350 protein-coding genes, 13 tRNA genes, 1 pseudogene and 2 riboswitches (1 of these 366 only partly in view) are annotated in these 367796 nt (G+C 44.9%); of the genes and pseudogenes, 75 read left to right on the forward strand and 289 right to left on the reverse strand.

Annotation, left to right across the window (positions count from 1 at the left end; all coding sequences use genetic code 11):
- The 40 genes from recG to PCY71_RS05285 all read right to left on the reverse strand — a co-directional run.
- Window positions 1-319: the start of an ATP-dependent DNA helicase RecG gene (gene recG, locus PCY71_RS05090; RefSeq protein WP_009659624.1), read on the reverse strand. The gene continues 1697 nt to the left of window position 1, outside the view; only the first 319 of its 2016 coding nucleotides appear in the window; it begins with the start codon at window positions 317-319; its stop codon lies beyond the left edge, outside the window.
- A gap of 105 nt (window positions 320-424) precedes the next feature.
- Window positions 425-1531, reverse strand: a complete 1107-nt coding sequence (alr, locus tag PCY71_RS05095) for an alanine racemase (RefSeq protein ID WP_009659698.1) — start codon at window positions 1529-1531, stop codon at window positions 425-427.
- Window positions 1521-1883 (reverse strand): holo-ACP synthase, encoded by a 363-nt coding sequence (acpS, locus tag PCY71_RS05100; protein WP_002903921.1) that lies wholly within the window; start codon window positions 1881-1883, stop codon window positions 1521-1523. The genes alr and acpS overlap by 11 nt, the downstream gene beginning before the upstream one ends.
- A gap of 107 nt (window positions 1884-1990) precedes the next feature.
- Entirely contained in the window at window positions 1991-3022 is a 1032-nt protein-coding gene (locus PCY71_RS05105) for a 3-deoxy-7-phosphoheptulonate synthase (protein WP_009659751.1), read from the reverse strand.
- 1 nt (window position 3023) lies between these two features.
- Window positions 3024-4055, reverse strand: a complete 1032-nt coding sequence (locus PCY71_RS05110; RefSeq protein ID WP_009659775.1) for a 3-deoxy-7-phosphoheptulonate synthase — start codon at window positions 4053-4055, stop codon at window positions 3024-3026.
- 20 nt (window positions 4056-4075) lie between these two features.
- Window positions 4076-6595: a preprotein translocase subunit SecA gene (gene secA / locus PCY71_RS05115; protein WP_002911859.1), complete on the reverse strand. Its 2520-nt coding sequence runs from the start codon at window positions 6593-6595 to the stop codon at window positions 4076-4078.
- 283 nt (window positions 6596-6878) lie between these two features.
- Window positions 6879-8078, reverse strand: a complete 1200-nt coding sequence (locus PCY71_RS05120; RefSeq protein ID WP_075202734.1) for an acetate/propionate family kinase — start codon at window positions 8076-8078, stop codon at window positions 6879-6881.
- A gap of 133 nt (window positions 8079-8211) precedes the next feature.
- Window positions 8212-8925, reverse strand: coding sequence for an MIP/aquaporin family protein (locus PCY71_RS05125; RefSeq protein WP_002910465.1), 714 nt, complete (start codon window positions 8923-8925; stop codon window positions 8212-8214).
- 188 nt (window positions 8926-9113) lie between these two features.
- Window positions 9114-9647 (reverse strand): heme-binding protein, encoded by a 534-nt coding sequence (locus PCY71_RS05130; RefSeq protein WP_048774151.1) that lies wholly within the window; start codon window positions 9645-9647, stop codon window positions 9114-9116.
- A gap of 58 nt (window positions 9648-9705) precedes the next feature.
- On the reverse strand, window positions 9706-10086 hold the full coding sequence (locus PCY71_RS05135) for a glycerol dehydratase reactivase beta/small subunit family protein (RefSeq protein ID WP_048774149.1): 381 nt from the start codon (window positions 10084-10086) through the stop codon (window positions 9706-9708).
- Window positions 10067-11923, reverse strand: coding sequence for a diol dehydratase reactivase subunit alpha (locus PCY71_RS05140; protein WP_048774147.1), 1857 nt, complete (start codon window positions 11921-11923; stop codon window positions 10067-10069). The genes PCY71_RS05135 and PCY71_RS05140 overlap by 20 nt, the downstream gene beginning before the upstream one ends.
- 98 nt (window positions 11924-12021) lie before the next feature.
- Window positions 12022-12537: a diol dehydratase small subunit gene (locus PCY71_RS05145; protein ID WP_002910469.1), complete on the reverse strand. Its 516-nt coding sequence runs from the start codon at window positions 12535-12537 to the stop codon at window positions 12022-12024.
- Window positions 12538-12567: 30 nt separating this feature from the next.
- Window positions 12568-13236: a propanediol/glycerol family dehydratase medium subunit gene (locus tag PCY71_RS05150; RefSeq protein ID WP_002896346.1), complete on the reverse strand. Its 669-nt coding sequence runs from the start codon at window positions 13234-13236 to the stop codon at window positions 12568-12570.
- A gap of 11 nt (window positions 13237-13247) precedes the next feature.
- Window positions 13248-14909 (reverse strand): propanediol/glycerol family dehydratase large subunit, encoded by a 1662-nt coding sequence (locus PCY71_RS05155; RefSeq protein ID WP_002910470.1) that lies wholly within the window; start codon window positions 14907-14909, stop codon window positions 13248-13250.
- 21 nt (window positions 14910-14930) lie between these two features.
- Window positions 14931-15695 carry a propanediol utilization microcompartment protein PduB gene (pduB, locus tag PCY71_RS05160; protein WP_223310332.1) on the reverse strand — a complete coding sequence of 255 codons (765 nt, stop codon included), beginning with the start codon at window positions 15693-15695 and terminating at the stop codon, window positions 14931-14933.
- Window positions 15696-16074: 379 nt separating this feature from the next.
- Entirely contained in the window at window positions 16075-16524 is a 450-nt protein-coding gene (locus tag PCY71_RS05165) for a cupin domain-containing protein (RefSeq protein WP_002910473.1), read from the reverse strand.
- A 17-nt stretch (window positions 16525-16541) separates the two neighbouring features.
- The gene (locus PCY71_RS05170; RefSeq protein ID WP_002910474.1) at window positions 16542-17636 is read right to left on the reverse strand and encodes an ethanolamine utilization protein EutH; all 1095 of its coding nucleotides are present in this window, start codon (window positions 17634-17636) and stop codon (window positions 16542-16544) included.
- 16 nt (window positions 17637-17652) lie between these two features.
- Window positions 17653-17934 carry a EutN/CcmL family microcompartment protein gene (locus PCY71_RS05175; RefSeq protein ID WP_002896356.1) on the reverse strand — a complete coding sequence of 94 codons (282 nt, stop codon included), beginning with the start codon at window positions 17932-17934 and terminating at the stop codon, window positions 17653-17655.
- A 14-nt stretch (window positions 17935-17948) separates the two neighbouring features.
- Window positions 17949-18596: an ethanolamine utilization protein gene (locus tag PCY71_RS05180; RefSeq protein ID WP_002910475.1), complete on the reverse strand. Its 648-nt coding sequence runs from the start codon at window positions 18594-18596 to the stop codon at window positions 17949-17951.
- Window positions 18597-18627: 31 nt separating this feature from the next.
- Entirely contained in the window at window positions 18628-19254 is a 627-nt protein-coding gene (gene eutD, locus PCY71_RS05185) for an ethanolamine utilization phosphate acetyltransferase EutD (RefSeq protein WP_002896361.1), read from the reverse strand.
- A gap of 23 nt (window positions 19255-19277) precedes the next feature.
- A complete protein-coding gene (locus tag PCY71_RS05190; RefSeq protein ID WP_002910478.1) occupies window positions 19278-19919 on the reverse strand; it encodes a hypothetical protein in 642 nt (213 codons plus the stop codon).
- A 196-nt stretch (window positions 19920-20115) separates the two neighbouring features.
- On the reverse strand, window positions 20116-20391 hold the full coding sequence (gene pduA / locus PCY71_RS05195; RefSeq protein WP_002896373.1) for a propanediol utilization microcompartment protein PduA: 276 nt from the start codon (window positions 20389-20391) through the stop codon (window positions 20116-20118).
- A gap of 55 nt (window positions 20392-20446) precedes the next feature.
- Window positions 20447-20728, reverse strand: a complete 282-nt coding sequence (pduA, locus tag PCY71_RS05200) for a propanediol utilization microcompartment protein PduA (protein ID WP_002910479.1) — start codon at window positions 20726-20728, stop codon at window positions 20447-20449.
- Between the two features lie 34 nt (window positions 20729-20762).
- Entirely contained in the window at window positions 20763-22241 is a 1479-nt protein-coding gene (locus PCY71_RS05205; protein ID WP_002901059.1) for an acetaldehyde dehydrogenase (acetylating), read from the reverse strand.
- A gap of 6 nt (window positions 22242-22247) precedes the next feature.
- Entirely contained in the window at window positions 22248-22811 is a 564-nt protein-coding gene (locus PCY71_RS05210) for a BMC domain-containing protein (RefSeq protein WP_002910480.1), read from the reverse strand.
- A gap of 15 nt (window positions 22812-22826) precedes the next feature.
- Complete coding sequence (gene eutL, locus PCY71_RS05215) at window positions 22827-23480, reverse strand: ethanolamine utilization microcompartment protein EutL (protein WP_009659835.1); 654 nt, start codon at window positions 23478-23480, stop codon at window positions 22827-22829.
- Window positions 23481-23495: 15 nt separating this feature from the next.
- Window positions 23496-24416, reverse strand: coding sequence for an ethanolamine ammonia-lyase subunit EutC (gene eutC, locus PCY71_RS05220; protein WP_002910482.1), 921 nt, complete (start codon window positions 24414-24416; stop codon window positions 23496-23498).
- A 16-nt stretch (window positions 24417-24432) separates the two neighbouring features.
- Window positions 24433-25803 carry an ethanolamine ammonia-lyase subunit EutB gene (locus PCY71_RS05225; RefSeq protein ID WP_002903902.1) on the reverse strand — a complete coding sequence of 457 codons (1371 nt, stop codon included), beginning with the start codon at window positions 25801-25803 and terminating at the stop codon, window positions 24433-24435.
- Between the two features lie 31 nt (window positions 25804-25834).
- Entirely contained in the window at window positions 25835-27268 is a 1434-nt protein-coding gene (gene eutA / locus PCY71_RS05230; RefSeq protein ID WP_002910486.1) for an ethanolamine ammonia-lyase reactivating factor EutA, read from the reverse strand.
- 113 nt (window positions 27269-27381) lie between these two features.
- Window positions 27382-28818, reverse strand: coding sequence for a PAS domain-containing sensor histidine kinase (locus PCY71_RS05235; protein ID WP_002910488.1), 1437 nt, complete (start codon window positions 28816-28818; stop codon window positions 27382-27384).
- A complete protein-coding gene (locus PCY71_RS05240; RefSeq protein ID WP_002910490.1) occupies window positions 28818-29393 on the reverse strand; it encodes an ANTAR domain-containing response regulator in 576 nt (191 codons plus the stop codon). The genes PCY71_RS05235 and PCY71_RS05240 overlap by 1 nt, the downstream gene beginning before the upstream one ends.
- 24 nt (window positions 29394-29417) lie before the next feature.
- A complete protein-coding gene (locus PCY71_RS05245) occupies window positions 29418-29762 on the reverse strand; it encodes a BMC domain-containing protein (RefSeq protein WP_002898216.1) in 345 nt (114 codons plus the stop codon).
- 96 nt (window positions 29763-29858) lie between these two features.
- The gene (locus PCY71_RS05250; protein WP_002896393.1) at window positions 29859-31001 is read right to left on the reverse strand and encodes a 1-propanol dehydrogenase PduQ; all 1143 of its coding nucleotides are present in this window, start codon (window positions 30999-31001) and stop codon (window positions 29859-29861) included.
- A gap of 310 nt (window positions 31002-31311) precedes the next feature.
- Window positions 31312-31460, forward strand: a riboswitch (adenosylcobalamin (AdoCbl) riboswitch).
- A gap of 260 nt (window positions 31461-31720) precedes the next feature.
- Window positions 31721-32320 carry a cob(I)yrinic acid a,c-diamide adenosyltransferase gene (locus tag PCY71_RS05255; protein WP_002896396.1) on the reverse strand — a complete coding sequence of 200 codons (600 nt, stop codon included), beginning with the start codon at window positions 32318-32320 and terminating at the stop codon, window positions 31721-31723.
- Between the two features lie 12 nt (window positions 32321-32332).
- Window positions 32333-33400, reverse strand: coding sequence for a nicotinate-nucleotide--dimethylbenzimidazole phosphoribosyltransferase (cobT, locus tag PCY71_RS05260; protein WP_048772519.1), 1068 nt, complete (start codon window positions 33398-33400; stop codon window positions 32333-32335).
- A 1-nt stretch (window position 33401) separates the two neighbouring features.
- Window positions 33402-34268: a kinase gene (locus PCY71_RS05265; protein WP_048772515.1), complete on the reverse strand. Its 867-nt coding sequence runs from the start codon at window positions 34266-34268 to the stop codon at window positions 33402-33404.
- A complete protein-coding gene (gene cobD, locus PCY71_RS05270) occupies window positions 34261-35355 on the reverse strand; it encodes a threonine-phosphate decarboxylase CobD (protein ID WP_048772512.1) in 1095 nt (364 codons plus the stop codon). The genes PCY71_RS05265 and cobD overlap by 8 nt, the downstream gene beginning before the upstream one ends.
- Window positions 35356-35418: 63 nt before the next feature.
- Window positions 35419-35853 (reverse strand): EutP/PduV family microcompartment system protein, encoded by a 435-nt coding sequence (locus PCY71_RS05275; protein ID WP_072074901.1) that lies wholly within the window; start codon window positions 35851-35853, stop codon window positions 35419-35421.
- Window positions 35854-35892: 39 nt separating this feature from the next.
- Window positions 35893-37209, reverse strand: coding sequence for a phosphoserine phosphatase (locus tag PCY71_RS05280; RefSeq protein ID WP_048772503.1), 1317 nt, complete (start codon window positions 37207-37209; stop codon window positions 35893-35895).
- 305 nt (window positions 37210-37514) lie between these two features.
- Window positions 37515-38156, reverse strand: a complete 642-nt coding sequence (locus PCY71_RS05285; protein WP_048772500.1) for a hypothetical protein — start codon at window positions 38154-38156, stop codon at window positions 37515-37517.
- Window positions 38157-38345: 189 nt separating this feature from the next.
- Between PCY71_RS05285 and queG the strand changes: the two genes are divergently transcribed.
- The gene (gene queG / locus PCY71_RS05290; RefSeq protein ID WP_048772497.1) at window positions 38346-39488 is read left to right on the forward strand and encodes a tRNA epoxyqueuosine(34) reductase QueG; all 1143 of its coding nucleotides are present in this window, start codon (window positions 38346-38348) and stop codon (window positions 39486-39488) included.
- 32 nt (window positions 39489-39520) lie between these two features.
- Here the strand turns inward: queG and PCY71_RS05295 are convergent, their stop codons facing one another.
- The 49 genes from PCY71_RS05295 to PCY71_RS05535 form a co-directional block, all read right to left on the reverse strand.
- Window positions 39521-40096: a flavin reductase family protein gene (locus PCY71_RS05295; RefSeq protein WP_002901082.1), complete on the reverse strand. Its 576-nt coding sequence runs from the start codon at window positions 40094-40096 to the stop codon at window positions 39521-39523.
- Window positions 40097-40148: 52 nt separating this feature from the next.
- The gene (locus PCY71_RS05300) at window positions 40149-40859 is read right to left on the reverse strand and encodes an ABC transporter ATP-binding protein (protein ID WP_048772494.1); all 711 of its coding nucleotides are present in this window, start codon (window positions 40857-40859) and stop codon (window positions 40149-40151) included.
- The gene (locus tag PCY71_RS05305; RefSeq protein WP_048772489.1) at window positions 40846-41637 is read right to left on the reverse strand and encodes an ABC transporter ATP-binding protein; all 792 of its coding nucleotides are present in this window, start codon (window positions 41635-41637) and stop codon (window positions 40846-40848) included. Before PCY71_RS05305 ends, PCY71_RS05300 begins: the two co-directional genes overlap by 14 nt.
- On the reverse strand, window positions 41625-42431 hold the full coding sequence (locus tag PCY71_RS05310) for an ABC transporter permease (RefSeq protein WP_048772486.1): 807 nt from the start codon (window positions 42429-42431) through the stop codon (window positions 41625-41627). Before PCY71_RS05310 ends, PCY71_RS05305 begins: the two co-directional genes overlap by 13 nt.
- Window positions 42424-43365 (reverse strand): ABC transporter permease, encoded by a 942-nt coding sequence (locus PCY71_RS05315; protein WP_048772484.1) that lies wholly within the window; start codon window positions 43363-43365, stop codon window positions 42424-42426. The genes PCY71_RS05310 and PCY71_RS05315 overlap by 8 nt, the downstream gene beginning before the upstream one ends.
- Window positions 43366-43456: 91 nt before the next feature.
- A complete protein-coding gene (gene nikA, locus PCY71_RS05320) occupies window positions 43457-45064 on the reverse strand; it encodes a nickel ABC transporter substrate-binding protein (protein WP_048772481.1) in 1608 nt (535 codons plus the stop codon).
- Window positions 45065-45148: 84 nt separating this feature from the next.
- Window positions 45149-45958: an ABC transporter permease gene (locus PCY71_RS05325; RefSeq protein ID WP_048772478.1), complete on the reverse strand. Its 810-nt coding sequence runs from the start codon at window positions 45956-45958 to the stop codon at window positions 45149-45151.
- Window positions 45951-46946 carry an ABC transporter permease gene (locus PCY71_RS05330; RefSeq protein WP_048772475.1) on the reverse strand — a complete coding sequence of 332 codons (996 nt, stop codon included), beginning with the start codon at window positions 46944-46946 and terminating at the stop codon, window positions 45951-45953. The genes PCY71_RS05325 and PCY71_RS05330 overlap by 8 nt, the downstream gene beginning before the upstream one ends.
- Window positions 46939-47922, reverse strand: a complete 984-nt coding sequence (locus PCY71_RS05335; RefSeq protein ID WP_048772472.1) for a M14 family metallopeptidase — start codon at window positions 47920-47922, stop codon at window positions 46939-46941. Before PCY71_RS05335 ends, PCY71_RS05330 begins: the two co-directional genes overlap by 8 nt.
- On the reverse strand, window positions 47912-48682 hold the full coding sequence (locus PCY71_RS05340; protein WP_048772468.1) for an ABC transporter ATP-binding protein: 771 nt from the start codon (window positions 48680-48682) through the stop codon (window positions 47912-47914). The genes PCY71_RS05335 and PCY71_RS05340 overlap by 11 nt, the downstream gene beginning before the upstream one ends.
- Window positions 48679-49461, reverse strand: a complete 783-nt coding sequence (locus PCY71_RS05345; RefSeq protein ID WP_048772465.1) for an ABC transporter ATP-binding protein — start codon at window positions 49459-49461, stop codon at window positions 48679-48681. The genes PCY71_RS05340 and PCY71_RS05345 overlap by 4 nt, the downstream gene beginning before the upstream one ends.
- Window positions 49462-49464: 3 nt before the next feature.
- A complete protein-coding gene (locus PCY71_RS05350; RefSeq protein WP_185774612.1) occupies window positions 49465-51060 on the reverse strand; it encodes an ABC transporter substrate-binding protein in 1596 nt (531 codons plus the stop codon).
- A gap of 116 nt (window positions 51061-51176) precedes the next feature.
- Entirely contained in the window at window positions 51177-52280 is a 1104-nt protein-coding gene (locus PCY71_RS05355; protein ID WP_048772459.1) for an NADH-dependent flavin oxidoreductase, read from the reverse strand.
- A gap of 51 nt (window positions 52281-52331) precedes the next feature.
- Window positions 52332-52904 (reverse strand): histidine phosphatase family protein, encoded by a 573-nt coding sequence (locus tag PCY71_RS05360; protein WP_048772456.1) that lies wholly within the window; start codon window positions 52902-52904, stop codon window positions 52332-52334.
- A complete protein-coding gene (cobS, locus tag PCY71_RS05365) occupies window positions 52901-53629 on the reverse strand; it encodes an adenosylcobinamide-GDP ribazoletransferase (protein WP_048772453.1) in 729 nt (242 codons plus the stop codon). Before cobS ends, PCY71_RS05360 begins: the two co-directional genes overlap by 4 nt.
- Window positions 53626-54210 carry a bifunctional adenosylcobinamide kinase/adenosylcobinamide-phosphate guanylyltransferase gene (gene cobU, locus PCY71_RS05370; RefSeq protein ID WP_002910524.1) on the reverse strand — a complete coding sequence of 195 codons (585 nt, stop codon included), beginning with the start codon at window positions 54208-54210 and terminating at the stop codon, window positions 53626-53628. Before cobU ends, cobS begins: the two co-directional genes overlap by 4 nt.
- On the reverse strand, window positions 54203-55501 hold the full coding sequence (gene hemL, locus PCY71_RS05375; RefSeq protein ID WP_002910525.1) for a glutamate-1-semialdehyde 2,1-aminomutase: 1299 nt from the start codon (window positions 55499-55501) through the stop codon (window positions 54203-54205). The genes cobU and hemL overlap by 8 nt, the downstream gene beginning before the upstream one ends.
- 43 nt (window positions 55502-55544) lie before the next feature.
- Complete coding sequence (gene hemB, locus PCY71_RS05380) at window positions 55545-56516, reverse strand: porphobilinogen synthase (RefSeq protein WP_002910526.1); 972 nt, start codon at window positions 56514-56516, stop codon at window positions 55545-55547.
- Window positions 56503-57228, reverse strand: a complete 726-nt coding sequence (locus PCY71_RS05385) for a uroporphyrinogen-III synthase (protein ID WP_002910527.1) — start codon at window positions 57226-57228, stop codon at window positions 56503-56505. The genes hemB and PCY71_RS05385 overlap by 14 nt, the downstream gene beginning before the upstream one ends.
- Window positions 57213-58133 (reverse strand): hydroxymethylbilane synthase, encoded by a 921-nt coding sequence (hemC, locus tag PCY71_RS05390; RefSeq protein WP_002910528.1) that lies wholly within the window; start codon window positions 58131-58133, stop codon window positions 57213-57215. The genes PCY71_RS05385 and hemC overlap by 16 nt, the downstream gene beginning before the upstream one ends.
- Complete coding sequence (gene hemA, locus PCY71_RS05395; protein WP_002910529.1) at window positions 58120-59373, reverse strand: glutamyl-tRNA reductase; 1254 nt, start codon at window positions 59371-59373, stop codon at window positions 58120-58122. Before hemA ends, hemC begins: the two co-directional genes overlap by 14 nt.
- A 15-nt stretch (window positions 59374-59388) precedes the next feature.
- The gene (locus tag PCY71_RS05400; RefSeq protein ID WP_002910530.1) at window positions 59389-59820 is read right to left on the reverse strand and encodes an NAD(P)-dependent oxidoreductase; all 432 of its coding nucleotides are present in this window, start codon (window positions 59818-59820) and stop codon (window positions 59389-59391) included.
- 11 nt (window positions 59821-59831) lie between these two features.
- Window positions 59832-60407, reverse strand: a complete 576-nt coding sequence (locus PCY71_RS05405; RefSeq protein WP_002910531.1) for a cob(I)yrinic acid a,c-diamide adenosyltransferase — start codon at window positions 60405-60407, stop codon at window positions 59832-59834.
- Window positions 60404-61903, reverse strand: coding sequence for a cobyric acid synthase (locus tag PCY71_RS05410; protein WP_048772447.1), 1500 nt, complete (start codon window positions 61901-61903; stop codon window positions 60404-60406). The genes PCY71_RS05405 and PCY71_RS05410 overlap by 4 nt, the downstream gene beginning before the upstream one ends.
- The gene (locus PCY71_RS05415) at window positions 61888-62703 is read right to left on the reverse strand and encodes an energy-coupling factor ABC transporter ATP-binding protein (RefSeq protein WP_048772443.1); all 816 of its coding nucleotides are present in this window, start codon (window positions 62701-62703) and stop codon (window positions 61888-61890) included. The genes PCY71_RS05410 and PCY71_RS05415 overlap by 16 nt, the downstream gene beginning before the upstream one ends.
- Window positions 62704-62765: 62 nt before the next feature.
- Complete coding sequence (locus tag PCY71_RS05420) at window positions 62766-63440, reverse strand: CbiQ family ECF transporter T component (protein ID WP_048772440.1); 675 nt, start codon at window positions 63438-63440, stop codon at window positions 62766-62768.
- Window positions 63441-63557: 117 nt separating this feature from the next.
- Window positions 63558-63863, reverse strand: a complete 306-nt coding sequence (locus tag PCY71_RS05425; protein WP_002911813.1) for an energy-coupling factor ABC transporter substrate-binding protein — start codon at window positions 63861-63863, stop codon at window positions 63558-63560.
- Window positions 63860-64594 (reverse strand): energy-coupling factor ABC transporter permease, encoded by a 735-nt coding sequence (locus tag PCY71_RS05430; protein WP_002901131.1) that lies wholly within the window; start codon window positions 64592-64594, stop codon window positions 63860-63862. The genes PCY71_RS05425 and PCY71_RS05430 overlap by 4 nt, the downstream gene beginning before the upstream one ends.
- A 69-nt stretch (window positions 64595-64663) precedes the next feature.
- Window positions 64664-65365 carry a cobalt-factor II C(20)-methyltransferase gene (locus tag PCY71_RS05435; RefSeq protein ID WP_002919588.1) on the reverse strand — a complete coding sequence of 234 codons (702 nt, stop codon included), beginning with the start codon at window positions 65363-65365 and terminating at the stop codon, window positions 64664-64666.
- A 9-nt stretch (window positions 65366-65374) separates the two neighbouring features.
- Entirely contained in the window at window positions 65375-66142 is a 768-nt protein-coding gene (locus tag PCY71_RS05440; RefSeq protein WP_048772435.1) for a sirohydrochlorin cobaltochelatase, read from the reverse strand.
- A 13-nt stretch (window positions 66143-66155) separates the two neighbouring features.
- Window positions 66156-67595, reverse strand: coding sequence for a uroporphyrinogen-III C-methyltransferase (cobA, locus tag PCY71_RS05445; protein WP_048772432.1), 1440 nt, complete (start codon window positions 67593-67595; stop codon window positions 66156-66158).
- Between the two features lie 18 nt (window positions 67596-67613).
- Window positions 67614-68363 carry a precorrin-6A reductase gene (gene cobK / locus PCY71_RS05450; RefSeq protein ID WP_048772429.1) on the reverse strand — a complete coding sequence of 250 codons (750 nt, stop codon included), beginning with the start codon at window positions 68361-68363 and terminating at the stop codon, window positions 67614-67616.
- Window positions 68360-69085, reverse strand: coding sequence for a precorrin-3B C(17)-methyltransferase (gene cobJ / locus PCY71_RS05455; RefSeq protein ID WP_002917648.1), 726 nt, complete (start codon window positions 69083-69085; stop codon window positions 68360-68362). The genes cobK and cobJ overlap by 4 nt, the downstream gene beginning before the upstream one ends.
- Window positions 69086-69162: 77 nt before the next feature.
- Window positions 69163-70224 (reverse strand): cobalt-precorrin 5A hydrolase, encoded by a 1062-nt coding sequence (gene cbiG / locus PCY71_RS05460; RefSeq protein ID WP_002917650.1) that lies wholly within the window; start codon window positions 70222-70224, stop codon window positions 69163-69165.
- A complete protein-coding gene (locus tag PCY71_RS05465) occupies window positions 70214-70987 on the reverse strand; it encodes a cobalt-precorrin-4 methyltransferase (protein ID WP_002917652.1) in 774 nt (257 codons plus the stop codon). Before PCY71_RS05465 ends, cbiG begins: the two co-directional genes overlap by 11 nt.
- Window positions 70987-71556, reverse strand: a complete 570-nt coding sequence (locus tag PCY71_RS05470; RefSeq protein WP_002896464.1) for a decarboxylating cobalt-precorrin-6B (C(15))-methyltransferase — start codon at window positions 71554-71556, stop codon at window positions 70987-70989. Before PCY71_RS05470 ends, PCY71_RS05465 begins: the two co-directional genes overlap by 1 nt.
- Window positions 71528-72160, reverse strand: coding sequence for a cobalt-precorrin-7 (C(5))-methyltransferase (locus PCY71_RS05475; RefSeq protein ID WP_002896465.1), 633 nt, complete (start codon window positions 72158-72160; stop codon window positions 71528-71530). Before PCY71_RS05475 ends, PCY71_RS05470 begins: the two co-directional genes overlap by 29 nt.
- A complete protein-coding gene (cbiD, locus tag PCY71_RS05480; RefSeq protein WP_002911808.1) occupies window positions 72151-73278 on the reverse strand; it encodes a cobalt-precorrin-5B (C(1))-methyltransferase CbiD in 1128 nt (375 codons plus the stop codon). The genes PCY71_RS05475 and cbiD overlap by 10 nt, the downstream gene beginning before the upstream one ends.
- Window positions 73278-73982, reverse strand: a complete 705-nt coding sequence (locus PCY71_RS05485; RefSeq protein WP_048772422.1) for a cobalt-precorrin-8 methylmutase — start codon at window positions 73980-73982, stop codon at window positions 73278-73280. The genes cbiD and PCY71_RS05485 overlap by 1 nt, the downstream gene beginning before the upstream one ends.
- Complete coding sequence (locus PCY71_RS05490) at window positions 73983-74681, reverse strand: cobalt-precorrin-8 methylmutase (RefSeq protein WP_002917656.1); 699 nt, start codon at window positions 74679-74681, stop codon at window positions 73983-73985.
- Between the two features lie 9 nt (window positions 74682-74690).
- Window positions 74691-75641 carry an adenosylcobinamide-phosphate synthase CbiB gene (gene cbiB, locus PCY71_RS05495; RefSeq protein ID WP_048772420.1) on the reverse strand — a complete coding sequence of 317 codons (951 nt, stop codon included), beginning with the start codon at window positions 75639-75641 and terminating at the stop codon, window positions 74691-74693.
- 1 nt (window position 75642) lies between these two features.
- Window positions 75643-77001: a cobyrinate a,c-diamide synthase gene (locus PCY71_RS05500; RefSeq protein ID WP_048772416.1), complete on the reverse strand. Its 1359-nt coding sequence runs from the start codon at window positions 76999-77001 to the stop codon at window positions 75643-75645.
- A 298-nt stretch (window positions 77002-77299) separates the two neighbouring features.
- Window positions 77300-79057 (reverse strand): ABC transporter ATP-binding protein, encoded by a 1758-nt coding sequence (locus PCY71_RS05505; RefSeq protein ID WP_048772413.1) that lies wholly within the window; start codon window positions 79055-79057, stop codon window positions 77300-77302.
- Complete coding sequence (locus PCY71_RS05510) at window positions 79047-80813, reverse strand: ABC transporter ATP-binding protein (protein WP_032912529.1); 1767 nt, start codon at window positions 80811-80813, stop codon at window positions 79047-79049. Before PCY71_RS05510 ends, PCY71_RS05505 begins: the two co-directional genes overlap by 11 nt.
- On the reverse strand, window positions 80806-81264 hold the full coding sequence (locus PCY71_RS05515; protein WP_048772408.1) for a MarR family winged helix-turn-helix transcriptional regulator: 459 nt from the start codon (window positions 81262-81264) through the stop codon (window positions 80806-80808). The genes PCY71_RS05510 and PCY71_RS05515 overlap by 8 nt, the downstream gene beginning before the upstream one ends.
- A 174-nt stretch (window positions 81265-81438) precedes the next feature.
- Window positions 81439-81774: a hypothetical protein gene (locus PCY71_RS05520; RefSeq protein WP_002907198.1), complete on the reverse strand. Its 336-nt coding sequence runs from the start codon at window positions 81772-81774 to the stop codon at window positions 81439-81441.
- 78 nt (window positions 81775-81852) lie between these two features.
- Window positions 81853-82263: a peptide deformylase gene (locus tag PCY71_RS05525; RefSeq protein WP_048772404.1), complete on the reverse strand. Its 411-nt coding sequence runs from the start codon at window positions 82261-82263 to the stop codon at window positions 81853-81855.
- A 46-nt stretch (window positions 82264-82309) separates the two neighbouring features.
- Window positions 82310-83209: a fructokinase ScrK gene (scrK, locus tag PCY71_RS05530; RefSeq protein ID WP_002907200.1), complete on the reverse strand. Its 900-nt coding sequence runs from the start codon at window positions 83207-83209 to the stop codon at window positions 82310-82312.
- Between the two features lie 159 nt (window positions 83210-83368).
- On the reverse strand, window positions 83369-85369 hold the full coding sequence (locus tag PCY71_RS05535) for a sucrose-specific PTS transporter subunit IIBC (RefSeq protein ID WP_048772399.1): 2001 nt from the start codon (window positions 85367-85369) through the stop codon (window positions 83369-83371).
- Between the two features lie 197 nt (window positions 85370-85566).
- Between PCY71_RS05535 and PCY71_RS05540 the strand changes: the two genes are divergently transcribed.
- A complete protein-coding gene (locus PCY71_RS05540; RefSeq protein ID WP_002910564.1) occupies window positions 85567-87021 on the forward strand; it encodes a sucrose-6-phosphate hydrolase in 1455 nt (484 codons plus the stop codon).
- Window positions 87002-87967 (forward strand): LacI family DNA-binding transcriptional regulator, encoded by a 966-nt coding sequence (locus PCY71_RS05545; protein WP_048772396.1) that lies wholly within the window; start codon window positions 87002-87004, stop codon window positions 87965-87967. Before PCY71_RS05540 ends, PCY71_RS05545 begins: the two co-directional genes overlap by 20 nt.
- A 94-nt stretch (window positions 87968-88061) precedes the next feature.
- On the opposite strand, the gene PCY71_RS05550 is transcribed toward PCY71_RS05545, so the two are convergent.
- The 6 genes from PCY71_RS05550 to uvrA form a co-directional block, all read right to left on the reverse strand.
- Window positions 88062-91760 carry a pullulanase gene (locus PCY71_RS05550; RefSeq protein WP_002903838.1) on the reverse strand — a complete coding sequence of 1233 codons (3699 nt, stop codon included), beginning with the start codon at window positions 91758-91760 and terminating at the stop codon, window positions 88062-88064.
- Between the two features lie 231 nt (window positions 91761-91991).
- Window positions 91992-92423: a transcription antitermination factor NusB gene (gene nusB / locus PCY71_RS05555; RefSeq protein ID WP_002898281.1), complete on the reverse strand. Its 432-nt coding sequence runs from the start codon at window positions 92421-92423 to the stop codon at window positions 91992-91994.
- Window positions 92416-92805 (reverse strand): Asp23/Gls24 family envelope stress response protein, encoded by a 390-nt coding sequence (locus tag PCY71_RS05560; RefSeq protein ID WP_002896484.1) that lies wholly within the window; start codon window positions 92803-92805, stop codon window positions 92416-92418. The genes nusB and PCY71_RS05560 overlap by 8 nt, the downstream gene beginning before the upstream one ends.
- 19 nt (window positions 92806-92824) lie before the next feature.
- Window positions 92825-93385, reverse strand: a complete 561-nt coding sequence (efp, locus tag PCY71_RS05565) for an elongation factor P (protein ID WP_002896485.1) — start codon at window positions 93383-93385, stop codon at window positions 92825-92827.
- 61 nt (window positions 93386-93446) lie between these two features.
- The gene (locus tag PCY71_RS05570) at window positions 93447-94508 is read right to left on the reverse strand and encodes a Xaa-Pro peptidase family protein (RefSeq protein WP_048772390.1); all 1062 of its coding nucleotides are present in this window, start codon (window positions 94506-94508) and stop codon (window positions 93447-93449) included.
- A 152-nt stretch (window positions 94509-94660) separates the two neighbouring features.
- Entirely contained in the window at window positions 94661-97492 is a 2832-nt protein-coding gene (uvrA, locus tag PCY71_RS05575; RefSeq protein ID WP_048772387.1) for an excinuclease ABC subunit UvrA, read from the reverse strand.
- A 128-nt stretch (window positions 97493-97620) separates the two neighbouring features.
- Between uvrA and PCY71_RS05580 the strand changes: the two genes are divergently transcribed.
- Together PCY71_RS05580 and PCY71_RS05585 are read left to right on the forward strand one after the other, a co-directional pair.
- Window positions 97621-98565, forward strand: a complete 945-nt coding sequence (locus PCY71_RS05580) for a magnesium transporter CorA family protein (protein ID WP_048772384.1) — start codon at window positions 97621-97623, stop codon at window positions 98563-98565.
- Window positions 98566-98583: 18 nt separating this feature from the next.
- Entirely contained in the window at window positions 98584-99255 is a 672-nt protein-coding gene (locus PCY71_RS05585) for a DUF1129 family protein (protein ID WP_002910572.1), read from the forward strand.
- Between the two features lie 101 nt (window positions 99256-99356).
- Here PCY71_RS05585 and rpsR read toward each other — a convergent pair whose 3' ends face one another.
- The 4 genes from rpsR to hutI form a co-directional block, all read right to left on the reverse strand.
- Window positions 99357-99596: a 30S ribosomal protein S18 gene (gene rpsR, locus PCY71_RS05590; protein WP_000068664.1), complete on the reverse strand. Its 240-nt coding sequence runs from the start codon at window positions 99594-99596 to the stop codon at window positions 99357-99359.
- 36 nt (window positions 99597-99632) lie between these two features.
- On the reverse strand, window positions 99633-100127 hold the full coding sequence (locus tag PCY71_RS05595; RefSeq protein ID WP_002896496.1) for a single-stranded DNA-binding protein: 495 nt from the start codon (window positions 100125-100127) through the stop codon (window positions 99633-99635).
- Window positions 100128-100138: 11 nt separating this feature from the next.
- Entirely contained in the window at window positions 100139-100429 is a 291-nt protein-coding gene (rpsF, locus tag PCY71_RS05600; protein ID WP_002901389.1) for a 30S ribosomal protein S6, read from the reverse strand.
- Between the two features lie 178 nt (window positions 100430-100607).
- Entirely contained in the window at window positions 100608-101873 is a 1266-nt protein-coding gene (hutI, locus tag PCY71_RS05605) for an imidazolonepropionase (RefSeq protein ID WP_002901391.1), read from the reverse strand.
- A gap of 199 nt (window positions 101874-102072) precedes the next feature.
- On the opposite strand from hutI, the gene PCY71_RS05610 reads away from it, so the two are divergent.
- From PCY71_RS05610 to hutG, 8 genes are all read left to right on the forward strand, one after another.
- Window positions 102073-104103 carry a urocanate hydratase gene (locus tag PCY71_RS05610; RefSeq protein WP_002903833.1) on the forward strand — a complete coding sequence of 677 codons (2031 nt, stop codon included), beginning with the start codon at window positions 102073-102075 and terminating at the stop codon, window positions 104101-104103.
- A 115-nt stretch (window positions 104104-104218) separates the two neighbouring features.
- Window positions 104219-105118, forward strand: coding sequence for a glutamate formimidoyltransferase (gene ftcD / locus PCY71_RS05615; RefSeq protein WP_002903832.1), 900 nt, complete (start codon window positions 104219-104221; stop codon window positions 105116-105118).
- 14 nt (window positions 105119-105132) lie between these two features.
- Window positions 105133-105759, forward strand: a complete 627-nt coding sequence (locus tag PCY71_RS05620) for a cyclodeaminase/cyclohydrolase family protein (protein WP_002903831.1) — start codon at window positions 105133-105135, stop codon at window positions 105757-105759.
- A 66-nt stretch (window positions 105760-105825) separates the two neighbouring features.
- Window positions 105826-107499: a formate--tetrahydrofolate ligase gene (locus PCY71_RS05625; RefSeq protein WP_032912533.1), complete on the forward strand. Its 1674-nt coding sequence runs from the start codon at window positions 105826-105828 to the stop codon at window positions 107497-107499.
- Between the two features lie 12 nt (window positions 107500-107511).
- Window positions 107512-108111: a HutD family protein gene (locus PCY71_RS05630; RefSeq protein ID WP_002910578.1), complete on the forward strand. Its 600-nt coding sequence runs from the start codon at window positions 107512-107514 to the stop codon at window positions 108109-108111.
- Between the two features lie 75 nt (window positions 108112-108186).
- Window positions 108187-109539 carry an APC family permease gene (locus PCY71_RS05635; protein WP_002907227.1) on the forward strand — a complete coding sequence of 451 codons (1353 nt, stop codon included), beginning with the start codon at window positions 108187-108189 and terminating at the stop codon, window positions 109537-109539.
- A 5-nt stretch (window positions 109540-109544) separates the two neighbouring features.
- Entirely contained in the window at window positions 109545-111086 is a 1542-nt protein-coding gene (gene hutH, locus PCY71_RS05640) for a histidine ammonia-lyase (protein ID WP_048772536.1), read from the forward strand.
- Between the two features lie 142 nt (window positions 111087-111228).
- Entirely contained in the window at window positions 111229-112218 is a 990-nt protein-coding gene (gene hutG, locus PCY71_RS05645) for a formimidoylglutamase (protein ID WP_125342191.1), read from the forward strand.
- Between the two features lie 61 nt (window positions 112219-112279).
- Here the strand turns inward: hutG and PCY71_RS05650 are convergent, their stop codons facing one another.
- Window positions 112280-115336 (reverse strand): AAA family ATPase, encoded by a 3057-nt coding sequence (locus PCY71_RS05650; protein ID WP_048772375.1) that lies wholly within the window; start codon window positions 115334-115336, stop codon window positions 112280-112282.
- A gap of 160 nt (window positions 115337-115496) precedes the next feature.
- On the opposite strand from PCY71_RS05650, the gene PCY71_RS05655 reads away from it, so the two are divergent.
- The 4 genes from PCY71_RS05655 to PCY71_RS05670 all read left to right on the forward strand — a co-directional run bounded on the left by PCY71_RS05655 (window position 115497) and on the right by PCY71_RS05670 (window position 119050).
- Window positions 115497-116318 carry a PrsW family glutamic-type intramembrane protease gene (locus PCY71_RS05655; protein WP_002903825.1) on the forward strand — a complete coding sequence of 274 codons (822 nt, stop codon included), beginning with the start codon at window positions 115497-115499 and terminating at the stop codon, window positions 116316-116318.
- 320 nt (window positions 116319-116638) lie between these two features.
- On the forward strand, window positions 116639-117688 hold the full coding sequence (locus PCY71_RS05660; RefSeq protein ID WP_048772370.1) for a bifunctional glycosyltransferase family 2/GtrA family protein: 1050 nt from the start codon (window positions 116639-116641) through the stop codon (window positions 117686-117688).
- The gene (locus PCY71_RS05665; protein ID WP_002910604.1) at window positions 117685-118596 is read left to right on the forward strand and encodes a phosphodiester glycosidase family protein; all 912 of its coding nucleotides are present in this window, start codon (window positions 117685-117687) and stop codon (window positions 118594-118596) included. Before PCY71_RS05660 ends, PCY71_RS05665 begins: the two co-directional genes overlap by 4 nt.
- Window positions 118577-119050: a hypothetical protein gene (locus tag PCY71_RS05670; protein WP_002910605.1), complete on the forward strand. Its 474-nt coding sequence runs from the start codon at window positions 118577-118579 to the stop codon at window positions 119048-119050. The genes PCY71_RS05665 and PCY71_RS05670 overlap by 20 nt, the downstream gene beginning before the upstream one ends.
- A 58-nt stretch (window positions 119051-119108) precedes the next feature.
- Here PCY71_RS05670 and PCY71_RS05675 read toward each other — a convergent pair whose 3' ends face one another.
- The 10 genes from PCY71_RS05675 to PCY71_RS05720 all read right to left on the reverse strand — a co-directional run bounded on the left by PCY71_RS05675 (window position 119109) and on the right by PCY71_RS05720 (window position 130762).
- Complete coding sequence (locus tag PCY71_RS05675) at window positions 119109-119711, reverse strand: histidine phosphatase family protein (protein ID WP_002910606.1); 603 nt, start codon at window positions 119709-119711, stop codon at window positions 119109-119111.
- Window positions 119708-120304, reverse strand: a complete 597-nt coding sequence (locus PCY71_RS05680) for a histidine phosphatase family protein (RefSeq protein WP_002910607.1) — start codon at window positions 120302-120304, stop codon at window positions 119708-119710. The genes PCY71_RS05675 and PCY71_RS05680 overlap by 4 nt, the downstream gene beginning before the upstream one ends.
- Window positions 120305-120315: 11 nt before the next feature.
- The gene (locus PCY71_RS05685; RefSeq protein ID WP_172633377.1) at window positions 120316-121158 is read right to left on the reverse strand and encodes an HAD family hydrolase; all 843 of its coding nucleotides are present in this window, start codon (window positions 121156-121158) and stop codon (window positions 120316-120318) included.
- 228 nt (window positions 121159-121386) lie between these two features.
- Entirely contained in the window at window positions 121387-123624 is a 2238-nt protein-coding gene (locus PCY71_RS05690; protein WP_002910609.1) for an alpha-galactosidase, read from the reverse strand.
- Window positions 123625-123732: 108 nt separating this feature from the next.
- Window positions 123733-124677, reverse strand: a complete 945-nt coding sequence (locus tag PCY71_RS05695) for an AraC family transcriptional regulator (RefSeq protein ID WP_002910610.1) — start codon at window positions 124675-124677, stop codon at window positions 123733-123735.
- A gap of 1 nt (window position 124678) precedes the next feature.
- The gene (gene metF, locus PCY71_RS05700; protein WP_002910611.1) at window positions 124679-125557 is read right to left on the reverse strand and encodes a methylenetetrahydrofolate reductase [NAD(P)H]; all 879 of its coding nucleotides are present in this window, start codon (window positions 125555-125557) and stop codon (window positions 124679-124681) included.
- 137 nt (window positions 125558-125694) lie between these two features.
- A complete protein-coding gene (metE, locus tag PCY71_RS05705; RefSeq protein ID WP_048772364.1) occupies window positions 125695-127947 on the reverse strand; it encodes a 5-methyltetrahydropteroyltriglutamate--homocysteine S-methyltransferase in 2253 nt (750 codons plus the stop codon).
- 244 nt (window positions 127948-128191) lie between these two features.
- Complete coding sequence (locus PCY71_RS05710) at window positions 128192-129175, reverse strand: hypothetical protein (protein ID WP_048772361.1); 984 nt, start codon at window positions 129173-129175, stop codon at window positions 128192-128194.
- 39 nt (window positions 129176-129214) lie between these two features.
- Window positions 129215-130312 (reverse strand): AI-2E family transporter, encoded by a 1098-nt coding sequence (locus PCY71_RS05715; protein WP_048772358.1) that lies wholly within the window; start codon window positions 130310-130312, stop codon window positions 129215-129217.
- Window positions 130313-130390: 78 nt separating this feature from the next.
- Window positions 130391-130762 carry a hypothetical protein gene (locus PCY71_RS05720; protein ID WP_048772356.1) on the reverse strand — a complete coding sequence of 124 codons (372 nt, stop codon included), beginning with the start codon at window positions 130760-130762 and terminating at the stop codon, window positions 130391-130393.
- 132 nt (window positions 130763-130894) lie between these two features.
- Here PCY71_RS05720 and pabB point away from each other — a divergent pair, with 132 nt between their 5' ends.
- The 9 genes from pabB (at window position 130895) to PCY71_RS05765 (ending at window position 139343) form a co-directional block, all read left to right on the forward strand.
- Complete coding sequence (pabB, locus tag PCY71_RS05725) at window positions 130895-132625, forward strand: aminodeoxychorismate synthase component I (protein ID WP_048772353.1); 1731 nt, start codon at window positions 130895-130897, stop codon at window positions 132623-132625.
- A gap of 1 nt (window position 132626) precedes the next feature.
- Entirely contained in the window at window positions 132627-133241 is a 615-nt protein-coding gene (locus PCY71_RS05730) for an alpha/beta hydrolase (protein ID WP_048772350.1), read from the forward strand.
- A gap of 134 nt (window positions 133242-133375) precedes the next feature.
- Window positions 133376-134284, forward strand: a complete 909-nt coding sequence (locus PCY71_RS05735; RefSeq protein ID WP_048772346.1) for an ATP-binding cassette domain-containing protein — start codon at window positions 133376-133378, stop codon at window positions 134282-134284.
- A 16-nt stretch (window positions 134285-134300) separates the two neighbouring features.
- Entirely contained in the window at window positions 134301-135059 is a 759-nt protein-coding gene (locus tag PCY71_RS05740) for an ABC transporter permease (protein WP_048772344.1), read from the forward strand.
- A 37-nt stretch (window positions 135060-135096) separates the two neighbouring features.
- Window positions 135097-135789, forward strand: coding sequence for an ABC transporter permease (locus tag PCY71_RS05745; RefSeq protein ID WP_002911213.1), 693 nt, complete (start codon window positions 135097-135099; stop codon window positions 135787-135789).
- A gap of 144 nt (window positions 135790-135933) precedes the next feature.
- Window positions 135934-136842, forward strand: a complete 909-nt coding sequence (locus PCY71_RS05750; protein ID WP_048772341.1) for an ABC transporter ATP-binding protein — start codon at window positions 135934-135936, stop codon at window positions 136840-136842.
- 12 nt (window positions 136843-136854) lie between these two features.
- Entirely contained in the window at window positions 136855-137550 is a 696-nt protein-coding gene (locus PCY71_RS05755) for a lantibiotic ABC transporter permease (protein ID WP_048772339.1), read from the forward strand.
- 145 nt (window positions 137551-137695) lie between these two features.
- Window positions 137696-138628 carry an ABC transporter ATP-binding protein gene (locus PCY71_RS05760; RefSeq protein ID WP_048772336.1) on the forward strand — a complete coding sequence of 311 codons (933 nt, stop codon included), beginning with the start codon at window positions 137696-137698 and terminating at the stop codon, window positions 138626-138628.
- Window positions 138621-139343: a lantibiotic ABC transporter permease gene (locus PCY71_RS05765; RefSeq protein ID WP_004189941.1), complete on the forward strand. Its 723-nt coding sequence runs from the start codon at window positions 138621-138623 to the stop codon at window positions 139341-139343. The genes PCY71_RS05760 and PCY71_RS05765 overlap by 8 nt, the downstream gene beginning before the upstream one ends.
- Before the next feature lie 114 nt (window positions 139344-139457).
- Here PCY71_RS05765 and PCY71_RS05770 read toward each other — a convergent pair whose 3' ends face one another.
- From PCY71_RS05770 to PCY71_RS05795, 6 genes are all read right to left on the reverse strand, one after another.
- Window positions 139458-140075 (reverse strand): helix-turn-helix domain-containing protein, encoded by a 618-nt coding sequence (locus PCY71_RS05770; RefSeq protein ID WP_301412470.1) that lies wholly within the window; start codon window positions 140073-140075, stop codon window positions 139458-139460.
- A gap of 109 nt (window positions 140076-140184) precedes the next feature.
- Window positions 140185-141018 carry a CPBP family intramembrane glutamic endopeptidase gene (locus PCY71_RS05775; RefSeq protein WP_301412471.1) on the reverse strand — a complete coding sequence of 278 codons (834 nt, stop codon included), beginning with the start codon at window positions 141016-141018 and terminating at the stop codon, window positions 140185-140187.
- A 455-nt stretch (window positions 141019-141473) separates the two neighbouring features.
- The gene (locus PCY71_RS05780) at window positions 141474-142349 is read right to left on the reverse strand and encodes a sensor histidine kinase KdpD (protein ID WP_301412472.1); all 876 of its coding nucleotides are present in this window, start codon (window positions 142347-142349) and stop codon (window positions 141474-141476) included.
- 1 nt (window position 142350) lies between these two features.
- On the reverse strand, window positions 142351-143031 hold the full coding sequence (locus tag PCY71_RS05785; RefSeq protein WP_048772323.1) for a response regulator transcription factor: 681 nt from the start codon (window positions 143029-143031) through the stop codon (window positions 142351-142353).
- Between the two features lie 280 nt (window positions 143032-143311).
- Window positions 143312-144751 carry a 6-phospho-beta-glucosidase gene (locus PCY71_RS05790; RefSeq protein ID WP_002910631.1) on the reverse strand — a complete coding sequence of 480 codons (1440 nt, stop codon included), beginning with the start codon at window positions 144749-144751 and terminating at the stop codon, window positions 143312-143314.
- Between the two features lie 229 nt (window positions 144752-144980).
- Window positions 144981-146216, reverse strand: a complete 1236-nt coding sequence (locus PCY71_RS05795) for a DUF3592 domain-containing protein (RefSeq protein WP_367317138.1) — start codon at window positions 146214-146216, stop codon at window positions 144981-144983.
- 245 nt (window positions 146217-146461) lie between these two features.
- On the opposite strand from PCY71_RS05795, the gene PCY71_RS05800 reads away from it, so the two are divergent.
- From PCY71_RS05800 to PCY71_RS05815, 4 genes are all read left to right on the forward strand, one after another.
- The gene (locus PCY71_RS05800) at window positions 146462-147142 is read left to right on the forward strand and encodes an amino acid ABC transporter permease (RefSeq protein WP_002910633.1); all 681 of its coding nucleotides are present in this window, start codon (window positions 146462-146464) and stop codon (window positions 147140-147142) included.
- Window positions 147102-147779 carry an amino acid ABC transporter permease gene (locus PCY71_RS05805; RefSeq protein WP_048772315.1) on the forward strand — a complete coding sequence of 226 codons (678 nt, stop codon included), beginning with the start codon at window positions 147102-147104 and terminating at the stop codon, window positions 147777-147779. The genes PCY71_RS05800 and PCY71_RS05805 overlap by 41 nt, the downstream gene beginning before the upstream one ends.
- An 8-nt stretch (window positions 147780-147787) precedes the next feature.
- Window positions 147788-148537, forward strand: coding sequence for an amino acid ABC transporter ATP-binding protein (locus PCY71_RS05810; protein WP_048772312.1), 750 nt, complete (start codon window positions 147788-147790; stop codon window positions 148535-148537).
- Window positions 148538-148625: 88 nt separating this feature from the next.
- Window positions 148626-149501: a cysteine ABC transporter substrate-binding protein gene (locus tag PCY71_RS05815; RefSeq protein WP_002901451.1), complete on the forward strand. Its 876-nt coding sequence runs from the start codon at window positions 148626-148628 to the stop codon at window positions 149499-149501.
- Between the two features lie 136 nt (window positions 149502-149637).
- On the opposite strand, the gene PCY71_RS05820 is transcribed toward PCY71_RS05815, so the two are convergent.
- From PCY71_RS05820 to PCY71_RS05850, 7 genes are all read right to left on the reverse strand, one after another.
- Window positions 149638-149985 carry a VOC family protein gene (locus PCY71_RS05820; protein ID WP_048772307.1) on the reverse strand — a complete coding sequence of 116 codons (348 nt, stop codon included), beginning with the start codon at window positions 149983-149985 and terminating at the stop codon, window positions 149638-149640.
- Window positions 149986-150138: 153 nt separating this feature from the next.
- Window positions 150139-151914, reverse strand: a complete 1776-nt coding sequence (spxB, locus tag PCY71_RS05825; RefSeq protein ID WP_048772305.1) for a pyruvate oxidase — start codon at window positions 151912-151914, stop codon at window positions 150139-150141.
- Window positions 151915-152364: 450 nt separating this feature from the next.
- Window positions 152365-154587 carry a heavy metal translocating P-type ATPase gene (locus PCY71_RS05830; RefSeq protein WP_032907162.1) on the reverse strand — a complete coding sequence of 741 codons (2223 nt, stop codon included), beginning with the start codon at window positions 154585-154587 and terminating at the stop codon, window positions 152365-152367.
- A 10-nt stretch (window positions 154588-154597) separates the two neighbouring features.
- Window positions 154598-154969, reverse strand: a complete 372-nt coding sequence (locus PCY71_RS05835) for a cupredoxin domain-containing protein (protein ID WP_048772298.1) — start codon at window positions 154967-154969, stop codon at window positions 154598-154600.
- Window positions 154970-154987: 18 nt separating this feature from the next.
- Entirely contained in the window at window positions 154988-155383 is a 396-nt protein-coding gene (locus tag PCY71_RS05840) for a CopY/TcrY family copper transport repressor (protein WP_002903337.1), read from the reverse strand.
- 145 nt (window positions 155384-155528) lie between these two features.
- Entirely contained in the window at window positions 155529-156161 is a 633-nt protein-coding gene (locus PCY71_RS05845; protein ID WP_048772294.1) for an SGNH/GDSL hydrolase family protein, read from the reverse strand.
- Window positions 156161-157018: a Cof-type HAD-IIB family hydrolase gene (locus PCY71_RS05850; RefSeq protein WP_048772291.1), complete on the reverse strand. Its 858-nt coding sequence runs from the start codon at window positions 157016-157018 to the stop codon at window positions 156161-156163. The genes PCY71_RS05845 and PCY71_RS05850 overlap by 1 nt, the downstream gene beginning before the upstream one ends.
- Window positions 157019-157201: 183 nt before the next feature.
- Between PCY71_RS05850 and PCY71_RS05855 the strand changes: the two genes are divergently transcribed.
- From PCY71_RS05855 to PCY71_RS05865, 3 genes are all read left to right on the forward strand, one after another.
- Window positions 157202-157843 (forward strand): GntR family transcriptional regulator, encoded by a 642-nt coding sequence (locus tag PCY71_RS05855; protein ID WP_048772287.1) that lies wholly within the window; start codon window positions 157202-157204, stop codon window positions 157841-157843.
- Window positions 157844-158089: 246 nt separating this feature from the next.
- Window positions 158090-159280, forward strand: a complete 1191-nt coding sequence (locus PCY71_RS05860) for a glycine betaine/L-proline ABC transporter ATP-binding protein (RefSeq protein ID WP_002898349.1) — start codon at window positions 158090-158092, stop codon at window positions 159278-159280.
- Between the two features lie 14 nt (window positions 159281-159294).
- Window positions 159295-161019 carry an ABC transporter permease/substrate binding protein gene (locus PCY71_RS05865; protein WP_002918130.1) on the forward strand — a complete coding sequence of 575 codons (1725 nt, stop codon included), beginning with the start codon at window positions 159295-159297 and terminating at the stop codon, window positions 161017-161019.
- 106 nt (window positions 161020-161125) lie between these two features.
- On the opposite strand, the gene PCY71_RS05870 is transcribed toward PCY71_RS05865, so the two are convergent.
- Together PCY71_RS05870 and PCY71_RS05875 are read right to left on the reverse strand one after the other, a co-directional pair.
- Window positions 161126-163255, reverse strand: a complete 2130-nt coding sequence (locus tag PCY71_RS05870; protein ID WP_048772282.1) for a transglutaminase domain-containing protein — start codon at window positions 163253-163255, stop codon at window positions 161126-161128.
- 272 nt (window positions 163256-163527) lie between these two features.
- Window positions 163528-164973, reverse strand: a complete 1446-nt coding sequence (locus PCY71_RS05875) for a glycoside hydrolase family 1 protein (protein WP_275043515.1) — start codon at window positions 164971-164973, stop codon at window positions 163528-163530.
- 105 nt (window positions 164974-165078) lie between these two features.
- Between PCY71_RS05875 and PCY71_RS05880 the strand changes: the two genes are divergently transcribed.
- Window positions 165079-165951 carry an AraC family transcriptional regulator gene (locus PCY71_RS05880; RefSeq protein ID WP_002896563.1) on the forward strand — a complete coding sequence of 291 codons (873 nt, stop codon included), beginning with the start codon at window positions 165079-165081 and terminating at the stop codon, window positions 165949-165951.
- Window positions 165952-166067: 116 nt separating this feature from the next.
- Here the strand turns inward: PCY71_RS05880 and PCY71_RS05885 are convergent, their stop codons facing one another.
- The 9 genes from PCY71_RS05885 to PCY71_RS05925 form a co-directional block, all read right to left on the reverse strand.
- The gene (locus tag PCY71_RS05885; RefSeq protein ID WP_048772275.1) at window positions 166068-166739 is read right to left on the reverse strand and encodes a hypothetical protein; all 672 of its coding nucleotides are present in this window, start codon (window positions 166737-166739) and stop codon (window positions 166068-166070) included.
- An 89-nt stretch (window positions 166740-166828) separates the two neighbouring features.
- Entirely contained in the window at window positions 166829-167029 is a 201-nt protein-coding gene (locus tag PCY71_RS05890) for a hypothetical protein (RefSeq protein ID WP_048772272.1), read from the reverse strand.
- A 174-nt stretch (window positions 167030-167203) separates the two neighbouring features.
- Complete coding sequence (locus tag PCY71_RS05895; RefSeq protein WP_048772269.1) at window positions 167204-168586, reverse strand: CapA family protein; 1383 nt, start codon at window positions 168584-168586, stop codon at window positions 167204-167206.
- Between the two features lie 212 nt (window positions 168587-168798).
- Window positions 168799-170070: a TRZ/ATZ family protein gene (locus PCY71_RS05900; RefSeq protein ID WP_048772267.1), complete on the reverse strand. Its 1272-nt coding sequence runs from the start codon at window positions 170068-170070 to the stop codon at window positions 168799-168801.
- A 136-nt stretch (window positions 170071-170206) separates the two neighbouring features.
- On the reverse strand, window positions 170207-170917 hold the full coding sequence (locus PCY71_RS05905) for a methionine ABC transporter permease (protein ID WP_002910662.1): 711 nt from the start codon (window positions 170915-170917) through the stop codon (window positions 170207-170209).
- The gene (locus PCY71_RS05910; protein WP_032912642.1) at window positions 170907-171935 is read right to left on the reverse strand and encodes a methionine ABC transporter ATP-binding protein; all 1029 of its coding nucleotides are present in this window, start codon (window positions 171933-171935) and stop codon (window positions 170907-170909) included. Before PCY71_RS05910 ends, PCY71_RS05905 begins: the two co-directional genes overlap by 11 nt.
- Before the next feature lie 154 nt (window positions 171936-172089).
- The gene (locus tag PCY71_RS05915) at window positions 172090-172926 is read right to left on the reverse strand and encodes a MetQ/NlpA family ABC transporter substrate-binding protein (RefSeq protein ID WP_216584411.1); all 837 of its coding nucleotides are present in this window, start codon (window positions 172924-172926) and stop codon (window positions 172090-172092) included.
- A 161-nt stretch (window positions 172927-173087) separates the two neighbouring features.
- A complete protein-coding gene (msrB, locus tag PCY71_RS05920) occupies window positions 173088-174023 on the reverse strand; it encodes a peptide-methionine (R)-S-oxide reductase MsrB (protein WP_002910666.1) in 936 nt (311 codons plus the stop codon).
- 176 nt (window positions 174024-174199) lie between these two features.
- On the reverse strand, window positions 174200-175138 hold the full coding sequence (locus tag PCY71_RS05925; protein WP_002910668.1) for a dihydroorotate oxidase: 939 nt from the start codon (window positions 175136-175138) through the stop codon (window positions 174200-174202).
- 352 nt (window positions 175139-175490) lie between these two features.
- Between PCY71_RS05925 and gdhA the strand changes: the two genes are divergently transcribed.
- Window positions 175491-176837: an NADP-specific glutamate dehydrogenase gene (gene gdhA / locus PCY71_RS05930; protein WP_002910669.1), complete on the forward strand. Its 1347-nt coding sequence runs from the start codon at window positions 175491-175493 to the stop codon at window positions 176835-176837.
- Window positions 176838-176868: 31 nt separating this feature from the next.
- Window positions 176869-177354, forward strand: coding sequence for a GNAT family N-acetyltransferase (locus PCY71_RS05935; RefSeq protein ID WP_032912107.1), 486 nt, complete (start codon window positions 176869-176871; stop codon window positions 177352-177354).
- Between the two features lie 292 nt (window positions 177355-177646).
- Here the strand turns inward: PCY71_RS05935 and PCY71_RS05940 are convergent, their stop codons facing one another.
- From PCY71_RS05940 to PCY71_RS05965, 6 genes are all read right to left on the reverse strand, one after another.
- Window positions 177647-178291 carry a TetR/AcrR family transcriptional regulator gene (locus PCY71_RS05940; RefSeq protein WP_002910671.1) on the reverse strand — a complete coding sequence of 215 codons (645 nt, stop codon included), beginning with the start codon at window positions 178289-178291 and terminating at the stop codon, window positions 177647-177649.
- Window positions 178292-178307: 16 nt separating this feature from the next.
- Window positions 178308-179312 carry an NADP-dependent oxidoreductase gene (locus PCY71_RS05945; RefSeq protein ID WP_002910672.1) on the reverse strand — a complete coding sequence of 335 codons (1005 nt, stop codon included), beginning with the start codon at window positions 179310-179312 and terminating at the stop codon, window positions 178308-178310.
- A 251-nt stretch (window positions 179313-179563) separates the two neighbouring features.
- Complete coding sequence (locus PCY71_RS05950; protein WP_002910673.1) at window positions 179564-179932, reverse strand: EXLDI protein; 369 nt, start codon at window positions 179930-179932, stop codon at window positions 179564-179566.
- A gap of 64 nt (window positions 179933-179996) precedes the next feature.
- Window positions 179997-180899, reverse strand: coding sequence for a DUF2268 domain-containing protein (locus PCY71_RS05955; RefSeq protein WP_032912541.1), 903 nt, complete (start codon window positions 180897-180899; stop codon window positions 179997-179999).
- A gap of 177 nt (window positions 180900-181076) precedes the next feature.
- Window positions 181077-181703: a DUF4352 domain-containing protein gene (locus PCY71_RS05960; RefSeq protein ID WP_002910676.1), complete on the reverse strand. Its 627-nt coding sequence runs from the start codon at window positions 181701-181703 to the stop codon at window positions 181077-181079.
- Window positions 181704-181724: 21 nt separating this feature from the next.
- Window positions 181725-182588, reverse strand: a complete 864-nt coding sequence (locus PCY71_RS05965) for a mechanosensitive ion channel family protein (protein ID WP_002903754.1) — start codon at window positions 182586-182588, stop codon at window positions 181725-181727.
- 143 nt (window positions 182589-182731) lie between these two features.
- Here PCY71_RS05965 and sstT point away from each other — a divergent pair, with 143 nt between their 5' ends.
- The gene (gene sstT, locus PCY71_RS05970; RefSeq protein ID WP_002903753.1) at window positions 182732-183949 is read left to right on the forward strand and encodes a serine/threonine transporter SstT; all 1218 of its coding nucleotides are present in this window, start codon (window positions 182732-182734) and stop codon (window positions 183947-183949) included.
- A 65-nt stretch (window positions 183950-184014) separates the two neighbouring features.
- Here sstT and PCY71_RS05975 read toward each other — a convergent pair whose 3' ends face one another.
- The 7 genes from PCY71_RS05975 to PCY71_RS06005 all read right to left on the reverse strand — a co-directional run bounded on the left by PCY71_RS05975 (window position 184015) and on the right by PCY71_RS06005 (window position 191511).
- Window positions 184015-185352 carry a sodium:alanine symporter family protein gene (locus PCY71_RS05975; protein WP_002903752.1) on the reverse strand — a complete coding sequence of 446 codons (1338 nt, stop codon included), beginning with the start codon at window positions 185350-185352 and terminating at the stop codon, window positions 184015-184017.
- 85 nt (window positions 185353-185437) lie between these two features.
- Window positions 185438-185530: riboswitch (glycine riboswitch) on the reverse strand.
- Between the two features lie 166 nt (window positions 185531-185696).
- The gene (gene trxA / locus PCY71_RS05980) at window positions 185697-186011 is read right to left on the reverse strand and encodes a thioredoxin (RefSeq protein WP_002898369.1); all 315 of its coding nucleotides are present in this window, start codon (window positions 186009-186011) and stop codon (window positions 185697-185699) included.
- An 85-nt stretch (window positions 186012-186096) separates the two neighbouring features.
- Entirely contained in the window at window positions 186097-187515 is a 1419-nt protein-coding gene (locus PCY71_RS05985) for a C69 family dipeptidase (protein WP_048772262.1), read from the reverse strand.
- 100 nt (window positions 187516-187615) lie between these two features.
- Window positions 187616-188260, reverse strand: a complete 645-nt coding sequence (locus PCY71_RS05990) for a GNAT family N-acetyltransferase (RefSeq protein WP_048772259.1) — start codon at window positions 188258-188260, stop codon at window positions 187616-187618.
- A gap of 10 nt (window positions 188261-188270) precedes the next feature.
- Window positions 188271-190604, reverse strand: a complete 2334-nt coding sequence (locus PCY71_RS05995; protein WP_048772257.1) for an endonuclease MutS2 — start codon at window positions 190602-190604, stop codon at window positions 188271-188273.
- 54 nt (window positions 190605-190658) lie between these two features.
- Window positions 190659-191210: a CvpA family protein gene (locus PCY71_RS06000; protein ID WP_048772255.1), complete on the reverse strand. Its 552-nt coding sequence runs from the start codon at window positions 191208-191210 to the stop codon at window positions 190659-190661.
- Window positions 191211-191220: 10 nt separating this feature from the next.
- Complete coding sequence (locus tag PCY71_RS06005) at window positions 191221-191511, reverse strand: hypothetical protein (RefSeq protein ID WP_002919703.1); 291 nt, start codon at window positions 191509-191511, stop codon at window positions 191221-191223.
- A gap of 188 nt (window positions 191512-191699) precedes the next feature.
- Between PCY71_RS06005 and rnhC the strand changes: the two genes are divergently transcribed.
- The 4 genes from rnhC (at window position 191700) to PCY71_RS06025 (ending at window position 196684) form a co-directional block, all read left to right on the forward strand.
- Window positions 191700-192590 (forward strand): ribonuclease HIII, encoded by an 891-nt coding sequence (gene rnhC, locus PCY71_RS06010; protein WP_048772251.1) that lies wholly within the window; start codon window positions 191700-191702, stop codon window positions 192588-192590.
- A 3-nt stretch (window positions 192591-192593) separates the two neighbouring features.
- Window positions 192594-193223, forward strand: a complete 630-nt coding sequence (gene lepB / locus PCY71_RS06015; protein WP_002901501.1) for a signal peptidase I — start codon at window positions 192594-192596, stop codon at window positions 193221-193223.
- Window positions 193224-193282: 59 nt separating this feature from the next.
- Complete coding sequence (locus tag PCY71_RS06020; RefSeq protein WP_048772249.1) at window positions 193283-195646, forward strand: ATP-dependent RecD-like DNA helicase; 2364 nt, start codon at window positions 193283-193285, stop codon at window positions 195644-195646.
- A 93-nt stretch (window positions 195647-195739) separates the two neighbouring features.
- Complete coding sequence (locus PCY71_RS06025) at window positions 195740-196684, forward strand: hypothetical protein (protein ID WP_048772244.1); 945 nt, start codon at window positions 195740-195742, stop codon at window positions 196682-196684.
- A gap of 314 nt (window positions 196685-196998) precedes the next feature.
- On the opposite strand, the gene PCY71_RS06030 is transcribed toward PCY71_RS06025, so the two are convergent.
- The 5 genes from PCY71_RS06030 to dinB form a co-directional block, all read right to left on the reverse strand.
- Window positions 196999-197637, reverse strand: a complete 639-nt coding sequence (locus PCY71_RS06030) for a TetR/AcrR family transcriptional regulator (protein WP_002910688.1) — start codon at window positions 197635-197637, stop codon at window positions 196999-197001.
- Window positions 197638-197712: 75 nt separating this feature from the next.
- Complete coding sequence (locus PCY71_RS06035; protein WP_002910689.1) at window positions 197713-198459, reverse strand: CPBP family intramembrane glutamic endopeptidase; 747 nt, start codon at window positions 198457-198459, stop codon at window positions 197713-197715.
- Between the two features lie 45 nt (window positions 198460-198504).
- Complete coding sequence (locus tag PCY71_RS06040; protein WP_301412474.1) at window positions 198505-199299, reverse strand: CPBP family intramembrane glutamic endopeptidase; 795 nt, start codon at window positions 199297-199299, stop codon at window positions 198505-198507.
- 318 nt (window positions 199300-199617) lie between these two features.
- Entirely contained in the window at window positions 199618-199944 is a 327-nt protein-coding gene (locus PCY71_RS06045) for a hypothetical protein (protein WP_002914412.1), read from the reverse strand.
- Window positions 199945-200155: 211 nt separating this feature from the next.
- The gene (gene dinB / locus PCY71_RS06050; protein WP_048772234.1) at window positions 200156-201220 is read right to left on the reverse strand and encodes a DNA polymerase IV; all 1065 of its coding nucleotides are present in this window, start codon (window positions 201218-201220) and stop codon (window positions 200156-200158) included.
- Between the two features lie 370 nt (window positions 201221-201590).
- On the opposite strand from dinB, the gene pflB reads away from it, so the two are divergent.
- From pflB to PCY71_RS06075, 5 genes are all read left to right on the forward strand, one after another.
- Window positions 201591-203906, forward strand: a complete 2316-nt coding sequence (pflB, locus tag PCY71_RS06055; protein WP_048772231.1) for a formate C-acetyltransferase — start codon at window positions 201591-201593, stop codon at window positions 203904-203906.
- Between the two features lie 159 nt (window positions 203907-204065).
- Window positions 204066-204842 carry a threonine/serine exporter family protein gene (locus PCY71_RS06060; protein WP_004188833.1) on the forward strand — a complete coding sequence of 259 codons (777 nt, stop codon included), beginning with the start codon at window positions 204066-204068 and terminating at the stop codon, window positions 204840-204842.
- Between the two features lie 4 nt (window positions 204843-204846).
- On the forward strand, window positions 204847-205314 hold the full coding sequence (locus tag PCY71_RS06065) for a threonine/serine exporter family protein (protein ID WP_048772225.1): 468 nt from the start codon (window positions 204847-204849) through the stop codon (window positions 205312-205314).
- Window positions 205315-205458: 144 nt separating this feature from the next.
- Window positions 205459-206637 carry a hydroxymethylglutaryl-CoA synthase gene (locus PCY71_RS06070; RefSeq protein WP_048772222.1) on the forward strand — a complete coding sequence of 393 codons (1179 nt, stop codon included), beginning with the start codon at window positions 205459-205461 and terminating at the stop codon, window positions 206635-206637.
- Complete coding sequence (locus PCY71_RS06075) at window positions 206634-207908, forward strand: hydroxymethylglutaryl-CoA reductase, degradative (protein WP_048772218.1); 1275 nt, start codon at window positions 206634-206636, stop codon at window positions 207906-207908. The genes PCY71_RS06070 and PCY71_RS06075 overlap by 4 nt, the downstream gene beginning before the upstream one ends.
- Before the next feature lie 43 nt (window positions 207909-207951).
- On the opposite strand, the gene PCY71_RS06080 is transcribed toward PCY71_RS06075, so the two are convergent.
- The 9 genes from PCY71_RS06080 to gla all read right to left on the reverse strand — a co-directional run bounded on the left by PCY71_RS06080 (window position 207952) and on the right by gla (window position 217356).
- A protein-coding gene (locus tag PCY71_RS06080; protein WP_141640262.1) for an IS3 family transposase occupies window positions 207952-209303 on the reverse strand; the annotation gives its coding sequence in 2 pieces (ribosomal slippage) (window positions 207952-208862 and window positions 208862-209303; 1353 coding nt in all).
- Window positions 209304-209385: 82 nt separating this feature from the next.
- Window positions 209386-210393, reverse strand: a complete 1008-nt coding sequence (gene fni, locus PCY71_RS06085) for a type 2 isopentenyl-diphosphate Delta-isomerase (protein ID WP_075202643.1) — start codon at window positions 210391-210393, stop codon at window positions 209386-209388.
- Window positions 210374-211393, reverse strand: a complete 1020-nt coding sequence (locus PCY71_RS06090) for a phosphomevalonate kinase (protein ID WP_048772207.1) — start codon at window positions 211391-211393, stop codon at window positions 210374-210376. The genes fni and PCY71_RS06090 overlap by 20 nt, the downstream gene beginning before the upstream one ends.
- Entirely contained in the window at window positions 211383-212330 is a 948-nt protein-coding gene (gene mvaD / locus PCY71_RS06095; RefSeq protein WP_048772202.1) for a diphosphomevalonate decarboxylase, read from the reverse strand. Before mvaD ends, PCY71_RS06090 begins: the two co-directional genes overlap by 11 nt.
- Entirely contained in the window at window positions 212312-213190 is an 879-nt protein-coding gene (mvk, locus tag PCY71_RS06100; RefSeq protein ID WP_048772199.1) for a mevalonate kinase, read from the reverse strand. The genes mvaD and mvk overlap by 19 nt, the downstream gene beginning before the upstream one ends.
- A gap of 150 nt (window positions 213191-213340) precedes the next feature.
- Window positions 213341-214276, reverse strand: a complete 936-nt coding sequence (locus PCY71_RS06105; protein WP_048772196.1) for a serine hydrolase domain-containing protein — start codon at window positions 214274-214276, stop codon at window positions 213341-213343.
- Complete coding sequence (locus PCY71_RS06110; RefSeq protein WP_301412475.1) at window positions 214273-215007, reverse strand: CppA N-terminal domain-containing protein; 735 nt, start codon at window positions 215005-215007, stop codon at window positions 214273-214275. Before PCY71_RS06110 ends, PCY71_RS06105 begins: the two co-directional genes overlap by 4 nt.
- A gap of 95 nt (window positions 215008-215102) precedes the next feature.
- Window positions 215103-216386, reverse strand: a complete 1284-nt coding sequence (locus tag PCY71_RS06115) for a DUF308 domain-containing protein (RefSeq protein WP_301412476.1) — start codon at window positions 216384-216386, stop codon at window positions 215103-215105.
- 64 nt (window positions 216387-216450) lie between these two features.
- Window positions 216451-217356, reverse strand: a complete 906-nt coding sequence (gene gla, locus PCY71_RS06120) for an aquaglyceroporin Gla (protein ID WP_048772187.1) — start codon at window positions 217354-217356, stop codon at window positions 216451-216453.
- Between the two features lie 104 nt (window positions 217357-217460).
- On the opposite strand from gla, the gene PCY71_RS06125 reads away from it, so the two are divergent.
- Window positions 217461-219749 carry a Xaa-Pro dipeptidyl-peptidase gene (locus tag PCY71_RS06125; protein ID WP_048772185.1) on the forward strand — a complete coding sequence of 763 codons (2289 nt, stop codon included), beginning with the start codon at window positions 217461-217463 and terminating at the stop codon, window positions 219747-219749.
- A gap of 38 nt (window positions 219750-219787) precedes the next feature.
- Here the strand turns inward: PCY71_RS06125 and PCY71_RS06130 are convergent, their stop codons facing one another.
- Complete coding sequence (locus PCY71_RS06130; RefSeq protein WP_048772181.1) at window positions 219788-220201, reverse strand: hypothetical protein; 414 nt, start codon at window positions 220199-220201, stop codon at window positions 219788-219790.
- 169 nt (window positions 220202-220370) lie between these two features.
- Here PCY71_RS06130 and PCY71_RS06135 point away from each other — a divergent pair, with 169 nt between their 5' ends.
- Window positions 220371-220670 carry a YbaB/EbfC family nucleoid-associated protein gene (locus PCY71_RS06135; RefSeq protein WP_048772177.1) on the forward strand — a complete coding sequence of 100 codons (300 nt, stop codon included), beginning with the start codon at window positions 220371-220373 and terminating at the stop codon, window positions 220668-220670.
- A gap of 117 nt (window positions 220671-220787) precedes the next feature.
- On the opposite strand, the gene PCY71_RS06140 is transcribed toward PCY71_RS06135, so the two are convergent.
- Complete coding sequence (locus tag PCY71_RS06140; RefSeq protein ID WP_048772175.1) at window positions 220788-222542, reverse strand: glycerophosphoryl diester phosphodiesterase membrane domain-containing protein; 1755 nt, start codon at window positions 222540-222542, stop codon at window positions 220788-220790.
- A 90-nt stretch (window positions 222543-222632) separates the two neighbouring features.
- A complete protein-coding gene (locus PCY71_RS06145) occupies window positions 222633-223127 on the reverse strand; it encodes a DUF536 domain-containing protein (protein ID WP_002896624.1) in 495 nt (164 codons plus the stop codon).
- Between the two features lie 300 nt (window positions 223128-223427).
- Between PCY71_RS06145 and PCY71_RS06150 the strand changes: the two genes are divergently transcribed.
- Entirely contained in the window at window positions 223428-224603 is a 1176-nt protein-coding gene (locus PCY71_RS06150; protein ID WP_002910712.1) for an NAD(P)/FAD-dependent oxidoreductase, read from the forward strand.
- A gap of 108 nt (window positions 224604-224711) precedes the next feature.
- Here the strand turns inward: PCY71_RS06150 and PCY71_RS06155 are convergent, their stop codons facing one another.
- From PCY71_RS06155 to PCY71_RS06190, 8 genes are all read right to left on the reverse strand, one after another.
- Entirely contained in the window at window positions 224712-225452 is a 741-nt protein-coding gene (locus PCY71_RS06155; protein WP_002910713.1) for a MerR family transcriptional regulator, read from the reverse strand.
- Between the two features lie 105 nt (window positions 225453-225557).
- A complete protein-coding gene (locus PCY71_RS06160) occupies window positions 225558-226304 on the reverse strand; it encodes a class I SAM-dependent methyltransferase (RefSeq protein WP_048772170.1) in 747 nt (248 codons plus the stop codon).
- A 122-nt stretch (window positions 226305-226426) separates the two neighbouring features.
- Window positions 226427-226765: an AzlD domain-containing protein gene (locus PCY71_RS06165; RefSeq protein ID WP_048772168.1), complete on the reverse strand. Its 339-nt coding sequence runs from the start codon at window positions 226763-226765 to the stop codon at window positions 226427-226429.
- Window positions 226755-227450 (reverse strand): AzlC family ABC transporter permease, encoded by a 696-nt coding sequence (locus PCY71_RS06170; protein ID WP_048772163.1) that lies wholly within the window; start codon window positions 227448-227450, stop codon window positions 226755-226757. The genes PCY71_RS06165 and PCY71_RS06170 overlap by 11 nt, the downstream gene beginning before the upstream one ends.
- 9 nt (window positions 227451-227459) lie before the next feature.
- Window positions 227460-228470: a tRNA (adenosine(37)-N6)-threonylcarbamoyltransferase complex transferase subunit TsaD gene (gene tsaD, locus PCY71_RS06175; protein ID WP_048772161.1), complete on the reverse strand. Its 1011-nt coding sequence runs from the start codon at window positions 228468-228470 to the stop codon at window positions 227460-227462.
- Window positions 228460-228912, reverse strand: a complete 453-nt coding sequence (gene rimI, locus PCY71_RS06180) for a ribosomal protein S18-alanine N-acetyltransferase (RefSeq protein ID WP_048772158.1) — start codon at window positions 228910-228912, stop codon at window positions 228460-228462. The genes tsaD and rimI overlap by 11 nt, the downstream gene beginning before the upstream one ends.
- Window positions 228909-229595, reverse strand: coding sequence for a tRNA (adenosine(37)-N6)-threonylcarbamoyltransferase complex dimerization subunit type 1 TsaB (gene tsaB, locus PCY71_RS06185; protein WP_048772155.1), 687 nt, complete (start codon window positions 229593-229595; stop codon window positions 228909-228911). Before tsaB ends, rimI begins: the two co-directional genes overlap by 4 nt.
- Window positions 229596-229604: 9 nt before the next feature.
- Window positions 229605-230069: a MarR family winged helix-turn-helix transcriptional regulator gene (locus tag PCY71_RS06190; protein WP_000225125.1), complete on the reverse strand. Its 465-nt coding sequence runs from the start codon at window positions 230067-230069 to the stop codon at window positions 229605-229607.
- 132 nt (window positions 230070-230201) lie between these two features.
- On the opposite strand from PCY71_RS06190, the gene PCY71_RS06195 reads away from it, so the two are divergent.
- The 3 genes from PCY71_RS06195 to PCY71_RS06205 all read left to right on the forward strand — a co-directional run bounded on the left by PCY71_RS06195 (window position 230202) and on the right by PCY71_RS06205 (window position 233518).
- On the forward strand, window positions 230202-231254 hold the full coding sequence (locus PCY71_RS06195) for an SDR family oxidoreductase (protein WP_002903702.1): 1053 nt from the start codon (window positions 230202-230204) through the stop codon (window positions 231252-231254).
- A 347-nt stretch (window positions 231255-231601) separates the two neighbouring features.
- A complete protein-coding gene (locus PCY71_RS06200) occupies window positions 231602-231832 on the forward strand; it encodes a DNA-dependent RNA polymerase subunit epsilon (RefSeq protein WP_125342599.1) in 231 nt (76 codons plus the stop codon).
- A 3-nt stretch (window positions 231833-231835) separates the two neighbouring features.
- The gene (locus PCY71_RS06205; RefSeq protein ID WP_002929089.1) at window positions 231836-233518 is read left to right on the forward strand and encodes a ribonuclease J; all 1683 of its coding nucleotides are present in this window, start codon (window positions 231836-231838) and stop codon (window positions 233516-233518) included.
- A 27-nt stretch (window positions 233519-233545) separates the two neighbouring features.
- Here the strand turns inward: PCY71_RS06205 and PCY71_RS06210 are convergent, their stop codons facing one another.
- From PCY71_RS06210 to leuS, 12 genes are all read right to left on the reverse strand, one after another.
- Entirely contained in the window at window positions 233546-234292 is a 747-nt protein-coding gene (locus tag PCY71_RS06210) for a DNA alkylation repair protein (protein WP_125342600.1), read from the reverse strand.
- A complete protein-coding gene (locus tag PCY71_RS06215; protein ID WP_125342601.1) occupies window positions 234276-234863 on the reverse strand; it encodes a TetR/AcrR family transcriptional regulator in 588 nt (195 codons plus the stop codon). The genes PCY71_RS06210 and PCY71_RS06215 overlap by 17 nt, the downstream gene beginning before the upstream one ends.
- A complete protein-coding gene (locus tag PCY71_RS06220) occupies window positions 234856-235275 on the reverse strand; it encodes a VOC family protein (RefSeq protein ID WP_125342602.1) in 420 nt (139 codons plus the stop codon). The genes PCY71_RS06215 and PCY71_RS06220 overlap by 8 nt, the downstream gene beginning before the upstream one ends.
- A gap of 89 nt (window positions 235276-235364) precedes the next feature.
- On the reverse strand, window positions 235365-235784 hold the full coding sequence (locus PCY71_RS06225; protein WP_125342603.1) for a GNAT family N-acetyltransferase: 420 nt from the start codon (window positions 235782-235784) through the stop codon (window positions 235365-235367).
- A 54-nt stretch (window positions 235785-235838) separates the two neighbouring features.
- The gene (glnA, locus tag PCY71_RS06230; RefSeq protein ID WP_002896640.1) at window positions 235839-237185 is read right to left on the reverse strand and encodes a type I glutamate--ammonia ligase; all 1347 of its coding nucleotides are present in this window, start codon (window positions 237183-237185) and stop codon (window positions 235839-235841) included.
- A gap of 31 nt (window positions 237186-237216) precedes the next feature.
- On the reverse strand, window positions 237217-237582 hold the full coding sequence (locus tag PCY71_RS06235) for a MerR family transcriptional regulator (RefSeq protein ID WP_002898467.1): 366 nt from the start codon (window positions 237580-237582) through the stop codon (window positions 237217-237219).
- Window positions 237583-237662: 80 nt separating this feature from the next.
- On the reverse strand, window positions 237663-238187 hold the full coding sequence (locus PCY71_RS06240; RefSeq protein WP_009659795.1) for an aromatic acid exporter family protein: 525 nt from the start codon (window positions 238185-238187) through the stop codon (window positions 237663-237665).
- Between the two features lie 177 nt (window positions 238188-238364).
- Complete coding sequence (locus PCY71_RS06245) at window positions 238365-239030, reverse strand: CHAP domain-containing protein (protein WP_301412477.1); 666 nt, start codon at window positions 239028-239030, stop codon at window positions 238365-238367.
- Between the two features lie 172 nt (window positions 239031-239202).
- Window positions 239203-243723, reverse strand: a complete 4521-nt coding sequence (locus PCY71_RS06250) for an antigen I/II family LPXTG-anchored adhesin (RefSeq protein ID WP_301412478.1) — start codon at window positions 243721-243723, stop codon at window positions 239203-239205.
- 338 nt (window positions 243724-244061) lie between these two features.
- Window positions 244062-245258, reverse strand: a complete 1197-nt coding sequence (pgk, locus tag PCY71_RS06255) for a phosphoglycerate kinase (RefSeq protein WP_048772129.1) — start codon at window positions 245256-245258, stop codon at window positions 244062-244064.
- Window positions 245259-245503: 245 nt separating this feature from the next.
- The gene (locus PCY71_RS06260) at window positions 245504-246193 is read right to left on the reverse strand and encodes a VIT family protein (protein ID WP_048772126.1); all 690 of its coding nucleotides are present in this window, start codon (window positions 246191-246193) and stop codon (window positions 245504-245506) included.
- Between the two features lie 172 nt (window positions 246194-246365).
- Window positions 246366-248867 (reverse strand): leucine--tRNA ligase, encoded by a 2502-nt coding sequence (gene leuS / locus PCY71_RS06265; protein ID WP_048772123.1) that lies wholly within the window; start codon window positions 248865-248867, stop codon window positions 246366-246368.
- Window positions 248868-249031: 164 nt separating this feature from the next.
- Between leuS and PCY71_RS06270 the strand changes: the two genes are divergently transcribed.
- Window positions 249032-249595, forward strand: coding sequence for an isoprenylcysteine carboxylmethyltransferase family protein (locus PCY71_RS06270; protein WP_048772119.1), 564 nt, complete (start codon window positions 249032-249034; stop codon window positions 249593-249595).
- Between the two features lie 67 nt (window positions 249596-249662).
- Here the strand turns inward: PCY71_RS06270 and PCY71_RS06275 are convergent, their stop codons facing one another.
- The 9 genes from PCY71_RS06275 to PCY71_RS06315 form a co-directional block, all read right to left on the reverse strand.
- Entirely contained in the window at window positions 249663-250757 is a 1095-nt protein-coding gene (locus PCY71_RS06275; RefSeq protein WP_048772116.1) for a glycerol dehydrogenase, read from the reverse strand.
- Between the two features lie 47 nt (window positions 250758-250804).
- On the reverse strand, window positions 250805-251473 hold the full coding sequence (locus PCY71_RS06280) for a fructose-6-phosphate aldolase (RefSeq protein WP_048772112.1): 669 nt from the start codon (window positions 251471-251473) through the stop codon (window positions 250805-250807).
- 14 nt (window positions 251474-251487) lie between these two features.
- Window positions 251488-253929 (reverse strand): glycyl radical protein, encoded by a 2442-nt coding sequence (locus tag PCY71_RS06285; protein WP_048772108.1) that lies wholly within the window; start codon window positions 253927-253929, stop codon window positions 251488-251490.
- Window positions 253930-254097: 168 nt separating this feature from the next.
- The gene (locus PCY71_RS06290; RefSeq protein WP_011836408.1) at window positions 254098-255399 is read right to left on the reverse strand and encodes a PTS sugar transporter subunit IIC; all 1302 of its coding nucleotides are present in this window, start codon (window positions 255397-255399) and stop codon (window positions 254098-254100) included.
- Between the two features lie 17 nt (window positions 255400-255416).
- The gene (locus tag PCY71_RS06295; protein WP_002896658.1) at window positions 255417-255728 is read right to left on the reverse strand and encodes a PTS sugar transporter subunit IIB; all 312 of its coding nucleotides are present in this window, start codon (window positions 255726-255728) and stop codon (window positions 255417-255419) included.
- A 20-nt stretch (window positions 255729-255748) separates the two neighbouring features.
- Window positions 255749-256072 (reverse strand): PTS lactose/cellobiose transporter subunit IIA, encoded by a 324-nt coding sequence (locus PCY71_RS06300; RefSeq protein ID WP_301412479.1) that lies wholly within the window; start codon window positions 256070-256072, stop codon window positions 255749-255751.
- Between the two features lie 330 nt (window positions 256073-256402).
- Complete coding sequence (locus PCY71_RS06305) at window positions 256403-256894, reverse strand: hypothetical protein (RefSeq protein WP_301412480.1); 492 nt, start codon at window positions 256892-256894, stop codon at window positions 256403-256405.
- Window positions 256895-256993: 99 nt separating this feature from the next.
- A complete protein-coding gene (locus PCY71_RS06310) occupies window positions 256994-257965 on the reverse strand; it encodes a sugar-binding transcriptional regulator (protein WP_301412481.1) in 972 nt (323 codons plus the stop codon).
- 18 nt (window positions 257966-257983) lie between these two features.
- Window positions 257984-258727 (reverse strand): DeoR/GlpR family DNA-binding transcription regulator, encoded by a 744-nt coding sequence (locus PCY71_RS06315; RefSeq protein ID WP_301412482.1) that lies wholly within the window; start codon window positions 258725-258727, stop codon window positions 257984-257986.
- A gap of 124 nt (window positions 258728-258851) precedes the next feature.
- On the opposite strand from PCY71_RS06315, the gene PCY71_RS06320 reads away from it, so the two are divergent.
- Window positions 258852-259628, forward strand: a complete 777-nt coding sequence (locus tag PCY71_RS06320; protein ID WP_301412483.1) for a glycyl-radical enzyme activating protein — start codon at window positions 258852-258854, stop codon at window positions 259626-259628.
- A gap of 71 nt (window positions 259629-259699) precedes the next feature.
- On the opposite strand, the gene PCY71_RS06325 is transcribed toward PCY71_RS06320, so the two are convergent.
- Window positions 259700-260569: a glycosyltransferase family 2 protein gene (locus PCY71_RS06325; protein WP_049539565.1), complete on the reverse strand. Its 870-nt coding sequence runs from the start codon at window positions 260567-260569 to the stop codon at window positions 259700-259702.
- 211 nt (window positions 260570-260780) lie between these two features.
- Here PCY71_RS06325 and PCY71_RS06330 point away from each other — a divergent pair, with 211 nt between their 5' ends.
- Window positions 260781-261752 (forward strand): nuclease-related domain-containing protein, encoded by a 972-nt coding sequence (locus tag PCY71_RS06330; protein WP_301412484.1) that lies wholly within the window; start codon window positions 260781-260783, stop codon window positions 261750-261752.
- Between the two features lie 49 nt (window positions 261753-261801).
- On the opposite strand, the gene PCY71_RS06335 is transcribed toward PCY71_RS06330, so the two are convergent.
- From PCY71_RS06335 to PCY71_RS06360, 6 genes are all read right to left on the reverse strand, one after another.
- The gene (locus PCY71_RS06335) at window positions 261802-263211 is read right to left on the reverse strand and encodes an LPXTG cell wall anchor domain-containing protein (RefSeq protein WP_295344750.1); all 1410 of its coding nucleotides are present in this window, start codon (window positions 263209-263211) and stop codon (window positions 261802-261804) included.
- A gap of 118 nt (window positions 263212-263329) precedes the next feature.
- Window positions 263330-264259 carry an aldo/keto reductase family oxidoreductase gene (locus PCY71_RS06340; RefSeq protein WP_125346854.1) on the reverse strand — a complete coding sequence of 310 codons (930 nt, stop codon included), beginning with the start codon at window positions 264257-264259 and terminating at the stop codon, window positions 263330-263332.
- A 9-nt stretch (window positions 264260-264268) separates the two neighbouring features.
- Entirely contained in the window at window positions 264269-266047 is a 1779-nt protein-coding gene (locus tag PCY71_RS06345; RefSeq protein ID WP_301412485.1) for a beta-galactosidase family protein, read from the reverse strand.
- Window positions 266048-267409, reverse strand: a complete 1362-nt coding sequence (locus PCY71_RS06350; RefSeq protein ID WP_002896670.1) for a PTS transporter subunit EIIC — start codon at window positions 267407-267409, stop codon at window positions 266048-266050.
- A gap of 5 nt (window positions 267410-267414) precedes the next feature.
- Window positions 267415-267732 carry a PTS lactose/cellobiose transporter subunit IIA gene (locus PCY71_RS06355; RefSeq protein ID WP_002898520.1) on the reverse strand — a complete coding sequence of 106 codons (318 nt, stop codon included), beginning with the start codon at window positions 267730-267732 and terminating at the stop codon, window positions 267415-267417.
- Between the two features lie 8 nt (window positions 267733-267740).
- Window positions 267741-268058 (reverse strand): PTS sugar transporter subunit IIB, encoded by a 318-nt coding sequence (locus PCY71_RS06360; RefSeq protein WP_075202640.1) that lies wholly within the window; start codon window positions 268056-268058, stop codon window positions 267741-267743.
- Window positions 268059-268262: 204 nt separating this feature from the next.
- Between PCY71_RS06360 and PCY71_RS06365 the strand changes: the two genes are divergently transcribed.
- Window positions 268263-269459 (forward strand): ROK family protein, encoded by a 1197-nt coding sequence (locus PCY71_RS06365; RefSeq protein WP_048772076.1) that lies wholly within the window; start codon window positions 268263-268265, stop codon window positions 269457-269459.
- 89 nt (window positions 269460-269548) lie between these two features.
- Here PCY71_RS06365 and PCY71_RS06370 read toward each other — a convergent pair whose 3' ends face one another.
- Both PCY71_RS06370 and PCY71_RS06375 read right to left on the reverse strand, forming a co-directional pair.
- Complete coding sequence (locus tag PCY71_RS06370; protein WP_002896677.1) at window positions 269549-270445, reverse strand: PEP phosphonomutase; 897 nt, start codon at window positions 270443-270445, stop codon at window positions 269549-269551.
- Between the two features lie 232 nt (window positions 270446-270677).
- A complete protein-coding gene (locus tag PCY71_RS06375) occupies window positions 270678-272570 on the reverse strand; it encodes a M13 family metallopeptidase (protein ID WP_048772073.1) in 1893 nt (630 codons plus the stop codon).
- Window positions 272571-272719: 149 nt separating this feature from the next.
- On the opposite strand from PCY71_RS06375, the gene PCY71_RS06380 reads away from it, so the two are divergent.
- From PCY71_RS06380 to tpx, 4 genes are all read left to right on the forward strand, one after another.
- Window positions 272720-273439 (forward strand): metal ABC transporter ATP-binding protein, encoded by a 720-nt coding sequence (locus tag PCY71_RS06380; RefSeq protein ID WP_032913328.1) that lies wholly within the window; start codon window positions 272720-272722, stop codon window positions 273437-273439.
- A gap of 1 nt (window position 273440) precedes the next feature.
- Window positions 273441-274289: a metal ABC transporter permease gene (locus PCY71_RS06385; protein WP_032913327.1), complete on the forward strand. Its 849-nt coding sequence runs from the start codon at window positions 273441-273443 to the stop codon at window positions 274287-274289.
- Window positions 274290-274308: 19 nt separating this feature from the next.
- On the forward strand, window positions 274309-275238 hold the full coding sequence (gene ssaB / locus PCY71_RS06390) for a metal ABC transporter substrate-binding lipoprotein/adhesin SsaB (RefSeq protein WP_048772070.1): 930 nt from the start codon (window positions 274309-274311) through the stop codon (window positions 275236-275238).
- Between the two features lie 151 nt (window positions 275239-275389).
- Complete coding sequence (gene tpx, locus PCY71_RS06395) at window positions 275390-275881, forward strand: thiol peroxidase (protein ID WP_002910774.1); 492 nt, start codon at window positions 275390-275392, stop codon at window positions 275879-275881.
- 20 nt (window positions 275882-275901) lie between these two features.
- On the opposite strand, the gene PCY71_RS06400 is transcribed toward tpx, so the two are convergent.
- From PCY71_RS06400 to PCY71_RS06410, 3 genes are all read right to left on the reverse strand, one after another.
- Window positions 275902-277002, reverse strand: coding sequence for a DUF3114 domain-containing protein (locus PCY71_RS06400; protein ID WP_002910777.1), 1101 nt, complete (start codon window positions 277000-277002; stop codon window positions 275902-275904).
- Window positions 277003-277288: 286 nt separating this feature from the next.
- Window positions 277289-279529 (reverse strand): SEC10/PgrA surface exclusion domain-containing protein, encoded by a 2241-nt coding sequence (locus PCY71_RS06405; RefSeq protein ID WP_002910778.1) that lies wholly within the window; start codon window positions 279527-279529, stop codon window positions 277289-277291.
- A 278-nt stretch (window positions 279530-279807) separates the two neighbouring features.
- On the reverse strand, window positions 279808-280260 hold the full coding sequence (locus PCY71_RS06410; protein WP_032912548.1) for a C39 family peptidase: 453 nt from the start codon (window positions 280258-280260) through the stop codon (window positions 279808-279810).
- Between the two features lie 138 nt (window positions 280261-280398).
- On the opposite strand from PCY71_RS06410, the gene PCY71_RS06415 reads away from it, so the two are divergent.
- The 3 genes from PCY71_RS06415 (at window position 280399) to PCY71_RS06425 (ending at window position 282030) form a co-directional block, all read left to right on the forward strand.
- On the forward strand, window positions 280399-281046 hold the full coding sequence (locus tag PCY71_RS06415) for a metal-dependent transcriptional regulator (RefSeq protein ID WP_002896686.1): 648 nt from the start codon (window positions 280399-280401) through the stop codon (window positions 281044-281046).
- 104 nt (window positions 281047-281150) lie between these two features.
- Window positions 281151-281612, forward strand: a complete 462-nt coding sequence (locus tag PCY71_RS06420; RefSeq protein ID WP_125382131.1) for a MarR family winged helix-turn-helix transcriptional regulator — start codon at window positions 281151-281153, stop codon at window positions 281610-281612.
- A complete protein-coding gene (locus PCY71_RS06425; RefSeq protein WP_125382133.1) occupies window positions 281605-282030 on the forward strand; it encodes an EVE domain-containing protein in 426 nt (141 codons plus the stop codon). Before PCY71_RS06420 ends, PCY71_RS06425 begins: the two co-directional genes overlap by 8 nt.
- Before the next feature lie 112 nt (window positions 282031-282142).
- Here the strand turns inward: PCY71_RS06425 and PCY71_RS06430 are convergent, their stop codons facing one another.
- Window positions 282143-282757 carry a CPBP family intramembrane glutamic endopeptidase gene (locus tag PCY71_RS06430; RefSeq protein ID WP_125382134.1) on the reverse strand — a complete coding sequence of 205 codons (615 nt, stop codon included), beginning with the start codon at window positions 282755-282757 and terminating at the stop codon, window positions 282143-282145.
- 499 nt (window positions 282758-283256) lie between these two features.
- Between PCY71_RS06430 and PCY71_RS06435 the strand changes: the two genes are divergently transcribed.
- Window positions 283257-284054 carry a DUF4037 domain-containing protein gene (locus PCY71_RS06435; protein ID WP_223310437.1) on the forward strand — a complete coding sequence of 266 codons (798 nt, stop codon included), beginning with the start codon at window positions 283257-283259 and terminating at the stop codon, window positions 284052-284054.
- Between the two features lie 93 nt (window positions 284055-284147).
- Here PCY71_RS06435 and dtd read toward each other — a convergent pair whose 3' ends face one another.
- From dtd to PCY71_RS06475, 8 genes are all read right to left on the reverse strand, one after another.
- Window positions 284148-284591: a D-aminoacyl-tRNA deacylase gene (gene dtd, locus PCY71_RS06440; protein WP_002910787.1), complete on the reverse strand. Its 444-nt coding sequence runs from the start codon at window positions 284589-284591 to the stop codon at window positions 284148-284150.
- Window positions 284592-284659: 68 nt separating this feature from the next.
- Complete coding sequence (locus tag PCY71_RS06445) at window positions 284660-286879, reverse strand: bifunctional (p)ppGpp synthetase/guanosine-3',5'-bis(diphosphate) 3'-pyrophosphohydrolase (protein WP_002910788.1); 2220 nt, start codon at window positions 286877-286879, stop codon at window positions 284660-284662.
- Window positions 286880-287031: 152 nt separating this feature from the next.
- Window positions 287032-287880, reverse strand: coding sequence for a hypothetical protein (locus tag PCY71_RS06450; RefSeq protein WP_048772054.1), 849 nt, complete (start codon window positions 287878-287880; stop codon window positions 287032-287034).
- 129 nt (window positions 287881-288009) lie between these two features.
- A complete protein-coding gene (locus PCY71_RS06455; RefSeq protein WP_002910791.1) occupies window positions 288010-288402 on the reverse strand; it encodes a DUF1310 family protein in 393 nt (130 codons plus the stop codon).
- A gap of 94 nt (window positions 288403-288496) precedes the next feature.
- Window positions 288497-288898: a DUF1310 family protein gene (locus PCY71_RS06460; protein WP_002910792.1), complete on the reverse strand. Its 402-nt coding sequence runs from the start codon at window positions 288896-288898 to the stop codon at window positions 288497-288499.
- A 45-nt stretch (window positions 288899-288943) separates the two neighbouring features.
- Window positions 288944-289336 carry a DUF1310 family protein gene (locus tag PCY71_RS06465; RefSeq protein ID WP_002910793.1) on the reverse strand — a complete coding sequence of 131 codons (393 nt, stop codon included), beginning with the start codon at window positions 289334-289336 and terminating at the stop codon, window positions 288944-288946.
- Between the two features lie 66 nt (window positions 289337-289402).
- Window positions 289403-289537 (reverse strand): hypothetical protein, encoded by a 135-nt coding sequence (locus PCY71_RS06470; RefSeq protein ID WP_260425631.1) that lies wholly within the window; start codon window positions 289535-289537, stop codon window positions 289403-289405.
- Window positions 289538-289796: 259 nt separating this feature from the next.
- Window positions 289797-290456, reverse strand: coding sequence for a hypothetical protein (locus PCY71_RS06475; RefSeq protein ID WP_048772052.1), 660 nt, complete (start codon window positions 290454-290456; stop codon window positions 289797-289799).
- 250 nt (window positions 290457-290706) lie between these two features.
- On the opposite strand from PCY71_RS06475, the gene PCY71_RS06480 reads away from it, so the two are divergent.
- Complete coding sequence (locus tag PCY71_RS06480; RefSeq protein WP_301412486.1) at window positions 290707-293118, forward strand: bifunctional 2',3'-cyclic-nucleotide 2'-phosphodiesterase/3'-nucleotidase; 2412 nt, start codon at window positions 290707-290709, stop codon at window positions 293116-293118.
- Window positions 293119-293161: 43 nt separating this feature from the next.
- On the opposite strand, the gene PCY71_RS06485 is transcribed toward PCY71_RS06480, so the two are convergent.
- The 5 genes from PCY71_RS06485 to PCY71_RS06505 form a co-directional block, all read right to left on the reverse strand.
- Entirely contained in the window at window positions 293162-293914 is a 753-nt protein-coding gene (locus tag PCY71_RS06485; protein ID WP_048772047.1) for a 16S rRNA (uracil(1498)-N(3))-methyltransferase, read from the reverse strand.
- Window positions 293915-294868, reverse strand: a complete 954-nt coding sequence (gene prmA, locus PCY71_RS06490) for a 50S ribosomal protein L11 methyltransferase (RefSeq protein ID WP_032912652.1) — start codon at window positions 294866-294868, stop codon at window positions 293915-293917.
- Window positions 294869-295012: 144 nt separating this feature from the next.
- A complete protein-coding gene (locus PCY71_RS06495) occupies window positions 295013-295483 on the reverse strand; it encodes a GNAT family N-acetyltransferase (RefSeq protein WP_002910799.1) in 471 nt (156 codons plus the stop codon).
- Window positions 295480-295932, reverse strand: coding sequence for an NUDIX hydrolase (locus PCY71_RS06500; protein WP_048772043.1), 453 nt, complete (start codon window positions 295930-295932; stop codon window positions 295480-295482). Before PCY71_RS06500 ends, PCY71_RS06495 begins: the two co-directional genes overlap by 4 nt.
- A 9-nt stretch (window positions 295933-295941) precedes the next feature.
- On the reverse strand, window positions 295942-296412 hold the full coding sequence (locus PCY71_RS06505) for a DUF3013 family protein (protein WP_048772040.1): 471 nt from the start codon (window positions 296410-296412) through the stop codon (window positions 295942-295944).
- An 87-nt stretch (window positions 296413-296499) separates the two neighbouring features.
- Here PCY71_RS06505 and PCY71_RS06510 point away from each other — a divergent pair, with 87 nt between their 5' ends.
- From PCY71_RS06510 to PCY71_RS06520, 3 genes are all read left to right on the forward strand, one after another.
- The gene (locus tag PCY71_RS06510) at window positions 296500-297768 is read left to right on the forward strand and encodes a replication-associated recombination protein A (RefSeq protein ID WP_048772039.1); all 1269 of its coding nucleotides are present in this window, start codon (window positions 296500-296502) and stop codon (window positions 297766-297768) included.
- A gap of 265 nt (window positions 297769-298033) precedes the next feature.
- Window positions 298034-298106, forward strand: a tRNA-Lys gene (locus PCY71_RS06515).
- Between the two features lie 232 nt (window positions 298107-298338).
- Entirely contained in the window at window positions 298339-299484 is a 1146-nt protein-coding gene (locus tag PCY71_RS06520) for a low temperature requirement protein A (RefSeq protein WP_048772026.1), read from the forward strand.
- An 873-nt stretch (window positions 299485-300357) separates the two neighbouring features.
- Here the strand turns inward: PCY71_RS06520 and PCY71_RS06525 are convergent.
- The 13 genes from PCY71_RS06525 to PCY71_RS06585 form a co-directional block, all read right to left on the reverse strand.
- Complete coding sequence (locus tag PCY71_RS06525) at window positions 300358-302205, reverse strand: Cna B-type domain-containing protein (RefSeq protein WP_048772023.1); 1848 nt, start codon at window positions 302203-302205, stop codon at window positions 300358-300360.
- A gap of 464 nt (window positions 302206-302669) precedes the next feature.
- Window positions 302670-304292 carry a chaperonin GroEL gene (gene groL, locus PCY71_RS06530; protein ID WP_002896724.1) on the reverse strand — a complete coding sequence of 541 codons (1623 nt, stop codon included), beginning with the start codon at window positions 304290-304292 and terminating at the stop codon, window positions 302670-302672.
- Between the two features lie 23 nt (window positions 304293-304315).
- A complete protein-coding gene (groES, locus tag PCY71_RS06535) occupies window positions 304316-304597 on the reverse strand; it encodes a co-chaperone GroES (protein ID WP_002919847.1) in 282 nt (93 codons plus the stop codon).
- Between the two features lie 203 nt (window positions 304598-304800).
- Entirely contained in the window at window positions 304801-305091 is a 291-nt protein-coding gene (locus PCY71_RS06540) for a hypothetical protein (protein WP_002901670.1), read from the reverse strand.
- A gap of 94 nt (window positions 305092-305185) precedes the next feature.
- Window positions 305186-306040 (reverse strand): PTS system mannose/fructose/sorbose family transporter subunit IID, encoded by an 855-nt coding sequence (locus PCY71_RS06545; protein ID WP_002896727.1) that lies wholly within the window; start codon window positions 306038-306040, stop codon window positions 305186-305188.
- On the reverse strand, window positions 306024-306869 hold the full coding sequence (locus tag PCY71_RS06550; protein ID WP_002896728.1) for a PTS sugar transporter subunit IIC: 846 nt from the start codon (window positions 306867-306869) through the stop codon (window positions 306024-306026). The genes PCY71_RS06545 and PCY71_RS06550 overlap by 17 nt, the downstream gene beginning before the upstream one ends.
- A gap of 27 nt (window positions 306870-306896) precedes the next feature.
- Window positions 306897-307391 (reverse strand): PTS sugar transporter subunit IIB, encoded by a 495-nt coding sequence (locus tag PCY71_RS06555; RefSeq protein WP_002896729.1) that lies wholly within the window; start codon window positions 307389-307391, stop codon window positions 306897-306899.
- A gap of 43 nt (window positions 307392-307434) precedes the next feature.
- Window positions 307435-307872, reverse strand: a complete 438-nt coding sequence (locus tag PCY71_RS06560) for a PTS sugar transporter subunit IIA (RefSeq protein WP_002919851.1) — start codon at window positions 307870-307872, stop codon at window positions 307435-307437.
- A gap of 219 nt (window positions 307873-308091) precedes the next feature.
- Window positions 308092-309375 carry an ABC transporter substrate-binding protein gene (locus PCY71_RS06565; RefSeq protein WP_048772016.1) on the reverse strand — a complete coding sequence of 428 codons (1284 nt, stop codon included), beginning with the start codon at window positions 309373-309375 and terminating at the stop codon, window positions 308092-308094.
- Window positions 309372-310055: a response regulator transcription factor gene (locus tag PCY71_RS06570; RefSeq protein ID WP_002896732.1), complete on the reverse strand. Its 684-nt coding sequence runs from the start codon at window positions 310053-310055 to the stop codon at window positions 309372-309374. The genes PCY71_RS06565 and PCY71_RS06570 overlap by 4 nt, the downstream gene beginning before the upstream one ends.
- Window positions 310048-311361: a sensor histidine kinase gene (locus PCY71_RS06575; RefSeq protein WP_002928969.1), complete on the reverse strand. Its 1314-nt coding sequence runs from the start codon at window positions 311359-311361 to the stop codon at window positions 310048-310050. Before PCY71_RS06575 ends, PCY71_RS06570 begins: the two co-directional genes overlap by 8 nt.
- Complete coding sequence (locus PCY71_RS06580; RefSeq protein ID WP_048772005.1) at window positions 311361-312347, reverse strand: substrate-binding domain-containing protein; 987 nt, start codon at window positions 312345-312347, stop codon at window positions 311361-311363. The genes PCY71_RS06575 and PCY71_RS06580 overlap by 1 nt, the downstream gene beginning before the upstream one ends.
- A gap of 280 nt (window positions 312348-312627) precedes the next feature.
- Window positions 312628-313023 (reverse strand): single-stranded DNA-binding protein, encoded by a 396-nt coding sequence (locus PCY71_RS06585; protein ID WP_002896737.1) that lies wholly within the window; start codon window positions 313021-313023, stop codon window positions 312628-312630.
- A 128-nt stretch (window positions 313024-313151) separates the two neighbouring features.
- Between PCY71_RS06585 and PCY71_RS06590 the strand changes: the two genes are divergently transcribed.
- On the forward strand, window positions 313152-313739 hold the full coding sequence (locus PCY71_RS06590) for a hypothetical protein (protein ID WP_048772002.1): 588 nt from the start codon (window positions 313152-313154) through the stop codon (window positions 313737-313739).
- Between the two features lie 496 nt (window positions 313740-314235).
- Here the strand turns inward: PCY71_RS06590 and ytpR are convergent, their stop codons facing one another.
- The 3 genes from ytpR to PCY71_RS06605 are packed head-to-tail and all read right to left on the reverse strand — an operon-like array spanning window position 314236 to window position 315478.
- Window positions 314236-314862 (reverse strand): YtpR family tRNA-binding protein, encoded by a 627-nt coding sequence (ytpR, locus tag PCY71_RS06595; protein ID WP_223311943.1) that lies wholly within the window; start codon window positions 314860-314862, stop codon window positions 314236-314238.
- Entirely contained in the window at window positions 314859-315194 is a 336-nt protein-coding gene (locus PCY71_RS06600; protein ID WP_048771986.1) for a thioredoxin family protein, read from the reverse strand. Before PCY71_RS06600 ends, ytpR begins: the two co-directional genes overlap by 4 nt.
- The gene (locus PCY71_RS06605) at window positions 315191-315478 is read right to left on the reverse strand and encodes a DUF4651 domain-containing protein (protein WP_048772530.1); all 288 of its coding nucleotides are present in this window, start codon (window positions 315476-315478) and stop codon (window positions 315191-315193) included. Before PCY71_RS06605 ends, PCY71_RS06600 begins: the two co-directional genes overlap by 4 nt.
- 170 nt (window positions 315479-315648) lie before the next feature.
- On the opposite strand from PCY71_RS06605, the gene pepA reads away from it, so the two are divergent.
- Both pepA and PCY71_RS06615 read left to right on the forward strand, forming a co-directional pair.
- Window positions 315649-316713, forward strand: a complete 1065-nt coding sequence (gene pepA / locus PCY71_RS06610; RefSeq protein WP_048771982.1) for a glutamyl aminopeptidase — start codon at window positions 315649-315651, stop codon at window positions 316711-316713.
- A gap of 119 nt (window positions 316714-316832) precedes the next feature.
- Window positions 316833-318317: a DUF1846 domain-containing protein gene (locus tag PCY71_RS06615; RefSeq protein ID WP_048771976.1), complete on the forward strand. Its 1485-nt coding sequence runs from the start codon at window positions 316833-316835 to the stop codon at window positions 318315-318317.
- A gap of 54 nt (window positions 318318-318371) precedes the next feature.
- Here PCY71_RS06615 and PCY71_RS06620 read toward each other — a convergent pair whose 3' ends face one another.
- The 32 genes and pseudogenes from PCY71_RS06620 to pbp1b all read right to left on the reverse strand — a co-directional run bounded on the left by PCY71_RS06620 (window position 318372) and on the right by pbp1b (window position 351096).
- Entirely contained in the window at window positions 318372-318806 is a 435-nt protein-coding gene (locus PCY71_RS06620; RefSeq protein ID WP_002910822.1) for a hypothetical protein, read from the reverse strand.
- A gap of 9 nt (window positions 318807-318815) precedes the next feature.
- On the reverse strand, window positions 318816-318980 hold the full coding sequence (locus PCY71_RS06625) for a hypothetical protein (protein ID WP_002910823.1): 165 nt from the start codon (window positions 318978-318980) through the stop codon (window positions 318816-318818).
- Window positions 318977-319180, reverse strand: coding sequence for a helix-turn-helix domain-containing protein (locus PCY71_RS06630; protein WP_002910824.1), 204 nt, complete (start codon window positions 319178-319180; stop codon window positions 318977-318979). Before PCY71_RS06630 ends, PCY71_RS06625 begins: the two co-directional genes overlap by 4 nt.
- A 148-nt stretch (window positions 319181-319328) precedes the next feature.
- A complete protein-coding gene (locus PCY71_RS06635) occupies window positions 319329-320366 on the reverse strand; it encodes a sensor histidine kinase KdpD (protein WP_002910826.1) in 1038 nt (345 codons plus the stop codon).
- On the reverse strand, window positions 320333-321031 hold the full coding sequence (locus tag PCY71_RS06640) for a response regulator transcription factor (RefSeq protein ID WP_002901688.1): 699 nt from the start codon (window positions 321029-321031) through the stop codon (window positions 320333-320335). The genes PCY71_RS06635 and PCY71_RS06640 overlap by 34 nt, the downstream gene beginning before the upstream one ends.
- A gap of 12 nt (window positions 321032-321043) precedes the next feature.
- Window positions 321044-321766, reverse strand: a pseudogene (locus PCY71_RS06645) (lantibiotic ABC transporter permease).
- On the reverse strand, window positions 321766-322554 hold the full coding sequence (locus PCY71_RS06650) for a lantibiotic ABC transporter permease (RefSeq protein ID WP_002903489.1): 789 nt from the start codon (window positions 322552-322554) through the stop codon (window positions 321766-321768). The pseudogene PCY71_RS06645 and the gene PCY71_RS06650 overlap by 1 nt, the downstream one beginning before the upstream one ends.
- A gap of 1 nt (window position 322555) precedes the next feature.
- Window positions 322556-323263, reverse strand: coding sequence for an ABC transporter ATP-binding protein (locus PCY71_RS06655; protein ID WP_048771972.1), 708 nt, complete (start codon window positions 323261-323263; stop codon window positions 322556-322558).
- 94 nt (window positions 323264-323357) lie between these two features.
- Window positions 323358-324170 (reverse strand): 2-amino-4-hydroxy-6-hydroxymethyldihydropteridine diphosphokinase, encoded by an 813-nt coding sequence (gene folK / locus PCY71_RS06660; RefSeq protein ID WP_002910834.1) that lies wholly within the window; start codon window positions 324168-324170, stop codon window positions 323358-323360.
- Window positions 324171-324257: 87 nt separating this feature from the next.
- Window positions 324258-324812: a GTP cyclohydrolase I FolE gene (gene folE, locus PCY71_RS06665; RefSeq protein ID WP_002910836.1), complete on the reverse strand. Its 555-nt coding sequence runs from the start codon at window positions 324810-324812 to the stop codon at window positions 324258-324260.
- Window positions 324793-326187 (reverse strand): folylpolyglutamate synthase/dihydrofolate synthase family protein, encoded by a 1395-nt coding sequence (locus PCY71_RS06670; RefSeq protein ID WP_002910838.1) that lies wholly within the window; start codon window positions 326185-326187, stop codon window positions 324793-324795. Before PCY71_RS06670 ends, folE begins: the two co-directional genes overlap by 20 nt.
- A gap of 1 nt (window position 326188) precedes the next feature.
- A complete protein-coding gene (gene folP, locus PCY71_RS06675; RefSeq protein ID WP_048771967.1) occupies window positions 326189-327142 on the reverse strand; it encodes a dihydropteroate synthase in 954 nt (317 codons plus the stop codon).
- A 194-nt stretch (window positions 327143-327336) separates the two neighbouring features.
- Window positions 327337-327975 (reverse strand): hypothetical protein, encoded by a 639-nt coding sequence (locus PCY71_RS06680; RefSeq protein ID WP_048771964.1) that lies wholly within the window; start codon window positions 327973-327975, stop codon window positions 327337-327339.
- A 116-nt stretch (window positions 327976-328091) separates the two neighbouring features.
- Entirely contained in the window at window positions 328092-328841 is a 750-nt protein-coding gene (locus tag PCY71_RS06685) for a CPBP family intramembrane glutamic endopeptidase (RefSeq protein ID WP_048771960.1), read from the reverse strand.
- A 142-nt stretch (window positions 328842-328983) separates the two neighbouring features.
- Window positions 328984-330177: an acetate kinase gene (locus PCY71_RS06690; RefSeq protein WP_048771955.1), complete on the reverse strand. Its 1194-nt coding sequence runs from the start codon at window positions 330175-330177 to the stop codon at window positions 328984-328986.
- Window positions 330178-330213: 36 nt separating this feature from the next.
- The gene (locus PCY71_RS06695) at window positions 330214-331179 is read right to left on the reverse strand and encodes a class I SAM-dependent methyltransferase (RefSeq protein ID WP_048771953.1); all 966 of its coding nucleotides are present in this window, start codon (window positions 331177-331179) and stop codon (window positions 330214-330216) included.
- An 81-nt stretch (window positions 331180-331260) separates the two neighbouring features.
- Window positions 331261-331653, reverse strand: a complete 393-nt coding sequence (gene comGG / locus PCY71_RS06700; RefSeq protein ID WP_048771947.1) for a competence type IV pilus minor pilin ComGG — start codon at window positions 331651-331653, stop codon at window positions 331261-331263.
- Entirely contained in the window at window positions 331634-332071 is a 438-nt protein-coding gene (comGF, locus tag PCY71_RS06705) for a competence type IV pilus minor pilin ComGF (RefSeq protein WP_002927109.1), read from the reverse strand. Before comGF ends, comGG begins: the two co-directional genes overlap by 20 nt.
- Entirely contained in the window at window positions 332055-332348 is a 294-nt protein-coding gene (comGE, locus tag PCY71_RS06710) for a competence type IV pilus minor pilin ComGE (protein WP_048771942.1), read from the reverse strand. The genes comGF and comGE overlap by 17 nt, the downstream gene beginning before the upstream one ends.
- Entirely contained in the window at window positions 332314-332748 is a 435-nt protein-coding gene (comGD, locus tag PCY71_RS06715; RefSeq protein ID WP_048771939.1) for a competence type IV pilus minor pilin ComGD, read from the reverse strand. The genes comGE and comGD overlap by 35 nt, the downstream gene beginning before the upstream one ends.
- On the reverse strand, window positions 332708-333025 hold the full coding sequence (gene comGC / locus PCY71_RS06720; RefSeq protein ID WP_048771936.1) for a competence type IV pilus major pilin ComGC: 318 nt from the start codon (window positions 333023-333025) through the stop codon (window positions 332708-332710). Before comGC ends, comGD begins: the two co-directional genes overlap by 41 nt.
- A complete protein-coding gene (gene comGB, locus PCY71_RS06725; RefSeq protein ID WP_260469263.1) occupies window positions 333025-334059 on the reverse strand; it encodes a competence type IV pilus assembly protein ComGB in 1035 nt (344 codons plus the stop codon). The genes comGC and comGB overlap by 1 nt, the downstream gene beginning before the upstream one ends.
- The gene (comGA, locus tag PCY71_RS06730; RefSeq protein ID WP_011836358.1) at window positions 333989-334930 is read right to left on the reverse strand and encodes a competence type IV pilus ATPase ComGA; all 942 of its coding nucleotides are present in this window, start codon (window positions 334928-334930) and stop codon (window positions 333989-333991) included. The genes comGB and comGA overlap by 71 nt, the downstream gene beginning before the upstream one ends.
- A 129-nt stretch (window positions 334931-335059) precedes the next feature.
- Window positions 335060-335440, reverse strand: a complete 381-nt coding sequence (locus PCY71_RS06735; RefSeq protein ID WP_011836357.1) for a DUF1033 family protein — start codon at window positions 335438-335440, stop codon at window positions 335060-335062.
- 318 nt (window positions 335441-335758) lie between these two features.
- Window positions 335759-336865, reverse strand: coding sequence for a glycosyl hydrolase family 8 (locus PCY71_RS06740; RefSeq protein WP_048771929.1), 1107 nt, complete (start codon window positions 336863-336865; stop codon window positions 335759-335761).
- Window positions 336866-336873: 8 nt separating this feature from the next.
- A complete protein-coding gene (locus tag PCY71_RS06745; protein WP_002896777.1) occupies window positions 336874-338184 on the reverse strand; it encodes a glycosyltransferase in 1311 nt (436 codons plus the stop codon).
- Window positions 338177-338320: a hypothetical protein gene (locus tag PCY71_RS06750; protein ID WP_002896778.1), complete on the reverse strand. Its 144-nt coding sequence runs from the start codon at window positions 338318-338320 to the stop codon at window positions 338177-338179. The genes PCY71_RS06745 and PCY71_RS06750 overlap by 8 nt, the downstream gene beginning before the upstream one ends.
- Window positions 338321-338331: 11 nt before the next feature.
- Window positions 338332-339120 carry a hypothetical protein gene (locus PCY71_RS06755; RefSeq protein ID WP_002903501.1) on the reverse strand — a complete coding sequence of 263 codons (789 nt, stop codon included), beginning with the start codon at window positions 339118-339120 and terminating at the stop codon, window positions 338332-338334.
- Window positions 339113-340270, reverse strand: coding sequence for a non-hydrolyzing UDP-N-acetylglucosamine 2-epimerase (gene wecB, locus PCY71_RS06760; RefSeq protein ID WP_002910860.1), 1158 nt, complete (start codon window positions 340268-340270; stop codon window positions 339113-339115). Before wecB ends, PCY71_RS06755 begins: the two co-directional genes overlap by 8 nt.
- A 762-nt stretch (window positions 340271-341032) precedes the next feature.
- Window positions 341033-344680 carry a DNA-directed RNA polymerase subunit beta' gene (rpoC, locus tag PCY71_RS06765; RefSeq protein WP_002907455.1) on the reverse strand — a complete coding sequence of 1216 codons (3648 nt, stop codon included), beginning with the start codon at window positions 344678-344680 and terminating at the stop codon, window positions 341033-341035.
- 41 nt (window positions 344681-344721) lie between these two features.
- Window positions 344722-348288, reverse strand: coding sequence for a DNA-directed RNA polymerase subunit beta (gene rpoB / locus PCY71_RS06770; protein WP_002910862.1), 3567 nt, complete (start codon window positions 348286-348288; stop codon window positions 344722-344724).
- Window positions 348289-348681: 393 nt separating this feature from the next.
- Window positions 348682-351096, reverse strand: coding sequence for a penicillin-binding protein PBP1B (gene pbp1b / locus PCY71_RS06775; RefSeq protein WP_002910864.1), 2415 nt, complete (start codon window positions 351094-351096; stop codon window positions 348682-348684).
- A gap of 154 nt (window positions 351097-351250) precedes the next feature.
- Between pbp1b and tyrS the strand changes: the two genes are divergently transcribed.
- On the forward strand, window positions 351251-352507 hold the full coding sequence (gene tyrS, locus PCY71_RS06780) for a tyrosine--tRNA ligase (RefSeq protein WP_032912553.1): 1257 nt from the start codon (window positions 351251-351253) through the stop codon (window positions 352505-352507).
- A gap of 93 nt (window positions 352508-352600) precedes the next feature.
- The gene (locus tag PCY71_RS06785; RefSeq protein ID WP_002910866.1) at window positions 352601-353449 is read left to right on the forward strand and encodes a putative RNA methyltransferase; all 849 of its coding nucleotides are present in this window, start codon (window positions 352601-352603) and stop codon (window positions 353447-353449) included.
- Between the two features lie 83 nt (window positions 353450-353532).
- Here the strand turns inward: PCY71_RS06785 and PCY71_RS06790 are convergent, their stop codons facing one another.
- Together PCY71_RS06790 and PCY71_RS06795 are read right to left on the reverse strand one after the other, a co-directional pair.
- The gene (locus PCY71_RS06790) at window positions 353533-354663 is read right to left on the reverse strand and encodes an ABC transporter ATP-binding protein (RefSeq protein WP_002910867.1); all 1131 of its coding nucleotides are present in this window, start codon (window positions 354661-354663) and stop codon (window positions 353533-353535) included.
- Window positions 354664-354841: 178 nt separating this feature from the next.
- A complete protein-coding gene (locus PCY71_RS06795) occupies window positions 354842-357235 on the reverse strand; it encodes an SIALI-17 repeat-containing surface protein (RefSeq protein WP_048771917.1) in 2394 nt (797 codons plus the stop codon).
- A 355-nt stretch (window positions 357236-357590) separates the two neighbouring features.
- Here PCY71_RS06795 and PCY71_RS06800 point away from each other — a divergent pair, with 355 nt between their 5' ends.
- Both PCY71_RS06800 and PCY71_RS06805 read left to right on the forward strand, forming a co-directional pair.
- On the forward strand, window positions 357591-358193 hold the full coding sequence (locus PCY71_RS06800) for a TetR/AcrR family transcriptional regulator (protein ID WP_002896831.1): 603 nt from the start codon (window positions 357591-357593) through the stop codon (window positions 358191-358193).
- A gap of 212 nt (window positions 358194-358405) precedes the next feature.
- Window positions 358406-358978, forward strand: coding sequence for a TetR/AcrR family transcriptional regulator (locus PCY71_RS06805; protein WP_002896832.1), 573 nt, complete (start codon window positions 358406-358408; stop codon window positions 358976-358978).
- A 141-nt stretch (window positions 358979-359119) separates the two neighbouring features.
- Here PCY71_RS06805 and PCY71_RS06810 read toward each other — a convergent pair whose 3' ends face one another.
- The 20 genes from PCY71_RS06810 to PCY71_RS06905 all read right to left on the reverse strand — a co-directional run bounded on the left by PCY71_RS06810 (window position 359120) and on the right by PCY71_RS06905 (window position 367747).
- Window positions 359120-359722 (reverse strand): DUF6287 domain-containing protein, encoded by a 603-nt coding sequence (locus PCY71_RS06810; RefSeq protein WP_002910874.1) that lies wholly within the window; start codon window positions 359720-359722, stop codon window positions 359120-359122.
- Window positions 359723-359807: 85 nt separating this feature from the next.
- Entirely contained in the window at window positions 359808-360026 is a 219-nt protein-coding gene (locus PCY71_RS06815; RefSeq protein WP_002910875.1) for a heavy-metal-associated domain-containing protein, read from the reverse strand.
- A gap of 4 nt (window positions 360027-360030) precedes the next feature.
- Window positions 360031-362292 carry a heavy metal translocating P-type ATPase gene (locus PCY71_RS06820; protein ID WP_002910876.1) on the reverse strand — a complete coding sequence of 754 codons (2262 nt, stop codon included), beginning with the start codon at window positions 362290-362292 and terminating at the stop codon, window positions 360031-360033.
- On the reverse strand, window positions 362292-362735 hold the full coding sequence (locus PCY71_RS06825; protein ID WP_002910877.1) for a CopY/TcrY family copper transport repressor: 444 nt from the start codon (window positions 362733-362735) through the stop codon (window positions 362292-362294). The genes PCY71_RS06820 and PCY71_RS06825 overlap by 1 nt, the downstream gene beginning before the upstream one ends.
- A 148-nt stretch (window positions 362736-362883) precedes the next feature.
- Complete coding sequence (locus PCY71_RS06830; RefSeq protein ID WP_048771908.1) at window positions 362884-364386, reverse strand: zinc ABC transporter substrate-binding protein AdcA; 1503 nt, start codon at window positions 364384-364386, stop codon at window positions 362884-362886.
- A gap of 9 nt (window positions 364387-364395) precedes the next feature.
- On the reverse strand, window positions 364396-365202 hold the full coding sequence (locus PCY71_RS06835; protein WP_002910879.1) for a metal ABC transporter permease: 807 nt from the start codon (window positions 365200-365202) through the stop codon (window positions 364396-364398).
- Window positions 365195-365905, reverse strand: coding sequence for a metal ABC transporter ATP-binding protein (locus PCY71_RS06840; RefSeq protein ID WP_002910880.1), 711 nt, complete (start codon window positions 365903-365905; stop codon window positions 365195-365197). The genes PCY71_RS06835 and PCY71_RS06840 overlap by 8 nt, the downstream gene beginning before the upstream one ends.
- Complete coding sequence (locus tag PCY71_RS06845; RefSeq protein WP_002896843.1) at window positions 365902-366345, reverse strand: zinc-dependent MarR family transcriptional regulator; 444 nt, start codon at window positions 366343-366345, stop codon at window positions 365902-365904. The genes PCY71_RS06840 and PCY71_RS06845 overlap by 4 nt, the downstream gene beginning before the upstream one ends.
- Before the next feature lie 352 nt (window positions 366346-366697).
- Window positions 366698-366781: transfer RNA gene (locus PCY71_RS06850), tRNA-Leu, on the reverse strand.
- 12 nt (window positions 366782-366793) lie between these two features.
- A tRNA-Gln gene (locus tag PCY71_RS06855) sits at window positions 366794-366865 on the reverse strand.
- Between the two features lie 13 nt (window positions 366866-366878).
- Window positions 366879-366951, reverse strand: a tRNA-His gene (locus PCY71_RS06860).
- A 10-nt stretch (window positions 366952-366961) separates the two neighbouring features.
- Window positions 366962-367032 (reverse strand) — tRNA-Trp (locus PCY71_RS06865).
- 8 nt (window positions 367033-367040) lie between these two features.
- Window positions 367041-367121: transfer RNA gene (locus PCY71_RS06870), tRNA-Tyr, on the reverse strand.
- Between the two features lie 13 nt (window positions 367122-367134).
- Window positions 367135-367207, reverse strand: a tRNA-Phe gene (locus tag PCY71_RS06875).
- Between the two features lie 5 nt (window positions 367208-367212).
- Window positions 367213-367286: transfer RNA gene (locus tag PCY71_RS06880), tRNA-Met, on the reverse strand.
- A 19-nt stretch (window positions 367287-367305) separates the two neighbouring features.
- Window positions 367306-367395 (reverse strand) — tRNA-Ser (locus PCY71_RS06885).
- 7 nt (window positions 367396-367402) lie between these two features.
- A tRNA-Glu gene (locus tag PCY71_RS06890) sits at window positions 367403-367474 on the reverse strand.
- Between the two features lie 15 nt (window positions 367475-367489).
- Window positions 367490-367563, reverse strand: a tRNA-Ile gene (locus tag PCY71_RS06895).
- A gap of 33 nt (window positions 367564-367596) precedes the next feature.
- Window positions 367597-367667 (reverse strand) — tRNA-Gly (locus PCY71_RS06900).
- A gap of 7 nt (window positions 367668-367674) precedes the next feature.
- A tRNA-Val gene (locus tag PCY71_RS06905) sits at window positions 367675-367747 on the reverse strand.
- Window positions 367748-367796: the final 49 nt, after the last annotated feature.

A 367796-nucleotide genomic window follows, 5' to 3' on the forward strand; every position in this document is an offset into this window, starting at 1 on the left:
CTACTTCAATCTTGTCCGCCAGATAAGGCTGGTTAAAGAAATTAACTGCCAGAGCGACTTCTCCCTGCTTGATGGTAAAGCGCAGGCGGTTGCGTTTGTAGCCGTAATACTGGACATTGGCCGGGGTTACGACCTGACCAGAAACAACCGCCTTTTCTCCATCCTCCAAGTCTAGGACATTCTTACTCTTAAAATCCTCATAACGAAAAGGAAAATAAAGCAGTAAATCCTGCAAGGTCTCTAGACCCAGCTTAGCAAATTTTTCTGCTGATTTCGGTCCCACACCAGGCAGAACCGTCAAAGGTTGGTGTAAATTCATAATTCCTCTTTCAGTTCTGATACTGCTGCGATGCTGGCATCACAGACAGGGTGACCAAGCTAGAGCATTATCAAATACTTCAAGCGGTTCCCTGCATTAATCTTCTTAGTCTTTATATACCCTCGGTACACGGTCGCTAATCAAGCAAACTACCTCATAGTTAATGGTGCCACGCTTTTCTGCCACATCTGTCACCGTAATGGTCTCCGCTCCGCTATTTCCAATCAACACAACCGGCGTGCCAAGGGGATAAGCCTGAGGCAGGCGCACTGTAATTTGGTCCATGGAAACGCGGCCGACAATCGGACAACGCTGACCATCAATCAAGATATCAAAGCCCTGCATATCGCGCGTCCAGCCATCTGCATAACCCAAAGGAATAGTGCCAATCCACTCTTGAGACTTACTGGTGTAGGTGGCTCCATAGCCAACATCTGCTCCAGCCTCAACTTCCTTGACATGCACCAATTCTGAGACCAGCGACAGAGCTGGCTTGAATTCATAAGGAAGTTCTAAAACAGTTCCGCTAGGGTTGAGGCCATAAATGATGTCACCCAGCCGGACGGCATTTAGAACAGTCTCACTGTGCCAGAGAGAGGTAGCAGAATTACTAGCGTGAACGAGAGGAGGAACACTGTCCAGCTCAGATAAGATCTGATGAAAACGAGTCAGCTGGGCTTCAAACTTATGGTGCTCCGCTTCATCTGCCGTTGCAAAGTGGGTAAAAATTCCCTCCGCGACAGCCCCAGCAGCCTGCAAGCGATGGATTGCCTCCTGAGCTTCCTGACTATCTCGAAAACCAATCCGCCCCATACCAGAGTCAATCTTGATATGAAACTTCAATCCTGTTAAGTCTTTTTCCGCAGCTAAAGCTAAATCCAACCACTCCAGACTGGCTACAGTCAGAGAGACCTTTCCCTTTCTAGCCAGCGGGAGCGCAGACAGATTTGATACTCCTAGCACCAGAATTTTTTTGCCAATGCCAGCTGAGCGCAGCTCCAAAGCTTCATCGATATTAGACACACAAAAGCCATCTACAAGGGGCTCAATGTGCCTAGAAACCTCAATAGCTCCGTGGCCATAAGCATTTGCCTTGGCGACAGCCCACTTCTCTGTCGTCTGAGGCAGATGGGTACTCAATTGTCTAATATTAAAAGCAATAGCAGCTAAATCAATCACTGCCTTGCTGGGTCTATGCAGACTAGCTTTCATCATTTTCCTCCAAAATAACGCTGGCTGTAACTAGGCCAGCAGCATGGCTGATCGAAATCCAAACCTTGCCAGCAAAAGGTGAACGGCTGAAAAAAGGTGCTCCCTGACGGTCGTTTAAAATCTCCAAGTCCTGAAACCTGAGCTTACCGATACCAGTTCCCCAAGCTTTAGAAAAAGCCTCCTTGGCAGCCCAACGGCCAGCTAGAAATTCGATTTTCCGCTTGCCGGATAACTCCTCAAAACGAGAAAGCTCCGCCTCGGTCAGCACCTTCTTTGCAAAACGGGCATTTTTCAGATAGGCTCGCTCAATGGCAGCCAGTTCTTCTATGTCAATTCCGTGTCCTTTTATCATATCATTCTCTGGAAAGGCGACAAAACTCAGCTGGGCCGCCAGCTGAGTTCGTCTTCACCCGACAGTTAGTCCTCTTTACAGGTCAAGACTGTCCCTTTCAATTTTCCTTATTTATCTAAAGTGTTGTAAATTTCTTCAATAAGCTGAACAGTATTGTCCCAGCCCAGGCAAGGGTCAGTGATAGATTTACCAAAGACTTCAGGCTCATTTTGCCGACCGTCTTCCAGATAAGATTCAATCATAAAACCACGAACCGCTCTCTTAATCTTTTCGTTCCAATCCCGATTAAGCAAGGTCTGACGCACAATCCTAATCTGATCCAGATACTGCTTGCCAGAGTTATCGTGATTGGTGTCAATGACGATGAAAGGATTCTCCAAGCCCATCTTTTCATAGTAGGAAATGGCATCCAGCATATTTTCATAGTAGAAATTTGGAATGTTCTTACCGTATTCATTGGTTGCCCCACGCAGAATAACATGAGCCAAAGGATTTCCAGAGGTTTCTACTTCCTGGCCATGAAAAAGGAAAGTCTGCTTATTTTGTGCCGCATAGACAGCGTTAAACATAACTCCCAGATTACCAGAAGTTGGATTCTTCATGCCGACTGGAGCGTCAATACCTGACGCCACAAAGCGGTGCTCCTGGTCTTCAACTGAGCGAGCACCCACAGCATGATAGCTTACCAAGTCGTCCACCAGCACAAGATTGGACGGATAGAGCATCTCATCAGCCGTCGTCAGACCAGTCTCTGTAATGACGCGGTAGTGCAGCTGACGAACTGCCTGCAAACCATTGATAAGACTAGGAGCTTTAGAAGTATCCGGCTGGTGAACCAAGCCCTTATAACCATCCCCATTGGTCCGCGGCTTAGCAGTATAGACCCGCATGACGATAAAAATCTTATCTGCGACCTTCTTCTGCAGCTCTGACAAACGGCGGGCATACTCCAGCACAGCCTCTTCATTGTCTGATGAGCAAGGACCAATCACCAAGAGAATACGCTCGTCTTCCCCACTGAGAATCTCAGCTAGTTCTTGATCTCGCTTATTTTTATGAGCCAAGGCCTGATCAGTCAGCCTGGTTCTGGACTTAATCTGCTCAATGTCAATCTTCTGACCTTTTTCAATAAATGCCATACTATTTTCCTAATGTATCATAAATTTCACGAACTAGCTGTTCTGTATTAGCCCAGCCCAGACAAGGGTCAGTAATGGACTTGCCAAAGACTTCCGGCTCGTCCTGACGACCGTCTTCCAGATAAGACTCAATCATAAAGCCACGTACTGTAGCCTTAATCTTTTCATTCCAGTCACGGTTAATCAGAGTCTGGCGAACGATACGGACCTGCTCCAGATACTGCTTACCAGAGTTATCATGATTGGCGTCAATGATGATAAAGGGATTTTCTAAGCCCATTTTTTCGTACTGGGCAATGGTATCCAGCAGATTATCATAATAGTAGTTGGGAATATTCTTACCGTATTCATTCAAGGCACCACGCAAGATAGCATGCGCCAAAGGATTGCCAGATGTTTCTACTTCCTTACCTGAAAAGAGGAAACTCTGCTTGTTCTGAGCTGCATAGATGCCGTTAAACATGACATTGAGATTCCCAGAAGTCGGGTTTTTCAAGCCGGTTGGCAGATCTGCCCCACTAGCTACAAAGCGGTGCTGCTGGTCTTCGACCGAGCGAGCTCCGACAGCCATGTAAGAAATCAAATCATCTACCAGAGGCAGATTTTCTGGATAGAGCATCTCATCAGCTGTGGTCATGCCTGTCTCAGAAATAACCCGATAGTGCAGATTGCGGACTGCCTTGATGCCGTTAATCAGACTAGGAGCGGCAGTCGCATTGGGCTGATGAATAAGCCCTTTGTAACCATCTCCGTTCGTCCGAGGCTTGGCAGTATAAACCCGCATGACCATGAAAATGCGGTCTTTTACTTCTTCTTGGAGAGCAGATAGACGCTTGGCATACTCTAGCACCGCTTCTTCGTTATCTGAAGAGCAGGGACCGATAACCAAGAGAATGCGGTCATCTTGACCACGCAGAATTGCTTCTAACTCTCGGTCACGCTTTTCCTTGCGAGCGAGCATGTCGCCTTCTAGCTTAGCAAGTTGGCGAACTTCTGCCACATCAATGGGTTGACTAGTTGCTTTAAAGGTCATCTATTCTCCTTCTTTTATGCTTACTTTTTACGGCCGTGACAGTTCTTGAACTTCTTGCCAGAACCACATGGACAAGGGTCATTTCTCTTTACATTGGACAGGTCTACATTCTCGGGCATATTTGGCGCCTTAGCAGAGATATTGCGGGTAGCTGTTGTACTGATAGCCCGCTCTGTCCGAGGACGCTCTTGCTCATGAATCTGTGCTTTCATCATCAGACGAGTCACATCAAACTCAATAGAACCAATCATGTCGTTGAACATACGGAAGCTTTCTGCTTGATATTCGACAACTGGGTTATTTTGTGCATAACCGCGCAGTCCAACAGCATTGCGCAGCTGGTCAAGGGCGTCGATATGGTCAGTCCACTTGCTGTCCACCACGCGCAGAATCAAGACCTTCTGGAATTCACGCACAGCTTCTTCGTCTCGCAGCTTAGCAATCTGACTGTCGTAGACTTCCAATGCACGTTCAAACAGATAATCTTTGATTTCTTGGTCAGACTTGCCTTCCAAATCGCTGTCTGAAATAGAATCTTCTGAAACTAAGTTATACTTAGCAAAGTTTAAAATCGCTTCAATCTTATCATCCTGATCAGAGTGGCTGCTACCATCAACGATACGGTTGATCGTCCGTTTAATCATAGCATGGATTTCAGGACTGAGGTCACGGTCAGCAGTAATGACATCGTGGCGCTCAGCATAGATAATTTCCCGTTGCTCACGCATCACATCATCATATTGCAGGACTTGTTTCCGCGTATCGTAGTTATTTCCTTCGACACGCTTCTGAGCTGCCTCTACCTGACGGGTCAGCATGCCAGACTTGATAACAGAATCTTCGTCACTAAGATTCATTCGATCCAAGAGGGCTTTAATGCGCTCTGAGCCAAAGCGACGCATAAGCTCATCTTCCAGTGACAGGTAGAATTGTGACTCACCTGGATCACCCTGACGGCCTGAACGTCCGCGCAGCTGATTGTCAATCCGGCGACTTTCATGGCGCTCTGTACCAATAACGCAGAGTCCCCCCAGTTCGCGGACACCTTCACCCAACTTGATATCAGTTCCCCGTCCGGCCATATTGGTCGCAATAGTAACCGCACCGCGTTGGCCGGCGTTCATGATAATTTGTGCTTCTTTATAGTGGTTTTTCGCATTAAGAACTTCGTGAGGAACCCCAGCTTCTACCAATTTCTTAGAAATATAATCACTAGTCTCAACCGCAACAGTACCAACCAGAACTGGCTGCCCTTTTTCATGACGTTCTTTAACATCCTGCACAACTGCCTTAAACTTAGACTCAATACTTGGGTAGAGCAGGTCAGAATGGTCAATACGCGCTACCGGACGGTTGGTTGGAATCGGAATAACACGAATGTTATATGTTTCGCGGAACTCTTCTTCCTCCGTCTTAGCTGTACCTGTCATACCGGACAGCTTCTTATACATACGGAAGAGGTTCTGATAAGTAATGGAAGCAGAAGTCTTTGTTTCTTCCTGAATCGGCACACCTTCTTTAGCTTCAATCGCTTGGTGGAGACCGTCAGAGTAACGACGTCCTTCCATTGTCCGACCGGTAAACTGATCGACAATCAGAATTTCCTGATCTTCACTGACCACATAGTCAATGTCAAGGAGCATGATGTAGTTAGCTCGCAGGGCATTGTCGATAAAGTGAGTCAGGGCAACATTTTCAATATCATAGAGATTGTCCAGCTTGAAGTAACTTTCTGCCTTGTCAATACCTGAGTCAGACAAACCAATCGTCTTAGACTGAACATCGATGATGTAGTCGTCCTTATCCAGAGATTTGACATAGTGATCAGCCATATGATAAAGCTGGTTGGTATCTGAAGAAACCGGTCCTGATACAATCAACGGTGTCCGCGCTTCGTCAATCAGGATTGAGTCCACCTCATCGACCAAGGCATAATTGAGTGGGCGCTGCACCATGTTTTCAGCACGAACTACCATGTTATCACGCAGGTAGTCAAAGCCGATCTCAGCATTGGTTGAATAGGTAATGTCGCAAGCATATGCTTCTTTCTTCTCAGATGGAGACTTAGCTGCCAGATTAATACCGACAGAAAGCCCCAGCCAAGAGTAAAGTTCACCCATTTCGGTCGCGTCACGTTCAGTCAGGTATTCATTGACTGTTACAACGTGCACACCTTTTCCTGCAAGGGCATTTAGGTAAACTGGCATTGTCGCTGTCAAGGTTTTTCCTTCACCGGTACGCATCTCTGGAACGTCACCATGATGGAGAACAATCCCTCCCATAACCTGAACCTTATAAGGGAAAAGACCCAACACTCGCTTAGCTCCTTCACGGACAACCGCAAAAGCTTCAAATAAGAGCTGATCTAAAGTTTCACCATCAGCATAGCGTTTCTTGAATTCTTCTGTTTTTGCCTGAAGTTCTTCATCAGACAAGGCCGCCATTTCGTCTTCATAAGCCAAGACTTTGTCAGCCATTTTTTCTAATTTTCTTAATTCACCTTTATCATTTTCAATGATAGTCTTTAAAATATTCGCCATTTTTTTCCTTACTATATAATAATCTTTCTGATTTTTAGAATGTTCTTTTCATTATAGCATGTTTTCCTATATCTTTCAAGAATGAAAAAAGCAAAAAAGCTTCATTAGACTGTACTTACAGAACTGGGAGATGGCAAGATATCTAAGCTAAAAAAGAAAAGGCAGAGGTCTTGCTCTGTCTTTTCGAGTCCAAACAATACAAAGATAAAAAGTGTTCTTTTTGCTAAAGAGACCTTTTTCCGATAGTGTCTAACACTCCTTGGACATTCTACCCCTCTTTTGGCTACTTAAAATCCAGCAAGCGCATGGTGTCTTGGGCAATCATCAATTCTTCATTGGTTGGAAGAATGAGAATTTTAGCCTGCGACTGGGAATTTTGGATAAAGAGCTGTCCTTGCTCGTTAGCTGCCTGATTTAAAGAAAGTCCTAAGCAATTGAGCTTTTGAACGACCAAGCTGCGGATCAAGGCTGAATTCTCCCCGATTCCAGCGGTAAAGACCAAGGCATCCAGACCATCTAAATCTGTGATGTAGCTTGCAATAGTCTGAGCGATACGGTTGACAAACATATTAACTGCTAGACTAGCTTTTTCATCGCCTCTGTCACAAGCCTCCAAAACATCTCTTAAATCATTGCTAAGCTGGGAGATCGCTAGCAGACCGGATTCTTTATTGAGGACATCACTTAATTGCTGAGCTGATAATTTTTCCTGTTCTAGCAGGAAAGGGAGAATCATAGGGTCAATATCACCTGAGCGGGAGCCCATCATCAGGCCAGCCAAGGGGGTGAATCCCATCGAAGTATTGACAGACTGACTATTTTTAATGGCGCAAATACTAGCACCATTGCCCAAATGGCAGTTGATAATCTTCAAATGCTCAGCAGCTTCTCCTTGCCCTTCCCAAATCTCCTTTACCTTTTGAGCAATATACTTGTGACTCGTTCCATGGAAACCATACTTTCTCAAACCGTATTTATGATAGTAATCCCAGGAAAGAGGATAGAGATAATAAGATTCTGAAAGGCTTTGATGAAAGGCCGTATCAAACACAGCCACTTGTCCTGTCTCCGGCAGCGCCTTTTGAAAAGCTCGAATCCCTACCAAGTTGACAGGGTTATGGCTAGGAGCCAAGAAAGACAGCTTCTCAATGATGGATAGCACTTGCTTGTCTATCAAAGCTGAATCATCAAAGGATTCTCCACCATGGGCTACGCGATGACCAACCCCATCTATCTCGTCCAGAGAAGCAATCAGCTTCCGCTCCAAAAGAAAGTTCAGCAGGTAATCCACTGCAAATTGATGCGAAGGAATAGCCAGCAGTTCCTTTTCTTTTTGACCTTCAAATTCAATCTTAAAAATGCCTTCCTTTAAGCCAATCTTTTCAAAAATTCCTTTCACCAAAAGGCTTTCATCAGGCATACTGAGCAGTTGAAATTTTAATGACGAACTGCCCGCATTAATCGCAAAAATTTTTTTAGACATATTTTTCTCCTGAGCAATGAAAACAGTGATTTTTTCAAATAACGTTTTTTGAAAACTGAAATTTTCCATTGCTACTTGTTAGATAAATAAGCTAGCTTCAACTGGTCGGCTAGCTTATTTACTATTTTATATATTACATAGCATTGACTGCCAAGACAGCCAAGACAGCGCCGATAGTCGGTCCTACAATTGGCACCCAAGCATAAGCCCAGTTTGCATCTCCTTTATTCGGAACTGGCAAGAGGGCATAAGCAAGGCGCGGACCGAAGTCCCGAGCTGGGTTGAGGGCAAAACCTGTCGTCGAACCCAAAGACAAGCCGACCGCCATAATGAGGAAGCCAACTAAGAGTGGAGTGAGTCCAGGCGTGATTTCGCCGTGCGTTATCATCAAAAGTGCAAAGATGAAGAAGAAAGTCGCAACGATCTCGCTGAGCAAATTAAATGCTGGATTCTGGATGGCTGGTCCAGTAGCAAATACGCCAACTGAGTTGCCTTCTTCTGCCTTGGTTTGTTTGAAATGGGGATAATAGAAGAGCACTACAATAGCCGCTCCGACAAAAGCCCCTAGAATCTGAGCGATGATATAGCCCACCACTTGTTCCCAAGGGAAGATGCCACCCACCGCAAAGGCAATAGTGACAGCTGGGTTAAGGTGACCGCCAGTATTATAAAATCCTGCCGTATAGACACCCAAGGTCACTGCCAAGCCCCAGCCAAATACAACGGTAAACCAATTGGGAGCGAAACCTTTTGCAAGACTCTTATTAAGACTAATAGACGCTCCGATTCCATTCCCAAAAACCATCAGAACCATGGTGCCTAAAAATTCACCTAGATATTTTTCCATACTCCATACTCCTTCATTTCGAAATACTTTATACTCTCTCCTCTATATTGCTTCTACAGCGCAATATAGAGTCTAAGAAAGTATAAGAGAAATATGCTCGTGAAATAGGAGAAAATCCCTAGCTCCAAAGCATGGATTGCAAGCGGTATTCTCTCCTCTGATATTATTTAATTTGCTAGATTGCTTCTCTACAGTCCTACAGCATACTCAGCAATGGACTGGTCTTCCTCAGAACTTCCTCCGCTGACGCCGATACCGCCAATCATCTCTGACTGGCAATAAACAGGAATGCCACCAGCTAAACTAACAACCTTATTGTCAGTCATCGTTTCCAGCTGATAGAGCCACTGGCCAGGCTGAGTTAAAAGTGCTAAATCCTTGGACTGCATCCTCATGCCAACAGCTGTGTAAGCTTTCTTATAAGCCATATCGTTACTCACTAACAAGGCATTTTCCATACGATAGGTCATCACGACTTGTGCTGCTGGATCAACCACCGTTATCACGACGGCTAGTCCCAGCTCTTCAGCCTTGTGTCTGGCCCTTGTTACCAATTCCCAGGCATCCTGATAGATATTTGTGAAAAGAACAGGCTCTTTATCCAGTAAGGTTTGGCATCTGGCAAGGACTTTTTGGATGATGATGTCCTGAAATTCTGAGTTTCCTTCCCAGCTTGATAGTTCTGGACTGCTGAGCTCGTCTTTCTCTCTATCTCTAGCCATCCATTTCACCTCTTTTCAGTAGTTAGCTCGGCCATCTTTTTGAATCGATCGGAACAAGTCAAAAAGATGTTTCTAACAGGTCAGATTTTTTAAACGGGACTCCCTTGACCAAACGCGCTGCATTTGAGCCAAATAGGCGCAAGACATGGTCTGGTATAGCAGAATAATCTTTGATACGATAGATAAATTTTTCAAGCGGCAAGTTACGATAATGGAGGACTGCGTCTCGCCCGTCACAGGCAATCCCTACTAAAAGCTGGGATTGAGTTGCAGCCACATGCGCTAGTGATACAGGATCACTCAGTTCATCTGGGCTGACCAGACTAAAAGGGATACCTTCCTCTTCGATACCGTAGCCGATTTGTGCCACCTTATCCGCAGGAGCATTGTCCGTAGCTATCAGCCTAATGGTGGGCTTTCTAGTATAAGCTAATTCCATAGTCGGCCCCCCATTTCTCTCTGACATAGGTCAAAATCAGTCCGGTCGCTACTGCATTTCGAGGCCCTACCAAGCCACGCACATTACCTCGACCAGCTACAATGGCATGCTGAGAGAGGGCTTCGGTCACTAGCTGAGGTATTTCAAAGTCCAAAGCTGAGCCACCTACGATGACAACGAAAGGAATGTCTCGAATATTCTGAGTAGGACTGACACGCTTGAGAGCCCGAACTGCATTGGTAACAAAGACCCTTTCCTTGGCAGACTGCCGAACAAGTTTGATTTTCTCGATAGAGTAGTCTCCATCATCAATAGGAACAAATTCATCATTTTCCTTTACGATGACAACTCTGGCAAATAAATCTCCAGACAGCGGCTTGTCAAAAAATTGAACGGTCCCGTCTTCATGCCGAATATGGAAAAGACTTTCTACCTTGGCCAGAGGATATCGTTTGATGTCCTCTGCCAGATGATGATTTTCCAGTCCCAACTCCGAATTGATCAGCATGGTTACCATATCACCGGCACCGGCTAGATGGACAGCCAAGATTTGACCCCTGCTATCGATAATGGAAGCATCTGTCGAGCCTGCTCCTAAGTCCAAAATAGCCAAGGGACGATCCGTCCCTGGTGTAGTCAGAGCCCCGAGGATAGCTGATTCAGCTTCTGCTCCACCGATTTCTACGGTAATACCCAGCTCACGTTCGACTTCTTGGGCAATGATGGACATTTGCAGCTTGTCGGAATTTACCATAGAGGCAATGCCGACAGCCTGCTCCATAGAAAATTCTCCAGCTACACCACCGCGCACAGAAATGGGAGCAAATGTATTGACGGCCAGTAAGTCACGGATATAAATATCAGAAGGCTCTTTCTCGGTCAGGTTAGCCATAGTTTGGCGCACTTTCTCCAGCATGCCACCAACATTGGTCCCTGCTTCTCCGACAACATTGCTAATCTCGCCGGCGTAGACGATTTTTTCCATAATCTCATCGGCGCCCTTGGAAATATCCACCTTTAAGGTATGCTCCTTGCCGATAATTTGGATACTGCCTGCTGGAATCGTCCGAGCCTGAACGTCACCTGCCGGTGTCTTAATCACGACAGCCGAGCGGTTGCCAATGAGGGCACGGGCAATGGGAACGATGCTTTTCGTCTCTTCTGCGCTCAAGCCGAAGACCGTCGCAATGCCATAGGGATTGGATAATTGGGAAATTACCCTCCCCTGCTCTACCACTTCAACAGCAGCTTGCATTCCCAAAGGAACCTTGTCAATAAAGAGAATCTCATCCACGATTGGAATCTTCTGGCTAATGCGGTTGTTGACCAGGACCCCATCATCCGCCTGCAGAATGGCAGCAGTAATCTGATAGCCCTTGGCTAGATAGGCATTGATCAGCTGGGCAACCAAGTCAAAATCAATGACCTTCGGCACTACCACGATGTATTTCCCATCAATCGGATGATGAACCAAGTCGAGAATATCCACTGTCAGTCCAATCCCCAATCCCAGACCGCCAGGAGTACGGGGATTATGACCTATCATGGTAGACTCAGTAATGACCGTCTCTGTGATGGTTTCCATGGCAACATCGCCGATAACAGGCGTCGCTTCATTGATCCGAATCAAATCAACTTGTCCCAACTCAAGCGATGTTTGCTCCATCAATTTTCTCAGAGATTGATAAATCCCGTGGACATTTTCCTTGGTCCCCTTGATGCCTGTTGTATCCGCAATGGCTGAGGCAAGAAAGTGAATGCTTCCATCATCTTGCACTTCAGCTAAGGCAGACTCGGTCGAAGAATTTCCTATGTCTACTCCAATGATTCGTTTCACATTTTCACCTCCACCAAGATTAGGCTATTTTGAGTAATCTTTTACAACAATAGTGGCAATAATTTTTTCAACCCCAAAATAGCCTTGGTAAAACCGGATTAGTTGTCGCCTTTCAACTTCTTGCGGCGCTCATAATTTTCAGCAGCTTCTATGACAAAGCCCGCACAGATAACAGCTCCATATTGGTTTTCCAATTCATTGGCAATGTCCAATAATTCCTGTTTGGAAGACCGGTAAGGGCGCAGGGCATTGTAGATTTCCAGCACACGCGCATCCGGAACCTTGGTCAGTTCCGCAGCCCGAGAAAAGTTATACTGGATTGCTTCGCGGCCGGCATTCTTAGCAATTTCACCTTGCTTGATCAAAATCTCTGGCTTAATCCGCAAATCCTCTGCTTTTACATAGCCAGACAAGATATTTTCCAGAGTAATATCTTCGAATTTCTTATCCTGACCAACCTTTATCCAGTCAGGATGTTTTTTAGAAATAGGATAATCAGCCGCTGTCGCTTCATCAGAACTGACCGGACGATTGGCTGCTCCTTGACTAGCTGAGCCGCTGTCGCTTAGCTCGGCTAATATTTGTTTTACTAATGTTTCTACTGATTCACTCATTCTGATTTCTCCTTGTAGACATCATATGCATCAAATCACCTGACATTCATCAGCTGGTTTTCCTCTTTTAACCAGTTTCGTTTCCTTGATATGCAGCAAAGCTGAGTAGGCCTGATACTTAGGACGAGCCATTTGGTCGTTAAGGGTTGGTACCGGATTTGGTGTTTCACCCTTGGCATACTTAGCAGCATTTTTACCAATCAAACGATAGGTTTCAGGAGTTAACAAAGGTGCCTGCGGGAAAAGTTCCAGATTACTGAGCGGTGGCAAATCACGTTGGTGAATAACCGTTGTTCCCTTAGACTGAACACCGATAGAAATGCCAGAACCAGACAAGTGGTCTCCTTCTACCGCTACAAAGGCAACATCAGAAGAACGATAGACCTTGACAATGCGAGCCTTGAGCCCTTCTTCTTCGATACCAGCCACCAGCTGACGCAGCACTTCCGTATGAGGAATGTCCACCATCGTCTTCACCTGCTGTTCTCCAAAGGCAGGTCCAACTGCAATAACGACTTCATCCGTTGACTGGCTAGGCTTAGCCACACCAACTGTACGGATGACAGCTTTTTCATTGGACACAGGCTTTGTGACAGGCTTTTCGCTTGTTTCAGCAGCTGTTTCGTTGGTATTGGCGCTCATCTCTTTCATCACTTCTGCAATAATGGAGCGCAGTAAAGTTTCATTTATCTCTGTCATCTTAGCTCCTCCTATACATCACGCGGGTCAATCGCTTTAGGAATGTCTTTGACTTTTTCCCATTCTTCGCCGACCAGACGATGGCCTGTACCGACACCAACATAGTCATTCGGTGAATTCACCGCTGAAATAACATTCCAATCTCGATCAAAGATAGCAGATGTTTGCAGGAAATCCCCTGCTACACGTTGCTTGAACAAATTGAGCAGCTCATTGGCAACTTCAGGGAAGCCATTATTAGCCAAGGCTTTGATCAAATCAGCCCCTTGAACGCCGCGTTCCAGAATACCTTGAGCAGCCTTGATATCTTCAACCTTATCCCGCTCTGGCATATCTTTAGAACCATGAGCATAGGTCGCTGCTTCGACTTCTTCGTCGGTAATCGGCGGCAGGCCCAAGCCTTTGAAAAGAGCTTGCATAACGCGTGCTGCCTTGTTCCGAACCTTCACAACTTCCTCTTCACGAACAGGACGAAGACCGCCGTCTACCCGCAGGTCACGTTGCAGGACATTGTAGTCGTCAAAGTCTTCCGCATCCCAGTTAGATCCGGCAAACATATTGTCATAGTTTGGCGTAGCAGAGTAGCCAGAGTTGATAAAGTCTGTACCTGGCGCAAACTGCATCAAAGTCCGAACAGAGCGACGTAAGTCTGAGTGAGTAAAAGTTTGGTCATTTGATGAAGCACATTCCAAGTCCAGCATGCTGGCAATCAAGTTTTCAGCAACGACTGCCCGAATACCACTCGGAACAGCTGCTGGAATACCGATACAGCTAACTGATCCATTCTGAGTTCCTTGAACTCCAGCCGCTTTCGTGACATAGAGACAGCGAGCTTCCAGATAGAGCATGGACTTGCCTTCGGCTTGTCCCATCTGCACTTCAGACCCTGTACCGGAAGTAAAGCGCATCTTGAGTCCACGAGAGGCATAGGCGGAAGCCAGAAAGGCCTTGGACCAAGGTGTATCATCTCCATCAGTGAAGACATCTTCTGTACCATAAACAGAGATGGTCTCAGCATAGGCTGTAAAGCCACGCATCCCAAATTCTAGTTCTGTCGCTTCTTCCAAGGAGCACTGAGTCAGTACCCCAGGACGGCCCACTTGGGAGCCAATCATCAGAGACAGGGCATTGAAAGGAGCATAACGCACTACGGCAACCGTTGTTTCCTGCTCTGCAAAACCACGCAGAGCTCCTTCAGCCGCATCTGCTGCAATCTGCACTGGATTATCATTAACATTAGTGACGTGGGCTTGAGTAGCTGTTTGCTTACGGGTCCGCATCTTTTGCAGACACATCATGATTTCCACGACATTCATCTGATTGACCACTTCAATGATTTTAGCCGGAGTCATGGCCTTGGTCAGCTTGATGATTTCTGTCCGAGGCACATTTGGTGTCAATATTTTATTGGCAATCTCTCGTGAGTCCATCTGAATAACTTCTTCAGCTCGGCTCAGGTCAATCCCGTAGTTAGCAATGAACTGGTCAATCAGGTCAAATTCTTCTTTTGGTTTGCCGTCTAACTCAACCACTTTTCCATTTTGAATTTTGATACTGGGTTTAGGATCATTGGGGCTTTCCATAGCTACCAAACCTTCTTCAACCCATTCTTTTACAAATCCATCTTGGTTGATAGGGCGTTTGCTTAATACTTCAAAACGTTTGGATCTCATACCGTTTCCTCCCTCTCACTCTTAAATGTAAGATGGCTGTGAGTTGGTTGGCTCGTCACCCATACTGCCTAAAAGTGCCAGTCCAACTTCACGCGCTGAGATAACTGATTGTCTAACTGCTCCAGAATCCCCACTGATAAAGAGGATGGCTTCGTTTGAGTGGCTGGTGCCACCATTTCCTGGAGAAGCATAGCCGACAACAGTAACGTTGGCAGCCTTGACAGCTGTATCTGCCATGACAACACCAATGGCTGCAGGTGCTCCGACAATCAAGCCAAAAGCACGGCCGTATTCAGCACCAAAGGCAGTCTGGCAAGCATAGCTAGCACGCGCAGTATATTGGAGTTCAATATGCCCTGCATCATTAGCATAAACATCGCCGAAGGTTCGATCCACTTCCTCCAAGGTTACTTCCACAGCTCGTCTGACATCTGATACATCTTCACCACCGAAGATAATCAAACTTCCGTGTCCAGCACCTCCCTTGGTATCACGAGGCAGTTCGATTTTAACAATTTCTGTATTGGTTGCTTTGACCGCTTCATCTGCAGCCATGATATGAGGACCTGCACCGGTACGAGCACCAACTACACCAATTGAGCGATAGCTCTTTTCTAGCTTCATAGCATCCAGCACCTGCTGGTCCACATTGGCAATGACAAGTCCAATTGTATCGCCTATCGGATTAACACCGACAAATTCTGTAATATTGCATTTGTTTTCCATAAGACAGCTCCTTTCGCTGACATATTTTGAAGCGCTTACATTTTCAAGGAATAAGGAAATCAGATAAGGGGAGAACCATAACTATACGCCTCTTTCTGATTCCATTTTTTTTTTACTTTTTTCGGATCAAAAGAATAGATTATTCTAAGGTTTTCTGTTAGAATGAATATGGTTGTTTTTTAAAAAGGAAAAATTCTGCATTCTCAAAAAGAGCCTAACCAACTTTTTTAGGAATGCCAAGCTAAGCCTACAAGAAATATACTTGACAGGCCTTTCCCTTCAAAAATAACAATCGCAGAGACAGATAACAGATGATAAACTTTTCGCAGGGTTGCTCATCTTCTATCTGTTTTTTTATTTTCCATCATTACAGAATGGCAGGACAGCAGGCCGCTGTCCTGCCATTCTAGTAAATCTGATAGTTCAATCCTCCAACAAACTAGCCTTGCCAGTCAGCCGGATAAGTCACATAGATAAAGCGGGCCTTATCTCTGACAGAGAACTGAATGTCGCTGCCTTTAGGGATAAAGAGTACTTCGCCAGGGCCAGCTGTCATGACTTCGTCACCAACGATAATATCAAGACGCCCTTCAATAACATAGTCCACTTCATCATAGTCCAGATGCCAAGGGAAAGTTGTCTTTTCCATGGTCATCAGACCTAAGCCCAATCTTGGGCTTTCGTCTAAGGTCAGCAAGTCTCGTGTATAAACTTGATGGCTCACATCACCTGTATCCAAGCGATCTTCTGGACGAACATCTAGACCTGGCAGGGCGATAGAAGCTACGCCTGCCTTGCTGACTTTCTTCCCACCATCTTTAGTGGCTAATTCTTCCAATAAAATCTTACGAACCAATGTTTCTAGGTCAGAACGATTAATATCTGCCATACTTCATACCTCCAAGTCTAAGCTTCCTTCTTCGTTAGGAAGAAAGCCAGTAATACCGCTGTGATACCTCCGACAAATTTACCAATCATCATCGGCACAATCATTTCCGGTTTTTGACCGGCTGTGAAGCCTAGGTGATCTCCGATAACAAAGGAAGCAGATACAGCAAAGGCTACGTTGATAATCTTACCGCGTTTGTCCATATCCTTCATCATCTGGAACATGGCAATGTTATTAGCCAGAGAAGCTACCAAACCAGCTGCACCAACTTCGTTCATTCCTAGGGATTTTCCGATAGCAGAAAGTGGTTTGTTGGCTACCTTGGTAAAGACAGCTACCAGACCAAAGGCTCCAGCCAAGGTTACGGCAATCGTTCCGACAACTTCAAAAGCTTCCTTCAATGTTTCAGCACCTTTTGGATAGATGCTGATGAGCCATTCATTGCCAGTCAGAAGCTGAGCTGCACCAAAGGCCAAACCAAGCGTTGCCAAGATAACAATAATCTGACCAAACACTTCAAAACCTTTAATCATGGCATTAGGTGCCAAAAGCAATCCTATGAAAATCAGAGCAGATACAATGATAATCGGGATAAGATTGACAACCAAGGTTCCAAAAGGCAGACCTGGCACGAAAATTCCTCCGAGAAGACAGCCAATCGGAACAGTTACCAAACCGTATAGGATTCCGCGAGCCAAAAGCGGACGGTCATCTTTTTCGATAATACCCAAGGCAACTGGAATCGTAAAGACGATGGTTGGCCCCATCATAGAGCCCAGTACAAAGGCAGCGAAATTTCCTACTGCTGGATCCTGAGCCAGACTGAGAGCCAGAGGAGCTCCTCCCATATCATTGGCAATGAAGGTTGTCGCAAAGATAGACGGGTCAGCGCCCACCAAGCCATACAAAGGCACGACAATTGGTTTCAAGACATCCGCCAAGAGGGGAGCGATTACCATAATCCCAGCCATAGAAAGAGCCAAAGCTCCCATAGCCATGATACCTTCTTCAAATTTTTCACTTAGTCCTAGTTTGCCACCGATACATTTATCCACTGCACCGATCAGCATGAATAGAACCATGATATAAATGATAATTTCATTGATACTCATAACATTACCTTAGTTTCTAATATTCTTCATCACTGTGATAGTCAACCTTGTCAATGATAGCCACAACGACCATATCCACAGGGATATTCGTCTTATTTAGGCTCATCCGGGCAGAACTGCCAGTGGTTACCATTACTTGGTCTCCTTCGCCTGCACCGATGCAGTCGGCCACAATAAGCAGAGCTGGGTCACTTTGATGTTCATTTAGCTGCCGTTCGACCACCAAAAATTTCAAACCATTTAAATTTTCGTCTTTTCTAGTCGCCCAAAGGCTTCCTTTTACTTTACCAACAAACATCTCTACCCACTCCTTTATTCTATGATTTCTATTTTTTGACGTTTTAGATAATCTCTCGCCAAGGCTGTCACAATCATTCCTTTTTCTATTTTAAAGCTTCCGCTTTCAGGTAAGCCCATCTCTCTCAGCCTCTTCTCTGTCAGCAAAACTGGCTTGCCTGGCGCCTTAGTCTTCTGGCTGACTTCTTCTGCCACCGCCCGTTTCACTTCCGGGCGAGGCTCTTCAGCCTGATCGCTTTCTAGGAGTGCTAAGAGTTGGCCTTCTTTATAAAATTGCAGACCGTAGCGAATAAGCTTTTCTCGCTGTCCCTGCAGTTCCTGATACAAGTACACTTTAGAAGATTGCTTGTACTGTTGAATAGCAAAGGCGTTGTCTGATACGAGGACTTTTTTGCCTTTCAAAAGACTCTTTAAAATGACTGCTTCCTCCACCGCTAAAGGGCAAAGGGATGAGAGTCTTAGAAAAGCATCAAAACCAAGTGACTCAACAACAACAATCTCTGCTGTGCAAGAATCTTTTACAACTTGAAAGCCTTCCCCTTCTAATAAGTCAGGAATCTTATCGCCTCCAATGACGTATACTGAAGGTTTCTGAGGCTTTTTCTTCAACTTTTCCATCAGGCGGTCTGTAATCAAATCTACTAAATGATCTAGATTTTCCATTCTTTACCTACCTTTTATTTGCTCATACGACTTATTTTTTAATAATCCGTCCGCGTGTTCCTTTTTTGAAACCACAGGCATTAGCTTCATCGTAGTCAATATGCATATAAGTCGCAAATTTAGGACTAACACGGATGACTACATCATCAAATATCAGCGGACGAGCACCTTCTACTCTGACTTGTACAATCTCATGATTTTTTACATTCAGACGTTCAGCATCTTCCGGTGTCATATGAACATGACGCTTAGCTACAATCAGGCCCTTATCCAGACAAACTGCCTTGTCTCCATGAGCCAAAATGACGCCCGGTGTTCCTTCGATATCGCCGCTTTCGCGAATGGGAGCCTTGGTGCCCAGCTGCAAACAGTCGGTCAGAGAAACTTCTACCTGAGAATGTTTGCGAACAGGTCCCAGAATAACCACATTGTGAAAAGCGCCTTTTGGACCGACAACTGTCAGCCTTTCTTGACTAGCGAACTGGCCTGGCTGTGATAGGTCTTTTGCTTTTGTTAATTGATAGTTGGGACCAAACAAGGCTTCCAAATCTTCCTGACTCAAATGGACATGACGTCCGCTCGCTTCTACCTCAAATGACCCCTGCAATTCTTCCTGAACTTTATCAATTACTTTATTTACCAAATTTTCTAAAGTCATTGCTGTTCTTCTTTCTCTTGTTATTAGCTTGCTATCAACCAGAGCAAGACTTCAATTGATTTTAATAATTGAGAAACCTTACAAGCAAATTGATCTCTGTCACCATCAGCAGCCTGCTCCAATTCTTTGCGCAGGAGGGTCGTTTCGATATATGTTTCATAGCAATTCAGCTGCCAAGTCGGTTCTTGGTAACTCATCATAACCGTCTCTTGATCGAGCTGTCGACTGACCCGAATGGCCTGCAATTCTGCATTGCTAGGCAGGTCTGTCTGGTAATCAGAAATATCATCCAGAATATGATGGCCGACGATTTGTTCTACTATGTTCAATAGTTGGCCAACTTGCTCACACTTTTCATCCTGAAAAGCCTGATGCAACTCTCTCTGGTTCTTCAAAAAGCAAGTATAAAGTTTAGTCAGTCTAAATAGTCGTGGATACACAGCAGAGTCCTCAAGGTTTGTAATCGGTACCCTGATAGCATCAACAGCTGAGGCTGGTTTCCCTTTGGTCTGACCTGAAGAAATAATTCGAATATGGTGATCATTGAGAAAACCTCTGGCTGCTGGCGTCAGTTTTTCATCTTTGTTTAATTCAAAGACACCGTTATCAGCGAGAACGGATTCTCTATAAAGCTTTCTAATCTTAGCTTCTGTAAAAACTGACATGTATTCACATCCTTCTACTCCGTTGATACTCTGTGAAAATCAATCTGATACTCTCCGAAAATCAACATTTCTGTCTAGTATCGAGCTGCTGCCCATAAGCTTCATTTTCACTGAGTATTCTATTTGCATCAGAGGCCTGTATCAAGCCTGAACACTACAATACAGGCCCTTTCAGCAAATATTTATCTGTCCCATATTATTTGGGCAGAATAACTTCCACTTCAGCATGTGGACGTGGAATTACGTGAACTGAAATCAATTCACCAACGTTTTCAGCTGCAGCTGCTCCAGCATCTGTTGCAGCTTTGACTGCGCCGACATCTCCACGAACCATTACAGTTACCAAACCAGCACCGACTTGTTCTTTACCAATCAAAGTTACGTTAGCGGCTTTGACCATTGCATCAGCTGCTTCGATTGCGCCGACGAGTCCTTTTGTTTCTACCATTCCTAATGCATTTGCGTTTGCCATGTTTATTTCCTCCAATTATTTTCTTGTTTTTAATTTTATCCGAAAGTCTGTAATCTTATTCTTGATGAGGCAAGATTACTTCCACTTCAGCATGTGGACGTGGGATTACGTGAACTGAAATCAATTCACCAACGTTTTCAGCTGCAGCTGCTCCAGCATCTGTCGCTGCTTTGACTGCACCGACATCACCACGAACCAAGACTGTTACCAATCCAGCGCCGACTTGTTCTTTACCAACTAAAGTTACGTTAGCGGCTTTGACCATTGCATCAGCTGCTTCGATTGCGCCGACAAGTCCTTTTGTTTCTACCATTCCTAATGCATTTGCGTTTGCCATGATTGTATCCTCCAATTATAATGTTTAATATTGACTATTTTAGTTTTTCCAATACACGTTGAACCAACAAGGTTACCAGTTCTTCTTCGTTTGATCCGTCAACTGCTACTGCTTTTGGTTCTTCCACTGCCATATTTTCTGCTTGTCGCAGGTCTGACAGTTCTGATGTACCGTAAGCTACACGACGGATATTAAAGAGATTGAGCGGGCTGACATTATCAGATGTTGCGCTGCCACCCACAGCTCCACAACCCAAAGTAAAGGCTGGGAAGAGACCAGTCGTTGCACCGACACCACCTAGGGCTGCTGGCGTATTGATCAGCAGACGAGATACTGGTTTTTTCAGTGCAAATTCACGAATAATTTCTTCATTTTGACTGTGGATAGCAAGAGTGTGGCCTGCACCTTCATGATGCAAGATCTTAATACTCAGCTCACAAGCTTCCAACCAGTCCTTGACAGTGTAGAAACCTAAGACTGGAGCCAGTTTTTCCATAGAATATGGATACTGCTTACCGACGCCAGTTTCTTCTGCAATCAAGACCCGAGCATCAGCTGGAACTGAAATACCAGCTAACTCAGCAATCACTTGCGGTGTTTTACCAACCATCTTCGGATTCATCGCACCACTCGGCTGGATAATGAAGGAGCCTAGTTTCTTAGCATCTTCAGCTGGAACAAAGTAAGCACCTTGTTTCTTGAATTCTGCTACAACCTTTTCCTTCATATCTTCTTCAACGATGATAGACTGCTCAGATGCACAAATCACACCATTGTCAAAGGTTTTAGAATCCAAAATCTGACGAACTGCTTTTGGCACATCTGCTGTTCTTTCGATGAAGGCTGGACCATTACCAGGACCTACACCGATTGCTGGTGTACCAGATGAGTAAGCTGCTTTGACCATGGCATTCCCACCAGTCGCCAAAATCAGATTTGTATCCTTGTGCCGCATCAACTCATTTGTAGCTGCGATGGATACCCGATGAATCGCACTGATGGCTCCATCCGGACAGCCAGCTGACTTAGCAGCTTTCTTGATGATTTCTACCGTTTCCTCAATACACTTAAGAGCATTTGGGTGAGGAGAGAAGACGATACTGTTTCCTGCCTTCAAAGCAATCAAAGCCTTATACATAACCGTTGAGGTCGGGTTGGTTGATGGAATCAAGCCAGCAATGACACCTACTGGAACCCCAACTTCCAAGACTTTCTTTTCCTTGTCTTCGCTGAGAACCCCAACCGTTTTCATATCCTTGATTTCTTCAAGAATACCTTTGGAAGCAAGAGCATTTTTCAATACCTTGTCTTCCCAGCGGCCAAAGCCTGTTTCCTGAGCCGCCATTTTAGCTAGGCGTTCACGCTCATCATAACAAGCTTTCGCTACTACTTTTACAATGGTATCAATTTGCTCTTGGCTCATTTTAGCAAGTTCTGCTTGGGCTTTCTTTGCATCCCGAATCAAATTCCTTACTTCCTGAATCGATACCAAATCTTTATCTTCTAAAAACATCCGCAATTACTCCTCTCCTATTGTTTCCATCAAAGTCTCAACGAGAAGTTTCTTGTTGGCAAATTTGATTTCTTTCTTGCTGAGACGGATACCTTCTTGATGATAGGCAAGGCTGCGTAGTTCGACGACTTTTAGTTTTTCCAGTTCTTCTCTGGTGTAGGTCCTTGTCTCTCCTTCAAGCTTCTCTGCTGGTTCAGCCTTAGTTTCCTTTACAGGCTGAGGCTTTTCTTCGATTTTTTCTGAAGGGATTGTTTCCGCCGTAGAAGCAATCTCTTTTTTAGCTGTTTTACTGTTTCTCTTTGGTACAAAGAGAAGGTCTGTCTGGTTATCCAACCTAGAAATTACATGGCTGGCCAGATAGTAAGGTTTATCCTGTACCAACTCAACTGCTGCATCAACCGCTGAGCGGACTGCACTGACATCGCCTATTAATTGAACCGTATTCAAACCAGCTTTGACCGTTTCAATATTAAGCAATGATACATTGGCAGCCTTCAAAGCCGCATCTGCCGCAACTACAGCACCTAGATAACCTTTTACTTCAATTAAACCTAGTGCTCTATCTGCCATTTAATCAACTCCTAATCAATAACTTTTAGGATCATTTGCTACTGCGATAACTGCATTCGCAAATGCGTCGCAGGCAGCTCGGCATGCTGACTGTGATCCGACCAGAAGTCCGCCGGCAAAGTTGGTTTCACTTGGTGGTCCGTAGAAGGCTCCAACCTGCACATCAGCCGCTTTCAAAGCCGCATCCAGTGCCACCATAGCTTCACCCGGTGGAGCAATCAAGTAAGCAATCGCTGTTCCTTCTTCTGCATTAGCCCCCTCTGACAGGTAAGAACCTGCACGAGAGATACAATGAGCAAAATAAGGAATACTGTCATCATCATTGGCACTGTAGAAGCTAGCCCCATTTTCGATTTCATAGACTGCTACATCCAGACCGCTGCGAACTTCTTCTGGGTTTGGACCAGCCAAGATACCGATGACTTCACCAGCCAGCTTAGTTGAAGCGTTGCCTGCACCAGCATACATACTGCGAGCATAGACCACTTCTACATCTGCTGCCTTGGTTGCTTCATCCAAGGCTACATAAGTGACATCATCACAGTCAGAAGTGATAATTCCCAGGCTTCTGTGATGTGGTTTAAGCTCCAAAGAAGCTGCCAAACCTGCATCCACGTTTGAAATCAGAAGGGCACTTAATACATTTGCACCTAATCGATCATTTTTCAAAGCCACTACCTCCTATTATTTCAAATCAATTCCTGATTTCTTATTATCAAGAATCTTCTTAATGATTTCTGCTACATAGGCTCCAGCTTCAACGGCTGGTGTTCCGCCTTTATGAATATTGGAAACAACGGTCCGTTTCGCTTCTGGCATACCAACTGTTGGCTTGTAAGCCAGATAAGCACTCATAGACTCAGCTGTTACCAGACCTGGACGCTCACCAACCAGCATACAGATAACTTCTGCACCAGTCAGCTCTGCGATTTGGTCCATAGCTGCAACCCGAGCATGCTTGATAAAGAGTACTTCACCAAAGTCCAGTCCGAACATTTTCAGACCTTGCTTCAGAGCTGGCAGGAAGTCTTTGACGTTAGCCTCGATAGCTGATGAGCTAAGACCATCACCAACGACAATCTGAACTTTGGCATTAGGTTTGCATTTTTCCTTGATAATCGCCTGCTGATCTTCAGGGAAGACCCGGCCAAAATCTGGACGTGTCAAGTACTCATCCTTAGTTGCTGCCTTGGTCTGTACAGGAATGAAGCCCATTTCCTTGACAAAGTCATCTGATACATAGGAGAAGACCGCATCCTGAGCTGCCGCATGGTCTGCACGGAAACGCAAAACACTTTGTGTCTTGTAGCGATCGCCTGCCCGCCATAAGCCCAGACGTGCCGGAGTAAATTTCTTAATCTTTCGGTAGGCTTCTTCATTGATGGCATTCGGAACCAAGAACTGTTCCTGAATATCTACTTCTGTTATGTCCGGAATGATGCCATCTTCAATCACTGAAGTATCTTGTTTGACTTCTTCCTGCAGAGAAACCACAGGTTTTTCTGCTTTGTTCTGGTCAGTCGCTGCTGTTTCTTTAACAGCTGAGTCGCCGCCCATCTCATTTAACAATGAGCGAATCATTTCTTTTAATTGCAATTCATCCACAATGATTTCCTCCTTGCTAATTTGATTTCATAAAGATGGAGCCGTCTCCGCCGATTTCTGTCAGGTGACCATCTTCCATCAAGCCCATTTTTTCCATCCACTCTTCAAATTCCTTGATCGGACGTTTATTGAGAAGTGAACGCATGGTTGCTGTTTCATGGTAACCAGTTGTTTGATAGTTAAGCATGATATCGTCACCATGAGGAATCGCCATGATGTAGTTAACATTAGCTGCTCCGAGAAGAACCAAGAGATTTTCAGCGTCGTTTTGGTCAGCCTTCATGTGGTTAGTGTAGCAGATATCACAACCCATTGAGATACCAGTCAGTTTGCCCATGAAGTGGTCTTCCAAACCAGCACGGATAACCTGCTTAGAATCATAGAGATACTCAGGTCCGATGAATCCAACAACGGTATTTACCAAGAATGGATCGAAGCGTTTAGCGAAACCATAACAACGAGCTTCCATAGTCACTTGGTCTGCTCCATGGTGAGCATCAGATGAAAGTTCAGAACCTTGACCTGTTTCAAAGTACATGACATTCGGTCCAGCAGCTGTTCCCACTTTCAGAGCTGTATCCCAAGCTTCTTGAATGATTTTAGCATCAAAACCAAAGGCTTCATTTCCTTTTTCAGATCCAGCGATAGATTGGAAGACCAATCCTGTCGGAGCACCTTGATTCATGGCTTCAATCTGAGTAGTAACGTGAGCTAGCACACAGTGCTGAGTTGGAATCTTGTACTCTTCGATGAAGTCGTTAAACTTATGCAAGACCCGTTTGGTACTTTCTACTGAGTCATCTACTGGGTTCAATCCTAAGAGAGCATCCCCACATCCATAAGCAAAACCTTCCATAGTAGAAGCCATGATACCATCTGGATCATCTGTGGTATGGTTTGGTTGAAGACGAGAAGAGAATGTTCCCGGCATACCAATCGTTGTATTGGCATGTTTGGTAATGACAATCTTATTGGCAGCTACAATCAAGTCCAAGTTGGTCATCAACTTAGCCACCGCTGCTACCATTTCAGAAGTCAACCCACGAGACAGCCACTGAATATCTACGTTCTTAGTCTTGTTATCCAAGATCCATTCACGCAGCTCTTCTACTGTCCAATTCTTGATCTTTTCGTAAGTACGAAGATTGACGTCGTCAATGATAATCCGTGTTACCTCATCTTCTTCATAAGGCACTACCGGATTATTGAACAAATCAGACAGTTTTAGCTGAGCTAGTACAACCTTAGCAGCGACACGCTCTTCAGCAGATTCTGCTGCTACTCCGGCTAGCTGATCCCCGGATTTGTACTCATTGGCTTTGGCCAGCACTTCTTTTACGGATTTAAATTCGTAAAGCCGACCAAACAATTTTGTTTTCAAAATCATGGATTACTTCCTCCTTTGTGTAAATAAAAGTTTAATTAAACACCAATGTTTTCACGACAATCGGTAAGACCGAGCCCTCAATGACTGGATTACCAATATCGATATAGTCGCCATTTTGAACATCCACTGAGTCAATGCAGACAAATGGATAATCCTTAGGTAGCTGAGCAAAGAGACACTGACCTAGAACCTTGGCCATATCTTCTCTGACCACCACTAGCAACGGAATTTTCTTTTCAATGCTTTCTCTCATTCCCTTGACAATAGCCTCTGCGTATTCCAAAACCCGGGCGAAGCTTGGGCTTTTTTCTCCATTGATTGCCAAAGCCACCTGCTGGACTTCATTTTCCAGTGTGAACCAGGCCACCTTGTCCCTGATAATCTGCTGCAGCCCCTCCTTGTCCTCATGCTCATCAGAAGCTGCCAGCTTGAGAACTGGAATGTTCTTAATAGGAAGGATATCAGAGATGTAGGTAATGGTGCTGCCGCTGACATCGGTCGTATGGCTGCCCGCTCCAACAACGGTTGCCCGGATGGTCTCAGCTGACTGGATGACTTTCTTTTGATCAAAAATCTTGGATTTTCTCAGCGCCCTGCCAAGCAGGATACCGATATCCCCATAGCGGAAATCATCCGCCGAGGTCGTTTCCAAGTATATTCCATCAGCTACACCACCAGAGAAAGATACGCAGTGGAGATCATAGTTCAACTTGAGACCGTGGTTGGTCTGTAGAAGCTCATAGTAAGGACTGTGATTGTCAATTCCTACAGACTGTTCTAATACGGAGACCATTTCTTGAATCAGCCGATCCAAATCAGCCCGATGGACCGTTTCACCAACTGCCAGCTGAAGTCCCTGCTCTGCAATGATAGTCTGCAGTTTTGGAGCAATATAGCTAATCCGCTGGGTCTGCGGATCCATCTTTATCAGCCGACCTCCGATATCAAAACACCCTGTATCAATCACATCTCCTTCTCGGAAAACTGCCAGATTGGAAGTCCCCCCACCAATATCAATATTGACGACTGATGTATGATGCTCTTGAGAATACTGATGGCTGCAGGCCCCTTTACCAGCGATGATACTCTCAAGGTCTGGACCAGCCGTCGCAACGACAAAGTCACCAGCATAGCCACTCAGTGCTTGAAGCACCTGACTGGCATTTTCCTTGCGAGCCGTCTCACCGGTAATGATGACTGCCCCCATCTGAATATCTTTTTTCTGAATGCCTGCTTTCGCATACTCATTCAGGACAAAGTTTTTGATCTTATCCACCTCGATCAAAAGTTGATCCGAAATTGGTGTGAAGATAATTTCACTTTTATAAAGAACTTTTTTATCTGTAATATAGACACGAGGAATAGTAAACACAGAAGCAATATTCTCGATGGTAAGCTCTGACAAGATCAGCTGTGTAGTGGCTGTCCCGATATCGAGCCCCACACTCAAAATTTTATCTGACATACTAAAAACCTCCAAAAAAAGACGCTCAAAGCAATGCAAACAAACGGAGTTCATTTACATTCTTCAAGCGTCATTGCTTTTTTCGACTGACATCATTGTTAGTCTGGTAGTATTTATTTTTTAAAACGAATGGTCGTTGCCGTTCCCTCATGGTCTGAGTGGATAGACAAGGTTCCAAACAATTTTCCTTGGACAAAGCGTTCCACCAAGAGCAGGCCTAGATGATTTTCAAAGGTGTGCTCTTGATTGTAACCGCTACCATTATCCAGTACTTTTAAAGTTATTATATCATTTTTAAGTCCAACCTGCAAACGGATTTGCGGTTTTTCTTGATTTTTTTTGTCCTTAAAAGCATGTTCATAGCTGTTCTGCAGTAATTCATTGACGATTAGCGCCAGTGAAGTGGCCCGGCTGCTATCAAGACAGAGTTCCGGTTCCAGACTATAGGTAAGGGTTATTTCCCTATGCCCGGAAAAACAACGCTGAACATTTTCGATAACTCTCTTCAGCAGATGCTCAATCTGAATGCTGTCATCCTGCTGAGAAGACAGGAGCTCGTGAGTCGCCGCTATGGAGAGCACACGATTCATACTGTCATTAAGAGCTTTTTTGGTGTCTGCTCCTGGACTTTGCTGAGCCTGTAGTCGCAGCAAGGAAACAACGGTTTGCAAGTTATTCTTTACCCGATGGTTCATTTCACGAATGGTAGTTGTATGGGTTAAGAGCTGCGCTTCCTTTTCCTTGATATCTGTAATATCCTTACAAATCATGACCACATTTTCACTCTCAGCCAGCAGATAGCGTTTGACCAAAAAGCAATAAGTGCCATAATGTACCTCAACTTGGTGAGGTTTTTCTTGAGGGGCTTGCGGTACCAGTTGCTGGATTTCTTCAAAAGTCAGACTGTCTAAGACCAGATTGCTGTAGTGCATTCCCTCAATCGAGTCCATATAGCCCAGCTTATGGCGATAAGAGTCGGCAGCTGCTTGATTGAAATACTTGAGATAGCCCTGCCGGTCAAAGACCAGACAAGCTTCGTCTATATGATCAAATAAAACAAACTGCTCTTGAGCTGAAATCTCAGGAGTGCTCCGCAACCCAAAACCGCCGTCCTCTTTATCTAAAGAAAAGTGGTCCGGTAAAGTCTGAGGAGCATTTTTTTCGATAATCAGCGTTCCGATGACGCGCTCTTCTCTCACTATCGGAAAGACCGTCTGGTGGATGGCTAAGCCCTCCTGCGATCTGGCCGAAAGCCCAATCGAGGGAGCGCCCGTCTCCAAGGTCCGGATAACACCTGGCTCATTTTCCAGGTAAGCCATAGCACCTACGACCGAGTTTTCGTACAAGCTGAGCTTGCTTTCCGGTTTTTTGTGAAAGATGACAATGGCATGTTCCGAAAAGATATTCTTTACGTCAATGAAGACATCTTCATTAGCATAAGCTGAGTTTTTCAATAATTCGTCAGCCTGTTGGACAAGATGCTCGATATCAGCCTCATCCAAATTTGTCTGTTCCTGACAAAGCTGCTTTATCTTATCTTTATACATCATTACACATCATCTTGGAGCACCAGCAATTTGGCAATCTCAATCATCGGCACTCTCTTTTGCATACTAATTGTCCGAATGCGCTTGAAAGCTTCTGGCTCTGACAAATGATCACGAGCCATCAGCAAGCCTTTAGCCTTTTCAATCACAATCCGATCGTCTATTTTTTTAGACAGCTTGACCATTTCATTGGACATCTGCTGAAGCTGGCGGCCCTTCTCAATGCAGATCTCTACCATTGGAATCAAGGACTTGGCATCCAAAGGTTTAACCAAGTAAGCACTAATCCCATTGGTTTTAGCTTTTTGAACATAGTGTTCATCGCTGTAGGCTGACAGTAGAATCACACTGTAAGCTAAAGCGTCTTCGAGTATCTTCTTACCCGCTGTCAGGCCATCCAGAAGCGGAAGCTTGATGTCCATCATGACCAAGTCACAACGATATTTCTGACACAAATCAATAGCCTCAAAGCCATCGGATGCCTCAGCCACCACTTCATAATCAGCTGCCTCTAATATATTTCGGATATCTAATCTTACAATTGGATCATCATCAACAATTAGTATTCTGCCTTTCATACTTCCCCTCGACAGTTTGATTTTTTATGTCCGCGTTACGACAGTGCTGGAGAAGCCTAAAATCTCTTCCAGACCTTGTAAAACGGCAATGAGAGCTGCCTCAACAGAAGAAACGTCACCTGTCATCACGACAGAGCCGCTGAAACGATCCACAAAACCAACTTGAACATCCGCAGCCTTGGTCGCAATATCAACCGCAATGATAGCCGCTTCACTCGGAGTGATCGTCAAGATTCCAATCGCATCCTTGATTTCTGCCTGCAATCCCAATTTTTCAAAAATGACTTCATCAGGATTTGCGATAAGGTGCGCCAAGGTCACTTGTTTCCCAGGAACGTATTCCTGTATCATTCTTTGTTTTTCTTCCAATTTAGTAAACCTTCTTCATGATTTTAAACGTTCAGAAGTGTACTGCATGCTCTTAATCATTATACAATAATTTTGGCATAACAGCAATTCAGAGGATTAAAACGCTTTCTCTAATACTTTAAGCAGCTCTTCTGCCGTAGGGACGCGAGGGTTAGTCGGAGTACAACCATCATGCAGAGCAGCTTCTGAAATTTCTACCTTGTACTGAGCAAAAGCATCTGCTTTCACACCATATTCTCTTAGAGAAGTTGGCATCTCCAGCTTTCTTTGCAGTTTCTTGATAGCTTCAACCAGCTGTCTCACTCCTGACACAGGGCTTGAAGCACTGCATCCCAGTAGTTTGGCAATATCCTGATAGCGGCTTGCTACAGTCTTGTCTGTCGCCTGCCGGTTCCGATTGTTGAATTCGATACCAGCATTATATTGAATGACATGGGGCATTAAAATACTGTTTAAACGACCATGAGGCACATGGAACTTAGCGCCTGCCGCATGTGCCAGACTGTGATTGATACCCAAAGAAGCTGTATTAAAGGCCATACCTGCCAGAGTGGATGCTGCATGCATCTTTTCACGCGCTTCTACATCCTGACCATTTTTGTAGGCTTTAGGCAGGTATTCAAAGACCAGCTTAATTGCCTTTTCAGCCAAGGCATCAGAGAAGTCCGTAGCCTTGGTCGATACATAAGCTTCAATGGCATGGGTCAGTACATCCATTCCAGTGTCAGCCGTGATGTTACCAGGAAGTGACAGAACCAAATCCGCATCTAAGATCGCAACATCCGGAAGGATTTCTTTGGTCACTAAAGGATATTTGGTACCTCTCTCTGCATCCGTGATGACAGAAAAGGACGTTACTTCAGATCCAGTTCCGCTTGTTGTAGGAATGGCGATGAGAATAGCCTCTGAGAAGGCACCCTGCTTCTTGGCAAAATAATACATAGCCTTGGAAGCATCAATGGCAGAGCCGCCACCAATAGAAAGCACAATGCTGATTGGTTTGTCTCCTGCACTCTTGATACCAGCCACAACTGTTTCGATTGGCGGATCAGGCACAATATCTGTGAAAACAACAATATCATTGCTGTCATCAAAGTTGGCTAAAATAGCATCCAGCGTGCCAGATGTCTTCAAAAAAGGATCGGCAACGACTAAAATATGCTCGTTTTTATAATGGCTTAATTGCTGCAGAGCGCCCTTGCCCACATGCAATTCAGTCTTATAGGAAATCTTATACATCTTTTCTCCTTTCTGTTGTATCTATTTTTAAACAAAAAGAAACTATATGAAAATAAGACTGCTCCCCTACACACGTCACAGCATTTTCATATAGCTTCATTGCTTATTTATCTTCAGTACCCCTTTGTACTATATTGAATTATAACACAAAAGCGCTTTCAAGGCAATGAAAAAGTCATTAATATAAGAAATTTTTACTGCCGAATCTCACAGCAAAGGCAAGCTTATTTAAAGGATTAAATTTTTATTAAAATTTAGTTCATTTTCCTTGTAATTACCTGTGAAAGGTGTTACAATCTAGTTACTAGGAAATTGATTTTAGTACTTTTAAGGATATGGAAGTCTGGTGCAAATCCAGCGCGGTCCCGCCACTGTGATAAGCTTTTCAGCTTTAAGTCAGGTCTTTATTCTTAAATTTTAGTAGATTTCATGCCTCGATGTAAGGTAGTGATGTCAGTTTGGAACAAACATTTTAGCTTAGTTTCCATTATTGACTCTACGTTTAAGTACGTTAATTTTCTAAAGATGAGGTTTCACTTGTCTTTCTGCAAAGGAGCAGAGTCAATAATTGGAAAGCTAGTGCTAATCAACGAAGCTTAGCATGAAGATACAACGATGTATAGGCGGCTTTCTTTTTTAGAAGATCAAAATAAGTTCTGTCTTTCCAAGACTCAGTAAGAGTCAATTTGGAAAGACAGAACTTTTTCTGTTTCTTTTTGTCACTGGCGCTTGCTTGCCCAACGCTCAACATCCGCCTTGGTGATATTGTGGAAGACCTTGGCACCTCTTTCATAGGCGATGTCTTCTTGGTTTTTAGTAAAGTTGATTACTCGAGCCAAGGCAAAGAAATAATCTGATAGACGATTGACAAAAATCAGGACATTATTGTTAATTTCCGTAGTCCACATAGCCCCTACGATATGACGCTCTGCCCGTCTTGCAATGGTCCGAGCCACATGAATCATGGAAGCAATCTCGTCACCGCCTGGTAGGATAAACCTTTCCAGAGCCGGTGGAATTTCTGCGTAGGTATCAATCCTCTCCTCAATCCAGTCAATTAGCTGCTGATCAACTTTATAGGGATAAACTCCCTTTGGTGTAGAGAGGTCTGAACCACAGTCAAAGAGATAATGCTGCAGCTGGAGCAGCTCATCTCTCAGCTTATCATCCTTGTCTAGCTTGGTAATGGTATAACCAATCCAAGAGTTAAGCTCATCAATGGTTCCGTAAGCATTAACTCGTTCTGCATCCTTGGCGACACTTTGGCCGCCAACTAGCTTGGTCAAGCCCTTGTCACCTGTTTTTGTATAGAGTTGCATATTTTTCCTCCTTTAAGTCACATTTTTGCGAATATCAACATAATCTTCTTCTTTCAAACTGCCTTCTGCAAAGGTTGGCATGTGCTCCATGGTATAAACAGCATTTTCCAGCAGAAAGAAAGCCAAAGGACAGCCCGAGCCTTCACCCAGTCGCATGTCCAGCAAAAGCATGGGCTCAAGTCCTAGAAAGTCACTGACCAGTCTGTAAGCAGGCTCCGTCGAAGCATGGGAAGCAAAGCTATAGTCCAAGACATGAGGGGTCAGCTGATGGGCAATCAGAAGCCCCGTTAGAGAGATAAGACCGTCCACTACACATGGCAGCTGATAGTGGGCACAGGCGAGATGAGTGCCTGCCATCGCCAGCATATCTAGCCCACCAAGCTTAGCGGTCAGATCCAGAATATCTCCATAAGGAGCGTGGCAATCCAAACACTGCTGGATAACGACAGTTTTATGAGCCTTCATATCCTGAGTCAGACCAGCTCCATAGCCTGTGACGTCTTCTGCTTTGAGACCGAGAACTGCAGCAATGACAGCAGCTGAAGTGGTGGTGTTGCCAATCCCCATTTCTCCAGTTCCAAAGAGACGATAGCCGTCTTTGATCAAGGCCTCTGTCTTCTTGTAGCCGACTAGAATTGCCGCTATGGCCTGCTCACGGGTCATGGCCGGCTCCTGGAGCATATTACGCGTCCCATGACAAACCTTGTCCTTATTTTCCTCAAAGATATCCTTCTTGCAGCCAATGTCTACCAGGCAGATGTCTGAACCTGCATGTTTGGAAATAGCGCACAGGCCTGACTTCCCTGCTAGAATATTACGAGCAACAGTATAGGTCGTTTCCTGAGGATTGGCTGAAACGCCTTCAGCCACGATGCCATTATCCGCTACGTAGACAAGGACAATCTTCTTCTCCAAATCAATGGGACCAGGAAACATGGCATGCAAGCGAGCATAGATGGTCTCTAGCTTTCCTAAGGAGCCTGGCGGCTTTCCTAGCCGATCACAGTAGCTCTGCCCTTCTTGAAGCTTGTCTTTATCTATCGGAAGAATCTGTTCAATAATTTTTTCTAAGTCTTTCAAACTAGTCTATCTCCTCCCTGACCGGCTGCACCCCTTCAAAAATAATCCTGCTCAAGGTCCGATTCTGATAATAAGCCCCACTGGCTGAGCGAGCTAGTTCAGCTTCTAGCTTAGGCAAGACTTCTAGCTGTTCCCTGCTCAGCAGCAGACCAACCAATGTACCACTATGGGCAACATTGAGGCCTAAACACTGGTATTTTTTTACCAAAGCCAGTAATTCTTTCAGATAGGGTTTGGGCAGCCGTTGGTTGTTCAACAAAGCACTATAGCTCGCTAAATGGCCAAGTTTTTCCAAACACTTCTCCTGACAAGCCTCCTGAAAGAGAGGAAGCAAACACTTAGACTCCTCAGCCGGATAGCTAGGACTGTCCTTCATCCGAACCAAGTCAAGAGTTGTCACCATCTCCACAGGCTCCAAGATATAGACATAGAGCTCCGGTCGCCAGTCTGTCTGCCAGACCACTTGACCAGTCAGGGGATTAATGACTGTCCAGTCCGCAAAAGCCACCGAGTCAGTAGGCTCAATCTTGGCACAGAGACGAGTCAAATCTGCGGCTCTTAGAGGCTGCTTTTGTCCCAGAGCAGCTGCTTGCAGGCAGCTAATCATATCAGCTGTGCTGCTAGAATAGCCCTTGCTGATAGGCAGGTCTGACTCCTGAACAAAAGAGAAAACATTGGACTCAGGCAGGAGCTCCAAAGCTCGCCTTACCTTTTCACCTTGGGCTCGCCTTGCGAGAGACGAAGCTCCATCCAATCTAACTCGACTGCGCTTCTCAATCCCATAGGAGAGCAGGACCTCCTGCTCTCCTACTAAACCTTGAAATAATTCACCGCAAGAACCTGGACAGGAAACCATTACCTTAGTCATAAGGAACCTCTTTCGCCAAGACCTCTGTTAGACAAGCCAGAAGTTGTTCATTCTCCTGATGGCTGCGGATGGCTATGCGGTAATGCCGTTCTGTCAGATCATGATAATTTTGACAGGAACGGATAAAAATCTTTCTCTGCCGAAGCTCCTGACGCAGGGCCTGCCGACCTAAATATTCAAAGAAGATATAGTTGACACTAGGCTTGACCGGTCGAAGCTGTGAAAAAGAAGTCAGCCCTTGGAAAAGGAAATCCCTTTCTACTCGAAGCCACTGCTTGGTAGCTTGATGATAGGCCAGATCTTCCAAAAGGACAGGCAGGGCCTGATCAGCCATAGCATTGACCGACCAAGGAGCGCGGCTCCCCTCTATCTCTTCAAAGCAAGTCGGATGACAGCTAAGAGCATAGCCCAATCTCAGACCAGGAATAGCATAAAACTTGGTCAGAGACCGCACCACTACTGCATTTGGATAGGTGGCCAGACGTGAGACGAAGCTATAGTCCTCCTCATCGTCCAGAAAGTCCATAAAAGCCTCATCCAGTATCAAAAAGATTTGCCGCTCCTGCAGGTCCTCAGCCAGCTTTTCTAGCTCAATACGCCGAATCAAGGTACCCGTCGGATTATTAGGATTGCATATGAGTACAGCGTCTCCTGCAGTCAGTGAATCCAAGGCTGGCAACATGTCAGCTAGATTCCACTCATAGGATGGGGAAGGGAGGCTAAAGCGCTCCACCTTGGCCTGCACTTGCAAGAAGGCTTTTTCATATTCCATGAAAGTAGGGCTCAGAGTCAGGACTGTTTTTGGACGCAGGAAGCGGGCCAGCTCATAAAAGACTTCTACCGCACCATTTGCCAGCAGGACATTGTCCTTTTCTAGGCCATGATGATGTGCCAAAAGCTCTCTGGAGTGGCTATAGCTGATGTCTGGATAATGAATCAGCCAATCAATGGACTCGGTCAGACAAGCCCTCAGCTTTTGAGAAATCCCCAAAGGATTGATATTGGCACTGAAATCCAGACAGTCTTCTAGAGAAAAACCAAATTCCTCAGCCAAAGCTGCCGCATTTCCTCCGTGCTCTACTTTCATAAATAGATATCCCTTCCTCGTTTCCTTGTTAGAATCTAGTATACCATATTCGGCTTCTCGTCCCTAGTCTGCCTCCAAATAGGCCTGGAGACGGTCAATTCCTTCATTTTCCGTCGCTGATATTTCAAAGATTTCCTTGGCTCCAGCCGCTTTCAGCTGCCGCCGTGCTTTTTCAATCTGCTCTTCCTTATCAGCCATATCGATCTTGGTGACAATACCAATCACTTCTTGATTGAAGAGGGAGGAAAAGCCCTGAGGAAAGGTCTGCATCTGATTGGAAGCTGCGACCAAGAGACCAATCACATCGGCATCTGCACCCGTCACGTTCAAGGCATTATAATACCTACGATGCTGGAGAAATTCTCCAGGAGTATCAATGATGGTATCATGAAACTCAACCGCCTGAGTCTTATAGTAGGTCAGCTCCAAACCCTTTAGTCGCTGAGTCAGAGTGGTCTTACCCACTCCGACCGGACCGACAAACATGATTTTTTTCATATCTTGCATCCATTCCTCTCTATGACAGGGGACTGCCCGCTATTTGCTGAGCTGGGCTTCCTTACTATCTAGTTTGATAGTTTCCCTGCCATTGAGCAGTACACCTTTATTTTCATCGCGGCCTTGCAGATAGTAAAGGGCATCTTCCTGACCGTAAGTTTCAATTGCCTTAGTTTGCAAAAGACCGATTCCCTTGCTAGGATCTCTCAGAAGATTGAAGATGATACCCATTTGCAGTTTAGGGAAGTCCTTGAGCATAGCATAGTCGCCATTACTATCGCCGGCAATCAGGATTGGTTCTTGATTGTCATGATTGACTGCAATCAGCTTCTTGATGGTTTCTGTCTTGCCCTCACCTTGAGTCTGAGCATAGTTGGTATCGTATTCCGGCTGAATCACACCCTTATCATCCTTTTTCAGGCGCATAGCAGTGACATTTTCTTTAGGAATATTGTAGCCATACTTAGAATTGCTAGCATAAGGGATAATCACATCAATATAAGACGCTGAGCAGATATAGACATCAATGCCGTTAGCCATCAGAGTCTTGTAGAGATTTTGCATTTCCTTGACTGAGCGAACACCGCGCTTGAAGGTCACAGTGATTTGGCCTGACTCACCTTTCAAGCCTTCAGGACTTTCCCAAGTTTCAGAAGTCAGCTTGTCCTCAAGAGCCTGGTCAATAGACTTTTCAGATAGGGCTTGAACTTCTTCAGAAGTCATACCTGCATAGAGGTAGGTCACCCATGGATAGCTAATATCCGAACTGAAGGTGTCACCAATCGCTTCGTAAAGATAGCGGAGTTTAGAAGCAAAGTCTTGGTATTCGTCAGTCTTTTTGACTTCTTCCAGAGACTTGTCTCCTTGCATTCCCTTATAGCTATTGTAAATAACCGTGTAGTCAGAAAGCAAGTCAGCTGCAATCTTGTCAATGTTTACTGGCTCACCATCTTTGTTATGGTAATCCTCAACGAAATCGTCGCTCGGTATATTGGTCCGCACTGCTTGGTCAAATTCTTCTGGCGTCATCTTGAAGGCCAGATTTTCAATTTGATAGGTAAAGGTTGCTTCACCGATGTCATTAATGACTGTCGTATTGTCCCAGTCAAAGACGGCATAAGGCTTTTTATTTTTATCATAGCTAGAGCTGGTGTTCCCATTCTCCTTGATGAGCTTAGTCAGGCGGGCATAAAGCTTGTCTTCCCAAACGCCCTTATCCAAAGTCTTAGCCTTGTCCTTATCCGTTGTCTCTGTCTTAGCCGAGGATGACTCCGTCGTCGTCTTATTATTCCCCGCTTGACAAGCTCCCAGAAGCAAAGCCAAACTACAAAGCAGCACAATTCCTTTTGTCCGCATAGAAACAATCCTCCATAAAAAATAATAGTGCGCAAAAAAATGGCATAGAAAACCCCTTTGATTCTGAAACACTCGCTTCATTGCGATCAAATCAGGCTTCCTTGCCATTTTCTATACTGTTATTATATTATAAACTATCTGATTGACTTTGTCAATAAAGCGCTTTCAAATTTGTAAAAAAATAAAGGCAGAGAAAATTATTTCTCTACCTTACTGATTAAAATGCATTTACTCTAATCTTCTCAATCAACGTGTTAGAGGAAACCAAACGTATTCAAGACTAGACAGATAATCCCCCTTCAATTCTACCATTTTTCAGGCACTTGATTTCTCCAGCCTGTGAAAACTTGTGCATAGCCCAATAGATACAAGGGCGTCAATGCGATGCTCAAGCCTACCAAGGCAATAATCATATAGATTCCTGACAGCATAAACAAGCGAGTGATGACTGCTACTGCTGCTGACAGGCAGCACAGGACGATGGCATGAATCTGCAAAATATTGATCTTTTGTTTCTGTTCAAAATATCTCAATTTTGAAACGATTACCATCTGATAGAGCAAATTGATCAGCTGATAAGACAAGCTGAGTATGATAAAAATCATAAAAAATGCTAAGTAGTTCTCACCAAAAAAGATGGAACCCCAAAAGAGCAATTCAAAATGAAGAAATAGGTAAGAGCTGGTCGGAACGACCTGCAGCACCTTGGTATCAAAAAACTTTTGGAACAATAAGAAGGCTAGCAACAAGATAGCGATGTGCCCAATAGTAAACTGCATGACCATCATGCTCCGCTCATGCATCTCACCACGCAAGAAAATCGAAACGATAGATACCAGCGAGATAAAAAATAACTCAATTAGACCAGCCTTATAAAAATCTAAGTTTCTGATTGGATTACAATCCGTAACAAGAACATTCAAAAATTCATAATATCTCTTTTTCATATTATAACTCCCATTTATTTAAAAAAATCCCTAAACTTTGCGGAACTTTCTATAAAAAAATTCCACATTTCATTATATCATACAGGCTATAGAATTAGGAAGTCGTATAAAATATTGGTATATCTATAAAGTATAGATGTCTTTCTCAATCATTCGCCAAGTTGGCATTTTTCCGTTATAATAGTAAGGATGAACATCAAAGAAGAAATTATTAACTTAGCAAAAGAAATTGGGATTTCTAAGATTGGCTTTACGACAGCAGATGATTTTGACTATCTGGAGAAGTCGCTGCGTTTGGCTGTAGAAGAAGGGCGAAATTCAGGATTTGAGCATAAAAACATCGAGGAGCGAATCAAGCCCAAGCTGAGTCTGGACTCAGCCAAGACCATCATCTCTATCGCCGTCGCCTACCCCCACAAGCTCAAGCAGCAGCCTCAGAAGACCTCCTACAAGCGAGGGAAATTCACCCCTAACAGCTGGGGGCTAGACTACCACTATGTCCTGCAGGACAAGCTGGACAGACTGGCCCGAGGAATTGAAGCACTGACTGCCGACTTTGAGTACAAGGGCATGGTGGACACGGGCGCCTTGGTCGATACCGCTGTAGCCCAAAGAGCAGGAATCGGCTTTATCGGCAAGAACGGCTTGGTCATCTCCAAGGAATTTGGCTCCTATATGTTTTTGGGAGAGCTCATTACCAATCTGGACATCGAGCCTGATCAGCCTGTCGACTACGGCTGCGGAGACTGCAACCGCTGTGTGACAGCCTGTCCCACTTCCTGCTTAATTGGTGACGGCAGCATGAATGCCAAGCGCTGTCTGTCCTTTCAGACTCAGGACAAGGGCGTCATGGATCTGGAATTTCGCAAGAAGATTAAGACGGTCATCTATGGCTGTGATATCTGCCAAATCTGCTGCCCTTACAATAAAGGATTGGATAATCCTCTGGCAACAGAAATTGACCCCGACCTTTCTCATCCCGAGCTCCTGCCTTTCTTGGAGCTTTCCAACGGTCAGTTTAAGGAGAAATTCGGTCATGTGGCCGGCAGCTGGCGGGGGAAAAACATCCTGCAGCGCAATGCCATTATAGCTCTGGCAAATGCCAATGATCGCTCTGCCATTCCCAAAATGCTGGAAATTATCGACAAGGGGCAAAATCCGATTCATGTCGCTACAGCTATCTGGGCTCTGGGTCAGCTGGCGCGTGAGGTACATCCAGAAATGATAGAACTGGTCATGGGCATCAAAAATCCAACACCGCAAATCCAAGAAGAGCAAGACCGTTTTCTAGAGAAATTTGGCCTAAAAGAAAAACTAGTGATAGAAAACTAAACCGCTGAGACGTAAATATCTCAGCGGTTTCTTTATTTTTCTTCTTGTTTGCGGATTTCTTTGATAATGGATCCCATCTTGACTGACTCGTCGCTGAAATAGCGGTAAAGCCGTCCATCGCCATCTCCCATGTAGCTGATAGGAGAAAAGCGGTCACTGCGGAAAGCGTCATTCTCATCAATCAAGTCCTCATCTACCACACGCCGAGTGACACGGGCGATGACATTGGTCAAGGCACCGCATTCGACCATATCCAGCACCTGACACTCAATGGATACAGGGCATTGGTCTACCAGCGGAGCATCCACCGTCTCGCCAATTGTATAGCTAAGACCGGTCAGGGCAAACTTGTCCTTGCGGCTGTTGAAGCCAGCAATTTCAGACTCTTTGGTCAAATCCTTCTCTGGGACATTGACTGTGAATTGCTGGTGCTTGGTAATCTCTGTAATGGCATTTCCCTTGGTACGCATGGCAATAACCATCATACTGCCCAAGGAATAAACCGAGCTTGAAGTCGAAATATTATAACCGTGCACATCGTCCTTATAGCCTAAAAAGAAGACCGGAAAGCCGAAGTAAAGTTTTCTCGTTTCAAAAGTACGTTTCATATATGTTCCTTTATTTTTAATTTTAAAATAGATCAGCTGGCTGGGGTATGCATCAGCTAAAATATCCCTTGTCGCCTATCAACTTTTTTGTCACGGGGTGATGAGCTTGAATAGGAAGCTCAAAGTCCTTTATCTCATCAACGATTTCCCCGTCTGCCATGACCAAAATCCGATGGCAGAGAGCGTAGCTCAGCTTGAAATCATGCGAGATGAAAAGATAGGTCAGCTGATATTTCTCCCACAAATCATATAAGAGGCGTAACAACCTTCCCTGAACAATGGGATCCAGACCGCTCAGAGCCTCATCAAAGATGAGAACATCTGGCTTTAAGAGCAGGCCACGGGCGATGCAAATCCGTTGGAGCTGGCCGCCACTGAGCTGGCGCGCTGGCTGAGTCAGATAGCTTTTATCCAGACCGACGTCTTCTAGAATGGCTTCTATCTCTTCTCTAGCCACATCTTTTGGCAGAGCCTCTGTCAAGACCTGCTCGACTGTAAAGTGTGGATTGACTGAATGGAGCGAGTCCTGAAAGACCAGCAGAATTCTCACCCCAGACTTTTTGACTGAGTAGGGCTGGCCATCCAGTAAGACCTGTCCTTGACTGGGCTTTTCTAGACCAATCAGCAATTTAGCCAGCGTGCTCTTGCCGCTACCACTCTCGCCCATCAGGCCGATAATTTCACCTTTCTTGACAGTGAAATCGCAGTCTTTGACTACCATTTTTCCATCGAATTTTTTAAATACATGTCTACATTCCAGCATCTTGTCTCACCAACCGTTCGTATGGATTTCCTAAGATAAGGTCTTGGCTATAGGGTTGCGAAGGATTATCAAGGAGCTTGGATACCGGCCCTTCCTCCATGATAGTCCCCTGATACATGACAAGCATCTTGCCTCCCAGCTCCTGCGCCAAATGATAATCATGGGTCACTGTGATGAGGGTCTTTCCCTTAGCTAGCTGCTCTTTTAAGATGAGGATAATCTGCTCGCGATTGTGGATATCCAGCGCCGAAGTAGGCTCATCCAAAATGATGGTCTCTGGCTCTAGGCAAAGCAAGATAGCCAGCATGACCCGCTGCAGCATACCGCCGCTGAGCTCAAAAGGATATTTTTTCAACAGTTCTTCCGGCTCAGCCAGCCGCACCTCTTTCATGGAGGCCACGGACTTAGCTAGACAAGCGCTTTTTGAAATCTTACTATGGCTGCGCAGGGTCTCCCAAAAATGACTTTGAATGGTCTGAAAGGGATTGAACATAGCCATCGGATTTTGAGACATATAGGCTACTTGACTGCCTCGTAGATGCTGCCAAGCTTTGAGAGAATTTCGCTCCAAAGTCATGGTGCCGTAGTGAACTTCTCCTTGCATGCTCAAGGATGAAGGTAGCTGCCCAATCAATATCTTGGTTAAGAGGGTTTTACCAGAACCACTCTCCCCGATAATGAGCAGAGACTGCCCTGCCTCCACTTCAAAGCTGATGTCCTGCAGTAGGGTCTTTCCCTCAATCTGGGCTGTCAGTTTCTTTACTGCTATTTTTTCCATATCTGTTTCCAGCCTTTCTCTTCAAAGCATTCGGCAAATAGATTAAAGGCGACCACAGTCAGAAAGATAGCCAATCCGGGCGCCAGCATCATCCAAGTTGCCGTTTGAAAATGGCTTCTAGCATCATGCAGCATCATGCCCCACTCGGTAATGTTGGGCTGGACACCGATTCCCAAGAAAGAAAAGCCAGAAATCATAAGAATGATATTCCCGATATTCATCAGCACAATAATCAAAATAGGCTTGTAGATAAAGGGGAGGATATGGGTTTTGAGGATATGGAACTGGGAGAGTCCCATGGTCTGGGCAGAAATGACATAGGCTTCCTCCTTGGCACTCTTGACCAGATTGGCCGTCACCCTTGCATAGTAGACCCACTCTATGATAACAATGGCTAGAATCATATTGGTCATGCCCTGTCCCAATATCCCAACGGTAGCTAAAGAGAGCAGGAAGCTAGGAAAGGCGGAAATAACATTTGCAAACCATAAGAAGGTCGCTTCAGCCTTGCCTTGGTACCATCCAATCAGCAAACCGACTGTCACACCGATAACCACTTCCAGCAGACTGATGGTCAGGGATAAGAAAAGGGAGTAGCGGGCTCCGTGAAGCAGACGAGACAAGACGTCTCTGCCTAGCTGATCGGTTCCCAGCAGGTGAACAGTATCAGGCGGCATCAGTTTATTTGAAATCTCTACGTGCTGGGGATCAAAAGAAGATAGATAGGGTGCAAAGAGAGCGCAGATGAGCAGAGCCAGCAAAATGACACTTGAAAAAATAAATCGCTTAGACATTGCTCCTCCTTTTTCTGACTCTAGGGTCGATCCAAACTGGCAGCTGCTGGGTTAGAACGTTATTTCCCAAGAATAATAGGCCAAATAAAAGCATACAGCACTGAATAATCGGCAGATCCACAGCCTGCAGAGCATCTACAAAGAGGGAGCCGACACCATTCCAAGAGAAGACTTCCTCAACAATCAAGGAGCCTGTCAGGAGATAGACCAAGGTCAGGCTCAGGCCTGTCGCAATGGCTGGCAGGGAATTTCTCAAGAGATGATTTTTGACCAGGAAGAACTTGCTGACTCCGCGCAGGAGGGCATTTTCAACATGGACACTTTTCATCTGCTCTATCACGGCCTTACGAATCAAAGCGATATATTGGCCAATCAATGACATACTAAGGGTCAGACTGGGAAGAATCAAGCTGCTAAAATCCTGCTTGCCCGAAACTGGCAGCCATCTGAGCTGAACAGCAAAAACTACAATCAGCATATAACCTAGCCAAAAGCTGGGCATAGAAACGCTGGAAAAGGATAGAAAGCGAGTGACCTTATCAAAGATAGAACCCTTGTAGACTGCACTAAAAATTCCCAAAGGAATGGACGTAAGCAAAATGAGGGCAAAGGAAGTCAATCCCAGAGAAAGAGTTGACTGGAAACGCTCCAGCACCAAGGGCAGGACAGGAACCTTTAATAGATAAGACGTCCCAAAATCTCCACGAAGGGCCTTAGTCAGCCAGCTTAGATACTGCTGAGGCCAGGGTTGATTGAGTCCCAGATATTCTCTGGCTTTTTCCAAGGATTGAGGAGTCACTTGAATCTTAGATACCCTTAAATAGTTTTCTGCTTGATCCGCCGAGGATAGCTTGGCCAAGAGAAAGGTCAATACTGATATCATCAAGAGGGCAGCAAAGAGAGAAACTATTGTTTTAAATAAATCTTTTTTCATAGTCCTTAAAAGAAAAGGGGCGGCTGCTAAGTTTTTAACCTTGGCAGCACTACTCCCTTTATATGCAAATTTGTATGTATGAAGTTAGTTTTTATTTTTTCTCAATATAGCGCAGTGGGAATGCATTTTCTTCTGGGGCAAAGCGCATGCCCTCGAGTTCTCCCTTGCGATAGACGGAAACAACAGATTGGTAAGTGATTGGAATATAGATAGCTTCATCATGGAGCATGGTGAGGACTTTCTTATAGCCTTCATCGACTTTTGCCTCGTCTGGTTCGACCAGAGTCGCCTTGATAATTTTATCAATTTCTGGCTTAGATGGCAGAGCTTCTAGGGAAACATTTTCTGGGTGGCCATGGTCTGCTGGTGAAGTCAGGGCAGTCATCCAAGCATGCGGATCCCAAGGTGCTCCCCAAGAGAAAGTCAGCATCAAATCAAAGTCGCCCGTCTTGATATTTTCCCAATAGTCATCTTCTTCCATAGCTTTGAGCTGAACGTCAATACCGATTTTCTTCCATTCGCCTTGGAAGTACTCAACCAAGTCCTTGTCTGTCGCCTTAGACGAGATATAAGGAACATTCAGGCTCAATTTCTTACCATCTTTTTCACGGATACCATCAGAGCCTTTCTTCCAGCCTGCTTGGTCCAGCATCTTTTCAGCCAGCTCGATATCATATTCATAGGGAGTCAGATTGGCGTCAGAGTGCGGAGTAGACTTGGAGAAGATGGTATCAGCCGGTGTTTCTGTTCCGCGGAAAATGTCTTTCGCGATAGACTTCTTATCAACCGCATGGTTCATCGCCTGACGAACAGTCTTGTCTTTGAAGATTTCCTGCTTTGCATTCAAGAGCATGAGGCGACTGGACATTGGCTGAGATACGTCTGTCGTGTACTTGTCATCCTTGGCATACTTGGCAAAGTTATCCAAACCGATAACGCCATTTCCATAGAGCAAGTCTACATTTCCAGACTCAAACTCCAAAGCACGGGTTTGTGGGTCTGGGATAATCTTGACTGTTACTTCTTTCAATTTAGGCTTTTCACCCCAGTAATTTTCATTACGGGCAAAGGTGATGTACTCATTTGCCTTCTTGTCTTTGACAACCCATTGACCAGTTCCGATTGGCTTTTTGAGGTTGTCCTTAGTTGTGTCATCTCCGTCAGGGAAGGCCGCATCAGCTACGAAGCGGATCGGACGAATCATTGATAAATCATAGAGAGTCGCACTGTAGGCTTGCTTGAGCTTGATTTCAAAGGTATGCTCATCGACAACTCGGTAGCTTTCCAGCTGGTTGGTAAAGTCAAACCAAGTGTGGTTTTTCTTGTTTTCCTCTGAAAAGACAGTATCGAAATTCCGTTTAACATTCTCCGCGTTAAAGTCAGAGTCGTCTGAGAATTTTGCCTTTCTCAGCTTGAAGGTATAGGTTTTACCATCTTCGCTGATATCCCAGCTTTCAGCCAAGGCTGGCTCGATTTTCCCATTGTCACCGTAGCGGACTAGGCCTTCATAGACCATATCCTGAATGACAAATTGGTCTGGATTGTAGCGGTGAGGATTGACATCCCCAAAGTCCTCGCCCCAGACCATGGTGAGTTTGTCTTTCTCACCGATCTGCTTGGAAGAGTTTGAGTTTTGCTGGCAGGCTACCAAGAATAAAGGCAGCAAGAGGACAACTAATAAAAATAGTTTTTTTCTCATTTTTATTGAATCACTTTCTTGTATTCATATTTTTATGATCGCAGTCCCAAGAGATAGGGGCTATAGTTTATGTTTTTTTGACGATCAATTCATGCGGTTGTACTTGCTGTTGAGAGCATCTCCGAACTTGGTAAAGAGGAGAATGGTCAAAATTAGCAAGATACAAGGGAAGACCACAATCCAGGGGGCTTCCTGGATGTAAATCCGGCCGTCATTAATCATGGCTCCCCACTCAGGCGATGGTGCCTGAGCTCCCAGACCGACAAAGCTAAGACCAGCAATTTCCATGATAATGGTACTGATGTCAAAGCTCATAGTCGTCAGAATCTGAGGAAAAAGACTGGGGAAATAATAGTTTTTCAGAGTCGTCCAAAAACTATTGCCATACATTTTCGAGGACTGGATATAGGGTTCATTTTTCAGCTGCAGGGTCATGGAGCGCATCAGGTAGGCATACTTGGTCCAGGCCGTCAAGCAGATAGCGATGAGGGTTTGCTGGAGACCGATGCCCAAGATACTGACGATCGCAATGACCAGAATGATAGATGGGAAAGACTGAAAAGCCGTGATTACCAGCAAGATGAACTGGTCGAATTTCCCGCCGATAAAAGCGCTAGTCACCCCGATAAAGGAGCCCACCGCTGCAATCAGCATCAGAATCAGAAGGGCTGGCAGGACTGTTTCCGCACCCCCGCTTACTGCACGCGCAAAGACAGACCGTCCCAGGGCGTCTGTTCCGAACCACTCACTACTGCTCGGTCCTTGCAAGGCTTGTCCCAGATTGACCTTGGTCAAACTGTCACCCAAGAGACGAGGAGCCAAGGAGGAGAGGATCAAGGCCAGGACGATGAGACCGCCCAAGACCAGAAGTTTTCGATTGATTTTCTTATCCATACGAACCCTCCTTGCTTGCTTTTAATTTCTTCGTGCGTGGCAGCAGTTTGGGATTTTCCTGAGCCAGTCGGACGCGAGGATTGAGCCAAACCGTAAGCAGTTGAAAGACTAGATTTACAGTCAAGACCCCAGCTGTGATAAAGAGGACCGCACCCTGAATGAGGGGATAATCCCGCTTGGCAACTACGCCAATCAGCATCTTACCGATGCCCGGCCAGGAAAAGAGATGCTCAATAATAGCTACACCACCCAAGAGCGAGCCAAGAGAAAGGCTGACTAAGGTGAGAAGAAAGGGCAGGACATTGTAAATCACGTCATGCAGCAGAATATGCCCCTCTCGAATCCCCCGACCACGCGCACCTTCAACTTCTGGCGAATGCAACACTTCTATCAAAGCGGTCCGCAGCTGCGGAATATAGCGAGTGGACATGATCATGGCCAGTGTTATGACTGGCAAGACTAAGCCCAGCTCATTGGCCGTTGCCTGAATGGGAAGCCAGTGCAGCTGAACAGAAAAGATCAGAATCAGGATAATCCCCATAACAAAGCTAGGAATGGCATTCAGAAAAGCCAGACCTGCCATCAAGAAGCGGTCAACCGGCTTTCCAGCATGGTAGGATGTGTAGAGAGCTGTCGGCAGGGAAATTCCCAGAGTTGCTAGCAGGGTATAAAAAGCTAGGTAGACTGTATTGGGAAAATAGAAAACCAGCTGCTCCCAGACCGAAGCTCCGGAATTATAGGTCACACCAAAGTCGCCATGGACAATCCTGACCAGCCAGGCCAGATATTGCTCCATAAAGCTGCCATTCAGGCCCATCTCAGCCCGCTTGATTTCCAGCAATTCCTTGGTAAAAGGAATACCCTGAGCATTGAGGATACTCTCAGCCGGATCTCCCGGTGCTAGATAAACCAGCAAAAAGGAGATAAAGCTGACGCAGAGCAGGATGAGGACGAATTGCAGAATCGTTTTGATAATAAATTTAATCATGCGCCTCCCTTTCAGATGTCTGGTAGCTTTCAGGCTTCTTGCTGGCAACGGCCAGCAGCACTTCGCCTTGGTGGACGACCAGGGTCGCTTTCTGGTAGAGGACCAGACCGTCTTCCTTGGCAGTCACCTTTTCTAAAATATTGCCATAAATATCACAGATTTCGCCAATGACCTGACCAGCCTGTACTGTTTGATTGGGCCGGACAAAGCACATCCAGCACCCCGACCTCTGACAGGTCAGATAGTAACTGTCGTCAAAGATCAGCGGCGCCTGCTTATAATAAGGCATGGTCCCTTCAAAAAGATAGCGGGCGACTTGTTTGACTGACTCCTTCATAGCCAGAACATCCTCTGGCAGACAGGTGCCATTTTCCCCCTGCTCCAGCAGGATGCTAGGCAGTCCATAGTCTACTGAGGCAGCGTGGTAGAGATTGCCGCGGTCCTGAGATTGGTAGATTATCGGTGTCCCAGAAGCCTGCAGCATCTGATAGGACTTTTCCATCACCTCTGGATTTGCCCGCAGAGAGTAGTAACCATGCGGTGTCAGCAGTTCTTCCCGATTGCCACTGTGCAGGTCAATGAGGAAATCACTGACACTAAAGACCTGACTCTCAATCACAGACCGAATCTGATAGCTGAGGCTGGAAACTGGCTCTTGATCCTGAAAAATCCTGTTCAGATTGAGGCCGTCCTCAGGTACAAGTGTCGTCTCCCGAGCCCAGAAGCCGCTGACATTGACTGCATGCAGGAGGAGGACAGAGCCCTGAAAGTTAAAGTCCCATTCATGCGCCAAGTCCATCAGCGCCTTAACCCCGACATACTCACAGCCATGGACTGCAGCACTGATGGTCAGCAAGGGCTGGGAGGCCTGTCCTTTGAGCAGAGTGTACTGGATAGCCAGCTCATCCGTGATAGGCAGACTTCCCTGATAGCTACTGCATGGAGCCATAGAGTCTAGTTGTTGCTTAATCCTCATCTTTATCCTCCCTGTACTGACTGAGTAGGAGCTTGGTATAGTCACTCTTGGGAGCAGAGACGACCTCTCGCATGCTGCCCTTCTCCTGCACGATTCCGTCCTTGAGGACGACCAAATCTTCCGCAAAATTGCTGACCAGTGCGATGTCATGAGAGATGAAGAGAAAGGAGGTCTGCGAACGCTTCTTGATATCTGCCAGCAGCTGCATGACTTCATACTGAACAGTCACATCCAGAGCACTGGTGATTTCATCGCAGATGAGCACATCGGGATTAATCAGCAAGGCACGGGCAATAGCTGCCCGCTGACATTCTCCTCCGCTCAGCTGGTGTGGCAGCCTCTGAGCAAGCTCAGGTGTCAGACCAACCGATCTCAGCAAGTCATGGATGACTTGCTTCCTATCAGACGGCTGCTGATAGAAAGAAAAGTTTCGACAGACCTCTTCTAGGCTCTGCTGAATGCTGCGCTTGGGATGAAAGGTCGACTGGGGCTGCTGGGCAATGTACTGGACCCGAGCATAGTATTCCCTATCCTTGTAGGCAGAGACTGGCTTGCCTAGTAGAGTCAGCTCCCCTTGATCTGGCTTTAAAAAGCGACAGATAAGATTGGCAATGGTACTCTTGCCAGATCCTGACTCTCCGACCAGCCCCATAGCTCGTCCCTTTTCCAAGCTAATATCAATATCAAAGACACCAATTCTCCGATTACCAATCTGACCATACTCGTAGGTCAGCTGGCGACCGACCAATACTTGACTCATAGCTGCTCCCCTTCTCTAAACTCTGCCAGCTTGGGCACAGCCTTCAGCAATTTCTGGGTGTAGGCCTGCTCAGGATGGCGGAGAACTTGATGGGCTGGACCGCTTTCGACAATCTGTCCTTCCTTCATGACCACTACCTTTTGCGCCAGATGCTCAGCTACGCTGATATCATGTGTGACAAAGAGAATGGCCATGTTTTCCTCTTGATGAAGCTGGCTCAAGAGATTAAGCAGCTTCATTTTCGACAGGACATCCAGAGCGCTAGTCGGCTCATCAGCCAGCAATAGTTTGGGCCTGCTGGCTAGAGCTAGCGCTACACCGACCAGCTGCATCATACCGCCACTGAGCTCGAAAGGATACTTATTGACGACTTTTTCAGGCAGCAGCCCCACCATCTCTAGACATTCTTCCAAGGGACGGAGATTTGCTGCTTTCTGGCCCTGATTTTTCACCAAGTCCTGATAATGCTTTTTGATCTTACGGCGGTTATTGAAGCTGAGACTGGCATGCTGACTAATCCAGGCCACTTCTCGGCCCACAAAAGGCAGATAAATGCGGTGGTCCTGGGGCTGAATTTCCTGCCCCTCAAAGGTAATACTGCCCTCTGTCACTGTCAGCCCCCTAAGAGGGAGGCCCAGCAGCATCTTGAGCAGGGTAGACTTGCCACTGCCACTCTCGCCCACAATCGAAAGGGACTCCCCCTCTGCAAGAGAGAGGGAGACCCGATCGAGAATGACTTTATCTGCTGACTGCACCAGCAGATCTTTCATTTCCAGCATGCTTTATTCCTTTGATAGTTTGTTGCTGACGTGATAGTAGTCTGTTGGATGGGATTCCAAACCAGAGACGGACTTGTCCATTACCAGAGCGACCTTGAAGAAGCCGATAATGGTAAAGCCGTAGTCCTTATCCATGATTTCTTGGATTTCCTTGCTGAGCTGATTGCGCTTAGCTGGATCCGTTTCAGTCGCCAGCTCTTCGATTTTCTTGTCTGCTTCTGGGTTGCTGTAGTGACCGATATTAGCTGCTCCGTTTGTCTTAACAGCGCTGTTGAAGAAGGCATACGGATCACCAATAGGAGCTGCTACTACTGCGTAAGGCGTGAAGGCATAGTCCTTTTCACTGGCAACGGCACTGACTTCAACTTTCTTAATAGTCGCTTCAATTCCGACTTCCTTAAGCTGTTGTTGGCTTGCTTCTACAGCCAGCGGCATTTCAGGCAGACGAGTGAAGGACAGCAGCTCAATGCTGACTTTTTGACCGTCTTTTTCACGGTAGCCATCGCCGTCAGTATCCTTGTAGCCAGCTTCATCCAAGAGTTTCTTAGCCTTGTCTACGTTAAATTCATGGACGCTCTTTTGCAGGGCAAAGGCAAAGCCTGTAGGGAAAGGTCCAACAGCTGGCACAGCTGAGCCTTTAAAGAGGGATTCAGAGTAGGTCTTCTTGTCTACCAAGGTATCTAAAGCCTGACGGAACTTGTCATCTGCTACGTAAGGATTTTCGAAGTTATAATAGTAAGCTAGGTAGCGGGAACCTTCTACTTCAGAAATTTTGTAGTTCTTATCGGAAGCATAAGTACTTAGATTTGCATAAGGCAGACCATAGACGGCATCGACTTCCTTAGACTTGAGGGCTGCAGAAATAGCTGTCGGATCAGAGAAGTATTTAATCTTCAGATTAGCAACTTTGGGCTTGCCATCCCAGTAGTCGTCATAAGCCTTGAGCTCTGCTCCGCTCTCAGGAGTGTACTTGGTCACCATGTAAGGTCCAGTTCCGACAGGAGCCTTATCAGATGCGCTCTTGCCAGTCGTATCCACAATAGCGGAGTAGGGCTCTGCCAAGAGATTAGCCATGATCGGCTGCACAGCCTTTGTCTTGATGGTCACAGTTTGACCCTCTGCAGATATGCTGTCAATGCTCAGATCGGCAGCTGCCCGCTCACTCTTCTCAACCAGGCGTTCTAGAGAAGCTTTGACCTTTTCACCGGTCATTTTTTCACCATTTTGGAAGACAACCTTATCCTTGAGGGTAATTTTCCACTCTAGGTCTGATACTGCTTCGATTTTCTCAGCCAACCAAGGTTTCACCTCAAGTTTGTCGTCCATCTTAAAGAGGGTTTCTCCCACTCCGTAACGGACCGTGAACCAGCCATTGTATTCCGCTGCTGGGTCAATATTTTCTGGAAATTGAGTATAGCCGATAGTTACAGTCTTGCTGTCACCATCGCTAGCAGACTCGCTGGTTTTGCTAGGGTTTACACAGGAAGCTAGGGCTAGGCCTGCCAAGGCTAGAGCCATAATTTTTTTAAAATGTTTCATAAAATATTCAAATTCCTTTTCTATTTTGTAAACTACTTTAAGACGGTCTGTCCTAGTCAAATCTAAATACGCTTCGCTCTCTGTCTAAGGTGGTTCTATGTCCTGAAGATGAGAGAGCAGACGAGTGAAAAACAAATGATTGCTCATTCTCTTTCCTCCTTAGGGATGTGCTTGTCTTAATCTTTTCCTTCCAGATAGCTTCTAGCATCTTCGACAAAGGCAGTTGGCAGAGCCAGGTCAGCCTGCAGCTCATCGCGATAAGCTCTGATGACTTCTGCCTCTCGGCCGGAGACAACCTTTTCTGTCCAATCTGGGTCTAGGAGCAGGGCCTTGCCGAGGGCAAAGAGCGGAATCCCCGCATCCAATACTCGCTGGGCATCCTGCTTGGTCTCTATCTGACCGACACCAATCAGGGGCACTCTACCATTAATTTTTCTGATAATTTTCTGAATTACTGGCTCCGAGTCCTGAGAATCTCTGATAGACGAGCGCCAGACATCAGAGGTCGAAATATGCAGATAGTCCACCTGATGATAGATGAGCTGCTCCAGCAACTGCAGGGTATCATAAAGCTGGATACCTGGCTCTTCAATCTCTTCCGGAGAAAAGCGGTAGCCAATCAGGAAGGGGCTGTCAGCCTCTTCTTTGACTAGTTGCTTGGCTCTTTTCAGCAAGGTCTTTGGAAAGCGCAGGCGGTTGTTAAGACTGCCGCCCCACTTGTCCTGACGGACATTGGAATGGGGAGAGACAAACTGCTGGATCAGATAGGTATTGGCGCCATGAAGCTCAACTCCGTCAAAGCCAGCCTGAATGGCCCGTCTGATGGCTGACAGAAAATCCTCTATCACCTGCTCCACTTCAGCGTTCTTGAGCGCCCTCGGCTCTGCCAAATAATCGCGCGGAGCCTTGACAGCGCTGGGTGCTACTGGCTGACCGTCAATCAAATCAGGCAGAACCATACGACCACCGTGATAGAGCTGGACAATAGCCAGAGCCCCTTGGTCCTTGATGGCCTTGGCCAGACGGCTAAGCCCCTCAATCTTATCGTCCTCGGCGCCGCTGAAGCTCTCCGCAAAGGACTTTCCCAGAGGATGGACATAGGTACTGCCAGTAATGACCATACCAACCGACCTAGACCGGCGGGCAAAAAAATCAATATCTGCCTGAGATACATAGCCACCCGGCTCACTAGCGCAGATAGTCATAGGAGCCAATACAACGCGATTGCGCATGGTCTGACCATTTTTAAAAGTAAATTTATCCTGAATCTGTGTATTCATCTAGTCACCTCTTTCCCAAGATAAATCATGTTGTTTTTTAATAATAAAGCCTTAGAGTAAGGTCGCCTGCCAAGTCTGGTCCCGCTCTTCCAAGAGCAGCACTCGTCCTTGGGGGACATCAATGTTCCAAAAAACAGCCTCTCCATCAACCAAATGCTGGTAAATCAAGCGAAGGACTCCCAAATGAGCCACTAGAGCGATTGATTCCTCAGTAGTATCTAGCAGGCGGTCTGTCGCTGCCCAGACTCTGGTCTGAAAGTCTGAAAAAACTTCTGCTTCAGGAGGCGTGACCTCAAAGGGGGCTTCCAGCCAAGCCTGCCAGACTTCTGGAAAAGCCGCTTCAATCTCATCAGCTGTCAATCCTTCCCATTGTCCAAAGCCCCGCTCATCAAAGTCAGCTATGGGCTGGACTTGCCTGTCTGGAAAAGCCAGCTGGGCTGTTTCCTGCGTCCGCTTGAGACAACTGGTGTAAATCACATCAACTGAGTGCTCCTGCATCAGTAGCGCCAGCTGCTTGGCATCTTTTTGACCTTGCCCGTTGACAGAGACATCATGGCTGCCATAGAAACAGCGCCTGCGGTTGTAGTCTGTCTGACCGTGCCGCATCAGATACCATCTTTTCATCCTAGCACCACCAATCCTAAGAGATAGAGGAGCTGGGCAATTTCAACATAGGCTCCTAGCGTATCGCCTGTGTGGCCGTCAATTTTATTATAAACGAACCGGCGATAGCCGATTGCTCCCAAGAATACTAAACTATAAGCCAAGAGGCCTCTCCAGCTGAAAACCAGCAGAGACAGGAGCAAAGGCAAAAGCTGGGCAAGCAGGATATGACTAGTCTTGCTGCCACTGAAGAAATTTCCCGAGCCGCCGCCTTCTCTAGCATAGGTCATCCGGTAAAGCTGTAGGCTCAGACCGGCCTTGCCAATCATGGACAGACTAGCTACGATAAACCAGCGAGGCTCTGGCAAATAAGGGTATAGAACCAGCATCAGAGCATAGTAGAGAATAAGCGCCAGAACGCCATTGCTGCCAATCCGGCTGTCCTTCATAATCTCCAGCATCCGCTCCTTTTTACGAGAGGAGAAGAGACCATCCGCCGTATCCGCTAAGGCATCTAAGTGAAAACCACCTGTCAGCAGAACATCGAAAGCAAGGGTCAGAACCCAAGCGACCATTCCAGGCAGAACTAGACTCATCAGGAAATAAAATCCACCTGAAATCAAACCCAGCAAGAGACCAAAGAGAGTCAGAAAAGGGAGTCCCCGTCGCAGATAGGAAATATCCACTGCCATTGGAATCACAATCCGGCTAAAAAATTGAGTATAGATAATCAATGCCTTTATCATTTCAACTGCTGAGCGAGGCCGCAGATAACCAGATAAGCCTCACTCGCCTCCTTTGCAATCAGTTGGTTGACTTTGCCCTGCACATCACGGAAGAAGCGCCCTAGTCTGGTCTCTGGGACAATGCCCAGCCCAACCTCGTCCGTTACAATCCAGCACTCAGCATCTGTCTGACGGATTGTAGATAGGAGCTCTTGCCATTCTTCTTCCAAGAGCTGCAGCAGGAAAGACTGCTCCTGTCGACTGAGAAAGTGTTCCTCGGTCAGCTCCAGCTTGTCTGGAAAATGCTGGGCAATCAAATCAAAGAGGCGATTGCTGGTCAAAAGGGTGGCACAGTCCAGCAGGTAAACTGGATGCGACTGCTCTCGCAGCCAGTCCGCCAGCCCTGCATACTGCTCCTGAGTTGTCCATGAAGCCGGTCGGCGTTCTTGGTGCAGTCGAATCCGCTCCTGCCATTCTGGATCTTCTCCTCGGGGCAGGCCAGTCGCAATATAGCAAACTCGCTCTCGGTCCGCTAGTCGCTCCTCCGCAAATGCTGACTTACCACTTCTGGCACCGCCTGTCACTAACACAATCTTAGTCATTTGCTTCTTCTTTCATTGCTTGAAATGCCCGCTCAAAGGCTGCCAAGGTCTGGTCTAGGTCCGCTCTAGTATGGGCACTGGACATAAAGTTGGTTTCATACTGAGATGGCGCCAGATAAATGCCTTGCTCCAGCAAGAGACCGTGCAATCGTGCAAACTGAGCATGGTCAGCCGCCTTAGAATCCTCAAAGTTACGGACTGGCTTCTGACTGAAGAAGAAACCAAACATGGTACCTTTTGATACGACTTGCAGATTAATGCTGTACTTATCGGCTAGACTTCGTAAGCCATCACAGAGGTAGCTTGTTTTCTCTTCAATCTCAGCAAAGAGTTCAGGTGTTAGCTGTTTCAGAGTTTCATAACCGGCCGTCATAGCGACTGGATTGCCTGATAGGGTACCAGCCTGATAGATGCTGCCTAGAGGCGCTACCTGATCCATATAGACGGCCTTGCCGCCAAAGGCTGCGACTGGGAAGCCGCCACCGATAACCTTGCCCAAGCAGACCAGATCCGGCTCTGTCTGATAGAGGCCAACTGCCCCCTGATAATGAGCTCGAAAACCACTCATGACCTCATCCACTATGAAAAGAGAGCCGTATTCCTGAGTGAGGGAGCGAATAGTACTGATAAAGTCCGCATCCGCTGGAATCAAGCCCATATTGCCAGCAACTGCTTCTAAAATGACACAGGCGATGTTATCTCCATGCTTTTCAAAGCAAGCCTTGAGATCAGCTATGTTATTATAAGGCAAGGCCAGAGTTTCCCCAGCTACCTGAGCAATGACTCCGGCAGAATCAGCAATCCCAAAGCTGGCCAAGCCTGAACCAGCCTGAACCAAAAAGGAATCGCTGTGGCCGTGATAGCAGCCGATAAATTTGACAATTTTAGAGCGCTTGGTCACTCCACGCGCTACTCGAATGGCGCTCATGGTCGCTTCCGTTCCCGAATTGACCATCCGCATTCTTTCCATGAAAGGCAGGCGCTCCTGCACCAGCTGGCCGAGAGCAATCTCTCTGGGGCTCGGAGCACCAAAACTGGTCCCCTCCCAAATAGCTTCCTCAACTGCTGGTAACACATCCTTAGGAGCATGCCCCAAAATCATAGGCCCCCAAGACAGGACGTAGTCAATATAGCGGTTGCCATCGACATCATGCAGATAGGCTCCGCTGGCTTTTTCGATAAAAAGCGGATGGCCGCCCACAGCCTTAAAAGCCCTAACAGGACTATTGACTCCGCCTGGAAAGAGCTTTTGAGCCTCTGCGAAATATTGGTTGGAATGTTCTCTCTTCAAGTTCGTCCTCCTTATCTAGAAAACTGCTGATTTTCCGCAGTCTCTATCCTTCTTTCAGATAGCCGGCCGCATCCTTGGCAAAATAAGTGATAATCAAGTCTGCCCCAGCCCGCTTCATACTGGTCAAAGTTTCCATGACTATAGCTTTTTCATTGATCCAGCCCTGCTGGGCTGCTGCCTTGACCATGGCGTATTCTCCACTGACATTATAGGTCACCAGAGGCAACCGAGTTTCCTGACGCAGCTCTCTGAGGATATCCAGAAAGGCCAGAGCCGGCTTAACCATGAGAAAGTCTGCTCCCTGCTCCTCATCGCTCTTGGCTTCTCTCAAAGCCTCCAATCGATTGGCCGGATCCATCTGATAGGTCTTGCGGTCACCAAAGGCCGGAGCACTCTCACCAGCATCTCGGAAAGGTCCATAAAAGCTAGAGGCAAACTTAATGGCATAGGACATGATCGGAATGTCTTCAAAGCCCGCTGCATCAAGTCCCTGACGAATAGCCGCCACAAAACCGTCCATGGCATTGGAAGGCGCAATGACATCTGCTCCAGCCCTGGCTTGGCTGACAGCGACTTCTGTCAGTCTAGTCAGAGACAGATCATTATCCACTTCTTCCCCTCGCAAAATACCGCAATGGCCGTGACTGGTAAACTCACAGAGACAGGTGTCTGCAATGACGACCGTCTCAGGAAAATGCTTCTTGATCAGACGGATAGCTTCTTGGACAATGCCATTTTCAGCTGAAGCCTGACTGCCTATTTCGTCCTTTTCTGACGGAATGCCAAAGACGATAAAAGCTCGAATACCTAAGTCCACACATTCCTGAACTTCTGGCAGCAAATCCTCGAGGGAGAACTGATAAACTCCCGGCATAGAAGCTACCTCTTGCTTTTCAGTCAACCCTTCCTTGACAAACAAGGGTTGGATAAAATCATCCACAGACAGCTTGGTTTCTCGAACCAGCTGCCGCAGACTGCTGCTTCTCCTCAGTCTGCGATGTCTATAAAATTCCATGCTTCTTCTCTTCTTTCTTGATTATTTCCTTGACCATTTCCTCAACAGAAGGACTCTGGGGCTGGTAATCTACCCCATAGCCAGACTCCTTAACCGCCTGAGCCGTTGTCTGACCAATCACTGCAATCTGATGGCTAGATGCTAGATGGGGCTTAATAGCACAAAAACTCTGCCAAGCCGACGGACTGGCAAAGGTCCAAATCACTTCCTCTTGAGACAGATAGGTCTCGAGCTGGTCCTGACCAGCAGGATTTGAGGTCGTTTCGTACATAGGCCAAGCCCAGACATCATGACCTGCTTCTTTTAACTTCTCAGCCAGACTGGGATTGGACAAGCTGCTCTGGGGCAGCAAAATCTTCTGCGTTGGCAGAGCCAAATCCAACCACTCCTGAATAAAGTCAAGACCATAGTGGCTGCTGGCCTGAAAATCACAGGCTCGGCCTAGCTTGTCCAGCGCCTGACTGGTCTGCGGCCCGATGGTCGCAATCTGGTAGTCAGCTTTCAGATAGGGACTGAAAGCCTCTACTGCGACAGCACTGGTAAAAAAGGCCCAGTCAGCTTCTGGCAGTGCTGCTTGGACATCTTCTGGCAAGGGCAGAGTCTGACAGCGAATGAGAGGAACATGATGCGTCTCAAATCCAGCCTGTCTGATCTTTTCTAGCCAGGCAGAGTCTGGCGCCTGCTCTCTGGTAAAGATTATTTTTTTAACCATGGCATTCCTACTGCTCCCTTATCGGCTAACTGGCGCACAGCCTGCTCTGCCAATTCTTGGCCATCCTGCCCCTGAAAGCTGACAAAGACACATTGGCCGTCCTCCTTGGCCAGCATGGCCTCTAGTTGGTAGTCCTGACCGTTTTTCTGGGCAAAAGCAGCGATAGGGAAGGTACAGTCTGCATTCATCTGAGCCAAAACTGCCCGTTCAACTGCCACTTCAGCAGCTGTCTTCTCATCCTGAACAGTTGCCAACAGTTGCCGCAGTTCCTCATCCTCTTCCCGGCATTCCACTGCCAAAGCGCCCTGAGAAATAGCCGGCAGACAAAGACTGGTCTCTAAAGGCTGAATGTGAAGACGACTTTGGTCCAGCCAGCCCAAACGTTTAAGTCCAGCCATAGCCAAGACAATCGCGTCGTACTCGCCTTCTTCCAGCTTCTTGATACGGGTATCAATGTTGCCCCGAAGTGGCTTGAAAGTCAAATCCGGCCTTTGAGCCTGCAGCTGAACCTGTCGGCGAATACTGCTGGTTCCTATAAGAGCGCCCTCAGGCAGGTCAGCCAGCGTCTGGCCAGCTTGACGGAAAATCAAGCAATCCCGGACATCTTCTCGCTGACTAATCGCACCGAGTGCACAGCCCTCAGCTAGTTTAGCCGGCATGTCCTTGAGACTATGGACTGCCATATCAATCTCACCAGCCAAGAGAGCCCGCTCAATTTCCTTGACAAAGACTCCCTTGCCGCCAATTTCCTGTAGACTGACATGGGTCAGGCGATCTCCTTTTGTGGTATAGGGAACGAGGACAAAATCCCGCTCTGGATGGAGCGCCTTGAGCTGGTCCACTAACTGTTGGGTCTGGGTCATGGCCAGCTTACTCTTGCGGGTTCCTACCTTAATGACCTTCATCTTTTCCCCTTTCTCTGTGCAAGCCAAATATCTTGGCAATCAAGGCAATGTCATAGTCTGAATGCTCTCCGACTGACAGCTCTTTGAGCTGCAAGATTGGTTCCTTCAAGACTTGGTTGATAATACTCTTCATGTGCTTGGAAATCTGCTTCTGCTCCCGCTCGGTCAAATCCGGAATCTTTCGATTAAGACTTTCCATGGCTGAAGCTTGAGCTTCCAAAGCCTTATCCCTGATTTCCTGAATCAGAGGAATAATGCCTAACTGCTGACGCCAGTCAGCAAACTTGACCAGCTCCTCATCAATCTCCAAAGCAATCCGACCGGCAATCTCCTGCCGCTCTGCCTTATATTGCTCCAGTTGATTGGTTAGATTTTCGATATTATAGAGCTTCAGAGACGAGCTCTGATGGCAGGAACGAGGCAGACAGAGGTCAAACACGACTGCATCCGCCTTAAGCATGGAGGGAAAGATAATGTATTCGTCCGTTTTAACTGCTGAAAAGACCACATCCGCATCCGCCAGTACTGCTTCCAATTCATCCCAGCCATGGGCAGACACCCTGTCCTCTGTTAGAAATGCTTGGGCCTTGCTGACCGTCCGATTGAGCAGCATGACGGATTCGAATGGACGCTGCAAGGCATACTTAGTCACCAACTGACCAATCTCTCCCAGACCGATCACAGCTACCTTTTTAGTGCTGTAATCCAGCCCCAGTCGATCCAATTCTTGGATAGCAGTTAGGCCGATAGAAATAGGCCGGTCATTGATCCGATAAGTATCATGCATGCGCTTAGCAAAGGTCAGCGCCTGCTTGAAAGCCTGATTGAGGACAATGCCAGTTGTACCAGCATCTTGCGCTGTCAAGAAAGCATGCTTGAGCTGGCCCAAGACCTGACTTTCACCAACAATCTTGGATTCCAATCCGATAGAGACCCGCAGCAGATGCCGCAAGGCCTCATCCCCCTCACGAAAGACTAAATATTCTTCTAGCTCCTTGACAGGGATCTGAAACCAGTCCGCCAAAAAATGCTTGGAATAGTAGCGGCCAGTGTGCAGCTGGTCCACCACCAGATAGAGCTCGGTCCGATTGCAGGTGGACAGGATGATATTTTCCAAGATACTTTTTTCTCTTTTCAGGAGCTTCAGAGCTTTCAGCCCCTCCTGATCTGAAAAATGCGCTTTTTCCAAAATTGTCAGCGGCGTTTCCCGATGGGTCAAACCCACATATAATAGGTGCATGCTTCTTTCCTTCTTTTAAAGTTGGTCTAAAATTGCTTCTATCTTCTTGCGAATCTCCTTGGAACGGCTGGGCGAGAAGCCGTTGGTCGAGATCATGACAGATACGTCCTTCTTTCGCGCAATGGCTACATTGTAGAAGTCAGAAAAGGTCTTGTCGCCCGTATTGTTTACCAGCTGACTAGGTGCCGCATCCTCCATAATCTGACGATTGACTTCCGCCTGATCTGTACAGGCAAAGACTAGCTTTGCGCCTTCCAAATCGCCTGTCTGGTAGGGTCTAGCTAGCCATTGGATCTCCGCCTGCGGAATGTCAGCATGCAGAGTCGGACTGACCACTGTCACAGCAGCCTGCTCAGCCAGCAGGGTCTTAATCTTCCGCGCTGCGACCTTGCCGCCTCCCACTACCACGACTTTCTTCTCTCTGATATTAATCATGACTGGATACATGCTAGCTTCTCCTATTTCTTTTCCCGAAAGATTTTTGCGCTGCGTTTGTAGACTGTATCTGGCTCCTCTAGACGATCATTAACCAAGCGAGCCAGCACAAAAAAGTAATCCGATAGGCGGTTGATATAGATCAAGCCTACCTCATTGACCGCTTCTTCTGCCTCTATAACAGATACCATACGGCGCTCCAGGCGTCTGGTCATGGTTCGGGCCACATGTAGAAGACTCGCAATCCGATGGCCGCCCGGAATGATAAAGCGGTCGATTTTCGGAGGAATATGCATATATTCATCCATCCGCTCCTCCAGCCAGCTGACATTAGCTGGCTCTTGCTTGTAGGGACGCAATTCCCTCGGTGTCGCCAAGTCGCTGCCACAGTCAAATAGATGCTGCTGGATTTCCTCACATTCCAAACGCAGGTCTTCCAAGATAGGATAGTCGCGCATCTCAGATACGACATAGCCTAGATGAGAGCATAGCTCATCCATCGTTCCATAAGCTTCGACCCGAATATGGGTCTTGGATACTCGATCCCCACCGTAGAGCCGTGTAAAGCCCTTGTCACCGTATTTCGTATAAATTCTCATTTTTCTTCTCTGTTGATGATTTGATAAATCTGATCCATATCCAAAGACTGGCGCAGGACGTCTGCCAACTTATCATACTCTCTGTCTTTAAAATCTTTGATACTGATAAGCTGGTCCTCGAGCGGTTCTAAGCCCTTAGCCAGACGAAGTTCATTCAGGTACTGCCGAGTCCATTCTAGATTGTCAAAGACCCCATGCAGATAGGTTCCTTGGACCTGGCCATCATAAGCCACTGCTCCATCTAGACGCTCGGTTACTTCACCATTTTGCTCCTTGATGATGGAAAATGGCTCCAGACTATCCGCCAGCTGGGTTTCCCCCATGTGAATCTCGTAGCCCTCTAGCTCTTGGCCCTCATGCAGGGCTCTGACCTGAGTCGTCCTCTTGACCGGCTGCAGCACCGTCTCTGTCTCTAAAATTCCCAGACCGCTAATCTCCTCTAAGTCAGACTCTAGGTGCAGCGGGTCGCTAATCTTCTGCCCCAGCAGTTGATAGCCGCCGCAAATACCAAAGATTCGCACGCCTTGCTCCAGACACTCGAGAATCTCGGCTTCAAGACCAGACTCTCGCAGATAGTTCATGTCTTCAATAGTATTTTTGCTGCCCGGCAGAATCAAGAGATCCGGCCGACCAATCGCATCACCAGGCTGGACATAGCGGACCGAAACATCCGGCTGGATTTCTAGACTATGAAAATCCGTAAAGTTAGACAGGCGCTTGAGGCTGACAACTGCGATATCCAGACTCTTTCTGCTATCAAAGCGCCGGCTCTTCTGCACCAGTGCGACACTGTCTTCGCTGTCAATATCCAGCTGGGCATAAGGCACGACTCCGATAACTGGCACCTGAGTCAGCTCTTCAATCATGTCAATACCGGACTGCAGCAGAGCTACATCGCCGCGGAATTTATTGATAATAACACCCTTGATTCGCTTGCGATCCTCAGGCGGCATGAGCTCAATCGTTCCGTAGATAGAGGCAAAGACGCCTCCCTTATCAATATCCGCCACTAAAATCACTGGCGCATCGACCAGCTTGGCCATGCCCATATTGACAATGTCTCGGTCATTGAGATTGATTTCAGCTGGACTGCCAGCGCCCTCAATGACGATGATATCATTCTCAGCGCCCAACTCCTCATAGACTTCCTTAATCTTAGGCAGGAGCTGCTGCTTGTATTCATGGTATTCGACGGCATCCATATCCCGCAGTACACGGCCTAAAAAGACGACCTGGGACTTGCGGTCAGAGGTGGGTTTGAGCAGGACTGGATTCATGCGGACATCCGGCTCTTTACCAGCTGCCTCAGCCTGAACAACCTGAGCCCGGCCCATTTCATCTCCTTTTTTAGTAATAAAGGAATTAAGCGCCATATTCTGCGACTTAAAAGGCGCCACTTCTAGGCCATCCTGCTTAAAAATCCGACAGAGGCCCGCCGCAATAATGCTTTTTCCAGCATCTGAGGCAGTCCCCTGTACCATCAATGATTTGACCATGTTCCATTTCCTCCTAGCTGCTCAAAGAAAGCAGCTTCATTTTCTGCCAGTGGCGTCTGGATAGTCTGATGAAGCTTGACAATCCAAGGTACAGCCAAGCCTGCCTCTACTAGCAGATCTCCCTGCTGGAAGAAATCAAACTTGCTGCCCTGTGCGATCAAATGCCCCTTCTCCAGTAGGTAGGCATAGTCACAGCAGTCATACATCAGGTCCATATCATGGCTGGATACGATGATATTGGTTCCAGCTTGGACTAGCTTTTTCATGGTCGCGGCCATCTGGTCCCGCCCTTTTGGATCCAGTCCAGCTGTCGGCTCATCGAGCAGCAGATACTTGGGCTGCAGAGCCAGCATACCTGCAATAGCCACCCGCTTTTTCTGGCCGTAGCTCAGATACTGCAAGGGTCTGTCCTGCAGATGAGAAATGTCCATCATCTCTAAAGCCGTTGCGACTCTGCTTGCTATCTCGTCTTCTTCATAGCCTAAGTTTTCCAAGGCCATACCAATATCGTCCTTCACAATGGTATAAAAGAGCTGCTGCTCTGGATTCTGAAAGACCATATTGACATGCTGCCGATACTGAAACAAGGCCTTCTTAGAGTCGCCCACAGGCTGACCATCATATAAAATGCTGCCCTTCTGCGGTTTGAGCAGGCGGGTGATAATTTTCATGATGGTAGACTTACCTGAGCCGTTAACTCCTAGAATGCCGGTAATCCGGCCTTCTTCGAAGTCCATAGAAATATCGTGCAGCGTTGGATTTTCGTCATACGCAAAAGAAATATTCTTTACTTGTAACATCTGAGTTTCCTATCTACTTTCCATTATAGTATAAAAGCTGTCTTCTTGTAAATGCGCTTTCATTATTCACTGTGCTCTGCATCAAATCTTAGCGTCAGCACCTCATTTAAATGCTGATTATCATCCAGCAGTTTGACAAAGAGAGTATTGGCTAATCTGCCCCAAGCCTGGTGTTGCTTCCTTTTATTGTAAAAGGAGAATTTCAAGTCCAAGGTATCTCGAATGGTCACAAACTCATAGAAGACCAGGAAAATGAAGCGATACATGAGGACAATCAAGTCTAGCAGTACCCGCGGAACGTGCATGGCTTTAAAAAGCCGCAGCATCTGAGCAAAAGGCACCGTCAGGACAAAGAAATAAGTCGAAACCAAGGATGAATAGATGCGCAAGAGGATAAAAATGGTCTGCTGGACAGAGGATTGGCTGATGCCCAGATAGCCCTGACCTAAAGACAAGGCCAGCAAGAGCTGCTCCTGACTATTCTGATAGGTCAAGACAAAGGTCAAGAGACTGATCAGGATAAAGATACTGGCATGCAGATACCACTTCAGATAGCGCAGCCACGGAAGCCGAGCCACATAGCAAGTCAGAGGCGCCATCAAGACGATAAGTCCTAGCTGCAGACTCCTGACACCAGAAAAGCTGACAGCTAACAAGAGCACATAGATGACAAATTTATAAGCAACCGGCAGATTTTTCAGCCGATTTTGATAGGCATATTTATCAATCGCAAACAAGTGGAGGTACTCCTTTCTAGCTTTGTTTTTACCACGCCCCCAGTACAGAGCAGCTCCGGTCCCAAACAAGCTGAATCGCTATCAAGAACCAGAGCTCGCTCATACTGTTGAAGGCTTTTATTTATGTTCAGAAACTTCCTTTTGTTGGCCCTGTTTTTTCCCTTTATGGTAGCCAATGACATAGAAGATGATACCCGCTCCGATACTGCCTTGCAGGGTGAAGAGCAGACTTTCTACTTCTGGACCTGCTGGCTCAAAAATCGGTGAAAACCAAGGCTCATAGTCCTTTTGGATAGAGCTAATGGTTTTTTCAGCAGCGTCATCTGTTCCACTGTATTCCACACCCTTAGGGGCAAAGATAAAGGCAGCTAGAGTGACTGCTACTGCAGCCAAGATTAAGATGATATTCTTATATTTTTTCATTTGAACAGACCTGCTCTTTCTTTGACATTTTCTGAGATCAAGTTATAGAGGACAACTGTCAGCAATCCTTCTACGATAGCGATTGGGATTTGAGTAGTCAAGAAGACACCCATGAACTTCAGTGCAGAACCAACAAAACCGCTGTTAGCATCTGGGAAGACCAAACCGAGCTGGATAGAAGTTGTCGCATAAGTCGCCAAGTCCGCAATCACAGCGCAGATAAAGATTGAAACCGGTGTAGAAAGCTTGATGGATTTAGCAAACTTGTAAACGAAATAACCAACAAATGGACCAACCACTGCCATTGAGAATGCATTGGCACCCAGAGTTGTCAAGCCGCCGTGAGCCAAGAGAAGGGCTTGGAAGAGCAAGCAAATGGTTCCCAAAACGCTGATAACGGATGGGCCAAACATAGCTGTCCCCAGACCAACCCCGGTCGGATGCGAACTAGATCCTGTAACAGACGGAATCTTCAAAGAAGACAGGATAAAGATAAAGGCACCGGACAAGGCCAGCATAGTCTTGGAATTTGGATCCTCTGCAACAATTTTCTTGATGCGCATCAAGCCTACTACAAAGAAAGGCAGGAATACGGCGAACCAGAAGATACACCAAAAGAGCGGAAGATAGCCTTCCATGATATGCATAGCTGACACAGACTGGGTACTCAGTACCGCCAAAATAGCCAGCAAGGCAACAAAAGTTACTTTTTTATTTTTCAATAGTTTCATGTTTTTTTCCTTTACTAAGAACCTAAGCTCAAAAGGATAAATGTTTATCCATGAACATGGGCTCTGATATTAAAAAATCTTCTTTTTCACGAGGAAGGTAGTAAAATAAGGCAGCTTGGTTTCAGGTGTGATTCCTTCTAGGCCCAGCAGAGTCTGCTGCTTGTCCGTCGAAGAATTGCTAACCATGAACGTCTGCTGCAAGAGACCGAGCTTTTCGAGCAGGGGCAGGACCGTATCCAGATGATTGGCCACCTTCATGATCACAATCGAGTCATGCAGCTCAAGCGCCGCCTCAATCTTCTCAGCAGAAGCCGTAGCTGGCATGACCGCCAGAGACTCCTCATCCATAGTCAGGGGCTGACCTAGCTCAGAAGCCATGCTGCAGAAAGAGGTGATACCAGGGATGGTCTGACAGTCGATTTCCTTCTCCAACAGGGCCAGCAGATAGCTGTATGTACTGTAGACCATGGGGTCACCCAGTGTGATAAAGCCAACATTCTTGCCAGACCTCACATCCTCTGCGATTTCAGCAGAGATAGCCTGCCACTGGACTTCCTTGGTCGAATTGGAACGGACCATAGGGAAATGCCGCTGCTTGATTTCCAGATGCTCTTTCAGATAGGGCTCCGCAATACCTAATGCAAAGCTCTTGCTCCCCTTCTTAGCCTCTGGTGTATAGAGAATATCTAAGTCTTCCAAAAGCCGACTAGCCTTGATAGTGACTAGCTCGCTATCACCCGGCCCCACACCAATTCCGTAAAATTTTGCCATTCCTTCCTCCTATTCGATGATTTCTTCTAAATGCTGGATGTAGAGCTGCTGAACTTCAGGGTATTCGCCCAGACCGACCAGATGGGCCTTGACCTCATATCCCTGCTCCTTGAAGAAGTGATACCAAGAACCTTCCTCATCCGAGCTCATATCATTGGTCGCATGGTCGCCTGCTACCAGCATGAAAGGTGCCAGATGCACTTCTCGGACACCCTCTTGCTTCAGTTCCTGCTCAATCAGCTCAACTGGAGGATAACTCTCTACACAGCCGACATAGACTGAGCTTCCCTTCAGCATATGATCCAAGGCCGCATAAGCTGTAAAAGCATAATGCTGGCTGCCATGGCCCATCAGAACTGTCGCTGCATCCTGACCCTCATGGCCATACCGTTCCAGCAGAATATCCTTGACAGCCTCATAGTCTTCCTGACTATTGAGCAGAGGCTTGGCAACGACTAGCTTTTTAAAAGCTGATTCAAACTCTTGGGCTTGGGCGAGAATCTTTTCGTACTCGCTGCCCAAAATGACATGGAGAGGCTGGATATAGACCTCTTCAGTCCCCGCTTCCAAGAGCTGCTCCAAAACCTCTTTGACCGTAGGGATATCTAGCCCTTCTTGCTTCTTAATCCGCCGTCTAACGACATTTGAGGTAAAAGCTCGGTGGACCGGATAGGCTGGAAAATGTTCCTGAATAGCCTGCTCACAAGCCTCGATTGTTTTACGTCTGGTCTCGGGATAGGTCGTTCCGAAACTGACTACTACTATAGCTTTACTCATGACCTGTATCCTTTCAGAGAATTTCCCGACATTTGTCAATGATGGAAGCAATAGTTGCTTCATCTGTCTCAACAATCTTGCTAAAGCCTGCTTCTTCTAAAACAGCCCGCGTGCTGGCACCCATGACAACGATAGGGACATCCTTCCATTCAAACCCAGCTTCCTGACTGGCTGCTACAAAGTTCATGGCCGCAGCAGAGTTCGGAAGACAGACCACTTCAATCTCTGACCAATTGTCACTGCTAATCTGACTGTCAAAGGCCAGCCTGTGACTAGCAATAATCGGCAGCGAATAGAGTTCTGCCAGACTGGCTTTCTTATGCTCAGCTGTCAGAATATACCAGTTGCCGCCTTCTTTTTCAAGGGCAGCTGCAAAATCCGCATCCGACTGCTGAGGCGTCATCCGATCCAGTACAATACCGCTCGCTTCAATAGACTTAGCCGTATGATGACCAATAGCCGCAAAGCGGATGTGCGGCAGACTGCGCAAGTCTTTGCCTGCCTTGCGGAGGGATTTCAAGAAGAGAGGCCAGCTCTGCATATCTGCAAAGAGGAGGCCGTCTACCTGCTCCAAGTCCGGCAGCTGCAATTCTAACTCTTCAACCAAATCTCGAGCAGGGAAAGTGGTCAGCGCAGCCCCAGCATCCTTGAGCAAGCGAGGAAGTCTGCCAGTCTCTGATTGCTGGATGAGGATTTTTCGGCCGAAAAGCGGCAGATTCTCATGGAAATTCAGCTGCTGTCTATAAGCCACGACATCACCTACCACGATGACACTCGGTGCCTTAAAGTCCTCAGCTTCCGCTAGTTCTACTATGTTACCCAAGGTTCCGTCCACTGAGCGCTGCTGAGGATGAGTTCCCCATTCAACAATGGCGGCTGGCTTGTCCTTGCCATAGCCTCTAGCCATCAGCTCTTGGACGATGGAAGGCAGATTTTTCATACCCATGAGGAAGACCAAGGTTCCTTTGAGCTCAGAAATTGCTTCCCAATTGAGCATCTCTGTCTCATCCTTAAGATGGGCTGTAAAAACATGAAAGCTAGTTGCTACATCCCGATAAGTCATAGGAATCCCTGCATAGGTCAGACCAGCCACAGCAGAGGTGATACCTGGCACCACTTCAAAGTCCACGCCAGCTTCCACCAGCTTGACTCCTTCTTCTCCGCCTCGGCCAAAGATATAGGGATCACCGCTCTTGAGGCGGACTACCCGCTTACCCTGACGGGCTTTTTCGATGAGAATTTTTTCAATTTCTTCCTGTCGGATGCAGGGCTGGCCTGGCTTTTTACCGACATCTATCTTTTCGCAGTCAGACTTTAGATGCTGAAAGAGCTCTTGATTGACCAAGCGGTCAAAGACCAAGACATCTGCTTCTTGAAGACGTCTCTTTCCTTTGAGGGTCAACAACTCCGCATCGCCTGGACCTGCTCCCAGTAATGTTACTAAACCGGACATTTTTTCTCCTTTTATTAGCTATTTTGTCAGATAAGCCTCTAGCTCTTCTAAGCTAGAAACCATCTGCGGATAGGCTACAATTGGCCGAGAGATGATAATGCAGTCCATCCCCAGCTCTTGACAGCCATCAATCTTTTCACGAATACCACCGACCGTACCGCTCTCCTTGGAAACAAAGACATCTGCTCCGGAACGCAGTAAGAGCTCTTTATTACACTCTTTGGAAAATGGAGCCTTAATCGCATCAATCTGATCCGCTACCAGTCCCAGCTGCTCACAAGCCAGAAGCACTTCTGAAGTCGGCAGAACGCGAACAACAATCCGCTGCTCTGGCAGACCCTTGACAAAGAGTGGCAGGGTCTTGCTGCCTGTTCCCAGATAGACTGTCTTGTAGCCGCGCTTGGCAATCTCATCAATCGCTTCTTGGGTCGAGTGGACCACGATAGCCCCGTTCAAGTCCAAGGTCGCCTGACGCTCAAAGCGCAGGTAAGATACCCCAGCCATCTCCGCTGCCCGAATGGCTTCCTTAGAGACAATATCCGCAAAAGGATGGGTCGCATCAATGATTTCATCCACATCATTCTCTTTGATGAAGGCAACCATGTCCTCGGCTGTCAGCCGGCCCTGAATGACCGGCTGGCCGTATTTGGAAGCCAAGTGCCGGCCGTAGTCTGTGACAACAGAGCTGGTCACATTGATTTTCAAGCGGTCAAGCACTTCTAAAATAGCGGTGCTGTCGGATGTCCCTCCCAGCAGTAATTTCATCATAAAGTATATCCTCGAGGTGTAATCATGCGTCCGTTTTTAACATAAGTTTCTTTGTTACCAACGATAACGATTGTCGTCATATCTACCAAAGTCTCATCTAGGTCTTTGATGGTCGTCAAGATTATTTCCTCATCCTTACGGCCAATGTCCTTACCGATACCGACAATAGTATCCTCTGACTTATACTCAGACATGATAGAAAGTGCTTTTGCTAGATGGTCTGGACGTCCCTTACTCCGAGGATTGTAAAGGCAGACTACAAAGTCACCTTGAGCTGCGGCATGCAGACGCTTCTCAATCATTTCCCAAGGCGTCATCAAGTCACTCAGACTGATATGACAGAAGTCGTTCATGAGGGGAGCTCCCATAACTGCAGCAGCACCCAGACTAGCTGTGATACCTGGAACCACTTTAACTTCTACATCACTGGCATCTCCCAGCAATTCTAAAATCAAGCCAGCCATTCCATAGACTCCGGCATCTCCACTGGAAACAACTCCGACATTTTTGCCAGTCTCTCTAGCCAAATCAATAGCCTTTTGACAACGGTCGATTTCCTGACGCATTCCATTCGCTACGAGCTCCTTGTCCTTGACCAAATCAAGAATCAACCGCATATAAGTCGAGTAGCCGACGATAATTTCACAATCGGCTATAGCAGCCAATGCTTCTTGTGACATCAATTCTTCTTTACCTGGGCCTAATCCGATAACGTATAACATATATTTTTTCTCCTTTATGGGTATGATAAAATTATATAATGGCAGTTGGTTCATAAAACCGTCTGCTCTTTTTTGATTTACTTTTTGGTTATTGCTTTTGCAAGCGCATAGGTACAGCCGTTCTTGGCAAAGCGCTCTGTCAGGACTTGACCCTGACTGGCCAGATCTGCGCTGGCCAAGGCGACACTGCCGACTCCGACTGTCTTTTTGACAAATTCTGACTGAGGATAGCGGTCTGCTACGACAGACAGCTCCTCCTTGCTAAAGGTCTCAAAGGGACAGCCCAATTCCTCAGCTAAGGCTAGAATAGCTGCTTCATCCTTCTTGACATCAATGCTGACGATTTTGGAAATCTCACTGGCAGAAATCCCCTGCTGCTGACAGAATTCCTCAAAGCCTTCTCGGAAGACAGCAGGAGCCACATCCTTTCTAGCACCAACTCCTAAGATATAAGGTTGAGGATAGATGAGAGCCAGATTTTCTCTTTGAATGTCCTTTTTTTCTGCAGTCAGCAGAATCAACGGTTCCGTTCCCTTGAGAACAGCTGCAAGTCCTTCCTCATGCACCAGAGTCAGACCGCGAAGGTCGGTAACCCAGTCCTTTTCCTGATAGAAATAGACGGTTCGGCCGCTGCCTAGATAGCTGTTGAAAGGTTTGATAAATTCTCTCAATTCCGGTCGCCAGCCATTGACTGATTGAGCCAGATTGTCCAGAGCTGTTACATTCTGCACATCTGTCGCTGTCGTGATAACAGGATTGGAACCGAGCAATTCTGCGATGTCTCGCGTCACTTGATTGGCTCCGCCTAGATGCCCGCTCAGCAGGCTGATGACATTCATCGCTTTCTCATCCATGACCACTACTGCTGGATCGCTCGCCTTATCTTTCAAGACTGGTGCAATAGCTCGCACAACTGCCCCAATAGCCATGATACAAATGAGAACATCTACTTCCTGAAAGAGCTGACCAAGCGCCTCAATCACTCGTCCTTCAATGGCAATGACCCTGTCATCTGCCAATCGAGGTGTCGTATAGATAGGAATTTCCTTGCCCAGCTTCTCCCGCAGAGTCAGAGCCAAGTCCTTGCCGACCGCTGTCACTGTTGCGATTGCGTAACGGGCTTGAGAATCACTTGGCATGGCTGCTCTTCCCCCGTCTGAACTCATGCTGAAAATCTGCATGGTAGAGCTTGGAATAGTAGAATTCCTGACCTAAAAAGTCACCGACCAAAATCAAAGCTGTCTTTCTAATCTTAGCTTCCTTGACTTTCTCAGCAATGTTAGTCAAATCGCCAAAGACCTTCTTTTCATCCGGCCAAGTAGCCTTGTAAATAACAGCCACAGGCGTTTCTGGAGGATAGCCACCCTCGATCAGCTCACTGACAACCTTTTCGATGCCTTGAACCGACAAGAAGATAGCCATAGATGTCCGGTGCTGTGCGTAGCTTTTCAGGGATTCCCGATCTGGCACAGGCGTCCGACCAGCCATCCGAGTGATGATGAGGCTTTGAGAAACCTCTGGCACGGTATACTCCGCCCCGATACTGGAAGCAGCCCCCAGAAAAGAACTGACGCCCGGCGTACAGTCAAACTCTATGTCGCGCTTCTTCATCTCTTCGATCTGCTCTCGAATGGAGCCGTAGATGGAGAAATCTCCCGTCTGCAGGCGAACCACATCTTTACCAGCCTTGACTCCAGCCTCCATGACATCGATGATTTCCATCAAGTGCATGCTGGCGCTATCATGAATCTCAGCTCCTTCTTTACAGTAGTTCAGCAGATCTGGATTGACCAAGGAACCTGCGTAAATGACCACATCAGCCTCAGACAGCTGCTTGTAACCTTTGAGCGTAATCAGCTCGACATCACCTGGGCCCGCTCCAACAAAATGTACTTTGAACATCAATTAGCCTCTCTTTCTTTTTTCTTACAGGAAACGATAATGGTCGGATTCTGAGGCTTGAAGTAGTGCCCCTTACCTATAGCTGTCCAGCGGCTAGCCTGAACTGAGACAATCTCTAGATCCTCCCAGTCCATCTGCTCCGCTATTTGAGCTGCTTCCAGAGCATTTTCCAGCAGGATAAAGTTCAAGACCAGCCGACCGCCCGGCTCCATGAGCTGGGCACACCAGTCGAAAATCTCCTGCATATTGCCCCCGGTTCCTCCGACAAAAATGGCATCAAAGCTGCCTTCCAGCTCAATCGGAGCCAGTCCTTGATGGAGACGGACATTGTGGCAGCCAAAGTGCTGGATATTCTCCTGCGTCAAGGCCACCGCATCTTCATTGCGCTCCACCGCCACCACTTCCAGTTCTGGATAGGTTCGGGCTGCCTGAATCGTGACACTGCCAGTTCCAGAGCCGACATCCAGCATGCGCTTGGCTCGATGCAGCTCCAACTTATCCAAACTGATGGCTCTGACTTCTTCCTTAGTCATAGGGACTTTAGCCCTGATAAATTCCGAATCCCTCATCTAACACCACCACCACATTCATTTCATATTCTCTATCTTCTACCTCACTCGCAGGCAGAATGGTAATACGCTCGTCTTCATAACTCAGCTGCTCACCGATGACCAGCACCTTATCTAAGCCTCTTTTAACAGCCTCTTGAGCAATCTCGTAGGGGCCAACTTTCTGATCGGTCACCATAAAGACTTTTGACAAACTCATAATCAAGTCAAAGTTAGGCACCTTAGCATGACTGCTCGTCAGATAAGCGTCGTTCATAGGCAGGGCAATTCTGCTGGCCAGATACTGCATGGCGCTGATACCAGGCGAGATAACCACACGCCCCTTGAACTTCTCTGACAGCCATTTGCCCAAGCCGTAAATCAGCGGGTCACCTGAGGCCAGATATAAAATTTCTTCATCCTCACCAAAGCTTTCCAGCAATTCTGCTAACGCAGCCAATTTTTTAGGAGGGACCAGGCCCTTGTCCCGATAAGCCGGCGGTAAAATTTCCAGATGGCGTTCACTGCCCAAAATGCGGTCAGCCTTTTCAAAATAGGCTTCCTGCCCCAGAAGACCATAGCTCGGATCTCCCGGACCAATTCCGATAACATAAATCATGTCCATTCCTCCTTTATCTGCTCTAAAGGCTGAGTTGATGCCAGGTAGCCTTCCTCAGTCCCAAAGACGACCACTTCAATATTGACTTCTGGCTTACGATAGCGAAGCAGACGTTCACTTCTAGCCTTAATCTTATCCGCCAATACCTGATAGACACCCTCATAAGAAAATTCTTTAATGGCTGTCCCAGCTGCCTCGGTCGTCAAGCATTTATCAACCTTTTCCAACAGCTCCATAGGCGCCCCCATCAGAGCTAGATTAGCCACCAGCGTTTCCATACGAGCATCCGAGTCCTTGCTGTGGGTAGAGAAAATCCCAGCCGCCACTTTGACAAACTTGCCCATGTGACCGATCATCAAAACCTTGGTAAAGCCGATGCGCTGCACTTCTTTGAGGACATGGCCGACAAAGTTACTCATATTGACGATGCGCCCAGCTGGAATCCCCACAGTATTAGTCGCAAAGTCTTCACCGTAATTCCCCGGTACCAAGACGACTGAGCGATGCCCTTGATTGTAGAGCATGGTTAACTCGATCGTGATGGATGCCTTCCAGCTATCCTCGGACATAGGATTGACAATCCCTGTCGTTCCTAAAATTGAAATGCCACCGACAATACCTAGTCTGGAATTATAGGTCAGCTTGGCCGTTTCTTCCCCACCAGGAACAGAAATGATGACCCTCGCCCCACAGTTGGGACCGATAATCTCACGGACATGCTGCTCAATCATCCGTCTAGGAGTCGGATTGATGGCTGCCATGCCGACATCACAGGCCAGCCCCTTCTCGGTCACGCGCCCAACGCCCTGACCACCGTCAATCTCGATTTCCGTCTGATCTGGCAGAAGAGTCACGGTCGAATAAATCAAGAGGCCATGCGTCGCATCCGCATCATCGCCGCCATCTTTTTCAATGGCCGCGGTCGCTTCTTCTGGTCCGAAGGAAGGATTGTGAACATCCATGGTCACTTCCACGCCTGAAGCCGTATGCACAGTGACCTTTTCTTCCCTTTCCTGATTTAAAATCATGCTCAAGGCTGCAACAGTCGCTGCCGTTGCACAAGTACCAGTCGTAAAACCTTTTCTTAATTTCTTTCCATTGACATAAGCGTATTCATCCATCATTAGCCCTCTCCTTTCTCCGGAGCCTGCTTTTTATCTGAAACACTGTAACGCTCATAGTCTGTAGTGTCGAGCTTGAGCTGGTAGAGGATAGCATTGATGACCGCTGCTGCGATGGTACTGCCGCCCTTTTGACCCAGTGCCGCAATAGAAGGCACAGAACTTTCATGCAGTTTAAGCTTGGATTCTGCCGCTCCGACAAAGCCGACTGGAACCCCGACAACTGCATCCGGCTTCAAGCTTCCCTCTTCGACCATATCCAAAACCTTAAAGATGGACGTTGGAGCATTCCCGAAGACAAAAAGTTTTGGACCATCCACTTTAGCTGCATATTCTACAGCGGCCATGGAGCGAGTAATTCCCTTTTCCTTAGCTTCCTGAAAGACTGCTGGCTCATTGACCAGACAGCGATAAGAAACACCTAGATCATCCAGCAATTTCTTATTAAAACCGCCCAAGACCATGGTTGTATCTGTAAAAATGGTGCCCTTGTTTCGGAGGACGTAGAGAATCTTCTCAATAACCTGATTGGAAAACTTGATATTGTAGAGGTAGTCAAAGTCTGCACTGGTAAAGACAACCCGCTTGAGCACTGCCTCTTCAAAAGGATCCGAAAAATGAATATCTGGATGCTCTTGGTCAATAATTTCCTGAATCTTGCTGAAACTAGCTTCTTCAATCTTATGCGCTGCTTTTAGATAGGACATCTAGTTCTTTCCTCCTTCTTTACTGGATGGTGTAGAGTAGCGGACATAGTCGTCCGTCACCACTTCTCTCAGCTGATAGATAATGGCATTGATAATGGCTACTACAATCGTGCTGCCACCTTTTCTGCCGAGATTGACAAGGGCAGGAAGACCTGACTGAAGCAGTTCTTCTTTGGATTCTTCAACATTGATAAAGCCGACTGGAACCCCAATCACTGCATCCGCTTCTACCAGTCCCTGCTCGGCCAGCTCAATCAGATAAGACAGAGCCGTAGGAGCACCACCGAAGGCAAACACTTTAGGTCCTTCAATCTTGGCTGCTATCTCAACAGCCGCCATAGCTCTGGTAATCCGCTTTTCCTTGGCAAGCGCAACCACTTCTTCATCGCTAATCAAACAGCGATAGCTCACACCCAGCTGGTCCAGCACCCGCTTGTTAATCCCATTGAGAGAGATATTGGAGTCCAGCAGGATAGTACCCTTAGCTCTGATTACCTCTTCAATTTTTTTAAGGACATCGTGCTCAAAGCGCATGGTATAGAGATAATCAAAATCTCCCGTCGTATGGATTGCCCTCTTGATGATAGATTCTTCCATTTCCGAATGGAAGACATAATCAGGATCTTTTTCAGTAATCATAGACTGAATAATTTGAAAGCTCTTTTCCTCAATAGAGGAAGGATTTTGGATATATGTCATAGTATACTCCTAGAAATATGCTTGCATTACTAAATAAAAAAGAGTGAACAAAATTAAACCTGTCATTGTGCTTGTATAAAGCAGAGAGATGGCTGTCTGAATATCATCCGCCTCAACCGGTCTGGAATCCTCTCCAATGGTCGGCTTCTCAATCAGCTCTCCGTGATAGACGTGCGGTCCGCCCAGCTGAATCCCCAGAGCTCCAGCCACAACTGCCTCCGAAAAAGCACTGTTGGGACTGGCATGCTGGTAGCGATCCCGCCAGCCAATTCGCAACGCCCCCTTGAAATCTAGCAGTAAAATCTGACTGCTGAGAATCAAGAAAAACCAAGTCAAACGCGCAGGAATCAGATTGGCCAGATCATCCATCTTAGCGGATATCAAGCCGATTTTGCGGTATTTCTCTGTCTTATAGCCTACCATAGAGTCTAAGGTATTGATGGCCTTATAGGTCATAGCTAGAATGGGGCCGCCCAGAAAGAGGCAGAGCAGTGGTCCGATAACCCCGTCACTGGTATTTTCGGCCACCGTCTCAATCGTCGCCTTGCTGATTTCCTCTGGTGTCAGCTGGGAAGTTTCACGGCCGACAATCATACCAACTTGCTTTCTAGCTTCTTCCAAAGTGCCAAACTTGAGCGTATGGTAAACTTTTTGGGACTCAAAAGCCAGACTTTTAGCAGCCAGACTGGCATAGGCCAGATAGATCCAGACGATCCAGTAGAGGACGGGATGGACCAGACCAGCCAGCCAGAGCAACCCGTAGCTCACTCCCAGTGCCAGTCCTACTGTTGTCACCCAGAGGAAGAAGCCAAATAGATAGGGCGAAAACTGCCTTTTCTCCTGCAAACGCATACATAAATAAATATAGGAACCCATCCACTTGACTGGATGAGGCCAGCTATAGGGGTCGCCAATGAGCCAGTCCAGTAAGACGGCCAAAAAAATTGCAATGAGTGTCATATCAGTTCGCCTCTTTGATATAGTCCAGCCAGTTGGCTAGCAGCTGCTCATCCTGATAAAAATGAACATGCAGGTAGCTAGCAAAGGTCCGGCCCTTTTGATAACCGCCTGTCCAGGCAGCTACGACCTGACCGTCTCTGACCTTCTCTAGCTTGAGGACCGTATCTTCCTCCGTCTCAAAGACTGAATGGTGAAACTCATGTCCTCTGACCGCCGTACCTTTAGGACCAAAAAGACTGTCTACCTGCGTTTCTGCTTGGCAATAACCAAAGCTTTTCAGGCCGGGAGTCATCAGGCTCTTGCCCTTGAAAATACCGACCATTTCATAGACCTGACCCTCTACTTCCAGCAGCTCTCCCAGATACATGAGGCCGCCGCATTCTGCGTAGATTGGCCGGCCCTGCTCGTGAGCTTTCTTAACCGAAGCCCGAAAGTCAGCATTTGCCATCAGTTCCTGAGCGTAGACTTCTGGAAAACCGCCGCCAAAATAATAAGCATCTGCAGCTGGCAGTTCCTTATCTTTCAGAGGGCTGAAAGGTACCAGCTGGACATTGAGCTCTCTTAGAAAGTCTAGATTATCTTCGTAGTAAAAGTGGAAAGCATCATCCAAAGCATAAGCCAAAGTTAAGGGCTGGTCATTGCGGATACGAAAAGGATTTGTCATCCGCTTATCGGGAAGTTCTGCCTTTTCCAGCAGCCTGTCTAGATTTATATGTTTGGCTGCTGCCGCTCCCAATTCCTCAAATCGACGGTCCAAATCATCCATTTCTACGTCTGGGATTAGACCCAGGTGACGCGATGGCAGCTCTGCTGTTGTATTTTTAGGCAGATAGCCCAGCACTTCGACATCCGTGTAACGCTCAATGGCGCCCTTGATAAGTTCAAAGTGAGTCTGCGAAGCCACCCGATTGATAATGACCCCAGCAATATCCAAGTCCGGATCAAAAGTCGCAAATCCATGGACCATAGCTGCCGCCGAGGTTGATGTCGCCTTTCCATCGATAATCAAGACAACCGGAATTCCCAACTTCTTAGCAACAGAAGCAGAGGACGCACAGTCCTTGTCTGTTCCCAGACCATCAAAGAGCCCCATGACTCCTTCGACCACTGCCACATCCGCATCTCCATGCCATTTATAGTAGGACCAAGCCAGACTCTGATCGTCCGGTATCATAAAGCTGTCCACATTCCGCGACGGTCGCTTGGTAATCCGACTATGATAAGCTGTATCAATATAATCAGGTCCTACCTTATAAGGCTGGACCTGATAACCTCTGTCTGCCAGAGCTTTCAAAATCCCTAGGGTAACTGTAGTCTTTCCAACACCGCTGGAAACACCAGCTAGCATAAATTGCTTCATCGCTTTACTCCAGATTCGCTGATAAAAAAAGTACTACAAAAAAATAAGGAATTTTTATTTTTTTGTAGCACCGTTGCTCACTTATATGTAGAACAAACACCCCGTTGTGTTCGCTTTCAGTTCTTATATTAAATTTATTTTAATATAAACGACAAAAGCTGTCAAGTTTTTCCTAGAGCATCTGCGAAAAAAGTCAGAATTTTAGAGCGTCTTCACTGAAAACTGAGCATTTTTTACAATTCTGTTAAATTTTAAAAAACATCAGGAAAACGAACATTCCTGATGTTTTATTTAAGCATCAACTTGCATCTTCCTCTACAAACTGACTATTATAGAGATCCGCATAGAAGCCATTCTGCTCCATGAGTTCATCATGGTTGCCCTGCTCGATGATATTTCCATCGCGCATGACCAAGATAAGATCTGCATTACGGATAGTGGACAGGCGGTGGGCAATGACAAAGGAAGTCCGGCCTTCCATGAGTTTGTCCATAGCCTTTTGAATGAGCTCCTCCGTCCGCGTATCGACTGACGAAGTTGCCTCATCCAAGATCAAGAGCGGTGCATCTTTGAGCAGAGCACGAGCGATGGTCAGCAGCTGCTTCTGACCGACCGATAAGTTGACCGTGTCATCCAACACTGTATCATAGCCCTGCGGCAGAGTCATGATAAAGTGATGAACACCGACCGCCTTCGCTGCAGCGATAACTGCTTCATCTGCCACATGCTCCTGATTGTAAATCAAGTTCTCCCGAATCGTCCCCTCAAAGAGCCAGGTATCCTGCAAGACCATTGAAAAGGCATCGTGAACCTCAGAGCGTTTCATATCCTTAATATCTATACCATCAATGCTGATACGCCCTTTATTAATTTCATAGAACTTCATGAGCAGATTCACGATGGTCGTCTTACCAGCACCCGTCGGGCCGACAATGGCAATCTTCTGTCCGGCTTTGGCCTGGGCTGAGAAATCATGAATAATCGTCTGGTCTGGCTTGTAACCGAAGAAGACATCTTCAAAGGCAACATCTCCCTTGACAGCAGCAAGCTGCCGCTCTTTATGCTGGTCGTCTTCCATCTCAGGCTCAGCCAGAAATTCAAGGACACGAACCAGTGCTGCACCAGCCTGCTGCAAGACAGTGATACCTTGGGCAATCTGTGACAAAGGCTGAGAGAAGGTCCGCACATAAACCATAAAGGCGACGATAATTCCGATGCTAATAGAGCCGTTAATCGCCAGAGCAGCACCGACCAAAATAACCAGCACATAAGCAAAATTCCCCGTAAAGAACATGAGCGGCATCATCATGCCAGAGATAAATTGAGACTTCCAAATACTGTTATAGAGATTATGATTGAGAACCGCAAAGCGCTCCTTAGACTGCTCAATGGCATTATAGCTGGTAACAACATTATGACCGGAGTACATCTCCTCTACATAGCCGTTGACAGCCGCCAGATTGTTTTGCTGGGCAGTGAAATAGCCCTGAGACTTACCCATGATGAGACCGACAAAGACAAAGCCTAATACAGTAGCTAAGATGGTTACCAAGGCCAAGATCCAGTTCATGAAGAACATGGTCAAGACCACAGCCACCAAGAGCAGGCTGGCAGAGATAACGTTACCCAGACTCTGGTTGAGGGATTGGCCGACCGTATCAACGTCATTGGTCACGCGCGACAGAGTATCTCCCTGAGAATGACCATCGAAATAGCCTAACGGCAGCTTATTTATCTTCTCTGCAATAGCCGTCCGCAGCCGCTTAGAGAAATACTGGATAACCGTACTGATGATAAAGGACTGGCCGTAGTTGAGCAGGGCTCCGACTGCATAGAGCACGGTCAGCAGAAGAGCAATCTGAGACACAGCTTTTAAATCAATGCTGGTAGCCAGACCATCAGAAATGAGATTGGTAATTTCTTTTAATTTATTTGGCCCATAGACCGTAATAATGTTTGACAAGACAGCTCCCACAAATGCCAAAGCAAGAGGAAGCTGGAAGCCTTTGAGATAAGGCCGTATCTGGCTAAATAATGAAGGCTTCTTATTTTCCATTTTCTAATTCCTCCTTGGATAGTTGTGAGTAAGCAATTTCTTGATAGACTTCGTTGCTGGCCAAAAGTTCTCGGTGAGTACCTTGACCGACTACCTTACCAGCATCCAAGACCAAGATTTGATCCGCATCCATGATAGTAGAAATCCGCTGCGCCACGATCAGTTTGGTCATATCCTGCGTCCGCTCAGCCAGTTCCTTGCGCAAAATGCGGTCTGTCTTATAGTCTAGCGCTGAGAAGGAGTCGTCAAAGATGAGGATTTCTGGCTTACGAGCCAAGGCTCTGGCAATGGCCAAGCGCTGACGCTGACCACCAGAGAAGTTGGTCCCGCTTTGAGCCACTTCTGACTTGAGCCCTTTTTCCTTCTCTTGGACAAAGGGCTTAGCTTGTGCTAGATCAAGAGCATCCCACATTTTCTGCTCATCCAGCGGACTTTCTTTGCTTTGGCCGAAGTCCAGATTGCTCTCAATATCGCCAGAGAAAAGCACAGCCTTTTGCGGGATGTAGCCGACCTTATTATGCAAGTCTTCCAACTGGTAATCTTGAACATTGACACCATCTACCAGAATCTCTCCTTCAGTCACATCATAGAAACGAGGAATGAGATTGACCAGCGTGGATTTCCCTGAACCGGTTGAACCGATAAAGGCCACGGTATCACCAGCCTGCGCTGTAAAGCTAACATGCTCAATGACTGCTTCTGAATTCTTGGAATAGCGGAAGGACACATCGCGAAAGACCACCTCTCCCTTGCTATCCGCTGCTGCCTTTGGATGTTCGGGACTGGTGATAGAAGAATGCAGGTCCAGTACTTCATTAATCCGGCCAGCCGATACAATGGTCCGAGGCAGGACGATGAAGAGGGCACCCATGAGCAAGAACCCAATCACAATCTGCATAGCATAGGACATAAAGACGACCATATCACTGAAGAGTGGGAGACGCTCCTGCAGTCCAGCCTCCTGGATCAAATAAGCACCAATCCAGTAAATCGCCAGTGTCAAGCCGCTGGAAATCCCCATCATAACTGGATTCATCATGGCCATCAGACGACCGATGAAAAGATTGAGTCGGGTTACTTCATCATTGGCCGCCGCAAACTTCTCATCCTGATAATCCTCAGCATTGTAAGCCCGGACCACGCGAATCCCAGTCAGACTCTCTCTAGTGACGCTATTTAGCTTATCGACCAAACGCTGCGCCACTGATTGCTTAGGAAAGGCCAATGTAACCAAAACTACTGTCAGCAGGATATTCACTATAACAGCAATAAGCACTGCTGTCAGCCAGTTCTCGGACTTACCGATAATCTTGGTCATAGCCCAAATCGCCATAATCGGTCCCCTGGTCACCACCTGCAGTCCCATGGTAATTAAAGTTTGCACCTGAGTAATGTCATTCGTTGTCCGAGTTAGCAAACTAGGAATCGAAAATTTCTTAATCTCCGTCTGCGAATAGTCTAGCACACGGTTGAAAATATCGCTCCGCAAACTCTGGGTAAAGCTAGCTGCTATACGAGCGGCAAAAAAGCCAACCACAATAGCTGACAACAAGCTAGCAAAAGACAGGCCGATCATTTTCAGGCCTGGCTCCCACAAATCTGCTAAACCAGTCCCTGGCGTTTGCAATAGCTCTGTAATTGTTGAAATATAAGTCGGAACTTCTAATTCCAAATATACCGTTAGGAAGGTGAAGAGCACACTGAGAACAATCATGCTCACTTCCCTTGCCGTCAGCCGTTTAAATAACTTAAACATCTTTCCCTCCATTTTCTAAACTTTCGATATTCTGATAAAACTTGGCCATGACTTGAGAAAAAATCAGCAGTTCCTGCTCAGAAACACCATTCAAAATAGAAAGGTTCATTTCATCAAAAAAGTCACGGATTTTTTTCATTCTTTCCTGCGACTGCAGAGTGAGACGGATATATTTAGCCCGCTTGTCTGTCTTGCCCATTTCCAGCTTGATAAAGCCATTCTTCTCCATCCTTTTCATTAAGTTAGAGGCCACCGATTTGGAAATATCCAACTCCTGCTCAATATCCTTGATAAGGGTATCCTTCCCCTCTTCCATACGACAGGCGACAATATGCAAGACCTGCCCCTGAGGCCCAGCCATGGACTCAATCCCTTGCTCCTTGGCAAGCTTTTCCGCTATGAGATGAATCTTTCGTCCAAAACGCTTCAATTCCAGTAAAGGCTTATCCATACCTGTATCCTTTGTAAAAATAGTTTTCGTGAGAACTATTTTAACACAAGAAAAAAGAAAGTCAAGAAAAAAGTTTCCATGAGAACTATTTTTTCAACAAGAAAAAAAGCGAAGAAAATTTCTTCACCCTTCCTTTCAAACTGACAAACAGCCTAAAAATTGATTGGTCCCGCATTAAAATTTTGAAGAAGAAGCGAGGAATAGAGACCCTCCAATGATAAGGAGAATGCCTGCAATCCAGCCTATAAATGGAATGGGCGCGATGTTGCTGCTTCCGACGATAAGGAGGACGCCCGCTGCGACACTGAAACGCATTTGACCTTTGTAATAAGCCAAGGAAGTAATTCCCAAGCCCAGAGCTGCCAATTTAATCACCGCTCCCAGTAAATTCAGGCCAGAATCACCTAGTAGGGCTGAAAAAGGAACAAAAAAGATATTCGAGAGCAGCAAAATAGTCCCTCCAATCAAACCAACCAGACCGCTTATCAGTGCTAAAGTTTTTGTTTTCATTTACATCTTGCCTCCTTCAATATTATTCTGCTAATTATCTCTAATTTTAGACATTTTTTGCAATTTTGTCAAATTTTTCTAAATGATAACCCCTTCCAAATGATCCAATTCATGCTGGCAGATTTGGGCAGGCAGGCCTTTCAAGGTCATGGTCTGCTGCTGCCAATGTTTATCCAGATAATCGACTGTGATTTCCTGATAACGTTGAGTGGGACGGCTTCCAACCAAGGACAGGCAGCCCTCTTCTGCCTGATAAGGCTCTGATTTAGAGCGCAGCACCGGATTAAACATGACTACTGGCACCAAGCCATATAGAAAGATAACGACTCGCTTACGCACGCCAATCATATTGGCTGCGAGCCCTATACAGTTTTCTCGATTGGCCTGCAGAGTATCCTGCAAGTCTTGAGCTAGATAAAGGTCTTTTCTGCTTGCTTGCTCTGATGGTTGCTGCAGGAAGAAAATATCTTTGACAATTGCTTTTTCCATTGTTTTTCCTCATAGAGAAGGGTCTGATAAATCAGACCCTATAGGCTTATTTTGCGTGGCGCTCACTAACTTCTTTAGCCAGTACAAAGTTGCCCAGCGTTGCGGAGCCATTTCCAGCCACAGCCGGTGTCACGATATAGTCACGAACATCAGGAACTGGCAAATAGCCATTCAGAAGAACTGTGAATTTCTCACGAACTCGATCCAGCATGTGCTGCTGAGCCATAACTCCGCCACCAAAGACGATGACATCTGGACGGAAAGTCACTGTCGCCTGAATAGCCGCCTGAGCGATATAGTAAGCTTGAATATCCCAGACAGAACTATTGAGTTTAATGTTTTCCCCACGAACTCCGGTCCGTGCCTCTAAGCTTGGCCCAGCCGCCAATCCTTCCAAACAGCCATTGTGGAAAGGACAAACGCCATTGAACTCTTTTTCCACATCCATAGGGTGCTTCGCTACATAATAATGTCCCATCTCTGGGTGGCCTGTCCCCCCTACAAATTCGCCTCGCTGGATAGCGCCAGCACCGATTCCTGTCCCAATCGTATAATAGACCAGATTTTCAATACGGCCACCAGCATTGTTGCGGGCTACTACTTCACCATAAGCTGAACTATTGACATCCGTCGTGAAGTAAATGGGCACATTGAGAGCACGGCGCAGAGCGCCGACAATATCCACATTAGCCCAGTGCGGCTTAGGTGTAGTCGTGATAAAGCCGTAAGTCTTTGAGTTAGGGTCAATATCAATCGGACCGAAAGATCCAACAGCCAAACCAGCTAGATTGTCAAAACGAGAAAAAAACTCAATCGTCTTGTCTAGGGTTTCAATAGGTGTGGTCGTTGGAAACTGTGTCTTTTCAACAACTTCAAACCGTTCATCACCTACAGCACAGACAAACTTAGTGCCGCCCGCTTCCAAACTTCCATACAATTTTGTCATTATAAATCCTCTTTTAATATTTGATTTCTACTCTATTCATTATAGCATATCTCTTGCAGACTTCTTGCCAAAAATAGTTTTTTTAAAGCTTTTTCAACAAGACTGTACTTATGACATAAAAAACGAACAAAAGCTGATTTGTTCGTTTTCTAAATTCCATTAGGCTTTCACTTCGATAATTGCGTCGCCTTTAGCAAGAGCTCCTTCTGCTACTGGAGTCACAGAAGTGTAGTCAGCTGTGTTGGTAACGATGACCATAGTCGTATCATCCAGACCAGCGGCTGTAATTTTCTCAGCTTCAAATGTTCCCAGAACGTCACCAGCTTTGACCTTGTCGCCTTGAGCAACCTTTTGGTCAAAACCTTCGCCGCCCATAGACACTGTGTCGATTCCGACATGAATCAGAATTTCAGCACCATTAGCTGTCTTCAAACCATAAGCATGGCCAGTCGCGAATGCAATTGTCACTTCAGCATCAGCCGGTGCATAAACCACACCCTCACTAGGCTTGATGGCAATTCCTCGCCCCATCGCTCCGCTAGAGAAAACAGGATCATCAACATCGCTCAAAGCAACTGCCTGACCAACAATTGGAGAAATAATCGTTTCATCTTGGAGAGCAGCTGGCACATTACCAGTTATTTCTTCTTCGACCAGTTTTTCAGTTTCAGCTTTTTCTTCGTCTTTGTAACCAAACATATAAGTCAGAACAAAACTCAAACCAGTTGTCAAAACAACCATAAAGATATATTGCAACAATTGACCATTCAGGTAAAGGAGAGTACCTGGAATAATTGTGATACCGAAACTTGTACCTGCAAGCCCCATAATAGAAGCTAACCAACCACCAACGGCACCAGCACCCAGTCCAATTACAAAAGGTTTAACAAAGCGCAAGTTAACCCCGAAGATAGCTGGCTCAGTAATACCCAATCCTGCAGAAAGTGCTGCTGGGAAAGCAAGAGCCTTGAGTTTTTTAGATTTTGTCTTCACAGCTACAGCCAAAGTCGCACCAGCTTGAGCTGTCATAGCAGCAGTGATAATCGCATTAAATGGATCTTTCCCAGTTTGAGATACCAACTGAGATTCTAGTAAGTTGAAGATGTGATGAACACCAGTTACGACAATCAGCTGATGCACAGCACCGATAATCAATCCAGCAAGACCAAACGGAAGGCTAAGAAGGAACTCTGTTCCATTTAAAACATATGACTCTACAATGTGGAAGACTGGACCAATCACAAAGAGTCCCAGAATAGACATGACAAGGAAAGTAAGGAATGGAACAAGAAGAAGATCCAAAACATCTGGAATTTTCTTGTGCAGCCATTTTTCAAATTTTGCACCAAACAAACCTACAAAGAAGGCTGGAAGCACAGAGTTTTGGTAGCCAACTACTGGAATAAAACCAAAGAAGTAAATTGGGTGAACTTTTGTTGCTGTAACTTCGCTGGTAAATTTCAAACTTCCTAGAACATCCATATTAGCAATTTTGTCTAAAATGTCCTTAGAAGGATCAACAGCAAATTTAGTAGCCTGACCAGCTACCTCCCAAGCATTTGGAAGTGCTGAGTTAACCATCATTAGACCAAGAACCAAACCAATGATTGGGTTTCCGCCAAAAACTCTAAAAGCCGACCAGCAAATCAAAGCAGGGAAAAAAGCGAAGGCAGTATCAGTTAAGACTACTGTATAAGTATAGAAGTCAGTTGCTTTGAAAGCATCCGCAGTAGTACCAAACAAAGCTAAAACTTGATCCTGAGCAATTGCTCCACGAACTCCCATGAAAAGTCCTGTCGCAACAATAGCTGGAAGAATTGGTACAAATACATCACCAAATGTACGGATGGCACGTTGGAACCAGTTTCCTTGCTTAGCAGCTTCTGCTTTCATGTCATCTTTTGATGAAGTTGGCAATCCTAAGGCTACAACTTCGTCATAGATTTTATTAACCGTACCGGTACCAAAGATAATCTGGTACTGACCTGAGTTAAAGAAGGCACCCTGAACTTTTTCCAGATTTTCGACAGTATTTTTGTCGATTTTACCTTCATCTTTAACCATCACGCGCAAGCGAGTCGCACAGTGAGCCACACTGTTTACATTCTCACGTCCGCCAAGGGCTTCGATGACTTTTTTTGCAATGTCAGTATTATTCATTTGCAAAAATCTCCTTATAAATATTTTTAACTTTTTTGAAAGCGATTTTATCACCTTTACGAATATTATTTTACCATGATTCAAAAATATGTCAAGCGTTTTGCAGAAAAAATATTTTTTCACTGTTAAATGTTGATTTTTCATCGGAAAACGTTTACTATAGTAATAAGAAATAATATGATTCGGAGGACAAAAGATTGGCTTGGACGACTGAAAAACGCTACAAACGCTATGAAGACTGGACTCAGGAAGAGCTACAGCGCATCAAAGAAAACATCGCTAAATCTCCTTGGCGGGCTAACTACCATGTGGAGCCTCAGACTGGTCTGCTCAATGACCCCAATGGCTTTTCTTATTTTGACGGCAAGTGGGTAGTTTTCTACCAAAACTTTCCTTTCGGAGCAGCTCACGGCCTCAAGTGCTGGGTCCAGATGGAAAGCGATGACCTAGTCCACTTCAAGGAAACTGGCCTTCGGGTGTTGCCAGATACTCCTCTGGACAGCCACGGTGCCTACTCTGGCTCTGCCATGCAGTTTGACGACAAGCTCTTTCTCTTCTACACTGGCAATGTTCGTGATGAGAATTGGGTGCGTCATCCTTATCAAATCGGTGCCTTGTTAGACAAATCAGGCAATCTCGAAAAAATTGACAAGGTTTTGATTGAGCAGCCTGCTGAAGCAACCGACCACTTCCGCGATCCACAGATTTTCAATTACAAAGGGCAATTCTATGCCATTGTCGGTGGGCAAAATCTAAACAAACAAGGCTATGTCAAGCTTTACAAGGCTGTTGATAACGACTATACCAACTGGGAAGTCGTCAGCAATTTGGACTTCGCCAATGACAAGACAGCCTATATGATGGAGTGTCCTAATCTAGTCTTTATCAACGACCAGCCAATCCTGCTCTATTGCCCTCAAGGCTTGTCTAAGGATGTACTAGATTATGGCAACATTTATCCAAACATGTATAAAATAGGTCAATCGTTTGACACAAGTAACGCTACTTTGATTAATCCTAGTCCTATCCAAAATCTGGACTATGGCTTCGACTGCTACGCGACCCAAGCCTTTAACGCGCCTGACGGTCGTGCACTCGCTGTCAGCTGGCTGGGCTTGCCTGATGTGGAATACCCATCTGACCGCTTCGACCATCAAGGTGCCTTCTCCCTCGTCAAGGAATTAAGTCTGAAAGACGGAAAACTCTATCAATACCCAGTGCCTGCTATCAAGAACTTGCGAACAGATGAACAGCCTTTCACTGCTTTGGCAGAAAGCAAGAACAGCTACGAACTAGAACTGAAGCTTGCTGCGGACACCAAGCATGAAATCGTCCTCTTTGCGGACAAGGATGGCAAGGGCCTACGCATCAATTTTGACCTCAAGGCAGGTCAAGTGACCGTTAACCGCAGTCAAGCGGGTGAGCCATTCGCTCTGGACTTTGGAACCAGCCGAAGCTGTGATATTGACAAAGAAGCAACGAGCGCTACTATCTTCATCGATAAATCGATTTTTGAAATTTTCATCAATAAAGGAGAGAAAGTATTTTCCGGCCGTGTCTTCCCGAGAGAAGACCAAACAGGTATTGCTATTACTACGGGCAATCCAACCGGTACTTACTATGAATTAGATTATGGTCGCAAAGCTAACTGATGTAGCAAAACTAGCAGGAGTCAGCCCCACAACTGTTTCCCGCGTCATCAACAGAAAAGGCTACTTATCCGACAAAACGATCTCTAAGGTTGAGGCAGCCATGCGAGAATTGGCCTACAAGCCCAACAATCTGGCGCGCAGCCTCCAAGGAAAATCAGCCAAGCTAATTGGCCTCATTTTCCCTAATATCAGCAATGTCTTTTACGCAGAATTAATTGACAAGCTGGAGCATGAGCTCTTTAAACAAGGCTATAAAGCTATCATCTGCAATAGTGAGCATGACTCAGACAAGGAGCGTGAATACCTTGAGATGCTGGAAGCCAATCAGGTGGACGGCATCATTTCTGGCAGCCACAATCTAGGCATCGAGGACTACAATCGCGTGACAGCTCCAATCATTGCCTTTGACCGCAATCTCTCGCCGGATATTCCAGTTGTCTCCTCAGACAACTACGGAGGCGGAGTGCTGGCAGCTCAGACCTTGATCAAGGCCGGAGCGCAAAACATCATCATGATTACTGGCAATGACAATTCCAACTCACCAACCGGCCTGCGACATGCTGGCTTTGCTTCCGTCCTGCCGGACGCACCTATTATCAATGTTTCCAGTGATTTTTCTCCCGTCCGAAAGGAAATGGAAATCAAGCAAATCCTGAGTCAAACTAAACCCGATGCTATTTTTACTTCAGATGATTTGACAGCCATCTTAATTATGAAAGTCGCTCAGGAGCTGGACATCCAGATTCCTGAAGATTTGAAAATTATTGGCTACGATGGCACCTACTTTGTGGAGAACTACTACCCACAGCTGGCAACGATCAAGCAGCCACTGAAAGATATCGCCCGTCTCTCTGTAGACCTACTCCTCAAAAAAATTGCCGGTCAAGAAGTCCAAACGACTGGCTATTTCCTGCCAGTCAGTCTCTTACCTGGTAAGAGTGTTTAACACAGATATAAGCAAGCAAAGACGACCTCCATTATTGGAAGTCGTCTTTATTAGCCATAGTCTAAAAATTTCTCACAGGGCATTAATCAAATTACTACTCTTTCTTTCTAAAGGTTAAGAGACCGGCTAGAAAAGCAAGGAAGCCACCTAAAAGTGCCAGTAGGGAAGTGCTTGTTCCCGTTTTTGGCAAGGTTTTTTCTGTTTGGCTAGCCGCTTCTTTTACTTCTGAAGCCTGAGGTTTTTGCCCATCCAAGGATATAGCCTGAAGCTGAGCATTGGCTACAGAAGGGGTAGACAGCTGCTCTTTTTGAGCTGCTGGAGCTTGGGATTTTTCTTCCTGAGCTGGGTTCACTTTTCGAAGTCGCAAAATAGTCGCTGTGAGCGGAGCTAGGGCTAAACCATTGCTGTTTCTGGTGACACCTGCTGGATCAGCAATGGCAGTCAATCCTGCGGTATTGCCGTCTGCTACAACCTCTGCACCTACTAGATGCTTGTAGGCTTCACCAAAGTTGAATTGTCGTTCCTTGGTGTCCGCATTGACAAAGACAGCATAAATATCGCCATTTGACGCAACCACTTGGTAGCCGAGCACAAGGTCTTCTTTCTCAACTCCATCCTTGCCAGGCTGGGTGATGAGGGTCACATTTTGCTCCACTTCATCTTTGGAACTGCGGGTAAAAGCATCCGTTGATTTCCGCAAGGCAATCAAGCCTTTCATATAGGCACGACTCTTGGCATTTTCAGGGAACTTCTCCGAATCAGTCGCCTTGGTCCAGTCAAAATGGTTGACCGCGTCGCTCGAATCATAAGAATCATGAATGAAATACGGATAGTCAAACGGTGTCCCGTCCTCATTGGTCAACAAATGCGCTTTGTTTGGAACCTTGTCTTCTGAGACAGGATATTTATAGGCAGGATCACGGAATTGCTTGGTCCGGCCGTACTCTTGACCAGAGTGGATAAATGGTGTCCCTTGCGAAGTCAGAATCATCAGATTTCCCAGACGTAGGCGACGATGAATCTCTTGATAATTGGCAGCCACTGCCGGATCTTTCTTGATCGACTGGGCAATGATATCAAAGAGCGTCAGATTATCATGGGCTGCGATGTATTGGATCACATCCCCTGGGCTATCCGCCTCAAAATTGGTTGGTTGCGCCTTGATGTTTTTGAAGACATTATCCACACTGCGTTTGCCACCGGTGATAAAGGCTGGTGTTCCTTCATTTGGATAACCTGATTTCAAGGTATTGCGAATATCATCTGAGAAGACCGCTACCGTGTCTGTTGACTTCATCCAAGATTGGTCAGCAGGCTGGACAGCTTTATTTTCATCACCTGCATAAGTCTTCCAGCCCTCACCCAGCATAATGAGATTTGGATTGAGCTTTTTAGCTTCTTCAAAGGCTTTTTGAATGGACTCAGCATCGTGGTCTCCCATCATATCAAAGCGGAAGCCATCTACCTTGTACTGCTCTGTCAGGTACTTGATTGAATCCACCAAGACCCGTCTGCTCATATAGTGAGTAGTACCCAAGCGGCCGCCACCAAAGCTTGATCTCGGTGTACCATCCGCATCCATAAAGTGGTAGTAATTGGGCTCCAAATCTTCAAAGATTGAGGTCTTGGCCGTATGATTATAGACCACATCCAGGATAACGCCCATGCCACGCTTGTGAATTTCATTGACAAGGTTTTTAAATTCCTCAATGCGCTTGGCTGGATCTGTCGGTGCACTGGAGTACATACCTGTCAGCGAGAAGTAGTTTTGCGGGTCATAGCCCCAGTTATAGTTGCTGTTGCTAGAAGCGTACTTGTCCATGCGCTCAGCATTTTTCAGCTCATTTACAAAATAATAACTCAAAACGGGCAAGAGCTGAACGTGGGTCACTCCTAAGTCTTTCAAATAATCTAATTTCTCAATGAAAGCTGAGAAGGTTCCAAATTGAGATTTCAAATCCTTTGAGATAGCTGGATCAGAGGTGAAATCACGAACGTGCGCCTCATAAATCAAGGCATCTTCTCGCTTCTTAAAGTTCGGAATAGTAGCATAGGTCAGGTCTTTCGGTCCATATTCACTTGGATCTACAAAGGCTGCCTTGGCAATCTTGTAGGCATCCCCCTTGTCCGCATCGTCACTGTTCCAAGCAGCTAAAGACTTGGCATAAGGATCCAGCACAAGAACCTTTTTGCCACCGCGAGTAATTTCATAATGATAGAAATACCCTCGATAGTCAGAAATCCCCAGACCGCTCTCAGGGGTCAAGCTGCCAGTCCATGTGCCAGATTCACCTTTTTCCATAGCCAGGCGACCAATGACCTTGTTCTGATCCTCTTTGTCATAGACTACCAATTCAACTTGGTCGGCACTTGGAGACCAGAAGGTTACATCCACTTGTTTGCCCGCTTGAGAAACACGCGCTCCCAAATCACCATCATACTTATAGATACTATCCTTCAGCTGCCAGTTCATGCTGGTTTTGAATTGATCATTGCCATATTTGATAAGGTAAGGTGACTGGGCTTGGTTAAAATCACCGATGAATTTGGCACTTTTGGTCTTAGGATCCAGAACCACATCTTTAACAACGACTTCATGGCCATCTTTGTCTGTAATCTTTAAGTTCTTTAAAATGTCTTCTTTTTTAGCACTTTCTAAGGTAGAAAAGCTGGCTTCAATCTCGGTCAAGCCTATATGCTGGGCTCCCGTCATGCGAATATCGTTGACGAAGTAAGGGTTAGTATAAACTGTCGGATCCGCATCACGCAAGAAAATTTGGCTGTTTTTCTCCAAATTCGCGAAATTATAATCCTGATTTTGAATCTTCACATCATCTCCTGATTTGCTTTCGTCTAAAAGCAAAAAGCCAATCGTCTTTGCAGCTTCTTTCAAAGGAACATCTACATAGCGGCCATATTTCCCGGTATTTTCAAAATCCACTCCGTCAGGCCAATTCTTGCTCGGGTTTTGGACATCTCCCCAGAGCCAGAGTGACTTCTTATCATACTGGCCGTCTGTACGATAGTAGTTGATTCGTACCATCCCTTTTTTCAAAGGCTCATAAGTATGAGGTTGATAGTCTGTGTCAAACCAAATCTCATTCATCTGAGGACTGAGTAGTTCAACTGTCTTATCACCGGTGATATTTTGCCCTGCTGTATTATTGATGAGAAGGCTGATTTTGCTTCTTTTCTCAGCCATTTTAACATCAAGATAATAGCCGTAGTCATCTTCTTTAGCAGTCGCAAAGCTAGTTGCTCCGGTTGGCCAAGCTCCCTTTTGACTAGAAGGCGTCTCAACATCGTCCCAAGTCCACAAGCCCAAGCTGTCTAGATTTTGTGACGGCAAGGTTTTGAAATGAAAGCGGATATTGCCTTCTTCGATAGCGTCTTTCGCCGAAGCTTGCGGCTGACTAACTGGTTCTTGCTTGTCTTTTTCACTTGGATTCCCAGCTTCTTGACCAACTGCTTCTGAACCTGCACTAGCTGGAGCTTGATCTGCCACTACACCAGTTGGAGCTGCCTGCTCTGAAGCCCCCGCTCCTGAACTATCTGCCTCTCCAGTTTTTCCCTCATCTGCTGACTTAGGTTGGGCTGCCGCATTTGTATCAGAGACTGCTTCTGTTGCTGGGCTGGTAGCTGTGCTCGCCTCATCCGCTCGGACTAATTGGGCATTCCCCAGTAGGAAACCTGAGGCAATGACAACAGAGGCTACTCCTACTTTTAAGCGACGGATGCCGAAATAATGACGCTTTTCGCCCATCCGAGACTGTAGATGATCGTTATTTTTCATAAACAGAAAACTCCTTTATTTTTTCTTATAGAGAACATCTATGCAAACGTTTTCTGTATTTATTATACCGATTCTTTTTAAACTTGTAAAGGCTTTCAAGAAGAGTTTTTCTCACTCAGATACTTCATGCTCTCTGAGCGGATTTTGATGATTTGATAAGGATAAGCTATTTGCGATTAAAACAACAATTAATAAGCAAAAAGGCCAAGACACTTGTCTCGACCTTCATTATTATTCAACGATAAATTGACTCAAAATCCCATTAATGAACTTACTGGACTTTTCGTCAGAGAATTGCTTGGAAAGCTCAATGGCTTCGTTGACTGCTACCAGCTGTGGAGTGTCAAACTCTGTAATCTCAAAAATCCCCAGACGCAGGATATTTTTCTCTACCAGCGTCAGACGATCCACTGTCCAGCCCTTTTTGAGGTGCTGGGCAATTTTCTTGTCTAAGTCGTCCTTGGACTGGACCACACCAGAGACCAGATTGAGCAAGAAGGCTGGAATATCAGCTTCCGCCGCTTTATCTGTCTCTTCGTCCTTATCATAAGAATAGGCAAAGCGGCAAGCTTCTACAAGATCCCCTTCATACTCTAGGCTCATCAGGGCCTGAAAAGCCCGCTGGCGCAGACCTCTTCTGGATTCCAACAGTATATCAGTCATTGAGGAAATCCTCATCAAATAGATCTTTCAAATCTGGCTTCGGTGCCTTTTCTGGAACAATGCCTGCTACATGGATATTGACCGCAGACAGCTCTACCTCAGCCATATCAAAAACAGCGCTTTTTACAGCTTTCTGGATCGCTACTGCAACAGTCGGAACGCTGACACCGTATTCCAAATACAGGTAGATGTCTACAGTCACATCACCTGTCTCATCGGTATGAAGCGATACTCCGCGACCGAGTGAGCGCATGGAAAGACTGTCTGACATACTCTTATTTGCGAAGGAATAAACACCTTCTACCTTTGCCGTTGCAATGGCAATAATTTTTTCCAAAACACGTGGCGCAATGACGATTTCACCTAATTGTTCAGCTGCCATAGTTATTACCTCTTCTATATTATGCGCGAGAAACGTAAGTTCCTTCTGCAGTGTTGATGATTAATTTTTGTCCAACTTCAATGAAGTCTGGTACGTTGACAACAAGACCTGTCTCAAGTGTCGCTGGCTTACCAGATCCGGTAACAGTAGCACCCTTGATAGACGGCTGAGTATCTGTCACGACCAATTCAACTGTTGTCGGTACTGTCACACCAATCACTTCTGTTCCATAGAACTGGATTTTCACATCAGAGTTTTCAAGGATGAATTTCAATTCTTCTTCTACATTGACTACTGGAATTTCATATTGATCATAAGTCTCAGTATTCATGAAATAAGCAGTGTCATCCATTTGGTACAAGTATTGAGCTGGAACAGTTTCAATAATGGCTTGTTCAAATTTTTCTTCTGGGCGGTAGCTTGTGTCAAATGTAGAACCAGTACGAACGTCACGCAATTTCATACGCATAATCGTATTTCCCTTACCTGGTTTGTGGTGGCTCGCTTCCAAAACGCGGATGAGTTTTCCATCAGCTGTTTCGAAGGTCATTCCAGCTTTCAGCTTACTTGCTTCAATCATTCTATATTACCTCTTTTTAAAATTATATTTCTACTTATTCTATCATAAAGCCTGATAATTCTCAAATAACAATCAACTCTTTCGGCGCAAGAGTTAGGACTTCGCAGCCTGTTTCTGTGATGAGGAGATCGTCTTCGATGCGGACGCCGTATTTGCCATCCAGATAGATACCTGGCTCATCAGTCAGGACCATGCCCGCCTCAATCGGCTCTTCTGACTTGCCGAAGTAAGGTATCTCATGGATGTCCAGGCCGATACCGTGACCAATCCCATGGCTAAAGTAAGGACCGTAGCCAGCATCGTTAATAATATGGCGCGGAATCCGGTCAAAATCAATTCGGCTAAGACCAGCCTTGGCTGCTTCTATCAGGGCTTGATTGCTGCGCAGGACGATATCATAAATCTCCCGTTCCTCATCCGTCACCTGCCCTACATGAACAGTCCGCGTCATATCGCTGACATAGTGATTGTAGTAGCAGCCAAAGTCCATGGTCAGGGTTTCACCCTTTTGAATAACCTTGTCACTAGCCACACCATGCGGCATAGCAGAGCGGTAGCCCGAAGCGATGATGAAGTCAAAAGAGGCACCTGAAGCACCTAGCTGGCGCATACGGGCATCTAAAAAGTTCATGACAGCCAGCTCTGTCGTCTCACCAGGCTTGATAAAGTCCAGTACATCTAGGAAGGCTTGATCAGAAATCTGACAGGCCTTGCGAGTGGTCGCGATTTCCTGAGCATCCTTAATCATGCGCAGATTTTCAATAAAGCCCGTCATGGGAACTAGTTCGTAGGCCGAGAAGACACTTTCCAGCATCTTGAAGTAGGCATAGGAAATCTCGTCATCAAAACCGATTTTTTGCAGCTTGTCATCCGCAATAATCTTGACAATCTCACCAATCGCGTCGCGTGTTTCGACAATATCAAAACCTTGGACTACTCCCTTGGCAATCAGCGTATAGCGCGCATCCGTTAGGAAAATCCGACGTGTTTTGCTGATGAAAACTGTCGCTTCTGTCCCGCTGAAACCAGTCAGGTAGTAAATATTTTTCAGATTGGTTACTAAAACAGCATCGCAGTCTGTCTGAGCCAATGCTGCTTCAAACTTTTCAACTCTTGATAACATGAGGCACCTCCGTGAAATAACTAAGCTTATTATATCAAAAAACCAGTCAAATAGGACATTTTTTGACAAACCTTATCCAGGAATTAGAATCCAACGAGCATTCTCTGACATGAAAAATCCCTGTTTTTAATATCAAACAGGGATTTGATGAATTATTTTACGTGCAGCTTGCCTTTCAAATATTGACCGGTATAGCTGGCTGGATTAGCTGCGACTTCTTCCGGTGTCCCCGTCGCAATAATCGTACCGCCACCGACACCGCCTTCCGGTCCCAAATCAATGATATGGTCAGCTGTCTTGATAACATCCAAATTGTGCTCGATAACGAGGACTGTATTGCCATCGTCCACAAAGCGTGATAGCACTTGAAGGAGCTTGGCAATATCTTCAGAATGCAGACCCGTGGTCGGCTCATCCAAGATATAGAAGGACTTACCAGTCGAGCGCTTGTGAAGTTCGCTGGCCAGTTTCATCCGCTGAGCTTCACCACCTGACAAGGTTGTGGCTGGCTGCCCTAGAGTCACATAGCCTAGTCCCACATCCTTGATAGTCTGGAGTTTGCGGGCAATCTTGGGAATGTGCTGGAAGAACTCTACCGCATCATTGACCGTCATGTCCAGAACCTGAGCGATATTCTTCTCCTTGTAGTGGACTTCCAGAGTTTCGCTATTATAGCGAGTGCCGTGACAGACCTCGCAGGCCACATAGACGTCAGGCAGGAAGTGCATCTCAATCTTGATAATCCCATCACCCGAGCAGGCCTCACAGCGACCGCCCTTGACGTTAAAGCTGAAACGGCCCTTCTTGTAGCCGCGAATCTTGGCTTCATTGGTCTTGGCAAACAGATCGCGAATATCGTCAAAGACTCCAGTATAAGTGGCCGGATTAGAGCGCGGTGTCCGACCAATCGGACTTTGGTCAATATCAATCAGTCTGTCCACATGCTCAATGCCGCTGATTTTCTTGAACTTACCTGGCTTAGCAGAGTTGCGGTTGAGTTTTTGGGCGATGGCTTTTTTAAGAATAGAGTTGACCAGTGTTGACTTGCCAGACCCAGAAACTCCTGTCACAGCGATGAATTTGCCCAAGGGGAATCTGGCCGTGATATTCTGCAGGTTATTTTCCTGAGCACCTGTCACTTCGATAAAGCGGCCATTGCCTACACGGCGTTCCAATGGTACTGGGATCTCGCGCTTACCTGACAGGTATTGGCCTGTGATGGATTTCTTGCTCTTAGCCACTTGTGCAGGAGTGCCGGCTGCGACGATTTCACCGCCGAAAACACCAGCTCCTGGTCCCACATCAATCAGCCAGTCAGCCTCTCGCATGGTATCCTCATCATGCTCAACCACGATGAGAGTATTGCCCAGGTCACGCATCTTCTTGAGGCTGGCAATTAGGCGGTCATTGTCACGCTGGTGCAAGCCAATAGAGGGCTCGTCCAGGATATAGAGGACCCCACTCAAGTTAGAACCAATCTGAGTCGCCAAGCGAATCCGCTGGCTCTCGCCTCCTGATAGAGTTCCTGCCGAGCGAGACAAAGTCAGGTAATTGAGGCCAACGTTATTGAGGAAGGTCAGGCGGTCGTGAATTTCTTTGAGAATAGGGCGCGCAATCGTAGCTTCATTTTCAGTCAAGCTAAGCTTGTCCAACTGGACCAAATGATCTGCGATGGACAAGTCTGAAATCTCACCGATATGCAAGCCATCTTCGCCACCAACCTTGACAGACAAGGCCTGAGGGCTGAGTCGATAACCATGGCAAGCCGCACAAGTCAGCTCATTCATATAAGCCCGCATCTGCGTCCGAGTAAAATCACTATTGGTCTCATGGTAGCGACGGTTGATATTGGTGACAACCCCCTCAAAAGGAATATCAATATCGCGCACACCGCCAAATTCATTTTCATAGTGGAAATGGAACTCTCGCCCATCTGAGCCGAAGAAAATCAGCTGCTTTTCTTCCTCCGTCAGCTCCTCAAATGGCTTGTCCATATCAATACCAAAGGCTGCCATGGCCTGCTCCAGCATCTGTGGATAGTAGTTGGAGGAGATGGGATTCCAAGGCGCTAGTGCTCCTTCGCGCAAGGTCTTGCCAGCTTCTGGCACAACCACATCTAGATCCACCTCCAGCTTAACTCCCAGACCATCACAGTCCGGGCAGGAGCCAAAGGGCGCATTGAAAGAGAAGAGTCGTGGCTCTAGTTCTGGGACTGTAAAGCCACAGACTGGACAGGCATAATGCTCAGAAAAGAGAAGCTCTTGGCCGTCCATAGTATCAATCACCACATAGCCCTCAGCAATCCGCAGAGCAGCTTCGACCGAGTCAAAGAGGCGGCTGCGCACCCCTTCCTTGATAACAATTCTGTCTACTACGACCTCAATATCATGCTGCTTGCTCTTAGAAAGCTCTGGCACTTCCGTCACATCGTAAATATCGCCATCCACGCGCACACGGACATAACCGTCCTTCTGAATCTTATCAAAAACGGTCTTATGCTGGCCCTTTTTCTTGCGGATGACCGGGGCTAATATCTGCAGCCGCTGACGCTCTGGCAATTCCAAGACCTTGTCAACAATCTGCTCAACAGACGAAGCCTTAATAGCTCCATGACCGTTGATACAGTATGGCGTTCCAACACGAGCATAGAGCAGGCGCAAGTAGTCATTGATTTCGGTTGCAGTTCCCACCGTTGAGCGGGGATTTTTACTGGTCGTCTTCTGGTCGATGGAAATAGCCGGGCTGAGACCATCAATCGAGTCCACATCCGGCTTTTCCATATTGCCCAAAAACTGCCGAGCATAGGCCGACAGGCTCTCCACATAGCGGCGCTGCCCCTCGGCATAGAGGGTGTCAAAAGCCAGACTGGACTTGCCTGAACCAGACAACCCCGTCACCACGACTAGCTTGTCCCGCGGAATTTCTACATCAATATTTTTTAAATTATGAGCTCGCGCTCCATGAATCACAATTTTATCTTGCATCTTGACCTCGTTTCACTTATAAACCTTCTCCATTATAACAAATTTTTCTGCAAACTTTTGCCCCAAAAGCCCGAATTTGTAGTATAATAGTACGGTATGCAAAAAACACTCTGGAAAGGAAAAAGATCATGAAGCAAGTCTTTTTATCTACTACGACAGAATTCAAAGAGATTGATGCGCTCGAATCGGGCACTTGGATCAATCTTGTCAATCCTTCCCAGAGCGAATCAATCGAAATCGCCAACGCCTTTGGCATTGACATCACTGACCTGCGAGCGCCGCTCGATGCAGAAGAGATGTCCCGACTTACGATCGAGGATGAGTATACACTGATCATCGTTGACGTGCCCATCACTGAGGAGCGGAATAACCAGACTTACTATGTCACGATCCCCCTTGGTATTATCATCACGGAAGAGGCTATTATTACCACTTGTTTGGAAAAATTACCTCTGCTGGACATCTTCATTCATAGGCGCCTGCGCAACTTCTATACTTTTATGAAGTCACGTTTCATCTTTCAGATTCTCTACCACAATGCCGAGCTGTATCTGACAGCCCTGCGCTCCATTGACCGCAAGAGTGAGCAGATTGAAAGTCAACTGCACAAGTCCACGCGAAATGAAGAACTGATTGAGCTCATGGAGTTGGAAAAGACCATCGTCTATTTCAAGGCCTCCCTTAAGACAAATGAGCGCGTGATTAAGAAGCTGACCAGCTCTACTAGTAATATCAAGAAATATCTGGAAGACGAGGACTTGCTGGAAGATACCTTGATTGAGACCCAGCAGGCCATTGAGATGGCTGATATCTACGGCAACATCCTCCACAGTATGACTGAGACCTTTGCCTCTATCATTTCTAATAACCAGAACAATATCATGAAAGCCTTGGCTCTGGTGACCATTGTCATGTCGATTCCGACCATGATTTTCTCGGCCTATGGGATGAACTTCAAAAATAACGAACTGCCTCTCAACGGTGAACCACATGCCTTCTGGATTATCATGTTCATCGCCTTTGCCATGAGTGCTTCGGTCATGGCCTATCTCATGCACAAAAAACTATTTTAACCTTTAGAAAGAACGCCTATGTCACAAGTATCCCTCGACAAACTCAGCAAAAAAAACAAAGAATTTATCCATATCGCGACTAACCAGCTCTTACAAGACGGCAAATCTGATCAGGAAATCCAGACCATATTAGAAGGCATTCTGCCGGAAATCCTGGAAAATCAAACCAAGGGAATCACAGCTCGCGGCCTCTACGGAGCCCCAACCACTTGGGCAGCTTCTCTGACCGCAAAAGAGCGCTATGATGCCGATCATCCAAAGGAAAATGACGATCCTAAATGGATGATGCTGGACTCTGTCCTCTTTATCTTTGGTTTCTTTACCCTCCTTACCTCAATCGTCAATCTGGCTTCCTCTCAGCCATCTGTCTATGGACTGACGACTCTCGTTCTTGGAAGCATCGTCGGCGGCCTTTCTTTCTATGCCCTCTACCACTTTATCTACCGTTTCTACGGACCAGATAAGGACCGCAGTCAGCGCCCTAAGCTGCTCAAATCCATCCTTACCATGGCAGCGGCTATTCTCCTCTGGAGCATGTCCATCGTCCTGACCAGTCTCCTGCCTGAATTCCTCAACCCCCGCCTGTCCAATATCGTAGTTGCTATTGTCGGTGCTATTACCCTAGCCCTGCGCTTCTATCTCAAAAAACGCTTCAACATCAAGAGCGCGACTATGGGACCAACGAGATAAGAAATCTTTAAATACTTAAAAAGACAGTTCAAATCAAACTGTCTTTTTATTATACAATTCTTCTATTATCTAAAAAATCCCTGCCGAGGCAGGGAATCTAATTAGTCTTCATTTACGAAAGGCATCAAAGCCATTACGCGAGCGCGTTTGATAGCTGTTGTTACTTTACGTTGGTTTTTAGCTGAAGTTCCTGTTACACGACGAGGAAGGATTTTCCCACGTTCTGAAACGAAACGGCTAAGAAGCTCAGTATCTTTGTAATCAACATATTCAATTTTGTTCGCTGCGATGTAATCAACTTTTTTACGGCGTTTGAATCCGCCACGACGTTGTTGAGCCATGTGTTTTCTCCTTTATATTATAGTTAGATTCGGTCCTTAGAAAGGTAGATCGTCGTCTGAGATATCCATCGGGTTAGAATTGCCAAATGGGCTCTCATCACGAGAAAAGTTCGGTACTTGGTTAGACGAGTCTGCACTGCCATAACTTGGAGCAGAGCTGCCGCCGAAGCTGTTCCCACCGTAACCGCCAGATGACTGACCTTCACGATTAGAGCGACTTTCCAAGAGTTGGAAATTGTCCGCAACAACTTCTGTGACATAGACACGCTGGCCTTGCTGATTCTCGTAGTTACGCGTTTGAATACGACCTGTAATTCCGATCAGGGCTCCTTTTTTAGCCCAGTTTGCAAGATTTTCTGCCTGCTGGCGCCAGATGACAACATTAATAAAGTCCGCTTCTCGCTCGCCACTTTGATTTTTAAAGTTGCGATTGACAGCCAGAGTAAATGTTGCGACCGCTTGGTTCTGCGGAGTATAGCGAAGCTCGGCATCACGGGTCATGCGACCCACCAGTACAACGTTATTAATCATAGTCTACCTTCTTAAGCGTCAAGTTTGACGATCATGTGACGAAGAATGTCAGCGTTGATTTTTGAAAGACGGTCAAACTCTTTAAGAGCTGCATCGTCGTTTGCTTCAATGTTAACGATGTGGTAAAGTCCTTCACGGAAATCTTGGATTTCGTATGCAAGACGACGTTTTTCCCAGTCTTTTGATTCAACAACAGTTGCACCATTGTCAGTCAAGATAGAGTCAAAGCGTGCTACCAAAGCGTTTTTAGCTTCTTCTTCAATGTTTGGACGAATAATATAAAGAATTTCGTATTTAGCCATTGATTTTTCCTCCTTTTGGTCTAATGACCCCAAGACTTTGCAAGGGGTAAGTGAGGTTTGCTCACAAATAACTATTATAGCAGACTTCCAGCAGAATGGCAAGGGAAAGTTTTGATATAAAGAAAACTCTCCCTGTCACCAGAGAGAGTCCGAAAAATACGATTCGTTTTTAGAGAGGCTAGACAATTCTTCCTTGATCGACGACCAGTTTTCCAGCCTTGTAGACCTGATGGGTCAGGTTAGTCGCAAAGAAATAGAGTGGATAGTCAATATTCTTAGCGTCTAGGATAGTAATGTCCGCCTGCTTGCCAGTATCAAAGCTGCCAATCTTATCTTGACGGTTAACTGAATAGGCCGCATTGATGGTTACAGCGTTGAGAACTTCTACTGGCGTCAGACGCATCATAAAGCAGCCCAGCTGCATGACGAACTGCAGATTAGCTGTCGGACAAGAGCCTGGATTGCTGTCTGTGGTCAGAGTGATGGCCATACCAGCTTCCAGCATCTTGCGGGCTGGTGCATAGGTATCTTCCATCAGACTGAAAGTAGTTGCCGGCAGGAGATTGCCGATAACCTTGGCTTCTGCCATCTTGCGAATGCCCTCATCGGTCGCTACCATCAAGTGCTCTGCACTAGTTGCTCCTAGTTCAGCTGCTACATCTACTCCACCGATAGATTCGATTTCATCAGCATGGATACGAAGCTTGAAGCCCATTTCCTTAGCTTTAGAAAGCAGGTAGCGTGACTCGTCAGCTGTAAAGACACCTTTTTCACAGAAAATATCACAGAATTCAGCTAGATTTTCTGCCTTTACCCGAGGAAGCATTTCCTCGACGATGAGCTCCAGATATTCCTGGGAATGTCCCTTGTATTCTGGTGGAACGGCGTGGGCAGCCATAAAGGTAGAAACGAGGTCAATCTCGTGGTCACGGTCCAGAGCCCCAACGACATCCAGCTGGCGCTTCTCTGTTTCCCAGTCCAAACCATAGCCACTCTTGGCCTCAACAGTCGTTACCCCATGCAGTAGCATATAGTCCAGCAGTCTCTTAGACTTATCGTAGAGAGTGTCAAAAGAAGCTTCTCGCGTTGCCCGGACTGTACTGAGAATACCGCCGCCTTGGGCAAGAATTTCCAGATAAGGGACTCCGGCTAATTTCTTAGCAAATTCATGCTCCCGGCTGCCGCCATAGACCAAGTGAGTGTGACAGTCGATCAAGCCAGGTGTAGCAATCTTGCCCTCATAAGACTGGATCTTAGTATCTGGTCCAACCAGACTGGCATCCGGCTCTCCGCTGCCAACTGCTAGGATTTTGCCGTCTTTGACTGCAATGTAGCCGTCCTCCAAGACCTGAGCTTCCTTCATCTCCTCGCCAAAAAGGGGATGGCCAAGATCCTTGGGACAGAAGACTTGATTAAAGTGAGTTAATAGTAAATCAGCAGTCATGCTTGTTCCTCCATTTCATTTTCCGACATATTTGCTTTTCATCATAATACACTATCGTCAAATTATAGTCAAAAGCTTGCAAAAGATAGGAGCCTCTCTTTTTTTACTGCTTTTGTCATTTTCTTGACTCTTTATGGACGGGAGTCTTATAGAATGTAGGAGAAAGATATTTTACACTTGACTAAAAGGAGGATTTTTCATGTCATACTTTAGCGAAAATGAAATTGCAGCAGCAATGACCGTCAAATTAGACGATGTACTGCCTGAAAAAACAGTTTTCCAAGAAGGCATCCGTCGAGCACCTGACCGGGGCTTTCGTTTGACTCAAGCTCAAACCGAAATTGCTCTTAAAAATGCCCTTCGCTATATTCCAAAGAGATTCCATGAGGAAGTGATTCCAGAATTCTTAGAAGAACTGAAGACTCGCGGACGGATTTATGGCTACCGCTGGCGTCCAAAAGAACGCATCTATGGCAAACCAATTGATGAGTACAAAGGGAACTGTACCGCAGCCAAAGCTATGCAGGTCATGATTGACAACAACCTGAGCTTTGAAATCGCCCTTTATCCTTATGAATTGGTTACTTATGGGGAAACTGGATCTGTCTGCGCTAACTGGATGCAGTACAACCTGATCAAGAAATACTTGGAAATCATGACCGACCATCAAACCTTGGTCGTGGAATCTGGCCATCCACTTGGACTTTTCAAATCTAAACCAGAAGCACCTCGTGTTATCATCACCAACGGCCTCTTGGTCGGTGAATATGACAATATGAAGGACTGGGAAATTGCGGAAGAAATGGGTGTGACCAACTATGGTCAAATGACAGCCGGCGGCTGGATGTACATCGGCCCTCAAGGTATCGTCCATGGTACTTTCAACACCCTCCTCAATGCTGGACGCTTGAAACTGGGCGTAGCTGACGACGGCGATCTGACTGGCAAACTCTTCATCTCTTCTGGTCTGGGTGGCATGAGTGGAGCTCAAGGGAAAGCGGCCGAAATTGCTAAAGCTGTGGCAATCGTAGCTGAAGTAGACCAATCTCGGATTGAAACTCGCCACTCCCAAGGCTGGATTAGCCAATTGGCTGAAAGTCCAAAAGAAGCAATCGAGCTAGCTCAGAAAGCCCTGGAAGCTGGTGAATCAACTTCCATTGCCTATCATGGTAACATCGTAGACCTATTGGAATATGTCAACGAAAACAATATCCATGTAGACCTACTGTCTGACCAAACTTCTTGCCACAATGTCTATGACGGCGGCTACTGTCCGGCTGGTATCAGCTTTGAAGAACGGACTCGCCTCCTAGCTGAAGACAAGGAAACCTTTGTTAAGTTGGTTGACCAAACCTTGGAACGTCACTTCAAGGCGATCAAGACCTTGACTAGCAACGGCACCTACTTCTTTGATTACGGTAATGCCTTTATGAAGGCAGTCTATGACTCTGGCATCAAGGAAATTTCTAAGAATGGCTTTGACGACAAAGACGGCTTCATCTGGCCATCTTATGTAGAAGATATTATGGGTCCAATGCTCTTTGACTATGGTTATGGTCCTTTCCGTTGGGTATGTCTGAGCGGTAAACACGAAGACCTGGTCGCTACTGACCACGCAGCTATGGAAGTGATTGACCCTAACCGGCGCTACCAAGACCGCGATAACTACAACTGGATCCGCGATGCAGAAAAGAACCAGTTGGTTGTTGGAACTCAGGCTCGGATTCTCTACCAAGACTGTATGGGTCGCGTCAATATCGCCCTCAAGTTCAATGAATTAGTACGCGAAGGCAAGATTGGTCCTGTCATGATCGGCCGTGACCACCACGACGTATCTGGTACCGACTCACCATTCCGTGAAACTTCCAATATCAAGGACGGTTCTAATGTTACTTGCGACATGGCCGTGCAATGTTACGCTGGTAACGCAGCTCGTGGTATGAGTCTGGTAGCTCTCCACAACGGTGGCGGAACTGGTATCGGTAAAGCAATCAACGGTGGCTTTGGCTTAGTATTAGACGGTAGTAAACGTATTGATGAAATCATCAAATCTGCTATCGCTTGGGATACAATCGGCGGAGTTGCACGTCGTAACTGGGCTCGCAATGAGCATGCTATTGAGACAGCTATCGAGTACAACCGCCTCCACCAAGGCACAGACCACATTACCATTCCATACTTAACTGACGAAGATTTGGTCAAAGAATCTGTTAAAAAGTTGTTCGAATAGGAAAAACTTGTCCCCCAACTTCTGAACTGAGCTAGGCCTCACACCTAGCTCAGCTGGAAGTTCCACTTTATTCACTTTGTAATTTTTAATAATATATATCACGAGGTAATATCTTATGGCAAAAATTGTTGAATGTATTCCTAACTTTTCTGAAGGCCGCAATCAAGCGGTTATTGACGGTCTAGTTGAAGTAGCTAAGAGCGTGCCAGGCGTAACACTTTTGGACCACTCTTCTGATGCCAGCCACAACCGCAGCGTCTTTACCTTGGTCGGTGATGACCAAAACATTCAGGAAGTTGCTTTCCGTTTGGTTAAATACGCTTCTGAAAATATTGACTTGACCAAGCACCAGGGTGAACACCCTCGTATGGGCGCAACTGATGTCCTGCCTTTTGTACCTATCAAGGACATCACAAGTGAGGAATGCGTAGAAATTGCGAAGACAGTATCTGAGCGAATCAACCGTGAGCTCGGTATCCCTATCTTCCTCTATGAAGATGCAGCGACTCGTCCTGAGCGTAAGAACTTGGCTAAGGTTCGTAAAGGACAATTTGAAGGCATGCCTGAAAAACTCTTGGAACCTGACTGGGCGCCTGACTACGGTGAAAGAAAGATTCACCCAACTGCAGGTGTTACTGCTGTCGGTGCTAGAATGCCGCTCATCGCCTACAACATCAACTTGGATACAGACAATCTGGAAATTGCCAACAATATTGCCAAAATCATCCGTGGATCAAGCGGTGGTTACAAGTACTGTAAAGCGATCGGCGTTATGCTGGAAGACCGCAACATTGCTCAGGTTTCTATCAACATGGTCAATCTGGAAAAATTCCCACTCTATCGTGTCTTTGAAACTGTTCGCTTTGAAGCCAAACGTTACGGAGTTGGAATCCTCGGCTCAGAAGTCATTGGCTTGGCACCAGCTAAGGCTTTGATTGACGCAGCAGAATACTATCTGCAAATCGAAGACTTTGACTACGGCAAGCAAGTTCTGGAAAACCATTTGCTGGGCTAGGAGGACAGAAAACTATGAAATTAGTAGATTTAAGTTTGACAGACTTTGCCCAAGTCCTAGGCTCAGATGCTCCTGCACCGGGAGGCGGCTCTGCCGCTGCTCTTTCAGCAGCGAACGGTATTTCCCTGACTAAGATGGTCTGTGAATTGACCCTTGGTAAGAAAAAATACGCAGAATTTGAAGCAGAAATTGCTCAAGTGCACGCAGAAAGTGCTCGACTCCAAGAAAGCCTGCTCGCAGCTATTGACAAGGACACTGAAGCCTTCAATCTAGTCTCCGCCGTCTTTGATATGCCTAAGGAAACAGAGGAAGACAAGGCTGCCCGACGGGAAGCGATGCAGCAAGCCCTCAAGGAAGCGACCAAGTCACCTTATGGCATGATGGAAGACATCTTGGTTGCCCTGCAAACAACTCAAAAGGCTGTTGGCAAGTCCAATACCAATGCTGCCAGCGACCTGGGAGTAGCAGCCCTCAACCTTAAGGCTGGCCTGCAAGGGGCTTGGCTCAATGTCCTCATCAACCTGTCAGGTGTCAAGGATGAAGCATTCGTCGCAGACTACCGCAGCAAGGGTGAAGATCTCCTGCAAAAAGGCTGCGTCCTAGCCGATGAAATTTATCAAGAGATTTTGAAAGTTGTCTAATAGATAAACGGAAGAGAAGTCCACTCTTTCCCATGAATGGACTTCCTCTTCTCAAGAGGTAACAATATGGTTTTATCAGATATTGAAATTGCGAATTCGGTTCAAATGAAGCCCATCAAAGAGGTGGCAGAAAAGCTAGGAATTGCTGAAGATGCCTTGTCTCTTTATGGAAATTACAAGGCAAAAATCAGTGCCGGCCAACTGGAAGCCTTAAAAGACAAGCCAGACGGCAAACTGATTCTCGTGACAGCTATTTCTCCGACACCAGCCGGAGAAGGCAAGACCACTACCTCTGTCGGATTGGTCGATGCTTTGGCTGCTATCGGTAAAAAAGCCGTTATCGCTCTGCGGGAGCCTTCTCTCGGACCTGTCTTTGGTATCAAGGGCGGAGCTGCTGGCGGTGGACACGCTCAGGTGGTACCCATGGAGGACATCAACCTCCACTTCACTGGTGACTTTCATGCCATCGGTGTTGCCAACAACCTGCTGGCGGCCCTCATTGACAATCACATCCATCATGGCAATGCCTTAGGCATCGACTCTCGCCGCATCACTTGGAAGCGGGCAGTGGATATGAATGACCGGCAACTGCGCCACATCGTAGACGGCTTGCAAGGTAAAGTCAACGGTGTTCCACGTGAAGATGGTTTTGACATTACAGTTGCTTCTGAGGTTATGGCTATTCTCTGTCTGTCAGAAAATATCACTGACCTCAAGAACCGTTTGGAAAAAATCATCATTGGCTACAGCTTTGAAGGTAAGCCAGTAACTGCCAAGGACTTGAAAGCTGGTGGCGCTATGGCTGCTGTGCTCAAAGACGCCATCCATCCAAACTTGGTTCAAACACTGGAACACACACCAGCCTTGATTCACGGTGGACCTTTTGCCAACATTGCTCATGGCTGTAACAGTGTCCTAGCTACCAAGCTAGCTCTCAAATATGCCGACTATGCAGTCACAGAAGCTGGTTTTGGTGCTGACCTCGGTGCTGAAAAATTCATTGATATCAAGTGTCGTACATCTGGTCTTCGTCCAGCGGCTGTAGTTCTGGTTGCTACCATCCGTGCTCTCAAGATGCACGGCGGTGTGGCTAAGAGTGATCTGGCTGAAGAAAATGTCCAAGCCGTTGTAGATGGTCTGCCAAACTTGGAAAAACATCTGGAAAACATTCAAGATGTTTATGGATTGCCAGCAGTCGTTGCCATCAATAAGTTCCCGCTGGATACCGAAGCAGAATTGCAAGCAGTTTATGAGGCCTGCCAAAAGCGCGGCGTTGACATCGTGATTTCTGATGTCTGGGCAAATGGCGGAGCCGGCGGTAAAGAATTGGCTGAAAAAGTCGTGGAACTGGCCGAAGGAGACAATCACTTCCAATTTGTATATAATGAAGAGGACTCTATTGAAACCAAGCTGAACAAAATTGTTACTAAGGTTTATGGAGGCAAGGGTGTTCGCCTGACTCCTGCTGCTAAACGCGAGCTCAAACAACTGGAAGAGCTGGGCTTCTCCAACTATCCTATCTGTATGGCCAAGACTCAGTACTCTTTCTCAGACGATGCTAAAAAGTTAGGCGCACCTAAAGACTTTGTTGTGACAATCAGCCAGCTCAAAGTTTCTGCTGGTGCAGGCTTTATTGTTGCTTTGACTGGTGCGATTATGACCATGCCAGGATTGCCTAAGGTACCAGCCAGCGAAAAGATTGATGTTGACAAAGACGGCAATATCAGCGGTTTGTTCTAATAAATATTAAAAATGACACATATAACCCTTTTAAGAGCAAACGATTTTCAAGTTTCCGATTGGTCGGGGGGAAAGACAAAACAGCTTTATCTTTCCCCGCCAACTGGCCACTATGGCAAGCGGAACTTTGACTATCGACTCTCGACAGCAACTGTGGAGTTGGCTGAAAGTCAGTTTTCTGACCTCAGTGGCTTTCACCGCATTCTCGTGAGCCTGGACCACACACTCCATCTCCACAATGCCAGCCGGCAAGAGGAAACGGTTCTAGCTCCCTTTACTCCCTACGCCTTTGAAGGGAGTGATTCTATCACAAGTCGGGGGACTTGTACCGACTTTAACTTAATCTACAGCGACCATTATCAGGGACAGATGATTGCCATCTCAAATGGGCAAGAGCTTAGCCGAGATGACGAAATTCAATTTATCTATGCCTTAGAGGATCTGACGGTAACGGGAACAAACCTGCCAGCACTTAACCTAGAGGCAGAGCAGCTTCTGATAGTGGAAAAAGAGACTCAGGAAACTGAGCTGCATATAATGTTTTCGAGTAACCAGCCAAAGGGTGCTCCCCTTGCTATATGGGCTGGTTTGACCCACATCCCTACTAAGTAAAGATACCATGATGTCTTGTTACCATTCTATCTTTACTTGGAAAGGATCCCATATCTCTAAAGGAGAAACATTATTATGGATGCAACTAAACTCACTGCACAAGAACAAGAACAGGAAAAAGCGAAATTCAGCTTTTCCGGTGCAACCCTCTACGGTATCAATGCCGTTATCGGATCAGGGATTTTCCTCCTACCGCAAAAGATTTATAAAGGACTTGGTCCTGCCTCTCTAGCTGTCATGCTTGGAACTGCCCTCCTCGTTATTCTCTTAGCCGTCTGCTTGGCAGAAACTGCAGGTTATTTTAATAAAAACGGCGGAGCTTTCCAATATTCCAAAGCAGCCTTTGGAAACTTTGTAGGCTTTAATGTCGGTTTTCTGGGATGGGTCGTAACCATTATCGCTTGGGCCGCTATGGCAGCAGCATTTGCAAGACTTTTTGTCATCACTTTTAAAGCCTTTGAACCTTATGAACTTTTGCTCAGTGTGAGCCTAATTATTTTGCTTAGCTTGATGAATATATCTGGTCTTAAGACTTCAAAAATATTTACCTTGACTGCTACTGTAGCTAAACTCATTCCAATCGTTGCCTTTAGTTTATGCGCAATTTTCTTTATTAAATCGGGAATTGATAAAGGTAACTTCACTCCGTTTCTACAACTAGATCCTAAAGTAGATATCATGAAGGCTATCTCAAGTACAGCCATTTATATCTTCTACGGATTTATCGGATTTGAAACCATGTCTATCGTTGCCGGTGAAATGCGCAACCCAGAAAAGAATGTACCTCGGGCTATCTTGGGCTCTATCAGTATTGTATCAGTTCTCTATATGTTGATTATCGCTGGAACCATCGCCATGCTGGGCAGCCGTATCTTGCAAACAGATGCTTCTGTACAAGACGCCTTTGTTGAGATGATTGGCCCTGCTGGTGCTTGGATTATTTCCATTGGAGCACTCATCTCTATCACTGGTCTTAATATCGGGGAGTCCGTCATGGTTCCGCGTTATGGTGCAGCTATCGCAAATGAAGGCCTGCTTCCTAAGAAAATTGCAGAAACCAATTCTAAAAATGCCCCTATAGTTGCCATTATTATTTCAGGAATCCTGGCCATCGCCCTGCTCTTCTCTGGTAAATTTGAAGAATTAGCAGCTCTCAGCGTGGTCTTCCGCTTCTTCCAATACATTCCAACTGCTCTAGCTGTACTAGTATTAAGAAAGAAATATCCAGATAAGAAAGTGGTCTTCCGAGTTCCATTTGGTCCTGTAATTCCAATTTTGGCGGTTCTAGTCAGCCTCGTCATGATTTGGGGTGAAAACCCAATGAACTATGTTTACGGCCTCATCGGTGTCCTTATCGCCAGTGCAGTATACTTTATCTATATAGTACTGATTTGTAAAAATAAAGTTCTTGAACAAGAAGGAGAATGAATCTTATGACACATGTAATCAATTTGGATGGCGAACACCTTACTTTAGAAGACGTCATCGCAGTAGCTCGTCATGGAGCCATTTGCGAAATCGACCAAGAAGCTAAGAAAGCTGTAGAAGCTTCCCGCAAAATCGTGGATGACATCGTCCGCGAAAAGCGGGTCGTATACGGTGTTACAACCGGATTCGGCTCTCTCTGCAATGTCAGCATCTCACCAGAAGATACGACTCAACTGCAAGAAAACCTAATTCGTACGCACTCCTCAGGCTACGGCGATCCTCTACCTGAAGATGCCGTCCGCGCTATCATGCTAATCCGGATTAATTCCTTGGTCAAGGGCTATTCTGGTATCCGTCTCTCTACTGTCGAAAAGCTCCTGGAATTGCTCAATAAAGGCGTCGTGCCTTACATTCCGGAAAAAGGCTCTTTAGGAGCTTCTGGTGACTTGGCACCACTGGCTCACATGGTTCTGCCTATGCTAGGACTGGGCCGTGCTTACTATCAGGGTGAATTACTCTCTGGACAAGAAGCTTTGGACAAGGCTGGTATCGAGAAAATTGCTCTAGCAGCTAAGGAAGGGCTGGCGCTGATTAACGGAACGACTGTCCTGACAGGTATCGGAGCTCTGGCTACCTACGATGCCATCCAGCTACTTAAACTGTCAGATGTCGCTGGTGCTCTTTCCATGGAGGTCCACAATGGTATTACCAGTCCATTTGAAGAAGACTTACATACCATCCGTCCTCAAAGCGGACAGCTGGCTACAGCCCGCAATATCCGCAACCTTCTAGAAGGCAGTGGCAACACAACCGTAGCCACTCAACAGCGGGTGCAAGACCCATATACCCTGCGTTGTATTCCGCAGATTCATGGTGCCAGCAAAGACTCTATCGCTTATGTCAAGACCAAGGTTGAGATTGAAATCAACTCTGTTACAGACAACCCTATCATCACCAAGGAAGGCCATGTTATCTCAGGCGGTAACTTCCACGGTGAACCAATGGCTCAGCCATTCGATTTTCTCGGCATCGCTATTTCTGAAATCGGTAATGTATCCGAGCGTCGTGTAGAACGTCTGGTCAACAGCCAACTGAGCAAGCTCCCATCCTTCTTGGTCAAACACCCTGGCCTCAACTCTGGCTTTATGATTACCCAGTATGCTTGTGCTTCGCTCGCTTCTGAAAACAAGGTTCTATCTCATCCAGCCAGCGTAGACTCTATCCCATCTTGCGAGAACCAAGAAGACTTTGTCAGCATGGGAACAACCGCAGCACGCAAGGCAGCTGAAATTCTCAAGAATTCTCGCCGCATCGTGGCAACAGAAATCATGGCAGCCTGCCAAGCTCTGGATCTGAAACCAGAAAACCATGAACTTGGTAAAGGAACCAAGTCAGCCTACGACCTCTTCCGTCAGCATGTCCGATTTATCGAGTTTGACAAGGACATCGAAATCTACGAAGAGCTCAACAAGGCTTCTGAGCTGATTGAAAACGAAGAATTCCTAGCAGCCGTTGAAAAGTCTGTGGACTTGAGCATTCAGTTCTAAAGCTGATGACTCTGTAAAAAAGCTAACCTAAGAAGCCCGCTCTCGTTTAGCTGGGCTTCTTTTCCCGCCAAAAGTCATTGACAGGCTTGGTGGAAACTCTTATAATAAAGTCGCAAGTATCGTTATGGAAAAGGACAAAATCATGTTAGAAGATTACTATCAGCTAGATAACAGCTACTATCATAAGAGACTAGACGATGATTTATATGCTGCCAAATGGGGGATGGTTATTGAGTTTTTGGACTTAAATGACCCTAACTTAAGGCCCTTTGATGGCGTCAACTTTGCCTTGATTGGCTTCAAGAGTGACAAAGGGGTTTATATCAACCACGGCCGAGTGGGCGCTGTCGAAGGCCCACAAGCTATCCGAACCCAGCTGGCCAAGCTTCCTTGGCATCTAGGCAGAAACGTCCGCGTCTTTGATGTTGGCGATATTGACGGGCCTAACCGCTCTCTGGAGCAGCTGCAGCAAAGCTTGGCTCGAGCAGTCAAACGTCTGCGAGAGCTCAATCTCCGGCCTATTGTCCTAGGAGGCGGCCACGAAACAGCCTACGGTCACTATCTGGGCCTCAAGTCGTCACTAGCACCTGACCAAGACTTGGCCGTTATCAATATGGATGCCCACTTTGATTTGCGGCCCTATGATCAGACTGGTCCCAACTCTGGTACCGGCTTTCGCCAGATGTTCGATGACACTCTGGCTCAGAAGCAGGCCTTTAACTACCTCATCCTGGGGATTCAGGAGCATAGTAACAATCTCTTTCTCTTTGACTTTGTGGCAAAATCCAAGGCCATCCAGTTTCTGACTGGAATAGATATGTACCAAATGGGCTACAAGGAAGTCTGCAAGGTGGTTGATGGCTTTCTGGCCGACAAGGAGCAGGTCTATTTGACCATTGACATTGACTGCTTTGCAGCTGGTGCAGCGCCTGGTGTCAGTGCCATTCAGTCGCTCGGTGTGGATCCCAATCTAGCTGTTTTGGTCTTCCAGCATATCGCAGCATCAGGCAAACTGATAGGCTTTGACATCGTCGAAGTCTCACCACCTCACGATATAGACAACCATACAGCTAATCTGGCTGCCAGCTTTGTCTTTTACCTGACCCAAGTCTGGGCACAAGCACACGATTGATGGGCATTTAAAAACTTCATTAGAAACATCAAAAGAGGATGAACATTGCTTTCATCCTCTTTTATCGTGCGTTTAATGCCTGAGACAAGTTCTGACGTAAGTTTTCTAATTCCTTTAGCTGGTGCCGGTCTCGGTAGGGATTGAGCTGGCTTTTAGCCGTTTCATAGTAGGTGTCAAAGTCCTGATCCAGCAAGACTTCAAAGCCTGCTCCCTGCAAGTTTCCGGTCAGCAGTCCATACTTAATCACAGCCATCAGATAGTAGATCAGCCCCTTGTCCCTCGGATTGCCATAGCGACTGATGAGACTATCCTTTTTCCGCAGCAGATCAAGCATCGGCTGGTAGTCTCTCTTCTCATAGCCAATCAAGGCCAAATAAACTTCCAACTGGGTCTCTTTCCAAGGGAAGCTAAGGGACTTCAGAGCTGTTTTCGCCTTGAGGAAAATTCGCTCTGCCTGCTCATAATCTTTCAGCTGATAATAGGTCATGCCCAAGCTGATGTAGAAAGCAAAAATCGAAGGCTCTGCTGTCTTATTTTCCGTCAGCTTAATGGCCTCTTTCTGATGAGCCAGAGATGCCGTGAAATTCCCGCGAATTTGCTCAATCTCCGCCAAATAGTCTAGAGCCGCCGCAATCTGAATCGAGTACTTGGAACGCAGCGAAGCCGTCAAGCTGAAACAGTCGATAGACTGGTAGAGGTGGTGGAGCGACTGCTCCTCATCCCCAATCATGAGATGATAGAGCCCCTTGAGCCGGAGATTGATGGCAATGGCTTCGTGATTGTTGGCCTGGACCGAAGCATCCAGAGCCAATTCCGTATAGTAGCGCATCTCAGGGATATTCTCTGTCTGGATGCAGTAATAAATCATCTGCCGATAGCCTTCTAAGAGAAAATCCATCTGCTGCAGCTCCTTGGCCGAAATAATCACCTGCTGGATATTGTCCATCCCCTGCTGGTAATCCCCTGTCCGGATAGCATAGCGCCCTTCTAGATAGAGAAAGCGGAGAACCAATAACTGAAAACCCTTGTGATTCTGGTGTTTTCTCTCTAAGCCCTCTATCTCCCGACGGATACGGTCAAATTGGTCTAAAACCGCTGATTGATTGCTATCATCCGACTTTTCGATAAAGCCAAACTCCCGTGAATAAATCGGAAAGAGCTCATGATGAAACTGCAAGGTAGCCTCAAGATAATGCAGCTCGTACTCCAGAGACTTAATCGGCTGCTTGGACAGCTTGTAGTGATAGGCGATTTCATTGAGCAGCTGGGCATGATAGAGAGAGTCTCCCAGCTGGTCTTCCATGCCTTGGGCAATCTGGTGATGCAGCATTCGCTTCTTAGCCAATGACAAACGCTCATAGGCATAGATTCTCAGAAGCTCCTGGCTGAACCGCACCACCAAGTCCTCGCCCAGCTCCTCTTCCATCAACAGCTGCTTCTGTCCAAACTCCTCAGTGATTTCGACCACTTCTTCCGTCGGAAGGCCTATTAGCCTAGCCAAAAGCGAAACCGACGCAGGAGCCCTAAAGCAGGCCAGATAGTCTACCAACTCCTCCTCTTGACTGCTCAAATAATCCAACTTCAGAGACAACTTAGCCTTAATAGCCGGAGTCAACGGATAAAACTTCTCTCCTCGCAGGAGCTGCTCAGCGTATTCCGACAGGAAGAAAGGGATGCCTTGACTGACCCGATAAATATCCTCAAGGCGTGCTTCAGACATGGCTAGCTGACCTGTCTGGGCTTGCAAGTAAGCCACACTATCCTTAAAATTCAGCGGCTGCAGCTCAATAAAGCCTAGCTTATGGCGTACCAGCAGATGATTGAAAAAATGTTCCAAATAAAAAGGGGTGCTCAGATGCTTGGTCAGCACAAAAGCCACAGGATAGCTAGTCAAATGATTCATAACCTGCTCCAAGACAGCAACACTGGCCTTATCCATCCAGTGACAGTCCTCAATCAAGACAATCAAAGCCTTTTTCTTAGAAATCTTCTGCAGAATATCCACCACAAACTGAGCCAGCTTGTCCGCATCCAACTGAAGACCAGAAGTGCCACCTGTCAAAATAGGAAAATAACTCTCCAAAATGACCTGCCACTGACTGATAGAGAGAATCTGGTGCTGAATAACCAAGTCCCCCAAGCCGTCCAGCAAACCACGCCAAGGCTGCAGCTCTGCCTTCATCTCTTCCTTAAAGCACTCAGCCATGACAATCTGGAAATACTTGGTCTGATTGGCCAAAACTTGACGAGTCACTGTCCGCTTTCCGATACCAGTACCACCGACTAGAACCAGAGCACGCGCCTCCTGAGTCTCTATCACTTTAGAGAAATAAGATTCCAAGCGCTTGATTTCATCGACCCGCCCGAAAAAGTGATCCGTATTGCGCAGAAACTGCTTGGTCTTGCGCTCGCTACGGTCCTTGGCAAGCACCTCATGATATAGTTGCTGGATAGGTTCCGTAGGACTAATGCCCAGTTCCTTATCTAAAATATTGACCAATTTGTAGTAGGTCTCTATCACCTTACCTGGCCGATCATTATCCTGATAGAGCTTCATGAGCAGATGGTAGTTCTTCTCATCAAACTCATCAATGCTGATCAAACGGCGCAAATTCCGCTCAGCCTCTTCCAAATCCAGATGATCTTTTTCTGTTTCCAGCTGTTGGTAGCAGGCTTGGATATAAATCTGCTCATATCGCGTCCGCATCTTAGACACCCAGTAATCAAAAGCCTCGCTGTCCTTGAGATAGAAGCCCTGCAGAAAATCCCCCTGATAGAGCGACAGATGCTCCGCAGGATGATCCGTAAAAAGTTCTACATCACTTTCAATCGCACACTCGGGATTAAGCGACAGCACAGTCCGGTTAGGAGCGACAATCCATTCCCCACCTAGTAGCTTGTTAGCCTGATAAATTGTATTGCGCAGATTCTTTTTGGCGGTCTGATTATCCTTATTTTCCCATAGGATTCCTGCAATCTCTTCTCTATTGACTGCACCATTGATATGAAGATAGTAAAGCAGAGCATTGATTTTGGCAAAAGGAAAAAAGACTTCCTCTTGATTGAGAAAGACACTCGGACTTCCCAGCAATTTCAACCTCAACAGATTTTCCGTCATGCAAACGCCTCCAAGAAACCTTATAGAACTAATATAAACAAAAAGAGACAGTTTGGCAAGTAAAGTATTATACTAGCCCTTAATTTCCAGTTTTTAAATTGGTTTTATTTAGGATTTTTTTGTTATACTAGGATGAAAATAAAATTTTAGAAAGTTACTTATGAAGAAAAATTTTGTTCTTTTCATTTTTCTCCTTCTGAGCGCGATTGGCTTAGAATACGAGACACAAGCCTATACTACTGGCAGTATGTCAGGTACTTCCTACGGGATTGTCGGACTGTCAGCCCTCTTGGCCCTGCTCTATATCGTCCCTGCCCTGCTCTTGATTCGCCAACTGGGCAAAAAATGGCAGACTCCTGCACTTAGCCTTGGGGTAGCTCTGCTAGGCGGCCTTTTCATTTCTGGCTGGACCTCTGGCTTGGCCAACACCTATATCCACGAGTGGGTCAGCACGAGCTTCCCAAACACTTTGCTCAGCGACCTAGAAAATGCCATCGCAGCTCCGCTGGTTGAAGAACCCCTCAAGCTGTTGGCAGTTGCCTTCGCTGTCTATCTAGTCCCAGTCAAAAAGCTCAAATCCTTCTTGATGCTGGGTATAACGGCCGGCATGGGCTTTCAGATTAGCGAGGACTTCTCTTATATCCTCTCTGACCTGCCCGAAGGCTTCTCTTTCACCATCTCTGGGATTCTAGGACGTATCACTGGCGGCATTGCCTCTCACTGGCTCTACACCGCCCTAACCACTCTCGGTCTGGCTCTCATGCTACGCTATGCCAAAACTCAGAAAAATTATTTCCGAGTGGGGCTCTTCTACTTCCTAGCAGCCTTCGTTCTCCACTTCTTCTGGAACTCACCGCTGACTGCTATCGAAACAGATATCCCAATCATCGTACCGGCTATGACCGCTGTGGCTGTCTTTATCTTTTACCAAGCCTACCGAACAGCCCATAAAATTGACCAAGAAGAATTGGAAGTGGAATAATACCAAAAAAACGACCGATAGGGTCGTTTTTTTGGGTATTCAGGAATATATTTTCTTAACATTCTACATTTAAGACATACCAAGCAATTGCGAAAATAGTTATGACCTATTTTTAGAGATATCTACATAACCACCTTGCTATACTCTATCATCCATTTCACAAAAAAACACCTCTAATCCTCTCCCCACCAACCTTCTCCATCCTCTTCTTTCCATGCTCTTTCCTTAAAGAAATGTTAATATTTTCTTAAAACTAACTTATATTAGGGATCTTTAAGCCGCAGTCTGTATACTTTCTACAAATCATCTAAGAAAGAGGTATGGATATGGATTATCTAGTGATTCCGGCCTATGAGCCTGATTATAATCTTATTAAGCTGATAAAAAAAATTCACCATAAAAGTGATTTTCATATCATTGTTATCGATGACGGCAGCTCTTCCAAATGCCAGATAGTCTTTGAGCAGGCAGAGCGGTACGCGACCGTGCTCCGTCATCAGGTCAATCAAGGCAAGGGACAAGCGCTAAAAACTGCTTTTACCTTTATCCAAGCACTGAAGATATACGGAACGGTGGTAACAGCCGACGCAGATGGCCAGCACAAGGTCTGGGATATTTTCCGCGTAGCGGCCAAAGCTTCTGAAAATCCCAATCAGCTGATTCTGGGAGCACGTGCCTTTACTGGCAAGGTGCCTCTGCGCAGCCGCTTCGGCAATAGTCTGACTCGAGCTCTCTTCAAAGCCCAGACTGGGGTGGATGTCTCCGATACCCAGACAGGCTTACGAGCCTTTACGACCAACATGATTCCCTTTATGTTAAAGGTAGAGGGCCAGCGCTATGAGTATGAAATGAACATGCTCTTAGAAGCTAGCAAGGAATATCCCATTTTGGAAGTGCCTATTGAGACGGTCTATATCAATGACAATCAAGGCTCGCACTTCCGGCCTATTCGGGATGGGCTCATGATTTATAAAAATATTTTCAAATTTGCCCTGACTTCTCTCAGCAGCTTCGTCGTGGACTACATCGTCTACGCAATGGCTCTCTTGTTTTTAACTGCTGTGCCGACCAGCCTGAGAATTCTTTTAGCTAACGGGATTGCCCGCGTGACCAGCTCAATCTTTAATTACTCGACCAATAAAAAGCTGGTCTTTAAGAACGACGACAGTATACTCAAGACAGGAACTGGCTATTTCAGCCTTGCTGTAGTGCTCTTTATCCTAGATACACTGCTGATTCGCCTCTTCTACGCTGTCTTTGGTATTAATCTTCTGATTGTCAAAATCATCGTCGGCACCTTGCTCTTCACCGTCTCCTGGATGGTCCAAAAAAGATTTATTTTTAAGGAAAGGACACACACCGCATCATGAAATTTTTAAAGAAACGCTATGTCTACGCCTCCATTTTCGGGCTGCTTCTGACAGCTTCTTTCAGCTACTCCATGCTGAAAACCTTTGTCATCGCAGAGACCATTTCTACGGTTTCAAGCGCAAGTTCATCGTCTAATGCCGAGGCTGCCAGCAAGGCTGCGGAAACAGCGACTGTGACGGATACCAGCTATTCAGACGACAACATCTCGGTCACGCTAACTGAAAAGACCGTCAGCAACACCCAAGTCTACATCGCTGATGTGACTGTCAGCTCATCGGAATACCTGAAAACAGCCTTTGCCCAAAACACTTACGGAAACAATGTCACCGCCAAGACCTCGGAAACGGCCGCCAACAACAATGCTATCCTAGCGGTTAACGGCGACTACTACGGGGCCAACACAACTGGCTATGTCATCCGCAATGGCGTCGTCTACCGCGATACCGTCCGAGAAGACTCCAGCAATGGTGATTTGGCTATTTACAAAGACGGCTCCTTCAAGATTATCTATGAAGACCAAGTCTCTGCTGATCAACTGGTCAAAGACGGCGTGGTCAATCTCTTGGCCTTCGGCCCATCTCTTGTAGAAAATGGTGAGATTGTCGTTGATACCAACTCCGAAGTCGGCCAGTCCATGTCTTCCAATCCTCGGACAGCTATCGGTATCATTGATGAAAACCACTACATCATCATCGTTTCAGACGGACGCACCTCAGAAAGCGAGGGGCTTTCCCTCTACCAGATGGCAGAAATCATGAAATCTTACGGTGTTAAGACCGCCTATAACCTTGATGGCGGCGGCTCCTCTACACTTTACTTTAACGGTCAGGTCATTAACAAACCTACAACCAACGGAAATACTATCTCAGAAAGGTCGGTGAGTGATATTGTCTACATCGGTTACTAATCCCAGCAAAAAACGTTTTAGAAAAACGGCCCTTATCTACGCACTATTAACTATTTTCTTCTTTGCTTTCAGCAGAATCTATGAATCTTTCAGTTTCGGCGAGACTTCTAGCCACATGCATTATCTCTTTGTCATTCCTCTAGCGGGCGGCATTTTCCTTCTACTCTTTATGAAGGTCATCCCTAACCTCTCTCGGCTCAGTCTCAACCTCTGGAACTCAGCTGTAGCCATTATGACAGCCGGCATGCTCTTCCGTGGCATCGTCAACCTATCTGGTCGCTCAACGACGCTGGATATGCCCTACTGGTACCTAGGAGCAGCCTTTGCGGCTCTGGCACTACTCTCCATGGTCTTTACTCGAAGTGAGTGGAATAAAGAAATCCAGGCACAGCCAATACCCAGCAAAAAAGAAGATACAAAACTAAGTCGTCGTGAAACCTACAGCCAAGTATAAACCAAAAAACCTCAGAAAAATCTGAGGTTTTTATTCTAGTGATAATCATTCTGAGTCTTCATTCACATTCATACACACTACCCGTTAGCGGATCAATGACTTCTGCCAGCTTAAAGTGTCCCTGCTCATAATGGTAATGACAGATGGCGCAGTTGCCAAAGCGCACCTTAGGATCCAAGGCTTGAGCTGCAATCTTGAGATAGAAGGCCCACATGGCACCGCCGTGGCTAACAGCTAAGACTGGCTCTGCTCCTGCCAGCTCCATAACCTCAGTCAGAGTGACTAGCACACGCTCACCGACTTGGTCCACTCCTTCTCCACCATAAGGGACAAAAAGGTCTTCAAAAGAAGTGGCTCCCGGCCGAAATTTCGGCTGTAGGCGTTCGGGCTGGGCTTCAAAAAGGCCAAAGTTCCATTCTTTAATGCCCTTAAGACGAGTATAGTCGGTCCGGCCAGAGACAAGTTCCAGAGTATCAGAAGCCCGCTCCTGGGTGGAGGAGTAGAGCTGACCAAAATGAATGCCCCGCCCTTGCAAATAAGCTCCTGCCTGCCGGGCTTGATCCTGCCCCAGTTCTGTCAAAGGAGAGTCGCAAGCTCCCTGTACCAAGGCCTCTTGATTGAAAAGAGTCTGACCGTGTCGCATCAAGTATAAATCTTTCATTTTCCCTCCCAATTGCTAAAATCATGACCGATGGCCTCTTCTAGATAGAATTGGTCATGTTCAAAAGTAAACTTCAAAATCCCGCAGTTGGTCATGTGACCTAAATCATCCAGACGCCAGTTTTTCCGCCAAGCTCTGGCAAAATTGGCCATAGCCCCGCCATGGGAGACCATGAGCACAGACTGACCATCCGTCTCTTGCATGAGCTGGAGAATGGTCGCTGCCATACGCTCCTGCACCTGATCTTGTGATTCACCGCCATAGGTCACAAAGAAATCTCCATAGGGCAGGGGCGGATTAAGATCCTCGCTTTCCCCTTCAAAGGTCCCGAAGTTCCACTCCTTGAGTCCCTTGACACGCTTATAGGGAAGCTTCCCGTCTGTTACCAATTCCAAGGTATCACAGGCCCGCTCTTGAGTAGAACTATAAGCATCATCAAATGTAATACCGGCATCCTTAAAATATTGCCCTGCCACCTTGGCCTGATAAATACCAAAATCGGTCAAAGGAGCATCACACCAACCCTGCACCTTGTGACGCAGATTGAAAAGCGTCTGGCCATGCCGCATCAGATAAAGAGTTTTTGCCATCATTCATATCTCCTTTAGATGAGTTCTAACTTTTCAAAGGCCTTGTAGAGACCATCTTGACTGACCGAATCTGTCACCAGATCGGCCATGGCCTTGATTTCCGCTCCGCCATTTCCCATAGCAACTCCGACCTGACAATAGTCCAGCATAGGAATATCAACCTTGGCATCCCCGAAAGCCAGAGTATCTGCCCTGTCAGCATGAAGATGCTTCAGCAGAACCTCAATGGCATGCGCCTTGGTAATATCTTTGACTCCTAAGTCACCAAAGAGAGCATGCTCGCCCTTGCCTCCCCAAGTACCCGCCTTGAGCTCAGGAAAAGCTGCCTTGGAATCCAGATGGTCTTGGTAACTCTTTAGGATAAAACTGACTTTGTTCAGATCGTCTCGGTAGAGCTCCCCACCATAAACCAGGCCATGAAGGGCTTCTTCTGCCTCCATATTTACGACTTCTTCTGGCTTAGCACCTTTTCCAAGGACGTAGGTCTGAAGCACTGGTCGTGCTGCTTCGCGGAAGCCTTTGCTGGCAAAGAGACCGTTATTACTCTCCAGGTAAAACTCTAGCCCCCGCTCCTGAAGCCAGTCGACTAGCCTCTTAGCAACCTCTCGCGGAATCAGCTGGTGCAGAATAACCTGCCCCTTATGCTCCACATAAGAACCGTTGCCACCAATCATGCCATCAAAGCCAATATCCCAAATTTCCGGCGGCATCTCAGCCTTGCTACGACCTGTGCAGACATAGACCAGATGTCCCTTTTCCCGCGCCCGTCGAATGGCAACCACAGCAGACTCCGGTATATGATTATCATAGTCGATGATGGTACCGTCCACATCCAGAAAGATGATTTTTCTTGTCATAAGGCTCTCTCTTTCTTGTTTTTGACGTAAAATCTGTATAGTTCTCACTCTAAATTAACTTGTTTTAGTGAAGTTATTTAGTTTTCTTTTATTATATACTTATTTAAAAGCCTTTTCCTATAGAATTATCAGAGATAATGGTACTATCCTTTTTTCTCAGAGAAAAAAAGCAAGAAGGACAGCTTTTAATCAGCTTGTTCCTTCTGCTCTTTTCGTTCCCCATCTTATCTACTCATCCTCTGCTTCAAACAGCCAGAGTTTAGAATCAAAGTCATAGCTTGGCTTTTGCTCAGAATCCTCCAGAAGCTGACCGCTGGAAGCGTCCGTGGTAACCAGCCCAACTCGCATAAGCTCAGCCCCAGTATAGACACGCCCCTCTAGCCGATAGACCTTATCCGCAGCCAGCCCTTTCAGTTGCAAACGCTGATGAGAGCGATTGACTTGGTTGAGGATCTTGAAAGTGCCTAAAAGTGCAGTGTTCTGATCCTGACTGACAAGCATCCAAGCTGTCTGCCCATCTTCCTTAAATGGCGACTGCAGTCGATAAAAAGTTCCATTATGAATTAGCTCTCGATGGCGCTTGTAAAAAGCTATCTGTTTCCTGACTTCAGCCAATTCTTCTGGGCTTAGCTGATTAAGATCCAGCTCATAGCCAAAGGAACCGAAAAAGGCGACATTACCCCGCGTCTTCAACGGAGTCAGACGATTGGTCTGGTGATTGGGCACGATGGAGACATGGGCTCCCATAGACGAAAGCGGATAGAGAAGGCTGGTCCCGTACTGGATTTTCAAGCGCTCAATCGCATCCGAATCATCGCTGGTCCAAGCTTGAGGAGCATAGTAGAGCATACCTGGATCAAAGCGGCCCCCACCTGAAGAGCAGGACTCAAATAACAGTCTCGGATAGCGACTGATTAAACGCTCATACAAGTCATAAACGCCCAAGACATAGCGGTGAAAAATCTCTCCTTGCTGATCGGCTGGCCAGGCAGCTGAGAAGACATCCGTCAGAGGGCGATTCATATCCCATTTGATATAATCAAGCTGCGCTTCCTCGATAACCGCTAATAGACGCTCAAAAATCTCATCCACTACTTCCGGCCGAGAATAGTCCAAAACAAACTGGTTCCGACCATGGTGGGGCTGTCTATCTGGCACTGCCAGCAGCCAGTCAGGATGAGTTCGGTAGAGTTGGCTGTCCTTATTGACCATTTCCGGCTCAAACCAAAGACCAAACTGCATGCCCAAACCGTGAATACGCTCTGCTAGCGAGCCCAGCCCCTTCGGCAGCCTTTCTGGATTGACAAACCAATCCCCCAGCCCAGCGCGATCGTTAGTCCGCTGGCCAAACCATCCGTCATCTAGCACAAAGAGCTCCACTCCTACATCTTGAGCCTTTTCAGCAAGCTCCAGCAGCTGATTCTCACTAAAGTCAAAATAGGTAGCTTCCCAGTTATTGATGAGAACAGGACGCGCTCGCTCGCGCCAGTAGCCCCTAGCTAGGCGTCGACGAAATAGCTGATGAAAGACTTGACTCATGCCGTTGAGGCCCCGCTCAGAATATACTAGCAGAGCTTCTGGACTGGTAAAGGACTGGCCTGCAGCCAGCTTCCACTCAAAACCAAAAGGATTGATAGCTAGCTGCAACCGGGTCACATCATAGGTATCCACCTCAGCCTGAATGAGAAAATTACCTGAATACACCAAGGCCGTTCCTAGTACTGGACCTGAAAATTCAGTCGTTTCCGGTCGCTTAAGAGCCACAAAAGGATTGTGGTGGGGACTGGAAATGCCGCGGGTTGACTCAATAGACTGAATCCCCTGCTGAAGCGGGCGCTCCTTGATATGGCGTTCCCGGGCCCATGCCCCTGATAACTGCAGCCAGTCATAATCAGCATCTGGCAGATCAAGCGACAGACTAGCTAGGGATTCCAAGTAGCAAGTTTCCCTGCCTTGATTAATCACTTTGCTGGAGCGAGTGATAACCGGCCAATCAGCAAAAATCGTATAAAACAGCTGAACTTCTACTTCTGTCACCTCATCTCGTAGGGTTAGAATAAGAGTCTTAGCCTCCGTTTGAGTCTCTGTATAAGTAGCGGGCAGCCCCTCTAAAGCAGGCTTACCATCTACTATCTGATGACTGACATAGACAAAATCAGTAATACGCGAGCCATTTTCCTGCCGCAGACAGATAGCGGGATGACGAAAATCTGTCGTGCCGTATTCTGGAAATTCCTGCCGCACATGCTCCAAAGAATAGCGTAAATCTCCTTCTTTCCGATAGGTCGTCATGGGCCGATGCTGCAGCTCCACCAAATAAGAATAATCCCGCTCTGGTACCACCGCTCCGTAGTAAAGCTGCAAGAGTTTACCATCCTCATAAACCCGAAAGATATAAGAAATCTCACCGTTAGTCAGATGAAATTGCCGGCATTCTTCCTTAAACAAAATATTCGCCTTATTCATGGTCTTCTCCTTTCACAGTCTGCAATCCTGTTTCTCCTTTCATTATAAAAAAGGCTCCCCCTTTTGGTAAGCCTTTCTTTCTAGTATTATTTATCTAAATGTGACTTTTTACAGCTCCTGCCCCAGATGAGAGCTGGCCTTGCGAAAGTTCAAGGGCGACTGGCCACGCGCCTTTTTGAAGGCTTTTGAAAAGCTCTGTGTTCCGGCAAAGCCTGTCTTACTGGCAATCTCTTCCACCGAAAGCTGGCTGCTCGTCAGCAGATCAGCTGCCATATTGAGCCGCAAATCATTGCTGTACTCCTTAATCCCCTTGCCTACTTCATCCTTGAAAAGCCGAGATAGGTAGGAAGGGTGCAGCGCCAATTTCTGCGCCAACGCCTGCACAGATAAATTTTCTGGCAGATGACTGCTCAGCAATTCCAAAACCTGCTGGACATAAGGATTGACTCGACGGCTTTCCGTGATTAAGGATGCCTGCTTGATACGCTGGGACAAGAGCTCTAAGAAGCGATAAACTTGCCTTTGCAGAGCCAGTTCAGCTGTTATTCCGCTGCCCTCATAGGCCATACTTTCAAAGACCAAGGCCTTAAATTCCTGCAAAGAAGTCAGCTCAAAAGACCATTGGCCAGACTGTAAGCCCAGATCCTGCAGATAGCGAGGCAAGAGACGCCCACCCAGTCCCATCCAGACATAAGACCAAGGCTCTTCCCTGTCAGCCTGATAAAAGACCGATTGACCTGGCGGCACCACAAAGCCCTGCCCTTCCTGCAAATCATAGCGCTGATTGCCCACGGAGTAAGTCCCCCGTCCCTTCAGTACGATGTGAATGACATAAACATCCCGAACAGCCGGCCCAAAGCTATGATGGGCTTCCGTTTTTGAATAACCGCAGAAGGCAAAAAAACAATCTTCTTGCCCAAACTGCATAGACTTAACCAAGGTCAGCGAATGCTCCATCAACTCCTCCTTAGATTTGGATAAGATTTTTATCCTTATTATAAAACAAAAACCACTAATCAGCAAATGAATCTGATTAGTGGTTTCTTCATTCATCTTAAAAAGATTGAACGGATGGGTTATGATTGAAGAGGGCATGGGTAGCCTTATAGATATGGTAGGCTGTTGCAGCGTTATTCATAGTGTAAAGGTGTATGCCCGCTACATCTTGGGTCACCAAGTCAACAATTTGGTCCACAGCATAAGCCAGACCAGCTGCTCTCAGAGACTCTGGGTCATGTTCGTACTTATCCAGAATAGCCCGGAATTTTCTTGGCAGCTTGATATTCTCACAGGTCTTGAGCAGGCGCAGAGCCTGATTGCGGTTGAGAATCGGCATAATCCCAGCATGGATTGGCACTTCAATACCAGCTAAAATGCACTTGTCCTGAAAATCATAAAAGCGCTCATTATCAAAGAAAAGCTGGGTCACCAGACTAGAACAGCCAGCATCGACCTTTTTCTTCAGATTTTGAATATCCGAAATCTGATTTGGCGAATCCGGATGGCCCTCTGGATAGCAGGCTCCGATGATGTCAAAATGCGGTGCTTCTGTCTTGATGTATTCGATCAAGTCAGTCGCATAGGTAAAATCATCCTTAGGTGCTACATCTGGAAAAATATCCCCTCGCAAAGCTAAAATCTGATGGACACCAACCCGATCTAAAGACTGTAAGATATTAGACACCATGTCCTTGGTCAGATAGACCGCAGGTAAGTGAGCAATCGTCGGAATCTGGAGATCATTGGCGATGAACTCGGTCAAACGAACCGTCGTCTCCTCAATGTCAAACTTATTATTGCTGGCAGTCACACTGATAAAGTGCGGAGCCAGATCTTGCATCTCTCTCAACGCCTGAAAAATCTTATCATTGCCTACTGCCGGATTGGGAGGAAATACTTCAAATGAGAGACTGGGTGTGTGACGACGAACCATATAACAAAAAGTTCCTTTCAATGATGGTAACGATAGCTGAGGGCAACCCTACAAAGACAGCTCCTGCAGGATTGTCAGCTCCGCTTCAATTTTGGTATGTTCCTCCATCAAGATCAACTTTTGAGGTTCGAGGAGGATTATTTCAAGTGTTGTCTAGCTGCTTTGGCTGCTTCTACTAAGCGCACCAAGCTAGCCTTGGTTTCTGGGATACCACGAGTTTTAAGACCACAGTCAGGGTTGATCCAGACCTTGCTGCTTGGCACCTTAGCCAAGATAGCTTCGATCGTGTGGTCGATTTCTCCTTCATTTGGCACGCGCGGTGAGTGGATATCGTAAACTCCAGGCCCCACTTCAGTCTGGAAGTTCTTAGCCTTGAGCTCATCCAGGATTTCCAAGTTAGAGCGACTAGCTTCAAAGGAAATCACGTCCGCATCCATATTGTCGATAGCAGGGATGATATCTGTAAATTCTGAGTAACACATGTGAGTGTGGATTTGTGTGTCTGGCGCTACTGTAGAGTGTACCAAGCGGAAGGCTGGAATTGCCCAGTCAAGGTAGTCTTCGTACCAGTCGCTGCGACGGAGTGGCAATTTCTCACGAAGAGCAGCCTCGTCAATTTGGATAATCTTCACTCCTGCAGCTTCGAGGTCAAGAACTTCATCCTTGATAGCAAGAGCGATTTGAAGAGTAGAATCCTTGATAGAGATGTCTTCACGTGGGAATGACCAGTTGAGGATGGTAACAGGTCCAGTCAACATACCTTTAACAGGTTTGTCAGTACGGCTTTGTGCGTAGCTAGACCATTTAACAGTGATTGGGTTGAGACGAGTAACATCACCCCAGATGATTGGTGGTTTCACCCCACGCATACCGTATGATTGTACCCAACCATTTTTAGAGAAGAGGTAGCCAGAAAGGTTTTGACCGAAGTACTCAACCATGTCATTACGCTCGAACTCACCGTGCACCAGCACGTCAAATCCGACTTCTTCTTGCCACTTGATCCATTCATCGATTTGCTCAGCCAAGAACTTGTCATAGTCTTCTGCCGACAATTCACCCTTGCGGAAGGCCAAGCGTTTGGCACGGACTTCCTTAGTTTGAGGGAAGGATCCAATCGTGGTAGTTGGCAACGGTGGCAGATTGAGCGTCTTGTGCTGGATTTCCTCACGCTCTGCAAAGGCTGGCAAACGAGTGTAATCTGCGTCAGTCAAACCAGCGATGCGCGCACGAAGTTCGGCATTTTCACCAACACGTTCAGTCGCAAAGAGTTCTTTGTTAGCAGCAAGTGCTTCTGCACCGCCACCATTGCGGATAGCATCCAAGTCACGGATTTCATCCAATTTTTCCACCGCAAAGGCAAAGTGGTTCAAGATTGTTGGTTCAAATTCTTCATTAGCCGTTGTAAATGGCACATGGAGCAGTGAACATGAGCTTGTCAAAACAAGATTTTCAGCTGGGATTTGCTCAAGCACCGCCAAGCTCTTTTCATAGTTGTTGCGCCAGATATTTTTACCATTGACAATCCCTGCATAAAGTGTCTTATCAGCTGGGAAGCCACCTTTTACAAGGTCAAGAGTTTTCTTGCCTTCGACAAAGTCCAAACCAATCGCATCTACCGGCAGCTCTACAAGATCCGCATAGATGTCACGAACATCACCAAAGTAGGTTTGAACCAAGACTTCCAAGCCTTTCTTGTCTGCCAAAAGCTTCTTATAAAGGTCCAAGAAGAGAGCTTTTTCTTCTGCTGACAGGTCTTTGACCAGACTTGGCTCATCCAGCTGGATACGCTCTGCGCCCAGCTCTGCTAATTTGGCAAAAACTTCTTGATAAGCTGCAGCCAGGGCATCGACAAAGTCAGCCGGCGCCACACCGTCTTCAAAGTCAGATACTTGCAGGAGAGTGAATGGACCGACCACAACTGGGCGGGTTACCAAGCCCAACTCTTTAGCTTCTGCAAATTCATCAAAAATCTTATGCCCAGCCAGCTTGATTTGGGTTTCTTTTTCAAATTTAGGAACGATATAGTGGTAGTTGGTGTTGAACCATTTCTTCATCGGAAGAGCGCGGACATCCCCTTTTTCGCCCTGATAACCACGAGCCAAGGCAAAATACTGCTCCAAGTCAGTCAACTCCAAGCCTTGCACAGATGACGGCACCACATTGAAGAGAAAAGCCGCATCTAGCACATTGTCATAATGAGAAAAATCATTTGACGGAATCTCTGAAATTCCTTTTTCCTTAACAATATTCCAGTGCTTAGCGCGCAGCTCCTTAGCTGCAGCCAGAAGCTCTTCTGCTGAGATTTCATGTCTAAAGTATTTTTCAGTTGTAAATTTCAATTCGCGGAATTCACCCAAACGTGGGAAACCAATGATAGTCGTTGACATAAACGTCCTCCAAAATTTTTCTTGATTTTATCTTATCAGAAAATCCCCCCTCTGTATAATTGGAATTTCCCAGAGTTTGATATAGCCTAAAACTATAACCAACCTCATCAACCAATCCAAAATCTCTATTTTAACAACACTATTGACTGAAATTATTGTTTGCTATAGGTAGAAATTATGACCTTGGAAAAAGAAAAACCAGCGAGAATAAACTCTCGTTGGTTTCTATAATATCTTGTCTTGTTTATTCTGTTTCGTGATAAACCTTCTTAGCCTTTTCAAGATCATAGTATCTGTCAAACTCTTCTTTGGAGTTGACGATGTGTTCTTGACTGTCGACAGACACCTCTGGAGGAATGGTCACAGCTTCATATACATTCACAGTATCCGGCATAAGTAGACTGTAGACAGCTGCCTCCTTACTAAAACCTTCTGCACTGTTCTGCGAGTGTAATAAATACACTGTTGTTCCTTTTTTTTCTAGAAGCTTGTAAGCCTTCGAACTACTATCAAATTGAGTCTGGCCTAAAACGGATTTATCTACCCAAACTTCTCCACCAGGAGTAGTGGTATAAATCCCACTTGATTTTTGGTCCCAATTAGTCGCTTTCTTTATAAAAGGTTTTCTCACGTAGTCTTGAGCTAAGATCTCATTTTCTTCCATTTTTCGATTCTTTAAATTGAGGAAAAGCGGCCTTGTTTCCTGAGGATTCTCTAAATCTCGTATTTCTATCCATAAATAGTCTTGACCTTGCCAAGTGTAAATTCCTCCTAGTTCTGCTGGTAAATAATTAGAATTGTAATTCTCTACAACTTTGTAGAGATCTATCTCCTTTTCTTCTTTAAGTTTTTTGTCATTGATATGATAGACACTAAGAGTCCAATAGGCACCGTCAGATGGTCTTTCCATCAAACGAAAGGGGAGCTCTTTCAGTTTAACATTCTGCCGCAGAATATAGCGAGAACTGCTTTGGTCAATTTTGTAAGAAGAATAACTACCGAACTCAGCCATCTTTTTGTCTTCTTCTGGGGTTGTTGAAACCCAATGGACAATGGCGCCTGCACCATCCGCAATAATTTCATAATCATCAATCTTTGCTTTACCCGTATACTTATGGAATTGTCCGTAATATTGTTTATTGCAGTAGAGGTATACAGTCCAAGTCAGTAAAGATAAGAGTAATACTACTCCCAATGTAATAACTGTTTTTGTTTTAGTCCATTTCATAATTAAGCTCCTATTTTTGCAAATTTATCGTCTAAGTAATTAGGCAACTTCTCCACTCTCATTCCTCTTCTCCTTCTCCACAACAAACTCTCTAACCAAGCGGTAGATAACTGCAAAGATAGGCGTGAAGAAAATCATGCCGACCAAGCCAAAGAGATTACCTCCAATCAGGGCCGCGGCTAGGGTAAAGAGAGTTGGGAGACCGACGGACTGACCGACCACGCGCGGATAGATGACATTGCCCTCAATCAGCTGCACTCCCTGAAAGACTGCGATTGAAAGAAGAGCTTTCCAAGGGCTGTCGGTGAAGATAAAGATAGCACCTAGAGCACAAGCTGAGAAAGGCCCAATGTAGGGAATGAAAGAGAGCACTCCGGCCAGAACTCCTGTCAAGGCCGCGTAAGGCAGGCCTGTCAGAGAGTAGGCGATAAAGACTAAAATCCCAACAATGACAGCCTCTATCATCTGACCCATCAGAAACTTATCATAGGTCTCAACAATGACAGAACCGACATAGGATAGGCGTTTCACAGCCTTCTCAGGAAGCAGAACCTGTAAGAGACGGCTAGTGATTGTCTGCAAATGCTCCTTGCTGCTCAAGAAGGCAAACATGAGAAAGATTGACATGATGACAGAGAAGAAATTGCCAAAGATGGCAGAGATATTGCCTGTCAGACTGCCCAGAAGAGAGATGGCTCGGTTGACAATGTCGCTATTTTGCAGTTGCTTGGTCAAATCTTTCAGCTGGCTAGAGGAAAGCAAGCCAGACTGCTGCAGCCACTTGGCTACCTGAGGTGCTACCTTGCCGATTGTCGCGCTTAGCTGATTGACCGCTGTGGTCAAAGTCGGCACGACGATGGAGACAATCCCCGTCATAATGAGAGCTAAAATCAGCACCTCCAAAACCAAGGCCAAACCGCGCTGCAACTTCTGCGGGACTCTGCATTTTTCTAGAAGGTCTTCCAGCTTTTTCATCGGGACATTAAAGATGAAGGCTAGGACTCCGCCCAGTATAATAGGTGAAAAAACCGAAGTCAGACTCTGCAGGCCAGACCAGATGTTCCCGATATAGAGAACCAGAGCCAGAGCAAGTGCCGCAAAGACGATCAGTTTATAAGATTCATTTATTTTTTTCATAAGGTGTCCTTTTAAGGTTTTGTCATTTCCTTATTTTATCATAATTTTCGAGGCCTTTCGAGCAGGAGGAAGCATGGGTTAGTCAGCTTTGTCTTCACTTTTAATTTTTTGAAAATCTTGAAGATAGAGAAATCCAGCCCCTATGGACAGAAGCCCTCCAAAGATAGCTAGAAAAGGAATAAATCCCATGATGGATGCAAAAAGCAACATCTGATGATTCATCTTATTGACCCTAGAGTCCCCACTATAATGAGACATACCAGCTAAGGAAAGTATCAACAAGAAAACATTAATTAGCAGAATCAGAAGTGCCCATATGTAATTTTCAATGAAGCTACCAATCAAATCAACAAACTCAAAACTCGATCTTTGTAAAGAAAAATACATGATAAGAATTCCCGCTATAATACTCGCAACCCCATTTACCAATAACAATTTATTTGACTTCATAGAAATCTCATTCTTTCTTTTTTAAACATAGTATACCTAGCTACTTTCTAATCTGTCAACCATTATAAAAGAATGATTGTCACATCCGATAAATCCGTTTTCATTCAAATTATCTTATGATAAAATAACTTTATGCACAAGAAAACGATTATTGATTTTAAGCAATTGGGCCAACGCCTGATTTTTACGAATCCCATCAAGGAGCTAAAGACTCGCCGTCTGGACCAAGTGGAGGAACTTTTGGCAGAGATTGAGGGCTGGCAGGAGAAAGGGTACTATGCTGTCGGCTATGTCAGCTATGAAGCAGCTCCAGCCTTCGAGGAAAAGTTCCAGGTTCATCAGGCCCCACTCCAGAAGGAATACCTCCTCTACTTTACTATCCACGATAAGGCTGAGGAGGCTTCCATTCCCTTGACCTATGAGGAAGTGGAAATGCCAGCAGTTTGGCAGGAGCTGACTTCTGAGCAAGAGTACCAGAAGGCTATCGAGACTATCCATAATCATATCCGCCAGGGTGATACCTATCAGGTCAACTACACGGTGCAGCTGTGCGCGGAGCTCAATCCTGAGGATAGCTTGGCTATTTACAACAGGCTAGTCGTTGAGCAAAATGCGGCCTACAATGCCTATGTAGAGCATGACGAGACTGCCATCTTGTCCATCAGCCCTGAGCTCTTTTTCGAGGAGCACCGAGGCCAACTGACCACTCGACCTATGAAAGGGACCACAAATCGGGGACTGACCTTAGGGCAGGATAGGGAGCAGGCTGCATGGCTGGCCCAGGATGCTAAAAACCGAGCAGAAAATATGATGATTGTCGATCTGCTGCGCAATGATATGAACCGTATTTCTCAAACAGGCAGCGAGCGGGTTGAGCATCTCTGCAGTGTCGAGCAATACTCTACAGTATGGCAGATGACCTCTACCATCAAAAGCCAGCTGCAGGAGAGAGTCGGGCTGGCAGAGATTTTCAAGGCGCTCTTTCCTTGCGGATCCATCACAGGCGCGCCTAAGATTTCGACTATGGCTATCATCAAGGCGACAGAAAAAGCGGCCCGCGGGGTCTACTGCGGTACAGTCGGCATCTGCCTGCCAGACCAGAGACGGATTTTTAACGTCGCCATCCGCACCATTCAGCTGGAGGGGAAAAAAGCTATCTACGGCGTTGGCGGAGGCATCACTTGGGACAGCACCTGGAAATCCGAATACATCGAAACCCAGCAAAAATCGGCCGTTCTCTATCGAAAGAATCCGCGATTTGACCTGATTTCTACAGGAAAAGTAACGGACGGAAAGCTGACCTTGCAAGACCAACACCTGCAAAGACTGACAGAAGCAGCTAGCTACTTCGCCTATCCTTTTGACCAAGACAAACTGAAGCAAGTGTTAGAAGAAACCTGCGCTCAGCTGGATAAAGGACAGGATTACAGGCTGCGTATAGCTCTTAAAAAAGACGGCAGTATTGAGCTAGAAACGACTCCTCTACTGCCACTGACGGATACTTTCAGAAAGGCAAAATTGGTCAAGCAAACAGCCAATCTAGCCCAGCCTTTTACCTATTTCAAAACCAGCCATCGGCCACATCTGACCTTGGAGCAGCAAGAACAGATTTACTACAATGCCCAAGGCCAGCTACTGGAAACTTCTATCGGCAATCTGCTACTGGAGCTAAACGGCAAACTCTACACGCCTCCAGCTGAACTAGGCCTGCTCAAGGGCATCTACCGTCAGCAGTTATTAGATAAGGGTCGAGCTACTGAGAAGATTCTGACTCTGGCTGATCTGGCTCAAGCGAAGAAAATCTACGCCTGCAATGCAGTCAGAGGGCTGTACGAGCTGGAGATTGATAAAGGAGTACTCTGACATGAAAGTTATCTTTCTGCACGGACTAGGGCAAGATGAGCATTCTTGGAAGGAAGTTCAAGAAGCTCTAGCTGATGTCCCGACGGAGTCGCTGGCTCTTTTTCCGAAGGGCAATGAAAGCTACCAAAAAATTAGACAAGAAACCCTCCAGAACCTTCAGGCCCAAAATCAGCCTTTTATCTTAGTCGGTTTGTCACTCGGTGGCCTGTTGGCACTGGACCTGGCTGACCAAGCCCTTCCTCATCTGAAGGGTTTGATTTTATCCGGAACTCAATACAATTTAGCAGATAATTTTCTCTACAGACTGCAGATTCTCGCCTTTAAACTGATGCCCAAAAGTGTCTTCAGCAAGCAAGGAGCCGATAAAAGCCAGATGATACGGATTTTGGCCGAGCTACGAAAGGTAAATCTCACTGATAAAATTAAGAAAATCAAGCTTCCCAGCCTGATTCTTTGCGGCAGCAAAGACAAACCCAATCTAAAGGCTGCCTATGAGCTTAACAAGCTGCTGAAAGGTTCTCAGCTTCGCATTATAGAAAAAGGTGGCCATACTTTGAATAGCCAAATGCCAGAAATATTTGCTCAAATAATAGAGAAATTCCTACACGAGTTCTGACTCTTTTATAAGAACCAATCAAAAACTTTAGAAATATTTGAGAAATTCTTTATAAATATTTGAAAGTTTGTTGCTATACTAATTAATAAGAAGAGGAGTTTTCTCTCCTAAGATCATGAAAAGGAGACTTGATCATGGAAAATGTTTTGGTTTTACAGCAAGTCAGCAAGAAATTCGGCCGACAGTACGCTCTGACCGATGTGAGTCTGACGATAAAAAAAGGAGATATTTACGGTTTAATTGGCAAGAACGGGGCCGGTAAGACCACTCTGATCAAGGTCATCACCCAGCTCTTGGAAGCAAGCAGTAGCAATGTCTCCCTCTTTGGCTCTCAGAACTATCAAGAATGGACGCAGAGCCTCAAACGGGTCGGATCGGTCATCGAAACTCCGGTTGCTCACAACCACCTGACAGCCTATGAAAATCTCAGCTACTACTGCAAGCTCCGCCATATTCCCCATGCGGATAAGGTCATCCGTGAAACCTTGGAATATGTGGATTTGACGGATACCGGCAAGAAGAAATTCCGCGACTTCTCACTCGGGATGAAACAGCGGCTGGGTCTGGCTATTGCGCTTCTTACCAGACCTGACCTGATGATACTGGACGAACCTATCAATGGCCTGGATCCGGTCGGAATCAAGGAATTCCGCCAGCTGGTGCAGCGGCTCAACGAGGAGTTGGGCATGACCTTTATCATCTCCAGCCATATCCTGTCTGAACTCTACTTGGTGGGGACCCGGTTCGGCATTATCGAGGAGGGACGGCTGATTCGCGAGATTTCCAAGGCGGAATTTGAAGAACAGAGTGAAGACTATATTGTGCTTAAAACGTCGCAGTTGGAAGAAGCCAGCCGGCTGATTCACGACCAGCTCATGCATCGTATCAAGGTGGTCAATGCTTCTGACGAGATTCATATCTTTACCCATTCGCATGAGATTAGCAAGATTGTCAAGGAACTTGCGGTCGCAGATATACCGGTGCAGGAGATTTACTATGCACGACAAAACCTAGAAAACTTCTTTACAGACTTGGTCAAATGACAAAGGGAGGCTTATCATGATGGATTTCATTAGAGCCGATTTATACCGGCTCATGCGCTCAAAAGGCTTTTGGATTACTGAGTTTTTATTATTCTGTGCGATTATCTCAACAACCTTCTTCCATGCAAATATTCATTTTGGAGCAAATATCTCAAGTAATGCGTCTGCTAGTCAATCTCTAGGAAAACTAACCGGCCTTCAAGCTCTGGACTATTTTGCAGGCAATACAGACAGTCTGCTCTTTTTCACCATCATTGGTATCAGTATGGTCCTTGGAGTGGACCTGTCTCGGAAACTTTATAAAAACTGTCTGAGCTACGGCATCTCTAAGCTCAGCTATTATTTTTCTAAATTCTTTGTCTGCGTTAGCATCGCAGCCTTTCACTTCCTGCTGATTTTATCAATCTCCTTTGTGACCGCTAGTCTGTCCAACGGAATTGGCAGCGCCCCCAGCTCTTTTTTGCCTCAGCTGGGAGCTGCTCTCTTCGTTCAATTTCTCAGCACGATTACATGGATTGCCATCATTTCTTTTGTACTCTATGCCAGCCACTCGATTGTATCTATCTTTCTGACCTATTTCCTTGGCGGTACCTTACTGACTATTCCCCTCATCTTTTACCCTGACAATGAATGGCTGCTCTATCTGACTCTGCGATTTAACACAGATATGGCAGCAGATAGCGGAGCTGTTATCAAGGCTATCCTGACAGTGGTAACGGTCACCCTGCTCTTTATGGGTGGCGGGCTGATGGTTTTCAAAAAGAAAAATTTATAAAAAGTAGGAACAATCTTAATCATTCAGAGGAGATTTCATGTTACATACCATTCAGGCGGAACTCTACCAGCTTGTCCGCTCCAAGCTTTTTTGGCTAATAGAAGGGCTGCTCTTTTTTCTCATTTTCATCAGCTCTCTTGGTGAAAGAAACTTTAATTTTTATATCTCTACATCTTCTGATCCAGAAGAAATAGTCATCCAAGGTTGGACAGGATTTGAAGCCCTCGGGCAGCTTGCTAAAGATTTCCTGCCCTTTGTCATGATTACTGTCCTTGTGCTCATCATCTTTCTGCTAGGTCGTGACCTGACTAGAAAACTATACAAGAATATATTGGCTAGCGGGGTTTCTCGGAAAGAATTTTACTTATCCAAAATAGCTGTTCTTGTCATAATTATCATCTTTCAACTAGTGGCAGCCTTTGCTATAGCCTTTATCTTTGGGAGCCTCTTCCACGGACTTGGGACTATGCCAAAGAACTTTTTCTGGAGCTTTTCCTTGTCTTTCTTTCGCTCCTTTCTCTTTATTATGACCTGCAGTTCCGTAGTTACCTGTCTTCTCTACCTGACCCGCTCCACCCTAGCCAGCTATCTCGTCTTTTTCGCCCTGATTATGCTTCAGTCTAGCCTCGTTATCGTTTTCCCCCAGATAAATTCTGAACTATTCTTATTCCTTATCCTAGCTGGTTCTCTCTTAGGTGGTTACCAAGCCTTTCAGCACAGAGACTTATAAATTTAAGCAGTCAGCCCTTTGGCTGCTTTTTTATTGCTTTTGGATTGGTTCTGCATTTCTTTAGAAATATTTTAGAATTTCTTGAGAAATATTTGAAGTCTAGCTTGTATACTAAAATCAAACCTAAGAAAGCGAGAATATACCATGCAAACTGTTTTAGAAGTAAAGCAAGTTACCAAACAATATGGCCAGCAATACGCCCTCGATCATGTGAGTCTTTCAATCCAGAAAGGCGATATTTATGGACTGATTGGCAAGAACGGGGCTGGCAAAACCACTCTTCTCAAGACCATTAGCCGGCTCATTCATGCCAACAGCGGAACCGTTTCTGTCTTTGGTTCGCAGAACTCTAAGGAATGGAATGAAGCCCTGCGCAAGATAGGTACTGTCATCGAAACACCAGTTGCTTACAATCAGATGACTGCTTATCAAAATCTCAACTACTACTGCAAGGTCCACCAGATTGCCCAGCCCGACCAGCTCATCAAGGAAACCCTGGCCTATGTCGGATTGAGCAATACTGGTAAAAAGAAATTCCGCAACTTTTCGCTAGGAATGAAGCAGCGTCTAGGAATCGCTATTGCACTTATCAGTAAGCCTGAACTCATGATTTTAGACGAGCCCATCAACGGCCTAGATCCTCTTGGCATCAAGGAATTTCGACTGATGATTCAGCGACTCAATCAAGAATTGGGAATCACTTTTATCATTTCCAGCCACATCTTGTCCGAGCTTTATCTGGTAGCCACCAAGTTTGGAGTGATTGACCAAGGACGGCTTGTCGCAGAATTCACCAAGGATGACTTTGACCGAGCCAGCGAAGATTATATCGTCCTCAAGACTAGCGATAAAGAACAGGCTGCCAATCTCATCCAAGGCAAGCTCCACTATCAGCTCAAGGACGCTGATAAATCTGACGAACTGCACATTGTCGCCCAAGAGCAGGAACTAAATGACATCAACAGGGAGTTGGTCCTATCCAACATTCATGTCAATGGTATCTATGCAGCTCACAAAGATTTAGAAAAATACTTTACAGATTTAGTCCAGTAAGGAGAAAAAACCATGTTACATACTTTTCAAGCAGATTTTTACCGCTTCTTTCGTTCCAAGGCTGTTTGGATTACCGAATTCATCTTTCTACTGACGACCTTGAGCGCAGTCTTTGGCAAATTAAATGCCGTCCAGCTTATACAAGCGGTGTCTAACGCTATCGGTAATAATACTTTTATCATCATTATCCTGTCTATGGTCGTCATCGGGACAGATCTGAACAAGCAGCTTTACAAGAATACATTAACCAGCGGTGTTTCCCGTACCAGTTTCTTCGTCTCTAAAGCCCTAATCATGGTCTGCGTAACGTTCCTGCAGTTGACTCTCTATTATAGCATCAACTTTATCCTAGCAGCCATTCTAAACGGTATCGGTGATTTATCCGCCACCTTCCTGCTTCAGTTTATTCTTCTATTCTTTGTGCAGTGCCTGACTGTCATTGCTTGGACAGCCATTATTTCCTTTATTCTTTATCTGAGTAAATCTATGATTGCTGCTCTGGGAGGTTACCTTTTCTGCGCATCCTTAACCGGAGCTCTTGCTCAATTTTATCCCAAATCTTTATGGCTGCAGCATTTAACCATGAGCTTTGATTTTGAGACACTTCAAAGCAACGGTGTAACCTTAAGAATTGTTCTAATCGCCTTGTTTTTGGGGACCGTCTTCACAGCAGCAAGCCTCTATACTTTCCATAAAAAGGATTTATAGTAGAAAATGAGCTAGTTCTTGACTGGCTCATTTTAATCTCTTCAATTACATATTTCTTTAGAAATATTTTAGAATTTCTTGAGAAATATTTGATAATTAGTTTGTATAATAAAAGTATAAACAAAGTAATTAAAGGAGAAACATCATGCAAAATGTTTTAGAAGTGAAAGGACTCACTAAAAAATACGGTGATCAATATGCTCTGAAAGACGTCAGTCTTTCCATCAAGAAAGGAGAGATCTACGGTCTCATCGGAAAAAACGGTGCTGGTAAGACCACACTGATCAAAATCATCACTCAAGTCATCTATCCTAGCGGAGGGTCCGTGTCTGTCCTGGGCTCTCAGAACCAACAAGAATGGACCAAGGCCCTCAGCCATACTGGATCTGTTATCGAGACCCCTGTAGCTCATGCCCACATGTCGGCCTATGAAAATCTGCGCTACTACTGTACCGACCGGGGCATTCCAAATGCTGACAAAGTCATCAAAGAAACCCTGCAATATGTCGGCCTGACCGATACTGGAAAGAAAAAATTCCGCAATTTCTCTCTAGGGATGAAACAGCGGTTGGGCATTGCCATTGCCATTTTGGGGCGTCCCGACTTGCTCATTCTGGACGAGCCCATCAATGGTTTAGATCCAGTTGGGATTCAGGAATTTAGAGAAATGGTCAAGCGCCTCAATCAAGAATTAGGCATCACCATCATCATTTCCAGCCATATCCTGTCCGAGCTTTATCTAGTAGCAACTCGCTTTGGCTTTATCAATCAAGGGCATTTCATCAAGGAGCTGTCTAAGGAAGAATTTAACCGAGAAAGCGGCGACTATATCATCCTCAAAACGGATAATCTCAAGCAAGCTGCTCATTTAGTGCAAGACAAGCTAGGCTACCAGCTCAGACCGACCAACAAGGAAGATGAGCTGCATATTTCCGGTAAGGTACAAGAAATTCGCAAGATTGCCAAGGAATTAGTCCTAGCCGACATCCCAATCGGGGAAATCTACTACGCCCACAAAGACTTAGAAAAATACTTTACAGACTTAATCAACCAACAAGGAGGAAACACTCATGTTTAATAGTATCAAGGCGGATTACTACCGTCTCTTCCGCTCCGTAGGATTCTGGGGAGTGCAGGCTTTCTGCATCTTTGGAATTCTCCTCGCCATTTTCACTTCCAAAGTTGTCAGTTCCGACAACGGTATCTTTTTTGCCATAGATGTCGTCTCCTACAACAGCGGCATGCTCTTTATTGCCTGCAATGTCATGACTAGCTTGCTTCTCGGTGTTGATCTCAATGACAAACTTTATCACAATAACCTGACTACAGGCAAGACTCGGACCCAGTATTACTTCTCTAAAGCACTGGTTATCGGTAGCTTACTGCCTATGCAGTTCATACTGCTCTACATTTTAGGTATTGTCATCGAATTTGTCCGAACCGGCGGTAATATGGGAACCCTGCCAGCTAATTTCTGGGGACAATTCGCAATACTCTTTGTCATGCAGGTCATCTGTACCTATGCTTGGTACTGCATTACCAGCTTTGTCCTCTACTTGACTCGAAACTATAGTGTCGTCTTTATCACCTATATCATGACCTACATCTTACTCGGCCTCCCTAGTCAAATGGTTGATGCCAATAATGAATGGTTCAAGGCTATCAAGATGGAGTTCGTCTACGGAGACGCTTCAATACCAGGTGTCATCACCAAAACAGCTATCTTTGCTCTCAGTCTGATCACAGTCTTTAGCTTAGCAGGACTGGCTACACTGAAAAAGAGAGATTTGTAAAATAAAAACTCAGCTAATTTAGTGATTAGCTGAGTTTTTATTTTTGAGCGGATTTTGATTGGATTATGAGCGGATTTCACTCCTTCTGGTCTAGCCCTCTTTATCGGCTTTCTTTCACTGCTTCCAATCTTGCTTTTTCAAGAACAAACTGATGCAGACTCCTAGGATAAGGTAGAAAGTGACAAAGGTAAGACTGGCTGCCAGACTGGTCGGATATGGAAAGATCTTGCCCAGAGGAAAAAGAATATTAGATAGAAATCCGAGGGGAACAAAGATCAAGAATAAAATCAAGGCTAGCTTAACCTGAAAAGAAGGTCTTACCTCGGATAGATTGCGGCCCGTTCCCCACACCAGCAGCCCTACTCCCTGAACGATCAGCACCGGCGTTAGCAAGATACTGATCTTGAGAAAATCAGCTAGGATAATGGAGAGGATGATGCCCAGACCGATAAAGCCAAGAGAGAGCTGATAGCAAATATTGCTGGCTATTCTCCTGTACTTGATTGACTGCTCTTCCTCTTTCTGTACTACAGGCTCAATTCCCTTGAGCAGATAGTCTGTGGTCACCTCAAAATAGTCACTCATGGAAATGATCTTATCCAAATCAGGCATACTCTGCTCGCTCTCCCACTTGGAAACGGCCTGTCTGGACACACCGAGTTGGTCGGCTAGCCCCTCCTGCGAAATACCCCGCGCTTTTCGCAGGTACTGGATTCTGTCTGATAGATTCATGGATTGTTTTACCTACTCTTTCTTATTTTTTATACTTTCTTTCATTGAAACTTATTATAGCACAAGGCGGAGAGACTGCAAAGTCTGATTGTCACCTCTTCATAAAATGCTAGACTTCTTCTTTAGATGGAAGTGCTTTTTCCTCCCTATCCGTCCGATACCAGAGATAGATACTATAAAGTGTCAGAAGAATCACACCGCCAAAGTAAAAGAAGGGATGGACTTGAGAGAAATCCAATTGATTGTTAGCTTGAGCTATGCCAACAAAAGTCGGGATGAGGGTGTTGGAGAGCGCATGAAAGATGTTACAAGCAAGGGCAGACTGGGTCTTCTTATAAAGTGCAGCAAGCCAAAAAGATAGAAGGATACAGAAAATGATATAAACTGAGAAAAGATCCTGGCTTCTATCATAAAAGCGATCGTAAAACCAAAGGGGAATATGCCAGATGGCCCAAATGATACCGGTCATCAAAGTAGAGACAAAGAAAGAAAACTTTTTCTCTAAGGCCGGCTGTAGGAAGCCGCGCCAGCCGAATTCTTCAATCCCGCCCGATAGGACAATACAATAGATAAAAAACCAAGGAAAGCTTACTAAAGCGCCGTCTACCAGCTTGCCGCCAGAAGCTAAGGCATAGAGGGCAGTCAGACCGCCACCATAGATTAGCAAGTAGAGCCAGGTCTCTTTCTTGCCTGAAAAGAGATAGGAGCAAATAGCCTTAAAACCTTTCTTTTTCAGTACAATCAGGCTGGCCAGCATAGGCCCAAACATAGCAATGCCATTTAGAATAGCTTCAAGAGCTAGATAGGCTGTAGGTGGACTGTCTGGCCAAAGGTTTTTGAGGATAATGTCCAATAGCCAGAATCCCCATGTCCATCCGAAGTTCCAGGCTAAGAAAGGCCAAATGAGCTTTGGTTCAGGTTTGATAGTTGTTTCTGTATTCATGAGAATACCTCCTTATAATATAATTAAACTCAAGTTTTTGATCCAAATCTTCAAAGACAGCGACTCGTTCATTCCGAAATCAAAAACTCGGCTTCTGCTTTCAGATTAACAAAAAAGCCAGTTGCCTTTCTAGCGACTGGACTTGGAATAAAGAAAAAATCTAGTTGCTTTTTGAGTGATTGAACTTGGAATCTTTGTCAACTGTCAGTTGCAAGTCAGTTATATCAAGGTTTTAGAACAGTTGGCTGATTTTCCCCTTTGACCGGAAAAATGACCTCGTTGATATGACTAGCTTTTCAAATTACAAAACAAAAAGGCATGTTTATCATACCTTTCTTCGATTTAATCTAAAAATAAACCTCCGCCAATTCGAAAATTAGCTGAGGTTTTTTGAGCGGATTTTGAGACTAGCTGATAGAGCTGAGCCTTCCTTATTTTGCTTTTTCAAGTCTTTTTTACAAAGTCACAACTAGTTCAAACCAGTCGGCCTCGGCTTTCATTGTCAAGTCCCCGCCTAGGATTTCGACTAACTGCTGGGTGATGTAGAGCCCCAACCCTGAAGACTCCTCGCTGCTGGATAGATTTTCTGAGTAAAAGCGATTAGTCAGCTTATCCAGATATTGGATAGGCTGTTGGACGATATTTTTGACGGTAAAGATACAATGCTCGCCCTCTTTTTTCAGAGAAATGCTGGCGGCCTTACGGCCGTGCTTGAGGACATTGCTTATCATATTTTGGACAATGCGCTCTAGAATTTCTGGGTCTGTCTCTAGCTCTAGACCTTCAGCCAGCTCTACCTGCAGGTCAATCTGGGCTTTCTGAAAGGCATCATAATAAGTAAAAAGCTGCTGGGTTACCAGCTGGGATATATCTGTCGGCTGGACATTGGCCCGAATGGCTCCCTCCATCAGCCGGCGGTACTCCATCAAGGCTTCCAGCCGTTTGGATACCATTCCCAGACTATCTGCAATTTTGACTAGCTGCTGACTTTCCTGACTATCATCCTTCAGCAGCTGCTGGGTGTAGCCACTGGCAATGGTCAGAGGGGTACGGATATCATGGGCGATATTACTGATAGCCATATCCAGTGTCTTCTTTTCCTGCTGGACGACAAAGGTCGTCTTATCTAGCTCCCGAAAGAGCAGCTCTGCTTCCTCTGTCAACTCCAAAATACTGGGGGCATGAGCAGCAGGAGCCAGACGATTCTGGCTCCCTGTCTGTCGCTTCCGACGAATCTGCTGTGCCACATCCTTGACCGCCAGATGATAGCGTACGAAACCAATGGCCAGAAACAGACTGATAAGGGCAAATAAAATGACTAACACCAACATATCAGTCCTCCTTGAGCCGGACACCTAGTCCCCAAACAGTCTCTATGTATTCCTCTGTTGGGTCCAACTGAGCCAGTTTCTTACGTAGGTTGCTGAGGTGGGTATTCAAGGTATTATCCCCAGGCAGATAGCTCTCTTCCCAGACCTGCTCAAAGAGCTCTTCCTTTGTGTAGATCTTCTTGGGATGACGGAGCAAGAGCTGGAGGATATGATATTCTTTCTTGCTCAAACGGACGCTTTTCTCTCCACAGACCGCCTCAAAGGTAGCCTTGAGCAGACGGATATTTTTAAAGGACTGGCCTTCTTCCTCGCCATTCAAAGCCTGCTGGCTGCGCAGCTGCACGGTAATACGGGCAAAAACCTCATCCAGATTGAAAGGTTTGACAATATAATCATTAGCACCATTCAGCAGGTACTGGCTAACCAGCGCTTTCTCCCCAAGAGCCGTCAGCATGACCACAGGCACCGTAGCATTGCTGCTGCGAATTTCCCTCAACACTTCATCGCCATTCTTTCCCGGCAGCATGATATCCAAAAGGACCAAATCAATCTCCTCCCGCTCAAACAGCGAGATGCCCTCCGTCCCCGAATAGGCGGAATAAACTGTGTGTTCCTTCTGAAAAAGATCTTTTAGAATTTCATGAATATCACTGTTGTCTTCGATGAGTAAAATATGAGCCATAAACACTCGCCTCCAGAAATTTCCTATCACTAGTGTAGCAAGGATAAGAGGCTAAGTCAATAAAAGATGGACTATTCGAAAAACTTTAGAAATATTTTAGAATTACTTGAAGGATATTTGAGAATCGAACTTTAAAATAGAAAGAAATAAGAAATGCATGTGCTATAAAAAGGAGGCTCAATATGTTTAAAATTTTTTGCAAAATCGTTTTTAAAAGTATTACTTTCGCCCTTGAGGGCTAAGGAAAAAAAGCTGAGACATTCATATCTCAGCCTTTTTTCTATTTCACAGATTCTCCGTTAGTCGCGATGACTTCCTTGTACCAGTCAAAGGATTTTTTCTTGGAACGTTTGAGTGTTCCCTTTCCTTCATTGTCCCGGTCCACGTAGATAAAGCCATAGCGCTTCTTCATCTCGCCAGTGCCGGCTGATACTAGGTCGATACAGCCCCAGGTCGTGTAGCCCCAAAGCACCACGCCGTCCTCATTGATGGCTTCACGCATGGCCTTGACATGGGCCGCCAAGTAGTCAATCCGGTAGTCATCAGCCACATAGCCATTTTCATCCGGAGTATCCACTGCACCCAGACCATTTTCCACAATAAACATGGGCTTTTGATAGCGATCCCAGATGGTATTTAGCGTAATGCGCAAGCCCAGCGGATCAATCTGCCAGCCCCACTCAGAAGCTTCCAAATAAGGGTTTTTGAGAGAAGCAAAGATATTGCCCTCGGTCAGCTCATTAACCTTAGGATCTCCCGAAGCTACCCGGCTAGAGTAGTATGAGAAGGAAATGAAGTCCACCGTATGTTCCTTGAGCAGCTGCAGGTCTTCTTCTGTCATTTCGACAGTGATGCCCTCGCGCTCCCAAGCTTTCTTAGCATAGTTAGGATATTCACCACGCGCCTGCACGTCAATGAAGAAATAGTTTTTCCTGTCTTCCTCCATACCAGCCCATATATCGCGTGGATGACAGGTATTAGGATAATTTTGACCCGCCGCTAACATACAGCCGACCTTATTTTCCGGATCAATCTCATGAGCCAGCTTGGTAGCAATAGCTGAGGCAACCAGCTCATGATGGGCCGCTTGGTACTTGACCTGCTCTTCATTTTCACCTTCTTCAAAGCAGAGCCCCGCCCCCATAAATGGTGCATGGAGGATCATGTTAATTTCATTGAAGGTCAGCCAGTACTTGACCAAGCCCTTGTAGCGGGTAAAGAGAGTACGGCAGAGACGCTCATAAAATTCCAGCATCTTACGGCTCCGCCAACCACCATACTCCTCAATCAAGTGCATGGGACAGTCAAAGTGAGTAATGGTCACCAAGGGCTCAATGCCGTACTTATGGCATTCCTTAAAGAGGTCTTCGTAAAATTTCAAGCCAGCTTCATTGGGCTCCATCTCATCCCCCTTAGGAAAAATCCGGCTCCAAGCAATGGACAGCCGATAGGTCTTAAAACCCATCTCACCAAAGAGGGCAATGTCCTCCTTGAAGCGATGGTACATATCAATGGCTTCCTTGGCTGGGTAGAAATAGCCATCCTCAAAGTCAAACATCTTTTTCTTACCTGTTATGATAGCCAGACGCTCCTCACCAATCGGCACCACATCTACATTGGCCAGCCCGCGACCATCCGCATCATAAGCACCCTCGCACTGGTTGGCAGCTGTCGCTCCGCCCCACAAGAAACCATCCGGAAAAGTCAGTTTTTCGGTCATCTTTTTGCCTCCTTATCAATTAAACGTTTTTCTTATATTATAATAAACAATCAGCAAATAAACTTCTAGCATCCTATGGAAAATTGATACTATTCCAAGTTCTATGGTGTCTGTGAGGTTCGGCATTTCCGATACTCTTCAGCTCATGTGGAGGCACCTCAAAGGAGGTCAAGACGGCAGGACGTCCAGTTGCTGGCCAATGAGGAGAGAGGTGGCATTAGGAGGGGGATCAACTAATCTGTATTTTATTTGTAATAGCATAGATATCATTGTCATCTATCAGGAACTGGCTATCATCATGAGGATCCACATAGACTGGGATAGGTCTAGGATTCTGGCTGTAAGAGATAAAATGATGTTCTCTTAAGGGAAGGCAAATGCTGGTTTGATAGGGCACTTGGTTAATATCAAATTCAAGCCAAATCTCATGCAACGGATTATACTCTCTAAACTGTTCAGTGGGGATAACATCGATAATATAGCCGTCATAGACAGGCCCTAGTCTTCTGGCTTGAGCGAGGCTAGCCTTCTTTATCCAATCAGCAATCATTAGAGAGAGAATCTTGCCGACTAGCAATAGACTAAAGCCAGGCAAGAAGACTATATAAAAGAAATGACGGTTTTCACTAGAAGCACTCTGATAGGGATACTCAGGATTATAGGCAATAGGGATTTGACTTTGAATTTTGGGTTTTGTAAATCTACCGAGAACAGAATAGCCTTCATAAGCCACGCCGTCTACTTGATATTGGTAGATGCTATTATAAAGACTTAGTCCTCTTCCTCCTCTACTTCCTCCGGTTTCATACACATCATAGTCAATGACTTGAGCGGATGTAGTTTTCCAACCATAAAATACGGCTTTGAATTGCCCTGATGCAGTGATACAGATATAAGTGAGGGCTATCATAATCAGGCTTAGGTAGACTAAAGATACAATGGGATTCTCTTTACGAACTGTTCCCTCAACAATACTGATCCTTTTTGCAGCCTTAGGTTGCGACTTTGGCTCCTGTAGAGGATTAAAGGCCTGATAGAGGGAGCCGGCAGCAAATGCCATAAATAATAAGAATCCCAGCAATGGCATGAGTACAAGGACAGGGATGGGGATGTCATTCTTATATTGGCTCTGCTCAGGCGACTTGGGATTATAGAGAATGCTAATGGTTTGCCCAGACTTAGGCACTTCATATTGATAGATGTCTGAAATCCCCTGGTAGGTTTGGCCATCAACAATGTAGTGATAAATAGGGTAGTAAGCGGGCGTAGAGCGATTTTCCGGACTGGTCGTAAAATCGCTCACCTCAGCCGTTATGGTCTTCCACCCCTGAAATCGACTCTTATACCAATTAGTGGACGAGACATCTTTCAGCATCATGAACAGAAACGACAGCCCCACGAAACAGCTGAATAAAGCAAAGAGTAGTTTGTATAATTTGTTTGAAATAGTATTGTCTTTTGTCATATTATCCTATTATACCATAGGTCAGGGATTTTTAGCCTTTTTATACTCATCCAAAATCAAAGCGCAATTTTTTATAACCACCTTGGTTTAATCGAGCTCACAACTGAAATAACAAATTCCCAATCTGGCATTTCTCTTCAGACCAGTGATAGATTTTCCTTATCAGTGCGATAAAAAATACATATTACTAAAGGTCTGTTATCTATGCTAAACTAGGAACATCAAGTGTTTAAGGAGTGAGAGCCGTGAACTGGGACGTCGTCAGTGATTACTATCCCCTCTATCAAGAGGCCTTTCTTTTAACCATGTTCATAGCCTTTTGGGGAATTTTGGGATCAATTGCTGTCGGATTCTTAGTCAGTCTGATTCGCTTTTACAAGATTCCAGTTTTGAAGCCGCTAGCAACCGCCTATATCGAGTTTTCCCGCAATACGCCACTGTTGCTGCAGCTTTTCTTTCTCTACTTTGGCTTGCCTCGTGTTGGACTCGTTCTATCCTCTGAGGCTTGTGCGACGATTGGGCTAATCTTTCTGGGTGGTTCCTATATGGCTGAGTCTTTCCGAAGCGGCCTAGAAGCAGTCAGCCAAACGCAGAGGGAAGTCGGACTCTCTATCGGCCTACGACCAGTACAAGTCTTCTACTATGTCATCCTGCCTCAGGCTGCAGCTATTGCCCTGCCTTCCTTTAGTGCCAATGTCATCTTTTTAATCAAGGAAACCTCAGTATTTTCAGCTGTTGCCTTGGCAGACCTAATGTTTGTAGCTAAGGACTTGATTGGCCTTTACTACGAGACAGATACAGCTCTGCTCATGTTGGTCATTGCTTATCTGATTATTTTGCTGCCAATTTCACTTGGCTTTAGCTGGATAGAAAGGAGGCTGCGGCGTGCAGGATTCGGGCATTCAAGTTCTCTTTCAGGGGAATAATTTCTTACGTATCTTACAGGGGCTGGGCGTTACCATTGGTATTTCTATCCTCTCGGTCATCATCTCCCTTATCTTGGGAACTATTTTTGGCATCATCATGACCTCACACTCAAAAGTCGTGCGCTTTCTGTCCAGAGCCTATCTAGAGTTTATCCGCGTCATGCCTCAACTGGTTCTGCTCTTGCTGGTTTACTTTGGCCTAGCCAGAAACTTCAACATCAATATCTCTGGTGAGCTTTCAGCCATCATCGTCTTCTCTCTTTGGGGAACAGCGGAAATGGGAGACTTGGTACGAGGTGCCATTACTTCCCTGCCCAAGCATCAGTTTGAGAGCGGTCAGGCATTGGGACTGTCGCAGCGCCAGCTATATGTCTATATTATCATCCCGCAGGTACTGCGACGGCTTTTGCCGCAGGCGATTAATCTAATCACGCGGATGATTAAGACAACCTCACTCATCGTCCTTATCGGAGTCATTGAGGTTGTCAAGGTCGGCCAGCAGATCATTGACAGCAATCGTCTGTCTATCCCTTCTGCTGCTTTTTGGATTTATGGCTGCATTCTGCTGCTTTACTTCGCAGTCTGCTTTCCTATTTCTAAGCTGTCCTCTTATTTGGAAACAATCTGGAAGGAGTAACGGACACCATGTCGGAAATCATTTTAGAATTACAGGACATTCGCAAGTCTTTCGGTAGCAATGCCATCCTTAAAGGCCTGTCCCTCTCTGTCCAAAAAGGAGAGGTCGTGGTCATCCTAGGATCATCTGGCTGCGGCAAGTCGACCCTGCTTCGCTGTATCAACGGCCTTGAAAGCATCCAGTCTGGCGATATTTTGCTAGACGGCCAATCCATCCTCAGTCAGAAAAAGGACTTCCATCTCGTTCGTCAGAAGATCGGCATGGTCTTTCAAAGCTATGAGCTCTTCCCCCATCTGGATGTCCTGCAAAATCTGATTCTTGGTCCCATAAAGGCTCAAGGGCGCAAGAAGGATGAGGTCATCAAGGAAGCTGAAAGCCTGCTGGAACGAGTCGGCCTGGCGGATAAAAAGCACAGTTTTGCTCGCCAACTGTCTGGCGGCCAAAAGCAGCGGGTGGCAATCGTCCGTTCGCTCCTCATGCACCCAGAAATCATCCTTTTTGATGAGGTGACTGCTTCGCTGGATCCCGAGATGGTCCGCGAAGTGCTAGAACTCATTAATGACCTGGCTGAGGAAGGCCGGACCATGCTGATTGTGACCCACGAAATGCAGTTCGCCCGCGCCATTGCCGATCGGATCATCTTCATGGACCAAGGTGGTATCCTCGAGGAAAATACCGCCCAGCAGTTCTTCAGCCAACCCAAAACCCAGCGAGCCCAGGAATTTCTCAATGTCTTTGACTTCAGCCATCTAGGCTGACAGTTATGCCTACCCCACCACTGATGTGGCTGCTCTTTGGTATCTCTGTGTTTTCTTCACATTCTCATATCTTATAAAGGAGTCTCTTATGAAATTATCTAAAACAATCTTTGCTTTAACAACCCTTACTCTGGCTTTCTTCCTTGTCGCTTGCGGCAGTTCCAGCAAGAAAGATGCTGGTAACAAAGACGCAGCTTCCAGCAAAACGGTCAAGGCCCGCAGCCTTGAGGAAATTAAAAAGAGCGGTAAGCTTCGTATCGCGGTTTTCAGTGACAAGAAACCGTTCGGCTATGTAGATAACAACGGCAAATATCAAGGCTATGACATTTATCTGGGCGACCAACTAGCCAAAGATTTAGGGGTTAAGCCAGAGTATGTGCCTGTAGATGCTGCCAATAGGGCTGAATACTTAATCTCCAACAAGGTCGATATTACCCTAGCCAACTTCACTGTCACAGACGAGCGGAAAAAACAAGTTGACTTCGCCCTGCCCTATATGAAAGTATCTCTCGGAGTCGTATCACCAAAAGGCTCAGTTATCACCAAGCCTGAGCAGTTGGAAGGTAAGACCCTAATCATCACCAAGGGAACCACGGCTGAAACCTACTTTGAAAAGAACTACCCGAATATCAAGCTGCAAAAGTATGATCAATACAGCGATGCTTACCAAGCCCTGCTGGACGGCCGCGGCGATGCCTTTTCTACAGACAATACTGAAGTCCTTGCCTGGGCGCTGGAAAACAAAGGCTTTGAAGTCGGCATCACTTCGCTAGGTGATCCAGACACCATTGCCCCAGCTGTGCAGAAAGGCAATACCGAGCTGCTCAACTACATCAACGACGAAATCAAGAAACTTGGCAAAGAAAACTTCTTCCACAAGGCCTATGAAGAAACTCTCCACCCAACATACGGCGAAGCTGCTAAGGCTGACGACCTAGTTGTTGAAGGCGGGGAAGTTAAATAAACCTGCTGATATAGAGCAAGAAGTTAGAAAAAACTCAATTTCTAGCCGAAATATAATAATAGTTCACATAAAAACGCATAAAATCAACACTTTTGTAATCAGTTGATTTTATGCGTTTTTTCTATGTTAAACAGACCTATTTCATTCGATAAAAATCAATCACTAGACCAGCAGGGCCTTTAACTAGCAGGGACTCCGTTCCCCAATCAGTTACAGCTGGGCCGTGTAAAATCTCGGCACCAAGCTCTTTCAATCGTTGGTAATTCTGGTCTACATCCTCAACCTCGATGTGAAGAATGATTCCTGACTGAAAATTTTCCAAAGGAATCAGATGATTTTGTGACAACATGAGGCAGTGACTGCCAATCGTGAACTGAGCAAAACTGTCGTCAACATAGTCTGCCTTTTTATCCAAAATACGCTCCAAGTCAGCACAGACTTGGGAAACATCTAAAACGATAATATCTAATTGATTTAAATTCATTGACTATTCTCCAGAAAAAGACCAGATTGCTCCGATCTTTTCAAGTTCGACTCTAAGAAAATCAAAGAATAAACAAGACATCGAACCGCAGCCAGTACTGGAGTACGGCAAGGTGAAGATGACACAGTTTACATTTGATTTTCGATGAGAGGATTATTTAATTGCGCGTGATTGCAACCCTTCTTCTTCCAAGAAGAAGCGGAATGGTACGAGTTCTTCTGCTTCGTATTTTTCCTTGAAGGCTTTGATTGCTTCTTCTGAGTGAAGTTTTGGATCGAGTTCAAGTACTTCTACTGGAAGCGGACGGTGTTGCGTGATGCGGGCATCGATGACAACTGTCTTGCCTTCTTTGTTCAATTTAACAGCTTCTGCAACGACTGCGTCGATGTCTTCGATACGGTCAACTGTAAATCCAACGGCACCTTGTGCTTCGGCAATTTTCGCGTAATCAGCGTTTGTGAAGTCTACACCAAACAAGTGTTTGTTGGTATCTTCGTATTTGTTCTTGATGAAGCCGTACTCAGCATTTGAGAAGACAAGGTTGATAACTGGAAGGTCGTATTGAACGTTTGTGATCACGTCTGGGTAGCACATGTTGAATGCACCGTCACCCATGATGTTCCATACTTGGCGATCTGGATTGTCTTTCTTAGCAGCGATACCACCAGGAAGGGCAATACCCATTGTCGCAAAGAGCGGAGATGTACGCCACATGTTCTTAGGTGTCATGTGAAGGTGACGAGTAGATGTTTGAGTAGTGTTACCTACGTCAATTGAGTAGATAGCGTCTTGATCAGCGTATTTGTTAACTGCGTTGTATACTTGGTACAATTGCAACTCACCCTCAGTTTTACCTTCGAGTTTGTTCATGTAATCGCGCCAGTTTTGGTTATTCTTAACGTTTGCACGCCACCATGGAGTAGACTCAACTGGGTTCACTTTGTCAAGGATTGCTTTCGCTGCTTGACCTGCATCACCAAGGATTGAAGCGTCAAGGGCATGACGTTTACCAAGTTTGTAAGGGTCGATATCAACTTGGATGAATTTTTCAGTGTTCTTGAATGCTTCGTAAACTTCAGCAAATGGGAAGTTTGAGCCAAGGAAAAGAACGGTGTCTGCTTCGAAGACCACTTCGTTGGCTGGTTTCCAACCAACACGGTAAGCAGAACCTGTCAAACCTTCATAGTTCCATTCAAATGCTTCAAAGTTTTTACCAGTTGTGATGATTGGTGCTTTGATTTTACGTGACAATTCAGTAATCACTTCACCAGCTTTGACACCACCGTAACCAGCATAGATAACTGGACGTTCAGCATTGTTCAAGATTTCAACTGCTTTGTCGATTTCAACTTCGTTCAAGGCAGGAGCGATGAATGAACGTTCGTATGAACCTGAACCGTAGTATGAGTTTTCGTCGATTTCTTGGAAACCGAAGTTTACAGGGATTTCAACAACAGCTGGCCCTTTTTTAGAAACAGCAGCACGGCAAGCTTCGTCGATTACTTTTGGCAATTGCTCAGCGTAAGCTACACGTTTGTTGTATACAGCGATACCGTTGTACATTGGGTTTTGGTTGAGCTCTTGGAAGGCATCCATGTTGAGTTCGTTGACTGGACGTGATCCAAGGATAGCAAGGAATGGAGTATTATCCATAGCTGCATCGTAAACACCGTTAATCAAGTGAGTCGCACCTGGACCACCTGAACCAACTGCAACCCCGATTGAGCCGCCGAATTTAGCTTGCATGACCGCTGCAAGAGCACCTGTTTCTTCGTGGCGAACTTGCAAGAAGCGGATATCTTTGTCTTCAGCCAAAGCATCCATCAATGAGCTGAGTGTTCCTGATGGGATACCGTAGATAGTGTCTACGCCCCATGTTTTCAATACGTTGAGCATTGCTGCAGATGCAGTAATTTTTCCTTGAGTCATAATAATAACTCCCCTTCAATAAAATAAATTTTCAGTTGTTGAAAACATTTCCATTTATGAATGAAAACGCTTCAAGAAACTTTACTCTACCAATTTATCATGTTTTTTCGCTCTTGTATAAGAATATGCTCAGAGATGCTCAATCCCTATTACATGACAGATGCTCTTTTTGAGAAAATTTCACAAACTATAGTAGAATAGGATATTTTATTATAATTTGCATGCACCTCTAAGACTTGTAGCTGTAGGAAATCGAACAAAAAGAGACTGGGACAAAAGTCCTAGCCTCTTAATTGTTTTTGGATTGTCGAGCAAGACGCAGTGGTTGAGTGGGCTCTACTACATTGATTTCATTAGCTTTTACAGCCCTACTCAACTGTGCGGAGGTGAGACGACGAAATCGAATTCTAACGAATTACCGATTTCTGCCCCACTCTCTTTTTATTTCATTTAATCAATTTTCGCAACATTGAGAAGCAGCGAGCTAGTCAAAACAGACACAGAACTTAAGGCCATGGCAAGACCTGCTAGTTCTGGATTGAGGGTCAATCCCAGTCCTGCAAAGACTCCAGCAGCAATTGGAATCCCAAGGATATTGTAGATAGAGGCCCAGAAGAGATTGAGTAAGATCCTGCGGAAGGTCTTTTGACTCATGTCAAAGGCGCGCACAACGCCAAGTAAATCATTTTGCGTGAGCACGATGCCACCGGACTCGATCGCAATATCCGTTCCAGATCCCATAGCGATCCCCACATCCGCGATCGAGAGAGCTGGAGCATCATTGATCCCATCTCCAACAAAGGCGACCTTGCTAGCTTCTTGCAGTTTTTGGATGGCGCTAGCTTTTTCTTGAGGAAGGACATCAGCAATGACGGTGTCAATTCCCACTTGCTTAGCAATAGCTTGTGCCACCCGTTCATTATCCCCCGTTAACATGACCGTTTTCAAGCCCCGTTCTTTGAGCTTTTTGATCGCTTCTTTTGAGCTGGCCTTCGGAGCATCTTGAATGGCAATCAAGCCAATCACTTGCCCATCCACAGACAAACTGATCACTGTTTTGGCCTGCTCTTGCAACTCTACCATCCGTTTTTCAAGCTCCGGATCCATCGCTGTCCCGTCATGAAGTTTGCCATTTCCCAAGGTCACCAACTGCTGGTCGATCTGACCTTGGACCCCTTTTCCTTCAATCGCTTGGAAGTTTTCCACAGGGGATAACACCAAACCTTTTTCTTCTGCTTGGGATAACACCGCTTGGGCTAGTGGATGTTCTGAAAAAGTTTCAAGACTAGCAGCCAGTGTCAAGACACGCGCTTCATCTCCTACAACATCGGTTACAAGTGGTTGGCCAATGGTAATAGTCCCTGTCTTATCAAACACAACGGTTTGAATCTTTTGCACTTCTTGAAGAACTGTTCCATTTTTAATCAGAACGCCCATCTTGGCACTACGGCCGGTTCCGACCATCAGGGCTGTTGGGGTTGCTAAACCAAGGGCACAAGGACAGGCAATAATGAGGACAGAGACTGCATAGAGCATGGCCTCTTGAAGCGACGCGCCCAAAAGCACGGACCAAACCCAGAAAGTCGCAATGGCCAAAATCGTCACCACTGGAACAAAGATACCTGAAATCTTATCCGTCAAATCTTGAATAGGAGCACGACTGGATTGGGCCATTTTGACAAAGTCCACAATTTGAGATAAGAGGGTCTCACTACCGACTTTTTCAGCCTTAAAGAGAATGGTCCCATTGCTGTTGATAGTGGAGCCGATAACTGCATCACCAACTGATTTTTCCACAGGCAAGCTTTCACCTGTCACCATCGACTCATCAATGGTCGTACTTCCTTCTACAATCGTCCCATCAACCGCGATCTTTTCCCCAGGACGGACCCGAATCAAGTCATCAATTTGGATATCTTCTGCCGCCACCTCGACATAGTTCCCATCACGGAGAACTTGAGCCGTTTTTGCCTGCAAATCCAACAACTTTTCCACAGCCTCGGAGGCATTGTTACGCATCCGTTCTTCAAAGATTTGCCCTAAGAGGACAAAGAAGATGATAAAACCCGCAGCCTCAAAGTATACTGGCTGACCAGTAAAAAGGGCAAATACACTATAGACATAGGCTACCAGGGTTCCAAGAGCTACCAAGGTATCCATATTGGAATGGTGCTTCTTAAATGAGGCCCAGGCACTCTTGATAAAAGGAACTCCTGCTACCAACATGATCGGCGTTGTCGCTAGAAAAGTCCCCCAGCGACTGACTGGATGGGATACAAATCCTGCCATCATCCCGATCATCAAGATCAATAAGGGAAGAGTAAAGATACTAGTAATCCAAAAGCGACCCCGTAAACTTAAGACACGACGGCGTTTTTCCACAACCGTGTAGGAACCCTTTTGCATCTTCATTCCACATGAAAACTCGAAGTCCCCTGTTTCTGTCGGAGTAAAGGATATCACCTTATCCACACCGACTTCCAAAGGCTCTAAAATCCCCTGATCTTCAAACAAAATTTCCTTGTAACAGCCGGAAGGATTGACCCGATGAAAGGTGATTTCAGCAGGGATCCCTTTTTGAAGTTGAAATTCCTTTGGACTATAGCCTTTTTCTGCTGTAATACGGATCTTTTGCACTCCGTTTTCCACAACTGCTTTTTGTTTTTCTACCATACCTACTCCTTTATTCCACAATCATGTGACCATGCATCATGTTCATTCCACATGAATACCCATATTCGCCCGCTTTTTCTGGCGTAATTTCAATGACATGTTTTTCACCTAAAGGCAAATCTTCATGAACGCCAAAATCTGGAAAGATCACTTGAGCCAGACATGAAGATGGATCCTTGCGATTAAAGATGATCCGGGCTGGAACATTCTTTTTCAGGACAATGGTTTCAGGCGAATAGCCCCCCATGACTTCGACTTCAATTTCTTGATAACCTGATTTCTGACGAGCGTGGCCGCTTACCTTTTCATGCTCTGTAAAGAACCACCAAGCAATAAAAGCAACCACAAGTAAACAAACAATACTAATCAACAATCCAAACATGGAATTTCCTTCTTTCTATTACATACAATTGCAAGGGACTGTTTCGACAGCCTCTGCTTTCTTTTCTTCCAGGACCTGCTGCAGCTGATTAAGATCTGCAAGCGTAAAGTCACTCTCCTGAATCAAGTTTTCAAGCACCTGGACAATCCTTTTGGAGCAAACCTTGTCTTTCACATCCTCAACGACCAAGTCTAAACTCTGGTCCTGCTTCAACAAAGCCGAGTAAACAAAGGCTTTGCCTGATTTTTCTCTAGTCAAACATCCTTTCTCCACCAAGCGGGTCAAGAGAGTCTTGACCGTCGACTTCGACCAGTCAAAGCGCTCGGACAAGACGGCGATCAAATCCGTGCTGGTCTGCTTGCCTTCCATCCAGATAATCTTCATGATGCGCCATTCCGCATTGGAAATTTGCATAGCTTCTCCTTTCAAAATCTACATTTGTAAATCTTATGATACTATTTTATCTCTAAGATTTACATTTGTCAACCAAAAGTTTTTAAAAAAAATCTTCCTTTGAAGATTTGTCTGGTTGGGCTTTTTTCGCTCCCTATTTTTATCTCTATAACGTCTCCTGCAAAGCCTTGGACAGGGCTGCATAGCCAGCAATGGTCAGATGGAGGCCGTCAGTTGTGTAGTCTGGGCGCAGCTGGCCTTCCTCGTCCAGAAAAGCATCGTAGAGATCGATAAACTGGACATTCATGTAGGCGCTGGCCAGCTGGCGATAGGCCTGATTAAGGGCCAGAATCTTTTCATTGCTGCGGACATAGACCGTGCTCTTGTAGGCTGGAGCTTCATTGACCGGCAGGACCGACAGTAATTGGATCTGAGCCAGAGGATAGTCACGAGAAATCTCCTGAATAACGGCTTCTAAATTAGCTAGCGTTTCTGTCTGAGGCATCTCCTTGCCAATGTCATTGGTACCTATCAAGATAAAGACCTTATCCAGAGCCTGCCCAAAAAGATGGGCATCTAGATTGTCTAAAAGCAAATCAGTCTTATAGCCCCGAATGCCACGGTTGACCAGTCTTTTATCCGTCTGCAGGAGCTCATAGAGAGGATAGTATTCCACAATGGAGTCTCCGATAAAGATGATGTCTGGCTCCTTGACGGAGAGTTGATTGAGTTCTCTGTAGTTTTGCTGCAATTTTGCCTGCTCCTTGAGAAGCCATTCTTCTAATAATTGTACTGCCATTATTCTTTTTCCTCTTCTAAGTATTGCTCAATCACCTGTAGAACACCGGCTTCTGTATTGGCCGGTGCTAGGTAATCTGCTACCTTTTTGACCCGCTCATCCCCATTCTCCATAGCGTAAGAAATACCAGCTAATTCAAGCATTTCTATATCATTTTCACTATCGCCAAAAGCCATGATTTCCGAGCTTTGAATCTGCCACTTAGCCATCAGTTGCTGCAAGCCCCATGCCTTGTGCATCCCATCTTGGAGGATGTCAATGGCTCCATAACCACTAGCAACCGCGCTCAATCGGCCTGCAAAATGCTGATTAATCAGACGAGCATGCTCTGCTGCTGCAGCCTCTTCTACCATCATACTCATTTTCAAGACCTTGTCAAAGGGATAATCCTGTAGGCTAGGCACAAAGTTCATCCGCTTGTGGAAAAACTGGGCCATTTCCTTGGTCATGACTTTTTCAATCAAGGGAAACTCTGTCCCCTCTTGGACAAAGCCACCTCTTTCAGAAGTCACAACCAGCTGAAGCTCCTTTTCACGCCCAGCAAAGTAAGCCAGCGCATCCCTAATCAATCCAGGTTCCCAGAAGCTACTCATGCTTAGCTGGTTCTTTTCAAAAATCCGAGCTCCGTTGGCGACTACCAAGGCCATTCGTTCTACCAAATCTCCCAATAGCAGACGCATTCGTGGAATTTCATTACCAGTAGCCACCACAAAGCGAATGTCTCTCTTCTCCAGCTCATCTAAAATAGTAGCCAGACGCGGCAAATCCAGCTGTCCCTGTCCGTCCAGTAAGGTTCCATCCATGTCTGTCGCTACCATCTTTACAGTCATCTTTTTATCCATTTCTATCTTTATCATCCAATTTTGATTATCCCTTTTCCAGAAAACCTCTGACTTTTAGACATATTATACTACTTAAAAAAGTAAAAAGAAAGGCAAGAAGAAGCGGATAATACGGTTGATTTTACGAAGTACACTTTTCAATCTTCCAGTTTTATATTATAATCATAGCTATATTTCTGTTGTAAATTGGAGGTCCTCATGAGCAAAAAAGAAGTCGCATTCCCACGCTACCAGCAGATTGCCGTCGCTATTGCCGAGCGAATTGTTGACGGCAAATATCCTATCGGCAGCAAAATCTATGCCCGCTCTACCCTAGCCAGCAACTTCAATGTCTCTCCTGAGACAGCCCGCAAGGCTATTAATGTGCTGGTAGATCTGGAAATCATGGAAGTCCGCCATGGCAGCGGGGCATTCATTTCCTCCAAGGAAAAAGCTCAGCAGTTTCTTGAGACCTATAAAGATGTCAACTCTCTGCAGGACCTCAAAGGCAAGCTCCACCAGAGCATCCAGCGCCAAGAGGAAGAATTTACCAACTTTTCCCAGCTGCTCAATCAGCTTCTCAGCCGAACTAAAGATGTCCAGCAGCGCTTCCCTTTCAATCCCTACGAGCTCCAGCTCTCAGCAGACGCTATCAACCTAGGAAAATCTATCAATGAGCTCAATATTTGGCACTCGACTGGCGCTACCATTGTTGCAGTCCAGCAGGGAGACCAACTCCTAATCTCGCCTGGTCCTTATACCAAGCTGGAAGCCGGCAATACCATCTACTTTGTTGGCAACGAATTATCGGTCGGTTTGATGCATAATTTATTTTTTAATGAAATTGAAACAAACAAGTGAAACAGCACTTGTTTTTTCTTTGTCAAAAAACAGAATAGACAGGCAAGTACGCTATTTGACAAGCTTTTTACGACTTTCAAAAATATTTCAAAAAATCACTCCCCTTTTTTATAATAGCCGAAAAAGACCGGTCTGACGGTCTTTTGGGTTTGACAAAGTGACCACACGATGTTATACTGTGATGGTCTTTTAAGTGACAACTTATAAAAATAAACATGTAGTCACTTGTACAAAAGGAGAAATACGTTGAATAAACTAGAAGTAAAACATTTGACTAAAATTTTCGGTAAAAGGCAAAAGCAGGCACTGGAAATGGTGCAGCAAGCCAAAAGCAAAACGGAAATTTTAGAAAAAACCGGTGCTACTGTCGGAGTTTACGATGTAAACTTTGAGGTTCAGACTGGAGAAATTTTTGTCATCATGGGACTGTCCGGTAGTGGGAAGTCTACCCTTATCCGCCTGCTCAACCGATTGATTGATCCAACATCAGGCGACATTTACATTGACGGCCAAGATGTGGCCAAGATGAACGAAGAGGAGCTGCGTGACGTTCGCCGCCACAAGCTCAATATGGTCTTCCAGAACTTCGGCCTCTTCCCACATCGGACCATTCTGGAAAATACTGAGTTCGGTCTGGAAGTCCGAGGTGTTGATAAGGAGGAGCGCACGCGCCTAGCTGAACAAGCTCTGGACAATGCCGGTCTCCTCTCTTTCAAGGACCAATACCCCGATCAGCTCTCCGGCGGGATGCAGCAGCGGGTTGGCTTAGCTCGAGCTTTGGCCAATAATCCTGATATTCTGCTCATGGACGAGGCCTTCTCAGCTCTAGATCCCCTTATCCGCCGCGAAATGCAGGATGAGCTGCTGGATCTGCAGGCAGAGCATGAGCGTACCATTATCTTTATCACGCACGATCTCAATGAGGCCCTGCGTATCGGTGACCGTATTGCCATTATGGCTGACGGTCAGATTATGCAGATTGGCACCGGTGAGGAAATCCTGACCAATCCAGCCAATGATTTCGTTCGAGAGTTCGTTGAGGATGTGGACCGCTCTAAGGTCCTGACTGCTCAGAATATTATGACAACGCCACTGACTACCAACATTGACATCGACGGACCAACCGTGGCCCTTAATCGGATGAAAAAAGAAGAGGTCAGTATGCTGCTGGCTGTGGATAGGAAGCGGCATCTTAAGGGTAGTCTAACTGCCGAAGCCGCCCGCGATGCCCGTAAACAGCATCAAGCACTGGCTGAAGTGATTGATAAGAACGTCCGCAAGGTCACTCAGGAAACCCTGATTACTGATATTTTCCCGCTGATTTACGATTCACCAGCGCCTCTGGCCGTTGTAGATGATAAGGACAAGTTAGTCGGCGTTATTATCAAAGGTCGAGTCATCGAAGCCTTGGCCAATACTACTGAATCTGAAGAATAAGGGAGGTTCGTATTTTGAATATTTTACAACAGCCAATCCCCGTTTCTCAATGGGTTGAGGCCTTTACTAACTGGGTAACTGATACCTTCTCCGGACTTTTCTCGGTCCTTCAAGCTATCGGAAATGCCATCATGAATGGAATGACAGACACCCTGCTCTTCATTCCGCCCCTGCTCTTTATCGCAGTCATCACTATTTTTACCTATTTGATTTCCAAGCGTAAGCTGGGACTGCCCCTGCTCACCTTCCTAGGCTTGCTCTTTGTTTACAACCAAGGACTCTGGGAAAATCTTATGAACACTGTGACCTTGGTTATCGTCTCCAGTGCCATTTCCATTATCATAGGTATTCCACTGGGGATTTGGATGGCTAAGAGCAATCGTGTCGAAGCAGTTATCAAGCCCTTGCTGGACTTTATGCAGACCATGCCGGCCTTTGTCTATCTGATACCGGCCGTGGCCTTCTTCGGTATTGGTATGGTGCCTGGGGTCTTTGCCTCTGTCATCTTTGCCCTGCCACCGACTGTCCGCTTTACCAATCTAGCCATTCGTCAGATTCCGACCGAGCTGATTGAAGCGTCAGACTCCTTCGGGGGCACTGGCAAGCAGAAGCTCTTCAAAGTTGAGCTGCCTCTGGCTAAAAATACTATCCTAGCTGGGGTCAATCAGACCATCATGTTAGCTCTATCTATGGTCGTTACTGCCTCTATGATTGGGGCGCCAGGACTGGGCCGCGGCGTTCTCTCTGCCTTGCAGCATGCCGACATCGGTTCCGGATTTGTCAATGGGGTATCTCTGGTTATCTTGGCCATTATCATTGACCGCCTGACCCAGAAGCTCAACCAACCTCTGGCTAAAAAATCACCGGTCACTGCCAAGGAAAAACGCAACAAGATTATGCTCTGGTCTGCTCTGGCTGCTGTCATCCTGACAGCCTTTGTCGGAAATCAAGTGACCAAGCTCCAGCAAAGCAAAAAAGAAAAAGTCAACCTTGCCTATGTTGAATGGGACTCCGAAGTTGCCTCAACCAATGTCGTAGCGGAAGCTCTCAAGGAAATGGGCTACGATGTCACCATCACACCGCTGGACAATGCCGTTATGTGGAAGTCCGTTGCCAATGGCGAAGCTGATGCCATGGTTTCTGCCTGGTTGCCGACCACCCACGCTGCTCTCTATGAGGAGTACAAGGATAAGCTAGTGGACTTGGGGCCAAACCTTGAGGGCGTTAAGACAGGGCTAGTCGTACCAAGTTATATGGATGCTGACTCCATCGAAGACCTGTCAGAACAAGCCAAGAAAACCATCACAGGTATTGAGCCCGGTGCTGGTATCATGACCGCGACTGAGAAGACTATGCAAGAATACAGCAATCTCAGTGGTTGGAATCTTTCTTCTTCCTCAACAGGAGCCATGACCACTGCTCTGGATCAGGCTATTAAGAATAAAGAAGATATCATCGTAACCGGCTGGTCACCTCACTGGATGTTCTCCAAATACGACCTCAAATACCTCAAGGATCCTAAGGGAACCATGGGCGGTAAGGAAGCTATCCACACTATGACTCGGAAAAATCTAGACAAGGACTTACCAGAAGTCAATAAGGTCCTAGACAACTTCAACTGGACTCAAAAGGACATGGAAGAAGTCATGCTTAAGATTAACGAAGGCAGCTCACCAGAAGCAGCAGCCAAAGAGTGGATCAAAAACCACCAGAAAGAAGTCGAAAGTTGGAAGAAATAAAAGCATAGAAAAACCCTGAGATACTGTTATCTCAGGGTTTTTGATTAGCTTCTTTCTTGTCTTACAAGACTTAGGCATCTTTTAAAGATTGCTTCTATTTGGAGCATCATTCTTTAATAGCATCTTCGTATCTGTCAAAGGCATAGTGGCTCTGTGCGTAGAGTGGATTATCCATGGCCAATAGCAAGTATTCATTTTCTGTTTTATTGCTGTCTCCATCAGAGTCATTCCAGGTAACATCTAAGGCCAGCCACTGACCATCTACTTTTGCGAAGTTCCAAGCATGCGGGTCAAAATCATCTGTATTTCCACTCACATACATGGTTTCGAGACCAGCTTCCTGAGCAAGAGCCTGGAAAGTTACAGCGTAAGCTTGACAGACTCCCTTACCCTCAAATAGCGGACCAGTAATATCAAAACTAGATTCATACTTGCGAATACCGTCTTGCATATCTTTAAACGCTTTTGAAATAGCTTCTTCTGATTCTTTATTCTCAATAGATGTTTTGTAATTCAAAAAGCCTTGGTAAGCAGCCTTATCATAGCTAATATGCTCAATCATATACTGATTAATCGCCTCAATCTTTTCTCGATCGCTCATCTGGTCTTTGATGATGTCTTTGACAATCTCTTTGACTTTTTTGCGGGCCTTCTTATATTTGGCTGTTTCATTAGCATCGTATTTAAAACTTACCACATGTTGCTTAGCATCAATGGTAGGAACCACTCCCTGCTGAATGACTGGATTTTGCTCTAAAACATCGTGAAGCAATTCACTGACATCTCCTTCACTCAGCTCTGGAAACTCACTGTAATCAACATATTCAGCATCTGACAGAAGGGCCTTAGCAAAATATTCCTGCGCTGCACTTCTGGCTGCCACCCTTTCCTCAATGTCACTAACATCATGAACGACTGTTTTACCCTTGAGATCCAAGTCAGCCTGCTCTACACTGATATATTTCTCTGAAACACCCGACTTGTTTTCCTCTTTATTGACCTTTTCATTATGCTTATCTACAACAGGCTGCACTTCTTCTACACTGGCCTGTTCAATGAAAAAGTCCGTTTTGACAGTAGGCATGCCCTTGATAGAGACCAGACATCTGACATCCCGGCCTTCTTTTTCAATTTTTTCATAGACGATTGGAAAGTTCTGAATCTGGCCATCCATCATCTGCAGCGGTGCTTCTTCAGGAATGTTTCCTTTCTGCCTCAGGGCGGAAACCTGGTCAGAAAAAGTCCGAAAATCGATTTGATTCGGCATCAGTTTCGCAAAGCTATCAGATGAGATAGGATTGCTGATAGTTCCTAAAGCTTCTTTGTCTTTAAGGGGAACAACAAGGAGTTCATAAGGCTTTTTCTCAACCGTTTTCTTACTGTAATCCTGGTCGTAAGCCTGCAGCAACCGTTGTCTGGCAAGAATTGGATCATCACCAGAACGGCCTCCGTTGCGGCTATCATAGTGGGTAGGCAAATCTGTCCGATACACTGTCGAAGTGACCCGATCGACCTCTTTATAGTTATAAAGGCCTGTCTTCGTATCACTGCCAGGCATGGTCACATACTCTCTTTTTATAATGGAATAAGAGTCCGCTCCCGGTACTTCCGTCCATTCCAGCTGCAAGCGTCCATCTCCGAGCAGACTGCTCTTGGTTTTCAGAGTTAGCTTGTCGCGCCCTTTCTTATCTATCTTAACGATCCAAAGTTTTGGCTTTTTAAGCTTTTTACCCGTTCGCTCATCATCCCGTTGCAGCAAATAGAGCGTATCAAAGACCCCCCAGCTCTCACCTTGCTTGGCTAGACCATATTCCGTATGCTCTCCATTTGCCTCCACTCTAGTCGCAGAGAAATGATAAGCTGGCTCAATCACTATCTGCCGCTTATCATTCATCTTAAAGTCACCCCCTAAAATAGCTCGTAAGTTGCTGTCCCCATAAATTTCAAAGGAAGAAATCAACTCGGTCTGTCCTTCATGTGGCAGTGTCTCAAAATCGTTAGGCTTTTGTACCTCTGTCGGAAATGTAATAGGCTCATTTTCCTTGATCTGAATGACCTTTTCTTGGACATCATAAGGAGTATTTTTGCTGTATTTTTCTCTCAGCTTACGAACACTTTCCGAAAATTGGCTACCTTGCTCTCCCGGACCTCCACCGTTCTTTTGAAAAAGACTGCAGCCCATCAGAAAACAAATCAACAGAGTAAGCAGAGAAATGAAACGGATTTTCCTACTCATGATTTCCCCTCCTGAAGTAAAAATTCTTAATATATTATACCATATTTTATTTGAGGTGTCTTTGTTTTTTTGTAAACGGATTCAAATATCTGCAATTTTGCGAATAAATTCTTATTTTTTATAGAGACAGATTCCCTCAAACTACTGCGTTTCCTCATCTTGCTTTTAAAATCAAGAGGCTTCAGCCAATTCCCATCTTAAAATATTAAAAAACCAAGCCAGATAGGACTTGGTTTATTTTATAAAGAGCCATTCTATTTTGTTTAAGTCATTCAATCCTGATAGAGACTATCTCCATTCGTCGCAATGACTTCTTTGTACCAATCAAAAGATTTTTTCTTGTAGCGGGCTAGAGTTCCGCTACCGTCATCGTTGCGGTCAACGTAGATAAAGCCGTAACGCTTGCTGAGTTCTGCAGTGCTGGCTGAGACCAGGTCAATACAGCCCCAAGTCGTGTAACCTAGCAGTTCTACGCCATCTTCCAGAGCTTCTCCTACCTGCTGCAAATGCTGTTTGAGATAATCAATGCGGTAGTCATCTTCAATCGTTGGGCCATCTGGGCCATCCACCAAGACATCCTTGGCCCCGAGACCATTTTCCACGATGAAGAGAGGCAGTTGATAGCGGTCATAAAAGCTATTTAGCACCAAGCGCAGGCCGACTGGGTCAATCTGCCAGCCCCATTCTGAGCTAGCCAGATGAGGATTCATAATACCACCTAAAAGATTGCCTCGGCCGGAAGAATAATTTTCCGGATCATGAGCCGCAACCACACTCATATAGTAAGAGAAGGAAATGAAGTCTACAGTATTTTCAGCCAAAAGCTCTTTGTCGCCCGGCGCAAACTGAATCTCAATCCCATTCTCCTTGAAGAAACGATTGATATAGGCTGGATATTTTCCACGCGCATGGATATCAGAGAAGAGATAGTTTTGATTTTCAAATTCCCGAGCTGCCAGCACATCTTCAGGCTTAGGTGTCATAGGATAGGCCGGCATAGCCAGAACCATACAGCCAATCTTAAAATCAGGATTGATCTCATGACCAATCTTCGTTGCCAAGGCAGATGCCACTAGCTCATGGTGGACCGCTTGATAGAGGTCCTGCTTGGATAGTTCTTCAGCCGGCGTGGCAATGCCACCGCTCATAAAAGGCGCATGGAGAACAGAGTTGATTTCATTAAAGGTCAGCCAATACTTGACCTTGTCCTTATAGCGGGTAAAAACCGTGCGGACATAACGCTCGTAGAAGCCAATCAAATCACGGTTTGCCCAGCCATTGTATTGACGCGCCAAATGCAGGGGCGTTTCATAGTGAGACAAGGTAATCAGAGGCTCAATGCCATATTTAGCCAGCTCGTCAAAAAGATTGTCATAAAATTGCAAACCAGCTTCATTGGGCTCCAGCTCGTCCCCATTTGGAAAAATCCGAGACCAGGCTATGGAAGTCCGGTAAACCTTGAAACCCATCTCCGCAAAGAGGGCGATGTCCTCCTTGTAACGATGATAGAAATCAATCCCTTCCAGCTTGAGATTATCTGCTGTCGGCTCCTCGGTAATCAAAGGATTGCGATCACCTGGCGTAGCTGGCACACCGCCTTTTGGAGTCACATCCTGAACAGACAGGCCTTTTCCATCTAGATTATAGGCGCCTTCATACTGGTTGGCTGCAGTTGCACCGCCCCAGAGGAAATTCTGCGGAAATTTACCCATTTGCATTTTCTCGCTTTCGTTTTTTTTATATTTATATTATAATAGTTGTCAAACATATTTTCTAACACAATTATCTTAATAAATTGTACTATTCTACGAAAGAGTGTCCCCATGATTGATTTAGGCCAACTACATAAAAATACCGTTTTTAAAAACCAAGGAACCCCTTATTCTCTGACCCGCACCATCACTGAAAATGGTCATCCAGATATTCTTTTCCACTGGCATACCGATGTTGAAATGATTTATGTCCACGAAGGAAAAGCACAATTTCATATTGACGACGATTACTTTAACAGCGAAAAAGGTGATATTATCCTGATTCGCCCCAATGCCCTGCACTCCATCCACCCCATCAACGACGAGCGCCATTATATGGACGCCATTAATTTCCATCTGGATCTGATGGGCTACTCTGCCATGGATCAGGCCAGCATCAACTATCTGCAACCCCTCTACAATGGCCAGTTGGACTTGACTCATGTTATCAAGCCTACGGATACAGCCTATGCCGAGATTCGCCAGTGCCTCTTAGCAGCTATGGAAACAGGCTATTTCCGCAAATCTCACTACGAATTTCAGCTCAAAGCCCAGCTTAACCAGCTCTTCTACCTGCTCTTTGAGAACGGCTATGTCATTTCCAAAGACCTGTCACCAGAAGGCTATCGCAAGGAAGAAAAGATTCGCTCCATCATTGACTACATCAATGCCCATTACCAAGAAGACCTGAATATTGACCAACTGGCTGGCATCTGCGGCTACAGTTCCACCCATTTCATGAACTTCTTCAAGAAGCATCTGGGCGTTTCCTGCATAGAGTACCTGATCCAATTCCGCCTGCGCAAGGCGGCCGAACTCCTGCAGCACTCCAACCTCTCTGTACTGGAAATCTCCAGCCAAGCAGGCTTTAATAACCTGTCCAACTTCAACCGCCAGTTCAAAAAATACTACCAAATGACACCAAGTCAGTATCGGAAGAAATGAAGCTCTAAAATAGAAAATAAAAACGAATACCTGCTGACAAAATATGCTGAGGGTATTCGTTTTTTGTAATGCTAATATTATAAGAAGGATAGAAACAGCAACATGTTTGTAAGATATTATTCTAGATCTCGGTCCCTGCCTTCTGAGCCATAGACTCTGTGATAGGCTTTGACATAAAAAGATATGGGTTTATCTGATTCGTTTTGGACAGTGATATCTTGATCACTGTCGCTTACACTAAAAACAAACGCTCTATTTTGGGTAAAGTTGACATCAATGCTATAGTTTTCGTTAAACTCAACACCTAAATCGGATAAAGCCTGTTCGTTTGGGATTGTTATCCCCCCTTCCTTTTCATTATAGTAGTGAACAGACTTTTTTTCTGCATCATAGATATACTCATTTTCATCTATCTGCTCTCTCAAATAAGAATCATATATTCTAATTTTCCCATCTGTTTTATCTTTAAATTTTAAAACACTGACTCCTGAACCCTTTATTAGGTCAAGATAAGGCTTTTTAATCCTTACATAAACAGCTTCGCCTGGCTTTAATTTTACTAATTGGTAAGAGCCACCATGATCTTCTCCGCCAAAATAAACCAGATTCCAAATCAAGGTTCCCAAAAAGAGTAGACTAATCAATTTCCCATAAATGCTTTTGTAGAAAGGTTTCTTTATACAGATATAAACTATCCATGAAACGATAAAAACAACAAAGATAAACAAGAGTGGTAAAAAGTGAATTAAAAAGTCTATTAAAAGAAAAAGTTGTTCAAAAAAATGCATATTTCGTCTTTCTTTAATTCTCAATCAATATTTAGTTTCAACAAACAAGGATAAAGCTAGTCCCTATCATTTCATTTGGACTGTTCTCCTTACGAACTCATCATTTCTATACTAGCAAGTTCAGCAGAAGATTGAAGAGCCCCAGCCAAAAGATAGCTAGCAGCAAATTGCGCCCCTGCTTTTCCTTGAAGAGATTTCTTCTCAGAAACAGGCAGAAAATCAACAAGACCAGGGAGCACACTAGCAACAAAAACAAGATAAACATAGGTATAAGATACAAAAGCAACCACAAACCAAAATACATTTCATTTTCTTTCCAATAACATAATAGACGAGCTCGAAAGCGGTCAGTTTCATTCATTAACAGTTCTATAATCCTTTTTAATTATAACAAAATCTTAAATTTCAAAACAGCAAAAACCAGATTGGTAAATCCAATCTGGCTAAAATCATATTCAGGCAATTTATTGCCCCGGCCAATTCAGTCCAACATGAGAATTCATTTCCTGATAGGCGGTATCAATCCGTGCTCTGGTTTCTTGATCCAGTTTGTCTCGATACTTGCCACCTTCGACAAAGTCGTCCAAAATCCAGGTCTGATAAGTGTATAAAGGTAGACCGTCTGCCGAAGTAGTGCCCTTTTCAACTCGGCTGACCCAGCTCGGATGAGCCTGGGCACTTTTTATCTGTGTGCCCTTTGGTGTCTTTTCAATGGTAACATCCATCAGCACTCCGCGCTCGGTCCAATGAGCATTTTCAATTCCCTCCATGGTTTCGATGCGCTGATTGGAAATAAAATTCCCCATAGAATACATAATCAGCTTCTTCTGGCCGTCTTTCTCTAAAATCTCCGCCGGCTGAACCACATGCGGATGCCCTCCAAAGACGATATCTGCTCCCCAGTCAACCATTTTATGGTAGAGGGTTGTCTGCTCCTCTGTCGGCTCCAGCTGGTACTCTATCCCCATCTGAGGCATGACGACTGTAATATCTGCTTCCTTTTCTGCCCGCTCAATCTCGGCTCGCATCTTTTCTTCATCCAGATCGGACAGGCGATTGTCATAGTCTTCCTGACTGAGAAGCCCCTCCATGCCATTGTAGCCATAAGAGTAGGCTAGCAGTGCAATCCTAATGCCTTTTACTTCCTTTATCAAGAGCGGTGCCTGACTGCGGCTTTCATGCGGATAAACACCGACGGGAGTGATTCCCTCTTTTTCAAAAGCCTGAGTTGTGGTGAAAACTCCCTCCAAGCCAGAGTCTAAAATATGGTTATGGGCCAGGTCCATCACCTGATAGCCAGCATCCTTGATTGCTGGAACTACAGCTTCCGGAGCATTAAAGAGCGGATAGCCATTCAAGGGATAGTCCGGCCGAATCGTGCCTTCAAAGTCTCCTAAGACCAAATCACCCTGCCGAAGCCACTCCTTGGCATAGTGGAAATTCTCAGAAAAATCATAAGTGCCGTCTTCTTTCTGAGCACTCAGATAAAGACCGTCATGATAAAGCAAATCCCCAGTCGCCATGATACGAACCGTCTGATTCTTAGAGGAATCTGACTGCTGCTCTTTCTTACTAGGAGACAGAAAGGTAAAATCCTGCACTTGCTCTGACAGGAGGATTAAGCCGGCTGACAACCCTACTACGGTCAAAAGCACACCGACAAACTGGCGATTGCTAAGCTGTTTTTGAAAGATTTTGGGACGAGGAGATGGAAGTTCCATAAACCAGTCCCGCCAAGCATGGTAAGCATCTGCCAGCAGATTATGTTCCGCAGTAAAATCCGATATCTTTTTCCAAAGTTCCCGAAAAAAAGTCCGAATCTTCTCCCAAAGAAATTTTTTACTCATCACATCTCTCCACTTTTTCTTACTTGATAATAGTGCATCAATATTTACTATATTGTACTATTTTTACCGTCAAAAGGAAAGAAAAGCAAAAAGCAGGAGAGGGAGAAGCATGCTACTCTCCAAATTGCGGCACTCTCTCCCATTCTCCTGCTTCATTTTCTATTTTTTCAATTCTAATAGCTGATTGCCGAGCTGAAACTCAGCTTTCATTCTTACACAAAATTTCCCACATCAACGGTCAGCACCTGGCCGTCTCGGACGACCTGCTGCCCAGCAATGTAGACATCCTGAACATCACTGCCTTTGACTGCGTACACTAGGTGCGACAGCATATTTCCCAAAGGATAGAGATGAAGTTGTCCCTTAGGCTGAATGACAATGAAATCGGCTTGCTTGCCAGTTTCCAGACTACCGATTTTGTCCTCCAAGCCCAGCGCCTTGGCTCCCTCAATAGTCAAAGCTTTCAAAGCCTGCTCGATCGTAAACTGGGTCGCATCGCCTGCCCGCATCTTCTGAAGGAGGGCAGCTGTCCGACCTTCTTCAAACATATCCAGATTATTATTGGAAGCAACAGAGTCTGTAGCTAGTCCAACGGTCACCCCAGCAGCTAATAAGTCTGTCACTGGAGCTACACCAGAAGCCAGCTTGAGGTTGCTGATAGGATTGTGGGCGATGCTGACTGGTGAAGCCACCAAATCCGCAATCTCTGACGGATTTAGCTCAACCCCGTGAGCAAAAATGGCTGGCTGCTCCAAGTAGCCCAGGCATTTTAAGAAAGCTAGAGGCCGTTTACCATAGCGCTCCAGAATGATTTTATTTTCTTCCTGGGTCTCTGCCACATGGATATGAAGCTTCAAATCCAGCTCACGCGCTAGCTCAAGACTGCCCTTGAGCAGATCTTCGTCACAGGCATAAGGCGAATGAGGCGCCACCATGACCTGAAAATCTTCATCATCATAAGAGCGAATTTTCTCAATAATGGCTCGAGTACGAGCCAGAGTCTCTTCTGCAGTTTCCGCCTCTGAGCTAAAGAGGGTTGGTGAGAAATAGCAGCGCATACCAGACTGACGCACAGTCTGGTAAATCCGGTCAATCTCTACTCCCTGAGGATTATACATGTCGTTAAAAGTTGTTGTTCCTGACAGCAGCATTTCAGCTAGAGCCAGCTGGACAGCATGGGTCGTTAGTTCCGCTGTAAACTGGCTCTCTGCTGGCCAGATATAGCCCTCCAGCCATTCATGCAGATTGCTGTCATCACGAATCCCGCGCAATAAGGTCATGGCCGAGTGAGTATGGCAGTTGACCAGCCCTGGCATGATCCAAGCCCCTTCATAATCCACTGTTTCACTGCATTTCCCTAGCCAGTTTTCATCATAGGGACCGCAGTAGGCAATGCGGTCATCTTCCACGACCAGCAGCCCTTCTCGGTAAACATGAAATACGCTGTCACAGGTCACCAGATTGACATTTATATAAGCTTTCATCCGCCATATCCTCACTTTCCCAATACTTGGCTTCAAGAGATTTTAGCTATTATAACAAGCCTAATCTAATTGCGCAAGTCTTTTAATACAATTATGGCATAAAAAAGAGCCCCATATGGAGCTCTCCAAAACCAACTTAACGTTTATCAACTTTCTTAGTAACGAAGTCACCAAGAATTTGAATAATAAATACCAATATCAAAATACAAACTGTTGATACAAAAATAACATCTTGCATATTCCGAGTAAAGCCAACTTGATAAGCAAGGTTACCAAGACCACCCGCACCAATTACCCCAGCAATAGCAGTTGACCCTACTAGAGCAATAGCAGTTACAGTAATACCAGAAACAAGTGCAGGTAAAGATTCTGGAATTAGCACTTTCCAAATGACCTGAAAAGTATTAGCTCCCATAGATTCTGCAGCCTCAATGACACCAGACGGTATTTCATTTAGAGCAATAGAAACTAATCGAGCATAAAATGGAGCCGCGCTGATAACCAGAGTTGGAATTGCGCCTTCCGGACCAATAATTGTTCCCATGATTGAACGAGTAAAAGGAATCAATAAGACCAAAAGGATGATAAAAGGAATGGAACGAAATACGTTAATGATCCCTGCCAGTAAAAAATTAACAAACCTGTTGGCTAGAACTTTGTTAGGACCTGTAAGATAGAGAAATAATCCCAAAATCAATCCTATAACAAAGACATAAAATGTTGATACCAGAGTCATATACAAGGTCTCTTGAATAGCAACAATTAAATTTTCCCAAACAACATTTTTAAAACTCAACATTTCGTTCAGGAGAGCCAAGAACCCTCTTTGTTCTACACTAGCGAACATTATCTAACACCTCCACACTGACACCAGCCTGACGGAAACGATCCAGAACTTCGTGTGTCTTTTCTTCATTTTCTTCGACCACAATAACCATGGAGCCCAACGGGCCTTTTTGGGTTACATTGACTTTGGCTTGCAGAATCGTAATCGTAGCATCCAAATCCCGAATAACGTTCGAAAGCATGCCTTCTGCTGTCTTATCTCCCAGATATTGGATGCGAACCAGAGTTCCAGATTTTAGCGATTTTTCTAGATGATGATAGACATGTGTCAGGTCATCTTCCGCAAATTCTTCTCCGACAAACTGTTTGGTGATTTCCTGCTGAGGATTCTTAAAGACATCAATGACTTGCCCTTCTTCGACTACACGCCCATTCTCCATAACGGCAACCTTATGGCAAATCTGACTGACCACATGCATCTCATGGGTAATCATAATAATAGTCAGTCCAAGTTTCTTATTGATATCCACTAGAAGTCTCAGTATATCATCGGTTGTTTTAGGATCTAATGCACTCGTTGCCTCATCACAAAGAAGAACTTCTGGGTTATTAGCTAGTGCACGAGCGATCCCTACACGCTGTTTCTGACCACCAGATAATTGAGCTGGATATGATTTTTCTCGCCCTTTTAAACCTACTAACTCGATCAACTCATTGACACGTTTAAGACGATCATCCTTAGGAACTCCCGCAACTTCCAGCGGAAAGGCAATGTTTTGCTCCACTGTTCGAGACCAGAGCAAATTGAAATGCTGGAAAATCATCGCAATCTTTTTACGTGCTTCTAACAAGTCTTTCCGTTTCAGGCTGCTAATATTTTTATCGTTAATGGTTACAGTACCTTTGCTAACCGTTTCAAGACCATTCAGCAAGCGAACTAAAGTGCTCTTTCCTGCGCCAGAAAAGCCTATAATCCCATAAATCTCACCTGTTTGGATATCTAGTGAAACATCATCAACAGCCTTTACCAAACCTTGCTTGGTTTGGTAATACTTAGATACATTCTCAATACGAATCATTATTAGTCCTTTCATTTTTTCATGATGCGCAATCATTCATTTTCTTACATAGAGTGGATAAAATAGCTTATTCTATGAAAAAAACGAACTTAGGAGGAAATCTGTGCTTGATGTAAGTCAGAGTCGCCTCCAAGCGTTCGTCTTTTATATCTCATTATTTTGCTGGAATAACTGATCCGTCCTTGTATTTATCCTTGATGAATTTTTGAATCTCATCACCTTGCAATACCTTAATCAACGCTTTGATTTTTTCGGAATCTTTGTCAGCTGGTCTAACAGCAATCAAATTTGCATATGGTGATTCACTATCCTCAAGAGCAATAGAGTCCTTGACTGGAGAAAGCTTCGCATCAATAGCAAAGTTTGAGTTGATAATAACTGCATCTCCTTCATCATTGTTATAGGTTTGTACCAACAATTCTGGAGCAATCTCTGTTTTGATCTGGATATTCTTTGGATTTTCAACAATATCTTTCAACTGAGCATCGACTGGATCTACCCCATCTTTAATCTTCATCAAACCATTTTTGACAAAAAGATCAATAAAGCGACCTACTTCAGCAGGATTGGTTGAAGCATATACTACAGCATCGTTTGGCAAATCTTTGATAGACTTGTATTTCTTAGAATATAACGCCATTGGCTCAATATGAACATTCCCCACACTTACCAAATTTTCATTATTCTCTTTGTTAAATTTATCCAAGTAGGGAGTATGCTGGAAGAAGTTTGCATCTGCGTCACCATCAAAGACTAGTTTATTAGGTGTCACATAATCATTGACAATTTTAACTTCTAAATCATAGCCCTCTTTTTTCAAAATCGGTTTAGCCGCTTCCAAAATCTCAGCATGAGGTGCTGGCGAAGCAACTACCAAGATTTTTTTATCATCACTAGCAGCATCTTTATTTTTTGCACCTCCGCCGCAAGCTGCCAAACCCAAGGCTGCAAGGCCTACTAAGCCGATTGAAAAGATTTTTTTCAAATTCATCATTTATTCTCCTTTAATGAATAAAATTCTAAATCTTCTATTTTATAAGATTACTTCTCATTTTACCATGTTCAAGGAGACTTGGCTTATATAAATAATTTATCGCCGTGATAAAAAAATTATATAACGATTTGAAGTATTTGAGTTGATTTTATGCCCTTTTACTGCATAAAGGTCAGCAGATAGCCATATCCTTCTGCTTCCATTTTCTCTTTTGGAATAAATCGCAGAGCTGCTGAGTTGATACAGTAGCGCAAGCCGCCTGCTGCTTCTGGACCGTCAGTAAAGACATGCCCCAGATGGGCATTGCCAGAACGGCTGCGCACTTCGATCCGCTCCATGCCATGACTCTTGTCTTCATAGTATTTTAGAACATCTCTGGCAATAGGTCGGCTGAAGCTAGGCCAGCCGCAACCAGACTCAAACTTGTCTCCAGCAAAAAAGAGGGGCTCACCAGTCGTCACATCAACATAAATCCCTTCTTCAAAAGTGGCATTGTAGGCATTATGGAAAGGACGCTCTGTCGCACTATGCTGGGTCACCTGATACTGCTCTTCCGTCAGCTGCTCTTTTAGTTCCACATCTGTAGGCTTCTCGTATTGGCCTGGATCGACCAAGGGCTGATAGGCATCATTGACATTGATATGGCAGTAGCCACCAGGATTTTTCTTGAGATAATCCTGATGATAGTCCTCAGCTAGAACATAATGGCGCAAAGGTTCTAGCTCAACAACAATCTTTTGTCCCAGTTGTTTTTCCTGTTCAGCAAAGACCTGCTCAATGACCGCCTTATCGGCTTGATTGGTATAGTAAACGCCCGTCCGATACTGACGTCCTACATCATTTCCCTGCTTATTGACTGACAGAGGATCAATGACTCGGAAATAATAGAGCAGGATTTCCCGCAGGCTGACCCGCTTTTCGTCATAGACTAGATGAACCGTCTCTGCATGATCCGTCTGGTGAATCAGCTGGTAGTTGGTTGATTCCACCTGTCCATTGGCATATCCCACTGTCGTTTCCTCCACACCCTCAATGCGAGAAAAGTACTCTTCCAATCCCCAGAAGCATCCACCTGCTAAATAAATTTCAGCCATAATAACACCTCATTTCTTTGCGACTATTTTCTCATAAAAGAAGTCGAAATTATAGTAATTTGATTAGAACTTTCTTCAAATTAATATGAAAAAGCTGGGTCTTAATGACCATCAACTCAGCGATGTTCTTCATTTCAAATCACAACAACTCCTACATTAAACCTTTTTATAGAAGATTACTCCTCAATATACTTCAATTTTCCTCGGAAATCTTCTAAGCTTTCATAGCCTTTTTCTTCCATAATAGCCTTGAGTTCTGAGGTGATGCGTTCGAAAGCTGCCACTCCTTCTTTATGAAGAGTTGTTCCTACCTGCACCATACTGGCACCACAGAGGATATGCTCAAAGGCATCGCGCCCCGTCAGGACACCACCAGTACCAATGATTTGGATTTCCGGTTTAAGGCGTTGGTAAAAGGCATGGACATTGGCCAGAGCAGTCGGCTTGATGTACTGACCTCCGATACCTCCAAAACCATTTTTCGGACGAATGACCACTGACTCATCTTCTATATAAAGGCCGTTTCCGATCGAGTTTACACAATTGACAAACTTAAGAGGATATTTGTTAAAAATCTCAGCGGCTTGGTCAAAATGCACGATGTCAAAATAAGGAGGCAGTTTGATACCCAGCGGTTTGGTAAAATAAGCAAAAACCTCTGACAAGATTTTTTCCGTCGTTTCAAAATCATAAGCAATCTGTGGCTTGCCAGGGACATTGGGGCAGGAGAGATTGAGCTCAGTAATGCCTTTAAAGTCACTTGCCTGCACTTTCTTAAGAATGGTGTGAGTTTCTTCTGGCGACATACCGACTAAAGAGAGGAAGAAGGTCCGGTTCGGTTCGCTTTCCTGGAGTTCCAGCAGGTAGTCAAGATAGTAGTCCAAACCATTGTTGGGCAGGCCCATGGAATTGATAGACCCCAGCGGAACATCCTGATAGCGCGGTTCTGGGTTCCCCTGACGAAATTCCAGCGTCGCCGTCTTAGTCACAAATGTTCCCGCAGCAGAATCTTTGACTTCTGCCAGTTCCTCTTTTGTCATGCAGGCAACCCCAGCTGCATTCATCAGGCAGTTGTCAAATGCAAAACCAGCAATCTGTGTAGATGTCGAAACCATAGTAAAACGCTCCTTTTTCTTCTGAAGGCGAGTGCCTTCAGCTCATTTCCTCTATTATATCACCAAACTCCGCTTTTTCGTTTTTTAAACCGGCAATTCCTGACTAACGTTCGGAAAACATCCCGTTCGATCAGCTATTTTCTGGAATATTTCAGAAAATAAATTGTGGAAATTTTTAGAAAATTCAACTTTTTTCTTTACAAGAGAAAAAAAGTCTGCTATAATGTTCCATGTAATAAAATATGACATCTAAAAGATGCCTGTTTTAAAAATTTAAACACATCCTCGTCACACAAGCTGCAAGCAGCTTCCGGCAGGATGGTTTACTATTTTATTTAAAGGAGAATGACAGATGACAACTGCTAAAGAATATATCCAAAGCACTTTCGAGACCGTAAAAGCCCGCAACGGACACGAGGCAGAATTCCTCCAAGCTGTTGAAGAGTTTCTCAATACTCTGGAGCCTGTTTTTGAAAAACACCCAGAATACATTGAAGAAAACATCCTAGCGCGTATTACTGAACCTGAGCGCGTTATCAGCTTCCGTGTTCCTTGGGTAGACCGCGAAGGTAACGTACAAGTCAACCGTGGTTACCGCGTGCAATTTAACTCAGCAGTTGGCCCTTATAAAGGCGGACTTCGTTTCCACCCAACTGTAAACCAAGGTATCTTGAAATTCCTTGGATTTGAGCAAATCTTTAAAAATGTCTTGACTGGCCTGCCAATCGGTGGTGGTAAAGGTGGATCTGACTTTGATCCTAAAGGTAAAACTGATGCTGAAGTGATGCGTTTCTGCCAAAGCTTTATGACAGAATTGCAAAAGCACATCGGCCCATCTCTTGACGTTCCAGCTGGTGATATTGGTGTCGGCGGACGTGAAATCGGCTACCTCTACGGTCAATACAAACGCCTTAACCAATTCGACGCTGGTGTCTTGACTGGTAAACCTCTTGGATTTGGCGGCAGCTTGATCCGTCCAGAAGCTACTGGTTATGGCTTGGTTTACTACACAGAGGAAATGCTCAAAGCTAATGGTCAAAGCTTTGCTGGCAAAAAGGTAGTTATTTCTGGTTCTGGTAACGTAGCCCAATACGCTCTTCAAAAAGCAACTGAGCTTGGTGCAACTGTTATCTCTGTATCTGACTCAAACGGTTATGTTATCGATGAAAACGGTATTGACTTTGATCTTTTGGTTGATGTTAAAGAAAAACGCCGCGCTCGCTTGACAGAATATGCTGCTGAAAAAGCAACTGCTACTTACCATGAAGGTTCTGTCTGGACTTACGCTGGGAACTATGACATCGCTCTGCCATGTGCGACACAAAATGAAATCAATGGTGACGCAGCTAAACGTTTGGTTGCTCAAGGAGTTATCTGTGTATCTGAAGGTGCCAACATGCCGAGCGACCTGGATGCTATCGCAGTTTACAAAGAAAATGGTATCTTCTACGGACCTGCCAAAGCTGCCAATGCTGGTGGTGTAGCTGTATCCGCTCTGGAAATGAGCCAAAATAGCCTTCGTCTGTCATGGACTCGCGAAGAAGTTGATGGCCGCCTCAAGGACATCATGACCAACATCTTCAACACAGCTAAGACTACCGCTGAAACTTACGGACTTGGCAAAGACTACCTGGCTGGTGCGAACATTGCTGCCTTCGAAAACGTAGCCAATGCTATGATTGCGCAAGGTATTGTTTAACTAATCGATACATCCTATCGGAGGACAAATGATGAACTTACGGCCAATGGAAGTGAGAGACAATCCAGCTGTAGCGCAGCTCATTCGAGCCAGCCTAGAAGAATTCGGGCTTGATAAACCAGGAACTGTCTACTTTGATTCTCATCTAGATCATTTGGCCGACTATTATCAACATCAAGAGAGGGCGGCTTACTTTATTCTGGAAGATGAAGGCCATCTCGTTGGCTGTGGTGGCTTTGCACCTGTGTCTGATAAGATTGCTGAATTACAAAAACTGTATGTCACTAAAAACTGTCGTGGCAAAGGTTATTCCAGTCGGCTGATAAAGCAGATTTTCCAAGAAGCCCGCCTAGCAGGTTATGAACAGCTTTATCTAGAAACCACTACTGAACTGGCTACAGCCGTGGCCATCTATCAGCACTATGGTTTTACATCACTGCAACAACCACTTTCTAACGCTGCCGGACACCCAGCTATGAATATCTGGATGATAAAATCTCTCTTATCAGATGAATAGATGTCAGTATACTCTGGCCGTCAAAAGTGTTATGTCAATTAAAAACATAACGACATGACACATTATAAAACAGTATATTTTTTATAACTGCTAAAACAACTGCAGAGCTGACTGACTTGGTACTGATTACTTTTCCTGAAATATCGCTACCTTCGAAAACGTGGCCAAGGCTATGATTGCCCAAGGTATTGTTTAAGATTCTTTGATCAATCCTCAATCACAACGATTGGGGATTTTTATGTTGGTCTCAAAAAAGCTTACTATATTAAATAGTAAGCTTAAAAATCAAGATTTATTTTACTTCTACTAAGGCAGAAGATAGGCAGTCAACAATTTCGTTTACTGCTTCATCTATGTTCACATCTTCCTTATCATTCAACATCATTGGAATAACATAAGAAAGACTCAAGGCTAGAATATAACGAACGATTCTTTCATTTGACCAATCTCGGATAATACCATTTTCTTTAAACTGATTCAGAACTGGACTAATTGGCTTAATGATAGAGTGAATAATAACATTCCCTAACTGGTCAGAAATATTTTTATCAATAAAAGAACGACTCAAGAGAATTTTAACTTGCATTTGATTCTCCTGAATGAAAACTAGTCTATCTCGAACAATACTTCTTAAAAATAGTGGAAAAGATTTTTGGTTTGCTGTAAATTTCTTCTCAGAAAAATCAGCAATCACATCTGGAATAACCTGTTCGAGAAAAGTTGACAGAATAGCTTCTAAGATGCCTTCCTTGGTCTTAAAGTAACTAAAAACTGTTCCTTCTGAAACTCCAGCCTCCTTAGCAATAAGGCTGGCTGTTGTATTTTCAAAGCCAATTTCTGAGAATAACTTTAGACTTGATAACAATACTTGACGTTGTTTTAAACTCAAGTTGCTATTTTCTAATGTCTGAGCATACTTTTGTTCTAAACTTTCCATTGTTGGCACCTCTCTGCTACTCTCTTACTTTTACAACTTTCTTACCTCGAGTGTGTCCCGACTTCAGACTACAATATGCCTCTCTAACAGACTTTAGAGAAAAATCATAAACCTGATCAATATTCAGCCGAACCTTCCCATCTGAGACCATTTCCGCTAGAGTGTTCAAATCATCATATGTGGAATGTCTTGGACCTGTGAACTGGGCACCTTTTATCATAACATATGGTGAAGGTACTAACGTTCCAATAGCCGTGCCCTTCAATCCCAAACTGAAAGCCAATTTAACATAATCACTTCCATAGCAATCCAAGAATTTTGTAATCGGCTTTGCACTTGCTGATAGAAGAGCATCCTGAATGTTCTCTTCGTAAGCTACTGGTATGGCACCTAAGGACTTCAGGTAATCCGAATTTTTCTTACTCGCAATTCCAATAACTGTCGCACCCTTAGCAACTGCATACTGTACTGCGATACTTCCAATACCTCCTGCTGCTGCTGAAATAACTACAACATCTTTAGAGTTTAGCTCAATCTTTCTAAAAGCACCTCCCACTGTTAGAGAGGCTACCCCCATAGTAGCAGCATGATTCATATCAATCATATCTGGTTTCAATACAATTTCCGATTCATTGACACAAACTTCTGTTGCCAAAGATCCCCTCTTGGTCCCCAATCCAGGGTCACTGATCATTGTTCCAAAAACCTTATCCCCTACTGCAAACCGACTCACTCCTTCACCAATTTCTGTGATAACTCCAGAAAAATCTCGCCCGACACCTCTTGGAAAAAGAGATGTCTTTGAGTCAAACCAACGACTTGGCTGCTTTAGTTTCGTCATAAAAGATAGAAATCGGAGTGGCTTTGCCCCCTCAAAAGTCTTATAATCAATAGGATTTAAACCAACTGCATAAACTTCTACCCTAACTTGATTCACTTCCAAAACATCAGATTTAATGTTCACCAAATCTAGCACTTCTTCATCACCGAAACGACTATACTGTATTGCTTGAACAACCATTTCATGAGCTCCTTTGTTTATTCACGAATTGAGTGAGCACTCAATCATTTTTCTTTGATTATACGCTCATTTTTCATAGATGTCAACATAGACGACGTGGCACAGTTATCTATATTTTTGTTTAATGACTATCTTTTGATGAAAGCTGTCCTGTTTTATCGACTTCAAAGAAACTTAAAAAAAGAGAAGATTCAATTACCGTTTAACACGAATCTAAAGAAATCCGACTGCTTATCAAAGCAGTCGGATTTTTATATATCTAATTTTTCAAAAAATTTGCCTGCAGACTGCTTTTCTTTTAGCTTCTCAAGCAGCTCATTCTCCAGAAAAGGGCTTAGTTCGTCAAAATCTTGGCAAACCTTAAAAACAGTCTCTCTGTCCAACTGGCCATAAGCTAGTTCATAATAATCCTTCTTATGATGCCAGTTCTGGTCATAGTTGACATCTGCCCGTTGATAGTAAACAATGTTTTGCTTCGGTGTCAGGTAAATCTTCTGCGTCAGAATGCTTTTCTGATCTTTGGACAGCTTGCTGCGGCTGAAAATCTTAACACCCTGAAAAATCTTGCGCTCATGGATACCTTGATTTGTGACTTTTAACTCAATTCTTTTATAATGCATACTGATACCTCCAGAAATCACCTACATTATATCAGGTTCTGGTAGATTTTCAAGCAAAAATGTGTCATTTCCAAAAGTCTTTAGTTGCTTCTAAAATCTCTTCTGTAGGCGTCACTGTCGCTTCAATAATATTCTTACCCGTCTTTTTTAGATAGGCTTGTATCAGATGATAGCCATAAGCATAGCCTGCAGCATAAGGCATACCGACTGGTATTTGACCTTGAATCTCGGCAATTTCATCACCGTAGAGATAAGGAGCCATTTCCGCCATCCCTGTTAGCTGAAGCTGACTTGAGATGATGGGCTTAATCTTCTCTAATTGCTCTGGACTGGTTGAAGTGACCCAAGGTCCGATGAGCTCCTTACCATAGAGTTCAGCTGCAAAAGACTCTGCCAATCCTTCACTAACTACCCAGTCTGCTAATGTCGTCTGCTGGTTCCATTTGATAAATTGGAAGCGGACATTATGATTGCACTCGTGAGCCAACGCAGCCTGAATACGTGGCAAAGTATAGTCATTTGGCAGCAGACTAAGCATGAGGTAGCCTGGAATTCCTCCATCTCCGCTGTAACCCTTATTGAGCTGTAGCATGGGCTTTTCTGGATTGCCTAACAAAATAGTAAAATAGTAATCCTCAACCTCTAAGTCATAGCCAGCTTGCTCAAAAAGACCGATACTCCTCTTGATGGTATCTTGACAATTTTGCCAGAGTTGATCAGAGCTCAGAGCATCAATAGCCGGCCTATCCTTTTCTGACAGAGTGCCGGGTAGCTGATTCATAAAGCCAAGTAGGAAAAGAGCATCAAATCCTCCGGGATACTTCGCTTTCAGAGGAATGTGTTGTGTTTGATATTTTGTTGCAAAAGGTGCTAAAATCTTAGCTCGAAAACAACCCTCTCTCTTTTCCAAGGGCAGTTCAAGCAACTCCTGATAAACCTTATCTGAACGAATGATATTGATTTTCATGGTAATCTCCTTTTCTAATTTCCACCAGTATACACCCTCCTCTAAGGTCAGAGTCAAGAAAAAGATTTGAAACTTTTGCCTCAAATCTTCTTTTATCTATTCAATTTGCTGCCTCCATTTTCAAATCTGGGTGCGGAAAATAGCAAAGACATTAGAGTAATAGGATAATTTTCCCTATTACTCCTTCTTTTTCTCTTGCTTTGTCTTGTTTTTCTCCTTTTGCCACTTAGCATTTTCGTAGGTCACGGTATAGGTATCCTCATCGCCGCCTTCCCCGTCAAATACCAAGTCAAAGCGGATGGACTTGCCTGGTGCCAGATTGGTGCCGATTTGTGTATTGTCAAAGGTTGAGCCGTCCAAAATATAGACATTTTCCTTCTTGTCATATAGTCCAAAATCATAAGGACTGACCAGAATGGGCTTTTTAGAAGTGTTTTCAACCGTGATTGTCGCAACGACAGCTACACCTGTCGACTCATCGCTCATGACTTTCTTGCTGTCTTCTACTGCCGAATGAACGGTCACCTTGAGTCCACTGGAAAATTCAACTGTTTTCTCAAAAGCATGGCTGGAATAGGTCTCTAAAGGCGAGTTATGGTAGCCTGTGAGAGACTTGAGATGGTCATTTTCCTCCATAAGGCCAATCGTAGTGATGACGAGGAGAATGCTGAGCAAGGCCAGAAGAAAGATGATAATACCAGACACCAGAGCTGCCCAAAAGAGCCCCTGCTTGTGGAGAGGACGTTTTAAACGGTAAACACGATTGTCCTCACTGACAATTTCCTGCTGAATTCGCTGATTCATATGGACCTTTCTAATCAATAATTACTTGCCTTTTGAAAGAGGTCCAAGCGTCGGAAGCTCAATCCCCTCTCGCAAAAGCGCCTCATGGTAAAGGCGGTAGAAGATATGGTAAATGGAAACCTGCATGCCACCTTTTACGATCATGCTGATGCGGAAGTTGAACTGGCCATTTGAAGCCATCTGAGGCCCCAAGACATCCGGTTCCTTGAGAATCTCTGGATGTTCTGGCACTGCTTCTTCATTAACCTTGGAAATGATGCGGTAAATCTCGTCCAAATCTGTCTGGGCATAAAGCGGAATGTCAATCAGAACCCGCATATCTCCGCGAGACAGATTGCTGACAACCATGATATTGCGGTTTGGAACAAAATGAAGCGTTCCGTCTGCGTCCCGCACTTGCGTCGTCCGAATCCCGACACTGATTACTGTTCCAGCGATGTTAATAGGACCGTTAGTAAGGCGAACATTATCACCAACATCTAACTGCCGCTCGAGAAGAATAAAGAAACCATTGACCAGATCCGACAGAAAGCCCTGAGCTCCCATCCCGATGGCCACCCCAGCAATCCCCGCACCAGCCAAAAGGCTGGAAACTGGCAGTCCCAAGATGGATAAAACCCAGTAAATCAAGAGGAAATACAAGACATAATTAAGCAGATTCTCAATCAGCCGAGTAATGGTTTTCTGTCTGGCTACATCCTGCTTGGATAGCTTAAGAGAGGGAGCAATGATCTTGGTCACTGACAAATGCAGGATTTTCTTAACGATGTAAAATAAGATAAAAAGCAGAAGTAAAGAGACCAGCTTGGAAAAAAGGTCATCTGCAATCTTGCTCCAGTCAAACTGCTGGATATAGCGGGAAAAGACATTTCCGGTCTTAGACATAGGCTACCTCCAAAAAGATTACTACCATTATACCACAAAGACCAATCGGCGCGGACATAGAATGGTTAACCCGACCTAGCATTGCTTTCGCCCTCTTTCTATCTTATAATAAAATAAGTATCTAAGACAAGAAAGGAACTTACATGGTCCATCGCTTCATCACTATTTGGAATAAAACCAATCTAATCAAGCGGATTTCCATTGGTATTGGCATTGGTGTCCTGCTGGCTATCATCTTCCCCCAAGCACAGGCCATCGGACTTCTGGGCCAAATCTTCGTTGGCGGCCTCAAGGCCATTGCTCCGCTCCTAGTCTTCGCTCTGGTGGCAAACGCCCTGTCGCAGCAGCAGAAAGGGCAAAAGAGCAATATGAAGACAGTCATCTTGCTCTATCTTCTGGGAACCTTTGCGGCGGCCTTGGTAGCGGTTCTGGTCAACTTTTTCTTTCCCATTAGTATAGAGTTGGCTTCGTCCTCCCAAAAGGTTTCCCCTCCAGATGGAATCGGACAAGTCCTCAGCAATCTTCTGCTTCAGCTGGTGGACAATCCCGTCAACGCCCTCATCACCGCTAACTATATTGGTATCCTGTCCTGGGCTGTCATCTTTGGAATTGCCATGCGAGAAGCTAGCCACCACAGCAAGGAACTGCTGCAGACCTTGGCAGATATCACTTCTAAGATTGTCGAGTGGATTATCAATCTAGCCCCTCTTGGCATTTTAGGCCTGGTCTACACGACCATTTCCGGCAAAGGCTTCCAGGCTCTAAAAAGCTATGGTATCCTGCTGCTGGTCTTGATAGCCAGCATGCTGATTGTCGCTCTGGTTATCAATCCTTTGATTAGCTTTATCATGCTGCAGAAAAATCCTTATCCCTTGGTTTGGCGCTGTTTACGAGTCAGTGGCGTAACTGCCTTTTTCACGCGCAGCTCAGCGGCTAACATCCCCGTCAATATGAAACTCTGTCGGGATCTGGGGCTCAATCCAGAGACCTACTCAGTCTCTATTCCTCTGGGGGCTACTATCAATATGGCAGGAGCTGCCATCACTATCAACACCCTGACCTTGGCTGCTGTCAATACGCTGGGTATCCGGGTTGACTTTGGCACAGCTCTCGTTCTCAGTGTCGTAGCGGCAATTTCTGCCTGCGGGTCTTCCGGCGTAGCTGGCGGTTCTCTTCTGCTCATTCCGGTCGCCTGCAGCCTCTTTGGGATTTCCAATGATTTGGCCATGCAGGTAGTCAGCGTCGGCTTCGTTATCGGTGTCATTCAGGACTCCTGCGAGACCGCCCTCAACTCTTCTACTGACGTTCTCTTTACAGCTGTGGCCGAGATGAGCAGCTGGCCAAAAGAAAAACGCTATTAATTTCGACAAAAAACCTCTAGACTTCCATCATTACAGAAAACTAGAGGCTTTTTTATGTGCGAAAATTAGTTCTTTCGATACTTGTCAAAGTATTTCTTTGTTTCACTGATGACAATAGGAGAGAGCGCTAGGAGAGCGATTAAATTTGGCAAGGCCATGAGGGCATTGACAATATCTGCAAGAATCCATACTGCCTCTAGACCCACAAAGCCACCGAGTACAATCATAAGGACAAATAGCAGGCGATAAACGCGGATATAGCGAACCCCAAAGAGAAATTCAAAACAGCGCTCGCCATAGTAGTTCCAACCTAAAATAGTCGTAAAGGCAAACAGAACTAGAAAGACTGAAAGCAGAACCGGACCAAAATTAGCAAAAACACTCGCAAAGGCTGCCTGAGTCAAGGACACACCGTTAAGATTGCCATCCCAGACCCCTGTGATTAAAATCGTCAATCCTGTCAGACTACAGATAATCAGGGTGTCAATAAAGGTTCCGGTCATGGAAATCAAGCCCTGTTCTACCGGTTCCTTTGTCCGAGCTGCCGCCGCTGCAATGGGTGCTGATCCCAAACCAGATTCATTGGAGAAAACTCCACGCGCGACCCCGTTTTGAATTGCCATCTGGATGGTCGCACCGGCAAAACCACCGACAGCAGCCGTCTGACTAAATGCTGAGCTAAAGACCAGTTGGAGAGTGGGCAGCAGACGATCTAGATTGACCGCTAAGACAGTCACAGTCCCCAAGATATAAATCGCTGCCATAAAGGGCACAACCTTGGTCGATACTCGAGCAATAGACTGGATGCCACTGAAAATAACCAGAGCCACCAAAATAGCCAAGATAGAAGCTGTCACAGCTGGAGGCAGCTGAATGGTATTCTGCATGGCCTCTGTGATGGAATTGACCTGTGTAAAGGTCCCAATCCCCAAGAGAGCCACCAAGATACCAGCTATCGCAAAAAAGATGGCCAGCGGGCGCCACTTATCGCCCATCCCTAGTAAGATATAGTGCATGGGGCCGCCCGCCATAGCACCATGAGCATCCTTGCGGCGGTACTTGATAGCCAAGAGGCCTTCGGCATACTTCGTCGCCATTCCAAAGAAAGCAGCCACCCACATCCAGAAGAGGGCGCCCGGCCCACCGGTTTTAATGGCAGTTGCCACTCCAATGATATTTCCCGTTCCCACAGTCGCGGCCAGAGCCGTACAGAGAGCCGCAAAGCTAGAGACATCGCCCTGATGCTCCTCGTCCGATACAAAGATTAGCCGAAAGGCACGCGGAAGTCGAAAAATCTGCAGCAAGCCCAGACGCAAACTAAGATAGATACCGGTACCAACCAGCAAAATGAGCAGGGGCGGCCCCCAAACAAAAGAATCTAGACGATTCAATATTTCCAACATGATATAAGCTCCTTTTCACACCGAGAAAAAGAAAGAGCACATGCAAAACATGTACTCTGGATGTGCTGGAGTAGGGAAATCCCTGCCTCTTCGCTCTGTCCTTTTACCTGAGAGTTTGAGCGGTTCTAAACCGCCTTGCCCCTTCGGTGCCATTCATGGTCTCTCCAGAGTTCCGTCCATTTCACAGTCAGAAGCGCTCGCCTCTTTCTGAAAAACTTCGTTCGGTGTTGATTATTAATTTTCTATTATTCTAAAAGAACATTCGCTTTTTGTCAATATTTTGTGAAAATTTTTGAGCATGAAAACGTTTTTTGATGCAAAAAAGAAGCCCAGAGGCTTCTTACTTAGCTTAATTCGGCGATAATAGCCTTGAGCTGGTCTTTGGTGTGAACACCTGCGACTTGCTTAACGACTTGACCGTCTTTCTTGAACAGAAGGGTCGGAATGGACATAATGCCAAATTCGCGGGCAGTATTTGGATTTTCATCCACATCCATTTTAAGGATTTTCAGTTCGTCCTCATGAACTTCTCCTGCCAACTGCTCCAAAATAGGCGCCTGCATGCGGCATGGACCACACCAAGTTGCCCAAAAGTCAATCAGAACCAATCCATCTTTTGTTTCTTCTGCGAATGTTGCATCTGTAACTGCTGCTACCATAAATCTTCTCCTTTGAATAGCTTACTTTTGATAACATTTTACACCAAAAGCAAGAGAAAGAAAAATATTTGCTACGGGTAGGTTCTTAGTCACTCAGTGAGAAATGGTTGGTCATGAGATTGCTGGCATCCAAGAGAACTTTCTCCAAGAGCTGGTCTGTCGCTTCTTGCACCTTATCGCTCATGGCTTGATTTTCAGCTTCAAAGTCCACATCCTCGCCCTTGGCCAGAGCTCGGTCTACCCGACCGATCATCTCATGACCCCAGGCCATGGTCTTTTCCTGATAATCATCCAAGTCTCCGACATGACTGCTAAAATGAGCGTCAGCCAACCCAGCAATCAGTCGATTGGCCCAGTAGAAGGAATCTGTCGAAACCTTGTCCGTAGTATTGGCAAAGTAGGCTGGCGTTGTTGAGACTTGAGTAAAGAAAGGAACGGCTGTATTGTAAGGCATGGAGCCATAGGACAGCCACTGGATCCCAGTCGTTTCTTGCGGTTGATTAGGGCGTAGCTGCAAGATGGCTGTCTGACTGGTCCGATTGATCCCAATAGTCCGGAATGTCCGTCTTCTGTGGCGGTCGCCCTCTACCCCGTAAGGATCATAAGGCGAATCCTGATAGTGACTGCTCAGGACATACTTGACATCTTCGATAGTAATCTTGCGATATGGCTTGCGGCACCATGGAATGAAGAAACTTCTTGGATCTTGCTCCACTTCTGGATTGAGAAAACGCTGGATATCCCAAGCTCGCGGCGTATTGTAATGGCGGTCCTTATCCTTCTGGCTGCCAAAAGCATAGCGTGGATTGAAACTCTCGTCCGAGTAATTCAGATTGAGATGATTTTCCTCGATAAAGTTTTTAAGATTTGGATGACAGAGGAAGTGCCCTGGATTGTCAAATTCAAAATAATCACTGCCCAGCTGATTGGGATTGGTCACATAGGCATCATCTGGCACACGCCGTGCCATCCAATGATGCCCGCCAATGGTTTCCAGCCACCAGATCTCATTGACATCCGAAATAGCAATCCCATTGGATTCATAAGTACCGTATTCTTCTAAGATTTTCCCTAGACGAAGAACCCCTTCGCGAGCTGTCTTGATATAGGGAAGAACCAGCGTAAGGATATCTTCCTCGCTGATACCTGACTCTACCAAAGGGTCAGCCCCCAGTACGCGGCTGTTGGTCGTAATCGTTTCCGTTGCGCTGACAGCAACATTGTAGCTGTTAATTCCAGCAGCTCCCCAAATACCATCTTTGGGAATTGCGTCAGGCACTGCCGTATAGCGGACTGGATTGTCCGGCAAATCCATCTCAAAAGACGTCAAAATAGACTGATAATGGCGTGGCTGGTCTTGCGGCTCCACTACGACAAATTTCTTGGGTGTAAAGACCCCATTTTGTGAATCCTCTGTACGAGCCACAATGGTTGAACCGTCGTAACTGGCCTTCTTGCCCACCAAAATAGTCGTGCAGGAATCTGATACGTGTTTTAATCTCATTATTTTCCCTCCGAAACACTTTATGCTGCTTACATTATAGCAAAAAGCAGGCCCTCATAAAAGGACCTGCTGTTATCTCTTCGCTGAAACTCCCAATACCCTATTCGATTTTCAAGACATAGGTATGCTCTTTGTAAAGCTCATCAATATCAAAATGCTCTAAATCTTCTTTCCTTGAGACAATATAATGTCCTTCTCTTTGATAATAGCCTAAAGAATTTCCTGACTTGTCTGTCAGACAGATTGTCTGCTGCTTAGTATCAACGCTGAAAGAAAACGGTATTTGACCTTTGGGTCGCCCGACAACTAAATAATCTTGACAAATCAGCTTGCCGCCCCACTTCTGATAGAGGTGATTTGCCTGCTCTCCGTCTCTGGTAAAGATGACCAAGGCCACAACTTTCTTTTCTTGCAACTTCTCCCAAGCACTTTGAAAGAGTTGGCTGGCTATGCCTTGATTTTGAAAATCAGGATGGACAGCCAGATTAGCAAAGTAAGCTATCTTTTCTCCAGGATAATATGGATAAGAATGACTTGCTTCTTCGGTGTATATCCCGATATCTAGAAGCCCCACAACCTGATCATCTTCCACTGCTATGAGCTCAACTGAATCTTGGTAAGGTTCTTCGGTAAACTCATCCTTGCGACGGCTCATATCATCAAAGAAAGGCGAAAAGAGATAACTCAAAGCCTTTGTATAAACCCAACTTTTCTCATAAGTCGAGTCATAGGTTTGTATTTTCATTTCTGGCCTCTTACTTAAAGAACACAATCGTCGCGCCACTGCCGCCGGCATTTTGAGGGGCATAGCCGAAGGATTTGATGTGCTTGTTGCGGCGAAGGTATTTTGTCACCCCTTCACGGATGACCCCGGTCCCGATACCGTGGATAATATCCACCTGAGCCATGTTATTGAGGAGGGCCTGATCGATAAAGGCATCGAGCTCTTCCATAGCCTCTTCATAGCGTTTGCCGCGCAGGTCCAGCCTGGCTTTGGGTCCAGAAGTATTGGCCCGCTTGACCACATTGACCTGCTTGCGCTTAGGTTGCTGCTCCTTTTCAGCCTTGAGAAGATTAAATTCCTGCTCCTCTAAAGTCATCTTGATGAGACCGACCTGAGCTTCCCAGCGTCCGTCCTTGAGCTGTTTGACCAAAGTTCCCCGCTGGCCATAGCTGGTGACTAAGATATCATCTCCCACCTTGGGCGCCCGATTTTTCTTGGCCTGCTTGAGCACCTTATTCTTTGATAAATCAACCGTTTCAGGAGCCAGCTTTTTGAGCTGAGCCTTGGCTTCAATAATCTCATGTGGTTTAAGACTGGACTTATCATGGAGATTTTTGAGAATGATCTCACTCTCTGACAAAGCCAAATCAATGATTTCCTGGGCTTCCAAGCGTGCCTTATTGAGCTCGCTTTCCTTTTCTCGGTTAAACTCATTGTAAAGTTTTTTGAGGGCTCGGTTAAATTTGAGATTTTCCTGCTCCACCTCGCGTATATTATCCAAGCGCTTGCGGCTTTCCAGTGTCTGCTCCTCTAGGCGCTCAATAATCCGATTGACATCGCTGTCTGTGTTTGTCTGCTCTTGGGCGTGGCCAACGACAAGTTCCGACAAGCCCAAACGCCGAGCGATTTCAAAGGCATTGGAGCGGCCAGGGACTCCCTGCATAAAGCGATAGGTCGGTCTTAAACTATCTGTATCAAACTCCATGCTGGCATTTTCCACCCAGTCCGTCTCAATCCCATAGGCTTTGAGCTCAGGATAGTGGGTCGTCGCCATGGTTTTAATCTGCCTTAGTCGCAAATCTTCCAAGATAGCAATGGCCAGAGCTGCTCCCTCCTGCGGGTCAGTTCCAGCTCCCAGCTCATCCAGCAGAACCAGACTCTCACTATCAACCTGCTCTAAAATAGAGACGATATTGGTCATATGACTTGAGAAAGTCGACAGGCTCTGCTCAATGGACTGCTCATCACCAATGTCTGCAAAAATCTGACTGAAAACCCCGACGCGACTGCCCTTGTCCGCCAGAATCGGCAGACCTGACTGAGCCATGTTCTGAGCCAGCCCCAAGGTCTTCAGCATGATGGTCTTACCACCCGTATTAGGCCCTGTAATGACAATCTCTGTCAAATCAGGCCCGAAATGCAAATCATTAGCCACCGCATTTTCAATCAGGGGATGGCGGACACTGAGCAGTTGGATATCCTGCTCCTCCGACAGGTCTGGCACCACCGCTCCCGTCTCCTGCATGAAGCGGACCTTGGCACGCACCAGGTCTAGATGTCCGATAATCCAAGCATTGTTAGCAATTTCAGCTGCATGGGGACGGAAGAGGTCCGATAATTCTTGCAAAATCCGCTGAATTTCATAACGCTCGTCCGCCCGACTGCTGGCAATTTCTTCGTTGAGATTGACAACTGCTCTAGGCTCGATATAGACGGTATTGCCGCTGGCTGAAATATCGTGAACCACACCAGAAATGCGGTTGCGGTAGGTATTTTTCACAGGCAGCACATTGCGACCATTCCGACTGGCCACTACCTGATCCGCCAGCATCTCTCCCTTGTTTTTGAGAATCTCCTGCAGAATTTCCCGCACCTGGTTTTCATTTTCTTGAATTTTTCGGCGGATCCGGCTCAAACTTTCGCTGGCAAAACTTTCGATAAAGCCGCCATCATTCACAGCCTGCAGACTTCCTTGCAGCTTAGGGAACACAGCTAGATTCTCAAACAGACGGTCCAGCTTTTCCAAGTTCACATTTTCCAAGTCATCATAAAAAGACTTGAGCTCCTGAGTCACAGCCAAAACGCGCTTGAGAGCCAAAAACTCCTCAATATTCAAGTCGCTCTCCAGCTCCAAGCGCTTGGTCAAGGCAGTGATATCCTGAGTCGCAGCCAGACTAAAGTGGGGATGCTGCACAAAAATCTGCAGCATATCCGTCATTTCCAGAAAAGCCGAGGCCACCGTCTCCTTCTTACTGGTCGGCAAAAGCAGACCCAGCTCCAGCTGCCCCTGCTCGGTCAACAGATAGGGAGCAAACAGTTCTTTTATCTTCTTAAATTCTAAGGTTTCTAAAATTTTTGTGTTCATAATTTTCTTTTCTAGTAAAAAAGAACCCAGCTAGCAGGCCAACTGAGTCGTCTTTTATCCGATAACTTGATTCACCCAGAGATCTTTGAGGATATTGGATGTGATAGGGGTATACTTGACAATAAAGCGAATCATGAAGCTGCTGTTGAGCCGCTCCTGAACCATCTCCATCGGGACTGTTGCTAAAATAGTCAGGCACATTCCCAAAACAAAAATAGAGATGCAAACAGCGATGGCTCCGCTGGTCACATTGTACCATTTGGTATCCAGCTTATTGGGGTAGGGAATCAGATTGGCAAAAATCCCAAAAAAGCGCCCGAGGATGTAGACAACCGTAAAGATAATGAGATAGGCCAAACCAGCATAAAAAACCTGATCCAATTGAAAGAGCTGGGAGCTAGGGAAAAAATAGGTCGAAGAGCCCTGAGTTGCGCTGGCATAAGGTACCCAAAGGCTGATAAACTTAGCCAAGCTCTTATAAAAAGCTCCAGCCACCAGCATAGAGACCATGGTTGCTGCAGCATAATAGCCCTGCAGAACAATGCCACGCGAGTAACCAATATAAAAGCTCCAGGCCAATATTAGTAAAATAACAATAGAAAACATTATTTCTCCTCTATTTACCCGACTTTTCTCTCAACTCACTGAGCATTTTGTGACGAAAATCTTCTAGTTCTTTTTCCTTGTCGTCAAACTCAATCTCGCGGCTCAGCTGAGTAGATAGGCTATTGACCGCCAGCAAAATCGCCAGGACTTCATCATCTGCCGCAGGCATCTGCTCTTTGATAGCCTTGTATTTTTCCTTTGCTACCCGCTCTACTTCTTCCATAAAGAGATTATCGTGTTCTGTTGTTAGAGTTAAGGTCTTGTTTCCAAATGTAAATTTATATCGATTCAAATTTGCCATAAAATCACCTCATTGTATTATATCAAAAAAGAAGCCCTTTGTCAGTTATAAAAACACTTGGAACTAGACAGGGACTTTCTTTTTCATCTTTTTTGACATAGCAAGCAGCCGTGCTCTCCTACAAAATTTTTGTATCATTTTCAATCTTATGGCTTTCGACTTTTCCTTTTTATGGTACAATAGGGGGTATGGAAAGTATCACCCTCAGTCCCAAACAGCAAGAAATTCAGGCTTTTGTTGAGAAATATCAGGACCAGCTGGCTCCCAGTAAGAACCCACATATTCAATATTTCTTCCGGCTGGATCAGGCGACGGTCAGTATCTTTAGCTCTGGAAAAGTTCTCTTTCAAGGGGCCAAAGCTGCTCACTACGCTGGCTTTTTTGGCCATCAAGTGACCAAGACCAGTTCTAGTCCTGCTTCTCAGAATTTTGCCCTCATTGGGACAGATGAGGTCGGAAACGGCTCCTACTTTGGAGGTCTAGCTGTTGTAGCTTCTTTCGTCACTCCAGACCAGCACGACTTTCTGAGAAAACTGGGCGTTGGTGATTCTAAAACCTTGAACGATAGTAAGATTCGCCAACTGGCACCTGTCTTAAAAGAAAAGATTGCCCACCAAGCTCTGCTCCTATCGCCAGAGAAGTATAATGAAGTCATCGCTTCAGGCTACAATGCCGTCTCTGTCAAGGTAGCCTTACATAATCAAGCGATTTACCTACTGCTGCAAAAAGGCATCAATCCTGAAAAAATCGTCATCGATGCCTTTACCAGCCAGCAAAACTACAATAAATACCTAAAGCAGGAAAAAAATCATTTTCCAAATCCAGTAAGTCTGATTGAAAAGGCTGAAGGAAAGTTCCTAGCTGTTGCGGTCAGCTCTATTATCGCTCGTGACCTCTTTCTGGAAAATCTAGAAAACCTCAGCCAAGAGTTAGGCTATACCCTGCCTAGCGGGGCCGGAAGCAAGAGCGATCATGTTGCCAGCCAGATTCTTCAAGCCTATGGAATGGCCGGTCTGCAGCATTCTGCTAAACTCCACTTTAAAAATACTGAAAAAGCACAAAAACTTCTAGAAAGGTAACCTATGAAAAAATCAAATACTGCCGTTGTCATTCTCAAAGAATGGGGGCTCTTTATCATCTTTATCTCTATCATTATCCTATCACGGCTCTATCTCTGGTCCCCTGTAAAGGTAGATGGCCACTCTATGGACCCTACGCTGGCCAATGGGGAATATCTACTTGTGCTTAAATATCAGTCTATTGACCGATTTGATATCGTTGTCGCCACTGAGACAGATAATGACGGAACGACCAAGGAGATTGTCAAGCGGGTTATCGGTATGCCGGGTGATACTATTCAGTATGAAAATGATACTCTTTACATCAACGGCAAAAAAACAGACGAGCCTTACCTGACGGACTACATCAAAAAATTCAAAGAAGACAAGCTCCAATCCACTTATACTGGGGATGATTATGATGACAATGGTGTGTTTTTCAGAAAACTCGCTGCTCAGGCTCAAGCCTTCACTGTTGATAGTGAAGGCAGCCCTGTCTTCACCATCAAGCTTCTGGATGATGAATATTTGCTTCTAGGTGACGATCGGATTGTTTCCAAGGATAGTCGCCAAGTCGGTACCTTCCAAAAAGAACAAATCCAGGGCGAAGCCAAGTTTCGCTTCTGGCCGCTGCTGCCTTTTAAGACCTATTAAGCATATCGAACTCAGTTGAACGTCAACTGGGTTCGTTTTAAAAGAAGAACCTATAAACTATGGAATTTTACTTTTCAGGAACGATTGAACGCATTATTTTTGAAAATCCCAGCAATTTTTTCCGTATCCTGCTCTTAGATATTGAGGATACAGATGCCGAAGATTTTGAAGATTTTGAAATCATTGTCACCGGCTCCATGGCAGATGTCATGGAAGGCGAAGACTACACCTTCTGGGGCAGTCTTGTCCAGCACCCAAAATATGGCCAGCAGCTGAAAATTTCCCGCTATGAGCGAGCAAAACCCAGCAGCAAAGGCCTAGTAAAATACTTCTCCAGTGACCATTTCAAGGGCATCGGGGCCAAGACTGCTCAAAAAATTGTCCAACTCTACGGAGAAGATACCGAGGACACCATTGACAAGATTTTAGCAGAGCCAGAAAAGCTAACCCAGATAAACGGCTTAGCAGCTAAGAACCGCGAGGCCTTTGTCGCTAAGCTCAGACTCAACTACGGAACTGAGATGGTACTAGCCAAGCTGGCAGCCTACGGCATTCCCAATAAGCTGGCTTTTCAAATCCAGGATACCTACAAGGAAGAAACGCTGGATATTGTCGAAAAATATCCCTATCAGCTGGTAGAGGATATTCAGGGGATCGGCTTTAAAATCGCTGACCATCTGGCAGAAGAGCTGGGTATCCAAAGTGATGCCCCCGAGCGTTTTCGGGCTGGCCTTGTCCACACCTTGCTGACCCAGTCCATGGAGCGGGGAGATACCTATGTCGAAGCTCGTGATTTACTAGAACATACCATCGAGCTTTTAGAAAGCTCACGCCAAGTGGAGCTGGACCCTAGTCTAGTCGCTGATGAGCTGGCTCATTTAATTGAGGAAGATAAGGTCCAGAATGTAGAGACCAAAATCTTTGAAAACAGTCTATTTTTTGCTGAAGAAGGGATTAAGAGCAATCTGGTCCGTCTGTTGGAAAAAGGAGAGCAAGACTGCTTTGACACAGATAACATTACTGCGGCTATCCAGCAAGTGGAAGAAAGCTCTGGTATCTTCTATGACAGTATCCAAAAAGAAGCCATCCGTCAGGCTATCAATCAGAAGGTCTTTATTCTAACCGGCGGACCGGGTACTGGAAAAACTACCGTTATCAACTGTATCATCGCAGTCTACGCCCAACTTCGTGGTTTGGATCTGCGAAAGGTCAATGATCTGCCTATTCTGCTAGCGGCTCCCACTGGACGTGCTGCTCGTCGCATGAACGAATTGACCGGTCTTCCTAGCGCCACTATCCACCGCCACTTGGGGATGACTGGAGATGATGACACCAGTCATTTGGATGATTATCTGGATGCTGATTTTATCATTGTGGATGAATTTTCCATGGTGGATACTTGGTTGGCTAATCAGCTCCTCAGCAATATCTCCTCTCAGACCAAACTCTTGATTGTCGGAGATGCCGACCAGCTGCCCTCTGTCAGTCCGGGTCAGGTTCTGGCAGATTTGCTGCAGATACCGACTATTCCACAGACCAAGCTGGAAACCATCTATCGGCAGAGCGAAGAGTCTACAATCGTCACACTGGCTAGCCAGATTCAGAAGGGCATTCTACCAGCAGACTTTACAGAGAAAAAAGCGGACCGCTCTTATTTTGAAGCTAGAAATGAGCATATCCCGCCTATGATTGAGAAAATCGCTAGCGCAGCCATTCGCAGCGGCATCCCAGCTCAAGATGTTCAGGTATTAGCACCTATGTATCGGGGGCCAGCCGGCATTGACCAGATTAATAATCTTATGCAAAATCTCATCAATCCTGTAAAGAAAGATGAATTGACCTTTGAAGCTCCCGACTGTCAGTATCGCCAAGGAGATAGGGTTATCCACTTGGTCAATGATGCCGAAAGCAATGTCTTCAACGGTGACTTAGGCTATATCAGCGACCTTCTGCCTGCTAAGTACACCGACTCCAAGCAGGATGAGCTGACCATCAACTTTGACGGCAATGAACTTGTTTATCAGCGCAGTGAATGGTACAAGATCCGCCTGGCCTACGCTATGAGCATCCACAAGTCTCAGGGCAGTGAATTTCCGGTGGTTATCTTGCCCATCACCCGCAGCAGCCACCGCATGCTCCAGCGCAATCTGGTCTACACTGCTATCACCCGCGCCAAGAGCAAGTTGATCTTACTTGGGGAAAAAGTAGCCTTTGACTATGCCGTCAAAAACACCGGTACCGCCCGCAAAACCTATCTGAGAGAGCGTTTTGAAGACCTTCAGTCCCCTCCAGAACTTGCCCACAGTCCTGTGGATAAAATGAAAGCGCCTGTGGAAAACTATGTCCTGACTGAGGAAAATTTCCAGAAAATTGACCCTATGATTGGGATAAGAGAAGAAGATATAAAGGGAATTTTTAAGTAAGCCTTGACTCCCTTCTTTGCTCTGTGTATAATGCTAAAATGTGGCTATACGACCAGACAAAACAACAATTAACTTTCTTCAAAGGAGATATTAATGAAATACAATAAATATGCCTCTCTAATAAAATGGGTGCTTGTAGGATGCTGTCTCATTTTATTGGGTACCCGTTCATCAACAAGAATTAAGGATATCAGTGTGGAAACCTTGCGAAAAGAAGGAAAAATTCTTTCTGCAAAAATCTCTGACACCTCTTACAGCCAAGCAATACAAATTACTCATATTGATGGACCGGTTGCTGAGTTAAAAGAAGAGCATGACTCAACCTATTTCTACAAAGTATCTTATATAGATAAAAATGGTAGGAAAAGCGATATTGGCCTGCGCAATGATTCTTCAACTAGCCGCTTCGTAGATGAACTAGAAAAAGCGAATACTTTAGGAGGAGAGCCAAAATGGTTGATTGCCTCAGTACACTCAGCTTCAGATATTCCTGATTACGCTAAAATCATGAAATCGTATCTATTTAATGATGAAAATAACCAACAACTGAAATACTACATCACTCTCTCTGATGACAAAGAATTCCAAAAAGGTGGAACAACTTCCTTCACTTTCTTCACCTATATTGCTATATTCTGCATTTTGATCGGGTTCATTCGTTATTACTTAAACCATAAAAGATTGAATGATTTTTTCAAACTCTATCCCGAGTTGAATGAAACGCTGGATCAGATTGAAAACAATGGTGGTTATGTTGACCCAGATATTCGTGTCTTCTTTTACAAGAATCATCTGGTCAGTTACAAATCTAGCTTTAAAACATGTGACATACATGATGCGCTAACAATTTATCATCATAGCTATTCATTCATGATTTCTATCTTTCCCATCATCAGAAAAAATGAGATTCGGATTGTTCTTTCAGATGGCAACGAAGAGAAACTGCCTCTAAGACATCAAAACGTTTCTAAAACAGATCTTGCTTTAACTCGTTTAAAAAATCAAATCCATGACAAATTTCCAAATATTGAATTATAAAGAGGACAGCAAGCTGTCCTCTTTATATTGACTTTCTACAATTGTACTTGGAAAATTCGGTGTACCAATCATCGCTTAGCTTCGTTTTAAGTATGTCAAAGTCTGCTCCATCAGCTCGTCACTAAGGATATCAATGCCAATGGATTCCAGCATAAAGTGGATAAAGCGGAGACGCTCAGCCTGCTTTTCAAAACTTTTCTCTGAAAATCGACCCCCTAATCGGACTGACCGAGGAGGATATCCACAGTATATTTAAAACATGAATAAAAAGGCCTAGACAGAGCCAATTTTTAAGTTCTGTTCCAGCGCCTTTTTTAATGCTTATTTTTCTGGCTAAAGAGCTGCAGGAGCTCGTCAGTAAAGATATCCAGACCGACCGAGGTCATCATAAACTGCAGAAAATGGAAACGTTCTGGCAGTTTTTCGGGCTCACTTTCAAAAGCGGTCCCATGCATCCAGAAGTTCACCAGCAGCAGAAAAACTTCTGCAGCCTCTTCCGGATACTGGGTCTGAAGGGAGCCATCTGCCATCCCTTTTTTGATAATGTCACTGACCACAGGGGCGCCTATCCGCAGATTGTCCCGCATCATGGTCAAAATAAAGCCCGCGTCCTTCTCATACTCACCCACAATGCCGTCCGTAGCCCGGGCTGTCTGACTTTCCAGATTAGACTTGAGGATGGTCTGCAGCTGCTCCCTGCCAGTCAGATTTTCCGTAGCCTTGAGCCACTGCTTCATCTCTTCTTCCATCAACTCCTGCCGGCTCCTCATCACCGCCACGACAATCTCATCTTTTGACTTGAAATGATGGTAGATAGCCCCCTTGGAAATGCCTGCCGTCTGGGCGATATCCTGCATACTGGTCTTTTCGGACCCCTTTTGGATAAAGAGCTGGGTTGCTGTATTTAAAATTTTTTCTCTCATGGCCTGGGATTTGTCTTTTCGTTGCGCCATTCTGTTCCCCTTTGTTTCTAATATAGCTTTATTCTACCAAAAAAGCCGGGGAAATACAAAATCATAAAAATATCTTTAAGCCTTGTCTTGCTGATCCCTTTGATACCAAAGATAGATACTGTAAGCCGCCATCAAGATATAGCCTAGGAAAAAGAGCGGATTTTCCGTCCCCTTCCCCAGGAAAATGCCTTCACCAATGGTATTGATGGCCCCGTGGAAAAGAACACAGTAAAGGATGGACTGACTGACCTTGTAAAGAGCCGCCAGCCAGAAACGGGCGAGCAGGCAACCGGCTGTAAAGAGCAGAAGAGAGGTCCCCGCCTGACTGCTGCCGGGGGTAAAGAAGAGGGGCAGATGCCAGACAACCCAGATTAACCCAGTTGTTACAGTTGCCAAAGGGAAGGGCAGGATCTTCTCCAGACTTGGCTGCAGGAAGCCCTGCCAGCCAATCTCTTCATTGCCGCCTGTCAGAAAAGTCGTCATGAGAAAAAGCAGAGCAATCCTGAGGGGGCTAAAACCAGGCAGGAGCGGGCTCCAAAAGACTATGGAAAGGGTATAAAGAATTGTCAAAATCAAGAGATGGACCCAAGTCCTTTTTCGGGCCAATCCGATAGAAGCCAAGAGCTCCTTGAACGATTTTCCTAAGACCAGTTTGGCTCCAATGGCCGGGCCAAAAACACCAGCGATGGTTAGGAGCTGGGAAATAATAGGAATCCTCAGGAAAGCCGAAGCCAGCCAGGCAGACCAGCTGATACCAAAGGTCCAGGCCAGAAAGGGCAGGATATGCCTTGTCTCTGGCTCTACATGTGTTTGTGTTTTCATATGATTACTCCTTTTTCTTTGGAAGAAGAGCGATTGCCAAGATTTTTAGCCTGCATCTTTCTGAACTCCTTTCCGGTTGCCCTTCCAATACCACCAGCCGACCAGCAGGGCGGTCATGACCAGATTAGCAGCCTGGAAGCTGAGATACCTTCCGCCATTTGTAGCACTGCCGACAATCGTCGCCTGAGCAAAGTTAATGCAGCCGTGAAAGACCATGCAGGCAAAGACAGAGGCCGTCTGCTTGTAGAGAACCGCCTGACAGAAACAGAGCAAGATACCAAAGGAGAGATAGAAGGGCAAAGAAATCTGACTTTGACTCGTTCCCGGAATCAGCCAGAGGGGCAGATGCCAGACCACCCAGACCAGAGCCGTGATGACAGTTGCCAGAGGGAAGGAGAATTTTTTCTCCAGAGCCGGCTGCAGGAGGCCCCACCAGCCCAGTTCTTCATTGCCGCCTCCAGCAAAGGTGACAAAGGTCCAGCCCAGAGGAAACATCAGAATGGCATTCAGAGGCGGCAGGGCTGGATTGGCGATAAAAAGGGTCAAAACCCGAACCAGACAGAAGGCCAGCATATAAATCCACCAGCCCTTAGCATGAGAAAAGATAAAGTCCAGCATCTTCTTGGGATGAGAAATTTTGAGGCTGATAAAAGTTCCCAAAGTCGGTCCGAAGCCCCCGATGAAATTGAGAGCAAAGCCCAAAGGCTCAGCCCCGCTGGTCAGCTTCAGGGCGGTTAAAATATACTGAAGTAGCCAGGCTCCCCAGGTAATACCAAAGGTCCAGGCCAGAAAGGGCAGGATATGCCTTGTGTCTGGCTCTACATGTGTTTGTTTGTTCATACGATAACTCCTTATCAAATGTAGAATAGTGAAAAGTCATCCGAAAACTGGACAAAAGCATCCTTTACTTTCAGTCTTTTAGATGATTGCCTGTTTTGAAACGCAGATTTTTAAAATCCGACCATTCGGTTTGTTTTATTATAAAAAATAAAGACCTGTGCCAAATAGAAAACATAGTCTTTTAGTCCTTGCTTAAAATAAAAAGCAAAGATAGACTAAATAATGCTAAAAGCTATGTCAGCACCGTTTAGCTACTGCCTGCTGCTTTTAGTTTCTAAGTTGTCCTGACTCTGATGCTTAAGACAGGCCATTTCTCTGCTACTTGCTCCTTTCCTGATTTTGCAATCGCCGGATATGCCAGAGATTGGAGGCAAGGCTCAGACCCCCTACTGCCATAATACCCAGTCCTCGCCATGGGCTAAAGACAGAAGTCAGCAAGCCACCAGCAAGGACAGCATATCCAGCTTTGACTCCCCACTTAGAATAGCGTATGCCATTCTCACCCTGTGTTATCTTTTCTAGCCACACCTTACGTTTTTCTGCCTGCTGCTGCAAAAACTCTTTCTGACCTTCCCGCTGCCGATCCAGTTCCTGATTCAACTTGAGAATGTGCTCGCTTGTTTTTTCTACTACGGATTTCTTCATTTCTGCTCCTTTCTTTTCAAAAACCGACCAGGCGGTTTTTATTTTATAAACTCAGTATAACAGACACAGAAAACTTTGTCCAGTATTTTTTCAAAAAAGATTATTTTTAGTTAATGAAAATCATCAGACAAATTAGAAACTCGTCACAAGCAACTCTCTCATACTAAAAACTATATCTAAAAAAGCTCGGTAACGAACCAAGCCTTTATCTTTATTCAAACCCCGTCACTGTCAGTCCTAGCAGTCGGATACCTCGTGGTTGCTCTTCCAAGCTATCGTATATCTCATGCGCAGTTCGCTCGATTTGCTCCTTGTCTCGAGTGGCTAGATTCAAACTTTTCCTTTTAGTCAAGGTGGAGAAATCGGCATAACGAATTTTCAGAACGATGGTTCGTCCTTTCTTGTCATGCTTAGTCAAGCTATTTTCTACCTTCTGAGCCAGCAAGGTCAGCTCCTTCTTGATGTCCTCCTCGCTATAAAGCAGTTTAGCATAGGTCCGCTCCTTCCCGATCGACTTACGAATACGATTGGATTTGACTGGACTATTGCTGATGCCACGCGCTTTACGGTAGAGATCAAAACCAAAGCGACCAAACTTATCAATCAGGGTCATTTCTGGTATCTTGAGCAGATCTGCACCAGTATAAACTCCCATTTCATGCAGTTTTTCAACGCTCTTCTTACCAACTCCATGAAACTTGGCAATATCCATAGGCGCCAGAAAGGCCTCTGCTTCCTCAGGTAGAATAACAGTCAGACCATGAGGCTTCTCATAGTCACTGGCAATCTTGGCTAGAAACTTATTATAAGAAACTCCCGCTGAAGCTGTAAGTTGTAGCTCATTCCAGATATCGTGCTGAATCAGCTTGGCTATTTTGACTGCAGATTTAATCCCAAGCTTGTTTTCCGTTACATCCAGATAAGCCTCGTCGATACTCATTGGCTCAATCAAGTCCGTATAGCGTTTGAAAATTTCTCGGATCTGCAAGCCGACTGCCTGATATTTTTCGTAATTCCCCGATATAAAAATCCCCTGAGGGCAACGCTCATAGGCTTCCTTGGAGCTCATAGCCGAATGAACTCCGAACTTTCTGGCCTCATAATTGCAGGTGGAGACGACACCACGACCACCAGTCAAACGGGGATCGCTGCCGATAATGACCGGATGCCCCTTTAACTTAGGATTATCCCGCTCTTCCACCGAAGCGAAAAAAGCATCCATATCAATGTGGATAATCTTCCGAGATGTATCGTTAATCAGTGGAAAAATCAGCATGCCCTCCTCCTTTCTCCTACAATCAATCTCAGCTTACAAGCTTTCACAAAGTCAGCCCATTTTGCTCAAATAAATCTGAAACAGTTTTTTGTTCTTGTAAAAAGTATTTTAAAAGTAAGATTCTTCGTCAGTAATTTTTATATGACATTTTAATTACTTTTATTATAACTTTTTTACCCATTTTTCCAAAATATTTGAAAAGAGTTATGTTTTTCAAATCTATAGTACACATCCGCGACTTTTTACTTTCTGTATTATAAAAGAAAGTCTTTCTTTCTGCCGAAAATGGTTTGTGAAACCGATTACCGTATGATATACTTTACTTATAAATGTAACAGTTTATTGTTGCTAGAATAAAGAGGAAAATCAAATGGTTGTAAAAACAGTTGTTGAAGCTCAAGATATTTTTGACAAAGCTTGGGAAGGCTTCAAAGGTGAAGACTGGAAAGAGAAAGCAAGTGTTTCTCGCTTCGTTCAAGCTAACTACACACCTTATGATGGAGATGAAAGCTTCTTGGCAGGTCCTACTGAGCGCTCACTCCACATCAAGAAAATCGTAGAAGAAACAAAAGCTCACTACGAAGAAACTCGTTTCCCAATGGACACTCGTCCAGCATCTATCGCTGATATCGACGCTGGTTACATTGACAAGGACAACGAACTGATTTACGGTATCCAAAACGACGAACTCTTCAAATTGAACTTCATGCCAAAAGGTGGTATCCGCATGGCTGAAACTACTTTGAAAGAAAATGGATACGAACCAGATCCTGCTGTTCATGAAATCTTTACTAAATATGTTACTACAGTAAATGACGGAATCTTCCGTGCTTACACTTCTAACATCCGCCGTGCTCGTCACGCCCACACTGTAACTGGTCTTCCAGATGCTTACTCACGCGGACGTATCATCGGGGTTTACGCACGTCTTGCTCTTTATGGAGCTGACTACCTCATGGCTGAAAAAGTTCGCGACTGGAATGGTTTGACTGATATTGACGAAGAAACAATCCGTCTGCGCGAAGAAATCAACCTGCAATACCAAGCACTTGGTGAAGTTGTAAAACTTGGTGACCTTTACGGAGTAGATGTTCGCCGTCCTGCTTTTGACGTTAAAGAAGCTATCCAATGGACTAACATCGCCTTCATGGCTGTCTGCCGTGTTATCAACGGTGCTGCTACTTCTCTTGGACGTGTGCCTATCGTTCTTGACATCTATGCTGAACGTGACTTGGCTCGCGGTACTTACACTGAATCAGAAATCCAAGAATTTGTTGATGACTTCGTTATGAAACTTCGTACAGTGAAGTTTGCTCGTACGAAAGCTTACGACCAACTTTACTCTGGTGACCCAACCTTCATCACTACTTCTATGGCAGGTATGGGTAACGACGGCCGTCACCGTGTTACAAAGATGGACTACCGTTTCCTTAACACACTTGACAACATTGGTAACTCTCCAGAGCCAAACTTGACCGTTCTCTGGACTGACAAACTTCCATACTCATTCCGTCGCTACTGTATGCACATGAGCCACAAGCACTCTTCTATCCAATACGAAGGTGTAACAACAATGGCTCGAGATGGTTACGGTGAAATGAGCTGTATCTCTTGCTGTGTGTCTCCACTTGACCCTGAAAATGAAGAACAACGCCACAACATCCAATACTTCGGTGCTCGTGTAAACGTTCTGAAAGCCCTTCTGACAGGTCTCAATGGCGGTTACGACGATGTTCATAAAGACTACAAAGTATTTGACATCGAGCCTATCCGTGACGAAGTTCTTGAATTCGAATCAGTTAAAGCGAACTTTGAAAAATCTCTGGACTGGTTGACTGACACTTACGTAGATGCCTTGAACATCATCCACTACATGACTGACAAGTACAACTACGAAGCTGTTCAAATGGCCTTCTTGCCAACTTACCAACGCGCTAACATGGGATTCGGTATCTGTGGATTTGCCAACACTGTTGATACCTTGTCTGCTATCAAGTATGCAACTGTTAAGCCAATCCGCGACGAAAATGGCTATATCTACGACTATGAAACAATCGGAGAATACCCACGTTGGGGTGAAGACGATCCTCGCTCAAACGAACTGGCTGAATGGTTGGTTGAAGCTTACACAACTCGTCTGCGCAGCCACAAACTGTATAAGAATGCAGAAGCTACTGTGTCTCTTCTGACTATCACATCTAACGTTGCTTACTCTAAACAAACTGGTAACTCACCAGTCCATAAAGGAGTGTACCTCAACGAAGATGGCAGCGTAAACTTGTCTAAATTGGAATTCTTCTCACCAGGTGCGAACCCATCTAACAAGGCAAAAGGTGGCTGGTTGCAAAACCTTAACTCTCTTGCTAGCTTGGACTTCAGTTACGCAGCTGACGGTATTTCACTGACAACTCAAGTATCACCTCGTGCGCTTGGTAAGACTCATGACGAACAAGTAGACAACTTGGTAACAATCCTTGATGGTTACTTTGAAAACGGTGGACAACACGTTAACTTGAACGTTATGGACTTGAAGGATGTTTACGAGAAGATTATGTCTGGCGAAGATGTTATCGTTCGTATCTCAGGTTACTGTGTAAATACTAAGTACTTGACTCCAGAGCAAAAGACTGAATTGACTCAACGTGTCTTCCACGAAGTGCTCTCTATGGACGATGCTTTGAGCTAATAAACAACTAAGGACTTACAAACCATTTGAAAGAAGATTGGAAATCCCCAATCTTCTTTTTTGTATTTAAGACTTCAAGTGACTGCCAACTTGATGATATTTTTAAGAGGCTTTATGGTATAATGGTTCTATTGCTATACTAGGAAAAGGACTGGGGAAATGACAGAGAAAGGTATCAGGGAAGAAGCCAAAGATTTCAATCTGGCGGTAGATGTCATCATGCTGGCTGGGACACTGCTGCTACAGAGCGGATCCGAGACTTATCGGGTGGAAGACACCATGATTCGTATCGCTCATTCACAAGGGATAATCGACTGCAATGCCTTAGCAATGCCAGTGGCTATTTTCTTTTCGATTGAAAATACAAATATCTCACGGATGAAGCGCAATCTCAAGACCAACTACAATATCGAAAAGGTCTGCGATGTCAATCAGGTCTCCCGTCAGTTGGTTACAGGAGAAATCAGCCTTCAAGAGGCTTTTGATGAGCTGAATCGCCTCAAAGTGAAGGAGCTGCCCTATAACAACAAGCAGCTGATTGCTGCCGCAACGCTCAGTGCTCCCTTCTTCTCCATCATGTTTGGCGGAAACTTCTACGATGCTTTAGGCGCGGCCATTGCCACCTTCTTTGGCTTTGCTTTCTCTTTGTATGTTGACAAATATATCCGTATCCCTTTTGTGACAGCTTTTGCCGGAGCCTTCGTCTTTGGACTGCTGGCTCATATCTGGACACGCTATTCTGGTTTTAACTCCACAGATGATTTGATTATTGCAGGTTCTGTCATGCCTTTTGTGCCCGGCATTGCTCTGACCAACTCTGTGCGTGACATCATGACCAACCATATCAACTCTGGGATGAGCAAGCTCTTTGAATCGCTCCTCATCACTCTTGCTCTCGGTGCAGGTACCTCTGTCGCCCTCCTTATTATGAAATAAGCCTATGACAATCTTGACTTTCTTACTGCAAGCAGTTGCCAGCCTACTGGCCATTATTACTTTTTTAATCGTTTTAAATGTTCAGCGCAGTATGCTGATTCCCGGCGGAGTGCTGGGCATGGCTATTTGGCTACTCTATCTCCTGCTCAAAGGACCGACCAACGTCATCATAGCAACCTTTGTGGCTGCTATCATTGGTTCCTGCGTCAGCCAAATCCTCAGCATCATCTATAAAACGCCCGCTGTTGTTTTTATTTTGGCTATTCTAGCGCCTCTGGTCCCAGGCTACATTTCCTATCGGACGACTGCCTTCTTTGTCACTGGTGACTACAGCCAGGCTATGATTCACGCCACTCTGGTGGTCATTCTGGCCTTGGTCATCTCGATTGGCATGGCCAGCGGCACCGTCGTACTCAAGCTCTACAACTACTTGAAAAAGCGCCAAACCAAACTCACAGCACATAAACAGTAGAATCATCTGCTGTTTTTCTTTTGGAAAATACATCTTAAGCCTGATTTAGCTGAGATTAGATGTTTTTGTAAGAGTTTTATTTCTAAGTATGGTAAAATAGTCTTCGGAATATACTAGAATAAAAGGATTTAAAGAGGTCTTATAATGACAATCGGAATCGACAAAATCGGTTTTGCGACCAGTAATTATGTCTTAAAATTAAATGATTTAGCGGCAGCCCGTGGGACTGACCCAGAAAAGCTTAGCAAGGGACTCTTGCTCAAGGAACTAAGCATTGCTCCTCTGACTGAGGATATTGTTACCTTGGGAGCGGCGGCAGCAGAACCCATCCTGACAGCAGAGGACAAAGAAAAGATTGATATGGTCATCGTGGCTACTGAGTCAGGGATTGACCAGAGCAAGGCGGCAGCAGTTTTTGTCCACGGCCTTTTGGGCATCCAGCCTTTTGCCCGCAGCTTTGAAATCAAGGAAGCCTGCTATGGAGCTACTGCTGCACTGGACTATGCCAAGCTCCATATCGAAAAACATCCAGACAGCAAAGTTTTGGTGTTAGCTAGCGACATTGCCAAGTATGGCATTCATACACCTGGCGAGCCAACTCAGGGAGCGGGAGCTATTTCTATGCTGATTAGCAGCAATCCTCGTATCCTCGCTTTCAATGATGATAATGTAGCTCAGACACGCGATGTCATGGATTTTTGGCGCCCAAATTACTCGACAACGCCTTATGTCAACGGGCTCTATTCAACCCAGCAGTATCTGGATAGCTTAAAGACAACTTGGACGGAGTACCAAAAACGCCACAAGCTGGCTCTCAAAGATTTTGCGGCCTACTGCTTCCACCTGCCTTATCCAAAATTGGCTCTCAAAGGCCTCAATAAAATCATGGATAAAAGCCTGCCTCAAGAGCAGCAAGACCAGCTCAGAGAGAACTTTGAAGCCTCCATTCTCTACAGTCAGAAGGTTGGAAATATCTATACCGGCTCTCTCTTCCTAGGACTCCTGTCTCTTTTAGAAAACTCTGACAACCTCAAGGCCGGCGATCGGATTGCTCTCTTTGGCTATGGCAGCGGAGCTGTCTCTGAGATTTTCAGTGCCAATTTGGTAGAGGGCTATGAAAAGCATCTATCTCAAACACGCCTAGAGGAATTAGACCAGCGTCAGGCTCTTTCCATCCCGGATTACGAGCGTATCTTTTTTGAAGAAGCTGAGCCGGATGAAAAGGGAAATGCCAGTTTCTCTGGCTATGAAAACCAAAGCTTTGCTCTGGCGGAAATTGCAGAGCACCAGCGTAAGTATATCAAAGTTGAGAAATCATCATGAAAGTAAACTGGACTGGATTTTCCAAAAAAACTCCTGCTCAACGGCTGCAGATGCTGAAAGAAAAGGGGCTTTTACAAGATGAACATTGGCAGCTGCTAGACAGTCAGCAGACTTTGCCTCTGGAAACAGCCAATCAGATGAGCGAAAATGTACTGGCCACTCTGGCCTTGCCCTACTCTCTGGTGCCAGACTTTCTGGTGGATGGCAAAAGCTATCAAGTTCCTTTTGTGACAGAAGAGCCATCTGTGGTAGCAGCGGCTAGCTTTGCAGCTAAGATTATCAAACGTTCAGGCGGATTTAAAACCGAAGTTCACAAGCGCCAGATGATTGGGCAAATTGCCCTTTATCAGCTTGATAAGGCAGAGCAAGCCATTAAAGATGTTCTCAGGAAAAAGAAAGAGTTGCTGGAACAGGCCAACCAAGCCTATCCATCAATTGTTGCCCGTGGCGGTGGAGCTAGAGATTTCTGGCTGGAGCAAAAGGATGACTTCCTCATTTTCTATCTATCTGTGGATACGCAGGAAGCTATGGGAGCCAATATGCTCAACACCATGCTGGAGGCCCTCACCCTTTCTCTGGAAGAGCTGACTGGCGGTAAGAGTCTGATGGCTATCCTGTCAAACTATGCAACTGATAGTCTCGTAACAGCTCGCTGTGTCATCGACTATCGCTTTCTCAGCCGGGATAAGGCTGAGGCGGAACTTCTTGCGGATAAGATTCATCTGGCTAGCAAATTAGCCCAGGTCGACCCTTACCGGGCAGCTACCCACAATAAAGGGATCTTTAATGGTATTGATGCTTTGGTGCTGGCTACTGGAAATGACTGGCGAGCTATAGAAGCCGGTGCTCATGCCTATGCCAGCCGAGAAGGAAGCTACCGCGGCCTCTCTACTTGGACGGCAGACCCAGACAAACGCCAGCTTCATGGTCAGATGACCCTGCCCATGCCCATTGCAACTAAAGGAGGTTCCATTGGCCTCAATCCCGCAGTGGCAGCCAGCTTTGACTTGCTGGGGCAGCCTCAGGCCAAGGAATTGGCTTCCCTCATCGTTTCAGTCGGATTGGCACAAAACTTCGCCGCCCTCAAAGCCCTAGTCAGCACTGGCATCCAAGCCGGTCATATGAAATTGCAAGCCAAATCTTTAGCATTGCAAGCTGGAGCCCAAGGCGAAGAAATCGCTGCTGTAGCCAGTTGTTTAACAGTCAAGAAGACTTTCAACCTCGCTGCTGCTCAGGAAATACTAGCTGACTTACGAAAACAGGACAAGTAAAAAGGCCATTGATGTACTGACCCCAAAAAGTTAGACAAATAATTTAAGTGAAGGATTTAGTTCTGTATTGTACAGGACTAAGTCCTTTTAGTTTGACTTTGATTCGTTTGTTATTGTAGCAATCAATGTAGTCTACAATAGCTTGCTCAAGGTCTTCTAAAGACCTAAAGTTCTTCTCATAACCGTGAAACATCTCAGACTTAAGAATGCCAAAGAAGGACTCCATCATGCCGTTGTCTGGGCTGTTACCCTTGCGTGACATGGATGGCTGAATTCCCTTACTCTCTAGAAAGCGATGATAAGAATCATGTTGGTATTGCAAGCCTTGATCGCTATGGAGAATCGTATTCTCGTAGTGTTTCTCTGTGAACGCCTGTTCCAACATCGTTTTTACTTGCTCTAAATTTGGTGAAGTAGAAAGATGATAAGCAATGATTTCACTGTTATATCCATCTAGAACAGGCGATAAATAGAGTTTCTGCCTGCTTGCTGGAATGGCAAACTCTGTCACATCCGTATAGCATTTTTCCATTGGCTTGGATGCTTCAAACTGGCGTTGAATGAGATTCTCTGCTTTCTTGCCAATCTCTCCTTGGTAGGAAGAATACTTCCGTTTCCGACGAATTCGAGCCGTTAAACCAAGGACTTTCATCAGACCTTGGACCTTTTTATGATTGACTACGAAGCCACGATTTCTTAGTTCAAGAGTGACTCTCCGATAGCCATAATTTCCTTTATGCTCACTATAAATTGACTGAATTTCAGCTTTAAGTTCTTGATTCTTATCTGGTTGATCTAGCTGTTTTAAGTGATAGTAGTAAGTTGAGCGAGCTAAATGTGCCGTTTCAAGAAGTAAATCTAATCGAAATCCTCCTGAAACCATTTCTCTAACTGTCTCTGCCTTTCTCGCTGTAAGGCTTCGTCCCTGTCTTCTAGCTCTTTTAACTTTTTTAGGTAGGCCACCTCGGTACGTAGACGCTCATTCTCCTCTTGAAGTCGCTCTAATTCTGTCATTTCTTCCCAAGTTTTCTTCCGTTTACGTCCCATCCTAGCTGGCCTTCCTCTTGTTTTCTCAACAATAGTATACCCGTTTTTCTTGTATTGTGCCAGCCAATTTGAAAGTAATCCACTACTTGGGAGAGCATAATCCAGAGATACGCTTAGTTGCGAACGACCTTCAATCAAAACCTTATTGATAATTTCTTGTTTTAATTCAGGAGAGTAATAACGGTTTTTCCCTTTTTTGACACTATCTATTCCGTAGCGATCAATCAATCGGATTAAGTAATCAAGATTTGAAAGGTTCATTCCATATTTTTCTGAAAGTCGCTTGAAGCTGATTCCTTGTTTTCTTAGTTCATAGATTTGAACTTTATCCTCATAAGTTAATTTCATTTAAAAACACCCCAAAAAGTTAGATTTTTCTGTCTAACTTTTGGGGTGCGGTTCATGATGGCCTTTTTTTTATGTCTTTATGCTATTTAATCTGTTCCTGAGCTTCTTTTAGCCGACCGTAGAGTAGATAGGGTACACTCTTTAATTCTTGCAAGTTTCGGCAGGACAGGGCGCACATGATGAGGCGCAGATCCGATTTCCAGCCCTCTACAATATCAATAACCTCTTCCACCGAGTGATTTTCCACTAAGTCCAGCATGGTGCGAGAGAGACCGACTGCCTTCGCTCCTAAGACAAGGGCTTTGATCATATCCAAAGGATGGCGGACACCTCCACTAGCCAAGAGTTCGACCTCATCGCGAAGTGGCTGAAGCGCTAACAGACTCTGCAGAGTAGATTGTCCCCAATCATTGAGGTAGTCACGATTGCCACCCCGCTGATTTTCAATATAGGCAAAGCTAGTGCCACCCCGGCCGGAAATATCAAAAGTCTGAATCCCCAAGGAGCGCGCTTCTTCGACAGTAGAGCGATCCATGCCAAAGCCAACTTCTTTAAGAATTAGGGGAAGATCCAGCCGCTGACTATAATCTGTCAAGTGCTGGCGCCAAGAGCGAAACTCCCGCTCGCCCTCTGGCATCAGCAATTCCTGCATGAGATTGACATGAAACTGCAAAAAGAGGGGCTGCAAATCAGCTATCGCCTGCTGGGCGGCTTGATAAGGCTTGTCCAAGCCGATATTGGTAGCCAGCAATAAATTAGGCCGACCAGCCGCCACCCAATAGGAAGGATCAGAAGGATTTTTCAAGGCTGCGCTGTAAGAGCCAGTTACAAAAAGAAGGCCACAACTTTCAGCTACTTGAGCCAGCTTTTCATTGATTTGACCGCCTTTGTGACTGCCACCAGTCATGGCATTGATATAAAAAGGAAAGTCCCAATCACGACCAGCAAAGTGAGTAGATAGGTCAATCTCTGCCAAATCGTACTTGGGCAAAGAACGGTGAACCAGTTCCATTTCATCAAAACTGTTGTAACCCGGACGCTGCTCTAAAGCGTATTTGATATGGTCATCCTTACGATTCTGGCTCATCATGGCCCATCCTTTCTCTGTATAATAGCTCAATGCCAGCTTCTTGCCAGGCTTGAATCAGTTGCTTGCTAGATGCGGCATCAAAGCTGAAAGCAATCCCGCAGTCGCCACCACCGGCACCACTGCTCTTAGCCACACAGTTCAGTCCCTCTGCCGCTTCTTTTAAGACTTTCAGCCTGTCTGTATAAATAGCTGGACTGAGTGTTTCTAATAGCTGACTAGCCTTTTCCAGACTAGACTGAATAGCAAGCTTCTTTCCTGCTAATAAAGCTCTCTCCAAAGCATCAACTTGCATCCTACTGCCTGTCAAAAAGGACTCTGAAATAGCTGACTTAACTTGATTGACCAAGTCCTTAGAGATAGCCGGCTGCTTGGTCCAACCAACCAGAAAATCCATGACTAAGCAAGGCTTAATACTACGAATTTCAAAACCCCAATCCTCTGCTAGTAATTGCTGTAAATCAACTTTGCCCATACGCTTGCGAACCAGCTCTCTATCAAAAGATCGGTAGTAAATCAGGTCTTCATAAGCAATGCAGGCTAGATCTCCCATGGAGCCATTGTCCCCGCGCTTGAGGAGAACGTAAGAAGCCAGCTTAAAGAGTAGCTCTGGCTCTAAGTCCAGCTCATAAAGTGCCGCCATAGCCTTGATTGTCAGAATAACCACACTACCGCTGGAGCCAATCCCGAACTTCTTGCCTTCTCTTTCCATCTTGCCACTAATCTTCAGATAAAAAGGCTGAAGTTGGTAGCCTAAGGCTAGCAAATAAGTGTTCATAGCCCCTATCGTCTCCTGAATCAAGGCATAATCGGGGTCCGGCTCTAGCTTAGCGCTGTGTTCAAACATATCTGATGTCAAGCGATAGGCAGAGGCTGTCTGGATTTCTCCCGTCATATAGATAGGAATGGCCTTGATAATGGCCGGCTGACCTGCCGCCAGCACTGCATATTCACCCGCCAGATAGAGCTTACCGCAGGTTTGAACTCTTGCATTAGTCTTCATCTGACAAGTCCTTTGTTTTGGAGACGATAAGTCGGTAGTCCTTCTCAAAAATGGCCACCAGATGGTCTAGGTCTTCCTCCAAGCAGAGCACCTTAACATTTGGTCCCGCGTCCATGGTAAAGTAGCAACGCTCGCCCTGCTCCCGTAGCTTTCTGACAGCATCCATAGCTTGGTAAGACTCCTCTGTCAGATAAGAAAACGGCGGATAAGCCTTTTCTGTCGTGGCATGCATTCGAAGAGCATTTTCCTCCGTCAGCTGGCCCACCTTGGCAAAATCATTGTCCCGTAAATAACCCAGCATGGCCTGATAATCCAAGCCAGACTGGGCAATCCAATCTGGAAAAATGGTGGAAGTTTTAGCACAGAGCTCCATACCGTCGCGGCTGGAAATGGGCTTTTTCTCATCGTGCAGAACCAGCATAATCATGGCTAGTTTCAAATCCGTCTTGACTGGATAAATGGCCCCACTGTCCTTATCCCAGGCTGCTAGCGGACCAAAGAAAGAGCGAGCAGAGGATCCTGAAGCAAACTTGGCCAACTGAGCCATCTCTTGCGTCTGATAGCCCGTCTGAAAATAAGCATTGCAGGCCTTGACTAGAGCAGATAGACCGCTGGAGCTGGAAGACAGCCCTGCTGCTGTTGGCATATTATTGCTGGTATCAACACGGACAAAACCATCTTCTGGAGAGCGGAAACGGTCAATAATCTTACTGATTTTGGCATGTTCTGCTGGGCTTTGCAGCTGACCGTCAATATAAAACTCATCTCCAGTCGCTGAATCCGGCAAAGGACTCAGCTGCGTCTCGGTATACATATTTTCCAGTGTCAGCGAGATACTGCTGGTAGACGGAATCATCTTTTCTGCATCTTTCTTCCCCCAATATTTGATAATTGCAATATTGGCATAGGATTTGACACTTACAGACTTTCGATCCATGTGTTAATGGCCCCTTTCTCTCTCAATAAGGCGGCTAAGGCCTCCGCCTGACTTCTTTCTCCTACAAGAGCAATGACACAGCCGCCCAGACCACCGCCGCTCATTTTAGCTCCCAAAGCTCCATTTTCAAGAGCTGCCGCTACCAGCTCATCTGCTTTCTGGCAAGAAACCCCTAGCTTGGCTAGCTTCTCATGAGCCTTGGTCATAGCTTGTCCCATTGTCATCAGGTCCTTGATAGAAATAGCCTTCTCAAGGATTTTCGTTAAATTCCCCAATTCCTGCAGCAAAGGCAGAGCTTTTTGACCCTGACTTTCTACAGCACGGATAGCTTCGCGGGTATGACCGTGAATGCCCGTATCTGCAATCACTAAAAAGGCATCCAGATCCAGCTCTATTTCACTGAAACCGAAATTGCGGATAAACTTAATAGCTACATCGCTAAGGCAGGTCTTGGCATCAAGGCCGCTGGGATTCATATGGGCAATCATCTCTGCCCGATTGGCTAGAATCTCCAGTGTTTGGTCATCTAGCTCTTCCTCAAAGTAGTCAAAGACCGCCCGAATAGCTGCAATACTAACCGCGGCTGAAGACCCCATTCCCCTCTTCTCAGGGACCATGGACTCCACCTGACAGCGAATCTTAGCCCCTTGCCGACCGAGATGTTCTAGACAGGCAAAAACAGCCATAGACAGCGTATCCTCAGCATAGAGGGTCCAGGCCCGCTCAGACGGAAAGACCTGACAGGTCACTTCAATACGATTAAGGGGCAGGGAAATGGCCGGATAGCCGTAGACCACCGAATGCTCTCCCATTAAAATAATTTTACTATGTGCCTTGCCGACACCGATTTCTTTTGTCATATTCTTCTCTTGTCTGTAGATTCTCTCTATCTTATTTTAATATACTTTGGCAAAAAAAGCGATTTTTATTAAGAGAAAATCACTGGGGCTAGAGACCGATATTTATATAAGCAGACACGATAAAACTCCGGGGCTTGCAGCCGGAGTCTTTTAAAGTTCTCTTCTTATCAGGTCCATCAGCTGGTTACGATCTAAGATCCATTGAGCCCGCTCGTCTTTTTCATAGGTCCGGTTGGATAGGAAAATAGCCGCCTTTTGCTCCTTGCGATTATACATGATAAAGGTTCCTGTGTAGCCAGTGTGATCCAGCCAGCTGCCCTCTAGATTCCAAGCTAGACTGCGTCTTTTGCCAGGCTCCTTGGAAAAATTCTGGGTCAGATTGACCGCAAAGTCATCCTGCAGATAATGCTCTAAAAATATTTCCAAATCCCTGAGAGTTGAAAATAAGCCAGCACTGCCAGCATGGATGCCTAGAACACGCGCCTTGGGATCATGAACCTGACCATCCTGGACACCGCGAACGGTCGGCACAGCCCCTGGAACTGGTCCAAAACTAGTCTTAGCCAAACCCCAAGGCTGGAAAATCTGACTTTGAAAAATCTGATCCAAGGACTGACCGTAGATCTCTTCCAGCATAAAGCCCAAGAGCAGAAAATTCACATCCGTATAGCGGAAAGTCTTATCTTCAAGCACTATCAAATGATTGAGCGCTGCTTTCAACTCAGGAGCTGCCAGCTGATCACGATTGGGAATAAAGGGATCTAGTCCAGACGTGTGGGTCAAGAGCTGACGCAAGGTCACATCTTCTCGATGAAAGGCCGGATAATAGTGCTGCAAGGGCAAATCCAGCTCCAGCTTGCCCTGCTCATACAAAAAGGCTGCCAGAGTACCAACTCCGACCACCTTGCTGACGCTAGCCAAGTCATAGACCAACCCCGCTTGAGTGGCCTTTCCTTCTTGCGGATCAGCTAGACCAAAGTAGAATTCCTGCCACCGGCCAGCTTGGTACAAGGCCAGACTAGCACCGGGATAGATACCATCTTTTAGCTGTTCTTTGATTTTACTGATGATGTTTTCTAGAGTCATGCTTCAAACCACAATTCAATCTTGCTAGAATCCTGACTCAACAGGAACTTATCTGACTTGGGTACAAAAACCTCGTGTCCTTCAAAGATAGGACGCAGCGCAGCGGTTTCTAAACGATTGACCTGAGCTTTGAGCATAGTCAAGTCCCAAGTTAGGGCATTGTCTGCCTGCAAGTCTTGTCCCTCTGCTTCTGTAAAGGTCAGGAAATCCAGCGCATTTTCAATCTTGCTATAAAATTCTTGAGCTGCATTGGCATCAGGCACACGAATTTCTACCGTCTCTATCTCAAATTGACTAAGACCGATGAAGTCCTCTTGCTTTTCAAATTCAGGCGCCTCCGCCACTTCTTTAAGATTTGTTCTATTCTCTTCTGCATGCAGGAGAACTAGGTCACCCTCTGGTGACAGAGCTTCAAAAGCATAGCCTTTCTCTCCTTGATACAGCTTAGTCCAAGCAGGCTTTTGAGCCAATAGAGACTCGATTTCTTTAGCATCTGCAACCTTGACAACGATTCTGGCTAATTTTTTAGGACCTTTTACTCGCCGCGACCGCATACTGGGTGATTCTTCCAGCTGCAGTTTCTCTGTCTTGGTCTGATCTCCTAAGGACAGAAAAGCAGCTTCCTCTAAAAGAGCCTTCATGCCCAGCTGATTTACAAAAAACTCTTGATTTAAATGACGATTATTTATTTTTAATACAGGGATAATTCTAATAATATGATTCGCTCTCATAATTCCTCCAAACCATTTTATTGTAATGGATTTTCATCTTTTTGACAAGAAATTATGCGCAAATAAACAATTTTTAAAACAAGAAGGACTTGGATTTATTGGTAAACGGTCTGAGCAATAACCAAACCCCTAGCGGACTCAAACTCGTACTGCAGATAGGACTGGTAGGTACCAGGTGCGATAATACCACGAATATCCAGAATATCTGTCCCAGCCTGCCCAATAATCGAATCTGCTAGCAGGCAACAGTTGGTCGACAGGACAAAATACGTCTTGAAACGACTGGTTTTAAACTTATATAGCTGCGCTCCTAGTTCATGCTTCAACTTGTAGGAGTATGTTGGCTGGCCATTTTTCAGTTCTGCTGGCGGCTCCCATTCTACTAACAGCTGATCAATTTCAGCCAGGCGCTTCTCAACCGCTTCCTCCTCCTTATCCGTCAAAGCCAGAGAATAACCAAAAAGTGTTTTCTTGCTTTCTTTTTTGCAAAGCTCAATATAGACATCTTTAGGAACCTTGAAAAGAACACCGTCTCCAATCATGCCCTTGCATCGCTCAGAAAAAACATCATAGCTACCATAAGAAATCACTTGTCCCTGATAACAAATATCTACATGACCAATGGCTCCTAATAAACTTGTCTTTGAAGTATGGACCAAGACCTCCAAGTCCGCCTTTTTTTCTCTATTCTTAACAAGACTATAAACATTTTTACGATCAGAAGCTGCATCTCCCTGAATCAGTCGATTAAAGCGCTCCAGATTTTCTACTGGAATAAAGGCTGCAAAAATAATAGGGAGGTTAATACGAATTTGCCTACGCAGCCGATGTTTTTCACGGTCATTGTCGAAAAAGAGGCCATCCCGGATATTGGACATTCCCAGCATCATCAAATAGATTCCCAAAATCAAAAACTGTAAGTGTCCGTCAGTCGCAGGCGAAAGAATACTGGTCAGCCCAATCCCACCATAGAGAATGGTATCAAATAGATAGCGCAAACCTCCCTTGACATGATTTTGCCGATAAAGCAGATAGGTCATTCCGTAAATACCGGCAGTCAAGAGCTGGTAGCTACCCAAACTAATAATCACAATATTGACAGGCACATCACTGATTCGGTTGAGCCAGCTGATACCCATGGCGACTGCAATCTGAAGCAGACTATGCCAGACAGCCCCTTCTTTCTTGCGCGTAAAAACATGAAGAACAATATTTACCAAGCCAACAACTGTCAGATAAAGCGAAATAAAATCGAAGGCCAGCTTGGTAAATCTGAAGCCATTGACAATGATAATCAGGCCAAAAACAAGGGCTAAAAAACCAAAGAGTAAGGTCCTGCGGCCACTGACCTTATGAAATTTTGATACTTGCATCTCCATCTTTACCTTCTCTATCGTTCAAAAAAAGAGCTGGGGAAATCCCCCCAACTCTGATCTTATGTGCTTATCCGTAGATTGTTTTAAACAAGAGGACTGCTGTGATACCTGCAAGAATCGGTGCCACAACTGGAACCCAAGAATACCACCATTTTGAATCACCCTTGTGTTTGCCCAAAACAGATTCTGGCAGGATGAAGTGGAGGATACGAGGTCCAAGGTCACGAGCTGGGTTCAGTCCAGGTCCAGTAGGGCCTCCCAGTGAGGTTACCAAAGCCATTACCAAGAAACCAAGTGCCAAGTGAGCGACTGAAAGGCTACCAACTTGGAATGGTGCAACTTGGTCTTTAGCCTGAGATATTGCAGCAGCAATCTGTTCTTTAGGAACTGAAGTCCCTTGTGCTGCCATCTGAGCAGCTTGCGAATTGATAGTTGCTTCAGCTTTGCTCAACAATTCTGCTCCAAAGAAGTTCTTGGTCAAGCCCATAGCAGCAAAGAAAAGAACAAAAGAACCAACAAATTCATTGATAAAACCATTGAACAAGGCTGCTTTACGTGATTCAGGCGTGCCATGGTCTAGACTAGAGATGGTAGAGAAAGTACCCAAAATATTATTAGGATTTTCTGTTCCCAAATAGTAAGGGCGATGAGTCGCAACGACCAAGGCCTGTCCGAAAATAGCTCCTAAAAGCTGGGCTGCAATGTATGGTGCAACCTGTGCCCAAGGGAAATAACCGCTGACAGCAAGTCCCAAAGTAAAGGCAGGGTTGATATGGTTACCGGACACATTACCAAACATCAAAGCTGGAATCATAACCCCCATACCGTATCCGACAGCGATGACTAACCAACCGCTCTGATGTCCCTTAGTTCCTTTTAATTCAACATTGGCAACAGCTCCGTTCCCCAAGATAATGAGGATAGCTGTTCCTAAAAATTCTGTGGCGTATTTAACGACCCATTCGAAATCCATTTAGTGATACTCCTTAAATATTTTTTAGACAAAGTCTATTTTATCAAGTATAATGGATAATGTAAAGGTCATTTTTAATAAAAATAAGAAAAAGAGGGAAGAATATGCGTTTTAATCAGTATAGTTATGCAAGAACGAAACGGGAAAATATGTTGACAGAATTAGCTGAATTAGGCTTTTTTTATGACAGCAATCGCTCTGATAAGGAAAATCTTGAAGATTTTCTCCGCACCAGCTTTTTCACTTATAAAAATACAGATTATCCCTTAAAATCCTGGGCTGCTGACAGCCAAACAGACCTGCTGAGCTTTTTCCAGTCTGACAGAGAACTGACAGCTCCTATCTTTTACACTGTGGCTTTTCAGCTGCTTGAATTCACGCCTTTCATTGATTTTACAGATGTTGAGGCCTTTCGCAAAGAAACAGGATTTCCCATTACATTTGGAGACTTGTTGGAAAATCTCTACCAGCTGCTCAACACTCGGACAAAAAATGGTAATTTGCTGATTGATAAGCTAGTCAGCGAGGGTTTGATTCCTGAGGACAATACCCACCACTACTTCAACGGTAAGAGCTTGGCAACCTTTTCCAGCCATGATGCTATCCGAGAGGTGGTTTATGTGGAATCACGCGTGGATACTGATCGAGACGGCCGTCCGGACCTCATCAAGGTCAGCATTATCCGGCCCTGCTATCAAGGACAAATTCCTGCAGTTATGACCGCTTCTCCTTATCATCAAGGAACCAACGACCCCGCAAGCGACAAGGCTCTCCACGACATGAATGTGGACTTAGTAAAAAAAGAACCTCATCAAATCACGGTACAAGATCCTGAGCTCAAATTGCTCCAGCTGGATTCGCTAGCTCCAGTTCAAGAAGTCTCTGAAGCCGAGGAAAAATTAGGTCATATCGGCACCTACACGCTCAATGATTACTTGCTGCCTCGCGGCTTTGCCAATCTCTATGTGTCTGGCGTAGGAACTAAAGACTCTGAAGGACTGATGACCAGCGGCGACTATCAGCAGATCGAGGCTTATAAGAACGTTATTGATTGGCTCAACGGCCGCTGCCGAGCCTTCACCGACCACACTCGCCAACGGGAAATCAAGGCCACTTGGTCCAACGGAAAAGTGGCTACGACCGGTATCTCCTATCTGGGCACCATGTCCAACGGACTGGCAACGACTGGCGTAGATGGTTTGGAGGTCATTATCGCTGAAGCTGGGATTTCTTCTTGGTATAATTACTACCGCGAAAACGGCCTTGTCACTAGTCCTGGCGGCTATCCAGGAGAGGATTTTGAATCCCTGACCGAACTGACCTACTCCCGCAACCTGAGGGCTGGTGACTACCTGCGTCATAATGACACTTATCAGCAAAGCCTAGAGCAGCAGCGCAAAGACCTAGACCGGCAAACCGGGGATTACAATCAATTTTGGCATGACCGCAATTACCTGCTCCATGCAAATAAGGTCAAGGCCGAAGTCGTCTTTACCCACGGCTCTCAAGACTGGAATGTCAAGCCCCTCCATGTCTATAATATGTTTCGGGCCTTACCATCCCGCATAAAAAAGCATCTCTTCTTCCATAACGGTGCCCATGTTTACATGAACAACTGGCAGTCCATCGACTTCCGTGAGACTATCAATGCTCTGCTGAGCAAGAAACTGCTGGGTTGTGAATCAGACTTCGAACTGCCAGCAGTCATCTGGCAGAACAACAGCCAAGCTCAAAGCTGGCTAACCTTGGAAGACTTCGGTGGGCAAGAGCAGAATCTTCATCTCCAACTAGGCCAAGACTGCCAATCTATCCGAAATCAATATCCAGAAGAAGACTATAATCGTTTTGCCAAAAACTACCAAAACTTCAAGACTGAGCTTTTTGACGGTAAAGTCAACCAGATTACTCTGGACTGGACCTTGGAAAAGGACCTCTTTCTCAACGGAGCGAGCCAGCTCAATCTTCGCCTCAAATCCAGCACCGATAAGGGACTGATTTCTGCTCAATTACTGGACTTCGGACCAGCTAAGCGTCTCACACCGATTCCTACGCCTATTGAGCCTAGAGTCATGGACAACGGCCGCTACTATATGCTGGACAATCTGCTTGAGCTGCCCTTTGCCGAAACGCCTCATCGCGTCATCACCAAAGGTTTTCTCAATCTGCAAAATCGAACCAATCTACTGACAGTCGAAGAAGTCACTCCTGACCAATGGCTGGAATTTTCCTTTGAATTGCAACCAACCATCTATAAGATGAAAAAAGGCGACCAACTGCGCCTCGTCCTCTACACTACGGACTTTGAGCATACCGTTCGTGATAAGACTGACTATCAGCTGACGGTAGATTTGGAGCAATCTAGTTTGGATTTGCCAACCATGACATCACATTAATAAAAGAAAAAGACGCTGAAATTCAGCGCTTTCTTCTTTTATCGTAGATTGAGATATTCCTCTGCATATTTTTTATAATCCGGCTTTTCCTTGCGATTCATAGCAAAAAGCATACTGCCTGTGAGATAGTCATCGTCTGAATCAGGAATTAACATAATAGCAGTGTTTTTATCTTTCTCAGGAAAGACGATAGAAAATGTTCCGCCATTATCTTTCCGAGTCAGGCCATAATAACTCACCCCATTCTTAAAACCAACTGCATTTTGAGTATACTCATACTCTTCTTCGTTGACAATAATGGTCTTATCTTTTATTTCAATGGTCTTTTGTTCACCGCTAGCGTCCTGTACATTCCATTTTCCCTGAATTTTGGGGCTGCCGCTACAGCCAATTAGGATGAAGAGGGATGAGAGCACTACCAACAGCAAAGCTTTTATCTTCTTATTTTTCAAGTTGTCTTCTCCTTGATATATAGATTCATGACCATTCTACTATAAATGCTAAATTTTTGTCAAACCTCTTAGAAATGTTCTTCTTGCCACTTTTCCAAAAAATGATATAATTTGAAGAGTGAAGATTACCAAGGGCTAAGCCCTTGCGAGAGAAAGGAAAGAAAATCTTATGATGAACATGCAAAACATGATGAAGCAAGCACAAAAGCTTCAAAAACAAATGGAAAAAGGACAGGCAGAACTGGCTGCAACAGAATTTACCGGCAAATCAGCTCAAGACTTAGTCGTTGCTAAACTGACTGGCGATAAAAAGGTAGTCAGCATTGACTTCAATCCAGCCGTTGTGGATCCTGAAGATTTGGAAACTCTGTCAGAGATGACTGCACAGGCCCTGAATCACGCGCTGGCTCAGATTGATGATGCTACTCAGAAGAAAATGGGCGCTTTCGCAGGCAAATTGCCTTTTTAAGCAAGATAAATAACCTTACCTCTTGACTAGAAATAAGTCAAGAGCTAATCGAACCAGCAAAAAAGACTGAGAAATCTCAGCCTTTTTTTGATTTATAGTCGTTTCCTCACCAGCCTATTAGACAAAATTAAGCAAATCCGCTGCCTTACTCATCAAAAGCAGGGCATAGTCGGGTTTGTTTTGCAGCTCCTTGATAGAGCTCTGCACCAGCTCCAAATCATCGGTAATCATGCCGTCAACGCCCAAGCGGAAGGATTTGCCAATGCTGTCTGCATCATTGATGGTCCAGTCATAAAGCTTCTTATCCGTCGTCCATAGCTTATCGACAAAGTTTTCATCGAGGGTCGAATACTCCATCGTATAGCCGGAAGCCTGTGTCCGTGGGAAAATAGTATTGTAGGGCAGGATAAAGAAGGTCGGTATGCTCTCATCATACTGGACTGTCTTGTCAATAACCTGATAGTCCAAAGACTGAATCTGATGGCCATAAACCTTGATATTGGCTCCGTATTGGCTAAGGAAACGGTCCATCATATCGTCTGAGTCCAAGCTGCTGGTCTTGATTTCTATCAAGAGTCTCAGGCCCATCTGATTGGCTCGTTTGAGATAAGCATCAAAACTGGAAATTTTGGCAGTGTGTCCATTTTCTGAAATATCTAAAGCTGTCAGCTCTTGCAGAGTCAGCTCTTGCGGTTTAGCATCAACGCCGGCCAAGGCTTTTAGATTGGCATCGTGCATCATGACAAACTGGCCATCCTTGGTCTCCTGTACATCCATTTCGATATAGTCTGGTTTGAGCAGAGCTGTCTTCTCAAGCGACTCAACTGTATTCTGGACACCATTTCCCTGCGAAACCCCACGATGCGAGATGGTCAGAGGGACGTTTTCCAAGGGCAGATTGAGATAGACAAAGCCTTCAAGGGCAAAGACAGAGCTAGTGACCAAAAGGATAAACCAGCGCATGATAGGCAGGCCTTTCCTGTAGCGGTACTCAGACAGTCTGCTGTCTGTCAGAAAAGCCACAAACTTAATCAGAAAGTAGGCTACCATGAAGTAATAAGCCAGCTTGATGAGGCAGTAATTGACAACCGCTGCTGTCAAGGCTATCTGATTGGACTGGCCATCCGCATACTGCTGCAACACTAAAATCGGAATGCTGCTTAAAAGAAAGAAGAGAAAGCTCTTGGCCAGTATCCAAAAGAGCTGCCAAGTATAGCGAATCAAGTGCCCCTTGGTCTTCTCCAAACTATACCTAATCGCGTCTCGTAGGCGGAAATGCTCAAAAAAGAGCTTGGGCAGGGCAAACATCAGACGGACAGCTATCAAAAAAAACAGAAAACCTAAAGCATAGATTGATAATTTCATCCATAAGGCCGTCTTGAGATAGGTCACGATAAATTCTGGAATCAGAATTTTATTTAAGTAGTAGATTTTGAGAATTTGCCGCAGAAAGGGAAAGATAAAGCCCATATACAGTGCAATAAAGAGGACCTTGCTGGGCCGGGCGTAGCGAATCAGCGAGCCGCTGTCTTTGAAACTTTTCTTGATAAACTGAAAGGCGCTGCGTTCTTCCTCGTCTAAAAGATTGCGGAGCCCCATAAATATCAGTCCAATCTGAAAATAAGCGACAAAGAGATTGGCCGCAAAAAGTGCCAGAAAAGCCAACCCAACCCAGATATTTGAAGTCAGGACCTTCAGGGCATTCGTATAAGATAAGAAGAGGTAACCTGTCTGCTTGAGCAGAGTCTCTGCTGCAAAGGAGTTGAAAGGCACCCAGACCAGCTCCATGAGCATAAAGACTGTGAAAAAGAGCAACAAAATTTTATCAAGATTGCGATAGAGACGTAAAAGTCCCAGTCTTTGTGATTTCATTTTCCTCCTTTATGTTGTGAACAATACAAAACTTGCTAAAAAGCGATTCTTATTTAAAACAAGGTTGAGACAGATGTCCCAACCTTATTTTTATTTTCCAAATAAACGTGCCCAGAAGCCCTTGCTTTCCTGCTCCTGCACCTTTTCCTTGGCTTCATCCAACTCCAACAGCAAGGTCTCACGCTCATTCATAGCCTTAGCTGTTAGCTGCTGCTGCTGGTCCAACTGCTTGTCCTTTTCAGCAATCTGGACGTCCTTGATGCGCAGCTGCTCATCTTTCTTAGCTAACTGGCTGTCCTTGGCCTTAAGCTGCTCATAGAGACGCACAATCTCAGCATTTTTTTCGTCCACCAAGATTTCCATCAGCTCGCGTTGCTTCACATCCTCGCTAACCGGTTCATCTTCAAAAATAGTTTTCTTATAAATCTCTTCCAGCTTAATCAAGCCGCTGCGGGTCACCACCGTGACTCCTTTTTCATTCTTTTCCGTATCTTCTGGCGGTAGTGCCTTGACACGATTGTTAATCGCCTGGCGGCTAACTCCAAGAATCTCGGCTAACTCGCTGACTGTCTTTTCAATTGCCATAATTTCCTCAAAAACTTTTTCTAGTTTGTAGATACCTAAATCTTATCATATCAAGCCTTAACTGTCAAATTTCACAATATTTTTTGAGCCTGACTCCTATCTTTTTAGCCCTTTTTTATGATACAATGAGACAGATTAGTCTAGTAAGAGAAATAAAAAAATATAATGAATGTAGAAATCTAGATATTCCTAGCTATAGTCCTCCAAGAGGAACCACAAGACAGCAAAAAGGCACCTGTAAGGACATACTAGACTTCCAACCAACAGATAGAAACCACTCTCCACGAAAGGAAAAGACCAATGAAGTATTTCGACACAATCATCATCGGCGGAGGACCGGCTGGCATGATGGCTGCCATTTCCAGTTCTTTCTACGGACAGAAAACCTTGCTCCTCGAGAAAAATAAACGACTGGGTAAGAAACTAGCTGGTACAGGTGGCGGGCGCTGCAATGTGACCAACAACGGAAACCTAGATGACCTCATGGCCGGTATTCCAGGCAACGGGCGCTTTCTTTACAGCGTCTTTTCTCAGTTTGACAACCATGATATCATCAACTTTTTTACAGAGAACGGCGTCAAACTCAAGGTCGAAGACCACGACCGTGTTTTCCCAGCGACAGACAAGTCCCGCACTATTATCGAAGCTTTGGAAAAGAAAATTGCAGAGCTGGGTGGCACTGTCATCACCAATACTGAAATCGTCTCCGTCAAAAAAAATGATAATCTTTTCACTATCAGATCCAGCGATCATACTTGGACCTGCCAAAAATTGATTGTGACGACTGGCGGCAAGTCCTACCCTTCAACAGGCTCGACAGGATTTGGTCACGATATTGCCCGACACTTCAAGCACACGGTGACTGAGCTGGAAGCTGCTGAAAGTCCTCTTATGACTGACTTTCCTCACAAAGCGCTTCAGGGGATTTCGCTGGACGATGTGACCCTAAGCTATGGCAAGCATGTCATCACCCACGATCTGCTCTTTACCCACTTTGGTCTATCAGGTCCGGCCGCTCTGCGCTTGTCTAGCTTTGTCAAGGGTGGCGAAACCATTTATCTGGACCTTTTGCCACAGATGAGTCAGCAGGCTCTGGCGGATTTTTTAGAAGAACATCGGGAAAAATCGCTGAAGAACTGCCTGAAAATCCTCCTACCCGAGCGAATGGCAGACTTTTTTGCCCAACCCTTTCCCGAGAAAGTCAAACAACTCAATCTCAGTGAAAAAGAGGCTCTCATCAAACAAATCAAAGAACTGCCCATCCCTGTCACTGGCAAAATGTCTCTGGCCAAGTCCTTTGTAACCAAGGGCGGAGTCAGCCTCAAAGAAATTAATCCCAAAACTCTGGAAAGCAAGCTCGTTCCCGGTCTCCACTTTGCTGGAGAGGTCCTAGACATCAATGCCCACACAGGTGGCTTCAACATCACATCTGCCCTCTGTACCGGCTGGGTGGCAGGAAGCTTGCATTATGAGTGATTAGAAAAATATTTTAAAGTAATTGAAAAAACTGGTCGAGGAACATTGCACTGCACCCTAAAAGTTAACTAACTTTTGGGGTGCAGTGCAGAATATTCTCACCAGTTTTTATTCTGCATTTGTCCGCACATAAGCAGCAATCACATCTGCTGTGTACTGGGCAGTGCCTGTTCCAAATTGATCGATATTTTTCTTGAATTCTGGATTGTGGACATAGCCCTGACCGATGTGGGCAAAGACTTGCAGTGAGCAGTCAAAACCGTAAGTGCGAATGGCTTGTAAGAGCTGGGCTGCCTGCTCTTGATTTTCTGCTGCTTCAACTGGCAAGCCTTGCTGCATATTCTCTGCCAGACTTTGAAAAACTCGATTGAAAGCTGCGGCAGATTCTTCTTCCCGTCCATTTTGACGAGTTAATGCTTCTGACATGACTTCTTGACCGTATTCTTCGACAGCTTCTTGATGATATTTGTGATTGTCTTCATAGGTAAAACCTGCGAATTTTTCTTTCATTGTCATTTTTCTTTCTCCCTTTTCATCTTGGATGGTTTTTTGTAAGGTGGAAATCAAGGTATCCAAGCGGTCTCTTTCCTGCTGCAAATACTCTAACTGCCTAACCAGATGCGGCAATAAAGCCTGTTCATCCTGACTCAGCAGCTCTGCTATTTTCTCCAAAGAAAAACCCAGATACTTATAGTAAAGGATGACCTGCAGCCGCTCTAAATCAGCTTGGCTGTATGTTCGATAACCATTTTCTGATTTGGCAGGGACTAACAGTCCGATTTTGTCATAATGATGCAGGGTTTTGACAGAGACTCCTGAAAGCTGCGCAGCTTCTTTGATATGGTACATGATAGACCTCCTTACTACTATAGTATAAGCCCTGACCAAAGGTCAGAGTCAAGCTTTTTTAGAAATTTTTTTAAACCTATTTAAAGTTCCCAAAGCGTCTAGCAGTTATTTACGAGAAACCATCGCAATAAAGCCCAGTTTTTCTTGATTCTTTTGGAACATCTTAAACATCTTCATAAACTGGCCGTAGTTCTCTTTTTTAAGGGCATTGAAGCAGATTTTCAGTGTGCCACCCAGCCCTTCGTCATATATCATTCCTCGAAGGCTCATCAAGGTCATTTCGCCAACAAAGGTGTCCACACGGTCAAAAGCGTGAGAACGTGCTAGCTGAATCCAAGATCCCTCGGTTAGAGGCCCCACATTGACATTAATCGCACGCGACAGCTCTTCCCGGACATTCTCATCTTTTTGCTTGAGCATGACGTCGTGGGTGAGGAGCACTCCACCTGGCTTCAGCACCCGGTAGTACTCATCCATACATTTGGCCTTCCCCTTATCCGTCTGCATGGTCAGCATGGCTTCATTGATAATGATATCAAATGAATTGTCCTCATAAGGCAGCTTCATGGCATTAGCCTGCTCAAATGTGACGAGTTCACCAACACCAGCCTTGTCTCCATTAAGCTTAGCCTGAGCCAGCGCAGCCTTATCCAAATCAACTGCAGTAATCTGGCAGCCATATCTTTTAGCCAGCTCGATTGTTGTGGTTCCCATATTGCAGGCAACTTCTAGAACCTTCTTGTCGCTGGAAAACTGTCCCTGCTCAATCAGCCAGTCTGTTGCCAGCTTGCCACCGGGACGAAGACGTTTCTTTCCTAATTTTGCTAAAAATTTATGACCTGCTTCTGCCATTTCCGAACCTCCATGATTTTGATTGGTTCCATTATAGCATAAAATATTATATTTTCAGACAATTCTTAGAATATAGTAAAAAACAGACCGAATCGACCGATTCAATCTGTCTTGTACTTTCTTTATAAGCCAAGAAATCCAGCTAGATAGCGCAGCAAGGCCACCAAGACTACACCAAATACAACAGTTGCAATTAAGTTTTTATACTTAAATGCCACATAGCTAGTCGGAAAAACGCCCATTAAATCCAGCCATTTAAAGCTCGGCAGCTGACCTGTTTTAGCATTGGTGACACTGGATAAGATAAGGGCAAAGATTATGGAAACTGGCAGATATTTGAGGAAACGCTCCACCATAGGCGGAAGCCCCTTGTACTTGACTAGGATAAAGGGTAAAACCCGCGGAATCCAAGTTACTAGAGCTGACAAAAGAATAGCCAGCAAAATATACTTACTTATCATCCAAAATCACCCCCACTATACACCCTAGCAAGGTTGCAAAAAGCACCGCCAGCGAATTTTGAAGCAACATGGTCAGAAGCAGGTAGGCGATACCCACCACACTCAAGACTAAAAAGAGTTTATTGATTCTGACCCGTCGCAGCATGATTGTAAACTGAGAAGAGAAAATGCCGATAAACATAGCGACCAAGGCAAAATCCAGTCCAAAACTATCAGGATTGGGCAGAAGGGCACCGAGGGCTGTTCCCAAAACAGTACCCAAAATCCAGGAAGCGTAACTCATGAAATTATTGCCCATCATCCAAGCAGCAGCAATTTCTTCTGTATGTGCCCGCTCTCCCATCAAGACTCCATAAGATTCATCCGTCAAAAAAGAGCCAATGACAATATTCTGCATCAAGCTAGATTTACGAAAAAGAGTTGATGCATGCAGACAGAGCAAAAGATGCCGGATATTAATAAGAAAAACAGTCAGTGCGATGGCCAAGACAGGCGCCTGCTGGGCGAATAAACCAATCATGGCAAACTGGGCACTGCCTGCATAAACCAGAATACTCATCAGCCCCATCTCCAAGGGATTCATATAAGGCGCCGCCATGATGCCACAGGCTAGGCCGATTCCGATATAACCCAGAGCTGTTGGCACTGCTGCTTTTGCACCCTGTTTAAATGTCTGTCCGCGCATTCTTCTCCTTTACTCCATCGTTTCAAAAGCCAGACTCGGCTTAGCATTGAGGTCTAAACTGGCAAAATTTCCCTTGTTCCACTCACTGACACTGGCATAGGCAATCATACCAGCATTGTCACCGCAAAGGCGTAGAGGCGGAATGATCACCTTTACATCCTGAATCTCAGCTGCTAAGCGTTCTCTCAGGCCTTGATTGGCCGCAACACCGCCCGCCACGACCAGAGTTTTGACTGGATATTTTTCCAGCGCTCTCTTAGTCTTGACCATGAGAATATCCATGACCGCTGCCTGAAAACTTGCTGACAGGTCTTGGTTAGACAAGACTTCTCCCTTTTGCTGAGCATTGTGGTGCAGGTTGATAAAGGCCGACTTGAGACCGGAAAAAGAAAATTCCAGATTGTCTTCCTTAATCATAGCCCGCGGAAAATCATAAATATCCTGTCCCTCATGAGCTAACTGATCAATCTCTCGACCTGCTGGATAGGTCAAGCCCATGACTCGACCGACTTTATCATAGGCTTCACCGACCGCATCATCGCGGGTCTCCCCCACAATCTTATAATCACCAGCCTGACTGACATAGACCAATTCAGTATGACCGCCACTGACCAAAAGAGCCAGCAAGGGAAATTCTAAGGGCTCCACACTTTGGGCTGCCATCAGGTGTCCAGCCATATGATTGACTGGAATCAGGGGAATATCATGAGCCCAGGCAAAGGACTTGGCCGCTGCCAAGCCGACAAGAAGCGCCCCAACCAGACCAGGACCGTAGGTGACGGCCACCGCTGTGACCTGCTCCTCGCTAATCCCTGCTTCTGCCAAGGCCTCCTCAATGCAAACCGTAATGACCTCCACATGGTGACGGCTGGCCATTTCTGGCACCACTCCGCCAAAACGCTTGTGGCTCTCAATCTGGCTGGCAATGACATTGCTCAAAAGCTCAGCCTCATTCTTCAGAACCGCCACACTGGTCTCATCACAGGACGTCTCAAAAGCTAAAATATATCTATCTTTCATGGACCTCTCTTTTCATGACTATCGCGTCTTCCACCGGCGCATGGTAGTAGGCCTTCCGCCGCGCGATTTCTTCAAATTTTTCTTTTTTGTAAAATAGCAGAGCTGACCTGTTCGATTCCCTAACTTCGAGGAAAATCTCCTTGTCGGCAGGCAAAAAGTCGAACAAGGCTGTCGCGATTTTCTGTCCCTGGTAGCTAGGCAATACAGCAATCTGCAAAACTTCTGCTTCAAAGTCTATCTCCTGCCAGACTAAAAAGCCGACAAGTAAACTCCCATCTTCTGCTAGCGTACAACTGTTCACATCCGATCGCAGGACCTCTTCCACCTGTATAGCTGTCCAAGGGCTGACCTCATAGACTGCAAGTAAGAGCTGTTCCAGCTCTTTGGCGAGAGCGGCCGCGTCCACATCCGAGCTGTCGCTCCATTTTCTCAACTTAATCATAGGCGCTGAATGTAAGAATCGCTGGATTCCTTGTGATTCTTGAGCCAATTTTCCTCGGCTTCTACCCGTTTGAGGTAGTTAGGAACAAAGTCATGAATGGACTGGGCTGGCAGGTCTAAACCGAGACGACCAATAGCTGCCGCATCTGGCAAGCTTGGCTGAATGGCAGCCTGAGGAAGAGCAGCTCCAATCTGCTCCGCAAAAGCTGCTGTCTCTCCGACAAAAGTGACTGGCTGATTAGCAGCGCCAGCTATTTCTAAAACCTCTGCCAAAGGCAGATGAGCTTCCGGCTGCACAGTCTGACCAGACTGATAAAAGCCAGCATAGACATTATTTCGGCGGGCATCCACGATGGGAATGACCAAACCTTCCGCCTGCTCTGGGACTAAAGCCAGCAAACTAGACACACCAACCAGCTCAATCTTGAGGGTATGCGCCAGAGTCTTAGCTGTCGTCACCGCAATTCTCAGACCTGTGTAGCTGCCCGGCCCCTGCGCCACCGCGATACGATCCAAATCCATCGGCTTCATATCCAGACTATTCATCAGAAAATCAATAGCCGGCATCAGGGTAATGCTGTGGTTTTTCTTTATATTTAAAGTCATCTGCGCCAGCAAGGTCTCGTCCTCTAAAATCGCGAGCGTCAGCGCCTTACTTGACGTATCAAAAGCTGCAATCTTCATGCTTATCCTCTATTTTTCCTCTTGCCGCCAAAGTGAGCGGCGTTTTAATTTGTCTTCGTAGAAACTATCTACCAAAAATTCCTCTAAAATCTGGCTAAAAGCCTCCAAATTAGGCACTTGCTGCGCCAAGTGTTTTCCAAAAATAGCTTCTTGCTCAGCAATCTTGGGCAGCAAATCCGCTCCAGCAGCAGTCAAGCTCAAGCGAGAACTGCGCTTGTCCTTGCTAGAAATTTCCTTCTTGACCAAGCCTTTTTTAATCAAAGCCTGCACCAAGCGACTAGGGCTTTTTTCCTCACAAATCAGGGATTCCCCCAAGCCCTTGAGAGACAGCGGAGCATGTTCGCCCAAAACGAGCAAGACCTCGCTTTGATTGGGCGTAATTCCCAAAGGCTCTAGCAACTTCCCATATTCTCTCGTCGCTAAGCTCTCTGCACTTCTAAACAAATAGCCAAATCGAATTCCTTCTGCTACCACGCTGCTCTCCTTTCAAAAATCACTTCTATACTATTTTACACTAGATTAGGTAAATTGTTGACAATTTTAGTTAAAAAATATAAAATCTTAAATAGATGATATATCATCTATTTGCAAAAGGAGGAAAAACGGATGACCCCAAACCCTACAAATCAAAAACCAGCTAGAACAATGACCCACGCTTTTGTGACTGGTGCGACCGGTCTTTTAGGAAATAATCTCGTGCGTGCTCTGCTAAAAGAAAACATTCAAGTGACCGCTCTCGTTCGCTCCGAGGAAAAAGCGCGCAAACAATTTGCCGACCTGCCTATCCAGATTGTCAAGGGGGATATTTTAGAGCCCGAAAGCTATCGTGACTATCTAGCAGGCTGCGACAGCCTCTTTCATACCGCTGCTTTTTTCCGCGATAATTATAAAGGCGGCAAGCACTGGCAGGAGCTCTACGACACTAATATTATAGGCACAAATAACCTCCTAGAAGCTGCTTACGAGGCTGGTATCCGCCAATTTGTCCATACTTCCTCCTGTGTCGTACTGGAAGGTGAGGCCAATCAGCTAATCGATGAAAGCATGTCTCGCTCAAAAGATACTCCTTTTGATTACTATCGCAGCAAGATTTTGAGTGAAGAGGCCGTTCGTGATTTCTTGGACAAGCATTCAGATGTTTTCGGTTGCTTTATCTTGCCGAGTGTAATGTTGGGTCCTAGAGACCTTGGTCCGACCTCCAGTGGGCAGCTGATTATCAATTTTGTAGAGCAAAAACTTCCAGGTATCTTAAAGGCTAGCTATAATATGGTGGATGCTAGAGATGTAGCAGATATTCATCTCCGCGCCATGAAATACGGACGCTCAAAGGAGCGCTATCTGGCAGTTGGACGGCAAGTGACCATGACAGAATTGTACCAAATACTGGAAAAAATCACTGGCGTTCCCGCCCCCAAGCGCAAGATCTCCCCTCTTTTCGTCAAAATCTATGCCCAAGCAAGTGAGCTCTACCACCGGCTCACCAAAAAACCAATTTTGGTTACCAATGAGCTCGCTCATCTCATGGCCGAAGAATATCTCAAAAGTAATTTTAGCTTTGCCAAAACCGAGAGCGAGCTAGGCGGACAGCATCGCCCTCTCGAAGAAAGCTTAGCTGACGTGGTAGATTGGTACCGCAAGCACGGCTATTTCGCCAAATAAGCAGCCCTCAAAATCAAGTGACCAAATGTTCATCGCTTGATTTTTCTTTTTGTCAAGCCGCTTTGGCTGAAAAACCGTCTCTGAAATTCACCGTCCCGACTTGCTTCCTAAGCTCATTCTATGGTATAATTACAATAATAATTAAACATCAGGTCAATTTCATTACTCTTACTTTTCCATAAGATACAAGGCTAAAACAGCATTTTAGCCTCTTCATTTGAGTAAGCCCTATCAGAAGTCACAGCAATCGCTCACTTTCCATTTATCATTTTTAATTTATCATGTGAAGAAATGCGCTAACGCCTGCCTTCTTTTATTTTTTAGACCTTATCACAGAAAGGAATCTTATGATTTACAAAGTTTTTTATCAGGAAACAAAAGAGCGCAGTCCGCGCCGTGAAAAGACACGTGCCCTTTATTTAGAGGTCGAAGCAGCTAATGAATTGGAAGGCCGCATTCAGGCTCGTAAGTTAGTCGAAGAAAATACCCCTTACAATATTGAATTTATCGAGCTCTTGTCTGACAAACACCTCGAATATGAAAAAGAGTCAGGCACTTTTGAATTGACGGAGTTCTAACCCATGGCATATACCTTAAAACCCAAAGAAGTTGGCGTTTTTGCGATTGGTGGGTTAGGCGAAATCGGTAAAAACACCTACGGGATTGAATACCAAAATGAAATCATCATCGTGGATGCCGGTATCAAATTCCCAGAAGACGACCTGCTAGGAATTGACTATGTCATTCCCGACTACTCTTATATCGTGGAAAATATTGACCGCGTAAAAGCTGTCCTCATCACCCACGGGCACGAGGATCATATTGGCGGTATCCCTTTCCTGCTCAAGCAAGCTAATGTTCCGATCTATGCTGGTCCTTTGGCCCTGGCCCTCATTCGCGGCAAGTTAGAAGAGCATGGACTTTTGCGCGATGCCAAACTCTATGAAATCAATCAAAACACAGAACTGCAGTTCAAGCATCTGAAAGCTACTTTCTTCCGGACAACCCACTCTATCCCAGAACCTTTGGGAATTGTCATCCATACGCCGCAGGGTAAGATTGTCTGTACAGGTGACTTCAAGTTTGACTTTACACCAGTCGGTGAGCCGGCAGACTTGCACCGTATGGCTGCTCTGGGCGAGGAAGGCGTTCTCTGCCTCCTATCTGACTCGACCAATGCTGAAGTTCCGACCTTTACCAATTCCGAAAAAGTTGTCGGCCAGTCTATTATGAAGATCATTGAAGGCATTAATGGACGGATTATTTTCGCCTCCTTTGCCTCAAATATCTTCCGTCTTCAGCAAGCCGCAGATGCTGCTGTTAAGACTGGACGCAAGATTGCGGTCTTTGGCCGCTCCATGGAAAAGGCTATTGTCAACGGGATTGAGCTAGGCTATATCAAGGTTCCCAAAGATACCTTCATTGAACCAAATGAACTCAAGGACTACCCAGCTGGTGAAGTGCTTATTATGTGTACCGGAAGCCAGGGTGAGCCGATGGCGGCCCTGTCTCGGATTGCTAATGGTACCCACCGTCAGGTTCAGCTGCAGCCTGGAGATACAGTTATCTTCTCATCTAGTCCTATCCCTGGTAATACAACCAGCGTTAACAAGCTGATTAACATCATTTCCGAGGCTGGTGTAGAAGTGATTCACGGTAAGATTAACAACATCCACACCTCTGGACACGGTGGCCAACAAGAGCAGAAACTCATGCTCCGCTTGATTAAGCCTAAATATTTCATGCCAGTCCATGGTGAATACCGTATGCAGAAAGTCCATGCAGGTCTAGCCGTTGATACTGGAGTACCAAAAGACAATATCTTCATCATGAGCAATGGTGATGTGCTGGCTCTGACAGCTGACTCAGCTCGTATTGCCGGCAGCTTCAACGCTCAAGATATTTATGTTGATGGAAACCGCATTGGTGAAATCGGAGCTGCAGTCCTGCGCGACCGTAAAGACCTGTCAGAGGACGGTGTTGTTCTGGCTGTCGCAACGGTTGATTTTGAGTCCAAGATGATTTTAGCCGGTCCAGATATTCTCAGCCGTGGCTTTATCTACATGCGCGAATCAGGTGACCTCATCCGCCAAAGCCAGCGCATCCTCTTCAATGCCATTCGCATTGCCCTTAAGAATAAAGATGCCAGTGTCCAATCTGTCAGCGGCGCTATCGTCAATGCCTTGCGTCCTTTCCTCTACGAAAGCACCGAGCGCGAACCTATTATTATTCCGATGGTGCTTACACCAGACGAAGATAACTAAAAACAAGCTTTGCTAGATCAGCAAAGCTTATTTTTCTGCTTTATTTTTTGTTCGCGAAGCATGCTTAATAATCCAAGCGCAACTCGGACTCAGTTCTTCCTCTTGCCAAGATCCAATCACCCTCTCAAACTTTTCAGGATCTTCTTTATATAAATCATTCAGATTATTAGCGACACTTTTTTGGATTGATTTATCCGCATCATCCTTTAGATTCCTTAAAATAGCGGTAAACTCATCAAAATAATCTAAAACCACAGTCTGCTTCTTAGCCCAGGGCAGTCGGATACGCATACACTCGCTGGCTAATCTGCGGACGCGCATATTCTCGTCTTGGCTCCACTCTAACAGTAAATCCATGGTAGCATTAGGATAATTAGCCAGCAAGGGCCGCATGGAAAATTCTCCAGTAAATCGCTTGGTTAATTCCTTACTGAAGGCCGCACTCAGCTCGAATTCCTGACCTCCGTAAAGTTCCACGTATTTGCCAATCGGCCACAACCAATACCCCTCTGAGAACATCCCCAGGCCGCACTCTAACTCCGGACCAAGTATCTGCTCAAAAACCTTAAGAGAATCAGCATAAGAAAGCGGCAAGCATTCTTTGATACTCCTTGCCAGCAGCTCTTGACGCTGAGTAAATTCCAAAGACTCTAAGTCGCTTTCAACTAGAGACATAAAATGCTGAGCATCAAATTTATCTGTGACTTCTTGCAAGCGACGGCTCAAATCCTCCGCATAAACCAAATCATAATAATCTTTAACCTTTTTCGCCATGATTTTTAAATCCCCTTAACAGACTTCTCACTGCTCCTCTGACTTCTACTTCTTCCTTTTTCTCAGCTAGAAAAAGAGATAACTCGTTCAAGGCGCCTGAAATCATATGAGCTGCCATATCCAAATCAATAGAGATAAGTCTTCCTTCTTTAGATAAAATGTCTAATTGCTCTCTCAAATGAGAGAAAGAATTAGCCTCGTCCTGACGACGCCACTCTTTCCACTCAACGACATTGGGACCATCAAGCAGGAGAATACGTTTATTTTCGGTCAAGGTCGCAAAACGAACAAAAGCAACACAGCCTTCCACCAACTGCTCCCAAGAATCGTGTGCTTCCAGGGCATTTTTTTCTACATAAAATCCCAGTTCGGACTGAATTTGTGCCAGTACGGCGGTAAATAAAGTTTTCTTATTCCCGAAATGATGATAAAGTGCGCCTCTTGTCATTCCCAATTCATCTACAATTTCTTCCAAGGAAGTTTCTGCATAACCCTTTAAAGAAAAATGTTTCCGGGCGATAGCTAATATTTTCTTGCTTGTCTCTAGAGAAGCCTGCTGTTTTTTATTCATCTTCACTCTCCAAATAATTTGCCGCAAACTCAGCGCTAGGTGGAATTACTTGAATCACATCAACCAAAACAGAACCCGGCGCTTCCACAATGAAATGGCGCTGACCAAAATCTTCACTCTTAATAGGAAGAAGGAACTCCATTTCTTCTTGCTGACGCAATTCTTCATAAAAACAATCCACATTGTCAACTTCGATATTGATGATTAGGCCACTCGCCTCAGACTGGTAGGCTTGTGGCACTGTACCATGCTTGCTATCAATAAAAGCAAGCTCAAAACCACTCTCGATATTCTTTAAACTAATATACCAATCTGAACGGAAGGTTTCCTGAAATTGGAAATGCTCAATGAAAAATTGTGCTGATTGATGGACATCTTCACTCATTAATACCGGATATAAACTAGTAATCATTTGTGCTCCTTTTCTTAAGCTATATTTTAACATACATACTGAATGTATGCAAATAAATATTAAAAAACAGAAGCCAAATTGGCTTCCATTTATTTGAGAATGGCTTCGTTTAATCGCTTTATAAAATGATATTTGGTAATGCCCTTTTGCGGAACATCTGTTAGACTGGCGTAGATTTCATAGCCTTGCTTGATGTAAAAATCCCTGGCCTGATAAGATTTAGTGGACAAGGTAATGCTAGTTACTCCAACTTCTGCAGCCTTTTCTTCTAATTCTGCCAGCAGACTGGCTCCCAATCCCGCTTTCTGATGTTCTTTATCCACCACCAAAGCCTTGATATGAATGTTTTCCAACACCTGTTGGGCATGGAGCAAGGCAATTAACTGGCCATCTTCCTCCCGCCTTAAATAATAATCTTGAGGTTCAAGTTTTTCAAGCATATCTGGACCAAAATAGGCTTCATATTGCTCATCAAAAACCCGCTTTATAAAATCATGAAATTCTTCCATCTTTCTCCTCCTCCATGAAAAAGCAGGGGATATGCCAATCCTCCTGCTCTAAGTTTAGTATAAATCTAAATAGTTATCCACTTCCCATTGGGAGACAAAGGTTGCATAGCTAGCCCACTCGATACGCTTAGCTTCTAAGAAGCTCGTATAGATATGCTCGCCAAGAGCCGCTTTAACGACTTCATCTTCTGTCAAGGCCTTCAAGGCATTGTGAAGAGTTGATGGCAGGTCTGTAATTCCAGCTTCCTTACGCTCCTCTGGAGTCATGATATAGATGTTTTCTTCGATTGGGGCTGGAGCTTCGATTTTATTTTCGACACCGTGCAGGCCAACTTCCAAGAGAACTGCCATAGCGATATATGGATTGGCCATCGGATCAACCGAACGCAGCTCCAAGCGAGTACCCATACCACGAGAGGCTGGCACGCGCACCAACGGTGAACGATTGCGTCCTGCCCAGGCAATATAAACTGGTGCTTCATATCCAGGAACCAGACGTTTGTATGAGTTGACCGTTGGATTCATGATAGCTGTGTAGTTATAAGCATGGTTAATCAAACCACCCAAGAAATGGTAGGCTGTTTCTGACAGCTGCATACCTTTTGGATCTTCTGGATCGAAGAAGGCATTATTGCCGTCTTGATCAAAGAGAGACATATTACAGTGCATACCAGATCCTGCAATGCCAAACTTAGGCTTAGCCATAAAGGTTGCATACAAACCGTGCTTACGAGCAATAGTTTTCACAACCAGCTTGAAAATCTGAATCTTGTCACAAGCCCGAAGCACTTCGTCATACTTAAAGTCAATCTCGTGCTGGCCGACTGCTACCTCATGGTGACTAGCTTCTACTTCAAATCCCATCTTGGTCAGGACATTAACGATTTCCCGACGAGTATTGTCTGCCAAATCTGTCGGTGCCAAGTCAAAATAACCGCCCTTGTCATTTACTTCCAGCGTCGGATCGCCATTTTCATCCAGCTTAAAGAGGAAAAACTCTGGCTCTGGTCCGAGGTTAAAGGATTTAAAGCCCAGCTCTTCCATATGCTTGAGGGCGCGCTTGAGGTTACTGCGAGGATCCCCTAGAAACGGTACATGATCTGTCGTGTAAACATCACAAATCAGACCCGCTACACTGCCGTTTTCATCTCCCCAGGGAAAGACTGTCCAAGTATCCAGATCAGGGTAAAGATACATATCTGATTCATTGATACGGACAAAACCTTCAATGGAAGAACCATCAAACATGGCTTTATTGGATAAGACCTTGTCAAGCTGTTCATCCGTGGCAGGAATTTCCACATTCTTCATAGTCCCTAAAATATCAGAGAACATAAGACGAATAAAGGTAACATTTTTCTCTTTTACTTCGCGACGGATATCAGCTGCTGTAATAGACATTAAATTTCTCCTTGTAATTCAAACAAAATAGCTATGGTCGACGCATCTGACCAAAGGTTGGCAGAGAAGAAGCAAAACGGCCTTGCTGCAAGATGTCATGATGCAGGGCACGGCGGACATCTTTTTCACTAATGGTCTTGTGGGACTTGGCTTCACGCTCAGCATATTTCCTCTTAATCGCAGCGATATTATAACCTTCCGAAATATAATCCTTAATTTCTAAAAGACGGTCCATATCATTCAAAGAATACATCCGACGATTGCCCTCATTCCGAGCAGGGGTAATCAGATTCTGGTCTTCATAATAACGGATCTGACGGGCAGATAGGTCCGTCAGTTTCATAACACTGCCGATGGGAAAGACTGCCATGTTTCGGCGAAACTCTTTTTCCTTCATTCAAATTCCTCTCTACGCACTATTATAGGACGAAATAAATCTTATGTCAAGAAATAATGTCAGATTTTCTTACACGGATTTTATTTTTTCTTTTCAAAGATGGCCCGCAGCCGATCTATATCAGAATTTACCAGAATCGCAACAAAGACTCCCATGAAGGTTTCAAAGATTCTGGCAAAGACATACAAGATGGTATCTTCCGGCCGAATGGACAGGGTAATAATCAGCATGGCAGATACCCCGCCAATGACTCCAGCCTTGTTGTTCATAGCGACATTGGTCATGATTGTCAGCATGGTACAGACCGGCACCAAAAGGAGGGTGACCCAATACTGCTCCTTAAAAACACTATTGACAATGAAAAATAGCAGAGCGTAAAAACCACCGATGCTATTTCCTAAGATTCGCGATGTCCCGAAGTGGACACTCTGATCAAAATCCTCACGAAGACTAAAGACTGCAGTCAAAGCACCGATTTGCAGGCCTTTCCAACCAAAAAGCCCAAAGAGCAATAGGATGATGAAGACAGCCAGACCGGTCTTAAAGGTACGCATGCCCAGACGAAATTTCGATTTATCAAACTTGTACTTATTGAAATAACTCATTAGTCTCCTTCCAGGAAATCCTCCCTCTCTTCATTTTAACATATTTCGTCTCAAAAAAACTCTTTCTGCTCAGGACTTTTCCCGCACAAAGAAAAAGCCCTATCAGCTACCGCATCAAGAGCTATCGACTATTTAAAAACTGAGACATTATCAGCCCCAGCCTCGTTTTTATTATCTTTAGTTTGGATAAATGTAGGTAACTCCACCCATAAATTCATTTGGGTTAAAGTAGCCACGATAGTTGTTAATCTGCTTTTGGCGATTGTAGTTGGCTTCCAAGACTTGGATAGAGCTGTCGCTTTGCACATCTGTCACATAAGCAACATGTCCATATTCACCGCCATCCCAAACTGCAATAGCGCCTGCTACTGGGACATTTCCTGTTGCATAACCCTGAGCACCAGCATTGATTGCCCAAGTATTAGCATTGCCCCACCAGTTGCTTGCCCAAGGAGCCATTTCTTTCACGCCCCAAGTACATTGGCCGATTGGGTAAGAATTGCCATAGTCAGTTGGTGTATTTAAGACAACATCTTCAGTATCAGATACCAAAGCAGCATCGCTTGTCGCTTCATAAGCTGGAGCGCTGTAAGGATTGTATATCTGATCCAAAGCAGTGCCATTTACTTGCAACACATCTCCTGGGTTAATCGTATCAAAAATTGATTTTCCATTATTGGCAGCAAGTTCGTAAGGATTCATCCCATTGGCGCTAGCAATGGCAAAAAAAGAGTCCCCTTGCTGGACAACGTAAGAATCTGCATTGACAGCTTGAGCGCCGATTGTCGCTAACAAAGCTGTGGAAGTTAAACCAAGAGTTGCTTTAGCAAATGTTTTTTTCATAACTGTTTTTCTCCGTATAATTTGATGATAAAAAAATCATACCTCATTTACATGTCAGTTTTTTTAGAATTATGTTTTTGTCATGTTACAAATGATTTAGACTTTTGCTACATAAGATTTAGCAGTATTTTTAAAGGTAAAAAGGCTAGGGATTCCCTAGCCTCATCTATTATCAGTCTTCTTTACGTCTCAATTTTCCTAGACCTAAAGCACCAATAATGGCTGCTAAACCTAGATATGGCAGATAGACTGCATCTTTGGCTCCCGTTTCTGGCAGAAGAGAAACAGGAATCTTTTTAGCCACTGGAGTTGGATTGGCTCTTCTTGGATCGTTTACACCCGAAACAATCAGATGCTGTGACTTAGGAGTGACTGTTGTAACTGTATTTGAAGCATAGACTACATGATTGACAGTATTGATGTAGGTATTTTCAAAAGTACCCGCAGCAATCCGCTTCATCTGTAGATAGGTTTCAGCCTGAAAAGCTGAATCCAGAGAAATAGTCTCTAAGAATTCTTCCTTGAAACGAATAGAAATCAAGCCTTTCTCAAGATCAATATTCGCAGCTGTATACTCAGTCAAATCTGTACCAGCCTTTATCACCTTACCATCTTTGAGCGTGATGTCTACTTTAGCAAAGGTTTTGTAAGCCCCCGTGTACTCATCGCCTCGTTGATCATAATCATCCACAAAGCTATAGTCTGTCAAATCTTCAGAATGGTTAGCAGGGATCAAGCCGCCGATGAGACGGTAGTTAAAGTGCCGTCCCAAAGTCAGTTCCTTGCCATCCAAGTTCTCTGCACTTGTCGGATCCAAACTCAGGGTAATATCTTTTTCAGGACTGATTTTAGGAACATTGTTCACGACTACGTCTGTCGCATAACCATTTCCAAAGTCAATTTGATAAGCCCGGTTCTCGAATTTACCGCCTGTGCGGCCCATTCCTTCTTTGACAGCCATAGGGCTTGTTATCGTCAAAGACTTACCTGTTACGACATATTGGTCATAAAAGGCTTGGGCATCGTCTGCTGCAAAGAGTTGGAAAGAACCTTTAACAGTGATATTGGCCTTTTGAAGGAGCTCTCGAACTGCTGCAGGGGCTGTTTCAAGGCTCTCGTAGTGGGTCACTGTCACACCTGCCACAGCCTTGCCATCTGCATCTACTAGCTTGACTAATTCCGGACGAAGTTCGAGTGCTTCTTCCGGATAGTCATCTACATAGTAGAAACCTTTTTGAATTGTGCTCTTAAATGACTTGTCACCCTTATACTGATCCAAATCCCAGTTCAGCTCGTAGTAATTGGTTGAACCAGCCAAGACTTCCTTACCATCAATCACCAAGCCTGCCTTGTTTTTATTGACCTTGGTTGGCTTGATGTAATTATTGCTAGGATTGTCTGAATCGTCTGGCTTGCCTGGCGTAGTCACGCGTACGACATTTGAGCGGACACCATAGGCATCATTGACTGTCAGGGTGAAATTATTGGTATAAGTCGCGCCATCGTTGAGCACTTGGCCGACTAATGTTGGAAAGAGCGTAGTAACTTCTTTGGTCGTATCAGCGTTATAAGTAGCTAAGGTTGCTGCAGTTGCCTTGAATGTTACTGTGTGGCTAGCCTTGTCATAGCTGATATCAAAGCCTGCACTAGCAGCTTTTGTTGCTGCTAAGTCAACTTCATAACCACTTGGCAACGGATCAGTAATGACAAATGAAGTCGTCTCACTGCGTCCAGCTGGAAGAGCTTCTGTCTTTAGAGCAAACTGAACGACGGACTGCTTAGCCACCAGAGTCTTATCAATATTGGTGCCTTGGTCATTTTGAATCTCTTTATTAATCTGCGGTTGAGATTGCAAGAGATGATAATGATAATGCACAGTCGGAGCTACGGGCGCTGCTGGCTCTTTTTGATAAACAGGCTCTGCTGGTGAGGTTGGCAACGGGCTATAAGTTGGTTCTACCGGCTTATTAGGCTCCGGTGTATCTGGTGTAGGAGTTGGCGCTTCCGGCTCCTTCTCATAAGTCGGTGCTGCCGGAGGGGTTGGCTCTTTTTCATAGGTCGGTTCTACCACTGCTGGCCGGACAGTTTTTTCTACTTCATAGCTTGGCTCAGAAGGCTTACTAGGCTCTGGTGTTTCCGGTGTACGTGTCGGTGGCGTCGGTTCTTTTTCATAAGTCGGTGCTGCCGGAGGTGTTGGAAGAGCCTTCGGTGTTGGTGTAGTTGGAGCTGGCTCCAAAGGCTTAAGCGCTTCTTCACTTGGCGCTGCAGGAGCTGTAGGAGCTACTGGCGCTTCCGGTTCTTCTACTGTGATGATTGGCAGATCATTCGCTCGAACATCACCATTAATCGCAAACCAAATATTTGGCTTCTTAGGAGCTAGTTTGTCAGCCCTACGTGGATCAGTAGCCTCTGGCTGGCCTAACACTTCAGAAGAGGAAATTGTTCCAATCGTCATACTGTTGGTTGTGCCAGAAATTTCTATCGCTCCTGCTCCATACCATGAGTTAGGAGCATCTGTAGTGTCCCAGCCTGAGTCCGGCTGAGCATTCTTATACATGGTAAAGCGAGATCCGCCAACTCCTTTTTTGAAGTTTTCAGACTCAGTCGCATAAATTTGGCCGTTCTTTTCACCAATAGATGAACCTGAAATCTTGTTGAAAGTTCCGGTATAATCTTTGGCCATTTCGATAGAATTAGCTTCACGGTTGAGGGAAGCCACGGACATCAAAGCCTGATCAAAATTAATAGGTTGGCCTTTATCATCATAAAAGACAAATTCCGTCTTCACAAAGAGAGAGGTTGCATCTTCAAAATTTCCTGTATAAGCTGAAGCAAAAACTCCCATTGTCGGGTCTTTAAAAATACCTAACCAGGCCTTATCATTGCGGAATTGAGAGCTTGGATCAAGGGTATAAGTATAGACAATTTTAGAAACTTTTTTCCCTCGATAATAAGTCCCCTGGAGATTTGTATAGGTTGCTGTAGCAGACTCACCACGACGCAACAAGACAGAAGACCATTCAGTTGGCCCTTTACCACTTGTTACGTTAGAACTATAGTCTGCATACTTACCAACCGTACCAAAGCTTTCCTGCTGATTGGTCTGATAGTTAGCATTTTGAATATCTGTTACTTTGAAGTTGTCCAACTGGAAGAATTTCTTAGAAAACTCTGCAGTGTTCTTCACAGCGGCTTCCATGCCAGCATAGCTGACGAACTCACCATTTGTAGTCAGTGACAGATCAGCATTAGGTTCTGATTTGAAAACCAGACTTTGCGCAATTGGACGGCTCAAATACCCGTCTTCAGTCTTCTTTGTTTCTGCAAGAGCCAGTCCAGCCTTAATCTTGGCCTGTTCAGCATCATATTTAGCCTTATTTTGCTGATACTTGGCTAATTTTGTGTTATAGACAGCCAAATCAGCATTATACTGGGCCAACTGAGCTTGATAGTTTGCTTGGGCTTGAGCATTACGCTTCTTGATTTCTTCATTTTCAGCTGCTATAGTGGCATTCTTAGCTTGATTCTCTGCTAGCTTTTGCTCATATTCTTTTTGAGCTGCTGCATTTTCAGCTTCAATTTGAGTCTTTTTCGCTTCATAAGCTGCTAAATCTGCTTCATATTGAGCTTTTTTATCTTGATTTTCCTTTTGGATACGGGCCAATTCTGCCTGATAATTTGCCTGAGCCGCTTGATATGCCGCTTCATTATCAGCATTCGTCTTTCGGACAGTTGCTAAATCTGTTTGATATTGGACAAGTGCTGCCTCGTAGGCCGCTTTTGCAGCCGCATTCCGCTGTTTAATAGCTTCATTATCAGCAGCAATCTTAGCATTTGCAGCTTGAGTATCCGCTAAAGCTTTTTCATACCGGGCCTTAGCTGCCGCATTCGCCTTTTGAACACGGTCCAGCTCACTAGCATAAGCCGCCAGAGCTGCATCATAATTAGCCTTTGTTTCTGCGTTCAGTTTTTGGACACGGGCTAATTCTGCATCATAGGCCGCTTTTGCCGCTTGGTAAGCCGCCGCGTTATCCGCATTCGTCTTTTGAACCGCTGCTAAATCTGTTTTGTATTTACTAAGTGCCGCTTCATAATCTGCTTTCAGCTGAGCATTTTCTGCTGTGATCCGAGCTACTTCTGCTTGATGAGCAGCCAAATCTTTAGCGTATTGCTCAGCTATCGCTTTGTTTTCTGCTGTAATCCGAGCTACTTCTGCCTCGTAGGCTGATACTTTTTCTTTGTACTCCTTGACCTTGGCATCAATCTCGGTTACCTGCGCTTGATAATCTGCTGCAATCTCCGCTTTTTTGTCTGCTGTTTCTTGAGCAGTCTGGGCTACTCCATTGTCAACAGCTGGGTCTTTGACCACTGTCAGCCCAGCTTCTTGAGCCTTTTTGACGCTTTCATCTAAACCAGCTGTTGGAACAGTCACTGTCACACCGCCATCTGCCTGACCTGCTCGCGCCTGACTCTCTTGAGATGCCTGACTGGCTGGCCCTTGAGCTTGAGGCAGATTAGTCGCTGCATTTCCAGTACCTACCATTTCAGTATTGACAGGACTATTGGTATCAGATACCACTTCATCTGCTCTTACTTGCATCGTTGACGTTAAAAAAGCCGCACCTAGAACAGCACCGCATAAAGTTTTAACAGCCTTGTTTTTCCGAAAACCAAAAACTTCTTTTTTCTTCATTTTTCTCCTCCCCCTGCTAACTTTTACAGTCTGCAGTTATCCCAAGCCCTCCGAAAATCAAAAAATAATTGAAACCTCCTACTGGAAGCTCCATTCTCATTTTGACTCTCTGTAAGCATCAGAATACATACCTTTATCCTATCAAGTTTTCCCTTGTTTTGCAAGCATTTTTTCCTCAGTTTATTTACCTTTTTTGGACATTAATTGTATAATGTCTATTTATGATTTTCTCTTCCCTCTCCGTTCCACAGATTTTACGTAAAAAAGAAAGGACCAGTCTTTACTAGTCCTTCTCTTATTATAGTTTTATAGAATATTAAATATTCTAGGTTTACTGCTTATTTCTCAGTCAGTGCTGCAAGTCCTGGTAATACTTTACCTTCAAGAAGCTCCATTGAAGCGCCTCCGCCAGTAGAAATCCATGAGAACTTGTCTGCACGGCCAAGGTTGATGGCTGCGGCAGCTGAGTCACCACCACCAATGATTGATTTTACGCCAGGTTGTTTCACGATAGCGTCCATAACACCGATTGTACCAGCTTGGAAGTCTGGGTTTTCAAATACACCCATAGGGCCATTCCAGACAACAGTTTTCGCGCCAGTCAAAGCTTCATCAAATTTAGCAATAGATTTAGGACCGATATCCAATCCAAGGAAGCCTGGATCCACTGCTTCGCCTTCAGTGTCTTTCACTTCAGTGTAATCAGCAAATGCGTTTGCTTCTTTAGAGTCAACTGGCAAGATCAATTTGCCGTTTGCTTTTTCAAGAAGAGCTTTGGCAACATCCAATTTATCTTCTTCTACAAGTGAGTTACCGATTTCGATACCTTTTGCTTTGTAGAATGTATAAGTCATCCCACCACCGATAAGGACTTTATCAGCTTTTTCAAGCAAGTTTTCGATAACACCGATCTTGTCAGATACTTTTGAACCACCAAGAATGGCTACGAATGGACGTTCTGGAGTTTCAACAGCTTCTTGGATGTAGGCAATTTCGTTTTCAAGAAGGAATCCAGCAACAGCTTTTTCAACGTTACCTGAGATACCTACGTTAGATGCGTGTGCACGGTGAGCTGTACCGAATGCATCATTTACAAAGATACCATCTCCAAGAGATGCCCAGTATTTACCAAGTTCTGGATCGTTTTTAGATTCTTTCTTGCCGTCAACATCTTCAAAACGAGTGTTTTCAACCAAAAGAACTTGTCCATCTTCAAGAGCATTGATAGCTGCTTCCAATTCAGCACCACGAGTGACACCTGGGAAAACAACGTCTTGACCCAATTTAGCAGCCAAGTCTGCAGCTACTGGTGCAAGTGATTTACCTTCTTTGTCTGCTTCTTCTTTGACACGTCCAAGGTGAGAGAAGAGAATTGCGCGACCGCCTTGCTCAATGATGTATTTAATAGTTGGAAGAGCAGCAGTGATACGGTTGTCATTTGTAATCACTCCGTCTTTCAATGGTACGTTAAAGTCTACACGAACGAGGACTTTTTTACCTTTCAAATCAACGTCTTTAACAGTAAGTTTTGCCATGTTACAAAAACTCCTTTTCATATTTTATACGCAACTATTATATCATATTTTCCAAAAGTTTTCTTGATATAAAGAAAATTTTCACAAAAAAGAAGTGCCACGCACTTCTTTCTCTCGAACTTTGGAATTAGAGAATGGGAAGAAGGGCTCTGAACTCATTCAGACAATAGTTAAAGCTGGATTTTTCTCTAGATTTGACAACTCAAAAAGCCAGTAAAATTACTGACTTTAACTTTTTCTACTATCTAAATTGCAAATACCTGCCCTACTGCATAGGTGACCGCCATGGTTAGAAGGCCGATTACGAGGTTGCGAATCATAGCATTTTTGAGCGGTGCTTTGCCCAATCTAGCGCTGGTGTAGCCCGTTCCCAAAAGAGCCAAGGCCACAATCAGAACGGTTGCCCAGATACGGATAGTGGCTGGAAGCAGGATAATGGTAATCATAGGAAAAAGCGCACCAATAGCAAAGGCTAAAAAGCTTGATACAGCAGCATGCCAGGGATTAGTGAACTCCTCAATCTCGATTCCATATTTTTCCTGTACCAAAGCCTCCAAAGGATCCTGGAGAAAAGCCCGATTAGTCATGAGCTGGGCAGAAGTCTCACACTCGCCATTTTGAACATAGGCAGCATAGAGAGACTGCCTAGCGATATCTGGATTTTTCTCTAAAAGCTCCCGCTCTCTGGCAACAGCAGCTTCTTCTGTATCCTTTTGAGTAGAAACAGAAACATACTCTCCACCAGCCATAGAAAAGGCACCCGCAAAGACTGCCGCTAAACCAGACAGAAAGATAATCCAGACATCTTCCGTCGCACTAGCCACCCCAATAACCACACCTGCTATAGAAATAATGCCGTCATTAGCTCCTAAAACCCCAGCCCGCAATATATTCAGCCGCCCACTAAAGTTCGTATCAATTTTATGTTCTTCCACGATTTAAAATTTCTCTTTCTATTTATTTATAATGATTATAAATAAAAACCAGAACTAATACAAGAGAAAATCGAAAAATGAGAAAAGTTCTACTATTTAAGACAATATTTCTATTGAAAAAAGAGGAGACCTTTTCACGACTCCTCCTTTATAAGCATACTATAAAAAGTAATTATTTCACCACGATATTAACCAGTTTATTCGGCACACTAATCACTTTGACGATTTCTTTGCCAGCGATTTCGGACTTGATTTTTTCATCTGCCAGAGCGATTTCCTGCAGTTCCTCACGGCTCAAGTCCTTAGCTACGACTAGCTTAGCACGAACTTTACCCTTGATTTGAACTACGATTTCGACCTCTGCTTCGACCAGTTTGCTTTCGTCATAAGTTGGCCAAGCTACATAGGAAATGCTCTCGCCAGTTTGAGCGACTGCCTGCCAGAGTTCTTCAGCCAAGTGCGGTGCAAAAGGCGCCAGCAATTGAATGAAACCTTTAGCATATTCGACATAGAGTTTTTCTTCCTTGTTGGCTGCGTTGACAAAGATCATGAGCTGAGCAATGGCTGTGTTAAACTTGAGCTCCTCAATCTGCTCTGTGACAGACTTGACTGTTTCGTTGTATACCTTGTCGAGAGCACCATTGTTATCCGCAACAATTTCTTTACTTGTAATCAAACGGTAGACCCGATCTAGGAACTTGCGGCTGCCTTCCAGACCTTCCTCGCTCCAAGCGATAGACGCGTCCAACGGCCCCATGAACATTTCATAGACACGCAATGTATCGGCACCATATTGCTCCACTACATCATCTGGATTGACCACATTCTTCAGAGACTTAGACATCTTAGCAGGCGCCTGCTCTAGTTCTTCTCCAGTTTCGATGTTGAAGAAAGAACCATCGCGTTTTTCCACCTTGTCTGTTGCTACTAGAGCACCGCGACTATCACGGTAGCTAGTCCCCAGAATCATCCCTTGGTTAAAGAGTTTTTGGAAAGGCTCTTTGGTCGGTACCACTCCGATATCATAGAGAAACTTGTGCCAGAAGCGAGCGTAGAGGAGGTGGAGCACAGCGTGCTCCGCACCTCCGATGTAAATATCAACTGGAAGCCAAGCCTTAAGCAACTCTTCATCTGCTAATTTCTCATTATTGTGCGGGTCAATGTAACGCAAGTAATACCAGCTAGAACCAGCCCATTGAGGCATAGTGTTGGTTTCACGGCGTCCTTTGACACCATCTTCCCGAGTCACTTCCAGCCAATCAGTCAGATTAGCCAGAGGGCTTTCACCGGTACCAGAAGGGCGGATATCCTTGGTTACAGGCAAGACAAGCGGCAGTTCATTTTCAGGAACAGCTGTTGAGGTGCCATCTTCCCAATGAATGATTGGAATCGGCTCACCCCAGTAGCGCTGACGGCTAAAGAGCCAGTCGCGCAGACGATAGGTGACTTTTTCATTTCCAACACCTTCCGCTTCCAGCCAAGCAACCATCTTGTCAATCGCGGCAGCCTTGTCTAAGCCATCTAGGAAGCCAGAGTTAATATGCGGACCGTCTTCTGTGTAAGCAGCATCAGCAACATTGCCCCCCTCTAGAACCGGAATAATCTCTAGGTTAAATTGCTTAGCAAACTCCCAGTCGCGCTCGTCATGCGCAGGAACGGCCATGATAGCACCTGTTCCGTAGCTTGCAAGCACATAGTCGGCAATCCAGATGGGGATTTCCTTGCCATTGACAGGATTGATGGCATAAGCTCCTGTCCAGACACCGGTCTTATCCTTAGCCAAATCAGTCCGAGCCAGGTCGGATTTGAGGCTGGCTGCATGTTTGTAGTCTGCTACTGCTTGGGCTTGTTCTGCACTTGTAATGGCATCGACGAGAGCATGCTCTGGAGCCAAAACAGCATAGGTCGCACCAAAAAGAGTGTCCGGACGAGTCGTAAAGACGGTGAAGTCCTTGTCTGTGTCCTTAATCTTGAAGGTTACATTAGCACCGGTTGACTTACCAATCCAGTTGCGCTGCATATCCTTGATAGACTCAGGCCAGTCCAGCTCCTCCAAGTCATTGAGCAAACGTTCTGCATAAGCTGTGATTTTCAGCATCCACTGACGCATAGGCTTGCGGACAACTGGATAACCACCACGCTCAGATGTTCCGTCTGGAAGAACTTCCTCATTGGCGATAGCCGTTCCCAGCTCTTCAACCCAGTTTACTGGCACTTCAGCTTCATAAGCCAGGCCTTTTTCGTAAAGCTTGGTGAAAATCCACTGGGTCCATTTGTAGTAGTTGGGGTCAGTTGTATTGATTTCTCGGTCCCAGTCATAGGAGAAGCCAAGAGCGTTGATTTGACGCTTAAAGTTGGCAATGTTTTCCGCTGTAAAGTCAGCTGGGTCATTGCCTGTATCCATGGCGTATTGCTCAGCCGGAAGACCAAAGGCGTCCCAGCCCATAGGGTGGAGGACATTGTAGCCTTGCGCGCGCTTGTAGCGGCTGAGGATATCTGTCGCCGTGTAGCCCTCCGGATGCCCTACATGGAGCCCTGCTCCTGATGGGTAAGGAAACATGTCCAGCGCATAAAAGTTAGGCTTGTCCTTGTCCGTACCTGTCTTGAATGTATAGTGCTCTGCCCAGTATTTCTGCCACTTGGGCTCAATTTCTTTGTGATTATAATAAGCCATTCTTTTCTCCATTTTTTGTACTGTTTCTATTATACCATTTTCAAGGGATTTTGAAAGACGGAATCCAGTTTTCACTGACAAAAACTATAACTCATCTCTAAAGCGTTAGTCTCTGATTGACCTCTAAAATTAAAAGTTGTATAATTCTGGCCGGAGGAATAATCATGAATTTACAAACTATTTTCACTTATGTTTTCTTTGTTATTTTTATTAGCACAGAAATGTGGATTAAAAATAAAACTAAGTCAAACAATGTAAACGACTCTGCAGATAAAGGGAGCCGCTACATCATTATCGGCAGTGTTATCTGCTGCTTATTTTTGATAAACGGGCAATTTCTCGACTTTGTCCCCCACTTACCCAGCCTCACTATCTATCTTGGAATCCTCATCTCCCTAGCAGGGTTCGTATTGCGGGTCTATGCAGTCAATTATCTCGGAAAAAACTTCACACTGGCCGTTCAAACAACCGATAGTCAACAATTAGTAGACCATGGCCCTTATTCTATTGTAAGAAATCCTGCCTATACTGGCAGTATCTTGTCTATCCTTGGCCTATCGATTACCTCATTAAATCCTCTTACAATCATTATCAGTCTTATTTTACTCATGTTAGGATATAGCATTCGACTTAGAGTAGAAGAAAAAGCTTTAGGCAATCACTTTGGGAAAAATTACGAAGCTTATTGCCAAAAGGTTAGATACCGAGTTTTTCCTTACATCTGGTAATCTCACCAAAAAACAAGCCACATTGTCAACCCTACGGTTGAAAGGTGGCTTGTTTTGTATTTTGCTTTTATTTATCCAAATCCCTGACGTATTGGTCGACTGCTAGGATGGCACCTGCAATGTCAGAAGCTGAGATCTCAAATGGCATCTGATGGATGGTTTCGCCCTCAATCGTCGCTTGCTGACCAACTTTGAGCAAATCTTCATAGCTGGCATTTTCTAAATGCATTTCTTTCAGAGTTGTCGGCATACCAATCTTTTGATAGAAGCGAATATATTTTTCCAATTCTTCTTTAGGTCGGTTTTCTAAGAAGAGCTGGGTCAAGGTTCCATAAGCAACTTTTTCGCCGTGGGTCAAGTGATGAATATCGCCTGTAAGAGCTGTAAAGCCGTTGTGGATAGCATGGGCTGCCGCTAAACCGCCGCTCTCAAAGCCGACGCCGCTGAGAAGGGTATTGGCTTCAATGATATTTTCCAGAGCTGGAGTTACAACTTTTGCTTCACAGGCTGCAATAGCCTGCAGGCCATCTGCAAACAGTGTTTCTTCACACTTCTTCGCAATTGCTACACCAGCTAAGCTCTGTCTTTGTCCCAGCATGGTAGTGCCATTTCTTTGCTGGACAGCACGCGCCTCTACCCAAGTCGCTAAACCATCTGCAATCCCAGAAGCCAGAAGCCGTTTTGGCGCTCCAGCAATCACTTTCGTATCTACCAAGACGAGTTCAGGGTTTTTACTATAGAAAATGTACTTTTCAAAGGCGCCATCTTCTGTATAGATAACAGAAAGTGCTGAGGTTGGGGCATCTGTAGAGGCAATGGTTGGCGCAATGACTACGGGACGACCTAGTATGTCTGCAATCGCCTTCGCACTGTCAATCGTTTTCCCACCGCCTAGACCAATAACCAAGTCTGCTCCGTCTTTTTCAGCCAGAGCAACGACCCGATCAATTTCAGCATCTGAAGCTTCTCCGTTAAAAGCGACATGCAGCACATGAAAACCATAACGAGTAAGGTAGTCATTGAATTTTTCCCCAACAATCTGGTAAACTACATCATCACAAAGCAAGACTGGATGGCTTCCTAATTGAAGAATCTGTTTTGCATTTTCAAACAGGGCATTTTCTCCCTGAATATAACGAGACGGACTTGCAAAAATTCTCATAGAACACCTCTTTCATTTATTCATAAATAGAGCATTAAATATGCCTTTTAAATGTATTCCTGATTGTGAATTGCTGACCAGTCAGCAGCAAAGTCATCCACTGCCTTAGAGATAGACGGCATGGCAAAGGCTGCTGCAAAGATATCTGGTCCTGCTGTAATGGCTTGGGCCCCATCAGCAAAAGCACTATTAATTTGGCTAACATTCTTAAAGGACGCTGCCAATATTTTGCTGGCGGAATGTTCCCGCTCAATCGCTTGAGCCAACTGGCTAATTACAGCATCTGAATCAATATTGAGATTTTCCATGCGGTTATAGTAAGGAGCAAGATAGTCAGCCCCCGCTTCAATGGCTAATAGCCCTTGAAAGGTTGTATAAATGGCTGTCGCTGTAATCTTGTAGCCCTCTGCTTTGAGAGTTTTGATAGCTGCTAGCCCAGCCGGTGTGACCGGAACTTTAATGTAGACAGCATCGTCGCATTTTTTTCGAATTTCAGTAGCATCTTTCAAGATTCCCTCATAATCCTTGGCAACAACCTGCACATGGATAGATGGACCTTCTCCTATGATTTCCCGAACAGTGCGAATCCGTTCGAAGAAGTCTATTTTTCCTTCTTTTTTTGCGATGGTCGGATTAGAAGTCACTCCCGCCAAAGGGAGGACTTCCGACCATTTTTTTATCTCCTCTAAATTTAAGGTATCAAGCATGAATTCCATAAATTGGACCTCTTTTACAACGTGTGCTCCGTACGTCCGATAATATCATCTTGCGTCGCCTTGGAAAGCACATTGAAGAAAGCAGAGTAGCCTGCAACGCGAACAATCAAATCGCGGTGTTTTTCAGGATGCTTCTGAGCATCAATCAATGTTTCCCGAGAAACGACATTGTATTGGATATGATAGCCATGCAGACGGTTAAAGAATGTACGAAGCAAGGCAATAAGTTTCACTTTATCTTCTTCCTTAGACAGGGTCTGAGGATTAACTTTTTGATTGAGCAGAACGCCACCAACGATTTCATCTGTCGGTAATTTGGAAACAGATTTCAATACAGAGGTCGGGCCGTTCTTGTCCATATTGTGGGATGGAGAGCAGCCTTCAGCGAGCGGTGTTCCGGCATTGCGGCCATCTGGTGTCGCCAAGGTACCGCGACCTTGACCTACATTGGCTGAAATAGAAGATGTTCCAGAGTATCGGATACCGCCAATTGGACCACGGCCATAACGGGTATTTGGATATTTAGCGATTTCATCCACATAAATATCATAAGCATCTGTCACTAGCTTATCTGCGTAATCATCATCATTACCATATTTCGGTGCATCATGAATCAGCATTTCTTGAATTTCTTTACCACGCTCACCTGCATAGTCCGTTTCAAGTGCATGCCAGAGTTCAGCTGGAGTCAGCCTGCCTTCCTCAAAGACCAGCTTCTTGATAGCCGCCAGTGAGTCTGATAGATTGGCAATACCGACTTGAAGACCGGAAATATAGTCATAGACTGCTCCGCCTTCTTTCAAATGCTTGCCGCGTCCGATACAGTCATCTGTCAAAGCTGAGCAGAGGATATCCGGCACTTCTCTTTCAAGAGATAGGTCGATAGAATTTTCCACGATGACACTCATGCGGGTCAAATGACGCAAGGTCTTGTCCCAAGCCGTTTGCAGCTCAGCAAAGCTCTTCATATCTTTAAAATGACCGAAGCTTGGCGCAAAGCGCTTGCCAGACGCCGGATCAATCCCATCGTTCATAGTGATCAGGAGCACCTTAGGGAAGTTCATGTAGCTCATACCTGTACAACGGTAGCCCCATTTACCAGGCACAGCAGTTTCCACACAGCCGATAGCACTGTAGTCGTAAGCATCTTCTTCTAAAACGCCTTTGGCGATAAAGGACGGAATGATGATTTCATCATTATTGAAAGCCGGCATACCGAAACCAAGCTTCATGACTTCGATACACTCATTCATAAAGCGAGCATCTAAGCCTGCATGATAACGAACAGTCAGATTCGGCTGAGGAAGATGAGTTTGAGCTACAGATTTCAACACAAGGTAGGAAAGTTGGTTGACTGCATCTCTCTTATCTCTCGTTTGGCCACCGATTGTCACATTTTGATAAAGGGGACTGCCCGCAGATGAGAATGTGTGAGCCTGGCTGCGTACTTTATTAATGGTGATCGTCTTAATCCAGAGATTGGTTAAGCGTTCTACAATACTAGCCTCTGTTTCACGTCCAGCTTCCAAATCTGCCTTGACATAAGGGTACATGTACTGGTCAAAGCGTCCATAAGAGAGTGAATGTCCGTTGGACTCAATCTGAAGGATACACTGGATAAACCAAACAGACTGAACGGCTTCAGCAAAGGTTGATGCTGGCTCGTACGGCACTTTAGAACAGATTCTAGCGATTTCTAAGAGCTCCTGACGGCGCTTAGGATCTGCTTTTTCAGCCATCTGATTGGCCAAGGCCACAAAACGCTCCGCATAAGCTTTCACAGCATCTACTACGATGAAAATGGAATCATAGAAGTGGTATTTGTCAATACTAGCCGGATCGGTCAAATCCAAGGCTTCCTTAGCTGCGCGAGCTTTTTCTTCAAAACCTTTCAGTCCATAGGCCAAGAGTTTTTGATAGTTGACCGCCAAGTGGGCATCCCCAGAGTTCATCTTTCCTTCCATGCCAAAGAAGCCAGTTTCCATATAAACCTGAACTTCTTCTGGAAGTAGAGCTCCAGCTCTCGCACGGAGGTTATTGTTTTCCCAGAAAGGAGCGATGCTACGGAGCTGCTCTTTGGTTTCCTCTGTGATGTAGAAAACGTCTCCGTCCCGCTTCTCAAAAAGATCTAGTTCATTGAGTACAAACTCTAAAGTATACTCTGGGAAGATAGGCGCATCTTTATTAGATGAAGCCTGATTGCCGACAATCATCGTTTCATCTTCGATATAGAGCGTCATATTCTCCAAAATCTCTTTGAGCATGTAAGCACGCTTCAGCACATTTGGTTTTTCCTTATGCTTATCATAAGCCTTGGTAGCTAGGACAGCGCGCTCTGCGTCAATATAGGGCTTTTTATTTAAAACATCTTCCCGATACTTATCCATCCGCTCTGTTAAGCTGCCAAAATAGTCTGTTTTTATTGTTGTTTTTTCTACTTCTTTTACTTGGATCATTTGGTTACGACCTTTCTTATGAAATTTAATTTATTTCTTTCGTAACTATTGTAACATGCAAAATTCTAGAATTCAATCATTTATAGGCGATTACTGAATTAAAGATTTTTTGCACATTTGTGCCATCTGAGCCAAGAAACTTTTGTGTTTTTATCCATCAAAATCAGATTATTCTTCATTTTTCAATTCGTTATTGTAGGCAATCTTATCCTGAAACTTCACAAATGGGAAATAGGCAAAGGCGGACATGGCTAAGATGACAATTTGAATGACTGCCCCTTGCCAGCCAGCGACCATAAAGCCAGAAATGATAGCCGGCGTACTCCAAGGCAAAGTCACACCTGCGAATGGCTGCATAAAGCCGACCGCAATCGCCATGTAGACAATCAAAGCGGCTAGAACCGGTACCAAAACAAAGGGCAGGAACATGACCGGATTCATCACAATCGGAAAACCAAAGACAACTGGCTCATTGACATTAAAGATTGCCGGGAAAGCAGCAACTTTCCCCAGGGCCTTATACTGCTTGGACTTGGCAGCAAAGAGCATGGCTACGACCACTCCAAAAGTGATACCGGATCCCGATAAGATAAGAAAACTATCCAAGAACTGTTGGGTCACAATATGAGCGCCTTGACTGACAGACAGCTTATCTGCAGCAAGTAAAGCCTTATTTGCATCCAGGTTAGACAATAGTAAGGCTGTTACGACACCATTGACAACGGACTGGCCATGGACGCCAAACCACCATAAGAAAGAAATAAAGAAAGCAATACCGATAGCTCCATACAGAGAGCCCGTCAGACCTTGCAGAGGCACCTGAATAACATCGTAAATCATCTCAATAAAGGTACCGCCACCAGTCGCTATCTTGGCAATAATATAAACAAGCATTGACAGCAAGAAAATAACGAAAGCTGGAATCATGGCTTCAAACTGCTTGGCAATCGCTTGAGGAACTTGCTCTGGCATTTTGATGACAATATGCTTTTGAATGAAAATCGTATAGATACTGCCAACTGCCAAACCAATAAGAATGGCCCCAATGATTCCTTGACCGCCAAACCAGACCTTGGCAATCGCATCTGCAATCGCTTCACCCTTTTCTGGTATGTAGGAGGATTTCAAAAGGATAAAGAAAGAAGAAAGAGACAACACCCCTGCCGGCAGAGGCTCTACACCACTGTTCTTAGCATAAGAATAGCCAATTGAAAAACAGGAAATCAGCCCCATAATGGCAAAGGTACCTGAATAAACCTGCATAAACGGTTCTGTCCAGTCAGCCCCAAACACACCAGCAATGGCTTGATTTAGACCTTCAAACGGCAATTGCCCTACAATCAAGAATAGACTTCCCACAACTGTAAGGGGCAAAATTGCCAACATACCGTCTTTTAAGGCGATAATCCCGCGCATATTGACAAACTTCATAATCGGCGCAATGATTTTTTGAGTATCCACTTTAGACATAACGAAGCTCCTTGATTTTAATGTTTATCCAACAAACTCAAAGCGAGATTTAACACTTTTTCGCCATCTAGCATACCGTAATCAGCCATCGGAATAACTGCAATCGGAGTATGGCAGCTGTCGCAAATAGCTGTAGATTTGTCCAGAGTATAAGCTACCTGCGGGCCCAATAAAGCGACATCCAGATCCGCTGCATAATCAGCCAACTTAGCCTGAGAGTAGGCTTCAATCTCAGCTTCCAGCCCTTTTTCAGCTGCAGCTATTTTCATATTGTTGACCAACATTCCTGTTGAAAAACCTGCCGCGCAAAACAAACCAATCTTAACCATCTTTTCATCCTCCTGATGATTTATTTTTCCCCTTGTAATTCTCTTCTCAAGTCGATGATTTCTTTGATGAGGTTAATCTCTGTAATGCTAGTCATCAAATGATCTTGAGAATGAACAAACAGTGCTGTAATCTCTGTTTTCGTTCCTCCAGCTTCCTGAGCTAGAAACTGTGTCTGCAAGTTATGAGCCTCTAACAGCGCCTTATCTGCCAGCTCAATCTGCTCATCGCATTCTGAAAACTTACCATCTTTAGCTAGTGATAAAGCTTGATAAATATGCAGCTTGGCATCACCGGCGTCTAGGATAAGGCCCATGATAATTTGATCTGCTACAATCATTTCCATATGTTACAACCGCTCCTATCTTTATAATTAACAAAAACCTGTTCTTTTGTTTGAAAGTGATTTATTTTTGTTTGTAACTAGAATGTATCACCTTTATCTCAGTCCGTCAATATATTATAGAACAAATTAGCTTATTTAAATTATTTTGCACATTTGTGCAGAATAAAAACTCCCCCCATAAAGGACAGTTCTGTACAGCTGTATTCATCTGCGATTCAAAGGCACTCTATTAGATAAGAACGATAAGCAGATTCGGCACAAAAAAGAAGCAGCGGCTATTTGCTTCTACTTCCTCATATATGCTATTTTAAGAAACCGAAACTTATCTTTTTATACGGCCTTCTCAATTTCCTTTGCTATTTTACTTTTCCGCAATTTCCTCTGGAGGATGTATTCCAATAAAACAGCAGGATTCAGACTGTAGGATAATTGCCATTTAAAATAATTAATCCACTCGATGACAGCAAAAAACCAAATTGCTACAGAGATTATGAAGGTGGAAAAATCACTGGAATTAAAAATGATTATCAGGGTTCCCACACCCAGTAAAATAAGGTCTAAAATCTTTAGTACCCTGTAAATCTTGCCTGTATATCTTTCAGCAAATCTTGGATTGGAAATCCTTTTTATCAAAATCCACCAAAAAACAGAGCCCTGTATCAGAATAAAACTCAGTACAAACAAGGAGAAAGAAATAGAAATCAAAGCTCCAGTAGTAAGAATCCATTTTTTGAGAAGGAAAAAATTCATCCAAAATACTAGCACAGCGACTAGCTCTCCTGTGGCTAAACTAGTCAATTTTCGTTTCATCGGCTTTTTCAAATCAAGAATCCACCTCCATACATAGCTGCTAATCCACTATTAAAAATGGGATCCTAAATTACGTCTTGGAAATCTCTTGCACATGAGATTCCACTGACATTAAGAAGTGAAGAAACTCCTATCTCCGTCCAAGTCAAGCATTTTTAGAATCGTCGCTTCATCCGTAACCAAATGATTGACATAGCCAGCTCGCAACACCGCTAAGATAGCAGCAGATTTTTGACTGCCATAGGCAAAAGCCAAACTAAGCGGCACCTTTTTCAAATTTTCCAAAGAGATGGCGATCGTTCTATTTTGCAAATGCTGGTAGACTATCTCCCCTTTTTTATTAAAAAAGCGGCAGCAGATTTCTCCAACAGCATCCTGACTCTCTAGAGCAAGAAAATCCTCCGAGGTCAGCATGTCCAACCATTGACGATTTCTCGTGTCAACCTGCCCTCCAATACCAACTACAGCCACATCCAGCTCCTGCCAGCTACTTTTCAGATCTTCAAAATATTTAGACGCCAATATTCCATTTGTCAGTTGCTCATTCTCCTGAATAATTGTGGAATTCATAAAACGGCAGTCCCCATGGTATTTTCCAGCCATGCTATAGATGAGGGTGTTCACATGGTAGCGTGCATGGATATGACTGGGACCACCGGCCAAAGGAAAGAAATGGACATTTGTCAAATGCTTACTGCTGGAGTGCTCTACTAAAAGGCTCAAGCTCTTGCCCCAAGAAAATCCCACTTTATCATTGTCTTTAATCAGGCTGCGTAGCATACCCGCAGCAGCTTGAGCCAACCTCTCTTCCAGGTCTGCTGGAGATTCATCCACTAAATTACTGACAATTTCGATTCCCTTGAGCCCGTATTTTTCTTTTACATAGTTTTCCAAATGGAACAAGCGGGTATCAAAGTCTTCAATCTCAATCTTTACAATGCCCTCTTTTTTAGCTTCTGCCAGCATTCGGCTGATGGTGGTGCGATAAATCCCTGTCTCAGCCGCAATGTCAGACTGGCTTCTTTCTTCTATGTAGTAGAGATAAGCAATTTTTGCCAATAGTTTTTTTCTTTCATTTTTCATCTTATCTCCTTCTCTCTGCTAGATTAGAGTCAGTTTGATATCCGCAGCTTTCAAGCGCTCAACAGCCTCTTTCGGAATCGCCTTGTCAGTCACCACTTGGGCAATCTGCTTGAAGCCAAATCTCTTAACCGTACCTTTTCTGGTAAACTTACTTGAGTCCGTCAAGACAATCATCTGGTCAGATGCCTCTGACATATACTGCACAACCTCACTCCGCATCAGATCCTTGCCTGTAAAGCCTAGATTTTCATCATAGCCATCTGTTCCGACAAAAGCATGTTCTACGTGGAAAAACCGAATCATTTCCTTGAGAAGAGGCCCTACTGTCACTTGAGAATCTTTCTGAAATTCTCCGCCTAGCAAGATAATTTTACAAGAATCAGTTTGTTTTATATAATCCGCAATAAAATAAGAATTGGTAATAATCTTGACATTCTTCTTCGTTCGGCAGATTTCCTCAGCTAGCAAGGCACAGGTCGAACCTGATTCGATCATAACGGTTTCATTATCCTGAACGATTTTTGCTGCTTCCTGGGCAATTCGGCGCTTGGTATCATAATGAAAGGAAAGCCTGACATTCAGATCATCGCCGCTATTTAAAACAGCATAGCCATGCTCTCTGCGCAACAGACCTTTGGTTTCCAGCTTATCCAAGTCTTTGCGAATCGTTACTTTGGACACTTTTAAGCGGTCAGACAAAGTATTGACATCAATTCGTTCAAATTCAGATACTAATTTAACAATTTCATCTAAACGTTCCATTCTATCACCTCTGCTATTATTGTAACAAAAGACGCCTTAAAAATAAAATAAAAATAACTTTCATTCGTAATTGTTTTTCTTTCTAAAATAAGTTATAATGATTGTATCCAAAGGAGGCCTGAGTATGGAAACAACAAAAGGAATTATTTTCAACATCCAACATTTCAGTATTCATGATGGACCAGGGATTCGTACAACGGTTTTCCTCAAGGGCTGTCCTCTGCGCTGCCCTTGGTGCTCTAACCCAGAATCACAGCAATTCAGACCCGAGCCTATGCTGGATGCTACTACCAAAAAAAGCATCACTATGGGGGAGGAAAGAAGTGTCGAGGAGATTATCAACGAAGTCCTAAAGGACAGAGATTTTTATGAAGAATCTGGCGGCGGCCTAACCTTATCTGGCGGAGAGATTTTCGCCCAGTTTGAATTTGCCAAGGCCATTCTCAAAGCAGCTAAGGAAAAAGGGATTCATACTGCTATCGAAACAACTGCCTTTGTAGAACACGAAAAATTCGTGGATCTCATCCAGTACGTTGATTTTATTTATACCGACCTGAAGCATTATAACTCTGTCAACCACCGCAAGGTGACTGGAGTAAAAAACGAATTGATTGTTCAGAATATCCACTACGCCTTCACTCATCAAAAGACGATTGTTCTGCGCATTCCTGTCATTCCGAATTTTAATGACTCTTTAGAAGATGCGGAGCAGTTTGCGACTCTGTTTAATGAACTATCCATCGATCAAGTCCAGCTGCTGCCTTTCCATCAATTTGGCGAAAATAAATACAAATTACTTGGCCGAAAGTATGCCATGGAAGATGTCAAGGCCTTGCACCCTGAAGACTTATTTGAATACCAAGATGTCTTTTTGAAGCATGACATTAATTGTTATTTTTAGTCTTTAATTTTTCAAACACCAAAAAACAAGCTACGCTTTCAGCCCTGTGGTTGAAAGGTAGCTTGTTTTATTTATTCTCCAAATAGTTTGAGTTTGCTTTCAATTTCCTGATAGACCAAGCTGGATTGCATGCCGACAGCTGCAGCGCTGTCGCGACAATACTGGAGCAGGAAAGTGTAGTATTTGTAGTAGAAGCTCAGGTCATAGCCTAGCTTACCCAAAATGGCTAGCTGCTCCTCAAAACCTACAATCAAGTCTCGGAACCACTGCTCATTCCAAGTCATGGAGATGCTATTTGGTCGCAAGCGATAGTAATAGAGCGGTTCATTGAGGTAGATAATCTTCTCTGACTGGAGGTACAGCTTATAAGTTGTAAAGGCATCTTCGGCCACTCGGCCGACTGGATAGCGCACTGTATCAAAGAGCTTACGCTTATAGAGCTTGGCCCAGGCACAGAGAAAGACACCGTCTAGCATGCGCCGTCTAGGATACTCCTCGATTATCTCTTCTCGCGTATAAAGGGTTTCAAAATGCTCTGTCGAATAGTAGAGGAAGGCTGAATCCTCTGCACGGAAGCTACAGTGGTGACCAATGGCAATATCCGCATCGTACTCCTTGAGCTTTTCATAAAGACGGGCAACATGTTGCTCAGGCAGCCAGTCATCCGAATCCACAAAAATCAAATAGTCTGCACTAGAGTGCTCAATCCCTGTGTTGCGGGCACCGGACAAGCCTTGATTGTCCTGATGAATAAGACGAATCCTCGCATCTTGGTCAGCCAGCTCTTGGCAAATCTGGCCAGAAGCATCTGTTGAACCATCATTGACTAGAATAATTTCCAGATTTTGATAGGTCTGACGACAGACGCTGTTCACACATTCTGCTAAATACTGCTCAACATTGTAAACAGGGATGATAACACTGATTAATTCCTGAGACATGATAACTCCTATTCTTTTCCTGTCTTTTTATTATACATGATTTTTTAGGTTTGTGAGGTGTTTTTGGAAAAATAAGTTTTTAAAGGATAGCTTTCTATTTTTAGACATATTTTAACCTATTGTTCAATTGTTGTGTTTTTACACTTATAAAAATCTTTCGTCCTTTATTTTGTGCTATACTCAAAATAGGGATTTTAAGGGAGATTAGGAAATGTTTGGATTCTTTTTCGTCGCATTTGTGGCTGTCTTTGGCATCGTCTTTTTTATCAGTTATAAGCTACTCGAAGACAGGGAAGATACGGACTCGGATTGGTCGTCCAGCCAAAGCCCAGAGCCTGACTATTTCCAGCAAACCCAGACTGCCCCTTGGGAACTCAAATATAACAAGGGAAAACAAGGAGAGTACCAGCTTGGTCAGGTCCTGAACCAGCTCTATGGCTATAAAAAGATCTTGTACAATCTCTATATCTTCAAAGAAGATGGCACTACCACTGAGATTGATGCCCTGCTGATTCATCCATCTGGAATTTACATTTTTGAGTCAAAAAACTACAAGGGCTGGATCTTCGGCTCAGAAAACCAGCAATACTGGACTCAGGTTCTTTCCGGTGGCCGCGGAAAATCTTACAAGCATTCTTTTTTCAATCCCATTATTCAAAATAAAGTTCATCTCAAATGGCTCAACTACTATCTCAACCAATACACGCCAAATCTATATTCCTATATCGTCTTTGGCAATGACTGTCAGCTTAAGGAAATCCATCTAAACAGTGACAGGCATAAGGTTATTCAGACCTGGCAAGTGATTGGGACAATTGACCGGCAGGCCTGCCAAAGTCAAGTCTACCTGTCGCCTGATCAGATTGACGACCTCTATCGTATGCTCCTGCCCTTGACCAAGCGAAAGCAGGTCATCAAAGAGCGCCATATTAACCACATTGCTCAGAATAAGCAGCGTAGAGAAGCAGAAAAGATCTGCCCTCGCTGCCAACATGGATTGGTGCTCCGTACAGCAGGCAAAGGTTCTAAGGCCGGTCAGAAATTTTGGGGCTGCTCCAACTTCCCTAGATGCCGCTTTACTCAAAAATACCAGGAGCCAGTCTGCAGTCCGCCCGCTGCGCAAATACCTAATTTTGGACAGCCTGTCGTGCAAAACCTAAATCAAACACAAAGCAACAGCTAGAATCTGCTGTTGCTTTTTTATAGATTATTTTTCCCTCTAGCTTGCAAAACTAAGATTTTTTCTTCAAGCCAAGGAAGCCAGCACCCAGTCCTAAGAGCCCGAGTCCAAGCAGATTGGTCAATAGGCTGCTTTGGCTGCCGGTCTTAGGCAATTGTTTGGAAGAAGCTTGCTGAAGAGTTGGCTCTTGAGACGTTGCTTGAGGGTCCCTCTGGCCGCTTGCTTTGTAGGTCAGATTTTCCGCTTGGCTACCCTTTGGATCAGGCTTTGCAGGGGTTGGCTGCTGGGCTTGATTTTGAGAGGCCTGCTCCATATCGGCCAACGGCACGATACTCTTCATAAACTCATCTTGTGAAATGGCCCTTTCTTCAACTGCATCTTGAATACCAGTGAGGCTGACAAAATAGTAACGAGCCCAATCCTTGGTCAGTCGCTGAATACCAGCCAGACCAGCTCCTGGATACCAGAGCGGCTTGCTCACTTCTTCAGCAAATTTCCAGTCACCGCCAACTTGAATACCAAGCTTGGCATTTGGGTCAGATTTTTCAGAAATACGAGCTTCTACAGAAACTAAAACAGCCCGAATAGTTTGAGGACTTGGAATATCACGGGCTTGATCAGAGCCCCAGTGGGCAACCCGATCCTGCTTAGGTAATACCTCAATAGCTGTACCCCCGCCAGCCAAGGCTTCCTGCCGGGCATCTCCTACGTTGCTGGACATATTCCCCTTGAATTGAGAAACCCATTGAACTCCTTGAGGGTGATCCACAATTTTCTCCCAGACATTGGAATCCTTCCGGAGCACAAAAGCCTGCATGTTACGAATATCCGCCCATGCATTGCTGGCCTTATTGTCCGTCATTTCCATCACAACGCCCCAAGGATCAAATTCGTTCATCCATTTGCCGCGTTCCTTGTCAAAGACAGCCTTCGCTTCTTCGTCGGTCATCCCTTCGCCTTTATAAGCAAGGTAGTACCAATCCGCCGCTGGGTCATATGTCGGACGGCCGCCTAACACGACAGCTCCGCCATTAAATTGGCCAGGACCGCCATTAGGACCGCGCTTTTGACGCTCCCCATTTTCTTCAACGACATTTTCCTCCGACCAAACCCAGACATCCCCTTGATTGGCTCCCATCTGAGCAATGGCGCGCTGCTTCTGCTCATCGGACATGACCTGACTGGCTGGCAACTCGCTAGCGGCTGCAGCTGATTCGGCCTGATTTGCAGGAGCTGCTTGGGGTTCAGCTACAGCTGGATTTTCAGCCTCGGGGCTTGCTTGCGCTGCTGGAGAAGCCGGCGTTTCAGCTACTGCGGCAGGGGCAACATCTTCTGCTTCAACTCTTGAGACAGCTGTCAAAGCTGCTAAGGACAAGAGGGAAGCACATAGCAGCAAGCTGCTCCCATACTTAGCAGCAGAAGTAGATTTTGCTAGGGCTTGCCAAGAAAACTTATTATTCATATCATTCTCCTTTCATAAGGTGCAGAGTCGAGCTTAATCAATAAAGCAAGCAGACTGATTCACTGCTCTTAACCTTCATTGATTCTGAATAACAAATAATCTCCCTGCAAAAACAAGCTTAGGGCAGAGGATTCCCCGCGCTCTTGTAAATCTTATACCAATCAGCCCTAGAGAGTTCAATATCAAAAGCAGCCACCATTGAGCGAATTCGCTGTGGATTCATGGAGCCAACAATCGGCTGCATTTGTGCTGGATGACGCAAAATCCAGGCGAGAACTAAGGCTTCAAAAGAAACTTGATAGTCTGACGCAAAGGCATGCAGAGTTTCTGTAAGCTGAGCATATTTAGGATGCTCCATAAAAAGTCCCTGATTCAAGTCGACCTGAAATGGTGACCAAGGCTGAATCGTGATATGATGCAATCGACAATAGTCCAGTACACTACCATCCCGAACGATTGCCAAAGGATTGAGCATATTGGCATTGAGCCCAGCGTCCAGCATCGGAGTATGGGCTGGACCAAACTGTAGTTGGTTGGCAATCAAGGGCTGCTCCACACTCTTCTGAAGCAACTCCATTTGATAAGGGTTTTGATTGCTGACTCCGAAATAGCGGACCTTCCCAGCTTGGTGCAGCTGTGAGAAAGCCTCAGCCACCTCTTCCGGCTCCACAAGAGCATCTGGCCGGTGCAGGAGGAGCACATCCAGATAGTCCGTCTGCAAGCGCTCCAAGCTGCCTTCAACCGAGCTGATGATATAATCCTTAGAAAAGTCAAAATGGTAGTTGGTATGAACATCCCGCAGTCCGCACTTGGACTGGATGAGAACACGGTCCCGGGGAATCTTAGACGAGCGAAGAGCCTGCGCAAACTTGGCTTCAGACTGGCCGCCAGCATAAACATCTGAGTGGTCAAAGAAATTGATTCCCACTTCTAATGCTGTTTCAAGAACGGAAACGACCTCTTCAGGAGCATGCTCTGCCAGACGCATGCAGCCCAAAATCAGCTGACTGGCTCCTTCCAGTTCATTCCCGACTGTCATATATTTCATCGCAACACCTCATTTCTTATAGACTGGATGGTCAAGCAAAGTCAACTCTTCAATCTTGACATTTTCAGTTTCAAAGACGATAAATTCATTCTTTTCCTTAAGCAAGCCAGACGGCACATAGAGATAGTGAATCGGCCCTTCATTCCAGTAGCGGCCTAGGTTGAAGCCGTTGACCGAAATACAGCCCTTCCCATACTTAGAGCAGTCGATGAAGGTATCAGCGATATCATCCAACTCTGCTTCAAAGCGATAGAAGGTCGGTGCTTTGACTTTTTCCGGTGGATCTGAGTAGCAGTCTAACTTGACCAGCATTTCCTGGTCAAACTTAAGCGCATAATGCTTCCAGCCCTTACGGAACTGGTGGTTAATCATGATACCGCCCTTGACTCCCTTGGATTGACTGGGTGCGCCCAGCTTGTAACCATAGTTGACCCGCCCCATATTTTCCACCAGCACATCAATCTGAATCCGCTCGGTATCAGCTGAGAAGAGCAATTCATCACCGATTTCTTCACGATACTGAGTAGCCAGGTGCTCCTGATTGACATAGAAATGACAGCGGTCATGAGTCTCCAAGGCCTTGAGCCTTTCCTCATGGTATTGATTTTTGATATCGGAACGGTAGAGGATATAGCCATGATTCTGCCCAATCTGCTCCATAGGCTGCGGATAATCCAGCAGAATTTCCTCTGTGATGTCCGCTGCAACATCCAGCAGATTTGCAGTCCCAAGCAGCGGAAAACTGCCATAGGCCTTGGCCTGTCGGCTAATCGGCTCCATCTGCTCAAGCTCTGGAAAGACCTCGTGGGTCACCCGCTGAACAGCGTAGTATTTCTCGGTTGGCTGCCCCCACTCAGTAATGGGTGCGTCAAAATCATAGGAGGTAATCTGTGGCAAATCCTTGGTCTTGCGGGCTGAACAGCCGCTGATAAAACCAAAGTTTGTCCCACCCCTCAGTAGGAAGAGGTTCATACTGCCCAACTGCAGCATTTCTTTGACATCCTGGGCCAAATCTTCGGCTTCTCGCCGAACGATTTCCTCGCTCCAACGGCTGAACCAGCCGTCCCAAAACTCGGTACACATAAGTGGCCATTTCTTGCCATAGCGCTCCATGAAAGCTCGCAGATTATCTGTATTTTCCTTAGGTTGGGAACCAAAATTCCCCGTCACAAAAATATCATCCTCAATCAAGGTTCCAGACTCCAAAGCCTCTATCCATGTCCCGTCAGAGGTAAAGAGGGGAACCGTAACGCCACGTACCTTCATCATCTGCGCAATGCTGCGCATGTAGGCCTTGTCCTCGGCGTAAGAACCGTATTCATTTTCCACCTGCATCATGAGGATAGGGCCGCCCTGATCACTTTGATAGGGCAGAAGCTTGGGAAAGAGCCAGTCATAAAAATGACTGACCTTTTCCAGAAACAGCGGATGATTGACCCGCAGGCGCATCGAAGGATATCTCAAGAGCCAGGCCGGCAGACCGCCAAAGTCAAACTCTGCACAGATATAAGGCGTCGGACGGACAATGAGATAAAGCCCCATCTCCTCAACCAACTTGAAGTATGCTTCAAAATCCAGCATGCCCTCTGCCTGAAACTGTCCTTCCTGAGGCTCATGCAATGCCCAAGGAATATAAGTTTCTACCGTATTAAAGCCCAGAGCTTTGAGATTGTATAGGGTATCTCGCCACTGGTCTGGATGAAGCCGGAAATACTGAATAGCTCCCGATAAAATCTTAAAAGGCTTGCCATCCAAGTAAAATTCTTCTTTAATTTCAAATTTTGCCATTTATCCAAGCTCCTCCTGTTTATCTGCCATCTTGACAAAGGGCAGATATATAGCGGTTGAAATAGCGATATTAACCAGCGAAAGAATAATTGCCCGCCAGTCGAAGGCTGTCGCAAAGAAACCGTAGAGAATCGGCGGCATTACCCAAGTAACGTTTTGAGTAACTGGCGCAACCAAGCCCATAGAGGTTGCAAAGTAGGCTACTGTCACCATGACCATTGGCGTCAGGACATATGGAATAAACATAATTGGATTCAAAACGATTGGCAGACCGTACATAACCGGCTCACCGATGTTGAAGACCATTGGGAAAATTCCCAATTTGGCCACTTCGCGATAGTGCTTGTTCCGAGATTGCCAGAGAATGGCAATGGCAACCCCAATCGCATCAAACCAGACAAAAGCACCGAAAGAATTATCCGTCCACATGTAAGGAATCGCATGCCCAGCCTGATAAGCTTCTAGATTGGCTAGCATGGTCACACCAAAGAGACTGGCCATAACCGGCGCCAGCACATTACCACCGTGCAGTCCGAAGAACCAGAAAATCTTATTGAGAAAGACAATGAGCAGCACAGCCCAGAAGCTTTGAGACAAGCTGAGAAGCGGTGCCTGAAGAATCTTGTAAATCCAGTCAATCAACAGCTCGCCTGTCACCAGATTAAAGAGGTAGGTTGCAATCCCCACGACATACATGGCAATCGCAGCCGGAATGATAGACAGGAAGGGCTTCATGATAGCTGGCGGAACAGAATCTGGAAGTTTGATAGTCCAGTTACGATTCATGACCTTACAAAAGATGATAACAGATACAAAACCAATCAGAATGGCAGTAAAGTAACCACGCGCACTGATTTGGTCACCTGGAATGACACTGTTAATCGTCACAGACAGGTTACTGCCGTCAAGTTTTAGCTCTGGAAGTTTTGAAATCGCCTTGCTCAGCCCTGGTGTTTTGCCAGCCAACTCAAAGGTTTTAGTAACTGATCCACCAATGGTAATGATATAGGAAGCAACAGCTACCAGACCGGCAGACACCTTATCAGTATTGTAAATCTTAGCGATATTGACCCCGAAGGTAAAGAGGAACAAGAGGGTAACGATAGGAATACTGCCCTTAAATACCAGCCAGTTAATATCAATCAGCCACTGGAAGGTAGAGGAAATCCAGGTCCAGCCGAACTGTCCTGGCAAGTCAGATAGAAAGGCATTGACCATGAGGGCGAAAGAGCCCGTCATAATCACAGGCATGGTTCCAATAAAGGAATCCCGCAGGGCAACCAGAAATTTTTGGTTGCCGATTTTATTGGCAATAGGCATGAGACGCGCTTGCCATTTATCAACCAAACTACTCATCTGCATTTCTCCTATTCATCAAATTTTTTATGCAAATCAACAATCTCCTTTGCCAAATCAACAAAGGCGATACTGGTCATGAGATGATCCTGCCCATGCACCATAAATAAACTAAGTTCTGTCTTTTCTCCTTGTGCCTCCTTGCTCAGCATTTCAGCCTGAGCGTGATGGGCTTGCAACAGGGCCTTCTGAGCCTGACTCAGTCTCTCCTGAGCTCGGTCAAAGTCCTGCTTTTTAGCTGCTGCAATGGCTTCGATAGCACAAGACTTGGCCTCTCCGCCATACATAATAAGGGTCATAGCGACCTCTAAGGAATCTTTATTCTCCATAAGAGTACCTACTTCATGAGCGACTCTGCCAGATCCAGGACCTTATCCCCCTTCATCATTCCATAGTCCGTCATAGGAATGACATCAACCGGAATGCCTTTTGAAGCTAGTTTATCCTGTAAATTCTCCAGTAGATAGCGGACCTGAGGCCCCAGCAACAGGACATCAACCTTTTTCTCGCTTAGATAGTCTTCAGCTTCTGACACTGGTACCGCAAATATCGTCGCAGCCAAGCCTCGCTCCTCTGCAGCTTTCTGCATTTTATTGACCATGAGACTGGTGCTCATCCCAGCCGCACAGACTAACATAATCTGTTTTGTTTCCATCGGCATCCTCCTTTATGAATCTGACCTAGCCTGAAACAACGCCCAGCATTTATTTTTAATATATAAACAAAAATCCAAAAACAGAATATTTTTCACTATGTTATTAATATTCTATAAATATTATAACTATTTTTCTGTACTATGTCAACGCTTACATTTGAGATTTCTAGCTTTTTTTGATAGTATAGCAGCAGAGGAAACAAGATGACACGAACTAGAAAACAAAACGAGCTAAGGGCAACTGTCCTGGATCAGCTCTATGCCAAACGACCGATTTCTCGGATTGACATTTCAAAAGAAACTCAGATTACACCAGCCACGACTGGCAGTATCATCAATGAACTGATCAAGGAAGGCTTGGTGCTGGAACTGGGCGAGCTCAATGATGAGAGCGTAGGCCGCAAGAAAACCCTGCTGGATATTGCACCTCATAGCCGCTACTATCTGGGTTTTGAGATTTCTGAAAAACAGCTGGCCATGGTCATCGCTGACAATACCGGTGAGATTGTAGAAAGCAATATTCGGACTTATCAGATCGAGGTGACAGGCGGGCCGTCTGACCAGGAAATCATCCGGCTGATTCAAGAGTTTCTGAAAAAGAACAGCAAATACTCCATCTCAGCAATTGCCCTCGGGCTGCCGGGGCATGTGAATCTCTCTGAGAGTGATTTTATCATTTCTAAAAATCCCCACTGGGGACAGATTAACCTGCAGACTATTCAAGAAGCCTTTGACCTTCCTGTCTACTTTGCCAATAAGTCCCACTGTTTGACAATGGCTGAACGCCTCTTTAGCTATCATCCTACAGACAGGAATTTTATCGTCTATCATGTCGCCAGAGGTATTCATTGCTCTTACATGTACAAGGGCAGCATTTACAGTCAGGAGAATTATCTTATCGGGGAGGTGGGGCATACCGTCATCAATCCTGAAGGCGAGCGCTGTCCTTGCGGCAAGCACGGCTGCCTGCAGGTTTATGCCAGCGAAAGCGCTCTGATTGATAAAGCAGCTATCCTGTATCAGGCTTCCCAGACCTCGCTCTTAAAGACCCTTGTAGAGGACGTCAATGACATTGATTTGACAAGTCTGATGACCGCCTATCGCTTAGGAGACTTGGGCAGCATTGAGTTGATTCATACTGCCTGCCGCTATCTGGCCATTTCCATTTCCAACCTCTGCCAGCTTATTGATAGCGAAAGGATTTATCTGGACGGCCAAATATTCTCCTATCCGGTTATTGCCGAACAGGTCCTGGCTCAGTTAGAGCAGGAAGTACCTCTCTTTCCAAAACAAAAACAAGCAGAGATTGTCATTATCCCCTACTCTAAATACAGCATCGCCCGCTCTGCAGTCAGTCTCTGTGTCTATCATGAATTTTTAGATAAAAAAGGAAACCTATAAAGGCCGAGACAAGAATCTCGGTCTTTCTTTTATAAAAAATAGAGATAGGCTTTCTAGGAGCTTCCCCCTTAAAAGTCTATCTCATTTTACTATCTATTAATCGAACGTGAAATCATGGAAATGGTGTGGCGCTGTCCTCTGAGAGCCTTGCTCATGGCAAAGATATTTTCAACCGGAGCCAGACAGCCGTAGCCTGAATCTCCGATATGCTGGATATCTACACCGCAGATTTTGTTGCGGATAGCCATTTGCTTGACAATATCCTCATCAGCACTCTCCTGACTGGTACCGATAGCACTCATAACCAGAGCCCCCTTTTGATGGGCCAGTCGGACAATCTGCTTCAAGTCCTGCTCATCAAAGCCTGGCACACTGCCGACTGCCGGTGCTAGGACAATATCAACACCAGCTTCGATAAATTGAGCGATTGCTTCTAGGTCTGCTACCGGCTCATCCACACCCGAAGCATGCATTTTGCCTGCAATCAGCAGACCTGAAAAATTCTCCTTGACCACTCGAATGGTGTCAATAATGGCTTGATTGGTGACACCAGTTCCCGGATTACCCGTCAGGCAGATAAAGTCAACGCCCAACTCTTCTGCTCGCTGAACGGTCGCTAGACTAGCCTGACGCCCCTCATTGATAATCAGGCGTTCTCCTGCCATCTGGGCCTGACTGTCCACCGGCTCTAGATTGATACCGATAGGACGCCCCACCAAGCGGTGCAGCTCCTTAACAAAATCTTCCTTGGCATCCAGACCAGCCACAAAAGGCTGGAAGATATCAATCCCATTCAGCAAAATCAAGTCAGCACCAAAAGACCTAGCAATCTCTGCATTGGTCACATCACCGATATAAGATTCTTTGAAAGCTACGTTTTCAGACAGGATAACGCGGCCCTCACTGGCCTTGATGCTCTGTTTCAGCTCCGGCGCAGTCATACTTAAAATTTCTGAAGCATTTGAACTAATGAATCGTTTTACCATAAGAACATCTCTTTTCTTTATTATTCATTAATAAACACTTTGAAATCTATTCTATTTGGATGTTTTGTTTATTTTTTGTTATCAACTACAGTATAGCACAAGGCTAGAAAAATGTAAACGCTTTATATTTTCTTTGACAAAATAGTCTGCTTTCAAAACCAAAAGCAGACTATTGAAATGCACTCGATTATTTTTGATTTGAGCAAGATTCGATAAACGTCTTATCTCTGCATCACCAGATGACCACCCGCTCTTCTGGGCTCCGCCACATGCCATCTCCCTCTTGCACATCAAAGGTCGTAAAGAAATCGTCAAAGTTAGGCAGCTGCACATTGGTCCGAAGCTTGGCTGGCGCATGGACATCAACGCTTGCCAAGAGCTTCATATATTCCTCTCGACCTTTCATCCGCCAGATGCGTGCAAAGTTGGTAAAGAATTCCTCAGCAGAGAAATCCGCTTCTTTCTTGGCTGCTTCTAAGGCAGCTGCAATACCGCCCAGATCTGCCACATTTTCTGAAACAGTCAGCTTGCCATTGACCTTAGCACCATAGGAATCCTGTCCTTCGAACTGATCAATGACCTTTTGAGTCCGTTCGGTAAAGGCTTGGTAGTCATGCTCCGTCCACCAATTATTAAGGCTGCCATTTTCATCAAAGGAAGCACCATTGGTATCAAAAGCATGAGAAATCTCATGGGCGATGACCGCTCCGATACCACCATAATTAGCTGAAGAGGACTGGTGCAGGTCATAGAAAGGCGCCTGCAGGATAGCCGCTGGAAAGACAATCAGGTTTTTCTGTGGATTGTAGTAGGCATTGACCATATGGGCTGGCATACCCCATTCCTTGTAATCTACTGGTTGATTCCACTTGCTCCAGCTGTAAGCAATATCAATCTGGCTCAGCTTCTGAGCATTTTCAAAGAGAGTCAGCTTTTCGTCTACAACCTTTCGAGAGTAACGCTCAGGAAGTTCATCAGGATAGCCAATATAAGGCTTGATGACATTGAGTTTGACAATAGCCTTGTCCCGAGTTTCTGGTGTCAGCCAGTCATTCTGGGCCAGGCGATTTTTATAAACTTCAATCATCGTCGCCACTTTCTGCTCCACATCAGCCTTGGCTTCTGGTGAGAACTTTTGACCGGCATACCAAAGACCGACAGCTTGATTAAAGGGACCTTGGGCTAGGTAAAAGGCTGCTTTTTTCTTGTCCTGAGCCTGAGGAGTCCCTGATAGAGCACGATGATAAGCTCCTGCCAAGACACGGATGTCATCCGTTAGGTAAGGTGTTGTATTGCGGACCGCAGAGAGAATCAGCAAAGCATGGAGTTTATCCCAGTTAGTGGCTGTATAGATATCCTTAGCTGCCTGCCAAAAACGCTCTTCCGGCACAATGACTTGGTCGGGTTCTTGACCGATTAACTTGGTGAAAATATCCGCCAGAGGCAACTCTGGCACCAAGGCTTTGAAATCTTCCCACTTATAAGGATGATAGAGCTTAGCATACTCAGAGCTTTCTTCACTAGACAGAACATACTGAGCAAAAACAGCATCCAGCTCCAAGACTTTATCCAAAAGATCCTTAATTTCCTCCTCAGCAAAATCAAATTTGGCCAGCAAATCTTCCTGAGCCTTGCGCCATTTTGCAAGAAGATCCGCCTTCTGCGGATGGTCCTCCGCATAGTAGGTCGTATCTGGCAAAATTGTTCCCGGTCCGTCTGCCCAGAGGACATTGATTCGGGCATCCATAAAGTCAGGTGCCACACCAAAGGGGAAATAAGTCGGCTTGCCAGCCAGCTCAAAATCAGCAATCTTAGAAGCATAGTCTTCAAAAGACGCTAGGTTGCGAATTTCATCAATGTAAGCACGCGCAGGCTCAATACCAGCCGCTTCCCGTTTATCATAATCCGCTGCCAAGCGATGGTAAGCAACAAAGTTCTGCAGAATGGCATCTTCTGGCACTCCATCTCCAGCCAGCCATTTGTCGGTCGTTGCGAGCATAAGTTCCTCAATCTCATCTGCCAAATCCATGAAGCCGCCCGTCACTGGCTTATCATCAGGAATAACCGCCGTCTTGGCCCACTCACCATTAACCGCATCATAGAAATCATCTTGTAGTCGTGTCATCTTCTTCTCACTTTCATGCTTTTGATATAACCTTATCAAAATCCACTTCTTTTTTCAAACATTTCTTATATTAATTTTAAAAATTTACTAAAAATTAACTTGACTTAATTTTTGTTTTAATGTATATTAAAACCATAGAGGTGTATGAGATGATTACGATTAAAGATTTGACTGTCAGCTATCAGGATACGCTGGCTCTTGAGCCCCTTTCATTAACCATTAAGGAGCCAACCATTACTGGGATTATTGGTCCTAACGGAGCCGGAAAATCCACCCTGCTCAAGGGCATGCTAGGGATTATTGACCACCAAGGCCAGACTCTGCTGGATCAAAAGCCGCTGCAAAACTCTCTCCAGAGGGTCGCCTACGTAGAGCAAAAGATTAATATTGATTATCATTTTCCTATCAAAGTCAAAGAGTGTGTCTCTTTGGGGCTTTACCCTCAGCTCAAGATTTTTCAGGGGCTAAAGAGTTCCCATTGGAACAAGGTGGCTGAGGCATTGAAAATTGTCGGTTTAGAAGACTTGGCAGAGCGTCAGATTAGCCAGCTGTCCGGCGGGCAATTTCAGCGGGTCTTGATTGCTCGCTGCTTGGTTCAAGAAGCGGATTGTATCTTTTTGGACGAGCCCTTCGTCGGGATTGACTCTGTCAGCGAAGAGATTATCATGTCTACCCTGCGCAGTCTCAAAGCCGCAGGCAAGATTATCCTGATTGTCCATCATGACCTGAGTAAGGTGGTTGATTATTTTGATCGGGTCATCCTGCTCAATCGTAAGCTGATTGCCTTCGGTCCTACCGAGACCAGCTTTACCAAGGACAATATGAAAAAGACTTACGGCTCCCAGCTCTTTATGAATGGAGGTGCCTAGGATGATTTTAGAATTTTTCCAAGGGCTGCGGGACTTTCACTTCCTGCAAAATGCCCTCATCACAGCCATCGTCATTGGGATTGTTGCTGGAGCTGTCGGCTGCTTTATCATTCTGCGCGGCATGTCACTCATGGGGGATGCTATCTCTCATGCGGTTCTGCCCGGTGTGGCCCTGTCCTACATTTTAGGGATTAATTTCTTTATCGGAGCCATCACCTTCGGACTTTTGGCCTCGATTATTATCACCTACATCAAGGGCAATTCCATTATCAAAAGCGATACAGCCATTGGGATTACCTTTTCTTCCTTCCTAGCTCTGGGTGTGATCCTGATTGGCGTTGCCAATAGCTCCACTGACCTCTTTCATATTCTCTTTGGGAATATTTTGGCCGTACAGGACATTGATATGTGGATTAGTATTGGAGTCGGAATAGCTGTGCTCTTAATCATCATCCTCTTTTTCAAGCAGCTATTGATTACCTCCTTTGACCCCCTGCTGGCTCAAGCCATGGGCATGCCGGTCAGCTTCTATCACTATCTGCTGATGATTCTCTTGACCTTGGTCTCTGTGACAGCCATGCAGAGCGTGGGAACCATTCTGATTGTCGCTCTCTTGATAACGCCGGCAGCAACGGCCTACCTCTATGCCAACAGTCTGAAAACCATGATTCTGCTGTCCTCAGGACTGGGCGCTCTAGCTTCTGTACTGGGCCTCTTTATCGGCTACAGCTTTAATGTCGCTGCAGGTTCCAGCATTGTCCTGACCTCAGCCATCATCTTTCTCATCTCTTTCTTTATTGCCCCTAAACAACGCTATTTAAAACTTAAAAACCAACCTAAACTAAAATAAAATTTGATGGAGGAATCCCATGAAAAAATTAGGTTTTTTATCCCTGCTTTTGCTAGCAGTCTGCACTCTCTTTGCCTGCTCCGGTCAGAAGAAGGCGTCCAGTGAGTCATCCAAGCTCAAGGTTGTTGCAACCAACTCAATTATCGCTGATATTACCAAAAATATAGCTGGCGATAAGATTGACCTGCACAGCATTGTACCAGTCGGCAAAGACCCCCACGAATACGAACCTCTGCCTGAAGATGTCAAAAAGACTTCTCAAGCGGATCTCATCTTCTACAACGGTATCAACCTGGAAACTGGCGGCAATGCTTGGTTCACCAAGTTGGTCAAAAATGCCAATAAGGAAGAAAACAAGGACTACTATGCTGTCAGCGATGGCGTTGACGTCATTTACCTTGAAGGGCAAAGTGAAAAGGGCAAAGAAGACCCTCATGCTTGGCTCAACTTGGAAAATGGTATCATCTATGCACAAAATATTGCCAAGCGTTTGATTGAAAAAGACCCTGACAATAAGGCCACTTACGAGAAAAATCTCAAAGCTTATGTGGAAAAACTGACAGCTTTGGACAAAGAAGCCAAGGAGAAATTCAACAATATCCCAGAGGAAAAGAAAATGATTGTGACCAGTGAAGGATGCTTCAAGTACTTCTCTAAGGCCTACAATGTGCCATCGGCCTATATCTGGGAAATCAATACTGAAGAAGAAGGGACTCCAGACCAAATCAAAAGCTTAGTTGAAAAACTGCGTAAGACCAAAGTGCCGTCTCTCTTTGTCGAATCAAGTGTGGACGACCGTCCGATGAAGACTGTTTCTAAAGACACCAACATCCCAATCCACGCTAAAATTTTCACTGACTCAATCGCTGAAAAGGGAGAAGAAGGCGACAGCTACTATAGCATGATGAAATACAATCTGGATAAAATTTCTGAAGGATTGGCCAAATAATGATAAAAGGTTAGGAAGACAAAATCCTAACCTCTTTATTTTTGGAGAAGGAGCTTCACATAGAGTCGATTTCAAATTTCCAGTCAAATTATTCGAAAAAAATCATTATTCGCTGTACAATGAAGCTATCAAACATGAATGGAGACTTCCTATGACAACTTTTCTCGGAAATCCTGTAACCTTTACTGGAAAGCAACTGCAAGTCGGCGACACTGCCCACGATTTTAGCTTGACAGCAACTGATCTTTCAAAGAAAACTATGGCTGACTTTGCTGGCAAAAAGAAAGTCCTGAGCATCATCCCATCTATCGATACTGGTGTCTGCTCAACTCAGACTCGTCGTTTCAACCAAGAGCTCTCTGACTTGGATAATACCGTTGTTATCACGGTTTCAGTTGATTTGCCTTTTGCACAAGGCAAGTGGTGTGCTGCTGAAGGCATTGAGAATGCTGTCATGCTCTCTGACTACTTCGACCATTCTTTCGGCCATGACTATGCTGTCCTCATCAATGAATGGCACCTTTTGGCTCGTGCAGTTCTTGTCTTAGACGAAAACAACACTGTGACCTACGCTGAATATGTCGACAATATCAATACCGAGCCTGACTATGATGCGGCGATTGCAGCAGTTAAGAGTTTATAAGAGATAGAAATACGGACCTGCTAGTCCGTATTTTTTTGTGCGAAAAACTTCTGCCAAAACTGACGGAACCAAGCCCAGGAACGCAAGAGGATGGATGGCCGATTCAGCAATTTCTTGAACCGAGCAATCTCTGCCTTTACCTGTTTCTGAGCACTCCGCCCCTTTCGAGCATAAGGGCTCTTAGCCGAACGATAGCCCAGCGGACCACGATTATTCTGAGGTGACTTGAACTTACGACCGCCATTTTCAATGGCAAGCCTTCGAAAGTGAGGATCCCAGACTGCAGGCGTTTTGACATCGTAGCGAGTATGAGAAGCCTGATTGACCGGACGATTGCGCTCACCATAGTTAAAGCTGGCGCCATTCACAATACCATTTTGGCTAGCCCCCTCTGGATCGATGATATTGAGAAAACAATCTGCCTGATCCAGAATAAACTCTGTATGAAAATCAATCAGGATTTTTATATTGGCCTGACTCGCTTGACCATCCGGATAGATAGCTTGACTAGACATCTTATCAATATAGGCTTTATTATGCAAGCGAGAGGATTCTTGAAAGTTATAAGGCAGCGCTGGAAAAGCCTTTAGATAGGAGGCCAAGGCTTCTGCATCTGTCATACCAGTCTGACGGTAGTAATCTCTGACCCACTGGGCCTGCTGGCAGGAAATGACATAGCGAAACTGATGTAGCTGCCTTTTGAGCTTTTGATTGCCATCCCTTTGGCTAAAATCATCTGCTGGAAAAGCCTGGCGCAAGGTGCTTGAAAAAATCTTCCAAAAGCGATCATGTGGTGTTAGGTTTGGAGCAATCCGAGCCAGTAAAAGATCTGTCTCTGCCTTGTTTCCGCTCAGCTCCTCAGGCATATTAACAAGATTCATAGCCAAAACCAGCAGCTCCTGAGCTCCTAACCTGCTGATTTGAGTCTCCTCAGCCTGCCAGAGCTCTTGAAAGAAGGGACTGCCAAAAAGTTGAGCCTCCTGCAGGTAATCTCTTTCTTCTGTCAATGTTTTCCCTTGCTCGTTATTTAACCCTGTAAAAACTTGTTCCAACGCTGCCTGAGACCAACCGATTGATTGCAATTGCTGAAAGAGCTGCTCTTTCCCTTCTTTCGGATACATGGCTCCCCTCCTTTCTTGTAGCTATAATAGTTCAAAACTGTAGAGATTACAATAAAAAATCTAATCTACATAGAACAATTAGATTTTATCACAAACTCACATGATAGCAAAGAACAAAATATGAACCCTTGGAGTGCTAACAATAAAGATGTTCTTAACAAATTACTCAATAAATAAAGAGAAGACCAAACTGGTCCTCTCTCAGTATGAGTTTTGTTTAAATGAGCTGTTCCAACTTTGATTTTGCTACAATTCATCTAGAATTCGATTTTATCAATAAATGCTCTTAAGCTTTACGACGTTTTGCAAAAGCCAGTCCCAGCATAGAGAGCAATCCCAATCCTGCAAGCGCTAGAGAAGATTCAGCAGATCCTGTTTTTGGAAGAGCTGCTGGAGCCTGATAGGTCTGAACTGGTTTCTTTCCGTTCTTCACTCCTGTTGTAGTGACTTTCAGAACCTTTCGCTCATTCTTAGAAACGAGGTTGGTTGGGTCGTCTGTCTCAAGGGCTGCAAGAGCTGCTTTCAAAGCTTCAAGTTTGGCATTTTCGACTCTATAGGTTTCTTCCTTACTTGCCAAGTTTGCTTTAGCATCATTGAGAGACGCTTCTGCTTCTTTTAGAAGAGCAGGGGCGTTTTGCAAGCGAGTAACATAGTCTTTAGCAGCTTGAACAGCACGTTGAGCCTCTTCCAGAGCTGTAGCCGCAGCAGTTGCCTTTTCTTGAGCGGTCGCTGTAGCTGCTTTCAATTCGGCAAGCTTGGCATTAGCTCCCTCAGCTGTTTTTTGCGCACTTGCTTGGGCTGCTTCTTTTTCTTTCAAGCTTGCTTGAGCTTTATCTAAAACCGCAAGTTTAGCCTTGGTTTCTTCAGAAGCCGAATTCTTGCTATTTTCGAGTTCAGCTTGGTAAGTACGTTCCGCCTTGGCCAACTTGTCCTTAGCAGTTTTCACAACCTCACGCAGTAATGGGGCTTTCTCCTGCTTGTTCTGAGCATTTGTTAGCGTACGTTGAGCAGCGTCCAACTTAGCTTGCGAAGCCGCCAAATCTTTACGAGCAGCGTCTGCCTCTTGATTATTGGCATTTGGATTGATTAAGGCTGGTGTTATTTTGGAAGGGTCCTGAATATCACCGTCATTATTCGCGAAGAGAAGGAAGTTAATTCGGTTAATAATGCCGTTGTTGCTAAAGTTAACAGCTACATAATCTCCCTTTTTCTGCCTATCTAGGCTGCCAACTATTTTTTGAGCATAGATTGTTGTTCTAATGGGGTCTCTAAAGCTATCTCCAAGGTCAAATAATTGGAATTTAATATTGTCATAGATAGTCTTCTTCAAATAATCAACGGACACTTTTTCTTGACTGGCCAACGTAGGATAAAAACCAAGCTCATTTAAACCAGTAACTCTATATCCAAACTGATCAAGCCCAAATTTAGCAACCACATCTTTTGGAACATTCACTTGTGAAGTTATAGGATCTTTTGCTTGGGCTCTATATTTTTGCTCACGGGCTGCTTGGCTTAGGGCCGCCGCATAATCCATACTATTTTGCGTTAATGTTACAGGAGCATTGCCTACTTGCTTACGGATTTGGTTGATTAAATCTTGAGCATAGTAGTTAATTTCCAAAAGGATCTCTTTAGGAATATCATTAATATCTACTATACGTTGAGCATCCTTTTGACTGCTAATGAAGTTATTACTTGATTTTAGAATCGCTGCTTCTTTTGCAAGCATTTCTTTCGCTTCAGGAGTTAACTGGCCCGATCCTTTTTTATCAATAGTTCTTGCTGCCCTGATGTAATCTTGCGATAGGGTAAAGGTATTGTGTACTTGGTCCTGGGAAGAAAGTTTCGCTTCTTTTTCCTTGATTTCTGCTTGAGCTGCTTTGATATCTGCCTGGGCTTGATCAATCACTGCTTGGCGTTTCGCATCTTCAGCTTCAGCTGTCTTCAACTGATCTTCGTAAGAAGCTAAGTGGTTTTTAGCCTTGTCAAGCTCATCCTTTGCCTTCGTTACCTTTTCACTCACCAGTTTGCTATCCACAGCTTTTTGGGCTGCATTCACAGCATCCTGAGCAGCTTGAGTCTCGTTTTGTGCCTTAGCTGCTTGAGCTTGAGCATCCTGAGCTACAGCTGCCTGTGTGTTTTCTACTTTTTTAGCTGTATCAAGAGCTGCTTGGGCTTGCTTGGCCGCGTTTTCTGCTGGAGCAACTTTCTTCTCAGCTTCTGTCACAGCTGCTTGAGCTTCGGCAATTTTTTGTGCACTTGTATCAGCATTATCTTTCTTAGCTGTTTCAACCTTAGTCTCAGCTGCCGCAACCTGTTCTTTGGCTTGGTCAACAGCCGCTTGGGCTTGATTAACCTGCTCAGTTTGCTGTTTAAGAGCTTCTGGGCTTGCAGATAGAGCCTTATCTTGGTTTGCAGGGGCATTTGCATCCACTGGAGTTGTATCTGCAGCTACAGTGTGAGCAATGCCAGTACTAGCAAGAACTGCTGCACCTAGAATGACATGTTTTGGGATTTTTTTCATGGTTTTCCTCCTGATATGTTAATAGTATAATGAGAAAAGCTTTGTTTGTCAAACTATTTACATGTTTTTTTGAGAACTTTTATCGCAAATATGTCCAAAAATAGAATCTCGTCTCAATCGCTTCCAAAAAAACTGTGTGTCTAGCTATAATTGTATAATGAATTTTACGCTTACTGACCTTGCCAAGGATAAAGTCTTAACAGATTACAAACATATTAGTCATAGAATGCAGAAAACCGCCCGTCAAGCAACGAGCGGTCTTCTTATTCTCGAATTTCTTATCCTTCGATGGCAATAAAGGGGGATCCTTCTGTATTATCCGTCGGATCTACGCTCTTGACTCCAAAGAGATAGTCTACTGGATACCAGCCATTATTAGCTGCATTATAAGGGTCACGGACATAGGTTTTTCCATTGTCATAGCCTTTAAGAACCAGCTCATGAGTTACTGGATAATGGGCAAAGATGCTAGTACCAACGGCACCTAGGACATGATGCCCCTGCGAAAGCACTTCTTTGACTGCGGAAGCTGTAAACAGGGTCTCAGTCGTCAAATCCCAGTGCTGGGCAGCTCGGACAATACCACGGCTGCTAGTACCAAATCCACCTTTATTAAATTCATTGGTATGGTTATATAGGTAATCCGCAACAGTTGTCGGAAGCACTTCTGTCCCAGTAATCCCAGAAATAACCATGGCTAGCGTTGTCGGCACGCATCCTGTCGCATCCACGCTGTAAGGACCATACTTCCTGCCACCCCAGCGACCATCACAATGAAGAAAATCTAAACATCAAAGAAAGGCTTAGACACTGTATTCTTGCAGCGATTTTTGTTATACTAATGATAGAAAGTTCAGCGAGGATGCAAGATGACCCCAAATAAAGAAGACTATCTCAAGTGTATCTATGAGATTGGCAGCCGCCACAAAAAAATCACCAATAAAGAAATCGCCCAGCTCATGCAGGTTTCACCTCCAGCTGTGACGGAAATGATGAAAAAAATGCTGGCGGAAGAACTTCTGGTCAAGGATAAAAAAGCCGGCTACCTGCTGACTGATTTGGGGCTAAGGCTAGTTTCTGACCTCTACCGCAAGCACCGGCTGATTGAAGTCTTTCTGGTCAACCATCTCGGCTACTCGACTGATGAAATCCATGAGGAAGCCGAAGTCCTAGAGCATACTGTTTCTGAGCGCTTCGTTGAGCGTCTAGATGCCATGCTCCAGTACCCCAAGACCTGTCCTCACGGAGGCACTATCCCAGCCAAGGGTGAGCTTCTGGACGAAGAAAACCAACTGACTCTGGAAGAGGCCTCTGCCCCTGGCGACTATATCATCAAACGGGTGCATGACGACTTTGACTTGCTCAAATACTTGGAAAAATACAACCTGCAAATCGGCCAAACCATCACTTTCATCCAATACGATTCTTTCGCTCAGGCCTATCTTCTTAAGACAGAAACTCAAGAAATCCAAATCAATCCTATGATTGCCCAGCAGATTTATGTGGAAAAACTATAAACAGAACCCAGTTCGGACTTTTTAGTCTAAACTGGGTTTTTATTGACAAAAATAAGATGTCGGAATATAATAAGTATACTTATAAAAATCTAGAGGGAAAGCTAATGGAAAAATCGCAGTTTAACTCCATCTACAAGGATGAATACAAAAAATCAACCGGTCTGCTCTTTATCCGCGCCTACCATAAGTGGCATGGGCTGATAAAAAACAAACTGAGAACGATTGATTTGACCCATCCCCAGTTTGTCGTTCTGACCACTCTTGCTGCACTCCTGTGTCAGCAAGAATGGGTTAGTCAGACCGATATTGCCCAATTTTCTGACATGGATGTTATGACCGTATCCCAAATCATCCGCCTCTTGGTCAAGAAAGGTTTGATCATGCGGGAAGTCCATCCCAAGGACAGCCGTGCCAACATCATACTCCTAACGGATACGGGGCTGCAAAAGGTTAACCAAGCCCTTCCTCTGGTAGAAGGTATTGATCAGGCGTTCTTTGGAAAATTAGGAAATAATACAGAAACATTAAACCAACTCTTAATCAAACTGGAGGCAGAAAATGACTAGATTTTGGATTGGTGTCGTATCAAAAGAACATGTACTAAGAGGTGTAGAAGGTGGATTTTGCCAAGTCTGCCATGGTAAGAAAGCACCGCTGAACCGAATGAAAAAGGGGGACTATCTTCTGTACTACAGCCCCAAGTATCAGCTGAATAGTCAGGAAAAACTGCAGGCCTTTACAGCAGTTGGCAAGATTCTAGATGACACAGCTTACCAAGTAAAGATGTTTGAAGGCTTCGTCCCATTTCGGCGAGATGTCAGCTACTACCAGCCTGTCAAAGACTGCCCCATTGACCAAGTCCGACAACATCCTCAGTGGCGCCAATATGCTTCTCAGATAAGATATGGACATTTCGAAGTTTCGAAAGACTTCTTCCTTTATGTTTTTGAGCAAATGAAATTAGACAGCACTGCAAATCAGTAAAAGCAGCTTCGTTTGACTTACACCTAAACCTTGCTCACCTGTCATTAAATCTAAAGTTCCGATTCTCAAGGAAAATCGGAACTTTTTGATTTTAAGTGAAATTATCGATTTATTAAATCAGCATAAAAGCTGATAAACTACCCGTAATCACATTTACTAAAGCATGTATGATCCAGCTGGCTAAAATGGAGCCATCAGATTTCTTTTCATTGACAAAGCCCATATAGGCCGCGATACCACCCGTACACAAAATGATGAGCAGGGTTTGCTGCCAAGAGAGCACTGTTATAAACATCAAGCCATGGAGCAGACCAAAAAGAGCAGCTTGTATGGTGTTGGCCACTACAAAGGATAAGCGGCTAGCCAATCTCTTTAAAAGAAAACCTCTGAATAACAGTTCTTCCGACAGAGAAGTTTGAAAAATACCATAAATCAGAACAGCTGGCAAGGCTTGGAAGCCGAGGCCTGAGAAATTCGAAGTCGCTGTATCTAGATTTTTTACAGCAGGATATACTAGCAAAAACGAAAGAAGCAAGAAAGATAGCGAACCCAACAAAATCCACAGCCAGATCTTTCGGCTGCCAGCATCTTTTAGTGGTTTTAAGCCAAGCCATTCTAAAAATGGACTTTTTCTTCTAGCACTTATCAACCACCAAACAAAAGGAAGAAAAGCAAACAAAGCAATTTGAATCAGAGCATTCAGCATCTGTTGAACTAGATTTTCCATGATAAGAGACTCCTTTCTTTTCTTTAATATGATTATACAAGACAAACTTCAAGAATTTATAAAGTAATTCTAAAATATTTCTAAAGAATGAAAGAAATCATAAACATAAACAATCAAGGATTATCGCCACTTCCACTTGTTTGCTATGCTTCTCATTTTTGGACTAAATGATGCTCAAAAACTCTTTAAAGATCTATCTCAAAAATCTAAGAAAAGTTGCAGATAAAAATAAGGCGTTGAGTTTAAAAAATAGAAAACTGACAATGCATTAAAGAAAGAAAAAAGTCCTAAAATTTTATCACACAAAGTCAAATTTTCAGCCTATCTATCCTAGATGATTTTCTTTTTAGTCAAATACTCCCAGCTCCTGCTTATCCACTTCATCCCCCTCGGAGTCTCAATTTTTCAAGCTCAGTACCATGCCAAAAGCTGTTTTTCCCTTCTTGCCAACACGCTTACATTTTGCTAAAATGATGTCAAAAATCAGTAAGGAAAAATTATGCCACAAGAACTTTTTAAAGAATTTGCCCAGCTAGATCAAGTGGAAGCTATTGTTCTCGGTGGCTCTCGTACTGGACAGCATTTTGACAAAGACTCAGACTATGATGTTTATATCTACTTAACAGATTCTATTGCTCCCCTGACTCGACGCGATATCCTCAGCAAGTACTGCTCCTACATGGAAATCGGCAATCAGTTTTGGGAACTAGAGGATGACTGTGTGCTGAAGAGCGACATCGAAATTGAGCTCATTTACCGTACACTGGACAGCTTTGATAAAGACCTGCAGACTGTGGTCCTAGACCACCAAGCTCAGAATGCCTACACCACCTGTATGTGGCACAATCTGCTCCACAGCAAAATCATCTACGACCGAAATGGTCGCTACGAGGCACTTCAAAACAAGTACAGACTGCCTTATCCAGCTGAACTTAAAAAGAATATTATTAAGAAGCAGCTCCTCCTACTCGATCAAGCCATGCCAGCTTTCTCCAAACAAATAGAAAAAGCGCTCAAGCGTCAAGACCTGCTCAGTATCAATCACCGCAGCAGTGAATTTTTTGCTTCCTATTTTGACTTGCTCTTCGCCCTAAACGAACAGACTCACCCTGGAGAAAAGAGAATGCTGGAGTTTGCAAAAACCAACTGCACGCTATTGCCTCAACATTTTGAAGAAAATATACAGACCTATTTTCAAAAACTCTACACTGAGCCCGCTGAAGCCATAAAGCTTATCAATCAGCTAGTGACGACCATCAAACAAATCATTCCTCAAGAAATGATTGATGGCTTTTAGTAATGTTGTCGGAAACTATACACTCATTGCTACAGAAGTAAAAAAAATTAGGAGTTTGAACATTAGTGTTCAAACTCCTTTTCATGCTTCTTATCAGCGATTTTTCGTATCGAGAATAATGGTCACTGGACCATCATTAACTAGTTCTACCTGCATGTCTGCTCCAAAAATCCCCGTCCGAGTCGGCACCTCTTGCTGCAAGGCAAGATTGAAGGCATCATAAAAATTGCTAGCCATCTCTGGCGGAGCAGCCTTGACAAAGGCTGGCCGATTACCCTTTTTGGTATCTGCATGCAGAGTGAATTGAGAAATCGATAAAATCTCTCCGTCAATGTCCTTGATAGACAGGTTCATCTTGCCCTCAGCATCGGAAAAAATCCGCATATTGACAATTTTCCTGACTGCATAATCCATATCCTCCTGACTATCGTCAGGGCCTACACCGACTAAGAGCAGAAGACCTTGTCCAATACTGCTGCGCAGCTGTTGGTCAATGCTGACCTGAGCACGTTTCACGCGCTGAATCACTATTTTCATATTTTTTCCTTTGATTTAAGCAAGTCACCAAGGGTAACTTACAGCTAGATAATGATTTCCGAAATGGATCAACCATTGGTCCGCTTGACCGAGTAGACCTCCGGCACGCTCTTGATCTTATCCACCACCGTCGTCAGCATAGACAGATTAGCAATACCAAAAGAAACGTGGATATTAGCAAATTTCATATCCTTGGTCGGCTGAGCATTTACCGTTGAAATATTTTTGGTGGTATTAGACAGAACCTGCAACACATCGTTGAGGAGACCAGACCGGTTGAGACCGTATATATCAATGTGAGCCGTGTACTCTTTGGTCGTGTTATTGTCTTCCCATTCCACATCAATCAGCCGCTGCTCGTAATTTTCCTGGGCCTTGAGATTCATGCAGTCCTGCCGGTGAATGGCTACACCACGTCCTTTGGTAATATAGCCAACAATATCATCACCCGGTACAGGGTTACAGCATTTGGCAATCCGGATGAGGAGACCAGACGCCCCCTGAATAACCACACCGCCTTCGTGCTTAACCTTGAGGGTGTCTTTTTTGTTTTCGACCTTGACCTCACCGCCCTTGACCAATTCCTCCGCTTCTGCTCTGGCCTTGGCTCGCTCTTCCTCACGACGCTCTTTTTCTGTCAAACGATTGAAAATACTAATGGCACCAATCTCACCGAAGCCAATCGCCGCAAAAAGCGCCTCTTCAGTCTTATAACTTGTCTTCTGCAGCACTTCTTCCATGTGCTTCTTATCCATGTACTTATTAGCTACATAGCCATGCTCCTGAAATTGAGCCTGCAAGAGCTCCCGGCCTTTGGAGATAGACAGCTCCTTGTCTTGATTTTTAAAGAACTGACGGATTTTATTTCTGGCCTTGCTGGTCTTGACAATATTGAGCCAGTCGCGGCTCGGTCCGAAGGAGTTAGCATTGGTGATGATTTCCACCTGATCCCCTGTCCTAAGCTTGGTTGTCAGAGGAACCATGCGGCCATTGACCTTGGCTCCTGTGGCTTTCTCACCGACCTTAGTGTGGATCTCATAGGCAAAGTCAATGGGACCCGAGTCCTTAGGCAGAGAGCGCACTGCTCCATCCGGTGTGAATACGTAAATTTCCTCAGCTAGATAGCTCTCCTTGACCGAGTCAACGAAATCCTTGGCATCGTTAGACTGGTCCTGCAGCTCCATCAGCTCTTTAATCCAGTTCATCCCGATGGCTGATTCTCTGCTGTCTACCTGTCCCTTGACACCTTTCTTGTAAGCCCAATGAGCCGCAACCCCATACTCAGCGACCTCATGCATTTCCTTGGTCCGAATCTGAAACTCAATCGGACCTTTGGGGCCATAAACGGTCGTATGGATAGACTGGTAACCATTGGCCTTGCGGTTGGCAATATAATCCTTGAACCGCCCCGGCATCGGCCGCCAAAGCTCATGAATGTAGCCCAGCATGGCATAAACATCACTTTGAGTATCCAAGATGCAGCGAATGGCAATCAGATCATAAATCTCATCAAAACGCTTCTTCTTGTCCTGCATCTTGCGATAGATCGAGTAGATATGCTTGGGCCGGCCATAAATCTTACCATGCAGATTGCGCTCGCCAGCATAGGTCTCAATCTTCTGAACCACCTCTTCTACCAGTTCTTCACGCTCCCGACGCTTCTCCTTCATCATGTGGGAAATTTTGTAAAATTCCACTTCATTGAGATAACGGAAGGACAAATCTTCCAGCTCCCACTTGACACTGGAAATTCCCAGGCGATGAGCCAAGGGTGCGTAGATTTCCATTGTTTCTCGGGAAATCCGCTCCTGCTTATCCTTGCGCAGATGCTTCAGCGTCCGCATATTGTGGAGACGGTCTGCCAATTTGACCAAAATAACCCGAATATCCTCCGACATGGCCATCAGCATCTTGCGATGGTTTTCCGCCAACTGCTCCTCGTGGGATTTGTACTTGACCTTGCCCAGCTTGGTAACCCCATCCACAATCACGCGCACATCCGTCCCAAACTCTCTTTCCAAATCATCCAACGTCGCACGGGTATCCTCAACCACATCATGCAGAAAGCCGCAGGCAACCGTTACCGCATCTAGCTTGAGCGTGGCCAAAATTCCTGCCACCTGAATAGGATGCACAATATAAGGCTCACCTGACCTGCGAAACTGCCCACTGTGACAGTCAATCGCATAGATCAAAGCTTTCTGTATAAAGGCCACATCCTCCGCAGCCAGATATTTTCTCGTAAGGGCCAATACCTGATCGCCCGTCAAATTCACTTCTTTTGGCATCTCGTCTCTCCAATTCCTGCCTACTATTTTATCACTTTTAGCCCAATATGAAAACCTAGAAGACGGTTCATATAAAAACCCGCCTTAAACGGGCGGGGTGAGGTGAAATCTAAAATTATCCAACGATAGCTTTCTGTTAAAAAACGAAGAGACTAATCTTTCTGATTCAGTGATTTCTTATATCTCTGAGAATCTTTTCCATACCATTCTTCAACAGAGTATCCTGATAGTTGTCGGTAATCTTCTAAGTATTTTTGAAGATAGTAACCTTGGAAATTGTCAACTGCTAAAGCATACCCAAAATAAATAAAGGGAAGAAAAAATATTGGAATAATGGCCTTCCCAATTGAATTAATAATTCCATCTTGTTGAATACTATCAGAATTTGGAAAAACAATACGTAAAATAATTGATATTAACATAATGAGCCCGCCGTACTTTTTAGCAAATGAAACAAAGCGATTGATGAAATCAGCCGTTGGATTTGAATAAATTCGCTGTTTATACAAAATTTCAAGTGTGTTTCTCTGGAAGCTTTGAAATAATCCAATAAAAAAGATGATGAAAAAGGAAGTATACAACACACTAGATAAAATTCCACCTAATATCATTCCTGCACCTGATATTCCTATTACTAAAAATTGCGTATAGAGGATTGTAATCATAAGATACATCCACTTATTGAAATAGTAGTAAGATAGAACTGACTGATTCTTTATTTTCCTCACATCATTTAAGTAGGAAAAAAGAATGATAAATCCTAAACAAAATACAATACCGTTTATTAAGCCTATATTCAATGAGAAAAACTGCAATTTTTTAGAACCAAGAGAAATACTTAGAAGAAAGAATAAAAATAGAAAAAATTGCATTGTAAAAAATCCCAAAATCTTTTTCCCATAACCTTTTTCATTAAAATCCTCTAGTGAAGTTTTAATATACTTGTCCGTTACTAGGTTCATACTTTCTTCTAGTGAAGCATTAAAAATCGTTTGTTTCAAAATTGTAAGTCTCCTTTTAATAAAATCATCTCAAATTTACTTTTTGAGGTGAAGAGCATTCTCATGGTCAAAGTTAATATTTAGTGTGAACTCGTGTTTCAGCCAATTAAGCATTTAACTATTTATGAATCATTCCCCTACCAAAGCTTGCAAACCTACTGATTCATCCATACCTACTGAGCTTAGTTGCTCACTTCCGCCATCTTTTTGAATTCCCATTTTCCCAACCATGCTCATACTATCATTAATGATAATATTAAACATAATTCCTCCCATCGGATTATGTTTAATGGAGCTATCATCTATTTTATAAGAACGAATTTTCCCATTCTCCGTTAAAGCATTAGGATCGATTGCTTTTAATTCTTCCACAATCAATTTCTTTACTTCCTCACTGTGAACAATCCTTGTCATCTCATTATGGAATTCTTGATTTTTGTGAGCTAGGTATAGACCTACTCCAATGCAAGCAGCCACAAACAAGCTAACAACCGATAAGATAATTTTATGTTTTTGCTTCATTAGACACTCCTACGAGTATTATAATTTAGTATGTGGTATAGGTTTTGCAATTCCAATTAAAGCAAGAGATTTTCGCTATAACTAGAATAGTGAATCACTTGTCATCACTTTTCAACAACGCCCGCAAACCTGCTGATTCAGTCATACCATCCGTACGAATTTTCCCATTCTCACCATCCATTTGAAGACCAGTCTTCCCAACCATACTTATGCTATCATTAATGATAATATGAAACATAATTCCCCCCATCGGATTATGCTTAATGGAGCTATCATCAATTTTATAAGAGCGAATCTTCCCTTTGTCTGTTAACGCATTTGGATCTTTTCTTTTTAAATCTTCTTCAATCAGCTTCCGCACTTCCTCACTGTGAACAATCCTGAACATTTCATTTTGAAATTCTTGGTTTTTGTGAGTCAGGTAGAGACCTACTCCAATGCAAACAGCCATAAACAAGCTAACAACTGATAAGATAATTTTATGTTTTTTCTTCATATATTCACCTCTAAATAAAGAAATCTCCTTATGAGTCTTTGGCCATCACTCCTCTAATAACTTCTGAAGACCTTTTGACCTATCCATACCGACAGTTTGTATTGCCTCATTCTCCCCATATTTTCTAAGGCCTGTTGACCCAACAATATCAGGGTCATCATTAATGACAATATCAAACATAATACCTCCCATTGGATTATGACGAATGCTCCTATCAGCAATTTTATAAGAACGAATTTTCCCCTTATCCGTTAAAGCATGAGGATCTAATTTTTTTAATTTCTTTTCTATTAGATTCTTCACTTTCTTACTATGGACAATCCTGAATATTTCATCCTGAAATTCATGATTTTTATGAGCTAGGTAGAGGCCAACTCCCAGCAATATCAATACAGTTAGGCCAATAAGCCCCATAATCCTATTTCTTCTCTTAAACATATAAACATTCCTCAAGCTTTGCCAGTTTCATTATATAATATATTTTCCCAAAAGCAAAAACCCGCCTTAAACGGGCGGGTTGTGGTGAAGAAAGTGATGAACTTCTTCTTTGATAAATTGACAATAAGCGTAGACAAGGTAGCAAGTAGATGCCACACCTAAAAGGGCGACAAACAACTCAAATAAGGCAGACACAGTCATGGCGAACCTCCTCTCCTTATCAAGCAAAATGCAGATACGCTTCCCAGCTTAGGCAGTCTGATTTTTTCCGTTTTATTTTCCTTTCCGACTTACCCAAGTGAGCTCATCACTATTATACCAAAATACGAAAGCGGATACAAGGCGGTGAGGCAGTTGCTCCTAATAATGATTTTATCAAAATAGATAACATGCTAAATTTGAAGTATCAAAAGTAGAAATACCAATGTTAGCAAATTTTTTCCACCATCTTAATCTCCTTTTAATTTGACACGGTTTCTCTAAATGAATAAGTATTATCATATTTGACAGTTACTGAATAATAGTAATAATCGTCGTTTCGGTTTGAGCTTCCAAAACCTAAAGTTGCCTGTTCTCTTTCGTTTTTGTGAAAATACTGATTGATAGTTTGATTTTGAATCGAATAATCAATATCAAACGCCCCATTGTTGCCATTATAACTTTTGGATTTCATAGATAAAGAAGATAGAAAAGACTGATTAATTGTTAACTTTTGAAATAAGAATCCATCAAAAGGCCATAATTCTTTCGCTTTCTCCTCATCAGAAAAGACAAAATTGCTGTCTATATAATCAACTCTTATTGTTTCTTCTGGCTTTTGAGTGACATCATCAGAAGCCCGTGTCTTGGTTAGCACTCCAGAAATTGTGTGATTGCTACTATCCCCTTGTAAAGTTATTTCGATAAGATAAGTCCCACGTTTGATATACACTTGCTCTACTTTAAACCCATCCGGAAATTGCTTAAACAAATCAAATAGATTTTCAGTGGGATAGACGCTCCCCACTTCAGCTACCTTATTCTCAATCCAATCTCGGCTGCTCCTCTTTTCTCCACATCCTATTAATCCTATCATCACTCCCCCTAAAAGTAATATTTTGAGAAAAATCCGCTTTTTCATGATATTCTCCTTGTTTATTATACTTAATAAAGTACTTATTTCAGTCACTGTATAGTGTACCATAATTTTTTAAAACTCTATTTTATTCTACCTCCATCTGATTATTCACTTATCCTCTGATGTCTTCATTCAGCATTTTCAAACCAATATTAGAAAGTATGAAAGCTCTAAACTGGAAATTTCTTCTTGATGAGAGCGTTTTAATATAGTATAATATAAGTCCGAAATTCATTTTAACAAAGGAGATATTATGTCCAAATCATCCCTTCAAAAAACGGTTGCGCTTTTGAGCGCAGCTGCACTTGCGGCAACTGTAAATGCTGTTCAGGCTGATGAGAATACTCCAGCAGTCACTGCTAATCCTGCTCCAGTAGAAAGCAGCGCAGCGGAAACAAAACCAACGACTGCTGCAAGTCCTACTGAAGCTACTGCGACAAAAGAGAGCACGGATCCTAGCTCTGCTATTTCCCCAGAAAATGCCAGTGGAAATACTGATGCTCTGATGGCTATGGCTCGAAATGTAGGGGCTACTGAGGATACTAAGCCCGTGGAGGGACAGACTGTCGATGTTCGTATCTTGGCAACGACCGACCTCCATACCAACTTGGTCAACTACGACTACTATCAGGACAAGCCGGTGGAGACCTTGGGACTGGCTAAGACTGCCGTGCTGATCGAGAAGGCCAAGAAAGAAAATCCAAACGTCCTTTTGGTAGACAATGGCGATACCATCCAAGGAACGCCGCTGGGAACCTATAAGGCCATTGTGGATCCTGTGGAGAAAGGCGAGCAGCACCCTATGTACGCTGCTCTGCAAGCTCTGGGCTTTGAAGCTGGTACGCTAGGAAACCATGAGTTCAACTACGGTCTGGACTATCTGAACCGTGTGATTGAGACAGCAGGCATGCCTCTTGTCAATGCCAATGTGCTGGATCCAGCGACTGGTAAATTCATCTATCAGCCTTACAAAATCATCGAAAAGACCTTTACAGATACACAAGGTCGCTTGACGACTGTCAAGATTGGTGTGACCGGGATTGTACCGCCGCAGATTCTCAACTGGGATAAGGCAAACCTAGAAGGAAAAGTGGTCGTTCGCGATTCTGTTGAGGCTATTCGAGATATTATTCCTGAGATGCGCAAGGCCGGTGCAGACATCACTTTGGTGCTTTCTCACTCTGGTATCGGAGATGACAAGTATGAAAAAGGCGAGGAAAATGAAGGCTATCAAATCGCCAGCCTGCCAGGTGTGGATGCTGTTGTAACGGGCCACTCTCACGCAGAATTTCCAAGCGGAAATGGAACTGGATTCTACGAAAAATACCCTGGCGTAGACGGTGTCAACGGTAAAATCAACGGCACTCCAGTAACCATGGCTGGAAAATACGGCGACCATCTGGGCGTCATTGACCTCAAGCTGAACTATACCGACGGCAAATGGAAAGTCACTGACAGCAAAGGCTCTATCCGCAAGGTAGATACCAAGTCTAATGTAGCAGATCAGCGCGTCGTTGATATTGCTAAAGAATCCCACCAAGGAACTATCAACTATGTCCGCCAGCAAGTCGGCACCACGACTGCACCAATCACTAGTTACTTCGCTCTGGTCAAAGACGATCCATCCGTGCAAATCGTCAACAATGCTCAGCTTTGGTATGCTAAGCAAGAGCTGGCTGGCACGCCTGAAGCCAATCTTCCTATCCTATCTGCAGCAGCTCCTTTCAAGGCAGGAACTCGTGGGGATGCAACGGCCTACACAGACATTCCAGCTGGTCCTATTGCCATCAAGAACGTAGCAGACCTCTATCTCTATGATAATGTCACAGCTATCCTCAAGGTCAACGGTGCCCAGCTCAAAGAATGGTTGGAAATGTCAGCTGGCCAGTTCAATACCATTGACCCAAACAATAGCCAACCGCAAAATCTCGTCAATACTGACTACCGGACTTATAACTTTGATGTTATCGACGGTGTTACCTATGAGTTTGACATTACCCAGCCGAACAAATACGACCGCGAAGGCAAACTGGCCAATCCAAATGCCAGTCGGGTCCGCAACCTGAAATACCAAGGCAAGGAGATTGACCCAAATCAGGAATTTATCGTCGTGACCAACAACTACCGGTCTAACGGTAACTTCCCTGGTGTTCGAGAAGCCAGCCTCAATCGTCTCCTCAATCTGGAAAACCGCCAAGCTATCATCAACTATATCTTGGCTGTCAAAAATATCAATCCAAGTGCAGATCAGAACTGGCATTTCGCTGACACCATCAAGGGACTGGACCTGCGCTTCCTAACAGCTGATAAGGCCAAGAACTTGATTGGTACTGACGGAGACATCGTCTATCTAGCAGCTTCTGCCCAAGAAGGATTTGGCGAATACAAATTCGTCTACATCGCACCGAAAACTGAACCGGTTCCTATTGAGCAACCAAGCTCTCCGACTACCGCAGTTGAAGCAGCCAATCTGCAGCATAGCAGAGTAGACTTCCCTGTCTTGACTGCTGTTGACCCTAGCACAAACAAGCAAGCATCCCACAGACAGGCAGGAACAGAAAGCCTCCCAGCAACCGGAGAAAAGACATCCTCGCTCGGACTCTTGGGACTTGTCATGACCGGACTTGCAGGAATCTTCGCCTTCAAAAAACGTGAAAGACAATAATGATAAAAAAATCAGCAGCCAAAATAGCTGCTGATTTTGCTTTTTAAAGACTGTCATTGCTCAATTCCAGCAAAACACTGACTGCGGTCAAGGCATAAAGCGGAGCGGTTTCAGCTCGCAGGATACGTGGACCTAGACCAGCGGAGACAGCCCCTGCTTGGCGAAAGGCTGCTATTTCATCTGGCGAGAGACCGCCCTCCGGTCCGAAGATAAAGAGCACTTTTGCGCCGGCTGCCAAGCCCGACAGAGCTCGGACTAGAACTGTAGATTCTCCTTCTTTGGCCGATTCTTCATAGGCCACGATGATGCGGTCAAAGTCTGTCAAGGCTGCCAGAAAGTCTGCCTTTTTATCAAAGAACCGAATCTCAGGAATCAGATTGCGCTTGCTCTGCTCTGCTGCTCCCTGAGCAATTTTCTCTAGCTTTTCACTCTTTTTAGCTAGCTTTTTGCCATCCCACTTGGCCACCGACCAGTCCGCTGGGAAAGCCCAGATAGCACTGGCTCCTAGCTCCGTTACCTTCTGGGTGATAAACTCTAACTTATCCCCCTTGGGAAAACCTGAAGCAATGATCACTTGAACCGGCAGCTCGGTATTGTCTGCTAGCTCTTCCAAGATTTCCAAACTCTGCTGACTGGGGTCTAGCACCCGAGCCAGTCGTTTCACGCCATCATCAAAGACCAGTGTGACTTGGTCGCCCTCTTTGAGCCGCATGACTGAAAACATATGTTTGGCCGTGTCCTTATCCGTAACCACCAGAGGGGACTGAGGATTTCCTTTTATAAAATACTGCTGCATCTAACCACCTATCACGCCTGAAATGTCCTGCGTTTTCTTAAAGACACAGGCATTCCATTCGCCCTGAATCATATGCGTTTCCAAGAAAAATCCTGCCGTTTCTGCTGACTCGCGCACCATTTCCCACTTCTCAGAAATAATCCCACTCATAATCAGATAACCCTCATCCTTGACCAGATGGTAGGCATCCTCTGTCAGATGGATGAGAATATCGGCCAAGATGTTGGCAACAATGACATCCGCCTCGATTTCTACGCCTCGGAGAAGATCACCCGGTGCCACATGGATGTTCTCCATACCTGGATTGAGCTCGATATTTTCCTGCGCCACGCGCACTGCTACCTCATCTAAATCATAGGCGTAGATGTCCTTGGCCCCCAAGAGTGAGCTAGCAATAGAGAGAACTCCGCTGCCTGTACCCACATCCAACACCGTTTCTCCGCCTCGCAAGACCTGCTCCAGCGCAAAGAGGCTCATCTTGGTCGTCGGATGAGTGCCTGTACCAAAGGCCATACCGGGGTCCAGCTTGATAATCTTCTCACCAGCTGTTCCCTCATAGTCCGTCCAGGACGGCACAATAGTCAAGTCATGGGTGATCCGAGCCGGCTCAAAGTACTTCTTCCAGTTATCCGCCCAGTCTTCCTCAGCCAGTTCCTGCCGAGTCAGCTGAATATCTCCCGTCTCCAATCCGAAACCATCCAGCTCAGCCAGTCGCTCATTGGCCTGGGCCGCAACAGCCTCTATATCCACAGAATCCGGATAGTAGCCAGTAATCTTGATTCGCTCGCTCTGCTCAACTTCTGGAAAAAGCTCACCATAGTGGTCAACCTGCCCCAGATAATCTGCGCTGTCATCGATAGCCACACCCTGACTGCCCAGTTCAATCAGAATATTCGAGGCCGCCTCCTCCGCCTCACACTTCACTTCAATCGTTAATTCCTGCCAAGTATCCATCATTAAAATACCAAGCCCGTAAAACACAAAGCCAAAATAGGAAATTCTCTGACGACGCTTGCGTATAAGAGAACTTTATCTTTTTTGACACAGTGTTTAGGGCGGGTTCAGTTTAGAAATTTAACTGAACAATCCTTTCTTTGTTTATTTCATTGTCTTCGTCATGTAAACCATATCCATGCCTTCTTTTTCGGGCTCAATATGGGTCTGATGATAGCCGTTTTTCTCATAAAAAGCGACCATGCCTTTATCTTGGAAAACCGTACACAAATCCCATTGCGTAATGGTGGAGAATGCCTCCTCAATCAGACCGAGCCCCTCAGAACCATATCCTTTGTTCTGATACTGTGGCAAAATCGCTACTGTTCCAATCCAGCCTGCTGTCTGTTCGTCATTTGTATTCAATCGAATAAAGCCCAGAATCTTCTCGCCGTCTTTGACAAAATAATAAAAACTATTGGGCCGCTCAACCAGTTTCCAGCGAATCCGCTCACGCTCCTCCAGATAGGGGTCGTATTGATCCTGATATTTCTCATAAACGGCCTTAAAACTCGCTCGCTGAATAGCAATAATGGTCTCTAAATCCTCAGCTCCTGCCCGCTCAATATAAATCATGATCGCACCTCCAAATAATCGCTCAACCTGCTCTGCAGCTGCGGAATAACCTTGTCATCAGATAAAAACTGGCTCACATCCATCATCTGATAAGCCTGTCCCTCATCGCCAAAGGCAATACTGGCAAAATCTTCCTGAGTGATAGTTCCCACCATAAAAATAGAGGTTTCGTCTGGATCAAGCATTCCTTGATATTCCTTAATCCAGACAATATCCGCTTCTTCAAGCTTCAAACCAAGCTCTTCAAAAACCTCTCGTTGAACACATTCAAAAGGCGTTTCCTCGGCCTCGCGGCCACCGCCCGGCAGCTCCCACATATTGGGCCAAGGAATGGTTGAAATATCGTCTCGCAAGATAGTCAGCAGCTTGTCATCACTGATCAAGGCAATCTTGCAGCCAGAAAATTCCATCTGTTTTTGCAGTAAATCTAGTCCTTCTTCATCCGCCATAAGCGCCTCCTAATACCTTGGATAGGGATAAAAGTCTGTCTCAGTCAAATCCGCTCTGCCATTTTCAAAAGCCTCAGCATTCCAAGCCATCTCAAACTCTGCCGCCTCTGGATCTGCTAAGAAGTCCATGAGTGCATCGAGACCAGACTCAGCCGTTTGGGTTAGGAAATCCACGAAATAAGCCAGAAACTCCCGTGACAGCCCCTTCTTCGGCTCATAGGGCAGGGCAGCCAGATAGTTCTCTGCCTCAAAACGAGACTTGGTCGGATTATAGAAAAGCACGGCTTCCTCAAAGTAAATATCCTCAGCCGAGGCATTGCCCTCAGCATCAACCGTCTCAATCCCGCCTGGATTTTGCACCTCAAGGAGAAAGGCTACTTCCACCGCATGATTTTTCTTGTCCCAGTTTATCTCATAGTCAAAAGGAAAGCTCTTCCCCATTTCCTCGTCCAATATCTCCAAAAAACCGTACTTAGCCATGATTTCCTCTTTTCATTGTGATAAAATATTACTATCTACAATAGTAACACAAAAAGCTAAGAAAAACACTTGCAGAAAGGAAATCTTATGCCAGAAAACCTCGCCCTGCGCATGCGGCCGACCGACATCGATCAGATTATCGGCCAGCAACATCTGGTCGGACCTGGAAAAATCATCCGTCGTATGGTTGAAGCCAACCGCCTGTCCTCGATGATTCTCTACGGACCACCCGGCATCGGCAAGACCTCTATCGCCTCGGCTATTGCCGGCACAACTAAATATGCTTTTCGGACCTTTAATGCCACCGTAGATAGCAAGAAACGCCTGCAGGAAATCGCTGAAGAGGCTAAATTTTCCGGCGGACTGGTGCTCCTGCTGGATGAGATTCACCGCTTGGACAAGACCAAGCAAGACTTCCTGCTACCGCTATTAGAAAGCGGTCTGGTCATCATGATTGGAGCGACGACAGAAAATCCTTTCTTTTCTGTCACCCCTGCTATCAGAAGCCGGGTTCAGATATTTGAGCTAGAGCCCCTCAGCAACGACGACATCCGGACAGCCATTCAGCTAGCCTTGACGGATATGGAGCGAGGATTTGATTTTCCAGTAGAGCTAGATGATGAGGCTCTGGATTTCATTGCTATCTCTACCAACGGAGACCTGCGCTCCGCCTATAACTCGCTGGATCTAGCCGTACTCTCTACCCCAGAAGATAGCAAGGGCATCCGCCACATCACGCTCGATGTGATGGAAAACAGCCTGCAAAAGAGCTATATCACCATGGATAAGGATGGAGACGGCCATTACGATGTTCTCTCTGCCCTGCAGAAGTCCATCCGCGGCTCCGATGTCAATGCCAGTCTCCACTACGCAGCCCGCCTCGTTGAGGCAGGAGACCTGCCTAGCCTAGCTCGACGCTTGACCGTTATCGCTTACGAAGATATTGGTCTGGCAAATCCTAACGCTCAAGTCCATACCGTCACAGCTCTAGAAGCAGCTCAGCGGATCGGCTTTCCTGAAGCTCGTATCCTTATCGCCAATATTGTTATCGATCTGGCTCTATCGCCCAAGTCCAACTCAGCCTATCTAGCCATGGACAAGGCCTTGGCTGACCTAAGAAAGAATGGAAACCTCCCCATTCCCCGCCACTTACGAGACGGCCACTATGCCGGCAGCAAGGAACTGGGCAACGCACAGGACTATCTCTACCCTCACTCCTATCCTGGCAATTGGTTCAAGCAGGACTATCTGCCCGACAAGATAAAAGATGCCAATTACTTCACACCTAATGAGAATGGCAAATACGAGCGAGCCCTTGGAATGACCAAGAATAAGATTGATGACTTAAAAAAATGATGGCATCGTTTGCAAAAAATCACATTTTTCTCTTGAATTTTTCAAAATTTATGGTATTATAATTATAGAAACGCTGTGGTGTACGACTTCACACTTAAGTGTTGACCGACTATTTTTTGTATTATTAGGGAAACAAAAGACTTCTAACAGCATGCAGGCCGTGTCACGCGGAAGCAGCTTCAGTTAGAGCGAGTTGCCCACCTGCTTAATTGCGCGGGTTCAATACAAATCGTGAAGGTCCGGCACCAATACAGCTTTTTCTATTGCCTCCTTAGCTCAGCTGGCAGAGCAGCGGACTCTTAATCCGTGGGTCGCAGGTTCGATCCCTGTAGGGGGCATCTAAATCAACAGGAAAAAGCCTTGGAATCAAGGCTTTTTTGTGTAGTCTTAGCACTAAAAAACGATAGAAAAAACACCCCTTCTGAACTGCACCCCAAAAGTTAGACAGAAAAAACCTAACTTTTGTGGCGCAGTTCATTCGCGTCACATGAAGTTATTTAAGCATCTCATTTTTTTTATTACCATTTTCTGTTATAATAAATTGTACTTCTAAAATAGAAAGGTCTTAAGATGACAACTCTCATTAAACATAAACGTGTAGAATTTTCAGAACTTTTTTATGACTTAGTTTTTGTTTTTGCAATTTCAAAAGTAACTACTTTAATCGACCATCTTCATAACGGTATTTTGACTTGGAATTCTTTCCTTGATTTTTTCATTGCTATTTTGTTTCTCATCGATTCCTGGATGATTCAAACCGATTATACCAATCGCTATGGAAAGAACTCTTTATTTAACATAGTAATCATGTTTATCAAAATGGGACTTTTACTCTTTATAGCCAATATGATTGGACCTGATTGGCAACAATATTTTCATTATGTCTGTTGGGCTATTGGTACATTAACCCTTACCTTATTTTTTCAATATTTGGTTGAGTTTTTTAAAAAATCAACCGATAATGTTCATAGGGAAAGTATCAAAGGTTTTCTATGGATAACAGGTCTACGAAGTTTAGAAATCTATCTAGCAGCTCTTCTTCCTATTTACATTGGAGTCTATATCCTTTATGCTAGTATTCTGCTAACATTTATTACGCCAATTACCTCGATTAGTAAAGATAAGCATTACCAGGTAAATCTCCCCCATTTAATCGAGCGCATCTCCCTTCTTGTCATTATTACGTTTGGAGAGATGATTACGAATCTAGCTAACTTCTTTACAATCGAGAATTTCTCGATTTATTCGGTTCTTTATTTCATTATTATGATTTCTCTGTTCTTGTTTTATTTTGGTCAATTCGACCATGCTATTGATGAAAAATCTAATCAAAAGGGACTATTTCTAATTTACAGTCACTATCCTATTTTCATTGGACTTATGATGATGACTGTATCGATGAGTTTTCTTCTGAATCCTGAAGCTAATCGTCTCTTTGCAACCAGCTTCTCTTATATCGGATTTGGCCTCTTTCAAGCTGCTGTCCTAGTAAATGGGCCCTATAACAAACACTATCTTCGCTATTCGAAAAGTTACTACTGTGTCCAAGCGACACTCTATCTGGCTGCCTTTATTCTCTCTTTAATCTTTGCTTCTAATCCTATAATAGTAGTGAGTATAACAACCATTTTAGCTCTAGCTATAGCCATTCATTTTATTTATTTTTATATGACACAGAATAAAAAATATTCCAAATCTAACTGGGAGTTATTTTAATGAGTTTATAACATAAAAAAGCTTTGGGAACCAAGGCTTTATATGATATCAATCACCGACCACGAAAATGTTTAGCTTACAGAACTGCTAGTGAAGCTCTAGAGGATGAGTTCGAGTAAATGTTGCACTTATTCTTGCAATTTATCATTTACTTGATGCACGAACTCGATATTTTTTTCGTTAATTTGTTTTTGCCCCACTTTTGCCCCATTTTTAAATCCTGACATTGAAAATACCTAAAAGTATTTCCCTAAAATCAGCTATATTTCAACATTTTTGTTTATTTTCAATATGAAAAGTTCTTACAAATTCATGCAGGGGGCATCTAAACAACAGCAAAAAAGCCTTGAAATCAAGGCTTTTTTGCTTATTTAATTTCGCTTTTTTCAGCTCAATCATCTCCTTAAATTCAAAGTAGATTTTCCACACAAAAAATCCCCTTCCTTTAGACACAAGAAAAAGAGGGGCATCGCATAGAAAAAACTACGAGAAAAGACTGAAGCAAAATATGTTTGACGAAAACCTGATAAAGATGGTTACACACCGAGCATATTCCTAAGGATGTCTTATAATTTTTTTGGTTTAGGAATTAAGAAAGATTATATATATCAAGTTTTGATATGCCTCACGCTTGCACATCAAAGCGGCTTTCCCCGTAGTTCTGAGCAACTAATTTGTTCTAGGAAACATCTTAGTTGCTTTTTATTTTAAAACAACTATATTACGGAACATCACAGTCTGGATTAACAAAAGGATACAAGATAGTGACTGATTGTAAAAAAAGCATTCTTTTTTTGCTTTCTAAAAAGCGACTACTGCTAATCCGGGTTTGGAGTAAAAAATCTCTGTCCCTTAAGGGAACAGAGATAAAATTTATTTCTTCTTCGCACGGAAGACAATGAAGCCTACCAAGCCTACTAGAGCTACTCCAGCAGCAATCATGATCCAGCTAGCATTCTCACCCGCTTTAGGGAGAACTTTCTTGGTTCCAACATTAGAGGCATTTCCTCCGCCAGTACCATTATCTGATTCGATGATCACAACAGTGCTTCCTGTAGTGCTGCTTGAGCTAGAAGTCGTGCTACTGCTACTTGAGCTACTTGAACTAGAGCTGCTCTTAGAGCTATTGTCCGAACTAGGTTTCGGCGGTTGCGGAACTCCTGGAACTGGTGTATTGGTAATGTTCATACCATCAACAGTAGCTGTATAACCATAAACACGGTCTTCAGTAACTGAGTAGACAATATCTTTTCCATCTTCACCAGTCGCTGGCAAGTCAGTGAACTCATACTTCCACTCACCCTTATCATTCGGACCAACTTCTTTATGAGCAACTTCAGTGCCATTTGCATAGAGACGAACGGTAATCTTGTCTGGACGTTTGCCATCTTTATCGTTGTCATCATTCCAAGTCTTGGTACCTGAAGCGGTAATCAATGCCTTACGGTTGGTAAAGTCTTTGTAAATAATACCAGAACCATAATTTTTGAGCTGAGCGGCATTAACCTGAATCTCTTCATCTGACAGTTGGTAACCTTCTGGTGCCTTGGTTTCCTTAATCAGATAATGCTCCTTAATCAAGTTGCTGAAAGAAGCAATCCCATTAGCATCACTGGTTGCTTTTTGAACAATTGTCACACCATCTTCATCGTACAATGTAAATTCAGCACCTGCTAGGGCTTTACCAGCTTCATCTTTCTTAGTCACCTGCACACCATAGACATCCCCATGTGCATAGCCGTTTGCACGTTGGTAGCGGACAGCAACTGAAGATTTTTGCTCTTCGATATTATCTGCTCGCATGATTGCTTCGTTCGGGAAGAGTGTTCCATCAGTCGGAACTGTAGGGAAGTTGACACGATAGCGAACATAGAAGCCTTCATTGGCACCGATATGCCCCATGTTAATGGTAAAGGAACGCTTGTCAGCAGCAAGATTAATCGTATAATTTGCTGTCACATCCTCGCGTTGCTGGCTTAGTCGGTAAGAGTTATCAGCCGGGTCAACAACCCATGAGCCTTTAAGAATTTGGAAGCTGTTGAGATCAATTTCTCCGGTATTAAAGCCCAGAGTATCTGAAATAACAACATTATCCAGTTCTTGATTTTGTTGGTTGATATTCAGGCTGTAAGTAATACTCTTGATATTATCCGCATTATTCCAGCCGTATTTTATGAAAGTATAAGGAGTTGCTTGGCCAGGAAGACCTTTGTAGTCAATTTTTCCATATTCAACAATCTTCTTACCAACGATAAGTTTCAGAGGAATAGAGCCTTTATCTCTAGCTACTGTATGATCAACGCGAGCTAAAAGATGAACTTTTCCTTCAATATGAGAGCGAGTCAGGACATAGTCTGTATAAGTCAGTGTAAGCTGTTTAGAGCTTGCATCAACAACAGCTGTCGCTACGAGATTGCCGTCATCATCTTTGACTTCAAAATCAGCTCCCTCCAAGGCAAATTCAGCAGGAAGTCCAATGGTCGTAGTATCTCCTGGCTGAACCTTGCCATAATTAAAGGCAAAGTTTGCGTCAATTTGGAATTTTTCCCAAGGGGAAAGGCCGTCAGTCAGTTCTTCACCCTTTTGATTGTAAACATTTACTGAGGTGATAACATCGTCTACCGTGTTAGCTCTGGCAGATTGACTGCTAGAAAACAGGCTAAAGAGGAGCACAAAGGCTACTAAGAAAAAGCGCGCAATAGTATGAGATATTCTTTTCATAAATAATCCCTCCGTTTTTTTCCTTTTTTCCTTTTTATCGAACATGTAAAAATATTAAAATTCCTTTACATTTCCAATATACTACATATATTAGACTAGCATACGATTGACTATAAGTCAACTATTTACCTTTACCAGTTCAGCTTTTGTCGACAATGTGTAAACCAGTTTATTTCTCCAAAAACCTTGTTATATAAGAATTGAAAACCATTTCCTCCGTCATCTCCTTGTATTTTCTTGAAACAAAAATGTAATATTTGGCCGCATAATAAATGAACAAATATGAATTATATGACCATAAATATTCATATATATAAATTTATTTTTTAAATAAGCATAATTATTAATGCTTGCTAGATAACTAGTCACAATAAAAAAACTGAACAAATCTGCTCAGTTTTCTAATTGATTAATATAAGACAAAGATTATACCTAATTTATACGAATATATAATCCATTATTTTCTACATCATACCGCCCATCATGCCTGGATCCATAGCTGGAGCTGGGCTAGCTGGTTCTGGTTGATTAGCTACTACTGCTTCGGTTGTCAAGATAAGACTGGCAACAGAAGCGGCATTTTGCAAGGCTGAACGAGTCACCTTAACTGGGTCAATGATTCCAGCCTCAATCATGTTAACCCATTCGCCAGTCGCGGCATTAAAGCCTGTACCAACTTCAGAGTTTTTCAGACGGTCAATGACGATTGAACCTTCAAAGCCTGCATTCAGAGCGATTTGACGAACAGGCTCTTCCAAGGCGCGAAGAACGATGTTGCGGCCAGTTGCTTCATCCCCTGCCAACTCAAGACCTGCGACAGCGTCCAGTACGTTGATATAGGCAGTACCACCACCGGAGACGATTCCTTCTTCTACCGCTGCACGGGTTGCGTTAAGGGCATCTTCGATGCGGAGTTTCATTTCTTTGAGTTCTGTTTCTGTGGCAGCTCCGACCTTAATCACAGCTACACCACCGGACAATTTAGCTAGACGTTCTTGCAGTTTTTCACGGTCAAACTCAGAAGTGCTGCTTTCAATCTGTGACTTAATGACTGCCACACGGTTAGCAATAGCTTCTGGATTGCCAGAACCTTCCACAATCACAGTGCTGTCCTTATCAACAGTGACTTTGGAAGCTTGTCCAAGCGCTTCAATCGTAGCGTCCTTGAGCTCTAAACCAAGGTCATCTGTAATCACTGTACCGCCCGTCAAGATAGCGATATCTTCCAACATAGCCTTGCGACGATCACCAAAGCCTGGTGCCTTAACAGCTACGACATTAAAGGTCCCGCGAATCTTGTTAAGAACAAGTGTTGGCAGAGCTTCACCGTCCACATCATCTGCGACAATCAAGAGCGGACGATTGGTTTTCAAGATGTTTTCCAATAATGGCAGAATCTCTTGAATATTAGAAATTTTCTTGTCAGTAATCAAGATGTAAGGATTGTCCAGTTCAGCTACCATTTTTTCATTGTCGGTTACCATGTACTGAGACAAGTAGCCGCGGTCAAACTGCATCCCCTCAACTACATCCAGCTCAGTTTCCATCCCTTTGGACTCTTCAATGGTAATAACGCCGTCATTTCCAACTTTTTCCATAGCTTCAGAGATGTACTCGCCGACTTTCTCGCTGCGAGAAGAAACGGCAGCAACCTGAGCAATAGCTTCCTTGTTGGAAACTGGAACTGAGTTAGATTTCAGGGCCTCAACAGCTGTCGCAACGGCTGCTTCAATCCCGCGGCGGATACCGATTGGATTAGCACCAGCTGTAACATTCTTAATTCCCTCGCGAACGATAGCCTGTGTTAAAACAGTTGCTGTTGTTGTTCCGTCACCAGCAATATCATTGGTTTTTGAAGCAACTTCTGACACTAGCTTAGCGCCCATATTTTCAAAATGGTCTTCCAGTTCGATTTCCTTGGCAATGGTTACACCGTCATTGGTGATAAGGGGTGATCCAAAGGATTTTTCCAAAACGACATTGCGGCCTTTAGGACCCAAAGTCACCTTGACAGTATTTGCTAAGATGTCAACTCCACGAACCATACTGCTTCTTGCATCTGCTGAAAATTTAATATCTTTTGCCATTTTATTATTCCTCTCTTCTAATCTTACTCGACAACTGCTAGAATATTGGCTTCACTGACTAAGAGATAAGCTTCATCTCCGTCCTTGACTTCCACGCCTGCATGGCTTTCTACGAGAACCTTGTCCCCTTCCTTAACGCTCAGGGCTACCAGCTCACCGTTCAAAGTACGAATACCTTGACCGACTGCGACAACTTCTGCTGTCTTAGTCGCTGCTTGGCCGTTGCCTGCAATGACAAATCCGCCAACTTTCTGCTCTTTTTCTTCTACTTTCAAGACCACACGGTCTCCTAATGGTTTTAACATAGTTTTCCTCCAAAGATTAAATTTTTAGCACTCTAAACTATCGAGTGCTAATCTATAGTTATTATTTTATCACTTGGTCAGAAATAGTCAAGAAAAAAACCGGCTAGATGAAAGAAAAATTTTATTTTTTCTTAACTTGGCCCTAAACTCAAAAAAACAAGTCCGAGCTAAAATCCTCTCAGACTTGTCTTTAGGGGGAATGTCTATCTTGCAAGTTTTAGTTTTGCTTCAAAATCATCAATCACTTTTTGCAGATTTAGGCGTCCTCTATAGATACCATAGCCAAACAAAAGCATGGCTAAGATTCCTAGTAGAGCTAGGACGATTCCTGCAATCAGTGCTAGGAGATTGGTCTCATGAAAGAGATAAATCAGAACAAGACCGATGCTGGCAATGGCAAAGAAGAGACTGAACCAGCGTCCTAGATTTTCAATCATATGCTTCTGGTAGTGAATTTCTGTTTCATAGCCTTGAATCAATTCTTGTTCTGTCATGATTTTCTCCGTTCTTTCTTTTATTTTGCCTAAGCAAATTTGTATTAGACTAGCAGCAAATCGGACTTACTGCCAGCCTAAAATTGAGTGAGAATTAGTATTTCAGTTGAGGGTCAAAGATGCCAAGCGCTACACCAATCAAAGCAATGACAACCAAGAGGAGCATAACGAGGTTTGGTGATACTTTTTTCTTGGCCATCAGCCACCAGCAAAGGGTGATAAAGCCAGCTGTTAAGAGACCTGGATAAACACCGTCAATCTTTTCTTGCAGCTTCAGGAAGGCTTCGCCATCAGCATTTTTCAGCTCTAATGAAGTCGTTACAGATACCCAAGTTGCAGCAACTGCCCCGATAACCATACCACCAATGACACTGATTGCCTTACGAAGCGCCTGTCCTTTAGGTCCTACAAGGAATTCTACCGCCTTGTCCCCTAATTCATAGCCTTTGAAGTAGGCAAAGCGCATACCGCCATAGATGAGAACATTCCAGACAAGGATGTAGAAGAGAGCGCCGATAGGATTTCCACCTTTCGAGAGTCCAAGGGCAATCCCCAGCAGAACTGGAATCAAGGTTCCAACTACCAAAGAGTCACCGATACCTGCGATAGGTCCCATGAGACCGGCACGCATACCATTGATAGTTTCGCCATCAACAGCGTCACCATTGGCACGCGCTTCTTCCAAACCAGCTGTAATCCCCACTACCAAAGCTCCGAGCTGAGGTTCTGTGTTGAAGAAAGCTGTATAGGTCTGCATAGCTTCTTTCTGCTCTGCTTTGTCTTTGTAGAGTTCTTCCACGATTGGCAGCATAGAGGTCAAGTAGCCGAAAGTCTGCATGTGCTCTTGAGAGAAGCAAGTCAAATGACCATAGTACCAATGGTGGAATGATTTCGCTAAAGTCTTTTTAGTTATTTTCTTTCTTTCAGCCATCTTAGATATCCTCCTCATCGTCATCAAAATCAGCTCCACCAGCTGGCGCAGTTACTCGAGCTGATTTGATTACTTCCAATTCATAGTAAATTACTGCAAAAATCAATGAAACAACTGCACTTGCAACCAAATTAAGACCAAGTGACTTAGCCAAGGTGAAGCCCACAAAGAATGGGATAAAGTCAGCAGCCTTGGTAACGATTTGTTTCAAAAGAATGGCAATACCGACACATGGGAGAAGAGCTCCGACTGTAAAGAGCGATTTCATGATGAAGCCATCCATTGGCAGGTGAGTCTTCATCAGTTCAACCATATTCGGACCAAACTTCGTGATGATCATGGTTGGAAGGAAAGAAAAGACAAAGTGGGAAATCCAAGGATAGACCCAGTCAACAGCGTAAAGCTTTTTGAATTCGCCTTTTTCAACAGCTTTCCAGCCAATGTGCTGCCAAAGCAAGTTTGTAGTGGCTGTTCCATAGAAGAGAACTGTACCGATAGTACCAACTGCTGCTCCGATTGGTGCAGCTGCTGCAGCGATAGCAGATTCAGAGGTGATTCCTTTAGAATGAACAAACAAGATTGCGAGAGGAATCCCAATGTAAGAGATTGCCCGCACGTCAGCGGAAACTGTACCACCTGGTGTTACCAGAGCGATATAGAGGACCTGAAGGGCTACCCCAACCATAATCCCTGTTTTTAAATCTCCAAGAATCAACCCGCTAATCAAACCTCCGACCAGTGGACGTCCCAGAGTGTAGTTACCAATACTAGAACCACCCATACCAGGCATAGAAGCTAAACTAGCAAAAAGACCCAGTAAAGCGGCTTGCAGCCAAGAAATTGTCATAATAGACTCTCCTTTTCATTATTGTAATTAAAAACCAAATTTAGACTTGAAATCGCTCCAGTAACCGATGGAAACATCTGGCAAGAGCTGGAATTTGACTTTGTAGCCAGCTTTTTCAATCGCTTCAATCGCTTCTGCCTCTTCCTGAGTTATGGACTGGTTGTTGCCCAGCTTAACAGCTCCCGGACGGTCATTAGCAGGACCGACGATGATTTCCTTAACATCCCCAGGTACAAAACCTTGATCTACTAGGATTTCCTTCATGTCCACGGGATTTTTTGTAATGAGGAAATAGCGACTGTCTGACTCTGTGACCTTGCCTGATTTTTCCTTGAAGGCTTCCTTGGTCCAAACAAAAGTCTTCTTGTCAGAAGCTCCCTTGTAGGCCTGAATCAAAACCTTGTTTCCTGCCGCAGCATTATTAACTGCAATCAGGCCATCACAAGGGTATTCCTTAGCCCAGCGAGTGACTGTTTGACCGTGGATCATGCGGTCGTCAATCCGTACAAATGATACTGTCATCTTTAAAATCTCCTTTTATCTTTTATAATGTATAGCGGAAGCACTAAATGTCGTCTTCATCTTCGTCAGCTGCATCGCTTACGACTTCAAATTCCTGCAAAGCAGCTGTGGCCTCGGAAAGGATAGCCTGAGCCAGCTCTTTTCCGTCTAAGATGTCTTTCATAACCAAGCCAGTCAGTCCCATGGTCAAGTTCAAACCTCCCAAGATAACTGCTGAGTCGAGCTTACCCATGTCAGCTAAGACGCTAGCTGCTGTCGTCAGAGGACTGCCTCCTACAATATCAGCCAGAACTAAGACACTGTCATCAGCGCTTAAGCCAGACAAGGCCTGAGTAAAATCAACTGCAAAATCATCAACTGACTTGCCCTCCTGAAGACCGACCGCAATCACCTGATCCGTCTTGTCTCCGGCAAACATCTTCAAGGAACTCTGCACGCCTGCAGCCAGTCCCCCATGGCTGACCAGTACAAGGTATTTCATCTTTCCTGCCTCCTTTATCCTTCAATTTCTTAGCCAAGTCAGGCTTTAGATGACGAAGGATTTATTGATGATTTTATTGTACAAAATATGGAACCGGTTTCATATTGTCAAATGTCACTTTGCCCAGATGACATTTGTTAGGAAAAATATGACATTTGTCATATTGGTCTAGTCAGCTGTGCTTTTTCTGGCTTAATTAGCAATAAAAAAGAAAGCAGATTATTTTCCGCTTTCTATTTCTCTTTGAATGCTCGGCAAGGCACTGTCAATCTCTTGATTCTGCATAGCATTTTGAATCAGATAGTCCATCCGGTCCATCGTATGACGGTCCACTTCCAGACTGATGTCAATGATAGAGCGATTCATCATGTGATCTAGCCTCTCAGAAGTCAAGGAATCCAAGCCAAAATCATCAGCTTGTAAGATTTCTCTAGCCTGTTGACTTTTCACTACAGATGGTAAAACTGAGGTCCCCTGCGACTTTTCAAACAAGGCCTGCTGATTTTCTTTGTCCTGTGACAGCAAGAGCATAAATTCCCAAGCCAGCTTCTCTTGCTTGGTATTGGAAGACATGGCAAAGAGCGAGGTCTTAACCTGCGTTCCCATCACCTGGCTATTGGCTGTCGGCATCGGGATACAGGTCCAAGAAAAGCTAGAATACTTGGCAACATGGTAAGGGTAGGGCTTGTAGGTCCGATACTGGGCCAGACTCATAGGATAGAAAGCCACGCGCCCCTCATCAAAATCATTAGAAGTCACCTTATAGTGCTGGCTGAGCATATCTAGCTTGCTCATAAAGGCCAAGGCTTGGTGCATCTCTGAACTGTCTACATTGATACCGGATTTATCGGTAAGATGGCCGCCATAAGCTACCAGAGCCTGCTGCCAAGTGTAATCCGTAATACCGTACTGGTCCACCATACCATCACCATTGGTATCCTTTGTCACTTTCTTGCAAATCTCATAGAAATCCGCCAGGGTCCAACCTGACTCAGGAATGCTAATTCCTTCTTTTTCAAGCAGGTCTTTATTGACACACATCATGATGGGATTGCTCTCAACTGGAAGAGCATAGCTGACTCCCTGATATTGCCCGGCTTCATAAGCCACCGGATAAAAAGCCTTTCGTTCATCATCCGTTAGGAGGGTATCCAAGGATTTAAGCGCGCCAGTCGAAGCCAACATGCTAAAGTCGTTTTCCGGTACCATAAAGAGATCTGGCTGCTCGCCTTTCAAGACTTGCTCTGCCAGCCAGTCAGCGTAATCATCCTTGGGAATACCGCTTTCATAGACGACCTTGACATGAGGATGCGTCTTTTCAAATTTTTTAATCAGGATGTCCAAGACCTTGTTTTCCCGGCTGTTAGGCACATCCCAGCTAGAGCCAGCATAGACCCCGATACGAAGGACTTTTTCCTGAGCTGAGGCCCAAAAGACAAAAGCCAAAGCAACAGATATAATCAGGACAACCAGTAGGGCCAAATGTCTCAGTCTCCACTTCATTTGTCGCTTTCCTTACTAAAATCTCTCTGGGTGACTCCGGTCTGCACAGCCCAGATAGCCAGCTGGGTTCGGTCGCGCAAATTGAGCTTAGCTAGGATGCCTGACAGGTAATTTCGGACTGTCCCTTCTGATAGAAAGAGCTTAGCAGCAATTTCTTTATTGGAAATCCCAAAGCCAATCTGCTGGATAATCTTCCACTCCGTCCGGCTCATGTCCTCTATATTTTCCTCCGTCACTGTGATAGCAAAATTGGACTGGGCCATCTGTGAAAAGATTTTGAAGACCTTGGTGGCAATATTGGGATTGATCATAGCTCCGCCCCGATAGACTGTCTGAATGGCTTCGTGAAGCTCTTCTGTCGAAACCCCTTTGAGAATATAACCAGACGCGCCGTATTTGAGAGCGGAGAAGATAAATTCATCGTCATCAAAGGTCGTCAGAATGATAATCTTCACATCTGGATACTGCTCCTTGACAGCCTTGGTACAGAGAACACCGTCCATGACTGGCATGCGAATATCCATCAAAATCACATCTGGGCGTACCCGATGAAGCTTTTCCAGCACTTCCTTGCCGTCTCCGACTGTCCCAACAACCTCAATATCAGCGTGGGCTGACAAGATGATTTGCAGAGACTCGCGAATCAAGGCCTGATCGTCTGCTATTAAAACCTTAATCATGTCTTCCTCCTATTTTTGGGATTTCGATATGCGTGTAGAAACCGTCCCGATTTTCAAATCGGACGCTTCCGCCAATAATCATTAGACGCTCCTGCATCTGCTTGAGTCCATAGCCATAGTGGAGTTCATCAAAACCAACACCATCATCCTGAATAGTCATTACATAGGACTCTTCCTCCAGCAACTCAATCCAGATAGTCTTGGCATGCCCATGGCGGACAGAGTTGGTAATAGACTCCTGAATCACCCGGAAGACAATGTCTTCCTTGGCAATATCCAAGTCAATATTATCCCATTCGTAGCGGAGATGAATCTCCAAATTGGAGATGGCTTCATACTCACGGATAATCTTAATCAGAGCTTCCTTCAAAGTGTTATTTTCCAGAGCTCCCGGTCGCATCTTATTGAGCGAGCCGCGGACATCACGGATACCATCTCGAACGACGACTGAGACATTATTGAGCTGCTCCTTAGCCCGATTGGTATCAATATCAACCAAGACCTTGACCGCATCAATACCCGCTGAAATTCCCGTTAGGGCATGGCCCAATGTATCGTGAATCTCTCTGGCAATCCGCTTCCGCTCTCGGTCTTCTGCTATTTTTTCGGACAAGGCCAGATAAGAGTTCAACTCGCGATTGGCCTGAGAAGCCATGCGCAGCTCTTCCTCAATCCGATGACGCTCTGTAATAGCCGACAAGATATAGAAGAGCAAGGAAATCATAAAGACAACGATATTGAGGGAGTAGAGAAAGTTCTTGCCAAAAAGCAGCAACAACCGGACGGACTCTGGGTAAAACCGAATATAGGTATCTAGAGAAGGCAACTTGATAAAGAGCGACATGAGGTCATAGTTGGACAAGAGCAGCATGCCAAAGCTCAAAATAATGAAAGAAAACCAGTACTTCTTGTCTTTAGAAGCATTGAACTCTTTAGAGCCATAGAAAATATCCGCAAACACCAAAAGAATCAAGCCATTGTAGGACGAGTGCAAGACGGAAAAGATGACCAGCATGAGCAGGATTTCAATAATAGTCGCCTTGTCATAGACGGACAGCTGATTGGGGTGGCGCTCCCGGTAGTACATGACCAAAAGCAGACTGCCATAGAGGCTAATCGATACCCAGAAAATCAAGCTGGGAGAGCCCGGAATAGCATCCAAACGCTCCAAAAGCGAGTGACTGAAGCCCTTAGCTGCTACATAGTTGGTCGCAAAAAGATAGATGGACGCATTATAGACAATGGCAACCAGATTGATGACCATCAGGGCTATTTTGCTGTAAAATATACTTTTTTGAGGTCTCATTATTGCCACCCTGTAACTGTGTATTGGCTGATATTATCTCTGTTGACTAAGTGAACGGGAATCAGGTATTGGCTGTCGTAGGATTTCCCCTTTTGCATCAGCTCAATTACCTGCGCCACCTTGCGTCCCATCTGAATGGGCGATTGGGCCACGGTTCCCTCTATATCGCTAGTCGTAGCCAGAAAGTTTTTGATATCTGGTGAACCATCCACGCCATAGATTGAGATTTTCTTATCAAGACCTTGATTTTTAATAGCAGCCAAGGCCCCGATGGCTGCTCGATCATTGAGCGCCATAACTACATTAAAGTCTAAACCTTCATCCAGAGCCCCTTTGACCTGCGGCATGGTTTCCTCAGTCTGGCCTAGTGTTTCTTTCTGGGAAATAATCTTGTAGCTAGGCTGTTTTTCAATCGTATCAATAAATCCCTGAATCCGGTCCATGGCCGAGACGGCATTGCGGTGCTCTAGAAGGAGAATATTGGCAGAAGGCAGACGCTTCATCATGTCCTGGGCAATCAGGACGCCTGCTTGGTAGTTATCAGACACAATGGTCGTATCCACTTTTACATCCTGACTGATAGGCGCATCCACTACGATGATTTTAATACCAGCTTTCTTGGCCTTTTGAAGAGAGGAAATGATACTTGGACTATTGCTTTTCACCGGATTGATGACAATGACATCAACCTTTTCTCGGACAAAAAAGTCAATCTGCTGGCTCTGCTTGCCCTCATCCAGCTCAGGATCCCGAACGTAGAGCTTGCTGCCCTGCTGGTTGGTTTTCTTCTCCAGCTCCGCATTTAAGGTCTTGTAAAAGTCATTGTTCATGGTCATGTAAGTCACCCCAATCTTGACTTGCTTCTCATCTGGCAAAACGCCCTTGAAATAAACAAAAAGCAAACCCAAGATAAGCAGAATGAAAAGCGGCCAGAGAGCCTTCTTCTGATAATGCTGTATCCGTTTTTTGACCTTAGCTGATACCATTTTTCACCCCCTATGCCGCAAGCGCCTTTATGAAACATATAGAATTATTATATTACAAAGCCGCCAAAAAGCAAAATCTTTCCAGAAATGGCCATAATAAAAGAGGCGAGACAGAATCTAAAAAATTCATGATTTTTGATTCTTGGTCCCACCTCAGTAATCATAATTAAACTTTTAAAAGCTTGATAGAAAGAGACTTTCACTCACACAGATCTTGCATCCTGCAAAACTGAATGATGATTTTTTAGAGCAAGGTCATTTCCCAGTCTTTGCTTCTTGCTTAAAAGGGAAGTTCCTCTTCTTCCAATACTAAATCTGCTAAATCAGCTCCGCTGTTATTTTCACGCAGGGCACGCTGAGCCCGACTTTCCAGAAGCTGGAAGCTATGACAGAGCACCTCTGTCACATAATGAGTCGCCCCCTCCTTTTCATAGCGACGAGTCCGTAGCTCACCATCCAGAGAAATCAAGCTGCCCTTACTTGCATAGCTGGCTAAAGTCTCAGCTAGACGCCCCCAGACAACCACATTTACAAAATCCGCCTCACGCTCGCCACTCTGAGATTTATAACGACGATTAACCGCGACCGTTGCACGAGCCACAGATTTTTCATTCGCAGTCTTGTGCAGTTCAGGCGTAGCCGTCAGCCGGCCGATTACAATTACTTTATTATACATTTTATATCCTCCTAACTTATCATTCGTAATAGGAGGCAAAAAGTGAAAAAAATATGGTATAGTATAGATAAAAAGGAAAGTTGCAGTTTCTGCCCCTTTTCTACTAGATTTGTACGACGGAGGCTCCGATGACCATTAAACATTCGCCTGTGAAAAATATTCTTTTTATCTTAATCTCTCTGTGGTTCGGAGGTTTTTCTGCCTGGGCTGCCGTAGACTATCTGACTAGCTCCAACCCCTACAAAGACACTAGTTTCTTTGTCCTTAGTCTGCTGGTTGCTGCTTTCTTCTTACTGCTCCTTATCTTTGCTATTCGCAGACTAACCATTCATGCGACTATCCTCTCCTTTGACCACGACTATGTGACCTACCGTTATAGCGGACTCTTATCAGCAGCCACCTACTGCATTCCCATGCAGCAGATTAGTCATGCTCGCTACAGCCGAGACAGTGAAGAATCCGAGATTAGTCTTTGGATGGAGGATGGCCTCCATGACTTTGCAGCCTTTAACCATCCTCGCCACAAGATTTATGCCTATCCTGACAGCCAACTCATCGGTATTGTTTTCAAGAGAAAGCGCCTCAAAGCATTGGAAGACCACAGCCTAAACAGCCTTATCTACCAATACAAATACAGCACTCCGAGCCAAATTCCCACAGCCACTCCTCAGTCGACAATCGACTCGCAAAGCAATAGCGACAGCGTCTTCTTTTGAGACAATGTGGTGATTGGTAAGACAAATCACTTTAGATTACGGAGGATATCTAATGAACTATATAGCTTTTATTTATTCCATTCTTTTATTATTTTCAACCTATTTTGCTTATAAAAAGAAGATTGGCAGCTCCAAAATCTCATTAATCGTAAGTTTATTTTTATTTTTCCTAACTCTTCTGAATCTATTTTTCTTCAATTTTTTACTGAAAACTTTAATATCTATACTTTTAATTTTGACCTCGGTAAGTTTTTTCTATGACAGAAAAATGAGTAAGAAGCAGATTCATTATACTCATCATTGTGTTAGATTGATTTTTCATCTGTTAATCATTTATTTTCTCTAGCATTAGCATGAGATAGATTTATAACGCTAAATTTATTACTATAAAAAAAGAGCGAAACGACTACACAAATCGTTTCGCTCTATTTATATCTCGGCTACTATGGGATACCTCACCTATTTCTGAGCTTTTTATGATGTTGAATCCTCTCCCTTATCCCTGCCAATGTTTGGCTGGGTCAAAGGCAGTTCCAACTAGTTCACTATCGGCTAATTCAATGATACCGCGTTTTTGAGGCGCATTAGGTAACTGAAGTTCCCGTGGGCTGCACATCATCCCAAAACTCTTTTCGCCTCGAAGTTCTCCCGGAAAAATCAAATTCCCTTTCGGCATCATAGCACCCGACAGAGCCACAATCGTTTTGAGGCCGACTTTGGCATTAGGAGCACCGGCCACGATTTGAACGGTCTTATCAGCAGCCACCTGCACTTGGCAGATATTCAGGTGGTCACTATCTGGATGAGCTACCATATCAACAATTTCTCCAACCACAAATTTTGGCTGGCTGTCATTGACCAAGTCCGCTGGGAATCCTTCCTTGCTCAGCTCCTGATTGAGAATAGCCACTTGCTCATCTGTCAAAAAGACCTGTCCGCACTCTGCAATTTCAAAAAGGTCTGACTGCTCAAAAATATTCCAAGCAACAGTCTGGCCATTATCTTCGCGGTAAACACGCGCTACCCGTCCTTTGCGCTCAGCTGCCAGTTTAGCTCCTTGATTGTCCGCAGCAATAATCATCAACACGTCGCCGACATATTCTTTATTATAGGTAAAAATCATTTTACGCTCCCTTTTTCTCTTATACTAGCTAAAAATTCATTGATTTGGCCCTTGGTCTTGCGGTCACGATTGACCAGACGGCCAATCTCCTGTCCCTTTTCCAGCACTACTAAACTGGGAATCCCGTAAATGTCCCACTCTTTGGCCAGATCCAAATAGGCATCACGGTCCACTTGGATAAAGCGACAGTCAAGATTTTCAGCTTCTATATCTGGCAGAAAAGGTTTGATAAATCGGCAATCTCCGCACCAGTCAGCCGTGAAAAAGAAGACAGTCTTCTCCCCATCATCGACATAAGAGGCCAATTCCTCTATATTTACAGGAAAAATCATGCTTCTTCCTCGTAGCTTAGCTGACCATTTTCATAGACAAAGGCAAAATGACGGTCGTCCTCTAGGACCAGACCACCAACCAAGCGTTCATCTGTGGACTCGTAGAGCTTGATATAAAGGCAGGAAATAGTACCCTGACTGGAAAAGAAATCTCGCACAAGCTCAACGATTTCCTCCCGATTACGCAGTCGTTTCTGCTCCTGTACGACTTTGGCTGCTCCAAAAGCCAGCGCTCCAGCCCCCAAAAGGGCGGTTGTGGTTAAAATGATTTTTTTAGCTTTCATGTAGAATATTTTAACACAAAAGAGCAGAGGCGACAAACAATATTTCAGATTTTCCTGGGAGAAGTTGGATTCTTGAATAGGCAGTCCTCTTGATTCATACAAGCTATAAGATTTCCCTACTCATTTACCGCAAAAAGTGATAAAATAGGGGACAGAAAGAAGGTAAGTTTATGACAACATTATTTTCAAAAATCAAGGAAGTAACAGAGCTTTCTGCTATTTCGGGTCACGAGGCACCTGTTCGCAGTTACCTGCGGGAAAAACTCACTCCCCATGTCGATGAGGTTGTCACCGACGGCCTAGGCGGTATCTTTGGGGTACGCCATGCAGAAGCTGAAAATGCTCCCCATGTATTGGTAGCGGCCCACATGGACGAGGTTGGCTTTATGGTCAGCGAGATCAAAACTGACGGGACCTTCCGCGTAGTGGAAATCGGCGGCTGGAATCCGCTGGTCGTTAGCAGCCAACGCTTCAAACTCTTTACCCGTGAAGGTCGGGAAATCCCTCTTATCTCAGGCTCTGTCCCTCCTCATCTGACGCGCGGATCTGGCGGACCAGTTATGCCACAGATTGCAGATATTGTCTTTGATGGTGGCTTTGCGGATAAGGCAGAAGCCGAAAGCTACGGCATCCGTCCAGGAGACACGATCGTGCCAGACAGCTCTGCTATTCTCACAGCTAACGGCAAGAACATCATCTCCAAAGCCTGGGATAATCGCTACGGCGTCCTTATGGTCAGCGAATTAGCTCAAGCCTTGTCTGGTCAACCACTAGACAGCCAACTCTTTGTCGGTGCCAATGTTCAAGAAGAGGTTGGCCTGCGTGGTGCCCATGCTTCTACGACAAAATTTGCCCCTGAGGTCTTCCTGGCTGTAGATTGCTCACCAGCGGGCGACATCTATGGCGGTCAAGGGGCCATCGGTGACGGAACCCTGATTCGCTTCTTTGACCCTGGTCATCTCATGCTGCCAGCTATGAAAGACTTCCTCTTGACAACTGCTGAGGAAGCAGGCATCAAGTATCAATATTACTGCGGCAAGGGCGGAACGGATGCTGGTGCTGCCCATCTCCAAAGCGGTGGCGTGCCGTCTACTACCATTGGTGTCTGTGCCCGCTACATTCATTCCCACCAAACTCTCTATGCTATGGACGATTTCCTACAAGCCCAAGCCTTCTTGCAAGCGTTGGTCAAAAAGCTGGATCGCTCAACGGTGAACACGATTACCAACTACTAATTTTAAAAGGCAGCCCGTTCTTCATTCGGGCTGCTATCTCTTTTATCTGACACTTCCCCTTTCAACTTTCCAATTTGAAGAAAATTTTGTTATAATGCTTAGCAGAGGTGAAAATATACATGAAAAAAATTGCTTTTGATTCTGAGAAATACTTAAACCTGCAGCGCGACCATATCTTGGAGCGCATTAATCAATTTGAGGGCAAACTTTACATGGAATTCGGCGGTAAAATGCTGGAAGACTTCCATGCTGCCCGCGTCCTGCCAGGCTATGAGCCGGACAATAAAATCAGACTTCTCAAAGAGCTCAAGGACCAAGTAGAGATTGTCATTGCTATCAATGCCAACAACATTGAGCACTCTAAGGCACGTGGTGATTTGGGCATTTCCTATGATCAGGAAGTGCTGCGACTAATCGATACCTTTAACGAGCTGGATATTTATGTAGGCTCAGTGGTCATCACCCAGTATTCTGGCCAGCCAGCAGCTGACCTCTTCCGCAGCCAGCTGGAAAAGAATGGCATCGCCTCCTACATCCACTACCCAATCAAGGGCTATCCGACCGATATGGACCATATCATCTCACCTGAAGGTATGGGGAAAAACGACTACATCAAAACCAGCCGTAATCTAGTCGTAGTGACCGCACCTGGTCCTGGTTCTGGTAAATTAGCTACTTGCCTATCCAATATGTACCACGACCAAATCAATGGCATCAAATCTGGCTACGCCAAGTTTGAAACTTTCCCCGTTTGGAATCTGCCCCTGCACCATCCAGTCAATTTAGCTTATGAGGCAGCGACAGCAGACCTGGACGATGTCAACATGATTGATCCTTTCCACCTGCAAACCTACGGAAAAACCACAGTCAACTACAATCGTGATATTGAAATTTTCCCAGTCCTCAAGCGTATGCTAGAGCGCATCCTTGGAAAATCACCCTATGCTTCTCCAACGGATATGGGCGTCAACATGGTCGGCTTTGCCATTGTAGACAATGATGCAGCTATCGAGGCATCTCAACAGGAAATCATCCGTCGCTACTACCAGACGATTCTGGACTTCAAGGCAGAGCGCGTTTCTGAATCTGCTGTCAAGAAAATCGAACTCTTGATGAACGACCTGGGCATCACACCGCTGGACCGTAAGGTAACAGTTGCTGCGCGTGCCAAGGCTGAAAGCACCGGTGAGCCAGCTCTAGCCTTGGAATTGCCAAACGGTGAAATCGTAACCGGTAAGACCTCTGAACTCTTTGGTCCTACGGCTGCTGTATTGATTAATGCCATTAAGAAATTAGCCTATATTGCTAAAGAAACCAAGCTGATCGAGCCTGAGTATGTCAAGCCAATCCAAGGCCTGAAAATCAATCATCTGGGCAGCCGAAATCCGCGCCTCCACTCAAACGAAATCTTAATGGCTCTGGCAATCACAGCCATGGAAAATCAAGATGCAGCAAATGCCATGCAACAACTCGGCAATCTCAAGGGCAGCGAGGCCCACTCCACCGTCACTCTGACTGATGAAGACAAAAACGTCCTACGTAAGTTGGGCATCCATGTTACCATGGACCCCGTTTACCAGTATGATCGACTCTATAGAAAATAAAAACAAGCTCTGTTAAAAGCTTGTTTAGAAAGCTGGCGTCGCCAGCTTTTTTTGTTAATAACGCTTGGACAGGAGAAAGCGCAAAAGATAGTAAAGTCCCAAAACCAAGATAATGGTCAAGGTCAGAAACTGATTGAGACTTAAGATGATTGGAAAAACCATAGACAAAACGCTCAAGCATGCTGCCAGAAGCAAAAGAATATTAAAAAGCAGAGTGCGAGTCTTTTCGTCAATCATGCGATTGCGCTCATCAGTCACCTGAATGTAGAGCTTCTCAAAATTTTCCTCCCGTCTTAGGGCAAGATTATACCGAATGGTCATCAAAGAAAGCCCCAGCAGGATGCCGACCATGACTCCTTCCTGCTGATCATCCAGAGAGTGAAAGTGGCTCCAGGCCAGTCCTGCCAAGATGATCAAGGTTAAGATACGCCCCACGATAACTTTCCTTTGGAGTTTTTTCCGAAATTCTTGTTTAGTTAATGTTTCCATGTCAGCCTCCTATTTTTCATACGCTTGAAAAATTTTCAAAATCACCACAATCAAGATAACTCCCACAAAAGGCAGGATTTCCTTAGGGATAAAATTGGCTTGCAAATGGAGATAAAATAAGCCAACCACCACCAAAATAGCCAATATCCATTTACACAAATAAGTCCATTTCATGATTCATCCTCCTCAAAGAGAAACACTTCTTCAATCCTTAAATCGAAAAAGGATGCAATTTTATGAGCCAAAAGCAGTGAGGCATTGTAGCGGCCCTTTTCCAAAGAAATAATCGTTTGTCTCGTGACCTCTAGCTTCTCAGCCAGCTCCTCCTGGCTGAGCTTTTTTCTTTTTCGTAATTCTTGAATTCGATTTTCCAAGGCCGCCTCCTTTTGTTATGTAAAATAAACTTTACTTTTCAAACATAGTATAGCTCCCTTTACATCTTTTGTCAAGAAGAAAGCGGCAAAAAAAGGACTGAAACTTTAAACATTTCAGTCCTTTTATCATCTTGATTGATTTCCTTTGTTATTTGCCTTTTAAAGCCACAGTCAACTCGACACAGGCTCCTCCTTGGTCTGGATTGAGCAGAGTCAGACGACCACCATGCAAGAGAGCTACCTGCTTAGAAAAGGCTAAGCCGATACCATGATGGAGATTAGCTGAATTTCGGCTTTGGTCACTCTGATAAAAGAGCTGTTCCGCTACCAGCAGCATCTCCTCTGAAAATGCAGGGCCATTGTTCCAGATAGCAAAAACTAACTGGTCCTGCTGCACTGATACCGTTAGCTTGACTTCCTTTTGATTCTGGTCTGCATGTTCAAGCGCATTTAGTAAGATATTCAGTAAAGCTCGCTTGAGATAGTCCAAATGGATCAACAAAATCAGACTAAGCTCACAATCTTCTTGGAGGTAGAAACGATAGCTTTCCTGTTTGCTGAACAGTGCCCAGTCGTCCTGTAGAGAAGCCAAAAAGCTCCCTAAGGAAAGTCGACTGAACTGATTAGAATCAATCTGAAAGGTCTTAGCATAATCAATCAAAGAGCCACAATACTCTTCCATTTTGTGACTAGCCTGCAAAATCTCAGTAGCATAGTCTGCCTGTGGCTGACCCAACTGCGCCAATTCCAAGAGCTCAGCATTCCCCTTAATCACAGTTAGGGGCGTCTTCAAATCGTGCGATGTCGCTGATAGCTGTAAAATCAACTCCTGATTATGCTGCAGCTCTCTTTCTAAAAGACGAGCATTTTCTTGGTGGCTGCTCCGTAAATCGCTGTAGACTTCTAGCATTTCCTCAATCCGAAAAAGCTGACTTTGATTTTCTTCTAAAAGCTTCTCGCTCTTTAGCATTTTTATTTCCCTATCGATTTTTCGGAGCAATTTCAAAATATGATAAAAAGTAATCAGCAGCAAGCTCCCTGCCCAAAAGAACAAGGTGAAAAGAACGTGATTACTTCCTTGCGTAAATTCATAGCCTATAAGCACAAAAATCAAAACATGGAAAAAGACGATTTTTAAACTGGTTGTCCAGACTAGGCTTTTGAAATTTCGGGTTCTAATTGCCATCTATAGCCTACTCCTCTCACTGTTGCGATTGCTTGTAGTCCTTTTTGTTTGCATTTTTGACGAATCTGATATACGTATTCTGAGATGGAGCGAAGCTGTGTTTCTGAGCTTTCTGAGTAAAGCAAGGTATGCAGGCGTTCAGCTGAAAAGGTCTGCTTGGGATTGCTAGCAAGTAAATGCAGCAACTTAAACTCTCGCTCTGAAAATTTCAAGACTTTACCAGAACAGGCAACTTCATAGCGCTCTGGATAAAATTGACAAGAAGCAATTTCAGAATAGCGCTCCTCACGTCTTTCCTCCCGCCGAAGATGAGCTCTGACACGCGCCAGCAATTCTTTGGTCCCAAAAGGTTTGACAATATAGTCATCTGCTCCTCGAAAGAGCCCTTCCACTTTGTCCGCCTCCAACTCCTTGGCCGTCAAAAAGATGATGGGACACGAAAGATGAGGACGAATGTAGGAACACAACTCAAAACCATTAACAGGCTCCATCATCACATCCAGCAGAATCAAGTCATATCCGACAAAATGCGTCAGCTCTAGCTCTTCTATCCGATCAAGCGTCGTCACATCATAAGCATCAAGCTCTAGGACGTTTTTCACCAGCTTCAAAATGCTCCGGTCGTCATCAACCACCAAAATACGATACTGTCTCATAATTTCCATTATAGCATACCTCTAGCGAACATCTCGTTTCAAGATTAAGAATATAGCAGAGCTCCAAACCAAAGCTAGCCAGAGCAGCTGTATCCCCAGCCCTGATAGATCTATTGAATGCTGAAGCCCTTCATACTCAAAAAGATTTAGTGTAGCCAGATCGGGCAGGTATTTTGCTTCCTTGATGAAAGTTGCCAACAAACGACTGAGACCAATCAAGAGAGGAAAGAGCACCGACACAGGCACAACCCAAGATTGAAAGAGCAAAGCTAGGCCGGCAGTTAAAAAAGCCAGAAAAAGATTGCTGAGAAGACCAAAAGAGCTGTAATAAAGGAATTTCCCCAGTAAGGACCAGCTAAAGTCTAGGTCAAATCGAGCCAGCATAACAAAGAAACAGATACTTATAATGACACTATAGAGAACCAAGAGCAGCAAGAACAGAAAAAGGATTTTCCCAGCCAACCAAGTCTTTCTATTTGATACGGTTAGAAAATTCGTTCGCATCCCAGACTTGACAAACTCCTGAGCAAAATAGAGGGAAGTAAAGATGACGATGACAGGCTGCGCCAGATAGAGGGCATGCAAAGCCTCGCTCAGAGCCTTCGTCTGGCCAACTGCTGTCTAACTGTAGTCAAGATTCATCAGAAAAAATGGAACGACTCCCTGAGCCACCAAGGCGGCACCAAGAGCGAGATAGTAAGAACGGAACTTAATCCATTCACTTCTAAGCAGAGCTTTTATCATCAGTATCGCCCTCCTAAATCCGTCTTCAAAAAGCGCAGAGAGGTCATGCCGCCGATGACTAGTAACCATGCACCAAGTATCAACAACCCTTGGAAGGGATTGTTGGCATATTGGGAAGTTGGCGTTGCCGCAAACAATTCTCCAGCTGGCTGTGGCAGATAAGCTCCCCAACTCGTGTGAGCAGCTAGGTAGTTTCCTAAATTATAGATTTGGGGTACGAGAAAAAGCAGAGGAACTAGCATGGTCCGAGCCAATAAACCTAACAAAAATGAAAGGATTCCTAATAAGGTTAGAGATAAGGTTTTCCACAAAATCAAACTCCAAGCTGTCTGATTGAGCAGAATTGGATTAAGCCCTTCCTTTCCTAAAGCCAGATGCATGACCATATAACTAAAGTAGATTGATAAAAAGCTACTGGCAAGAGAAAAGCAAGCAAAGGTCATGAGTTTCCCCACAAGCAACTTCAGGCGGTTATTACAGGTCAAGAGACTGGTTCTCAAGCTATGAGACTGAAATTCCATAGCTCCCAAAATTCCAGCTAAGATGACCAAAACCATGCCTGCCATAGAAGCCCCATTGAGGCCTAGATATTCCAGCGGGTCAATGGCTTCTGCCAGGCCGGGAACCGTCTCAGGTGTGGCATCCAAGCCGACAGATAAATACTGCCGACCCTCCAGCCAAGATACGATAGGCACCAATAGCAGCATGAAGGCCATACTCACTTTGAAAGCCTTGGTTGAGCAAATTTTCAACCATTCTGAATGCAATAAGGACATCGTTTCTTTCATCTTAAACCTCCTCTGTCAAATCAAAGAAGAGATCTTCTAGACTGTCTGAATCTTGCAGCACCTCTTCCAATTGTCCCTGCTCAATAATTCGCCCATGATGAATCAAGACTACATCATCTGTCACCATTTGCACCTCTGATAGGATATGAGAAGATAGAAGTACCGTTTTCCCTAAATCAGCCTGCTGACGGATGAACTTTCTAAACCACTTAATCCCACTTGGATCTAGTCCATTAGTCGGCTCATCTAATATAAGAAACTGAGGATCACCCAGCAAAGCTGCTGCCAAACCCAAGCGTTGACCTTCCCCCAGAGACAGGCTTGACAAGAGGTCCTTCCTCTTATGAGCGATTCCAGTCATCTCTAAAACCTCATTGATCCGAGACTTGGGAATAGCATTACTCTCCGCAATAATCCTCAAGTGGTCATAGACCTTTCGATTTGGCAGACCGCCAATGCCATCAAAGGCTGCACCTACCGTTCTGAGCGGATAAGTCATTGACTGATAAGTTTGCCCATCAAAAGTCGCAGTCCCAGACGTCGCCCGATCTAATCCCAAGAGAATCCTCAAGGTCGAACTTTTCCCTGCACCATTTGGACCCAAAAAAGCTGTAATCCGCCCGCTTCTAGCTGTAAAAGAAATATCTTCTAAAATCTGCTTGCTCCCATGCTTTTTGCAGACTCCTTCTATTTTCACCATATGTTCCATATTGAACTCCTTTTGATTTTTCTTTAGTATACAGGAGCAAGTTCAGAAAAAGTTCAGACAATAAAGAAACTTGCCTTGCGACAAGTTTCTTTTCTCATTTTTCAACCGCATCCCAGAGCTGGCGGATGCTTTTTTTCTGCACGGGGTCGACAAAGTGTGGAGCGATTTCCACCAGAGATTGCAAGACAAAAGCTCGCTCAGCCACATAAGGATGAGGAACAATCAAATCTGGACTGTATAGCTCCTCCTGCCCTATGTAAAGGATATCCAGATCAATCACACGAGGCCCCCATTTAATCTCCCGCACGCGCCCTAAATCAGCTTCGATGGCCAAGAGTGTCTGCATTAACTCCTCAGGATTGAGCCAAGTCTCAATTTCAACAACTTGATTGAGAAACGGATCCTGCTCAACGCCACCCCAAGGCTCTGTCTCAATACGGCATGATGCCTGCAAAATTCTTATATTTTGCTCTGCCATTTTTTCCAAAGCAGCATCCAGATTGGCAGCTGGGCTGCCTTGATTGCTGCCCAAAGCGATAAAGACTTTCCGCTTTTGACGCACTAGCTTGACTGAGCAGGTCTCTAAAGGCAGCGGAACTGGTGCCCAAGGCTTCTTGACCTCCAAGCTGACCTTCTGCACCAAAGAATGGGTCAGAAAAATCCGATCAATCAGCTTGTAAGCCAGGGTCTCGATCAAATCTTCCTTGCTTTCCTGACACCAGTGGGTCAAATCATGAGCCAATTCTCCATAGTGGATAGAAGCTGTCAGGTCGCCTGTTTTAGCAGCCCGAGTCATATCATAGTCCAAAATCAGATCCAGCACAAAACGCTGGCCCAATTCCTTCTCTGCTCCAAACAGACCGTGATAGGCATACACTTCCAAATCCTTAATGCGTAGCTGATCCATTCTCTTATCCTTTCTGATTCAAGTTTCTGCATTTCATCCTTGATAAAACTATCTAGCCTTTCCCGACATGCTCCACCACTGATAAAATCAATGTCCCATCAGTTTGTAAGCTTCATTTTTCAGTTCCTTGTCCGTCGCTAAAACGCCGCGCGCTGCTGTAGTAACCGTTGCAGTGCCAGGCTTTCTGACTCCGCGCATATTCATACACATATGCTCAGCTTCCACCCAGACCAAGGCTCCTTGAGCACCCAGATAGTCCATCAAGGCTTCAGCAATCTCTACGGTCAATCGCTCTTGAATCTGCGGTTTCTTGGCATAAACCTCAACCGTTCGGGCCAGCTTGGACAGGCCTGCTACTCGACCATTAGGCACATAGGCGATGTGAACCTTCCCGTAAAATGGCAGGAAGTGGTGCTCACACATGGAATGAAAGAAAATATCCTTCTCCACTACCATATTATTGTCAATGATCTCAAAAGACTTAGCCAGATGTTCCTCAGCAGTCTCACCCAGCCCAGCAAAGATTTCCTGGTACATTTTAGCAATGCGCTGTGGCGTCTCCTGCAAGCCTTCGCGGTTTCCATCTTCTCCAACCGCCTCAATAATCTGGGCAACAGCTGCTTCAATTTTCTTCGTGTCCATATATACTCCTATGTTCGTTTTTATTTTTTGATAATTGACTTGACTGAGAAGGACGCTCAGCAAAGTCTAACTTGCGATTCTCAAGGATTGATTTTCTAACCTGAGCCAGAAAATAAAGAGAACCCGTAATCAGCAAAAGCTCATCTGACTCATGCTCTACTGCTAAATAATCGGCCAAATAATCCGGCCATTCTTTGTAAGAGAGACCTTGCTGCTCAGCTAGGGCTTGCATGCTCTCTTTAGAAAAACTCCGCGGATCATCAAAGGCTGTCAAGCTTATAGCTGCTTTGGGAATCTTTTGCAGCAGCTCCACCATATCATCCAAGGCCTTAGTTTGGATACAAGTAAATAAAATGTGCTTCTTATAAGTCGGATAATGCTGGTCTAATGTCGCTGCCAACGACCGCAGGGCATGAGGATTATGGGCTCCATCCAAAAGGATGAGCGGCTGATCCGATATTCTTTCCAAACGCCCTGGCCATATAGCAGCAAGCAAAGCCCTCTCAACCTCTGCTTTTGTCAATAAGGGCAGCGACTGCAGCTGGCAGTATAGGTCACACAAGTGCAGAGCTAGGCCAGCATTGTCCGCCTGATGCAGTCCCATCAGAGCTGTTTGATACGAGTCTTTGGCCCGATAGGCATTCGAAAAGGAAAAGCGCTCCCCTTTCTCTGACTCTTGATGTTCCACTTGATAAGCTCGAAACCAAGAAAAGAGCGGAGCATCTTTTTCAGCAGCCTTTTGCTCGACTACTGCCAGAGCCTCTGGCTCCAACCTACCGGTCACAAGGGGAACTCCAGGCTTGATAATGCCAGCTTTCTGCTTGGCAATAGCCTCTAGACTGTCACCCAGCAAGGCCACATGATCCAGACCTACTGTCGTGATTGCAGTCAGCAAGGGCTGGCAGACATTGGTACTGTCCAAAAGCCCACCCATGCCGACCTCGACAATAGCCACATCCACCTGCTGCTGAGCAAAATAATCATAAGCCAGAGCAGTCACAATCTCAAACTCAGTCACCCCCTGCAAGCTAGAGTCTGCCGCATACTGGGCCAAAAGCTCTTGGTAAAGAGACAGTAATCGCTGAAGATCTTGGTCGGAAATCGCATTGCCATTAATGGCAATCTGCTCATTGTAGCTGACTAGGTAGGGAGAGGTGAAAGTGCCAACACGCAGGGCTCGCACCTCCAAAAGTTGGCGCAGATGGGCAATGGTTGAACCCTTGCCATTCGTCCCGGCGATATGAATGACTGGCAGCTGCAAATGCGGATTGCCCCGCAACTCCAGCAAACGCTCCATCCGCTCCAAGCCAAAATTGGGACTGGCTGTCCGATAGGCTTCCAGCCAACTTAAATCAGGTAATTCTTGTTTTTTCATCTTACTTATACTGACCTAGATTGAGATCTTCTGTCTGCTGTGCTAGACGAATAGCATCGCCAACAGCAGCAGCCATCCGATGCTTAGCCACTTCGTGCACTCTGACAACTTCAATGCCTCTGCTGGCCGCAAGGCTAGTCAGATGAGCTGAAGCTGTATCACGGTTTTCGAAGCCTTCCTGAGTCTCAGGATTGACCTCAAAGCCACTTTCTTCTAAGATACTAACGAGAAACCGCTTACGAGAAACCCCAAGAAAAATAGGAAAACTAGCCTGATGGAGACTATCCAGCTCCTGCAAAATGAGAAGATTCTCCCGCTTGGTCAAACCGAAACCAATCCCTGGATCCAGCATGATATTATCACGCGAAAGGCCAGCATTTTCGGCCACCTTCAAAGATTTCTCAAAACACTTCCACATCAGTTCTGCAATCGGCAGCTCTGCAAAAAGAGATAACTCTTCCTTAGTAAAAGCAGGGCTAAAGCCAAATTCTGGGAAAATCCTTGAGCTGGCATGTTGAGGACGAGCCATCACTGGATTAAACATGACAATGACTGGCGCGCCATATTCCGCAGCTGTCTCTGCCATCTTTTCATCGCCCAAGAGACCCGTAATATCGTTGATGATATCTGCACCCGCAGCCAATGCCGCTGCAGCCACTTCTGACTTCCAAGTGTCTACAGAAATCACAATATCACTTTCCCGACGAATAGCTTCAATGACTGGCACCACTCGCTCTATCTCTTCTTGAATAGCTACAAAATAACTGCCTGGCCGAGTAGATTCACCACCAATATCCAGCATGTGAGCTCCCTCGGCAATCAGCTTTCTAGCTTGAGCCAATGCCGTCTCAACCGTGTTGTAGCGCCCACCATCTGAAAAGGAATCCGGCGTCGCATTGATAATGCCACAGAGGCCCGTTCGGCCATTTGGAGCAATTGCTTTTAGATTCACCATTTGACTTTCATCTCATTTCTATCGACTGCCCTACTCTTCAACAAAAAAGGCACACTCATCTAGTGTACCGCAAAGCTCTCAGCAGATGCAGCATCCAGTCCTATGAACTGCACTTGACTTCACAAGAAGACCTTATCTAGTCCCTTGTTTCATTTACCATTTTACCATAATTCTTCTATTTGACAAAACACTTTCTAAAAGCAAAAGGGTAAAAGGCTGAGAATAATCATATTTCGGAGAATATGGGCCAGCATAGACAGCTCCAAACGCTGAAAATAAGGCCTGAGGAGATGGGCAAAAGCTACCCCCAAAACCAGATAAGACAGAAAACACAGAGTTTCCTGAGGATTTTTCGCAAGGGAAAAGCAGAGCAGACCTAGTGCAATCCCCCAGCTCTTCCGATAGCGAAGAGAGGAGTCACTGTCAATAAATTTCGGTGCTGCAGGGGATAAAACGGCGATGTCAATCCCCAGAAGCAAAAGAGAAGATGACAGAAAACTCTCCGTCAGCATCTGCTCCACCGCCTGTCCTGACTGCGCCTCCTTGCCACACAGCAGAAGAATCCCCGCAGCATTGACCAAAATCATCAAAAAATACAAGAAAAGCAAGTGTCGATAATTGCTTGACTGACGCAAGGAACCTTTGATTTCCTGAAGTTCTCTGGAAAAATAAAAGGCGCAACAAAAAAGCAACCCCAGCAAGCCCACCATAAAAAGCAGATTAGCCTGACTAAAGACCAAGCGATGAGGCATTGGATGAAGCATGAGCAGTAGTCCCGTCTGAGTCAACATAGCCAGCAATAACAATTGGATGATTTTTTCTAATTTCAGCATATTCTCTCCATTCTTCTCTTATCATTATAGAAGAAGTAAGAGCAAGCTGGGAGAAATCCCCTCAAATGTCCTAATTTGTGCCTCAAATGACAAAAAAGCAGATATTCTCTGCTTTCCTACTTGTTCACCAAACCTGTCAGTATCATGATGAGTACTGCAACTCCATTTCTCAACATGTGTGCCAAAATAGACATTTCCAAACGCTTAAATATATAAGCAACCGCAGCTAAAACAGCACCCATACCTGCATATATAACAAAACTGCCGATATTGGTCGGGCCATGAAAAAGACCGAAAAGAATGACTCCTACAACCAATCCCCAAACATAATGCTTGGTAAAAATCTTCTGAGGAATCAAGCCACGAAAGACCACCTCTTCCAAAATAGGAGCCTGAATCACGGCACCTACCACTAATAAAATCTTGGGTACATGCTGAAATAAAGCATTCAAGGCATCCTGATTAGCAGTAGAAATGGCCTGACCTTCCAGCAGCATGATAATTGCTCCCAGCATGTTGACACCAATCATGACAACATTAGAAACAACTAACCAGCCAAACGAAGACCATTTAAAAAAGCTAAAGTCAAGGTTCAGCAGTTCTTCTTGCTTAGCCATTCTCAGAACAAAAAAGACAATCAAAAGATATACAACCAGCACAAAGATAGTCTGTCCAGCTGAAAAACTCTTCTCAGAAGATGTCATTTGCCGGATAAATATAAATGGTATCTGGCTGAGAAATAAGACAAACAAAGTCAGTAGAATGTACTCTAATTTTTTTAGAATTGCTTTCATGTCTTCCTCCTTTTCCTTCCTAGTATAGCTCAATTTTCTCTTTTTGTATAGACAATTCTTAACTGCAAGCATTTTGTATATCACTTATTGAAAACTAGTGCTGATAGTGACTATGAGATAGAATCGCTCAATGTTTTCAAGGCCAGCAACCAAGAAAATCCTTTCTTAAAGCATATAAAAAGCCCAGTCAAACTGAGCTTTTGGATTTTTTGTTTTATTGATTTTTGAAACGTTCAACATCACGGGCAATGACCAACTCTTCGTCAGTCGGGATAACCAAGACTTTGACCTTGGCATCAGGACTGGAAATCACGCCTTCTGCACCACGAACATTCTTTTCTGGGTCTACGTTACAGCCAAACCAAGAAATACCATTAATAACCAGTTCACGAATGGTCACAGAATTTTCACCAATTCCTGCAGTAAAGATGATAGCATCAGCTCCATTCAAAACAGCAAGATACTGACCAATGTATTTTTGAATCCGATCGACAAAAATATCGTTGGCTAATTGAGCCTTGGCATCACCTGCCCGCATCGCTTCATGAATATCACGCATATCACTAGACTTCTCAGAAACTCCTAGCAGGCCTGATTCACGATTCAAAACACGGCTAATATCTTCTGGAGTATTAAAGTCATCTGTGTATTGCATCAGGTAAGGAATGATGGCAGGGTCGATATCCCCTGTACGCGTTCCCATCATGACACCGCCAAGTGGTGTGAATCCCATAGATGTATCTACAGAAACGCCTTTATCAACTGCTGTGATAGAAGCTCCGTTACCGATATGGCAAGTGATAAGCTTGAGTTCTTCAATCGGACGACCCAAAACTTTCGCAGCTTCCTTGGCTACATACTCATGGCTGGTACCGTGAGCTCCGTACTTGCGGACCTTGTTTTCAGTGTAATATTTAGTCGGAATCGGATAGCGATAAGCTTTTTCCGGCATAGTTGTATGGAAAGAGGTGTCAAAGACTACCACGCTGGTAATGTCTGGCAGAATTTCTCTAAAAGCACGGATGCCTGCAGCATTGGCTGGATTATGCAATGGAGCTAGAAGAGACAGCTCCTCTACCTTTTGAATCACATCTTCATCAACGAGGGCTGAATCCTTAAAGTGTTCACCGCCAGCCACAACACGATGGCCCACACCGGTAATTTCATCATAAGATTCGATGATATTAAAGCGTTTCAAATCATCCAGCAAAATTTTTACGGCCTGCGTGTGATCTTCAATATCAAGAACCTGCTTCTCTGACCGACCATCAAACTTCACTGTTGAAATAGAATCCTTGAGACCAATCCGTTCCAGCAAGCCCTTAGCCAAGACCTTTTCTTCCGGCATCAAGTAGAGTTGCCATTTTAAGCTTGAGCTTCCTGCATTAATAGAAATTGTTTTCGACATTTCTTCACCTCTTTAAGCGTTTTCAAAATCATTATATCAAAATTTTGTTTGAATTTCACTATCTTTGTACCAGTTTTGAAAACTTTGACGGAATTTAAACATTTCTTCATGATCCTGCAAATCCCGCAGAGGATAGATAAAAGGCTGAATGTTATTCGCTTCTTGCTTCCTCAAGACAAAAAGGGTTTTGGCATGCTTGCTGCTTGAGAAAATAGACTCTGGCAAGGTTATCATCGCGATGAACTGAGCTTTGGCTAGGAGCCATTTTTTCAGCAGAGGAGCTTGAGCGCTGGTCAAGAGGTCATTCGGCGCCAGAAATATGGCATAGCCTCCCGGTTTAAGATATTTGAGCGACTGTTCCATTAGAAGATGGTGGGCATAAGTGTGCTCATCCGGACTAGCCACTTCATAGCGAGAGGCGATACTGTCATCCGGATAATAACCGACCGGTAAATCACTGATAATGATGTCACTCTCTTTCAGAACCTGAGGCCGAACCGCATCACCCTGAGCAAAGTGAGCCTTAGAGTTCATAACCTCTGCAATGCTGGCAGAAAGGTCAATTAATAAATCATCTAGCTCCAGACCCAGATAGTCTATCTTCTTTTGAGTATGGTTGAGAATAGTCTCAGCCAAATTTCCGGTTCCGCTGCCGATTTCTAATACATCAGCTTCCTCTCCGTGAGCTAGCTGGTCCAGCAGGAAAGTAATCAGAAAACCAATTGTATCAGGAGTGAACTGATGGTTGACCTGCATGGGCTCCGTCTGGGCAGCCTTCATCAGGATAAACTGATAGGCTCTCCGCCACTCTTCCTTGGTCAAATGCAGAGCGCGGATTTTTTCATCGTTGGCCAGAACTTCTTGTAAGTCCGTATCTCCATCTAGGTAAATGCCGTTCTGCTCAATCAGAGCATCGTAAAAATTGGTCGCCAGAGCGTTTTGGATATTCTGGACGTTTTCGAGAATCAGAGTATAAGCTTGTTCTATCTTTTCAAAATTCATGGAATCCTCCGTTCATCCTATCATACCAAAAATAAGGCCCCTTTCCAAGATATATAAAATTACAAAGATTTTACAGTTATATTAGTCCGACTTACCAGCTTTGTCCGAAACCGCTTTCTCCTTTTTCTCAGTTGGTTTCTTGTCTTCCTTAGCTTTCTCTTCCTCCTTCTTAGAAATGGTAAAAGTAAAGGAATAGGAATGCCCGCTGCTGAGCTGACTGCTGATTTCCAGTTCCTTCCCTTTCTTACGGTAGACCGCCTTGCCCTGCTCAAACTCCATCTCACCGCTATCATCCTTGGCTGTAGCTTTTGTCAGAACTGCCATTGCATAGGCTTCCGTCCTTTCCCTGTTGAAAAGCTGCAAACGCTGACTGCTGACTTGACGGTTGAGATAAAACTGCAGGAGCAGGCTAAAGACAGCGGCCATCAATAGCGCATACAGTAAAATCCCAGCCTCAACTTTCTTCTTCCACACGATAGACGAACTCCCTCTCTAAGCCTTTTTCAAAGCGAAAATGAAGATGGACAAGCTTACCGTCCTGACGGACGTCAGCTGCTTCTAAACCATAAATCATGGGCTGGTAGCCGCGACCACTCTTATCTGTTTTACGGAAATCATCGCCCTTGGATTTACCCAAGGCCAAGTCCCTGCCATCTTGTCTGATGTAGATTTTATTGTCTTCTACCTTGTCAAATTGACTTCGCGAAAGCTCCGTCTCCAGTTGGTCGGTAAACAAAAGCCACTCTTGCTGCTGATTGTTTTCCTGCTGATGCAGTTCTGAAGATAAGAGCTGGGTCATGGCCTGAAAGACTAACACACCGCCACTGAGAACCAGCAAGGCTACTAAAGCCTCCAAGAGAGTAAAGGCCTTGACTTTAAGGTTTTTGGACACGAATAACTACCTCCCCTTCGTGATAGACCAGCAGCTGCTTATCTGTCTTAAGCTGACGCACTGCAATTCCATTGATATGAAGCTCTTCTTGTCCTGTTTGCAGGGCCATACGAGCTACCCGAAGCACCTCTTCCTGCTGCAGAAGGATCTGCTGCTCTTTACGAGACTGGCTAATCTGTCCCAGAAGCAGACTGGCAATAGCCGCAAAAACTGCCATGGCTACCAGAGCTTCCAGCAGAATGCTAGCTTGAAGCTGTCGTCTTTTTAAACTTACCATTGCCCATATAAAGCTGGTAAACAACTGTCCTGTCCTCCGTCTGAAAAGTAATTTTGCTGAGTGATGAATTCCCACCAGCCCGGTCAAACTGAATGACCTGCTGCTCATGTTCCTGCAAAGTTTGTGGAAAGTCCAGCTCTTGATAGCCATTGGAAATCTGACGTCCCGAAATCTTGAGAGAAAGCTTCTCATGACCGGCTAAGCTCAGCCTCTGCGTCTCCTGGTAGAGCCGCTCAAATTCTAAAAAGAAGAGTTGCTCTTGAACCTGATTGAAGCCAGCCCTCACCGAGCCAGATAAGCCTAGTAGTAGAAAACTAACGACAAAAAGAGCGAGGAGACTTTCCAGCAGCGTAAAAGCCTTAATTGGCAACCACTTGAGTTTCGCCACTGTGTTTTCCATAGTAAGCCTTATATGAATCCGCCTGCTTCTGGCTGATATTTCCTGCGCTGACTAGCTTGCTTAGGCTAGCCTTTTCATTGGTATTCTTCAGTTCATACAGCTCCGCCTGGCTTTCTACTACCTTGACCACCGCTGCAGTTCCTGTATCTGAAACAGCATCTTTTTGCTTGGTCAGATTAGGCACAAAGAGCAGCAAGAGTACGCTGATAACCAGCAAGACAATCAGCATTTCCACAAGGGTGAATGCTTGAACTTTTAAGGTATTAAGTTTTTTCATTACAAATGAACCTCCATATTCTGATAAATGGGCAAGAGCATTGCCGCATAAAGTAAAACAATCACTAAGGCAACAAAAATAAATACTAGGGGCTGAATGAAATTCATGGCTCGGTTGATACGTAGGAAAAATTCCTCCCATGTCTTTTCAGCATAGACTTCCAGTTCACTCCCCAGCTTGGACTTGACCTCACCATACTCGATCATCAAGGACAATTCTTTCTTAAAGAAAGGATAGCTCGCCACCTTGTCCGCATAGCCTTGACCGCCTTGCAAAGCAGCAGCCATATCTTCTCCTATTTCCTGAAAGAGCTGGGAAGGCTGCTCCTGCATAATCGCAAAAATCTGACTCAGTTCCAAGCCCTGGCCAATCATATTTCCCCATTCACGAGCATAATAAGCGGTCAAGTAAGCCTGTACCAAACGTCCAAAAAAGGGCAGAGCTGCTAGTTTGCTGAAAAAACGAATCTTGGAAGACTTTCGATAGTAAAAGACAGCCAATGAAACCAAGATAGCTAAAACAAGGCTGCTCCATAAAAAGATCTGAGGCAGGTGATTAATCAGCTGAGTAGCTAGATTCTGGCTGTCTAATTGAGGCAGAAGATAGTTGCGCAAGCCCAGCATGATAAGGACCAAAAAGCCCAGCAGCATGAGAGGATAGGTCCCTACCTCTATCAATTTTTTCTTAACCTTGGACAGATTTTCCAGATAGGCCTCAATTTTGCCCAGACTAAGTGTCAGATTACCATGCAGCTCAGATAAGGAAAGCTGGGTTACAACGCTGTCGGAAAATCCCAGTCGACTGACAATCTCTGAAAAGGACTGACCAGCTGACAAGCCTGCCCGCATTTCAGTGACATATACTTCCTCCAGCAAAGCACTTCGTCTCAGAAAGTCTACAATCTCTGCTAAGTGAAAACCGCTGCTAAAGAGATTATGAAAGAGCTCAATAATCTTTTTCTGCTTAGGCGTAGACAATTTTTTCGGTCTGCCTTTGCTCAGCACTGATATGTCCTTCTGCAAAAAGCTGATCAATCTGCTGATTCCAGACTGCGGCTTCGTGCTCTTGATAGTTTTGACTGACAAAATCAACGACACCTCCTCCCCCAATTAAACGCTGGTAACAAACACCTTGCAGCACCATTCTTAGCTCATCCTCGCTAACGCCCAATTCCAAAAGCCGCTCATAGACACCGCGAACACTCTTGGCATGAATCGTTGAAAAGACCGTAGCTCCGGTCAGACTTGCCCGAACCACCGCCCTAGCTGTCTCTCGATCACGGATTTCCCCGATAATCAAGAGATCAGGACGATGTCGCAGAGACAGCTTAATTAGACTGTCATAAGTCATGCCAATGGTTTCGTTCAGCTGCAGCTGCAGCATAGCCTCTTGCTTAATCTCAACCGGATCTTCAATCGACATAACCTGCTGGCCAGAAAATTTGAGCTGAGCCAAATGGTACATCAAGGTCGTCTTGCCACTGCCAACTGGTCCTGAGAAAAGATAGAGTCCCCGAGCCTGAATTTTCTTGCGCAGCTCCGGCAATTGCTCAAACCAAAAGCGCAGCTCCCTGTCTTCGTCATGAAGGAGTCGGATGACCAGACTTTCAAAACCACGGTAATCACCAACTGTTGACAGCCGGATTGAAACCTTGGCTTCCCCACAGTCATAATCGCAAGACCCCAGCTGACTGCGGCGCTTCTCTCCAACATTCATACCTGCGACAAACTTAAAGTGGCTAATAACAGCTGACAGAAGTTCAAAATCATAAGTCTTTATAAAGCGGCGTTCATCACCAATTCTCATATAAAGCTCATAGCAAGTACTCTTAGGAATGAGGTAAATATCCTGCGCTCCTTCTTGCCGAGCCTGCCTAATCATTTCTTTTGCAATTTCTTGAACCATATATCCTCCTCACCTTACTATTCGCAAAAAATCCAGAAAAAGAAAAAACAGCAGAAGAAACTTAACTTCTAACAAGTTAGGTCTCTTCTGCTGCTCTATTATCAGATTTGCAAAATATATTCTTTCGATTTAAAGAGGCTTAGTGGTTTTTAGTTTGACTGAGCAAGCTCGATGCTTTTCAAGGCCGTTCTGCTTAGTATAGCCTGGCCGGTACTTGCTCTTAGGAATCTGGCAGTCATTCTCCAGCAAAAACAGCGAGTGGTACTGCTGAACATTCTCATCGCACTCCTCGCACCAGCGCTGATCCTCCGGATCCCAAAAAATTGTCATTAAATCACTGCGGCTCTTATACAAAGGTGACTGGTCTGCCATTTGCAGCCAGCGGTTTTTATAATACTTAAGGGCTTCATAATAATCATCGAACTGCTTTTTTGCAACGATATCCTCTTCCCAGCCATCCAGGAACCACCACGGTTCATAGTCCCCGTACATCTCAATTACACAATACATACTCGTCCTCTCTTTGTACCGTATATTATATATGAATTCTTTGACGAACAAAACTATTTTGCTCAAAATCAGAAAACAAGAACTTTATTGGAACGGAGACAAGCACATTACTCTTCATAATATGAAGAGTAATCTCACGGATAGTAATCTTAATAACCTTAGGAACAAATATTGTGTTCTTATAAAGACTTTCTATTTTAACGGTCTGTGAAATAAACCTCAATCTTTTTATTCAAAAAAGGTGAGACAAATGTCATTTTGTCCCACCCTATTGTCTGCATGATCTTAAGCAAAATGTTCATCTTGCTCGTTTCTGCATTATAAAGTTTCTAAAGCAATCATCGTTGTCACAGCTGCGTCATAGTAATTATCTGACGGCAAACCTTGCATGAAGAGATATTTATTCTGCTGCACCAATTTGCGGAATTCCATATTGTTGTTAGCCGCGTAGAATACCGGAGCGGTAAAGCTGCCAGCCTGATTACTATTGAGAGCTTTCCCTTTCAGAGTGTAGCCCGCATAGATCTTTTCTTGACTGAGGAAGAAGTTTAACATCTTCTTCAGCATTTTTTGACTTTTTTCATCCTTGCTTTGAGCCAGGTTGTAAGGAAGTCGGCAGGCATTATAAGAATAATAGCCATCATTTGCAGATTCAACCGTATCAGCATCAGCTGCCCGAACTTTGTCGCCTTCAACCCAGATAAAGTCTGGTATCAAACCAGTCTTATTATCAGCGCTAATTGCTTCAAGTTTGCTGAGCATGTTATCCCGGATTGTCAGCCACTGCTTATCCTTTGTCAACTCATAGAAAGCTTGGAACTGCTGCGGTAATGTATCAGAAGTCCGCATGAGATTATAAAATCTCGATTCTGCATTTGCCCAGTTCCCAACCGTCAAAACGCCGTTGCTTTCATTATAGTTATATGCCAAGACATCTTTCAGAATAGCCTGAGCCTGATTTTGGTATTCTTTCGCCTTGTCCGGCCACTGCTTAGCAGCCTGAATCAAAGCATAAGCAATGTAGAGATCGCCGTCTGTAGCATTGTTTTCGTCTTCATGATTGCTCTTTCCGTCCTTAATCGTCTGTTTCCAAGACATGAGCTGGGTATCTTTCAGACGATGAGCTAGATAATATTGGTAGAGCTTTTCAAAATCAGCCGAACTGGCATCGCCTTGCTTAGCTGCATCCACAGCAATCACCATGCCATAACCCTGTGCCTCAGACAGCACAACATCTTCAGTCTTACTGTTTGTCGTCCTGATATAAGACAATTTGTCCTTGGTTACGACATATTCTTTAGACCATTGGCTGTATATCTTCTTTTTGATATTAGGAGTACTGCCCATGCGGGTGTACAACAGGATAGCAGCCAAAACAGCCAGAATTGTCACAAACCAAATAAATCTTAATCTTGTTCTTTTCACACTTTCTCCTAACCTGCAAATCGTTTTGTTTTAACCCACTTGGTTTCTTTCCGCTTCAAAATCTTGTCCAAGATAACAGATCCTACTGCATCTAAAGAGACAACGATAAAGAGCTGAGAGTAAGTCAAATAGGACACAAGGGCCAGCCAAATCTGTTTGGTGGTCGCCTGTCCAAACTGAGAAGCCAGGGCGATATTGATCTGCAAAAGATAAAGCAAAATCATCAGAAGCCAGTTAAAGAGCATCAGCTGGACGATATAGATATTCTGAGCATCAAAAGCGAAAGGAATCCGCACATCCGGTACAAAGAGCTGGGTAATCATCGCCGCTACATTGGCAAAGAAAACCAAGTCAGATAAGACAATCGCCAAATTAAACCAGAAGAAGATACAAGAATAATTGAACACTTCCAGTTTCACGCGCCAGTTACCACCACTAAAAAGATGCTTGAAGTTGGCAAGAACTACCTCGTAATTCCCCTTAGCCCAGCGCTTACGCTGCATGTAGTAGGACTTGAGGGTTTCTGGCTCTTGTTGGAAGGCCTCTGAGTTATAAGCCAAAGCAATCAGCTTGCCACTCTGCATAATCTTAAAGGAAATTTCCGTATCCTCTGTCAAGGCACCATTTTTCCAACCACCAATACTCTTAACAAACTCAGTGTTAATCAAGAAGTTTGTACCTGGAATCCGTCCAATCTTGAAGAGATGCCACATACCTACGTGGTAAACACGCTGAGTTACAACGATTTCTTGGTTGATACAACGTGTCAGGAAGTTCTGGTTGGCATTCCGGGTCTTGTTGCGTCCGAAAGAAGCAACGTGGCGTTCTGGATCTTCCAAAACTTTCTTGACTAGGAAGTAAAGAGCATTCTTTTCTGGCATGGCATCCGCATCATAGACACAGATATATTCACCCTTGGCCATCTTCAGGGCGTCATTCAGCACCCCTGCCTTACCTCCCGTACCAGTACGGTCTGTAATTGTAATATTGCGTCCAGCATACTCAGGCATAGCCTGTACTTTCAGCATTTCCTGATAAGTATCGTCCGAGCAATTGTCCGCAAAGAGCAGAACTTCCACTCGGTCATGAGGATAGTCCAAGTCCAGAATGGCCTTAGTTGTCTGAGCGATAACCACATCTTCATTGTGGGCTGGGACAACGACTGTAACCATAGGATAATGTTCCAATGGGCTGGTATCCACGTTGAAGTCACTGCGTTTCATCCAGAAATGCACGGAAGAGCATAGAATAACCAAAGCCCAAGCCAGAGACATCCAGATGGAGAACAGAGTGACAATCATAATAAGTTGACTAATCATGACGAGTCACCGCCCTAAAATTTTTATTGACCCGATTGTAAATAACCAGATAATAAATGAAGAGGACCAAAAAGCTAATAGCAAAAAAGATACTTAGCACCATAGAGATGATAAAAAATACTTCTGTTAAAGACATGTGTTTACCTCCTAGTATTCTACGATAATGTCGGTTTCAAGCTGACGCTCCAGATTGCTCAAAGCGTCATCGAAATTATGGAATTTGTCAATATTTTGAGCGTTCAGTTTTAAACTGCCGGACTGAAACTGAATTTTTTGGTCAGTTTTCTTATTCTCAAAGTGCATCATCGTTAAATCTTCACGCACTTTCTCTTGGAAATATTCCTTGACTTCCTGATCCAGATCTTCTACCAGAACGAGAAAGTTACCATTGGATACATAGTAAACTGTTTCTACATTCTGGAAGTCCCAGTTAAGCAGTCGTAAAATTCTCTTGAGCATCCGCTTGTACTCCCGAGAGTGAATTTGATAAAAATGATGATTGTGCGCCCAATGGACCAACAAGGCCTGAAAGGCTGGAGCTTGTTTCTGATTTACTTTCTGAACCATTTCTTCATAGGCCTCAGCAGCATCTTCACTGTCATCCTGCACTAATCCCAAGCGCTGATGAAGATAGAAATTCACTCGGCTGGTCAGCCAAGCACTGACAGGGAAGACATAAAGCAAGAAGAGAACCTGATTGTCCGGTAGGTAGGTTACATCAAAGAGCAAGATCAGAGTTGCGATAACCACACCCAGAATCATAGCCCATGTCACCAAGAGATCAGATAGGACAAAAACACTAAAAATACCTAATAAAATCAGCGCGATTCCGATATAAAATATGTTAGCTGCAAAATTCCAACTGTAGAAAAGAATTAGTCCAATTGTCAGTACAAAGACTGCTAATGATTTTTCTAGTCCTTTTTTCCTAAACATTTTTTACTCCTGTCTTAAATTCTTCCGGCCTAGCCGTCTGCTTAAAATAGTGGGCAATAGCTTGAGCAATCCGCTCAGAAGCCTTACCGTCACCATATGGATTGCTGGCTTGGGCCATTTCCTGATAGAGTGACTCATCTGTCAGCAGGGCTTCCATCGCCTCTGCTACTGCTTGAGTTTCTGTACCGACCAGCTTCAAGGTGCCGGCTTCAACTCCTTCTGGTCTCTCTGTTGTATCACGAAGTACCAGTACAGGCTTACCTAAGGAAGGCGCTTCCTCTTGTACTCCGCCTGAGTCTGACATGATGAAGTAGCTTTTAGCTGCGATATTATGGAAATCCAACACGTCTAAAGGCTCAATCAGATGAATTTTCTCATTGTCACTCAGAATTTCTCTAGCCGCTTCCTGAACCGCTGGGCTCAGGTGAACGGGATAGACAATTTCCACATCATCATGGGCATCTACAATCTGCCGTAGAGTTCGAAAGACTCTCCTCATCGGCTCACCTTGATTTTCCCGGCGATGCATGGTCACCAAAATCATCTTGCGAGCTGGATCAATACGGTCAAGCACCTCGTGCTGATAATCAGCCTGGACGGTCAGCTTGAGAGCGTCGATAGCTGTATTTCCTGTCACAAAAACTGTTTCTGCTGGATGGTTTTCCTTGAGCAAGTTAGCCTTACTCTGTTCTGTTGGTGCAAAATACAAGTCGGTCAAAGAGTCGGTCATCTGACGATTCATTTCTTCTGGGAAAGGAGAGTATTTATTCCAAGTCCGCAACCCAGCTTCTACGTGGCCGATACGAACTTGATTATAAAACGCTGCAAGACTAGCTGCAAAGGTCGTTGTCGTATCACCGTGCACCAGCATAATATCTGGCTTGTTTTCCTTTAAGATATCATCTAGCTTATGCAGGATCTTGACAGTAATATCTGTCAGGGTTTGATTCTTCCCCATAATATCCAAATCATAGTCAGGCTTAATCTTAAAAGTTTCAAGTACCTGATCCAACATCTGACGATGCTGAGCAGTCACAACTGTTGTCGTCTCAAACAAGTCTGCCTGCTTCTTCAGTTCAATAACCAGTGGAGCCATCTTAATTGCTTCTGGACGAGTTCCAAAAACAACCATTACCTTAATTTTCTTCATTTTTCCTCACCAAAAATCAACATTGTTATATTAACTTTTTACTAAAAAATGTTTGTTTTAAGTAACCTTAGTTATTTTACCATCAAGCGTTTCAATAATCAAAGCATGAACTATTATTTTATACTTTCTTAATAGTAATTTACATGTTGGTAACTTATTTAAGATTATTTTAATTTTCTTAACTTAACTGTAACTTAAAATTACTGAAATTTTTCGGTTTTCTCAAAAAAATAAATAAAAAGGAAAGAACTTATAGGCTTAAAGTCCTGTTTTATGCAGAATTTCTTGGTTTTTGCCTATATTTTTTAATATTTATTCATTGTAATAAAATATTATTCTATTTGTAATCTAATTGTTTTCTATTCTTTATATTTCAAAATCCTCCCTTCATGAATGAGCTGGCTAGATAAATGCCAGCTACTGTTCTCTACAATCTTCGACCACTACCATTAAAACCAACCTCCTCTTTTTTTAAATTTCAAACCTGCCTCTCCTACTATTTTAGGATTTTTAAAATAGTATAACCTAGCGCTATCATACTACAAAAAACCAGCTACCTCCCTGATTAAAAATAAATATGGCATCTTGCATCATAGAAAAACTGAAATAGAAAATCTCGAGTGTTTCTTCTATAGTTGTTTATCCATAACGGAGAACTTAAAAACAACTTTCTAAGTATATTATAGGATGGTATTTAGTAGCTAGCAAGAAATTATCGGCTACAACAAAAAATCCCTCCCGATTTTCGGGAGGGAAAGTTCTTTATTTAAGAACAATATTTTCTTCAGTTTCAAATCCACCTGGCAGTTCTGTCACTTCGTCGATAATTTCAACTTCATTAACAGCCTGAGGCTCTAAATTGCGATAGCGGGCCATACCAGTACCAGCTGGGATAATCTTACCGATGATAACATTTTCCTTGAGTCCGAGCAGGTGGTCTTTCTTACCACGGATAGCAGCATCTGTCAAGACACGAGTTGTTTCCTGGAAGGAAGCTGCAGACAAGAAGCTGTTTGTCTCAAGGGAAGCCTTAGTGATTCCCATGAGGACTGGACGAGCTGTCGCAGGCACACCACCTGAGATAACCACATCACGGTTAGCATCTGTAAAGTCTGTGATATCCATGAGAGTTCCCATAAGAAGATCTGTATCTCCTGGATCCATGACGCGCACCTTGCGAATCATTTGACGAACCATTACCTCGATGTGTTTGTCACCGATTTCTACCCCTTGGCTACGGTAAACTTTTTGTACTTCAGCAAGCAGGTAAGTTTCAACAGACAAGACATCACGGACAGCTAGCAAGTGCTTAGGTTGGATAGAACCTTCAGTCAAGGCAGCACCACGAGAGACTTGGTCACCCACTTCAACCTTCATGCGGGCTGTAAATGGTACCACATATTCACCTTCGCCAGTTTGGCCTTTAACAAAGACCTTCTTGGTACGAGTAGATGCATCTTCTTCGATAGCAGTAACTTCACCCTTGACTTCAGTGATGACCGCTTCCCCTTTCGGATTGCGGGCTTCAAAGATTTCTTGGACACGAGGGAGACCTTGCGTGATATCGGTATTAGAGGCAACACCACCCGTGTGGAAGGTACGCATGGTCAGCTGTGTACCAGGTTCCCCGATAGATTGAGCAGCGATGGTTCCGACTGCTTCACCGACTTCAACCGCATCACCCGTTGCCAAGTTGATACCGTAACAGTGACGACAGACACCGTGGCGGGTGTTACATGTAAAGACGGAGCGGATTGTCACTTCTTCAACACCAGCATTAACGATTTCACGTGCCTTGTCTTCGGTGATCAATTCATTTGGACCAATAATGACAGCACCAGTTTCTGGATGTTTAACTGTTTTCTTAGTGTAACGACCATTTAGGCGCTCTTCCAGAGACTCGATCATTTCCTTGCCTTCTGTGATAGAAGTGATGAGCAAGCCGCGATCTGTACCACAGTCATCTTCACGGATAATCACATCTTGGGCAACGTCAACCAGACGACGAGTCAGGTAACCTGAGTCGGCAGTCTTAAGGGCCGTATCGGTCATACCCTTACGAGCACCGTGGGTAGAGAAGAACATTTCCAGAACGGACAGCCCTTCACGGAAGTTAGACAAGATTGGCAATTCCATGATACGTCCATTTGGCGCAGCCATCAGACCACGCATACCGGCCAATTGAGAGAAGTTAGAGATGTTACCCCGGGCTCCAGAGTCCATCATCATAACGATAGGGTTCTTCGGATCCTGGTTGGCAACCAGACGTTTTTCCAATTTCTCACGAGCTGCCCGCCACTCAGCAGTAACTGCATTGTAGCGTTCGTCATCAGTAATCATACCGCGGCGGAATTGTTTAGTAATTTGTTCAACACGCTTATGGGATTCTTCAATAATCTCAGCCTTGTCTTCGACAACTGGGATATCAGCGATACCTACTGTCAGACCAGCCAAAGTAGAATGGTGATAACCCAAGTTCTTCAAGCGGTCAAGAAGAGCAGATGTTTCTGTTGTACGGAAGCGTTTAAAGATTTCCGCAATGATATTACCAAGATTTTTCTTCTTAAACGGAACATTGATCTCAAGCTGCTCAATAACTTCCTTGATGTCTTGTCCTGACTCCAAGAAGTACTTAGCTGGCACACCTTCTGTCAAGTTAGCATTAGTCGGCTCTTGCAAGTAAGGCAATTCCTCTGGCATAATCGCGTTAAAGAGAATTTTACCAACAGTTGTAATCAAAATCTTATGCTTCTGGTCTTCAGTCCAAGGTTTATTAAGACTGTCCGTTGCGATACCAACACGAGTATGCAAGTGAACATAGCCATTACGGAGGGCCATGACCGCCTCATCCATATCCTTGAAAATCATGCCTTCGCCTTCGCGGCCAGCCTCTTCCATGGTCAGGTAGTAGTTCCCCAAGACCATATCCTGAGATGGTGTTACAACTGGCTTACCATCTTTCGGATTCAAGATGTGCTCAGCAGCCAGCATGAGGATACGAGCTTCAGCTTGGGCTTCCTCTGACAATGGTACGTGGATGGCCATTTGGTCACCGTCAAAGTCAGCATTGTAGGCTTCACAGACCAGCGGATGCAAACGAAGAGCTTTACCATCAATCAGAACTGGCTCGAAGGCCTGAATTCCCAGACGGTGAAGGGTCGGTGCGCGGTTAAGAAGCACTGGGTGTTCCTTGATCACTTCTTCCAGAATATCCCAGATACGCTCGTCTCCACGCTCTACCAAGCGTTTGGCAGCTTTAACGTTCTGCACGATATCGCGAGCAACGATTTCCCGCATCACAAACGGCTTGAAGAGTTCAATCGCCATTTCACGCGGCACACCACATTGATACATTTTCAATGTAGGACCAACAGCGATAACGGAACGACCTGAGAAGTCAACCCGTTTACCCAGCAAGTTTTGACGGAAACGACCTTGTTTCCCTTTGAGCATGTGGCTCAATGATTTAAGTGGACGGCTACCTGGTCCTGTGATTGGACGGCCGCGGCGACCGTTATCAATCAAAGCATCAACCGCTTCTTGAAGCATCCGCTTCTCATTTTGAACGATGATACCAGGTGCATTCAACTCAAGCAAACGAGCCAAACGGTTGTTCCGGTTGATAACCCGGCGATAGAGATCATTGAGGTCAGAAGCCGCAAAACGACCACCATCCAGCTGAACCATTGGACGCAAATCTGGCGGAATAACCGGCAGGATATTGAGAACCATCCATTCTGGTTTATTACCAGACTTGTAGAAGGCGTCCAAGACATCCAAACGACGGACAGCCTTGATCCGTTTTTGACCTGAAGCAGTCTTCAATTCTTCTTTGAGGACAGCAATCTCAGCTTCCAAGTCCACTTGTTTCAAGAGGTCTTGAATAGCTTCTGCTCCCATTTTGGCTACAAATGAGCCTGCGCCGTACTCGCGTAAACGCTCACGGTACTCACGTTCCGTCATGATGGACTTGTGCTCTAGCGGTGTATCCTTAGGGTCAATCACCACATAAGCCGCAAAATAAATGACTTCTTCCAAGGCACGTGGGCTCATATCCAAAGTGAGCCCCATGCGGCTTGGAATTCCTTTAAAGTACCAAATATGTGAAACAGGAGCCTTCAATTCGATGTGGCCCATACGCTCACGGCGAACCTTGGCGCGGGTTACTTCAACACCACAGCGGTCACAGACGATTCCTTTGTAACGAATCCGTTTGTACTTACCACAGGCACATTCCCAGTCCTTTGTTGGACCGAAGATCACTTCGTCAAAAAGGCCTTCGCGTTCTGGTTTCAGGGTTCGGTAATTGATTGTTTCAGGTTTCTTCACTTCCCCATAAGACCATGAACGGACCTTATTGGGAGAAGCTAGGGTGATTTGCATACTTTTAAAACGATTTACATCAACCACTATTTCTCACCTTTCTTCATTTTCTAAATCAGTGTGTATTCTTATTCTTTTCCTTCAGCCTCAAAAGCTGCTTTCGCTTCTTGAGCTGCTTTTTCACGCGCTTTTTCAAGATCGTCAACGTGAATCACATCATCATCTTCACCTTCGTCTAGGTCACGCAGCTCTACTTCATTGTCATCTTCATCGAGAACGCGCATGTCCAGACCAAGGGATTGCAACTCTTTGACAAGAACGCGGAAGGATTCTGGCACACCTGGTTTTGGAATTGGTTTCCCTTTGGTAATAGCTTCATAAGCCTTCAAACGTCCATTGACATCATCTGACTTGTAAGTCAGGATTTCTTGCAGAACGTTAGAAGCACCGTAAGCTTCCAAGGCCCAAACTTCCATCTCACCAAAACGTTGTCCACCAAACTGAGCTTTACCTCCGAGCGGCTGTTGGGTAACCATTGAGTAAGGTCCTACTGAGCGGGCATGGAGTTTGTCATCTACCATGTGGTGGAGCTTGATCATGTACATGACACCGACAGATACACGGTTGTCAAACGGCTCACCGGTACGTCCATCATAGAGAATGGTTTTAGCATCACTGTCCATACCAGCTTCGCGCACTGTATCCCAGAGATCTTCTGAGCTTGCTCCATCAAAGACTGGAGTTGCAATATGGATGCCCAAGTTACGTGCTGCCATACCAAGGTGAAGCTCCATAACCTGACCGATATTCATACGAGATGGTACCCCGAGTGGGTTCAACATGATATCAACTGGAGTTCCGTCTGGAAGGTAAGGCATGTCTTCCACAGGAACGATACGGGATACAACCCCCTTGTTTCCGTGACGACCAGCCATCTTATCTCCGACCTTGATCTTACGTTTTTGAGCGATGTAGACACGAACCAACATATTAACGCCAGATTGCAGTTCATCACCATTAGCACGGGTAAAGATCTTCACGTCACGAACCACTCCGTCGGCACCGTGTGGCACACGCAGAGAGGTATCGCGGACTTCACGAGACTTGTCTCCGAAGATAGCGTGCAAGAGACGTTCCTCAGCTGAAAGGTCTTTTTCACCCTTAGGGGTAACTTTACCTACTAAGATGTCGCCTTCCTTGACTTCCGCCCCAATGCGGATAATCCCCATTTCGTCCAGATTGCGTAGGGCATCTTCCCCTACGTTTGGAATTTCGCGGGTAATTTCTTCAGGGCCAAGCTTGGTGTCGCGAGTTTCTGATTCGTATTCTTCCAAGTGAACAGAGGTGTAGACATCGTCTTTCACCAGACGCTCACTCATGATAACCGCATCCTCGAAGTTGTAACCTTCCCATGTCATGTAGGCAACGATTGGGTTTTGTCCCAGGGCCATTTCTCCATTTTCCATAGAAGGTCCGTCAGCGATAAAGTCGCCTTTTTCAACGACATCGCCAACTTTCACTAAGGTGCGTTGGTTATAAGCAGTTCCCGAGTTAGAACGGCGGAATTTTTGAATTTGGTAAACATCAAGAGAACCATCTTCACGGCGGACTTCAACCTTGTCGGCATCCGCATAGGTAACCTTACCATCATGTTGGGCAATGACCGCTGCACCAGAGTCGTGGGCTGCTTGGTATTCCATACCAGTACCAACGTAAGGCGCTTTTGGATCAATCAAAGGCACAGCCTGACGTTGCATGTTGGCACCCATGAGGGCACGGTTGGAGTCGTCATTTTCCAAGAAAGGAATACATGCTGTCGCTACGGCAACTACCTGCTTAGGTGATACATCCATGTAGTCTACTTGGTCTGATGGGAATTCTTGGTTATTACCTTGGTGGCGTCCCATAACGATAGGTTCCGCAAAGCCACCTTTTTCATTCAGCTTAGAGTTGGCCTGCGCTACGATAAATTCATCTTCCTCGTCAGCTGTCAGCCAAACGATTTCGTTGGTTACTACACCAGCTTCACGGTCTACCTTACGGTAAGGCGTTTGAATAAATCCGTATTTGTTAAGGTGTCCATAAGAAGACAAGTTATTAATCAAACCGATGTTTGGTCCTTCAGGCGTTTCAATCGGACACATACGACCGTAGTGAGTATAGTGCACGTCCCGCACTTCATAACCAGCACGGTCACGTGTCAAACCACCAGGTCCTAAGGCAGACAGACGACGCTTGTGAGAAAGCTCAGACAGCGGATTGTGTTGGTCCATGAACTGAGACAACTGAGAAGAACCAAAGAATTCTTTAATAGCTGCAGTTACTGGACGGATATTAATGATTTGCTGTGGAGTTAGTACTTCATTGTCTTGAACACTCATCCGTTCGCGAACATTACGCTCCATCCGAGAAAGTCCAAGACGGACTTGGTTAGCCAAAAGCTCACCAACAGCACGAATACGACGGTTTCCTAAGTGGTCAATATCATCCACGCGACCGATGCCTTCAGCCAAGTTGAGGAAGTAGCTCATCTCAGCCAAGATGTCAGCTGGTGTTACAATCCGTACCTTGTCAGAAGGATTTGCGTTACCGATGATAGTTACAACGCGGTCTGGATCAGTTGGTGCCACAACCTTAAACTTCTGCAATTCTACAGGATCTGTCAAAACAGCTGAATCGTTTGGAATATATGTGATTTTGTTCAAGCCATTATCCAGCTGCTCTGCAATGCTGTCAATGACACTGCGGGTCATAACTGTACCAGCTTCAACCAAGATTTCTCCTGTTTCAGCATCTACCAATGGCTCTGCAATGGTTTGGTTCAGCAAACGTGTCTTGACGCTGAGTTTTTTATTAATCTTGTAGCGACCTACTGCTGCCAAGTCATAACGATGCGGATCAAAGAAACGCGCATCAAGGAGAGAGCGAGAGCTTTCAGCTGTCTTAGGCTCACCTGGACGAAGACGCTCATAGATTTCTTTCAGGGCTTCATCTGTACGAGAGTCCATTGGGTTCTTGTGGATATCTTTTTCAATGGTATTGCGCACCAAGTCGCTGTCACCAAAGATGTCCAAGATCTCATCATCTCCTGAGAAACCAAGCGCACGCACCAGAGTGGTAAAAGGAATCTTCCGTGTCCGGTCAATACGAGTGTAGGCAATGTCTTTTGAGTCTGTTTCCAACTCTAACCAAGCTCCGCGGTTAGGAATAACCGTTGAACCGTAGCCAACTTTTCCGTTTTTGTCAACTTTATCGTTAAAGTAAACCCCTGGAGAACGCACCAACTGGGATACGATAATCCGCTCACCACCATTGATGATGAAGGTTCCCATTTCAGTCATGATTGGGAAATCGCCAAAGAAGACTTCCTGAGTCTTGATTTCACCAGTTTCCTTGTTAATCAGACGGAAGGTTACAAAGATTGGCGCTGAGTAGCTGGCATCGTGGATACGTGCTTCTTCCAGCGTATATTTAGGCTCACGGATTTCATAGCCAACAAATTCCAATTCCATGGTGTCGGTAAAGTTTGAAATAGGAAGTACATCTTCAAAGACTTCCTTCAGACCATGATCCAAGAAATCTTGGAACGAATCCGTTTGGATTTCAATCAAATTTGGTAAATCAAGAACTTCCTTAATTCTTGAAAAACTACGACGGGTACGGTGTTTACCGTATCGAACTTCATGTCCTGCCAAGTTTTTACTCCTTTATGATAAGATACTAAGCCCTTGATAAAGCGAGAAGAAGCATATCTTTACCTCACGCTTTTTAGAGCAAGTTCTGTGAAATGTTTTCAGAGGAAAATCCTCTGTCATTTACAATGCTGCAAAACAGCCACAATCAGTCCCTTTTGTTCAATTTTCAGAAAAATTAAATTATGGTTACATAATTCATTTTTCCTAAAAATAGGCACAAAAAGAGCAGCTAAATCTGACTTATTCAAGTTTGATTTAACTGCTGTAAGCTTCTATTTGGACAATATTTCAAATAAAGCACACGACAAATTATTGTTATCATTATACCTTATTTAGCTAGAAATTGCAAGGATTTCATCCGCTTTCTGAAAAGTTAAAACTGTTCTTGATGCGCTAGTTCCCCTGCCGGTTATTGTTGGAATTGGAGCTGGAATTAGAATTAGAGGTAGAACCGCCCAGTATAGCTGACCAAGCCTTCTGATAATCCGCATCTGATGCCCCGATACCAAACCGGTAGGTCGTGGTCGGAGCACCGTTTTTAGCCCAATAGCTAGGCACTGTCGGACCGCTGAGATTAACAGAGCGGCCGTTTACCGTTACTGTACCTGGCTTTTCCCCTGTGGACTTGAGTACATCAGACTTAATCACACTCGGATCAAGAGTGAACTTATCACCAACACCCCAGGCATTCGGATCTGCCTGATAGATAGCATCTGCCATATAGGCCATGTAGGAAGCGTTATTGTTATAACCAGTCAACGCCGCCATAGAGCTATTATCATCATGACCAATCCAGCCTCCCAGAGTCATCTTAGGAGTAGAAAGCATCAGCCACATATCACCGTTGGTGTTGGTCGTTCCAGTTTTACCAATCCAATCAGCTCCAGCCAAGGTTCCATTGACCTGACTGATTCTGGATTTATAGGTCGTAGTAGCCCCAGAATTGATAACTCCCCGCATGAGCTCCTGCATAATCGTAGCCGCTGCTGGACTGTAAATCTGAACAGGATTGGCCTTATGCTGGTAAATCACCTTGCCGTCTCGGTCTGTGATTTTTTCAACCATGTATTTTTTTTGGTAGGTTCCATTATTAGCCAAGGTTTGGAAACCATTGGTATGTTGAGCTACAGATACTTCAATTCCCCCGCCCATTGGGAGACTCTCAATGCTGTAGTCATCAATGTAATAGCCCATTTTTTCCATATAGCCACGGACATTGACACCTTTTTCGCGTAATCCGCGGTAAGTCCAATATGCCGGGATATTCCAAGAAGTATTGAGAGCTTCTTGCAGGTCCATCATGGCTGTACCACGGCTGTCCACGTGCATGATTGGGTCACCGCTTGAAAAGTTAGTTGGATAATTGGAAAGAACGCTGGCGCTGCCCATCAGGCCTTGGTCAATAGCAATCCCATAAGCCAAAATCGGCTTAATAGTCGAACCCGGTGAGCGTTCCGTATCAAAGGCGTGATTGTTCTGATTAGAAGCATAATCTCTGCCTCCGACAAAGCCAATCACAGCACCGGTTTTGTTGTCCAAGAGGACATTTCCCACTTCAATTGCACCAGTTCCGTCATCCAAGACGCCGCCATAGTTGGCTACTGCATTTTGCATAGCAGTGTGGATGTTCTTGTTAATCGTGGTGGTGACAGTATAGCCGCCATCGCTCAGTTCCTTAGCGGCCAATTCCTTGTAGGCTTTGACAGTGTCATTGTTTTTCAGCTCTTGCTGAGAAACATTATCCCGCTGAATCAAGTACTCGTACATGGTCTGCTGAGCTTCTTCAATCGCTGTGTAATAAAGGTAGCCATGCGAAGATTTTTCCGAGCTTTCAGAAGGCTTGAAATCCTTGGTCAAGTCGTAGTCCTTGTACTCCTTGTACTCTTTCTCGCTTAGATGGCCCGTCCGGTACATATTATAGAGCACATCCTTGGCACGTTCCAAGCCCAGAGCCATATCCCCTTCACTCTTGAGACTGCCATCCGCTGCATAAGGCGAATAAACAATCGGGCTCTGTGGCAAGCCGGCAATAAAAGCAGACTGGGGCACAGTCAAATCCTTAGCAGAAACACCAAAAATCCCTTGAGCAGCTTCTTCCACACCAGCGATATTCTGCCCCTTATTGTTACGCCCAAAAGGCGAAACGTTCAAGTAGGTGGTCAAAATATCATCCTTGGACATGTAGCGCTCCAAAGCCAGCGCATCGACAATCTCCGCCGCTTTCCGCTTGAAGGTCGGCGCATCGCCCACCACCTGCTGCTTGATTAGCTGCTGGGTAATGGTTGAACCCCCGCTGGACGAGCCAACTCCGACAACAGAGCCGAGCGTAGCCCGAAGCACAGCTTTAGGCACCACTCCGTTATGCGTTTCAAAATTCTCATCCTCTGTAGCGATAACGGCTTTTTTTACATTTTCAGAAATGGCGTCACTCTTAACCGGGATGCGGAGCAAATCATTATCCACTTCTGCAATCAAGCTACCATCAGCATAGGTAAGCTTAGAAATCCCAGAGATATTATTCACCTGCTTGACCAGCTCTTCTTGCTTGGGCACTTCAACCTTACTGAATAGACTAGCTGCATAGCCTATCCCGATCCCAGCACCAATTACGCCACCGAAGAAGATAAACACAAAAGCCATATTCATCAGAAGCTTAAAAGTCCGCAAGAAAACAGCAAAAACATCACCGATAGACCAGCCGTTGTTGCTACTGCCGATTTTCTTGCTCCATTCTGGAAGATGTATTTTTTTGATAAAATGCTGGGCTTTTTCCCAGAACTCTTTTAATTTTTCTATTAATTGTTCCAAGTTTGATTCTCCTTGTTATCTTCCCATTATACCAAATATCTATGATTTATTTCAAGGAATCATTGCTATTTAAAAGCTTTATGATACAATAGAGTAACATAAATTTAAAATATAAATAAGCCAATTTCTTGGCTTTTAGAATAGGAGAGACATGATGCACATTTTTGATGAGCTAAAAGAACGTGGCTTGGTATTCCAAACCACTGATGAAGCAGCTTTACGCAAAGCCTTAGAAGAAGGACAAGTCTCTTATTATACCGGATACGATCCAACCGCTGACAGTCTGCACCTTGGCCACTTGGTAGCCATTCTGACTAGCCGCCGCCTGCAACTAGCTGGCCATAAACCCTACGCTCTGGTTGGAGGAGCAACTGGATTGATTGGCGATCCATCTTTTAAGGATGCAGAGCGCAGTCTCCAAACCAAAGAAACGGTAGAAGGCTGGGTAAAATCCATCCAAGATCAGCTTTCTCGTTTTCTGGACTTTGAAAAGGGTGATAATAAGGCCGAAATGGTCAACAACTATGACTGGTTTAGCAGCATCAGCTTTATCGACTTCCTGCGTGACGTCGGCAAATACTTCACTGTCAACTACATGATGAGTAAAGATTCCGTCAAGAGCCGGATTGAGACAGGGATTTCCTATACAGAATTCGCCTACCAGATCATGCAAGGATATGACTTCTATATCCTCAATCAAAACCATAGTGTAACCCTGCAAATCGGTGGTTCTGACCAGTGGGGCAATATGACAGCAGGTACAGAACTCCTGCGCCGCAAGGCTGACAAGACTGGCCATGTGATAACCGTTCCGCTCATTACTGATGCTACTGGCAAAAAATTTGGTAAGTCAGAAGGCAATGCTGTCTGGCTCAATCCTGACAAGACTTCTCCTTACGAAATGTATCAATTCTGGATGAATGTCATGGACGCAGATGCTATCCGCTTCCTGAAAATCTTCACCTTCCTGTCCTTGGATGAGATTGAAGAAATTCGTCAGCAGTTTGAAGCAGCACCACACGAACGCTTGGCTCAGAAAGTCCTAGCTCGCGAAGTGGTCAGTCTGGTTCACGGTCAAGAAGCTTACCAGGAAGCCCTCAACATCACTGAGCAGCTCTTTGCCGGAAATATCAAGAACCTATCCGTCAAGGAACTCAAACAAGGTTTGCGCGGTGTGCCTAACTATCAGGTCCAAGCAGAAGACAACCTCAATATTGTAGAACTGCTTGTGACAGCCGGCGTGGTAAACTCAAAACGTCAAGCCCGCGAGGATGTCCAAAACGGTGCCATCTACCTCAATGGCGAGCGCATCCAAGATTTAGACTATGTCCTTAGCGCCTCAGATAAACTGGAAGACGAGCTGACAGTTATCCGCCGCGGTAAGAAGAAATACTTTGTCCTGACCTACTAAAGATAAAAATCCGATTACCTGAATCGGATTTTTCTATGTCTTACCAAGGAAAGGACATTCAACTTTATAAAAACAGATAGAAAGAGAGTTCTCATGAAACCAAAACTCGCCCGCTTTGCCCAAGCTTCGGCTCTGGCCTGCCCACTTTGCCAGCAAAGCTTGGCTATGGAAGAAAGCAGCCTCAAGTGTCTTAATCGCCATTCCTACGACATCGCCAAATTCGGTTATGTCAATCTAGCTCCCCAGGTCAAACAAGCTAGAGACTATGACAAAACGAGCTTTCAAAATAGAAAAGTCATCTTGGAAGCCGGCTTTTATCAGCATATTCTAGATGAGTTGCAGGATCTGCTGCAGACCCTGCCTAAAGAACAGACCATTCTAGACGTCGCTTGCGGAGAGGGCTACTATGCTCGAAAAATTCAGGAAAAATTCCCCAACAAAGAAATTTACGCTTTTGATCTATCCAAAGATTCTATTCAACTAGCTGCCAAAAGTGATCAGAGCCTTGCTGTAAAATGGTTCGTCGGGGATTTGGCACACTTACCCGTTCAGGATCAAAGCATGGATGTCTTACTGGACATCTTCTCACCAGCTAACTATCATGAATTTCAACGAGTATTGAAAAAAGAGGGGCTTATCATTAAAGTCATCCCGACAGAAAGTCATCTGAAAGAAATTCGTCAAAAAGCTACTCAATATCTGGACAAGAAAGATTATTCTAATCAAGATATCATCCAGCACTTCCAGAAGCACTTTACGATTCTATCCAGAAAAACCGTAGAATCCACACATGCCCTGCATTCTAAGGAGAAAACTGCCCTACTGCAGATGACTCCTTTACTCTTTCATGTTGAAAAAAATCTAATCAATTGGGAGCAGCTTACACATGCCACCATTTCAGCTGAGATTCTTATCGGAAAACTAAAACAAGAAAAAATCTAAGCTCCTTTCAGTAAAAAACGCTGTTATAACAGCCATTTTAAAAACGCAGACAAGCCTGTCTGCGTTATTTGTTTATCAACTGATTAATAGACTGTCTTCTCTGTCTCTGGATCAAAGAAGTGCGCTTTATTGAGGTCAAAGCCTAGGTCAATACCTGCACCAGTTTCTAGGTAATCCCGTGAATCCACACGCGCTACAAACTCACTAGAACCCACTTGGCAGTAGAGGTGAGACTCTGCTCCCAGCAATTCTGAAACAGAAATCTTAGCATGGACAACTGAATTCGGGAAAGTTTCCAAGAAAGCAGCTTCCGCATTGATATCTTCCGGACGAATACCGAAGATCAGCTCCTTGCCCTCGTAATTTTTCTCCCGCAGAACCTTGAGAGCTCCTTCTGGCACAGTCAAGCGCAGACCTTCTGCTACAATCTCATTCCCTTCAAGCTTAACTGGGATAAAGTTCATAGCTGGGCTGCCGATGAAACCGGCAACGAACTTATTAACTGGGTTGTTATAGACTTCTTGAGGTGTACCAATCTGCTCCACTCGTCCAATCGTTCCAGTTCCAGCAGGATTCTTGGTCGCTGACATGATAACAATCCGGTCAGCCAGAGTCATAGCTTCAGTCTGGTCGTGGGTAACATAAATAGTTGTTGCCCCGATACGACGGTGAATCTTGGCAATCTCTGCCCGCATAGAAACACGTAGCTTAGCATCCAAGTTAGACAAAGGCTCATCCATAAGGAAAACCTTTGCATCCCGAACAATAGCGCGTCCCATTGCTACCCGCTGACGCTGACCACCAGATAAATCAGCTGGCTTACGCTGCAAGAATTCCTTCAAGCCCAAGATTTCTGCTGCTTCATTGACCCGTTTTTCAATATCTTCCTTGCTGTACTTGCGCAGCTTGAGACCAAAAGCCATGTTGTCGTAGACAGTCATATGCGGATAAAGGGCATAGTTCTGGAAGACCATAGCGATATCACGATCTTTTGGCGCCACATCATTGACCACTGTACCGTCAATAGAAGCAGTTCCTTCAGTGATGTCTTCAAGACCCGCAATCATACGCAGAGTAGTTGATTTTCCGCAACCGGACGGACCAACAAAGACGATAAATTCCTTGTCCTTGATATCTAAATTGAAGTCTTCCACTGAGTAGTGGTCGCTGTTGGGATATTTTTTATAGATATTTTTTAGATTTAATTCGACCATAATAAGCCCCTTCTTTTGAATAAAAATATTTTATTTTAAGCTCTCGTTTGCAAAGCGCTTTCACATTGTCCATTATATCGTTTTTTTTTGACTTTTTCAAGCACTTTTAGTAAAACGTTTGCATAATTTTTGAAAATTTTCTCCATCAAAAAAAGAGACCACTGGGCCTCTTTAAAACTTATTCTTCTTTTTTTCTACTACGGAATGACAATCCAGCTGCGCCTAAAGCGCTGATAAGTCCTGCAACTGTGAAAAGAGCATTAGAAGCTTGACCCGTATGCGGCAAGACTGACGCACCACTCTTACTTTCCTTGTTTTTAAGCTGAGCTAGCTGGGTGACCTTAGCTGATGAAGACTGCTCTTGTACTGATTTGGTCCCATCAACTGCTGGCAAAATACCGCTAGTTACTTGGTAAGCAGGTAAAGCATCAGCTACTGCCGCGTCAGCAGCATTGACACCGCCGGTAAATTCCGGAAGAGCCGCCATTTGAGGAGCGCTGTCTGGATGTGCACTCCTGACTGATGGCTGAACGCCAGCATCATAGGCGTTATTTTCTGCCATGGTTGGCTCAGAATCATTGACGCCTCCTGTAAATTCAGGCCGTGTTACTGTTGCTCCTTCTGAATCATTTACATTTCCACTAAATTCTGGTTGTACTGAAGACTGCGGAGCTGTATCGGGATGAGTTCCAACTTCATGGCTGGACAAATCATATTCCGACGCCGTTGCCGTTGCTGGCTCAGAGTCGCTGACGCCTCCACTAAATTCAGGCCGTGTTGCTGTTGGTGCTTCTGAATCATTTACATTGCCACTGAATTCTGGTTGTACTGAAGACTGTGGAGCTGTATCGGGATGAGTTCCAACTTCATGGCTAGACAAATCATATTTCGACGCCGTTGCTGTTGCTGGCTCAGAGTCGCTGACGCCTCCACTAAATTCTTGCCTATCTTCCTGTGGTGAATCACTTGGAATAGAAGAAGCTGTCTTAGCTTTAGCAGCATTCTTGACAATCGCTTCTAGATTTTCAAGAGCTTTTGTCTGCTCAGCAGCAATCTGTTCCTGCAGCTTCTCTGCTTTTTCAGCACTGTCTACACTATCATCTAGCTGCGCAATCGCATCTGTCACCGTCTTTAATACTGCTAGAATCTTTTCTTTAGCTTGCTTTTTATCGAGTTCTGAAAGTGTTTGATGATGTTCAATTGCTTCAATCTGTTTGTCGACTTCTTCTTCAAGCTCATCTAAAACCAAATCTTTGCCAACTGGATGAATCGTGTCCAAGCTAGCAATTCCAGCTTCCTCAATTCTCTCCAGTTCTTCTTCGGTATCAGCCTTTTCAAGCGCTGTTTTCGTATCTGCTAGAGTTGCTTCCGCTTCAGCTTTAGCCGTAGCCCGTTCTGCATCTGACAGATTCGGGTTGCTCCGTAAGTCTGTTAGCTTATCAGACAGAGCAAGATCTAGTTTCAGTCCAGTCGTAGCTTTCAGCAAACCTTGCTTCTCTGCCGCTACCTGTTCTTGAATTTTTTCGGCATCATCAGGACTTTCAACCCAAGCATTATAAGCTGCAATTGCTTTTTGAGCTATGGCTGCTGCATCTTCAATTTTCTTTTTAGCTGCAGTTTTTTCCTCAACAGAAAGACTTTGACTCTTCTCAACAGCCTCGATAGTAGCTGTTTTTTCTTCCTGAATTTCTTTTAAGAACTGCTCTTTGCCAATAGGGTGAATCTTGGCTAAGCGGGCTATAGCTGTTTCTTTTTCCTGGTCATAGACTTCCTGAGAATCTGCTCCTTCAATAGCCTTCTTGGCTGCTTCCACCACCTGCTCTATCTCGCCTCTAACTGCTTTCTTTTCTGCTTCTGAAAGATTAGGATTTGCTTCCAAGTCAGCTAACTTGGCAGCCAGAGTGAAATCTACGGTTGAACTTGCTATAAATTTGAAAAACTTATCTTCCTCGGTTACTGCTTGCTCTTGAATCACTTCCGCTTGCTCAGCTGTTGTTGCATTAACATCTAATTTCTGAATTGCATCTTCTGCCTCTGCTGCCTTCTTCCTTACAGACTCTTGGAAGCTTTTCTTTTGCTCCTCAAGCAGTAAATCGCTACTATCTACAAGTTTGTCAAACTCTGCTTTTCCATTTTGGATTTCATCTAGAAGTAAATCTTTGCCGACTGGATTGATAGAGTTGATGTCTGCCAATCCATCTTCCTTAGCTTGATCAATCCTTTCTTTATCCTCAGCTGCAGCAATTTCATTCTGAGCCTTTGCAGCTGTTTGATTGACTTCCTCCTTAGCTGCTGCAAGCTCCTCAGCTGACAAATTTGGATTATTCCCAAGATCTGTCACTTTCTCAGCCAGAAACGTGCCTACTTCTGTATTAGCAGCCTCCCTGACCGTTGTCAAATCCTGATTTACTGGCGATGCAGCGACCGGAGTCTCTACTGCATTTGCCACTGGCCGCTCCTCATCTGCCGCCACCATACTGTGACCTAAAAACAGAGCACAAATAAGGACTGAACTAACACCTAAAACTGACTTCCGAATAGAATATCGCAAAACTTTTTCTGTTCTTTTCATTTTATTCTCCTCTGAACATATTTTATTTTCCTGATCAGTAACCCTTAATAAAAAGTCCAGTCAAACCTCCCATAAATCTTTCAGATTAGGTAATCTTTAAACTACACTTTCTATTTGACTTCTGATAAGATTTTTTATTATTTTATCATATTAACTTGTTAAAATAAAAGAATTATCGGCTTGATTTATGTACATTTTTGTGAAATCGTCCAGTTTTTAAACAGACATGATGTCCAGAAATTAAACTAAAAATTTTTCCATTTAACAATGTGTAAACTTTTTTAGTAAAAATTCCGGGCTATTTTCTAGCTTATTTCAGACAGAAAAAGTAAAATGGTATAGGAGGGATAAAATTATGGCTCTTAATACACGAGATAGGATTTTAGATGCATTTTTTGAATTAGCAGATAAACAGCCAGACAGGTCGCGTTTTACCTTTACAGAAATCGCTAAAGAAGCCGGTTTGTCAAGACAAGCTATTTACAAACGACACTTTAATAACACTACTGAAATTATCGAATACATTCGCCAAGATATGGTAAAGCAAGCCTTTGCCCCCAACTGGAATAGCAACAATGCTGAAGCGGACTTAGATCCTTTCACTTTTTTGGCTCAAACGATTCTTCCCGCTATTTATGAGCAACGCCAACGCATTAAAATATTATATACTAGTTCTGTCGATCCCTTGTGGAGCGATTTTATTACTGCCAGTTACAAGGACTGGATCGAGCAGAATTTAAATCTTGACCACCAAAAATTAGGTATTCCTGAAGACCTGGCCAATCAACTGCTGGCCGGCTGGATTAGTTCTCTTATTGAGAATTGGATCACTCAGGATGACCCCGTTCCTTGCAAGCAGTTCTCTAAGACATTTCTCAACCTTGTATCTTCACCCCTAACCAGCTTTGCTGCCTATGATAGTCCAGCTGGTCCTTCAAATAAAATTGTTATCGCATAACCAACTAGAAGAAAAACAGAGAAATGACAGAACCGGTCCTTGTAAGGTAAGACTGGTTTTTTAATATTTTTATATTAAATTTTAAAAATAATTGGACATTTCCTCTATAAAGTGTTATCATTTTAGTTGACAAGCGGTAAACTATTTTGTTGGAATTTGCTCTGTTTTTAGACAAACCAGCAAGAACTTAATAAAAAAGAAGGAAGGTACTTATGCCCCAAGATACTCGAGACAAAGTCGTCAATGCCTTAATTGAGCTGGCAGAGCAAAACCCTGAAAAGTCTTATTTTACTTTTTCAGAGATTGCAAAACAAGCTGGTCTATCGCGCCAGGCTATCTATAAAAAGCATTTTAGCAATGTTGAAGACATTATCCAATACATCCGCCAAACAATTATGACTCCGTTTTTGCCCCTGTATGAAAGCTACGAAGAAGGAAATGGAGAAAATCCATTCTGCTTCTTTGCCCAACATATGATTCCTACTCTCTATGAACATAGGAAATGGATGAAGGTGCTCTATACTACAGCTATCGATCCTTTCTGGAGTGACTATCTATCTACCTTCTTCACTCAGTGGGTCGTGCAAAATTTAGAAATTGACTCTAAAAAATTGGGAATTCCAAAAGAAATGGCTACGGAAATTGTTGTTAGATGGATTAACTCCCTCATTGAAATTTGGATTATCAAAGAAGATCCTATGCCAGCAGAGGATTTCGCCAAGCTCTTCCTGAATGTGATTTCAACCCCTATGGATCAGTTTATAACACCTCACAGTGAATCCTAATTCAACTCAAAATTATGAAGCCCGCCTAATTTAGGCAGGCTTTTTTGTCGGCAAAATTTCTTACTCTCCCAAAGAAAAAGAGCAGATGTTTTTCTGCTCTCATCAACTATATAGATTTTAACATCAAAAGACAAGCTTCGTTTAATCTACACGATAATAGAAGCTGCCTTGCTCGTCAAAGCTATTCAGGCCAACACCTGTCCAGATTCTGTCTTGGCCAGCATCGGAGTTGTCTGTAAAGTTTTCCTTGTCTGCGACCTTAACTCCCTTGGGAAGAAACTCAATCAGAAAACCTCCGCTTTCTCCGCCGTAGACACCGCCAGCAGCAGTACCATAGTCTGTCAGAGAAGCTCCATACAATTCATAACCACTTGAAACCAAGCCCTTTTCATCAAAAACAAGCTGGTTGCCAGAAGCATCCTGCCAGGTTCCTTTAACGCTGGTATAATTACCATTTGCAAGTGCTGAAATGTCCATCGCTTCCTTCTTTTCCTTGGTTTTTTCTGTGCTCGCACTCTCTGAGCTAGTGTTGCTAGCCGCTGAAGATGCTGCTGCAGTTGATTGACTGGATGCCTGCTCCACAGAACTTGTTACCGAGCCCGTACTGCTAGTAGGCGTCTCTGATTGATTCGTAGCACTGCCCCTTGAGCAAGCTGTCATAGCTAATAAAGCAGCTCCTGCTAGTAAAAAAGGTAAAGCTTTTTTCTTCATTTTTCTCCTCTTTCTCACGGTAAGATAAATCATGTGATTAGTAACATTATAGATTATTTTATCGCTTTTTACAAGAAGAATTCTAGCAGCTGGGCGGGCGCAAAGCTACTGACTTTATTCATTCAGCTTCTGCCACATCCAGAACCCTGTAGATTGTTTTTGCCAGAGCCGCTTCATAATCAGATGCACCATAAGGCTTATCAGTCGTGACTTGGGCTGTCTGCTTTTCTAAGTCCACAACCACATCTGACACTCCCTCCATAGATAGGAAGTGCTGGGTGACGTGTTTGACACAATTTTGACAAGATAAGTTTTCTAATTGAACTGTTTGTTTCATAGATTCATTCCTCCGTATATTTCTTCATTTTAAAGCGTCCTAGACGCAGAGCATTGACGACAACCGACACTGAGCTCAAGCTCATGGCTAGACCAGCCAGCATAGGATTGAGCAAGGGACCGCCGAAAAGATGCAATAGCCCCATAGCAATCGGGATGCCTAGTGTATTGTAGGCAAAGGCCCAGAAAAGATTTTCCTTGATGTTGCGGATGGTCGCTTGGCTGAGCTTGATAGCCTTGACTACATCCTGCAAATCACTATGCATGAGCACTACATCTGCTGACTCAATAGCCACATCGGCGCCAGAGCCGATGGCAATTCCAACATCTGCCTGGACCAGAGCCGGCGCATCATTGATACCGTCTCCTACCATAGCCAGTTTTTTCCCAGCTTCCTGTAAGTCCTTGATAGCAGCGGCCTTCCCATCTGGCAATACACCTGCGATGACTTTTGGGATTCCAGCTTTCTGGGCAATAGCTGTCGCGGTTTCTTCACGATCTCCTGTCAGCATGATGACTTCTAGCCCCATAGACTGGAGCTCCTGCACCGCCGACAGGCTGCTGGATTTCATCTCATCTGCTACCGCTATAATACCAGCCAGCTGTCCATCTACTGCGACAAACATGGCTGTCTTCCCTTCTTGGGAAAGCTCTAACAACTGTTCCTGAAAAGCACTGCTGTCAATGTTCTTTTCTTTCATCAATGACTCATTTCCCACCAGAAGCTGTCTGCCCTCAACCTGAGCGGATAAGCCTCGTCCAACAATGGCCTCAAAATGACTGACAGGCAGTAGGTCAAGCCCCTCCTCTTCAGCAGCTTCTAAGATAGCCTGAGCCAAAGGATGCTCAGAATGCTGCTCAGCACTGGCTATTAGCTGCAACAAGTCAGAGCGATTAAAAGCACCTAAAGGTAACAAATCCGTCAGACTGGGCTTACCAACCGTAATCGTCCCAGTCTTATCCAGAACAATAGTATCCAGCTGATAAGCTGCTTCCAAAGCTTGACCAGACTTAATCAGAATGCCATTTTCAGCCCCTTTACCAGTCCCAACCATGATGGCTGTCGGAGTGGCTAACCCCAGCGCACAAGGGCAGGCAATGACCAGAACTGCGATAAAGATTGACAGTGAAAAGCTAAGACTCTCACCAGCCAGAAAATACCAGCCAAATGCAGATAAAGTAGCCAAGCTCAGCACGATTGGAACAAAATAAAGCGAAATCTTATCGGCCAAAGCCGCTATCGGTGCCTTAGACCCTTGCGCTTCCTCCACCAATCTAACAATCTGAGCTAAGGTCGTATCCGAACCAACCCTAGTTGCTTGATAGTCAATACTACCATTTTGATTGATTGTTGCACTAGTAATGGTATCGCCGACCTTCTTTTCAATCGGGACACTTTCACCAGTCATCATGGACTCATCCACAAAGGTCTGTCCCTCCGTCACAAGGCCATCTACCGGCATACGCTCCCCTGGCTTGATACGGATAATGTCTCCAACTCGGATGTCCTCTGTATCAATGGTCACAGCCTCACCATAGCGAATCACTGTCGCCTGACTAGGCACTAGCTCAAGCAGAGACTGAATTGCCTGAGACGTTCGACCCTTTGCTGAACTTTCCAGATATTTACCCAGAAGAACTAAGCTAATAATTACTGCAACCGACTCAAAATAGAGTTGATGAACAAAGGCATGATGACCTAGAAAAACCTGACTGACCGAGTAGAGACTGTAGAAAAATGCTGCGCTGGTACCCACCGCAATCAAACTATCCATATTGGGATGCTGCTTGATAAGATTGCGAAATCCTCTTTGATAGAAGCCACGCCCAATCCACACAGCAGACAGAGTCAAAAGTAGTTGTGACAGAACGAAGACCAAGGGATGCGTCATATGATCCAAGAAGCTAGGCAGAGGAAGACCGACCATACTTCCCATAGAGATATAAAGCAAAGGCAGAGCCGTAATCAAAAGAATCAGTAACTCTTGTTTCTTTTTTTGCAATTTCTGAGCTTTAATCACAGCTTCTTCGCTTACGTCAGACGGCTTGTTTTTTCCTTTTTCTTCAGCCTGATAACCAGCCTCGGCTACAGCATCCAGCACTTGCTGGCTGTCAAATCCCGCCTTAGGAAGCAAACTGAGACGTTCTGTCGCCAGATTGACACTGACGTCCTCGACCGTTTCCAAGTCCTTGACCGCCATCTCTACCGTCATAGCACAGGCAGCGCAGGTCATACCTGAAAGCTTGTATTCTTTCTTCTCGCTCATCAATGCGCCTCCCTTCCGTGCCCGCAACGACACTGGCCTTGAGAGCAGTCGCATTTGACTTCCAAAGGAGCCGAGGCTCTTTTCTTATCAATGACCTGACTGAGCCGCTCCAAGTCTCCTTGACTAAACTGACTTCTCTCAATCATCGAAATCAAAAGATCTCCATGTTTAGTGTTACAAATATTGTCAAAAAGAGCCTGCCAAGTACTTTCCAGATGGTCCGCTTCTAAAATCCGAGCATCATAGTAAAACTTACCCTCGATCTTTTCCATAGCGATAAATTCTTTGGTCTTCAGACGATTCAAAAGAGTCTTGATGGTTGCCGGTTTCCAGGAAAAATCGGCTTCCAAACGAGCTATAATCTCTGTACTGCGACTGTGTGGATAGGCCCACAACACACGCATCACTTGCCATTCTGCTTGGCTAATATTTTGCTGTTCCATTGTTTAACACTCCCTTATCATTTACATTTGTAATCTAACTCTTTATTAGTTTACATTTGTAATCATGATTTGTCAAGTGTTTTTATCGTCATTTCCTGATATGCAAAAAAAGAAGGCGGGATAGTCCCGTCTTCTTACTTTATTTATATTAATGCGCCAACATCTCTTGAGCAATTTCTTGACCAGTCAACTTACTTGGATAGTAGGTTGGCCAGTTTTCCAGCTCGTCAAAGAGTGCCTCCTGGCTTTCGCCACCATAGAAGATATGGAAGTGAGCCGCCTTGGTCGGTGCAATGTTGTGGTCGCTAAACTGAACATACTTGTACTCCCCAGCATCCGCGTCTGTCGCTTCAAACATAAAGCGAACTCCACGATTTCCCTTAGAGTAAGTCAAAGTGTGCTTGCCAACGTATTTATACGTATATTTCTTGGATTTTCCATCTACCACAAATTCCATAGTCTTGTCTGTGATATTGATATTGGAAACATCTGTCTTGTAGCCTTTGTCATAGTAGTCCTTGTATTCAGCTGCTGTCATTTTTCCAGTCAGCTTAGCCTTGTAGTCAAAGACTTGGTCCAAGGTCCCGTCTTTCAGATAAGGGTAAACAGACTGCCACTCGCCAGCATAATCAGACAAGGTCCGATCCTTGACGGCACTGTCTTCAAAGTAGCCGTTTTGCACTGTCTTATCGTCTTCTTCTTTCTCGGCTGCAATCTCCGCTCCCTCTTGGTCAGTTGTCTTCTTGAGAGCCTTTAGATTGGCCTGCATGATAGAAACATAGTCTGCCCCATCCTTGGTCTGCTCCTCGGTCAAGCTTTCCAGCGGATTCAGGACATCAAGTTCTACCCCTGTTTCCTTAGCCAGAGTAGAAGCCAGAGCCTGAGAGGCATTCTCTTCAAAGTAGATATACTTGATTTTATTTTTCTTGATATACTCGGTCAATTCAGCCAAGCGTGAAGCGGATGGCTCACTGTCTGGTGAAAGGCCAGAAATTGGCACCTGCTTCAAATCATAGTCCAATGCCAGATAGTTAAAGGCTGCGTGCTGAGTAACAAAGCTCTTTTGCTTGGCATTGGCCAAACCATCTTCATATTCCTTGTCCAAGGCTTCCAGCTTCTTGATATAAGCCGCTGCATTTTTCTCAAAAGCCGCTTTCTTGTCAGGATAAGACTTGCTCAAGCTATCACGGATGTTCTCCACCATTTTAATAGCTCGCTTCGGTGACAGCCAGACATGGGGATCATAGGCATGATGATGTCCCTCTTCACCATGGTCATGGTCTTCTTCCTCTTCACCACCAGGCAGCAAGAGCATATTTCCAGTCGCCTTGATAACCTTTTCTTCCTTATTTTTCAAGTTTTTTAGCAAATCTGGAACCCAAGTCTCCATGTTTTCATTTTCATAGACAAAGGCATCTGCATCCTGAATCGTCGCAACTGCCTTAGCTGAAGGCTCATAATCATGCGGCTCTGTACCTGCCCCGATTAGAAGTTCAACATTGGCCTCATCTCCAGCCACCTGCTTGGTAAACTCATAAACAGGATAAAAAGTCGTGACAATATTGAGCTTGCCATCTGCATTTTTTTGATTGGAACAAGCTACTAAGAAAATACTCAGTAAACCTGCTAATAGTAAGCTAATTTTTTTCATTTTCTGCTCCTATTTCATAAATTTTTTGACCAGATTGACCAGCAAGAACAAGCTGACGAAGATAATCGTAATGCTAGCGCTAGCTGGCGTCTCTGCATAGTAAGAAATATAAAGTCCGGCAATCATACCAAAGAAACCAATGGCATTTGCCAGCAAAATGACCGACTTGAAATTTTTCCCAATCCGCAGGGCAATACTGGCCGGCAAGACCATAATGGTCGAAACCAGCAAGGCTCCCGCAGCCGGAATCATGAGGGCAATCGCAACACCCGTCACGATATTGAAGAGAATAGACATGGTCCGCACAGGCAGCCCATCGACAAAGGCCGTATCCTCATCAAAGGTCAAGATGTACATGGGGCGAATGAAGAGGAAGGTCAAGACAAGCACCACAGCAGCAATGACAAAGAGAGAAATCACCTGCTCCCTACTGATAGTCACAATGGATCCAAATAGATACTGGTCCAGACTCATCGAGCTAGAACTCTTGCCTTTACTCATAACAATCAAGGAAATAGCTAAGCCAGTTGACATGAGAATGGCCGTTCCGATTTCCATGAAATTCTTATAGATAGTCCGCAGATACTCCAAAAAGACCGCTGCAACAATGACGACAAGCACCGTTGTGAGAGTGGGCGATAGTCCAAGAACCAATCCAAAAGCTACACCTGCCAGCGAAACGTGACTGAGCGTATCACTCATAAGGCTCTGCCGACGTAAAATCAGAAAAGTCCCCAGAATCGGTGAGAAGAGGCTCATGGCAATAACTGCTAAGAAGGCTCGTTGCATAAAATCATAGGAAAATAGATTAAGCATGGCTCACCTCCTGTCCATTGTCGCTTTCATGCACATTGAAACAGCGCCAAGGTGAGTCCTGATTACGGACCAGATGAATATTGCGGTCAGCATATTTACGAACTTCTTCCGGATCGTGTGTAATCATCAAGACAGCTTTCCCATGCTGATGAGCACTATGGTGCATGAGCTTGTAAAATTCATCCTTGCTGCCTGCATCCATCCCTGTTGTCGGCTCATCAAGGACAAAAATATTCGGATCCGAAGCAAACATCCGAGCAATCACAGCCCTCTGCTTTTGCCCGCCAGAGAGAGAACCAATCCTCTTATCCCGATGTTCCCACATTCCAACTGACTCCAGACTAGCCTTGATATGCTCTTCATCATGCTCATTCAAACGACGAAACCAACCCTTACGCGGATAACGTCCCGACTTGACAAACTCATATACCGTACTAGGGAAACCTGCATTAAAACTAGCAATCTGCTGAGGTAGATATGCAATCCGCAGTTTCTTGCCTTGCACATTAGTCTTGGAAATCTTCACTTCCCCATACTTAGGTTGCAAAATACCCAAACTAGCCTTTATAAGAGTCGTCTTAGCAGCTCCATTTTCCCCCGTCAAAGTTACAAACTCCCCACTGTCTAGAAAATAATGAATATGCTCCAGCACAGGCTCCTTGTCATAGTAAAAGGAAAGATTATCGACTGTGATATATCTCATTTACCAATCTCTCCCACCAAGGCTTCCAAGAACTTCGAAATTGTCGCCTGTTCACTAGCAGAAAACTGCTCAGCCAATTTTTGATACGTCTCCAAAGTATGTGCGTGATGATGCTGATGTTCCTTTGCAATCGGCTGAGCTAACTCAGTCAAACGGTAAAAGGTAACCCGTGCATCTCTCTTATCTTTAAAGGCTTGCAGCATCTCTTGCCGAACCAAGGATTTCACAGCCTTGGTCACAGCAGCTTGACTCACATTCAGTTTTTTTGCCAAATCAGAATTTGTCAAGGATTCCTCAGACAAAAGCATCAAAATATGCTCCTGCGTATTAGTTAAAGGCACATCACTCGTGCAAGAACCAATCAGAATCTCATGCTGATTTTCTGCCTTCAAAATAACTTCATTTAAAAATTGATCGATCTTATCTGCTAAATGAGTCATTTCCTCCTCCTTCTCTTAACCAGTTAAAGCTTTACTGGTTAATTATACCACAAAAAAGAAAAGAGTCAAGAATTTTCAGTAAAAGTAAAATGCTTTTCACAAAAAATATTTAATCATACAATTAGATTCTTAAGTCCTAAATAAAACTCAATCATAGAATGAAAAGCAACAAACTAAGCTGCCTCTTATTAGCATTCTAGATTCTATAAACAATTTGATGGTGAGTCCATTACATTAGTTGAGTGTGGATTTACAAGTAAAATCATGAGTCAATCTTCCGCATTAGCTTGCAAATAATTACTAAAGAGAAAACAAAAAAACGAAGTAAAAATACTCCGCTAAACTTAAGCTATACCGGCGGCCGGGGTCGAACCGGCACGTCCTTGCGGACACTGGATTTTGAGTCCAGCGCGTCTGCCAATTCCGCCACGCCGGCTCAAGTTTTTAACTGGGGTAGCTGGATTCGAACCAACGCATGAGGGAGTCAAAGTCCCTTGCCTTACCGCTTGGCGATACCCCAATAATAATAAATAGGCGAGTGATGGGGATCGAACCCACGCATGCCAGAGCCACAATCTGGTGTGTTAACCACTTCACCACACCCGCCATATTTAAACACGGGCAGTAGGAATTGAACCCACACTGAAGGTTTTGGAGACCTTAGTTCTACCTTTAAACTATGCCCGTAAAGGTTATGGAAGGGGAGGGATTCGAACCCCCGAACCCGAAGGAGCGGATTTACAGTCCGCCGCGTTTAGCCTCTTCGCTACCCTTCCGATTATAAATTTATGGCGCGAGACGGAATCGAACCGCCGACACATGGAGCTTCAATCCATTGCTCTACCAACTGAGCTACCGAGCCAATTATTGCGGGAGCAGGATTTGAACCTACGACCTTCGGGTTATGAGCCCGACGAGCTACCTAGCTGCTCCATCCCGCGTCAATACTATTTGTCCCTAAGGAGGATGTGGGATTCGAACCCACGCACGCTTTTACACGCCTGACGGTTTTCAAGACCGTTCCCTTCAGCCGGACTTGGGTAATCCTCCAAATATATAGTCCGTACGGGATTCGAACCCGTGTTACCGCCGTGAAAAGGCGGTGTCTTAACCCCTTGACCAACGGACCATAATATTATTAAAATGGGCACGAGTGGACTCGAACCACCGACCTCACGCTTATCAGGCGTGCGCTCTAACCACCTGAGCTACGCGCCCAAGTTTGAAAACTTGGTATGAACTATCGTTCAAAGCGGGTGACGAGAATCGAACTCGCGACAACAGCTTGGAAGGCTGTAGTTTTACCACTAAACTACACCCGCTTGAATATGGGAGTTAACGGGATCGAACCGCTGACCCTCTGCTTGTAAGGCAGATGCTCTCCCAGCTGAGCTAAACTCCCTTCGCTAAGCGACTACCATATCTCACAGGGGGCAACCCCCAACTACTTC

The sequence above is a fragment of the Streptococcus sp. SN3 genome (assembly GCF_030439905.1).

Excerpts from the sequence above, each read along its gene's own strand:
- alr (WP_009659698.1), bottom strand. The coding sequence starts at position 1,531 with ATGAAAGCTAGTCTGCATAGACCCAGCAAGGCAGTGATTGATTTAGCT.
- acpS (WP_002903921.1), bottom strand. The coding sequence starts at position 1,883 with ATGATAAAAGGACACGGAATTGACATAGAAGAACTGGCTGCCATTGAG.
- PCY71_RS05105 (WP_009659751.1), bottom strand. The coding sequence starts at position 3,022 with ATGGCATTTATTGAAAAAGGTCAGAAGATTGACATTGAGCAGATTAAG.
- PCY71_RS05110 (WP_009659775.1), bottom strand. The coding sequence starts at position 4,055 with ATGACCTTTAAAGCAACTAGTCAACCCATTGATGTGGCAGAAGTTCGC.
- secA (WP_002911859.1), bottom strand. The coding sequence starts at position 6,595 with ATGGCGAATATTTTAAAGACTATCATTGAAAATGATAAAGGTGAATTA.
- PCY71_RS05120 (WP_075202734.1), bottom strand. The coding sequence starts at position 8,078 with ATGTCTAAAAAAATTTTTGCGATTAATGCGGGCAGTTCGTCATTAAAA.
- PCY71_RS05125 (WP_002910465.1), bottom strand. The coding sequence starts at position 8,925 with ATGGAAAAATATCTAGGTGAATTTTTAGGCACCATGGTTCTGATGGTT.
- PCY71_RS05130 (WP_048774151.1), bottom strand. The coding sequence starts at position 9,647 with ATGGCTAGAGATAGAGAGAAAGACGAGCTCAGCAGTCCAGAACTATCA.
- PCY71_RS05135 (WP_048774149.1), bottom strand. The coding sequence starts at position 10,086 with ATGGAATTAGCTTATACTAGAAAGCCCACCATTAGGCTGATAGCTACG.
- PCY71_RS05145 (WP_002910469.1), bottom strand. The coding sequence starts at position 12,537 with ATGAGTGAATCAGTAGAAACATTAGTAAAACAAATATTAGCCGAGCTA.
- PCY71_RS05150 (WP_002896346.1), bottom strand. The coding sequence starts at position 13,236 with ATGACAGAGATAAATGAAACTTTACTGCGCTCCATTATTGCAGAAGTG.
- PCY71_RS05155 (WP_002910470.1), bottom strand. The coding sequence starts at position 14,909 with ATGAGATCCAAACGTTTTGAAGTATTAAGCAAACGCCCTATCAACCAA.
- PCY71_RS05165 (WP_002910473.1), bottom strand. The coding sequence starts at position 16,524 with ATGGCAGATATTAATCGTTCTGACCTAGAAACATTGGTTCGTAAGATT.
- PCY71_RS05170 (WP_002910474.1), bottom strand. The coding sequence starts at position 17,636 with ATGAGTATCAATGAAATTATCATTTATATCATGGTTCTATTCATGCTG.
- PCY71_RS05175 (WP_002896356.1), bottom strand. The coding sequence starts at position 17,934 with ATGTTTGTTGGTAAAGTAAAAGGAAGCCTTTGGGCGACTAGAAAAGAC.
- PCY71_RS05180 (WP_002910475.1), bottom strand. The coding sequence starts at position 18,596 with ATGGAAAATCTAGATCATTTAGTAGATTTGATTACAGACCGCCTGATG.
- eutD (WP_002896361.1), bottom strand. The coding sequence starts at position 19,254 with ATGACTTTAGAAAATTTGGTAAATAAAGTAATTGATAAAGTTCAGGAA.
- PCY71_RS05190 (WP_002910478.1), bottom strand. The coding sequence starts at position 19,919 with ATGTCAGTTTTTACAGAAGCTAAGATTAGAAAGCTTTATAGAGAATCC.
- pduA (WP_002896373.1), bottom strand. The coding sequence starts at position 20,391 with ATGGCAAACGCAAATGCATTAGGAATGGTAGAAACAAAAGGACTCGTC.
- pduA (WP_002910479.1), bottom strand. The coding sequence starts at position 20,728 with ATGGCAAACGCAAATGCATTAGGAATGGTAGAAACAAAAGGACTTGTC.
- PCY71_RS05205 (WP_002901059.1), bottom strand. The coding sequence starts at position 22,241 with ATGTTTTTAGAAGATAAAGATTTGGTATCGATTCAGGAAGTAAGGAAT.
- PCY71_RS05210 (WP_002910480.1), bottom strand. The coding sequence starts at position 22,811 with ATGGCAGATAGAGCACTAGGTTTAATTGAAGTAAAAGGTTATCTAGGT.
- PCY71_RS05225 (WP_002903902.1), bottom strand. The coding sequence starts at position 25,803 with ATGATTTTGAAAACAAAATTGTTTGGTCGGCTTTACGAATTTAAATCC.
- eutA (WP_002910486.1), bottom strand. The coding sequence starts at position 27,268 with ATGTCAGATAAAATTTTGAGTGTGGGGCTCGATATCGGGACAGCCACT.
- PCY71_RS05235 (WP_002910488.1), bottom strand. The coding sequence starts at position 28,818 with ATGATGTATAAAGATAAGATAAAGCAGCTTTGTCAGGAACAGACAAAT.
- PCY71_RS05240 (WP_002910490.1), bottom strand. The coding sequence starts at position 29,393 with ATGAAAGGCAGAATACTAATTGTTGATGATGATCCAATTGTAAGATTA.
- PCY71_RS05250 (WP_002896393.1), bottom strand. The coding sequence starts at position 31,001 with ATGTATAAGATTTCCTATAAGACTGAATTGCATGTGGGCAAGGGCGCT.
- PCY71_RS05255 (WP_002896396.1), bottom strand. The coding sequence starts at position 32,320 with ATGCAACTCTATACAAAAACAGGTGACAAGGGCTTGACCAAGCTAGTT.
- PCY71_RS05265 (WP_048772515.1), bottom strand. The coding sequence starts at position 34,268 with ATGACTAAGGTAATGGTTTCCTGTCCAGGTTCTTGCGGTGAATTATTT.
- cobD (WP_048772512.1), bottom strand. The coding sequence starts at position 35,355 with ATGAAAGTAGAGCACGGAGGAAATGCGGCAGCTTTGGCTGAGGAATTT.
- PCY71_RS05275 (WP_072074901.1), bottom strand. The coding sequence starts at position 35,853 with ATGAAAAAAATCATGTTTGTCGGTCCGGTCGGAGTGGGTAAGACCACT.
- PCY71_RS05280 (WP_048772503.1), bottom strand. The coding sequence starts at position 37,209 with ATGCGGACAAAAGGAATTGTGCTGCTTTGTAGTTTGGCTTTGCTTCTG.
- PCY71_RS05285 (WP_048772500.1), bottom strand. The coding sequence starts at position 38,156 with ATGAAAAAGAGATATTATGAATTTTTGAATGTTCTTGTTACGGATTGT.
- queG (WP_048772497.1), top strand. The coding sequence starts at position 38,346 with ATGAACATCAAAGAAGAAATTATTAACTTAGCAAAAGAAATTGGGATT.
- PCY71_RS05295 (WP_002901082.1), bottom strand. The coding sequence starts at position 40,096 with ATGAAACGTACTTTTGAAACGAGAAAACTTTACTTCGGCTTTCCGGTC.
- PCY71_RS05300 (WP_048772494.1), bottom strand. The coding sequence starts at position 40,859 with ATGCTGGAATGTAGACATGTATTTAAAAAATTCGATGGAAAAATGGTA.
- PCY71_RS05305 (WP_048772489.1), bottom strand. The coding sequence starts at position 41,637 with ATGGAAAAAATAGCAGTAAAGAAACTGACAGCCCAGATTGAGGGAAAG.
- PCY71_RS05310 (WP_048772486.1), bottom strand. The coding sequence starts at position 42,431 with ATGTCTAAGCGATTTATTTTTTCAAGTGTCATTTTGCTGGCTCTGCTC.
- PCY71_RS05315 (WP_048772484.1), bottom strand. The coding sequence starts at position 43,365 with ATGAAAAAAGATTTATTTAAAACAATAGTTTCTCTCTTTGCTGCCCTC.
- nikA (WP_048772481.1), bottom strand. The coding sequence starts at position 45,064 with ATGAGAAAAAAACTATTTTTATTAGTTGTCCTCTTGCTGCCTTTATTC.
- PCY71_RS05325 (WP_048772478.1), bottom strand. The coding sequence starts at position 45,958 with ATGGATAAGAAAATCAATCGAAAACTTCTGGTCTTGGGCGGTCTCATC.
- PCY71_RS05330 (WP_048772475.1), bottom strand. The coding sequence starts at position 46,946 with ATGATTAAATTTATTATCAAAACGATTCTGCAATTCGTCCTCATCCTG.
- PCY71_RS05335 (WP_048772472.1), bottom strand. The coding sequence starts at position 47,922 with ATGAGGATTAAGCAACAACTAGACTCTATGGCTCCATGCAGTAGCTAT.
- PCY71_RS05340 (WP_048772468.1), bottom strand. The coding sequence starts at position 48,682 with ATGAGTCAAGTATTGGTCGGTCGCCAGCTGACCTACGAGTATGGTCAG.
- PCY71_RS05345 (WP_048772465.1), bottom strand. The coding sequence starts at position 49,461 with ATGCTGGAAATGAAAGATCTGCTGGTGCAGTCAGCAGATAAAGTCATT.
- PCY71_RS05355 (WP_048772459.1), bottom strand. The coding sequence starts at position 52,280 with ATGAATACACAGATTCAGGATAAATTTACTTTTAAAAATGGTCAGACC.
- PCY71_RS05360 (WP_048772456.1), bottom strand. The coding sequence starts at position 52,904 with ATGAAAAGATGGTATCTGATGCGGCACGGTCAGACAGACTACAACCGC.
- cobS (WP_048772453.1), bottom strand. The coding sequence starts at position 53,629 with ATGATAAAGGCATTGATTATCTATACTCAATTTTTTAGCCGGATTGTG.
- cobU (WP_002910524.1), bottom strand. The coding sequence starts at position 54,210 with ATGACTAAGATTGTGTTAGTGACAGGCGGTGCCAGAAGTGGTAAGTCA.
- hemB (WP_002910526.1), bottom strand. The coding sequence starts at position 56,516 with ATGGAATTTTATAGACATCGCAGACTGAGGAGAAGCAGCAGTCTGCGG.
- PCY71_RS05385 (WP_002910527.1), bottom strand. The coding sequence starts at position 57,228 with ATGGTTAAAAAAATAATCTTTACCAGAGAGCAGGCGCCAGACTCTGCC.
- hemC (WP_002910528.1), bottom strand. The coding sequence starts at position 58,133 with ATGAAGGTCATTAAGGTAGGAACCCGCAAGAGTAAGCTGGCCATGACC.
- hemA (WP_002910529.1), bottom strand. The coding sequence starts at position 59,373 with ATGCACCTATTATATGTGGGTTTGACCCATCGGGAAACGCCGCTGACA.
- PCY71_RS05400 (WP_002910530.1), bottom strand. The coding sequence starts at position 59,820 with ATGTATCCAGTCATGATTAATATCAGAGAGAAGAAAGTCGTGGTAGTG.
- PCY71_RS05405 (WP_002910531.1), bottom strand. The coding sequence starts at position 60,407 with ATGAGAATTTATACGAAATACGGTGACAAGGGCTTTACACGGCTCTAC.
- PCY71_RS05410 (WP_048772447.1), bottom strand. The coding sequence starts at position 61,903 with ATGGTCAAATCATTGATGGTACAGGGGACTGCCTCAGATGCTGGAAAA.
- PCY71_RS05415 (WP_048772443.1), bottom strand. The coding sequence starts at position 62,703 with ATGTTACAAGTAAAGAATATTTCTTTTGCGTATGACGAAAATCCAACG.
- PCY71_RS05425 (WP_002911813.1), bottom strand. The coding sequence starts at position 63,863 with ATGAAAAAATATAAGAATATCATCTTAATCTTGGCTGCAGTAGCAGTC.
- PCY71_RS05430 (WP_002901131.1), bottom strand. The coding sequence starts at position 64,594 with ATGAAACTATTGAAAAATAAAAAAGTAACTTTTGTTGCCTTGCTGGCT.
- PCY71_RS05435 (WP_002919588.1), bottom strand. The coding sequence starts at position 65,365 with ATGGCAAAATTTTACGGAATTGGTGTGGGGCCGGGTGATAGCGAGCTA.
- PCY71_RS05440 (WP_048772435.1), bottom strand. The coding sequence starts at position 66,142 with ATGAGTAAAGCTATAGTAGTAGTCAGTTTCGGAACGACCTATCCCGAG.
- cobA (WP_048772432.1), bottom strand. The coding sequence starts at position 67,595 with ATGTCCGGTTTAGTAACATTACTGGGAGCAGGTCCAGGCGATGCGGAG.
- cobK (WP_048772429.1), bottom strand. The coding sequence starts at position 68,363 with ATGATGAAATTACTGCTGGGAGGGACATCCGACAGCACCGCTATTTTA.
- cobJ (WP_002917648.1), bottom strand. The coding sequence starts at position 69,085 with ATGTTATACGTTATCGGATTAGGCCCAGGTAAAGAAGAATTGATGTCA.
- cbiG (WP_002917650.1), bottom strand. The coding sequence starts at position 70,224 with ATGCCAAGTGATTCTCAAGCCCGTTACGCAATCGCAACAGTGACAGCG.
- PCY71_RS05465 (WP_002917652.1), bottom strand. The coding sequence starts at position 70,987 with ATGTTCAAAGTACATTTTGTTGGAGCGGGCCCAGGTGATGTCGAGCTG.
- PCY71_RS05470 (WP_002896464.1), bottom strand. The coding sequence starts at position 71,556 with ATGAGGGATTCGGAATTTATCAGGGCTAAAGTCCCTATGACTAAGGAA.
- PCY71_RS05475 (WP_002896465.1), bottom strand. The coding sequence starts at position 72,160 with ATGGACATGATTTATGTTATCGGAATTGGTCCGGGAGATCCGAGCTAT.
- cbiD (WP_002911808.1), bottom strand. The coding sequence starts at position 73,278 with ATGATGGATGAATACGCTTATGTCAATGGAAAGAAATTAAGAAAAGGT.
- PCY71_RS05485 (WP_048772422.1), bottom strand. The coding sequence starts at position 73,982 with ATGTCCTATCTAAAAGCAGCGCATAAGATTGAAGAAGCTAGTTTCAGC.
- PCY71_RS05490 (WP_002917656.1), bottom strand. The coding sequence starts at position 74,681 with ATGACATATATCCAAAATCCTTCCTCTATTGAGGAAAAGAGCTTTCAA.
- cbiB (WP_048772420.1), bottom strand. The coding sequence starts at position 75,641 with ATGACACTCATTGCAATTTTTTTGGCCGTCTTACTGGACTGGCTCATT.
- PCY71_RS05500 (WP_048772416.1), bottom strand. The coding sequence starts at position 77,001 with ATGAAGCAATTTATGCTAGCTGGTGTTTCCAGCGGTGTTGGAAAGACT.
- PCY71_RS05505 (WP_048772413.1), bottom strand. The coding sequence starts at position 79,057 with ATGGAAAATAAGAAGCCTTCATTATTTAGCCAGATACGGCCTTATCTC.
- PCY71_RS05510 (WP_032912529.1), bottom strand. The coding sequence starts at position 80,813 with ATGTTTAAGTTATTTAAACGGCTGACGGCAAGGGAAGTGAGCATGATT.
- PCY71_RS05515 (WP_048772408.1), bottom strand. The coding sequence starts at position 81,264 with ATGGATAAGCCTTTACTGGAATTGAAGCGTTTTGGACGAAAGATTCAT.
- PCY71_RS05520 (WP_002907198.1), bottom strand. The coding sequence starts at position 81,774 with ATGAAAACAAAAACTTTAGCACTGATAAGCGGTCTGGTTGGTTTGATT.
- PCY71_RS05525 (WP_048772404.1), bottom strand. The coding sequence starts at position 82,263 with ATGGAAAAAGCAATTGTCAAAGATATTTTCTTCCTGCAGCAACCATCA.
- scrK (WP_002907200.1), bottom strand. The coding sequence starts at position 83,209 with ATGACAAAATTGTATGGAAGTTTGGAAGCGGGCGGCACTAAGTTTGTC.
- PCY71_RS05535 (WP_048772399.1), bottom strand. The coding sequence starts at position 85,369 with ATGAATAATACTGACATTGCAAAAAAAGTCATCGAAGCCCTTGGCGGA.
- PCY71_RS05545 (WP_048772396.1), top strand. The coding sequence starts at position 87,002 with ATGGTCGCAAAGCTAACTGATGTAGCAAAACTAGCAGGAGTCAGCCCC.
- PCY71_RS05550 (WP_002903838.1), bottom strand. The coding sequence starts at position 91,760 with ATGAAAAATAACGATCATCTACAGTCTCGGATGGGCGAAAAGCGTCAT.
- nusB (WP_002898281.1), bottom strand. The coding sequence starts at position 92,423 with ATGACTGATATACTGTTGGAATCCAGAAGAGGTCTGCGCCAGCGGGCT.
- PCY71_RS05560 (WP_002896484.1), bottom strand. The coding sequence starts at position 92,805 with ATGGCAGCTGAACAATTAGGTGAAATCGTCATTGCGCCACGTGTTTTG.
- efp (WP_002896485.1), bottom strand. The coding sequence starts at position 93,385 with ATGATTGAAGCAAGTAAGCTGAAAGCTGGAATGACCTTCGAAACAGCT.
- PCY71_RS05570 (WP_048772390.1), bottom strand. The coding sequence starts at position 94,508 with ATGTTATCAAGAGTTGAAAAGTTTGAAGCAGCATTGGCTCAGACAGAC.
- uvrA (WP_048772387.1), bottom strand. The coding sequence starts at position 97,492 with ATGCAAGATAAAATTGTGATTCATGGAGCGCGAGCTCATAATTTAAAA.
- PCY71_RS05580 (WP_048772384.1), top strand. The coding sequence starts at position 97,621 with ATGAAGCAAGTCTTTTTATCTACTACGACAGAATTCAAAGAGATTGAT.
- PCY71_RS05585 (WP_002910572.1), top strand. The coding sequence starts at position 98,584 with ATGTCACAAGTATCCCTCGACAAACTCAGCAAAAAAAACAAAGAATTT.
- rpsR (WP_000068664.1), bottom strand. The coding sequence starts at position 99,596 with ATGGCTCAACAACGTCGTGGCGGATTCAAACGCCGTAAAAAAGTTGAT.
- PCY71_RS05595 (WP_002896496.1), bottom strand. The coding sequence starts at position 100,127 with ATGATTAATAACGTTGTACTGGTGGGTCGCATGACCCGTGATGCCGAG.
- rpsF (WP_002901389.1), bottom strand. The coding sequence starts at position 100,429 with ATGGCTAAATACGAAATTCTTTATATTATTCGTCCAAACATTGAAGAA.
- hutI (WP_002901391.1), bottom strand. The coding sequence starts at position 101,873 with ATGACTGCTGATTTACTATTAACTCACTTTAATCAAGTCTTCTGTCCC.
- PCY71_RS05610 (WP_002903833.1), top strand. The coding sequence starts at position 102,073 with ATGTCATACTTTAGCGAAAATGAAATTGCAGCAGCAATGACCGTCAAA.
- ftcD (WP_002903832.1), top strand. The coding sequence starts at position 104,219 with ATGGCAAAAATTGTTGAATGTATTCCTAACTTTTCTGAAGGCCGCAAT.
- PCY71_RS05620 (WP_002903831.1), top strand. The coding sequence starts at position 105,133 with ATGAAATTAGTAGATTTAAGTTTGACAGACTTTGCCCAAGTCCTAGGC.
- PCY71_RS05625 (WP_032912533.1), top strand. The coding sequence starts at position 105,826 with ATGGTTTTATCAGATATTGAAATTGCGAATTCGGTTCAAATGAAGCCC.
- PCY71_RS05630 (WP_002910578.1), top strand. The coding sequence starts at position 107,512 with ATGACACATATAACCCTTTTAAGAGCAAACGATTTTCAAGTTTCCGAT.
- PCY71_RS05635 (WP_002907227.1), top strand. The coding sequence starts at position 108,187 with ATGGATGCAACTAAACTCACTGCACAAGAACAAGAACAGGAAAAAGCG.
- hutH (WP_048772536.1), top strand. The coding sequence starts at position 109,545 with ATGACACATGTAATCAATTTGGATGGCGAACACCTTACTTTAGAAGAC.
- hutG (WP_125342191.1), top strand. The coding sequence starts at position 111,229 with ATGTTAGAAGATTACTATCAGCTAGATAACAGCTACTATCATAAGAGA.
- PCY71_RS05650 (WP_048772375.1), bottom strand. The coding sequence starts at position 115,336 with ATGACGGAAAATCTGTTGAGGTTGAAATTGCTGGGAAGTCCGAGTGTC.
- PCY71_RS05655 (WP_002903825.1), top strand. The coding sequence starts at position 115,497 with ATGAAGAAAAATTTTGTTCTTTTCATTTTTCTCCTTCTGAGCGCGATT.
- PCY71_RS05660 (WP_048772370.1), top strand. The coding sequence starts at position 116,639 with ATGGATATGGATTATCTAGTGATTCCGGCCTATGAGCCTGATTATAAT.
- PCY71_RS05665 (WP_002910604.1), top strand. The coding sequence starts at position 117,685 with ATGAAATTTTTAAAGAAACGCTATGTCTACGCCTCCATTTTCGGGCTG.
- PCY71_RS05675 (WP_002910606.1), bottom strand. The coding sequence starts at position 119,711 with ATGAAAGATTTATACTTGATGCGACACGGTCAGACTCTTTTCAATCAA.
- PCY71_RS05680 (WP_002910607.1), bottom strand. The coding sequence starts at position 120,304 with ATGATGGCAAAAACTCTTTATCTGATGCGGCATGGCCAGACGCTTTTC.
- PCY71_RS05685 (WP_172633377.1), bottom strand. The coding sequence starts at position 121,158 with ATGACAAGAAAAATCATCTTTCTGGATGTGGACGGTACCATCATCGAC.
- PCY71_RS05690 (WP_002910609.1), bottom strand. The coding sequence starts at position 123,624 with ATGAATAAGGCGAATATTTTGTTTAAGGAAGAATGCCGGCAATTTCAT.
- PCY71_RS05695 (WP_002910610.1), bottom strand. The coding sequence starts at position 124,677 with ATGAATGAAGAAACCACTAATCAGATTCATTTGCTGATTAGTGGTTTT.
- metF (WP_002910611.1), bottom strand. The coding sequence starts at position 125,557 with ATGGTTCGTCGTCACACACCCAGTCTCTCATTTGAAGTATTTCCTCCC.
- metE (WP_048772364.1), bottom strand. The coding sequence starts at position 127,947 with ATGTCAACGACTATCATTGGTTTCCCACGTTTGGGTGAATTCCGCGAA.
- PCY71_RS05710 (WP_048772361.1), bottom strand. The coding sequence starts at position 129,175 with ATGAAATGGACTAAAACAAAAACAGTTATTACATTGGGAGTAGTATTA.
- PCY71_RS05715 (WP_048772358.1), bottom strand. The coding sequence starts at position 130,312 with ATGAAAAAAATAAATGAATCTTATAAACTGATCGTCTTTGCGGCACTT.
- PCY71_RS05720 (WP_048772356.1), bottom strand. The coding sequence starts at position 130,762 with ATGAAGTCAAATAAATTGTTATTGGTAAATGGGGTTGCGAGTATTATA.
- pabB (WP_048772353.1), top strand. The coding sequence starts at position 130,895 with ATGCACAAGAAAACGATTATTGATTTTAAGCAATTGGGCCAACGCCTG.
- PCY71_RS05730 (WP_048772350.1), top strand. The coding sequence starts at position 132,627 with ATGAAAGTTATCTTTCTGCACGGACTAGGGCAAGATGAGCATTCTTGG.
- PCY71_RS05735 (WP_048772346.1), top strand. The coding sequence starts at position 133,376 with ATGGAAAATGTTTTGGTTTTACAGCAAGTCAGCAAGAAATTCGGCCGA.
- PCY71_RS05740 (WP_048772344.1), top strand. The coding sequence starts at position 134,301 with ATGATGGATTTCATTAGAGCCGATTTATACCGGCTCATGCGCTCAAAA.
- PCY71_RS05745 (WP_002911213.1), top strand. The coding sequence starts at position 135,097 with ATGTTACATACCATTCAGGCGGAACTCTACCAGCTTGTCCGCTCCAAG.
- PCY71_RS05750 (WP_048772341.1), top strand. The coding sequence starts at position 135,934 with ATGCAAACTGTTTTAGAAGTAAAGCAAGTTACCAAACAATATGGCCAG.
- PCY71_RS05755 (WP_048772339.1), top strand. The coding sequence starts at position 136,855 with ATGTTACATACTTTTCAAGCAGATTTTTACCGCTTCTTTCGTTCCAAG.
- PCY71_RS05760 (WP_048772336.1), top strand. The coding sequence starts at position 137,696 with ATGCAAAATGTTTTAGAAGTGAAAGGACTCACTAAAAAATACGGTGAT.
- PCY71_RS05765 (WP_004189941.1), top strand. The coding sequence starts at position 138,621 with ATGTTTAATAGTATCAAGGCGGATTACTACCGTCTCTTCCGCTCCGTA.
- PCY71_RS05770 (WP_301412470.1), bottom strand. The coding sequence starts at position 140,075 with ATGAATCTATCAGACAGAATCCAGTACCTGCGAAAAGCGCGGGGTATT.
- PCY71_RS05775 (WP_301412471.1), bottom strand. The coding sequence starts at position 141,018 with ATGAATACAGAAACAACTATCAAACCTGAACCAAAGCTCATTTGGCCT.
- PCY71_RS05780 (WP_301412472.1), bottom strand. The coding sequence starts at position 142,349 with ATGTTGGTGTTAGTCATTTTATTTGCCCTTATCAGTCTGTTTCTGGCC.
- PCY71_RS05785 (WP_048772323.1), bottom strand. The coding sequence starts at position 143,031 with ATGGCTCATATTTTACTCATCGAAGACAACAGTGATATTCATGAAATT.
- PCY71_RS05790 (WP_002910631.1), bottom strand. The coding sequence starts at position 144,751 with ATGACCGAAAAACTGACTTTTCCGGATGGTTTCTTGTGGGGCGGAGCG.
- PCY71_RS05795 (WP_367317138.1), bottom strand. The coding sequence starts at position 146,216 with ATGACAAAAGACAATACTATTTCAAACAAATTATACAAACTACTCTTT.
- PCY71_RS05810 (WP_048772312.1), top strand. The coding sequence starts at position 147,788 with ATGTCGGAAATCATTTTAGAATTACAGGACATTCGCAAGTCTTTCGGT.
- PCY71_RS05815 (WP_002901451.1), top strand. The coding sequence starts at position 148,626 with ATGAAATTATCTAAAACAATCTTTGCTTTAACAACCCTTACTCTGGCT.
- PCY71_RS05820 (WP_048772307.1), bottom strand. The coding sequence starts at position 149,985 with ATGAATTTAAATCAATTAGATATTATCGTTTTAGATGTTTCCCAAGTC.
- spxB (WP_048772305.1), bottom strand. The coding sequence starts at position 151,914 with ATGACTCAAGGAAAAATTACTGCATCTGCAGCAATGCTCAACGTATTG.
- PCY71_RS05830 (WP_032907162.1), bottom strand. The coding sequence starts at position 154,587 with ATGGTAGAAAAACAAAAAGCAGTTGTGGAAAACGGAGTGCAAAAGATC.
- PCY71_RS05835 (WP_048772298.1), bottom strand. The coding sequence starts at position 154,969 with ATGTTTGGATTGTTGATTAGTATTGTTTGTTTACTTGTGGTTGCTTTT.
- PCY71_RS05840 (WP_002903337.1), bottom strand. The coding sequence starts at position 155,383 with ATGCAAATTTCCAATGCGGAATGGCGCATCATGAAGATTATCTGGATG.
- PCY71_RS05845 (WP_048772294.1), bottom strand. The coding sequence starts at position 156,161 with ATGGCAGTACAATTATTAGAAGAATGGCTTCTCAAGGAGCAGGCAAAA.
- PCY71_RS05850 (WP_048772291.1), bottom strand. The coding sequence starts at position 157,018 with ATGATAAAGATAGAAATGGATAAAAAGATGACTGTAAAGATGGTAGCG.
- PCY71_RS05855 (WP_048772287.1), top strand. The coding sequence starts at position 157,202 with ATGAGCAAAAAAGAAGTCGCATTCCCACGCTACCAGCAGATTGCCGTC.
- PCY71_RS05870 (WP_048772282.1), bottom strand. The coding sequence starts at position 163,255 with ATGAGTAGGAAAATCCGTTTCATTTCTCTGCTTACTCTGTTGATTTGT.
- PCY71_RS05875 (WP_275043515.1), bottom strand. The coding sequence starts at position 164,973 with ATGCAAATGGGTAAATTTCCGCAGAATTTCCTCTGGGGCGGTGCAACT.
- PCY71_RS05880 (WP_002896563.1), top strand. The coding sequence starts at position 165,079 with ATGATTGATTTAGGCCAACTACATAAAAATACCGTTTTTAAAAACCAA.
- PCY71_RS05885 (WP_048772275.1), bottom strand. The coding sequence starts at position 166,739 with ATGCATTTTTTTGAACAACTTTTTCTTTTAATAGACTTTTTAATTCAC.
- PCY71_RS05895 (WP_048772269.1), bottom strand. The coding sequence starts at position 168,586 with ATGAGTAAAAAATTTCTTTGGGAGAAGATTCGGACTTTTTTTCGGGAA.
- PCY71_RS05900 (WP_048772267.1), bottom strand. The coding sequence starts at position 170,070 with ATGAAAGCTTATATAAATGTCAATCTGGTGACCTGTGACAGCGTATTT.
- PCY71_RS05905 (WP_002910662.1), bottom strand. The coding sequence starts at position 170,917 with ATGTTCGCTAGTGTAGAACAAAGAGGGTTCTTGGCTCTCCTGAACGAA.
- PCY71_RS05910 (WP_032912642.1), bottom strand. The coding sequence starts at position 171,935 with ATGATTCGTATTGAGAATGTATCTAAGTATTACCAAACCAAGCAAGGT.
- PCY71_RS05915 (WP_216584411.1), bottom strand. The coding sequence starts at position 172,926 with ATGAATTTGAAAAAAATCTTTTCAATCGGCTTAGTAGGCCTTGCAGCC.
- msrB (WP_002910666.1), bottom strand. The coding sequence starts at position 174,023 with ATGGCTGAAATTTATTTAGCAGGTGGATGCTTCTGGGGATTGGAAGAG.
- PCY71_RS05925 (WP_002910668.1), bottom strand. The coding sequence starts at position 175,138 with ATGGTTTCGACATCTACACAGATTGCTGGTTTTGCATTTGACAACTGC.
- gdhA (WP_002910669.1), top strand. The coding sequence starts at position 175,491 with ATGACAACTGCTAAAGAATATATCCAAAGCACTTTCGAGACCGTAAAA.
- PCY71_RS05935 (WP_032912107.1), top strand. The coding sequence starts at position 176,869 with ATGAACTTACGGCCAATGGAAGTGAGAGACAATCCAGCTGTAGCGCAG.
- PCY71_RS05940 (WP_002910671.1), bottom strand. The coding sequence starts at position 178,291 with ATGGAAAGTTTAGAACAAAAGTATGCTCAGACATTAGAAAATAGCAAC.
- PCY71_RS05945 (WP_002910672.1), bottom strand. The coding sequence starts at position 179,312 with ATGGTTGTTCAAGCAATACAGTATAGTCGTTTCGGTGATGAAGAAGTG.
- PCY71_RS05950 (WP_002910673.1), bottom strand. The coding sequence starts at position 179,932 with ATGCATTATAAAAGAATTGAGTTAAAAGTCACAAATCAAGGTATCCAT.
- PCY71_RS05955 (WP_032912541.1), bottom strand. The coding sequence starts at position 180,899 with ATGAAAATCAATATCATTCGTTCAGATAAGGTTTATCAGGAGTTGCTT.
- PCY71_RS05960 (WP_002910676.1), bottom strand. The coding sequence starts at position 181,703 with ATGAATCAGCGAATTCAGCAGGAAATTGTCAGTGAGGACAATCGTGTT.
- PCY71_RS05965 (WP_002903754.1), bottom strand. The coding sequence starts at position 182,588 with ATGTCTAAGACCGGAAATGTCTTTTCCCGCTATATCCAGCAGTTTGAC.
- sstT (WP_002903753.1), top strand. The coding sequence starts at position 182,732 with ATGGTCCATCGCTTCATCACTATTTGGAATAAAACCAATCTAATCAAG.
- PCY71_RS05975 (WP_002903752.1), bottom strand. The coding sequence starts at position 185,352 with ATGTTGGAAATATTGAATCGTCTAGATTCTTTTGTTTGGGGGCCGCCC.
- trxA (WP_002898369.1), bottom strand. The coding sequence starts at position 186,011 with ATGGTAGCAGCAGTTACAGATGCAACATTCGCAGAAGAAACAAAAGAT.
- PCY71_RS05985 (WP_048772262.1), bottom strand. The coding sequence starts at position 187,515 with ATGAGATTAAAACACGTATCAGATTCCTGCACGACTATTTTGGTGGGC.
- PCY71_RS05990 (WP_048772259.1), bottom strand. The coding sequence starts at position 188,260 with ATGAAAATACAAACCTATGACTCGACTTATGAGAAAAGTTGGGTTTAT.
- PCY71_RS05995 (WP_048772257.1), bottom strand. The coding sequence starts at position 190,604 with ATGAACACAAAAATTTTAGAAACCTTAGAATTTAAGAAGATAAAAGAA.
- PCY71_RS06000 (WP_048772255.1), bottom strand. The coding sequence starts at position 191,210 with ATGTTTTCTATTGTTATTTTACTAATATTGGCCTGGAGCTTTTATATT.
- PCY71_RS06005 (WP_002919703.1), bottom strand. The coding sequence starts at position 191,511 with ATGGCAAATTTGAATCGATATAAATTTACATTTGGAAACAAGACCTTA.
- rnhC (WP_048772251.1), top strand. The coding sequence starts at position 191,700 with ATGGAAAGTATCACCCTCAGTCCCAAACAGCAAGAAATTCAGGCTTTT.
- lepB (WP_002901501.1), top strand. The coding sequence starts at position 192,594 with ATGAAAAAATCAAATACTGCCGTTGTCATTCTCAAAGAATGGGGGCTC.
- PCY71_RS06020 (WP_048772249.1), top strand. The coding sequence starts at position 193,283 with ATGGAATTTTACTTTTCAGGAACGATTGAACGCATTATTTTTGAAAAT.
- PCY71_RS06025 (WP_048772244.1), top strand. The coding sequence starts at position 195,740 with ATGAAATACAATAAATATGCCTCTCTAATAAAATGGGTGCTTGTAGGA.
- PCY71_RS06030 (WP_002910688.1), bottom strand. The coding sequence starts at position 197,637 with ATGGCGCAACGAAAAGACAAATCCCAGGCCATGAGAGAAAAAATTTTA.
- PCY71_RS06035 (WP_002910689.1), bottom strand. The coding sequence starts at position 198,459 with ATGAAAACACAAACACATGTAGAGCCAGAGACAAGGCATATCCTGCCC.
- PCY71_RS06040 (WP_301412474.1), bottom strand. The coding sequence starts at position 199,299 with ATGAACAAACAAACACATGTAGAGCCAGACACAAGGCATATCCTGCCC.
- PCY71_RS06045 (WP_002914412.1), bottom strand. The coding sequence starts at position 199,944 with ATGAAGAAATCCGTAGTAGAAAAAACAAGCGAGCACATTCTCAAGTTG.
- dinB (WP_048772234.1), bottom strand. The coding sequence starts at position 201,220 with ATGCTGATTTTTCCACTGATTAACGATACATCTCGGAAGATTATCCAC.
- pflB (WP_048772231.1), top strand. The coding sequence starts at position 201,591 with ATGGTTGTAAAAACAGTTGTTGAAGCTCAAGATATTTTTGACAAAGCT.
- PCY71_RS06060 (WP_004188833.1), top strand. The coding sequence starts at position 204,066 with ATGACAGAGAAAGGTATCAGGGAAGAAGCCAAAGATTTCAATCTGGCG.
- PCY71_RS06065 (WP_048772225.1), top strand. The coding sequence starts at position 204,847 with ATGACAATCTTGACTTTCTTACTGCAAGCAGTTGCCAGCCTACTGGCC.
- PCY71_RS06070 (WP_048772222.1), top strand. The coding sequence starts at position 205,459 with ATGACAATCGGAATCGACAAAATCGGTTTTGCGACCAGTAATTATGTC.
- PCY71_RS06075 (WP_048772218.1), top strand. The coding sequence starts at position 206,634 with ATGAAAGTAAACTGGACTGGATTTTCCAAAAAAACTCCTGCTCAACGG.
- fni (WP_075202643.1), bottom strand. The coding sequence starts at position 210,393 with ATGATGAGCCAGAATCGTAAGGATGACCATATCAAATACGCTTTAGAG.
- PCY71_RS06090 (WP_048772207.1), bottom strand. The coding sequence starts at position 211,393 with ATGAAGACTAATGCAAGAGTTCAAACCTGCGGTAAGCTCTATCTGGCG.
- mvaD (WP_048772202.1), bottom strand. The coding sequence starts at position 212,330 with ATGGATCGAAAGTCTGTAAGTGTCAAATCCTATGCCAATATTGCAATT.
- mvk (WP_048772199.1), bottom strand. The coding sequence starts at position 213,190 with ATGACAAAAGAAATCGGTGTCGGCAAGGCACATAGTAAAATTATTTTA.
- PCY71_RS06105 (WP_048772196.1), bottom strand. The coding sequence starts at position 214,276 with ATGACTCTAGAAAACATCATCAGTAAAATCAAAGAACAGCTAAAAGAT.
- PCY71_RS06110 (WP_301412475.1), bottom strand. The coding sequence starts at position 215,007 with ATGAGAGCGAATCATATTATTAGAATTATCCCTGTATTAAAAATAAAT.
- PCY71_RS06115 (WP_301412476.1), bottom strand. The coding sequence starts at position 216,386 with ATGGAGATGCAAGTATCAAAATTTCATAAGGTCAGTGGCCGCAGGACC.
- gla (WP_048772187.1), bottom strand. The coding sequence starts at position 217,356 with ATGGATTTCGAATGGGTCGTTAAATACGCCACAGAATTTTTAGGAACA.
- PCY71_RS06125 (WP_048772185.1), top strand. The coding sequence starts at position 217,461 with ATGCGTTTTAATCAGTATAGTTATGCAAGAACGAAACGGGAAAATATG.
- PCY71_RS06135 (WP_048772177.1), top strand. The coding sequence starts at position 220,371 with ATGATGAACATGCAAAACATGATGAAGCAAGCACAAAAGCTTCAAAAA.
- PCY71_RS06140 (WP_048772175.1), bottom strand. The coding sequence starts at position 222,542 with ATGAAATCACAAAGACTGGGACTTTTACGTCTCTATCGCAATCTTGAT.
- PCY71_RS06145 (WP_002896624.1), bottom strand. The coding sequence starts at position 223,127 with ATGGCAATTGAAAAGACAGTCAGCGAGTTAGCCGAGATTCTTGGAGTT.
- PCY71_RS06150 (WP_002910712.1), top strand. The coding sequence starts at position 223,428 with ATGAAGTATTTCGACACAATCATCATCGGCGGAGGACCGGCTGGCATG.
- PCY71_RS06155 (WP_002910713.1), bottom strand. The coding sequence starts at position 225,452 with ATGTACCATATCAAAGAAGCTGCGCAGCTTTCAGGAGTCTCTGTCAAA.
- PCY71_RS06160 (WP_048772170.1), bottom strand. The coding sequence starts at position 226,304 with ATGGCAGAAGCAGGTCATAAATTTTTAGCAAAATTAGGAAAGAAACGT.
- PCY71_RS06165 (WP_048772168.1), bottom strand. The coding sequence starts at position 226,765 with ATGATAAGTAAGTATATTTTGCTGGCTATTCTTTTGTCAGCTCTAGTA.
- PCY71_RS06170 (WP_048772163.1), bottom strand. The coding sequence starts at position 227,450 with ATGCGCGGACAGACATTTAAACAGGGTGCAAAAGCAGCAGTGCCAACA.
- tsaD (WP_048772161.1), bottom strand. The coding sequence starts at position 228,470 with ATGAAAGATAGATATATTTTAGCTTTTGAGACGTCCTGTGATGAGACC.
- rimI (WP_048772158.1), bottom strand. The coding sequence starts at position 228,912 with ATGATTAAGTTGAGAAAATGGAGCGACAGCTCGGATGTGGACGCGGCC.
- tsaB (WP_048772155.1), bottom strand. The coding sequence starts at position 229,595 with ATGAAGATTGCAGCTTTTGATACGTCAAGTAAGGCGCTGACGCTCGCG.
- PCY71_RS06195 (WP_002903702.1), top strand. The coding sequence starts at position 230,202 with ATGACCCCAAACCCTACAAATCAAAAACCAGCTAGAACAATGACCCAC.
- PCY71_RS06200 (WP_125342599.1), top strand. The coding sequence starts at position 231,602 with ATGATTTACAAAGTTTTTTATCAGGAAACAAAAGAGCGCAGTCCGCGC.
- PCY71_RS06205 (WP_002929089.1), top strand. The coding sequence starts at position 231,836 with ATGGCATATACCTTAAAACCCAAAGAAGTTGGCGTTTTTGCGATTGGT.
- PCY71_RS06210 (WP_125342600.1), bottom strand. The coding sequence starts at position 234,292 with ATGGCGAAAAAGGTTAAAGATTATTATGATTTGGTTTATGCGGAGGAT.
- PCY71_RS06215 (WP_125342601.1), bottom strand. The coding sequence starts at position 234,863 with ATGAATAAAAAACAGCAGGCTTCTCTAGAGACAAGCAAGAAAATATTA.
- PCY71_RS06220 (WP_125342602.1), bottom strand. The coding sequence starts at position 235,275 with ATGATTACTAGTTTATATCCGGTATTAATGAGTGAAGATGTCCATCAA.
- PCY71_RS06225 (WP_125342603.1), bottom strand. The coding sequence starts at position 235,784 with ATGGAAGAATTTCATGATTTTATAAAGCGGGTTTTTGATGAGCAATAT.
- glnA (WP_002896640.1), bottom strand. The coding sequence starts at position 237,185 with ATGTCTATTACAGCAGCTGATATCCGTCGCGAAGTAAAAGAGAAAAAT.
- PCY71_RS06235 (WP_002898467.1), bottom strand. The coding sequence starts at position 237,582 with ATGAAGGAAAAAGAGTTTCGCCGAAACATGGCAGTCTTTCCCATCGGC.
- PCY71_RS06240 (WP_009659795.1), bottom strand. The coding sequence starts at position 238,187 with ATGAGTTATTTCAATAAGTACAAGTTTGATAAATCGAAATTTCGTCTG.
- PCY71_RS06245 (WP_301412477.1), bottom strand. The coding sequence starts at position 239,030 with ATGAAAAAAACATTTGCTAAAGCAACTCTTGGTTTAACTTCCACAGCT.
- PCY71_RS06250 (WP_301412478.1), bottom strand. The coding sequence starts at position 243,723 with ATGAAGAAAAAAGAAGTTTTTGGTTTTCGGAAAAACAAGGCTGTTAAA.
- pgk (WP_048772129.1), bottom strand. The coding sequence starts at position 245,258 with ATGGCAAAACTTACTGTTAAAGACGTTGATTTGAAAGGTAAAAAAGTC.
- leuS (WP_048772123.1), bottom strand. The coding sequence starts at position 248,867 with ATGGCTTATTATAATCACAAAGAAATTGAGCCCAAGTGGCAGAAATAC.
- PCY71_RS06270 (WP_048772119.1), top strand. The coding sequence starts at position 249,032 with ATGAATTTACAAACTATTTTCACTTATGTTTTCTTTGTTATTTTTATT.
- PCY71_RS06275 (WP_048772116.1), bottom strand. The coding sequence starts at position 250,757 with ATGAGAATTTTTGCAAGTCCGTCTCGTTATATTCAGGGAGAAAATGCC.
- PCY71_RS06280 (WP_048772112.1), bottom strand. The coding sequence starts at position 251,473 with ATGGAATTCATGCTTGATACCTTAAATTTAGAGGAGATAAAAAAATGG.
- PCY71_RS06285 (WP_048772108.1), bottom strand. The coding sequence starts at position 253,929 with ATGATCCAAGTAAAAGAAGTAGAAAAAACAACAATAAAAACAGACTAT.
- PCY71_RS06290 (WP_011836408.1), bottom strand. The coding sequence starts at position 255,399 with ATGTCTAAAGTGGATACTCAAAAAATCATTGCGCCGATTATGAAGTTT.
- PCY71_RS06295 (WP_002896658.1), bottom strand. The coding sequence starts at position 255,728 with ATGGTTAAGATTGGTTTGTTTTGCGCGGCAGGTTTTTCAACAGGAATG.
- PCY71_RS06300 (WP_301412479.1), bottom strand. The coding sequence starts at position 256,072 with ATGGAAATGATTGTAGCAGATCAAATTATCATGGGCCTTATCCTAGAC.
- PCY71_RS06310 (WP_301412481.1), bottom strand. The coding sequence starts at position 257,965 with ATGAAAAATGAAAGAAAAAAACTATTGGCAAAAATTGCTTATCTCTAC.
- PCY71_RS06315 (WP_301412482.1), bottom strand. The coding sequence starts at position 258,727 with ATGGAACGTTTAGATGAAATTGTTAAATTAGTATCTGAATTTGAACGA.
- PCY71_RS06320 (WP_301412483.1), top strand. The coding sequence starts at position 258,852 with ATGGAAACAACAAAAGGAATTATTTTCAACATCCAACATTTCAGTATT.
- PCY71_RS06325 (WP_049539565.1), bottom strand. The coding sequence starts at position 260,569 with ATGTCTCAGGAATTAATCAGTGTTATCATCCCTGTTTACAATGTTGAG.
- PCY71_RS06330 (WP_301412484.1), top strand. The coding sequence starts at position 260,781 with ATGTTTGGATTCTTTTTCGTCGCATTTGTGGCTGTCTTTGGCATCGTC.
- PCY71_RS06335 (WP_295344750.1), bottom strand. The coding sequence starts at position 263,211 with ATGAATAATAAGTTTTCTTGGCAAGCCCTAGCAAAATCTACTTCTGCT.
- PCY71_RS06340 (WP_125346854.1), bottom strand. The coding sequence starts at position 264,259 with ATGAAATATATGACAGTCGGGAATGAACTGGAAGGAGCCAGTCAGCTG.
- PCY71_RS06345 (WP_301412485.1), bottom strand. The coding sequence starts at position 266,047 with ATGGCAAAATTTGAAATTAAAGAAGAATTTTACTTGGATGGCAAGCCT.
- PCY71_RS06350 (WP_002896670.1), bottom strand. The coding sequence starts at position 267,409 with ATGCAGATGAGTAGTTTGGTTGATAAATGGCAAGCGCGTCTCATGCCT.
- PCY71_RS06355 (WP_002898520.1), bottom strand. The coding sequence starts at position 267,732 with ATGGAGAATAAAGATTCCTTAGAGGTCGCTATGACCCTTATTATGTAT.
- PCY71_RS06360 (WP_075202640.1), bottom strand. The coding sequence starts at position 268,058 with ATGGAAACAAAACAGATTATGTTAGTCTGTGCGGCTGGGATGAGCACC.
- PCY71_RS06365 (WP_048772076.1), top strand. The coding sequence starts at position 268,263 with ATGACACGAACTAGAAAACAAAACGAGCTAAGGGCAACTGTCCTGGAT.
- PCY71_RS06370 (WP_002896677.1), bottom strand. The coding sequence starts at position 270,445 with ATGGTAAAACGATTCATTAGTTCAAATGCTTCAGAAATTTTAAGTATG.
- PCY71_RS06375 (WP_048772073.1), bottom strand. The coding sequence starts at position 272,570 with ATGACACGACTACAAGATGATTTCTATGATGCGGTTAATGGTGAGTGG.
- PCY71_RS06380 (WP_032913328.1), top strand. The coding sequence starts at position 272,720 with ATGATTACGATTAAAGATTTGACTGTCAGCTATCAGGATACGCTGGCT.
- PCY71_RS06385 (WP_032913327.1), top strand. The coding sequence starts at position 273,441 with ATGATTTTAGAATTTTTCCAAGGGCTGCGGGACTTTCACTTCCTGCAA.
- ssaB (WP_048772070.1), top strand. The coding sequence starts at position 274,309 with ATGAAAAAATTAGGTTTTTTATCCCTGCTTTTGCTAGCAGTCTGCACT.
- tpx (WP_002910774.1), top strand. The coding sequence starts at position 275,390 with ATGACAACTTTTCTCGGAAATCCTGTAACCTTTACTGGAAAGCAACTG.
- PCY71_RS06400 (WP_002910777.1), bottom strand. The coding sequence starts at position 277,002 with ATGTATCCGAAAGAAGGGAAAGAGCAGCTCTTTCAGCAATTGCAATCA.
- PCY71_RS06405 (WP_002910778.1), bottom strand. The coding sequence starts at position 279,529 with ATGAAAAAAATCCCAAAACATGTCATTCTAGGTGCAGCAGTTCTTGCT.
- PCY71_RS06415 (WP_002896686.1), top strand. The coding sequence starts at position 280,399 with ATGACCCCAAATAAAGAAGACTATCTCAAGTGTATCTATGAGATTGGC.
- PCY71_RS06420 (WP_125382131.1), top strand. The coding sequence starts at position 281,151 with ATGGAAAAATCGCAGTTTAACTCCATCTACAAGGATGAATACAAAAAA.
- PCY71_RS06425 (WP_125382133.1), top strand. The coding sequence starts at position 281,605 with ATGACTAGATTTTGGATTGGTGTCGTATCAAAAGAACATGTACTAAGA.
- PCY71_RS06430 (WP_125382134.1), bottom strand. The coding sequence starts at position 282,757 with ATGGAAAATCTAGTTCAACAGATGCTGAATGCTCTGATTCAAATTGCT.
- PCY71_RS06435 (WP_223310437.1), top strand. The coding sequence starts at position 283,257 with ATGCCACAAGAACTTTTTAAAGAATTTGCCCAGCTAGATCAAGTGGAA.
- dtd (WP_002910787.1), bottom strand. The coding sequence starts at position 284,591 with ATGAAAATAGTGATTCAGCGCGTGAAACGTGCTCAGGTCAGCATTGAC.
- PCY71_RS06445 (WP_002910788.1), bottom strand. The coding sequence starts at position 286,879 with ATGCCAAAAGAAGTGAATTTGACGGGCGATCAGGTATTGGCCCTTACG.
- PCY71_RS06455 (WP_002910791.1), bottom strand. The coding sequence starts at position 288,402 with ATGAAGCAAAAACATAAAATTATCTTATCGGTTGTTAGCTTGTTTGTG.
- PCY71_RS06460 (WP_002910792.1), bottom strand. The coding sequence starts at position 288,898 with ATGAAGAAAAAACATAAAATTATCTTATCAGTTGTTAGCTTGTTTATG.
- PCY71_RS06465 (WP_002910793.1), bottom strand. The coding sequence starts at position 289,336 with ATGTTTAAGAGAAGAAATAGGATTATGGGGCTTATTGGCCTAACTGTA.
- PCY71_RS06470 (WP_260425631.1), bottom strand. The coding sequence starts at position 289,537 with ATGACTGTGTCTGCCTTATTTGAGTTGTTTGTCGCCCTTTTAGGTGTG.
- PCY71_RS06475 (WP_048772052.1), bottom strand. The coding sequence starts at position 290,456 with ATGAAAAAGCGGATTTTTCTCAAAATATTACTTTTAGGGGGAGTGATG.
- PCY71_RS06480 (WP_301412486.1), top strand. The coding sequence starts at position 290,707 with ATGTCCAAATCATCCCTTCAAAAAACGGTTGCGCTTTTGAGCGCAGCT.
- PCY71_RS06485 (WP_048772047.1), bottom strand. The coding sequence starts at position 293,914 with ATGCAGCAGTATTTTATAAAAGGAAATCCTCAGTCCCCTCTGGTGGTT.
- prmA (WP_032912652.1), bottom strand. The coding sequence starts at position 294,868 with ATGGATACTTGGCAGGAATTAACGATTGAAGTGAAGTGTGAGGCGGAG.
- PCY71_RS06495 (WP_002910799.1), bottom strand. The coding sequence starts at position 295,483 with ATGATTTATATTGAGCGGGCAGGAGCTGAGGATTTAGAGACCATTATT.
- PCY71_RS06500 (WP_048772043.1), bottom strand. The coding sequence starts at position 295,932 with ATGGCGGATGAAGAAGGACTAGATTTACTGCAAAAACAGATGGAATTT.
- PCY71_RS06505 (WP_048772040.1), bottom strand. The coding sequence starts at position 296,412 with ATGGCTAAGTACGGTTTTTTGGAGATATTGGACGAGGAAATGGGGAAG.
- PCY71_RS06510 (WP_048772039.1), top strand. The coding sequence starts at position 296,500 with ATGCCAGAAAACCTCGCCCTGCGCATGCGGCCGACCGACATCGATCAG.
- PCY71_RS06520 (WP_048772026.1), top strand. The coding sequence starts at position 298,339 with ATGACAACTCTCATTAAACATAAACGTGTAGAATTTTCAGAACTTTTT.
- PCY71_RS06525 (WP_048772023.1), bottom strand. The coding sequence starts at position 302,205 with ATGAAAAGAATATCTCATACTATTGCGCGCTTTTTCTTAGTAGCCTTT.
- groL (WP_002896724.1), bottom strand. The coding sequence starts at position 304,292 with ATGGCAAAAGATATTAAATTTTCAGCAGATGCAAGAAGCAGTATGGTT.
- groES (WP_002919847.1), bottom strand. The coding sequence starts at position 304,597 with ATGTTAAAACCATTAGGAGACCGTGTGGTCTTGAAAGTAGAAGAAAAA.
- PCY71_RS06540 (WP_002901670.1), bottom strand. The coding sequence starts at position 305,091 with ATGACAGAACAAGAATTGATTCAAGGCTATGAAACAGAAATTCACTAC.
- PCY71_RS06545 (WP_002896727.1), bottom strand. The coding sequence starts at position 306,040 with ATGAGGAGGATATCTAAGATGGCTGAAAGAAAGAAAATAACTAAAAAG.
- PCY71_RS06550 (WP_002896728.1), bottom strand. The coding sequence starts at position 306,869 with ATGACAATTTCTTGGCTGCAAGCCGCTTTACTGGGTCTTTTTGCTAGT.
- PCY71_RS06555 (WP_002896729.1), bottom strand. The coding sequence starts at position 307,391 with ATGACAGTATCATTTGTACGGATTGACGACCGCATGATCCACGGTCAA.
- PCY71_RS06560 (WP_002919851.1), bottom strand. The coding sequence starts at position 307,872 with ATGAAATACCTTGTACTGGTCAGCCATGGGGGACTGGCTGCAGGCGTG.
- PCY71_RS06565 (WP_048772016.1), bottom strand. The coding sequence starts at position 309,375 with ATGAAGTGGAGACTGAGACATTTGGCCCTACTGGTTGTCCTGATTATA.
- PCY71_RS06570 (WP_002896732.1), bottom strand. The coding sequence starts at position 310,055 with ATGATTAAGGTTTTAATAGCAGACGATCAGGCCTTGATTCGCGAGTCT.
- PCY71_RS06575 (WP_002928969.1), bottom strand. The coding sequence starts at position 311,361 with ATGAGACCTCAAAAAAGTATATTTTACAGCAAAATAGCCCTGATGGTC.
- PCY71_RS06580 (WP_048772005.1), bottom strand. The coding sequence starts at position 312,347 with ATGGTATCAGCTAAGGTCAAAAAACGGATACAGCATTATCAGAAGAAG.
- PCY71_RS06585 (WP_002896737.1), bottom strand. The coding sequence starts at position 313,023 with ATGTATAATAAAGTAATTGTAATCGGCCGGCTGACGGCTACGCCTGAA.
- PCY71_RS06590 (WP_048772002.1), top strand. The coding sequence starts at position 313,152 with ATGACCATTAAACATTCGCCTGTGAAAAATATTCTTTTTATCTTAATC.
- ytpR (WP_223311943.1), bottom strand. The coding sequence starts at position 314,862 with ATGATTTTTACCTATAATAAAGAATATGTCGGCGACGTGTTGATGATT.
- PCY71_RS06600 (WP_048771986.1), bottom strand. The coding sequence starts at position 315,194 with ATGATTTTTCCTGTAAATATAGAGGAATTGGCCTCTTATGTCGATGAT.
- PCY71_RS06605 (WP_048772530.1), bottom strand. The coding sequence starts at position 315,478 with ATGAAAGCTAAAAAAATCATTTTAACCACAACCGCCCTTTTGGGGGCT.
- pepA (WP_048771982.1), top strand. The coding sequence starts at position 315,649 with ATGACAACATTATTTTCAAAAATCAAGGAAGTAACAGAGCTTTCTGCT.
- PCY71_RS06615 (WP_048771976.1), top strand. The coding sequence starts at position 316,833 with ATGAAAAAAATTGCTTTTGATTCTGAGAAATACTTAAACCTGCAGCGC.
- PCY71_RS06620 (WP_002910822.1), bottom strand. The coding sequence starts at position 318,806 with ATGGAAACATTAACTAAACAAGAATTTCGGAAAAAACTCCAAAGGAAA.
- PCY71_RS06625 (WP_002910823.1), bottom strand. The coding sequence starts at position 318,980 with ATGAAATGGACTTATTTGTGTAAATGGATATTGGCTATTTTGGTGGTG.
- PCY71_RS06635 (WP_002910826.1), bottom strand. The coding sequence starts at position 320,366 with ATGGCAATTAGAACCCGAAATTTCAAAAGCCTAGTCTGGACAACCAGT.
- PCY71_RS06640 (WP_002901688.1), bottom strand. The coding sequence starts at position 321,031 with ATGGAAATTATGAGACAGTATCGTATTTTGGTGGTTGATGACGACCGG.
- PCY71_RS06650 (WP_002903489.1), bottom strand. The coding sequence starts at position 322,554 with ATGAAAGAAACGATGTCCTTATTGCATTCAGAATGGTTGAAAATTTGC.
- PCY71_RS06655 (WP_048771972.1), bottom strand. The coding sequence starts at position 323,263 with ATGGAACATATGGTGAAAATAGAAGGAGTCTGCAAAAAGCATGGGAGC.
- folK (WP_002910834.1), bottom strand. The coding sequence starts at position 324,170 with ATGGATCAGCTACGCATTAAGGATTTGGAAGTGTATGCCTATCACGGT.
- folE (WP_002910836.1), bottom strand. The coding sequence starts at position 324,812 with ATGGACACGAAGAAAATTGAAGCAGCTGTTGCCCAGATTATTGAGGCG.
- PCY71_RS06670 (WP_002910838.1), bottom strand. The coding sequence starts at position 326,187 with ATGAAAAAACAAGAATTACCTGATTTAAGTTGGCTGGAAGCCTATCGG.
- folP (WP_048771967.1), bottom strand. The coding sequence starts at position 327,142 with ATGGTGAATCTAAAAGCAATTGCTCCAAATGGCCGAACGGGCCTCTGT.
- PCY71_RS06680 (WP_048771964.1), bottom strand. The coding sequence starts at position 327,975 with ATGCTGAAATTAGAAAAAATCATCCAATTGTTATTGCTGGCTATGTTG.
- PCY71_RS06685 (WP_048771960.1), bottom strand. The coding sequence starts at position 328,841 with ATGCTTGCAGTTAAGAATTGTCTATACAAAAAGAGAAAATTGAGCTAT.
- PCY71_RS06690 (WP_048771955.1), bottom strand. The coding sequence starts at position 330,177 with ATGTCGAAAACAATTTCTATTAATGCAGGAAGCTCAAGCTTAAAATGG.
- PCY71_RS06695 (WP_048771953.1), bottom strand. The coding sequence starts at position 331,179 with ATGAATTTTGAAAAGATAGAACAAGCTTATACTCTGATTCTCGAAAAC.
- comGE (WP_048771942.1), bottom strand. The coding sequence starts at position 332,348 with ATGGTAAGTTTAAAAAGACGACAGCTTCAAGCTAGCATTCTGCTGGAA.
- comGD (WP_048771939.1), bottom strand. The coding sequence starts at position 332,748 with ATGGAAAACACAGTGGCGAAACTCAAGTGGTTGCCAATTAAGGCTTTT.
- comGC (WP_048771936.1), bottom strand. The coding sequence starts at position 333,025 with ATGAAAAAACTTAATACCTTAAAAGTTCAAGCATTCACCCTTGTGGAA.
- comGA (WP_011836358.1), bottom strand. The coding sequence starts at position 334,930 with ATGGTTCAAGAAATTGCAAAAGAAATGATTAGGCAGGCTCGGCAAGAA.
- PCY71_RS06735 (WP_011836357.1), bottom strand. The coding sequence starts at position 335,440 with ATGTATTGTGTAATTGAGATGTACGGGGACTATGAACCGTGGTGGTTC.
- PCY71_RS06745 (WP_002896777.1), bottom strand. The coding sequence starts at position 338,184 with ATGATTAGTCAACTTATTATGATTGTCACTCTGTTCTCCATCTGGATG.
- PCY71_RS06750 (WP_002896778.1), bottom strand. The coding sequence starts at position 338,320 with ATGTCTTTAACAGAAGTATTTTTTATCATCTCTATGGTGCTAAGTATC.
- PCY71_RS06755 (WP_002903501.1), bottom strand. The coding sequence starts at position 339,120 with ATGTTTAGGAAAAAAGGACTAGAAAAATCATTAGCAGTCTTTGTACTG.
- wecB (WP_002910860.1), bottom strand. The coding sequence starts at position 340,270 with ATGAAGAAAATTAAGGTAATGGTTGTTTTTGGAACTCGTCCAGAAGCA.
- tyrS (WP_032912553.1), top strand. The coding sequence starts at position 351,251 with ATGCACATTTTTGATGAGCTAAAAGAACGTGGCTTGGTATTCCAAACC.
- PCY71_RS06785 (WP_002910866.1), top strand. The coding sequence starts at position 352,601 with ATGAAACCAAAACTCGCCCGCTTTGCCCAAGCTTCGGCTCTGGCCTGC.
- PCY71_RS06790 (WP_002910867.1), bottom strand. The coding sequence starts at position 354,663 with ATGGTCGAATTAAATCTAAAAAATATCTATAAAAAATATCCCAACAGC.
- PCY71_RS06795 (WP_048771917.1), bottom strand. The coding sequence starts at position 357,235 with ATGAAAAGAACAGAAAAAGTTTTGCGATATTCTATTCGGAAGTCAGTT.
- PCY71_RS06800 (WP_002896831.1), top strand. The coding sequence starts at position 357,591 with ATGGCTCTTAATACACGAGATAGGATTTTAGATGCATTTTTTGAATTA.
- PCY71_RS06805 (WP_002896832.1), top strand. The coding sequence starts at position 358,406 with ATGCCCCAAGATACTCGAGACAAAGTCGTCAATGCCTTAATTGAGCTG.
- PCY71_RS06810 (WP_002910874.1), bottom strand. The coding sequence starts at position 359,722 with ATGATTTATCTTACCGTGAGAAAGAGGAGAAAAATGAAGAAAAAAGCT.
- PCY71_RS06815 (WP_002910875.1), bottom strand. The coding sequence starts at position 360,026 with ATGAAACAAACAGTTCAATTAGAAAACTTATCTTGTCAAAATTGTGTC.
- PCY71_RS06820 (WP_002910876.1), bottom strand. The coding sequence starts at position 362,292 with ATGAGCGAGAAGAAAGAATACAAGCTTTCAGGTATGACCTGCGCTGCC.
- PCY71_RS06825 (WP_002910877.1), bottom strand. The coding sequence starts at position 362,735 with ATGGAACAGCAAAATATTAGCCAAGCAGAATGGCAAGTGATGCGTGTG.
- PCY71_RS06830 (WP_048771908.1), bottom strand. The coding sequence starts at position 364,386 with ATGAAAAAAATTAGCTTACTATTAGCAGGTTTACTGAGTATTTTCTTA.
- PCY71_RS06835 (WP_002910879.1), bottom strand. The coding sequence starts at position 365,202 with ATGCTTAATCTATTTTCCTATGATTTTATGCAACGAGCCTTCTTAGCA.
- PCY71_RS06840 (WP_002910880.1), bottom strand. The coding sequence starts at position 365,905 with ATGAGATATATCACAGTCGATAATCTTTCCTTTTACTATGACAAGGAG.
- PCY71_RS06845 (WP_002896843.1), bottom strand. The coding sequence starts at position 366,345 with ATGACTCATTTAGCAGATAAGATCGATCAATTTTTAAATGAAGTTATT.